Consider the following 327,696-nt stretch of genomic DNA (forward strand, 5'->3'; position numbering starts at 1 on the left):
CGGAAGGTGCCGGCCGCGATCTGCCCGGCGTAGCCGCGGTAGTCGGGGTGCTGGGCGCTCTGCGGGCGGATCACGTACTGCACGGGCAGCCGGGCGTGGCAGTGGGCCAGGTCGTGGCTGACGGGGACGGTCTCCAGGTGTTCCAGGACGGTGGGGCCGCCGTACCAGTCCATGTTCGCGGAGGGTTCCACCACGTTGTCGCCGGCGAGTGCGGAGATCGGGATCGCGGTGATCTCGGGGACGCCCAGTTCCGAGGCGTAGGCGGTGAACTCCTCGGCGATCGCGGCGAACACCGGCTCCTGGTAGTCGACCAGGTCCATCTTGTTGACGGCCAGGACCACGTGCGGGACGCGCAGCAGGGCGGCGACGGCGGCGTGGCGGCGGGTCTGCTCGATGACGCCGTTGCGGGCGTCGACCAGGACGACGGCGAGGTCGGCGGTGGAGGCGCCGGTGACCATGTTGCGGGTGTACTGCACGTGCCCGGGGGTGTCGGCCAGGATGAAACGGCGCCGGGCGGTGGCGAAGTAGCGGTAGGCGACGTCGATGGTGATTCCCTGCTCGCGCTCGGCGCGCAGGCCGTCGGTGAGCAGGGCCAGGTCGGGGGTGTCCTGGCCGCGGTTGCGTGAGGCGTGCTCGACGGCCTCCAGCTGGTCGGTCAGGATCGACTTGGAGTCGTGCAGCAGGCGTCCCACCAGGGTGGACTTGCCGTCGTCGACGGAGCCCGCGGTCGCGAAACGCAGCAGGGTGGTGGCCGTCAGCTGTTCGACCGACAAGGGCTCGGCGGGTTCGGTGGTGCTGGTCATGTCTAGAAGTACCCCTCGCGCTTGCGGTCTTCCATCGCGGCCTCGGACATCTTGTCGTCGGCGCGGGTCGCGCCCCGCTCGGTCAGCCGGGACGCGGCGATCTCGGTGATCACCTGCTCCAGCGTCGTCGCCTCGGAGTCCACGGCACCCGTGCAGGACATGTCCCCCACGGTCCGGTAGCGCACCAGGCGCTTCTCGACGCTCTCGCCGTCCTTCGGGCCGCCCCACTCACCCGCGGTCAGCCACATGTTCGAGCGCTGGAACACCTCACGCTCGTGCGCGAAGTAGATGCCGGGCAGCTCGATGCCCTCCCGGGCGATGTACTGCCACACATCCAGCTCGGTCCAGTTCGACAGCGGGAACACCCGCACATGCTCACCAGGTGCGTGCCGGCCGTTGTAGAGGTTCCACAGCTCGGGGCGCTGACGGCGCGGGTCCCACTGCGAGAACTCGTCGCGCAGCGAGAACACCCGCTCCTTGGCCCGCGCCTTCTCCTCGTCCCGGCGCCCCCCGCCGAACACGGCATCGAACCGCTCGGAGGCGATCTTCTCGGTCAGCGGCAGGGTCTGCAGCGGATTACGGGTGCCGTCGGGGCGCTCGCGCAGCACACCGCGGTCGATGTAGTCCTGCACCGAGGCGACGTGCAGCCGCAGGCCGTGCCGCTGCACGGTCCGGTCGCGGTAGTCGAGGACCTCGGGGAAGTTGTGCCCGGTGTCCACATGCAGCAGCGTGAAGGGAACCGCCGCCGGAGCGAACGCCTTCAACGCCAGATGCAGCATCACGATGGAGTCCTTGCCACCGGAGAACAGGATCACCGGCCGCTCGAACTCCCCCGCCACCTCACGGAAGATATGCACAGCCTCCGACTCCAACGCGTCCAGGTGCGACAGCGCGTACGGGCTGCTCTCGGTCTCCTCGGAGACACTGGCGACGGTCGTCATGCGAGACCCTTCTCGGTGAGCAGCGCGTGCAGCGCGGCGGCGGACTCCCGCACGGTCTGGGTGTGCGACTCGATGCGCAGGTCGGGCGACTCGGGCGCCTCATAGGGGTCGTCGACGCCGGTCAGCCCCGAGATCTCGCCCGCGGCCTGCTTGGCGTAGAGCCCCTTCACATCGCGTACGGAGCAGACCTCGACCGGGGTCGCCACGTGCACCTCCAGATACGTCGTCCCGTTCTCCTTGTGGCGCCCGCGCACCGCCTCGCGGCTGTCCGCGTAGGGCGCGATCACCGGGACGAGCGCCTTGACGCCGTTGCGGGCGAGCAGTTCGGCGAGGAAGCCGACGCGCTGCACGTTGGTGTGCCGGTCGGCGCGGCTGAAGCCGAGGCCCGCGGAGAGGAACTCGCGGATCTCGTCGCCGTCGAGGACCTCGACACGGTGGCCCTCCTCGCGCAGCCGGCCGGCCAGTTCGTACGCGATGGTGGTCTTGCCGGCACTCGGCAGACCCGTGAGCCAGATCGTGGCTCCGGTCGTCACTTGCTGCTCCTGGGAGATCGTGGGGTTCGTGGCCGTCGCGGCTGCCGTCGTCGTCGTCATCCGTGCAGCCCGCACTCGGTCTTCGAGCGGCCCGCCCAGCGGCCCGCTCGCGCGTCCTCGCCGGCCAGCACCCGGCGGGTGCAGGGCGCGCAGCCGACGGAGGCGTAACCGTCCGTCAGCAGGGGGTTGGTGAGGACCCCGTGCTCGGCGACATACGCGTCGACGTCGTCCTGCGTCCAGCGGGCGATGGGGGAGATCTTGACCTTGCGGCGCTTCTCGTCCCAGCCGACGACCGGGGTGTTCGCCCGGGTCTCCGACTCGTCGCGGCGCAGCCCGGTCGCCCACGCGTCGTACGCGGTCAGGCCCTCTTCGAGGGGCTGGACCTTGCGCATCGCGCAGCACCGGTCCGGGTCGCGGTCGTGCAGCTGCGGCCCGAACTCGGCGTCCTGCTCGGCGACCGTGCGGCGCGGGGTGAGCGTGATGACGTTGACGTCCATCACCGCCTCGACCGCGTCACGGGTGCCGATGGTCTCGGGGAAGTGATAGCCGGTGTCGAGGAACACCACGTCCACACCCGGCCGGGCGCGGGAGGCGAGATGGGCGACCACCGCGTCCTCCATGGAGGAGGTCACGCAGAACTTCCCACCGAAGGTGTCCGCGGCCCAGCGCAGGATCTCCAGCGCGGACGCGTCCTCCAGGTCGCGCCCCGCACGCTCGGCCAGGCTCTTCAAGTCCTCGCCCGTGCACTCTTGCTGAATGGCCGTCATATCTCCGCCCCTCCACGCTCTTCCCGCTGGACGCCCCGGGACAGCAGTCCCAGGAACTTCAGCTGGAAGGCTCGGTTGCACGCCGCGCATTCCCACGCGCCGTGACCCTCTTCGCTGGGTCGCAGGTCTTCGTCTCCGCAGTAGGGGCAGTAGAACGGCGCGGCACGCTCGCTCACGACAGCGCCTCCTCGGAGGCACGCGCGGCCCAGGTGGCGAAGCGCTCGTCGTCCTCGCGCTCCGCCTGGAAACGCTTCAGCACACGCTCGATGTAGTCGGGCAGCTCGTCCGAAGTGACCTTCAGGCCGCGGACCTTGCGGCCGAATCCGGCCTCCAGGCCGAGCGCGCCGCCCAGGTGCACCTGGAATCCCTCGACCTGCTCACCGTTCTCGTCGAGGACGAGCTGGCCCTTGAGGCCGATGTCCGCGACCTGGATGCGGGCGCACGCGTTGGGGCAGCCGTTGATGTTGATGGTGATGGGTTCGTCGAACTCGGGGATGCGGCGCTCGAGTTCGTCGATCAGGGAGGCGCCACGCGCCTTGGTCTCGACGATCGCGAGCTTGCAGTACTCGATGCCGGTGCAGGCCATCGTGCCGCGCCGGAAGGTGGAGGGGCGGGCGGTCAGGTCGAGAGCCTCCAGGCCCTCGACGAGCGAGTCGATCCGCGCCTCCTCCACGTCGAGCACGATCATCTTCTGCTCGACGGTGGTGCGCAGCCGGCCCGAGCCGTGCGCCTCGGCCAGCTCGGCGATCTTCGTCAGGGTGGCGCCGTCGATGCGGCCGACGCGCGGGGCGAAGCCGACGTAGTAGCGGCCGTCCTGCTGCCGGTGCACGCCGACGTGGTCGCGCCAGCGGGCGACGGGCTGGTCGGGGGCGGGGCCGTCGACCAGCTTGCGCTGCAGGTACTCGTCCTCCAGGACCTGGCGGAACTTCTCCACGCCCCAGTCGGCGACCAGGAACTTCAGACGGGCGCGGTTGCGCAGCCGCCGGTAGCCGTAGTCACGGAAGATCGACAGGACGCCGATGTGGACGTCCGCCACCTCGTCGAGCGGCACCCAGGCGCCCAGGCGCTGGCCGATCTTCGGGTTGGTGGACAGACCGCCGCCGACCCAGAGGTCGAAGCCGGGGCCGTGTTCCGGGTGGTTCACGCCGACGAAGGCGACGTCGTTGATCTCGTGCGCCACGTCGAGCAGCGGCGAGCCGGAGACCGCGGTCTTGAACTTGCGGGGAAGGTTGGAGAAGTCCTTGTTGCCGATGACCCGGCGGTGGATCTCCTCGATGGCCGGCGTGCCGTCGATGATCTCGTCCTCGGCGATGCCGGCGACGGGCGAGCCGAGGATGACGCGGGGCGTGTCACCGCAGGCCTCGGTCGTGGACAGGCCGACGGCCTCCAGGCGGTCCCAGATCTCCGGGACGTCCTCGATGCGGATCCAGTGGTACTGGACGTTCTGACGGTCGGTGAGATCGGCCGTGCCGCGCGCGAACTCCTGCGAGATCTCGCCGATGACGCGGAGCTGCTCGGTGGTCAGCCGGCCACCGTCGATCCGCACGCGCAGCATGAAGAACTTGTCGTCCAGCTCCTCCGGCTCCAGGATCGCGGTCTTGCCGCCGTCGATCCCGGGCTTGCGCTGGGTGTACAGACCCCACCAGCGCATCCGGCCGCGCAGGTCGTTGGGGTCGATCGAGTCGAATCCCCGCTTCGAGTAGATCGTCTCAATGCGTGTCCGCACATTGAGACCGTCGTCGTCCTTCTTGAACTGCTCGTTGCCGTTGAGCGGGGTGAAGTGACCTACGGCCCACTGGCCCTCGCCGCGGTGACGGCTCACCTTGCGGCGGGGCGCGACGACGGGATCCTGAGGGGTGGCGGCCATGGCTGTTACGTCCTTCGAGACTGCGGGGCAGGTCTGACTGCGGCTCTGACCTGCGCATACGGGTGCATACGGAAGAATGGGCGCAGCACTGCGCAAGGGTCGCAAAAAAGAGGGGGCTCGGCGCTGCTGGGCTGATCAGCTCGCCGGACAGATGGCGCTGGACATGCGGCCGAGGTCGACGTGCCGCCGACTCACCAAGGCAATTCCAGTTCCAGACATGACGGAAGCGTGTCACGGGGATCTCGGGGCAGTCCACCGTCATCCATTATGTGGACATCCGTGTCCCGAATCTTGAGACGTGGGTGTTGTCGATCACATGACCGGCCCTCCCGCGGTGCCGCGAGGAGGGCCGGGAGCCGTGGTCACCACGGTACAAAGCGGGTCAGACGGTATACGCGCCCGGCCAGGGCCCCGGTGTGGCTGCCTCTTCCTCCGGCTCGACCTTGGTGTCGTACAGCCGGAAGCCGCGGCGCTGGTAGTTGTCCATCGCGTGCTCGCCGTCCTTGCTGCACGTGTGCAGCCAGACGCGCTTCGTACCGGCCCGTCCCGGCCAGCGTTCGGCCAGGTCCCAGGCGCGTGCGGTTCCGAACGAGAGCAGGTGACCCCCGATCCGACGGCCGCGGAACGCGGGGAGGAGTCCGAAGTAGGCGATCTCCACGACCCCGTCGTCCTGGGCGTCGAGTTCGACGTAGCCCGCGGGGGTCCCCCGGTCGTAGGCGACCCAGGTCTCCGTGCCCGGCCGGTCGAGGACCTCCCGCCACCGCGCGTACGTCCAGGCGAGCCGGTCCGTCCAGAGGATGTCCCCGCCGACCGAGGCGTACAGGAAGCGGCTGAACTCGGGCGAGGGGACCTCGGCGCGGACGATCCGCAGGTCCCCGTCGGGCGCGCTCGCGGGGAGCAGGTCGGCCGGGGCCGTCTGCTCCAGGGACCAGGTGGTCACATTGATGCTGCTCATGACCGCCAGGGAATCACGCGGGCGGGCGCCTCTCCAAAGCCGTCCACGGACCGGCCGGCCGAGCGTGTGGCGCGGGCGGGCCCGCTGTCCGAGCGGCCCGTTCCCGGGCGCCGGCTCCGCTGTCCGAGCCCGCGCCGCTATCCGAGCGAGCCGTCGACCGACGACAGCGGCACCGCGTAGAGCACCCTGTGGTCCGCCCTGTCGGTGATGCTCCACAGCTCGCCGGTCTGCTGCCAGTAGGAGAGCGAGCCGGTCCCGAGGTCCCAGCAGGCGTGCGACTGGTCGGCGGTGCACGTGGCCGCCTCGGCGCCGTGTCCGCTCTGGCGCCACAGGGACCCGTGCCCGGCCCGGCTGTCGGACGGCCGCTTGATGTACCACCGGGGCTCGCTGTCGCCCGCGGACCGGTGGGAGAGGGCGCCGGAGATCCCGGACCCCTTGGTCGTGTAGGCCTCGACCGCGTTCACATGGCCCTGGGCGTCGGCGAGCAGTCCGGTGCGGTACGCGGCGGTGCTGAACGCGTACCGCCAGACACGGGCGCGCTCCGGACGGTCCTCCGCGGCCTCCGTCGCGACCAGGCTGTCGGGTGCGGTCGTACGGTCCAGGGAGAGCGAGCCGATACAGGGGACCCCGTGGTCACGGGCGCGGCCGCACGAGCCGCCCTCCAGGTCGTAGGAGCCGATGGCGGGGAGTACGTACCGGTAGCCGGCGGCGGAGTAGCCGCGGCCGACCCGGCCCACGGCGCCGCTGTCCACGTCGGCCCGCAGCAGTCGGTGCAGGTCGAAGACGAGCAGGCCCTGGCCGTGGTCCGCCGGGACGATCAGCTTGTCCTGGTACCAGACCATGCCGCCGAGGCCGGTGCGGACCGCGGTGAAGTCCTTGCCGCCGGACCGTGGGGCGACCAGCAGGACCCAGCGGTAGCGGAGGGCGTCCGGATCCGTCGCGTCGACCACGGCGATCCGGGCCAGTCCCTCCTCCCGGTCCGGCGCGGCCGCCCGGCCGTCGCGGTGGGTCCAGCCGGCCAGGATCACCCGGTGGGTGCCCCACGCGCCGTCGTCGTCGGCGTCACCGGACGTCGTCACGGAACGGGGCCGCCACCCCGCTGTCCGCGCGTCGGTGTCGCCCCAGCAGTAGGCGCGGGTGGCGGTGGGCTCGACGGGCAGCGCGGACCGCTCGTCCGCCGTGCAGTCGGCGGTGTTGCGCATCGAGTGGTCGGCGTCGCTCAGGACTCCGTCGACGCCCACGTTGCCGCCCATGTTCCCGCTGAGCGTGTCGAGCGCGTCCCGGGAGGCGAGGTTCTCGTGCAGGCGCAGCTGCGGGGCGGCGCCGGTGCGGAGGGCGGTGAGACCCCCCGGGCTGTTGGCGCCGGTGGCCTGCGAGGTACTGATCAGGGTGGCGGCCGCGGTGAGGGCGAGCGCGGTTCCGGTCAGCGTGGCGCGCAGCGCCTGTCCTCTTCTTCGACGACGGTGCCTGCCGCGCTGTTTCATGCGTCCTCCCGGATAGGCCAACTGCCTCCCCCGCCGAGGGCGTTGACGGAGAGACGGGTGGGGTGGCCTGTGGAGTGGATGCTACGGCAGAGACCCCCCGGCCAGGTCGAAGACCGCGGAAGACGCCCCCGAAATACGCTCGCTTCACCCCTCCCCGGCTTCACGACGCGCCCGGTCCGGCCGTCGCGCGTGCTCCGAGAACCGCGGGCGCGGTCGAGTGCGGCAGCAGGTCCCGGGGGTCGTCCGGCAGCAGGACCTCGACCTCCACCTCCTCGCGGAAGCGGTAGGGCCGGTGGTCGAGGAGCCCGATGAGCCGGCGGCGCACGCGGGAGAGTTCGGCGCGGACCGTGACCGTGCGGGTGGGATCGCCGAAGAGGTCGACCGCGAGCTGCGCGGCGCTGCGCCCCTGCCGGCGCACGGCGAGGACGTAGAGCAGTTCGGCGTGGCGCGGGCTCAGATCCTGGGCCCAGCTGCCCGCCGTGCCCGAGACGGTGATGTGCGGGCGCCGGGGTTCGCCGAGGTCGAGGACCACGCGCCCGGCGCTCCCCAGGTCGCCGGCACCGGTGACGCGCAGCAGCCAGCCGCCGGGCATCGGCTCGGCGACACACGTTCCGAGGGAGGGCAGCCAGACGGGGCCCGCGCCGAAGGGGTCGGGCAGTGGGACCCGGTCCACGGGCGGCATTCCGGTGACGGCGGCGAGCCAGCCGTGGGAGTCCACCACGAGCGCGGGACCGTCCAGCCGGCACAGCAGGGGCGCGGCCACCGCGCGCAGCCGTTCGATGGCCGTCAGATGCGCGGTGCGCAGTTCGCTTTCGGCCAGTCTGGACACCGTGTCGACCAGCGCGAGGGTGGCGGGATGAAAGCTGCTGTCCGGACCGCTCACGTCGATGATCCCGAGCAGCCGTCCGTCGCGCGGGTCGTGGACGGGTGCGGCGGCGCACGTCCAGTCGTGCAGGGTGCGCACGAAGTGCTCGGCGGAGTGCACCTGGACGGGGGCGTCCGCCGACAGGGCGGTTCCGATGGCGTTGGTGCCGGTGGTGTCCTCGCTCCAGGCGGCGCCCTCCTCCAGGCAGATGGTGTCGGCCCGGCGCAGGACGCCCGGGTTCCCCTCGCGCCACAGCACCCGGCCCTCGGGGTCGGTGACCACCATGATCTGGAGGGAGGCGTCGGCGACCGTCCCGAGGCCGCCGTGCAGGGTCGGCATCACATCGGCGAGCGCGGTGGAGGTCCGCCGGTGTTCGAGTTCGTCGGAATGGAGAAGGGGACTGTCCGTTCCTTGTTCGGGATTGATGCCGAAACGTTTCGCTCTTTGCCAGGACCGGCCGATCACCGGACGCGGGGCGAACGCGCCGCGCTCGCCCTTGACCGACGCGGCCCACGTCTCCTGGAGGTGCCCCGCCGTCCCGGACGCGTCGGACGGTGCGAAACGGGCTGGGTTGAACGATGTGGTCTTCACAGAGCACTCCCGAAACCAGGACCTCGTACGGGCCGCGTCACCGCCGTCATCCCACATCGTGCCTGCTCTCGGCCGCGTCCGCCGGGCCTTCGCACAAGGTGCACAAAGGAATGCAACGGTCTGCAACTCTCGCCAACGGTCACAAGGTTCCCTGAAACTGACAGCGATGCCGCCCGTGCGGTGTCCGAGCTCCTGAACGGGGCGAGCGGCGGGGGTGGTGCCGTGTCGGCGCAGCACCACCCCCGCGTCAGCGCTCGCCTCAGGCCACCGGCCGGGCCCGCTCCACCACCGTGGCCAGATCCAGACTGTGCGGCAGCGTGCCGAATCCCGCGCCCCAGTCACCGCCCAGACGCGAGGCGCAGAACGCGTCGGCCACCTCCGGGGGCGCGTACCGGACGAGCAGCGACCCCTGGAGCACCAGTGCGATCCGCTCGACCAGCCGGCGGGCACGGGCCTCGATGCCCTCCAGGTCGGCGAGTTCGGTCAGCAGGTTCTTGATGGCCCCGTCCAGCCGGTGGTCGGCGCCGCGGGCCCGGCCCACCTCCCGCAGATACGCGTCCAGAGCCCCCGGCTCCCGCTGCAGAGCGCGCAGGACGTCCAGCGCCTGCACATTGCCCGCGCCCTCCCAGATGGAGTTGAGCGGCGACTCCCGCAACAGTCGCGGCATGCCGGACTCCTCGACGTAGCCGTTGCCGCCCAGGCACTCCAGCGCCTCCACCGCGACCGGCGTACACCGTTTGGTCACCCAGAACTTGGCGGCGGGCACCGCGAGCCGCAGGAACGCCCGCTCCTGCTCGCTCCCGTCGTCGTACGCCGCCGCGAGCCGCATCGCCAGGGTCGTCGCCGCCTCCGACTCCAGCGCCAGATCGGCGAGGACGTTGCGCATCAGCGGCTTGTCGACGAGCCGGCCGCCGAACGCCTCGCGGTAGGTGCAGTGATGGATCGCCTGCGCGACCGCCTGCCGCATCAGCGAGGCCGAGCCGAGCACACAGTCCAGCCGGGTCGCCGCGACCATCCCGATGATGGTGCGCACCCCGCGCCCCTCCTCGCCCACCCGGCGCGCCCACGTCCCGTCGAACTCGACCTCGCCCGACGCGTTGGACCGGTTGCCGAGCTTGTCCTTGAGCCGCTGGATACGGAAGACGTTCCTGGTGCCGTCCTCCAGGACGCGCGGCACCAGGAAGCAGGTGAGCCCGCCCGGAGCCTGCGCCAGCACCAGGAAGCCGTCCGACATCGGCGCGGAGCAGAACCACTTGTGCCCGGTCAGCGCGTACGTCCCGTCCTCGGCGAGGGGGCGGGCCTCGGTCGTGTTGGCCCGTACGTCGCTGCCGCCCTGCTTCTCCGTCATGCCCATACCGAAGAGCACACCGGCCTTCTGCGCGGCGGGCCTCAGCTCCTGGTCGTAGACCGTGGCCGTCAGCCGCGGCACCCACTCGGCGGCGAGCGCCGGGTCGGCGCGCAGCGCGGGCACCGCCGCGTGGGTCATCGACAGCGGACAGCCGTTGCCCGCCTCGGCCTGCGTCCAGACCACGAAGCCCGCCGCGCGCCTGACGTGTCCGCCCGGGCGGGTCCAGGCCGACGTCAGCCCCGCCGACACGCCCTTGCCGAGGAGGCGGTGCCAGGACGGGTGGAAGTCGACCTCGTCGATCCGGTTGCCGTATCGGTCGTGGCTGCGCAGCTTCGGCGGATTCTCGTTGGCCAGCGCACCCCACTCCTGGACCTGGGCGGAACCCGTCGTCCGGCCGAGCGACGACAGTTCCTCGCGCGCCTCCTGGAGGAGCCCGGGATCGAGGTGCCGGGCGACCGCCTCCCCGAGGGCCCGGTCGGCGGCGAATACGTCATATCCGACCAGGGGCGGAGCCTGGTTGGTCACGGTGTGGGTGCTGGCTGGCATACCGCTACCGTAAGGACGTGCACCAGGCAAAAGAAACCTCCGAACGGCCTCGCCTCGGCCGATTCCACCGCGCTCGCGCGCTCTACAGGAACGTCTCCAAGCGCAGGACCGCCTGGCTGCTGATCAAGGACACCGTCAACTCGTGCATGGAGTACAGGATCCTCGGACTGGCGGCCGAGGCCGCCTTCTTCACGCTCCTGTCCGTGCCGCCGCTGCTGCTGAGCATGATCGGGCTGCTCGGATACGTGGACGCCTGGACCGGCGCCGACACCATCGCCAGCCTTGAGTCCAACATCCTGGACGCGTCCCGCACGGTGCTGACCCAGAAGGGCGTGCACCAGATCGCGGAGCCGATCCTGCACGACGTGATGAAGGGCGGCCGGCCCGACATCATCTCCCTCGGTTTTCTGTTCGCCCTGTGGTCGGGCTCGCGCGCGGTCAACGTCTTCGTCGACACCATCACCGTGATGTACGGGCTCGACGGCACCCGGGGCATCGTGAAGACCCGGGTGATGTCCTTCCTGCTGTTCATCGTGGCCCTGCTCATCGGCTCCGTCCTGCTCCCGCTGATGGTGGCGGGCCCTGACGCCGTGGTGAACGTCGTGCCGTGGTCGACGACCGTCGTGCAGGTCCTGTACTGGCCCGTCGTCATCGTCCTGTCGGTCGCCTTCCTGACGACCCTCTACCACGTGTCCGTCCCCGTCCGGTCCCCGTGGGTCGAGGACGTGCCGGGCGCCCTGGTCGCCCTCGCCATGTGGGTCCTCGGCAGCTTCCTGCTGCGCATCTACCTGACCAACACCATCGAGGGGCCCACCATCTACGGCTCCCTCGCCGCCCCGGTGGCCGTCCTGCTGTGGATCGGCGTCGCCGCCTTCGCCGTCCTGGTCGGCGCGGCCGTCAACGCCGCCATCGACCGGGTCTGGCCGGCCGCCGCCACCGCCGCGGCCCGCGCCGCCAACGAACGGCTGCGCGAGGCCCAGGCCGCCGAGTACGTGGCCCGCGCCGCCGCGCACCGCTCCTACGACGCCGACCCCGACGATCCCGACATGCCCTCCGAGTTCCCGGAACGCTGGTCGCGCTTCCTGCCCCCGGAGGACGTGACGTCCCGCCTGCGCACCCACGCCAAGAACACCCACCACACCCACCGCGCCCCGAAGAACGGCTCGGGGCACCCTCCGGGGGAGTGAGTCCCGGCAGGCAGCTTCAGGCCTTCCACACCCCGGCCGCCGCGGCCTCCCGCGCGAAGTCGGTGAAGTCCCGCGGCGCGCGGCCGAGGATCTTTCCGACGCCGTCCGACAGGTGGGAGTTCCGGCCGTCGAGGAGGCTCTCGAAGAGGTCGACGAGGAACCCGGCCTCCTCGGCCGGCACCCCGAAACCGGCCAGCGTGTCGCCGTACCGCCGCGCCGTCACGGGCGTGTACGCCAGTTCCTCGCCGGTGGCCCGCGAGATCTCCGCGACCGCCTCCCGGAAGGTCAGCAGCCGGGGCCCCGTGATCTCGAGCTCCCGGCCGGTGTACCGGTCGCCCCCGGTCAGCGCGGCCACCACAACGTCCGCGATGTCCCGGACGTCGATGAACGGCTCCCGCACCTCACCCGCCGGGAAGACCAGCTCCCCATGGCGCAGCCCTTCGACCAGCGGGCCCTCGCTGAAGTTCTGCGAGAACCACGACGCTCGTACGATCGTCCAGTCGGCGCCCGACGCCACCAGCGCCTCCTCGGTCGGCCGGGCCCGGTCCTCGCCCCTCGACGACAGGAGCACCAGCCGCCGCACGCCGAGCCCCACCGCCTCCCGGGCCAGCGCCCCGACCGCCTTCGTGGCCGGCGGCGAGCCGACGTCCGTGGGATGCGCCAGGTAGGCCGCGTCGGCGCCGCGCAGCGCCCCGGCCCACGTCGAGGCGTCCTCCCAGTCGAGGCCCGTGGCGCGCGAGGCGGCCCGGACCGTCAGTCCCGCCGCCCGCGCGGCCCGCGCGACCCGGCTCCCGGTCCGCCCCGTGGCGCCTGTCACCAGCACGGTCATGTCCCGCGTGTTCTCTGTCATGCGGCCCAGTCAACTGCCGTCCCCGGCAGGGAACCATCGGCGAACAGCTCATTCCCATTGCTTGTTCTTCGCGGGGAATCCTGGCCTTCAGGTCGGGCGGGAATGCGGTCCTCGGTCCGGAGGCGCGAAGCGCCGGAGATCACTGTGCTTGTGTGGTGACGGTCATGCCGGGCGCTTCTGGTTCTCGGTGTGGTCCTTGACGATGCTCGGTGGTGCGCCGCGGCAGGACCCCGCGAAGTAGGACGGGGGCCAGAACACCGAGCCGGTCCCGATCCGGTTGATCCGGCCGGTGTATTCCGCATGCAGGTAGCGGGAGCTGACGCCTTTGAGCTGTTGACGAGCTTGGACAGGGCGGTCTTCGGCGGGTGGTGCACGAGCAGGTGGACGTGATCGCCTCCACCGTTGAACTCCCGCGGTTCCGCGCCGAGGCTCTCGCACACATCGCGCATGACCTCCTCGCGGCGCGTCAGCATCTCACCGTTGAAGATCTCCCGCCGGTACTTCGTGACGCACACCGAGTGTGCGTGCAGGTGGTGGACAGTGTCGTTTCCTCATTTCATGTGAGGATCTGGTTCCTCATGTGATGACAAACGCCAGGACAGTAGGATCAATCCGATCTGACCGGAGGGGTGGGCTGGATGATCCGTGCGTACAAGTTCCTGCTGCGGCCCACCGTCCGGCAGGCCCAGGCGCTCGTCGAGATGCCGCGCGATCACTGCTCTCTCTACAACGGGGCGTTGCAGGAACGCCGTGACGCCTACCGGCACGTTTCGAAGAGCACCGTCAAGTACGGGATGCAGTCCGCGCAGCTCAAGGAGATCCGGGCGTTCGACCCTGAACGTCAGGGCCGCTGGTCGTTCAGCTCGCAGCAGGCGACCCTGCGCCGTCTGGACAAGGCGATGCAGGCGTCCTTTCGGCGGGTCAAGTCCGGCGAGACCCCGGGGTACCCGCGTTTTCGCGGGGTGAGCTGGTTCGACACGGTGGACTTTCCCAGGGACGGGGACGGCTGCCGGGGGGACTCCACTCCGCATGACCCGGTCACTCGTGTCCGCCTCCAGGGCGTCGGGCATGTGAAGGTCAACCGGCACCGGCCGGTGTCCGGCAGGGTCAAGACGATCTCGGTCAAGCGTGAGGGCCGTAAGTGGTTCGTCGTGCTCGGTGTCGAACAGGACCGGCCCGAACCGTTGCCCGCGACCGGCTCCGTGGTCGGGATCGACCTGGGCATCGCGAACTTCCTCGCCGACTCGGGTGGCGCCTTCGTATCCAACCCGCGCCACGGCCGTCGCGCGGCCGCAAAGCTCCAGGCCGCGCAGCAGGCCCTGTCCCGGTTCCCCCGCTGCAAGGCCAAGGACCGCACCGGCAACCACCGGCGCGCGGTGGACAAGGTCGCCCAGCTCCACGGCAAGGTGCGCCGCCGGCGCCTGGACCACGCACACAAGACCGCGCTCGACCTGGTTCGCGCGCATGACGTCATCGCGCACGAAGACCTCAAGATCCGCAACATGAGCAGGGCCCCCGCATCCAGGCCCGACCCCGACCGGCCGGGCGCCTTCCTGCCCAACGGGGCCGCTGCCAAGGCCGGGCTCAACAAGTCGATCACCGATGCCGGTTGGGGGGTGTTCCTGACGATCCTGCACGCCAAGGCTGAAAGCGCCGGACGGGAAGTGATCGCCGTGGACCCCCGCAACACCTCCCGCACCTGCCCCCACTGCGGGCACACCGCCAAGGAGAACCGGCCCACACAGGAGAAGTTCCACTGCGCCGCCTGCGGACATATCGCGCACGCGGACACGGTGGGAGCACTCAACGTTCTACGGGCCGGGCTGGTCCGTCGCGACGCCAACCCGGCGTAACGAGAAGCCCCCGGCCTCAACCGGGGGAGGAGTCACAAGCGGTCGTCCACGGTCCTCCACGGCTGCCCGGGCCGCCGTCTACGCTGGCGCCATGGACGCACCGCCGCGCTCGGACCTGCTCATGCGGGGGGACCCGCTCGCGAGCCTGCTGGAGGGTCCACGCGCGCGTGGCGCCTTCATGATCCGCGCGTGCTTCGACCCGCCGTGGTGCGTACGCGTCGAGGACCGTGCCCCCCTGACGATCATGCTGGTGGTCCGCGGCGACGCCTGGGTCGTACCGGACCGGAGCGAGGGCCTGCGGCTGCGGGCCGGTGACCTCGCCATCGCGCGCGGCCCCGAACCCTACGTCTGCGCCGACGACCCGGGCACCTTGCCCCAGGCCGTGATCCTGCCGGGCGGCGAGTGCTCCTACCCGGACGGACGCTCGCTGAAGGGCCACTGGGACCTCGGCGTCCGCAGCTGGGGCGACCGGCTCGACGGCTCCACGGTGCTGCTGATCGGGACGTACATGATGCGGGGCGAGGTCAACGGCCGCCTGCTCGACGCCCTGCCGCCGCTGCTCGCGCTCCCCTCCGACGTGTGGGAATGCCCGTTGACCCCGATCCTCGCCGCGGAGATGACGCGCGACGAGCCCGGGCAGGAGGTCGTCCTCGACCGGCTCCTCGACCTGCTGATGATCACCGCCCTGCGGGCCTGGTTCTCCCGCCCCGAGGCCGCGGCGCCCGCCTGGTACCGGGCCCTCGCGGACCCGGTCGTCGGCCGCGCGCTCCGGCTCCTCCAGGACGACCCGGCCCGCCCCTGGACGGTCGGCGGGCTCGCCGCCGAGACCGGCGTCTCCCGTGCCGCGCTGGCCAGACGCTTCGGCGAACTCGTCGGGGAACCCCCGATGACGTACCTGACCGGCTGGCGGCTCGCCGCCGCCGCCGACCGGCTCCGCGAGAGCGACGACACCCTGGAGACGATCGCCCGCCACGTCGGCTACGGCAGCTCCTTCGCGCTCTCCAGCGCCTTCAAGCGGGTCTACGGCGTCAGCCCGCAGGAGCACCGGGCCCGCCCGGCGTAGCCTGGCCGACATGTACGCGGAACGGGCGTCCCGGCTGCCGGGCGCGGTGCTCTGGAGCCGTGTCCTGAACGGTCCCGCGCCTGACGGCGGGGCCGAGGTGACGCCCGCGCGCCTGGCGCCGGGCACGCGGGCGGGGGCCGCCCATCCCGGCGACCCGGCGTTCGCGCGGGGTGCGGAGGCGGGGCGCGCGGGCCCGGCGGAGCGTGCGTCCGCGTCCGGTGCGGAGGCGATGGCCGCGTTCGTCCGCGGGAGCGAGGGCGAGGGCCCGACCCGGGACGATCCCCCGGCCGCCCGGGACGCTTCCGTCACGGCCCGGGACGCCGTGCTCCCCGACGGCTGCATGGATCTGCTGTGGACCCGGGGGCGGTTGCTCGTCGCCGGTCCCGACACCCGGCCCCACATCCCGGACGGCGTGCCCGGCGGCTGGGCGGGCGTCCGCTTCCACCCCGGCACGGCACCCGCCTACTTGGGTGTACCGGCCGACGAACTCCGGGACCAGCGCGTGGAGTTGGCCGAGCTGTGGCCCGCCGCCGAGGTGCGCCGTCTCACCGCGCGGATCGACGCGGCCGCCGACCCCGTGGGCGCGCTCGAAGAGGTCGCGCTGCTCCGGGCGGCCGAGACCGAGCCCCCCGATCCGCTGCTCAGGGACGTCGTGGCCGCCCTGGACGCGGGACGCCCGGTCGCCGAGACGGCCGACCGACTGGGCCTGGGGGCACGGCGGTTGCACCGCCTCTCGCTCGCCGCCTTCGGGTACGGACCCAAGACCCTGGCCCGGGTCCTGCGACTTCAGCGGGCCCTCGCCCTCGCCCGTGACGGCGTGCCCTTCGCGGAGACCGCGCTGCGCGCCGGGTTCGCCGATCAGGCCCATCTGGCCAGAGACGTGAGGGAGTTGGCGGGAGCGCCGCTCGGTGAGCTGGTCGCTCACCGCTGACGCGTACGGGGCTACTGCGCGGCCGCCGGCCCTTCCGGCAGCGGGGCGAACAGGTCGACGCCGTTGCCGTCCGGGTCCTGCACGACGGCGTACCGCATGCCCCAGAAGGCGTCCCACGGCTTGAGTTCGCCGTGATGGCCCGCGCCGACGAGCCCCTCGTACACGGAGTCGACCTCGGCGGGGTCCTCGCAGCGGAAGGCGAGCGACACCCTGCCGCCGCCGCTCGGAGGCCGCCACCCGGCGTGGAACGACCGGATGGTGTCCTCCGTGTCCAGCGCGAGGCGCAGCCCGCCGGGCAGTTCGGCCTCGACGTGCGGCTCGTTCTCCGTACCCTCGGGGAACACGAGCCCGAGACGGCTGTAGAAGGCGAGAGAGGCGGCCATGTCGGAGACGGCCAGCCCGATCACATCGAATCGTGGAGTCATACGGCCACCGTAGGCGGGCCCCGGGCGGCCGGTCTTGAACGAAACGGACAGCGCCCGGCGAACGCGCCCTTAGGCTCCGGGCATGGTCTTCCGCGTTCTCGTTTACACCCGTACGACCGGCTACCGGCACGACTCCATCCCGGCCGCCGTGGGCGCCGTGCGCGCCCTCGGCCACGCGCACGGTTTCGAGGCCGACGCCACCGAGGATCCCGCGGTCTTCGAGGCCCCTCTCGACCCGTACGCGGCCGTCGTCTTCCTGTCGACGAGCGGCGAGGTGCTGACACCCCGGGGCCGTGAGCGGCTGGCGGCCCACGTCGAGGGCGGCGGCGGCTTCGTCGGGGTGCACGCCGCCGCCTGCACCGAGTACGACTGGCCCCACTACGGCGAACTGCTCGGCGCCCGCTTCGACCGGCACCCGGACCTCCAGCCGGGCAGGGTCGTCGTCGAGGACCACGGACATCCCGCGACCCGGCTCCTGCCGCCGGTCTGGGATGTCACGGATGAATGGTACGACTTCCGGACCAACCCGCGCGAAGCAGACGGCGTGCGGGTGCTCGCCTCCGCCGACGAAGCGTCCTACGAGGGCGGGGGAATGGGCGGCGACCACCCCCTGGTGTGGTGCCGGGACCAGGGCGCGGGCCGGGTCTTCTACACCGCGCTCGGCCATGCCGCGCGGGCCTACGAGGACCCAGACTTCCTCGGACACCTGCTCGGCGGCATCCTCTGGGCGGCACGGGAGCCCTCGGCGGCCGCTTCGGGCCAGGGATCCTGACCCGGCGCCGGACCCCGGCGCGGGGCCGGTACGAGGCCGGCGGACCGGCCCGCGCCGTACCGCGGTAGCGGCCGGACAGGTGACCTCCGCAGGAATACCGGGACGCGATGTGGTGCTCTGATCTCTACAGCGCGCGACGGTGAGGAGCTGGTCCCGGATGGCGGTGGACTCGGTGGATCCGGTGGCGGAGACGAAGGACCCGGTGGTCTCCACCCCCTACGGAGCGGTGCGCGGCCGGTACGAGAACGGCATCGCGGTCTTCCGGGGTGTTCCCTACGCGGCCCCGCCCTTCGGCGCCCGGCGCTTTCGCCCGCCCGAGCCGCCCGAGCCCTGGGACGGGGTCCGGGACGCCGGCGCCTTCGGACCGACCCCGCCGAAGCCGCCGTACTCCGAGGCGTTCTCCCGGCTCCTCGCCGACCCCGCCGTCCCCGGCGACGACTGCCTCAATCTCAACGTGTGGACTCCGGCGCCGGACCCAGCCGCCCGCCTCCCCGTCCTGGTGTGGATCCACGGCGGCGCGCTGACCCGCGGTTCCTCGGCCATACCGGTGTACGACGGGCACGCCTTCGCCCGCGACGGCGTGGTCCTCGTGTCCGTCAACTACCGCCTGGGCGTGGAGGGCTTCGGCCTCTTCCCGGACACGCCCGCGAACCCCGGACTGCGTGACCAGCTCGCCGCGCTGGAATGGGTGCGGGAGTCCGTCGCCCGGTTCGGCGGAGACCCCGGCCGGGTGACCGTGTTCGGCGAGTCCGCCGGAGCCATCAGCATCGGCGCGCTGCTCGCGAGCCCGCGCGCCCGGGGCCTGTTCCACCGGGCGGTCCTCCAGAGCGGGCCGCCCGAGGCGAGCGACCGCGACAAGGTGCGCCGCATGGTGCGCAGGATGGCCACCCGGCTGAAGGTCCCCGCGACGGCGGAGGCGTTCGCCGCCGTCGACCGCGACCTGCTCCTGCGCACCCAGGCCGACGTGGGCAGGCTCAGCAGCCCGGTGCTCGGCGGTCCCGCCTTCGGCATCGTCGTGGACGGCGACCTCGTGCCGCGCGACCCGCTCCAGGCCCTCGTCGAGGGCGCCGCGGCGGATGTCGGCCTCCTGCTCGGCTGGACCCGTGACGAGTACCGGCTGTGGCTCGTGCCCGGCGGGCTCCTGGAGCGCGTCGACCGGCTCGGCCCGGTCGCCCTGGCCGGTGCGATGGCCCGCTGCCACTGCGGCCACGAGGTGCCCCGTGGTTACCGCGCCCTGCGCCCCGAAGCGGGCACCGCCGATCTCGTCGGCCAGATGATCACCGACCATCTTCTGCGGGTACCGCTGCACCGCCTCGCCGACGCGCGGAGCGGCACGCCCACCGCGTCCCTCGACGCGGACGTCCCCGGCGGCCGGGCCCCGGCGCACGTCTACGAGTTCGCCTGGCCGTCCAACGTGCCCGGCCTCGGTGCCTGTCACGCCCTGGAACTGGGCTTCGTCTTCGACACCGCCGGAGTACCGGAGGCGGCGAAACTCGCGGGCGAGGGCGCTCCGCAGGAGCTGGCGGACGCGATGCACGCCGCGTGGGTGCGGTTTGCCGTCGACGGCGACCCGGGGTGGGCCGCCTGGGACCCCTCGCACCCGGTCCGGGTCTTCGGCGACGGCGACCCGCACACCGTGCACGGCCCGCGCGACCGCGAACTCGCCCTGTGGGAGGCCGAGTCGGCCAGGGCCGCGGCCGGGCCCGCGACCGGCTCCACCCGCAGGCAGACCGGCAGATCCACGGTCGGGGCCCTCGGCGCGTCCCCACTCGGGACCGCCGGGCAGTCCGGCGTCGGCGCGGGCCCCGGCTCTGCCGCCCGTCCCGCCGCCGGGGCTGCCGACGGGCCCCTAGGCGCTCCCGCCGCCAGGACCGCCGACCAGAGCGCCGACGAAAGTGCGGACAGCCCGCCCGGGGCGGTGGACGGAGCGTCCGCGTCCGCCGGCGTCGACGAGCCCGTGCGCATCACGACACCGCTGTCGGCCGTACGACGCTTCCGCCGCTCGGGCGGCACGGGACGGCGCTGACCCCGGCCCCGGCCGCGCGGGGGGTGGCTCGGGGGCAGCTCCGAGCCGGGTCCGGGCCCGGGCACCCGGCCCCAAGCCTCTCCGAGCCCGAGGCCGGGCCGTGAGCCGGGGCATGCGGCCCCAAGCCCCTGCGAGCCCGAGGCTGGGCCGCGAGCCGGGGCATGCGGCCCCAAGCCCCTCCGAGCCCAAGGCGAGCCGCGAGCCGGGCCGCGATCCGGTGCGCCCGGCCCCAAGCCCCTGCGAGCCCGAGGCCGGGCCGTGAGCCGGGGCATGCGGCCCCAAGCCGCTCCGAGCCCAAGGCGAGCCGTGAGCCGGGGCGTGCGGCCCCAAGCCGCTCCGAGCCCAAGGCGAGCCGTGAGCCGGGCCGTGGGCTGGGCGCCTGAGCGGGGGTGCCCCGGCACGGAAGTGCCGTTCGCGCCCGTCGTGTCAGGGAGGCCGGCGGGCGGGCTCAGGCGGCTCGCAGCGCCGACGTGATCCCCCTGATCGCCTCCGGGCCCACCCGGCAGCAGCCGCCGATCAGCCGGGCGCCGGCCCGCTCCCACCCGCCGACCTGGGCTGCCGTGAACGTGGAGCTCCCGGTCCAGGCGCGGGCCGCCGCGTCCCAGGTCTCGCCGCTGTTCGGGTAGACCACGACCGGTTTCCCGGTCACGCGCGCGGCGATGGCGACGGCCGCGTCGGCATCCGCGGGATCGCAGCAGTTGACCCCGACCGCGACGACCTCGTCCGCCTCGGCGGCCAGGGCGAAGGCCTCCTCCAGCGGCTGTCCGGCCCGGGTACGGTCACCGGCCACGCTGTACGACAGCCACGCCGGTACGCCGAGCCCGCGCACCGCCCGGAGCAGCGCCCGCGCCTCGTCCGTGTCCGGGACCGTCTCCAGGGCCAGCACGTCGGGCGCGGCGGCGGCCAGCACCTCCAGGCGCGGCCGGTGGAAGCGCTCCAGTTCCGCGACGCTCAGCCCGTACCGCCCCCGGTACTCCGAACCGTCCGCGAGCATCGCCCCGTACGGACCCACCGACGCGGCGACCCACAGGGGCCGCGTGACGCCCTTCGCGTGCGCCCGCCGAGCGGCCTCGCGCGCCGACTCGACGCTCAGGCCGAGCAGTTCGGCACCCCGCTCGCGGGCTACGCCACGTCGGGCGAAGCCCTCGAACGTCGCCTGGTAGCTGGAGGTGATCGCCACGTCCGCGCCCGCCTCGTAGTAGGCGAGATGTGCCTCGACGATCGCCTCGGGCCGGTCCGCGAGCAGCCGCGCCGACCACAGCGCGTCGCCGAGGTTGTGTCCGGCCGCTTCGAGCTGGTTGGACATGCCTCCGTCGAGCACGACCGTGCCCGACGAGAGCGCTTCGGCGAAGGCGGGGGTGGAGTCGCTGTTCATGTCACGACGCTAGTCGATGCGCCGAGAAGGCCGGTATCCGCGACCGTGCCCCGCCACGATCACCGGCCGGGACCGAGGACCTGATCACCGGCGGTCCACCGTCGTCCGGCGGTGGGGGCCCGACCGCCGTCCCGTCACCAGGAGCCCGACCGCCGGTGGCCGGGGCCCGACCGCCGTCCCGTCACCAGGAGCCCGACCGCCGGCGGCCGGGGCCCGACCGGCGTCCCGTCACCAGGACCCTGACCGCCGGCGGCCGGGGCCCGACCGTGGCCCGGTCACCGGGGACCCCGACCACCGTCCGGTCACCAGGAGCCCGGCCGTCGCCCGGGCCTCACGCCTCGTAGGCCGTGTCCCGCGCGACCTTCTCCCAGGCGGTGATCTCCGCCCGCTGCGCGTCCAGGTGACCGAGGACGGCGTCCACCCCGTCTCCGCCGAGCGGCAGCCGCAGCGGAGTGCGGTCGTCGGCGAGGGCGGCCAGGACCGCGGCCACCCCCCTCGCCGGGTCGCCGGGCTGGTCCCCGTCGCCGGCGGCCACGGCCTGCCGCGTCGGGCCCACCGTGTCCGCGTAGTCGGCGATCTCCGCGCTGGCGCCGGCCGCGCCCATCAGGTTCGTACGGAACGCGCCGGGCTCCACGATCAGCACCTTGATGCCGAGCGGCGCCACCTCGGCCGCCAGCGCGTCGGAGAAGCCCTCCAGGCCGAACTTCGTGGCGCAGTACGCCGCGAACCCGGGATACGTCATCTGCCCGCCCATGCTGCTCATCTGGACGATCGCCCCCGAGCGCCGTTCCCGCATGTGCGGCAGCACGGCCCGAACCAGCGCGGCGGGTCCGAAGAAATGCAGCTCGAATAGGGACCGCAGCTCGTCGTCCGTGGTCTCCTCCGCGGCGCCCACATGCGTTCGGCCCGCGTTGTTGACCAGCACGTCGATCCGCCCGTGCCGTGCGACGACATCGGCCACGACGGAATCGATGCCCGCCGGGTCCGTCACGTCGAGGGCGAGCGCCTCGACCTGATCGGGGTGAGCCGCCACCAGACCGGCCAGCGCCTCGGGCCTGCGGGCCGTGGCGACCACGACATCGCCCCGGCCGACGGCCGCCTCGGTGAACGCCCGGCCGAAACCGCTGCTCGCGCCCGTGATCAGCCACACCTTGCTCATGTCCGACTCCCTGGTCGTCCTGTCGTCCGCTGTCCCGCTTCTGATGAGTCGAGCCTGGCCCCGCGCCCCCTCGCCCGTCCAAGACCCTTCGTGATAACCCATGGTTATGGCCATGGACGTTCACGGGCGGGACCTGCGCTATTTCGTCGCCGTCGCGGAGGAGCTGCACTTCACGCGCGCCGCCGAGCGCCTCTTCGTCTCCCAGCCGGCTCTCAGCAAGCAGATCCGCGCCCTGGAGAGGCAATTGGGCGCCGAGCTGTTCGAACGGGAGCACCAGGGCGTGCGGTTGACCGCCGTGGGCGCCGCCCTGCTGCCTCAGGCGCGCCGGGTCCTCGCCGCGTGGGCCGGCGCGGCCGACGCCGTGGAACGCGCCAAGGCCGAGCAGCGGGCGACCCTGGTCGTCGGCATGAGCACCAGCCCGGGGCGGGGCGGCCTGCTGCCGGCCATCAGATCCCGGTTCGGCGAGGCGTGTCCGGACGCCAGGATCGAACTGCGGCAGGTGAGCTGGGCGGACTCCAGCGCCGGGCTCGCGGACGGTTCGGTGGACGTGGCGTTCGTGTGGCTGCCGGTGCCGGACGAGGAACGCTACGGGTGGGTGGTGGTGGCCGAGGAGCCCCGCCATGTCGCGCTGCCGGACACGCATCGCCTCGCGGACCGGGAGGCGATCGACTTCGCGGATCTGCTCGACGAACCGTTCATCGCCATCCCCGAGTCCGCCGGAGTGCTGCGCGCGTACTGGCTGGCCCTGGACGACCGCGCGGGGCGCCCGCCGAGGATCGGCGCCGAGGCCGCGAACGCCGACGAGACGTACGAGGCCCTGGTGGACGGACGGGGCGTCTGCCTGCTCGCCGCGGGGAACGCGCCGCTGCTCACCCGGGGCGGTGTCGTGACCCGCCCCGTGCACGGCATCACGCCGAGCAGGCTGGCGCTCGCCTGGCGCGCGGACGACCGGCGCCCCCTGGTCCGGGCGTACGCCGAGGCGAGCCGTCTCGCGTCGGGGCGCCGCTCCGCCCCGCCCAGGAGCCCCAGCTCTGCGGACAGGCCCCGTCCGTCCCGTTGACCTCTTCGTAGTACGCGCTTACTTTCTCCGACGGCAACGTTCGTAATCGCAGATGATGTTCGGCATACCGGACGGACGGTCACCGTATGAGCCGCATGAGCCGCACCATCCCCGCCCCCCACACCATCCCCGCGTCACGTTCCACACCCGACCCGCGCGCCACCCGCGCCGATCGGCGTCCGCCGAGACGCCTGTACGCCCTCCTCCTCGCATTCTGCCTCGCCCTCGCCGGAGGACTCCTCGCCGCCGCCCCCGCCCGGGCGGCCGTCCAGACCATCACCAACGGCACGCAGTTCACGGCCACTTCAGGTGTCCCGGTGCACGCGCACGGCGGCGGTGTCCTCAAAGTGGGCGGCTACTACTACTGGTTCGGCGAGAACCGCAACGCCGACAACACCTTCCGGTACGTCGACGCCTACCGTTCCACCGACCTGAAGAACTGGGAGTTCCGCAACCACGTCCTGACCCAGTCGAGCGCCGCCGAGCTGGGCACGGCCTACATCGAGCGGCCCAAGGTCATGTACAACGCGTCCACCGGCATGTTCGTCATGTGGATGCACAAGGAGAACGGCGTCGACTACGGCGAGGCGCGTGCCGCCGTCGCCGTCTCGGGCACCGTGGACGGCGCCTACACCTACCGGGGCAGCTTCCAGCCGCTCGGCCAGTACATGTCCCGTGACATCACGACCTTCGTCGACACCGACGGAACCGGCTACATGGTTTCCGCCGCCCGCGAGAACTACGACCTCCAGATCTACCGGCTCACCGCCGACTACACCGGCATCGCGGCCCTGGTCGCCGACCCCTGGCACGGCGGACACCGCGAGGCGCCGGCACTGTTCAAGCGGGGCGGTGTCTACTTCATGCTGACCTCGGCCGCCACCGGCTGGAGCCCCAACCAGCAGCAGTACGCCACCGCCACCTCGCTCGCCGGTCCCTGGAGCGCGATGACGAACGTCGGTGACTCCACCGCGTACGGCTCGCAGACCGCGTACGTCCTTCCCGTTCAGGGGACTTCGGGCACCTCCTACCTCTACATGGGCGACCGCTGGGGCAACGCGTTCGGCGGCACGGTCGACGACTCCCGGTACGTCTGGCTGCCGATCAGCTTCCCGAGCGCCACCACGATGTCCCTGTCCTGGTCGCCGGAGATCGGCGTCGACGCGGGCGCCGGGACCATCAGCGCGACGAGTGCCACCTACGAGACGCTGACGGCCCGTCACTCCGGCAAGTGCGCGGACGTTCCGAACCAGTCGCTGTGGCAGGGGGTCGCGCTCGCCCAGTACACCTGCAACGGCGGAGGCAACCAGAAGTTCTGGTTCAAGTCCCTCGGCGGCGGCTCCTACGAGCTGATGGGCCGGGGCAGTTCCCTGTGCCTGACCGAGAACGCCACCGGCGTCAGCCAGGAGGACTGCTCCGGCGTCACCGCCCAGCAGTGGTCGGTGACGGCCTCGGGCGGCTATGTGCTCCTCAAGGCCAGGGCGTCCGGCGAGTGCCTGGACGTGTCCGGCGCCTCCACCGCCAACTCCGCCGCGCTCATCACGTACACCTGCACCGGGGGGACCAACCAGCAGTGGACGCGCGGGACGTGAGCACGTGAGCGCGTAACGGTCACGATCCGGCCCCCGGCTGGTCCCTCACGGGTACTTCGGCCAGCGCCTTTCGGGGGTCGGATTCCTGCGCCTGGGCGTGGGCGGCGCTGCGCCGGTCGAGGAGCACGGACACTTCCTTGCCGGTGCCGAGGTCCTTGGCCATGACGTGTGCCACGTTGTTGACGTCGATCTCGAAGGTCACCTCGATCTGCGGGACGCCGCGGCGGGCCCGTCGCAACGGCAGTTCGAGCACGCCGAGCTTCGTGTTGTACGCGGCGATCTCCCGGTCTCCTTGGTAGACGTTGATCTGCGCGCCGGACTGGCTGTCCTCGACGGTGGTGAAGACGGTGCTGCGCTTCGTCGGGATCGTCGTGTCCGCTTCGATGAGCTTGGCCATGACGCCGTCCTTCGTCTCGACGCCGAGCGACAGCGAGGTCGCGTCCAGGAGCAGTTCGTCGCGCAGCTGACCGGTCAGGACGGCACTCTGCAGTGCGGCGCCGATGACCACCCCCTCGGGGATGATGCCGCGGACCGGTTCCCGCCCGCCGGCCAGTTCCTTGACGAGCGTGGCGATCGCCGGCATCCGGGTGGCTCCGCCCACCAGGATGAAATGGCCGATGTCATCGATCCCGTCGATCCCCCAGGCGGCTTTCAGCGCTTGCTGTACCGGTTGGGCGCAGCGCTCCAGCAGGTCCTTCGTCAGCCCCTCCAGCTGTGCGCGCGTCAGAGTGACCGTCAGGTGTACCGGCCCGGACGGGGAGGTCGCGATGTACGGCAGGGTGATGGTGGTGGCCGTGGCCTGTGACAGCTCGATCTTCGCGGCTTCCGCGGCCTCGGCCACCCGTTGGAGCGCGGCCCGGTCGGTGAGCCGGACGCCCTGGCGGAGGGCGAGGTCACGCACGAGATGATCGACGAGACGACGGTCCCAGTCGCTTCCCCCCAGACTGCTGTCGCCGCTGGTGGCCAGCGTCTCGACGACCCCGTCACCGGTGCTCAGCAGAGACACGTCCAGGGTGCCTCCGCCCAGATCGAACACCATGATGTTTTCGTCGTTCCGGCCGAAACCGTACGAGAGCGCCGCAGCCGTCGGCTCGTTCAGCATCCTGACCGCTTCGATGCCCGCGAGGGCCGCCGCGTCCGCCAGGGCCGCGCGCTGCACATAGGTGAAGTGGGCGGGCACGGTGAGGATCGCCCGGGTCACCGTCTCGCCCAGATGGGCTTCCGCGCTCGCCCGCAGGTCGGCGAGGATCCAGGAGGCGACCTCCTCGGCGGAGAAGCGGCGGACCCCGTGCCGGTAGGTCCATCCCGTGCCCAGTTCCAGTTTGACCCGGTGGATGCCGCCGCCGGGCACGCGGGAGGCCCGCTCCTTGGCGGCCTTCCCCACCAGCAGCGTCCCGTCCTCGGCGAACGCCACGACGCTCGGGGTGGTGACCTCTCCGTGGCGGTTCGGGATGACCCGCGCCTCACCGTCCAGGAACACGGCCACCGCGGAGTTGGTCGTCCCGAAATCGATGCCGAGGATCTTCGACCCGTCCGCGACCGGCCGGGTGACCCGGGAGGCGGAATCCGGTGTCCCCGAAGGCAGCTCGCCCAGACCGCGGCTGTGCCAGAGTCTCTCGGCCTGGGCGCCGACCTGCGGGTCACGGTCGCGCACCAGCGTGGTCAGGGCTTCCAGCGCGGCCTCGCGGACCGGGCCGCGCCAGCTGCCGAGGAGCCGCTCCACCTCGTGCAGGGCGCCCAGCCGCTGCCAGGTGGCCCCGGTGAGGATCGCGGCGCGGAGCGTGTCGGGAAGCGCCGGGCCCTCGGGCGCGGTCAGGTAGAGGATGCCGGGGTTGCGCGTCAGATAGAGGGTGCCCTCGGAGCTGTTGACGCTCCGGGTCGGCGTCTGGCTGGGAATCCGGCTGCGGACGCGGTCGTGCACGAAGGTGTACAGCTCCTCGACCGACACATATCCGTCCCCGTCCAGGTCGGCCGTGCCGTCCCGCAGTCCCTCGACCACGGCGGCCGTGAAGATGGACGGTTCGGCCCGCTCCCTGCTGCTCCTCTCGCTCTCGTGGCTGTACTGCAGGGCGGTCGAGGAGGTGATCACGACCCGGCCCGGGCCGGAGAAGGGCTCGTTCACATCGACCGTCGGCGCTTCTCCGCGGGTTCTCAGCCCTTTGGCGAACGCCCCGCTGAAGCAGCAGTCCAGCAGGACGACGGCCCGTCGGCAGGGACTCTGCTCCAGTTGGTCCGCGACGAACTGGGAGGGGACCGCGGTCGCGTCCAGTAAGTCCCGGTCGGTGTCCGAGGCGACGAAGTGCAGCCGGCCCCGGGAGTCCTTCCGGCCGTGGCAGGAGAGGTGGAGCAGGAGCAGGTCCTGGCTCTGCGCGTGGGCGAAGAAGGCCTGGATCGCCTTGCGGATCTCCAGCGCCGTGCCGTTCTCGACGACGGTGACCTCGAACTCGCCGATGGCCGGATCGCCGAGCACGGCGGCGAGGTGTTCGGCGTCCGCGGCGGCACCCGGCAATTCGGTGAAACGTCCGTCCGCGTAGTGCTGGTTGACGACGAGCAGCGCGGCTTTACGCATCGGGCGTGTCGGTCTCTCGGGGAGCGTGCCGGGCCACGAACAGCTCGACGGCGCGCCGCTGGTCCGCGCGCGACACCGACGTCAGACGCAGTTCCTCGCCGTCGATCGTCAGGTCGATCGAGCCCGAGTTGCGGCGCGCGAGCCAGTCCTGGGCCAGCGCGATGAGCGCCCGCAGCGTCGCCGCGCTCGTCGCGCTGACGAGGAGTGTCGTCCAGACCACCGTGTCCCCGGCCCGGGTGCCGTCGGGAGCCGGACCGTCCGTGGCGTGTCGCACGGAGGCCAGATCCAGCAGGGACAGCTCCTCGGCCAGGAGGGACACGGCGTCGGCCGCGCCCTCGGGGTCCGCCTCGTCGGTGAACTCCAGCGTGGCGGTGCGTCGCGGATCGCTCAAGGTGTCCTCCCCGTCAACCACCCGGGCCCCCACCCGGGAGAAGCCAGTGTGGCACTTCGGAGTCGCCCTTCGGCGGCTCCGGGGGAAATGTGAGTCATCACCCGACCGGGTGTGTAGGGTGCCGTCCCGCGCCTCCGGGAACGTCGGGTTCCCGGCGTCAGGCCAGCAGATCCAGCGCGTCGAACGACGTCCCGGCGCTGAGATACGACGTCGTCCCCGATCCGCTCACCACGTCGATCTTCAGCACGTTGTACTGGCTCGTGTCGGCGAGCCAGGCACTGGCGGGCACGCTGTACGTGAACGTGGTGTTGTTGCCGCGGTACGAACCGACGGTCAGCGAACGGGTGCCCGGCTGGGCGGGCGGCGAAGGGATCGACGACACCCAGCTGTTGACCGTGACCTGTGGCCGGCCGTTCGCGTAGGCGGTGGTCACCCCGATCCGCAGGGTGTGCGCGGCGGCGGCCTGGGCGGCCGTCAGCTTGAAGTAGACGAGCAGACCGCTGTTGACGCCCTTCCAGATGTAGGCGGGGAAGGACGCGGTCTCGCTGCCGCCGCCGATGACCACGTTGCCGGTCCACGCGGCGGCCCGGACGTCGGAGGGATGCGCGTACGTCATCAGCTCCGCGTTCTTGAACCCGGCGGGCGTGCCGTCCCAGGTGCCGATCCGCCAGATCGCGGTCGCGTTGGCCGGGTCGTTCGAGGAGGCGATGGCGATGGTGTTCAGGGTGGTCGTGGCACCGGCCGTGACCGTCACCGAGGTGGTGTGGACGGCGAGTTCGCCCTTGAAGACCGTGAGCGTGTACGTCCCCGGCAGAACGCCTCCGATCGCGAACCAGCCGTCCGAAGACCGCGCCGAACCCCAGTACTGGGCGGCTGGGTTGGCGAGCCCGACGGTGTACGCGTACGCGGTGTCGCGGCCCGAGATGCCGACGCCCGCCACCTTGCCCCGGCCGCTCGCCGCGACGTACCCGGAGATGCCGAGCGAGTCCGCCCACGCGGTGGTCAGCGTGCCCGGGTACAGGGCGGAGGAGGGGGTGCCGCCGTCCGTGAAGGCGATGACGTACGGGCCCTGGAGGCCGAAGCGTTCGGCCTCGGTCTGGTTCTCGCCGTAGTACAGGATCTCGTACAGGCCGCCGCCGTCCGTGCTCTGGTGGCGCAGCAGGGAACGGTAGAACGGGCCGCCCGAGGCCTTCTCGTGGTTGGAGCGGACGACGTACAGGCCGACGCTTCCGGTGGTCCAGCCGATCGCGGAGTAGTCGATGACACGGCGCTTCGCGTAGTGCTTCGAGCGGGTCTGCCCGTCCGCCTTCACGAACACGTCCGCGGACTCGATGACGGTCGGGGCGTAGGTGTAGGAATCGGGCTCGTCGTTGAGGAACAGGCCGGCCTTGACCCGCACGATGTAGCGCGTCGCGCTCACGGAGGAGTCGGCCTTGTCGGTCCACAGATAGATGGTGTTCTCACCGCTGCGGGCCGCGTAGTAGTGCTTGAGCGTGCCGTAGGCCACGGCGATCAGGATCGTCGTACCGGACTGCTTGATGGTCACGGTGGAGCTGCCGAGGCCGGACTCGACGTGCGAGTTCTTGCCGCCGTAGCCCTGGTACTCGGTGCCCCGGTAGACCAGCGAGGTCAGGTCTCCGTTCGTCTTGCTCACCTTGAACACGAGGTTCGCGCCGGTGTCGACGGTGTAGTTCGAGCCGTCGTCGCTCCAGCCGAAGGACGCGGCGGACGCGGCGGTGGCGAGCGGCCCGGAGAGGGCGGCGGTGCCGGTGGCGGCAGCGCCGCCGAGCACGAAGGCGCGGCGTCTGACCGGCCTGTTCGGGGATCCGGACATGGGGGTGCCTCCTTCGGGAGCGGGGAGGTGCGGGTGTTTCGCAGAGTGACAGTTGAAGGGTCATCGCGAAAGGCCTTTCGCCGAGGGGAAGTTGGCAGTTGTATGAAATTCGGCCGCACTCTAGAAAGCGCTTGCCAATGAGCGGTACCGTCCAGCCGCACCGTCCTGTCACCTTCTCGCTTTGTCGCTCCGCGTTCCCCTGTCCGTCGCCCCGTCGCCCGCCGTCCCGCTGTCCCGTCCGTCCTGCCGGAGGAGCCGACCATGAGACGCCTCACCATCGCCGTGCCGCTGTTGGCGGTGGCCGCCGCCGGTGCGCTGTCGGCCGGCCCGGCCCGGGCCCACGCGGGACGTCCCGGCCCGGACGCGGAGCACTGCACGGCGACCGCCTGCCACTTCGACGTCCCGCCCGGCACGTACGACGTCAGGGTGCTGCTCGGCGGCCCCACCGCGGCCCGTACGTCCATCAGCGGCGAGACCCGCCGCTCCCTGCTCCCCGAGACCGCCACCGAGGCCGGCCGGCCGGTGGCGCGCGCCTTCACCGTCGACGTCCGCACCCCCGAGGGCGAGCCGACCGGCCCCACGGGCACCCCGGGCCTGGACCTGGTCATCGGCGGTTCGGCGCCCGCGCTCGCCGGCGTCCGGGTGACCCCCGCCGCCCTCGCCGGACACGGCTCCGCCCGGACCGGGGACGGGCGGAGCCGCACCCGGCAGATCTTCCTGGTCGGCGACTCGACCGTCTGCGACCAGCCCGGCGACCCGTACTCCGGCTGGGGCCAGCAGCTGCCGCAGTTCTTCAGGAAGGGCCTCTCCGTCGCCAACTACGCCGATTCCGGGGAGAGTACGGTCACCTACCTCGCCGACCCGGCGCTCTTCCCGACGGTCCGGACGCTGATCCGCGAACACGACCTGGTGCTCATCCAGCTCGCCCACAACGACAAGACGACCGACGAGGCGACCTACCGCGCGAACCTCGAGACGCTGGTCGCGGGTGTCCGCGCGCGGGGCGGCGACCCCGTTCTCGTCACACCGATCGTCCGCCGCTGGTTCAACGCGGACGGCACCCTGGACAACGGCACCGCGCTGCTGGTGAACGGCCTGGGCGTGGACCACCCGGCCGTCGTGCGCTCGGTCGCCGCCGCCGGGAACGTGCCGCTCATCGACCTCACGGCCAAGACCAAGGCCCTCGTCGAGTCGCTGGGCGTCGAGGGCTCCAAGGCGGTCTACCTCTACAACGAGAAGCGCGACAACACCCACACCTCGGTGCACGGCGCCACGGTGTACGCGGCCCTGGTCCGCGACGAACTCCTCGCCCTGCGTCTGGTGCCGAGGGCCCTGGTGAGGGTGGGATGAGCTCCTGGGGCGTCCCGACCGGAACCGGGGCGCCCCAGGTATCCGCCCCCGGCCAACCGCCGGACACCCGGCGCGCGCGACGCCGGGCCCGGCCCGGACAGGAAGCCCGTGTGATGCCCGTCGAACCCGCCGAGGACCGCTCTCTCAGCCCGTACACCGGCCGCACCCGCGCCCATTGGGAGGCTGCCGCCGATGCCCTGCTCGCCGCGGTCGCCCCGTACGCCACCGACGACCAGGCCCTCTACCACTTCCCCAGGGGCCGTACGAGCAGCGCGGGCAGACTCTCCGACGGCCTGGAGGGCTACGCCCGTACGCTGCTGCTGGCCGGCTTCCGCCGTGACGAGAAGGTCCTGGAGCGGTACGCGCGCGGGCTGGCCGCCGGAACGGCGGGCGTCTGGCCCCGTGTCGAGGACCGTGGTCAGCCACTCGTCGAGGCCGCCTCGATCGCGCTCGCGCTGCGGCTCACCCGGCCCCTGCTGTGGGACCGGCTGGACGACGGCGTGCGGCAACGGGCCGCCGCGTGGCTCGGTGACGCGCTGACGGCCGAACCCTGGCCCTGCAACTGGGAGTTGTTCCCCGTGACGGTCGGCGGATTCCTCCAGGAGATCGGCTACGAGCCCGAGGCGTCCCGCGCCGCGATCGACCGCGGCCTGGAGCGCGTCGAGCAGTGGTACCTCGGGGACGGGTGGTACACCGACGGCCACGGGCGCAAGTTCGACTACTACAACGGCTGGGCGATGCACCTCTATCCGGTGCTGCACGCCTGGCTCGCGGACGACGCCCGGCTGCTCGACCTGTACGCGGGCCGACTGGAGGCCCATCTCGGCCACTACGCCCACCTGTTCGGCGGTGACGGCGCCCCGATGCTCCAAGGCCGCTCGCTCACCTACCGCTTCGCGGCCACCGCCCCCCTGTGGCTCGGCGCGCTCACCGGCCGAACCCCCCTGTCCCCGGGCGAGACCCGACGCCTCGCCTCCGGCGCCCTGCGCTACTTCCTCGACCGGGGCGCGGTGGACGGCGACGGCCTGCTCACCCTCGGCTGGCACGGGCCCGACGAGGCGTTCCTCCAGCACTATTCCGGACCCGCCTCGCCGTACTGGGCGAGCAAGGCCTTCCTCGCCCTGCTGCTGCCCCCGGAGCACGAGGTCTGGACGGCCACGGAGGAACCGGGCCCGGCGGAACGCGTCGACGCCGTCACCCCGGTCGGACCGCCCAACTGGCTGCTCCAGTCAACCCGTTCGGACGGGCTGGTCCGCCTCCACAACCACGGCAGCGAGGACGTCCGCTACGACCCCTTCTACACGCGGCTCGCCTACTCCACGGTGACGGCGCCCTCACCGTCGTACGACAACAGCGTGATCGTCGGTGCCGACGCGAGCCGTACGCGGATCGTGCCGCTCGGCGTCGGGGAGGGCTGGGCGGCGTCCCGGCACACCGTTTCGGAGGGCGTCGAAGCCGGCTGCCTCGTGGTGGCGCGGGGAGCCGTGGAGGTCCGGGCCCACCTGGTGTCGGGCGCGGACCCCGGGACGCCGGTGCGGGTCACGGGCTGGGCCGCGCGCGACGGCGCGGTCTCCGAACTCCGGCCCGTGCACGGCCTGTCGGGAACAGGGGAGGGCGTCACCGGGGACGGCCCGTCCCTCTTCGTCGCGCTCGTCCGCCTCACGGCCGACCGGGACCCGCTCCCGCTCACCGACCTGGTGTCCGTGCGGGTGACGACGCCCGAGGACACGGGGTCCGGAGCGTACGACGTGGCGGTGAGCTGGGCCGCGGGAGGAACGGCGTCCTTCCGGTTCGACGGCACCCGCGGAATCGTCCCCCTGGACGGCGGCGACGGCACCGGCATTCCCTAGAGTGCGGAGTGCGGCGGAAACGGATCCGCCGGGGCAGGGGGGTGTGTCATGGGTGGTCCGGACGAGGGCCGGAGCGGCGGAGCGGACAGCGGCCCGGTGAACGCGGAGCAGATGATCGCGGAGGCGCGGAAGGCGTTCTTCGTGATGTTCGGGTTCCTGGCGATCGTCTGGCTGCTGCAACTGGCCAACTACGCCGACGATTACGCGTTCTCCCGTGACTACGGTCTGGTGTCGGGCGACCTCGGCACGCTGCCCGACGTCCTCACCGCGCCCTTCCTGCACTGGAGCTGGGCGCACATCGAGAGCAACTCCGGCCCGCTGTTCGTCTTCGGATTCCTCGCCGCCTACCGAGGTGTGGTCCGCTTTCTCGGACTGAGCCTGCTGGTGGCGACGACCAGCGGACTCGTGGTGTGGTTCTTCGAACGCGGCCATGTGGAGACGGTCGGCGCGAGCGGCCTGATCTTCGGCTACTTCGGTTACGTCGTGGTCCGCGGGATCTTCGACCGGCACCTGGTCGACACCCTGATCGGTGTCGTCATGGCTGCGTCCTTCGCCTACATGCTCACCGTGGCGGTACCCGGGACACCGGGCGTGAGCTGGCTCGGTCACCTCGGCGGTCTGATCGGCGGCCTGGCCGGTGCCTGGCTCTTCCGCGACCGCCGCCCACGCCCCCTCTCACCCACCCGGTCCGACGGCGGCGGGACTCCCGCCCGCCGCACCCCGCAGCCGGGCACCGCGGGCCCGCGTGCGGACCTGCACAAGGAACTGGGCGATCTGGGGCTGCTCTAGGCCGCTCCAGGGCGGAAGCCCGGCGGCACACCGTGCGCGCGGAGGGGGTCAGCCGGGCTGCCCTTCCTCGGCGCGCGGCCAGTTCTCCAGTGTCACGTGCAGGGCGTCCAGCGCGTGTCTCCAGGACGTCTCCACGGCGCGCGGGGCGCCGAAGCCGCCGATGGACTCAAGGGCGCAGTATCCGTGGAACGTGCTGCGCAACAGGCGCACGGCGTCGGTCAGGTCGGGTTCGGACAGCCCGTAGGCGCGGAGCATTCCATAGGTGACCTCGGCGGTGACCTCGGCCGTGCGGCGGTACTCCGCCCGCTCCGCGACGAGGGCCGGGTCGGGCTGCGTGTGGGTGGCCCGGTAGCGGCCGGGCCGCTCCAGCGCGTAGGCGCGATAGGCGTCGGCGAAGGCGACGAGAGCGTCCTTTCCGGCCCGTCCGGCCACGGCGGTGGCGATCTTGTCGATCATCTCGCCGGACGCGAGCAGCGCGACGCGCTCGCGCAGCTCCCGGACGTTCCTCACATGCGCGTACATGCTCGCGTCCTTCACCCCGAACTGCCGGGCCAGCGCGGCCACCGTGACGTTCTCGAAGCCGATCTCGTCCGCGAGATCGGCCGCCGCCAGCACGACCCGCTCGGTCGTGAGTCCGGCGCGAGCCATGAGGACCGCCTTTCAGCCACAGAACATTTCCTGGGGAACCCAGGCAGAAGCCTAGTCCGGCACGGCCGCCGGCTCCCCGGAATTCATGACGGCAACCGCTCCGCCGTCGGCCTGCGGGCCGTCTCGTCCTCGCGGCGATGCCGGCCGCCGGCGGCACCCTGGTGCCCTTCGAGGTCCCGGACCCGACACCCTGCTGCGCCGACCACTGACGGGTGCGGCCGGACGGCCGGGGAGAGCCGTCCGGCCGCGCCCGGGCCGCGGGCCTCAGTCCTGGATCGCGGAGAACACGAACGAGAACTCCGCCGGAGCGGCCCGCAGTTGGTAGTGCGGAAGGGCGCCGGGACCGCACGACTGCGAACCGATGCCCTGCTGGCCGTGATCGAGGTTGACCCAGACCGTGTCACCGGGGCGCAGATCCGTCAGATGACCGGCCGCGTCCAGCTCCTCGGTCGTCCAGCGGCGCGCGGTGAACCAGAAGGCCGGGTCGCCCTCGATCCGCAGTCCGCCGATCTCGGCCAGGCGGACGTCCGGCCGGGCGCCGTTCTCCTGCGGGCGCACGTACGGCGTCTGCATCGAGTCGACCGTCGACTCCCACCGCCCGTTCATGGAGGCCGCGCTGGTGTCCGGGTATCCCTCCCCGGGGCCGCCGCCGAGCCAGGTCACCCGGTCCGCGGAGCCCGGGAGACCGAGCCGGACGCCGAGCCGGGGCAGGGGCAGCGCCCACCGGCCCTCCGGCGCCACGGACACGGTCAGCCGCAGCCGGGTGCCGTCGGAGGTCCAGCGGTACACCGCGCGCAGGCCCACGTCCCGGGCGGCGGGCGCCACCCGGGTACGTACCGTGAGGCAGTCGTCGCCCGCCTCCACCGCGTCCAGACGGTGCCGCATCCGGTGCAGGCCCAGCGCGCGCCAGAGCGGTCCGTGCCGGGCGTCCGGCTGCCAGTGCGCGCCGTTGTCGTTGTCGGTCGGGGCACGCCACACGTCGAGGCGGGGTCCGGTGACCTCGATGCCGCCGAGGGAGCGCAGCGCACCGGTGCGGCTGTCGAAGGTGCCCGGTCCGAGGACGATCACCCGGTCGCCCGGGACCGGAACCGCGGACGGCGCGACGGCCGGTGACGCGGGCTCCGCCACGGGCAGCTGGGCCCAGGCGACGACATGGCCGCGCGGCCCCCACGCGGTCTCCTCGGCCAGCACGGCCCGCACCGTCCACTGTGCCCCGGCGCCCCGCGGATCCACGGGCGGCGCGGGCAGCTTGATGTCGGCCGACCGGCCCGGTGCCAGCGCGGGCACCACGAGCGGGCCCGACGCGACGCTCTCGCCGCCCACTTGGTACGACCACTCGAAGGCCAGGCCGGAAAGGTCCGCGAAGTCGTACCCGTTGGTGACGCGCACGGTGCCGTCCCAGCCCGCGAGGGATTCCCGGCGCTCACCGGGCGGGGAGAAGGAGTCCCCGCCGTCGATACGGACGGGCTCGATCACCTTCTTGTACTCGACGAGCCCGGGTGACGGCGTCCGGTCCGGGAAGACGAGCCCGTCGCACACGAAGTTCCCGTCGTGCAGCTCCTCGCCGAAGTCCCCTCCGTACGCGAACCCGTGGCGCTCGTCCCGGATACCGTGGTCGATCCACTCCCAGACGAAACCGCCCTGGAGACGGTCGTACGAGGTGAACAGGCGCTGGTAGTCGGCGATACCGCCGGGGCCGTTGCCCATCGCGTGCCCGTACTCGCACAGGATGAAGGGAAGCCGACGCCGCTTCAGCCCCCCGCCGTCCTGGCGCCGGCCGATCCGTTCGACCTCGGCGTGATCGGCGTACATGCGTGAATAGACGTCCGTGTCACGGCAGTCGTGGTCGCCCTCGTAGTGGAGGAGCCGTGAACCGTCGCGGCCGCGGATCCACTCGGCCATCGCGGTGAGGCCGCGCCCGGTACCGGCCTCGTTGCCGAGGGACCAGAGGACGACCGACGGATGGTTCTTGTCGCGTTCGACCATGCGCGCGGCCCGGTCGAGCAGCGCGGGTGTCCAGCGGAGGTCGTCGACGGGGTTGTCGCGCCAGCCCTGTTCGGTGAAGCCGTGGGTCTCCAGGTCGCACTCGTCGATGACCCACAGACCGTAGGTGTCGCACAGGTCGAGGAAGGCGGGGTGCGGCGGGTAGTGCGAGGTGCGCACGGCGTTGATGTTGTGCCGTTTCATCAGCAGCACGTCGGCGAGCATGGTCTCCGGGTCGAGGGCGCGGCCCTTCTCCGGATGCCATTCGTGCCGGTTGACGCCCTTGAACAGGACGGCCGTGCCGTTCACCTTGATCAGCCCGTCGTGGAGTCCGACCGTGCGGAAGCCGACGCGCAGGGGGACGCGCTCGCCCTCGGTGACGAGTTCGCCGTCGTACAACCGGGGTGTCTCGGCCGTCCAGGGCAGCACCGGCACGGTGACCGGTGTCCCCGTGGCGACCTCGATGCCGAGGGCGGGCACGAGGACCCGCCCGTCGACGTCGGAGTCGACGCGCAGGGTCCCCATGCCCTGGTGATGGTCGTAGGAGGCGTGCACGAAGAAGTCGAGGACGCTGCCCGGCGGACGGTGCAGCAGGGTGACGTCACGGAAGATCCCCGGCAGCCACCACTGGTCCTGGTCCTCCAGGTAGGAGCCCGCCGACCACTGGTGCACCCGGACCGCGAGCACGTTCCCGCCCGGCTTCAGCAGGTGGCCCACGGCGAACTCGTGCGGCAGCCGTGAGCCCTTGAACTCGCCGAGGTCCGTGCCGTTCAGCCAGACCCGGGCGCAGGACTCGACCCCGTCGAAGCGCAGGACCGTCCCTCCGTCCGCGGGCCAGTCCGACGGCAGGTCGAAGCGGCGCAGGTGGTCCCCGGTCGGGTTCTCGGTCGGTACCCGCGGCGGGTCGACGGGGAACGGGTAGAGGTGGTTGGTGTAGATCGGCGAGCCGTGACCTTGCAGGACCCAGTGGCCGGGGACCTCCACCCGGGCCCAGCCCGCGGGCTCGTACCCCTCGGCCGCGAACGAGTCGTCCTTTGCGTCGGCGGTGGGCGAGAGCCGGAAGTCCCAGCCGCCGTTCAGGGAGAGGGACCGGGCGTCCGAGGCCGCGTACCAGGCGCGGGGCGGAAGGACGCCGCTGCCGGGGGAGACGTCCTCGACGTGATCGGTGGGTGACGGGGGAGAGGCGGGTGCTCCTTCGGCGGTGCGGAAAGACATGCGTCTCCTAGTTCAGCCCTTGATGCCGGTCTGCGCGATTCCCTGGACCAGCCAGCGCTGGAGGAAGAGGAACACGAACACCAGGGGCAGGATGGAAATGGCCGTGGCCATGAAGATCAGATGGAAGTTGACGGTCTGGTTCGTCATGTACGAGGACAGCGCGACCTGGACGGTCCAGGCGTCGGGGTCCTGGCCGATGACCAGCGGCCACAGGAAGGCGTTCCAGCCGCTGATGAACGTGATGGTCGCGATCGCGGCGAAGAAGTTGAGGGAGTTGGGTACGACGACGCGCCAGTACGCGCCCCAGTAGCCGAGCCCGTCCATGCGCGCGGCCTCCTCCAGCTCCTTCGGGAACCCCAGGAAGTACTGCCGGAAGAGGAAGCACGTGAAACCGCTGAAAAGCCCCGGAATGATGAGGCCGCGAAGACTGTCCACCCAGCCGAGCGACGACACGAGCACGAAGCTCGGCACGAAGGTCACGGCGGAGGGGACCATCAGGGTCACCAGCACCGCGTAGAAGACCTTGTCGGCGTGCCGGTACGGGATCCGCGCGAGGCCGTAGCCGGCGAGTGAGCAGACCAGCAGGGTGCCGAGGGTGTGCAGCACTCCGACGACGGCGGAGTTCCACAGGGAGCGGGCGAAGGGGACGGTGGGGTCGTCGAACAGCTCGCCGATGTTGCCCCACTTGAGGTCGGTGGGGAAGAACTGCCAGTTCTCGCCGGTGATGGCGGCGTCGGTGGACAGGGCGTTGCGCACGAGCAGATAGAAGGGGACCAGGAAGAGCAGACCGGCGACCCCGGTGGCGAGGTACAGGCCGGTGCTGCCGAGGGTCCCGCCCCGGTCGGCCCGCCGGCGCTTCCGCGGATCGGCGGCGTGGGCCCCGCGGCTCGGTGTGACGGCGGTCATTCGGCCCTCTCCCCGCGTCCGAATCCCATGAACGTGCCCTGGAGCAGGGTCACCATGCAGATCAGCAGGGTGAGGATGACCGCCCCCGCGCTGCCCGCTCCGTAGTCCTGTGCCTGGCCCAGCGCCGTGTAGTACAGCTCGACGAGTGGCGGCCGGCCCCAGGTGGTCTTGGAGAGCAGGTTGAAGAACTCGTCGAAGGCCTGGTAGGCGGCCACGAGGAGCAGCAGGATCACGGCCGTCGAGGTGGCCCGCAGCTGCGGCAGGGTGATGTGGCGGAAGGACTGCCAGCCGGGACCGGCGCCGTCGATCGCGGCGGCCTCGTAGAGCTCCGGCGGGATGTTCTGCAGGGCGGCCAGGAAGAGGATCATGTAGAAGCCGGCCTGGAGCCAGAGCCGCGCGCTCACGATGACCAGCCAGTACCAGGGTGGATCGGGGTTGGCCAGCCAGGCGATGTTCTCGACCCCGAACCAGCCGAGCACGGTGTTCATCAGACCGAAGCGGACCCCGCTGAAGATGGACATCTTCCAGATCAGCGAGGCGGCGACGTAGCTGCACGCGGTCGGCAGGAAGAACACCGACCGGAAGAACGCCCGCAGGAACCGCAGCCGGTTCACCATCAGCGCCAGGCCCAGCGAGAGCGCCCAGGTCAGCGGCACGATGAAGGCGGCGAAGACCGTGAACGTCACCAGCGAGCCGGTGAAGTTGCCGTTCTCCAGCATCTGCCGGTAGTTGTCGAAGCCGACGAACGTGTCGGGGGTGACGGTGAAACGTGCCTCGAAGAAGCTCAGCCACAGACTCCAGCCGATCGGCACGTACACGAAGACGATCAGGCCGATGAGGAAGGGGCCGGTGAAGAGCCAGAAGTTGACGGTGCTGCCGTCCCGCCGAAGCCGCCGGGGCCGGGCCGCCGTGGCCTTGGCCCGGGCGGAGCGCGGGACATCGTGCGACGTGGTGCTCGACATGTCGGGGTCCGTCCGCCGGTCTATCCGAAGAGCTTCTTCAGCTCGCGGGTGACGGTCACGTCCGCCTTGTCGAGCGCGGCCTCCGGATCGCCGTTCTTGCGGACACAGTTGGCGAAGACGTCCTCAAGCGCGGTGATCATGGACTGGGTCCACCCGATGTTGTCGAAGTGCCCGTACTGGCCGAAGAGTTCGACCCCTTCGGCGGGCAGGCCGGACTTGAGCTTGGTGGCGGAGGCGGCGAGCGAGGAACGCGGCGGGATGTGGAAGCCGTACGACAGCGACCAGTCCTCCTGGTACTTCTTCTGGTCGATCCAGAGCCACTTCACGTACTCCTTGGCCAGGTCGACGTGTCTGCTCTTGGCGTTGACGAACATCGACCAGCCGCCGTTGTAGACGGACGGCTTGCCCGCGTCGGTGACCTTCGGGAACGGGAATACCCCGATGTCGTCGCCGAGCGTCTTCTGCATCTGCGGCATCGCCCACATCCCGCAGAACTGGATCGCGCACAGGCCCTGGTTGATCGCCGAGGGGTCCCAGTAGTCGGCGGGGGCGTCGAGGAGCAGGTGGCCGCTGGTGAAGAGCTTCCGCATCGCGGTCAGCCCCTCCTTGACCCCCTCGGTGTGGTACGCGATCTGGTTCTTGTCGTCGAGGGTGTCGGCGCCCGCGGACCAGATCATCGGGTTGATGACCGCGTGCAGGTCGTTGCCGATGAACAGGCCCTTGACCTTGTCGGTCGTCAACTTCGCCGCGGCCTCGATGAGTTCGTCGAGCGTGGTCGGCACCTTGACGCCGGCCTTCTCCAGCAGGGAGGGCCGGTAGAAGAAGAACTGCGGATCGTCGATCATGCGGACCCCGTAGACCTTCCCGTCGACCGTGTGCGAGGCGATGTCGGCCGGGTTGAAGTCGTCCTTGACCGGGTTCACGAGGTCGCTCAGGTCCGCCACCTGGCCGCTCTTGACGAGCTGGATCTGCGGGTGGAACTCGAAGACGTCGGGCGCGTTCTTGGTGAGCAGTGAGGCGAACAGCTTGCTCTCGAAGTCGCTGCCGGTGATCCACTGCGTGGTCACGTCCGCCTTGTCGTAGGCCTTCGCGTACCGCTTGACGGCCTGCTCGGTGCCCGCCTCCCCGTAGGCGTGGAAGTACTGGACCAGTTCCTGCGAACCCCCGCCCCCCGAACGCCCGTTGTTGCCGCCACAGGCGGCCAGCGGCCCGAGGGCGGCAAGGCCGGCGGCGGCCCGCAGTACGGATCGACGGTCCCAGTTGCTGCTCAATGCCGACATGGTGACGTCCTTGTCTTGTAGGCGGTTTGAGTGCGCTGTGCATCCCGGCCGCGGGCGACCGCGGCTCGAACGGGCCGTGCGGTGCGGGACGTTAACCTTCCGCTAAGGCTTCGGCAAGGGGTTGGACGAAGTCGGCGTGAAGCGTTGCCGGGGGTTCGGGATACCGGACACCGCGGGTCCGGTGCCGCCCGAGTGGTGACCCGGGACCGGTCGACTCACGTCAATGACGCGGTACTTGGATCAGCCTGCACGGGCGGGGCCGATTCCGGCGCTCAGGCCGGAGGCGCTGTACGGCTCCTGGCGGGGGTGGTCCGCCTGGCCGGCCGCTGACCGACCGACTGGAGCGCGCCTTCGAGGGCGAACGTGGCGGCGCCCAGACAGACCGGGTCCGTCGGAATGGGAGACAGGACGATCTCCGTGGCCGCGAGCGGACGACGCAGCGCGTGCCGGGCGACGGCCTCGCGCACTTCGCGCAGCAGCGGTTCCCCGAGCGTGGCCGCGACCCAGCTGCTCAGCACGACCACTTCCGGGTTGAGCAGATTGACCAGGTCGGAGATCCCGGCGCCGAGATAGCGGGCCGTGTCGCGTACGACCTTGAGGGCGACCGGGTCCTGCGCGGCGACCCCCGACGCGAGGGCGTCGATCGTGGCGGTCTGGTCCTCCGGGTGCAGCAGAGGGCTCCCGGGGCTCAGTTCCCGCAGGTTCAGCATGATTCCGGGAGCCCCGACATACGTCTCCACGCAGCCGTGGTTCCCGCAGTGGCACAGCCGGCCGTCCAGCACGAGGGTGGTGTGGCCCCACTCGCCGGCGCTGTTGCTGACCCCCCGGTGCAGCCCGCCGCCGAGCGCGAGACCGGCGCCCACGCCCGTGCCCAGGTTGACCACGACGGCGTCACCGCGTCCACGGGCCGCGCCGAACCACAACTCGGCGACGGCGCAGGCGCGCAGCGGGTTGTCGAGGTACAGCGGGTAGGCGATGTGCTCCGCGAGCAGGTCGAGCAACGGCACGTCGTGCCAGTCCCAGTTGGGCGCGTACTCCGCGATCCCGGTGTCGCGGTCGACCTGTCCCGGGACGCTGACGCCCACGCCCAGGACCCGCGCTCCCTCCACTCCCGCCTGCGCGACCACCGAGCCGACGGCGGCCGCGACATGCCCGACCACCTGTTCCGGGCGGCTCTCACCGGGGCGCATGTCCTCGTCGGCGCGGGCCAGCACGTTCAGGGCCAGGTCGAACAGCTCGACACGGACGTACGTCTCGGCGATGTCGACACCGATGAGGGCGCCCCCGGCGGCGTTGACCGCCACCAGCCCCCGGGGACGGCCGCCCGCCGAGTCCTCGAACCCGACCTCGGTCAGCATCCTGAGGTCGAGCAGCTCGCCGACGAGCGTGGCGACCGTGGCCAGACTGAGCCCGGTCGCCGCCGCCAGCTCCTGCCGCGAGGTGGGGGATTCGGCGATGATCTGGCGCAGCACCTCGTACCGGTTCGCGGTGCGGATGTCGCGTGATGTACCGCGCTTCATGGGACTCCCCCTCGCTCCCGCGCGCCGGTCGCCCGGCTCCCCGGCGCCGGTGCCGCGCCAGGCTACGGCCCGGCGGGGACTTACGACAAGGGGTTAGGAAATGGGGTGGAGGAAGGGTGGGGGAGGGTCAGGAGGCCGGGTGGAGAAAGTCCCGCACGAAGGCGTTGGTGAACGTGCCCACCGGGTCGAGTTCGCCGGCCAGTGCCCTGAACTCGGCCAGCCGCGGCGACCGTTCGCGCAGCACCGCCGACGGAACGGTGAACACCTTGCCCCAGTGCGGCCGCGGCCCGAACGGCTCCAGGGCCCGCTCGACCAGGCGTACCACCGGCAGGACGGCCTCGGTGTCCTCGACCCAGGTGAAGTGCACCGCCACGGTGTCCCGGCCGTAGGCCGGACTCAGCCACTGGTCGTCGGCGGCCACGGTCCGCACCTCGCAGATCTGGAGCAACGGCGCGATCGTCCCGCGGATCGCGTCCAGCGCGTGCAGCGCCGCCGTCGCGTCCGAGCGCGCCAGCAGATACTCCGACTGGAGCTCGGCCCCGCTGCTCGGGGTGAACTCGGCCCGGAAGTGGGGCAGTCGCTCGTGCCAGGGCCCCGGGACCCCCAGTTGCTCGGTGCAGTTGCGGGCGGGCATGCCCGGCACCGGATGCAGGGCCTCGGTCGCGGGCGCCGCCCACGGGAAGTCCGGCGACGGCCGGTCCGTGCGCCGCTTGAGCCACACCTGCCGGAAACCGGGGCGGCCCCAGTCGGTGAACAGGCTCACGCTGTAGGCGGAGGCCGCGACCGTCTCGAAGTCCAGCCCCTCCAGCGGCAGTTCGGTGAACACGTGCTGGCTCACCTCGAAGTCCGGTTCCAGGTCGAGGGTGAGCGCGGTGACCACGCCGAGCGCGCCCAGCGACGTCACGGCGCCGCCGAACCGCTCCTCGCCCCGGCCGATCACCAGGGAGGAGCCGTCCGCCGTGATCAGCTCGACCTCGCGCACGGCGGAGGCGAGCGACCCGTTCGTGACCCCGGACCCGTGGGTGCCGGTGGCGACGGATCCCGCCACCGAGATGTGCGGGAGCGAGGCCATGTTGTGCAGCGCGAGTCCGTGCTCGTGCACCCGGCGGGCGAGCTCGGCGTACCGGACGCCACCGGAGACCCGTACCGTACGGGCCGTCGTGTCGACGTCCACCGTGGGCGGCAGCGCGGTCAGCGACAGGAGGACACCGTCGGCGCCCGGTTCGGCGATCTCGTTGAACGAGTGCCCGCTGCCCAGTACCCGGACGCGGGAGCTGTCCGCGACCAGTGCGCGCAGCGCGTCGAGCGTGGGGGGCCGGTGCAGCTCCTTGGCCGCGTACGTGATGTTGCCGGCCCAGTTGGTCAGGGTCATCCCTGTCGTCCCTCCCCGGGGAGTCGCTGTACGTGGCCCGTGCGATGACCACCCAGGGAACGTACCCCGCCGGTCCTCCCAGGTGGCAGACCGGTCCGTTGACCCGCTCACGTGGCGCGGTCTACCGTAGAAAGCGGTTGCTGTCCTCGGCGTCACCGAACCGGAAGGCCCCTTCCTTGCCCGAGCGTCCCGTGGAGATGCCGACCGAACGTCCCGTGGCACCGTCCTCCGGCCGGCCTGCGGAGGCTTCCTCCGGGCGGCCTGTGGACCTGTTCTCCGGGCGGCCTGTGGCGATGTTCGCCATGACCCCCGGGAACGTGACACGGATCTTCCCGCCGGACACGCTCGCACGGCTGCGGGAGCTGCTGGACATCGATCTCTCCTCGGTGGCGGGCGACTTCACCGAGCCACGGGCGCGGGCCCGGCTCGCCGAGACCGAGATCCTGATCACCGGCTGGGGGTGCCCCGTGCTCGACGCGGACGCGCTCGGCGCGGCCCCGAAGCTCAGAGCAGTCCTGCACGCGGCCGGTTCCGTGAAGAGCTTCGCGACTCCGGAGGTGTGGGAGCGCGGCATCGTCGTCTCCTCGGCCGCCGCCGCGAACGCGCTGCCCGTCGCGGAGTACACGCTCGCCATGATCCTGCTCGCGGGCAAGGGCGTCTTCGCCCACCGGGAACGCCTGCGCTCCGAACGCGCCTTCCCCTACGGCGAGATCCTCCCCGGCATCGGCAACTTCGGCCGCCGCGTCGGCATCGTGGGCGCCTCCCGCATCGGCAGACGCCTCATCGAACTGCTCCGTCCCTTCGACCTGTCGGTGAGCCTCGCCGACCCCTACGTCGACGAGGCCGGGGCGGCCGCGCTCGGTGTCCGCCCGCTGCCGCTCGACGATTTGCTCGCCGGCAGCGACATCGTCACGGTCCACGCCCCGCAGACCCCGGAGACATGGCATCTGATCGGCCGCCGCGAACTCGCCCTGATGCCCGCCGGATCGGTCCTCATCAACACCGCGCGCGGGTCCCTGGTCGACCACGACGCCCTGATCGAGGCGCTGCGCGCCGAGCGCGTCAGCGCGATCCTCGACGTCTCCGACCCCGAACCGCTGCCCGCCGACTCCCCGCTGCACGACCTTCCGAACGCGTTCGTCACCCCGCACCTCGCCGGTTCGCAGGGCAACGAGGTCGCCCGCCTCGGCCTGACCGTGCTGGCCGAGGCCGAACGCCTGCTGTCCGGGAAGGCGCCGGAATTCCGGATCGACCTGAAGGATCTGGAACGGACCGCCTGACGGCCGCTTCCCTCAGTCCGTCCCGTACGGCCCGTCCCGGGCGGCACATCTCGTACGGCCGGTCCGGTACGGCCGGTCCCATGCCGCCGGTCCGGCCCCCGCCCGGGTCGGACCGTCAGCGGGTGGGGCCGGCCAGGAAGGCCTCCGTCGTCGCCGCGAACCGCGCCGGATCGTCGAGCCACGGGAAATGCCCGGCGCCGTCCTGAACGACCAGCTCGGCCCGCGGGAACAGGGCGGCGACCTGGGTCATCGCGGGCGGCGGGGAGTTCAGGTCGACCTCCCCGGCGAGCACCAGCACCGGGGCGGTCAGGCGGGCGAGTGCCGCCCGGGTGGCGTCCGGCGCGTAGGCGCCGTCGGAGAAGAGGGCCGCGGCCTCGTGGTTCTTGTGCGCCTCCCCGGCGTCCCGGTGCGCCCGCGCGGCCTCGTCCCAACGGCCGTACCAGAAGGGGGCGATGGCCCGGAACGTGTCGGCGTCGCCCTTTCCGGCGACGAGCGCCTCCAGTGCCGCGAACGCCTCGGGGAACCACGGTTCCTCCCGGCGCGGCAGCGCCGTCGCCCGTCGGACCTCGGGAGTGATTTCGACCCCGACGGCGTGGACGCTCGGGCTGATCAGCGCGAGGCGCGCGACGCGCTCCGGGTGACGCTGCGCGTACAGGACGGCCAGATTCGTCCCGGCGGAGTGCGCCAGCAGGTCCATCCGGTCGAGGCCGAGGTGCTCGCGCAGCGCCTCGACGTCGTCGACCAGCCGGTCGCAGCGGTACGAGGAGGGGTCCGCCGGGATCGCCGACCCGCCGGTCCCGCGCGGATCCGTCATGATCAGCCGCCGGTGCGCGGACAGCCCGCCCAGGTCCCCGAGGTACGCGCAGTCCTGCATCGGTCCGCCGGGCAGACACACCACCGGCGGGCCGTCCCCCAGGGTGTCGAACGTCAGCTCGGTCCCGTCGTACGCGGTGAAGGCAGGCATGGCGACGACTCTCGCAGCGGCGCCCGGACGGAGCAAACGGGATCCGGCGCCGCGGCGGTCTCGGACGGCACGGGGGGACCCGGCACGGCCGATGTCCGGGCGGGGGCATACCGTGAGGAGTCGAACACGACAGACGAAGCAGATCGGGAGCGAGGAGATCGGGATGGGCAGCCGCACCGCGCTGGTCGAGGATCTGATGGAGCGGTTCCCGCACGTACCGCGGGAAGCCGTCATCAAGGAGGACCTGCTCCGCGGGGGCGTGGCCTTCGACGCGTCCGCCCTCAGCGACAACGAGGGCGGCGAGGTCAAGCCGAAGTCGTACTTCATCTTCTCCTTCGACCACGGCACCCTGCCCGAGCTCGGCGAGGCCGCGCTCAGGCGCCCGCCCGAGGAGATCATCCTCACCGGCGGCCCGTACGACCTGCGGCGCACCGTGGTCTCCGTACGCGTCAACCCGTCCTCGCCCTACCGCGTCGCCGCCGACGACGAGGGCGTCCTCGGGCTGTACCTGGACGGGAAGCGGATCTCCGACGTCGGCGTGCCGCCGATGCCCGAGTACTACCGGCACAAGCTCTCCAACGGAAAGTCCGTGATGGAGGTGGCGCCGACGATCCAGTGGGGCTACCTGATCTACCTCACGGTCTTCCGGGTCTGCCAGTACTTCGGCGCCAAGGAGGAGTGCCAGTACTGCGACATCAACCACAACTGGCGCCAGCACAAGGCGGCCGGCCGCCCCTACACCGGGGTGAAGGACGTCGAGGAGGTCCTCGAAGCCCTGGAGATCATCGACCGCTACGACACCGCGAAGGCCTCCACCGCCTACACCCTCACCGGGGGCGCGATCACCAAGACGGTGTCCGGCCGTGACGAGGCCGACTTCTACGGCCACTACGCCAAGGCCATCGAGGAGCGGTTCCCCGGACGCTGGATCGGCAAGGTGGTGGCCCAGGCGCTGCCCCGCGACGACGTGCAGCGGTTCAAGGACTACGGCGTGCAGATCTACCACCCCAACTACGAGGTGTGGGACGAGTATCTGTTCAAGATGTACTGCCCCGGCAAGGAGCGTTACGTCGGCCGGGACGAGTGGCACAAGCGCATCCTCGACTCCGCCGAGATCTTCGGCGCGCGCAACGTGATCCCGAACTTCGTCGCGGGCGTGGAGATGGCGGAGCCGTTCGGCTTCAAGACCGTCGACGAGGCCATCGCGTCCACGACCGAGGGCCTGCGCTTCTTCATGTCGCACGGCATCACGCCCCGCTTCACCACCTGGTGCCCGGAGCCGACCACGCCGCTCGGCAAGGCCAACCCGCAGGGCGCCCCGCTGGAGTACCACATCCGTCTGCTGGAGGCCTACCGCGCCACGATGGACGACTTCGGGCTGCAGTCGCCGCCCGGATACGGCGAGCCCGGTCCCGGCCGCGCGGTCTTCTCCGTCAGCTCCTTCATGGACAGCCTGCCCGCGCGGGAGCCGGCCGCCCAGGCGTGATCCCGCGCCCCGAGCGCACCCCGCGCGGCCCGTATCCACTCGGCCCGGACGTCGTCCCGACGTCCGGGCCGCCGCGCGCCGGGGTGGGGGAGCAGCCGGTCAGGGGGCCGGAGCGGGGGCGCGAGCGGCCGCGGTGCGGGGGCGGTGGAGTGGTGGGTCCTGTGAAAGTTGAAGCGTTCGGTCCCGCGAGGTCCCCGTTCCGTACGACACTCGGGGCGGCCCGGGCCCGACGGTCCCTCCGTGATCGCGCGACCGCATGATGTGACTACGTCGCTTGTCAGTTGTGTCGAACCCGTGAAAGGCTCTGGCCCGTTGTCGAGACGGTCACCAACTCCCCCTGAAAACAGGCGAGTTGGGTGTTGTGTGCCGTTGCACGTGGAAGCAGTGGACGCAGGAGCCCCCCATGCCAGACCTGCCTACCCCTCAGGACGCCGCCGAGGCCGCGCTGTTCTCGGAGTGCTGGGACGCGGTCCTGTCGTACGCCGACCTGTGCACGTCCGGCTCCGCCGCGGCCGGCCAGCTGGCCACCGAGGCGTTCACCCATGGCATCCATGAGGCGCGCTCGGTCACGGCCCGTACGAAGACCGCCGGGCGCAGGAACCCCGGGCTGCCCCGGATTCCCCTGCTGCTGAACTCGGTGCGGACCACCGCCGCCGCCTGGGAGGCACACGGCCAGGGACACCGGCTGGACCCGGACCTCAGGCTGTGGCTCAACTCCGAGAAGGCCGCCCGCTACACCGGGCCCCCGCTGCACCGCCCGATCGCGCTGCGCGGCCTGAAGGACCTTCAGGAACCCGACGCGGCGCTGCTGTGGCTGGTCGAGGTGGAGGCGCTCCCGCTGCCCGCGGTGGCCCGGCGGCTCGGTCTCGACCCGGTGGCGGCCGCCGAGGAACTCGGCCAGGTACGGGCGCTGTTCAGGGACCGCTGCCATCGCAACCACCTCGACACACCGATGGACGCCGACTGCCGCAGCTATGCCCGGCTTCTCGACGCGGTCACCCGCTCGCCCGGCGCCGAGACGCCCGAGGACCTCTCGCAGCACCTCTCCCGGTGCGTGGAGTGTGCCGAGGCCGCGGCCTGTCTGCGGCTGCACGGCGGTGGACTGCCCGCGGCGCTCGCGGGCGGGGTGATCGGCTGGGGCGGCCTCGCCTACCTGGAACGCCGGCGTCGCGCCGCCGAGGCTGGGCTGGCCGGAGGACGAACGGACGCGGCCACGGACACCGGAATCGCCGAGGTCCGGGAGGCCGCGCCCCGGATCGGCCGCACCGGACTGCTGGTCGCCGCCGTCATCGTCTCCGGCCTCGCCCTCACCGTCTCCCTGATGCCCTTCGGCGCCGGGGACGGTGGCACCGCCTCCGCGCGCGGCGGCTCGGCCGAAGGCCGGCCGGTGGCCGACCCGGGCGTCTCGTCCCCGTCGGCGACCACCCGCGCCGAGGGCTCGCTCGTCTCGCCCGAACCCGTGGACACCGGCGCCGCCGCGAGTTCGAAGCCCGACCCCGAACCCCAGGGCACGTCCTCGTCCCCGGCCCACGCCACCAAGGGAACCCCGGGCTCCAGGGGCTCCACGACACCCCCGGACTCGAGGAAGGGCCCCGCGTCCTGCCGGGTGAAGTACGACGTCGTCGACCAGTGGACGGACGGCTTTCAGGCCAGTGTCACCGTCACGTCCGTCGAAGCCCTCGACTCCTGGGAGATCGGCTGGACCTTCGACGACGGGCAGCGGGTCACACAGATGTGGGACGGCACGGTCGCCCAGGACGGCTCCCGGGTGACCGCGACCGCCGCCGAGTACAACAAGTCCGTCGCCGCGGGCGGATCCTTCGCCGTCGGCTTCCTCGGCACCTGGCACGACGGGAACACGGCCCCGGACGCGTTCACGCTCAACGGCGGGCGCTGCACCACGGCCCACTGAGCCGCCGGGCAGTCCTGACCCGCCCTCCGGCCGGCCCCCCGCGTCCGCCGGCACCTCCCTCGGCCGAAGACGTGGCCGGCCGAGGCCTTAATTCGATTGACGGGCCCGAGGGGGCCCCGGATACAGTTCGGACGTCGGCGCAGAGGCGTTGGCGCAGAGGCATTGGCTTCGAGCGAGTTCCAGGAGGTGTGACCGATGGCTGTCGTTGCGATGGGCGCTGCCCGCATCCAGAAGTTCATCAAGTCCACCTCCGTGGCCGCCGGCTGACCTTCCTTCTTCTTCGCGCCGCAGTGCGCGTCGCCGGGGCCGCCCTTGTGAAGGGTCTCCCTTGACTTCCAGCTCCGCTTTCCCGACCCCGTCCGCCTCCCTGGCCCTCTCCCCGCTCGTTCCGTACGGCTGGGACGACGCCTGGGCGGACGAGTTCGCTCCCTACGACTCCGAAGGGCTCGTCGCCGGACGGGTGATCCGGGTCGACCGCGGCCAGTGCGACGTCGCCACCGACGACGGCGTCATCCGCGCCGACACCGCCTTCGTGACACCGCACGATCCGCTGCGCGTCGTGTGCACCGGCGACTGGGTGGCCGTCGAGCCCGCCGGCAACCCGCGCTACGTACGGGCGTATCTGCCCCGCCGTACGGCCTTCGTGCGCTCCACCTCCTCCAAGCGGTCCGAGGGGCAGATCCTCGCCGCCAACGTCGACCACGCCGTCGTGGCCGTCTCGCTCGCCGTCGAACTCGACCTGGGACGCGTCGAGCGCTTCCTCGCGCTGGCCTGGGAGTCCGGCGCACAGCCCGTGGTCGTCCTCACCAAGGCGGACCTGGTTCCGGAGGCCGCCACCCTCGCGCACCTCGTCCAGGACGTGGAGACCTCCGCGCCCGGGGTGCCCGTCCTCGCCGTCAGCTCCTCGACGGGGGCCGGGCTCGACGTCCTGGAAGCCGTGCTCGCCGGCGGTACGGCAGTGCTGCTCGGCCAGTCCGGCGCGGGCAAGTCGACCCTGGCCAACGCGTTGCTGGGCGAGGACGTCATGGACGTACGGGCCACCCGTGACATGGACGGAAAGGGGCGGCACACCACGACGACCCGCAACCTGCTCGTGCTGCCGGGCGGCGGTGTCCTCATCGACACTCCTGGGCTGCGCGGCGTCGGGCTCTGGGACGCCGGGAGCGGGGTCGGACAGGTGTTCGCCGAGATCGAGGAGTTCGCCACCGACTGCCGGTTCCAGGACTGCGCCCATGTCGCCGAGCCCGGGTGCGCGGTCCTGGCGGCCGTCGAGTCCGGCGAACTGCCCGAGCGACGGCTGGAGAGCTACCGCAAGCTGCTCCGCGAGAACCAGCGGATCGTCGCCAAGACCGACGCCCGGGTGCGGGCCGAGATCCGCCGTGACTGGAAGCGCAAGGGGGCCGAGGGCCGCGCCGCGATGGAGGTGAAGCGCGGGCGCTGGTAGTGGGGTCGAGGTTGCGGCCGGGCCCGGCTCTCCGCCGGGCCCGGGGCGTCGCCGGCCCGGGATGCCGTGTCCGATTTCCGCCAGCTCCGTCGTTCGGGCCGAGCCACACTGGAAGGGTGGACGACGAGGACACCAGCTACCAGGACACCAGGTACGAGGCCGTACGGAGCCGGGACGCCCGGTTCGACGGGGAGTTCTTCTTCGCCGTGCGGACCACGGGGATCTACTGCCGGCCGAGCTGTCCCGCGGTGACGCCGAAGCGGCGCAACGTGCGGTTCTACGCGACGGCCGCCGCCGCGCAGGGTTCGGGCTTCCGGGCCTGCCGCCGTTGCCGTCCGGACGCGGTGCCGGGCTCCGCGGCCTGGAACGTGCGGGCCGATGTCGTCGGTCGCGCCATGCGCCTGATCGGCGACGGTGTGGTGGACCGCGAGGGCGTGGCCGGTCTCGCCGCACGGCTCGGCTACAGCACCCGCCAGGTCCAGCGGCAGCTCACGGCCGAGGTCGGCGCCGGCCCGGTCGCGCTGGCCAGGGCCCAGCGGGCGCACACCGCACGGATCCTCCTCCAGACCACCGAACTCCCCGTCACCCACATCGCCTTCGCGGCGGGGTTCGCCAGTGTCCGTCAGTTCAACGACACGATCCGCACGGTCTACGCGTCGACGCCGAGCCAGTTGCGCGCGGCGGCGCCGCGTACCGGTCCCGCCGCCCGGAGCGCGGCCGCCCCCGCCGCCGGTGTCCCGCTCCGGCTCGCCCACCGGGGTCCCTACCAGTCCGCCGCCGTCTTCGACCTGCTGGCCGCCGAGGCCGTACCGGGGGTCGAGGCCGTCGACGGCGGCCGGGGCCGTCGTACGTACCGCCGGACGCTGCGGCTGCCGTACGGCACGGGAATCGTGGCCGTCGAGGAGCGGCCGGGCGCCTCCGTGGGCCGCCCCCGCGCGGGCGGGGCCGGCCGGACCGCGGGAACACACGGCCCCGGCGACGCCGCCCACCCCGGCGGCTGGCTCGACGCCCGGCTGCACCTCACCGATCTCCGGGACCTCACCACCGCCGTACAGCGGCTGCGGCGGCTGTTCGACCTCGACGCCGATCCCTACGCCGTCGACGAGAGGCTGGGAGCGGACGCGCGGCTGGGTCCCCTGGTCGCGGCGCGGCCGGGCCTGCGGTCGCCGGGCGCCGCCGATCCGGACGAACTGGCGGTACGCGCGCTGGTCGGGGAGGCGGAGGCCGGGCAACTGGTGCTGCGGTACGGGAAGGCGCTGGACGCTCCGTCCGAAACGCTCACCCATCTCTTCCCCGAGGCCGCCGTCCTCGCGGAGGCGGAGCCCGGCGGCCCGCTCGGCGCGCTGACCGCGGCCCTCGCCGACGGTGCTCTGCGGCTCGACCCGGGCGCGGACCGGGAAGAGGCACGGATGGCGCTGCTCGCGCTGCCCGGCATGGGCGAAGGCGCCGCCGCCGTCATCCGCACCCGGGCCCTCGGCGACCCGGACGTGGCCCCGCCCGGCGTGGAGGCCCCGGACACCTGGCGCCCCTGGCGCTCGTACGCCGTCGGGCATCTGAGGGCGGCGGCCGAGGACCCGGCGGCCTGACGGCCCGGTCCGGGCGGCGAGCCCGACCGCGTGGACGGTCCGCCGACCCGCCGTGTCCGTGCGGACGGTCAGTCGTCGAGGCCCCAGCTGTGGATCCGCCGCGGATGGATCCGGATCAGCTCCTCGCTGAAATGAGCCCCCAAGTCATGGGCGCCGGTCAGGAGTTCCGCCTCTCCGCGGATGTCGATGCCCCGCACCTTCCACGGCTGGAGAGTGACGATGTCGTCGACGACGAGGGCGACCCTCGGGTTCTTCTGGAGGTTGCGCCATTTCTTCGTGGTGCCCATCGAGTAGCCGCCGATCAGGATCGTCCCGTCCTCCTGGGGGAAGAAGCCGACGGGGTTGGCCTGGGGCTGCCCGAGAGGGTCGACGGTGGCCAGCCGTCCCAGCCGCTGCGACCTCAGATACGTGCGCTCGGCCTCACTGAATTCGGTCATGACAGCAGCCAAACACGCCCCCGCCTCCCCTCGCATCGGGTTCCGGTCCTAGGACTCAAGGAGGAGGACCGGTGCGGAGGGCGGGTCCCGGCCGGTCCCGTTCGGACGCGTCCGACGGTGTGATGATGTGATGCGGGGGCGCGCGGGTGGGGAATCGATCGCCGCATGTCCCGCGCGATCATGTTCCGGCGTCTCCTCGTCCCTCTGGCGACCGCCCTGGTCCTCGCCTCGACGGGGGTGATCGCCGAAGCGCGGTCCGCGCCCGGCCGGGCCGCCCCGGAACCGGCTTGGACCTGGACGGGGACCTGGGAGGCGGCGGCCTCCGGCACGGTGCCCGCGCTGCCAGGTGCCTCGATCCGCGATGTCGTCCACACCAGCGTCGGCGGTCGGGCCGCGCGCGTCCGGCTGTCCAACCGGCTCGGCACCAGACCGCTCCAACTCGGCGCTGTGACCCTGGCGTTGCAGCGACCGGGCGAGCCGGGGAGCCCCCGGGCCGTCGCGGGCTCCGTGCGCGCGGTCACCTTCGCCGGAGCCAGGTCGGTCACCGTCCCCGCCGGCCGGGACCTGGTCAGCGATCCCGTCGCCCTGGCCGTCCCCGCCGACGCCAACCTGCTGGTCTCGGTCCACACCCCGGACGATTCCGGCCCGGCGACCTGCCACCGCTCCGCGCTCCAGGCCAACTTCGTCGCGCCCGGGGCCGATCGGACCGCGCAGGAGAGCGGCGCGGCCTACACCACCACCGTCTCCAGCTGGTACTACGTGACCGGCGTCGATGTGCTCGGCGCCTCGGCCGCCGGCAGCGTCGTCGCGCTCGGCGACTCGATCACCGACGGCACCGGCTCCTCGTCCGGCGCCAACCACCGCTGGCCCGACCGGCTCGCCGCCCGGCTGCGCGGGCTTCCCGCGCACCGCCGACCCGGCGTCCTGAACGCGGGGATCTCCGGGAACCGCCTCCTGCTCGACGGCCGGGGCCCGAGCGCCCTGAGCCGCCTGGACGCCGACGTCTTCTCCCGCGCGGGCGTCCGCACGATGATCGTGCTGGAGGGCATCAACGACATCAAGTCGAGCCCGGAGCAGAGGGATCCACGCGTCCTGGAGGACGCCTACCGGCTCATCGTGCGCCGCGCCCACGCCCGCGGCATCAGGGTCGTCGGCGGCACGATCACCCCGTACGCCGGTCATGGCGCGTACACCCCGGCCCGGGAAGCCGTGCGGCAGGCGGTCAACGCCGCCATCCGCACCCACCGGATCTTCGACGGGGTCGCGGACCTCGACGCCGCCGTGCGCGACCCGGCCCGTCCGAGCCGGATCCTCCCCGCCTACGACCCCGGGGACCACCTGCACTTCAACGACGCCGGCATGCGCGCGCTGGCCGGCGCGATCGACCTGCGGACGCTGGCGGTCGCCGCCGCGGGAGTGGAGGACGCCCCGCTAGCCGGGCACAGGGGGCGCCGCCCAGCCGTGCCGGACGGCGTGACCGCCGAGCTGCATCCGGGTACGGACCCCGGCCATGTCCATGAGGTGGCGCAGGCGCCGGTGCAGCGTGCGCTGTGACAGACCCAGCTGTGTCGCGGTCGTCTGGTCGGTCAGGCCGGCCAGCAGGAGCGTGAGGATCCTTCGGTCGAGGTCGGTCGGGCCTTCCGCGCCGAGCTCCACGGTGGTCTCGGTTTCTGTGCCGGTGCCCGCCAGTTCGAGCGGGTGGGCGGTGCGCCAGACCGTCTCGAACAGCGCGTCCAGCGCGTCCAGCAGGCCACTGCGGTGCAGCAGCACGGCGCCGGGCTCTCCGGCTGGTGTGACCGCGAGGGGCACCAGGCCGAGGTCGGCGTCGGCCAGCACGAGTTTCATCGGCAGTTGGTCGGTGACCCGCAGGTGCACGCCGTTGCGCAGGGAATCGATGGCATCGGTGATGATGCCCGGCTCCGCCAGCACGGCCCGGTCCAGTACCGCCCGGAAGTGCACGCCGCGGCCGATGGCCAGGGGTTCGGCCGTGTTCTCGTCGGGCGGGACGGCGAGGAACGGTGCGGTGATGAAGCTGCGGACCTGCGTGCGGGCCGCCTGCTGCACCTGGAGGAAGCGGTGGCGGATGGCGTCGCGGCCCGTGACGACTTCGATCAGATCGTTGATGCTGTTCCCGGTCATCGCCGCCCGGTGTTCCTCGGCGAGGGTCACCAGGGCCTGCTCCGCCATCCGCAGCCCCTCGCGGCGCTGGGCGATGAGAGCGCCGAACGCCATGGCCGGCGGCGCGGCGGTGAACTGCTCGTCCGCCGACCCGATCACCAGCCCCCACTCGACCAGCCGGGACAGGGCCTTGTCGACGTGGGCCCGCGGTGCGACGAGCAGATCCGAGAGCAGAATCGCGCTGGAGCCGGGCCGTCCCAGCAACTCCCGGTAGACGCGTTCGTCATCGGGTTCGAGGCCCAGAACGTCCAGCATCGGCGACCGACCTTCTTCCACTTGCCGCGGCGGGGAGAGTATGCGCCATGGCGGCAGACCTTGAATAGTGCCTGCTGGGAGCGGGTGTGACGGGAAGGGCCCCGGGGAGATGACTCCCCGGGGCCCGACAATGAGGTTCATCGCAGGCCGTACGCCCGGATGATTTCGTTCTTGACGCTGAAGCCGCGGTCCGTCCCGGCGCTCGCGCGGACCGAGATGAAGCCGCCGGGCTTCCTCGCCGTCCGGAACGATCCCTTCCAGTAGTCGTCGGCGCCCTTGGCCAGGGTCACCTTCTGCCAGGTGGAACCGTCGTCGTACGAGACGTCCAGCTTCACCGTGGTGACCTTGCCCGGCACGGTGCCGAGGCCCATCGACACCGGCTTGAGGGCGATCCGCTGGGTCTCATGGGCCCTCACGTCACCGTGCAGGTCCGACTCCAGCCTGTAGTCCAGGTTCAGCACCGGGAACGGCTCGAAGAAGTCCGAGTCGACGGTGCCGGACCTGAACTCCCACTCGGTGTGGGTGCGCGTCGACAGCCGGAAGACGTCGCCGGGCCGCTCGGCGTCGAGGACGGCGCGGTAGGGCAGGTTGCCCGCCGGTACCTCCTCCCACTGCATGTCTCCGCTGACCGGGTTGTCGTGGATGAGCGTGTCGCCCTGGAAGACCTGCAGGTGGGACGGCGTCTCACCCCATGGCAGATAGCCGCCCAGCCGCATGCTCTCGCTGGCGGAGGCCCACGCCTGCACGTTCCAGGTCATGTAGTTCTGCCAGCGGGAGTTGTACACGCCGAAGGACTCGCTCTGGGCGGGCCGGGTCGCCGGAGCGAACCAGTCCAGACGGGTGGTGCTGCCCTTGGCGTACGTGTTGTCGCCCGACACCATCGTCCACGGCAGGGCTCCGTCGACGCCCTGGGTGTGGAACTCCCGCCAGTCCTGGCCCGGGGTCACCCATTCGGTGCGGGTGCCCGGGTGCCACTCGGTCTCGGGGAGGTTGAACGACGGGCTGAGGGTGAAGTCGGACCGGTAGCCCTCCGCCGGCCCGCCGTCCGTGGCCGAGTAGTAGCGGGCGTCGATCCGGGCGAGGTCCCGCTGGGCCGGCCTGTAGACCAGGGCCCGGTCCGGCACCTGGCCGGGGTAGTCCCGCGTCAGGTCGTAGACGAACGGCGTGTACTCGGTCTGCTTCGCGGTCAGCTTCACCTTGCCGGTCCTGGCCATCGCGATGAGGGCCCTGCCCGCGTCGCGGTGCACGCTCGCGACCGGGATGGGCGATTCGCCGACGTACTCCATCAGGGCACCGACACCGTCGTCGACCACGATCAGCACCTTGGCACCGGCCGCGACCGCGGCCTCGGCGCGCTCCTGCGGCGAGACCTCGTCGCTGCGCTCGACGACGACGGCCTTGCCCCGGGCGCTGACCTTCTCGTAGGCGGCCGCCGAGCCGTCGCCCGCGTAGACGGCGCCCAGCGTGTTCGTGGCGGTTCCCACGGTGCTGCCCGCCTGCACCAGCGCGTCGAAGCGGATCCGACCGCCCAACGCGCTCAAGGCGAGCTGCGGCTCGCCCTTGCGCCAGCGGGTGGTCAGGATGAACTCGCCCTGCTTCATCGGCTCCGTCGGCGCGACGTAGACGTCGTCGTACATCGGCGGCAGCACGTACGCGCTGCGGTAGTCCAGGTACGGGTCGAGGCCCTTGTAGTGGACGTTGAAGTCCACCTTGCGCTGGCGGTCCTCGGTGCGCTGCGGCGCCTCGGTCCGCAGCAGGCGTGCCTTGCTCGCGTCCAGCACCACGTCCATGGAGCCGTCCTTGAGGACGGTCTCCGGGTCGACCAGCACGGCCATACCCGAGCGGTCCGCCTTCTCGCCGGCCACGTCGATGTACCCCGCGACGGTGTACAGGCCGGGTGCCATCCGCATGGTGGTCGAGCCGTCGACGTAGACGTTCCACGGCCAGACGTCGCCGGCCAGGTTGATGCCGACCCAGCCGGAAGCGGGCTTGCCGTCCCGGCCGACCAGCTTGATGTTCAGGTCGTAGCGCTCCTCCTCCTTGAGCAGCGCCACGGACGTGCGGGTCACCTGCTTCCCGGTGGCCTCGTCGGTGCCGATCACGTAGCCGACGTGCCGGCCGGCCGAGGCGGCTCGCGGGTCAGCGGTCACCGGGACCGTGGCCGTGCCGCCCGCCGGGACGGTCACCGAGGTGTCTCCCAGCGAGAAGGGGCCACCGCCGTCGGTCAGCGCCAGCTTCAGTGTGACGTCGGTGGAACCGGCGTTGGTGAGGGTCAGGTCCTTCGTGACGGCGACGTCGCTCGGCTCGTGCGGCCAGGTGTAGTTGCCGAAGAAGAGCGATCCGGTGCCGCGGACCGTGGTGCGCACGGCCGCGGCCACGTCGACACGGCCGGTGCCGACCTCGTACGGCGAGTACCCGTCGTCCAGGCCCTTCGTGGTGCTCATCAGCTGTTCCTTGAGCTGCGCGCCGGTCCAGTCGGGGTGCCGCTGGGCCAGGATCGCCGCCGCGCCGACCACGTGCGGGGTGGCCATGGACGTGCCGCTGAGGGTGCGGTACAGGCCCTCCCCACCGTCGGTCATGTCCTGCGAGCGGGCCGCGGTGATGTCCACGCCGGGCGCCGAGATGTCCGGCTTCATGCCGCCGGAGGAGGCCAGCGGGCCGGTGCTGGAGAAGGAGGCGAGCTGGTCCTGCTTGTCCGTGGCCGCCACGGTCAGCGCCGAGGCGGCCGCGCCCGGGGCGGAGATGCTCTCCGGGCCCGCGTTGCCGGCGGCGATGACGAACAGCGTGCCGTACTGCTCGGAGAGCGCGTCGACCGTCTGCGACATCGGGTCGCTGCCGTCCGTCGGGTAGGAGTCGCCGAGACTCATGTTGACGACGTCCGCGCCGGACTCGGCGGCCCATTGCATGCCCGCCATGACCCAGGAGTCCTGGCCCGAGCCCTCCGCGCCGCCGAGCACCTTGCCGACGAACAGGTCGGCACCGGGGGCGACACCCTTGTAGTCGCCTCCGGAGGCGGCGCCGGAACCGACGATCGTGCTCGCCACATGCGTGCCGTGCCCGTTGACGTCGGTGACGCCCTCACCCGGCACGAAGCTGGTCGTGCCGTCGATCACGCCCGCGAAGTCGGGGTGGTTGACGTCGATGCCGGTGTCGAGCACCGCGACCTTGACGCCCTTGCCGGTGTAGCCGTCCTTCCAGGCCTCGGGAGCGCCGATCAGTGGCACGCTCTCCTTCAGACTGGCCTTCACGCGTCCGTCGAGCCACAGCTTCGACACGCCCGCGCCCAGCTTCGCGCTGCCCCGCGGCGCGACGGTGGTCCAGAAGGTGCGGGCCCGCCGCTTCTCGGTGCTCAGCGCGGCACCGTGGATGCCCTTGAGCTTGCGGGTCAGCCTGCTGCCGCGGGGGGCGGTCGGCTCGACGGCGGAGCGGGACTTCGGCTGGGCGTACGCCGCGATCAGCGGCACCGCGGCCGACTTCGCGTCGTCGTAGCCCATCTCGATCAGGTCGGTGACGTTGAACAGCCGCCGGTCCAGTTTCTCGGTGCTCAGCAGCGGAGCCGCCTCGTCCGGGATGACGAACAGGTCGCCCTTGATCTTCTGGATCTTCACGCCCCCGACGGCGCTGTCCGGACGGTGGACGTCGGCGGTCTGCTCGCCGTCGGCCATCGTGGTGACGGTGACGACGTCGCCGGTGACCAGGGTGACCTTGTGGGTCGCCGAGGCCCTGGCGGGAACCGGGGGCTTGCTCGGAGCGGCTTGGGCGGGCGCCGGCAGAAGCGCGAGCCCCGACGCCAGCAGCGGCAACGCGGAGGCGGCGGAGACAAGCCGCCTGCGCCTGCGCCGGAAGGCGGAGGACTGAGAGGGGATGGACATGCCATGGGTCTATCGGCCGGTTCACGCCGGCTGGAAGGCCGGATGACGGCAAGTCCCCGCCATGGCAAGGACTTGCCAGCCGCAAACCACGCACGTCCGGTCGAGGCCGCACTTTTCGGACACGCGGCGCAGGGGAGAACCCATGGGCGTGGACGGTCACCGCCTCTTTGCCGGCACGCGCCCCGCGAGGCGCTCAGCCCCAGACGACCGCTCCCAGCCACGCTCCCAGGATCAGCAGGCAGGCGAGGAACTCCGTCAGCACGCTCCAGCCGCCCGCCCGCATCGCGGTCCGCACCGAGGCCTTCGCCGGGCCGTGCCCGCCCAGGCGCAGCCGCTCGCTGAGGTAGATCCCGCCGATGAAACCGGCCACGGCGCCGACCACCGGGACCAGGAAGAAGCCCAGGAACGACCCGCCCCCCGCGTACACCGCCATCCGGGTGGTGGCGCCGCTCTCGCGCAGCCGTCGCGGCGGCAGCATCCAGCGGATGGCCTGGGCGAGCAGCAGGACGGCGGTCGAGGCCACCAGGACAGCCCAGGACACGGTCTGCGGGTAGCTCAGCGCCCACCACAGCACCGCGGCCCAGACGAGCCACGACCCCGGCAGACCGGGCACCAGTACTCCGGCCAGGCCGAGCAGAATCACCACGCCGACCAGCAGGAGTTCCCACACTCCCATCTGCCCAGCCTGCCCGAGACGACGGGAGAGCGCAGGTCAGCCCCGGGCCACCCAGCCCCGCTCGTACGCGTGCCAGCCCAGCTGGAGCCGGGTCGTCACGCCGGTCAGCTCCATCAGACGCTTGACCCGGCGCTGTACCGTCCGCAGGCCCAGATCGAGCTGTTTGGCCACGCTCGCGTCGGTCAGCCCCGCCAGGAGCAGGGAGAGGATCTCCAGGTCGGTGGTGTCCGGGCCGTCCGGTTCCTGTTCCAGCACCCCCCGGCTGCCCAGCCGCAGCGGCAGCGCCTCCCGCCACACCGACTGGAACAGCCCCGACAGCAGCTCCAGGAGTCCGCTCGCGTGCACGACCAGCGCGGCCGGCTCCGCGGTGTGCGAGGTGAGCGGCACCATCGCGAGCGTCCGGTCGGCGATCACCAGCTTGGTCGGCACCCGGTCCACGACCCGTACCTGCTCGTCGCGGCCGAGCGCGGCGGACAGCTCGGTGATCCCGCCGGGCTGGTCGAGGACGGACCGCTCGACGACCACGCGATAGCCGACACCCCGGCCCGCGGCCTGCTCCTCGGCGTCGTTGTCCGCGCCGGACACCACCATCGGGGTCCCGGTGACCAGCGCGCACACCTCCTCGCAGGCGCCCAGCTGGAGCTGGAGGAAGCGCTGCGAGACCGCCGCGGCGCCGATCACCACCTCGACCAGGTCGTGCACGGCCGGTTCGCCCGCCGCGCCCCGGTACTCCTCGGCCAGCAGCGCGGCCGCCAGTTCCGCCTTCTCCAGCTCATGGCGCTGCTGGGTGAGCAGCGCCCCGAGGGCGACTCCGGGCGGCGCGGCGACCCAGCGTCCCGGCCGTGCCGAGGACTGCGCGGCCAGGCCGCGCAGCTCCAGTCGGCGCAGCGCGCGTTCCGTCTCGTGCTCACCGAGCGTGAGCCGGCGCGCGAGATCGGGCACCTCGGCGGCGCCCACGGACACCAGCGCGCGGTACGCCGATTCGTGGGTCTCGTCCAGACCTATCGCTCCCAGCATGCGGCGATGCCCCTCCCGTGGATGCCTTCCGGTCGGCCGGCAGAGCCGTGGCGGAAATCGGCCACGGCGTAAACCCGCCCCGGCACATCATCGCCGTACCCCCCGCCCCTCTGACAAGCTCACGTCACCAAGGCGCCAACCAGCCTCCGTGATCCTCCGGTTGGGCCCGGCCTGCGGGAAGCCGCCGCGCCGGCTCGCCGGCCGAGGACCGTCCCGGCTCGTGCCCATGCGCGAACCGGCCCTGGAGAAGCGGGGGTTGAGGAGTTCTGTCCCTGTCCAGGGCCGAACCCGGCGCCGAACCGGGCGACGGCGGGGGCCCGGTGGCCCGGACCGCCGCCCGGGCCACGGGTCGCGGCGTGCGTGCGGCCCGGTCACCCAGACGCCGCCGGGCGGCTCTCCCGTGGGGGGTGGGGCCGCCCGGTGGTCAGGTGTTCGTACGTTCCGGTGCGGATTCCTGTTCGACGGTTCACTCGCCAGGCCGTTCGACGGGCTGCACCTTGGCCGGTTTTTCCGGATGCCCCGTTTTCAACCGGCCGTCTCGGTGGACAATCGGGAACATGAGCCAGCAGGGGGAGAAGCCCACCGGTCACGAGGACGACTGGTGGCGGCAGTTGTACGACGACTCCACCGAGGACACGGGGCCCGCCGCCGTGGCCGATTCCCTCGACGACCGGTTCGCGTCGGCGTCGGGGACGCTCGGGGACGGACGGGACACGGGCCCGGAAACGGGGTCGGACGTCCGGCCCACGCCGGAACGCAGGCCCCTCTCCGATGTCCGGCCCGCCTCGACACGAAGGCCCACGTCGGACCTGCCGGCCAGGCCGGAACGCGGGCCCGCCTCGGACCTGCCGCCCGCACCGGAACGGAGGCCCATCTCGGCGGACGCGGGGCCCCCGTCGGATCCGAGGTCCGCTCCGGACGCGGCGTCCGCCCAGGGGTTCGGCTCCGACCGGCGGTCCGGCGCACGCGCGTTCGACGGTCCACCCCGCCCCGAAAGGCCCCCCACCGTGCCGGAGCCCTCGTCCATCGAGCCGGGGACGCCCCCGCCCCCGCCGCCGCGGCAGCCTCCCGCCGGACCGGGGCGACACCACGGCGCCTCGGCCTCCGCCACCCCGCCGGGCGGTGCGAACCCGGCCGACGAGACCCCCTCCGACGAGCCGGCGTCCCGGCCGGGCCGCTGGGAGCGGGGCCCGGTGCCGGGGCCCGGCGCGGACACGGGCCCGCCCGGCCGCCAGGCGCCCCCGCCGGAACCCGCCGCCTGGGAGCCCACTCCCTGGGAGCCCTCCGTCTGGGAACCCCCGTCCTGGGACCTCCCGCCCGCCGGCCGGGCACCGGCCGCTCCCTCGGCCCCGCCACCCTCCGGTCCGGCACCGGCCGCTCCCGCCGCTCTGCCGCCCGGCCCGAAACCGCCGGGATTCACCGCACAGGAACCCGGTCCGCACGCCTCGCGGGACGCCCGGAGCGATACGTCCTCGGCGCCTCCGGCCGAGCGGGTGCCGGCGTCGAGGGCGCCGTCGGACGTGCCGCCGAAACCCGGGTCGGCTCCCTCCGTACCCCCGGGTGCGGCGCCCCCCGGACCCGGGGCGGACGCGCTGCCCAGCACCACCGGGGGCTTCCGCACCCCACCGCCCCAGCCGCCGCCCGGGAACACGGCGGACGAGCCCCGGGAGACGGTCCTCTCCGTCGTCGAACCACCGCCCCCCGCCGGCCACGTCGGCTCCGGCCCGCCCACCTACGACCCCGAACCGACCGCGCTGCCGTCCGCCGAGCCCGACGAACTCGGCGACCTGGTCGCCGACACCGTGCTGGACGGCGCACGGTACGGGACGAGCACGCTGCGGGCCCTGTCCGTACGCGGGGACTCCGCCCGCTTCCGGGGCGAGCCGCGCCGGGACGCGCTGCTCACCGCCCGGTTCGGATCGGGCGAGCAGGCGCTCGTCCTGGTGGCGATGGCGACCGGCGCGCGCGCCACCTCGGGCGCGCACCGGGCCGCGGCGGAGGCGTGCCGGTGGATCGGACAGGCCGTCGGGCGCAGCCACGAACGGCTCGCCGACGACATCAGGGCCGCCCGGCGCGGTGAGCTGAAGTCGGGACTGCACCGGCTCGTCGACCGCAGCCTCGGCCGGCTGCGGGCCAGCGCGGCGGAGCAGGGCGTCGAGCCGGAGGAGTACACCGCGGGCCTGCGCTGTCTGCTGCTGCCGGCCGATCCGGAGTGCCGTACGCGGGTCTTCTTCGGTGTCGGCGCGGGCGGTCTGTTCCGGCTGCGGGACGGCGAGTGGCAGGACATCGAACCGCGGGTCGCCGACACGACCGGGGAGGCCGTCGTCGGCTTCGGATCACCGCCCCACGAGACTCCCGAGGGCGACCGGCTCACCATGGACCTCGGCATCACGACGCCACCGAGCCCGTACGAACCCGCCCCCCGGCCCCCGCACGCCCCCTTCCGGTTCCGGGCCTCCGTCGCCCGCCCGGGTGACACGCTGCTGCTGTGCACGGGCGGTCTCGCGGAGCCGCTGCGCGGCCAACCCGAACTGGCCGAATACCTGACGACACGGTGGGCGGGGGCGGAGCCACCCGGCCTCGCCGCGTTCCTCGCGGACGCGTCGGTGCGGGTCAAGGGGTACGCCGACGACCGGACGGCCGCCGCCGTGTGGGAGGCGTAACCGCGCACGGTGTGAATTCATGGAACCGAGGGATGAGCCGGGGAACGAGGGGGACCCGGGGTACCCGAGGCTTCGAGGATCACGAAGAGGTGTGTGCGGCATGGCCAAGCAGAACGTCGCCGAGCAGTTCGTCGACATCCTCGTCCGCGCGGGCGTCGAGCGGCTGTACGGAGTCGTGGGCGACAGCCTCAACCCGGTCGTGGACGCGATCCGGCGCAACGCGGCCATCGACTGGATCCAGGTCCGCCACGAGGAGACCGCCGCGTTCGCCGCGGGCGCCGAGGCCCAGATCACGGGCAGGCTCGCGGCCTGCGCCGGCTCCTGCGGACCGGGCAACCTCCACCTCATCAACGGCCTGTACGACGCGCACCGCTCCATGGCCCCGGTGCTGGCCCTGGCCTCGCAGATCCCCTCCAGCGAGATCGGCCTCGGCTACTTCCAGGAGACCCATCCGGACCAGCTCTTTCGCGAGTGCAGTCACTACAGCGAACTCATCTCCAGCCCGAAGCAGATGCCGCGGCTCCTCCAGACCGCCATCCAGCACGCGGTGGGCCGTTCCGGTGTCAGCGTGGTCTCGCTGCCGGGTGACATCGCGTCCGAGCCCGCCCCGGACAAACCCGTCGAGACCGCCCTCGTGACCTCCCGGCCCACCGTCCGGCCGGGCGACGCCGAGATCGACGAGCTCGTCGCGATGATCGACGAGGCGGAGAAGGTCACCCTGTTCTGCGGCAGCGGCACGGCGGGCGCGCACGCCGAGGTCATGGAGTTCGCCGAGAAGATCAAGTCGCCGGTCGGACACGCGCTGCGCGGCAAGGAATGGATTCAGTACGACAATCCGTTCGACGTCGGCATGAGCGGGCTCCTCGGCTACGGCGCCGCCTACGAGGCCACCCACGAGTGCGACCTCCTCATCCTGCTGGGCACCGACTTCCCGTACAACGCCTTCCTTCCCGACGACGTCAAGATCGTCCAGGTCGACGTGCGGCCGGAGCACCTGGGGCGCCGGTCGAAGCTGGATCTGGCGGTGTGGGGTGACGTACGGGAGACACTGCGCTGTCTGATCCCGCGGGTGCGGCCCAAGGGCAATAGGCGCTTTCTCGACAAAATGCTGAAGAAACACGCGGACGCCCTTGAGGGGGTCGTCAGGGCGTACACCCGCAAGGTCGAGAAGCACGTTCCGATCCATCCCGAGTACGTCGCCTCGGTCCTCGACGAACTCGCCGACGAGGACGCGGTGTTCACGGTCGACACCGGGATGTGCAATGTCTGGGCGGCCCGCTACATCTCGCCCAACGGCAGCCGCCGCGTGATCGGTTCGTTCTCGCACGGGTCGATGGCGAACGCGCTGCCGATGGCGATCGGGGCCCAGTTCACCGACCGGGGGCGGCAGGTCGTCTCGATGTCCGGCGACGGTGGATTCTCCATGCTGATGGGCGACTTCCTCACCCTCGTGCAGTACGACCTGCCGGTGAAGGTCGTCCTCTTCAACAACTCCTCACTCAGCATGGTCGAGTTGGAGATGCTGGTCGCCGGGCTGCCCTCCTACGGCACCACCAACAAGAACCCCGACTTCGCGGCGGTGGCCCGCGCCTGCGGCGCGTTCGGCATCAGGGTCGAGAAGCCCAAGCACCTCGCCGGCGCCCTCAAGGACGCCTTCCGCCACAAGGGCCCGGCCCTGGTCGACATCGTCACCGACCCGAACGCGCTCTCCATCCCGCCGAAGATCAGCGCGGACATGGTGACCGGCTTCGCCCTGTCGGCGTCGAAGATCGTGCTGGACGGCGGTGTCGGCCGGATGCTGCAGCTGGCCCGCTCCAACCTGCGCAACGTGCCCCGCCCGTAGCGCCCCGTCGGGTGGGCCGCCGCCTCGTTCAGCCGGCGGTGGTCAGGGTCCAGCCGTTCGTCCGGTACCAGTAGTGCGGCAGGCCCTTGATACCGCTGGTGCGGAACGGGACACCCTGGTCGTCGATCCGGACCGTCCCGGTGCGCCCCCGGGAGGACCAGTCGAGCTCCAGATACCAGCGGCAGTCGCAGGACTCGGTCAGGGCGTCGACCATCAGCACCTGGGGATCCTTCACGGACACCCGGAAGGGTGGGCTCAGAATCTTCGAGCCCGTCCCGTCGTCATCGCTCGGGACCGGGCGGGCGACGGGCCGGTCCTTGTCCAGATCGACGGCGAACGAGCCGACGCCCATAGCGCCGCCGCACCCCCCGCCCGTGGCGTAGGCCGTGCCCTTCAGCGGGGCCGAGCGTCCGACGACGCGGACGCGCAGTGCCTCCAGGACCACGGCCGCGTCGGACCGCCCCTGCACGGTGAGGTCCACGATCGTCTCCTCGCCGTGCACCGCGTTCTGCGTCCGCGCCCACGGGGAGGCGTCCTGGGGGGCAGGGGGTGGCGGCACCTGGTCGGGCGACTTGTCGATGACGTAGGTGTGACCGCAACCGACCGCCCAGCGGTGGGAGTTCACGGTCACGGTGAGCGGGGGCCCGGCGGAGACGCCGGTGGGGGAGGGGTTCGTGGACGGGCTCGGCGAGGTGTCGCCGCTGCCGGACGGGCTCGGGGAGGGGGAGCCGGACGGCCGGCTGTGAGTCGTGGAGGGGGATGGGGACGGTGTCGGGGACCCGTGCCGCGCGTCGCCCGCCGCCTTCCCGGTGGGCGCGCCGGACACCCGGTCGCCGGCGTCCGTCGCGGCGTGGCCGGAGGGCAGGGCGGAGAGGCTGCCCAGGGTCACGAACAGTGCCGTCACCACCGCCGCCGTGACCGCCACGCGGCGTCTGTACCAGGGCCTTCGCGGCGCTCCGTTGTGCTCGGGTCCCGTCTCCGCGGCCGTACGGGTGGTCCCGGTGGTCACAGGCGAGGAGCCGGGCGACGCGGTTTCCGGCTCGTGAGGCGACGGGATCGTGGACGGGGACATCGCATCCGACGGGCTCGGCGTCGCCGACTCCGCGGCGGAGGGAGCGGAGGGAGCGGAGGGAGGCGGTGGGGCGGAGTCGGCTCCCGGAGCCGTCCGGGACCGTTGCCGGGCCGCCACCGCGAGAACCCACAGCCGGTGGAGTTCGACCCGCTGGGCCGGAGCGGCCCCGCACAGTGCGGCGAACCGCTCCACGGGGGCGAACCCGAGCGGCACCGCCTCACCCGAGCAGTACCGGTGCAGTGTCGAGGCGTTCATGTTCAGATGACGGGCCAGCGCGGCGTAACTGCGGTCGGAGCGCGCCTTCAACTGCCGTAGCATCGCCGCGAATTCCTCGACATCGTCCCGGGATGACACCGTTTCCTCCGCTTCTCGACCCAGGACGGCGTCCCAGGCGCTCCTCCATAAGGATGAGGTCACAGGGCCTGGGACGGTTCCCATTTCACGGGGCCTGTCCTTCCCGCCCCGTGCCCTGGCTCTGACGGGCGGGCCGCAGTCGCAGGGTGAGGATCTGGAAGGGCCGCAGCTCGATCTCCGGCGGGGCCTCGCGCAGCGGGCGTTCCAGCAGGTCGGTCACCTCGGCCCGGGAGAGCGGGAAACCGGCGGTCACCCTCACACGGGCCCGCCCGCCCCGGGACTCGTACAGCCGCACCACCACGTCGCCGCCGCGGTCCTCCGCGAGCTTGACCGACTCGACGGTGACGGCCGGGTCGTCGACGCTCACCAGCGGTTCGGGCGCCGGTTCCGCGGCCCGGCGCAGCGGCAGATTGAGCGCGAGTCCCTCCGCCACGGCGTCCCCGACGCCCGCCCCCGGCAGCAGCGCGTACGTGAACCGGTGCGTGCCGAGATCGGTCTCCGGGTCCGGGCTGTGCGGGGCACGCAGCAGGGTCAGCCGTACGGTGGTGCCGAGTCCGTCGGTGTGCGGGGTACGGGTCACGTCGTGGCCGTACGTCGAGTCGTTGAGCACCGCGACGCCGTACGACTCCTCCGCGACCCGCAGCCAGCGGTGGGCGCAGATCTCGAAACGGGCCGCGTCCCAGCCGGTGTTGGCGTGGGTGGGACGGTGGACGTGCCCGAACTGGATCTCGGCGGCGGACCGTTCGGCCTGGACGTCGAGCGGGAACGCGGCCTTGAGGACCTTCTCCGACTCCTGCCAGTCGACGTCGGTCACGATGTCCAGCCGGCGGCTCGCGGCGGTCAGCCGGATCTCCTGGGTGATCCGGGAGGAGCCGAAGGCCCGGGTGACGCGCACGGTCGCCCGCAGCGGCCCGCTCTCCACCAGCTCCACCGACTCGGCGGACGTCAGGTCCGTGTGGGTGCGCCGGTAGTGCCGGTCGATGTCCCAGGCGTCCCAGGCGTTGGGATGGTCGGGGTGGAGCTGGAGCAGATTGCCGGGACCGCACAGCGCCTCCCGGCCGTGCGCGAGATCCTGTACGGAGGTCAGCAGCCCGTCGGCGTCGATCCGTACCCGCAGCCGGTCGTTCTCCAGCACGATGACGCCGTCGTCGTGTTCGGCCCGGACCGTGGGTCCCGGCCCGGTGGAGACGGCGGCGCCGCCCAGCCCCGGCACCGTGACCAGCGCGTCCCCGACCACCTCGGTCCGCTCGTACGGCGAGGCGTTCAGGACCACCGGCGAGCCGGACCCCAGTGCCCGTACCGCCTCCGCGGTGATCTCCTCCAGCTCGGCGAGCACCCGCGCGTACGTCTCGCGCGCCTCCCGGTGCACCCAGGCGATCGAGGAGCCGGGCAGGATGTCGTGGAACTGGTGGAGCAGCACGGTCTTCCAGAGCCGGTCCAGGGCGTCGTACGGGTAGCTGTACGACGCATCGCGCACGGCGGCCGTCGCGCACCACAACTCGGCTTCACGCAGGGCGTGTTCGGAGCGGCGGTTGCCCTGCTTGGTCTTGGCCTGCGTGGTGTAGGTGGCCCGGTGCAGTTCCAGGTACAGCTCGCCAGACCACACCGGCGCGTGGGCCCCGTACTCTTCCTCGGCGGCCGCGAAGAACGCCTCCGGCTTCTCGATCCGGACCGTGGGCGAGCCCTCCAGGGACCGCAACCGGCGTGCCTTCTCCAGCATTTCGCGCGTCGGGCCGCCCCCGCCGTCACCCCAGCCGAACGGCACCAGTGAGCGGGTCGCGATGCCCTTCTCCGCGAAGTTGCGCTCCGCGTGGGCGAGTTCACCGCCGTGGAACTGGGAGTTGTAGGTGTCCACGGGCGGGAAGTGGGTGAAGACGCGGGTGCCGTCGATGCCCTCCCACCAGAAGGTGTGATGGGGCATCTTGTTGGTCTGGTTCCAGCTCAGTTTCTGGGTGAGGAACCAGCGGACGCCGGCGAGCTTCGCCAGTTGCGGGAAGGCGGCCGTGTAGCCGAAGGAGTCCGGCAGCCAGATCTCCTCGGTCTCGACCCCCAGTTCCTCCCGGAAGAATCGCTTGCCGTGCACGATCTGCCGGGCCAGCGCCTCGCCGCCGGGCATGTTGGCGTCGGACTCCACCCACATCGACCCCACGGGAGCCCAATTGCCTCGCCGCACGGCCTCCTTGATGCGCTCCCAGATGTGCGGCTGGTGCTCCTTGACCCAGGCGTACTGCTGCGCCTGGGAGCAGGCGAAGACCAGCTCCGGGTAGTCGAGGGCCAGCGCGGTGACGTTGGCGAAGGTCCGGGAAGCCTTGCGGACCGTCTCGCGCAGCGGCCACAGCCACGCCGAGTCGATGTGCGCGTGTCCGGTCGCCGAGACGCGGTGCGCGCTGGCCGACGCGGGCCGCGACAGCACCTCCGTGAGCTCGGCCCGTGCCGCCGCGGCCGTGCCGGACACGTCGTGCAGATCGAGGGCGTCGAGCATGTTCTCCAGGGCGCGCAGGATCTCGTGCCGGCGCGGCCGCTGCGGATCCAGTTCGTACATCAGCTCCGAGAGGACCTCGGTGTCCAGGACCAGATGCCACACGTCCTCGTCCAGTACGGCGAGGTCGGCAGCCGCGAATCGGTAGATCGGCCCATCCCCGGCGGTCAGGACGTCTCCCATGCGGGTGGGCTCGAAGCCGTGCAGGACGGCGGGGTTCGCCGCGGCCTCCAGCAGCAGGCGCACCGCCTCGCCTCCCCTCGCCGGTGCCCCGACCGTCAGGTGGCGGTTGCGCGGGTGGATGCCCTTGAGGGGGATGCCGGCGGGGTCGTACAGCAAGCCCTCCGCCTGGAAGCCGGGTCCGTCCCCGGTGAACCCGGGGTCGATCACCACCTCCACGAGGCGGCCCGCCCATTCCTCGGGCACCCGGCCCTCGATGCGGAACCAACTCGTCGACCAGGGCTTTCCCCAGGCCGTGCCGGTCGTGAAGGGCTCGTAGGAGGCCTGGAGCGCCTGCCCTACGGGCACCGGCTCGCCCGGAGCGTGCCACGCGGAAAGCGCGAGCGGCACCCGGTCCCCGTACTGCGCGGGGCGCAGGAACTGCCGCAGCGCGCGTTCCAGACGGGCCTCCACCAGCGAACGGTCGTCGTGCACGGCGGCTCCTCGGTGCTCGGGCGGCTCTGTCGAACCCTTCACTTCCCCGAGCGTGGCTCGCGCACCCGTGCCCGTACGGGGGCTGGTTGGTGATTCGGCATGACTGTCACGTTCTCGAAGAGGGCATGGATCCCGTGAACGTGTTCGAGCAGAGGGGAACCGACATCGGCACGCAGGCGGGGGTCATGAAGCGGCAGGCACGAGGAGGTGGTCCCATGGCCAAGGGGGCCTGCTCCACCGATCGAGTGGAGGAAGCATCCGACGGGGCGATGGACGAACCGGACGGCGCGCAGCTCCGCCGCCGGCTGGGCAAGGCGGATCTTCGGGCGGTACCCGAGGCGCGCAGGGCGCTGAGGGAGCACTTACGGCAGTGGGGGAAACCGGGCAGGGCCGAGACGGCGGAGCTCCTGACCAGTGAGCTCGTCACCAACGCGCTGATCCACACGGACGACGACGCCGTCCTGACCGCGACGATCGGACCGCGCGGACTGCGCGTGGAGGTCCGGGACTTCGTGGGACGCAGGCCCCGGCTGTGCGTACCGAACGCCGACGGCGGTACGCACGGCAGAGGTCTCGTCCTCGTCCAGTCCCTGGCGGACGCGTGGGGCGTCCGGTCGCACGGGGTGGGCAAGGCGGTGTGGTTCGAACTGAACGGCGACGCGGTGTAGGAACACCGCGTCGCCGTTGTCGTGTCCGGGCGGCTCAGCCGAACTGCTGTTCAAGGTCCTTGAGCTTGCGCTCCAGGGAGTCGAGCCGGGGCAGGGCCATCGTGTCGTCCTCCGTGGTGAGGTCGACGGTGATCGGCTCAGTGCCCTTGCGGACGGGGGTGAGGGAGGGCCGCGATCGTACGGGCAGCTGCTCCGCGGTGGATATGGCAGGCTCCGTGGAGGCTCCGGCGGGTGCCCGCTCCACGGTGGTCTCCAGTTCCCGGGCGGCGCCGCGGCCGGGGAAACCGCGGTGACCACGGCTGAGCGCCTTGAGGTGCGCTCGCTCGACCCGCTCTTCGTTGCGGCGGCGCAGCCGGTTCTGCTCCTTCTGGCGCCGGTCCTCGCGCACCTCGTCCACGGCCTCGTCCAGGGACCGGACGTTCTCCAGGAGCATCAGTGACCACGCGCTGTAGGTCTCCCGGGGGGCGCGCAGCCAGCGGACGATACGGATCTGCGGCAGCGGCCGCGGGACCAGGCCCTGCTCGCGCAGGGCGGCCCGACGGGTCTGCTTCAGGGCCCGGTCGAACAGGACGGCGGCCGACAGGGACATGCCCGCGAAGAACTGCGGAGCGCCGGCGTGGTCCATGCCCCGGGGCGCGTGCACCCAGTTGAACCAGGCCGCGGCACCGGCGAAGGTCCACACGAGTATGCGGGAGCCGAGCGCCGCGTCACCGTGGCTGGCCTCACGCACCGCGAGGACGGAACAGAACATCGCCGCCCCGTCCAGGCCGAACGGGACGAGGTACTCCCAGCCGTCGGAGAGGCCGAGGTTCTGCTGGCCGAAGCCGACCAGGCCGTGGAAGGAGAGTGCCGCCGCGACGGCGGCACAGCAGAACAGCAGGACATAGGAGGCCGTGCCGTAGACGGCCTCCTTGCGCCTGCGGCGTTCCTCGGTGCGCTCCCACGAGTCGTCGCTGCTCGCGCTGTCCCCGGACCGCTTGCCGCGTGCGAGCACCGCCACCGCCGCCAGCAGGCCCAGGAGCAGAACGGCGCCTGGAAGCAGCCAGTTCAGCGATATGTCGGTCAGTCTCATCGGGGGGTCCCTTGCATTGGGATAGGGCGTAACGCCCGCCATAGTGGCCCAACCGCATCGGCCCTCAGGGGGTTTCGGGGCAAGAGGCCGCCAAGGAAGTGCAAGAAGGCGCGCAGGGCGACCTTCTGCTCGAACTGCCGCGCGAGGGGCGGGAGTTGAGTGCGATTAAGACCACCCATACGGATGGTTCCGCGGAAAGGTCCCGTGACACGTGAGGAATGTGTGAAGTACCTGTGATCCGTGGACGGGCCTCGTCCGCCGCTCAGGTGCTCCGGGGGTGCCGCGGCTGGTTCCGCTCCGCGCCCGGGGAGGCGTACGGTCGCGCTCGCGCCCCGGTCGGCCCGCCCCGGGCGTCTCAGCGCGCGTCGGCGGTGGTCAACTGGGTGACCCGGGCCGCGTCGCAGGTGCGCGGACAGGTGGCGCAGGTGTCCTCGGGGCGCACGGTGTAGAAAAGGCAGCAGCTCACCCGGTCCCGGGTGGGCAGGGACTCCCCGTCGGGACCCGTCAGTTCGCGGAAGGCCGCCGAGCCGACGTACGGCCGGGTCGAGTCCGGCAGCAGCAGCTCCAGCTCGCGCATCGCGCGCCGCTCCTCGCCGAACAGACCGGCGACGTACCAGAGGCCCTCGACTGTCTCGTCCGTGGCCATGCCCCACAGTGCCCGGCCGCGCCGTCGCATGCGCGGCCCGAATCCGCCGAGGACGGGCTCCAGGTGCTCGGCCACCGCGGCGCGCACCTCCGCGCGCAGCGCCTCCTCGTCCGGCACGACCCGGGCGCCCGGCAGGTCGGCGGCCGGGTCGTCCGGCAGACAGGCGAACGTGGTGATCCGGACGGCCATCCGGCCTTGCTCCCGCTGGAATGTGACGTCCTCCACAGGCAGGCGGGGCACCCGGCGCAGGAGGAACCACGGCACGGTGATCAGCAGGCAGGCCGGCCAGGCGTACCGGTGCAGTCCGAAGCCGGCCACCACGTCGGGCCGTGCCCGCGTCGCGTAGTCCCGGAGCACCTGGTCCTCGTCCCAGGCGAGAAACGCGTCGAGGTCCGGCCCGCCCTCGGCGAGCCGGGCGGCGGCGGCCCAACCCGGGCCCCGCGGGGCCGCCTCATCCGCTCCCAGCTCGATGACGCCCAGGTCGGGGAAGACCTCGCTCAGCCGTGCGTAGGCGTCGGCGAAGGGCGACACGGCGGCGGCCGGCGCGCCTCGACCGGCAGGAACGACCGGGGCCGCCGGGGCGGTCGTGGCGGTGTCGGCCGACAGCGTGGGAGTGGACATGCGAAACCATCGCTTCACGATCGTTAGCAGGTAAGCCTTACCTTACCCTGTCGGCCGGGTGTTTGAACTGGGGCCGTGTGCGCCTATCGTGCTTGACGGACCAGTAACCATCGACGTCTTGACCCCCGTACCGACGACCCGGAGGAGGAACCGTGGAGCAGACCGGTCCGCGCGGCGCGCACGGCTCCGCCGGGGCGTGGGTCCCGGACGCCGACCCGGGCGCCTTCCGGGTCCCGCAGCAGGCGGGGCCCGCGGACGCGGGACGGGTCAGGGGAGTGCCCGCGGGTGTCGCCGGCGACGGTCCCGGTGCCGAGCCGGCCGGCGTTCGCCCCGTGGCCCTGGCCTCGGCCCGCGGTGAGCACACGCACAGCGAGACGCCGATCCCGCACCCGCGCGCCGAGGACACCCGCGCGTCCGTCCGTACGGACGACGCCCGCCCCGCCGCGAACCCCGAGAACGTCAGGCCGGCACCCGCCGACGCGACGCGCCCCGCCGGACGGCCGGAGAACGACGGTCCCGCCCGCGCGGACCGGGCCCGGCCGGGAGCGGACGCCGGGAGCGCCCGTCCCGCGCACACCGAGGAGACCCGTCCGGCCGTACGCGAGCCGAACGTCCGGCCCGTGTACGCCGAAGAGGCCCGCCCCGCCGCCCGCGCGGAGGCGGCCCGCCCCGTCGTGCAGCGCTCCTCCGTCCGGGGGCAGATCCTCGACGCCCTGCGTACCGCGCTCGTCGCGGGTGAACTCGCTCCCGGCGAGGTGTACTCGGCGCCGGCGCTCGGCGACCGCTTCGGGGTGTCGGCGACGCCCGTCCGGGAGGCGATGCAGCAACTCGCCCTCGAAGGCGCCGTCGAGGTCGTCCCCAACCGGGGCTTCCGCGTCATCGAGCGCGGCATCCGGGAACTGGCCGAACTCGCCGAGATCCGGGGCCTGATCGAGGTCCCGGTGATGCTCCGGCTCGCGCGTACGGTGCCCGCCGCCCGCTGGGCCGAGCTGCGTCCGCTCGCCGAAGCCACCGTGCGGGCCGCCTCCTCGGGCTGCCGTGCGACCTACGCGGAGTCCGACCGGTCCTTCCACCGCGCGGTCCTGGCCCTCGCGGGCAACGCGCAGCTGGTGCGCATCGCCGACGATCTGCACCGGCGCGCGCAGTGGCCGCTCGTCGGCGGTCCCGTCTCCCGGGGCCGCGCCGACCTGGTGGCCGACGCGGCCGAACACACCGCGCTGCTGGACGCGTTGATCGCCGAGGACCTTTCGGTCGTCCAGGCGCTCGTACGGGAGCACTTCACCGGCGCGCCCTGACCCGTCTCGGGCACGGCACCTCGCCGGCCTCGACGGCCCGGCGCCTTCACCGACGCCGCCCGCCGCCTCGCTCGCCCGTCCGTTCCGCTCCGGCGACCCGAACGCACCGGGCCGGAGCCCCGGTTTCCCGCACGGGTGCGGCACCCCGGGCCCTCGGGAGCCTTCCGGTACCCGGGCGGGTGCCGTCATGCCGGAGGGGTGCCCGCCGGAAGCCCGGTGGGCACCCCTCCGGGTGGTGTCACGTGTTCAATGGTCCACAGGGTCAGGCCGTCGCGGCGGGCGGTGCCGGGGTCAACTGGTCCGCCAGCCACAGGGGGACGCCCCCGAGCAGCCGGAACAGCCGTCCCGCCTCCGCCCGCAGCCGCGAGGCCTCCGGCTCGGCCTCGGTGTCGGCGAGCGACGCCAGCGCCGGCGCCGTACCGACCAGGTAACCCAGCTCCTCCCGGATCCGCAGGGATTCGGCGAAGCCGTGCCGGGCCTCCGCCAACTCCCCTTCCCGCAGGGAGATTCCGGCGAGATGCCGCCAGGTGAAGGACAGCAGCAGCGCGTCGTTCTGGGCGGTCGCGCCCGCGTGTGCCCGCCGGTAGGCGGCGCGGGCCGCCTGCGGGGCGTGCGCGAGGTTCTCGGCGAGCAGCCCGCGCCGGAAGTCCAGCAGTGCCCGGCCGGGCGCGCCCGGCGCGAGCAGTGCCGCGGCCCGGCCGAGCGCCGCACGCGCCTCGTCGGCCCGGTCGCGCACGCCCAGCAAGGTGGCGGCGTAGGCGAGTTGGCCCCGCTCGCAGGCGGCCGCGCCCCGCTCGTCGTCGCTCTGGGCCAGCGCCTCGGCCGTGCGCAGCGCGTCCTCCGCCTCGGCCCAGCCCTGCTCGGTGTAGAGACACCGCTCGACCAGGAGCGACGCTCTCTGGAGCGCCGGCCCCGCCGCGTGCGGCTTGATCAGCGCGGCCGCGTCGGCCCAGCAGGCGCGCGAGCGCAGCCGCCATACCGCGGTCTGGAGTGGATCGTCCCCTGCAGTCGTTCCGGTACCAGACATGGCGGTATGCGCCACGTTGCCCTCCCCGAGCACGCCATTGAGCTGTTGAGTGGTGGCATCTCAGCACGGATCACCGGGCCCGGCCAAGAGGGTGGGTGAAGGATTTCACAAAGTCATCGGTCCCGTGCCGGGCCGCCCGGGCTCCTGGGGTCAGCTCATCCGCAGTGCCAGGAAGAAGTCCAACTTGTCTTCGAGGCGCGACAGATCACGACTCGTCAACTGCTCGATACGGCCGACGCGGTAGCGCAGCGTGTTGACGTGGAGGTGCAGACGGGCCGCGCAGCGCGTCCAGGAGCCGTCGCAGTCGAGGAACGCCTCCAGGGTCGGGATCAGCTCCGCGCGGTGCCGGCCGTCGTACTCGCGCAGCGGGTCCAGCAGGCGGGCGGTGAAGGCGCGGCGCACGTCGTCGGGGACGAACGGCAGCAGCAGGACGTGCGAGGCCAGCTCCTGGTGCCCGGCCGCGCAGACCCGGCCGGGGCGGGCCGCGGCGACCCGGCGGGCGTGCCGCGCCTCCTCCAGGGCGCCGCGCAGCCCCTCGGCCGAGTGGACGGCCGCGCTGACGCCGATGGTGAGCCGGCCGTCGTCGTTCAGACCGGCCGACAACGGCTCCCGTACGGCCGTCAGCAGTGTGTCGGCGTGCAGACCGGGCTCGGGGCCGTCCTCGTCGGTGGAGACCGCCGGAAGGGGGACGAGCGCGACCGCCTCCGCACCCGTATGGGCGACGGCGATCCGGTCGGAGAGCTCGGGCCCCGGCGACAGCGGGTCGACGAGGATCTCCTCCAGCAGCGCCTGGGCGACCGGGCCGCCCTCGACCTCGCCGCCGTCCCACTCGACGCGCGCCACCACGACCTGCCAGTGCGGGGCCGCGCCGAGGCCCGGCAGCAGCACCGGCGCCGCGACCCGCAGCCGGGCCGCTATCTCGGCGGGCGCGGCCCCCGCCTGGACGAGTTCCAGGACTTCCTGCGCGAGCCGTCGGCGCACCGTGCGCGCCGCGTCCCGCCGGTCCCGCTCCACCGCGATGAGCTGGGTGACGCCCTGGAGCAGGTCGAGCCGCTCCTCGGGCCAGTCCCCGGCGTCCGCCTCGACGGCGAGCAGCCAGTCGGACAGCACCGTCTCGCGGACGTCCCGGAAGGCGCCCGGGGCGCGCCCCGGGGAGCGGACCGGGAAGAGCGAGTACATCGCCGGGCCGACCGTCACCCGGTGCGGTCCCCGGCGCCCGGAGCGGACCGCCGTGAGATGCGCCGCGGCCAGCTCGGCGCGGGTACCGGCGGGCAGCGCGCCGCCCGCGAGCTTCGAGCCCGCGATGGGCCGTCCGGCGGGCGACAGGACCCAGGCGCGCAGGTCGAGGTCGGTGCCGAGGAGGTCGAGGACCACGTCGGGGCCGCCCCCGGCCGGGCCCGAGGTCATCATCCGCCGGTGCCGCTCGACCACGGCGGCCAGGTCTCCGGCGCGCTCGCCCGAGACCTGGCGCACGACGTGCTCGGTGATCGTGGCGAAGGCGACCGACTCGTTCACGGCGAACAGCGGCAGCCGGTGCCGGGCGCAGGCCACGACCAGGTCGTCGGGGATGTCGCCGAGCTCCGCCTCACCCGCCGCCAGGGCCGCGACCCCGGTGCTCACCAGGATGCGGACGAACGGCTCGGAGTCCTCGGCGTCGTGCCGCCAGGCGAGGCCGGTGAGGACCAGTTCGCCGCCCGACAGGTAGCGGCTCGGGTCCTTGAGGTCGGTGGTCATCACACCGCGTACGGTGCGGTCCAGCTCGTCCTCGCCGCCGAGCAGCCGCAGGCCCAGCGCGTCCGTGTCCAGCAGTGCGCGCAGCCGCATCTCGTCGCCGCCGTTCTTTGTCTCGAAATCTACGATGGATCGGTGAAGGGCCCGTCGGTCTCCCGGGCTCCGCGGAGCTGTCCGTGGGTTCCGGGAAGCCGGCGGTACCGGCCCCTGGGCCTTCGGCCCCCGGAGTGCCGTGTCCCTGTTTGCACAGGGGTGTGTTCCTGTGTCCGGAGGACCGGCCCCCGTTTCCGGGGGACCGGCCGACTGTGTCCAGAGGACCGGGCGACTGTTTCCGGAGGAAAACGAAGAGGTTGCCGATGGCCTCGGTTCATACGAATCTACAAGATGCGCGCGCTGGCCAGCGAACTCCTTCATGGTTTCGGTGACTGACCCCGGTGCCGGACACCACGGTGTACTGACCCCACTCCGCTGTTGAGACCTCATGACCGAGCCGAGGACGCCGCACCCGATCTGGCTTGATCACAACACCCACGACACGAATGAAGAGAGCCACTCATGGACTTCCTTCGCCCCGCCAGTTGGGAGGAGGCGCTCGCCGCCAAGGCCGAGCACCCGACCGCTGTGCCGATTGCGGGTGGCACCGATGTGATGGTCGAGATCAACTTCGATCACCGCAGGCCCGAGTACCTCCTCGACCTGAACCGCATCGGCGAGCTGAGCGAGTGGGAGGCCGGCGAGAGCAGCGTGCGTCTGGGCGCCTCCGTTCCGTACACCCGGATCATGGAGAACCTGCGCCGTGAGCTTCCCGGGCTGGCCCTCGCCTCCCACACGGTGGCCTCCCCGCAGATCCGCAACCGCGGCGGCGTCGGCGGCAACCTCGGTACCGCCTCCCCGGCCGGCGACGCCCATCCCGCCCTCCTCGCGGCGGGTGCCGAGGTCGAGGCCCAGTCGGTGCGCGGTTCGCGGCTGATCCCGATCGACGACTTCTACACCGGCGTGAAGCGCAACGCGCTCGCGCCCGACGAGCTGATCCGCGCCGTCCACATCAAGAAGGCGGACGGACCGCAGCAGTTCTCCAAGGTCGGCACCCGCAACGCCATGGTGATCGCGGTGTGCGCCTTCGGTCTGGCCCTGCACCCCGAGACCCGTACGGTCCGCACCGGCATCGGCTCGGCCGCGCCGACCCCGGTCCGCGCGAAGACCGCCGAGGAGTTCCTGAACGCGGCGCTCGACGAGGGCGGCTTCTGGGACAACGGCAAGATCATCACCCCCTCGGTGGCCAAGCAGTTCGCCGTGCTGTGCTCCGCCGCCTGCAACCCGATCGACGACGTCCGCGGCACGGCGAGCTACCGCCGCCACGCGGTCGGTGTCATGGCCCGGCGCACGCTCACCTGGACCTGGGAGTCCTACCGCGGCACCGCCGCCCGCACGGAGGGAGTCGCGTAATGCGTGTCAACTTCACGGTCAACGGCCGCCGGCAGGAGGCCGACGACGTCTGGGAGGGCGAGAGCCTCCTGTACGTCCTGCGCGAGCGCCTCGGCCTGCCCGGTTCCAAGAACGCTTGCGAGCAGGGCGAGTGCGGCTCCTGCACCGTCCGCCTGGACGGTGTGCCCGTGTGTTCCTGTCTGGTCGCCGCCGGCCAGGTGGAGGGCAGGGAGGTCGTCACCGTCGAGGGGCTGGCCGACTTCGCCAAGCAGCGGGCGGAGCACGCCGGTTGCGCGACGGGTGCCCGCGACACGGCCGACGCGACGGGCATTTCGCTCGACGAGGCCCAGAGCTGGGCCGCCGAGGGGCACGACTCGCACACCGGCGAGGGCACCGAACTCTCGCCCGTCCAGCAGGCGTTCATCGACGCCGGAGCCGTCCAGTGCGGCTTCTGCACCCCGGGTCTGCTGGTCGCGGCGGACGAGATGCTGGAGCGCACCCCGAACCCGACCGACGCGGACATCCGCGAGGCGCTCTCGGGCAACCTGTGCCGCTGCACCGGCTACGAGAAGATCATGGACGCGGTCCGCCTCGCGGCCGCCCGGCAGTCCGAGGCGGTCTGATCATGGGAACCACCGGAACACCCACGAACATCACGCAGGGCTCCCGGACCAAGGGCGGCATCGGCGAGTCCACGCTCCGCCCGGACGGCACCCTCAAGGTCACCGGCGAGTTCGCGTACTCCTCCGACATGTGGCACGAGGACATGCTGTGGGGCCAGATCCTGCGCTCCACGGTCGCCCACGCCGAGATCGTGTCCATCGACACCTCCGAGGCCATCGCACAGCCCGGCGTGTACGCCGTCATGACGTACGACGACCTGCCCACCGACGTGAAGAACTACGGCCTGGAGATCCAGGACACCCCGGTCCTCGCGCACGGCAAGGTACGCCACCACGGCGAGCCGGTCGCCATCGTCGCCGCCGACCACCCGGAGACCGCGCGCCGCGCCGCCGCCAAGATCAAGGTGGAGTACCGCGAGCTGCCGGTGATCACGGACGAGGCGTCCGCGACCGCGCCCGGGGCGGTCCTCGTCCACGAGGGACGCGACGACCACCACATCGGCCACGTGCCGCACCCGAACATCGTGCACCGCCAGCCGATCGTCCGCGGCGACGTCGAAGCGGCCGCGAGGAAGGCCGACTTCGTCGTCCGGGGCGAGTACACCTTCGGCATGCAGGACCAGGCCTTCCTCGGACCCGAGTCCGGTCTCGCCGTGCCCTCGGAGGACGGCGGCGTCGAGCTCTACGTCGCCACCCAGTGGCTGCACTCCGACCTGCGCCAGATCGCCCCGGTGCTCGGCCTGCCCGAGGACAAGGTCCGGATGACCCTCTCCGGGGTCGGCGGCGCGTTCGGCGGCCGTGAGGACCTGTCGATGCAGATCCACGCCTGCCTGCTCGCCCTGCGCACCGGCAAGCCCGTCAAGATCGTCTACAACCGCTTCGAGTCCTTCTTCGGGCACGTGCACCGCCACCCCGCCAAGCTCACCTACGAGCACGGGGCGACCAGGGACGGCAAGCTCACGCACGTCAAGGCGCGGATCGTGCTCGACGGCGGCGCGTACGCGTCGGCCTCCCCGGCGGTCGTCGGCAACGCCTCCTCGCTCGGCGTCGGCCCGTACGTGGTTGACGACGTCGACATCGAGGCCATCGCGCTCTACACCAACAACCCGCCCTGCGGAGCCATGCGCGGCTTCGGCGCGGTCCAGGCGTGCTTCGCCTACGAGGCCCAGATGGACAAGCTCGCCGACCAGGTGGGCATGGACCGGGTCGCGTTCCGTCAGCTCAACGCGATGGAACAGGGCTCGCTCCTGCCGACCGGGCAGCGCGTCGACTCACCGGCCCCGGTCGCCGAACTCCTGCGCCGCGTCAAGGCGATGCCGCTGCCGCCCGAGCGGCAGTGGCTCTCCGCGGGCGAGGAGGCCGACGTACGGCAACTGCCCGGCGGTCTGTCCAACACCACGCACGGCGAGAGCGTCGTCCGCGGGATCGGGTACGCCGTCGGCATCAAGAACGTCGGCTTCTCCGAGGGGTTCGACGACTACTCGACGGCCAAGGTCCGCATGGAGGTCGTCGGCGGTGTACCGGTCGCCACCGTGCACACCGCGATGGCCGAGGTCGGCCAGGGCGGCGTCACGGTCCACGCGCAGATCGCCCGTACGGAACTGGGCGTCGCCCAGGTGACCATCCAGCCGGCCGACACCCGGGTGGGCAGCGCCGGTTCGACGTCCGCCTCGCGTCAGACGTACGTCACCGGTGGCGCCGTCAGGAACTCCTGCGAGCTGGTCCGCGAGAAGGTCCTGGAGATCGGCCGCCGCAAGTTCGGTACGTACCACCCCGCGTGGGCCACGGCCGAACTCCTCCTGGAGGGAGGCAAGGTCGTCACCGACGGCGGCGAGGTCCTCGCCGATCTCGCCGACGTGCTCGAAGGAGAGGCCGTCGAGATCGAGGCCGAGTGGCGGCACCGGCCGACCGAGGCGTTCGACCTGCGCACCGGGCAGGGCAACGGCCATGTCCAGTACTCCTTCGCCGCGCACCGCGCCGTGGTCGAGGTGGACACCGAACTCGGGCTGGTCAAGGTCATCGAACTGGCCTGCGCCCAGGACGTCGGCAAGGCGCTCAACCCGCTGTCCGTCATCGGCCAGATCCAGGGTGGTACCACCCAGGGCCTGGGCGTCGCGGTCATGGAGGAGATCATCGTCGACCCGAAGACCGCGAAGGTGCGCAACCCCTCCTTCACGGACTATCTGATCCCCACCATCCTCGACACACCGACCATCCCCGTCGATGTGCTCGAACTCGCCGACGACCACGCCCCCTACGGGCTCCGTGGCGTCGGCGAGGCCCCGACCCTGTCGTCCACCCCGGCCGTCCTCGCGGCGATCCGGAACGCGACGGGTCTGGAGCTCGACCGGACGCCGGTACGCCCCGAACACCTCACGGGAACCGCGTAGGCGCCGGACGCATCTCTCCGGGCGGCACCGGGAACGCCACACCTCCCCGAGCCGCCCGGAGCACCCGGTCACCGCACCGCTCGCGGGACCGGGAGCCGCCGGAAAACGGCAGGCAACAGACACATACAGCAGCAGAGTTCCTCTCGTTCCTCATCGTTTCCCACGTTCGTCTCGGGCCGTCCCCCGGGTCGTGCGGCCGAAGCACCTTCCCAAATCCCGCAGCCGCCAACGCGGCTGACCAGCCGTCAGGACGGCTGTCCGGGTGCCCCTTTGAACCTTGGGAGCAGGCCCACATGACCCAGCAGTCACTGGAGCCGAAGACCACCGCGCAGGACGCGGGCGCGGGCAGCCGCGTTCCGGCCGGACGGTCTTGGCTCGACCGGTACTTCCACATAACCCAGCGGGACAGTTCGATCGCGCGCGAGGTGCGCGGCGGCGTCACCACCTTCATGGCGATGGCGTACATCCTGCTGCTCAACCCCCTCATCCTGTCCGGCAAGGACGTGGCGGGGGACGTGCTCGGCCAGAAGGCGCTGATCACCGCGACGGCGTTCGCGGCGGCCTTCACCACCCTTCTCATGGGATTCGTCGGCAAGGTGCCGCTGGCCCTCGCCGCCGGACTCTCGGTGTCCGGGGTGCTCTCCTCGCAGGTCGTCCCGCAGATGACCTGGCCGCAGGCCATGGGCATGTGCGTGATGTACGGCGTGGTCATCATGCTCCTGGTCGTCACCGGGCTCCGCGAGATGATCATGAACGCGATCCCGCTGGCGCTCAAGCACGCCATCACCATGGGGATCGGCCTGTTCATCGCGCTGATCGGCCTGGTCAAGGCCGGCTTCGTGCACCCGGGCAAGGCCACCCCCCTCACCCTCGGCCCCGCCGGCGAACTCGCCGGCTGGCCGGTGCTGCTCTTCGCCGCGACCCTGCTGCTGATCTTCGCGCTCCAGGCGCGCGGCGTCCCCGGAGCGATCCTCATCGGCATCGTCTCCGGCACGGTCGTCTCCGTCGTCCTCGACGCCACCGGTGCCGTCGACCCCGGCCAGTGGGCCGGCGGCGCCCCCGAACTGCACGGCAGCGCCGTCTCGATGCCGGACTTCTCGCTCTTCGGCGAGGTCGAGTTCGGCGGCTGGAGCCATGTCGGCGCCATGACGGTCGGCATGATCGTCTTCACTCTGGTGCTCGCCGGGTTCTTCGACGCGATGGCCACGATCATCGGCGTCGGCACCGAAGCCGGACTGGCCGACGACCGGGGCCGGATGCCCGGTCTGTCGAAGGCGCTGTTCATCGACGGCGCGGGCGGAGCGGTCGGCGGAGTGGCCGGAGCGTCCGGCCAGACGGTCTTCGTCGAGTCCGCGACCGGCGTCGGCGAAGGAGCCCGTACCGGACTCTCCTCCGTCGTCACCGGCCTCTTCTTCGCGGCCTGCCTGTTCTTCACCCCGCTCACGGCGATCGTCCCGGGCGAGATCGCGGCGGCGGCCCTGGTGGTCATCGGCGCCATGATGATGACGAACGCGCGCCACGTCGACTGGGCGGACCGCGCCACCGCCGTCCCGGTCTTCCTGACGGTCGTGATCATGCCGTTCACCTATTCGATCACCGCGGGCGTGGCGGCCGGTGTGATCAGCTACGTCGTCGTCAAGATCGCCCAGAGCAGGGCCCGGGAGATCGGGGCCTTCATGTGGGGGCTGACCGCGGTCTTCTTCGTCTACTTCGCGCTCCACCCCATCGAGGGCTGGCTGGGCGTCCGCTGACGCCGAGCCCCTTCCACGCAACCGCTGTCAAGGAGACCGAGACATGCTGGACATCGCCGAAGAACTGCACCGGTGGGTCGAGCAGGGCCGCGACTTCGCCGTCGCCACCGTGGTGGCGGTCGGCGGCAGCGCGCCCCGCCGGCCGGGCGCCGCACTCGCCGTCGACTCCGACGGCACGGCGATCGGCTCGGTCTCGGGCGGTTGCGTGGAAGGAGCGGTCTACGACCTGTGCGCGCAGGCGCTGGACGACGGCGAGACCGTCCTCGAACGCTTCGGCTACAGCGACGACGACGCCTTCGCGGTCGGCCTGACCTGCGGCGGCGTCATCGACATCCTCGTCACCCCGGTCCGCTCGCGCGACACCGCCCGCCGGGCGGTGCTCGCGGCGGCCCTGGCCGGCGCGGCGCGCGGCGAGGCGGCGGCGCTCGCCCGCGTCGTGGGCGGGCCCGCCGAGCTGATGGGCCGGGCCCTCGTCGTACGTCCCGACGGCTCCCACGAGGGCGGCTTCGGCGCCCACCCCGGACTCGACCGTACGGTGGTGGGCGAGGCGGCGGCCCTGCTGGATGCCGGCCGCACCGCCACCGTGGAGATCGGAGAGCAGGGCTCTCGTTGCGGAGCGCCGCTCACGGTCCTGGTGGAGTCCTCGGTCCCGCCCCCGCGCATGATCGTCTTCGGCGCCATCGACTTCGCCTCGGCGCTGGTCCGCATGGGCAAGTTCCTCGGCTACCGGGTGACGGTGTGCGACGCCCGCCCGGTCTTCGCGACGGCGGCCCGCTTTCCCGAGGCGGACGAGATCGTCGTGGAGTGGCCCCACCGCTATCTGGAGCGCGCTGAGGTCGACTCCCGCACCGTCCTGTGCGTCCTCACCCACGACGCCAAGTTCGACGTGCCGCTGCTCCGGCTCGCGCTGCGGCTCCCGGTGGCGTACGTCGGTGCCATGGGTTCGCGCCGCACGCACCTGGACCGCAACGAACGGCTGCGCGAGGTCGGCGTCACCGAGATGGAGCTGGCCCGCCTCAGGTCGCCGATCGGCCTGGACCTGGGAGCGCGGACCCCCGAGGAGACGGCGCTGTCGATCGCCGCGGAGATCGTGGCCGACCGGCGCGGTGGAAGCGGGGTCTCCCTCACCGGGGCGCACACCCCCATCCATCACGACACGCCCCCGGTCACGGCGCGGCGGATCGGGTCGGTGGCCTGAGGGCCCGCCTCCGGGCCGTTCCGCTGTTTTCGCGCGGGTTCTTCCGTGCCCCGTATTGACGTGCGTCCGCCTCTCGGCAACCCTCCTGTGGGAGCGCTCCCGCAAGTCCCTCGTGACCGTTGCGACCCCGGAGTGAACCTGTATGAGACGACGCACCCCCACGTGGCTCGCCGCACTGACCGTAGGGCTGGCCGCCCTCTTCGCCGTACCCCCGGCACAGGCCGCACAGGGCGCGCAGGCCCCCGGCCACGCGCAGGCCCCCGGCCACGGACGGTCCCTCTACGTCCCTGACGCCAACCCGGACGCGTACCGCCAGGCCCTCGGCCTCGCCCGGGCCGGCCGGCTCCACGACGCGGCGGGCATTCTGGCGATGGTGAACACCCCGCAGGCCGTGTGGTTCGGCGACCAGACACCGGCCGAGGTGGAGAAGCAGGTCCGCGCGGTGGTGCGCGACGCGGGCCGTGACGGCGCGATTCCCGCGCTGGCGCTGTACGACATTCCCGGCCGGGACTGCTCCAACTACTCGGCGGGCGGCGCCGCGAACACCGCGGAGTACGAGGCGTGGATCGACGCGGTGGCCCGCGGGATCGGCCGCGGCGACGCGATCGTCACCCTCGAACCCGACGCCCTCGCCCTGCTGCCCTCCGACTGCGGCCAGGACGACGCGCAGGGCACGAGGACGGCCGCGCGCTACGCCGAGGTCAACTACGCGGTCGACGCCCTGGAACCCCTGCGCGGGACGAAGGTCTATCTCGACACCGGGCATCCGGGCTGGCACTCCGTCAACTCCATCGTGCCGCGCCTGATCGAGGGCGGGGTGGCACGGGCCTCCGGCTTCTACACCAACGCCTCGAACTACCAAACCGACGACGCCAACTCCTGGTACGGCAAGCTCATCTCGTCCTGTCTGGCTTACGCCGACAGCGGCGGTGACGTCGCTCAGTGTCCCAACCAGTGGTGGCCGCGTGCGGACGCGCAGGCCTGGATCGACGCGAACGTGTCGGCCCCGCCCTCCCGGATGAAGCACTTCGTCACGGACTCCAGCCGCAACGGACGCGGCCCCTGGACCCCGCCGGCGGGCACGTACACGGATGCCCAGGACTGGTGCAACCCGCCGGACCGCGGCCTCGGCGCCCGGCCCACGCTGCGCACCGGCGACCCACTCCAGGACGCCCGGCTGTGGATCAAGACCCCCGGGGAGTCGGACGGCCTCTGCCTGCGCGGAACGGCGGGGCCCGAGGACCCCGAGCGCGGCACGGTCGACCCGAAGGCGGGCGACTGGTTCCCGCAACAGGCCCTGGAACTGTCCCAGTTGGCCGAACCGCCGCTTCTTCCGGGAGGCTGAACTACTCCCGCCCCAGCAGCCCGTCCATCGCCCGTCCGAACATCCACCGCGCCGACCACCCCAGCGGGCGGTCGGCGCGGGCGGGCAGGCCGCGCACGCTCAGGTCCTCCCGCCAGACCACCCGTGAACCGCCGCCGTCCGCCGGGTGCACCTCGAACTCGGCCCAGCCCGTGACGAACGTGCCGCGCTTGGCCAGCCGGCACGTTCCCGGGCCCGAGCCGCCCGGCGGGCTCCACCCGACGACCTCCATCGGGTCGTCGAACGCGAGCGGCCCGAGCCCCGAGCGTGCCACGAAGACCGTGCCCTCCCGTGTCGGCGCGGGCGTGCGCACGCTGACCCGGGTCAGCGGGACGACGTCCGCGTGCCGGGGCCAGTCCGTCAGCCGCCGCCAGCTCTCGGCGACGGAGTGCCGGGACACGCGTTCCAGGACGAAGAGGACCACGGCACGATCGTAGGCGCCGGAAGGCCGCGGATCATCCGCGAACCCGCCCTCGTCCGGTGCTCACTCGGTGCCGGACCCGTCCTCCGGTCGTCGTTCCCGCCCCGGTCCGTGGCCGGGGCGGTGCACACCGGCGGTGCGGCTCACGAGCAGGGCCATGGCCATCAGCCGGCGCCAGTCCAGGGTGGGGTGGACGGCGGGGACGCCCGGACGCTTCCTCGGGACGCGTACGCGCAGCACGCCCGGTTCGACGCGGCAGCGCACCGGGGTGGGCAGGACCATGGCCTCGCCGTCGATGCCGGCTTCCAGCTCCTCGCTGTCGCCGGTCACCACCACCTCGCGCGCCGTGAGGACGGACAGGCCGTGCGGGGCGGGGGAGAGCAGCAGGGCGGCGGCCTCGACCGCGCTGTCCACCTTGACGCCGAGAACACCGAGCAGCCCCGAGTCCAGCCGCTCACGCCGTCCGAGGCCCGCCGGATCGTTGGTGCGGTACGGGTTGTTGCTCACCAGCACCGCCTGCGGTGCCACGAGGGTCGTGCCGGCGGCGTGGGCGCTCAGCTCGGGTCCGCGCTGGCGGGTGAGCAGGTCCGGAAGGAGTTCCAGGATCGTGCCGATCTTGTCGTCCCGGTAGGCGGGATCCTGGACGACGGCCGCGTACGCGCCGAACGAGGCGTTGTTGACGAACGGGTGCGTCCCGGCGAAGCCGAGGTCCACCCGCAGTTCGACCCCGTTCGTCAGCGCGTCCAGGCAGGTGGACGGGTCGTCGCGGTCCAGGCCGAGGTCCATCGCGAAGTGGTTGCGGGTGCCGGCCGAGACGACGAGGAAGGGCAGCCCGTGTTCGGCGGCCACGGCCGCGACGAGCGCCTGCGTCCCGTCGCCGCCCGCGACGCCCAGCAGGTCCGCTCCGTCGGCGACCGCCTGCCGGGCCAGTTCGGTGACGTCCTGGTGCTGCTCGGGGTCGAGGAGCACCACGCGGGCGCCGAGCCGCTCGGCCTTCTCCACGAGTCCGAAGCGCTCCACCTTGCCGCCGCCGGACCGGGGATTCATCAGGACGAACGGCCTTCGCGGCGGCGGGGTGCGGTGCTCCTTCATGGGCCGGACCCGGCCGCGGGCGCTGCGCAGCGCGTACCGGCCGCACCACACGGCGATGATCCACAGCACCGGGGACAGCAGCAGGGTCCACAGCAGCGTGAGCGCGAGGACCACGACGACGGCGAGCGGGAGGACGACCGCGAGCAGACCCGCGATCCAGCGCACCGCGCCGCGCCGGGTCAGCGCCCACCACAGCGCCGCCGCCGCGACGGCCATGGCGGCGAGGGCGGCGAGCAGGAGCAGGAAGCCGCGTACGCCCCCGAAGGCGAGCGGCAGCGCCACGGCGAGCGCCGCCGCCGCGAGCGCGGCTCTCGCCGCCCACCGTTCTCTGGCCGGCGGCCCCGTCTGCGTGCTCATCGTGCCTCCACCGGTCGGTCCGTCCGGCGCCGCGGTCGCCGTCCGAGAGAAGCACCGCCGCGCCGATCACGCGAACCGGATGCCCGTGCGGCGGACGTCCATGTCCGATCTGCCGGGACAGCCCTCACAGGGTCAACCTGTCACGAGCCGGGCTCCGGGGCCACGAGGCGGCCTGTGTCCCGGTCCGTTTCCTGGCTCGCGTCCCCTCCCGTTCCGCGCCCGGAGGCCGGGAGGGCGGCGGGATCCGCCCGCCGCGCCGAAGGGCCCGGGCGGGTACGTGCCTTTGGCGGGATCAGCGCGCCGTGCCCGGCTCCGCACTCGACCACCGCGCGGACCTGTTCGCCGCAGTCCGCGTGCACCACTTCCAGCGGCGGCCCCTCGGGGTCCGCGGTGTAGCGGTCGCCCCACTGCTTGAGGGCGATCATGGCGGGCCACAGCTCCCAGCCCTTGCGGGTGAGCCGGTACTCGTGCCGGGTGCGGCTGCCGGGCTCGCTGTACGGCACGGAGTCCAGGATCCCGGCCGCGACCAGCTTCCGCAGCCGGTCCGCCAGCACGCTCTCGGAGAGCCCGACATGGCGCCGGAAGTCGTCGAAACGCCGTACGCCGTTCATCGCGTCCCGCAGGACCAGCATCGACCACTTCTCGCCGATCAGGTCGAGGGTCCGCTGGACCGTGCAGTTCTCGGTACTGGTGTCGAGCCACGTCATGCGCCCCATCGTAGGCTGACTGTGAGATTGACAGCCAGGTGGCGCGCTGGCTAGCTTCTGTCGTACCAGCTGACTTCGAAAAGCAGAGCCAGAGGGCCGAGGCGGGAGAGCGGGAGAACCATGGGCAGGTCTCGTACGTACGACTGGGAGGACCCGGCCGTCACCGCGGCGGCCGTCGCCCGCTACAGCGGCCTCGAATTCCTCCGCGAGATGCAGGCCGGACGGCTCCCCGCGCCGCCGATCTCCGCGACCGTGGGCATGACCCTGGACGAGGTCGAGCACGGCCGGGTGGTCTTCTCCCTGGTTCCGGGGGAGGAGCACTACAACCCCATCGGAAGCGTCCACGGAGGCGTCTACGCCACCCTGCTGGACTCCGCCGCGGGCTGTGCGGTGCAGTCCGTGCTGCCCCGGGGCACCGGGTACACCTCGCTCGACCTGAACGTGAAGTTCCTGCGGCCGGTCACCGTGGACACCGGCGGGATCCGCGCGGTCGGCACCGTCCTCAACAGCGGCCGCCGTACGGCCCTCGCCCAGGCGGAGCTCTTCGACGCGGCAGGCCGGCTGCTCGCCCACACCACCAGCAGCTGTCTGCTGTTCCCCGTCTGACCCGCCGCTGCTCTCCGTCCGCCCGCCGCGGTTCCACCGGGCCGACCGGGGCCTCCGGGACTACCGTGGCGGCGTATGAGGACCAGCCTGCCGAGACTGCCCCTGGACGCCGTGCCGCGCCTGATCGTCGCGGTGATCCTCGGTGCCGTGGTCGGTGTGGCCGTCGGGCTCTCGAACGACGTCTTCCTGGGCTCGCTCGTCGGGATCGCGGTGACGGAACTGTCCTTCGTCCTCGCGGGCTGGGCGGTGCTGTGGCCGATGACGCCCACGGCCACCCGCGACAACGCGCGCCGCGAGGACTTCCGCCCCCTGGCCGACGAACTCGTGGTGGTCGCGGTCGCCCTGTGCGGGCTGGGCGCCATCGTGCTGCTGCTCCTGCGCGGCAGCCGCTCCGACCAGGGCCACGCGGGGGCCGTGACCGCCCTGTGCGGAGTGTTCCTGGCCTGGGCCGCCCTGCACCTGATGTACGCCACCCGCTACGCCTACGTGTACTACGAGGCGAACGGCGGCATCGACTTCAACACGGACGAGCCACCGGCGTACCGCGACTTCTTCTACTTCAGCTACAACCTCGGGATGACTTACCAGGTGTCCGACACCGGCGTCTCCAGTCCGGGGATCCGCTCCATCGTGCTGAGGCACTGCCTCCTGTCGTACGTGTTCGGCACCAGCATTCTCGCCACGGCCATCAACGTCGTCGTCGGACTCGTGAGCGGCTGACACCACCACGCGCGGTCCGTTCTGGTGCGGTTTGCCCCGGGACGAAGCAGGATGGGGGAAGCACCGACCGGTCCGTGCGCGACGGGACACCTCCGCGTCCCCTCACGACGGACACCTCCGCGTCCCCCGAGGAGAGCGACCCTTGGCCGAGCCACAGGCTGTGATCTCCCGACCGGCCAGGGCCACCGTCTTCCTCGTGGCCACCATCACGCCGGGGCACGAGGGCACGGTCCGCGGCCTCCTGGAGGACGTCTCCGGACTGCGCCGCTCCGTCTCCTTCCGGGCTCCCGACGGCGAACTCGGCTGCGTCGTCGGTGTCGGATCGGCGGCCTGGGACCGGCTGTTCGACGGACCCCGCCCCCAACAGCTGCACCCGTTCGTGGAGTTGACGGGCAGACGCCACCGGGCCCCGGCCACGCCGGGAGACCTCCTGTTCCATGTGCGGGCCCGCCGCGATGACCTCTGCTTCGAACTGGCCCGGCTGATCATGGAACGGCTGGACGGCGCGGTCACGGTGGTCGACGAGGTCCATGGATTCAAGTACTTCGACGACCGCGACCTGCTCGGCTTCGTCGACGGCAGCGAGAACCCCGAAGGCCCCGCGGCCGCCGACGCCGTGCTCATCGGCGACGAGGACCCCGGCTTCGCCGGCGGCAGCTACGTGATCGTCCAGAAGTACCTGCACGACCTGCGGACATGGAACGCGCTGCCGTCGGACGAGCAGGAGAGGGTCATCGGGCGTACGAAGCTCGCCAACGTCGAACTCCCCGACGACGTCAAACCGGCCGACTCCCATGTCGCGCTCAACACCATCACCGGCGAGGACGGCGACGAACGCAAGATCGTGCGGGAGAACATGCCGTTCGGCACCCTGGGCGAGGGCGAGTTCGGCACCTTCTTCATCGGCTACGCCCGCACCCCCGAGGTGACCGAGCAGATGCTGCGCAACATGTTCCTCGGAGACGGCCGGGCCTCGCACGACCGCATCCTCGACTTCTCGACCGCGATCACCGGATGCCTCTTCCACGTGCCGCCCGCCGGCTTTCTCGACGACCTCCCCGCCGCCCCCGGCGAGCGGGAGGCGGACGAGAGCGCGGCGGACCCGTCCGCAGCCGGCGAGCGCGTGGTGGCGGACGGCTCGCTGGGGATCGGCAGCCTCAAAGGAGTCCGAACATGACGACCGCACCCGACGCCACCGCCGCCGGAACTGCCGGGACCGGCAAGCTGCACCGGGAACTCGCGCCCATCACGCCCGCCGCCTGGAACGAGATCGAGGACGAGGCGCGCCGCACGTTCCGGCGCAATCTCGCCGGCCGCCGCGTCGTCGACGTCACCGGCCCCGACGGCCCCGAACTCGCCGCCGTGGGGACCGGCCACCTGTCCCGCGTCGACGGACCCTCACCCGGTGTCGCGGCCCGGCTGCGCCGGGTTCAGCCCCTGGTCGAGCTGACGGTGCCGTTCCGGGTCAGCCGTGACGCCGTCGACGACGTGGACCGGGGCGCCAAGGACTCGGACTGGCAGCCGGTCAAGGACGCGGCCCGCACCATGGCGTTCGCGGAGGACCAGACCGTGTTCAACGGCTACGCGGCGGCCGGAGTCGACGGTCTTCGCGCCCGTACCTCCAACCCCGTGCTCCGCCTTCCCGCGGAGCCCCGCGACTTCCCCGACGCCGTCAGCCACGCCCTGAGCACCCTGCGGCTGGCCGGAGTGCAGGGCCCGTACACGCTGCTGCTGGGCGCGGAGGCGTACACGGCGGTCAGCGAGACCTCCGACCACGGCTACCCCGTCACCGCCCACCTCGGCCGGCTGCTCGACGGCCGGCTGATCTGGGCCCCCGCCGTCGAGGGGGCCTTCCTGCTCACCACCCGGGGCGGCGACTACGAACTGCGCCTCGGCGAGGATCTCGCCATCGGCTACACCGCCCACGACGCCACCGGCATCGACCTGTACTTCCGGCAGACCCTGACGTTCCTCGTCCACACGGACGAGGCCGTGGTGGCGCTCGACCCGTGGACGGGCGCGAACACGGACATGGATATGGACATGGACACGAACATGGACATGGGCGCGGACAGGGGCGGAGGCTGATCCCGCCGGGGGCGCGGGCGTTCCCGGGGCGGGGCGGCCTTCCGCGCGGGTCAGCGGGCCGGGCCGTATCCGTTTTCCGGCGGTCGCCAACGGCCCCTTCCCCTCGGCGAGTTCCCCCTTCTCCGGGGAAGATTCGCAGGCCAGGCCGTTAAAGGCACGGATGCCCGCTCCGGTTGCGGAGCAATAGGTGCCGCGAAATGGTGGAAGGACTCGATGCCGCACCGGGAGCTGACCATGTCGATGTCGTCCTACGGTTTCGGCTCGTCCGACCCCTTCGGTGAACTGCTGAACCGCTTCTTCGGGATGTCGCCCGCGTCGTCTCCTCCGGCGGTGCAGCGCGTGCCCATCGGACGGCTGCTGACGGAGTCCTCGCAGGAGCTTCTGAACCTGGCCGCACAGCGGGCCCAGCAGGACGGGACGTCGGATCTCGACACGGAGCACCTGCTGTGGGCCGCGACGAAGGTGGAACCCGCCCGCTCCCTGCTGGCCCGCGCGGAGCTGGACCCCGACGCGCTCGCCGCGCAGCTGGCCGAGGTCCTCCCCCGGGAGAGCAGCGAACCTTCCTCGGAGCCGGGCCTGACCCCGGCGGCCAAGCGCACCCTCGCCGCCGCGTACGCCCGCTCGCAGGCGACCGGGGTGTCCTACATCGGCCCCGAGCACATCCTCGCCGCCCTGGGGGAGGACGATCCGGCGCAGATCGTCGGGCATCTCCTCGACCGGAGCGAACGCCGGGTGCGCGCGCAGGGCATGAGGCTGGAGGTGACCGAGGCGGCCAAGAAGCTGCTGACGGCCCACGGTCATCAACCGGAGTTCGGTGCCCACCCGCCGAGGCGCACGATCCGGACGGAGCTCGACAACGGCATCGCGGAGCTGCTGCTCGGCGGCGAGGCCGAACCCGGCGACACGATCGTCGCCGATGACCGCGACGGCTCCGTGCGCTGCACGGTGCGCAAGGGCCGGGGACGACAGCGCCCCGGACGCGGGACCTTCGGGCGGGAGCGCGGAGCCCGCCGGAGACACGGGGAACGAGTGACCGACGCACGACGAAGGACGGGACGGAGGACTCCTGAGACCGAGGGACGTACCCGGGCGCTCGATACGCCGGGTAGTCGTTTGAGGAGGCTGCGCATGACGCACCACAAGTCCAACCGGGCTGTCGAAGGCGATCCGGAGCACGCCCACAACAGGGGAATGCCCCTGCGGAGCGACGACGACGAACTCCACGCACGTACGGTCCGTGAGCGGCGGGAAGCCGGTCTGCTCGGCGGGCCCATGGAGGATCCCGAAGCCGCATACCGGCGCGAGCGCGTGGAGATCGACCTGGAGGTGGGCTCGGGCCGGATCCCCACGGGCCATGTCACCCGGCGGACCAGGTCCCCCTATCCGCCCTCCAGTTACGGGGATTGAACCCACCGGTTCACCGCGGGGAACGCGCCGGGGACTCCGGGGCGAGGTTCGGGCCGGTGGCGCCGCGGCGCTACCGGCCCAGGGAGACCACGACCACGCTCCGGGGTCCTTCGGGCGCCTGGAAGTCCACGGTGTCTCCCGCCCGGTGGCCGAGGAGAGCGTGTCCGAGCGGGCTGTCGGCCGTGACGAGCGTCCGGTCCAGCACCGCGGCGGTCTCGCCGATCTGAACGGTGTCCGTCGTGCCGTCCGCGAAGCGCACGGTGACCGTGCTGCCCACACCGACCTCGTCCGTGGGCGGCGGGCCCGCCGTGTCCGCCTGGGCGAGCCGTGTGGTGATCCGCGCGATCCAGTCGTCCAGGTGTCGCAGATCGTTCGCGCGCTGCAACTCGTCGGCGGCGTCGGCGTGGTCGCCCACCTCCGCGTCCGAGTTCCGCCGGGTCGCCGCGACCGTTCCGCGTTCGGTGCGGAGGTCGGCGAGTTCCCGCTCCAGTGCCTGCCGGGCGGTCTCGCTGATCGGTGCCGGTTCGCTGGGCATGCCTACTCCCTCGGGGTGCGCGATCAGGGTGAATCGGGGCGCTTTCAGCATATCCGTGTATCTCTGTGTGCTGTTGAGTCGGATCGCGACGCTATGTGATGTGTGGAATCGTGGGTCACCGGAGTTCAGGACGCTTCGCGCTGTCCTGTGAGTCAGTGAGTGAGGGAGGTCCCATGTCCTCGAAGCGACGCCGGAAGAAGAAGGGCCGCCGCAAGCACGCCGCGAACCACGGTCGACGACCCCAGTGCTAGCTCGGTGAGACTCTTGGACGCATCCCAGAACGGACAGGACGGCCGGGTACCCCATGTCGGGCCCGACCCGCGGGGCGAACCGGAATTCCATCCGTACCATCACCCGGCCGCCGGCTGGGGTGCGGCCAAGAGCGTGAGCCAGTTCCTCGTGCGCGAGCGCGCGCTCGTGGACGGCCCCCGCGCGATCATGCGCATGAACCACGAGAACACGGGTTTCGACTGTCCAGGATGCGCGTGGCCCGACGACACCAAGGGCCTGCACCTGGACATCTGCGAGAACGGCATCAAGCACGTCACCTGGGAGATGACGGGCAAGCGGGTCGGCCGTGAGTTCTTCGCCGCGCACTCGGTGGCCGAGCTGTCCGGCTGGAGCGACTACGACCTGGAGGACCAGGGCCGGCTGACCGAACCGATGGCCTACGACCCGGAGTCGGACCACTACGTGCCGGTGAGCTGGCGCGACGCCTTCGAACTCGCCGGACGCACCCTGCGTGAACTCGACGATCCCGGCCAGGCCTCCTTCTACACGTCGGGCCGCCTGGGCAACGAGGCCACGTTCCTCTATCAGCTGCTGGCCCGCGAGCTGGGCACGAACAACCTGCCCGACTGCTCGAACATGTGCCACGAGGCCAGCGGCCGGGCCCTGGCGGCGTCGCTCGGCACCGGCAAGGGGACCGCCGACCTCAAGGACTGGGAGACCACCGACGCCCTGTTCATCATGGGCGTCAACGCCGCCTCCAACGCGCCCAGGATGCTCACCGCCCTCGCCGAGGCCTACCACCGCGGCGCCCAGATCGTGCACATCAACCCCCTGGTCGAGGCCGCCGCCACCCGGACCATCGTCCCGCACGACTTCACGGACATGGCCGTCCTCAAGACCACCCGGACCAGCACCCTGAACCTCCAGCCGCGCATCGGCGGGGACATGGCGCTCCTGCGGGGCATGGCCAAGGCGATCCTGGAGCAGTCCGGAACGGATCCCAAGGCCCTGGACCAGGAGTTCATCGACCGTCATACGGCCTACTTCGACAAGTACCGCGCGGTGTGCGAGGCCACGTCCTGGGATGCCATCGAGCGGCAGTCCGGGGTCAGCCGGGACGGCATCCTCAAAGCGGCCCGGGTGTACCGCGACGCCGACCGCTCCATCATCAGCTGGTGTCTGGGCGTCAGCCAGCACGAACACGGCGTCGACACCGTGCGGGAGATCGTCAACCTCCTTCTGCTGCGCGGCAATCTGGGCCGCGAGGGCGCCGGTCCCTCACCCGTGCGCGGGCACAGCAACGTCCAGGGCAACCGGACGTGCGGCATCGACCACCGGCCGGGCGAGGAGTTCCTGGACCGGCTGGCGGAGGTCTGCGGGATCGACCCGCCCCGCGAGCACGGCATGGACACCGTGGCCACCATCCGGGCCATGCACCGCGGCGACGTGAAGGTGTTCGTCGGCATGGGCGGCAACTTCGCCCTCGCCGCGCCCGACACCCCGTACACCTACACAGCCCTGCGCAACTGCGACCTCACCGTCCAGGTGAGCACCAAGCTCAACCGCAGCCACCTCGTGCACGGCCGCCGGGCGCTCATCCTCCCGTGTCTGGGCCGGACCGAGAAGGACCACCAGCGCGGCGGCGTCCAGAGCACCTCGGTCGAGGACTCGATGAGCATGGTCCACCTGTCCGTCGGCATGAAGCGCCCCGCCTCGAAGCACCTGCTCTCCGAGCCCGCCATCATCGCCGGCATCGCGCGCGCCGCCCTCCCGGACAGCGCCACCCCGTGGGAGTGGTACATCGAGGACTACGACCGTATCCGCGACACGATGGCCCGGGTCCTGGACGGGTTCGAGGACTGCAACCGGCGCGTGCGCCTGCCGCTGGGGTTCCGGATCAAACAGCCCGCCCGCGAACTGGTCTTCCTCACCCCGTCGGGCCTGGCCGAGTTCTCCGCGGCCCCCCTGCCCGACGTGATCCCCGAGCCCGGCACCCTGGCGCTCGGCACCATGCGGTCCCACGACCAGTGGAACACCACGATCTACTCGGACAACGACCGCTACCGGGGCGTCAAGAACCTGCGCACGCTGGTCTTCATGAACGAGGACGACATGCGTGAACGCGGCATCTCCGAGTTCACCCCGGTCGAGATCGTCAGCACCGCCAAGGACGGAAGCCACCGCAGCCTCGACGGCTATCTGGCCATCCCGTACGACATCCCCCGCGGCTGCGCGGCCGGCTACATGCCGGAGATGAACGTGCTCTGCGCGATCGGCGACTACAGCGTCCAGAGCGACCAGCCCCTGATGAAACACGTCAAGGTCACCATCGAGCCGTCCGGTCGAGCCGACGGAGACTTCGCCAACAGTTGACTCGCGGAGCCATCGGCGGCCGTGCGCCGCGACCGCGTTGTTGGTTAGGGTGACAAAGGCTCGCGTACGGGCCGAGTCGGACACAACGGGGGTGTCACGGTGGGGAGTTGGCGTCGAGCGGAAGCCGCCGTGCCTCCGGCGCTGCGCACGCCGCTCGGGATCGTCGCGGTCCTCGCCGCGCTGGTGGTCCTCCTGCTCGGGGTCCTGTACCGCGGTGACAGCACGCCCGGTACCTGGGACGCGCGGATCGGGACGGCGGCGTACGACGTAGGGCCGTCGTGGCGGCACGTCGCTCTGGTCCTGGACTTCCTGGGGGAGCCGGCGGGATCGGCGGCGCTGGTCGTGGCCGCCGTGGCGGGCTTCCTGCTCCTTCGGCGCCCTCGCGCGGCCGTGCTGCTCGTCGCCGGCGCCGCGCTCACCGTGGGCACGGCGACGCTGCTCAAGTCCCTGGTGGGACGCACCATCCACGGCGACAACCTGTCCTACCCCAGCGGGCACACCGCCTTCGCCACCGTGGTCGCCCTCGTGGTGGCGCTGACGGCGGCCGGCCGGTCCCGCCTCGGCAGGACGGCCGGCCTGTCACTCGTGCTCGCCGCGGCGCTGGTGGCCGGCGCGGCCATGGGCTGGGCGGAGGTCGCCCTGGGCGCGCACTACCCGACCGACGCCCTCGGCGGCTGGTGCACCGCGCTGGCGGTGGTCCCGGCGACCGCGTGGCTGGTCGACCGGACGGTCGACCGGACCGCGGACCGGCAGACCGGGCGGTCCGGCGACCGGTGGGCGGACGGGCGGGCCGGCCGGCCCGACGACAGGATGGCGGACCGGCGGGCCGGCCGGTCGACGGACCGCCCGGCCGGCGCGGGTCACCGAGGGCGTGGCTGACGCCCTTCCACCAGATGCTCTTTCATCTGACGCCTCACCACCTGACGCCCCGCCACCTGGACATCAGGCCCTCCGACGCCATGTCGTCTCACGCCATGTCACACACGGCTGCGGAACACGGGTTTCACCGGCCGTCCGGCCAGCCAGGGGTTCGGGTCGCCCGCGTCCAGTGCCTTGCGGTACACCGCGCATGCCTGGGCCACCACGTCGACGGTGTGATCGATGTCCGCCTCGTCGAGCGCGCTGCTCACCACGAACGACGGGGCCAGCACCCCGCCCGCGAGAAGCCGGCGCAGGAACAGGGTGCGGTACTCCTGCGACGGCTGACCCTTCTCGTCGAGGGTGGCGAAGACCAGGTTGCTGGCCCGGCCCCGCACGACGACGTGGTCGCCGACACCCATGGTGGCCGCGGCCTCGCGGACACCGGCGGCGAGCCGGTCGCCGAGGGCGTGCAGCCGCGCGGTGATGCCCTCTTCGACATAGGTGGTGAGCACGGCCATGGAGGCCGCCAGGGAGTGCGTCTCCGCGCCGTGCGTGGTGGACAGCAGGAACACCCGCTCGCCGGAGTGACGCAGCCCGCCCATCTCCATCAGCTCGCGGCGCCCGGCCAGCGCGGAGACGGCGAACCCGTTGCCCAGCGCCTTGCCGAACGTGGAGAGGTCGGGGACGACGCCGTACAGGCCCTGGGCGCCCGCCTCGGACCAGCGCAGGCCGGTGATCATCTCGTCGAAGACCAGGACGCAGCCGTGCCGGTCGGCCAGCTCGCGCAGACCGGCGAGGTACCCGGGCGGCGGCTCGGTGTGGGAGGCGGGTTCGAGGATCAGGCAGGCGACGTCGCCCGGGTAGCGGTTCAGCAGCTCCTCCGTGGCGGCCAGATCCCCGTAGGGGAACGTCACGGTGAGCTCGTTGGTCTCCGCCGGAATACCGGCGGACATCGGCGTGGTGCCGATGAACCAGTCGTCGACGGAGAAGAACGGATGGTCGGCGCACAGGGCCACCCGCGTGCGCCCGGTGGCGGCCCGGGCGAGGCGCACCGCGGCGGTGGTGGCGTCGGAGCCGTTCTTCGCGAACTTCACCATCTCGGCGGTCGGCACCGTGGCCAGGAAGCGTTCCGCGGCGTCGACCTCCACGATGGAGGGCCGGACGAAGTTGCAGCCCCGGTCGAGTTCCCGCCGTACCGCCTCGACCACACGGGGGTGGGCGTGGCCCAGGCTGACCGACCGCAGGCCGGAGCCGTACTCGATGTAGCGGTTTCCGTCGACGTCCCACACGTGGGCACCGTTGCCGTGACTGATGACGGGGGCCAGGTTGTCGGGGTACTGGTCGTCGCCCTTGGCGTAGGTGTGCGCGCCCCCGGGGATCATGGCGTGCAGCCGCTCGTTGGCTGTCCGCGACAGGGGCAGGTGAAGCTCTTCGGTGTCCACGGGGACCTCAGCTCTCTTTGTGCTTCAGGACCTCGGCGAGGCTCGGTGCCTCCCGGTCCCGTCGGGACATCGATGTGGCCGGCAGCGGCCAGGGAATGGCGAGCTCCGGGTCGTCGAAGGCGATCGTCACGTCCTCGGCCGGATCGTGCGGCCGGTCGATCCGGTACGAGGTGTCGGCGGTCTCGGTCAGCGACTGGAAGCCGTGCGCGCACCCCGCCGGGATGTACAGCGAGACCTGCGTCTCGCCGGACAGCTCGAAGGTGGCCACGTTGCGGTACGTCGGCGAGTCCGCCCGCAGATCCACGACGACGTCGAAGATCCTTCCGTACGAGCACCGCACGAGCTTGGCCTCGCCCGCGCCGGAGCGCAGGTGCAGACCGCGCAGCACGCCCCGGACCGAACGGGACAGGCTGTCCTGGATGAAGGCGTCCGGGTCGAGGCCCACCGAGCGGACCACGTCGGCGTCGAAGGTGCGGCTGAAGAAGCCGCGTTCGTCGGCGAACGGTGTCGGCTCGAACAGGTACGCGCCGGCGATCGCCGGGACGTGGGTCGCTTTCATTCGGTCTCCCGCGGGGCGTGGGCGTGGTCGGTCGCCGGGAACAGGGCGGCTGTCAGGGCGGTGAACTGATGGTCGAGGCGCCGGACGGCGTCCCGGTTCCGATCGGCGAGGGTCCGCCGCAGCCCGGCAGAGTCCTTCTCCAGGGCCCGGAACTGTTCGAGCAGCCGGTCGGCGTCGACCTCGCGGGCCGGGTGGCAGTAGGCGTCCAGTCCCATCTGGGCCATGAGCGCGTCGCTCTTCGCCGCGTAGCTGAGCGCCAGCGTCGGCGTGCCGGCCTTCAGCGCGCAGATCAGGTTGTGGTACCGGGTCGCCACCACGCTGTCCGCGGCCGCCATCTCCTTCATCAGGTCGGCCAGCGAGGCCGCCTCGGCGACCGTGACCAGCGGCGAGTCCACCGCGCCGAGGATCGCGGCGACCACCGTCGCGTCGACGTCGTCGCCGGTGACCAGCCGGACCGGCCTGCCCTCCTCGACCAGCGTGCGCACGAACCGGGTCGTCCCGTCGAGGTAGCGCCGGTGGATCTCCTCGGCCCGGGCGCGGTCGTCGTCGCCTCCGTGGAAGGCCATGACACCGACGCAGACCGGGCCCGGCGCGCCCGAGGGCGCGCTCGCCGGCGGGGCCGGCAGGGCGAACGCGAGGTCCGGGTGGACCTCGTCGCGCGAGGTGTCCACGCCCATCACCCGCATCGCGTCGCGGGAGGGGGAGTCCCGGTACGACCGGTACGCGGCCAGCCGTGCCGACCAGCGCACCAGGGTCCGGGTCGCCCGGTTGCCGATCGGGGCGGCGCCGACTCCGACCAGCGCGACCCGGGTGCCGGACAGCCGGCCGCTCGCGCAGAGCAGGAACAGCGCGTACGGGAAACCCCACGGCCGCAGCGGCAGTGTGGCCTCCAGGACGCCCATGCCCGGGACGATCACCACGTCGTGCCGGCGCACCCAGCCGGCGGTGCGGAAGGCGTCGACGAGTTTGCCCAGCCCCTTCCCCGCGATCGCGCCCGCACGCGACGCCGTCCGGTACTCCCCGCGGTACCAGTGCAGCCGCGTCGCGGGGATCCCGTACCGGGCCGTGACGGCCTGTGGACCCCCGCACAGCGCGTCCACGGCCGCCTCCGGGTGCCTGTCCCGCAGATACCCGAGCACGGCCTCCAGCGACCCGTCGTTGCCGAGGTTGCCGGAGCCGAGCAGGCCGAACACCCCGACGCGCACCGGGGTTTCCTTCGCGGGCGTCACGGGCGCCTTCCCTCGCGGCCGGCGACCAGGGCGTCGACGGAGACGGTCGGCCGGTCCGGGCCGACGGGGGCGCGGTCCTCGACCCGTTCGCCGGCGCCCGGCCGGGCCCGGCTGGTCATCCACGCGGCCAGGTGGCGGTAGCAGGCGCGCCGCTCGGCCGGGGACAGCGGCGCCCGCCGGATCGCCGAGACGAAGCCCCAGACGTACTCGGCGAGCAGCCGGGGCGTCGGGTGCAGCGGGCCCGCCCGGCGCGGGTCCAGGTTGACGCACCGCGAGCGCTTGGACGGGTTCGCCCGCTCGGCGCGGGTGGGATGGTCGCGGCGGAAGTACAGCAGTTCCGGCACCTGGTGGAAGGGCCCGTGCAGGGCGATCTCGGCGACGTACGTGCGGTCCGCGTGGTGGTAGCTGTCCATCGCCTTCACCCGGCGCAGCCTGTCGGCCCGGAACACCCCGTAGAAGTCGTCGCCGCCGGGCTCGAACAGCAGGCTGCGGAAGCGATCCGGCGCGTGCGGCGAGTGGGTGGCGAGCGTGTACTCGTAGGGCACCTTCACCTTGCCGTCGCCGTCGATGACCGCCTGGCCGGTGTGCGCGAGGATCATCTCCGGCCGCTCGTCCAGCGCCTCCACGCACACCCGCAGCAGGTCCCTGCCGTACAGGTCGTCGTGCGAGGCCCACTTGAACAGCTCGCCGCGGGACTCGGCGAGCACATGGTTGTGGTTCGGCGTCGCGCCGATGTTCCGGGGCAGCCGCAGGTACCGGACGCGCGAGTCCTTCGCCGCGTACCGGCGGCAGATGTCCTCGGTCCCGTCGGCCGAGGCGTTGTCGGAGACGACCAGCTCGAAGTCCTCGTAGGTCTGGCCGAGCAGGGCGTCGAACGACTCGGCCAGGTACTCCTCGCCGTTGTACACGGGCAGCCCGATGCTCAGCCGGGGATGGGCGGTCATGTCGTCCTCACTTCGCGGTTCGGGTCTTGACGGTGCTCACGCAGGGCGGAGCGCAGTTGGAGCCACCACACGGCCGCGCCGGTGAGCGTCGCGGCGGCGACGCCCCAGGCGGAGCCGACCGTGCCGGCCAGGGCCGCCCCGCCGAGCCCGCCGCCGGCGTAGCAGACGGAGGCGAACATCTGGCAGCGCAGGCTGCGCCGGGCCGCGCCGAGCGCGCGCAGCCCGGCCGCCGCGCCGGTGCCGAGGCTGGCGCCCGCGACACCGAGCGTGGCCGGGACGATGAGCTGTGCGGCGGAGTGCCAGACACCGCCGAGCACGAGCTCGCCGAGCCGGTCGGGCACCAGCAGCAGGGCCGCTCCCCACAGCACCGCGGCGGCGGCCTGCCCGCCGCCGAGCAGGAGGCAGAACGTGTGCAGCCGGTGCGGGGCCCGCCGCAGCACCCGCGCCGCCTCGGCGACGGTGACCAGCGACAGTCCCATCAGCACGGCGAGGAACGGGCCGAGCAGCAGCTCGGCGCCCCGGACCGCACCCACCGCGCTGACCCCGACGATCACGCCGAGCCCGTACGCCCGCAGCTGGTACGCGCCGCTGAGGCCGACGTTCTCGACGAGGTACCGGTAGCCGAGGTCACGCTGCTCGGAGATCCATCCGCGCGCTCCGGTCATCCGGGGCCGGATGCCGGACTGGAGGCAGCCGTACACCGCGGCCACACCGGCGGACGCGCCCCAGGCGAGCACGAACGCGGCCACGCTGCCCACGTGGGCGGCCACCACCAGGGCCGGGACGAGCGCGACGCCCCACACGAGGTCGTTGACGAACGCCTTCTTGCCGGTGCCGGCGGCGAAGAACGAGTACCGCCACGCGTCCTGGAGCAGCAGCGCGGGCAGCACGACGCCGAGGACGGTGAACGCGGGCCCGACGCTGCCGCCGAGGACGGGCCCGGCCACCAGACACACCGCGCCGAGGGTGGCGCCGACGCCGAGCGCGGTACCCGACGAGCGGGCCACCGCCCCGCGCCAGGACGCCTCCGGCACGCCGCTGAAGCGCACGACGAGCGGGTCGGTGGCCAGTCCGCGGGAGACGTTGAGCACGACGCCGTAGGTCACCCAGGCCAGACTGAACACGCCGAAGGCGGCCGGCCCCAGCGAGCGCGCCACGTAGATCCCCACCGCGAAGTTGGAGATGCTGGAGGCCGCCTGGTCGGCCAGTCCCCAGGACAGCCGGCCGAACATGGCCCGCTTGGCCGTCCCCGCGGCGCCCTCGGCCGGTGCCGCCGGTGCCGTCGTCTTCTCCCCCTCGGTGGTCATGGGCGTCACGCCTTGATCAGTTCGGCGCCGTGCAGGGCGTCGGCCGCGGCGGCGACGGTGTCGAACGGCAGCCCGGACCGCTCGGCGACGTCCAGCAGGGTGTGTTCGCCGTCGGAGAGGCTGAGCACCCAGAGCATCGCCATCTGGGCCTGCTTGGCGTCGCTGCGGCCGCCGAGCGAGTCGTACAGCCCGCGCCGGCCGAGCTGGGGCTCGCCATAGGGGCTGAGGTTGACGTAGCTCCGGTTGCGGTCCAGGACGGCGAACGCCTCGCGGCACACGGCGAGCGTGTCCGCCATCGCCTCCGGGGAGACGAAGTCCAGGTTGTCCGCCGAGGTGTGGTACTCGGGGTAGCCGGCGTACGGGGTCCGGCTGAGCGAGCCCACGCCGAGATCGAACCCGGGCGAGCAGAACTGCCGCTCGTCGTACCCGTACGGGGTGAACTCGTTGACCTGGTGCGGGCGTTCGGAGGAGGCCAGCACGTGCCGCATCACCCGGTCGATCTCCGCGTCGCCGCGCCTGCTCTGCTTGTACGTCAGCCGGCCCGGGTCGCCCGCGCAGGCCAGCACCAGCCCGTGCTTGACCCGGTCCACCCGTTCCGCGTTGCGGGCCAGCCAGGTGATCGCCCCGACGGTGCCGGGCGCGAAGATGAACCGGTAGGTGTAGTACGGGTTCTGCTCCGCCAGCGCCCGTGCCAGGTACGTCGCCACCGCGATGCCGGCCAGGTTGTCGTTGGCCAGCGACGGGTGGCAGACGTGGCAGGAGACGATCACCTCGTCGGCGATCCGCCCGGGGACCACGTGCTCGGCGTAGGTGAGGTGCCCGTCGGCGAGCGTGGAGTCGACGCGCACCTCGTAGTCGCCCTCCGGCAGCGCGTCCAGGGTCTCCTGGGCCAGGCAGAACCCCCATTCCGGCTTGTAGTAACTGGTGCGGTACGGCACCCAGCCCGGGTGATCGGGCAGGGTGTACAGGTGCTCGCGCAGCTCGGACAGGGGCATGGTCGCCGACACCGGCACGCTGTAGCCGAGCACGTGCAGGCTGGACGCGGCGAAGTCGACGACACGCCTGCCGGAACCGTCGGCGATGTAGGCGTCCTTGATGTTCCACTCCTGCGGCACCGTCCAGTCGAGCACCTGGGTTCCGGTCGGCACCTCGTGCACCTGGAGCGGGATGTGCTCGCCGACGATGTCCAGGGTGGCGCGCACCCCGTCGCCGGTGATGCTCCGGCAGAGCGGGTACATCCGCTCCACCAGGGCGTGCATCTCGTGGCCGAGCTCGGTCATCGGCGCCGCCGCAGGGTGTCGTCGACGGTGCCGGCGTCGGACGCGGCGCGCAGCACGGCGAGCCGGGTGAAGCGCTGCTCGAAGCTCTCCCGGGTCAGTCCGTGTTCCCGGTAGGCGTCGGCGAGTTCGAGCGCGCCCCGCTTCACCGTCCACTCGCAGTCGAAGCCGGGCACCGCGGCGCGGAACCGGCTGAAGTCCACCCGGTAGGACCGCGGGTCGGCACCGTTCTCCCCGGTGATCACCACCTTCGCGCCGGACACCGCCTCGGCGACCTGGTCGGCGATCTCGGCGACCGTGACGTTGTTGAACTCGCTGCCGATGTTGAAGGCCCGGTCGTGCACCGCTTCCCGCGGCGCGCTCAGCGCGGCGGTGAAGGCCCGCGCGATGTCGGCGGCGTGCACCAGCGGCCGCCAGGGCGTGCCGTCGGAGAGGACGAGGACCTCGCCGGACAGCAGGGCGTGTCCCACCAGGTTGTTCAGCACGATGTCGGCGCGCAGCCGGGGCGAGAAGCCGAAGGCGGTGGCGTTGCGCATGTACACCGGGGTGAAGTCGCCGTCCGCCAGCTCGTGCAGGTCGTCCTCCACCCGCACCTTGGACTCCGCGTACGGCGTCACCGGCCGCAGCGGGGCGTCCTCGGCCACCAGGTCGTCGCCGCCGGCGGCGCCGTAGACCGAGCACGTCGACGCGTACAGGAAGCGCCGCACCCCGGCCTCGCGGGCCAGCCGGGCCAGCCGTACGGACGCGTGGTGGTTGATGTCGTAGGTGAGTTCGGGCGCCAGCGACCCCAGCGGGTCGTTGGACAGCGCGGCCAGGTGGATCACGGCGTCCACCCCGGCCACGTGCTCGGCCGTGACGTCGCGCAGATCCACCCGCGGTCCCGGCGGGTCGGCGGGCGCCGGGCCCAGCACGCAGTCGGCGAACAGGCCGGAGTCAAGGCCGACGACCTCGTGCCCGGCGGCCGTGAGGACGGGGGCCATGACGGTGCCCAGGTAGCCCTGGTGCCCGGTCAGCAGTACGCGCAAGGTTCATTCCCCCAGGTCGAGAGTGAGTTTGGTGACGGCGAACGCCTCGGCGTAGCGCGCGTTGCTTTCGATGCCGCGGATCCGGGCCAGCCCGAGGAAGGCCTCCCGGTCGTACCAGGGCCGGTGCCGCTGCGAGGGATAGTGCTCCTGGAGCAGCCGCACCTTCTGTTCGGCGATCTCCGGCGACAGCGGCTGGTACGCCGACGGGCGGCCGAGATCGCCGTCCCATTTGACGATCTCGTAGCCGAGCACCAGGTGGTCGCGGAACGCGGTGGTCATCAGCTTCGCCAGACCGCGGTGGTCCTGGTGCGCGTCGTCGGTGCGCGGGGCGAGCACGAGATCCGGCTCCGTGCCCGCGCGCAGCTCCTCGACCGCTCCCTTGGCCTCGTCCCAGTGCGCGGGCAGCCGGCCGTCCGGCAGCTTGTGCACGGTCAGCCGCAGGTCGGCGCCCGGGCAGAAGGCGGCGAGCGCGGCCCGTTCCTCCTGCTCCCGCTCACCGCCGCCGCCGGTGAGCACCAGCGCGTCGACGCGGATGCCCGGCCGTGCGTGGCACAGCGTCAGCAGGGTGCCGCCGGCACCGATGGCGATGTCGTCGCAGTGCGCTCCCACGGCGACGATCCGGTCCAGGCGCCCGGTCCCGAGCCGGATCACGCGGTGCCCGCCGTGACCCCGGCCCGGCTCGCGGGCACCCGCGCCGACGTCGTGCCGTGCTCCCACACGGCCCACGGGCGGTCGCCCCGGGTGTAGGCGTCGTCGAGCGCGGCCCGCTCCTTCACGGTGTCGGTCGGCTTCCAGAAGCCGCGGTGCTGGTGCGCCAGCAGCCGTCCCCGCTTGGCCAGCTGGGCGCAGCCGTCGGCGACCAGGTCCCCGTTCTCCGGGATGTGGTCGAAGACCTCCTGGCGGAGCACGAAATAACCACCGTTCTCCCACAGCGGCATGTCGCTCACCGCGGTGATGCCCCCCACCAGGCCGTCGTCGCCCAGGTCCACGCAGTGGAACGAGGACTGCGGCGGCACCACCATCATCGACGCGCCGGCGTCACGCCGGGCGAACTTGTCGATCATCTCCGGCAGCGGGGCGTCGGTGAGCACGTCGGCGTAGTTGGCGAGGAACATCTCGTCGCCGTCCAGGTGGTCGCGCACCCGGCGCAGCCGCTCCCCGATCGGTGACTCGATGCCGGTCTGCGCGAAGGTGATCGTCCAGTCGGCGATGTCGGTGGAGAGCAGCTCGGTCCGCCCGCCCCGCAGCACGAAGTCGTTGGACGTGGTCTCCTCGTAGTTGAGGAAGAAGTTCTTGATGTGGTGCGCCCCGTACCCGAGGCACAGGATGAACTCCGTGTGCCCGAAGTGCGCGTAGTAGCGCATGACGTGCCAGATCAGCGGCCGCGGGCCGACCATCGCCATCGGCTTGGGCACGTCGTCGGAGGTCCCGTTGCGCATACGCATCCCGTAACCGCCGCAGAACAGTACGACCTTCATGCCTTGACCTCGACAATGCTCAGTTCCGGAATGGGGAAGACGAGCCGGCCGCCCCAGTCGTGGACGAAGGACAGCTGCTCGACGAGCTCCTCCCGCAGGTTCCACGGGAGGACGAGCACGTAGTCCGGTTTGTCGGCGGCGATGCGCTCGGGCGGCAGGATCGGGATGCGGGTGCCCGGGGTGAACCGGCCGTGCTTGTAGGGGTTGCGGTCGACCGTGTACGCGAGCAGGTCGGGCCGGATGCCGCAGTGGTTGAGCAGGGTGTTGCCCTTGCCCGGGGCGCCGTAGCCGACGACCGTCTCGCCGCGCTCGGCCGCCTCGATGAGGAACCGCAGCAGGTCCCGGCGCACCTTGGCCACCCGGGCGGAGAACTCGGTGTACCCGGACAGGTCCTGGAGCCCGGCGGCCTTCTCCCGGTCAAGGACCTCGGCCACCGTCCCGCTCGGCTCGCCGGCGACCTCGGCCGGCCGGGCCCACAGCCGGATGGAGCCGCCGTGCGTGGGCAGCAACTCGACGTCCACCAGGGCGAGTCCACCGCTGGCCAGCGCGCGGATCGCGGACGCGACCGTGTAGTACTGGAAGTGCTCGTGGTAGATCGTGTCGTACTGGTTCTCCTCGATCAGGGTCAGCAGGTGCTGCACCTCGATGGAGACCCAGCCGTCGTCGGCGACCAGGGCGCGCAGCCCGCGGGTGAACCCCACCACGTCGGGGATGTGCGCGTACACGTTGTTGGCCACGACCAGGTCCGCGGGGCCGTGCTCGGCGCGGACGGCGGCACCGGTGTCCGGGTCCAGGAAGGCCGTGAGGGTGGGCACCCCGGCCTCCCGGGCCGCGGCGCCGACGTTCACCGAGGGCTCGACACCGAGGCAGCGGATCCCGCGGTCGACCACGTGCTTCAGCAGGTACCCGTCGTTGCTCGCGACCTCGACCACGAACGCGTCGGGGCCGAGCCCCACCCGCTGGGCGGCGTCGGTGACGAACGTGCGCGCGTGCTCCACCCAGGACGTCGAGTAGGAGGAGAAGTACGCGTACTCCGTGAACGTCTCCTCCGGCTCGATCAGCGGCGGTATCTGCGCGAGCCAGCAGTCGGTGCACACCCGCAGGTGCAGCGGGTACGCGGGCTCCGGCCGGTCGAGCTGGTCCGCGGCGAGAAAGCTCTCACACGGCGGGGTCGCCCCCAGGTCGACCACGCTCGCCGTCGCGTGCGAGCCGCAGAGTCGGCATCGTGTCATCTACTGTCCCCATCCCCCCTGTTCGCGCGGGTGTCCCCGCCGCGAGCATGTGCTGACCGTCCCGCGATCGCGGTGCGGTACCCCTCCAGCAGGCGCTCCAGCCCGACGGCCGGGCTGAAGTCCTGTTCGTAACGGCGCCGGGCCGCCCGGCCCATCTCCCGGTTGCCGGCCGGCTCCGCCGTGATCCGGCGCAGGCAGGACGCGAGCGAGGCGGCCTCGCCCGGCGTGTGCAGCAGTCCGGTCACCTGGTCCCCGACGAGTTCGACGAACGCGCCGTGCCCGGCGGCGACGGCCGGGACCCCCGCCGCCATCGCCTCCACGACCACCAGGCCGAACGCCTCCAGCCAGGTGGACGGAGCCACCACGGCGACCGACCGCGCGATGGCCTTCCGGCACTCCGCCTGGTCCAGCAGGCCGACGTACCGCACGTCGTCCCGGCCCGCCGCCCAGACGGCCACCTCCCGCTCCAGCGGACCCGTTCCGGCGACCACCAGCGGCACGCCCACCCCGCCGCCGGCGCCGATCTCGTCCCACGCGGCCATGAGCAGCCGTACGCCCTTGGCCTCCGCGAGCCGGCCGAGATAGAGCAGATGCTCGCCCTCGCCCTCCCGGCGGACGCCCGGTTCGGGCACGAAGTTGTGCTTCACCGCCAGCCGCCCGGCCGGCATGCCGGCCCCCACCAGGACGTCGCGCTGGGCCGCCGAGATGCAGAAGAACCGCTCCACGCCGGTCCACCAACGCCGCCGGTTGACCGACAGGCTGACCGCGAGCGGCACCGTCGCCAGCCGGGAGCCCCGGTAGCAGCCGTGCCGGACGGCGGGCAGCGGCGAGGACCCCACGCACTCGGTGCAGGGCAGGCCGTCCCGTTGCAGAGTGCCGGGCGGGCAGACCTGGGTGTAGTTGTGCAGCGTGGCGACGGCGGGCACGCCGGCGTCGGCGCAGGCGGCCAGCACCGCGGGCGACAGGAGCGGGAAGACGTTGTGGACGTGCACCACGTCCGGCCGCTCGGCGCGCAGCTTCGTGGCGAGCTCCGAGCGGACCGCCGGGTTCCACGGCACCAGCAGCGGTATCGCCGCCTTTCCCGGCAGCGACCGGGTAGCGATGTCGTCGCTGCGCCGCTCGAACAGCTCGACCTGGTGGCCGGCCTCGCGCAGCAGCGCCACCTCCTGGTCGACGACCTTGTTCTCCCCGCTCGGCTGCGCCGAGGCGTAGCGGTTGTGCACCACGAGGACGTGCATGCTCAGACCACCTCCGATCTCTGGGCCCATCGAGGAACGCGTCGTCGCGGGACGCGGGGCGTCGGGAGGGGAGTGGCCGGGGCGGGCGTCGCCAGCAGCGAGGCGGCCACGGCCAGGTGCAGCAGATACGGCGAGGCGTCGCCGAGTCCGGCCTCGGTGTACGAGGCGATCGCGCAGTAGCTGATCAGGAAGATCGCGCAGGCCCTCGACAGCGACGGCGGCCGCAGCAGCGCGACACCGCCCAGCACGATGATGATCGCGGCCACCAGGCCGACGCCGACCACTCCCTGCTCGTTGAAGACGGCCAGCCAACTGTTGTCGATGGGCAGCCCGTCGAACGACTTGTCGCCCAGACCGGCGCCGAACAGATACTCCGTGGTCGACCGGGGCTCCGCCAGCAACGCGTGCCAGACCTTGGCCCGGCCGGTGAGGCTGGAGAAGTTCTCCTGGCTCTGTCCCCGCAGGAACCACGTCTGCAGCGCGGAGGCGAACCCGACCGCGGCCACCGTGCCGATCGTCACCGCCCAGGTGAAGAACCGGCGGGCGGCGCCGCTGGTGAGGATGAGCGAGCCGATCGCCAGCGCCAGCCCGACGAGCAGGCCGAGCGTGGCCGTGCGGGTGTGGGTCAGGGCGAGCAGGACGAGGGAGGGCACGATGACCACGGCAGCGCTGGTCCGGTCGGTCCGGCGGCCCAGCAGGAGCAGCACGGTCAGCCCGATGATGACCGCGGCGTACTGTCCGATCTGGGGCGGGGTGAGCGGCCAGAGCGCGCCGACCAGCCGTCCGCCGTAGAGGTCGGGCAGGGCGGCGCCCGGCGACGCGACCAGACCGGCGGCCACCGTCGCGAGCACCGCCAGGTACATCCGGATGTGGTGCCGGACGAATGTCTGGCCGCCGTCCCACCAGCGGCTGACGAGCCACAGGGTGCCGACGAAGAGGGCCAGCCGGAAGCAGCGGAACAGGGCGCCGAACCCGGACTCCAGATGCATGCTGGAGATCACGCTCATCACCAGGAGCAGGGTGAGCAGGAACAGGTAGGCGCTGGTCCGGATGCGCAGCCGGAGATTGACCGCGAGGGCCAGCGCGAACGCGGTGACCAGCGCGCCCATGGTGACCATCTGGATGAGGGAGCGGGGGAGCGGGACGATGGTCTTCGCCCCGGCGGACCCGAGGGTGTTGAGGATCAGCAGTCCCCAGACGGTCCCGATGATCTTCGGAGTACGGTCCGTGCTCATCTCAGCCACCGTCCTGGGCGCGGAAGGTGCTGCCCGCGTCCTGTCGGTAGGGCGCGCCCTGCCACTGGCCGGAGTCGAGCACCCGGCTCGGGTCGTGGGCGACGAACCTCCACGGTCCGACGTAGGTGTTGTCGTGCCAGCGGTTGTGCTGCTTGCCGGTGATCGCCTCCGCCACCCGCTCGCCCTGGTACGGCGACCAGTCGGGGTAGGTGCCGTAGTTGGCCAGCACCGCCATGCGGTCGCACTTGACCGTGCAGCCGACGACGGACGTGTCCAGCACGAAGCGGTTGTTGTGGATGTCCACCCGCTGGGTCTTCCACCGGCAGTCGGCGTAGAGCGGTTCGGTGGCGATCGCCGGCCGGGCGCAGCGGTCGATGTCCTTCACCAGCAGCGTGCAGTCACCGGAGGAGGTGTTGGCCGGGCTGTTGCAGAACCGGTCGGCGTTCTCCCACAGGGTGATCCCGGACCAGTTGTTCTCCAGCGTGTTCCGGTAGATCTCGATCCTGTCCGTGCGGGCGTGGACCCGTGGTTCGCCGCCGGACTCGGAGATGTAGATGGTCGCGAACGGGAAGTTGTCCCCGCGGTCCGCGTACTTGCGGCCCTCGACCCAGTTGTTCCGCCGGATCGTGTTGTTGCGGACGACCGCGTTGTAGCTGGTCTCGTAGATCAGCGCGGCCCCGTCGTTGGCCTCGAGCACATTGTCCTCGATGAGGAAGTCGTTGTTGTTGGTGTCCGCCCACAACCCGGTTCCGCGGTTGTCGTGCACCCAGTTGCCGCGGATGTCGGCGCCGTCGACGGCCCAGAACTTGACGCCTCCCGTGCAGCCGCAGCCCGGCCGCTTCCGTTCCCAGTCGCCCGTGTTGTTGCCCACGATCTCGTTGCCCTGGAGCACCAGGCCCCTGATCCGGCCGTTGCCCTTGTACGCGTTCACGCCGTACTGGCCGTTGTCGCGCAGGCAGTTGGCGCGTATCTGCTGGCGTGCCCCGGCCATCAGCGCGGCGCCCGAGTTGCGCTGGATCGTCGCGTGCTCGATCACCCACCCGTCGGCCGAGTCGTGGTTGACCACGCCCTCGTCACGCGGGGCGACGAACCCCTGCACGGTCAGGTAGCGGATGGTGACGTCGGGGGCGGTGCCGGCGAACGCGTACTGATTGGTCTTCCGGCCGTCGAGCACCGCGCCCGGCGCGCCGAGGTAGACGTCCCCCTTCTTGGGGATGACCTGGGCGTAGCGGTCCCGCTCCAGCCTGTGCTTGCCCGGCTTGAGCCAGAACGTGGTGCCCGGGGGGCTCTTCTTGGTCTTCTCGGCCAGGTCGCCGGACTTCGAGGGGTCGACCGTCACCGCGCCCGCCGGCGCCTTCGCCGGCCCGGACGCGGGTTTGGCGCACATCCGGGCCACGGACGTGGAGGGCCCGGCCGTCGGCTTCAGCCGTGCGTCCTGCGAGCTGTCGCAACCGGTCGCCGCCGGCAGGGCCAGCGCCAACAGCGCAGCCGGCAGCGCCCAGTGCCGCCAGTTGATCCCCAAGCGTCCTTCCTCCCTAACCGTGGAACCTGAGTACGGTGGTGAACCCCTGCGTGCCCTCGGCGACGCCGGTGCCGACCAGCGTCGTGGCGGGTTCCTTGCGCCCGAAGCCGGCGGAGTACCAGCCCAGGGGCGGTTCGCTCTCGCCGCGATGCGCACGCCAGGTCAGCCGCGCGGGCAGGTCGAGCTCCGCGGAGCGCTCCTCGCCGTCAACGGACCAGGTGAGCCGCGCACGGTTCCCCTCCAGCTCCGCGGTGACCGCCGGGCCGAGGTGGAAGGCCAGGCGTACGTCCCGGTGCGGGCCGCGCACCTCGTCGAACACGGTCAGCTCCCGGCTCCCGGACGCCAGTTCCACCAGACGGCGGTGCACCGAGTCCTGGTAGCCGTCGTGCTCGGCGCACCAGCGGGACGTCCCCCCGGCCGGGGCGCCGGAGGCGTCCGCGACCAGGACGCGGCTGCGGGCGTGCCGGGTCCACAGGAACGGGCCGCCCGAGACGGACTGGTCACCGCCGTCGAGTTCCAGGGTGTTGTGGCCGAGGGTGGAGCGGAAGTACCGCCGCCACTCGGGCTGCCCGTGGTAGCAGAACGTGCCCGGGTCGGCGAGCACGTCGACCCCGTCGTGCCGGACCTCCACGGACAGCGCGTCGGCGTGGGCGTGCGCGGCGATGGACAGGAACCCGTGCGGACCCCCGTCGCAGCGGACCCAGATCTCCTCCGGCCCGCGCAGGACGGTCATGCCCGCGTCGGCGAAATGGGCGGGCCGTTCAGCGGGGCGGGACACGGCCGGTGCGGTGTCCTTCCTCGCGTACGGCTGGATGAACGCGGCCAGCAGCGGGGTGCGCACGTCGGTGCCGGTGACCGCCGGCCACCAGTCGAGCCGGCCGAACACGGCCTCCCCGGTGGCGAGCAGCGAGGCCCAGCGGTCGGTGCCCGCGCCGTCCACGATCAGACCGTGCCCGTCGTCCGCGTCGCCCTGGCGCGGCGGTCGCAGCCGGTTGTCCACGACGGCCGCGAGCGCGTCCGTCATGCGCAGCAGCACGAGCCGGACCGTCGTGGGGACCTGGACGCCCGCCGCGTCCGCCTCGGCCACCGCGGCCAGGCCGAGTTCGAGGACCAGGCCGTGGTACTCGGTGGCCAGCTCGCGGTTGAGGCCGGAGGGGAACGTGTTGCCGCGCAGTTCCCGTTCCAGGGACCGCAGGGCGTCGGAGCGCCAGCGCGCCGAGGAGGGGAACCAGCCGAACGCGCAGGCCGCGGCGAACTGCCCGGCGGTCTCGGCGATGACGTGGTTGTTCGCCGAGGACCCCCGGCTGGGGAAGGCGGCCAGCCAGCGCTGGTGGTGCCAGATCTGGTTCAGCGCCACCGGGTTGTCCTCGAAGAGGGCGGCCGCGCCCTGCCAGCCGTCGAGCAGCCGACGGACCCACACCCAGGACAGCAGCCGGATGCCCAGCTCGATGCCGCTGGTCCAGTGCACCCCGCGCAGCGGCGGGTTGGCCTCCCACCACGACCGCAGATGCCCCGCCACCCGCTCGGCGTACCGCTCGTCCCCGGTGACCGCGTAGGCGGCGGCGAGCACGGTGAGGTACTGGTGCCGGGAAGGCTCCCAGATCTGCTTGATGTCCCCGACCGCGTCCTCGTCGCGGTACGGCACGTCGAAGGCGTACACCTGCGGGGCCCGGCGTCCGGTCTTCGGGTCGTACGACCAGTCCGGGTCGGCCAGGTCGTCGCGTTCCACCCCGAAGAACTCGGCGCGCCCGTCCATCAGCCGGTCCGCTTCGGCGACCAGACGCTTCACGGCGTCCGGCGCCACCTCGGCGAGAGTCCCCGCGGGCAGCGTCGCGGTGAACCGGGCGCCGGTCACCTCCGGGCAGTCCGGCGGCGCCGCACGCCACCGCCGCCTGCGCACCGCGTCGCCCGCCCGGCCGCCGACCTCCCGCGGCCCCATCCGGGACAGACGGCGCAGGTACCAGCCCGCGCTCATGGTCATCGAGCCGCCGCCAACGTCACCGGCGCGCCGCCGGCCAGGCCGGTCCGCACGGCGAGGGTGGCCGCGGTGGTGGCGACCAGTGACTCCAGCGGCACCGGCATCGGACCGCCCGTCCGAACGGCCTTGACGAACGCGGCCAGTTCGGCCGACTGGCCCTTGTCCCGGGCCTTGGGCAGCCGTGAACTGACCCACCGCTTGCGGGCGTAGACCGAGGCGCGGACGAAGTCGTCGAGCCGCAGCACCTTGCCGTCCGCGACGAGGTCCAGCGTCTCCTTGGGGAAGCCGGGCGCGCCCGTGGTGACGTAACTGATGGTGGCGGTGGACTCGTCCGGGTAGCGCAGGACGATCTGGAGGTCCTCGTTGCCGGACGAGGCGACCGCGTACACGGAGACCGGATCGGCGTCGAGCAGCCAGCTCGCCGTGTCGATGAAGTGTCCGCCCTCGCCGGCGAACCGCGAGCCCTCGGCGCCCTGCTGGAGGTACCAGCTCCCCTGCGCCAGCCGGCCCGCGTTGACCAGATAGCGCAGGCTCGCCGGACCGGTCCGGGCGCCGAACTGGTTCCTGGCCTCCTGGAGCAGCGGCGAGAACCGGCGGTTGAAGCCCACCTGGAGCCGGTCGTTGCCGGACTCCTCCACCGCCGCGAGCACCCCGGCCAGTTCCTCCTCGGTGAGGGCCAGCGGCTTCTCCACGAACACGGTCTTGCCTGCGAGCAGGGCCTGCCGGGTGAGTTCGGCGTGCGAGCTGTGCCGGGTGACCACGAACACCGCGTCGATGGACTTGTCGCCGAGCACGGCGTCGAGATCGGTGGTCGCCTCGGCGAAGCCGAACTTCCGCTGCGCGTTGGCCGCCGACAGCGCCGTCGTGGTGACGACCGTCGACAGCTCGACGCCGTCGCGCCGCGCCAGATGCGGCAGCAGCATCGACGTGGCGTAGTTGCCCGCTCCGACGAACGCGAGGCGCACCGGCGTCTTCGCGGCCCGGACCGGCGCGGACCCCTCGCCGCCGCCCCGCTTCACCGCGGGCACGGCCAACACCGTTGCCTTCGCCGGGGTTTCCGTGGTGTCCGGCTCCGCCGTCTGCTCCGGGTACCGGAACAGCACGGCCACGGCCTTCAGTTCGCCTTCCTTCAGGCTCCGGTACGTCTCGACGGCGTCGTCGAAGTCGGCGATGTGGGAGATCAGGGGCTCCACGTCGACGCTGCCGCGGGCGGCGAGGTCGAGGAAGCACGCCAGGTTGCGCCGCTCGGTCCAGCGGACATAGCCGATCGGGTAGTCCCGCCCCTCCAGCTCGTACTCCGGGTCGTAGCGACCGGGTCCGTAGCTGCGGGAGAAGCGGACGTCGAGCTCCTTCTCGTAGTACGCGTTCCACGGCAGGTCGAGGCGGCACTTGCCGATGTCGACGACCCGCCCGCGGTCGCGGCAGAGCCGGGCGGCCAGCTCGACGGGCTGGTTGCTGCCGCCGCCGGCCGCCAGGTACACCTGGTCCACGCCGTGGCCGCCGGTGAGTTCGGCGACGGAGTTCTCCACGGCCGCGGAGGAGGGATCGCCGCAGGCCGCGGCGCCCAGGCGCTCGGCGAGCTCGCAGCGCGCCGGGTCCGGGTCGACCCCGACGACACGGACGCCCGAGGCGGTGAGGAGCTGCACCACCAACTGCCCGATCAGCCCGAGACCGATGACCAGCGCCACCTCGCCGAGCCGCGACTCGCCCTGGCGGACACCCTGCATCGCGATCGACCCGACGGTGCCGAAGGCCGCGTGCCGCGGCGCGAGTCCGTCCGGTACCGGGGCGTAGAGGTTCTTCGGTACCCAGTTCAACTCGGCGTGCAGCGCGTGCTCGTTGCCGGCGCAGGCCACCAGGTCGCCGACCTTCACGTCGTCGATCCCGGCGCCGACCTGCTCGACCACCCCGCACAGCGAGTAGCCGAGCGGCGTGTACGAGTCCAGCTTGCCCATCACCTTGCGGTACGTGGCGGGCACCCCGTTGGTGGCGACGCTCTGCATGACCTTGGCGACCTGGTCCGGCCGGGAGCGGGCCTTGCCCAGCATCGACATGCCGGCCTCGGAGACCTTCATGAGCTCGGTACCGGTGGAGATCAGCGAGTAGGCGCTCCGGACGAGCACCCCGTCCGGCTTGCATCCCGGCACCGGCACGTCGAGCAGCGCCAGCTCACCGCTCTTGTAGTTCTGTACGACCTGTTTCACCGAAATCCTCTTGTCTCTACTGTCTCTACGCGTTCACGGGAGAGTGCTGGCCGGCCCCGGAGGTCGCGCCGCGATACCAGTACTCGAGGGTCAGCACATGCCACAGATGCTTGGAGAAGTCCCGCTGCCCGGCGGCGTCCTCGGCGACCATGCGCGCCAGCGCGTCGCGGCGCAGGAGCCCCGACCGGACGAGCTCGCCGTCGTTCACCACCTCGCGCACCAGCGGCGCCAGATCCCGGCTCATCCAGGCCCGCAGCGGGGCGCTGAACAGGCCCTTGGGCCGGTACACGATCTCCCGGGGCAGGACCGAGGCGGCCGCCTCCTTGAGGACGGCCTTGCCCTGCCGTTTGACGATCTTGCGGTCACCGGGCACCGCGAACGCCGCCCTGACCACCTCGACGTCCACGTACGGCACCCGCACCTCGGTCGACGCGGCCATGCTCGACCGGTCCGTGTAGGCGAGGTTCAGACCCGGCAGGAACATCCGGGAGTCGCCCAGGCACATACGGTTGACGAAGTCGTCGAGGTCGTTGTCCTCGTAGACATCCGCGTGCTCGGTCAGCACCTCGTCGACCGTCCCGGCCAGGTCCGGATCGATCAGGGCCAGCAGCTCGGCCCGGTCGTACATGGTGTAGCTGCGCCGGAACGCGGTCTCCTCCGGCAGATCGGCGAAGGACAGGAACCGCTTCGCGAAGCGCACCGAGCGGTACCCCCGGCGGGCCGAGGCGACCGGCAGCCGGTCCACGGCCGCGGACACGCCGCGCCGCAGGAGCCGCGGGACACGCTGGTAGCGCAGCGCGATCACGTTGGCCAGGTGCTTGCGATAGCCGGCGAACAGCTCGTCGGCGCCCATCCCCGAGAGCATCACCTTGACCCCGGCCTCCCGGGCGGCCGAGCAGATGAGGAACGTGTTGATCGCGGCGGGGTCGCCGATCGGCTCGTCCAGATGGTGCGTCATCCGCGGCAGCAGGTCGAGCACGTTCGGGGCGATCTCGATCTCGTGCAGGTCGACGCCGAACCGCTCGGCCACCTGCCGGGCATAGCGCAGGTCGTCCGGCATCGCCTCGAACTTGGCGTCCTCGGCACGGAATCCGATCGTGTAGGCGGAGATCCCGGGCCGGTCTCGGGCCGCCAGCGCGGTCAGATAGCTGGAGTCGAGCCCCCCGGAGAGGAAGGTCGCCACGGGCACGTCGGAGAGCAGATGGCGCCGGGTCGACTCCTCGACGACGGCGGCGATGTCCGGCAGGTCGCCGCTGAGGGCACGCTCCCGGCCCTCGGACGCGACCTCCCGCAGGTTCCAGTACCGGCCGCGCTGCACCCCGCCGTCGGGCCGGAACCGGATCCAGTTCCCCGGCGGCAGCTTCTCCGCCTCGCGGAACGCGCACCGCGAGTCCGGCACCCAGTAGTACAGCAGCGACGCCACCAGCGCCGCGTGGTCCACCTCCAGCGACCCGCCGGTCACGGCGGCCAGCGCCTTGAGCTCGGAGGCGAACACGAGGCCCCCGCCGCGCCGGAGCAGGAACAACGGCTTGATGCCGAGCTGGTCGCGGGCGAGCGTCAGCTCACCGGTCCGCTCGTCGAAGACGCCGAACGCGAACATGCCGCGCAGCCGGGGCAGGCAGTCCGTGCCCCAGCGCCGCCAGGCCTCCAGCAGCACCTCGGTGTCGGAGGTGCCGCGGAAGCGCACCCCCGAGGCCTCCAGCTCGGCACGCAGCTCGGGCGCGTTGTACAGCTCGCCGTTGTACGTCAGGACGAGACCGTCCGAGACCATCGGCTGGGCGCCCGTCTCGGACAGGTCGATGATGGCCAGCCGGCGGTGCCCGAGGTGCACCTCGCCGTCACCTGCGGAGTGGCTGTAGTGGCCCGCCCCGTCCGGACCGCGGTGGGCGAGCGTCTCGGTGAGCCGGTCGGCCACCGCCTTCCCGTCGGGCCATCGGTAAGTCCCCGCGATGCCACACATGTCCTACCGTGCCTCCTGGTCGCTGTCCGGGACGCGGGCCGCCGATATCGGCTGCCGCTCCGCCCGCCGGGCCGGCCCGCTCTGCCGGGCCGCCCGCTCGTCCTGGCCGCGCAGCGCGGTGTCCAGCCCGTCCCACAGGGTGCCGTCGGTCCGGTCACGCGGATCGGGGTCGATCAGCACCACGCCGATCACCGCGATCCGCTGGTCCGCGAGCTGCCGTGCCACGGTGTGCAGCCACGCGGCGCTCCCGTGCCCGGCGCGTACGACCAGCACGGTCCGCGTGCCGAGGTACTGAAGGTCCGTCCACGCCGTGCCGGGCGCCACCGAGCCGACGCCGACCCGGCGGTCCTGGTGCGGCACGGTCGCGGCACCTGCGCCGCTGACCACCGCCGGGTCTCCCGGCTTGGCGCGGCGCTTGGCGAGCTGGGGGCCCGGCAGACCGTCGACGACGACCACCGGCCCGTCCGCCGCCAGCGCCCTGGCGAGGTCCAGGGCGATCTCGGTGGTGCCGCGCGCACAGCCCAGTTCGAGCAGCGACACCGGTTCCGCGGAGCCGCGCGCGGTGCGCGCCAGCGACGTGGTGAGCCGTTCGCGTGCCACCCGGACCCGTCGGCGCCGCCCCAGCCTGCCCTTCCGGCGGGGCAGTTCGGCGATGACCGAGGCGCCGAGGTTCGACGCGACCTCCCGGCGCAGCACGGGGCGGTCCGCCACGACCGAACCGACGGCGGCCACCGCGAGCCCGAGGACGAGGCCGAGGACGAGTCCGATCACGCCGTTGGTGGCGGCGGCCTTGGGCAGGGAGCCGCGCACCGCGCTCGGGGCGTCCACGATCTGCGTGCCGGCGATGAGCTGCGGCGTGCCTATGCGCGCCTCCGCGGCGCGCTGGCCGAAGTCGGTGATGCGCGAGGTGAGTTCGGCCCGGCGGGCGAAGAGGGACTCCAGGTCCGCCGACGCCGTCGGCCCGCTCTGCGCCGACGCGTCCCCGATCGCCTTGTTGACCTTGGTGAGTTCGCCCTGCAGGCGGTCACGCTGGTCGAGCAGGGCCTTGGCCTCGGCGTCCGCAGCCGCCCGGATCCGCTTCACATGGTCCGTGACGAACGCGTCGGCCAGCGCCTTGGCGCGGGCCTCCGCCTGCGCGTCGCTGTCACCGGTCACCGTGATCTGCAGCAGGTTGTTGGTCACCCCGATCCCCGAGTAGTCCCGCATGAAGTCCTCCGGCTTCTCCGAAGAGTGGAGGGACTTCAGGGCCTGGTCGGCGATCCGTGTGGTCTGGAGCAGCGCGACGTCGGTGCGGATCAGCGTCCCCGGGTCGTTCGGCTGGTCCTCCTGGTGCGCGACCAGAACTTTGGTCACCGCGGTCGGCGGCGCCGGCAGCAGGACCGCCACCGCCGCGCCCACGAGCAGCCCCAGCAGACCCGCGGCACACCAGAAGCGGCGCCGTCTGCGCACCGCCACCACCAGTGCCTGCAGGTCCAGCAGCGGAGCGGCGGCCGACGACTCCGTTGTCGTACTCGTCGTCACCCTGAACTTCCCTTCACGTCGTGGCCGACCGCGAGCAACGGCGTGGCCGCGTTCCGGGGACGGCCGGCGGACCGCGCCGGAAGGGCGCGGACCATGCCGGCGAGGACGACACCGACGACCTCGTGCTTGGCGTCCGCGCACGCCTCGGCGATGCCGGCGAGTTCGGCCGCGGTCCAGTTCCCCGGGCTGAGCACGACCAGGGCACCGGACTCGCTGCCGCGGTCCGGCACCAGGGGCTGGGACACCGAGACCCCCACCATCCGCAGTGCCGGATCGCCTTCAGCCTCGGCGACAAGCCGGCCGGCGGCGAGGCGGGCGGTCTCGTCACCCTCCGGGACGAGGACCAGCAGCCGCCGGGGGGCGGGCAGCCGGTCCCGCAGACGGGCGCACACACGCTGGTAGCGGATCTGCCTGCTGACCTCGTCACTTGAGGCCTGCGGGGCCGGGATGTCCCAGCGGACGTCGACGCCGAGCAGCCGGCGGATCCCGGAGCGCGAGCCACCGCTCTCCGACCGGTGCCCGGTCCGCTCGGCGGGAACGTCGACGGTGCCCAGCAGTTCCGCGTTCAGCGCCGCGGCGATCTCCGGCTGGGTGCGCAGCCGACGGCTCATGCGGGCCGCGGTGAGATGGCCGACGACTCCGAGCAGGAAGAACAGCAGCGCCCCGGCGACGACGAGCTGGAGCCGCGTCGGCGGTGCCTCGCCGGTGGGGCGGGGGGCCGAGCCCATGACGACCATGTTGGCCTTGCGGGCGGAGGGGTCGGCCTGGTCCAGCTTGTTGATGGCCTCCTGCAGCGTGGTGCGCAGCTTCTCCAGCTCGGTGCGGGCCTGCACGCCCTCCACGGTCTGCCCGGGATCGGCGGCGTCGGCCAGCTCGGTGATGCGCTTGCTGGTCTGGGTCACCGTCTGTTGCAGTGCCTCGCGCTGCGCCGCGGTGTCGGGGTCGGTGTTGTTGTCCGCGACCCGCGCTGCGAACGTGACGAACTGCCGGGCCACCTGGTCGGCGAGCCGCTGCGCGCGTTCCGGGGTCTCGGCCGTCCCCGAGATCTTGATGATGTTCCCGTCGGCGGTCTTCGCGCCGACCTGGTCCCGCAGTTCGTTCTTGCCGACGTCGGTCCAGTGGAGCTGGTCGGCGGCCGCGTCCACCACCACCGAACTGGTCGCGATCTCCTGCTGGGTCAGCAGTTCGCGTTCCTCCCAGGCGCCGGGCAGCAGGACCGATGCCGACGTCGTGTAGCGGGGCGGGAAGAGCAGGGACGTGCCGTACCCGGCGAGCGCGCCCACCAGGGCGAGGACGGTGAGGAGCCGCCAGCGCCGACGGATGATCCGCCCGATCGTGACCAGGCGTATCGTGTCATCGTTCAACGGTGCGGCCTCCGCCCTGTGCCCGGTCCGGATCGCCCGCCGACGCCGGGGCGTGGTCGCGGCAGGCGGCGGCGTAGGCGGCGAGCAGGGACGCCTGGGAGTTGCGCCAGGAGAGCGGGCCGCTGATCCGCTCCTGGCCGATCTTGCCCATCAGAGCGCGCTTCTCCGGATCGTCCAGCAGCAGCGCGATGAGCCTCGCGAACTCGGCCTCGTCGTTGGCGGGCGCGTAGAGGGCGGCGTCACCGGCGGAGACGCGCGCCTCCCGGAGGTCGAAGGAGACGAGCGGCCGGCCCATCACCATGTACTCCAGCACCTTGTTCATGGTCGAGACGTCGTTGAGCGGATTGTGCGGGTCGGGGGAGAGGCACACGTCCGCGGTGGACAGGTAGCGCACCAGGTCCGCGTCCGGGATGCGTCCGGTGAACTGCACCTGCTCCGAGAGCCCGAGCTGCCGGGACAGGTCCACCATCGCCTCGAAGGTGTCGCCGCCCCCGACGAACACCGCGTGCCAGTCGGTCCGTCCGACCTCGTCGCGCAGTTTCGCGAGGGCCCGCAAGGCGTAGTCGACGCCGTCCTGCGGGCCCATGACCCCGAGGTAGCACAGCAGATGGGGCTTGCCGCGCTTCAGCTCCGGCTCGGGCGGTACGGGGTGGAACCGGTCGATGTCGGGCGCGCTGCGCACCACGAAGACGTCCTCGGGCCGCCGGCCGCCGCGGCTCACCGCGACGTCCCGGTAGCTCTCGTTCGTGGCGAGCACGACGTCCGCGGCCCGGTAGGTCATCCGTTCCAGCGCGCACACACCGCGGTAGAGCAGGTCCTTGCCGCGGCCGAACCGGGAGAGGTACAGCTCCGGTACGAGGTCGTGCTGGTCGAAGACGAACCGCGCTCCGCGCCGCTTCAGCCACCGTGCGGGCAGGAACAGCAGGTCGGGCGGATTGCAGGCGTGGACCACGTCGACCGGGCCGATCTTCCGGGCCAGTCTGATCGTGTGCCACAGCGCCGATCCGTACTCCCGCAGATAGCCGGCCGGTCCGCCGGTGGCGGCGCGCAACGGGTAGCGGTGGATCCGCACCCCGTCGATCTCCGCCTCCGGCTCCGTGTCCCGCTTGCTGCCCTGTGGACAGATGACGTGCACCGTCCATCCGGCGTCGCGCAGCGTCGTGCACTCCTGCCACACCCGTCGGTCGAACGGCACCGACAGGTTTTCCACCAGGATCAGCGCGCGCCGGTCAGTCCGGTCGCCGCTGGTCGAGTCACCAAGCAAGGCCCATGTATCCCGGTTCGGTCCGGCGCGCGTCGGCGTCGGGAAGGTGGATGAGATCGACGATCATCGGTCCGTCGCCGTGGGGCAGCGCCGACAGCACGGCCGGGTCCCTGGTTCCCACCAGGCACACCTCCGCGTGCTCCAGCACCTCGTCGACGGAGTCCGCGAGCAGCTGCGCGAGGTGCGGCAGCCGGGTCTCGATGTATTCGCGGTTCGCGCCGAGCAGCCGGGAGAGGCTCACGTTGGCGTCGTGGATCCGCAGGTCGTACCCCTTGCCGAACAGCCTCTCCGCCAGCTCGACGAGAGGACTCTCCCGGAGGTCGTCGGTGCCGGGTTTGAAGGACAGCCCGAACAGGCCGACCCGGCGCTTGCCGGTGCGCTCGACCATCTCCACTGCGCGCTGCAGATGGTCGGAGTTGGAGGGCAGCACGTGGGAGAGGATCGGCACCGAGACGTCCGCCCGCTGCGCCGCGTGGACCAGGCTGCGCAGGTCCTTGGGCAGACACGAGCCGCCGAAGGCGAAACCGGGCCGCAGGTAGGCGGGGCTGATGTTCAGCTTGCGGTCGGCCAGGAACACGTCGATCACCTGGTGCGAGTCCACCCCGAGCGCCTGGCACACCGCGCCCAGCTCGTTCGCGAAACCGATCTTGAGGCCATGGAACGCGTTGTCCGCGTACTTGATCGCCTCCGCCACCGGGATCGGCACCCGGAACACCTCGCCCGGCAGGCCCTCGTACAGAGCCGCCACCACATCGCCGCTCGCCGCGTCGAGTTCGCCGATGACGGTCTTCGGCGGGTCGAAGAAGTCCCGCACGCTCGTGCCCTCGCGCAGGAACTCCGGGTTGACCGCGACCCCGACGTCCACGCCGGCCGTTCCGCCGACGTACTTCTCCAGGATCGGCAGCAGCAGGTTCAGACAGGTGCCCGGGAGCATGGTGCTGCGGAACACGACGGTGTGCCGGCCGCCCCGCTCGGCCAGCGTGGCGCCGATCTCCTCGGTGACCCGCTCCAAGTACGTGGTGCACAGGCTGCCGTTGGGCTCCGAGGGCGTGCCCACGCAGATCAGCGACACCTCGCTGTTCGCGATCGCCTCACGGACGTCGGTGGTGGCGCGTAAGGCCCCGCTCCCCACGACGTCGGCGACGAGCTCGCCGATCCCCTCCTCGACCACCGGAGCCTTGCCGTCGTTGACCAGGTCGACCTTCACCTGGTTGACGTCCACGCCGATGACCTCGTGGCCCTGGCCTGCCAGGCACGCGGCCGACACACAGCCCACGTAACCGAGCCCGAAAACGCTGACCTTCATGACCCGTTCCTCCCCCAGGGCAGACCCTTGCGGCCTGCCGTACACGTGCCTGCCGGACGACACCCTCCGCGCATCAATAGGCCCCCTGCCCGTAGAGCACCGCACGCAGCGTCTTCCACAAGATCACCGTGTCCAGGGCGAGCGACCAGTCCTCCACGTACCGCAGGTCCAGCCGCACCGCCTCCTCCCACGACAGGTCGCTGCGTCCGCTGATCTGCCACAGGCCGGTGAGTCCCGGCTTGACCAGCAGCCGCCGCCGGATGTCCGGGCCGTACGCGGCGGACTCCTCCGGTAACGGAGGCCGCGGACCGACGAGTGACATCGATCCGGTCAGTACGTTGAAGAGCTGCGGGAGTTCGTCCAGCGAGTACCGGCGCAGCACCGCTCCGACCCGGGTCACCCGCGGGTCCCGGCGGACCTTGAACAACAGGCCGGCACCCTCGTCGAGGCCGGCCAGTTCGGCACGTGCCCCATGGGCCCCGGAGACCATGGTGCGGAACTTGAGAATGGTGAACTCCCGGCCGTTCTTGCCGACCCGGCGCTGGCTGTAGAGCGCCCCGCCCCGGCTGTCGAGCAGCACGAGCAGCCCCACCAGCACCATCAGCGGCGCGAACAGCAGCAGCAGGACGGCCGCGCCCAGCCGGTCGACGACCACCTTGACCGCGCGGCGGCCCCCGGTGAAGGTCGGCATGCTGACCCGCAGCAGCGGTATCCCGAGCACCGCGTCGACGTGCAGCCGCGGACCGGCCACCTCCATCAGCACGGGGGCCACGACCATCTCGGCGTCGCTGCCCTCCAGATTCCAGGCCAGCCGCTGGAGCCGGTCCGGTGACCAGTGCGGGTCCGGGGTGACCGCGACGACCCGGTAGCCGTCGCGGTGCACGTGGCCCGCGACGTCCGTCAGCCGCCCGACGACCGGCACTCCGTCCAGCTCGTCACCGTCGAGCCCGTGACCGTCCGTCGTGCAGACCGCTTCCACCCGCCAGCCGAGGTGCGGGAACTTGCGGGTCCGGGTGACCAGGTCGCGCAGGGTCGCCGGGCTCCCGGCGGCGAGCACCGGTCGCAGGCATCGACCTTCCTTGCGCTGTTTGTGCAGCCACAGGCGCAGCAGATAGCGCACGGTCATGGTGACGAGCGCGATCGCGGGGATCGCGACGAAGATCCAGAGTTTGATGTTGCGCGAGGTGAGCGCGATCCCGCCGAGCGCCAGGACGACGGTCGCCGCGAACAGCGAGCGCCCGAGCCGGCGGAACTCCTCGGCGCCCTGGCCGAGCACGGCCGGCGCCCACGCCCGGCTCACCGCTAACGCCCCCAGCACCAGCAGTTCGGTGCCGAACGCGAGTATGCCCCACTTCTCGTGCCAGTTGGCCGCGTCCCGGGCCCCGAAGAAGTTGCCGATCGCCGCCACCACGAACGCGGTGGCGACCATGTCGCTGGTGATCACGGTACGTCGGTACCGCTGCTCCCAGTCGGTCGCAGGCTGATCGATCGCCTCGTTCGTCAGACGCTCGCGCGCAGACGGAAACGGGCGTACTAGTCCCCCTTGCCGCACAGAACCCCCCAGGTTCCAGTGGTTCGACGTGTTCGCCTAACACTGTTCCTCGCTCCGGGAGGCACCCCCGCCTCCCGCACCGCGCCGCGCTGTTCCTCCCCCCGGGAGGCCCCCGCCTCCCGCGCCGCGCCGTTCCTCCCCCCGGAAGGCACTGCCTCCCGTCCGACGAACTTCCGCTGGTTCAGGACTGTTTGAACAACTCGCCCCGAAGGCAGCGGACTTGCGCTCCTGCCGGACTTTCGAGATGCCCTGGAACCCGTCGATACCCCGGGTGCTCCCCGCACCCGATCCCCTTCAGGGCTCCAAGAACCCGACCACCCCCAGGTCTGGCGGCGAGGAGGCCAATGCTGGCATTCCTGGCGCCGGACCTATAGATCATTATTGGTCGCCTCGTGTCCGAACAGCTGAAGCACGGTCAATCTAGACCATCAGGGCCGTTCTGAAGAGGGGGATGTGTGGAATTTGTGCCCAAGATTTGGGGCCGGATCCGCCGACGGATGTCCGCCTACGGGCGCTTTGGCGTCATCGCGCGCTCTGGGCGGCTCGTCCGGCACCCGGCCGCGGCGCGTTCGGGACGCCTGCCGGCAGGTCTCAACAGGCCTTCTGTGGGGCGTAGTTCAGTGAATCAGGACCCTGCGGGGCCGTCGCTCCCGCCGTGGTTGCTCAGAGCCAGTCGCGCCGCTTGAAGATGACGTACAGGCTCGTGCAGACGACCGCCATCAGGACGATCGCGAAGGGGTAGCCGAACACCCAGTGCAGCTCCGGCATGTGACTGAAATTCATGCCGTAGATCGTCCCGACCAGAGTCGGAGCGAACAGGATGGCCGCCCAGCTGGAGATCTTCTTGATCTCCTCATTCTGCTCGAAGCCCGCCTCCGCCAACGCCCGCATCTCGGCGTTCTGTTGCTGGGTGACGAGGGTCGCGTTGACGGTGAGGATGTCGGTGAGGGCCTGGCGGAATCCGTCGACCCGCTCGCTGGTGTGCGTGACGTGGTCGGCGACGTCGCGGAGGTAGCGCTGGAGCTCCTCGTCCGTGCGGTACTTGGCGAAGCCGGCCATCAGGCTGTGCAGCATGCCCACGAGCGGGCGGGTGGCACGCTGGAACTCGACCATCTCGCGGGAGAGTTCGTAGATGCGGCGGGACACCGCGGGGTCGCCGCGGAAGACCTCGGTCTCGATCTCGTCGATGTCGTTCTGGACGCCGAAGACCACCGGGACGTAACCGTCGACGACGGAGTCGAGGATCGCGTAGAGGACGGCCTCCGGGCCGAGCCTGAGCAGTTCCGGGCTGCTCTCCATGCGCCTGCGCACCGCCGAGAGGTCCGGTGCCGCGCCGTGCCGGACCGTGATCACGAAGTCCGGCCCCACGAACACGTGCAGCTCGCCGAAGTCGACCTCCTCGGCCGCGTCCAGATAGCGGGCGGCGCTCAGGACGACGAAGAGCGTCTCCCCGTACCGTTCCAGCTTGGGACGCTGGTGCGCCTCCATCGCGTCCTCGACGGCGAGCGGATGCAGGTCGAACTCGGCCGCCAGTGAATGGAGTTCGGCCGCCGTGGGACGGGCCAGGCCGATCCACGCCATGCCGTCCGGCTGCTCGCGCAGTTCACGGAAGGTCTCGGCCAGCGACCCGGGCGTCGACACCCGTACCCCGTCGCGGTACAGCGCGGACTGGACGACGCTGGCGACCTCGGCGGGTTCGGGCGAGGGAGGAACGTCGTGCGGTGCCGCGGGCCGCGGGGGCGGTGCGGAGGGCGGCGTCAGGGCACGCCGCCAGAGAGACTTCCGTGCGGCCTTCGCGGCCTTAGGGCCCGCGGGGCCCGTCGCCTCCGCGGAGCCGTCCGTTTCCCCCGCGCCCCGCCGGTTCTCCGAGGCTGAGCGGGCGCGTCGCTCGGACATCGCGGCTGCCTCCAGGCTCGAACGTACGACTGCGCGATCTCCGAGCAGGATATACGGGGCAAACGCTCCGCGTGCCGCCCACCGGACGGGACCGGACGAGCCGGCCCGGGCAGGAGGTGCCGGACGGACCGGGTGGGAGGTGCCGGAGGGGCCAGGGCGAGACCGGACGAGAGGTGCCCGACGGGAGCGGACGAGAAGTGGCGGGCGGACCGGGTGGGTGGTGACGGGCGGGGACGGGAGGAGACGTGCCGGGCGACCGGGTGGGAGCCGCCGGGCGGGACGGGGGAGAGGCGCGGGCGGACCGGGCGGGGGCTGATCGGGAGTTGCGGACAGAAGGTGTCCGCGGGCGGCGTTAGCGTGCCGGTATGACGAAGACGACCGCGACGGCCCCCGTGCTCGGCGCCCGCGCCCTCAACCGCGCGACCCTCGACCGTCAGCTCCTGCTGCGCCGCTCCCCGATGTCCGCGACGGCCGCCGTCGAGCACCTCGTCGGCCTTCAGGCGCAGAACGTGAAGCCCCCGTACTACGCCCTCGCGGCCCGCCTGGACGGCTTCCGGCCCGAGCACCTGTCGGCGGCCATGGACACACGCGAGGTCGTCCGGATCGTCACCATGCGCTCCACCATCCACACGCACACCGCCGATGACGCCCTCACCCTGCGCCCGCTGGTGCAGGCCGCCCGCGACCGGGAGCTGGGCCAGTTCCGCAAGGGGCTCACCGGTGTCGACCTGGACCGGCTCGCCGCGATCAGCCGTGAACTGGTGGAGGCCGAACCGCGCACCATGAAGCAGATCCGGGAGGCGCTGCTCGCACAGTGGCCGGACGCCGACCCGTTCGCCCTCTCCATCGCGGCCCGCTGCACCCTGCCCCTCGTCCAGGTCACCCCGCGCGGTCTGTGGGGCCGCAGCGGCCAGGTCGCCCTCACCACCGCCGAGCACTGGCTGGGCCGTCCCGCCGAACCCGCCCCCGCGCCCGACGCGACCGTGCTGCGCTATCTCGCCGCCTTCGGCCCCGCTTCGGTCAAGGACATGCAGACCTGGGCCGGGCTGACCCGGCTCCGCGAGGTCTTCGAGCGGCTCCGGCCCGGTCTGACGGTGTTCCGGGACGAGAGCGGAGCGGAGCTCTTCGACCTGCCCGACGCGCCCCGGCCCGGCCCGGACACCCCCGCGCCGCCCCGCTTCCTGCCCGAGTTCGACAATCTGCTGCTGTCCCACGCCGACCGCTCCCGCGTCGTCCCCGCGGACCTCAAGGGGCGTACCTGGCAGGGCAATCAGGCGTACCGCACCCTGCTCGTCGACGGTTTCGTGTCCGGCCTGTGGAAGCTGGAGGAGGGCGCGCTGGTCGTCGAACCCTTCGGCCGGCTCACCAGGGCTCAGCGGGACGAGGTCACCGCGGAGGGGGAGCGGATGCTCACCGTGATGCACGGCGCCGAGGAGTACGACCTCCGGTTCGGCACGGTCGCGCGGCCTTGAGATGCCGGCGGACGGGGCGCGTCGCGGGGAAGCCGTCCGCCGGCAGGTACGAGGGAAGTGCTTTTGGATGAGGGGCGTTGCGGGCCGCTCGTGGAGGCTCGCAACGCCCCTCGGCTTTTACCTGAGGGGTACTCAGGAGATCATCGTTTCCTACGGGTCGACCTGCTCGGCCACCAGGCTGGAGAACGTCGTCAGGCGGGTGTAGACCCCCGGGTAGCCGGGCTCCGCGCAGCCCTCGCCCCAGGACGTGATGCCGGCCAGCACCCCGCCGATGAGCAGCGGGCCGCCACTGTCGCCCTGGCAGGTGTCGACGCCGCCGGCGGCGTAGCCGGCGCAGACCATGTCCGAGGCCACGTAGGTCGAGCCGTACGAGGCCGCGCAGCTGGAGTCCGACACGGTCGGAACGGTCGCCGTGCGGAGCTGGTTGGAGGAGGTGCCGTTCTCCGAGGTGGTGCCCCAGCCGACGATGCGGGCGGTGGTGCCGGCCGCGTACAGGCCGGTGTCCGAACCGGAGACGTACGGTGCCGGGGTGTACGGCATCGACGTGGACAGGGTCAGTACGGCCACGTCGTCGCCCTCGGTGGCGTCCGTGTAGTCGGGGTTGATCCAGATGTCGCTGACCTGGCTGACGGTGCCGTCCGTGCCGTTGAGGAACGTCCTCCCACCCACCACGCGGATGCTGTTGGTGGTCTCGCCCGCCATGCAGTGGGCGGCGGTCACGACCTTGTCGGCGGCGACGAGGGTGCCGCCGCAGAACTGGTTCTGCCTGGCGTCGGTGATCTGCATCATGAACGGGTACGCGGTCGTCGTGGTCGTCGTGCCGCCGACGATGGGCTGGGGAACGGCTGCGGCGGACGGGGCGCCGAGCAGCGTGGTCGCGGCGGCTGCGGCGGTCGCCGCACAGAGGGCTGCGCTGTTCTTGAGGCGGATGAGCCCGAACATCGGTCTCCTTGAAAGTTGCCGGTGGGGGGACGCGCGGGTGTGTGTGGGGGAGTCACGACGCCTCTGGGTGGGGTGTCGTAGGGCCCGAGCGAGCGGCACGCCCACACGCTAGGGGGTGTGACCGCTCTCTCCCAATGGGGGAACCCCCTAGTCGAGACGGGGGAGGGAAAACCCTTGCACGGCGCGGGCCGTGTTTGACGCGCGCGCCGTCCGGTTGGTCCCGGCCCGGGGGCCTCGCCGGTCCGGCGCACGTTCACCCGAAGGAGTCACCCAGCAGCCATACCGCCCCGGCCCGGAGCTCTACCGGTGTCGGCCGCAGCGTCACCGTTCCGGCCCGCAGTCTCACCGGTCCGGCCGCTCCCCGCACGGTCCGCGTCACCGCTTCGGCCCGCACCGCCCGAGGGCCGTGGGCCGAAGGGAGCGTCAGTCGGGCCTGCGTTCCGCCGCCAGCCGCACGATGTCGACCCGCGACCGTATCCCCAGCTTCCGGTACACCCGGGTGAGCGTGGCCTCCACGGTCTTGACGCTGATGAACAGGCGCCCGGCGATCTCGCGGTTGGTGGCGCCCTCCATGACCAGGGCGGCGACCTGACGCTCGGTGGCCGCGAGGGTGTCGAGGGCGGCGGGGGCGAGGGGCGGCGCGGCCGGGGGATGCGCGGCCGCCGTCTCGACCTGCCGGAGCCAGGGCAGCGCACGGCACCGGCGGAACAGTCGGGCCGCCTCGTCGAAGGAGGTGGGTCCCGGCCCGGGCGTTCCCCCTGACCGAGTGGATCCGGGGGCGTGGGGGAAGGTCCGCAGACCGGCGAGGGCGTAGGCGGCGCGAGCCTCCTCCAGGCCGTAGCCCAGCTTGCCGAGACGGTCCTGCGCGGAGGCCAACTGGCGCTCAGCGGGCCCCTGTTCGCCGCGTGCGGCCCGTACCAGCGCCTCGGCGCGGTCGAGCACGGCGAGCACGCTCTCGCGTTCCAGCCGCAGCGCGCGAGCGCGGGTCACGTCGATGACGTCCTGCGCCTCCGCCGTCTCGCCGATCCTGACCAGGGCCTCGGCGAGGTCCCCGTGCCAGCGGCCCCGGGCGGGGTCGATGACGCCGAGACTCTCCTCCAGTTCACGGACCCGGCGCAGGGAGTGGACCGCGGCCGACGCGTCCCCGGCGACGAGCTGGGCGTGCCCGAGCGCGCCCAGCGCGCGCGAGAGGTAGACCAGGTCGCCGTCCTCCTCGGCGCGGTCCACGGCCTCGTGGGCGAGCGCGAGCGCCCGGTCCACGTCACCGCCGGCCGCCTCGGCGAGCGAGGTGAACATGGCCGTGGCGGCCTCGCCGATGCCGGTGTCGCGGGCCAGCCTGAGGCTCTCCCTGGCCAGGTCGAGAGCGCGGCCGCAGTGACCGGAGCGCAGTTCGGTCTCGGCGAGGCCGCGCAGGAAGTGCAGTTCGCTCTCGACCATGCCGCGCCGCTGCACCTCGCGCAGCAGCGCGGTGATGGCCGTACGGGCCTCGGCGAGCCGGTCGCCCATGATGAGCCAGCGGAAGCGGGCGGCTCCGGCCCCGTTGTGGTCGCAGGCGACCCGCGGGTCCTGCGGCTCGCGCATCGCCCGCTGGATGGTCGAGGGCGCCTCCGGGTGCCCCATCAGGGTCTCCATCTGCGCCTGGAAGCCGAGCGCGAGGAGTTCGGTGCGCCGGTCCCCGGCGCGCGCCGCGAGCCGGGCGGCCCGGGCGGCCTCCTCGCGGGCCTTGGCCATCTCGCCGTCCATCAGCAGGGCCCGCCAGGCGAGCTGGTAGCGGACGAGGGCGACGAGGCCGGGGTCGTCGCCCGCGTCGGCCAGCGCCTGGGGGAAGACGGCGTCGATCTCGGCCATGGCCTGTCCGGCGGAGTCGACGACGACCATCCAGGCCCGGACCCGTTCGGCGGGGGCGGTGGCTCGTGACAGCACCTGGCGGGCGATGTCCCGGGCGAGGTCCGTCTCCCCGGCGGTCAGCGCGTCCTCGGCCGCCTGGAGGCGCCGTTCGTCCGCGCTCGGCCGGGCGCCGGCCGGGGTGTGCCGGGCGGCGAGCAGTCCGAGCCCGACGGAGACGGAGGGGGCGCCGCGGTCACGGGCGACGGCCGCGGCCTCGCCGAGCCGGGCGGCGACCGCGGGGTCCGTGCCGGTGGTGGCCAGCGCGAGGTGCCGGGCCCGCTCGATGGGATCGGAGGCCGCGCGGGACAGGGCGGAGTGCGCGGCGCGCCGCTCCTGCGCGTCGGCCTCCGCGTACAGGGCGGCGGAGACCAGGGGGTGTGCGAACCGGATGCCCGGTGTCTCCCGCTCGGTGGCGAGAAGCCCGAGGGCGGCGGCCGAGGCCGTCTCCGCCTCCGCGTTCTCCCGGCCCGCGGCATGCAGCAGGGCCAGCGTCGGACGGGCTCCCGCGCTCGCCACCAGCAGGGTGCGGCGGGCCTCGGCGGACAGCATGTCCAGGCGGCTGAGGACGAGCGCGCGCAGGGACGTCGGTACGGGGAGCGGCTCGCCGGGACTGGGCCGGGTCGGGGACTCGGCGAGGGCGCGGCCCAGCTCCAGCGCGAAGAGCGGATTGCCGCCGCTGGTGCGGTGGATGTCGCGCACGGTGGAGCGGGGCAGACCGGTGTAGCCGCGCTGTCCGAGGAGTTCGGCCACCTGGGCGCGGGCCAGCGGGGCGACCCGCAGTGCCAGGGTCTCCGGGACAGACGCGCGTAGATAGCGGTCGTGGTCCTGTGCCTGCGGCTCGGTCTCCGTACGGACGGCGAAGAGCATGCGGACCGGTGTGCCGCCGAGCCTGCGGGCGGCGAAGCCGAGGAGTTCGGCGCTGGCCGGGTCGAGCCACTGAAGGTCGTCGGCGACGATCAGCACCGGCCCCCGCGCGGCCAGGGCGCGGAACGCCGACAGCACCGCGAGCCGCAGGGCCAGACCGTCCCGCTGGAGGGTGGACTCACCGCGGCCGGTGAGCGCCGACTCCAGGGCGGTGCGCTGCGGGGCGGGCAGCCGGTCGGCTATCTCGTCGACGACCAGACCGAGGAGGTCGGCCAGCGCGAGGAAGGGGAGATGGGATTCGGACTCGGTGGCCGAGCAACGCAAGACGGTCCGCGCCGATTCGGCGCATTCGGCGGCCAGCGCCCGCAGGACGGTCGACTTTCCAATTCCCGCCGGCCCGTGGACCAGCACACTGCCACCGCCGGAGAGCTGCTCGCGCGCCGCCGCGAAGAGTTCGTCCCGGCCGATGACCAGGTCGGGGCGCGGTCTCGCAGGTTCCCTGAAGTCCCCTCGCACGGTCACCGCTCCCCTCGTGTGTCGTGTCCTGGCCAATATTAGGCAAGGTCTCTTTGAATTTCGGACAGTCCGGGTGGTGAGGGAAATAACAGATGGTTCGCCTACGTCATTTCACGGTCCGGACGATTGAATGAGGGGTCCCGAAGCGGGCGGCGCGCTAAGGCAGCACCCCGGCCCTGCGCGCCGCGACGACCGCCTCCAGACGGGTGTGCGCGCCGAGCCTGCGCATCGCCGAACGCAGGTACCCCTTCACCGTCTCCGGACGCAGCCCCAGCCGCTCGGCGGCGGCCGCGTTGGTCGCCCCCGCCGCGACACAGGCGAGGACGTCCACCTCGCGCGGAGTCAGCCCGGCATCGCACGGCACCCCCGCGGGGGCCGCCGCGTCGGCCAGCCGGCCGCACACGGAGAGCAGTTCGGCCCGCAGCCGCGGGTCGGCGATCCGCGGCGCCAGCGCCCGCAGTGTCCCGTGCGCCTCGCGCACCTCCTCCCAGGCCGCGTCTCCCGTCGCTCCCGTCTCCGGGCCGGGCTCGCGGACGACATGCAGCAGATCGCGTGCCGCGTCCCGGACGACCAGTGCCTGCTCCACGTCCCGGGCCGCGGCGACAGCCGCCTCCAGCGTCCGGTCACCCAGCGGCTGGGCCGTCCGCAGGGCGCCGTACAGCACACCGCGCACCCGGCGCCGTACGACCACGGGAACCGCGAGGACGGAACACAGCCCCTCCGTCGCCACCGCCCTGTCGTACTCGTGGCTGATCTGCCGGGAGGCCGGATAGTCGCTCACCGCGCAGGGCCGGGCGAGGGCCACCGCCTTGCCGCCCAGGCCGTTGCCCGAGGTGACCGCGAGCGCGCTCAGCGCGGGCGTCGCCGTGCCGCTCAGCTCGCTGATGCGCACCAGCCGGCCGCCGGAGTCGACCAGGCCGCCGAAGGCGACCGGCAGCCCCGTGGCCCGGCGCAGCCGCACCAGCGCGGCACGCACTTCCACCGACTCGGCCGTGTCTGCTGCCACCTGCTCTCCCCTTCGTCGCGGCGCACCCCCGTTCGGGGGTGGTGAGACCTGCATCACGGAATACACGATGGTAGGCGGCGGTCCGGCAACGAGGAGGACACATGACGGCGACAACGGGCAGGGCGGACGAGTTCCGCGCCGCGCGGGACTTCCTGCTGGAGCACCGCGCGGACTACGCCACGGCCTACCGGGGCTTCCGCTGGCCCCGCCCGGAGCACTTCAACTGGGCCCTCGACTGGTTCGACGTCTTCGCGCGGGACAACGACCGCACCGCCCTGCACATCGTGGAGGAGGACGGCGAGCGTGTCGAGGTCTCCTTCGCCTCGATGTCCGAGCGCTCCGACCGGGTCGCCAACTGGCTGCGCGCCCAGGGCGTGCGGGCCGAGGACCGCATCCTCGTCATGCTCGGCAACCAGGTGGAGCTCTGGGAGACGGCCCTCGCCGCGATGAAACTGCGCGCCGTCGTCATCCCGGCCACCCCGCTGCTCGGCGCCCTGGACCTGGTGGACCGGGTCGAACGCGGCCGGGTGCGCCATGTCGTCGCGCGGGCCGAGGACACCGCGAAGTTCGACGCGGTCCCGGGCGACTACACCCGTATCGCGGTCGGCGGCACCCGCCCCGGCTGGCAGGCGTACGAGGACGCGGCCGGGGCCGACGCCGCCTTCGAGCCCGACGGCCCCACCCACGCGGACGACCCCCTGATGCTCTACTTCACCTCGGGCACCACCGCCCGGCCCAAGCTGGTGGAGCACACCCACGTCTCGTACCCGGTCGGCCACCTGGCCACCATGTACTGGATCGGGCTCAAGCCCGGGGACGTCCATCTGAACATCTCCTCACCCGGCTGGGCAAAGCACGCCTGGTCGAATCTCTTCGCGCCGTGGAACGCGGAGGCGACCGTCTTCCTCTACAACTACACACGCTTCGACGCGGGCCGGCTGATGGCCGAGATGGACCGGGCCGGCGTCACCACGTTCTGCGCCCCGCCCACCGTGTGGCGCATGCTCATCCAGGCCGATCTGAGCCTGCTACGGACCCCGCCGCGCGAGGTCGTCGCCGCCGGCGAGCCGCTGAACCCCGAGGTCATCGAGCAGGTCAGGCGCGCCTGGGGCGTCACCATCCGGGACGGCTTCGGGCAGACGGAGACAGCCGTCCAGGTCTCCAACAGCCCCGGCCAGCAACTCAAGACCGGCTCCATGGGCCGCCCCAGCCCCGGCTTCCGCGTCGAGCTGCTCGATCCGGTCTCCGGCGCGCCCGGCGCCTCGGAGGGCGAGATCTCCCTCGACCTGTCCGAGCACCCCGTGGGCCTGATGACCGGCTACCACGGCGACCCCGACCGTACGGCGGAGGCGATGGCGGGCGGCTACTACCGCACCGGGGACATCGGCTCGCGCGACGCCGACGGCTACATCACCTACGTCGGCCGAAGCGACGACGTCTTCAAATCCTCCGACTACAAGATCTCGCCCTTCGAGCTGGAGAGCGCGCTCCTGGAGCACGAGGCCGTCGCCGAGGCCGCCGTGGTCCCGGCCCCCGACGAACTGCGCCTGGCCGTCCCGAAGGCGTACGTCGTCCTCGCCGCCGGGTACGAGCCGGGCCCCGACACCGCCAAGGTGCTCTTCGAGCACGCGCGCACGGTCCTCGCCCCCTACAAGCGCATCCGCCGGCTGGAGTTCGGCGAACTTCCCAAGACCGTCTCCGGCAAGATCCGCCGGATCGAGCTGCGCGAGGCCACGTCCGCCGGCTCGGAGGCCGAGTACCGCGAGGAGGACTTCCGGTGAGTGAACTGTCGTACGCGCACGGGACGAGCGGCACGACGCTGCTCGGCGACACCATCGGGGCCAACCTCGACCGGGCCGTCGCGGCCTGGCCGGACCGTGAGGCGCTGGTCGACGTGCCCTCGGGCCGGCGCTGGACGTACGCCCGATTCGGAGCGGACGTCGACCGGTTGGCGTACGCGCTGCTCGCCAGTGGCATCGCCAAGGGCGACCGGGTGGGCATCTGGGCCGTCAACTGCCCGGAGTGGGTGCTCGTCCAGTACGCCACCGCCCGTATCGGCGCGATCATGGTGAACATCAATCCGGCGTACCGCACCCACGAGGTGGAGTACGTCCTCAACCAGGCCGGGATCTCGCTGCTCTTCGCCTCGCTCAGCCACAAGGGCAGCGACTACCGGGCGATGGTCGAGGAAGTGCGCGGCAGGTGCCCGCAGTTGAGGGAGTCCGTCTACTTCGGGGACCCGGGCTGGGACGCCCTGCTCAGACGCGGAACCCCTGACCTGTACGAGGAGTTCCACGTCCGCGGGAGCGAGCTGTCCTGCGACGACCCCATCAACATCCAGTACACCTCGGGCACGACGGGCTTCCCCAAGGGAGCCACGCTCTCCCACCACAACATCCTCAACAACGGTTATTTCGTTGGTGAGTTGATCGCCTACTCCGAGCAGGACCGGGTCTGTGTCCCCGTGCCCTTCTATCACTGCTTCGGCATGGTGATGGGAAACCTGGCCGCCACGTCGCACGGCGCCTGCATGGTCATCCCCGCGCCGTCGTTCGACCCCGCGGCGACCCTGAACGCCGTGCAGCAGGAGCGGTGCACCTCGCTCTACGGCGTACCCACCATGTTCATCGCGGAGTTGAACCTCCCCGACTTCGCGACGTACGACCTGTCCACCCTGCGCACCGGCATCATGGCGGGCTCGCCCTGCCCGGTCGAGGTGATGAAACGGGTGGTCGCCGAGATGCACATGGAGGAGGTCTCCATCTGCTACGGCATGACGGAGACCTCGCCCGTCTCGCTCCAGACCCGCCGGGACGACGACCTGGAACACCGCACGGGCACGGTCGGCCGGGTCCTGCCGCACCTGGAGGTGAAGGTCGTCGACCCCGTGGACGGGGTGACGCGGCCGCGCGGCAAGGCCGGGGAGCTGTGCACCCGCGGCTACAGCGTGATGCTCGGCTACTGGAACGAGCCCGAGAAGACCGCCGAGGCCGTCGACGCGGGGCGCTGGATGCACACGGGCGACCTCGCCGTGATGCGCGAGGACGGGTACGTCGAGATCGTCGGCCGCATCAAGGACATGATCATCCGGGGCGGCGAGAACATCTACCCGCGCGAGATCGAGGAGTTCCTGTACGCCCATCCGAAGATCGCCGACGTCCAGGTGGTCGGCGTTCCCCATGAGCGCTACGGCGAGGAGGTGCTCGCCTGCGTCATCCCGCGCGATCCGGCCGAGCCCCTCACCCTGGACGAGCTGCGCGCCTTCTGCGAGGGCCGGCTGGCGCACTACAAGATCCCCAGCCGGCTGCGCGTCCTGGAGGCCTTCCCGATGACGGTCTCGGGGAAGGTGCGGAAGATCGAACTGCGGGAGACGTACGCCGAGTAGGCGCCCGGGACGCTCGCGCCTCCCCGGCCCGTGCCGGGGCCCGGCGGTCAGTCCGTGACGGCGATGAGCGCGTCGGCCGGACTGTTCACCGGCTGGGGTGTGCCCGTGAGGTCCAGGACGAACAGGGGGACGCCGAGGGTGTCGGCGCGGGCGCGGGCGTCCTCGGCGTACCCCGCCAGGGAGAAGAAGACGCAGTCCGCCGACTCCGTCATGGCGGTCAGCCACAGACACTCCACGTCACGCAGCGAGGCCGGCCGCACGGTGGGGTCCACCTGGGCGAGGATGCCGCGCGCCGCGAGCCCGATTCCGGACGGCGGCCGCTGGTCGGCGCGCCGGATGTCGCGGTAGCCGAGCCAGCCCAGATACAGCGCGGCGGCGGTGACGGCGTCGCGCGCGGTACGAATGGTGACGGGCCGGAACGCCGGCCGACCCGCCCGCGCCCCCTCGTCGGCCCCCCGCCCGCCGTCCGTTCCTGCGCCCTGGTCCCCGCCCCGGGCAGTGTCCCGTGACGCGTCGGCCTCGGCGTGGTCCCCGTTCCGGCCGCCGCCCCGGGGCGGGCCGGCCCCGGCGTCCCGGCCGGGCTTCCGGGGCCGGAGGGTGGCCCGGGGCGCACCGGTCCCCGCTTTCCCCTCCCGCTCCCCGGAGGCGACGGGATCCTCGCCCTCGCCCCGGGGTTCCGGCCGGGACGGGGTGAGGTCCGCGCCGTGGGGTTCCGGCCGGGACGGGGTGCGGTCCGTGGGGTTCGGCGGGCGGGCGGGCCGCGCCGCGCCGGCCGCCCGCAGCGGGATCCGCAGCGTCGTTCCGCAGGTGCAGCCCAGTTCGGGGTGCGGCCACTGGCTCTCGCGGCCGCAGGCGTCGCACCGGACCGTGGTCCATTCGTCGTCCCACGCGCGGTGGGTGATGGGAGCCGGCTCCGCGCGGCGGTCGAGCGGCGCCGTCACAGGCGATCCGCACACGCAGGGGTAGGACGGGGCCGCGTACAGGTGCTCGCGGCGGCAGGCCGGACACCGCACCGGCACGCTCTCGGCCATGGACCGCTCCAGAAGCTCACATCGGGTTTCGGCGCGTCCATCGTCCTCCTGCCGGACGACGTCCGGCAGCGAAACGCCGTGACGCGTGTCGGCCCGGCCGGAGGCGGCGCCCACCGTTGACACTCCCTGCCCCGCCGCCTACATTGCTTCCAGATAGTAGAAGTTAGTTTCCGTAATGCGGAATATGGAATGGCGAATACGGATCAACGGGCTCTCCGCGGGCGCGACGGGAGCACGCATCCGACAGGCGAAGCAGGAGTTCTCCATGGCTCGTATGACCGCTGCCCGCGCGGCAGTCGAGATCCTCAAGCGCGAAGGCGTGACCGACGCGTTCGGAGTTCCGGGCGCGGCGATCAACCCCTTCTACGCGGCGCTCAAGGCGTCCGGCGGGATCAGTCACACCCTTGCCCGTCATGTCGAGGGCGCCTCGCACATGGCCGAGGGCTACACCCGGACGCATCCGGGCAACATCGGTGTCTGCGTCGGCACTTCGGGCCCCGCCGGAACCGACATGGTCACCGGTCTCTACTCCGCGAGCGGGGACTCGGTCCCGATCCTGTGCATCACCGGCCAGGCGCCGACCGCGGTGATCCACAAGGAGGACTTCCAGGCCGTCGACATCGCCTCGATCGCGGGGCCCGTCACGAAGATGGCGGTCACCGTGCTGGAGGCCGCGCAGGTTCCCGGCGTCTTCCAGCAGGCCTTCCACCTGATGCGCTCCGGGCGCCCCGGGCCCGTCCTGATCGACCTGCCCATCGACGTCCAGCTCGCCGAGATCGAGTTCGACCCCGAGACGTACGAGCCGCTCCGGGCGTACAAGCCCGCCGCGACCCGCGCCCAGATCGAGAAGGCGATCGGGCTGCTGAACGCCTCCGAGCGCCCCCTGATCGTGGCCGGCGGCGGGGTCATCAACGCAGACGCCGCCGAACTGCTCGTCGAATTCGCCGAGTTGACGGGAATCCCGGTCGTCCCGACGCTCATGGGCTGGGGCGTGCTGCCCGACGACCACGAACTCAACGCGGGCATGGTGGGCCTCCAGACCTCGCACCGCTACGGCAACGCGACGTTCCTGGAGTCCGACTTCGTCCTCGGCGTCGGCAACCGCTGGGCCAACCGCCACACCGGCGACCTGAAGGTCTACACGGCCGGGCGGAAGTTCGTGCACGTCGACATCGAGCCCACCCAGCTCGGACGGATCTTCGCCCCGGACTTCGGCATCGCCTCCGACGCCAGGGCCGCCCTGGAACTCTTCGTCGAGGTGGCGCGGGAGTCGAAGGAGGCGGGCACGCTGCCCGACCGCTCCGCGTGGGCCGCCGCCGCGCAGGAGAAGCGGGCCACGCTCCAGCGCCGGACGCACTTCGACGACATCCCGATCAAGCCGCAGCGCGTCTACGAGGAGATGAACAAGGCCTTCGGCCCGGAGACGCGGTATGTCTCCACCATCGGTCTCTCACAGATCGCCGGTGCCCAGATGCTGCACGTCTACCGGCCGCGCCACTGGATCAACTGCGGTCAGGCGGGCCCGCTCGGCTGGACGATCCCGGCGGCGCTCGGCGTCGCCAAGGCCGACCCCGGCGCGCAGGTCGTCGCCCTCTCCGGCGACTACGACTTCCAGTTCATGATCGAGGAACTGGCCGTCGGAGCCCAGCACCGGATCCCGTACGTCCATGTCCTGGTGAACAACGCCTACTTGGGCCTGATCCGGCAGGCGCAGCTCGGTCTGGACATCGACTTCCAGGTCAATCTGGAGTTTGAGAACATCAACTCGCCCGAGCTCGGCGTCTACGGCGTCGACCACGTCAAGGTCGTCGAGGGCCTCGGCTGCAAGGCGATCCGGGTCACCGACCCGGGCGAACTCGGCGCCGCCTTCGAGCGGGCCAAGAAGCTCGCCGCCGAGTTCCAGGTCCCCGTCGTCGTCGAGGCGATCCTGGAGCGCGTCACCAACATCGCCATGAGCAGGACGAACGACATCGGGAACGTGGTCGAGTTCGAGGAGATCGCGACCGAGCCCGGCCACGCGCCCACGGCGATCAGAACACTGAAGGCCTGACGCGGAGTTCGCTCCCGGTCCGTGCGGCCCGTCCCAAGTGGCTGGCCGCACGGGCGCGTTGTTCCCAGGAGCGGGCGGGTCCGGCATGCTCGCCCCATGCGGATGACCGTCCCCACCCACCTCGGCGACATCGCCGTACGCTGCCTCGACCCCCTCCCCGGCGCCCGGCCGGCGGGAGCCCCGGCCCCGTCCGGCGCCCCCGCGCTGCTGCTCCTGCACGCCAACCCCGGGGACGGCCGCGACTTCGACGCCGTGCTGCCCGCCCTCGCCGACCGGTACCGCACGTTCGTCGTGGACTGGCCCGGCTACGGCGGCTCGACCGCCCCGGAACCCGGGCGGGTCACACCCGAAGGCCTGGTGGAGGTCGCGGAGCGGGTCATCGACGCGCTCCGCGAGGAGCGGGGTGTGCGGGAGGTCGCCGTGCTCGGCAACAGCGTCGGCGGCTACGTCGCCTGCCGTCTGGCCGAGGGCCCCCGTGCCGCGTCGGTCACCGCGCTGATCCTGGTCGACCCGGCGGGCTTCACCCGGCACAGCGCGCTCACCCGCTGGTTCTGCCGCGAGGTGATGGGCCGTCCCGCCCGTGCCCGCCGGCTCGTCGTCCCGCTGGCCCGCGCCTATCTGGGCCGGATGGGCACCCCGAGCGCGCGGGAGACGTACGCCCGTGTGCGCCGGCTGCCGCACGACGAGCGGCGACTGGCGGTGCACTGCGCGCTCTGGCGCGGCCTCGCCGGCCCGGACTTCGGCCTCGCGGACCCCGCCGCCCTCGACCTGCCGATCCTGCTCCTGTGGGGGAGCCGCGACCCCGTCGTCCCCGCGTTCCTCGACGGCCGCCGCGCCCAACGCGCGCTTCCCGCGCGGACGTTGAGTGTCGTGCTGCCCACGGGCCACGAGCCGTACAACGAGCGCCCGGGTCTCTTCCTGCGGCATGTCCTGCCGTTCCTGGAGAATCCGCGGGCGGTCACCGCGCGCCGCCTCAAGCCCGCCGGCCGCACCCGCGGCCGCTGAGCCGGAACAGACGCGGGGCGAGCACGGTGATCGTGGCGCCCGCACGGGGCCGGTCACGCAGCAGCGCGACGGTCCGAGGCCTTGGCCCGACCGCCGCGCTTCCGCTCATGGTGCTACCCCCGTGCCCCCGTTCGGGACCCGCCGCCCCCGTGCCGGCGGGCCCCGTGTGCCGAGGATGTGCCTTATCCGGCCGCAGGTGAAGCCCCTGGGGCAGTGTTCAGAGGTTGATTTGAGGGTTCCGTAGGCGTCCTACGCCCGCTTGCGTACGGACGGAGTCCGTTCGGCGCCCGTTTCGGCTCGTGGATCAAGGGTCGCGACGCGCGGTCCGGGGCGTACGGGGTACGGCGTACGGTCCTCAGACCTCCGTGTGCTCGGAGAGTCCTGGCCAGTCGTCGGGGCCGCCGCCCTGCCACTCGATGATGTCGCTCTCCTCGACCTCGACCGCGTCGAGGTCGACGTCCGCCTGGCGCAGGATCTCGACCACGTCGTCGAGGTGATACGCGATGCCGAGCACCCGGTCGCCCTCGGTGACCCGCCGCGACCCGTCCAGTGCCGGTGTGTGCACCACGATCCTGGGGAATTCCATGCCGTCAGCCTCCATGGTCCAAGGCTGCTGGCCGCGGCCGCGATCCGCACCCGGAGGCGGCGCCCCGAGCCGGGTCGCCGACGGGCCGCGGGGCTGGTGCCGTCCGACGGCGCGAGGCTGGGCGCGACAGTACGTTCGCGCCGCCGGACGGGGTCTGTGGGGCCGGGCCGAAGCCATGCCGTGGCCGGAGAGGAGAGGGGCGGCCGAATCGGGGTGCGTGGGCCCGAATCGGGGTGCGTGGGCCCCAAGCCGAGGCTCATGGGCCCGAGACCGAGGTGCGTGGGCCCGAGGCCGAGGTGTGGCTGGGACCGCGGCGGCGGCGATGGACCGGGGTCACCCTTCCCTCAGGTCGAGAAGGGGAACCGGATCCTTCACCACCGCACTGGCTCGCGCGCCGCCGCGGTCCTCACCCCGCCCGCACCGTGTCCCAAGCGGCCACCCCTCATCCGGGCCGTTCGTGACGCGGTCCGGGAGCTCATCTCTCCGAACGCGGATCCGGGTCGCGGCGGCGCCTGGGCGCGACAGGACAGATGTCGGCGCCGCCGCGGCCCGGACGTTCGAGGTGTCCGCTCAGACGCGGGTGCCGGAGAGGCGTTCGACCGCGCGCAGCAGCGCGGAGTGGTCCAGGCCCCCGTCGCCCTGTGCGCGCAGGGCGGCGACGAGCTGGGCGACCACGGCTCCCACGGGCAGCGCGGCGCCCACGGCGCGGGCGGCGTCCGTGACGATGCCCATGTCCTTGTGGTGCAGGTCGACGCGGAAGCCGGGCTTGAAGTCGCGGTTCAGGAAGTTGTCCTTCTTGCGGGCCAGCACGGTGGAACCGGCGAGGCCGCCGCCGAGGACGTCGAGCGCCGCCCTCAGGTCCACGCCGGAACGCTCCAGGAAGACCACGGCCTCGGCGCACGCCTGGATGTTCACGGCGACGATCAGCTGGTTGGCCGCCTTCACGGTCTGGCCCGAGCCGTGCGGACCGCACAGCACGATGGTCCTGCCCAGCGCCTCGAAGAGGGGCTCCGCCTCGTCGAAGGCGGCCTGCTCACCGCCCACCATGATCGACAGCACGGCCTCGACCGCCCCGGCCTCGCCGCCGGACACCGGGGCGTCCAGGACTCGGATCCCCTTCTCGGCACCGGCCCTCGCGAGGTCCACCGAGGTCTGCGGGGTGATCGAGGACATGTCGATCAGCAGCGTGCCGGGCCGCACGTTCTCCAGGATGCCGTCGGGGCCGTACGCGATGGCCTCGACCTGCGGGGAGGCGGGCACCATCGTGATCACCACGTCGGCGTCCCGCACGGCCTCCGCGATCGAGCCGGCGGCGGTGCCGCCCGCGGCGGCCAGGCGCTCCAGCTTGTCCCGCTCCAGCGTGTAGCCGGTGACGCCGTACCCGGCCTTGATCAGGTTCTCCGCCATGGGCGAGCCCATGATGCCGAGCCCGATCCATGCCACCTTGGGGAGGTTGTCGCTCATGAGGGTGCCTCTCTGGAAGATCCGCTGCGTCATCGGGGTGCCGCTCAGCGGGCGGCCCGGGCCGCGGGGGGCAGCCAGTCGAAGGCCCGCGCGCTCGGCCGGTCGCCCGGCTTGTACTCCAGGCCGACCCAGCCGGCGTATCCGGCCCCGGTGAGCTGGTCGAGGAGCTCTTCGAGGGGGAGCGCGCCGGTGCCCGGTGCGCCCCGGCCGGGGCTGTCGGCGATCTGCACATGGCCGGTCCGGTCGGCGTAGGCGGCGATCACCCGCGGCAGGTCCTCGCCGTTCATGGCGAGGTGGTAGAGGTCCATGAGGAACCTGGTGTTGCCGAGGCCGGTCGCCGCGTTGACCTTGTCCACGACGGCGATGCCCGCCGCGGCGCTCACCAGCGGATAGTCCGGCGACTCCCGTTCGTTGAGGGTCTCGACGAGGAGAATCGCGCCGATCCGGTCGGCGGCCCGGGCCGCGAGGACCAGGTTCTCCAGCGCGAGCGCGTCCTGCTCGTCGGGGTCCACGCCGTCGACGCGGTTGCCGTACAGGGCGTTGAGCGCCGTGCAGCCCAGCGACCCGGCGAAGTCGGCGGCCACGTCGATGTTGGCCCGGAACCTCGCGGACTCCTCCCCGGGGAGGGAGAGGGCGCCCCGGTCCGGGCCGGGCAGCCGTCCGGCGTAGAAGTTCAGCCCTGTCAGCCGGACACCGGCGGCCTCGATCGCCGTCCTCAGGGCGTCGAGCTCGGACCGCTCGGGGGTGGGGGAGCCGACCCAGGGCCACCACAGCTCGACCGCGGTGAAGCCCGCCGCAGCGGCGGCGGCGGGGCGCTCCAGGAGCGGGAGTTCCGTGAAGAGGATCGACAGATTGACGTTGAAGCGCTGGTCCGCGAAACCCATGGGGTCGGCGCTCCCTTCCGTGTCGGCGGCCGTGCTGTCGGACCGGCCGGAGGTCGAGGGTTCTTCCGCGGCGATTCCCCATCGCGAGAAATTCCGTATCGCGGAAACTTGTTTCTGCTCAATGGAAGATTGCCGCCGGGTCGCGGGGGTTGTCAAGGGGGTCCGGCGGAAAGCCGTGGCCGTGACCCGCTCCCGCCGCAGGGGGCTTGCCGGGGTGTCCGCGGCGCGCAGTAGGTTGAGCCCGTGCGATTGAGAGTGGAGTTCACGACCGAGCCCTTCGACCTCGACGAGGCGCCCCGGCACGCCCTGGTCGCCCGTGAGGTCATCGAGGCGGCCGACCTGGACGCCGTGGACGTCGGCCCGTTCGGCAACACCGCGGAGGGCGGGGCGGACGCCGTGCTCACCGCCGTCGAGGCGCTGCTGCGCCAGGTCCTGGACGCGGGCGCCACCCGGGTCTCGCTCCAGGTCAACGTCGTCGCGGCGACGGGGGAGGGCGATAAGTGACCGGAATCGCGGACGATCCCTTCGTCGCGGCGGTCAAACCGCTGGTCGACGCCATGGGCGGCGAGATGCTGGCGCCCGAGCTGGCCGGCGTCGACGACGTCGTGCTGTCCTGGGAGGGCGCGGACGTCGTCGCCGTGCGCCTGCCCCAGCTCGCCGACTCGCTCGACCACATCCTGGCCGCCCTGGAGCGCAAGCGGGGCAAGCCGCTCGCCGAGCTCGACCGCAAGGCCAAGCAGGAGATCGTGCGCATACTGGAAGCCCGTGGGGCCTTCTCCGTGCGGCACGGCGTGGAGACCGTGGCGAGCGCTCTCGGCGTGAGCCGGTTCACCGTTTACAACTACCTGAATCGCGAAAAGGGCGCCTGACCGGCGCGAACACGCCTCGGGGCGGCCAGGTGTCACCGGCCGCCACCTCGCCGCCGTCCGGACGACCGGACGGCGGCTTTCGTCACCTCCCGTAACGCGAAGTTTTCAACAAAGTGTTGACGTCGGTTCGCCGGGGGCGTTAGCTGTCCGCAGCCCGTCCAGCACACGGCCACGGAGGCTTCCCATGGAGTCGAGTACGGCATCCGGCGGCCTCGCCCGCTTCAACACCCTTGAGGAGTCCGCGGCCTTCGCCGTCCTCCACGAGGTGTGCGCCTCGCGGGCGTGGGCCGAACGGCTGCTCTCCGCCCGTCCCTACAGCAGCGCCGAGGACCTGTACGCCGAGAGTGACGCGGCCACCGCGGGCCTCGCCGTCGCCGACCTGACGGCGGCGATGGCGGGGCACCCGCCCATCGGGCGGCCGAAGCCCGGCGACCCGGCCTCCTCCCGTGAGCAGCGCGGGATGGCCGGCGCCTCCGCGGAGCTCAAGGAGGAGATGCTCGAACTGAACCTGGCCTACCAGGAGAAGTTCGGCCACGTCTTCCTCATCTGCGCCACCGGCCGGAGCGGGGAGCAGATGCGCGACGCGCTCAAGGGGCGGATCGGCAACCCGGCCGAGCGGGAGAGCGAGATCGTCCGCGTCGAACTGGGAAAGATCAACCGCATCCGGCTCGGCCGTCTCGTCAGGGACCCCGTACAGGAGGAAGAGGCATGAGCACCGACACCACGGCCTCCGTGTCCACCCACATCCTGGACACCAGCGTGGGCCGCCCCGCGCGCGGCGTCGCGGTCCGGCTCGCCGCCCGCGCGGGGCGCGAAGGGGACTGGCGGGCGCTCGGCGGTTCCGCGACCGACGCGGACGGCCGGTGCAAGGACCTTCCGGCACTGCCGGAGGGTACGACCCATGTACGGCTCGACTTCGAGGTCGAGCGGTACTTCGAGCAGGATCCGGCGACAACGACACAGCGAGCCGATGCGCAGCAGGACGCCCCCGCGAATCGGGACAGCGAGACGTTCTTCCCCGAGGTGACGATCACCTTCGCCGTCAGGCCGGGCGAGCACTACCACGTACCGCTGCTGCTCAACCCGTTCGGCTACTCCGTTTACCGAGGGAGCTAGCAGACATGACCGAACCTTCCCGCCAGGGCCGCCCGGTGCTCCTGGGGCAGAACCAGTACGGCAAGGCCGAGAACCGCGTCGTGAGGATCACCCGCGACGGCGCCACGCACCACATCAAGGACCTGAACGTGTCCGTCGCGCTGAGCGGCGACATGGACGAGGTCCACCTCTCCGGCTCCAACGCGAACGTCCTGCCGACGGACACCACCAAGAACACGGTGTACGCCTTCGCCAAGGAGCACGGCATCGAGTCCGCCGAGCGGTTCGGGATCCATCTCGCCCGGCACTTCGTGACCAGCCAGGAACCGATCCAGCGGGCGCGCGTCCGTATCGAGGAGTACGCCTGGGAGCGCATCGGGGCCCCGGACGCCGCGTCCCGGGCCGCCGGCGCGGACGAGGCCCGGCACTCCTTCGTCCGCAAGGGCCAGGAGACTCGCGTCACCCAGATCACCTACGACGGTGAGGCGTGGGAGGTCGTCTCGGGCCTGAAGGACCTCGTCGTGATGAACTCGACGAACTCCGAGTTCTGGGGCTACGTCAAGGACAGGTACACGACGCTCCAGGAGGCGCGCGACCGCATCCTGGCCACCCAGGTCTCCAGCCGCTGGCGCTTCGGCTGGAGCGGCGACGAGCAGCGGATGCCCGACTGGGACAAGTCCTACGACGAGGTCAGGAAGCACATGCTCCAGGCCTTCGCGGACACCTACTCCCTCTCGCTCCAGCAGACCCTCTATGAGATGGGCGCGCGGATCATCGACCACCGCGACGAGATCGACGAGGTCCGCTTCTCGCTGCCGAACAAGCACCACTTCCTGGTCGACCTGACGCCGTTCGGCCTCGAGAACGACAACGAGGTCTACCTCGCGGCCGACCGTCCGTACGGGCTCATCGAGGCCACCGTCCTGCGCGACGGCCGCGACCCGCGCATCCCGGTGGACCTCACCAACCTGTAGGACCGCACCCGGCGGTCCACCCGGACCGCCCCCGCGGTACTGCCGCTGTACCCCCGACGCGGGCGCCGGCGTCACATCCCAGGGGAGAGCGGGGGCATCTGCGCAACCACAGCACCACGGACCCGGTCGTCACCCCGCTCGGCCCCCGGGTCCGTCCGCCGACGGGAAGAACGAGGAACCGCAGTGGCAGTCCAGCGCATCGTCATCGAGAACTGCGCCATCGCGACCGTGGACGCGGCCGACACCGAGTACGCCTCGGGGCACATCGTCGTCGCCGACAACATGATCGAGTCGGTGGGCTCCGGAAAGGCCCCCGGCGATCTGGAGAACGTCGTCCGCCGCATCGACGCGACGGGCCATCTGGCCACGCCCGGTCTGGTGAACACCCATCACCACTTCTACCAGTGGATCACCCGCGGCCTCGCCACGGACCACAACCTCTTCGACTGGCTCGTCGCGCTCTACCCGACCTGGGCCCGCATCGACGAACCCATGGTCCACGCGGCCGCCCAGGGCTCCCTCGCCATGATGGCCCGCGGCGGCGTCACCACCGCCATGGACCACCACTACGTCTTCCCCAAGGGCTCCGGCGACCTGTCCGGCGCCGTCATCCGGGCCGCCCGCGAGACCGGCGTCCGCTTCACCCTCGCCCGTGGCTCCATGGACCGCAGCGAGAAGGACGGCGGACTGCCGCCGGACTTCGCCGTCGAGACCCTCGAAGGGGCGCTCGCCGCCACCGAGGCGACCGTCGACGAGCACCACGACGCCTCCTTCGCCAGCATGACCCAGATCGCCGTCGCGCCCTGTTCGCCCTTCTCCGTCTCCACCGAACTCATGCGGCAGGGAGCCGAGTTGGCCCGCCGTAAGGGGGTACGGCTGCACACGCACGGTTCGGAGACCGTGGAGGAGGAGCAGTTCTGCAAGGAGCTGTTCGGCATGGGCCCGACGGACTACTTCGAGTCGACCGGCTGGCTCGGCGAGGACGTGTGGATGGCGCACTGCGTCCACATGAACGACGCCGACATCGCCGCCTTCGCCCGTACGAAGACCGGTGTCGCGCACTGTCCCTCCTCCAACGCCCGGCTGGCCGCGGGTATCGCCCGGGTCCCCGACATGCTGGCGGCCGGCGTCCCCGTCGGTCTCGGCGTCGACGGCACCGCGTCCAACGAGTCGGGCGAACTCCACACCGAGCTGCGCAACGCCCTGCTCATCAACCGGCTCGGCGCCCACCGCGAGGCCGCCCTGAACGCCCGTCAGGCACTGCGCCTGGGCACTTACGGCGGGGCTCAAGTCCTCGGCCGCGCGGGCCAGATCGGCTCCCTGGAGGCGGGCAAGCTCGCCGACCTGGTGCTGTGGAAGCTGGACACGCTGGCACACGCCTCGATCGCCGATCCGGTGACAGCGCTGGTCCTGGGCGCCGCCGCCCCGGTCACCCTCTCGCTCGTGAACGGCAGACCGGTCGTCGAGGACGGCCACCTGCTGCACGTCGACGAGGACGCCATCGCCCGCTCCACGCGGGACGAGGCACAGCGTCTGGCGCGGATCGCCGGGCGGGCCTGACCGCCGCGGAACTCCGGCCGAGGGGGACGGCCCTCGGCCGGTAGCCGTGGACCCGAGCGGGGTCCACGGCGGCCGCCGCCGGGGCGCGCACGGACGTGCGCGCCCCGGAACGGTCTCCACCGCGCGGACTCGGGTTCCGTCAGCCGATGTGGTAACTGTCGCCGTAGACCTTCCAGTCCAGTGGTGTGTTCAGGTTCAGGTTCCGGTTGCGCAGGAACACACGTTGCGCGGTGTCGACCCGACTGGTGTCGGAGTGCGCCTCCTCCTGCTTCATGGCCCACACCCGCGCGTCGAGGAAGGCGTTCAGATACGTCACCTCGTCGCCGCCCTGGGCCGGCGGTTTGGCCTTCGCGAGCGCGCGCCGCCGGATGCTGCCGAAGCTGGTGCTGTCGTCGCCGTCGCCGTGCATGACGATGGCGTCGTAGTACGTGAACTGGCCGAGGGCGCCTATCCCGTCGGCCTTGCCCTGCCCGACGGCCGGGTTGAAGTAGACGCGGTCGCGCTCGTCGTTCTGGGCCTGCTGGAACGCCGAGTCCTGGGCGGCCCGGCGCCAGGCCGCCGGGAACCCGGGGTCGAGACCCTCGTGGGAGTCGCTGCCGTCGACCTCGCGGAGCGCGGGCAGGTACGTGGCCAGCACGTTGCCGGGCTTGCGCCGGTTGTACAGCTCGACGAGGTCGAGCATGTCGTGGGTGCCGGAGCAGAAGCCGATGATCCCGGCGGTGTAGCCGCGCCCGTCGCCGATGTCCTCGATGTACTTGTACTGCGCCTTCCAGTCCAGCGAGGAGTTCTCCGCGCTGGAGACCAGCTTCATGGCGATCTCCTTCTTCGCCGGGTCGTCCAGACCGGCGGCGGCGGCCGTCGCGGACTGGCCGGTGAGGAGCGGGGCCGCCACCAATGAGGCTCCGATCAGGGTGAGCAGGGTGCGACGCGAAGTGCCTGAGTGGGGGGTGCGCACGGTACCTCCGTTGGGGGAGTGATGTTGCCGCGTACTGTTAGGAAAGTTTCCTACCAGATTTCGGAGGCAACGTATACCCGTCGGGAGAAAGGGAGTTGACGCTTCGCTGGTTCGACAGCGGCGATCGGGGCGGGAGTTCGGACTCCGCCCGCGGGGGAGCCGAGGGTGCTCGCCGGGGCCGCAGCAGAGCGGCGGCGAGGGCCAGGGCCACGGCGGTGACAGCCGTGGCCACGGTGAACGCCAGCCGGTAGCCGTCCGCCGTCGCCGCCACGGCATCCTCGCCCGCACCGGTCAGGCGCTCGGTACGGCCCGCCGCCAGGGTCGTCAGTACCGCGAGACCCAGTGAACCTCCCACCACCTGTGTGGTGTTGAAGAGTCCGGAGGCCAGGCCCGCGTCCTCGGCGCGGGCACCCGACATCGCGAGCCCCGTCACCGCGGGCATCGCGGCCGCGAACCCCGCCGAGAGCAGGAGGAGCGCGGGCAGCACGTCGGTGAGGTACACCCCCTCGGTCGGGGCGCGGCCGAGCAGGGCCAGACCGGCCGTGATGAGGGCGAGTCCGGAGAGCAGGACGCGGTACGGGCCGAAGCGGGCGACCGTGCGCGCCGACAGACTCAGCATCAGCGCGCCGATGACCACCGGCGCGGGCAGGAACGCCGTCCCGGTGAGCAACTCGCTGTAACCGAGCACCCGCTGGAGGTAGAGGGCGCCGATGTACTGGAAGCCGTACATCCCGGCGATCATCAGGATCTGCACGCCGTTCGCGCTCGCCAGGGTCCGGGAGCGCAGCAGCCGCAGCCGCAGCAGGGGGCGGGCCGCCCGCGCCTGGCGGAGGGTGAACCCGGCGAAGAGGGCGAGGGCGAGCGCGCCGAGGGCGAGGGTGCCGCCGAGGCCCCGCTCGGCGGAGCCGACGATCGTGTACACGGTCAGCATCAGAGCGCCGGTGACCAGGGCGGCGCCGGGGAAGTCGGCGCCCCGGCCGAGGCCGGACCCTTTGTCGGGGGCGAGGATCCGGAGCGCGGCGACCCAGGCCGCCACCCCGATCGGCAGGTTGATCAGAAAGATCCAGTGCCAGCCGAGGGTCTGCGTCAGCGCACCGCCGAGGAAGGTGCCGAGCGCCCCGCCCGCGGCGCCGACCGCGCTGAACACCGCGATGGCGCGGCCCTGTTCGCGGCGCTCGGGGAAGAGCGCCACCAGCATGCCGAGGACGACGGCCGAGGTCATCGCCCCGCCGACGCCCTGGAGAGCGCGGGCGGCGATCAGGGTGCCCTGCCCGTCGGCGACCCCGCACAGCACGGAGGCCGCCGTGAACACCGCGAGGCCGGCCGTGAACATCCGCCGGCGGCCCACCAGGTCGCCGAGCCTCCCCGCGAGCAGCAGCAGTCCGCCGAACGGGATCAGATAGCCGTTCACGACCCAGGCGAGCCCGGCGGCCGAGAAGCCGAGGTCCCCCTGGATCGCGGGCATGGCGACGGTGACGATGTTCCCGTCCAGGATCGTCATCAGCGTGCCCGCGCACAGGACGGCGAGCGCGGCCCACCGGGAGCGCGGTCGGGGTGCCGACGGATTCGCCGGTCCGGTCCGGGGCAGCATGACGGTGACCTCCGTGTTCTCCATGGACGGTGTCGGATCCATGGACGTTCTCCCTTGGTGCACGACTTGTAACGGGGTACATCGTCAGTGACCATGGAGACCGGCATAAGGAGGCACTTCGATGTCCCAGGGGAACACCGGTGTTACCTCGCAGGCAGTGCTCGCGCAGGCGTGCCCGGTCCGCGAGGTTCTTGACAGGGTCGCGGGAAAATGGAGCGTGCTGATCATCGTGGCCGCCGCGCACGGACCGATCCGCTTCACGGAACTGGAGCGCAGCATCGAGGGGATCAGCCGCCGGATGCTGACGCTGACCCTGCGCAATCTCGAACGCGACGGCCTCGTCACCCGCACCGTGCATCCCACGGTGCCGCCGAAGGTGGAGTACGAACTGACTCCGGTGGCACGGGAGTTGCACGCCACCCTGCTATCCCTGACCGACTGGGCCGAGCGCAACCGCGTCACCATCGCCGAGTCCCGCGCGGCCTACGACGCCGAGCACCGGCCGGAGTTGCTGGACGCCTAGGTCCGGCCGGCCGGGTCGGGCCGTCGGAGAGCCGCCGTGTTCGCGGCCCGTAAGGCGGGTGCGGGGCTCAGTTCTCGTAGAACGCGGGGTCGGTGGCCATCGACGCGAAGTGCTTCCGGGCGTCGGGCAGCAGTCGGCGCTCCGTCAGGTCCATCAGACCGCCGACCGCCGTGATCTCGGCGACCACCGTGCCGTCCGCCTTGACGATGGTCTGCTCCACGCGGAAGCTCTTGCCCGTGCCCCACAGGAAGGCGCACGTGACCTCGACGTCGTCGCCCGCGAGCAGCTCGCGCCGGTAGCGGATGGTCGTCTCCAGCACGACGGGGCCCACCCCGCGGGCCGCCAGCGTGGCCTGACTGATCCCGGACGCGTGCAGCAGCGACCAGCGGGCGTGTTCGGCGTACTGGAGATACACGCTCTGGTTGAGATGCCCCTGCACATCGGTCTCGTACCCGCGAACGGTCACGGGGACGGAAAACGGTTCTGCCACGACTTTCCTCTCGGCGACTGCGACGACTGCGACGGCTGTGCTGCTGCGACGACCACGACGACCGCTGGGACACTGACGGCGTCATCGGCTTGAACGGCGTTCCCGGCGGGTCTCACGCCCGCCGGGGTGAGGCCAGGACGAACCGGGCGCCCGTGCGCGGCTCCGTGTGCTCTCCGGCGTGCCAGCCCGCCTTCTCCAGGGAGGCCGCGCAGGCCCGCAGCGCCCCGGGGTCCGGCTCGTGCACGGCGACGGCCTCCGGCTGCGGTGTCGGCCGTATCCGGTAACCCCCGCCGTCCGCTCCGGCGGGCCGGTGCCCGGCCGCCTCCAGCGCGAGCGCCGCGGCCTGGACCAGATGCGTACGCTCCCAGGCGCACGGAAGGTCGGTCGCGCCGTCCGGACGGGTCATCCGGCGCAGTTCCAGGAGCCCCTGCCAGGCGCCGCGCACCTCCCTCAGCCGCGCGGGGCCCGCCTCGGGCCCCTCCTCGCCACCGGTCCGCGCCGCGAACACCCCCGTAGCCGGAGCGGACGCCGCCGGAGCGGACGGCTCCGGTGCACCGGCATCGTCCGAAGCCCCGGGCGACTCGCGCAGCCGGTGCCCGGCCGGCGTCAGGAAGTGGTCGCGCGGGGGACGAGGATGGCGGAAGGCCAGCCCGCGCCGCACCAGGGCGGTGAGCTGGGCCTCCGTGCCCTTCAGCCGCCCGGTCACGGGGTCGGCGGCCTCGATGACGCGCCGCTGCGCGGCGGTCGGCGGTCGTGTCACGGCGCGCTCCCTCCACCACCCGGTGGTGCCACGGCGCTCCGGCCCGGCCGCGGCTCAGTGTTCCTCCGCTCCCTCTCCCACCGAGGAGAGGAAGTCATGGGAACAGTACGCGTCGGGTCTGACATTCCAGCCGGCCACCACATGCCGGCGGTGCTCCGTGCTGAGCCGGCTCATCGTCCCGGTGGCGAGCTGGAAGAGGGCGCCGGACCCGGCGCTCAGACCGAGCCGCCGCGCGGTCAGCACCCGCAGGAAGTGGCCGTGCGAGACGACGACCACGCTGCCCTCCGACTCCGAGAGCGCCGCGTCGATCCGGGCCAGCACCCGCTCGGCGCGCGCCCCGACCTCGTCCGGACTCTCTCCCGGGTGTTCGGGCGGCCCGGGGGAGACACCGTCGGTGAACAGGAACCAGTCGGGCCGCTCCCGGTGGATCTCGACGGTCGTGACCCCCTCGTACCCGCCGTAGTCCCATTCGCGCAGGTCCGCGTCGACGTGCGCGCGGCCGATCCCGGCCAGCTCGGCCGTCTCCCGCGCCCGGCGCATCGGACTGACGAAAGCGGCCGCGATGTGGTGCCGGGCGATCAGCGGGCCGAGCCGCCGCGCCTGCTCGCGGCCGTTGTCGGTCAGCGGAACATCGGTCGACCCCGTGTGCCGCCCGGACATCGACCATTCGGTCTCACCGTGCCGTACGAGGAGCAGGTCACCCATCGCCGTGCCCTTCCGTCCCTGCGTCAGCTGCTGTCCCTCGTACGGTGACACCGGGCGGGCCGGACCGCAGCACCGGATCCTCCGGTCGGCCCACCCGGGGCCTCAGCCCTTCTCCTGCCGGTACCCGCTCAGGAACCGGCCGATCCGGCCGATCGCCGCGTCCAGGTCGTCGGCGTGCGGGAGCGTGAGGATGCGGAAGTGGTCAGGGCGCGGCCAGTTGAAGCCGGTCCCCTGGACGACCTGGATCTTCTCGCGCAGCAGCAGGTCAAGGACGAACTTCTCGTCGTCGTGGATCGGATGCACGGCCGGGTCGATGCGCGGGAACGCGTACAGCGCGCCCTTGGGTTTCACGCACGAGACCCCGGGGATCTCGTTGAGCTTCTCCCAGGCGCGGTCGCGCTGCTCGCGGAGCCGGCCGCCGGGCCCGGTCAGCTCGTGGATCGACTGGCGGCCGCCGAGCGCGGCCTGGATGGCGTACTGCGCCGGGGCGTTGGCGCACAGCCGCATGGAGGCCAGCATCGTCAGCCCCTCCAGGTAGCTGCGCGCGTGCTGCTTGGGGCCTGTGACGACCAGCCAGCCGGAACGGAAGCCCGCGACGCGGTAGGTCTTCGACAGGCCGCAGAAGGTGAGGACGACCAGGTCGGGGGCGAGGGCGGCGGCCGAGTGGTGCACCTCGTCGTCGTACAGGATCTGGTCGTAGATCTCGTCGGCGAACACCATCAGACCGTGGCGTCGCGCGAGGTCGAGGATGCCCTCGACGATCTCCTTCGGATAGACCGCGCCCGTCGGGTTGTTGGGGTTGATGATGACGACCGCGCGGGTCCGGTCGGTGATCTTCGCCGCCATGTCGTCCAGGTCCGGGTACCAGTCGGACTGTTCGTCGCAGAGATAGTGAACGGCCTTGCCGCCGGCGAGCGTCGTGACGGCCGTCCAGAGCGGGAAGTCCGGTGCGGGGATGAGGACTTCGTCACCGTCCTCGATCAGGGCCTGGACGGCCATGGAGATCAGCTCCGAGACGCCGTTGCCGAGGAACACGTCGTCCACGCCGACCTCCAGGCCCCGGTCCTGGTAGCGCTGGGCGACGGCCCGGCGGGCGGACAGGATGCCGCGCGAGTCGGTGTAGCCGTGCGCCCGGGGCAGCATCCGGATCATGTCCTGGAGGATCTCCTCCGGTGCCTCGAAACCGAAGAGGGCGGGATTGCCGGTGTTCAGGCGCAGCACGCTGTGGCCCGCCGCCTCCAGTGCGTCGGCGTGCTCGATCACCGGGCCGCGGATCTCGTAACAGACCTCGCTGAGCTTGCTCGACTGCCGGAACTCCATGCGCTGCGCCCTCCGGTTGTGGTGTTGCTTGGTTTTACCAAGTATGAGCTTGGAAAGTCCAACAAGATAGCTAGACTGCCTCGCATGCCAGTGCGCCGAAGCTACGACCAGTTCTGTTCCGCGGCCCGTGCCCTCGACGCGGTCGGGGACCGGTGGACCCTCCTGATCGTCCGCGAACTGCTCGGCGGACCGCGCCGGTACACCGATCTGCACGCCGATCTGCCGGGCGTCAGCACCGACGTCCTCGCCTCCCGGCTCAAGGACATGGAGCGCGACGGGCTGGCCGGCCGCCGGCGGCTGCCGCCTCCGGGGGCTGCCTACGTCTACGAACTCACCGCCCGGGGAAGGGATCTGCTGCCCGTCCTCCAGGCGCTCGGGGAGTGGGGCGCGCCCTCGCTGGGCGAGCGGCGTCCCACCGACGCCGTACGGGCCCACTGGTTCGCGCTGCCGCTGCTGCGCCAGCTGGGCGCCGTCGGGGTGAGGGAAGGGCTGGTCGAAGTCCGCCTGGACGAAGGCCTGTTCCATGTGTGGCTCGATGCCGGGGAGGGGCCGCTCTACGGCGACGGGCCGGCCCCGCGGGAGCCGGACGCCCGTCTGGCGCCGGACGCGCGCGCGTGCGAGGCCATGAACCGGGGAGCCCTGACGCTGCTCGACGCGCTGCGTGAGCGGAGCGTGGACGTGAAGGGCGACGGACCACTCGCCGAAGCGCTCCGCCAGGCGTGACGCGGTCCGGGGCGGGCGCCCGCCCCGACCCCGTCCCCGCCCGCCGTGGCGCGGATGTCGTCGTGCCCCGCGCCCCCGCGGAGGAAGCCCCGCACCACAGCGGAGAGGCCCGTGCCGCTCCCCGTCAGGGAGCGGCACGGGCCTCGGCCGAGGGCCTGCGGGTCAGGCGCCCGGCGGAATCCGGTTGGGGCGGCCGCGGCCCCGCGTCAGCGAGTACCCCCAGATACCGGCGAGGGCCGCGAGGACGCCGCCGATCGCGGTCCACACCCAGCGGTCGGACCACCAGCCCGAGCCGTCGGGCCGGAGCGAGGACAGCACCGCCGTCTTGGAGCCGGAGCTGTCGTCGGAACCGTCCTCCTCGGGATCCTCGGCCGCCGTGGCGGCGATACCCGGGACCAACGGCTTGGCGAGCGAACCGTCGACCGCCGCCGAACCGCCGATGTCCTTGGAGTCCACCTGGAGTTGCGCGCTCATCGGCAGACCGAGGTCGCCCGCGCCGAGACCGGTGGCGGTGAGCCGGACGTAATACGTCCCCGGCAGCGGGTCGTTGGCCCAGGTCTCCGCCCACGCGCGCACCGTGCGCAGCGTGCAGGACAGTTCCACGGAGGACGCGTCCGACCCCGCCGTGCGGGTCTGCGCCCCGTACTGGCAGGCCTGACGGCGCCGCAGCCCGTCGTACACGTCGATCTGCCAGGTCTCGGCGCCGGCGCGCCTGGACGCCTCGGGCAGCTTCACCGTCGCCTTCACGGTGGGGCGCTGCCCGGTGTCCGCGGCGAACTGCCAGTACAGGTAGTCACCCGTGGAGGCGCCGGCGGTGGCCTGCACGCCCTGCTCGATCTCGGTCGCCGTACGGAAGGACGTCCCGGCCTCGGTGGGCGCTGAGTCGTCACCCGAAGGGCTCGCGGACGGCGAGGAGTCGGCGAGGGCCGGGGAGGCGGCCACGCCGAGCAGCGCGGGCGCCGCGGCGACCCCCGCGAGGACGGCGGCCGTGCTCAGTACACGTCGGATACGCATCAGTTGGTCCTCCAGACCGAGAACCGCCAGCGAGAGATCCAGCCCCACAGCAGACCCGCGAGGAAGCCGGTCAGCACCAGGGCGCCGAGCAGCCACCAGCCGCGTCCGAGGCCGAAGGAGGCCACGTCACCCGCCTGGTCGGGGCCGTCGACGACGTCGACCGTCAGTTCCAGCGGCAGACCGGGTGTGGTCTTCACGCCGGACGCGGCCGAGAAGGAGTTGGACACCTGAAGGCACACGACCTCGGCGGACGCGTCGTCGTCGTCACTCTCGGCCTTCGGATAGCGCAGGCCGGTCGAGACGACGTCCGTGCGGCCGTTCCCGGCCGACTCGCCGCGCACGATCTCCCGGCCGTGCACCGTGACGGCACGCAGCAGCACCCCGTAGTCGGGATTGACCTGACGGTCGGCCGCGATGCTCACCGAGGCGCGCAGCTCCTTGCCGGGAGCGACCTCCACCCGGTACCAGCGGTGCTGGGAGAACTCCTCGCGGTCGGTGAAGATGCCCGACTTGACGGCGGGCGCCCCGGTGCACGAATCGGCACCCTGCACGGCCACCGGCTTCACCACCGGATCGGCCGCGCGGTCCACCAACTGGTTGACGCGGTCGCTGAGCTGCTCCTTGTGCTCCACCGAGGTGTACGTGCCCCCGGTCGCCTCGGCGATGCAGCTGAGCTGCCTGCTCACCTTGACGTTGGGGACCAGCCCCAGGGTGTCGATCGTCAGACCGATGCCCTTGGCCGCGATCTCGCGGGCCACCTGGCACGGGTCGAGCGGCTGGCAGGTGTCCTCGCCGTCGCTGATCAGCACGATGCGACGGGTGCCCTCACCGCCGTCGAGGTCGTCGGCCGCCTTGAGCAGGGCGGGGCCTATCGGGGTCCAGCCGGTCGGGCTGAGGGTCGCGACGGCGGTCTTGGCCTCGGTGCGGTCCAGCGTCCCCACCGGGTAGAGCTGGGCGGTGTCCTTGCAGCCGGTCTTGCGGTCGTCCCCGGGGTAGTTGGCGCCGAGGGTGCGGATGCCGAGCTGTACCTCCTGCGGTGTGGCGTCGAGCACTTCGTTGAACGCCTGCTTCGCCGCGGACATCCGCGACTCGCCGTCGATGTCCCGGGCCCGCATCGAACCGCTGACGTCCAGCAGGAGTTCGACCTTGGGCGCGGTCGCCGTGGTTTCGTCGGCGACCGCTCCGGCCGGGTGGGCGATCCCGGCGGCCAGGGCGGCGAGCAGGGCGCAGACGCCCGCCGCCAGCCGTTGTCTTGTGATCATCGGCGGATCCTATTGATCAAAGGTGCCGCTCGTAAAAACGAGAGGTGTCCCGCGGCATCACGTTCCGGTCCCGGCGAGCGGCCGAGGGAGCAGTGTCCACAGGTCACCGGGGGTCTCGGGGGAGAGCCGCATCAATGTCAGCGCTTTGGCGGGGAGCGGCTCACCGAGGAGCGCGCGAAGGTCCGCGGTGCGCGGGAGATCCGCCGCGACGCTGTCAAGTGCCTCGCGCAGCGCGGCCGTCGAACCCGCCGTCGCGCCCAGGGCGCCGCCGACGAGGGAACCGAAGAGCTTGCGCCGCAGGGCGGTCTCGTCGTCCGTGACGATACGTCCGGACAGCCGTGGGACCGGGACGCCGTGGCGCGCCAGCCGGGCCGGGCTCACCCGGATGTCGGCCAGGTCGCGGTAGACGAGCCGGACGGGGGAGCCCGCACGGTCGAGGATCACGAGCAGGTTCTGGCCGTGCGCCTCCAGAGCCACCCCCAACTCCAGCAGCCGCAGCCCCGCGGTGAGGACGAGACGGGTGAACTCGGTCAGCCAGGACGCCTTTTCGGGCAACGAGGTCAGGGGAAGGGCGGCCACCGGCACGCACCTCTCGCCCGCACCCGCGTAGTCGTCCGGGGACTCCCGCACCACCGCGGCGAGATCGGGGAAGCCGGCGGAGGCCGCGCCGAGGGTGCGGGTGATGTGCAGCGGAACGTCCAGGTCCGCCGTCATCGCCTCCATGAACGCCGAGACGGTTTCCGCCGTTTCCACCGAGTACACCGAGATGTCCCGCACCGACGAGGTCAGCCGGGCGCTCAGCGCGGTCTTCACATGCGGTCCGTCCGGCACCGCGAGGGTCCTCAGCGACATCAACGGGTGGGCGGCGAAGCCCTCCTGGACGGGGGTGTCCAGAACGTGAGCGGTCTGCCAGGGATGCGCCGGGATCAGCACCCGATCGCCGTCCCGCAGCCACTTCGGCCACTCGCCCGTGACGAGAGCGCCGTCCACCGCCACCAGGCCCAGCTCCACCGACGGCCGGTGCTCGGGCCCGTACGCGAGCTGCTCGGCCACCGAGAAGCCGCTCCGCGCACGGCAGTTGGGGTGGTACGGGTGCCCGTCGACGATCCGCTGCTCCCACACCCAGCTCGCCTCGGGTTCTTCGAGAACACCGGAGGACGCCGCCCGGTCGGCCCGCGACAGGGCCATGGAGGCGACGCTGTGCGCGAGTTCGGCCGCGAAGGGGGGACCGTGCGGTACGCCGAGGGCGTCGACGAGCAGCTCCGGACGCCCGTACGCCCGCCCGTCGAGCCGCACTTCGGTCACGTACGCGGAGGTGGCGTACGGGTCGGCGTGCGGTCCGCGCATCCGCCGGCCGTCCGTCAGACGCAGCGTGAGACCCTCACGGTCCGTGTCACGGCGGGCGATCCACGGCAGCGGCTCGTAGGCCAGCGCGCGCCACAGCCGGGTCAGCACGGCGGCCCGGGCACCGGGCAGAGCCTCCGCGTAAGGCGCCGACAGCCCGGGACGGACGGCGCTCAGCTCCTCGGCGAACGCGGCCTCGGTGTCGGGCAGGGAGGGACGGGCCACAGGCGGGCTCCTCGGGTAGGGGGACCAGGTCGTGATCGTCCGCCGCGGCGGACATACTGATCACCGGTGCACCGCATGAATCGAATGGACCGGATGGATCGCGTGGACTTCAAGCCGACCGTGTTCCCCCAGCTCACCGCGGGAGACATGGACGAGGCCGCCGACGCGTACGCCGCCGCGCCGTTGCTCAATTGTCTCCTTCGCGAACTGGCGGAACCCACACCGGAACCGGGCGTCCACCGGCTCCGTGCCGGTGGCCGGATGCTGCGGGTCTGCGGGACGCGGCGCCCCGTCGAGCCCGAGGTGTACGCCGGGGGAGCCTGGTACCGGCTCACCCACCGGGAACTGGTCGCCTTCGCGGCCGAGGAACTGCGCCGTTCCACCGGAGCGGCCAACTCCGGGCTGAGCGTGGAGATGACCGACAGCCGGGACGTGGTCGCCGCCCTCCTGCGCGCCCGCGCCGGGGCGACGCCTCCCGAGGACCCGTATCTGCGTTCCGAACAGTCCCTGATCATGGGGCACCCGTACCATCCGGCACCCAAGACCCGCGGGGGCGGCCCGGTCGCCGGCTGGCTGCCCTACGCGCCCGAGGCGTACGCCCGCTTCCCGCTGGAACTGCTCGCCGTACGGGAGGACACGGTCGTCGAGGAGGGTGACACGAGGGCCCTCGACACCCTGGGCCGGGCCCCCGCCGGATACCGGCTGCTGCCCGCCCACCCCTGGCAGCTGACCCTGACCGGCGCCGGCCGGGCGATCCGGGACGCCTTCGCGGACGGCCGGCTCCTGCGCCTCGGACCCACCGCCCGCCCGTTCCTGCCGACGGCCGCGATCCGCACCCTCTACGCCCCCGAGGACGACCTGTTCGTCAAGTTCAGCCTCGACGTCCGCATCACCAACGACATCCGCCGGTTGTGGCGGCACGACCTGCTGAAGGTACGGTCCACCGACGCGGCCACCGCGGCGGCGTTCGCCGCGCAGGACGGTCCCGCCGCCTGGCTGAGCGACCGCGGCTACCGCACCGCCGACTTCGCCTTCGAGGAACTCGCCGTCCTGGTCCGCGACGGACTGCGCGGCCACCTCGTCCCCGGCGCGACCCCGCTGCTCGCCGCCGCCCTGGTGGAGGGGTTCGACGGCAACCCCCTCGACCGGCTGACCGAGCCCTCGGCCTGGTGGGCCGCCTACCTCTGCCAGGTGGTGCCCCCGGTCCTTGAGGCGTTCGCCCGCCACGGAGTCGTCGTCGAGGCCCACCTGCAGAACACCCTGGTCGCCGTGGACGCCTCCGGCACGCCCGTCCAGGCACTGTTCCGGGACGCGGAGGGAGTGAAACTGCTGCCGGGGGTGACCCGCGCGGCCGGCTGGGAACGGCTCGTGTACTGCCTGGTCGTCAACCACCTCGCCGAGCTGGCCGCCCTCCTCGCCGAGCGGTTCCCCGGCACGGACCCCTGGCCCGCCGTACGACGCGAACTCCAGCGCTGCGGCGCGGACCACGACCTCCCCGAGATCGCGGCCCTGCTCTCCTCACCCACCGTCCCGGGCAAGACCAACCTGCTGCTCCGCTGGACGGACGCGGACGGCGCCGACGCCCGCTATGTGCCCCTGCCGAACCCGCTGGCCGGATTCTGAGGCCGGGCCCCGGCCGGCCCGCGCTCACACCGCGGAGGAGCCGGCTGTCCGGCTCGGCGCTTCACCGGGAGGAACGAATCCGCCGGCGACCGCCGAGGAGGCCGTCGGGCCTCTCACCGATGCGGACATCGGCGTCGCACGGGTCGGGGAATCGCAGGGGCGGGCGTTCGCGGCCGAATACGGCGAAGCCCCCGGCACCAGGCACGACGTCCTCGCGGGCATTCACCGCTGTCGCTGCCGGCGACCAGGAGATGGAAACCGTCACCGTCGGCGGTGGAGGTGACGGCCCGGTCCGCCGGGGCCTTCCAGCCCTTGCCGAGAATCGTGTCCCGGTCGGCCTCGCGGATCGCCGACCGGATTTCGGCCGCGGATGGTGACGCGCGGTTACTATGGTCACTTCAGACTGGGAGGCTGAAGACTCGGATGGCCTGGGAAAATGCTGCATGACGTCACCGTGACCCGCTACGTCACGCCCCTGCGCGAGGGCGGCTCACTGCCGGGTCTCGTCGAGGCCGACGACCTCGGGACCTACGTCGTGAAGTTCACGGGGGCCGCCCAGGGCCACAAGGCACTGGTCGCCGAGATCATCGTCGGTGAGCTGGCCCGGGCTCTCGGACTGCGCTTCCCCGAACTGGTCCTCGTCCACTTCGACCCGGCCTCCGGCGCGCACGAACCCCATCAGGAGGTCCAGGACCTGCTCCGGGCCAGTGCCGGGCTCAACCTCGGCATGGACTACCTGCCGGGCGCGAAGGACTTCACCCCGGAGGTCGCGCGGACGTTCCCGGTCGACCCGCTGGAGGCGGGCAAGGTGATCTGGCTGGACGCTCTCACGGTCAACGTGGACCGCACGGTGCACAGTTCGAACCTGATGATCTGGCCCACCTTCGGCATCGCGCCGCCGCGCCTCTGGCTGATCGACCACGGCGCCGCCCTCGTCTTCCACCACCGCTGGGACGCCTCGGCGCCGGAGAAGGCGTACGACTTCAGGAATCACGCGCTCGGCGGCCACGGCCCGGACACCCGGGCGGCCGACGCCGAACTCGCCCCGCTGGTCACCGAGGAACTGCTGCGCGCGATCCTGGCGCGGGTACCCGACGCCTGGCTCGTGGACGAGCCGGGCTTCGCGAGCCCCGACGCGGTCCGCGAGGCGTACGTCGGCTACCTCCTCGCCCGTGTCCGCGCCTCGGCGGCCTGGCTCCCCACGGACTTCCCGAGCCGTGAACAGCTCGCGGCCGAGGACGCCGACCGCGCGGAGCGGACCCAGCGGGGCCGCCCGGACTGGCTCAAGCGCGTCCCGGACCTGCACGGCAAACCGGCGGCGGAACAGGATTGGTCGGTGCATCTGGGATGACGGACGTCCAGCGGGTCCAGATCGAGTACTGCACCCAGTGCCGCTGGCTGCCCCGCGCGGCCTGGCTGGCCCAGGAACTGCTCACCACCTTCGAGGCGGAGCTCGACGAGCTGTCCCTGAAGCCCGGCACCGGCGGTGTGTTCGTCGTCCGGGTCAACGACGAGGTGATCTGGGACCGCCGCGAGCAGGGGTTCCCCGAGCCGACCGCGGTCAAGCGCCTGGTACGTGACCGAGTGGCCCCGGAAAGGTCCCTGGGCCACTCGGACCGTACGGCGGACGGAGCGGGTGCGGCCGACTGAGCCGGGTCAGCCGGTCAGCTGCTCGTAGGCGGGCAGGGTCAGGAAGTCCGCGTAGTCCTCGTCCAGCGCGACCTTCAGGAGCAGGTCGTGCGCCTGCTGCCAGCGGCCGGCCGCGAAGGCCTCCTCGCCGATCCCGGCGCGGATGTCCGCGAGTTCGCGCGCGGCGATCTCACGGGCCAGTTCCGGGGTGGCCGCCACGGTCCGGCCGTCGTGCTCGAAGACGACACCGGCGTTGATCCACTGCCAGATCTGCGAGCGGGAGATCTCCGCGGTGGCGGCGTCCTCCATGAGGTTGAAGATGGCGACCGCGCCCAGACCGCGCAGCCAGGCCTCGATGTACCGGATGCCGACCTGAACGGCGTTGACCAGACCGTCGTACGTCGGCCGGGCGTCGAGCGAGTCGACGGCGATGAGGTCACCGGCCGCGACCGACACGTCCTCGCGCAGCCGGTCCTTCTGGTTCGGCCGGTCGCCGAGGACGGCGTCGAAGGAGGCCATCGCGATCGGGACGAGGTCGGGGTGCGCCACCCACGAACCGTCGAAGCCGTCGCCCGCCTCGCGGTCCTTGTCGGCCTTGACCTTCTCGAAGGCCACCTTGTTGACCTCCTCGTCGCGCCGCGAGGGGATGAACGCGGCCATGCCGCCGATCGCGTGTGCGCCGCGCTTGTGGCAGGTGCGGACGAGGAGTTCGGTGTACGCCCGCATGAACGGGGCCGTCATCGTCACCGCGTTGCGGTCCGGCAGGACGAACTTGGTCCCGCCGTCACGGAAGTTCTTGACGATGGAGAAGAGGTAGTCCCAGCGGCCCGCGTTCAACCCGGAGGCGTGGTCGCGGAGTTCGTAGAGGATCTCGTCCATCTCGTAGGCGGCGGTGATCGTCTCGATCAGGACGGTCGCGCGGACCGTTCCCTGCGGGACGCCGACGTAGTCCTGCGCGAAGACGAACACGTCGTTCCACAGGCGGGCTTCGAGGTGGGACTCGGTCTTGGGCAGATAGAAGTACGGGCCCTTGCCGAGGTCGAGCAGACGCTGGGCGTTGTGGAAGAAGTACAGGCCGAAGTCGACGAGCGCGCCGGGCACGGGCGTGCCGTCGGCGGTGACGAGGTGACGCTCGTTCAGATGCCAGCCGCGCGGCCGCATCACGACGGTCGCGAGCTCGGCGTCCGGCTTGAGGGCGTACGACTTGCCCGACGCCGGGTCGGTGAAGTCGATGCGGCGGGCGTACGCGTCGGTCAGGTTCAGCTGACCGGTGACCACGTTCTCCCAGGTGGGCGCCGAGGCGTCCTCGAAGTCCGCGAGCCAGACCCGGGCGCCGGAGTTGAGGGCGTTGATGGTCATCTTGCGGTCGGTGGGGCCGGTGATCTCGACCCGGCGGTCGTTCAGCGCGGCCGGAGCGGGGGCCACCCTCCAGGACTCGTCCGCGCGGATCGCGGCGGTCTCCGGGAGGAAGTCGAGCGTGGAGGTACGGGCGATCTCGGCGCGCCGCTCCGTGCGGCGGGCGAGGAGCTCTTCACGCCGGGGCGTGAACCGCCGGTGCAGCTCGGCCACGAAGCCGAGGGCCGCTTCGGTGAGGACCTCCTCCTGCCGGGGCAGGGGCTCGGCGTCGACGATGGCCAGCGGGGACGGCGCTGGTGCGGACATGAGCTGTCACTCCTTCAGCGAGCTACGTGCGGGCGAGCTGGTTTCGGCGATCCGCGTACGGGGCCTGCGGGCGAGCCGCATGCCGGTCGAACGAGCGAACCACGGACCGCGTCACCGCGCCTGGCACCCGGTGCCGTGGCGCGTGCGGACGAGACCGGGCGTCCTCGGCACGGCGAGGCGCTTCTGAGCAGTGGATACTAATTTCCTCATGGTGGAACTTCAATGGTTTGTTGATGTCGAGATTCTCCAGGTCGACGGAAGGTGGCGCTCGGTGCCACCCCGTTCACTCAAGGTGGACCAGGTCGGCCTCCGTGTCGATGTCGTACGCCCGCGCCACGTCCCCGCACTCGACGAGGGTGACCGCGTCGTCGTGGGCCCTCAGATAGGCGCGCGCCCCCCGGTCGCCGGTGGCGGCCGCCGCGATCCCGGCCCAGTGACCGGCCCCGAACAGCACCGGATGGCCGCGTTCACCGTCGTACGCCGCCGCGGCGAGCGTCAGCGGGCCGGTGTACGACGCCAGCACCCGGGCCACCGCCTCCCGGCCGATCCCCGGCTGGTCGACCAGCGACACCAGCGCGGCCCGCGCCCCCGAGTCCGTCAGCGAGTTCAGCCCGGCCCGCAGGGAGGAGCCCATGCCCTCCTCCCACCGAGGGTTGTCCACGAGGACGCACCCGGGCAGCGAGGCCCGATCCCGTACGGCATCGGCCCGGGCGCCGAGGACGACATGCACGCGCGCGCAGCCGCCGGCGCGCAGCTCCCCCACCGCGTGTTCGACGAGGGGCCGCCCCCGGTGGGACAGCAGTGCCTTGGGGCGGCCCCCGAGACGCCGTCCGCCTCCGGCCGCCAGCAGCAGCCCCACCACCTCGCCCATGTTCTCCGTCATGTCCCCTGCATACCCGACCGGGCCGGAGCGTGCCCCGGAACCCGGGTGGTCCCGGCGGTGTCCCCGGGCTGAATTTCGGTCCGGGCGGTGGCGCCCGGCGTACCGGGTGGCGTTTACTGGCCCGCGTCCCCCGGCGCCCGACCACCGCCAAGGGGAGCTGGAGCCGACATGGAGCGGGACCGACGCATGACGGCGCGCGAGGGGGAGAGCTGTGTTGCGGAGCTTGGGGCAGAGGCCGGTGACGGGCAGCGACGAGGATCCGAGGGTGGCGGAGTTGCGTACCGCCGTCGCCCGGCTGCGCCGTGAACTCGCCGTGCATCCGGTGGAGTTCCCCGACCGGGGCATCGCCGAGGACGAGCTCGCGTCCCTCGCCGCGATGGCCGCCGGAGGCGTCCCGGAGATTCCCCGGCTGCGCCGCTCGCTCCTGCTGGTCGCGGGCGCGATCGGCTCGGTGAGCGCCCTCGCGAACCGCCTCGCGGACGTCCGCAGCGCGGTCGAACTCTTCGGGGAACCCCCGCACCGAACCCGGCGGTGACGACGGGCGAGGACCGCACCCGCGAAGGGCAGGCCCTCCCGTCCGGCCCGGACCGGTCCGCCCGGGACGGGTCCTGGCGCCCTCTGCGGACGGCACGCCGTGTCCCCACCGGAGCCCTCACCGGGTGTCCGGCGGTCGGCGGCCCAAGGTGAACATCGCCTCCCGCCCTGTTCTCCCGCCCCGTCCTCGCGGACACGGCCGGAGCCCGGGTCGGCCGGAGCCAGGGCTCAGCCGGCGCCCGGGCCCGAGCTGGCCAGAGCCTCCGACAGTTCGGCCGCGACCTGCTGGAGCACCGGCACGATCTTCTCGATGGCGGCCTCGGTGACCCGGCCGGCCGGACCCGAGATCGAGATCGCGGCGGCGGTCGGGGAGTCGGGCACGGAGACGGCCAGGCAGCGGACGCCGATCTCCTGCTCGTTGTCGTCGACCGCGTAGCCGCTCCGGCGCACCTCGTCGAGCGCGGCGAGGAAGCCGTCCGGCGTGATGATGGTCTTCTCGGTGGCGGCGGGCATTCCCGTACGGGCGAGCAGCGCCCGCACCTCGTCGTCCGGCGTGTGGGCCAGCAGCGCCTTGCCGACGCCCGTGGAGTGCGGCAGCACCCGGCGGCCCACCTCGGTGAACATGCGCATCGAGTGCTTGGACGGCACCTGGGCGACGTACACGATCTCGTCCCCGTCCAGCAGCGCCATGTTCGCGGTCTCGCCGGTCTCCTCCACCAGGCGCGCCAGATAGGGGCGGGCCCAGGTGCCGAGCAGCCGGGAGGCGGACTCGCCGAGGCGGATCAGCCGGGGACCGAGCGCGTACCGGCGGTTGGCCTGCTGTCGTACGTATCCGCAGGCCACGAGGGTGCGCATCAGCCGGTGGATGGTGGGCAGCGGCAACCCGCTGCTCGCGGAGAGCTCGCTCAGACCGACCTCGCCCCCGGCGTCCGCCATGCGCTCCAGCAGATCGAAGGCGCGCTCGAGGGACTGGACGCCGCCACTGGGAGCGGACGATCTGGCGTCGGTGGTGCTGGCGCTGGACGGCGGCACGGCGGCGGTCCTTTCGGGGCGCGGTATCGAGCGGGGTGACCCGAAGAGTCTCGAAGGGGGCGGCGGCGGGCGGGCAGAGACGCAGCCTACCCGGCAGTGCATCCACCGCCGGGTAGGGTGGGACCACATTCTGCCTATCGGAAGTGTGACTCCGCAATGCGGAAGAGTGGGCGGTCGGGGGTATCGGAGGCGGAGGCCGGCCGGGTCGGGGGAGGCTGGAGAAATGGGCCCTTGACGGAGCGGGGGCCGGAGTGAAGACTTCTTCAACAGAAAGTTGAATTCCGTTACGCGGAAGCAACCCGGCGGCAACGGGAATCGACGGCGGCGGAGAGAGGGGTCCGGGTGTCCGATGCCGAACTGGTGCTGCGCTCGACGCGTGTCATCACTCCCGAGGGGACGCGCGCCGCTTCGGTCGCGGTCGCCGCGGGAAAGATCACGGCCGTGCTGCCGTACGACGCCGAGGTGCCGCCCGGCGCCCGGTCGCACGACGTCGGCGACGACGTCCTGCTGCCCGGCCTCGTCGACACCCACGTCCATGTGAACGACCCCGGCCGCACCGAGTGGGAGGGCTTCTGGACCGCGACCCGCGCCGCGGCCGCCGGCGGCATCACCACCCTGATCGACATGCCGCTCAACTCCCTCCCGCCGACGACGACGGTCGATAATCTCCGTACGAAGCGGGACGTCGCCCGCTCCAAGGCGCACGTCGACGTCGGCTTCTGGGGCGGCGCGCTGCCCGGCAACGTCGAGGACCTGCGCCCCCTGCACGACGCCGGTGTCTTCGGGTTCAAGGCGTTCCTGTCGCCGTCCGGGGTCGAGGAGTTCCCCGAACTGGACCAGGACCAACTCGCCCGCTCCCTCACCGAGATCGCCGGCTTCGACGGCCTGCTGATCGTGCACGCCGAGGACCCGCTCCGGCTGGCCGCCGCCCCGCAGAAGGGCGGCCGCAAGTACGCCGACTTCCTCGCCTCACGCCCCCGGGACGCCGAGGACGCCGCCGTCAGGAACCTCGTCGCACAGGCCGCGCGCCTCGACGCGCGCGTGCACGTGCTGCACCTGTCGTCGAGCGACGCGCTCCCGCTGATCGCCGCCGCCAAGGCGGACGGTGTCCGGATCACCGTCGAGACCTGCCCGCACTACCTCACCCTGACCGCCGAGGAAGTCCCGGACGGCGCAGGTGAGTTCAAGTGCTGCCCGCCCATCCGCGAGGGCGCCAACCAGGACCTGCTGTGGCAGGCGCTGGCCGACGGCACCATCGACTGCGTGGTCACCGACCACTCACCGTCGACCGCCGATCTCAAGACGGACGACTTCGCGACCGCGTGGGGCGGCATCTCCGGCCTCCAGCTGAGCCTGTCCGCCGTCTGGACCGAGGCCCGCGGGCGCGGCCACGACCTGGAGGACGTGGTCCGCTGGATGTCCTCCCGCACGGCACGACTGGCCGGACTCGGCGACCGCAAGGGCGCCATCGCGGCGGGCCACGACGCCGACTTCGCGGTGTTCGCCCCCGACGAGACCTTCACCGTCGACCCCGCCGCACTCCAGCACCGCAACCGGGTGACGGCCTACGCGGGCAAGACCCTCAGCGGTGTCGTGAAGTCGACGTGGCTGCGCGGCGAACGCGTCTTCTCCGAGGGCGGGTTCACCGAACCCGCCGGACAACTCCTCGTCCGCCACCCGTAATCGCAACGGCCGACCCCCGAAAGGCAGATCGATCATCGTGACGGCGCAGCGCCCGACCGTTTTGGCCACCTTCACCGGAGACGCGAACCCTTACCGGGGCGGCGACCCGTACGCGGACTACCGCACCGCCGACTTCCCCTTCACCCGCTACGCCAACCTGGCGGACCGGCAGCTCGGCGCGGGCGTCGTCGCCGCGAACGACGAGTTCTTCGCCCAGCGCGAGAACCTCCTCGCGGCGGGGGCCGCCGAGTTCGACCCCGAACACTTCGGCCACAAGGGCAAGATCATGGACGGCTGGGAGACCCGGCGGCGCCGCGGTGTCTCGGCCGAGCACCCGTGGCCGACCGCCGAGGACCACGACTGGGCCCTGGTGCGCCTCGGCGCCCCCGGCGTGATCCGCGGGATCGTCGTCGACACGGCCCACTTCCGCGGCAACTACCCGCAGGCGGTGTCGGTCGAGGGCGCCTCGGTGCCCGGTTCACCCTCGCCCGGGGAACTTCTCGCGGACGAGGTGAAGTGGACCACCCTGGTACCGCGCACCGCGGTCGGCGGCCACGCGGCCAACGGATTCGCCGTCTCCGTGGAACAGCGCTTCACCCACCTGCGCGTCAATCAGCACCCCGACGGGGGCATCGCGCGGCTGCGGGTGTACGGCGAGGTCGTGCCCGACCCGCGCTGGCTGTCCGTCCTCGGCACGTTCGACGTGCTCGCCCTGGAGAACGGCGGACAGGTCGAGGACGCCTCCGACCTCTTCTACTCACCGGCCACCAACACCATCCAGCCCGGCCGCTCGCGCAAGATGGACGACGGCTGGGAGACCCGCCGGCGACGCGACGACGGCAACGACTGGATCCGCTACCGGCTCACCGCCCGGTCCGAGATCCGCGCCGTGGAGATCGACACGGCGTACCTGAAGGGCAACAGTGCCGGATGGGCCTCGGTGTCGGTGCGGAACGGCGACGCGGGGGAGTGGACGGAGATCCTGCCCCGCACCCGCCTCCAGCCCGACACCAACCACCGCTTCACCCTCGCGGTACCCGCCGTCGGCACGCACGCGCGCGTGGACATCTTCCCGGACGGCGGCATCTCCCGGCTGCGCCTCTTCGGCTCGCTGACGGAGGACGGGGCGTCGGGGCTGACGGCACGACACCAGGAACTGGGCGGCTGAGCCGCCGGCCGGGCCCCCGGGTTCCCGCCCGCGTCTCGGCCGGACCTTCCTCCGCTCAGCGCGCCGACGCCGCCTCCACGTCCCGGCAGTACGCGTCGTAGTACCGGCGCAGCCGGGGCGCGCGTACGGCGGGCAGCGTGATCAGGGTGCCCGCGAAGGCGCGGTCGTGGGCCGTCAGCGGGCACCGGGGGAGCGGCGGCAGGGGGTAGTCGTCGCGCAGGACGCCCTCCGGGAGGACTCCGGTCGCGGGCATCGGCGAGGTCTCGCCCGGATGGGCGAGGTACGCCCAGACCCCGCTGTCCAGCGGCACCACGGCCCCCTCGTCGTCCGGCGGACGCCAGGGCGCCCCTGTGAGGGGGTGGCGGGGGACGAGGAGGACGTCGGGGCGGGGCCGTGGCAGGCGGATCCCCGGGCCGGCCAGCTCCACGGACCGGGCCCCGGGCCCGGCGGGGAGACACCGGCCGACGGCGTGGCCGAGCAGGTCGGCGACGGGCCCGGCGGGAAGGGTCACCGGGCGGTCCTCGGTGACCGCCACCATATGGGCCAGCGCGACTCCGACCGCCGCCTCCCAGCGAGGGCTCCACCACCCGTCGGGTTCGACGGGCGGGACACGATGCCCGGGGCGTTCCAGATCGTCCCAGCCGGGAGGCGGAGCGGCCGGGACTCCCGAGGGGCGCCGTACGACCTCGTCGGGCCCGAACCACACGGTCTGCCAGCTGCCGCAGTCATCGATGCGGGTCGCCACCGCCCGCCCGCACCCCTCGCACGCCAGGTTGGGACCGGCCCGGCCGTCCACACCCCGGCAGTAGCCCTCGCACCTGTCGAGGATCAGGGTCATGGACCGGGAGTCGCCGGGGGCGATGACGACGCCGTTCCGCGCGCCGAAGGAGACGGAGTACACCGGCGCGAACACGCCCTGCCGGGCAGCCGCGTCCGCTCCGACCTCGGCCCACCGCCGCCAGGGCGGTCCGATGGGCCGGGGCTCCACGGCGTACGTCGCGGGCCGCATCAGCGGTGGGTGGAGCTGCTCCCACGCCCCGTAGTGGGTGTGGACGGGAAGGGCGACCCGGGACACCGGCGCCGTCAGCTCCGTACCGCACCCGGCACACGTGAACACGTCCAAACAAGCTCCCCCTGGCTCCGGTTCCCCGGGGATTGTGTCCCGCCCGCGCCGGAGAATCCACCGAGTTCTCCGACGCGGCCGACGGCACCGGTGATGAGTATCGTGGCCGGTGATCAGCGGGTCGTGCGGCCGGAGGGGCGGGGCATGGGCAAGGACACGGTGCGGGTTTCCTACGCCGAGGGGTGGGACGGCGGCGCCCGCCGGGCGTTCGGGCCGCTGACGCGGGCGGAGGCGGAGGAACGGGACCGAGCCGGCGACCCCTATGTCGTCCTGCACCGGATTCCGGGGCGCGCGGTCCCCGTGGAGGTGCACCTGGTCTCCTGGCGTGACCGTTTCGTCGGGCACTGGGAATACGACGAGTCGGGGCGGCGCGTCCGCGAGGTGGACCTCCGGCTGCTGGAGGAGGACCGGCTGTTCCTGCGGCGGTACGTGGAACGGCGCTATGCCTCACCGGAGCAGCCGGACCTGGCGCCCGACGCCTGGCGGCTCACGGTGGAACTCCTCCCGGGTCGCGCGGCCAGGAAGACGCTGGAGGAACGCGGCGGGAACGGCGGGTCGTCCCACACCCTGGCCGATGTGCCGGAGGAGGGGCGGTGGCACGACCGGCGCGGCTTCGGAGTCCGGGCCGCCGACGGGTCACGGCCGCCGGACGGGCCCGAGCCCGGTGACGGCACGCGGTATGAGACGCCTTCCGGGGGCGGTGAAGAGCCCGCGGCATTGTGGTGCCCGCCGCGGCCCCGGCGCCTGGAGGTGTCGGTCGACAGCCTCTTCCGGCCGGGGAACTCCTTCCCCGTGGAGCCCTGGACGAAGACCGTGACAGCCGAACCGCGGCACATCGCCATGGTGCGGATCCCGACCGGGCGCCTGGCCGTCTCGGATCCGCACGACAAGGAGCCCCGCGAACTCGCCGAGCGCGTACCCCCCGGCGCGTACCGGATGGAGGCGGCCGTGATCACCGGCGAGGGCGAGTTCTGCGGGGACCGGTTCCCGGTCACCGAGGAGCCCGCCGTACGCCTGGTGATCCAGGACGAGCCCGCCGTCGCCTGGGAGTTGGCGCTGAGCGGGGGCGAGGATCCCCGGCTGCTCCTCGACGGCCACGCCTACGGCTTCGGCACCGACGGGGCGACCGGCGCCTTCGCGGACGCCGGGGCCTGGGAGACCTTGTCCGGACGGGTCAGGCGCTACCACGAGGAGCGCGACGACGCCGCGTGCGAGTCCGTCGGCGACGGCCACCTGCGTGCCGTCGACGAGGCGACCGGGAGCGATCTGGTGTCCTTCTGTACGGGAGGCGACGGAACGTGGCCCGTATGGCTCGGCCGCTCCGCCGCCGGCGAACTCGTCGCGGTCGTGGTGGTCACGTCGTACCTCTGAGGGGTGTTCCGCCCTCGGTCCGGCGCCGCCGTTTTCCCGGACGTGGCCGCCCGTCCCCGCCCGCCCCCGACCGCCTTGTCGGAAGGAGCCCGGGTGGCGGACCGCACGTCACCCGGCTGACCGGAACTCTTTGCTCCGCTTCCCGCGTTCTCACGGCGTGACTCTTCAGCAAGAAATCGTCGGCAGCGCCATGCAGATGGCGGTCGTCAACCTGCGACTCGGCCAGACCGTGTACTGCGAAGCGGGAAAGTTCCTGTTCAAGACCACCAACGTGACCATGGAGACGCGGCTCTCCGGACCGTCGGGCGGTGGCGGCGGGCAGCAGGGCGGCGGAGGCGGCATGGGCGGCATGCTGCGCCAGGCCGTGGGCACGGCCATGCAGGCAGGTCAGCGCGCCCTCGCGGGCGAGTCGCTGGCGTTCCAGTACTTCACGTCGACGGGCGGCGAGGGCACCGTGGGCTTCGCGGGCGTGCTGCCCGGGGAGATGCGCGCCCTGGAGCTCGACGGCACGCGCGCGTGGTTCGCCGAGAAGGACGCCTTCGTGGCGGCGGAGTCGACCGTGCAGTTCGGCATCGCCTTCCAGGGCGGGCGGACCGGGCGCAGCGGCGGCGAGGGATTCGTCCTGGAGAAGTTCACCGGCCACGGCACGGTGATCATCGCGGGCGCGGGCAACTTCATCGACCTGAACCCGGCCGATTTCGGCGGCCGCATCGAGGTCGACACGGGCTGCGTGGTCGCCTTCGAGGAGGGCATCCAGTACGGCGTCCAGCGCATCGGCGGGCTCAACCGGCAGGGTCTGATGAACGCGGTCTTCGGCGGCGAGGGCCTGTCGCTGGCCACGCTGGAGGGCAACGGACGGGTGATCCTTCAGTCCCTCACGATCGAGAGCCTCGCCAACGCCCTGAGAAAGGCCCAGGGCGGCGACAAGCAGGGTCCGACGGGCGGACTGTTCTCGACCAACGAGGGATGAGCCCCGGCCCGCACGGGGGCGCGCCGCCGGCCTGCGGGTCCCGGCCGGGCCGCGGAACCGGTGCGAGCCCCGAGCGGGCGGGTGACCGGTGGAAGAACGCGGGGTCATTTTCGGCGCGGACCGATGAGTTGCGGGCGCCGGTGGGGTCTGTCCTGATGGCAGCAGACCCCACCGCAAGGAAGCAGGCACCGTCATGGGCAAGCTCACCCTCACCGCGTTCGTCAGCATCGACGGCGTCCACCAGGCGCCGGGCGGTCCCGAGGAGGACCGCAGCGGCGGCTTCGACCAGGGAGGCTGGAGCGTTCCCTTCGGCGACGACGACTTCGGGAGCTTCGTCGTCGGCAACTTCGCCCACGTCGACGCGTTCCTGCTGGGCAGGCGTACGTACGAGATCTTCGCGGGCTACTGGCCGAAGATGACCGACCCGGCCGACCCGATCGCCTCCAAGCTGAACGGGCTGCCCAAGTACGTCGTCTCCTCGACGCTCACCGAGCCCGCCTGGGAGGGCACGACCGTGATCAGCGGTGACCTCGGCAAAGAGGTCACCGCACTCAAGGAGCGCACCGAGGGCGAGCTCCAGATCCACGGCAGCGCCGTCCTCGCCCAGTCCCTGCTCGCGCTCGGTCTGATCGACACCCTGCACCTGATGACCTTCCCCGTCGTGCTCGGCGAGGGCCGCCGCCTCTTCGCCGAGGGCGCCGCCCCCACCGCGTTCCGTCGCACCGGAGGGACGATCACCGGTGCCGGCGTCGCGATCAACACGTACGAGCGCGAGGGCCGGCCGACGTACGGCAGCTACTAGAGGCAACGGCGGGCGTACGGCAGCCGGCCGCTGGAGGTGGCGGCCGGCACCCGGCGGCCACCAGCGGCACCAGCGGCAAGGGCGGTCGGCCGCCGGCCTTCGCGGCCGCCGGCCTTCGCGGCCGCCGGCCGGCCGCTGTGCGACACGTCAACTCCCCGGAAATTCCGCGGAGTCCACCGAAGAAATCAACACGCTTGACATTGACATGTCATCTACGCGCGTCATTCTGGATTCATGAGATTCCCCCCACGAACCACCCGCATCGGCGCCCTCGTGGCCCTCATGTCCGCCCTGTTCGTCGGTGGTACCGCCGTGGCTCCGGCCGACGCCGCGGCGGCCTCCGTCGGCAGCATCTGTTACGGCGCGCTGCCGTCCCAGGCGTACGACACGCTTGACCTGATCGACTCGGGAGGCCCCTTCCCGTACTCGCAGGACGGGGCGGTCTTCCAGAACAGGGAGGGCGTCCTGCCCGCCCAGTCCGCCAGCTACTACCACGAGTACACGGTCAAGACGCCCGGCTCCTCGACCCGGGGTGCCCGTCGCATCGTGACCGGCAGGAAGACCCTGGAGGACTACTACACCGCGGACCACTACGTCACGTTCAAGCTGATCAACTTCGCTTGCTGAGCCCCGCTGCCGGACGCCTGATCCCCGTTCACCCGGGCGCCCGGCCCCGCGCGGCCGCGAACAGCGCGAGAGCCAGGACGACCAGCGCGGCGCTCGCGTAGAGCTCGTGACCGTCGAGGAAACCCAGCCGCCGCACGAGTCCCCACCCGTGCAGCCGGCCGGTGAATTCCTGGAGCAGACCGAGGACGCCCTGAACGAGGGCGACGACACCGAGCACCTCCAGCACCTGTTTCATGGGACGACCCTCACCCCGCGGACCCCCCAAGCGCATCGGCCGCGGGGTGAGGCATGTCCGACCGAAGACGCGGGGTGCCGTTCCCCCGCCGGACGAAAGTCTGAAGCGTGCCGACTTTGGTCGCCGGCAGGGCTGATGGAGAGGTGGCCGCGGGTTGGGCTGCGTAGATTTGTCGACCGTGAGTGGTGACAATCCCGCGCCCGAGCCGCGTGACGTTCCAGCGCCGGTCCTGGCCGCCCGGCGCTGGCTGCTGCCGTCGGCGGTGGCCGCGGACCTGGACCCCGACGCCGAGCGCGCCGGACCCTCCGGACGGCCCCGGCGCACCGTGCGCGACTGGGTCGTCGACTTCGGCTGCTTCGTGCTGGCCGTCGCCATCGGCCTCGCGGCCGCGAACACCCTGACCGACGACCCGCACGTCCCGCACGGGCTCGCCGTCGCCGACCAGCTCCTCGGCGTGCTCGCCTGCGCGGCGGTCTGGCTGCGCAGGCGCTGGCCGCTGGGCCTGGCCGTCGCCATGATCCCCGTCGGCCTGCTCTCGACCACGGCGGGCGGCGCGGGACTGGTCACCCTCTTCACCCTCGCCGTGCACCGGCCCTTCCGGTACGTGGCCTGGGTCGCCGGTGTCCAGCTCGCGCTGCTCCCGGCGTTCTTCTGGCTGCGGCCCGACCCCGAGCTGCCGTATCTCGCCGCTCTCGCCGTCAGCGCCCTGCTCACCACCGCGGTCGTCGGCTGGGGCATGTTCGTCCGGTCCAAGCGCCAGCTCATGCTGAGTCTGCGGGACCGCGCGCGGCGGGCCGAGACCGAGGCGGCGCTGCGGGCCGAGCAGGCGCAGCGGCTCGCGCGCGAGGCGATCGCGCGCGAGATGCACGACGTGCTCGCGCACCGGCTCACGCTGCTGAGCGTGCATGCGGGAGCACTGGAATTCCGGCCCGACGCGCCACGGGAGGAGGTCGCCCGGGCCGCGGGGGTGATCCGGGAGAGCGCGCACGAGGCCCTTCAGGATCTGCGCGAGATCATCGGGGTGCTGCGGGCCGGGGACTCCGACGAGGCGGGGCGGCCGCAGCCGACGCTGGCGGCGCTCGACGCGCTGGTCGCCGAGTCGCGCTCCGCCGGCGCGAAGGTCGTCCTCGACAACCGGGTCGTCGACCCCGGCGCCGTGCCCGCGTCCGTGGGCCGCACCGCGTACCGCATCGTCCAGGAGGGACTGACGAACGCGCGCAAGCACGCGCCGGGTGCGGAGGTCACGGTGACGGTACGGGGCACCGCCGGCTCCGGGCTGACCGTGACTGTCGCCAACCCCGAGCCGCCGAGTCCGGTGCCGAAGGTCCCGGGGTCCGGGCAGGGACTGATCGGGCTGACGGAGCGGGCGACGCTGGCGGGAGGGCGGCTTGAGCACGGGGCGGTGGGGGGTGGGGGGTTCCGGGTCCGGGCGTGGTTGCCGTGGGGGGCGTAGCCCGCGGTGTCGCTGCGCCGGCGTTTGAGGAGCGGGGTCCGGGGCGGAGCCCCCAGGGTGGGTCGGGATGGGTCGGGTTGGGGTGAAGAGGGCTTGGGCCTGGTTGGGTGGGGGGGATGACGGCGATTCGGCTGGTGCTTGTGGATGACGATCCGTTGGTGAGGGCGGGGCTGGCCCTCATGATGGGCGGCGCCGAGGATGTCGAGATCGTCGGTGAGGCCGCCGACGGCGGTGAGGTGGAGGGCCTCGTCGACCGCACCCGGCCCGACGTCGTGCTGATGGACATCAGGATGCCCGGTGTCGACGGACTGACCGCCACCGAGCGGCTGCGCGGGCGGGAGAAGGCGCCCCAGGTCGTGGTCCTGACGACCTTCCACGCCGACGAGCAGGTGCTGCGCGCACTGCGCGCGGGCGCCGCCGGGTTCGTCCTCAAGGACACACCGCCCGCGCAGATCCTGGAGGCGGTACGCCGGGTCGCGGCCGGAGACCCGGTGCTGTCGCCCACCGTCACCCGCCAGTTGATGGAACACGCCGCGGCCTCCGCCCTCGACACCCGCAGGTCCGGGGCTCGTTCCCGGATCGCCGTCCTGAACGGGCGTGAGCGCGAGGTCGCCGTCGAGGTCGGCCGGGGCAGGTCGAACGCGGAGATCGCCGCGGGACTGTTCATGAGCGTCGCCACGGTCAAGACCCACGTCTCCCGCATCCTCGCCAAACTCGGCCTCAACAACCGTGTGCAGATCGCGTTGCTGGCGTACGACGCCGGGCTGCTGGAGGAGGACGGGCACTGACGAGGGACCTCGCACGTTGAGCGGGGTGACGGGAGGGAGAGTCGTGATCGATCTGGGGGAGTACGGAACGCGGTTCACCGAGGATCCGCATCCGGTCTACGCCGAGTTACGCGCGCTCGGTCCGGTGCACCGGGTGCGGCTGCCACCGCCGGACGAGACCCATGAGACCTGGCTCGTCGTCGGATACGAGGAGGCGCGCGTCGCGCTCGCCGACCCGCGGCTGGCGAAGAACGCGGACTCGGCGGGGTTCGTCTTCTACGGTCAGGAACTGATCGGCGAGCACATGCTGTTCGCCGACCCGCCGCAGCACACCCGGCTCCGGACGCTGATCGCGGGCGAGTTCACCGCCCGGCGGGTCGCGGCACTGCGTCCGCGGATCCAGGAGATCACCGACGAGCTGCTCGACGCGATGCTTCCGCGCGGGCGGGCCGACCTCGTCGAGTCCTTCGCCTATCCGCTGCCGCTGACCGTCATCTGCGAGCTGCTCGGGGTGCCCGAACCGGACCGGGCCGCCTTCCGCGCGCTGTCCACGGAGACGGTGGCTCCCACCAGTGCCGAGACCGAGCACAAGGCCTTCGTCCAACTGGCCGCCTATCTGGGCGACCTGATCGAGGACAAGCGGTGCGCGGGTCCCACGGACGACCTGCTCAGCGGACTCATCCGCACCACCGCCGAGGACGGTGACCGGCTCTCCGCGCGGGAGTTGCGCGGTATGGCGTTCCTGCTCCTCGTGGCCGGGCACGAGACGACGGTCAACCTGATCTCCGGCACCGTCCGGGCGCTGCTCGGTCATCCCGGTCAACTCGCCGCCCTGCGGGCCGACATGACGCTCCTCGACGGCACCGTCGAAGAGACTCTGCGCCATGACGGCCCGGTGGAGAACGCGACCTTCCGCTATGCCGCCGAGCCGCTCGACATCGGCGGCACGGCCATCGCGGCGGGGGAGGAGGTGATGATCGGTCTCACCGCGGCCGACCGTGACGCGGCGCGCTATCCGGAGCCCGACCGCTTCGACCTCCGGCGCGAGCCCCGCGGCCATCTCGCCTTCGGCCACGGCATCCACTACTGTCTGGGCGCGCCGCTGGCCCGGCTCGAAGCCCACGTGGCTCTTCGCTCCCTGCTGGAGCGGTGTCCGGACCTGGCGCTCGACGGCCCGCCGAGCGGCTGGCTGCCCGGCATGCTGATGCGAGGTGTGCGCCGTATGCCGGTGCGCTGGTGAGCGGCCCGGTGCCGCGGGAGGAGCGTTGCCCGTGCTGCGTACGGCGGAGATCACCGCGGAGCTGACCGGCCTGGAGAACACCCGCCACCAGCTCTACTGGCGCTCACGGCTGGAGTTCAGCCTCGACTGCTTCATCTGTGAGCGGACCGGGCGGACCACGGTGTTCGAGCGCGGCGCCGAGCAGGCCCGGTGCTCCGGCAGCCGCAGTGGATTCCCGGGCCACCACACCGCGGGCAGGATCGCCGGGTTCGACACGACGAGCGGCCGGGAGCGGCTCGCGGTCCGCGCCCTGGTCGACTTCTGGTGGGCGCCGTTCACCGACACCCGGGACGACCGGAAGGCCTCCGCGCCCACCAGCCACCCCTGGGTCCGGCTGCACCTCGCCTATCACTGCCCGGAGGCGAACGAGTCGGGGACCGGCAGCGTCCAGACCAACCTGGTGCGGCCGTACCGTCTGACGTGCAAGCACTGCGACGCACTGCTCGGGGTCGACCGGGAGACCCCGGCGGTCCGGCTCCTCAGCGGCCGATCCTGACGCACCCACTGCCCGTGGCGAAACTCGGATGAGCCGGCCACCCCGCTGCTCCCCGGCCGGCAGCGGCCCGTGACGAGCGGGTCCGCGGCCGAGCGGGGAGGGCCAGGCGGGGACGGTCGCGCGGGGTGAGCGGTTCGGTGGGGGCGTGGTGCGGGCCCTGTCTCAGAGCCTGCCGCCCGGGATCTCCGCCGGTGAGACCGGGCGGCGCTCGCGCCGGGACAGCTCGCAGGCCTCGGCGATGCGCAGCGCCTCCAGTGCCTCGCGGCCGTCGCAGGGGTTGGCGCGCTCGCCGCGGACCACCTCCACGAACGCGGCGAGCTCCGCCTCGTAGGCGGGGCCGAAGCGTTCCAGGAAGCCCGTCCACGGTTTGTCCGCGGGCGGCGGTCCGGCCGGTTCGGTCGAGGCGATCGGCGTACGGTCGTCCAGGCCGACGGCGATCTGGTCCAGCTCGCCGGAGAGCTCCATGCGGACGTCGTAGCCCGCGCCGTTCATGCGGGTGGCCGTCGCCGTCGCGAGCATGCCGTCGTCGAAGGTGAGGACGGCCGCCCCGGTGTCGATGTCGTTCGCCTCGCGGAACATCGAGGGCCCGGCGTCGGAGCCGGTCGCGTACACCTGGACGACCTCACGGCCGCTGACCCAGCGCAGCATGTCGAAGTCGTGGATCAGGCAGTCGCGGTAGAGCCCGCCGGAGAGCGGGAGGTATTCGGCCGGGGGCGGCGACTGGTCCGACGTCATCGACCGTACGGTGTGCAGCCGGCCGAGCCGGCCCGAGCGCACCGCTTCGCGGGCGGCCGTGTAGCCCACGTCGAAGCGGCGCTGGAACCCCATCTGCAGAACCGTTCCGGCGGCATCCACCTCGGCGAGCGCGGCGAGCGTCCCCGCCAGATCGAGCGCTATGGGCTTCTCGCAGAAGACCGGGAGCCCGGAGCGGGCCGCCCGGCCGATCAGTTCGGCGTGGGCCGAGGTGGCGGCCGTGATGACCACCGCGTCCACGCCCCAGGTGAAGATCTCGTTCACGGTGGGCGCCGCCGTGGCGCCCAGCCGGTCCGCCAGGCGCTGGGCCCGTGCGGGGTCCGCGTCCGTGACGATGAGAGAGCCGCCGACCTCACGGTGGCGGCTGAGAGTGGCCGCATGAAATGTACCGATACGGCCCGCTCCGATGAGTCCGATGCGCATGGGAACAAACTGAGGGGCGACCCGTCACGCTGTCAATGCTTTGTCCGGACAATCGAACTTCACAACTTCCCGTCAACATCTCCCGGAGCTACGCTCGATCCGTGGCCAAACCAGTTGTGGATCCGACCGTGTCGCTCCAGCTCAGCGTCGACCGCACCAGTCCGGTCCCGCTGTACTTCCAGCTGTCGCAGCAGCTCGAGGCCGCCATCGAACACGGGGCGCTGACCCCGGGAAGCCTGCTCGGCAACGAGATCGAGCTCGCCGCGCGGCTCGGTCTGTCCCGTCCCACGGTGCGCCAGGCCATCCAGTCCCTCGTCGACAAGGGACTGCTCGTCCGGCGCCGAGGCGTCGGCACCCAGGTGGTGCACAGCCAGGTCAAACGCCCTCTGGAACTCAGCAGCCTCTACGACGACCTGGAGTCGGCCGGCCAGCGCCCCGCGACCCAGGTGGTCCTCAACACCGTCGAACCGGCGTCCACAGAGGTCGCGGCCGCCCTCGGGGTGAGCGAGGGCAGCGAGGTCCACCGTGTCGAACGACTGCGTCTCGCGCACGGCGAGCCGATGGCGTACCTCTGCAACTTCCTGCCCCCCGCGCTGCTGGAGCTCGACAGCGACCGCATGGAGGCCACCGGTTTGTACCGGCTGATGCGCGGGGCCGGCATCACCCTCCACAGCGCCCGCCAGTCCGTCGGCGCCCGCGCGGCCAGCGCGGACGAGGGCGAGCGGCTCGGCGAGCCCGCCGGGGCCCCCGTGCTCACCATGCAGCGCACCACCTTCGACGACACCGGCCGCGCCGTCGAGTTCGGCTCCCACATCTACCGCGCCTCGCGCTACTCCTTCGAGTTCCAGCTCCTCGTACGCCCCTGAGCCGACGGTTCTCCGTACGGCCGTCGAGCCTCGTCGAGGCCCGTCCCACCCCGCGCGGGAACCGTGATTTGGGCGGATGATCCCAATGATCGATACTTGGCCGTTTGGGCCGGTACGAAACCGGTCCTCCAGGGCCCGCGGGAGGGCCCCCGGGCCGGTCCTCACGGCCCGGCACACCAAGAGCACGGCAAGAAGGGCACGGCCTCGTGGCACGGACACGGACCTGGGTGGGCATCGCGCTGGCGGGGGCGCTGACAGTGTCCCTCGCGGGATGCAGCAGCACCGGGGGGAAGCGGGCCGAGGATGCCCGCAAGGCGGCGGCGGCCCAGGGCAGGGCCGCGGTGAACACGCCCCGGTGGACCTTCGCGATGATCACCCACTCGGGTGACGGCGACACCTTCTGGGACATCGTCCAGAACGGCGCCGAGCAGGCGGCGGTCAAGGACAACATCAACTTCCTGTACTCGCACGACGACGAGGCCCAACAGCAGGCGCAGCTCGTGGACGCCGCCGTCGACAAGAAGGTCGACGGCATCATCGTCACGCTGGCCAAGCCGGACGCCATGAAGGCCGCCGTCGCGCGTGCCCACAAGGCCGGCATCCCGGTGATCACGGTGAACTCCGGCTCCGCGGAGTCCAAGGCCTTCGGCGCGCTCACCCACATCGGCCAGGACGAGACGATCGCCGGCGAGGCCGTCGGTGACGAGCTGAACAAGCGGGGCCGCAAGAAGGCCCTGTGCGTCCTGCACGAGCAGGGCAACGTCGGGCACGAGCAGCGCTGCGCGGGCATGAAGAAGACGTTCGACGGGACCGTGGAGAACCTCTACGTCACCGGCACCAACATGCCCGACGTGCAGTCCTCCATCGGCGCCAAGCTCCAGGCCGACACGTCGATCGACTCGGTCGTCACGCTCGGCGCGCCCTTCGCGGACACCGCGGTCAAGGCCAGGCAGGACGCGGGCAGCAAGGCCGAGATCGACACCTTCGACCTGAACGCCAAGGTCGCCGCCGAGCTCAAGAACGGCACCCTCGGTTTCGCCGTCGACCAGCAGCCCTGGCTCCAGGGCTACGAGGCCGTGGACCTGCTCTGGCTCTACAGGTACAACGCCGACGTCCTCGGCGGCGGCAAGCCCGTCCTGACCGGGCCGCAGATCATCACCAAGGGCCAGGCCGCCGAGCTGGAGCGCTACGCGGACCGGGGGACCCGATGACCGCCACGGCACCCGCGCCGGCGCCCGGCCCGAAGACCGACGAGCGGCTCCTGAAGACCTCGCCGCTGCGCAAGCTGCTGAGCCGCCCCGAGCTGGGCTCCGTGGTCGGCGCCGTCGCGGTCTTCCTCTTCTTCGCGGTCTTCGCGGACAGTTTCGTACGGGCCGCGAGCCTCAGCACCGTCCTGTACGCGGCGTCGACCATCGGCATCATGGCCGTCCCGGTCGCGCTGCTGATGATCGGCGGCGAGTTCGACCTCTCCGCGGGCGTCATGGTGACCAGCTCCGCGCTCATCTCGTCGATGTTCAGCTACCAGATGACGGCGAACGTCTGGGTCGGCGTGGTCGTCTCGCTCTTCGCCACCCTCGCGATCGGCGTCTTCAACGGCGTCATGCTGACCCGTACCGACCCGCCGAGCTTCATCATCACGCTCGGCACCTTCCTGATGCTGACCGGTATGAACCTCGGCTTCACCAAGCTGATCAGCGGCACGGTCTCCACCAAGTCGATCTCCGACATGGAGGGCTTCTCCTCCGCGAAGGACGTCTTCGCCTCGACGGTCACCATCGGCGGCGTCGACTTCAAGATCACCATCCTGTGGTGGCTGGCCCTGGTCGCCGTGGCCACCTGGATCCTGCTGCGCACCCGCGTCGGCAACTGGATCTACGCCGTCGGCGGCGGTGAGGAGGCGGCCCGCGCGGTCGGCGTCCCCGTCGACAAGACCAAGATCGGCCTCTATATGGGCGTCGCCCTCGGCGCCTGGATCTCCGGCCAGCACCTGCTGTTCTCGTTCGACGTCGTTCAGTCCGGCGAGGGCGTCGGCAACGAACTGATCTACATCATCGCGGCCGTCATCGGCGGATGTCTGATCACCGGCGGCTACGGCTCCGCGATCGGCGCCGCCGTGGGCGCGCTGATCTTCGGAATGGTCAGCAAGGGCATCGTCTTCGCCGAATGGAACCCGGACTGGTTCAAGTTCTTCCTGGGCGTGATGCTGCTCCTCGCGACCCTGCTCAACCACTGGGTCCGCAAGCGCGCGGAGGCGACGAAGTGACGACGGAGAGCGACATGACCGGGGAAGCCGCCGCCGTGGAGCGCCCGGCGCTCGTCGAGCTCGACAGCGTCAGCAAGTACTACGGCAACATCCGCGCCCTCGAAGGTGTCTCGCTGGAGGTCCACGCGGGCGAGATCACCTGTGTGCTCGGCGACAACGGCGCGGGCAAGTCCACCCTCATCAAGATCATCGCGGGTCGGCACCAGCACGACGGGGGCACCCTGCGCGTCGAGGGCGAGGAGACCCGGCTGTCGTCCCCGCGTCAGGCCCTGGACCGCGGTATCGCCACCGTCTACCAGGACCTCGCCGTCGTCCCGCTGATGCCGGTCTGGCGGAACTTCTTCCTGGGCTCCGAGCCCCGCAAGGGCTTCGGCCCGTTCAAGCACCTCGACGTCGAGCACATGCGGCGCACGACCCACGCGGAACTCCTGCGGATGGGCATCGACCTGCGCGACGTCGACCAGCCGATCGGCACCCTCTCCGGAGGTGAGCGCCAGTGCGTGGCGATCGCCCGCGCCGTCCATTTCGGCGCCAAGGTCCTCGTGCTCGACGAGCCCACCGCCGCCCTCGGCGTGAAGCAGTCCGGTGTGGTCCTCAAATATGTGGCCGCCGCAAGGGACGCCGGACTGGGTGTCGTGTTCATCACCCATAATCCGCATCACGCCTATCTCGTGGGTGATCGTTTCGTCCTGCTGAAGCGCGGCACCATGTCGGGCAACTACGCCCGGGACGGGATCACGCTGGACGAGCTGACGCGCCAGATGGCGGGCGGAAGCGAGCTGGACGACCTGCGGCACGAGCTGGAGAACCGTGCCCTGTGAGGGCGCGGGACCGTGACCCGGACGGCCTCGTGGACCGGCCGGAACAGGCCACATACGGCCCAGGCGTCACATGTGTCACGGAGCTTCCACGGTGCGGCCCCGGTACGGCGTAGGGCAGAATCGGCGCGATGAGCACCTACCGCGACCTCGCGCTGCCCCGAGCTCTCGGCTCCGCTCGCGCGGGGGGCACCCCCATCGGCTCCGCGCGGGCCACCGTCCTGCGGACCGTGGGCACACGCGAGCGCCGTTCCCATCTGACGGCACCCCGTGTCCCCACCGTCGGCATCGACATCGGTGGCACGAAGGTGATGGCGGGTGTGGTGGACGCCGACGGCACCATCCTGGAGAAGGTCCGCGCCGAGACGCCGGACAAGTCCAAGAGCCCCAAGGTCGTCGAGGACACCATCGTCGAGCTGGTGCTGGACCTCTCCGACCGGCACGACGTGCACGCCGTCGGCATCGGGGCGGCCGGCTGGGTGGACGCCGAACGCAACCGCGTCCTGTTCGCCCCCCATCTGTCCTGGCGCAACGAGCCGCTGCGCGACCGCCTCGCCGGGCGGCTCGCGGTGCCCGTGCTGGTCGACAACGACGCCAACGCCGCCGCCTGGGCCGAGTGGCGCTTCGGCGCCGGGCGCGGCGAGGACCACCTCGTGATGATCACGCTCGGCACCGGCATCGGCGGCGCGATCCTGGAGGACGGCCAGGTCAAGCGCGGCAAGTTCGGAGTCGCCGGAGAGTTCGGCCACATGCAGGTCGTGCCCGGCGGCCACCGCTGCCCGTGCGGCAACCGCGGCTGCTGGGAGCAGTACAGCTCCGGCAACGCACTCGTCCGCGAGGCCCGCGAACTCGCCGCCGCCGACTCCCCGGTGGCCTTCGGGATCATCGAGCACGTCAAGGGCAACATCGGGGACATCACCGGCCCGATGATCACCGAGCTGGCCCGCGACGGCGACGCCATGTGCGTCGAACTCCTCCAGGACATCGGTCAGTGGCTCGGCGTCGGCATCGCCAACCTGGCCGCCGCCCTGGACCCCTCCTGCTTCGTCATCGGCGGCGGTGTGAGCGCGGCCGACGACCTGCTGATCGGACCCGCCCGCGACGCCTTCCGCCGGCACCTCACGGGCCGCGGCTACCGCCCCGAGGCGCGGATCGCGCGCGCCCAGCTCGGCCCCGAGGCCGGCATGGTCGGGGCCGCCGACCTCGCGCGGCTCGTCGCCCGCCGGTTCCGGCGCGCCAAGCGGCGCCGTGTGGAGCGCTACGAGCGGTACGAGCGGTACACCGAGACCCGCCGCACGACGCAGCAGGAGTCGCGGTGACCGCCTCCCTGCCTCGTCAGGCGACGTCCCCGGACGAGCCGCGGCGACCGCCCGAGGACCCGCGCCACAGGTTCCGGCGCCGCGCGCTGACCCTGCTGATCATCGTGCTGCTCATCGGCGTACCGGCCGGCTACCTGGTGATCTCCGCCGACCAGAGCCGCAACAGCGGCAAGGACAAGGAGGCGAAGTACTCGGCGACCGGCCTCACCTCGGGCTGGCCCTCGCGCGTCCAGCGCCGCCTCTACCAGGTGCCGATCCCCGGCAAATCGACCGACGTCGCGTACTACGAGACGAACAACTGGAAGACCAGCCGGCTGTACGTCCAGTTCGGCACCACCCAGGCCGGTCTCGACGGGTTCCTCAAGGGCATCGGCACGAGCCGTTCCGCCCTGGTGAAGGACCACATCACCATCAGCGACCGCAATCAGAAGGTCGTCGGATGGGAGTTCACGGGCCCCGGCCCCTGGTGGGGACTCGTGCACAAGCAGAAGGACCCCGCACCCACCCAGGACATCGTCGTGAACGGCTCCCGGACGGACCACCCCATGGTGTACATCGTCTCGCGCACGATCCCGTAGCCCATCCGCACGATCCCCTCGGTTCGGCGCGGTTCGGACCGGGACCCGACGGGTCCACCGCCGCCCGCCGCGGCCGTGGGAGCCGATTGTCAGACCCCGCCCGTAGAGTCGAAGACAACTGATTCGACGGGCGGGAGGTGACCGGGCGTATGCGGGACACGGCGGACGTGGTGACCGCGCGGGTGACTTCCGCGGGCGCGCCTTCGGCATGGGCACGCTCCGCCTCCACGGCGGATCCCCGGACGCGGGACCTCACGCGGCCGCCGGACGACCAGCCGCCCTCCCCACGGCTCGCCGCCGTCTTCCTGCCCGCGCCGCTGCCCCGCGAAGGCCGCGTCGCGTTCTGGGACCCGCGGGGCGAAGCCCTGCCCGCCGAGGACGACGGGGACGGCCCCCGGCCGGGGGAGCACCCCGACGGAGCGACGTCGCCCGGCACACCGGCGCCCGCACGCGAGCACACCGGACTGACGGTCGTACGGCCGCACGGCCAGGGCGTCCGCAGGAGCACCGTCCCCGCGCTGATCCTCCCCCTGGGCGAAGCCCTGCCCGTGCTCGCCGGGGCGCGGCGTGACCCCGGGGCCCATCCCGCCACCGTGTGCTGGGGCGCCGCCGCGCTGCACGCGCTGCGCCTCGTCGCCCGCGGACGCCTGCTGCCGGGGCTCACCCCCGACGGCTTCGACGCCTGGCGCGCGGGTCCCCTGGACCCGGACGACATCGCCCACCTGCGGTCGGTCGCCGGGGCCCTTCCGTACGAGGGACACGCCGTCCCGCTGCCCGGCAGGGGACCGGTCCGGCTGCCCGAACCGGAAGCCCTGGTGCGGTCCTTCCTGGACGCGGTCGCCGACACCCTGCCCCGCACCCCCGCCGCGCCCTACACCTGCGGCAAACCCTTCGCGGCCCGCGAGCCGCAGCGGCTCACCGGCGCCCACGACTGGGCCGCCGAGGTCGCCGCCGGCATGGACGCGGGCGTGCGGATCTCGCTGCGCCTGGACCTCTCCGCCCACCAGCTCTTCGACGACGGCGAGGGAGCGCGGCGCGCGGGCGCCGCCGTCGTCCAGGTGCACAGCCTCGCCGACCCCACCCTCGTCGTCGACGCGGCCGGCCTGTGGGCGGGGGACGCCGACACGGTGTTCGGCCCCCGCGCCCGCGTCGACGCCGCCCTCGCCGTCCGTCGCGCCGCCCGGGTCTGGCCACCCCTCGACCGGCTGTCCGAACAGGACGTGCCCGATGTGCTCGCCCTCTCCGAGGAAGAGCTGTCGGACCTGCTCGGGGTCGTGGCGACCCGGCTCGGCGCCGCCGGTGTCGCCGTGCACTGGCCCCGGGACCTGGCGCACGACCTGAGCGCCGCCGCGGTGGTGCGTCCCGCGCCGGGTTCGGCGACCGACGGGACCGGTTTCTTCGAGAGCGAGGAACTCCTTCAGTTCCGCTGGCAGTTGGCCCTCGGCGGAGATCCGCTCAGTGAGGCGGAGATGGACGCGCTGGCCGAGTCCCACCGGCCGGTCGTCCGGCTGCGCGATCAGTGGGTCCTGGTCGACCCCGCCCTCGTCCGCAAGGCCCGCAAGCGCGAACTGGGCCTGCTCGACCCGGTGGACGCCCTGTCCGCCGCGCTCACCGGAACCGCGGAGGTCGACGGGGAGACCGTCGAGGCGGTGCCGGTCGGGGCCCTCGCCACCCTGCGCGACCGCCTCACGGCGGGCGTGACCCCCGTCGAGCCCCCGCCCGGCCTGGACGCCCGCCTGCGGGACTACCAACTCCGCGGGCTCGCCTGGCTGGACCTCATGACCTCCCTCGGCCTCGGCGGCTGCCTCGCCGACGACATGGGACTCGGCAAGACCGTCACCCTCATCGCGCTCCACCTGAAGCGGGCCCGCAGCGAACCGACGCTGGTCATCTGCCCCGCCTCGCTCCTCGGCAACTGGCAGCGGGAGATCACCCGTTTCGCGCCCGGCGTCCCCGTGCGCCGGTTCCACGGCCCCGACCGCACCCTGGACGGTCTCGACGGCGGCTTCGTCCTGACCACGTACGGCACGATGCGTTCGGCCGCCGCCCACCTCGCCGAGCAGCGCTGGGGCATGGTCGTCGCGGACGAGGCACAGCACGTCAAGAACCCGTACTCGGCGACGGCGAAGGCCCTGCGGACCATCCCGGCCCCCGCGCGCGTCGCGCTCACCGGCACACCCGTGGAGAACAACCTCTCCGAACTGTGGGCTCTGCTGGACTGGACGACCCCGGGTCTGCTCGGCCCCCTCAAGTCCTTCCGCGCCCGGCACGCGCGCGCCGTGGAGAACGGCGAGGACGAGGAGGCCGTGGCCCGGCTGGCCCGGCTGATCCGTCCGTTCCTGCTCCGCCGCAAGAAGTCCGACCCCGGAATCGTCCCCGAACTCCCGCCGAAGACGGAGACGGACCACCCCGTCCCGCTCACCCGCGAACAGGCCTCCCTCTACGAGGCGGTGGTCCGCGAATCCATGCTGGCGATCGAGACGACCGACGGCATCGCCCGCCGGGGACTGGTCCTCAAGCTGCTGACCTCCCTCAAACAGATCTGCGACCACCCGGCCCTGTTCCTGAAGGAGGACGCAGGGGCGGCCGCCCAGGGGACCACCTCCCGTTCGGGCAAACTGGCCCTGCTCGACGAGCTGTTGGACACCCTGCTCGCCGAGGACGGTTCGGCGATCGTCTTCACCCAGTACGTCGGCATGGCCCGCCTCATCACGGCCCATCTGACCGCCCGCGCCGTCCCGGTCGAGCTCCTGCACGGCGGTACGCCGGTCGCGGAGCGCGAACACATGGTGGACCGCTTCCAGAGCGGGGCGACCCCCGTCCTGGTGCTGTCGCTCAAGGCCGCCGGCACCGGTCTGAACCTCACCCGCGCCGGCCACGTCGTCCACTTCGACCGCTGGTGGAACCCCGCCGTCGAGGAGCAGGCCACCGACCGCGCCTACCGCATCGGCCAGACCCAGCCCGTCCAGGTGCACCGGCTCATCACCGAGGGCACGGTCGAGGACCGGATCGCCGAGATGCTCGAAGCGAAGCGGGCCCTCGCCGACGCGATCCTCGGCTCCGGCGAGGCGTCCCTGACGGAGCTCACCGACCGCGAGCTGTCGGACCTCGTCTCGCTCCGGAGGGCGTCATGAGCGGGACCGAGGCAGAGGAGCCCCGCGTGCCCGAGACCGAGACCGAGGCCGAGACCGGCGAACCGGCCGAGGGCGCCGGCCCGGGTCTGCCCCGTCCCGTCACCGGAGACCGCCCCGCCGACGAGGCCCGTCGGGCATTGCGCGCCGCACGGCTGGCCGCGGAGGCCCACGATCACGCGGGTGCGGGTGCGGGTGCGGGTGCGGGTGCCGGTGCCGGTGGTGGTGGTGGGCGTGAGGCGGCGGCGGGCACGGCGTCCGTGTCGTCCACGCCCTCCGATCTGCCGGTGCCGTCTGCGCCGTCTGCGCCACCCACGCCGGCCGCCGCGGCCGAGGCGCCCGGGGTTCCCCCGAGGGCGTCCGCTCCGGGGGCGAGGCCGGGCGACGCGGCCCGTGAGGCGCTGCGCAGGGCGACGGCGAGCGACGCGGCGCTTCCGGTGTCCGAGGACGCCGCGGAGGCCGGCTCGGGGCAGGACCTCGACGGGACACCGACAGAGCCCCCGGCGTCCGGGGAGCCCGTCACGACCGGTCGTTCCGGCGCGCGGCCCCAGGGAGACGCCCGCCCCGGTGACATCGCGCGCGAGGCGCTGCGTGCCGCGCGGGACGAGGCGAGGCGGCTTCGGTCCGAGGGGACGGACGGCGGCGGAGAGCGGACGACGGAGTCCGGTGGCAAGGGAGTCGGCCCGAGGCGTCGGCCGGACGGGACCTCCCGCGCCGGTGCGCGGGGGCGGCGGCATCCCGCGCACTCCGACTCCGGGGAACGGGCGTCCCAGGAGCGGGACCTTCGCGATCTGCTCGCGAACGCCTTCCGGCTGCCCCCGGACGTCACCGCCGACACCGGCGAGCAGCCGTCGGACCCCGCCGGGCCCGGGCAGCCGTCCCACCCCGCCGACGGCACGGGCGAGACGACGCGCGACCGGGACTCCGGGCGGATCGCGCACCCTGTACACCCCGGCGACGCCGCGCGTCCCGAGCGGCCCGCGGACGCCGCGCGTCCCGCGTACCCCGTGTCCGGGAGCGCGGCGCGGGCGGCCACCGGGCCCGTCACCGGCGACTCTCCCGATCTCGATCCCTTCACGGCCGAGGTCGCGGCCCCCGAGCCCTTCACCCCGGAGACCTCCACCGAGTTCTTCGCCTCGTCGAGCACCGGGGGGCGGCACCCGGAGCCGGTCGTCCCCGCCGAGCGGAGCCCTCGCTCCATGGCATCCCCGGGCCGTGACGGTGAGTTGCGCCGGACCTTCCCCGCCTTTCCCGCGCGGGGCCGGGAAGAGGGCGGCGGCTTCGCGGAGACATGGTGGGGCAACGCGTGGGTCACGGCGCTGGAGGAAGGGGCGCTCGACGCGGCACGGCTGGCGCGCGGGCGGACGTACGCCGGGCACGGCCACGTCGACGCCGTCACCGTCACCCCGGGTCTGGTGCTCGCCTATGTGCACGGGAGCCGGCCGCGGCCGTACCGCGTCCAGGTCAGGGTGCGGACGCTGACCGACGGCGACTGGGACCGCTTCCTCGACGCCGCCGCCGAGCGGCCCGGACACATCGCGGCGCTGCTCGACAAGGAGATGCCCAAGTCGCTCGCGGACTGCGGTGTCGAACTGCTCCCCGGGCCCGGCGAGCTCGAACCGCACTGCAGCTGCCCCGACTTCGGCCACCCCTGCAAGCACGCGGCCGCGCTCTGCTACCAGACGGCGCGGCTGCTGGACCAGGACCCGTTCGTCCTGTTCCTGTTGCGCGGCCGCGGCGAGCGCGAACTGCTCGACGCGCTGTCCCGGCGCAACGCCACCCGCGCCGCCCGCGCGGCCCAGGAGCGGGAACCGGAGCAACCGGCCGGCGTCCGCGCCCGTGACGTCCTCGCGCGGCGCGTGCTGCCGCCCCTGCCCGCTCCGCTGCCACCGCCCGCGCATCCGGAGCAGCCGCCGGCCTACCCGGGCGTACCGGGCGGCCCGGACGCCTTCGCGCTGGACCAGCTCGCCACGGACGCGGCCGCTCGCGCGTACGCGCTGCTCACCTCGGGCCGCGATCCGGTCGCGGACCTGACCCTCTGGCAGGACGCGGTGCGCATCGCGGCGGCCCGCCCCGGGTCGGGGCTCACCGCCGCCACCCGCGCCCTCTACTCCTCACTCGCCTCGGCGACCGGCCGCACGCCGCTCGATCTGGCACGGGCGGTCGCGGCCTGGCGGCAGGGCGGATTCGACGCGCTCGCCGTCCTCGAAGAACCCTGGGACCCCCCGGCGGGCCGGTTCGACCGGGCCCGGCCGCTGCTCATGGCCGCCGACTTCCCGGCCTTCCGCCCCTGGCGCAACCACCTCACCCACCCGCGTGGCCACGCCCAGCTCCGCCTCGGCCGCAACGGCCTGTGGTACGCCTACGAGTCCGATCCGGGCCAGGACGACTGGTGGCCCCGCGGCACCCCGGACCTCGACCCGGTCGGCGCCCTGACGGGCCTCGGCGCACCGGGCGAGCTCTGACCCACACGACATTCCCCGGCCCGGAAGAACTCCGGAACCGGCCCCAGTCCCGCTCCGGTACGGGCCGGCTCGGCCGCCCCGCCCCGCCTCGGCTCGGCCACCGGCCCCGGCTCGGCCACCGGCCCCGGCTCGGCCACCGGCCCCGGCTCGGCCACCGGCCCCGGCTCGGATGTCGGCCCCGGTCCCGCACAGGTCCGTTCCGCGTCGTTTCTGTGCGTGCCGAGCCGTTTCCCGGGGTTCGTTCCCCGCCGTCGTCAGCCGTTTGCCGGTCGTTCCCGGCCGTCCCGGGCCGTTCCTTTCCGGGGTCGATCCGTTCCTTTGTGATCCAGTTCGGTCCGGTCCGGCCTCTTTCCGGCTTCTTTCCGGTCCGGCGGGCCCGTCGGCGGTGGTCCTGCCATGGTGTGTACACATGTGGCGGCCCGGTGGGGGCACCGTGGACGAACGGCCCCCATTTCCGTCCGAACGGGCCCGGAAGCTAGCGTGGGGCGGTGAGTGAGACGAAGACCCCTGCCCTTCAGTACCGCCTCGATGGCCCGGAAGACGCTCCGGTCCTCATACTTGGACCCTCGCTCGGCACCACCTGGCACATGTGGGACAGGCAGGTCCCGGAGCTCGCGAAGAGTTGGCGGATCTTCCGGTTCGACCTGCCGGGACACGGCGGAGCGCCCGCGTATCCGGCCGGATCGGTGGCCGAACTCGCCGGACGGCTGCTGGCCACGCTCGACCGGCTCGGCATCCAGCATTTCGGGTACGCGGGCTGCGCGTTCGGCGGGGCCATCGGGCTCGAACTGGCGCTGCGCCGCCCCGAGCGGGTGGCCTCCCTCGCGCTGATCGCCGCCTCGCCCCGTTTCGGTACGGCCGACGAGTTCCGTCAGCGTGGGGTGGTCGTGAGGTCGAACGGCCTGGACCCGATCGCCCGCACCTCGCCCGAACGCTGGTTCACGAGCGGTTTCGCGGCGGCCCAGCCCGCGATCACCGAGTGGGCCGTGCAGATGGTGCGCACCACCGACCCCGGCTGCTACATCGCGGCCTGCGAGGCGCTCGCCGCCTTCGACGTGCGGGGCGAACTGGGCATGGTGGGCGTTCCCACCCTCGTCCTGGCCGGCTCCGACGACCAGGTCACCGGGCCCGCGGAGGCGCGCACACTGGTCGCCGGAATACCGGACGCCCGCCTCGCGGTCGTGCCCGGTGCCTCGCACCTGGTTCCCGTGGAGCAGCCCGCCGCCGTCACGGATCTGCTCGTACGGCACTTCTCCAGCGCCTGGCTGCCCGCCTTCGACTCGTCCACCGGGCAGATGGCGGTCCCGGCCGCGCCGGCCTACCCCGTGCAGGTGGCCCCGCCACCGGTCGCGCCCTTCGCCGAGATCGCCCCGGCCCCCGTCGTGCCCGAGACCATGGGGCGGCAGGATCCCTACGACATCGGGATCAAGGTGCGCCGCGAGGTGCTGGGGGACGCGCACGTGGACGGGGTGCTGGCCTCGGCGGACGAGTTCTCCGGGGACTTCCAGGAGTTCGTCACCCGGTACGCGTGGGGCGAGATCTGGGACCGGCCCGGACTCGACCGGCGTTCGCGCAGCTGCGTGACGCTGACCGCTCTGGTCGCGGGCGGCCATCTCGACGACCTGGCCGTCCACACCCGTGCCGCCCTGCGCAACGGTCTCACCCCGGTGGAGATCAAGGAGGTGCTGCTCCAGGCGGCCGTCTACTGCGGCGTGCCGGCGGCGAACAGAGCCTTCCGGGTGGCCCAGAAGGTCATCCATGAGGAGACGACCCCCCAGGAGTGAGCCGACGGAGCTGTCCACAGGGCCGGGCCTCCGGGCTCGCGCGGGGGCAGGATGGACCCATGAAGCTCACGAAGAAGTCGCACGCCTGCGTCCGTCTCGAGAAGGACGGGCGGACGCTCGTCATCGATCCCGGGGGTTTCAGCGAGGAGGACGCGGCCCTGGGCGCGGACGTCCTCCTCGTCACGCACGAGCACCCCGACCACTTCGACGAGGAGCGGCTCCGCGCGGCCATGGAGGCCAACCCGGCGGCCGAGATCTGGACGCTGCGGTCGGTGGCGGAGAAGGTCTCCGCCGCCTTCCCCGGCCGGGTGCACACCGTCGGCCACGGCGACAGCTTCACCGCCGCCGGTTTCGACGTCCAGGTGCACGGCGAACTGCACGCGGTGATCCATCCGGACATCCCGCGCATCACCAACGTCGGCTATCTCGTCGACGGCGGCCGCGTCTTCCACCCCGGGGACGCCCTGACCGTCCCCGACCGGCCGGTCGAGACGCTGATGCTCCCCGTGATGGCCCCGTGGAACAAGATCTCCGAGGTCATCGAGTACGTCCGCGAGGTCAAGCCGCAGCGTGCGTACGACATCCACGACGCCCTGCTCACGGACCTGGCCCGGCCGATCTACGACCGCCAGATCGGCGCCCTCGGCGGCTCCGAGCATCTGCGGCTCACGCCGGGAGCGTCGGTGGAGGTCTGAGCCGACGGCGCCCCACCCCGTCCCGAACCCGTGTCGAGCCGTCCGGTCCCGTGCCTCCCCGTGCCGTCCCGATCGTGAACGGACGGCACGGAGTGTCCTCGTCGGACCCGTTGTCGTACCCGCCCGGTAGGTTGTGAGGCATGCGCATCGCCACCTGGAACGTGAACTCGATCACCGCCCGTCTCCCGAGGCTGCTGGCCTGGCTGGAGAGCAGTGGCACGGACGTGCTGTGCCTCCAGGAGGCCAAGGTCGCCGCCGAGCAGTTCCCGGCCGAACAGCTGCGCGAGCTGGGGTACGAGGCGGCCGTGCACGCCACGGGACGGTGGAACGGCGTGGCGGTGATCTCCCGAGTCGGCCTGGAGGACGTGGTCAGGGGCCTGCCCGCCGGTCCCGTGTACGAGGGCGCGGAGGAACCCCGGGCCGTCTCGGCGACCTGCGGGCCGGTCCGCGTCTGGTCGGTGTACGTGCCGAACGGCCGCGAGGTGGACCACGCTCACTACGCGTACAAGCTCCAGTGGTTCGAGGCCCTGAGAGCGGCCGTGGCGGGCGACGCGGCGGGCGGCCGCCCGTTCGCGGTGCTGGGCGACTACAACGTGGCGCCCACGGACGACGACGTCTACGACGTGGCCGCGTTCGAGGGGCTGACCCATGTCACCCCGGCCGAGCGGGCCGCGCTCGCGGCGCTGCGCGAGGAGGGCCTGACGGACGTGGTCCCGCGCCCCCTCAAGTACGACCACCCGTACACGTACTGGGACTACCGCCAGCTCTGCTTCCCGAAGAACCGCGGTATGCGCATCGACCTCGTCTACGGCAACGAGGCGTTCTCGACGGCGGTCAAGGACGCCTACGTCGACCGCGAGGAGCGCAAGGGCAAGGGCGCCTCGGACCACGCGCCGGTCGTGGTGGACCTGGACGTCTAGGACACCCGCCCGGCTGGAGTTCTGGGCGGCCCCCTGTGCCGTGGCGGGTGGGAGCCGTCCGTCGCGGCACCGGCAGCCGTCCGCCCGGCACAGGCGTTCGGCCCCGCGATAGCGGGCATCCTTCTCCATGGACGACTCGGGAAACCGGTGGGTACCCGAGGCGTGTTCCTCCGGTTGTCACGATTCGCCCTATTCCGTGATGAAATGCCGCGAGCTACATTTTGTTCACATACCGGGAACACGGAGCTTCGACGATCGCACCCCACGGAGAGGCCGGTCATGAACATCCCCTTCTTGGACAAGCTGCTCAAACGGCAGCCGGTGCGGCGGGACCGGCCCCTCGCCAAGGCCTTCGAGGACGACCCGGTGGGTGTGGCCGAGCTGTTCTCGGAGTGCGAACTGCTCCGTTCCCAGGCCGCGGCCGTCGGTCTCGAACTGGACGACACCCCGGACTCGTTGGTGGCCCTCGACCAGCTTCTGCCGTTGTGGCGCGACGACCCCGAGGCGCTGCCCTGGCTGGGGAACGACGCCGGCCTCTATCTGGGCACCGTCGTGGTCCGCACGGTGCCGGGCGCCTCCTGGCACGTCTGGCCCGGCGGCAGTCCGGCCGTCCTGCTCCCCTCGGGCCGTGAGATCCCGGTCGTCGAGGCCGGCCTGGACTGGGCCGTGCAGGGTGTCCCCGAGCTGTCCCAGATGTACGCCGAGGCCACGGAAGCCTGACCCGAGGGTTCCGTGGGTGTCCCGGCGATCGCCCGCGGTGTCGTGATCCGTTCTTCATCCAGCCTCAAATACGGCTAATGGCCCGACACGCGTGTCGTCCGTTAAGTGGCGATTTGCGTCGATAGTTTGCGGTGACCGGCACGGCCGACCGCGGGCTGCTCCGGAAGGGCCGTCGATCCCTTGATCGACCTGTTCGACGTCACCACGCACTTCGGGGAGCCGCATGTTCCGCAGGACGACGACCTCGCCTTCGGCAAGGGAGGGGTGGTCGTGATCACCGGCCCGTCGGAAAGATCCTCGACTGCCGGGTGAGGCAAGGGAATCCGTACCCGAACCCGCCAACCCCTCGGGGGCGCGCGAGCCCGAGCGCCTCGCCGCCGGGCACAGGGCGGCGCCGCCGTACGCTGATCGCGTGCCGTCCGAGAGGGATGCGCCGGGCGCCACCGTGCGGGAGTTGCCGCCGATGTGCGCCGGCGCCGATCCCGTCGGCGACGGGCACGCGGCAGAGGACCGCGCTGCGCACCCGCGAGGACTTCCTCGGGCCCGGGAAGCTGATCGCGGCGATCCTCGACTACGATTTGCCGTTCATCCCCGTGGTGACGGTGAGCCAGCCGATCCGCATCGGGATGTGTGTGCCGCTGTGCCGGTCCGCCCCACGGGCGTACGGGCGGAAGCGGCACAGTCCCGAGACCGAGGCCGTGGACGTGGCTCCGGCCGAACCAGGGACGCTGCTGCCGGGTGGGGTTCCCCCCACCGCCCCGACACGGTAGGGGGAGCAGCAGCTCACAGGGCCAGGCCCGACCGGCGCCAGCCGGGGATCACTGCTCGCGCAGGGGTACCGACACGTAGGACGGGTCGTGCTCCGGCGAGGAGAAGGTCAGCTGCGCGCCGGACGGGTTGTGCTCGATGTACAGCGGGTCGACCGTGTCGACGACCACCGCCAGACGATGCCCGGCCGGGACGTCGTAGGCCGTGGAGAACAGGTCCAGGTCCACGCCGAACGGCTCACCGGGCGTCCGCCCGTGGAAGGTGTACGGCGCGTTGCTGACCAGCTTGCCGACGCCGAGCGGGCCCACGTCGTAGAGATAGGCGATGAACGTGCCGCTCTCCTTGGTGCCGGTGACCGTGGTGTGGAGTTTGACGGTGCCTCGGACGCGCTGGACGCTCGTGGACTTCTCCGACTGCCACACCGCGGTCCAGTAGCGGGGCAGCAGCGGGATCGAGGCCATCGGCGGGATCCGGGTGAGCTGGTCGAGGATGCTGGACAGGAAGATGACCCCGCCGTCCGCGCCCGAGTCGACGTTCGTGTGGATCCTGGTGGTGCCCTTGAGGGCGATCTTCCGCGAGGCCGCGCCGACCGACTTCCAGTCCGGGTAGCCCTCGTAGCCGCCCGTGGAGCGGGACTTGAGCTGCACCGGCTGTTCGCGGTCGATGCCGTTGTCCTTGCCGGCCAGATAGTGGTCGAACCAGCGGCCGGTGTCGGTCCACACGTCGTTGGGGAGTCCGAGCAGGCCGGTGATCTCGGCGGTGGCGTGGTCGCCGGGGCGGAACTCCAGCCGCTTGGGCCCGGTCAGCTCCTCGTAGAACTTGGCGTACTGGTTGGCCGAGAAGATCGTGTCGCCCCAGGTGTTGGCCAGGAAGACGGCGGCGCCGTTCTTGTCCAGTTGGTCGACGTGCGTCTCGGGAGAACGTTTCTTCCCCCAGGCGATCAGATCCTGCTCCTTCGACAGATTCGAGCCGAAGAAGTCCTTGAACACCTGCTGGGTCTCGGCGCTGGGCCGGCCCACGATGTGCCCGACGCCGTCCAGCAGCGCGGCGGCCTGGACGTGTTCGGTACGGCCGGAGTAGATCGACGTGGTCAGATCCGCCCAGCCGCTCAGGGCGGCGACCGCCTTGATGCGCTTGTCGTGCGCCGCGGCCAGCAGGCTGATCCCGGCGCCGTACGAGACGCCCGCCACGCCCACCTTCCGCGCGTCGGCGGGGGTGTTGGCGAGCGCCCAGTCGATCACCCTGGACACGTCGGCGGTGTCGCGGGGTCCTGCGACGTCGATCTCGCCCCCCGACTGCCAGAAGCCGCGGACGTTGTAACTGACGACCACATAGCCGGAGTTCGCCAGCTTCTGGGCCTGTGCGAGGTACTCGACCTGCGGCAGGCCCCAGCTCGTGGGCAGGACGATGAGCGGATACGCGCGGGTGCCGTCCGCTCCCGCGGGGGTGACGACATTGGCCTTGAGGGTGGTACCGCCGTCGCCGGAGATGTCGACGAAGCGGACACCGCCCGAGCTGTCGGCGGCCTGGGCGGCGGGTGCGAGGCCGAGGCCGGCGGCCGCGATCAGCGTCGCGGAGAGGGCGCCGACGGCGGACGTGCGCAGGGGGTTGCGACCGTTTCCCAACGGGTCACTCCTCACTTGGTCAGTGCAAGGTGACCCGACGGTAACCGCGACGGTTTACTCGAAGTAACCCGTCGGTAAGTTACGTGCGAGTAACGATTGTTGAAGTGTTCATTTCCAACCGTTCAAACGTCGGCGGAGTGTGCCGCCGGGAACGGCCGGAAAGCGCCCGTGCCTGCGGACCGGGCGTCACGTACGCCGGCGCGCCCGAGGTGTGGCGGGCCTCGGCGAGGCCTCCCCGTCCTGGTCGGGGTCGGACGCCGGGTCCGGCGCCGGGTCCAGTGCCGGCGGAGTCGGCAGCGGAGCCTGGGCGGTGCGGGTGACGTCCGCGACGACCTCGACGACATCGGGGCCGTAGGCCTGGGAGTTCACGACCTTCAGGAGCAGGACGAAGCTGCTGCCGCCGTGCTTGCGGGCGAGGCGGGCGTGGTTGCGGGCGAGATAGCGGCTCGCGGCCTGGTTGGTGATCGCGCGCTGGCCGCAGAAGAGGAAGACCGGTCTCACCTCACGGCTCTGGCCCGCGGTGAGCCGGGCGAGGATCACGTACTCGGCCTGGCCCGACTCCAGGCGGTAGCGCTCGCTGCCGATCTGGAAGGCGCCCCGGTCGGGTCCCCGGCCGGAGTCGACGTTGACCTGCACGCCGGGCAGCAGGGACTGCAGATGCGCGGCCATGCGCCGGTTGGACGCCGGTCCGCCCACGCAGAACTCCGTGCGTTCGCCGAAGCCCTGCTGGGTCGCGTCGTGCGCGATCACCTGGGCGTGCGCGCCACAGTCCTTGATCAGGGCGGACAGTTCGAGAAGCGCGAACACGTCGTGACGCATCACCGTGAGCTCGGTACCGCCCGCCTCGCGGTTCACCACGAGCAGCGACTCGGAGTTGTCGGGCAGCCCGAAGAAGGCCTGCTTGCGGCGGAGCTTGCGCTTCCACAGGTAGGTGCGGGCGAGCCAGCCGAGCGAGGCACTGAGGCCTGCGGCCAGGACGCCGAGGACGATGTTGCGCACGTCGTCATTCATGTGCGCGCATGCTAGCGGGCCCACGGAACCGTGTTCGAGGGGGCCTGACGTGGTCACCGTGGTGAAGTTACGCTGCGCAGACGGCTGTTGACTGGAGGTATTGATGCGACGTCCTCTTGCACGGAATCTGACGGTCCTGGCGGTTTCGGCCGCGACGGCATTGGTGGGCGCGGCGGCGCCGCCCGGGGCTCCGGCGGCGGACACGGCCGCGAGGGCGCCCGTGGCGAAGGTGCCCGTCGCGGTCGGGTACGGAGGCGCCGTGGCGAGTGTCGACGCCGACGCCTCCGCCGCGGGCATCGAGGTGCTGAAGAAGGGCGGCAACGCCGTCGACGCGGCCGTCGCCACGGCGGCGGCCCTCGGCGTCACCGAGCCCTACTCGTCCGGCATCGGCGGGGGCGGCTACTTCGTCTACTACGACGCCAAGTCCCGTACGGTGCACACGATCGACGGACGCGAGACGGCACCCCTGACCGCCGACTCCGGGCTGTTCCTGGAGAACGGCAAGCCCCTCGCCTTCGCGGACGCCGTCACCAGCGGGCTGAGCGTGGGCACACCGGGCACGCCCGCCACCTGGCAGACGGCCCTGGACTCATGGGGCAGCAGACGCCTGGGCAGCGTCCTGGAGCCGGCCGAGCGCATCGCCCGTTCCGGGTTCACGGTCGACTCGACCTTCCGCGCGCAGACCGAGGCGAACCAGGCCCGCTTCGCGAACTTCCCCGACACCGCCGAGCTCTTCCTGCCCGGCGGCGCGCCGCCGGCCGTCGGGTCGACCTTCAAGAACCCCGATCTGGCCCGCACGTACGAGGAACTGGGCAGGAAGGGCACGCGCGCGCTCTACACCGGCGGTCTCGGCCGGGAGATCGTGGCCACCGTGAACGAGCCGCCCGTCGACCCGGCGTCCGGCTACGACGCCCGGCCCGGCAAGCTGTCCCTGGAGGACCTCGCGGCCTACGGGGCGAAGCGCCAGGCGCCCACCAGGACTTCGTACCGCGGTCTGAACGTCTACTCGATCGCCCCCTCCTCCTCCGGCGGCACCACCGTCGGCGAGGCGCTCAACATCCTGGAGGGGGCGGACCTCTCGAAGGCGAGCGAGACGCGGTACCTGCACCGCTTCATCGAGGCGAGCAGGATCGCCTTCGCCGACCGCGGCCGCTGGGTGGGCGACCCGGCCTTCGAGGACGTACCCACCAAGGGCCTTCTCTCGCAGAAGTACGCGGACGGCCGGGCCTGCCTCGTCAAGGACGACGCGGTGCTGGCGAGCCCGCTCGCGCCGGGCGACCCGAGCGCTCCCGCCGCCTGCGGCACCGCGGGGACGGCCGCCCCGACGACGTACGAGGGCGAGAACACGACCCATCTGACGGTGGCCGACAAGTGGGGCGACGTCGTCGCCTACACCCTGACCATCGAGCAGACCGGCGGCAGCGGTATCACCGTCCCGGGACGCGGCTTCCTCCTCAACAACGAACTGACGGACTTCTCCTTCGCACCGGCCAACGCGGCCGTGCACGACCCCAATCTGCCCGGTCCCGGCAAGCGGCCGCGCTCGTCGATCTCACCGACCATCGTCCTCGACCGGCACAACAGGCCTGTCGTGGCGCTCGGTTCACCCGGGGGCGCGAGCATCATCACGACCGTGCTCCAGACCCTGACCGAGTTCGTCGACCGCGGTCTCCCACTGGTCGACGCGATCGCCGCGCCACGAGCCAGCCAGCGCAACGCGGCCCAGACCGAGCTCGAACCCGGCCTCTACGACAGCCCGTCGAGGGCGGAGCTCGAAGCCATCGGTCACTCCTTCAAGGTGAACCCGGAGATCGGCGCGGCAACCGGCGTCCAGCGCCTCGCGAACGGCACATGGCTGGCCGCGGCGGAGAAGGTCCGGCGGGGCGGAGGATCGGCCATGGTCGTGCGGCCCGCGTCCTAGATCCGCGTGGCCCGCGTCCCAGGGTCCGCCGTCACGCCTCGGCGGTCCCGAACCCTGGGACCGGTGCCGCCGGTTGGCACTCGTGCCGTGGGGCAGGCGCCGTCCACCGCCCCGCGGCCATCGGCGTCCGAGCGGTCAGCGCGCCGTCAGGATGCGCGGACCCGAGTCCGTGATGGCGACCGTGTGCTCCGCGTGCGCCGCCCGGGAGCCGTCGTTCGTACGCAGCGTCCAGCCGTCGGGGGCCGCGTGGTAACCGTCCGTGCCGCCGCCGACGAGCATCGGCTCGATGGCGAGGACCATGCCGTGCCGCAACGGCAGTCCGCGGCCCGGGCGGCCCTCGTTCGGCACGGGCGGGTCCTCGTGCATCCGGCGCCCCACGCCGTGGCCGCCGAACCCGTCCGGGATGCCGTACCCGGCCGCCCGGCACACCGTGCCGACGGCGTGCGCGATGTCCCCGATGCGGTTGCCGACGACGGCCGCCTCGATGCCCGCGGCCAGGGCCCGCTCCGCGGTCTCCACCAGTCGCGCGTCGGCGGCGCGCGGCTCACCCACGATGAAGCTGATCGCCGAGTCGCCCACCCAGCCGCCGAGTTCGGCACCGAAGTCGACGGAGACGAGGTCGCCGTCGCGCAGCCGGTAGCCCGTCGGGATGCCGTGCACGATCGCCTCGTTCACGGAGGCGCAGATGACCGCGGGGAAGGGCGTGGGCGCGAAGGAGGGGTGATAGCCGAGGAAGGGTGACGTCGCGCCGGCTTCGCGCAGGACCTGATGCGCCACCTCGTCCAGCTCCAGCAGCGAGACGCCCACGTCGGCGGCACCGCGCACCGCCGTGAGTGCCCTGCCCACGACCTGGCCGGCCGCGTACATCTCGTCGATCGATGTGTCGGTCTTCAATTCCACCATGCCAATTACTATACCGGTATTAGAATGGTGTCATGGTGCGAACCCCCCTGACCCCTGAAGAGCGCGAACGCGGCGAGCGGCTCGGCCGACTGCTGCGCGAGGCCCGCGGTGGCCGCAGCATGGCGGACATCGCCGGGGTGGCGGGGATCTCCGCGGAGACCCTGCGCAAGATCGAGACCGGGCGCGCGCCCACCCCGGCCTTCTTCACGGTCGCGGCGCTGGCGCGGGTCCTCGGCCTCTCGATGGACGAGATCGTCGTGGGGTGCGCGCTGGTACCGGCGGCCTGAGGCGCGAGGTCTGAGGTCTGGAGTCCGAGGCCTGAGGCGCGAGGTCTGAGGTCTGGAGTCCGAGGCCTGAGGCGCGAGGTCTGAGGTCTGGAGTCCGAGGCCCGAGGCCCGAGGCCCGAGGTTTGAGTCCGAGGCCTGAGGTCCGAGCTCCGAGGCCCGAGCCCTGAGGCTTCGGGTCCGCCCTTCGCTGCTCTGACGGCCGGCGCTTCACGACCGGCCCCTCGCGACGGGGGACCTCGCGCGCCGCGGGCCTCGCGGGCCTCGCGCATCGAGGAACGCGCGCGTCGTGGGTCGCACGGTACGGTTCGGCCCGCCGGTGCTGAGAAATTGTTGAATTCACTGCTTATTCCCTTGTCGTCTACGCGCGTAGTCACTACCCTCCGGCCATGTCGAACACCAACTCCCTCTCTGACGTGGCGACTTCGCAGGATCCGACGCTCGGCCAAGCGCGGCTTTCCGCCCCCGTGGAACGCGCGACGAGGCGTGGACGCCGCGCGCGGACGGTCGTGCGGCTCGTGTGCACCGATCTCGACGGCACCCTGCTCGATTCGGCCGGCGCCATCCGTCAACGCACCCTGAGCACGCTCGCCGAGGCGGAGCGGGCCGGGATCGCCGTGGTGGGGGTGACCGGACGGCCCGTCCGCGACACCCTGGACCTGGCACGGCGCTACGGGCTCAGCGGACCCGTGGTGTGCAGCAACGGAGCGGTGACCGTGGACGCCGGGTCGGGGAGGCTGCTGGACTGCCGGGGATTCGGCCCCGGCGACGCGGAGCGGATCCTGCGCGCGGTCCGTGACACGGTGCCCGGGATCGCGCTGGGGGTCGACTCCGTGTCCGGTCTCCGTCTGGAGACGGCCTTCGTGCGGCTGGTGCCGAACACCTGGCGCCACGCGGCGCTGGACGGCGTGTCCGCGCCGGCGAACGAGGACCCGGTCGTCAAGATCCTCGCCGCCCATCCGATGCTGCTCGTCGACGAACTGGCCGCCTTGATCGCCTCGGTCGTGGGCGACCGCGCGGTGATCACGAGGTCCACCGGCGACTTCCTCGAACTGTCCGCCCCCGGCGTCGACAAGGGGGAAGCGCTCCGGACGCTGGCCGAGCGCAGCGGGCTTCCGCTGGAGCACACCGCCGCCGTCGGTGACATGCCCAACGACATCCCGATGCTGCGGGCGGCCGGGCTCGCCGCCGCCGTCGCGAACGCCCACGAGGACACCCTGCGCGCCGCCGACATCGTGTTGCCCAGCAACGACGACGAAGGCGTCGCCGCCCTCATCCGGCTCGTGCTGCCCCGCGTGGCGGCGATGGAGGCGTGCCGCGTCTGAGGGCGCGGCGGGGTCCGCCGCTCCTGCCCGCGGCCGGGCGGGGCGGGCCCGGAACGTAGGTGGACCGTCGTCCGGGCGCTCCGGAGCGTGGTGGAGTCTCCGCCGGCTCGCTCCGGGCCGCTCCGGCGCGTACGGGTCCGGCGGGACGGGGGAGAGGCGCGAGCCGTCCCGGACTTGGTTCACCCGGGAGCACGTCCGGTTGCCCTTCCGCCGGCCCCGCCGTCAGGTCGTCCACCGGCTCGTTCATCGGCGCGTGCGGCGCACGCCCGTGTGTACGCCGCGCGCTCCCGTGCGCCCCTCGTGAAGGGCTCTGCGTTCCCGCCGAAAACTCCCCGTAGTCGATACGTAACACGACTGGTGTTCGCTGTCGGGTCGAAGTGCTCACGTCGGGCGGGGAGTTGAGTGATGACTGTAGGACAACTCCCGGAACAGGTACTGGAGTTCGCGCGGTACCTGAACGGGCTTGTGGGGCGGCTCGACGGCAGCGGCGGTTGGTGCGGAGTCTTCTGGCAACGCGACCCCGACGGTATGCGAGCGTGTCTCGAAGGCCAGGAGGTGCCGCCCTGGGATGTCGTCGAGGCGCTCCTCCAGGACGTCCTCGCGCAGTACGGCGAGCGCGCCGCCGCCCAGGAGGCGGCACGGGCGCACACGTTGTACGAGGCCGCGCTGGCCGCGTACGACGTCCGTCCGGGCGCCCGGGACGCCCTCGGCGACCGCCTGGACGTCATGCTCCGCGAACAGCGCTACGCCGCCGAACGCCAGGCCGAGCTGAGCGGACGGCTCCCCTCGGCCGTTTCCCGGGGAGAGGCCGAGGCGATCCGCCTGGACCTCGCCTGGGCTCAGGACGATCACGAACGGGCCACCGCCCGCTGCGCCGAACTGCGCCACCGCATGGACAACGTCGACCGCCACGCACTGCGTGTCCGCGCGCCGGGCTTCCCGGCTCCGGCCGCCGGGGGCGGCGTGCGGACGCGGCAGCCGGAGAACTGGGCGGACCCGTCGGAGGGGCACCTGCCCGGACGGCCCCCGGCGGGGGGCAACCGGTTCGACGGGGACCCGGCCGCAGGGGACCCGTACGGAGCGGGAGGTGTCCGGCCCGGCCGGGGGACGGAGGCGCCGGGCGGTGCGGCGGAACCCGGGCCCCCGCCGCCGAACCACGCGCCGGGCCACGACGGGCACCGCCTGTCCCCGTCGGCGGCCCCTGCGCCGGACCGCGACGCCCGGCCCCTGCCCCCGTCGGACCGCACGCCGGGCTATGACGCGCAGCCCGGGTCCCGGCCCGCGGACCATGTGCCGGGCACTCACGCGCAGCCCCTGTCCCCGGCCGACCGCACGCCGGGCTACGGCGCGCGGCCCGGGTCCCGGCCCGCGGAGCACTCGCCGGGCACTCACGCGCAGCCCCAGTCCCCGGCCGACCGCACGCCGGGCTACGACGCGCAGCCCGGGTCCCGGCCCGCGGACCATGTGCCGGGTCAGCACGCGCCGGGCTACGGCGCGCGGCCCGGGTCCCGGCCCGCGGACCATGTGCCGGGCACTCACGCGCAGCCCCAGTCCCCGGCCGACCGCACGCCGGGCTATGACGCGCAGCCCAGGTCCCGGCCCGCGGACCATGTGCCGGGGCACCACGCGCCGGGCTATGACGCGCGGCCCCCTTCCGCACCGGTGGAGCCCCCGTCAAGCGGTCTGCGGGCCCACGACCGGGTCGCCGGGCCCGCTCCGGCCCATGACAGGACCCCGCCCGGCGCCGAAGCGCCTTCGGCGAAGCGCTCCAAGCGTCGCCGCAGAGGGGGCGCGCGCTTCGCCGGGATGGTGGAGGCGGACGCGCCTGCGGTGGTGCCGGAGACGGGACCGTCGCTGCCCGCCCCGCCCGCGCAGGACAGGCGTACGCCCCGCGGCGCGCGCTTCGCGGGAGCCGCCGAGGAGCCCGCGCCCCCGCCCTCGGGGGCCGGTGCCGAGCCGCTGGACGAGGACGCGCGGCGGCTCACCGCCGAGGCCGTCGCGACGCTCACGCGGCTGCGGAGCGAGGGCCGCAGCGGCGAGGCGCACGCCGTGCTCGTCGAAGCGGCGTACTGGCCGCCCGCACGCTTCCCCCTGCTCGCCGCCGAACTGCACCGCGCCGGCCTCGGCGCGGACTGGGCCACCCTGCTCTGGGAGGCGGCCTCGCTGCCCGCAGACCGCCTGGTCGCCGCGGCCGACGCGCTCACCGCCGCCGACCGCACCGCCGACGGCCGGCAGATGCTGCGCCAGGGCGTCTCCCGGCCCGCGCCGGAGATCGGGGCCGCCGTCCTCGGCCTCGCCGACGAGGGCCGCGGTCGCGAGATCAGCGCCCTCCTCGACGCGTACGTCCGCGTACGCACCCCCGAGGAGGCCGCGCGCAGCGCCGAGACGGACCCGCAGCGTCTCGTGCCGCTGCTCCTGCGGGCGGCGCGGGGCGTGTCCGACGAATGCCAATGGGACCTGGTCCACGCCCTGCGGGTGGCCGGCCTCACGGCGTGACCGCCCGCTCCGGAGCGGGGCCGTCCCACCAGCCCGGGGCGGAGGCCCGTCCCGGGCGTCCCGCGGGCGCCCCGCTCGGCCGGGCGTGTCGGCCACGACCGGGCCCTCCGCCCGGGTCCCCCGATCGGTCGCACCTCCGGCCGCAGCGGCCACGTCACTCACCCGTGAGGGTCAGAAACGTGATCGACTCAGCGGGTTAACGACGATGGTCTTGGCAAGGCTGTCCGGGGGGCTTACTTTCGAGCCTCTACAGCCTTTGTCTACGGGCGTAGAGGCTCTCTGACGTCCCGTCGAAGGAGCAGCTCATGGGCAACGTCGTACGTGCCGCCCTGGTCCAGGCCACCTGGACCGGCGACACCGAATCCATGGTCGCCAAGCATGTGGAGCACGCCCGCGAGGCGGCCCGGCAGGGCGCCAAGGTCATCGGGTTCCAGGAAGTCTTCAACGCCCCCTACTTCTGCCAGGTCCAGGAGCCGGAGCACTACGCCTGGGCGGAACCGGTTCCCGACGGGCCCACGGTCACCCGTATGCGGGAGCTCGCGCGCGAGACCGGCATGGTGATCGTCGTGCCCGTGTTCGAGATCGAGCAGTCCGGGTTCTACTACAACACCGCGGCCGTGATCGACGCCGACGGCACCTACCTCGGCAAGTACCGCAAGCATCACATCCCGCAGGTGAAGGGCTTCTGGGAGAAGTACTACTTCAAGCCCGGCAACGTCGGCTGGCCCGTCTTCGACACGGCCGTCGGCCGGATCGGCGTCTACATCTGCTACGACCGGCACTTCCCCGAAGGCTGGCGGCAACTCGGCCTGAACGGTGCCCAGCTCGTGTACAACCCCTCCGCCACCTCCCGGGGCCTCTCCGCCCATCTCTGGCAGCTGGAGCAGCCCGCGGCGGCCGTCGCCAACGAGTACTTCATCGCCGCGATCAACCGGGTCGGGCAGGAGGAGTACGGCGACAACGACTTCTACGGAACCTCGTACTTCGTCGACCCGCGCGGACAGTTCGTCGGCGAGAGGGCGAGCGACAAGGCCGAGGAACTCGTCGTCCGCGACCTGGACTTCGGCCTCATCGAGGAAGTACGCCGGCAGTGGGCGTTCTACCGCGACCGGCGCCCCGACGCCTACGAAGGGCTGGTGCAGCCATGACCGACCTGTACACCCGCCACCAGGCCGTCCTGCCCGACTGGCTCGCCCTGTACTACGAGGACCCGATCGAGATCACCCACGGCGAGGGCCGCCACGTCTGGGACGCCGACGGCAACAAGTACCTCGACTTCTTCGGCGGCATCCTCACCACGATGACCGCGCACGCCCTCCCCGAGGTGACGAAGGCCGTCAGCGAGCAGGCCGGCCGGATCATCCATTCCTCGACGCTCTACCTCAACCGGCCGATGGTCGAACTCGCCGAGCGCGTCGCCCAGTTGTCCGGCATCCCCGACGCCCGTGTCTTCTTCACCACCTCCGGCACCGAGGCGAACGACACGGCCCTGCTGCTCGCGACCGCCCACCGGCGCAGCAACCAGATCCTCGCCATGCGCAACAGCTACCATGGCCGGTCGTTCAGCGCGGTCGGGATCACCGGCAACAAGGGCTGGTCACCCACCTCCCTGTCGCCGCTCCAGACGCTGTACGTGCACGGCGGTGTCCGCACCCGCGGCCCCTACGCCGACCTCGACGACGCCGCGTTCACCGACGCCTGTGTCGAGGACCTGAAGGACCTGCTCGGCCATGTCCGCCCGCCCGCCGCCCTGATCGCCGAACCGATCCAGGGCGTCGGCGGCTTCACCGCTCCGCCCGACGGCCTGTACGCGGCCTTCCGCGACGTGCTCCAGGAGTACGGCATCCTCTGGATCGCGGACGAGGTGCAGACGGGCTGGGGCCGCACCGGCGAGCACTTCTGGGGCTGGCAGGCCCACGCGGCCTCCGGCCCGCCCGACATGCTCACCTTCGCCAAGGGCATCGGCAACGGCATGTCCATCGGCGGGGTCGTCGCCCGTGGCGAGATCATGAACTGCCTCGACTCCAACTCCATCTCCACCTTCGGCGGTTCACCGGTCACGATGGCGGCGGGGCTCGCGAACCTCACGTACCTCCTCGAACACGACCTCCAGGGCAACGCCCGGCGCGTCGGCGGCCTGCTCATCGAACGGCTCCGCGCGGTCGCCGCGCAGTTCGGCGGTGTCCGCGAGGTGCGCGGGCGCGGGCTGATGATCGGCATCGAACTGGTGCGGCCCGGTACCGACCGCGCGAACCCCGAAGGGGCCGCGGCGGTCCTCGAAGCGGCCCGCGAGGAAGGCCTGTTGATCGGCAAGGGCGGCGGTCACGACACCAGCGTCCTGCGCATCGCGCCGCCGCTCTCCCTCACCGTCGCGGAGGCGGAGGAGGGTGCGTCGATCCTGGAACGCGCTCTGAGGCGGGCCCAGTAACGGATGAACAAGGGCGGGTGCGCCGAAGGGGCGATGGTCTCGAAGGCCGGGCGCGCGAAGACCCGGGGGTCCGGGCACGCGTCGGGTCCCCGGGGCCGCCCGCAGCGCTCCCGAGGCGAACCCGGCCACGGACAAAGGGGAACCCCGCCATGACCACCGCCCTGGAACCCGCTCTCTCGGTACGCCAGGTCCTCGCCCTGGACCGGGTGCTCGCCGGGGAGCCCGAGGTGGTGGCCGGCGCCGGTCACCTCGACCGGTCCGTCCGCTGGGTGCACGTCGCCGAGGCCGCCGACGTGGGCGTCATGCTCAGCGGTGGCGAGATGGTGCTCACGACCGGGGTGCTGCTCGCGGGCGACCCCGACGCCCAGGCCGAGTACATCCGTTCGCTGCACCGGGCCGAGGCCTCGGCCGTCGTCCTCGGTCTCGGCCGGGCCTTCCCGGCGCCCCCGGACGTGATGCGCCGGGCCGCCGAACGCTGCGGGCTGCCGATGGTGGTGCTCCACCGCCCGTTCCCCTTCGCCGAGTTGACGGAGGAGGTCCAGTCCCGGCTGGTACGGCACAAGTTCGCGGCCGTGAGCCTCTCCGAATCCGTACGCACGGCGCTGACCGGGCTGATCACCACCGGTGCCCCGCTCCAGCGCGTGCTCGACGAGATCGCCGTGCACGCCGCCTGCCCCGTCGTCGTCACCAACCTCGCCCACCGGGTCCTCGCCACCGCCGGTGAACGCTCCGCCGTCGACGACGTCCTGCGCGACTGGGACCGCATCGCCCGGCAGGCGGGCGGCAGCGAGGGCGACGGATGGATCCGCGCCGAACTGGGCGGACGGGGGGAGCGGTGGGGCCGCCTCGTGCTGTGCGGCCACTGGGGCGACGCGGGGACCGGGCGGCTGCTCGCCGACCGGGCCGCCGAGGCCCTGGTCCTGCACCGCATGCTCGGCGGCGCCGCCCACTCCTGGGAGGAGAAGTCCGCGCAGGGGCTGCTGACCGACCTGGTGAGCGGTGTCGTACCGGCCCGCCAGCTCCTGCCGCGAGCGCGGGCCGCCGGACTGCCGGTGAACCGCCGTACCTTCGTGCCGCTGGTCGTACGCGACGGCGAACCGGCCCAACTCGACCGGGTTCTCCGGCTGCTGGGACTGCCGGGGCTCGTCGCCGAACTGTCCGACGGAGCCACCGCCGTGCTGCTCAGCCTCCCGCGCGACCAGGACGCGGAGGCGCTGGCCGAGCACTTCGCCGCCCGGCTGCGGGACGAGACCGGGGTCCCCGCCGTCGTGTCCGCCGCCGGACCCCGTACCGCCTGGGACGACGTGCCCTTCGGGCTGCGTGAGGCGCTGCACGTCGCCGAGGCCGCCGCCGGCACACCCGCCGACCAGGACCGGCCCGCGCTGGTCCGGCTGCGTGACGTGCATCTGCGCGGCCTCGTCCGGCTGCTGAGGGACGATCCGCACGTCCAGTCCTTCGCGGAACGCGAACTCGACGGGCTGCTGTGCGGACCGCGGGCGGATCCCCGGCTGCTGCCCGTCCTGCGGACCTACCTCGCCACCGGGCGCAACAAGTCGCGCACGGCGCAGCTCCACCATGTCAGCCGGCCCGCGCTCTACCGCCGTCTCGAAGCCATACAGGCCCGCCTCGGCGTCGACCTCGACGACTTCGAACAGGCCGCGTCCGTCCACATCGCGCTGCTCGCGCACGACGCGCAGCAGCGGTGAGGACCCGGCGGGCAACAGCGGTGAAACACAGGACCAGTCGGCTGAAACACGGGAGAACACGGAGGTGACACCGTGGAACGGCACAGCACGTGGGACGTGACACGGTGCAACTCAAAGAAGGGGCCGGGGCTTTCTAGTCTCCTCGCACACCGAGCGACCGGAGGTCCCGATGAGCAGAGTGATCCGCGCCGCCGTCTTCCAGACCGCATGGACCGGCGACAAGGAATCGATGATCCAGGTCCACGAGCAGGCGGCCCGCGACGCGGCCGCGCAGGGCGCCCAGGTCCTGTGCTTCCAGGAGCTGTTCTACGGACCGTACTTCTGCCAGGTCCAGGACAAGGAGTTCTACGCGTACGCCGAGCAGATCCCGGAGGGCCCGATCGTCCGGCGCTTCCAGGCGCTGGCGAAGGAACTGGGCCTCGTCCTCGTGCTGCCGATGTACGAGGAGGAGCAGCCCGGAGTCCTGTACAACACGGCGGCCGTGATCGACGCCGACGGCTCCTACCTGGGCAAGTACCGCAAGACCCATATTCCCCAAGTACCCGGATTCTGGGAGAAGTTCTACTTCCGGCCCGGGAACTCGGGCTGGCCCGTCTTCGACACGGCCGTGGGCCGGATCGGCGTCTACATCTGCTACGACCGGCACTTCCCGGAAGGCTGGCGGGCTCTCGGTCTCGCGGGTGCCGAGATCGTCTTCAACCCCTCGGCCACCTCACGCGGTCTGTCCGGCTACCTCTGGCAGCTGGAGCAGCCGGCCGCGGCGGTCGCCAACGAGTACTTCGTGGGCGCGATCAACCGGGTGGGCGTCGAGGAGTACGGCGACAACGACTTTTACGGGACCTCGTACTTCGTGGACCCCGAGGCCCAGTTCGTCGGGGAGGTGGCGAGCGACAAGGAGAGCGAACTCGTCGTCCGCGACCTGGACATGGCCAAGCTCCGCGAGGTCCGCGACCGGTGGCAGTTCTACCGCGACCGCGCCCCGGGGGCCTACGGGCCGCTGACCGCGCCGTAGCGGCGGCCCGGGCCGCGGGCCAGGACCGGTTCCGGGCGCCGGACGGCGGCGCCCGGAACCGGCCGGACCCGCGGCCCGGCGGACCCGGTCCCGCCCGCGCACCGCCCCGCGAGTCTCCTCACCAGGAGACAGCGTCGACCCCACGTCCCCGCCAGCCTCACAACCCCTCAGCGCACGCACGACCGGAAGGAGAGGGAGCATGAGCCGTACCGTCATCCGGGGTGGTCTCGTCATCACCGCGTCCGACGAGATCCACGCCGACGTCCTGATCGAGGACGGCCGGATCGCCGCCCTCGCCGCGACGGGCACGCCTGCGGCCGAGTCGTGGACGGCCGAGCGCGCCATAGACGCCACCGGCAAGTACGTGATCCCGGGCGGCGTCGACGCCCACACCCACATGGAGCTGCCCTTCGGCGGCACCTTCGCCTCCGACACCTTCGAGACCGGCACCCGGGCCGCCGCCTGGGGCGGTACGACCACCATCATCGACTTCGCCGTCCAGAGCGTCGGGCGCTCCCTGCGCGAGGGCCTCGACGCGTGGAACGCCAAGGCGGACGGCAACTGCGCCATCGACTACGGCTTCCACATGATCGTCTCCGACGTGAACCAGGAGACGCTCAAGGAGATGGATCTGCTGGTCGAGGAGGGGGTGACCTCCTTCAAGCAGTTCATGGCCTATCCGGGCGTCTTCTACAGCGACGACGGCCAGATCCTGCGCGCCATGCAGCGCTCCGCCGAGAACGGCGGCCTGATCATGATGCACGCCGAGAACGGCATCGCGATCGACGTGCTCGTCGAACAGGCGCTGGCCCGCGGCGAGACCGACCCGCGCTTCCACGGGGAGGTGCGCAAGGCGCTGCTGGAGGCCGAGGCCACCCACCGCGCCATCAAGCTCGCCCAGGTCGCGGGCGCCCCGCTCTACGTCGTGCACGTCTCGGCGACCGAGGCCGTCGCCGAACTGGCCCGCGCGCGCGACGAGGGCCTGAACGTCTTCGGCGAGACCTGCCCCCAGTACCTGTTCCTGTCGACCGACAACCTCGCGGAACCGGACTTCGAGGGATCGAAGTACGTGTGCAGCACGCCGCTTCGGCCCAAGGAGCACCAGGCGGCCCTGTGGCGCGGTCTGCGCACCAACGACCTCCAGGTCGTGTCGACGGACCACTGCCCGTTCTGCTTCGTGGGGCAGAAGGAACTGGGCCGCGGCGACTTCTCGAAGATCCCCAACGGCCTCCCCGGCGTCGAGAACCGCATGGACCTGCTCCACCAGGCCGTCGTCGACGGGCACATCTCCCGCCGCCGCTGGATCGAGATCGCCTGCGCCACGCCGGCCCGGATGTTCGGCCTGTACCCGAAGAAGGGCACCATCGCGCCGGGCGCCGACGCCGACGTCGTCATCTACGACCCGCACGCCGAGCAGATCATGTCGGTCGAGACCCACCACATGAACGTCGACTACTCGGCGTACGAGGGCAAGCGCGTCACCGGACGGGTCGAGACCGTGCTCTCCCGCGGCGAACCGGTCATCACCGACCGGGAGTTCACCGGGCGCGCGGGCCACGGCGTCTACACCCCCCGTTCCACCTGTCAGTACCTTCTCTGAGCGACCAGGAGTGGCGCCATGGACTTCGGACTCGTCCTGCAGACAGACCCTCCGGCCTCCCGTGTCATCGACCTGATGAAGCGGGCCGAGGCCAACGGCTTCACCTACGGCTGGACCTTCGACTCGGCCGTGCTGTGGCAGGAACCCTTCGTGATCTACAGCCAGATTCTCGCCAACACCGAGAAGCTGACCGTCGGCCCGATGGTCACCAACCCGGGCACCCGCACCTGGGAGGTCACCGCCTCCACCTTCGCGACGCTCAACGACATGTACGGCAACCGCACGGTGTGCGGGATCGGGCGCGGCGACTCGGCGATGCGTGTCGCCGGACGCAAGCCCAACACCCTCGCCCGTATAAGCGGTGCGATGAAGGTCATCCGCGCCCTCGGCCGGGGCGACGAGGCCGACCTCGGCGGCACCGTCATCAAGTTCCCGTGGGTCAGGCCGGGCGCCGAACTGCCGGTCTGGATGGCCGCGTACGGCCCGAAGGCGCTGAAGATGACCGGCGAGGAGGCCGACGGCTTCATCCTCCAGCTCGCCGACCTCTACCTCACCGAGTACATGGTCAAGGCCGTGAAGGACGCGGCGGCCGGGGCCGGGCGCGACCCCGCCGAGGTGAAGATCTGCGTGGCGGCGCCCGCGTACATCACCGAGGACGACTCGCCCGAGGCGCTCGCCCACGCCCGCGAGCAGTGCCGCTGGTTCGGCGGCATGGTGGGCAACCACGTGGCCGACCTGGTCTCCAAGTACGGCGAGCACTCGGCCGCGGTTCCCGAGGAACTCACCGAGTACATCAAGGCCCGCGAGGGCTACGACTACTCGCACCACGGACGGGCCGACAACCCCGACACCGCGTTCGTGCCCGATGAGATCGTCGACCGGTTCTGCCTGATCGGGACGGCCGAGCGGCACATCGAGAAGCTGAACGCGCTGCGCGAGCTGGGCGTCGACCAGTTCGCGGTCTACGACATGCACGACGCCCAGGAGTCCACCATCGACGCGTACGGAGCGCGGGTCATCCCCGGCGTCAACGGGCAGTAACCGAAGGTCACCCCTCGTTCTCCCCTTCCCGCCGTCCCGGGAAGGGGATCAGGGCGCCCAGTGCGCACCCCCCGAGTCGTCCCCGCACGGCCTTTCCCGTCACTCCTCATTGATTGGCCTGCTCATGACAGAACTAGTCTCCCCAGGCGGCCCGCCCGCCGGACAAGTCACGCTCCCCGACGGCCGGGTGGAGATCGCGCCCGACGCTCCCGTGCCCACCGGCCCCTACGCCAACGACGACCTATTGCCGGTTCCGGTCGAGAAGCGCACCTGGACCACGTACAACTTCTCGGCCCTGTGGGTCGGCATGGCCCACAACACCGCTTCCTGGACGCTGGCTTCGGGTCTCATAGCCGTCGGCATGGACTGGAAGCAGGCCGTCCTCACCATCGCCCTCGCCAACCTGATCGTGCTGGTCCCGATGCTGCTCACCGGGCACGCGGGACCGAAGTACGGCATCCCCTTCCCCGTCTTCGCCCGTGCCTCCTTCGGGGTGCGCGGAGCCAACCTCCCCGCTGTCGTACGGGCGTTGGTGGCCTGCGGCTGGTTCGGCATCCAGACCTGGATCGGCGGCGAGGCGATCTACTTCCTCGCCGGGAAGCTCTTCGGCGACAGTTGGGCGAACGCCTCGCACATCGGGGGCTACGCGTGGACGATGTGGCTGTCCTTCGCGATCTTCTGGGTGCTCCAGGTCGCCATCATCTACCGGGGAATGGAGACGATCCGCCGGTTCGAGAACTGGGCCGCGCCGTTCGTGCTCGTCGGTGCCGGCGTGATGCTGTGGTGGATGAGCGACAAGGCGGGCGGCTTCGGCCCCCTGCTCGACCAGCCGTCGAAGCTCGGCTGGGGCGGAGACTTCTGGAAGCTGTTCTGGCCCTCGCTGATGGGCATGATCGGGTTCTGGTCGACCCTGTCGCTGAACATCCCGGACTTCACCCGGTACGGCAGGAGCCAGAAGGCGCAGACGATCGGACAGGCCCTGGGGCTTCCCACCACCATGACGCTCTTCGCGTTCCTGTCCGTCATGGTCACCTCGGGTTCGCAGGCCGTGTACGGCAAGGCGATCTGGGACCCGGTCCAGCTGGCCGCCAAGACGGACAACGTCGTCGGCATCCTCTTCGCGCTGGTCACCGTGCTGGTCGCGACGCTGTCCGTGAACATCGCGGCGAACCTGGTCTCCCCGGCCTTCGACTTCTCCAACATCGCCCCTCGGAAGATCAACTTCCGTGCCGGCGCGCTCGCCACCTGTGTCCTGGGCGTGCTGATCTTCCCGTGGAAGCTGTACTCCGACCCCCAGGGCTACATCTTCACCTGGCTCGGGCTGGTCGGCGGTCTGCTGGGGACGGTCGCCGGCATCCTCATCGCCGACTACTGGGTCCTGCGCCGCACCAGGCTCCACCTCGCCGACCTGTACCGCTCGGGTGGCCGCTACTGGTACGACGGCGGCTGGAACTGGCGGGCCGTGGCCGCCTTCGTCACCGGCGGCGTCCTGGCCGTCGGCGGCGCGGACTTCCACCCCCTGATCGACGGACGGCCCGTCCCGGCACTTGAACCGCTCGCCGACTACGGGTGGGCGGTCGGCCTCGGTACGTCGATGGCGCTGTACCTGCTCCTGATGCTGACGCGCGGAAGGGAAGCGACCGCGGAGTGACCGCGGGCCGACCGCGGGCCGACCGCGGACCGGCCCGCGGTGACCGAAGGACGGTCAGCTCTTCTGGCCGTCCTTCAGCGTCGCCACCGCGTCCTTGGCCGCCTTGATGGCACCCTTGTTGATCACGTCGGTGGCGGGCGCCTTCTTGGTCTCGAAGTCGCTGCCGTTGTAGGTGACGACCACCAGGGCGTTGGACGCCCGGACGACGACCACGCCCTCACGGGTCTGCTGCTTGTCCTCCGTGCTGAGATTGACCACGGAGTAGGCGGAGTCGCCGAGACCCGGCACCGGCCCGCCTCCGCTCTTGTCCGCGACCCGGTCCTTGTAGGCCTTCTCCGCCGCGGCGTTCGACTCCTTGATCTCGTACGAGACGTCGAGCCAGCGGTAGTCGAAGCCCTTCAGGGCGTTCCACGAGCAGGTGCGGCGCACCGCCTTGTCGGTCGACGCGATCTCCTGGCCCGCCGTCTTGGCGTCGGGGACCAGGGACTTGATCGTGGCGACCTGGACGCCGGCACAGGGGGCGGGCGAGGCGGCGAACGTCTTGACGGCAGCCGACGCCGAAGGAGCCGACGATGCGTCGGATGTCTGTTTTTGCGTTGATGTGTCCTCGGCGTTGGGGGTCGCTGCGGACGGGCCCGCGGCCAGGGCCCAGCCCGCGGAGGCGAGCAGAGCGACCGGCAACAGGCGCGCGGCGAGCGCGAGCGGCAGAGGAAGAGAACCCAAAGCGCACTTCTCGTGGGGGATGGTGCGGAGGAGTCCGCACTGCGGACGGGACGCCAGTGTCACATGAGACGCCGTGGTGCGGAAGGGCCGACCGGCGTCATGCCCGTGTGATGACAGTGACTCACCTTGGCGTCGATTGACTGACGCTGCGGCAAGATGTCTGTTTTGTTCGACCCGATGATCGCCCATTTCTCCGTATCGCATCGCATCGCGCTCGGTCCGTACCCTGCCCCGGGGGTGCCGGGCGGCGTGCCCCGGCCGCGCGACGACGTGGCCGCCCCGCCGCGGCCTTCCCCCAACTCGCCCTGTACGTCAGTGAGTCGGGCTCAGCGGCCGGCGCGAGGTGATGTCCTTCACGGGGCTTTCGTGCCATGATCGGCCCATGATCGCGACGAACCGGCGACGTGCCGGCGCGGTGGCCCCCGTCGGCCCCCCGGCCCGGTCCGAAGTCCCCACCGTCTCCTTACCCGTGCGCGGCACTCCTTCCCGCACCGCCGTTCCGCGGGAGAGGTGGGTACGCGCGGCCCTGTTCGTCTGCCTGATCGCGACGGCCACCGCCGGGTGCGGCCTGTCCGCCGAGATCGACCGCGAGCGCGACCCCGGACGGACCTCCGTCCCCAAGCCCGGGCCGAGCGTCGTCGGGACCGACGCCGCTCACCTCCCGGACCCGTCCGCGCCCCCCGGCGGCTCTCTCGTCATCGAGGTGCCCGAGCCGTCCAGGGCCGTGCCCACCCAACAGGGCCACGGCTGCCCGGCGTCCGGCCTGCGCCTCGACGCCGGCCCGGGGGACGCGGCCATGGGCCTGCGCGGCATGACGCTGACCCTCACCGACTGCGGCAAGCGCCCGTACAAGGTGAACGGCCACCCGGCCGTCGTCCACGTGCTCGACCGGGACGGCGCCCCGATCACCGGCGTACGGGGCGTGACGGGGACGGATCAGGTGTTCATGGCCCCCGCCGATCCGGGCCCCGAGCCCTTCACGCTCCACCCGGGCGAGAGCGCGCGGGCGTCCCTGTACTGGCGGATGGCGGCCCAGGACGGCGTGTATCTGCGGATCGCGCCGCAGCGGGGGCAGCGGGCCGTCACCCTCCGGCTGCCCGCACCCCTCGACATCGGTCCCGAGAACATCCTGGGGACCACGGCCTGGGTGCCCGCGCCCTGATCCCGCGCCCACCCTGCCGTCCGCGCCCGGACGGATGCCATAGTCGGGGCCGAGGCCGATCGCTCCGTACCGTGAGGTGGCAGGCATGTTCACGACCCGACCCACCCTCCAGGGCACCTTCGGCATGGTGTCCTCCACACACTGGCTCGCCTCGCAGTCCGCGATGGCCGTCCTGGAGGACGGGGGCAACGCCTACGACGCCGCCGTCGCGGCCGGTTTCGTCCTGCACGTCGTGGAACCCCATCTCAACGGACCCGCCGGCGAGGTCCCGATCATCCTGGCCCCCGCCGACGGCCCCGTGCGGGTGCTGTGCGGGCAGGGCGTCGCGCCCGCCGGAGCGACCGTCGCCCACTACAGGAGCCTCGGTCTGGAGCTCGTACCCGGTACGGGCCCGCTCGCGGCCGCCGTGCCCGGCGCGTTCGACGCGTGGATGCTGCTGCTGCGTGACCACGGCACCAAACCGCTCGCCGACGTCCTGAAGTACGCCATCGGATACGCCGAGGACGGCCACGCGCCCGTGGAACGCGTCGGCGAGACGGTGGACTCCGTACGCGCGCTCTTCGAGACGGAGTGGACCTCGTCGGCCCAGGTGTATCTGCCGGACGGCCGGTCACCGCGTCCCGGCGAGCTGTTCCGCAACCCGGCTCTCGCCGCGACCTGGCGGCGGCTGCTCGACGAGGTCTCCGGCGTGGGGGACAGAGTGGCCGAGATCGACGCGGCACGGGAGGTGTGGCGCTCCGGCTTCATCGCCGAGGCCCTGGTCCGGCAGGCCGGGCGGCCCACCATGGACACCAGCGGCAAGCGCCACACCGGAACCCTGACGGCCGCCGACCTGGCCGGCTGGTCCGCGGCCTACGAGGCACCGGCGACGTACGACTGGCGGGGCTGGACCCTGTGCAAGGCGGGCCCCTGGAGCCAGGGCCCCGTCCTCCTCCAGCAACTGGCGCTGCTCCCGCCCGAACTGCCCCGCTACGGCTCCGCCGACTACGTCCACCTGCTCGTCGAGGGCTGCAAGCTCGCCATGGCCGACCGGGAGGCCTGGTACGGCGACGCGGCCGAGGTACCGCTCGGCGACCTGCTGTCGGAGCCCTACAACGCCGCCCGGCGGACGCTCGTGGGCGACAAGGCGTCGTACGAACTGCGCCCCGGCAGTCCGGGCGGCCGCGATCCGCGGCTGAGCGGGCACGCGCGCGTGGCGGCCGCCGAGGAGTCCGGCTTCGACGCGCTCGCGGTGCCCGGCGCCGGTGAACCCACCCTGGGCCGCGCGGCCGCCGAACCCGAGGTGGCGCCCGACGGAGGCACCCGGGGCGACACCTGCCACCTGGATGTCGTCGACCGCTGGGGCAACATGGTCGCCGCCACCCCCAGCGGCGGCTGGCTCCAGTCGAACCCGGTCGTCCCGGAACTGGGATTCCCCCTCGGCACACGGCTCCAGATGGCCTGGCTTGAGGAGGGGCTGCCCAACTCCCTGACCCCGGGCCGCCGCCCCCGCACCACGCTGACGCCGTCCGTCGCGCTGCGCGACGGCGTGCCCGTCATGGCGTTCGGCACCCCCGGCGGCGACCAGCAGGACCAGTGGCAGACGCACTTCTTCCTGTCCGTGGCGCTGCGCCCGCAGGTGCGCGGCGGACTCGACCTCCAGGGCGCGATCGACGCCCCGAACTGGCACAACGACAGCTTCCCCAGCTCCTTCTACCCGCGCGGTATGCGTCCGGGCGGCCTCACCGTCGAGTCCCGCACGGACGAGGGGGTCGTCGAGGAACTGCGCCGCCGGGGGCACGACGTCACAGTCGCCGAGGGCTGGTCCGAGGGGCGCCTGTGCGCGGTGGCCCGCGATCCCGGGACCGGCATCCTGTCGGCGGGGGCCAACGCGCGCGGGATGCAGGGGTACGCGGTCGGCCGCTGAGGCCGGTGACGTTCTCCGTGTCGGGAGCCCGGGCCGGTCCCGGTGATCGCGCGGCCCCGGGAATTCATGGTGATTCCACCCGGAGTACCCCGGAGGGGTGAGGATTGTCAGTGGCGCGTGTTGTCATGGAGCCATGATCGAAGACATCGAAACCATCGACGAGTTTCTCGCGCACCACGCGTCCGACGTGGAACACGCCGTCCGCAGGGCCGCCGCCGCCGAGATCATGCCCCGGTTCCGGCAGCTCTCCGCGGACGAGATCGACCAGAAGTCCGGCCCGCACGATCTGGTGACGGACGCCGACCGCCTGGCCGAGAAGTACCTCACCGAGGCCCTGACCGCGCTGCTGCCCGGCTCGGTCGTCGTCGGCGAGGAGGCGGTGCACGCCGACCCGGCGACCTACGAGGCGATCCAGGGCACCGCCCCCGTCTGGATCGTCGACCCCGTCGACGGCACCAGGCAGTTCGTGCACGGCGACACCGGGTTCTGCACGCTGGTCGCGCTCGTGCTGGACGGCGTGGTGCGGGCCTCGTGGACGTACGCGCCCGCGCGCGACGAGTTCGCCACCGCGATACGGGGGCGCGGGGCCGTGCTCGACGGCGTGCCGCTGCGCTCCGGTTCGCCGGAGCCCGGCCGTGACCTCGACATCGCGACCTCCCACCCGGACTACACCACGGACGAGCAGAAGCGAGCGCTCCTCGGACTGCGCGTCGAGGGCGTCGTCCCGCGCCCGTGCGGTTCGGCCGGCCTGGAGTATCTGGCCATAGCCCGCGGCGAGTTGGACGCCACCGCGTTCAGCTGGGAGGCGGCCTGGGATCACGCCGCGGGACTCCTGCTGGTCGAGGAGGCGGGCGGCGCCCACCTGACGCTCGGCGGCGAGCCGTTCCGCGTCACCGGGGGCAACGCGCTGCCGTTCACGGCGGCCCGGGACGAGGCCACGGCCCGCCGGGTGACCGCCCTGCTGGCGGCACCGTCCGAGCGGGTGGCGGCCGGAGCCTGAGCGGGAGATCCACGCTCCGCGCGGGACGGGGATCCGGTGCGGCGGCCGTCGCACGGTACGGGGGGTTTCCCTCCAACGCCCCGTACCGTCAAGGCTGTCAGTCCTCCGGCATATCCTGATGTTCAGTGGCCGTCGGCTGACGAAGGAGTCCGAAGGTGCCGTCGATGCTCGATGCGGTCGTGGTGGGTGCGGGGCCGAACGGACTGACGGCTGCCGTGGAGCTGGCCCGCCGGGGCTTCTCCGTGGCCGTGTTCGAGGCCCGCGAAACGGTGGGCGGGGGATCGCGCACCGAAGAGCTGACCCTGCCCGGGTTCCGGCACGATCCGTGCGCGGCGGCGCATCCCCTCGGGATCAACTCGCCGGCCTTCCGGGCGATGCCCCTGGAGCGGTACGGCCTGGAGTGGCTGCACGCCGAGCTCCCCATGGCGCACCCGTTCCCGGACGGCTCGGCGGCGGTGCTCGCGCGGTCCGTGGCCGAGACGGCGGCCTCCTTCGGGCCGCGTGACGCGGGCGCGTACCGCAGGCTCGTCGCTCCGTTCCTGAGCAAGTGGGACACCCTGGCGCACGACTTCATGTCACTGCCGCTGACCGCGCTGCCCCGGGACCCCGTCACCCTCGCGCGCTTCGGGCTGGCCGGGCTGCCGCCGTCGACCTGGCTGATGCGCCGCTTCCGCGACGAGCGGGCCAGAGCCCTGTTCGCCGGTCTGGTGGCGCACGTCATGGCACCGCTGGAGGGAATCGGCACGGGTGCCGTCGGCCTGGTCTTCGCGCTGGCCGCGCACGCCCGGGGCTGGCCCGTGGCCCGTGGCGGCTCGCAGTCCATCTCGGACGCGCTGACCGCGTATCTCCAGGACCTCGGCGGCACCGTCCACACCGACTACGAGGTCAAGCGCCTGGACGATCTGCCCCCCGCGCGGGCCTACGTCTTCGACACCTCGCCCAAGGCACTCGCCCGTATCGCGGGTTTCGGGCGGTACTACGAGGGATACCGTTACGGCGCGGGCGCCTTCAAGATCGACTACGCCCTGGACGGGCCCGTGCCCTGGACCGCCGAGCGGGCCCGTGTCGCCGGGACCGTCCAGGTCGGGGCGAGCCGGGCGGAGATCGGCACCGCGCTGCGGGCGGCCTCGCGCGAGGGCCGGGCGCCCGACGCGCCGTTCCTGATCACGGTGCAGCCGAGCGTCGTGGACCCGTCGCGCGCTCCCGAGGGCAAGCAGGTCTTCTGGGCCTACGGCCATGTCCCGAACGGCTGGACCGGAGACCTCACGGACGCGATCGAACGCCAGCTGGAGCGGTTCGCGCCGGGCTTCCGCGACCGGGTCCTGGCCCGCGCGACCGCCGGACCGCCCGTGCTCGCGGCCCGCAACGCCAACTACGTGGGCGGCGACATCGCCTGCGGCGCAGCGTCCGGACTCCAGCTCATGCTGCGCCCCAGAGTGTCCCTGTCCCCGTACAGCACCCCGCATCCCGCCGTCTTCCTGTGCTCCTCGGCCACCCCGCCCGGCCCCGGAGTGCACGGGATGTCGGGGCACAACGCGGCGAAGGCCGTCTGGAGAAGGCTGAGAGAGTCATGACCACGATCACCCTGGTGCAGGGCGACATCACCCGGCAGAGCGTCGACGCCGTCGTCAACGCGGCGAACTCCTCGCTGCTCGGCGGCGGGGGCGTCGACGGAGCCATTCACCGCCGGGGCGGCCCGGCGATCCTCGCCGACTGCCGCAAGCTGCGTGCCGGCCACTACGGCAAGGGACTGCCGACCGGCCGGGCGATCGCCACGACCGCGGGCGACCTCGACGCGCGCTGGGTGATCCACACCGTGGGTCCCCGCTACGCCCGGGAGGACGACCGGTCGGAGCTGCTGGCCTCCTGCTACCGCGAGTCGCTGCGGGTCGCCGACGAGCTCGGAGCCCGTACGGTCGCCTTCCCCGCCGTCTCCGCGGGCATCTACGGCTGGCCGATGGACGACGCGGCGCGCATCGCGGTGGAGACCGTCCGGGCCGCCGAGACCGACGTCGAGGAGGTCCGCTTCGTGCTCTTCGACGAGCGCGCGTACGACGCCTTCGCCGGGCAGCTGTGACGACCGGCCGGACGCGGGGCGCCGCGGGCTGAGCGAACCGGGGCGACAGGCTGAGCGAACCGGGGCCGGGCCGCCGACGCCGGCTCAGGACGGTGCCGGGTTCGCCGGGGTCGTGTGGCGGCAGGGGACCGGTGCTGTGTGTCGGGGTGGGCGGATCGTCGAGGCGCGTCGCCCGGTCACAGGGGCAGGTCGACCACCAGAGGACGGTGGTCCGAGACCGGGGTGCTCGGCGCGTGCGCGCCGACGGCGGCACCCGCCTCGATGCCGGTGGCCAGCACATGGTCGAGCTGGACGAGAGGGCGGTGCGAGGGGTAGGTGGGCGTACGGGCCAGATCCCGCCAGCCGCGCGGCAGCGCCGGGATGCCGGCGGACCGGGTCCCCGCTCCGCGGCCCGTTCCGGCCGGACCGAGGACCGTTCTCGGAACCGCGCCGGGCAGGTTGAAGTCGCCGAGCAGCACGCGGGGTCCGGGCAGGTCGGCGATCCACGCGCGGACGGCGAGCAGCTGACGGACGTTCCAGCCGGGCACGAACGACAGATGCAGTGCCACCACGGTGAACGGCCCGCGGTTTCCCTCCAGGACGGCGGCCAGCGCGGCCCGCGGCTGGTCCCTGGACAGCGTGAGTCCACGGCGTCCGGGTGTCCGCAGCGGCATGGGGACCGGAGCCGGGGCCAGCCGACGGGCTCTCCAAAGCCGTACGGGCAGCCGGGACAGCAGGGCGATGCCGTGCGAGGGGACACCGTCACCCGCCTCGGCCTCGCGCGGCCCGTAGACCCGCAGACCCGGTTCGGACGGTTCCGGGACCCAGCCGCCGCCCGCCTTCGCCATGCCATGGAACGCGGACGCGTAACGCCAGTGCGGCGCGCCGGACCCCACGGCCACGGCGGACGCCTGGTCCACTCCGCCGGAGCGTTCCTGGAGCCGGTCCACTTCCTGGAGTGCCACCACATCGGCGTCCAGCGACGCGACGGCCCGCACGAGCGGCGTCTCGGGGCCGCCCGCCATCTGGACCGAGACGGGTCTGCCGTCCACCAGCGTCCGGCCGTGCAGCACGTTGAACGTCGCGAACCGCACCCGCCCGGAGCGCGAGGAGCCGGGACGATCCGTCTCGGAAGGTGTCATGCCCGCGACCGTACCCGCGCAAGGTCAAGCGGCGGCCGGTCTTCCGGCAGTCAGGGCGGTACCGGAGCACGGCGGTGATGTCAGGACCGGCGCCGGCGTGTGAACGGGCTCGCCCCTCTCCCGCAGTTCTGCAGTGGTCCTGGGAACGTCGCAGGTGCTGTTCGAGTCCTGGCTGACCGTCGACCACTCGCTCACCGAGCCTGATCGGGCAGCGTACGGTTTCAAACAGTGGTGCCATGGACGCCAGTTGTCCAAATGATGTGCCGATCAGGTACCAGCCGGCGAACGGGGAACGGGTGGACAACGAAGGGCGCCGTCCTGATGCAGCGGACATCGGGATGGCCGGATGCGGATGGCTCCTGATCGTGGCCGTCATCGCCATGCCGGGACTCATCCTGAATGACGGACCTCTGACCGTGTACCTGGTCATTGTCGGAGGGGTGATCGGGTTTCTCTGGGCACGTAAGAGGCTCCTCCGCTGACGGGATTCTCCATCGGCGAACCCCTTTTCCACCCTCTGGGTGTACGGGGACTTCAGTCAGCTCTTTGACCGGCGAAGCCATGGCCGTAGGAACAAGACTTGGCCGAGGTCACCGGCGGACGGTTTCTTCGACCGGGCAGGTTCGCCGGTGCGGAGACAGTCGGGCGCGGGTATCGGTTCTCATGGGCCGTTGCCTCCCAGGAGGTCGCGCAGGGCTTGCTCCTCCTGGTGGCTGAGCCCGGTCACGAACTGCCGGAGGGCCGCGATCGGGTCGGGCCCGCGGTCGAGGGCCTCGTGCATGGCCTCGGCCGTCAGCTGGGCCGCGTTCTTGGCGGGGCGGTACGCGCCGCGCCGGCCGTCAACGTCCCGGAGCACCAGACCCTTGTCGTACAGACGTCTGAGGATGGTGTGCACCGTGTTGTAGGCGAGCCCGCCGCCGATCTCGGCCTGGATCTCGGCGGGCGTCAGGGCGTCGTCCGTGGCCCACAGGGTGGCGAGGACCTCGCTCTCCAGTTCGCCCGCGTTGCGCCGTTCCGCCCTTCCGTGGGGACCTGTGCCAGCCATGCCCGTCACCTTACAGCGCGTAGCCAAGCCGGTAACGGGGCCGGTCGGGGGTGTGCGCCCGGGGGATCTGCGCTCGGCGCATACCACCCCCGGGTACCTCCTCGTACGGCTGTCCCGTTCGGCGCCTTCTTCCGGTGAGCGGTAGTTTGTCCATGATTTCCTGGCTCCCGGCCTCACCCTACGTCTTGTAGGGTGAGGAAACCCTACAGCGTGTAGGGCTGAAGGGTGGACGATGGCCAAGACCCTGAACCTCCCGCTCGTCGGCGCCCGGCGGCCCGGACCGCCGGACAGGGCGGCCCGGGTGTCCCGGCGCCCCGGCGACGCGGGCGTGCTCGGGCTGGTCGCGGCCGCCTTCGTCCTGGCCCAGTTGATCCTCGTGCACCCAGGGACGGGTCTCGGCTGGGACGAGACCGTGTACGTCAGTCAGGTCTCCCCGCACGCCCCGGCGGCGTTCTTCAGCGCGCCACGGGCCCGCGGGGTCTCCCTGCTCGTCGCGCCGGTTGCCTCCTGGTCGTCCTCCACCACCCTGCTGCGGATCTACCTCGCCCTGCTCTCCGGACTCGGCCTGTTCGTGGCCCTGCGCGTGTGGCGCGGACTGTTTCCGGTGCGCGTCCTCGCCCTCGCGGGAGCCCTGTTCGCGACGCTGTGGGTGACCCTCTTCTACGGCCCGCAGGTCATGCCCAACTACTGGGTCGCGATCGGCGCCCTCGTCTGCGTCGGCTGCTTTCTGCGGGCCCGGGCGGGCGGCCGCGACCGGGCGGTGCTGTGGGGGACGGGGCTGAGCGCCGCGCTGATGGCCTGGATGCGGCCCCCCGACGCGGTCTGGGTGACGCTGCCCCTCCTGGTCCTCGCCGTCGTGGCCCCCCGGTGGCGGCGGGTCCGGCCGCTGCTCGCGCTCGTCGCGGGCCTGGCGGCCGGAGCGGCCGAGTGGATCATCGAGGCGTACGTGAGCTACGGCGGCCCGGGGCAACGGCTCGCCGACGGTTCGCGCATCCAGGGCGGCCTCGGCTGGAACATCGCGGTCGGCGACCAGATGCGCAGCCTCGGCGGACGCGTGCTGTGCCGGCCCTGCACCGGCGGGATGCCGGACCCCACGGTGATGGCGTGGTGGTTCGTCCTGCCGCTGATCGCCGCCCTCGGCCTGGTGACCGCCGTCAGGGCCCGTCGCCCGGCACCCACCCTGCTGCTCCTGGCCTGTGCCACGACAGCGGGGATCCCGTACCTCTTCATGATCGGATACGCGGCCCCGCGCTTCCTGCTGCCGCTCTACGCCCTTGCCGCGATCCCCGTCGCCGACGCCCTGGTGCACCTGGTCACCGCCGAGGGCCGGTGGCGGCCGGTGGCCGTGACAGTGGTGGCCCTCGGCCTCGCGGGGCATCTGGCCGTGCAGTTCGCGGTGCTTCAGGCCACGGTGCGGCGCACCGCCGACAGCCACCACGGCTGGGCGGTTACGGCGGCCGAACTGCGCAGGCGCGGGGTGCGGCCGCCCTGCGCGCTGACCGGCCATCGGGCCGTGCCCATCGCCTTCTACGCCGGCTGTTCCTCCGTGGCGACCGGCAGGCCCGACGCCCACGCCACCGCGGCGGACATCGCGCGTTCCCTCCGGCACATGCCGGTCGCGGTCCTCACGACACCGGGAGGCGAGCCGCCCGGATACGCCCGCGCCTGGTCACCCCACCGCGCGGGTGACGTCGACGTCTACGTCTCTCCGGGAGCGAGGAGGCGTACGCCGTGACCCCTCCGCCGAAGACGCCTTCACCGGCGGGCAGGACGCGGGCGGCCCACGGCGGCGACGCGGCCGACGCGGACCGGCCTGTCCGCGGCGAACCGGTGGGCGACCCGCCGCCGGGGCCGGCCGGGAGCGGTGCGCCCGGCGGCGCGCCCGTGTCCCTCGCCGGGTCCCGGCCGACGGCCGACGGTCCGGGAGGGTCTTCGCCCGCGCCGGTGCGGGGCCCGGGCGCACCGTCCTCCCCCTCGCAGGCCGACGGCGGCTGGGCGGCCGCCGGCCGGCGACTGTCCGTACGGGACGGGCGGGTGGGCCGGCACGCCGGGCTCTCGCTGCTCGTGCTGGTGGCCGCCGGGTTCCTCGCCCACCGCCACTGGCCGGTGATCGAGGCGGGAGCGGGCATGCTCGCGCACGCCGACCGGGGCTGGCTGCTGGTGGCGGCCGTCGCCACCCTGGCGACCTGGGTGTGCTCCGCCCTCGCCCAGCAGGGCGCGGTGGCGGAGCCGCTGCCCGCCGGACGGCTGGTGGCGGTGCAGTTCGCGGCCGCCTCCGCCAACCACGTACTGCCCTCGGGCCTCGGCGCGGGAGCCGTCAATCTGCGCTTCCTGACCCGGTGCGGACTGCCCCTCGCCCGTTCCGCGACCGCCCTCGCGGTGAAGGCCTGTGCCGGGACCGTCGTACGCGGCTGTCTCATCGGCGGACTGGCCCTGGCCTGTCCCGGCGCGCTTCGCCTCCCCCGGCTGGCGGCGAGCGCCTGGACCGTGGCCGCCTGGACGGCCGGCGTCGTCGTGGCCGCCGTCGCCGCGGCCCTCTTCGCCGGACCGCTGCGACGGGCGTTGCGTCGGGTGCTCCTGGACGTCCGCGCGGTGCACGAACTCCCCGCGCGGGCCGCCGCGCTGTGGGGCGGCTCGCTCGTCTTCGCCGCGCTGCACGCCACCGTGGTCATCGCCGTCGCCCAGGCCATCGGACTGCCGCTGTCCCCGGCCCGGGTGGCCCTCGTCTACCTCGCCGCGAGCAGCGCCGCCGTCCTGCTGCCCACTCCGGGTGGCCTCGGCTCCCTGGACGCCGCCCTCGCACTGGCCCTCACGCTCGCGGGGGCGCCCGGCGGGGCGGCGGCGTCCACGGTGCTCGGCTACCGGCTGCTCACCGTGTGGCTTCCCCTGCTCCCGGGGCTGGTGACGCTGGGCGTGCTGATCCGCCGCCGGGTGCTGTGAACGAGGGGCGGGCCCGGGTCCGTACGGCGGTCAGGATCTGTTCAGGCTTCCGCTGACACCCTCCGGCCTCATGACCTACGAGACGACAGATACCTCCAGGACTCCTGAGGCGTACGGCCGCACCGGGGCCCCGGACCCCGCCGGGCACCGCCCGCGCCGGAACAAGGTGCCCGAAGTCACCGCGTACTTCTGGATCATCAAGGTGCTGTGCACGACCGTCGGCGAGACCGCCGCCGACCTCCTGAACGAGAAGCTCGGCCTCGGCCTGACCGGTGTCTCGCTGCTGATGAGCGGGCTGCTGGCGGTCGTCCTGGTGGTCCAGTTCCGTACGAGGAGCTATCTGGCGGGCATGTACTGGCTCGCCGTGGCGCTGATCAGTGTCGTCGGGACGCTGATCAGCGACAACCTCACCGACAACCTGGGCGTGCCGCTGGAGACCAGTACCGCCGTGTTCGCGGTCGCCCTCGCCGTGACGTTCCTCGTCTGGTACCGCCGCGAGGGGACGCTGTCCATCCACAGCGTTGACACGCTCTCCCGCGAGGCCTACTACTGGCTGGCGGTGCTGTTCACCTTCGCGCTCGGCACCGCGGCCGGTGACCTGGTCGCCGAGCGCATGGCCCTCGGGTACTGGGTCTCCGCGGTGCTGTTCGCCCTCGCGATCGCCGCAGTCGCCGTCGCGCACTTCGCGCTCGGCCTGAACGCCGTGCTCAGCTTCTGGATCGCGTACATCCTGACCCGCCCGCTGGGCGCGTCGGTCGGCGACTACCTCTCGCAGCCGACCGGCGACGGCGGCCTGGGATGGGGCACGGTCGTCACCAGCGTGCTGTTCCTGACGGTCATCCTCGGTCTGGTGGTCCATCTCTCGATCACCCGACGCGATGTGACCGGCGCCGACCGGCGCCCCCTTCGGGCGACCTGACCGCGGACGGGCCGCCGCCGGAACGCTCCGCCGGCGGCCCCCGGGCCCTTCACCCCGCCCTTTCACCCCGGCGGCAGGCCGACCACGAAGGTGGCGCCCGAGGAGCCCGTCTCCTCGTGGTGGACCTCGCCGCCGGCGGAGCGGGCCAGGCGTCGCGCGAGAGGCAGACCGAGGCCCGCCCCGTCGTGTCCGTCCCCGGGATCGGCCCGCTGGCCCGGCTGGAAGAGCCGCGCCGCGAACGACGCGGGGACGCCGGACCCGTCGTCCCCGACCTCCACGCGGACGCCGCCGGGCCGTGCGCAGGCCCGGAGTTCGACGCGGGCGCGGGCATGCCGCAGAGCGTTGTCGAGCAGGGGACTGACGATGCGCTCCAGCAGGGCGTCGGGCACCCCGGCCACCGGGCCCGTCCGGGGGCCGGCGACGGTGATCCGCACCTCCGGACGGGTCGTGGCGGCACCGGCCGCGAGCCGGCGCAGTACGGATACGACCTCGCTCGTGCCCGGTACGGCACACGCGCTGTCACGGGCGTCGTCGAGCAGCGTGTCGCAGATCGTGCGCATGGACCGGGCGGCGTCCGACAGGGCCTCCTGCGTGGCCCGTGTCTCCTCGGCGGACCGGGGCCGGGACTGCCACCAGTCGAGCTCGGCGATGATCCGGGCCAGTGGGTTGCGCAGTTCGTGCGACAGCTCCCGGGTGAGCTGCCGCTCATGGCGCAGCAGGGCGCGGATGCGGTCCAGGAGCGCGTCCAGCGACCCGCCCAGCCGGGCGAGTTCGTCGGGTCGGCCGCTCCCGCCGAATCGTTCCTCGGAGGCCACGGCGCTCCAGTGCGTGGCCTGGTCGGTCATGGCGCGCACGGGACGCAGGGCACGCCCCACCGCGAGGCGTGTCAGCACGTAGGTGCAGGCGAGCATGGCGGCGTCGAGGGCGAGCGACGCGAACAGCAGGGTGTCGGCCGAATCGCGGTAGGGGTTCAGGTCGAGGGCGGTGACGACGGTGGCGCCGGTACCGCCCCCCGGCACCGGTCGCGCGCACAGCCGGACCGGGTCGTGGGTCGGGGCGGTGACGCAGCGCGTCCCGCCCCGGGCGGCGAGTGCGCCCGCCGCGCGGGTGAGCGGGCCCGCGGCGGAGGCCGCGGGCGGCTTCTCCAGGAGCCGGCCGTCGGCGTAGATCCACACGTTCGCGTCGAGCAGCTCCTCACCCGGCGTCTCCAGAACACGCACCCGGGCGCCGCCGGTGTCGACCGTCGCGGCGACCGCCGTGCCCCGGGTACGCAGTTCGTCGTCCGCCTGATGCCAAAGGTGCTGTCGTACGACGGTGTTGAACGCCACCGTGAGGATCACCATCAGCAGCGTGGCGGTGGTCAGCGCGACCAGCGACAGCCGGCCCCGCAGGGTTCCGGGGCGCCGCCGTCGGGTGGCGAACGGACTCATGGGCATGTCTCCTGCACGGAATCCGTCGCGGCGGCCGTGCGCGGGGCGGTCGGCGAAGCCTTCCATGCCGACGCCTTCCGGCGCCGTGGGCGGGGGACCCGGCCTCATGACAGGCGGTGTCCGACGCCCCGCGCGGTCGTGACCGTCAGCTCACTGCCGCCGTCCCGGAGCTTGCGGCGCAGCCGGGTCAGGTACTGGTCGAGCGTGTTGTCGCTGACCTGGGCTCCCTCCGGCCAGCCGGCCCTGGTCAGCTCCCGCCGGCCGACGATCGCCCCGGACGCCGCCATCAGGGCCGCCAGCAGCCGGAACTCCGTGGGAGTCAGCGCAACGCGAAGGCCCCGCACGGTCAGGCTGTGCGCGACCGGGTCGAGCACCAGGTCGCCCGCGGTCTCCGCCGGACCCGGTCCGGCGCGCCTGAGGGCCGCCCGCAGCCGGGCCGCCAGCTCCGTCAGATGGAACGGCTTGGGCAGGTAGTCGTCGCCTCCGGCCGCGAAGCCGGCCAGCCGGTCGGTGAGATGGTGGTGGGCCGTCAGGAAGATCACGGGGGCGAGGAAGCCGTTGGCCCGGATCGCCTGGCACACGTCCCGTCCGTCGGCGTCGGGCAGGCCGACGTCCAGGACGGCCGCGTCGATGCCGTCGCCGGCCAGCCGCAGCGCGGTCGCGCCGTCCCGCGCCGGCACGGCGTCGAAGCCCTCGTCCCGCAGCCCGCGCCGCAGGACGTCACGCAGGGCGTGGTCGTCCTCGACGACCAGGATCCGCCGGGGCATACGGGCCGCTCACCCGCTCTTCACGAGCCGGGGCGCGACGAGCAGGGCCCCGAGCCGCGACGCGACGAGCGGGTGCCCCGACAGACCGGGCAGCCTGCGCAGAGCCGTCGCCATCGCCATGGCGACCAGTGTGCCGACGAGCACACCGGCGGCGACGTCGTGCGGATAGTGCACGCCCACCCAGACCCGGGAGGCGGCCATCGCCCCGGCGGCCACGATCGCGACGGTGCCGAGGCGGCGCGAGACGAAGAACAGGGCGGCGGCCGCCGCGGCCGCGATCGCCGCGTGATTGCTGGGGAACGACCAGTCACCGGGAGCCGGGCACGCCTCCAGGGTCGCCACCCGCAGGCTCTGACAGGGCCGGTCCTCGCGCACCAGCAGCTTCAGGCCGAGATCCACCCCGTACGCCACGACCACGACGACCGGCGCGGCGAGGGCCGTCAGAGCCGCCCCGGGGCTCTCGCGCCGCGCCCGCCACCAGCCCAGCAGCATCAGCACGGCGAACAGTCCGAGCCCGTACGTCGACCAGAACGACACCAGACTGTCGAGCCACGAGGGGGAGTCCTCGGCGAGACCGGTCACGTACCGGTAGGCGGAGCCGTCGATCGAGGAGCCGTCGAGTGCCGGGATCATCCCTGGGCCTCCTCGCCCGCCGCGCCCTGTCGGCGCGAGCGGTACAGCTCGGCGGCGAGCGGGGCCAGGGACACCAGGACGATGAACGCGATGATCGGGAGCAGATAGCGGTCGACGTTCGGGATGGAGGAGCCCAGCGCGTACCCGCCGAGGGTGAGGCCGACGCTCCAGACGAGGCCGCCCGCCACCTGCCACACGGTGAAGGTCCGCACCGGCACGCCCAGGGCGCCCGCCATCGGGTTCAGCACCGTACGCACGACGGGCACGAAGCGGGCCAGCACGATCGCCTTGGCGTGGCCGTACCGCTCCAGGAGCTCCTCCGCGCGGTGCGCGCCCGATTTCAGACGGGGGGAGGAACTCCGGGCGAGCAGGGCACCGCCCGCCTTCCGTCCGATCAGATAGCCGGTCTGGGCACCGGCGAGCGCGCCCGCGGCCGCGGCGATCAGCAGCGGGGCGAGGGACAGCTTCAGGCCGTCGTGCCCCGATCCCGTGCAGAGCAGTCCCGCTGTGAACAGCAGTGAGTCACCGGGCAGGAAGAAGCCGATCAGCAGACCGGTCTCCGCGAACATCACCACGCCCACCCCCAGCACCCCGAAGGCGGCGAGCAGGGACTGCGCGCTGAGAATATTCACGGCGAGGTCGGACGCTGTGAACATCGGTGCGGACGTCATCGCGGACCCTCTCATACTGGAAGGGGCGGGCGCGGTCGAAACCCACGCCCGGCTGACTACAATTCTGTAGACGGTCTACTGAACTGTAGACGATGGTGGGGTGAGGATCGTTCCCATGAGCAGTGACAAGGACGAACGCCGACCGGCGGGCGAGCTGGAGGCCAGCGTGATGGCGGCTCTCTGGGCCGCGGGGGTGCCGCTCACGCCTGGACGCGTGCAGACCGAGCTGGACTCCGGGCTGGCCCGGACGACGGTGACGACGATCCTGTCCCGGCTGCACGAGAAGGGCATCGTCGGCCGCGAGCGGCTGGGCCGGGGCTACGCGTACTTCCCCGTCCAGGACCCGCACGGCCTCACCGCGCGCCGCATGCACACCGAGCTCGACCGCGACGACGACAGGGAGACCGCGCTGGCCCGCTTCGTCGCCCAGCTCAGCCCCGACGACGAGCGGCTCCTGCGGGATCTCCTGGAGCCGGATCCCGGCACGCGCCCGGAACCGGGCGCCGGATGATCCTTCTCCTGATGGTCCCCCTGCTCGTCCCCTTCGCGCTGGGGCCGCTGGCCCGCCGCTGCCTGGACCGGCTCACCCCGGTCGCCGCGCTGTGGTCGGTGACCCTCGCGCTCGTCGTGCTGGCCGGGGCCTCCGTGGCCTCGCTCGGCGCGCTCGTCCTGACCGGCCTGCTCAAGATGCCCCTGTTCGCGGGTCTCGGCGACCTCGTCCACCCGCTGCGCACGGCCTCGGACCTCGTCGTCCTGCCCGCGGCGGCCGCCGCGACGGGGGTGCTCACCGTCGGCGCCTGGACCGTCGTCCGCTCGGCCCTGCGCCAGCTGCGCGCCTTCCGCACCGCGCGCAGCCAGGCCGACCGCCGTCCCGCCGCCGGCGACCTGTGCGTCATCGAGTCGCCGCACCCCGACGCCTACGCGCTCCCCGGCCGGCCGCACCGCATCGTCGTCACCACCGCGATGCTCCGCAGTCTCGGCCCCGACGAGCGCGAGGCCCTCTTCGCCCACGAGCGGGCCCACAACGCGGGCGGCCACCACCGCTTCCTCGTCGTGGCCGAACTCGCGGCCCACTGCCACCCCGGCCTGCGTACGGTCCGCGCGACCGTCGCCCTCGCGGCGGAGCGCGCCGCGGACGAGGCCGCGGCCGTCACCGTGGGGGACCGGAGGCTGATCGCCCGCGCCATCGCCCGCGCCGCCCTGGCCGTCGGCGAGGCCCGCACCGGGCGCCCCGACTTCGCCCCCGCGGCCACCACGGGTCCCGTCCCCCAGCGGGTCGCCGCCCTGCTCTCCGCCCCGCGGCACCGCCCCCGCGCCGCCGCCTGGATCGCCGTCCTCCTCGCCGCCTGCGCCGCCGTCTCGGCCGGCGCGTCGGGGGCGGGTGTCCTCGCCTTCCACCACGAGGTGGAGGTCGCCCAGGGCGAGGAGGCCCGCTGACGGGATCCCGGCCGGGAGTCGTCGGGGCCCCGGGCGCAGGTCAGCGGCCGGGCAAGGTCGATGTCGGATTCTCGCCAGCCCCGCCCTCCGGGGTGCCCGATGCTGGAGGCATGCAGAACGGGATGCACACGGACACGGAGCGCTGCGTGCGTGCCGTCCGGTCGAAGGACGCGCGTTTCGACGGATGGTTCTTCACCGCGGTGACGACGACGAGGATCTACTGCCGGCCCAGTTGCCCGGTCGTGCCGCCGAAGCCCCGGAACATGACCTTCTTCCCGAGCGCCGCCGCCTGCCAGCAGGCCGGATTCCGGGCCTGCAAGCGCTGCCGCCCGGACACCAGTCCCGGCTCTCCCGAATGGAACCACCGTGCCGACCTGGTGGCCCGCGCGATGCGGCTCATCGGCGACGGGGTCGTCGACCGCGACGGGGTACCGGGCCTGGCCGCCCGGCTCGGCTACAGCACCCGCCAGATCGAGCGGCAGCTCCTGGCCGAGCTGGGCGCGGGACCCCTGGCGCTCGCCCGCGCCCAGCGCGCCCAGACGGCCCGGCTGCTCATCGAGACGACACCGCTGCCGATGGCCGAGATCGCCTTCGCCGCCGGCTTCTCCTCCATCCGCACCTTCAACGACACGGTCCGTGAGGTCTTCGCGCTGTCCCCGAGCGAGCTGCGCGCCCGCCTGCCCAGGAACCGGGCCGGAGCCACGGCCGGGGCTCAGGGCATGCCGGGCGTCCTGAATCTCCGGCTCCCCTTCCGGGCCCCGCTCAACCCCGACAACCTCTTCGGACACCTCGCGGCGACCGCCGTACCCGGGGTGGAGGAGTGGCGCGACGGCGCGTACCGGCGGACGCTGCGACTGCCGTACGGGCACGGCGTCGCCGCTCTGACACCGATGCCGGACCACATCGCGTGCCGGCTGACCCTCAGCGACCTGCGCGACCTGGCCGTCGCCATCAGCCGCTGCCGCCGCCTGCTGGACCTGGACGCCGATCCGGTGGCGGTCGACGACCAGCTGCGCACGGATCCGCTGCTGGCGCCGCTGGTCGACAAGGCCCCCGGCCGCCGGGTCCCGCGCACCGTGGACGAGGCCGAGTTCGCCGTACGGGCGGTGCTGGGGCAGCAGGTCTCCACGGCCGCCGCGCGGACCCACGCCGCCCGCCTGGTCATCGCGTACGGCGATCCGGTCGACGACCCCGGGGGCGGGCTCACCCACCTCTTCCCCTCGCCGCAGGCGCTCGTCGCCCTGGACCCCGAGTCGCTCGCCATGCCCCGCACCCGGCGCACCACCTTCTCCACGCTGGTGGGTCAACTCGCCGAGGGAAAGCTGCGCTTGGGGGTGGAGAGCGACTGGGAGCAGGCACGGGCCAGGCTTCTGGAGCTTCCCGGCTTCGGCCCCTGGACCGCCGACGTGATCGCGATGCGCGCCCTCGGCGACCCGGACGCCTTCCTCCCCACCGACCTCGGAATCCGGCGCGCCGCACAGGAGTTGGGGCTCCCTTCCACCCCTGCCGCCCTGACGGCCCGTGCCGCGGCCTGGCGCCCCTGGAGGGCCTACGCGGTCCAGTACCTGTGGGCGACGGACAGCCACCCGATCAACTTCCTGCCGGAGCGGACGAGCGCCCCGCACCCGTCGGAGGCCAGGGGGTCCGCCTCCCGTACGGCGACGCCCCGCACCCGCACTCCGCGGCCTCCGCGTACTCCGAGCACCTCACGCACCGCACGCACCTCACGCACCTCACGCACCAAGGACGCCCAGTGAAACGGCACACGGTCATCGACAGTCCCTACGACCCCCTCACGCTCGTCGCCGACGACGACGGCGTCCTGTGCGGTCTCCACATGGTCGGTCAGCGCCACCGGCCCCCGGAGGAGAGCTTCGGCGAGCGCGACGACACCCTTTTCGACGAGGTGACGGAGCAACTGAACGCCTACTTCGAGGGCGGGCTGAAGGAGTTCACCGTCGAACTGCGCATGAACGGGACGCCCTTCCAGCGCGGTGTGTGGGACCAGCTCCGGCGGATCCCCTACGGCGAGACCCGGTCGTACGGCGAACTCGCCGAAGCCCTGGGCAACATGGGCGCCTCCCGCGCGGTCGGCCTCGCCAACGGCAAGAACCCGATCGGGATCATCGTGCCCTGCCATCGCGTGATCGGCGCGAGCGGCGGCCTCACCGGATACGGCGGCGGCCTGGACCGCAAGCGGCAACTCCTGGACTTCGAGAGCGGGTCGGCCCTCTTCTGACCGCTCCCGCATCCCCGCCGGGCCGCCGAGAACGTCGGTCGCCCGGCCGGAGGCGCGGTTGGGCCGGACGCGCGGTTGGGTCGGCGGTGCGGTTGGGTCGGCGGTGCGTGGCGGCCAATGATCAATACGGCTTGATAACAGACGGCAACCGTTTCGGAGTTGGCGTTGTCTGAACCCCTATGAAGATCTCCTTTCTGCTCCACAACGCCTACGGGATCGGGGGCACGATCACCACCACCTTCAATCTGGCCCGTGCGCTGGCCGCACGGAACGAAGTGGAGATCGTCTCCGTGCTGCGGCACCGCGAGCGGCCGACCCTGTCCCTGGATCCCGGAGTCTCGTTGAGGTCGCTGGTGGATCTGCGGCAGGAGAAGGAGCACCCCTCGCATCTGAGACCGTCTCGGGTGTTTCCTCGCGCCGAGTACCGGTACCGGCAGTACAGCGAGCTGACCGACCGGCGGATCGGCGAGTGCCTCGCGGCGACCGACGCCGATGTGGTGATAGGGACCAGGCCCGGGCTCAACGTGCATCTGGCGCTCCAGGCTCCGCGGCACGTCGCGCGGATCGGTCAGGAGCACCTCACCCTGGACAAGCATCCGCCCCGGCTGCGTTCCGCCCTGCGCAGGGCCTACCGCCGGCTCGACACGCTCACCACGGTGACCGAGGCGGACGCCACCGCCTATCGGCGCAAGATGCGGATGCCCGGAGTGCGGGTGACGGCCCTGCCGAACAGCGTGCCGGAAACCGTGCTGCCGCCCGCCGACGGCGCCGCCAAGGTGATCATCGCGGCCGGCCGTCTGGTCCCCGTCAAGCGGTACGACCTGCTCATCGAGGCCTTCGCGCTGGTCGCCGCCGAACACCCCGACTGGCGACTGCGCATCTACGGCAAGGGCGAGGAGCACGAGAGGCTGCGGCGGCTCATCGCGGATCTCGGCCTGTACGACAGCGTCCTCCTGATGGGGGTGGCGACCCCCATGGAGGCGGAGTGGGTCAAGGGCTCGATCGCGGTGGCGGCCTCCGACTACGAGGCCTTCGGCATGACCATCATCGAGGCGATGAGCTGCGGACTGCCGGTGGTGAGCACCGACTGCCCGCACGGACCGGGGGAGATCATCGAGGACGGCGTCGACGGCCGGCTCGTGCCGGTCGGGGACCGTGACGCGCTGGGCGAGGCGCTGCGGGGACTGGTCCGCGACGACGAGTGGCGCCTGCGCGCGGGCCGTGCGGCCCGGAAGAACGCGCGGCGATTCGCTCCGGGCCCCGTCGTCACCCAGGCGGAACGCCTGTTCGCCGAGGCCGTGTCGGCGAGAAGAGAGGGCCGGCCGGTCCTGAGGGAACGCTCCGGCGTGAACCGCGTCCTGATCAGCCAGGGCTTCGCCCTGCGCGACGCCGCCCACAGCGCGGCCGACGGGGTGGCGCGCACGCTGAGGAGGCAGGGATGAGCACGGACGAGGAGACGCGCCCCCACGTGGGCTGCGTGATCGGTGCGGACGGCCGCATCACCTTCGACCTGCCGCCCGGGGCGCCCGAAGGGCAGCAGCTGCTGCTGCGCCTGCGCCCGAAGAAGGGGCAGCCCGAAAAGACGGTCCACGTCCTGGACTTCGAGCCCGCCGGTGAACGCCAGTGCGCCGCCCTGAACGCGCGACCCGTTCTCACGGAGGGCCGCTGGGACGTCTACCTGCTCCAGGAACCCGGATCCCAGCGGCAGCGTCCGCGCGCAGGTCTGCGCGACCTCCGGGCACTCGTCGACGGACACCGCCGCCCCGGGCCGTCCCCGCTCGCCGTCCGGATCCCCTACGTCACCAAGGACGGTCACCTCGCGGTGCGCGCCTGGCTGCGCGACGCCCACGCGGAGGCCGACAGCGTCGACGTCGGCGCTCGCTCGATGACCGTCAGGGCGTGCCTGCACGGCGCCTCGCTCCAGGAGGGAGCCGTCGTGAGCCTGCGTCTGCGGGGTGCCGGCGCGACCGCTGTCACCGTCGAGCCGCGTGCCGGGGACGACGGACGGAGCCTGTCCTTCACGGTCGACTACGCGGAGCTGGCCGCCGGGGTACCGCCGGAGGGAGGCGTCTGGGACGTCTTCGTCCGTCCCGGCGCTGAAGCACCCCTGACGCGCGTCGGCCGTCTCCTCGACGACCTCGCGGACCGCAAGAAGATCGTCGTCTACCCGGTGGCCGACATCGGTGGTACCGCCCTGCGCCCCTACTACACCGTCGACAACGACCTCTCCGTGGAGGTGACGGGAAAGCCGTGACCGGCCGTGACCGGCCATGACCTGTATGGCGGACCGTGGTCTTCCTCCCGGGTGACCCCGGTGGCGTGAGCGGCACGATCACCGGTGTCTGGAGGAAGGGAGGGCAGCCAGAGAGCGGGAGACCATGGAGCGGAAGTACAAGAGCCTCGCGACGGCCCGGGCCGCCGGGGTGGCCGGGGTGGCGTTCGCGATCCTGATGGCCGCGGCGATCGTGCTGGTGCGCGTCGCGCTGCCCGACGGCGGGGACGAGGTGACCCTCGACGCCGGACAGCGCGGTGGTGTTCGGACGGCGCTGGAGCTGGTGCCGTTCGCCGGGATCGCGTTCCTGTGGTTCATGGGCGCTCTGCGCGAGCAGGCGGGCCGGGCCGAGGACCGGTTCGTCGCCACCGTGTTCCTGGGCAGTGGCGTGGTCTTCGTCGCCACCCTGTTCGCCGCCGCCGCGGCGGCCGGTACCGTGCTCGGCGAAAGCCCGCAGGGCCCTTCCTTCGGCAGCCACTTCGCCTACGCCCTGCTGACCACGTACGCCATGCGGATGGCCGCGGTGTTCATCATCACGACCTCGACCATCGGCCGCCGGCTCGGCGCCCTCCCGCGCCCCCTCGTCGTCGTCGGCTATCTGGCGGGCCTGACACTGCTCGTCGCGGGAACCGGCGTGCCCTGGTCCGAGCTGGTCTTCCCCGCCTGGGCACTGCTCCTCAGCCTGAACATCCTGCGGGGCCGCCCTCCCGCCGCGGCACGGCCCGCCGCCCCGGACTGACCTGGCCGCACCGCTCACTCGAACGGTCTTCTCCTCGTCGCAGCTTCCCGTCCGGCCACCGAGAGTGGGGCGCATGAGGGTTGAACGGGCCGTTGGAGAGGACCGATCCCGTGGTCAGGATTGCCGTCGATCTGAACCGCTGTCAGGGGTACGCGCAGTGCGCGTTCCTCGCGCCCGAGATCTTCGCCATGCACGGCGAGGAGGCACTGCTGTACGCCCCGGAGGCCGACGCGGCACAGCGCGACAAGCTGGCCCAGGCCGCCGCGGCCTGCCCGGTCCAGGCGATCCTCGTCGACGCCGTGGAACCCGATGCCGTGGAGCCCGGCGCCGTGGACACCGGCGGCGGGGAATCCGGTGCCGCGGACGCGCCGGCCGGGGCGGTGTCCGGTGGCCGGTGACGGATCCCTGGAACGGCTCAAGCGTGACGGCCGCATCGTCGTCGTCGGTGCGTCGCTGGCCGGTCTGCGGGCAGCCGAGACCCTGCGGGACAAGGGGTTCGCCGGGTCGCTGACCCTGATCGGTGACGAGTCCTGCGAGCCGTACGACCGTCCCCCGCTGTCCAAGCAGGTGCTGCTGGGCAGGGCGAGCGCGGAGCGTACGGCCCTGCCCAGGCTCAGGGCCGTCGACGCGACCTGGCGGCTGGGCACCGCGGCCACCGGCCTGGACATGGCCGCCCGGCGGGTGCGGCTGGCCGACGGCGACGAGGTGCCGTACGACCGGCTGCTGATCGCCACCGGCGTCCGGGCGCGACCGTGGCCGAACCAGGCCGAGGCGGACCTCGACGGCGTCTTCGTGCTGCGGACCCGGGACGACAGCGCCGCGCTCGCGCGGCGGCTCGACGCGGGCCCCGAGCGGGTCCTGGTCATCGGCGCCGGATTCACCGGCTCGGAGATCGCCTCCGCCTGCCGTGAACGCGGCCTGTCCGTCACCGTCGCCGAACGCGGCGCCGCGCCCCTGGTCGGCGCGCTCGGCGGGGTCGTCGGCGCGGTCGCCGCCGAGATGCATCGCGAGCACGGTGTCGACCTGCGGTGCGGGGTCATGGTGACCGCGCTGGAGGGCGACGCCTCGGGAAGGGTGCGTGCCGCGCACCTGTCCGACGGCACCACCGTGGAGACCGACGTCGTGATCGTCTCGCTCGGCGCCCTCCGCAACACCGAATGGCTCGCCGGGTCCGGACTCGGCGCGGGTCCCCGGGGCATCGCCTGTGACGCAGGATGCCGCGCCTTCGACATCCGCGGCATCGTCACCGACGACATCTACGCCGCCGGTGACGTCGCCCGCAGCCCGCACGCCCTGTTCGGCTACCAGTTCCTGTCCCTGGAGCACTGGGGCAACGCCGTGTCGCAAGCCCGGATCGCGGCACACAACATGCTCAGCGAGAGCACCGACCGCCTGCCCCACATGGAGGTTCCGGCGTTCTGGTCCTCGCAGTTCGGGGTCAACATCAAGTCCGTCGGGATCCCCTCGATGGGGACGGAGATCCTCGTCTCCCAGGGCTCACTGGCGGATCACCGGTTCCTCGGCGTGTACGGGTACCAGGGGCGCGTCATCGGCGCCGTCGCCTTCGACCACGGCCGGTGGCTGCCGTTCTACCAGGAGCTGATCGAGACCACCGCGCCGTTCCCGCCGCCGTTCGCCACGGTGGACCGGCGCCCGGAGGGACAGCGGCCGCTCGACGCGGACTTCCCCGACCCCTCGGTCCCCACCCACGGCCCCACCGTGACCCTCAGCGGATACTCGCCGGCCGACCGCCGGATGACGTTCACCCCGGCGCACTGACCGCACGGCCCGCACTGACCGCACGGTCACGAGGACTCTAGGACGACTCACCATGACGCAATCCCTGCTGCACCGGATCCTGGACCACGCCAACCGGGCCGACCCGTACCCGATCTACGAGGAGCTGCGGAGGACGCCGGTCCACCACGAGGCCGACGGGCCGTACGTGATCAGCACGTACTACGAGATCCGCAGCCTTCTGCACGATCCCCGGATCAGTTCCGACGCCCGCAATCTGGCCTCGAACGCGGCCGGACCGCCGGCCGGGGCGCCCCCGGAGGAGAGCACCCTGCCGCCGGGCTTCCTGAAGCTCGACCCGCCGGAGCACGACCGGCTGCGCCGCATGACGAACCGCCCTTTCGGGCCGCCGCACTCCCCGCACCGGGTCGATGGGATGCGCGGAGAGCTCCGCGACATCGTCACCGGCCTCATCGACGGCATCGGCGACCCGGACCGGATCGACCTGGTGGAACAGTTCTCGTATCCCTTCCCGGTGACGGTGATCTGCCGGCTGCTCGGGGTGCCGCGCGAGGACGAGCCACGCTTCCACACCTGGGCGGACACCCTCGCCGCGAGCCTGGATCCCGACCCGGACGCCGATCCCGGCGAACGGGGCAAGGGCGCGCAGGACGCCCGGATGCAGCTGGGCACGTATCTGGCCGGCCTGATCGAGGAGCGCCGCAAGAACCCCGGCGAGGACATGATCTCCCAGCTGGCGACCGCCAAGGGTGACGACGGTCCGATGACCACGATGGAACTGCTCAGCACGGCGGCGCTGCTGCTGATCGCCGGGCACGAGACCACCGTCAACCTGATCACCAACGGCATGCTGACCCTGCTGCGCAATCCCGACGCCCTCCGGAGGCTGCGCGCCGATCCGCGGCTGGCCGTCCCCATCGTCGAGGAACTGCTGCGGTTCGAGCCGCCGGTGCAACTGGTGCCGCAGCGCACCACTCTCGCCGACATCGAGGTCCGCGGGGTCACCATCCCCAAGGGCGCCTCCGTGTGGCTGGTGCTGGCGGCGGGCAACCGCGACCCCCGGCGCTTCGCGGACCCGGACCGCTTCGACCCGGACCGCCCCGACATCCAGCACCTCGGCCTGGGCAGCGGCATCCACAGCTGCTTCGGCGCACCGCTCGCCCGGCTGGAGACGCAGTTCGCCCTGGCGGAGCTGGCCCGGAGGCTGGAGAACCCACGGCTGCTGGAGGACCCGCCCCCGTACCGGCAGAACGCCGTGCTGCGCGGCCCCCGGCGCCTGCACCTCACCTGCGACGGAATCCGCCCCTAGGGCCTGTCCGGCCGGTCACGGGTCGTACCGGGGAGGCCTGGCCCGATGCCGGCCAACTGCGGTCGACCCGGCCCAGGGTGTCCTCCAGCCAGTCGAAGACCACCTCGCAGTGCTGTTGCGGTGCCATCGGCGAGCAGTGGAGCTGGGCACCGGTGGCCGCCCGCATCAGACGGAACTCCTTGCGGGTGCGCAGCAGTTCGAAGAACTCGCGGGGCTGACCCGGGTAGAACGTCTCGTCGTCGTAGTCGAGGACCAGGGTGGGGCATTTGATGCGGCCCACGATCCGGGTGATGTCGAGTGCCATGATCCGCTGGGCCGGTGTCCAGAAGTCGGTGAAGAGCCGGCCCTGCCGGGCGGCGAGCATCGCCGGGATCGAGAAGGGCTCGATCCGCTTCTTGAGGACGAACTGCTCGGACGGCGTCAGCCCGGGGGCGACCTCCTCGTTCCAGACACGGTTGGTCTCCTCCTTGTCCGGCGTCACGATGTCCCGAAGCTCCGCCGGGAAGCCCAGCCACGGGGAGAGGCAGCCCGGCAGCGCGGCCAGAGCGGCGATCCGGTGCTCGAAGGCCGCGGCGCGTGGTGCGAGGTCACCGCCCATGGAGAGGCCGGTCAGCGCGATCCGACGGGCGTCGACGTCCCCGCGGCGCTCCAGCCAGTCCACGAGCGGCGAGACCACCTGCTCCCAGCGTGGGCTGAAGACGAGTCGGTCGACGAAGAGCAACTGGCCCTGGCCCGGGCCGTCGTAGACGAGCGCGTTCCAGCCGCGGGCGAGCGCGGCGGAGACCCCGTAGGTCCACATGTCGACGTTCGGGCCGTCGCTCCCGTTCGTGAGGATGACGGTCGGCCGGGGCCTTCCCGAGTCGTCGGGGCGGAAGAACCAGACAGGAATCGAGACCCCGCCCTGGTAGGGGACCTGGCCGGTGATCGCCGCCGGTGTGCACAGCCGCGCGAAGGTGTCCCAGGACCGGCGCCCCGCCAGATAGAGCTTCTTCTCGTCACCCGGGGTCTGCGAGCCGAGCACGAAGAACAGCGCCTGCCCGTAGTACTGGGCGGCGCGCAGCGAGTGGGCGCGGTGTGTCCGCTCGTGAGGCGAGACGGTGGCCGTCAGCCGGTCGCCCCAGCGGCGGAACTCCGCGGTATAGGTCTGCTCGCTCGCCCCGGCGGCGTTGATGGCGTTGACGGCGGTCAGCACCTCCCCGACCTCGGCCGCGCCGAATCCGGCGCCCCCGAGCGCGAGCAGCGCGCTGAAATTGAGCCCCGGGTCCGTGAACAACTGCATGGCACCGGGCGTCGGCGACGCGTCGGGTGCGGGAGCCGGGGCCGAACCGTGGGCGTCACGCTCCGTCGCGGACGCCGGTGCCGAGCTCGCCGGGGCGGCTGACGCCGCGGACAGCACGACTGTCCCCGCCCCTGCCGCGAGCCCGGCGAGCGCGCCCCGTCGGGTGAGCGTCTGCGCATGGTCTGTGTACGCGTTCGTCATGGGATGGAACGTAGGAGCAGGCCTTGCCACCGACCGGCCCGCCGCTCCCGGCGGTACTTCGAACGGACCCCTGGGAGCGCCGGAACGGCTTCCCGTGCGGCGACGGAGCAGAACCGGCGATCTCGGCATTTCCAGATGCTCGACCGGCCGGCCTCGCCGCATCGCGGCCGGGCAGCGCGTTCGTGGCTATCGGTTCGCCGCGTGCAGCCGGCGCAGCAGCTCCGGCAGGGCGGTGCCGATGGGCTCGCGTACGACGTCGTCGGCGATCTCGTCGTACGGGGTCGGCTCCGCGTTGACGATGACGAGCCGGGCCCCGTGGTCGGCGGCCACAGCCGCGAGGCCCGCCGCCGGCTGGACCTGGAGGCTGCTGCCGACGGCGATGAACACCTGGCAGGCCTTGGCGATGGCGGCGGCCTGGCCGAGGACGACGGGGTCGAGGCGTTCACCGAACATGACGGTCGCCGGTTTGAGGATGCCGCCGCAGGTGAGACAGGCCGGATCGTCCTCACCTGCGTCGACCCGGGCGAGGGCGTCCTCCATGGGCCCGCGCGCATGGCATCCGGTGCACACGAAACTCCGTGCGGTGCCGTGCAGTTCGAGCACCTTGCGGGCGGGCATCCCGGCGAGCTGGTGCAGTCCGTCGACGTTCTGCGTGAGGACCCGCACGGGCACCCCGGAGCGCTCCAGCTCGGCCACCGCCCGGTGCGCGCCATTGGGCTCGGCCCCCAGCGCACCGCTCTCCCGCCGCATCAGCCACGCCCGGCGCCTGATCTCGGGATCGCCCATGTAGTAGTCGTACGTGACGAGCTTCTCGGCCTCGGGATCCTTCCGCCAGAGCCCGCTGGGACCTCGATAGTCGGGAATCCCGGAATCGGTGGAGATGCCTGCCCCGCTGAGGATGGCGACGAGTGGCCTGTTCACGGACATGAAGGTACGGGGCTCGCCCGCTCGGAGCGAGGGGATATTCGGCGCGGCCGGTTCCGCCCGCGCCGGGAGGCACAGGAGAGTCGCGGACGGAGACCGGGTGGAGGAACATCGGAGTCACGGAGACAGGGTGGTGGTCATGGGGACGCCCTCGATGCATTTCAGTGAGAGTCCGGAGGATCCGTTCGCCCTGGGGCATGCCGCTTCGGCCGTGCTCGACGATCACGGCACGGTGGTCGGCTGGAGCGCACGGGCGCGGGACCTGCTGGGCTACCGCGCCAAGGAAGTGCTCGGACGGGCGTGGCGGGACCTCCTGGTCGACACCCGTGACCTGCCCGTCGCGCGGTCCGTCGTCGTGGACGCCATGAGGGCAGGGGGCTGGTTCGGAGTCCTGCCCGTCCGGCACCACGACGGACGGCGCGTGGAGATGGGTTTCCGGGCCCGCGCGATCACCCGCGACGGAGATCGTCAGGAGTGGTTCCTGGTCGGTGCCCCCGCCGCGGAAGTCGTCGCCTGGCAGCGGGACCGCGCGCTGCTGGACGGCCTGTACCACCGGTCCCCGATCGGCCTGGCCATCCACGGCCCGGACAGGAAGGTGATCCGGGTCAACCGCGCGATCGAGAAGGCGAGCGGCATCACAGCCGACGTGCCGGTGGGCCGTCGTTCCGGTGAGTTCCTGGTCGACGAGGACGCGGGTCCGGCCGAGGAGCGGGTGCGCCACGTCCTGGAGACCGGCGAGCCGTTGATCTTCACGGAGCAGTCGGCGCGCACACGCCATGCTCCGGGGCAGGAACGGATGGTGTCCGTCTCCGCGTTCCGGATGGAGGATTCCTCGGGCCGGGTTCTCGGCGTGGCGGAGACGATCGAGGACGTGACCCAGCGCCACCGGGCGCGCCGCAGGCTCACTCTGCTGAACGAGGCGAGCGCCCGCATCGGAACCTCACTGGACGTGACGCAGACGGCCCGGGAACTGGCCGAGGTGGCCGTCTCCGGCTTGGCCGACTACTGCTCGGTGGACCTCCTGAAACCCGTGGCACTGGGTGACGAACTGCCTGTGGACATGGCAGGTGCGCTCCTGAGAGTGGCCCTTTCGCCCCCGGAACCACGGGTCCCGCTCCAGGAGGGCGACGTGGTCCCGCTCCTTCCGGAGTCCCCGCAGGCGCGGTGCCTGGCCGAGCGTCGCCCGATTCTCGAACGGCCGCTGTCCATCCGTCCCGAGTGGTACGGCATGGACCGGCGGCGGATCGAGGGCGCCCTGGCTCTCGGCGCTCATTCCCTGATCGCGGTGCCCCTGATGGCACGCGGCCTGGTACTGGGTGTGGTGAGCCTGTGGCGCGTGCGCCATTCGGAGCCTTTCGAGGACGACGATGCCGCGGTGGCCCACGAGTTCTCCTCGCGTGCGGCCGTCTGTATCGACAACGCGCGCCGCTTCACCCAGCAGCAGAGCGCCGCTCTGACTCTGCAGCGCAGTCTGCTGCCGGGCACGGTGTCCGACCTCCCGGCCGTCGAGGTGGCCTGCCGGTACCTGCCGGCGAGCGGTGAGGCGGGCATCGGTGGTGACTGGTTCGACGTGATCCCGTTGTCGGGGGCCCGAGTCGCCCTCGTCGTGGGAGACGTCGTCGGCCACGGGATCCACGCCGCGGCCTCGATGGGGCGCCTGCGCGCCGCCGTGCGCACCCTGGCCAGCCTCGACCTGGAACCGGACGAGGTGGTGGCCCGGCTGGACGATCTGGTCAGCCTGCTGGCCGCCGAGGGGGAGACGAACGCCGAGGGCAACCAGTCGGCGATCGAGCAGGTGCTCGGGGCCACGTGCGTCTACGCGGTCTACGATCCGGTCTCCCGGCAGTGCTCCCTGGCACGCGCCGGCCACCCGGCACCCTTGGTGTCCACACCGGACGGCCGGGTGACCGTGCTCGACCTGCCCGCGGGTCCACCGCTCGGCCTGGGCGGACTGCCGTTCGAGATGTACCACCTGGACCTCCCTGAGGGCAGCCTGCTCACGCTCTACACCGACGGCCTCCTGGTGGCGCGCGACGGCGACATCGATGCCGCGCTGGAGAACCTGGAGGAATGTCTCGCCCACAGTGCCGACGGCCTGGAGCGCACGTGCGACGGCGTGGTCGAAGCGCTGCTGCCCACGGACCGCCGCCCCACCGACGACGTCGCGCTGCTCATGGCTCGTACGCGGGTACTGCCGCCGGAGAACTTCGCCACCTGGCACCTGCCCCTGGAGGCGACCGCTGCCGGCCGCGCCAGGGAGCTGGCCACGGCGAAGCTGGCCGAATGGGGGCTGTCGGACATGGCCTTCACCACCGAGCTGGTCGCCAGCGAGCTCGTCACCAACGCCTACCGGTACGCCGACGGCCCCGTCACCCTGCGCCTCATCCGCACCCACTGCCTGATCTGCGAGGTGTCCGATGCCAGCCACACCTCCCCTCACCTGCGAAGGGCCCTCAGCACGGACGAGGGCGGACGCGGGCTCTTCCTGGTCGCGCAGCTCACGGAGCGGTGGGGCACCCGCTACACCCACGACGGCAAGACCGTCTGGACGGAGCAGCCTCTGCCGCCCTCCTGACCGGCCACGACGTCGACCGCCCACCTGAGCCGGCCGTTTCGACGCCCGGTCGGAGCCGGTGCGGCGCTGATCCCGCGGTACGTTCGGCACATGACCAGTCGCGGCCGCGACCGCGTCGCGGACGTCCGCAGCGTCGTGGTCACATACATGCTCGACTACCCGATCGAGTCCGTCGTGCCGCTCGGCGGGGGCCTGGACAACCTGGCGTACGAGGTCAACGGTGAGCTGATCGTGCGCTTCAGCAAGGAGCCCGACCCGGCACGGCGGTCCGCCCTGGTGTGCCGCGAGGCCCGCGTGCTCGCCGCCGTCGCCGACATCTCGCCGCTGCCCGTCCCCGAACCGACGTTCACCGATGCGGAGCAGGGATGTCTGGCGTACCACAAGCTCCCCGGCGTGCCACTGCTGGACATGCCGCGGCACCGGCGATCGGCCCACGGCACGTCGATCGCCGCCACGCTCGGCGAGTTGCTCACCGCGCTGCACGCTGTCCCGATCGGCCGGTCGGCCGGTCTGGTGGAGGCGGATGACCAGCCGCCGGCCGAGTGGCGGCATGAGGCCGCGGAGAACTACGCGACGTCAGCCGGGCGGGTACCGGCGGCGCACCGCCGGTCCGTCGAGACGTTCTTGAACGCCGCACCACCGACCGGTGGATGGACCCCGGCGTTCTCCCACAACGATCTGGGGATCGAACACGTTCTCGTCGACCCGGTCACCTGGTCGGTGACCGGCGTCATCGACTGGAGCGATGCGGCCGTCGTCGACCCGGCCCACGACTTCGGGCTGATCTACCGCGACCTCGGTCCCGCCGCGTACCGGGCCGCCATCCGCGGCTGTCGAACCGACGCCCACGACCTCGCGGCCCTCGGCGAGCGCCCCGTGTTCTATGCCAGGTGCAGTGTCTTCGAGGACCTCGCCTACGGAATCGAGACGGAACAGGGCACGTACGTCGACAAGAGCCTTGCCGCGATGGAATGGCTGTTTCCGCCGTAGCCGCCTCAGCGCGACCGAGCGGGCAAGGACGGCAACACCTTACGAGTGCCGCGTTCGCGGACTCGTTCGGGTCACCCGAGGCGGCCCTTCAGGTGATTGCGGACGCCTCGTGAGCCGGGCAAGCCGGCGCGGGGGTAAGACGTCTCAGCAGAGGACGAACCCGGAACGCCGTGAGGAGCTTGGCGATGTACGCAGCAGTCCGGCGGTACGAAGGGGTGACCGATACGGCCGAGGCGGCACGTCTCGTGGACGAGGGTTTCGTGGCGCTCATGCGTCAGGTCTCCGGCTTCGTCGCCTACTACTGGATCGATGCCGGGGACGGAGTGATGGTCTCGACCAGCGTCTTCCAGGACCAGGCCGGTGCCGAGGAATCGATCTCCAGGGCCGCGGACTTCGTACGGGACCACCTCGCGGCACTGCTCCCCAACCCTCCCCAGGTCATGGCCGGCGAGGTGGTGGCTTCCGCCTGAGACGGCCTCCAGGGCCGTACGGGCCCTGCCGGGAGCGCCGGTCGGTGCGCACGTCATCCGGCGGGCTGCTCGGCCTCGTTCCGGCCGGGCAGGAAGATGAGCGCCACCAGCGCGAGCCCCACCGCCACGCCGATGATCTGCATGGCGACGAACGCGGGGACCGAGCCGGGTGCGATGCCCGCGAAGGTGTCGGTGAAGGCGCGGCCGATCGTCACCGCCGGGTTGGCGAAGGACGTCGACGACGTGAACCAGTAGGCGGCGCCGATGTACGAGGCGACCGCGACGGGCGCGAAGCGCAGCCGGTCGGTGCGGGCCAGCCCGAAGATCAGCAGGATCAGTCCGGCCGTCGCGACGACCTCGCCCAGCAGCAGGTGCCCCGCCGACCGCTCGTGCGTGGACCACTTGACCAGCGGCTCACCGAACATGGCGTCGGCCAGGACGGCGCCCGCGATCGCGCCGACGATCTGGGCGGGGACGTAGACGGCCGCATCACGCGGGGGGAGTCCGGCGCCGCCGCGGCGGCCGGTCCACCACGCGGCCAGGGTGACGGCCGGGTTGAAGTGCGCGCCGGACACCGGGCCCAGCAGCAGGATCAGGACCCCGAGGCCGAGGACGGTCGCGGTGGAGTTGGCGAGCAGTTGCAGGCCGACGTCTCCGGTCAGTCCGGTGGCCTGGATACCGGAGCCGACCACGATCGCGACCAGGGCCGCGGTGCCGACCAGTTCGGCGGCCGCCTTGGCGGCCAGAGGGGGCCCCTGGGGTGGAGCGGCGCCGGGGGCGGGCTGAGACGCCGGCCCGTCGGGGGCTGCGGCGGATCCCGTGGCGTCGTCGCGCTCGGTGGCCTCGGTGGCGGTCAACAGGACTCCTCGTTGCGGGTCGCCGTGTGGGCGGGGATCAGGGACAGGACCGCTTGACGTTGTTCTCGGCGGTGGCGCGCGCGGTCTCCGCCAGGTCGGCGAACTGGCCCGCGAGGGAGGCGATGACCTCGGGCCTGAGCCGGTAGTAGGTGAACCGGCCGCACGGCTCCGTGTCCACGACACCGGCCTCGCGCAGCACCTTCAGATGGTTGGAGAGGTTGGTCTGACCGGCTCCCGTCTCCTCGATCAGGTGCGTGCTGCACAGCGTTTCCCCGGCGAGCAGGGTGACGATCCGGAGCCGGAGCGGGTCCGCCAGAACCCGCATCAGATCAGTGTCGACCGACGTCATCATGGGCTGATACTGTCACATCACTCCAGACTGATACCAGCGTGGAGTGATTCCTGGCCCCGCATCCCCACAGGGCTCCGGCCCCGCACCCCCACACGGCTGGGCCTCACATCACCCCCCCCCACAGGTGGGCCCACGCATTCTCGCGAAGGAAGAACCGATGTCCTCCAGCCCGCTCGCCTCCGTGCTCTTCGTCTGTGTCCACAACGCCGGGCGCTCGCAGATGGCCGCCGGATTCCTGAACCACCTCGCGGGCGACCGGATCGAGGTCCGCTCCGCCGGCTCGATCCCGGGCGACCGGGTCAACCCCGCCGCGGTCGAGGCCATGAGGGAGGCCGGCGTCGACATCGCCGGCGCCGAGCCGAGGATTCTCACCACCGAGGCCGTCCAGGCCTCCGACTACGTCATCACCATGGGCTGCGGCGACGCCTGCCCCGTCTTCCCCGGCAAGAAGTACCTCGACTGGGCCCTCGAAGACCCGGCCGGCAAGGGCGTCGAGTCCGTCCGCCCCATCCGCGACGCGATCAAGACCCGCGTCGAGGCACTGATCGCCGAGATCGACGCGAAGCCGTAGGCCCGGTGTCCGTGGCCCGCGTCCGGGGCCACGAGGGTGCCGATCGCGCGTCCACCCGGAGGGTTTTCGGGGCCGGGCGCGCGGGCCGCGAGGGAACGGCGGATCCCGTGACCACGCTCGCGCTCCGACGGCAGCGTCATGCGGCCGTCCCACGGCGGAGTCACGTCCTCCGGGCGGACGGAGGAGAAGAGCCATCACCGAGCCGAAGTCCGAGGAGACCGGGCCCGCTCCGGGCAAGCAGCCCACGGAGGCCGAGCGGCTGAGAATCATGCCGGCCCAGCCCGCCTACCGGCGGGCGCTGGTGTTCTGCGCCCTGATCGGTGTCCCGGTCTCGCTGGCCGCGTTCTGGTTCCTGGTGCTCCTCCACGGGACCGGACATCCCGCCGTTCAGGGCCGCAGCCGGTCCAGCGCCTCGTCCAGCGTCGTCGCGGCCATGATCAGGGACAGATGGGTGAAGGCCTGCGGGAAGTTGCCCAGTTGCTCCCCGCTGGGGCCGATCTCCTCGGCGAACAGGCCGACATGGTTGGCGTACGTCTGCATCTTCTCGAAGGTGTAGCGGGCCTGGGGGAGCCGTCCCGCCCGGGCGAGCGCGTCGACGTACAGGAACGTGCAGAGGCTGAACGTCCCTTCGGAGCCGCGCAGTCCGTCCGGCGAGGCCTGCGGGTCGTAGCGGTAGACGAGACTGTCGGAGACGAGTACGCGCTCCATGGCGTCCAGCGTGCTCAGCCAGCCGGGGCTGCGCGGGGAGACGAAGCCGACGCGGGGGGCCAGCAGCAGGGAGGCGTCCAGGACGTCGCCGTCGTAGTGCTGGACGATCGCCTGCTGCTTCTCGCTCCAGCCGCGCGCCATGACCTGTTCGAGAATCTCGTCCCGCGCCTTCGTCCAGCGGACGGTGTCGGCCGGTCTGCTGAACTCCGCGGCCATCTTCAGTCCCCGGTCGAAGGCGGCCCAGCACATGACGCGGCTGTAGGTGAAGTCCTTGCGCCCGCCCCGGGTCTCCCAGATGCCCTCGTCCGGGCGGTCCCAGGAGTCCGCGAGCCAGTCGAGGATGCCGCTCAGCGCCTTCCAGCCGCGGTAGCCGCCCTGTTCACCCACCGCGCGGCCCTCGGTCAGCGCGTAGAGGGCCTCGCCGTAGATGTCGAGCTGCAACTGGCCGGCGGCTCCGTTGCCGGCGCGTACCGGGTACGAGCCCCGGTAGCCCTCGAAGTGCTCCAGGATCTCCTCCGTCAGATGCGGGTCGCCGTCGACCCGGTACATGATCTGGAGGGGCTCGTCGTCCGGCCCCTCGCGTTCCTGCAGCCGTTCGCCCAGCCAGCGGGTGAAGTGGGTCGCCTCCTCCACGAAGCCGAGGTCGAGCAGCGCCCGCACCGACAGCGAGCCGTCCCGCACCCACGTGTACCGGTAGTCCCAGTTGCGCTCCCCGCCGATCTGCTCGGGCAGCCCCATGGTGGCGGCGGCGACCGGCGCCCCGGTCGGGGCGTAGGTCAGGAGCTTGAGCGTGATCGCGGAGCGGTGCACCATCTCCGTCCAGCGGCCCCGGTAGTTCGAGGTGCGGACCCACTTCTGCCAGAAGTCGACGTTGCTCCACAGGTCCTCGGTGAGCCCGTCGACCGTGGGCGGCGGCGGGGCCTCGCCGCCTGGACCGCACACCGTGAACACGACCGCGGCCGACTCGCCGTTCTTCAGGGTGATGCCGCCCCGGACGTCCTGGCCGTCGCGTTCGAGCGGGATGCTGCCCTGGAGATGCGCGGTCGCCCCCGGGGACCTGAACGTCGCCGTACGGGGCGTGAGTTCGAGTTCGTGACTCGCCCGCGCGTAGTCGAACCGCGGCCGGCACTCCAGGGCGAAGTGCACGGTGCCGCGCACCGAACGGACGATGCGCACCAGACTGTGCCGGTCGGTCGGCGTCGGACCGGTGAGGACCGGCATGTGATCGATGACCTCGCCCACGCCGTCCGGGGACATGAACCTGGTCACGACGACGGCCGTGTCCGGGTAGTAGAGCTGGCGCCAGGTTCCCTCGGGGTGATCGGGCGCGAGACGGAGGTAGCCGCCGCCGTCGTGGTCCAGCAGCGCGGCGAAGACACTGGGGGAGTCGAAGCGCGGTGCCGCGAACCAGTCGACGACGCCTCGGGACGACACCAGGGCCGCGGTCTGGAGGTCCCCGACGAGGCCGTGGTCGGCGATGGGCGGATAGCGATCCATGCTGGCCTCCTTGTCAGGCCGTTTCGGCCTTGACGCGTCCGGAGCGGACGGCGTCGACGAGCGCCCGGTGGTCCTTCTCGTTCTGGTCCGCGTACGCCTCGGCGAACGGGACGAGCGCCCGGTCGAAGACGTCGCCTCCGCCCAGATACGAGGCGATGGCGATCCGGTCGCCCGACCTCGCGTGCGCGCGGGCCAGCGTGGCACCGCACAGTTCGCCGAAGGCGCGCATACCGGACGGCACCATGAGTTCGGGTTCGGCGATCCCCTTCCAGTCCCTCAACTGCCGTACGTAGAAGTCCCGTCGGCCGTCGATGCCGTCGGCACGCTCCCAGCCCAGGAAGATGTCACTGGTGGCCTGCATGAGCCGCTGGCCGGCGACCACCCGCTCGCCCTGGGTCCGGTACTCGCTCGCGCCGGCGTAGGGCGCCAGCACCGACTCGTCCGCTTCCTTGGCCTGGAGCAGCAGCGGATCCGAGTCGTCCCGGCCGAGCAGGAGGATGATCCAGCACCGGGTGCCCACGCTGCCGACCCCGACCACCTTGCGGGCCACGTCGGCGAACCGGTACTGCTCCAGCAGGAACCGCCGGTCCGAGTTCAGGCTCCGGCCGTAGCGCCCGATCAGTCCGCGGAGCTGCTTCTCCAGGGCGCCGCGTTCCATGTCGGGCAGCAGGTCCTCCAGCGGTACGACGAGCGGCGGATCCGCGGCGATCAGAGTCTTGCCGTCGACCACGTGCGTGAGCTTGTTGAACGCCTGGAGGCTGTCCCGGGTGCGCGCCTTGTCGGTCGTCCTCTTCCAGCGGTCGCGGCTCCGCGCGCTCAGCTCCCCGGCGATATGGGTGCGGACCCAGGCCTCGTCGAAGTGCGTGTACCACACGGGGAGATTGCCGAGCCCGGCGAAGCGTCTCATCCACTCGCGGTACGACCGCACCGTCGTCCGGACGATGTCGGCACGCTCCTTGCCGCTGAAGCCGTTCGCCCGGCCCGCGATGACGAAGCTGGCGGACAGCCGCTTGACGTCCCACTCCCAGGGGCCGGGCAGGGTCTCGTCGAAATCGTTGATGTCGAACATCATGCGGCGCTCCGGGGAGGCCAGCAGCCGGAAGTTCAGCAGGTGCGCGTCACCGCACAGTTGCGCCCTGATCCCGGACCGGGGCGTGCCGGCGAGGTCCGCGGCCATGATGGCGGCGGCCCCGCGGTAGAAGCGGAACGGCGACTCGGTCATCCTGCCGTAGCGGATCGGTACGAGCTCGGGCACCCGGGTCGCGGACTGCGCCTCCACGATGTCCACCGGGTCGGGACGCTTCGGCGCGGGCGTGAAGGCCGAGTGGCTGGAGCGCGGCACGGCGGACCGGGCGGCCTTGCCGAGGGCGGCGCGCTCCGCCGGGGTGTGGTGCGGGGGATGGCTGCCGGCCGGGTGCTTGGGGGTCATCGCAGACGCTCCGCGAGGTGGTACACCGACGCGCGCGGCGCCGGTGCGGGCGGTGGCGGTTCGGCGAGGGATGCACCGCGCCGATGCCCGGGAGGAAGGCTCTGGTCGAGGAACCGCGGAGGGCCGGCGACGCGCGGCTCGTCCACCCCGGCTTCGGCGACGTACGGGCGGTCGCCGGCACGCAGATCGTGGTGGCGGGGGCCCGGTCCGACCACCAAGGTAGCTCCGGGTCATATGTCCGGCGAGTCGGGCCTGCCGGGCGAGCACGGGCCCCGCGGCGAGGACGCCGTTGCGCCGTACGGGGAGGGTGTCCCGGGCTGTGCGGACAGGGTGCCGTCGGGCCGTACGGGGAGGGTGCCGGACTTCGTCGTGGCGGGCGGGGCACCGGATTGGTGGACGTGCGCGGGGGAGGTGACCATGAGGGCATGCGCGCTACCGCGGCTCCGGGCCGCGCGGGACCACGCGAGGCCGGCCATGGTGCTTGATCTGCTGCTCATCGGTCTGGCGATCGCACTGGACCCGCTGCCGGTCACCGGATTCGTGCTGGTGCTGTCGTCGCGCAACGGGATCTGGAAGGGCCTCGCCTTCATCCTGACCTGGCTGGCCTCCTTCGTCGCCATCATCGCCGCCGTACTGGTCATGACCGGCGGCGAGCCGCCGCCCCCGAGATCCGCTCCGTCCACGGCGGCGCTGGCCGCCAAACTGGCCATCGGTGTCGGACTCGTCCTCTACGCGGAACGCACCCGGCGCAACATCGGCAAGCGGCCGAAGTCCTCCGGATTCATGTCCCGCGTCGAACACATCTCCTCCTGGACGGCGGCCGGTCTCGCGCTGCTGCTCCAGCCGTGGGGGATGATCGCGGCCGGCGCCGCCACCGTCGTGGACGCCCAGCTCGGTCACGCGGCGTCGTACGCGGCCCTGATGGGCTACGTCCTGCTGGCCACGTCCAGCCTTCTGACGATGGAGCTCTACGCGACGTTCGCCCCGCGGACGGCCCATGTCCGGCTCGGGAAGCTGCGCGCCTGGATGGAGCGGCACCAGGACAAGGCGCTGGTGTCGCTGTTCCTCTTCCTCGGGCTGTGGCTGGTCGGCAAGAGCATCTACCAGCTGACCGCGTGAACCACCCGAACGCTCCGGACGGCACCGTTCCCGGCCGCCGGAGAAGGCGCCGCACCGAAATGCGGCGGGTTCCGTCCGGTGCTGCAATGGCATGGATCAGGGGCAGGGCAAAACCATGACCGTGCAGGGGTGAAGCCGTGAGCGAAGATGAATTCGTCGAGATGGGACCGATCGACTATATCGTCGTGGAGTTTCCCGGTAACCGAATGACGGGTGAGGGACTTCCGATCCTGGTCGATCTGGTGGACCGCGGCCTCATTCGGATCCTCGACCTTTTGTTCGTGAGAAAGGACGCCGACGGATCCGTGGTCGGCATGGAGGTCGCCGACTTCGACGGCGACGGAGCCCTCGACCTCGCCGTGTTCGAGGGCGTGTCCTCCGGTCTGCTGGGCGAGGACGACATCGAGGAGGCCGGGAAGGCGCTGGAGCCCGGCAACTCCGCCGGAATCCTGGTCTACGAGAACGTGTGGGCGGCCCCCTTCGCCACCGCGCTGCGACGCGGCGGCGCCCAGATGGTCGCCTCCGGGCGCATCCCAGTGCCGGCCGTGCTGGCCGCGCTCGACGAGACGGACGCCGGATAACCGGCCTCCGGACAGACCGGCGGGGGGGGGGGGGGGGGGGGGGGGGGGGGGGGGGGGGGGGGGGGGGCGGCCGCCCCCCCCGCGGGGGGGGGGGGGGGGGGGGGGGCCCCCCCCCGCCCCCCCCGCCCCCCCCCCCCCCCCCCCGCCCCCCCCGGGGGGGGGGCCCCCCCCGGGGGGGGGGGGGGGGGGCCCCCCCCCCCCGGCCGGAGACTCCGGGGAGATCGCGGGAGGCTAAGCGGTACGGGCGTCCCGGTCCGATCCGACGCACAGCGCCCAGATGACGAAGGCGTCGATGGCGATCAGGACGCTGGCCCACACCGGGGTGTGCGGCAGCCACATGAAGTTGGCCACCATGGACAGCCCCGCCAGGGTGATGCCGACGATCCGGGCCCACAGCATGCCGCGGAACACGGCGACGCCGGCGAGGACGACCAGGACGCCGAGGGTGAGGTGGATCCATCCCCAGCTCGTGAGGTTGAAGGTGTAGACGTAGTTGCGGGTGGTGACGAACACGTCGTCCTGGGCGATGGCGGCGATGCCCTGGAATATCGCCATCGCCCCTCCGAAGATCATCATGACCCCGGCGAAGGCGGTCCAGCCGGACACCCACGCTCCCGAACCGCCGGCGGTTCCCTGCCGGTGCATACCCGTCGTAGCCATTGCGAGCTCCTCCCGCGTAGATCTCGCCACTGACCGGGCGACGGCCGGTGGCCCACATTTCAGCTTGCCACGGGAATGACGGACCGGCAGATCGCCGGAAATCGCGCCGGATGAGGAAGAGATCGAGGTGCGGGGGAATCCGTTCGGTGCTCCAATGGTTCTGCCCGATGCGCCGGGACGAATTCGGCGCACTCAGCGGATCGAATCCCTTTCGGGCTCGTTCCGTATGTCTCGTGCCGGAAAGGAAACCACCGTGCCAGGTCTCCTCCGCGGGGTCGCCCGCACCGCCGTGGTGGCCGGTACGGCCACCGCCGTCTCGAACCGTGTGTCCCGTCGTCAGCAGGGGCGATGGGCGCAGCAGGAAGCCCAGCAGCAGTATCAGGAGCAGCCGCCCCCGCCCCCGCCTCCGCCCGCCGCGCCGGCCGACGAGATGACCAGCAAGATCGATCAGCTCAAGCAGCTCGGGGACCTCAAGGCCCAGGGCGTGCTCACCGAAGCCGAGTTCGATGCGCAGAAGGCCCGGATCCTCGGCTGACCCGCCTCCTTCCGCACCCGGCGGCCGAGGGCTCGGCCGCCGGGTGCGGGGCCGACTCCCGCTCAGCCCACCCGGTGGCCGTTCTCCAGTTCCGCCGTGCCCGAGCCCTCCGCCAGGACGTCGAGTGCGGCGAGGACGCGACGGCCCGAGGCACCCGACATGTGGGCGGTCACCTCCTCGCGCGGCACCAGCCGCCAGGACAGCAGTTCCTCCTCCTGGAGCCGGATCGCCTTGAGCTCCCGCTCGCCGAGCACCCCGCCGTCGTACAGATAGGCCACCACCGGCGGGCGCTCCGGCCCGAGGACCCAGTCGACCGCCAGCAGCCGTCCGATCTCCACGTCGAGGCCGATCTCCTCGGCCGTCTCGCGGCGCGCGCCCTGCCGCGGGCTCTCGCCGTCGTCCGACTCCACCGTTCCGCCCGGAAGCGTCCAGCCCTCGCGGTAGTTCGGTTCGACGATCAGTACGCGCCCGTCGGCGTCGCGGAGGAGGGTGGCGGCCCCGACGAGTACACGGGGCAGGCCGGCGATATATGCGGCGAAGTCCGAAGTGGTCACCCCATGGAGGGTAGCGAGAAGACCCGCGTGGCCCCGGGCAGCGGCCCGGCGCTCAGGCCTCGACCAGCGCGACCGTGCGCGACGCGAGCTCGCTGATCCGTACCCCGTCGAAGCCGAACACCGCGCTGCGGACGGTGTCCTCCAGCGGGTCCTTCCACTGCGGGGGAATCGCCCGCGCACCGCACAGGACGCCCGCGACGGAGCCCGCGGTCGCGCCGTTCGAGTCGGTGTCCAGGCCGCCGCGGACCGTCAGCGTGATGGTGCGGGTGAAGTCCCCGTCGCCGTACAGCAGCCCGGCGGTGAGCACCGCCGCGTTCGGGACCGTGTGGATCCAGCCCATCCCGGCGGTCTCCTCGGACACCGCGGTGAGCGTGTCCTCCCAGGTCATCCCGGTCTCGTGCAGCGCGAGCACCCGGCGCACGACGCGCGACAGCCGGCTGCTCGCGGGGATCACGGTGAGCGCCGTGTCCAGCGCGTCCCGGACGGAGGGGGCGGTGAACGCCGCGGAGATCAGCGCCGCCGCCCACATCGCGCCGTACACGCCGTTGCCGGTGTGGGACAGCACGGCGTCGCGGCGGGCCAGGGAGGCCGCGCGCTGCGGCTGCCCCGGGGACGTCCAGCCGTAGACGTCGGCGCGGATCAGCGCCCCGATCCATTCCTGGTACGGGTTCTCGTACGTCGCCGTCACCGGCGGTTTCAGCCCCCTGGCCAGATTGCGGTAGGCGGCGCGCTCCGCCGTGAACGTCTGGAGATAGGGAAGCCGCGTCAACCACAGGTCACCGACCTGCTCGGTGCTGAACGAGAAGCCGTGTGTCTCCAGCAGGTCGAGTCCGAGGATCGCGTAGTCCACGTCGTCGTCACGGCAGCTGCCGTGGATACGGCCGCGCACACAGTCGCGCCACTCGGGCCGCAGCTCGAACTCGCCCCCGTCGTCGTCGGCGGGCCCGGGGAGGTAGTCGGTCAGGGGCAGGGCGGCGGCCTGCCGCAGATAGCGGTCGATGCGGTCCCGCGTCCAGTGGTCGCCCTGCTCGACCGGCTTTCCGAGCATGTTGCCCGCGATCCGGCCGACCCAGCCCCCGAGGACGCGGTCGGCGAAGTCGGTGCCCACAGGGGTCATGGCTCCGGTCTACCCAATTCCGGGCGGGCGTGCTCGCCGGGGAGAGAATCGGGTGCCCCGGGCGCGGCCGGCCCGCCGACGCCCGCGCCGGACGGATCGGCGGCCGCCGGTTCGCACCGGTCCCGGGGGCTGGGCAGGGGCATGACGGCGGGGGCCCGCTCCGGTTATGGTCGCAGCGGCGCGACTGCCTTGACGTGTGCAAGGCCCGGAAGCAAGGGGAATGCAAGGTGGCGGACGCTGCTGTGGATCGGACCCCGCGTGTGCTCATCGCGGCGGACAAGTTCAAGGGATCGCTGACGGCCGTACAGGTCGCGGAGCGGGTGACCGCCGGGCTGCGCAGGGTCGCGCCGCACGCCGAGATCGAGTCGCTGCCCGTGGCCGACGGCGGCGACGGCACCGTCGACGCGGCGGTCGCGGCCGGATTCGAGCGCCGCGAGGTGCGGGTCGCCGGACCGCTGGGCCACGAGGTGACGGCCGCGTTCGCGCTGCGCGGGCGGACGGCGGTCGTCGAGATGGCCGAGGCGAGCGGGCTCCAGCGGCTGCCCGCGGGCGTCCTCGCGCCGCTCTCGTCCTCGACGTACGGCACCGGGGAACTGCTGCGCGCCGCGCTGGACGCCGGTGCCGACACCGTCGTCTTCGGCGTGGGCGGCAGCGCGACCACCGACGGAGGGGCGGGCATGCTCTCCGCGCTCGGCGCGCGGTTCCTCGACGCCGAGGGCGAGCCGGTGGCTCCCGGAGGCGCCGCGCTGGGCGCTGTCCAGAGCGCCGATCTGTCGGGTCTCGACGACCGGCTCGCCTCGGTCGACCTCGTGCTCGCCAGCGACGTGGACAACCCGCTGACCGGCCCGGCGGGCGCGCCCGCCGTCTACGGACCCCAGAAGGGCGCCGGTCCCGACGACGTGGCGGTGCTGGACAGCGCCCTCGCCCATTTCGCCGGCGTCCTGGAGAAGGAGATCGGACCGAAGGCCGCCGGGTACGCCACCGCGCCCGGCGCCGGTGCCGCGGGCGGTGTCGGCTACGGGGCCCTGGTCCTGGGCGCACGCTTCCGGCCCGGCATCGAGGTGATGCTCGACGTGCTCGGCTTCGCGCCCGCGCTGGAGCGCGCCACGCTGGTGATCACCGGTGAGGGGTCGCTGGACGAGCAGACCCTGCACGGCAAGGCGCCCGCCGGGGTCGCGGCGGCCGCCCGAGCGGGGGGCAAGGAGGTCGTCGCGGTCTGCGGCCGCCTCGCGCTCCCGCCCGAGGCGCTCGGCAGGGCCGGCATCCGCAGGGCGTATCCCCTCACCGAGGCCGAACCCGACATCGCCCGGTGCATCTCCGACGCCGGACCGATCCTGGAACGGGTGGCGGAGAACATCGCCAGGGACTTCCTGGTCTGAGGTCCGAGGGGTTCGTCCCTCCCGCGGCCCGGGGGTGGTTCATCGCTCCCCCGGCCCGGGGCGGCCCGCCGCACGCGCCGTCGTGGGCCGGTGTCCTCTCACCGTCCCGGCCCCGTGACCGCCGTGGCGCCCGCCAGCCGGTAGGCGTCCAGGGCCAGAGTCATCTCGATCAGGTCGCGGGGGCGGGCCAGTGAGCGGGAGGTGAGCTGCTCCAGCCGGCGCAGGCGGTTGAACACGGTGTTCCGGTGGCAGTACAGACGTCCGGCCGCGCGTCCGGCGGAACCCTCGCAGGCCAGCCACATGTCCAGCGTCTCGATCAGCACGGCCCGGTCCCCGGGTTCGAGTTCGAGCAGAGCGCCGAACACGTCGGACACCAGCCGGGCCGCCAGCTCCGGCTGGCTCACGACGAGCGCCGTCGGCATCCGCTGATCCAGGCGTACGACACCGGTCGCGTCCGGCGGACAGGTGCGCAGCGCCAGTTCGGCCCACCGCCGGGCGCGCCCCAGCTCGCCCAGTCCCGAGACCACGGGACTGATGCCGCCGGGACCCGAACGCCGTCCGTCCAGCAGCCGGGCCACCCCGTCCAGCCCCTGTCCGGCGTCCAGCGCCACCACCGCGATCTCGCAGTCGGCCCGCATCCGCCAGATGAACCGCAGCCCGGCGCCCAGCACCGGCCGGACGCAGACGTCCCGTCCGTCGTGACGCTCCGTCCGCAGCACGACGACGGCGTACGGTCCGTGCTCGGGCAGGTCGAGTCCGGCCGCCGCCCGGGCCGCGAGCCCCGGCGCCTCCTGACCCTCAAGCAGCGCGTCGAGCAGGGCCTGCAACTGCTCGTCCGTGCGCCGCCGTAACTCCCGTTCCGTGGCGAGGTAGGACTCCGACGCGGTCGTGGCCTGCGCGTCCACGGCCGACCACACCATCGTGGCGCACCTGCTGAGCACCGCGAGCCGCTCGGGCTCACGGCTCGCCGCGCTCTCCATCAGCGCGTCCCACACCAGATAGCCCGCGGCGCGGTAGGCGTGCACGAGGAGTTCGAGCGGCAGCCCCTGGTGGGCCCGCCGCCGCCCCGCCTCCTCGGCGTGCTCCAGATCGCGGCGTGGTGAGTCCCGCGGCGCGGAGATCGCCTTGATGCCGATGCGCATCGCGGTCTCCGCCTCCCGCCACTGCTGGTCGTGCGGCAGCACCCGTCCGTAGACGGGGGAGTACTCGGTGAGCTGCCTGATGTGCTCGTCGACGAGCTCGGGCAGCCGTTCCAGCAGAGCCGTACACGACTCCGCGAGCAGCTTCCAGTCATGACCGGTCCGCGGTCTGCGCCCTCCCATGGCCGGAGGATGCCACCGGAACACGGGGTCGCACAGGCCCCTGACACGCGGTGTTGTGCGCGTGCACAACGGGCGGGCGCCACCGGTGGGCTCCCGCCGCGTTTCGGCCGCAGCCCGTGGACGGGGGTGTCCGCCGGTGCTGAGGTGAGCGCCACACAGCGAGGACAAGGGAGATGCCATGGGCGGTTCCGCTCTGCTCGTGCGGGAACTGTCGGTCGGATACGGCCCCGTACGCGCACTGCGTCACGTGTCGCTGGAGGTGCCCGAGGCAGCCGTGGTGACGGTCCTCGGCGGCAACGGCGCGGGCAAGTCGACGCTGCTGCGGGCGGTGTGCCGGACCCTCTCCTTCCACGGGGGAGCGGTCACCGGCGGCACGGTCACGCTCGGCGGACGACCGCTGGACCGGCTGCCGCCGGACCGGGTGGTGGCCGCCGGGGTGTCCCAGGTCCCGGAAGGGCGGCGGGTGTTCAGCCGGATGACGGTCGCGGACAATCTGCGCGCCGGAGCCCTCGGCGGCACCGGCGGCCGTGTGGACCGGGCACGCGCCCTGCGGCGGGTGCACGAACTGTTCCCCGTCCTCGCCGACCGCGCCGGGCAGCGGGCGGGGCTGCTGTCCGGCGGGGAGCAGCAGATGCTCGCGGTCGGCCGGGCGCTCATGGGCGCTCCCCGCGTGCTGCTGCTCGACGAGCCCTCCCTCGGGCTCGCTCCTCTGATGGCCGCGCGGATCGCCGACACCGTGCGGGAGATCAACGAACAGGGCACCTCCGTCCTGCTCGTCGAACAGAACGCCGCCCTGGCCCTGCGCCTGGCGTCCCATGCCTACGTCCTGGAGGTCGGCGAGGTCACCCTGTCCGGTCCCGCGGACGAACTCGCCGCCTCCGACGAGGTGCGCCGCCGCTATCTCGGGGTGGTCGACGAGGACGCCGCCTCCGACGGCGCGGCCACGCCCGACGGCCTTCCGTCCCTGACCCGCTGGAAGGGGTGAACCCACCATGGAAGAACGCGACAACGCTCCGGCCCGCACGGCCGCTCCGGCGACCGCGCCGGCCCGCACGGCCGCTCCGGCGACCGCGCCGGCCCGCACGGCCGCTCCGGCGACCGCGCCGGCCCGCACGGCCGCTCCGGAGACGGTGCCCTCCGGCATCCCGTCGCTGGACGTCCGGGACGTGACCGTCCGCTTCGCCGGGCTGACCGCGCTCGACGCGGTGAGCTTCACCGTGCGGCCGGGCACCGTGCACGCCCTCATCGGTCCGAACGGGGCCGGGAAGTCCACCTGCTTCAACGTGCTGTCCGGGGTGTACCGGCCGGCCGCCGGAAGCGTCCGCCTCGGGGAGCACGAGCTCACCGGCCTGGCGCCCCACCGGATCGCCGGGCTCGGGGTGGCCCGGATCTTCCAGAACCTCGCCCTGCCCCCGCACGCCACGGTCGAGGACTGCCTGCTGCTCGGCCGGCACCGGCTGACCCGCGCCGGATTCCTCGCCGCCGGACTGCGGCTGCCCTCGGCGGCCCGCGAGGACCGGCGCCACCGCGAACGCGTCCGCGAGATCGCCGCGTTCGTGGGCCTCGGGCGGCAGCTCGGCCGGCCCGCCGGTTCGCTCCCGTACGGACAGCAGAAGCTCGCCGAGCTCGCCCGCGCCCTGTGCATGGAGCCCCGGGTGCTGCTCCTGGACGAACCCGTCGCCGGCATGACCGCCGACGAACGGCGCCGTACCGCCGCGGTCGTCGCGGGGATCCGCGACAGCCTCGGCATCTCGATCGTGCTCGTGGAACACGACATGGGGGTGGTGATGCGGCTCGCGGACGCGGTGACCGTACTCGACTTCGGGCGCCGGATCGCCGACGGCGCCCCCGCGGACGTACAGAACGATCCGGCGGTGGTACGCGCCTATCTGGGCGAGCGCGCCGACCCAGAGGAGACCGCGTCATGAGCACCTTCGTCGAACTCCTGCTCAACGGCCTGTCCATGGGCTCCGTCTACGCCCTCATCGCCCTGGGTTTCGTCGTCATCTTCCGGGCCACCGAGGTCGTGAACTTCGCGCACGCCTCCCTGCTGCTGGCGGGCGGCTACGTCACCGCCACCCTCCACGACGACATCGGCTTCTGGCCCGCGCTGCTCGCCGGGGTCGCCGGCGCCGCGCTGGTGGGCGCCGCCGTGGAGTTCCTGGTGATGCGCCGCTACCGGGGCTCCGACCAGAGCGTCCTCGCCATCGTCACCATCGGCGTCGACATCCTGCTCACCACCGAGCTGACCCGCCGTATCGGCACCGACGTCCTGGCGCTGGGCGACCCCTGGGGCAACGCCGTCCTCACCGTCGGGCCGGTCTCCATCGCCCACACCCGGATCGCGGCGTTCGTCGCGGCGGCGCTGCTCATCACGGTCTTCCTGCTGGCCTTCCGGTACACCTCCTGGGGCGTGGCGATGCGCGCCACCGCCGAGAGCCCGGAGACCGCCGCCCTGATGGGCGTCCGGCTCGGCCGGGTGTCGCTGGGGGCCTGGGCGGTGGCCGGCGGCCTCGCGGCCGTCGCCGCGCTCTTCCTGACCGTCTTCCCCACACCCGGGCTGGAACGCGCCACCTCGCTCGCCGCGCTCAAGGCCTTCCCCGCGGCGATCCTCGGCGGCCTCGACTCGACGACCGGCGCGCTGGTCGGCGGACTCCTCGTCGGTGTCACCGAGTCCCTGGCCACCGGCTACCAGAGCGACCTCACCTTCCTCGGGCGCGGCCTCGGCGACCTCGCGCCCTACGTGGTCATGGTCGCGATCCTGCTCATCCGGCCCGCCGGGCTGTTCGGCACGAAGGAGCTCGCCCGTGTCTGAGGTCCTCACCCACGACGAGACGGGCAGCGCGCCCCGCACCGCCCGCCGGCGCGCTATCCGGTTCCCGGCGGCCCGGACCGCCGCCGGGACGGCCGGCGCCGTCCTGCTGCTCGCGCTGCCCTTCTACGTCGACCGCTTCTGGCTCCAGGCCGGACTGTTCGCCATGGCCGCCGCGATCGGCGCCATCGGCCTGAACCTCCTGACCGGCGCGACCGGACAGCTCTCCATGGGGCACGCCTTCTTCCTCGCGGTCGGCGCCTACGGGTACTGCGTGTTCGCCGCCGACGGGGGTGACGGGCTGACCGGGCTCGGACTGCCCGCCTGGCTCGCGGCCGTGCTCGCCGTGGCCGTCCCCGGGATCGCCGGGGGCCTGTTCAGCCCGATCGCGGGACGGCTGCGCGGCGCCTACCTCGGCATCGCCACGCTCGCCCTGATCTTCATCGGACAGCACGTCCTGTTCAACGCCCGGGATCTGACGGGCGGCTTCAACGGCCGCGACGTACCGCCGCTCAGCCTCTTCGGGCTCACCTTCGACGACCGCGAGCTGGTCGTCGCGAACGTGCCCTTCGGCTCGGCCGAGAAGCTCTGGTACGTGGGTCTGCTGATGCTCCTCGGCTGCGGGCTGTTCGCCCGCGGGGTGCTGCGCGGCCGGCCCGGCCGGGCGATGAACGCGATCCGCGACCACCGGATCGCGGCCGGGGTGATCGGCGTGCCGGTCGCCCGGTACCGCGCCGGCGTCTTCGTCCTGTCCTCGATGTACGCGGGCCTGGCCGGGGTGCTGCTCGCCCTGGTCTTCCAGCGCACGGTGCCCGACTACTTCGGGATCACTCTCTCGCTCGACTACCTCGCCATGATCGTCATCGGCGGGCTCGGCTCGGTCTCCGGGGCGGTGGCCGGGGCCGTGTTCGTCTCGCTGCTGCCCCAGCTGCTGACCCGCTACAGCGACACCCTTCCCCTGGTCTCCGACCCGGGCACGGGCGGGATCGCGCCGGGTGAGGCGGCCCGGTACCTGTACGGCGCCGCTGTCGTGGCGGTCGTGCTCTTTCTTCCGGGCGGTCTGGTCAGGGTGGCCGCCCGGCTTCGCGTCACGCCCCGTCCCGGGGCCACTCCAGGGGAGGAACAATGAGAACGACACACACCGCGAGGCTGGCCGCGGGGGCGCTGGCCGCCCTGCTCGTGCTGGCCGGATGCAGCTCCAAGGCCAAGGACGACGACGGCGACAAGGGCGCCGCCGGCGGGGTGAAGACCGGCGAGGGGATCTCCGGGAAGACGATCAGTCTCGGAGTGCTCACCGACATGAGCGGTGTCTACGCGACGCTCGGCAAGAGCGTCACCCAGGCGCAGCAGCTCTATGTGAAGCAGACCAACGCCGCCGGCGGCGTCTGCGGCTACAAGCTGGCGCTGACGGTCCGCGACCACGGCTACGACCCGCAGAAGGCCGTCTCCGGCTACACGGAGCTGGCACCGAAGGTGCTGGGCTTCACCCAGTTCATCGGCTCGCCGTTCGTCGCGGCCGTCAAACAGCGCATCGACGGCCAGGACAAGGCCCTGGTCCTGCCGCAGGCCTGGTCGGCCACGCTGCTGGGCAGCCCGTACATCCGGCCCATCGGCGCCACGTACGACATCGAGACGATCAACGCCATCGACTTCCTGATGAAGGAGAAGGGCCTGAAGAAGGGCGACAGCATCGGCCATGTGTACTTCGAGGGCGACTACGGAGAGAACGCCCTGACGGGCTCCCGCTACATGGCCGAGCAGGCGGGACTCAAGGTCGTCGAGCAGAAGATCAAACCCACGGACAACGACATGACCGGCCAGGTCGTCGCGCTGAAGAAGGCCGGGGTGAAGGCCGTCGTGATCAGCGCGGGCCCGCGGCAGGCGGCCTCGCTCGTCGGGGTCGCGGCGGCCGTCAAGTTCGACGTGCCGGTGATCGGCAACAACTCGGCGTTCGCCCCGCAGCTCCTGGCCACCGCGGCGGCCCCGGCGCTGGAGGCGAACTACTACGTCGCGAACCCCTCGCTGCCGATCGGGGCGGACACCCCGAAGGCGAAGAAGCTGGTCGCCGACTACAAGGCCGCCTATCCGAAGGACTCCCTGGACAACGGGGTGGTGGCCGGCTGGACGGCCGCCACGGCGTTCGGCGAGGCACTGAAGAAGGCCTGCGCGGCCAAGGACCTCACCCGTGAGGGCGTCGACAAGGCCCTGCTGACCATCAAGGCCCTCGACACGGGGTTCGGCGTCCCGCAGGACTTCACCGACCCGAAGTCGGCGTCGTCGAAGGAGAGCGTCATCCTCCAGCCGGACAAGAACGCCGTGGGCGGGATGAAGGTCGTCCGTGAGGCGGAGGCCTCGTCCGTCGCCCAGGGGTACACGCCCAGCGCCTGACCCCGGCGCGCGCCCGGCGCGTGACCCACCGCGCCCCCGCCCGGGGGCGCACGGGAGCGCGGTGGACGAGCACAGCAGAAGGGCCCCGAACCGTGTGGTTCGGGGCCCTTCCGTGTCGTACGGGGTGTTACGGGAGCTGTGCGGCTCGTGCCTCACGTCGGTTGCCCCGGAAGTTGTTCACCCGGCGGGCCGTGGCGAACAGCGGGATCACCGCGCCCATGACCAGCTGGAGCGCGCAGCCGGTCTGGAGGAGCAGCTGGCCGCCGGGGGCGTCGAACGCCCAGGCCGCCAGGAGCGCCATCGAGAGCACGATCCAGGAGAGCATCGCCACCGCGAGGCGGCCACGCGGCTTGGGGTACTCGACCCGGCTCACCATCAGCCACGCGGTGCCCATGATCGCCATGAGCGTGGCGACGAAGGGCAGCTCCAGCAGGATGATCGAGACCACCGTGAGCGCGCCGAACGGGCTCGGCATGCCCTGGAACGTGCCGTCCTTCACCGTGACGCAGGAGAATCTCGCGAGCCTCAGCACCACGGCCAGGAGCACCACGATCGCTCCGACCGCCGCCACCTTCTGGTAGGCGTCGTCCGCGACCATGCCGTAGACCAGCACGAAGTACGCCGGTGCGAGACCGAAGCTGATCAGGTCGGACAGGTTGTCCAGCTCGGCGCCCATGGGGGAGGAGCGCAGCTTGCGGGCCACCAGGCCGTCGAACAGGTCGAAGACCGCGGCGCAGAGCATGAGGATCACGGCCGTCGCGGCGGAGTGACGGGCCATGCCCGACTCGTCGCTGCCCGTGAGGTGCGGGATCAGGATGCCGGTGGTGGTGTAGTACACCGCCATGAAGCCGCAGGTCGCGTTGCCCAGCGTGAGCGTGTCCGCTATCGAGAGGCGGAGGGAGAGAGGCATCTCCTCCTCGTCGTCCACCTCATCGGCCTCCGGCACCCAGCCGGCCTGTGTCTCGGGATCAATCACGGTCAATTCGAGTCACCCCAGCCACGGTCTTCTGACCGACCTCCACGTCGACCTCGACACCCTCGGGGAGGTAGATGTCCACGCGTGAGCCGAAGCGGATCAGACCGATCCGCTCACCCTGCTCGACCTTCGTCCCCTGCGGGATGTAGGGCACGATGCGACGGGCGACGGCTCCGGCGATCTGGATCATCTCGATGTCACCGAGCTCGGTGTCGAAGTGCCAGACGACGCGCTCGTTGTTCTCGCTCTCCTTGTTGAACGCCGGAACGAACCCACCGGGGATGTGCTCGACCGAGGTCACCGTGCCGGAGAGAGGCGCGCGGTTGACGTGGACGTTGAGCGGGCTCATGAAGATCGCGACGCGGGTACGCCCGTCCTTCCACGGCATGATGCTCTGCACCACTCCGTCGGCGGGCGAGATGACCCGGCCCTGCGTGATCTCACGCTCGGGGTCGCGGAAGAACCACAGCATCCCGGCCGCGAGCGCGGTGGCGGGTACGGCCACGGCCTTGGCCGCGCCGGAACGGCGCGAACGGGCCAGGCTGAGTGCTGCGGTGGCAACGGTCGGGAGAAGCCACGGCGATGCTCCGCGCGCGAGGCGGACCCGGCCGCGAGGTGCAGAGGTTTGGCTGTGGGGCATGGATGACCTTCGTAGCGGATGATGCCGCGCTCGAACGGGGGACGGCGGCTTTCACGCGATCGTACCGGTCGCAGACCGCAACTGGGCAAGCCAAGTTGCGGAGTCGACGGCTGAAGAGAGCTGACGGGGTGTGACCTTCTTCGCGAAGAAAACACCCCGAACCCGGACATCTAGCCCTGGAGTCGATACTCTTCGAGCAGTCGGCGCCCGATGATCATTTTCTGGATCTCGGCGGTACCTTCGCCGATCAGCAGCATCGGCGCCTCACGGTAGAGGCGCTCGATCTCGTACTCCTTGGAGAAGCCGTAGCCGCCGTGGATCCGGAACGCGTCTTCCACGACCTCTTTGCAGTACTCGGAGGCGAGGTACTTCGCCATCCCTGCTTCGAGGTCGTTTCGTTCCCCGGAGTCCTTTTTGCGAGCCGCGTTCACCATCATTGCATGGGCGGCCTCGACCTTGGTAGCCATCTCGGCCAACTTGAACTGGATCGCCTGGTGCTGCGCGATGGCCTTGCCGAAAGTGTGACGTTGCTGGGCATATGAGACACCGAGCTCAAATGCACGGTGTGCCACGCCGCAGCCACGGGCCGCGACATTGACGCGGCCGACCTCGACTCCGTCCATCATTTGGTAAAACCCTCGGCCGGTGGTGCCGCCGAGGACCCGATTGGCCGGAATGCGCAGTCCGTCCATGATGAGTTCGGTGGTGTCGACCCCCTTGTAACCCATCTTGTCGATCTTCCCGGGGATGGTGAGACCGGGACGGACCTCTCCGAAGCCGGGCTCCTTCTCCACGAGGAAGGTCGTCATCGACTTGTGGGGCGCCGTGCCCTCGGGGTGTCCTTCGTCACTTCGGACGAGAACGGCCACCAGAGTCGACGTTCCGCCGTTCGTCAGCCACATCTTCTGGCCGTTCAGGACGTACTCGTCGCCGTCCTTGACCGCCTTGGATGTGATCGCCGACACATCGGAGCCGAGCGCCGGCTCCGACATCGAGAAGGCGCCGCGCACCTCGCCGAGCGCCATGCGGGGCAGGAAGTAGTCCTTCTGTTCCTGCGTGCCGTGCTGCTTGAGCATGTACGCCACGATGAAGTGGGTGTTGATGATGCCGGAGACCGACATCCAGCCGCGGGCGATCTCCTCGACGCACAGCGCGTACGTGAGGAGGGACTCGCCGAGGCCGCCGTACTCCTCGGGGATCATCAGCCCGAAGAGGCCCAGCTCCTTGAGGCCGTCGACGATCGCCTGCGGGTACTCGTCGCGGTGCTCCAGCTCGGTGGCGACCGGGATGATCTCCTTGTCCACGAAATCGCGGACCGTGGAGAGGATCTCCCGCTGGACATCGGTCAGACCGGCGGTCTGGGCGAGTCGCGCCATGACTACTTCTCCGTCTTCTTCTCCGCCGGGGCGGTGAGTTCGGGCCGGCCGGGCTGCTCGCCGCCGCGCTCCTTGATGTACGTCTCGGTGGGGACCATCACCTTGCGGCGGAACACGCAGACCAGCGTGCCGTCCTGCTTGTAGCCCTTGGTCTCCACGTAGACGATCCCGCGGTCCGACTTGGACCGGGAGGGCGTCTTGTCGAGGACCGTGGTCTCGCCGTAGATCGTGTCGCCGTGGAAGGTCGGCGCCACGTGCTTGAGCGACTCGACCTCCAGGTTGGCGATCGCCTTGCCCGAGACGTCCGGCACGGACATGCCCAGCAGCAGCGAGTAGATGTAGTTCCCGACGACGACGTTCTTGCCGAAATCGGTCGTCTTCTCCGCGTAGTTGCTGTCCATGTGGAGCGGGTGGTGGTTCATGGTCAGCAGACAGAAGAGGTGGTCGTCGTATTCCGTGACCGTTTTTCCGGGCCAGTGCTTGTAGACCGCCCCGACCTCGAACTCTTCGTAGGTGCGTCCGAACTGCATGGTGCTCAGGCCTCCGGGGCTTCGAACGAGGTGGTGCGCTGCATGCCGGCGGCCCGGCCCTTGCCCGAGATGACGAGCGCCATCTTGCGGCTGGCCTCGTCGATCATCTCGTCGCCGAGCATCGCGGAGCCCTTCTTGCCGCCCGCCTCGGACGTGTAGTAGTCGTACGCGTCCAGGATCAGCTCGGCGTGGTCGAAGTCCTCCTGCGAGGGGGAGAAGATCTCGTTCGAGGCCTCCACCTGACCCGGGTGCAGCACCCACTTGCCGTCGAAGCCGAGGGCGGCGGCGCGCTGGGCGACCGCGCGGTAGCCGTCGATGTTGCGGATCTGGAGGTAGGGGCCGTCGATCGCCTGGAGGTTGTTGGCGCGCGCGGCCATCAGGATCTTCATCAGGATGTAGTGGTAGGCGTCCGCCGGGTAGCCGGGCGGCTGCTCACCCACGACCAGCGACTTCATGTTGATCGACGCCATGAAGTCGGCCGGGCCGAAGATGATCGTCTCCACGCGCTGCGAGGCCGTGGCGATCTCGTTGACGTTGTTCAGGCCCTGGGCGTTCTCGATCTGCGCCTCGATGCCGATCTTGCCGACCTCGAAGCCCATCGTCTTCTCGATCTGCGTCAGCAGCAGGTCGAGCGCTACGACCTGCTCGGCCGTCTGCACCTTCGGCAGCATGATGCAGTCGAGGTTCTGGCCCGCGCCCTCGACGACCGTGACGACATCGCGGTACGTCCACTCGGTGGTCCAGTCGTTGACGCGCACGACCCGCGTCTTGCCGGTCCAGTCACCCTCGTTGAGGAACTTGACGATGGTGTGCCGGGCGTCGGGCTTGGCCAGCGGCGCGCACGCGTCCTCCAGGTCGAGGAAGACCTGGTCCGCGGGGAGCCCCTGGGCCTTCTCCAGGAAGCGGGGGTTGCTGCCCGGCACCGCCAGGCAGGAACGTCGCGGACGCAGACGGTTGACGGGCGTGGTCATGCGGGGACCTCCAGGGGGTCGAGCTTGTTCGCTTTCCGGATCTCGTCGACGATACGGCCGATGATTCCGGTGATGTCGAAGTCCTTCGGTGTGAAGACCGCGGCCACTCCCGCGGCCCGCAGCTGTTCGGCGTCCGCGTTCGGGATGATCCCGCCCGCGATCACCGGAATGTCGCCCGCGCCGGCCGTGCGCATCTTCTCCAGGACGTCCGGCACCAGCTGGGCGTGCGAGCCGGACAGGATGGACAGGCCGACGGCGTGCACGTCCTCGGCCACGGCCGCGTCCACGATCTGCTCCGGGGTGAGCCTGATGCCCTGATAGACCACCTCGAAGCCGGCGTCGCGGGCCCGCACGGCGATCTGCTCGGCGCCGTTGGAGTGTCCGTCCAGGCCCGGCTTGCCCACCAGGAACCGGAGGTTGCCGGCGCCGAGGTCCTTGGCGGTCAGCTCCACCTTGCGGCGCACCAGGGCGAGGGCGGTGCCCTCCTCGGCGGTGACCGCGACGGGCGCCGACGAGACACCGGTCGGGGCACGGAACTCGCCGAACACCTCGCGCAGGGCCCCGGCCCACTCGCCGGTGGTGACACCGGCGCGGGCGCACTCCAGGGTGGCCTCCATGAGGTTGTCGGTGCCCTTCGCGGCCTCCTTCAGCCGCTCCAGCGCCTTGCACGGGCGCGGGTGGTTGAAGGGCGGCTGGTAGCGCGTGTCGCGCCAGGTCCCCAGCGCGGAGATCACCCGGGCCTCGACCGCGGGATCGACCGTCATGATCGCCGCGTCCAGGTCGGCCGTGAGGGGGTTCGGCTCGGTCGACTGGAAGACGTTGACGCCGACGATCTTGTCGGTGCCGCCCTCGATACGGCCCCGGCGCTCGGCGTGCGAGGAGACGAGCTGCGACTTGAGGTAGCCGGACTCGACGGCGGCCATCGCGCCGCCCATCTCCTCGATCCGCGCGATCTCGGCCAGCGACTCCTCGACGAGTTCGGTCACCTTGGCCTCGATGACGTGCGAGCCCTCGAAGATGTCCTCGTACTCCAGCAGGTCGCTCTCGTGCGCCAGCACCTGCTGGATGCGCAGCGACCACTGCTGGTCCCACGGGCGGGGCAGGCCCAGCGCCTCGTTCCAGGCGGGCAGCTGGACGGCACGCGCGCGGGCGTCCTTGGACAGGGTGACGGCCAGCATCTCCAGCACGATCCGCTGGACGTTGTTCTCCGGCTGCGCCTCGGTCAGACCGAGGGAGTTGACCTGGACGCCGTACCGGAAGCGCCGCTGCTTGGCGTCCTCGATGCCGTACCGCTCGCGCGTGATCTTGTCCCAGATCCGCCCGAACGCCCGCATCTTGCACATCTCCTCGATGAAGCGGACACCCGCGTTCACGAAGAAGGAGATACGGGCCACGACCTCGCCCTTGCGGTCCTCGGCGATCTGCCCGGACGCGAACACCGCGTCCAGGACGGCGATCGCGGTGGACATCGCGTACGCGATCTCCTGGACCGGCGTGGCGCCCGCCTCCTGCAGGTGGTAGCTGCAGATGTTGATCGGGTTCCACTTGGGGATGTGGTTGACGGTGTACGTGATCATGTCCGTCGTGAGACGGAGGGAGGGCACCGGCGGGAAGACGTGCGTCCCCCGCGAGAGGTACTCCTTCACGATGTCGTTCTGGGTCGTCCCCTGGAGCTTGGTGATGTCGACACCCTGCTCCTCGGCGACGACCTGATAGAGCGCCAGCAGCCACATGGCGGTGGCGTTGATCGTCATCGAGGTGTTCATCTGTTCCAGGGGGATGTCCTGGAACAGCCGGCGCATGTCACCGAGGTGCGAGACCGGCACGCCGACCCGGCCGACCTCGCCGCGGGCGAGGATGTGGTCGGGGTCGTAGCCCGTCTGCGTCGGCAGGTCGAAGGCCACGGAGAGCCCTGTCTGCCCCTTGGCGAGGTTACGCCGGTACAACTCGTTGGACGCCTCGGCCGTGGAGTGGCCGGCGTACGTCCGCATGAGCCACGGCCGGTCCTTCACCCTCTGCCCGTCGGCTGTCTGACGCTCTGTCATGGCTGGACCTCAGACGTTCCGGAAGCGGTTGATGGCGTCGATGTGCTGGGCGCGCTTCTCCTGGTCGCGCACGCCCAGGCCCTCCTCGGGCGCCAGCGCGAGCACGCCGACCTTGCCCTGGTGGAGGTTGCGGTGCACGTCGTAGGCGGCCTGCCCGGTGTCCTCCAGGGAGTAGACCTTGGAGAGCGTCGGGTGGATCTTGCCCTTGGCGACGAGCCGGTTGGCCTCCCAGGCCTCCCGGTAGTTCGCGAAGTGCGAGCCGATGATCCGCTTCAGGGACATCCACAGGTAGCGGTTGTCGTACTCGTGCATGTAGCCCGAGGTCGAGGCGCAGGTGGTGATGGTGCCGCCCTTGCGGGTGACGTAGACACTCGCGCCGAAGGTCTCGCGGCCCGGGTGCTCGAAGACGATGTCGATGTCCTCGCCCCCGGTGAACTCGCGGATGCGCTTGCCGAAGCGCTTCCACTCCTTGGGGTCCTGGGTGTGCTCGTCCTTCCAGAACTTGTAGCCCTCGGCGTTGCGGTCGATGATCGCCTCGGCGCCCATCGACCGGCAGATGTCCGCCTTCTGCTCGCTGGAGACGACGCAGATCGGGTTGGCGCCGCCGGCGAGCGCGAACTGCGTGGCGTACGAGCCGAGTCCACCGCTCGCGCCCCAGATCAGCACGTTGTCGCCCTGCTTCATGCCGGCGCCGTTGCGGGAGACCAGCTGCCGGTAGGCGGTGGAGTTCACCAGCCCGGGAGCGGCGGCCTCCTCCCAGCTCAGGTGGTCCGGCTTGGGCATCAGCTGGTTGGACTTGACGAGCGCGATCTCGGCGAGGCCGCCGAAGTTGGTCTCGAAGCCCCAGATGCGCTGCTCGGGGTCGAGCATCGTGTCGTTGTGGCCGTCGGAGGACTCCAGCTCGACGGACAGACAGTGCGCGACGACCTCGTCGCCGGGCTTCCAGGAGTTGACTCCCGGGCCGGTGCGCAGCACGACGCCCGCGAGGTCCGAACCGATGATGTGGTACGGCAGGTCGTGGCGCTTGCTGAGATCGCTGAGCCGCCCGTAGCGCTCCAGGAAGTTGAAGGTCGACACCGGCTCGAAGATCGACGTCCACACGGAGTTGTAGTTCACGGAGGACGCCATCACGGCGACCAGGGCCTCGCCCGGTCCGAGCTCCGGCACCGGCACGTCGTCCAGGTGGATCGACTTGCGGGGGTCCTTGTCGCGGCTGCTGAGCCCGGCGAACATCTCCGCCTCGTCCTTGTGCACGGTGATCGCGCGGTAGGAGTCGGGGAGCGGAAGAGCGGCGAAGTCGGCGGACGTGGCCGTCTGCGACTGAATCGCGTCCAGGATTTCCTTCACGGTGTTGCCTCCGGCGATACGCGTTCCGAGGGAGAACGCTGAGGGGTACGTCGGTGCTGCTGCTGAGGGGTGTGCCGTCGGTTCGGCGGAGGTGGTGCTGGCAGCGCTGTGGTTGGCGCGGGAGGTTGCCTGTGACGCAGGCGTCCGGGCGCGCAGGCCATGTGGCTTGCGGGGACAGCCGGCGTACGCATGGTCTCTGCACGCCGGCCGCCCGGACTCCTTCAACGTATGGCACGCCGTGTCACCTGACAAGGCACGGAGTGCCAAAAGTTGCGCTCAGGTGAAATCTTTACGCAACAAGTGAGCGATGATCGATCAGATCGGGGGGCAAAACGCCCGGACCGGGACGCAAAAACGCCGGACGCGCTCGAAGTGAGCGTGTCCGGCGAGGTTCTTTGCCGCTTCGGTGGTGGGGCGCTACGAGCGTTCCTTGAGGGCCTGCTCGATGGTGCGCATCACCTGGTCCAGCGGTGCGTCGACACGGGCGACGGTCACCAGGACGTCCCCCTCGGTGAAGGACGACGCCGGCGCCTGTCGCGGCGCGGTCTCCCGTCCCGCGCCGATCCCGGTGCCGAAGGTCTTGCGGACGATCGCGAAGGCGTGGTCCAGCTGGGACTCCACGTCGCCCTGGCCGCCGGCCCGCAGCCACCGCCGCAGGACGTGGTTGTGGGCCGTGACCACGGCCGACGCGGCGACCTCGGCGAGCAGCGGATCGTCGTTGGCGTCGTCGTCGTGCGCGTGCTCGTCGAAATGGCCCAGCAGATAGCGCGTGAAGAGCCGCTCGTAGCGGGCCACCGAGGCGATCTCGGCCTCGCGCAGCGTCGGCACCTCGCGCGTCAGCTTGTAGCGGGAGACGGAGATCTCCGGCTGGGCCGCGTACATCTTCATGACTTCCTTGATGCCACGGCACACGGTGTCGAGCGGATGCTCGTGCGGGGGCGCCGCGTTCAGCACCGCCTCGGCCCGGATCAGGGTGTCGTCGTGATCGGGGAAGATCGCCTCTTCCTTGGAGCGGAAGTGGCGGAAGAACGTACGCCGGGCCACCCCGGCCTGGGCCGCGATCTCGTCGACGGTGGTCGCCTCGTACCCCTTGGCGGCGAACAGCTCCATGGCCGCGGCCGCCAGTTCCCGGCGCATCTTGAGGCGTTGGGCCGCCGCGCGACTGCCCGCGGCGCTCTCCGGCGCGTCGGACGTGGCTGGTGTACGTGAGGACTTGGCGGGCTGGGACATGCCCCGAACGTACTGCATGTGCGCAGGAGAGCGCGCATGTCCGGGGATCCCCCCGCCCGGGAAGGGCGGGGGGTGTCCGGCGGGGCCCAGCAGTCCGCCCCAGTCCGCGTCGGCCTCGAACCAGTCGCCCGGACGCTCAGCGGCGGGCATATTCGCGGAAGCCGCGGCCCGTCTTGCGGCCGAGGCAGCCCGCGGCCACCAGGTGCTCCAGGAGCGGCGCGGGGGCGAGTCCCGGGTCCCGGAACTCGCGGTGCAGGACCTTCTCGATGGCCAGCGAGACATCGAGCCCGACCACGTCGAGCAGCTCGAACGGGCCCATCGGGTAGCCGCCGCCCAGCTTCATCGCGGCGTCGATGTCGTCCAGCGAGGCGTAGTGCTCCTGCACCATCTTGATCGCGTTGTTCAGGTACGGGAAGAGCAGCGCGTTCACGATGAAGCCGGCCCGGTCACCGCAGTCCACCGGGTGCTTGCGGATCTTCGCGCAGACCTCGCGCACGGTGGCGTGCACGTCGTCCGCGGTCAGCACGGTCCGCACGACCTCGACGAGCTTCATCGCCGGGGCCGGGTTGAAGAAGTGCATGCCGATGACGTCCTGCGGGCGCGAGGTGGCGCGGGCGCAGGCGACGACGGGCAGCGAGGAGGTGGTGGTGGCGAGGATCGCGCCCGGCTTGCAGACCTTGTCGAACACGCCGAACAGCTGCTGCTTGATCTCCAGGTCCTCGGCGACCGCCTCCAGCGCCAGGTCCACGTCGGCGAAGTCGTCGTAGCTGCCGGTCGGCGTGATCAGCTCCAGGGTCCGCGCCGCCGCCTCGGCCGTCATCCGGCCCTTGTCGACAGAGCGGTTGAGCGACTTGCCGATACGGGCCTTCGCGGTCTGCGCCTTCTCCTCCGTGCGGGCGGCGAGGACGACCTCGTACCCGGCCTTGGCGAAGACCTCGGCGATCCCGGAGGCCATCGTGCCGGAGCCGGCCACACCCACCGAGCGGACCGTCCGTCCCTCCGTCAGGACGGCGCCCTCCAGCGGCGTCAGCGCGTCCCGCACGACGGCGTCGCTGCCCGGGGCCTCGTAGGAGTAGAAGCCGCGGCCGGACTTGCGGCCGGTCAGGCCCGCCTCGCTGAGCTGCTTGAGGATGGGCGCGGGGGCGTGCAGCCGGTCGTGCGACTCGGAGTACATCGCCTCCAGGACCGTCCGCGCGGTGTCCACGCCGATCAGGTCGAGCAGCGCGAGCGGGCCCATGGGCAGTCCGCAGCCGAGCTTCATGGCCGCGTCGATGTCCTCGCGGGAGGCGTACTTCGCCTCGTACATCGCGGCGGCCTGGTTGAGGTAGCCGAAGAGCAGCCCGTCGGCGACGAAACCGGGGCGGTCGCCCACCGCGACGGGCTCCTTGCCGAGTTCCAGCGCCAGGTCGGTGACCGCGGCCACGGCCGCCGGCGCGGTCAGCACCGAGGAGACGACCTCGACGAGCTTCATCGCGGGCGCCGGGTTGAAGAAGTGCAGGCCGAGCACCCGCTCGGGGTGGGCCGAGTCGGCGGCCAGACGCGTCACGGACAGGGCGTTGGTGCCCGTCGCGAGGATCGTCTCGGGGCGCACGATGCCGTCGAGCGCCCGGAAGACCTGCTGCTTGATGTCGTACGACTCCGGGGTCACCTCGATGACGAGGTCGGCGTCGGCGGCGGCCGCGAGGTCGGTGAAGGTACGGAAGCGGGCGAGGGCGTCCGTGCGCTCCGCGTCGCTCATGTGCTCGCGTCGCACGGCGCGGGCGGTGGAGGCTTCGAGGGTGGCGACGGCCTGGGCGGCCGCGGCCTCGCTGATGTCGATGCCGATCACGTCACGGCCGGCCCGGGCCAGGACTTCGGCGATGCCGGTGCCCATGGTGCCGAGGCCGATGACGGCGACGGTCTTCAGCGGGGACAGAGGGGTGTCGGACAGGGGAGTGGCCATCGCGGGACTCCAGAAGGTGGTGACGACTGAGGAGCGCACGCGGGTACGCCGACAGGCGCACACCGTGCGGAGGTTGCGGGTGTTTCCGGGCTGACGAGCGCACACGCCCGGTGCCGTCCCCGGGCGCCGGGAAACGGGCGCCCATGGGCGGTGAAAGCCGACCGGCCCTGTCCCGGAGCCATGTCGTACTGAGGTACCTGAGGTACCGAACCGACTGCTCTCACGGTGGCTGCGTCACCAGGCCACCGAGAGGTGAGACACGAGTGGGTAACTCGCTCGTCTGAGCTTAACCCGCCGGTAACGAGCGCGCCAGTCCCCGACTTTGTGATGTACGTCCCCGCACCTCACGGGCTTGCCTAAGCTCGCCCCATGGACGAAGCGTTGCGATCGCTCACGGAGCGACTGCGGACCGAGGCCGGGTCCGGCTCCTCGGCGGCCTACGAACGTCTGGCGGGGACGGAGGACCCCGAGGTGCTGGCCGCGGCGCTGACCGAGCGCGGACAGCCGCTCTGGGCACGGGAGTTGGTCGCCTTCCGGCTCGGCACGGCAGGGGACCGGCGGGCCTTCGAAGCACTCGTCCTGCTGCTCAACCACCGTGATCCGCAACGCTGCGCGTCCGCCGCCCACGCCCTGGCCCGGCTCGGCGACCCGCGCACCGCCCGCGCCGCCGCGGCGCTCGCCACCAACGAGCTGCGGGTCGCGTACGCGCTCCAGCCCGTACGGCTCCTGGTCGACCTGCGCGCGCCCGAGGCCGTACCCGCGCTGATCACCACCCTGGAGCGCAGACTGCGTCCGCACGACCCCTACCGCAAGGTCGCCCTCGCGTGCGCGGAGGGTCTGGGCGTCCTGGGCGACGCACGCGCCAGAAGGGTCCTGAACGAGGCGCTGGCTCATCCGGCGCTCGCGGAGACGGCTGTGCGCGCGCTGACCCGGCTGCCCGCGGAACAGACCTAGGGTTCATGCCTGTGCCTGTGCCTGTGCCTGTGCCTGTGCCTGTGGCGTGGGGCTGGGCGTCGGTGTGGGCCCGGGCCGGGGCGTGCGTGTGGGTTTCGGCTGGTGCTCGGGCGGGCCGGTTCCGGTGCACGTGTTCCGGGGCGGGTCCGGCGCGCCTCCGTCAGTCCCGGCCGGGGCCGGTCAGCAGGCGGGCGTAGCGCACCTCGGGCACCGCGACCCCGGCCGCCTCGAAGGGCTCTTCGGCGCCGTCGGGGCCGAAGCCGGCCCTCTCGTAGAAACGGCGGGCCGCGGTGTTCTCCTTGAGGACCCACAGCAGCATGCGTTCGTGCCCGGCCACCGCGCAGCGGTCGGCCGACTCCCGCAGCAGGGCTTGTCCCACTCCCTGGCCCAGCACATCGGGGTGTACGTAGATGGCGTACAACTCGACTTCCCCGGGCCCCGCTTCGCTGTCCCGGTGCGGTCCGTGGCAGGCCCAGCCGAGCACGGAACCGTCGCGCTCCGCGACCAGGTTCACGACGCTGCCGTCCCCCTGTTCGAGGTTGCGGCGCCGACGGGCCGTGTCCTCGGCCACGCTGAGTCCGTCCAGGTACGACCGCGGCATCAGGCCCTTGTACGCGGCCTGCCAGCCGCGCACCCGGATCTCGGCGACGCGCGGGCAGTCGTCGGGGGTCATCTCGCGGACCCGCAGCCCGCCGGGGGTGGAGATGGGTGTCTGACCGTCCATGGGTCCATGGTGGACCATGGGTCCGACACCGCCCACGGCCCCCGACGGGCGTCCGCGCGGGCGGGGTTCAGCCTCGGTGGCCGAGCAGTCCGTGCAGCGTCGAACCCTGGGACGAGGAGGACGCGGCCTTCGCGGTCAGCGGCTTCGGGTCGGGCAGCTTCTCGCACACCGCGTCGGCCTCGCCGCTGCCGTGCGGCACCTTGCCGCTGCTCAGATAGGCCGACAGGTACGCGTCCAGGCAGGCGTTGCCGCTCAGCGTGATGCCGTGGTTGCCGCCGCCCTGTTCGACCACCAGGCTGGAACCGCGCAGCTGGTGATGGACGGTCACCCCTCCCTCGTAGGGAGTGGCCGCGTCGTCGGTCGCCTGGAAGAGCAGCGTCGGCGGCAGACGGCGGTTGGAGATGTCCACCGGCCGCAGCGAGTCCGTGGGCCAGAACGCGCACGGCGCGTTGTACCAGGCGTTGTTCCAGGCCATGAACGGCGCCTTGTCGTACACCGCCCAGTTGTCCCGGCGCCACTGGCTCCAGTCGCGCGGCCAGGACGCGTCACGGCACTGGACCGCCGTGTAGACGCTGTAGCCGTTGTCGCCCGCGGCGTCCACGGCCCCGAAGTTCTCGTACGCCTCCACGAGCGCGTCCGAGTTCTTGCTGTTCACATAGGACGCGAAGGCCTCGGCGAGGTAGGGCCAGTAGCCGTTGTAGTAGCCGCCCGGGATGAAGGTGTCCTCCAGTTCGGAGGCGCCCACCGTCTTCTGCGCGGGGTTCTTGGCGAGTGCCGCGCGCATCGCGTACCACTTGGCCTCGACCTCGGCCGGGTCGGTGCCGAGCTTGTAGGTCGCGTCGTACTTGGCGACCCACGCCAGGAAGGCCAGGTGACGGTCGTTGAAGGCGTAGTCCTGGCCGAGGTTGTCGTCGTACCACACCCCGGTGGGGTCGACGATGGAGTCGAGGACCAGCCGGCGGACCCGCTGCGGGTACAGCTTGGCGTACACGGCTCCCAGGTAGGTGCCGTACGAGTAGCCGAAGTAGTTGATCTTCTTGGCGCCCAGGGCCGCGCGGATCGCGTCCATGTCGCGAACCGCGCTCACCGTGTCGAGGTAGGGCAGCAGCTTCGCGTACTTCGTGCCGCACGCCTCGGCGAAGTCCTTGGCGCGGGCGAGGTTGGCCCTCTCGACGGCCCTGGTGCTCGGCACGGTGTCGGGACGGACGGGCTTGAAGTGCCCCGGTTCGCAGTCGATCGCGGGCTTGCTCCTGCCGACACCGCGCGGGTCGAAGCCGATGACGTCGTACTGCGCCGCCACGGCCTTGGGCAGCGCGGAGGCGACGAAGCCGGCCAGCGTCAGTCCGCTTCCGCCGGGACCGCCCGGGTTCACCAGCAGCGGTCCCTGGTACGTCTTCGCGGTGTGCGGGACGCGGGACAGGGCGAGGGTGATCCGCTCGCTGTAGGGGTTCGCATGGTCCAGAGGCACCTTCACGGACGCGCACTGGAGCGTCGGGTAGTCGCTGGTGCCGCACTTCTTCCAGACGGGTTTCGCGGTCCGGGCGGTGCGCGGTGCGGCGGCGGAGCCGGTGCTCGCCTCGGCGGGGATCGATGTGATCATCCCGGCCAGCACGACGGCCGCCCCGCACAGAGCGGCTGCGCGTTTTTTCACAAGGCCTCCCAGGACGGAGGATTCTGAGCCGTGCACGCCACGGCCTTCGCCGTATCGTGCCGGACGGGGGTCCTGGAGGAACGTGTTCCGGTGAGACTCGACCCGATTGGGTCGCGGGATGCGCTCGGATGCCGTCATGAACCGCGTCCCGGGCCTCAGGGGCGGCGGCTGCGCGGGAGCACGGGGCGAGGCCGCCGTGACGGATCGTCACCGGCCCTCAGAGCAGCGTCAGCTGCGTCGGTCCCGGCGCGGCGGGCGCCGGGGCGGCCGCCGGCTCGGGAAGGGCGATCCGGCGCGGCATGCCCGCGCGCGTGGGGCCGATGCCGTATTCCTGTGCCAGCTCGTGGACCTGACGGGTGATCCGGCGCTGGTACCACTTCGGGGCGTAGGCGCCCTCCGCGTACAGCCGCTCGTAGCGCCGTACGAGGTGCGGGTGGTGGTGTTCCAGCCAGGCCATGAACCACTCGCGGGCGCCGGGCCGCAGGTGCAGCACCAGCGGGGTCACCGAGGTGGCTCCCGACGCCGCGACGGCCCGCACGGTGGCGCGCAGCTGGGCGGGGTGGTCGCCGAGGAAGGGGATCACGGGGGCCATGAGGACGCCGCAGCCGATGCCGTGGTCCGTCAGGGTGCGTACGACGTCCAGGCGGCGCTCGGGTGCCGGTGTGCCCGGCTCCACGGTGCGCCACAGCTCGGTGTCGGTGAAACCGACGGAGACCGAGATCCCGACGTCGGCGACCTCCGACGCCTGCTTCAGCAGGTCGAGGTCGCGCAGGATGAGCGTGCCCTTCGTCAGGATCGAGAAGGGGTTCGCGTGGTCGCGCAGGGCCGCGATGATGCCCGGCATGAGCCGGTAGCGGCCCTCCGCGCGCTGATAGCAGTCGACGTTGGTGCCCATGGCGATGTGCTCGCCGTGCCAGCGGCGCGAGGCGAGCTGGCGGCGCAGCAGCTCCGGCGCGTTGACCTTCACCACGATCTGCGAGTCGAAGCCGAGCCCGGTGTCGAGGTCCAGATAGCTGTGCGTCTTGCGGGCGAAACAGTAGACGCAGGCGTGTGAGCAGCCGCGATAGGGGTTGACCGTCCACTCGAACGGCATGCGGGAGGCCCCCGGCACCCGGTTCACGATCGAGCGCGCCCGGACCTCGTGGAACGTGATCCCTCTGAACTCCGGCGTGTCGAACGTCCTCGTCGTGACGGCGTCCGCGCCGAACAGAGCGGCGTTCCGGGCGGGGTCCCCGGTGGGGTCCGCTGTCAGGTTCTCCCAGCGCATGGCGCCTCCTAGGTAGCACTGGACAGAGAATAGAACACATGTTCCCTTGATCGTGCGACCTGATTCCCGTGTCGCCCCGCCCGGTGCCGTTCGCGTCCAGGGGCACCCCGATTTGGGCGGCCGGGGCGCCGGGTGGTTGGCTGGCCGTCCATCCCGGGGAACCAAGTGCTGGAGGAAGTGCCATGGCGCAGGTCGAGGCCACGACGGAGCGGGTCATCGCGGCGGACGCGGAGGCGGTGTTCGACGCCCTGGCCGACTACAGCGGCGCGCGGCCCGAGCTGCTGCCCGAGCACTTCAGCGAGTACGAGGTGCGCGAGGGCGGCGACGGCGCGGGCACCCTCGTCCACTGGAAGCTCCAGGCCACCAGCAAGCGCGTCCGTGACTGCCTGCTCGAGGTGAGCGAGCCCACCGACGGCGAGCTCGTCGAGAAGGACCGCAACTCCTCCATGGTCACCACCTGGCGGGTCACCCCGGCCGGTGAGGGCAAGTCCCGCGTGGTGGTCACCAGCGTCTGGAACGGCGCGAGCGGCATCGGCGGCTTCTTCGAGCGGACCTTCGCGCCCAAGGGCCTCGGCCGCATCTACGACGCCGTGCTCGCCAACCTGGCTGCGCACACCGAGAAGTGACCCCGTTCTCCGGGACGCCAACGGCTCCCGGAGGCTCAGGGACGGTCATCGGTCGGTGACTTGACGGCCGCGGCCGTCAAGAGGCCGCCCCCGAAAGCCTGTTGTGCCCTCACCGTTTCGGGTGGAACTCCCTCCCGCGCGGCGATATGCCGTAACTCGTCATGCTTGCCGGAAGTTGTCGCGATTGGTGTCAATTGTGCGGCGGGTGTGACGAGGGGAGCGGATACGTGGGCGGGATCACTCAGGTGCGGGACGAACCGGCCGTCGCACCCGCGCGAAACCCCGCTCCGAGGGCCGCCGAGCAGGTCGGGCCGACCCCGCGACAGGTGCGGCTGATCTTCTGCGGACTGATCCCCGCCCTGCTCCTCGCCGCTCTGGAGCAGATGATCGTGGCCACCGCGCTCCCGAGGATCGTCGGGGAACTGCACGGCCTCGACAGGATGTCCTGGGCGATCACCGCCTACCTGCTCACCTCCACCGTCGGACTCCCCGTCTACGGCAAGCTCGGCGACCTCTACGGCCGCAAGGGCGTCTTCCAGTTCGCCATCGCCGTCTTCGTCATCGGCTCCGCGCTCGCCGGACGGGCGGCGACCATGGACCAGCTGATCGCCTTCCGCGCGGTCCAGGGCGCCGGCGCCGGCGGCCTCATGATCGGCGTGCAGGCGATCATCGCGGACATCGTGCCGCCCCGTCGGCGCGGCCGGTTCATGGGGCTGATCGGCGCCGCGTTCGGCCTCGCCTCGGTCGCGGGCCCCCTGCTGGGCGGCTACTTCACCGACCACCTGTCCTGGCGGTGGTGCTTCTACGTCAACGTGCCCTTCGGCCTGCTCACCCTGGCCGTCGTCACCGTCGTCCTGAAACTGCCGAAGCCCGCTGCTCGGGGACGCGTCGACGTCCTTGGCGTGCTGTTCCTCGCCGCCGCCTCGACCTGCCTGGTCCTGCTGACCAGCTGGGGCGGCACCGAGTACGCCTGGAGCTCACGGGTCGTCCTCGCCCTCGCGGCGGGCGCGGTCGCCACGACGGCACTCTTCCTCGTCGTCGAGCGCTTCGCCGTCGACCCCCTCATCCCGCTGCGGCTGTTCCGGGACCCCGTCTTCAACGTCACCGCGCTCGTCGGTCTGGTCGTCGGGGCCGCGCTCTTCGGGGCCGCCGGCTACCTTCCCACCTTCCTCCAGATGGCCGACGGCGCCGGTGCCACGGAGTCCGGGCTCCTGATGCTCCCCATGATGGGCGGCATCGTCGTCGCCTCCGTCGTCTCCGGGCAGCTCGTCAGCCGTACCGGCCGCTACAAGGTCTTCCCGGTCCTCGGCTGCGCCCTGTCCGCCGCCGGCATGGGCCTGCTCTCCCGCCTCGACGCCGGAACCCCCCGGCTGCACTACAGCGTCTGGATGGCGGTTCTCGGCGTCGGTATCGGCATGGTGATGCCCGTACTGGTGGTCGCGGTGCAGAACTCCGTCCGCCCCGCCGACCTCGGCACCGCGACCAGTGCCAACAACTACTTCCGGCAGATCGGCGGCAGCGTCGGAGCCGCCGTCTTCGGCACCCTCTTCGCCGGCCGGCTCGCCGACGCGCTCGCCGACCGCCTCCCGGCGCGCGCGGGCGGGGAGCTCCCGGACCCCGAGTCCATCACCCCGCAGCTCGTCCACGCGATGCCCGCGGCCCTGCGCGACCGCTACATCGGCGCCTACGCGGACGCCATGCCGCGGATCTTCCTCTACCTCGTGCCGGTACTCGTACTCGGCCTGCTCATCGCCTTCTTCCTCAAGGAGAAACCGCTGGTGTCCCACAACGCATCCACCGCCGACCCGGAATCCGCGCGGACGAACGACCGTATTCCGCAGGCCCGTTCGGGGTACGCCGCCGGGATCCCCGTCTGCGGCGCGGTGCAGCACCCCGACGGCACCGCCGTGGCGCGCGCCGCGCTCACCCTCATCGACATCGGCGGACAGCAGATCGGGCGGGGCGCCAGCGGAGACGACGGCCGCTACGCCCTGTCCACACCCGGGCCGGGCTCGTACGTGCTGATCGCCGCGGCCGGCGGCCACCAGCCGCAGGCCGTTCCGGTGACGGTCGGCGAACGCCCGGTGGAACTCGACATCGTGCTGGGCGGCGCCGGACGGCTCACCGGCAGCGTGCTGACCGCGGACGGCACCCCGGTACGTGAGGCCGCCGTCACCCTCACCAACGCGCACGGCGAGGTGGTCGCCACCACCCGCAGCGGACGCGAGGGCGGCTACGTCATCTCGGAACTGGTGGCCGGCGAGTACACCCTCGCCGCCGGCGCGCCCGCGTTCCGCCCGGCCGCGCTCCCGGTGACCGTCCAGGCGGCCCGGGAGACCCGCCAGGACGTCGAACTCGCCGGTGGCGCCGTGCTGCGCGGCACCGTCAGGGCGGGCGGCGGACGGCCCGTGGAGGACGCGCGCGTGACGCTGCTGGACGCGGCGGGCAACGTGGTCGACACCCTCACCACCGGCCCCGACGGGACGTTCCGGTTCATCGATCTGTCGTCCGGCGAGTACACCGTCATCGCGGCCGGCTATCCGCCCGTGGCCACCGTGTTCCAGGTCGCCGGAGGCGGCCGCACGGAACACGACCTGCACGTGGGCCACGAGGACTGACGCGCCCGCACGCGCCGACCGGGCCAGGCGCGAAGGGTGCCCGGGAGGCGCGCCGCGCGCCGGAGCCGCCCCCGCCGAGTTCAATTCCCGCGTTGCCGCACATCGCGACGGACCGCCGCCGTACGGTAGTGGAGGCGGCACAGATCTTGCGGAGCCGTGGGGAGAGAGGGTCTGGGCCATGGACCATGGCACCGAAGCGGGCGCAGCCTCCGGCCCTGGAACCGGGAGGGGCGCGGCGGACCACGCCGGATCCGGTCGCATCCCGCTGGCCGTGGTGGTCGTGGACCGCGACGGGCTCGTCTCGCACTGGAGCAGCGGTGCGCGCCGAATGTTCGGCGTCCCCAAGGAAGAAGCGCTGGGCCGCCAGGCGGTGGACCTGCTCCCGGTCTCCGGCGCGCTCCCCGAGGAGGCGGGCGCGACCCCCTTCGGCAGCCGCGCCACGTACGACGGACTCGGCCCCGGCCTGGAGTCCTCCCTGGACGGGCATCTGTCCTATCCCGCCGCCGGACGCGCCCGGCTCACCGCGGCCGGTCCCGAGCGGATCGACGTCCTGTGGTGGGCCTACCCGCTGGTGGGTCCCGGTCCGGAGCGGCTGCTCGTGCTCGCCGCCGACGCGGCCGCGATGCGTCACGAGGACGACGACGTCTCCTTCGAGCGCATCGCGCCCGGCTTCGCGCTGCACACCGACTTCCCCGGCGCCGAGGAACTGGCCCGTCGGCTCCCCGACATCCTGCCCAGCATGAGCGTCGGCGACAGCGCCCGCATCGTCTCGCAGGTTCTGGAACTGGGCTATCCCGTCCTGGAGTTCAGCCAGAACGACCGGGTGCCCGTCACCCCCGACTGGGGCGTGCCCAGGCGCGCGGAACGCAAGGCGCGCCGCGAGCGGGCGGCCCGGGCGGCGACCTCCGGAGTGCCTCTGCCGCGGGACCCCACGGACGAGGAGAGAGAGGATCTCGAGTACGTCGCCGTCCGGGAGCGCCTGGAGTTCCTGAACGAGGTCAGCGGGCGCATCGGAACCTCCCTCGATCTGTCGCGCACCATCGTGGAGGTCAGCCGGGCCGTCGTGCCGCGCTTCACGGACGTGGCGGGCACCTACCTGCGTGAGCAGGTCGTCGCCGGCGAGGGCTTCCCCGACGGCGTGCCCGACACGACCACCATGTGGCACCGGGTCGCCCTGGAGCACACCGACGAGCCGGGCCGCTGGGACGACGTCGTCCCGGTCGGCGAGGCCATGCCCTTCCCGGCGCACACCCCGTTCTTCCAGTGCATGACCACCGGCGAGCCCGTCCTCGTGCCGCGCATCAGCGAGCGGATGGGGCACATGATCGCCGCGCAGTTCGACAAGCGCGACATCCGGCCGCTCATCACCGACCGCTCCATGCTGGTCGTGCCGCTGAAGGCCCGCAACGTGGTGCTCGGATTCATGATCCTGCTGCGGCATCCCGAGCGCGTCGAGTTCAACGACATGGACCGGGTCACCGGCGCCGAACTGGCCGCCCGCGCGGCCCTGGTGCTGGACAACGCGCGCATGTACACCTACCAGGAGAGCGTCGCCGAGACCCTCCAGGACAGCATGCTGCCGACCATCGAACCCCGCATGGCCGGCTGCGACATCGCCACCCGCTATCTGCCGGGAACGCTGCTCGGACGCGTCGGCGGCGACTGGTTCGACTCGGTGAAACTGCCCGGCTCGCGCACCGCCCTGGTCGTCGGGGACGTCATGGGCCACGGCCTCAACTCCGCCGCGATGATGGGCCAGTTGCGCACCGCCGTACAGACCATGGCCGCCCTGGACCTGCCGCCCGCCCAGCTCCTGCGCAACCTGGACGACCTCGCCCAGCGCCTCGGCGACACCTACCTCGCGACCTGCCTGTACGCCGTCTACGACCCGATCGCCGGCATGCTGCACCTCGCCAACGCGGGCCATATCCCGCCGGTCCTGGTCCGCGCCGCCGACGGCCGCAGCGAGCTGCTCGACCTGCCCACCGGAGCGCCCATCGGGGTCGGCGGAGTGCCCTTCGAGGCGGTCCGTGTGCGGGTGCGGCCCGGCGACCGGCTCGTGATGTGCACCGACGGGCTGGTCGAGGTCCGCGGCGAGGACATCGGCGTCGGCCTGGCCACGCTCTGCGAGTCCGCCGCCCACCCGGCCGCCTCCATGGACCACGCCTGCGACACCATCATCCGCGCCCTCAACACCCGCGGCGGGCGCAAGGACGACGTCGCTCTGCTGATGGCCCGGCTCAACGGGATCGCGCCCGAGGACGTCGCCGAATGGCACCTGGCGCTCGATGCGGTGGAGGCCGGCAGAGCGCGCGCCGTAGTCCGCGAACAGCTCCACGAGTGGGGCCTTGCGGGCCTCGCCGACAACGCCGCGCTGATGGTCGGCGAGCTCGTCACCAACGCCGTACGGCACGCGCGGAGCCGCCGGATCGAGCTGCGGCTCGTTCGCGGCGACACCCTGCTCTGCGAGGTGGACGACGACGACCACACGCTCCCGACACTGCTCAGCGCGGGTCCCGGGGACGAGTTCGGACGCGGCCTCAGACTCGTCAGCGCGCTGTCCCGCGCATGGGGCGCCAGCCGCACCGGCGCGGGCAAGACCGCGTGGTTCGAACTGACGCTCCCGCGCGGCTGATCCGTCCGTGCGGCGCCCCGCACGCCCGGACGGCTCCGGCGGGCGAGGAGGACGGGGTTTCGAATGCGCGGTGAAGGAACGCGTCGGCGGCTTGTCGCCGCAGTCCGGGCGCGATAGACCGATCAGGCCCGCCGGATCCCGGCGGGCGCGGTCGCGACCCCGGGAGCGGGCATGAGCGTGAGCAGTCGGTACAGAGGAGCCTGGGAGGGCTTCTGGAGCGAGGCCCCCGGCGGACAGGGCGGGGTCCTGTGGGACGCCGACCCCGCGCTCACGGCCGCGGTCCACCTCGCCCACTTCGAGCCGCACCTGACGGCACCCGACCTTCCCCTGGTGGACCTCGGTTGCGGCAACGGCACCCAGACCCGCTTCCTGTCCGACCGGTTCCCGCAGGTCGTCGGCACCGACCTCGTGTCCGCGGCGCTCGACCACGCCCGCGCCGCCGATCCGGCGGGCGGGGCCCGGTACCGCCTGCTCGACGCGGCGGACAAGACCGAGACCGAGGCACTGCACGCGGAACTCGGCGACGCCAACGTCTACATGCGCGGTGTGCTCCACCAGTCCGAGCCGGACGACCGGCAGCCCCTCGCGGACGGTCTGGCCACCCTCGCGGGTGACCGGGGCCGGGTCTTCCTGGTCGAGCTCGCCGAGGCCGCCGGTCCGATCCTGCGCGCTCTGGCGCAGAGCCCGGACGGTCCTCCGGCCAAGCTGGCCCCGGTGTTCCGGCACGGCATCGCCCCGGGCGAGGTCGCGGACGCCGCGGTCCCCGAATATCTGCGCCAGGCCGGCCTCACCGTCCTCGCGAGCGGTGAACTCCCCCTCTTCACGACGGAGCGCACGTCCGACGGCGCCCTCATCGACCTTCCGTCGAGGTGGATGGTGGCCGGGCGCCCCGGGTGATCCCGGTGGCCCGGACCGGGGGAGAGTTGTCCACAGGCTCTGCCGGGTCCGGGCCGAAGCGCGTACGGTTTCGGCATGAAGATCCTCATCAGCGCCGACATGGAAGGCGCCACGGGTGTGACCTGGCCGGCCGACGTGTTGCCGGGGACGCCCCAGTGGGAGCGGTGCCGCGCGATGTTCACCTCGGACGTGAACGCCGCGGTGCTGGGCTTCTTCGACGGCGGTGCCGACGAGGTGCTTGTCAACGAAGCCCACTGGACCATGCGGAACCTGCTGCTGGAGCGGCTCGACGAGAGAGCGGAGATGCTCACCGGACGGCACAAGGCGCTGTCCATGGTCGAGGGCGTGCAGCACGGGGACGTGGACGGCATCGCGTTCGTCGGTTACCACGCGGGAGCGGGCATGGAGGGCGTCCTCGCGCACACCTATCTGGCCAACTCGATCACCGGCGTCTGGGTCGACGGCGTACGGGCCAGCGAGGGGCTGCTCAACGCCCATGTCGTCGCCGAGTACGGCGTGCCGGTCGTGCTGGTCACCGGTGACGACGTGGCCTGCGAGGACGCCCTCGGGTACGCGCCCGGGGCGCTGAAGGTCGCCGTGAAGGACCATGTCTCGCGGTACGCGGCCGTGTGCCGCACACCGGCCAGGACCGCCGCGGACATCCGGGCCGCGGCCAAGGAGGCGGCCGCGCTGGCGGTGCGGCACGAGCCGGCCGCCGGAGGGCCGTTCACCATCGCCGTGGAGTTCGACGCCGAGCACCTGGCCATGGCCGCCACCGTCGTTCCGGGGGTCGGCCGTACCGGCGAGCGGAAGATCGCGTACACCAGCGGCACGATGTACGAGGCGATCCGGACCTTCAAGGCGGTCACCACGATCGCCTCGGCCGCGGTGGAGGAGCAGTATGGCTGACGCACTGGCACTCGACGAGGTCGTCCGGTTCACCTCCGACCTCATCCGGATCGACACGACCAACCGGGGCGGCGGGGACTGCCAGGAACGCCCGGCCGCCGAGTACGCCGCCGCCCGGCTGGCCGAAGCGGGCCTGGAACCCACACTGCTGGAGCGGACCAGGGGCCGGACGAACGTCGTGGCCCGGCTGGAGGGCACCGACCCGTCCGCGGACGCGCTGCTCGTCCACGGTCATCTGGACGTGGTGCCCGCCCAGGCCGAGGAGTGGAGCGTCCATCCGTTCTCCGGCGAGGTCCGTGACGGTGTCGTCTGGGGACGCGGCGCGGTCGACATGAAGAACATGGACGCGATGATCCTCTCGGTCGTCCGGTCCTGGGCACGCGAAGGGGTACGACCCCGCCGTGACCTGGTCATCGCCTTCACCGCGGACGAGGAGGCGAGCGCCGAGGACGGCGCGGGCTTCCTGACCGACGAGCACCCCGGACTCTTCGAGGGCTGCACCGAGGGCGTCAGCGAGTCGGGGGCGTTCACCTTCCACGACGGAAGCGGCCGGCAGCTCTATCCGATCGCCGCGGGGGAGCGCGGCACCGCCTGGATCAAACTCACCGCGCGAGGACGGGCGGGACACGGCTCCAAGGTGAACCGGAGCAACGCGGTGACCCGCCTCGCCGCCGCGGTCACCCGCATCGGCGCCCACGAGTGGCCGCTGCGCGTCACCCCGACCGTGCGGGCCGCCCTGACCGAACTCGCGGCCCTGTACGGCCTGGACGACGGCCTGGACGACGTGGACGCCCTCCTCGGCAAGCTCGGTCCGGCCGCCGCGCTCGTCGAGGCGACCGTCCGGGTCAGCGCCAACCCGACGATGCTGAGCGCCGGTTACAAGGTCAACGTGATTCCGGGGGAGGCCGTCGCCTACGTGGACGGCCGCTATCCGCCCGGCGGCGAGGACGAGTTCCGCACGACCATGGACCGGCTCACAGGGCCGGACGTCGCGTGGGAGTTCTACCACCACGGCGTCGCCCTCCAGGCGCCGCTGGACTCGCCGACGTACGCCAGGATGCGCGCGGTCGTCGAGGAGTTCGCGCCGGAGGGCCATGTCGTCCCCTACTGCATGTCGGGCGGCACGGACGCCAAGCAGTTCTCCCGTCTCGGCATCACCGGCTACGGCTTCGCGCCGCTCAAGCTTCCGGAGGGCTTCGACTACCAGGCGCTGTTCCACGGAGTCGACGAGCGCGTCCCGGTCGAGGCGCTCCACTTCGGTGTCCGCGTTCTCGACCGCTTTCTGCGTACGGCCTAGGGGGACGCGATGCGGACGACGTCATACGGTTCATGGCCCTCGCCGATCGACGCGAGGCTCGCCGCCGCGCACGACGGCCATCCCGAGTTCGTCGGTTTCGTCGGCGACGAGGCCTGGTGGACCGAGCCCCGGCCGGCCGAGGGCGGGCGGCGCACGCTGGTGCGACGGAAGGCGGACGGCACCGAGGAGACGGTCCTTCCGGCCCCCTGGAACGTACGCAGCCGCGTCATCGAGTACGGCGGCAATCCCTGGGCCGGGACCGCGCGCCCCGAGGGTCCGCTGATCGTCTTCGTCGACTTCGCCGACCAGCGCCTCTACCGCTGCGAACCCGGAGGTGAACCGAGCCCGCTGACCCCCCTCTCGCCGGTGGGAGGCGGCTTGCGCTGGGTGGATCCGCAGGTACGGCCGGAGCGCGGCGAAGTCTGGTGCGTCATGGAGGAGTTCACCGGCGACGGGCCCACCGACGTGCGCCGGGCCGTCGTCGCGGTGCCGCTGGACGGATCGGCGGCGCAGGACCGCGCCGCCGTGCGCGAACTGTCCGACGGGCGGCACCGGTTCGTCACCGGGCCCCGGCTCTCGCCGGACGGCCGGCAGGCGGTCTGGCTGGCCTGGGACCACCCGCGGATGCCCTGGGACGGTACCGAGGTGATCCTCGCGGACGTCACCGCGGACGGCACGCTGTCCGCCCCGCGGTCCGTCGCGGGGGGCCCGGAGGAGTCCGTCGTCCAGGCCGACTGGGCGGCCGACGGCACCCTCCTCTACGCCAGTGACCGCAGCGGCTGGTGGAACCTCCAGCGCCTCGGCGCGGACGGTGAGCCGGTCGCCCTCTGCCCGCGCGAGGAGGAGTTCGGCGGCCCACTCTGGAAGGTCGGACTCCGGTGGTTCGCGCCGCTGGACAGCGGCCTGGTCGCCGTCGTCCACGGACGGGGTGCCACCGCGCTCGGGATCCTGGACCCCGAGACCGGAGAGCTCGTCGACACGGCCGGTCCCTGGACCGAGTTCGCGTCGACGCTCGCCGTGCACGGCAGCCGCGTCGTTGCCGTCGCCGCCAGCCCCCGCAGTGCCCACGAGGTCGTCGAACTGGACGCACGCACCGGGCGGGCCCGGGTGATCGGCGCCGCGCACGACGACCCGGTCGACCCCGCGTACTACCCGGAACCCCAGATCCGCACCTTCGTCGGTCCCGCCGGACGTGAGGTCCACGCGCACATCTACCCGCCGCACCACCCCGGCCACGTCGGCCGCGCCGACGAACTCCCGCCGTACGTCGTCTGGGTCCACGGCGGCCCCACCAGCAGGTCGGCCCTCGTACTCGACCTGGAGATCGCCTACTTCACCTCCCGCGGGATCGGCGTGGCCGAGGTCAACTACGGCGGATCGACCGGCCACGGCCGGGAGTACCGCAACCTGCTGCGGGAGCAGTGGGGTGTCGTCGACGTCGAGGACTGCGCGGCCGTCGCGCTCGCGCTCGCCGACGAGGGCACCGCCGACCGGCGGCGGCTCGCGATCCGCGGCGGCAGCGCGGGCGGCTGGACCACGGCCGCCTCGCTGGCCACCACCGACGTCTACGCCTGCGGCACGATCCTCTATCCCGTGATCGACCTCACCGAATGGGCCTCGGGCGAGACCCACGACTTCGAGTCGCAGTACGTGGAATCGCTGGTCGGTCCGATCGCCGAGGTACCGGCCCGGTACACCGAGCGGTCGCCGTCCACGCACGCCGACGGGATCACCGCGCCCTTCCTGCTGCTCCAGGGGCTCGACGACGCCGTCTGCCCGCCCGTGCAGTGCGAACGCTTCCTGGCCCGCGTCGAGGAGCAGGGCCGCCGGGTCCCGCACGCCTACATCGCCTTCGAGGGAGAGGGACACGGTTTCCGGCGCGCCGAGACGATGGTGCGCGCCCTGGAGTCCGAACTCTCCCTGTACGCGCAGGTCCTCGGACTGGACCCGCCCGGCATCCCCACCCTGGAACTGTCCAAGTGAGGCGGCCGCCCGCCGGAGGCACCTGAACCGACAGCACCTGAACCGACGCACCTGAACACCGACACCTGAACCGACAGCACCTGAACAGCCGGCACACAAGCACCAGCACCTGAACCATCACCAACGGGAGTACGACGAGTGACCCGAACGACCGCACCGATCACCGCGCTGACCAGGCCCGCGCGGCTCGCCGCCGGGGCCAGGATCGCGGTCGTCGCGCCCAGCGGGCCCGTCCCCGAGGAACGGCTCGAAGCAGGCCTCGACATCCTGCGCGGCTGGGGCCTGGACCCTGTGGTGGCACCCCATGTCCTCGACCGGCACGCCGAGTTCGCCTATCTGGCGGGGACGGACGCGGACCGGGCCGCCGACTTCCAGGCGGCCTGGTGCGACCCGGACGTGGCCGCGGTCCTGTGCGCCCGCGGTGGCTACGGCGCTCAGCGCATGATCGGCCTGCTCGACTGGGACGCCATCCGGGCCGCGGGTCCCAAGGTCTTCGTCGGCTTCAGCGACATCACCGCGCTGCACGAGGCGTTCGCCAGGCGGGTGGGGCTCGCGACCCTGCACGGGCCGATGGTGTCGGCCCTCGGCTTCCTGAAGAGCCCGGGGGCGCAGGAGCATCTGCGGGCGACGCTGTTCGAACCCGAGTCGGTGCGGACCATCGCCTCCGGCGAAGCCGTCCCCCTCGTGCCCGGGAGGGCCCGCGGGGTCACGCTCGGCGGCTGCGCCAGTCTGCTGGCCGCCGAACTCGGCACACCGCACGCCCGTGCCGGTGCCCGGGGAGGGCTGCTCCTGATCGAGGACGTCGGCGAGGAGGCCTACCGGCTGGACCGGATCCTGACGCAACTGCTGCGCAGCGGCTGGCTCGACGGAGTGGCCGGGGTCGCGCTCGGCTCCTGGGTGGACTGCGGACCCTACGAACGACTCCGCGCGGTGTTCGCCGACCGGCTCGGCACACTCGGCGTCCCGGTCGTCGAGCACTTCGGGTTCGGGCACGCGGAGGGGACGCTGACGATGCCGTTCGGCGTCCGCGCCGAGCTCGACGCGGACGCCGGGACCCTGACCCTGGAGGAGCCCGCGCTGCGCTGACCTGTGTGCGGAGCTGCCGCCCGACCGGCGCTCGCGTAGGGTGACCGGATGCCTGAGAACGCCGGCTTTCTCGCCGAGGGCCCCCGGGTGGGCATCCGTCACTTCACCCCGGAGGACGGAGCGGAGTTCATCGCACGGGCCAGGGAGAGCAGGAGCCTGCACCGCCCCTGGCTCTTCCCGCCCGTCGACATCGACGCCTACGCCGCCTACGCCGGGCGGCTCATCGAGGATCCGGCCAAGGCCGGGTTCCTCGTCTGCGAGCGGGACGGCGGGGGGATCGCCGGGTTCATCAACATCAACAACATCGTCCTGGGCGGCTTCCTGTGCGGCGCCCTCGGCTACGGCGCCTTCGCGCACGCGGCGGGGCGCGGGCTGATGACCGAGGCACTCGGCCTCGTCGTGCGGTACGCGTTCGGGGAGATGGGCCTGCACCGGCTGGAGATCAACGCGCAGCCCGGCAACGCGGGGTCGATCGCGCTCGCCCGGACCTGCGGCTTCCGGCTCGAAGGCTTCTCGCCGGCCTTCATCCACATCGACGGGGCCTGGCGGGACCACGAACGGTGGGCGATCACCGCGGAGACGGTCAAGCCCGGCTGACGCCTTTGCGCAATCCTGACCAGATTCTGATGAGCGGACACCCTGGTCAGCAGGCCGATGACCATGTTCCATGGTCATCGTGACGACGATCCGACGTGACGTACTGGCCCTCCCGGCGGCGGAACTGGGCCCGAGCAACCCGCTGCCACCGCTGCGGACCCTCGACGAGATGCACCGTATCGACGACCGCGACCGTGCCGGCCTGCCGGGCGACATGGCCCGGCAGATCGGCTACGAGCCGCTGCGCAGCGTGCTGCCGGAGCGCATACGGGACGGGTACGAGCGAGAACGGGCGCCGCGGGAACTCGACACGATAGTGATCGAGAACGACCGGCTGCGGGCCACGGTGCTGCCCGGCTACGGGGGCCGCATCGTCTCGCTCTTCCACAAGCCCACCGCGAGGGAACTGCTCTACACCAACCCGGTGCTCCAGCCGGCCTGCTTCGCCCTCAACGGCGCCTGGTTCTCCGGTGGCATCGAGTGGAACATCGGAGCCACCGGGCACACCACCCTGTCGTGCTCACCCGTCCACGCGGCCCGCGTCCCCGCCCCGGGCGGCGGCGAGATGCTGCGCTTGTGGGAGTGGGAACGCCTGCGCGACCTCCCCTTCCAGGTCGATCTGTGGCTGCCGGACGGTTCGGACTTCCTGTATGTCGGCGTCCGGGTCCGCAACCCGCACGAGAAGCCCGCCCCCCTGTACTGGTGGTCCAACATCGCGGTCCCCGAGGAGCGCAGGGTGATCGCCCCGGCCGAGGAGGCCTGGCACTTCGGCTACGAGCGACGGCTGCGCCGGGTGCCCGTGCCGGCGTACGACGGGATCGACCGGACGTACCCGCTCAACAGCACCTTCCCCGCCGACTACTTCTACGAGGTGCCCGACGGACGGCGCCGCTGGATCGCCGCGGTCGACGACGCGGGCGAGGGGCTGGTCCAGACGTCCACCGACGTGCTGCGCGGGCGCAAGCTGTTCGTCTGGGGCTCGGGGCCCGGCGGGCGGCGCTGGCAGGAGTGGCTCACCGAGCCGGGGACCGGCGGGTACTGCGAGATCCAGGCCGGACTCGCCCGCACCCAGCTCGAACACGTCAGGCTGGAGGCCGAGAGCGACGTCTCCTGGCTGGAGGCGTACGGGCCGCTGTCCGTGAGCCCCGAGCCGGCCCACGGGGCCGACTGGGAGGCCGCGCGGGCGGAGACCGAGAGCCGTCTGGAGAGCGCCCTGTCCCGGGAGGCGGTCGAGGCCGCGTACGCAGCCTGGCTGCCGCACGCCGACCTCGCGCCCGGCGAGGTCCTCGCCGCCGGTTCCGGCTGGGGCGCGCTCGAAGTCCTGCGTGCCGCGCACAAGTTGCCCGGTACGCCCTTCGAGGAGAGCACGCTCGGCGAGGAACAGGAACCGTGGCGGGAACTGCTGGTCTCCGGCGCGTTCCCCGAGCTCCGGCGGGTCGGACCGCCCGGCGAGACACTGGTGGCCTCGCACTGGCGCGACCTGCTGGAGACGGCACCCGCCACTCCGGCCGCCGAGTACCACCTCGGAGTCGCCCAGTGGCATGCCGGAGATGTGGCGCAAGCCGTGCGGAGCTGGGAGCGGGCGCTCGAACTCGCCCCGTCGCAGTGGCCGTTGCTGCGCTGCCTCGCCGTCGCCGACCAGGAGGCGGGCAACGACGAGCGTGCCGCGGACCGTTATGCCGAGGCCTTCGACGACCTGTGCCGGGAGCGGCGCGACGACGGGCGGCGGTGGACCGCGGCGACCGCCGCGCTCGGCCGCGAGGCCGTCGAGGCGCTGCTGAAGGCCCGCCGTCCCGCGCAGGCGCGTGCCGTGTGGGCACGGCTGCACCCCGGAACGCGGGACCGTGGCCGGTTCCGCCTCGTCGAGGCCGAACTGCTGCTCGCCGAGGGCCGCCGCGAGGACGCCCTGGCGATCTTCGACGAGGGCTTCGAGGTCGCCGACCTGCGCGAGGGGGCGGAGACCATCGACCGGCTGTGGTCCCGGCTCAGCGACGAGCCCCTGCCGGCCCGCTACGACTTCCGCATGCGGCCGCCGTCCACGCTCTGATCCCGTGAGGCCCGTCGCTTCCGGGACGAGAGCCCGTGATCACGCCTCGGGTGCGCCACCGCCGGGTGGTGCACCCGAGGCGTGCCGCGTCGCGGGGCGGGCGCCCGTCAGCCGTGGCGGTCCGCGTACTCGTACACCGACCCGTCGGGATGTACGGCGATGAGGTTGCGGCCACCGGGTGTCTCCACCGGGCCCGCGACGACACGGGCGCCGAGACCGGTGAGGACCCGGCCGGTCTCCTCGACGTCCTTGACGGCGATCGTCGCCGCGACCTTGCGCAACACGTCGAGTTCGGACTCGGGCCCGCTCATCAGCAGGAAGCAGCCGACCGCGGCGACCGACACACCGCCGCGCTCGAAGCGGAGCGCTCTGCCGCCCGCGAGCCGCTCGTAGAAGGGGACCGCAGTCTCCAGGTCGTCGACGCAGACGCGCAGCGTGGCTCCCAGAATCTCCATGAGGGCGAGCCTAGTTGGGCGGGAAGGGGAGGGGAGATCGATTCGGACGATCGCCCTCGGAGCCCGGGCGCTCACGTTACGCGTCCGGTCGCCCGGGTACCCGCACACGATGAAGCGCATCGAGCATCTGGAGCATCTGGACAGGGAACTCGTCGACGAACTCACCCTGGTGGCCCGCGAGACCGTCCGGGACGAACTGCGCGAGCAGGCGGTCGACAAGCGCCGGACGGCGGCACTGTACGCCGCCTCGGGTGCCGCCGCGCTGTACGCGGGCGCCGCCCTGGTCCTCGCCCTCGGTCTGGCCCTCGCGTCGGCGATGCCCGGCTGGGCCGCCGCCCTCGTCGCCGCGGCGGTGCTCGCGGCCGCCGCGTACGCGCTGCGGGGCATGGCCCGGCCGTCCCGGCCGAGGCCGGCCACCGGGGACCTGGACGCGCTCACCCCGCCCGGCCGGGTCATCGGCGGCCACGCGCCCGCCTCCCCGCCCGGCGGCATGGGCCTGATGTACCCGCCGATCCCGTCCGGAGCGCCCGACGTCCCCGGTACGGCCACGGACCCGGGTCCCTCCGACGACCCCGAGGTGTGGCTGAACCGGGCCCGCTAGGCGGCGCCCGGGACACCGGGAGCGTGAAACACCGGGCGTGCCCGTGTTTGGGCCCCCGGCTCAGGGGGACGCGGAAAGCCCGTACGGCGGGCGGGAGACCGGCCCCGCACCGCGCCGGTGAGGCGGCCGGAGCACCGCGCTGTCCAGAAACCGCCCGATCCGGGGGAGACGTAGGGAGGAGCATCATGAACACACGCCGGCTCATCGACCTGGCCCAGCAACTGCGCGTCGACAGCATCCGGGCCGCCGACGCCGCGGGCTCGGGACATCCGACGTCGTCCATGTCCGCCGCCGACCTGATGGCGGTCCTGCTGGCCGAGCACACGCGCTACGACTTCGAACGCCCCCGGCATCCCGGCAACGACCGCTTCGTCCTCTCCAAGGGCCACGCCTCACCGCTCCTGTACTCCGCGTACAAGGCCGCCGGCGCGCTGAACGAGGCCGAACTGCTCACGTTCCGCAAGGCGGGCAGCCGGCTCGAAGGCCATCCCACGCCACGGCGGCTCCCGTGGGTCGAGACCGCCACCGGATCGCTCGGACAGGGTCTGCCCGTGGGGGTCGGCATCGCGCTCGCCGGAAAGCGGCTCGACCGCACCGGTTACCGCGTCCGGGTGCTGTGCGGTGACAGCGAACTCGCCGAGGGCTCCGTGTGGGAGGCGGCCGAGCACGCGGGGTACGAGCACCTCGACAACCTCACCGTGATCGTCGACGTCAACCGCCTGGGCCAGCGCGGGCCGACCCGGCACGGACACGACCTCGACGCGTACGCGCGCCGTTTCGGGGCCTTCGGCTGGCACACCGTCGAGATCGACGGACACGACGTGGAGGCGATCGACCGGGCCTTCACGGAGGCGGACTCCACGAGCGGACAGCCGACCGTCATCCTCGCCCGCACCCTCAAGGGCAAGGGTGTGACAGCGGTCCAGGACCGCGAGGGACTGCACGGCAAACCGCTGCCGGACGCCGCCGGGGCGATCGCCGAACTCGGCGGAGTGCACGACCGCCGGGTGGTCGTCCAGCAGCCGCCCGCCGCCCGGACGCTGCACGCCGTACGGTCCGGACACCTCGACCTGCCGCGGTACGAGACCGGTGACGAGGTCGCCACCCGCGACGCCTTCGGAAAGGCGCTCGCCGCCCTCGGCGACGCCCGCGGAGACGTCGTCGCCCTGGACGGCGAGGTCGGCGATTCGACCCGTGCCGAGCTCTTCGCCAAGAACCACCCCGAGCGCTACTTCGAGTGCTACATCGCCGAGCAGCAACTGGTCGCCACGGCCGTGGGCATGGCCACGCGCGGCTGGGTGCCGTACGCGACGACGTTCGCGGCCTTCCTCACCCGGGCCCACGACTTCGTCCGCATGGCCTCCATCAGCGGTGCCGGCGTCAACCTCGTCGGCTCCCACGCGGGTGTCTCCATCGGGCAGGACGGGCCCTCGCAGATGGGCCTTGAGGACCTGGCGATGTTCCGGTCCGTGTACGGCTCGACCGTGCTGTACCCGTGCGACGCCAACCAGACGGGGAAGCTCGTCGCCACGATGGCCGGCCTGGAGGGCATCCGCTATCTGCGCACCTCACGCGGTGACAGCCCCGTCATCTACAGCGCCACCGAGGAGTTCCCGGTCGGCGGCAGCAAGGTGCTCCGCGCCTCGGCCGACGACCGGCTCACGCTCGTCGCCGCGGGCGTCACCGTCCACGAGGCGCTGGCCGCCGCGGAGGCACTCGACCGCGAGGGCATCCAGGCCCGCGTGATCGACCTCTACTCGGTCAAGCCCGTGGACCGCGCGACCCTGCGCGAGGCCGCCGAGGAGACCGGCTGCCTGGTCACGGTGGAGGACCACCGGGAGGAGGGCGGACTCGGGGACGCGGTGCTCGACGCCTTCACCGACGGCCGGCCCGTGCCACGCCTGGTGCGTCTCGCCGTCCGCACGATGCCGGGCTCCGCGAGTCCCGAGGAGCAGCTCCACGCCGCGGGCATCGACGCCGAGTCGATCGCGGCGGCGGGCCGTCTGCTGGTCGAGACGGCCATGGTGCGCTGACCGTCCCGGGGCGGGAGTGAGCCGTGGCGTGCGGATCGTCCCGGGGCGGGGGCACGCGGTGGTGTGCCGAACGTCCCGGGGCCGGGGCACGCCGTGGTGTGCCGGCCGTCCCGGAGGGTCGTCGTGGTGCGCCGACCGGACTCCGGAGGGCACCATGGTCAGTACGCCGCGGGGGTGCGAGGGAAGCGCGGGAGGAGACTCATGAGCGCTCTGCGCTACGTCTACGCGATCTGCCGCCCCTTCCCGGCGGCGCTGTCGGCCGAGCTGGCCGGCGTCGGGGGCGTCCCGCCCAGACTGCTGCGCCACGACGACCTGATCGCCGTGGTCGGCTCGGTCCCGGAACGGGACTTCGCCGCGGAGCCGCTGCGCCGCCGGCTGGAGGACGTCCACTGGCTGGAGGCGACGGCCCGCGCCCATCAGGGCGTCATCGACGCGCTCACCGTCGTCACCAGCCCGCTGCCGCTCCGGCTCGCCACCGTTCTGCGGGACGACAGCGGCGTACGCGTGATGATGGACGAACGCCGGGAGGATTTCGAGCGGACGCTCGACCGGCTCGACGGACGCGTGGAATGGGACGTGAAGGTGTACGCCGAAACGGCCGATTCTTCCGGGGAGACGGGGAAAACCCGGGAACGCGCGGATGAATTCACGCGCCGGCTGCACGGCACCCTTTCCGAGTGCGCCGAGGAGAACAGGCTGCTGCCCCCGCGCAATCCGGTACGGAACGCGGCGCGGAATCCGGCGTCCGCTCGCGAGGTGTCCCGGGGAGAAGAGGGTTCCGAAATTCTTGACGCCGCCTATCTGGTGCCGCGCGCGGACTCGGGGGAATTCGTGGAACGGGTGAACGGGAGCGCGGGCGACGAGCCGGGGATGCGGGTGGAGCTGACGGGACCGTGGGCGGCGTACTCCTTCACGGGATCCACGGGCCTCACGGGGTTCACCGGCCTCACGGGCTGATCGGGCGGAACGGTCTGAGGGGCACGGAGCCACGGCCCCGGATCCAGGACCGTCCCGGATCCGGGGCCGCGCAGAGCGGTGCCGCGGAATCAGGCTTCCTTTCGGCAGAGAATTTCTCCGTGGAGGACCGAGAACCAGCCGTCCTCCTCCTGTCCCCACTGCCGCCAGGCGTCCGACACCGCCCGCAGTTCGCCCGTGTCCGCCTGGCCGCCCTCCGTCGCCCGCTCCGCGTACGCCGAGGCCAGCGTGCGGTCGGCCCACAGCCGGCTCCACCACTCCCGCTCGTCCTCGGTGGCGAAGGTCCAGGTGCTCGACGTGGCCGTGATGTCCCGGATCCCGGCCGCCAGCGCCCAGGACTTGAGACGGCGGCCTGCGTCGGGCTCGCCCCCGTTGGCGCGGGCGACGCGCAGGTACAGGTCGAGCCAGTCGTCCATGCCCGGAGTGGACGGGTACCAGGTCATGGACGAGTAGTCCGCGTCGCGGACCGCGATCAGCCCGCCGGGCTTGGTGACCCGGCGCATCTCGCGCAGCGCCTGCACCGGATCACCCACGTGCTGGAGCACCTGGTGGGCGTGGACCACGCAGAACGTGTCGTCCGGGTACTCCAGCGCGTGGACGTCCGCGACGCCGAACTCGACGTTGCGCAGGCCGCGTTCGGCCGCCGTCCGACGTGCCTGGCCGAGGATTCCGGGCGCGTGGTCGACGCCGGTGACGTGGCCGTCCGGTACCCGTTCGGCCAGGTCAGCGGTGATGGTGCCCGGTCCGCAGCCGATGTCGAGGATCTTCATGTGCGGCTTCAGCGAGTCGAGCAGGTAGGCCGCCGAGTTGGCGGCCGTGCGCCAGGTGTGCGAGCGCAGCACCGACTCGTGGTGGCCGTGGGTGTAGACGGCGGTCTCCTGTGGATTCGCCCGCGACTGCGACATGACCGATCCCCTTCTCGTCGTACGGGCCTCGCGGAGGCGTCCGCACTCCCTGAGGCGATGTCATCACCGTACGCGGGCATGTCGAATAATGAGACCCGGATCTTGCTATATGGACATGCTGTGGGCGGCGGACAGTCCGCGCGGGCGCGCGGCGGGCGGGAAGCGGGAACGGGTCAGTGCGCGGGAAGCGGGCGGTAGACGGTCAGCGCCTCACGGCTCTTGCGCAGGGTCACCTCGCCGCTCACCTCGGTGACCTCCCCGTCGTAGGCCAGCAGCGTGCCGGGCGCCACGCCCTCGATGCGCAGACGGCCAACCCGTACGGCCGCGTGCGCGGGCGAGCGGGTGAGGGGACCCGCGAAGGCCGCGGCCAGCAGCCGCACCGCGGGATGGCGGCCGCCGTGCACGACCCGCACGTCGAGGCGGCCGTCCGCGAGGTCGAAGCGCCGGGCGGGCGCCAGTCCCATCCGGTGGTAGGTGCCGTTGCCGGCGAACAGCAGCCACAACGGGTGCGTACGGCCGCCGAGTTCGACCCGCAGCGGGTGATGGTCGGCACGCAGCACCCGCAGGGCGCCCAGCACGCCGGCCGGCCAGCTGCCGATCGTCTTGGACCAGTTCTCCCGCTCGCGCACCAGCTCCGGGTAGATGCCCAGGCTGCACGTGTTGAGGAAGATGCCCTCCTTGCCGCCGGACGCGAACCGTCCCACGTCCACCTGGACCGCCTCCCCCTCCTGGAGCGCGCGGACCAGATCGCGTTCGCCCTCCACACCGAGGTCGTGGGCGAAGTGGTTGAGCGTGCCGCCCGGCAGCACGGCGAGGGGGATCCCGTGACGCAGGGCGACCTCGGCCGCGGTGTTCACCGTGCCGTCGCCGCCGCACACGCCCAGCACCCGGGCGCGGATCGCCGCCTTCTCCAACTCCTCCCGCAGGTCACAGGGTTCGCACTGCACGATCTCGGCCCGCGGCAACGCGCCGGCCAGCGCGCCGACCCGCTCCGAGGTGCCCGAGCCCGTGTTGGCCACCATGACCAGGCCCTCCCCCTCGCCCTCGGCCAGCGCGGGCGCGTCGGTGCGCGGACGGCCGGGCGGGGTCAGCTGATCCCGGGTGGGCACCAGCGCGCGCACGGCGTACGCGGCGCCGACGCCCAGGGCCGCACCGGCCAGGACGTCGCTCGGGAAGTGGACGCCGGTGTAGACGCGGGACAGTGCCACGGACGCGGCCAGCGGCGCGACGACCGCGCCCCAGCCGCGGGACTCCAGCGCCATCCCCGTGGCGAAGGCGGCGGCGGAGGCGGCGTGCCCCGACGGGAACGACGTGGTGATCGGCTGCCGCTTGAGCTGCCGCACGGCGGGGACCGGGCCGAGACCGGGGCGGGCGCGGCGCACCGAGCGCTTGCCGAGGGTGTTGATCGTGGCGGAGGCCAGGGCGAGCGAGGCGACACCCCGTGCGGCGGCCCGGCGGGCCCGCGGGGTGCGGCTCGCCGCCACGGCGGCGGCCGTCGCGAACCACAGGGCACCGTGGTTCGCGCCCCGGCTCAGCCGCGGCAGCACGGGGTCACCGCCCGGCCAGTGCCGCGCCGCGACCGCCTCGAAGAGCCGGAGGTCCAGGGAGAGCAGGCGGTCCCGAAGGGCGTGGCGGCCCGGTACGAGAGCGGTGAGGTCGACATCCGGGGTCGTGGTCATGCGGGTCCGTCTACCCCGGATCAGGCGGTTCCCGCCCCCGGCCCCGGCCCGTCGTCGCATACCCGTTTGCCCCGCACCCCCGCTCCCCGGAGAATGCCTGCCCATGGGACATCTCGAAGCCGCACATCTTGAGTACTACCTTCCCGACGGGAGGGCGCTGCTCGGCGATGTGTCGTTTCGGGTGGGGGAAGGCGCCGTCGTGGCCCTGGTGGGGCCCAACGGCGCCGGGAAGACGACGCTGCTGCGGCTGATCTCGGGGGAGCTCAAGCCCCACGGCGGGACCGTGAACGTGGGCGGCGGACTCGGGGTGATGCGGCAGTTCGTGGGGTCCGTGCGCGACGAGACGACCGTGCGCGAGCTGCTCGTCTCCGTGGCCCCGCCCCGGATCCGCCAGGCCGCCGAAGCCGTGGACGCCGCCGAGCACGCCATGATGACCGTGGACGACGAGGCGTCACAGCTCCGCTACGCGCAGGCGCTGTCCGACTGGGCCGAGGTCCGCGGATACGAGGCCGAGACCCTCTGGGACATGTGCACGACGGCCGCCCTCGGCGTCCCCTACGAGAAGGCCCAGTGGCGCCTGGTCAGGACCCTGTCCGGAGGTGAGCAGAAGCGCCTGGTGCTGGAGGCGCTGCTGCGCGGCACCGACGAGGTGCTGCTCCTCGACGAGCCGGACAACTATCTCGACGTGCCCGGCAAGCGCTGGCTGGAGGAACGCCTCAAGGAGACCCGCAAGACCGTTCTGTTCGTCTCCCACGACCGCGAACTCCTCGCCCGCGCCGCCCAGAAGATCGTCAGCGTCGAGCCCGGCCCGGCCGGAGCGGACGCCTGGGTGCACGGGGCCGGATTCGCGACGTATCACGAGGCCAGGAGGGAGCGGTTCGCGCGCTTCGAGGAGCTGCGCAGGCGCTGGGACGAGAAGCACGCGCAGCTCAAGAAGCTGGTGCTGAACCTCCGTCAGGCGGCCGCCGTGAGCCATGAGATGGCGTCCCGCTACGCGGCGGCGCAGACCCGGCTGCGCAAGTTCGAGGAGGCCGGACCGCCTCCGGAGCCGCCGCGCGAGCAGGACATCAAGATGCGGCTGCACGGCGGGCGGACCGGGGTGAGGGCCGTGACCTGCAAGGGACTTGAGCTCACCGGTCTGATGAAGCCCTTCGACCTGGAGATCTTCTACGGCGAGCGGGTCGCCGTCCTCGGCTCCAACGGCTCGGGGAAGTCGCACTTCCTGCGGCTGCTCGCGGGCGGCGAGGTCGCGCACACCGGCGAGTGGAAGCTCGGCGCCCGCGTGGTCGCCGGCCACTTCGCGCAGACGCACGCCCATCCGGAACTGGAGGGCCGCACGCTCCTGGACATCCTGTGGACCGAGCACTCACAGGACCGCGGAGCGGCGATGTCCCGGCTGCGCCGCTACGAGCTGACCGCCCAGGCCGAGCAGCGCTTCGAGAAGCTGTCGGGCGGCCAGCAGGCGCGTTTCCAGATCCTGCTCCTGGAACTGGAGGGCTCGACGGCCCTGCTCCTCGACGAGCCGACCGACAACCTCGACCTGGAGTCCGCGGAGGCGCTTCAGGAGGGCCTGGAGGCGTACGAGGGGACGGTGCTGTCGGTCACCCACGACCGCTGGTTCGCCCGCTCCTTCGACCGCTACCTGGTCTTCGGCTCGGACGGCCGGGTACGGGAGACGCGGGAGCCCGTGTGGGACGAGCGCCGCGTGGAGCGCGAGCGGTAGGAGCTGTCCCGGCCAGGCCGGTGCGGTGACCTCGCTCGGGCGGGCCCCGGGTGGGGAGGCCGGGCGCCGGGCCCGTTCCGGGGAGGCCCGGCACCCCGGAAGTTCGTAGAGTGGAGGGTGTGGGTCTCGATCCACGGCTCCCTCCCGGACGCCGCTCGGGGCAGTGTCTGCCCGGGGTGGACGCCCGGACCGCACCGACGGCCACGACGAGCGGGGTAGCACCATGACCGGAGTCGACCCGGGCCGGCTGGACGACCAGCAGCTCATGAAAGAGCTGGAAGCCATCCACCGCACCCGCCACGACACGCTGTTGCACGGCTCGAACGACGCGCTGCACACCCACAACGTGCGGATGGCCCAGCTGGAGGGCGAGTACCTGCGCCGCCACCCGCGGCGGCCCGTCGCGGCGGGCCGCACCCGCGACGGCGCCCGGGAACGCGGGCCCGCGGGGGTGCCGCCGGCATGAGCGACCCGCATCCGGTCCTCGCCCGGCAGACGGAGGCCCTGGAGCTCTTCGGCCGCCGGGTGCACGCGATCCACGACGACCAGTGGGAGGCCGCCACGCCCTGCACCGCCTGGAGCGTGCGCGATCTCGTGCGTCACCTCGTCTCCGAGCAGGCCTGGGTGCCCGCGCTGGTCCGGGACGGCGCCACCGTCGACGCGGTCGGCGACAGCCTGGACGGCGATCTGCTCGGCCCCGACCCGGTCGCCGCCTGGGAGGCCGTGGCCGACGCCTCCCGCGCGGCGTTCGCCGAGCCGGGCGCGCTCGACCGCACGGTCCACCTCTCCTTCGGGGACCTGCGGGCGGACGACTACTGCGCGCAGCTCGTCACCGATCTCACGGTCCACACCTGGGACCTGTCCCGCGCCATCGGCGCCGACGAACAGCTTCCCGAGGACCTCTTGTCCTTCGCGGTCCGGGAGGTCACCCCGCACGCGGCGGAGCTGGAGAGGAGCGGACTCTTCGCGCCCCCGGAGGAACCCCCGCCCGGCGCCGACGTCCAGACGAAACTGCTCTGCCTGGTCGGCCGCAGGCCCTGACCCCGGGTGCCGGACGGTGCCGTAAGCAGGGCCCCGGGAGGACGGGTGGTCCGGCGTCGGGAAGAATGGAGGGGTGTTTGCCCCGCATGGCGCGGGGCAGACGCAGTTGCAGTGCTTCGGACAGGAGGCACGTCCGTGGGAGCGGCTATCCGCGCCATGGGTGTACTCGTCCGGAGCACGGGTGCGTTCCCACGATGACTGTCCATCACATGGCACCATCAAGGGAGTTGCGACGCACCATGCGAACTCAAGCGAGCGCGACGCACCATCCGCACGACGACGCCCCCGACACCGGGGAGGCCTTCCGCAGGCTGGCGGCCCTCCCCCCGGGACAGCAGCGCGACGCACTCCGTGCCGAGATCGTCGAGTCCTGGCTGCCGATGGCCGAACGGCTCGCGGGCCGCTTCCGCAGCCGCGGCGAGAGCCACGAGGACCTGCGCCAGGTCGCGGCGCTCGGACTGGTCAAGGCCGTCGACCGCTACGACCCCGAACTCGGCAACGCCTTCGAGAGTTACGCGGTGCCGACGATCACCGGCGAGATCAAGCGCCACTTCCGTGACCACATGTGGACCCTGCACGTGCCGCGCCGGGTCCAGGACCTGCGGAATCGTGTCCGGTTCGCCGCCCAGGACCTGTCGCAGACCATTCCGGGCCGCCGGCCCACGGTCGCCGAGATAGCCGAGCACGCCCGCATGAGCGAGGAGGACGTCCTCACGGGCCTGGAGGCTCTGGAGAGCTTCACCGCGCTCTCCCTGGACGCCGAACTGCCGGGCAGCGAGGACGGCTACTCCCTCAGCGACGCCCTCGGCTCGCCCGATCCGGCCCTCGACACCGTCATCGACCGCGAGGCCGTCAAACCCCGGCTCCAGGCCCTGCCCGAGAGGGAACGGGCCATCCTCTACATGCGGTTCTTCAGCGACATGACCCAGAGCCGTATCGCCGACGAGCTGGGCATCTCCCAGATGCATGTCTCCCGCCTCATCAGCCGCTGCTGCACAAGGCTGCGCGACCAGATCATGCGCGACGCGGCCTAGACCCGGCCCCGGCAGTGGGTTCTCAGGGGCTTCGGGCGGGGAGACGTACGGCCCCGGGTGCGGGTGGTTCCTGGCCGGGATGACGTACGGATTCCGGGTCCGGGTGTGGGTGGGTTCCGGGCGCGGGCGCCGTCGCACGGTGGGGACCGGGGACCGGTCGCGCCCCGCCCGCGATGTCACCCGCTCGGGCCCCCGCTTTCCCGCGAATGGTGCCCGGCCGTTCGCGCCCGGCGGTACGGCGGGCTCTGATGGGCCCGAGGGACACGACGGCCGTGGCCCTCGGCCCGCAGCCCGCCGAAGGAGCCCCGCTCATGCGCCGTACCGCCCGTGTCCTGTACGCCACCGCCCTGGCCGGCGCCGCTCTCGGCGCCGCCGCGTCGGGCGCGGCCGCGGATCCGGCCGCGGAGGTCAGTCCCGGCTCCGTCGAACCCGGGGGCACCGTCACCGTCACGGTCAGCTGCGACGCGATCGGGGGGACCCTGCCCGACGTCATCGACGCCAGCTCCCAGGGTTTCCAGGAGGGCAAGGTCCAGCTGCACCGCGTCGAGGGCGCCGACCCGGGCGCCGCGGGCTCCGCCTCCTACAGCGGCACCGCCCACATCGCCTCCGGCGAACCCGATCGGGCCGCCGGCTCCGCCACGGACGGCTCCGGCACGGGGCGCGGCTTCGACGAGGTGAGCCCCGGTGCGGACGGCTCCGGCGCGTCGGCGTCCTCCGACGCGAAGAACTCCGCCGACGCCCCCGCGGGCGGCCCGGCGGGAGGGGTGAGCCCCGCTCCCGGGGGCTGGGCGGCCGTGGTGCCCGATGCCCAGGCCCCCGCTCCCGGCACCGGTGACCCCGTGGTCCCCGACGCGCTGATCCCCGATGCCGAGAGCCCGGACACGGCGGGTCCGGATTCCGTGGGCCCCGACGACCTGGGCCCGGACACGGTGGGGCCCGACACGGTTCCCGAGCCGCTGGGCCCGGACACGGTGGGGCCCGGCACGGTTCCGGAACCGGTGAGCCCGGACACCGCGGGACCTGGCACCGTGGCTCCCGGCACGGTGGAACCGGACCGTGCGGGCCCCGATACCGGAGGCGCCGACGGACGGTGGAACGTCGGCGGGGTCTGTCCCGCGCCGCCGGGCGGTCACGGGAAGCAGTGGACCGCCTCGTACTCCGTGGCCCGCGGCACCACGGAGACCCATGGTCCCGACGCAGCGACCGGCTCCGGCACCGGCCTGGGTGAACGCCCGCCCACGGTCCAGGGGGGTGTGCACGCCGGCGAGGGCGGGGTGTTCACCGACTCCGTGCCGGCCCTGGTCGCCGGTGGACTGCTGATCGCCGGAGCCCTGGGCGCGGCCGCGCACCGGGTGCACAGACTGCGCCGGCGGCGGATGTGACGGGCGGCCGCCACGGTGGCGGTGGACGGCACGACGGCTGACGATGTGACAGACACCCACCTACGGGCAGGCATGGGACGGCATGCCTTCGGGCACCGAGCGGCTCACCCCGCGGGCCGGCGAGCGACGCCCGGTGAGCCGTACGAGGGGACGAGGACACCGGAACCGTACGGCAGGCAGGCTCCGGAACAGGGAACGGCGGCATCCACGGTGCGGAGGCAGGTATGCGGCGGACGGACCCGGAAGGACATGGACCGCTCCGGTACGGTCCGCCCCTGCCCGACCAGGGCCTGCCCGTCCTCCCGGAACTCCGCTCCGTGCTGGCCGCCGCCGCGAACCGCTCCAACGGCGAACCCTGCGGCGGCGGCCCCGTGCTCCTCGACGCCGCCAGCGGCTACTGGACCCGGCGCGGACTGCGTGCCGCACCCGACCGGGTCGCGGCCGCCCCCGGAGCCCCCGCGCTGCTGCTGGCCCTGACCGGCGCGCTCGGCGGCGACATCCTCGTGCCCCGGCCGTGTGCCGCCTGGTGGGCGCCGCAGGCACGCCTGCTGGGCAGATCCGTGTTCCACGTGGCGACGCCCGCCGAGTGCGGCGGCGTCCCCGATCCCTACGCCCTCCTGGAGACCGTCCGCAGGGTCCGCGCGGAGGGCGGCGACCCGCGGCTCCTCCTGCTCTCCGTCGCCGACGACCCGACCGCCACCGTCGCACCGCCCGAGGTGGTGCACGAGGCCGTGGAGGCCGCGGCGGGCGCGGGGCTGCACATCGTCAGCGACGAGACCTGGCGCGACACCCTGCACGAGCCTCGGGACACCGTGCTGCTCAGCCCCGCCGAGATGCTCCCCGACGACGTCTCCGTGATCACCGACCTCGCGGGCGCCTTCCTGCCGCAGGGCTGGCCGGCCGCCGTCGCCCGCTTCCCCGACAACGCGGCGGGCGCGTCCCTGCGTTCCCGCGTCCTGGACGTACTCACCGTGCTCGGCGCGCGCGTCGCCGAACCGGTCGCCGCCGCGGCCGCGTACGCGCTCGGCGAGCCCGCCGCGATCACCGAACGGCTCACCGCCGCCGTGACGCTGCACGCGCGCGTGGCCGACGCCGTCCACCGCGCGGTGGGTGCCGCGGGGGCCGTCGCGCGCCCCCCGCGGGCCGGCCGGCACCTGTACGTCGACCTCGGCGCGTTCCGGTCCGCCCTCGGCGCGCGGGGCGTCGGTGACGCGCAGGACCTGGAGGACCACCTCAGCGCCCGGCTCGGCATGCCGGCGCCGGGCGGACACCGCTTCGGCGACGACCTCGCCGCCCTCCGGGTGCGCCTCGGCACCGGGCCGCTGCTCGGCTCCACGGACGAGGAGCGGGAGGAATCCCTCAGCTCCCCCTCGCCACTGGAACTGCCGCATGTGCACCGCGCGTTGACCCTCCTGGGGTCGGCCTTCGGCGATCTCCGCGACGACGCCGAGCGACGGGAGTCTCCTCGATGACGCAGCAGTCCGAGTCGGCCACGAGCACGACGCCCCAGACCACCGGAGATCCCGCGCCCCCGGTCGCCCCGGCGCCCGGTCACCCCGCCGTCCTCCCTCCTCCGCCCCTCGCCGAGCCCCGCCCGCTCGGTGAGCGGCGCCTGTGGCCCCGGTCCTTCACGAACCGCCTGACCGCCCCCCTGCCCGGGCTGCGGGCCTTCACGCGGCTCGCCCGCGAAGGCGCGCTGCGGCCGCGCGCCGAAGGGCTCGCCGACATCCCACTGCTGCCCTTCGAGCCGGAACCGCTGCCCGCCGTGGACGCCCGGACGGTCGCCGTCTCCTGGGCGGGGCACGCGAGCTGGGTGATCCGGATCGGCGGGCTCACCGTCCTCACCGACCCTGTCTGGTCCCGCCGCATCGTGGGAACCCCGGCCCGGATCACCCCGGTCGGCGTGGCCTGGAACGCGCTGCCGCGCGTCGACGCGGTCGTCGTCAGCCACAACCACTACGACCATCTGGACGCACCGACCCTGCGCCGACTCCCGCGCGACACACCGATGTTCGTACCGGCCGGCCTCGGACGCTGGTTCAGACGGCGCCGGTTCACCCGGATCACCGAGCTCGACTGGTGGGAGGCGGCCCAACTCGACGGCGTCCGCTTCGATTTCGTCCCCGCCCACCACTGGTCCAAGCGCACCCTCACCGACACCTGCCGCTCCCTGTGGGGCGGCTGGGTGCTCACGGCGCCCGAGGGCCGGCGCGTCTACTTCGCGGGCGACACCGGATACGGCCACTGGTTCACCCGCATCGGGCAGCGCCACCCGGGGATCGACCTCGCCCTCCTGCCCATCGGCGCGTACGACCCCCGCTGGTGGCTGCGCGACGTGCACTGCGACCCGGAAGAGGCCGTGCGGGCGGCCGTCGACCTGCGCGCGCGGAGGATGGCCCCGATGCACTGGGGCACCTTCGTGCTCTCGGCCGAACCGGTGCTGGAACCACTGCGGCGGGTGCGGGCGGCATGGGAGCGGGCGGGCCTGGCCCGGGAGAACCTGTGGGATCTGGCGGTGGGAGGTTCCCGGGTGCTGGAGTGAGGGCGCGGCCCGTGCTCCCTCGGCGGCGCCGACCATGACCGCGCGGGCCGCGAAGAGGGCGCCCAGGACCGTCACCGGCTCGTCGCTCTCATCGGCTTCAGCGGCCTCATCGCCCTCGACGCCGAGCAGGTGCCGGTGAGCCCGTCCCTACGAGGCCTTCGTGCCGCGGAACCGGCGCCACACACCCGGCGCCAGGCTGATCGCCACGGTCAGTGCCACCGCCGCCACCACGCCCTGCCACGGCTCGGGGAAGAGCGAGCCGCCGAGGATGCCGATGATCTGGTACGTGGCCGCCCAGGCGAGGCAGGCCGGGAGGTCCCCGCGGGCGAACACGCGCAGCGGCATCTCCGCGATCAGACAGGCCAGCATCACCGGAACGCGGCCCGCCGGCACGAGGCGGGACAGGACGAGGACGGCGATGCCGTGGTCGGCGAGCTTTCGCTGCGCCCCGGCGAGCCGGTCCTCGGGGGCGCGTTCCCGGATCGCCTCCAGCCAGCGCGATCCGTTCCGCGAGCCCATGCCGCGCCGGCCGAGCCAGTAGAGCGAGATGTCGCCGAGGAACGCGGCGACGGAGGAGACCAGGAACACCATGAGCAGCGCGAAGGGTGACGTCTGGTGGAACGCCACGACCGCCGCCGAACTCACCAGCGCCCCCGTCGGCACCACCGGCACCAGAGCGCCGATGAGCACCAGCAGGAACAGCGACGGATAGCCGATCGCCTGTTGGGTGGACTCCGGCGGCACTGCCGGTGCCGTGGCGGACAGGAACATCAGCGGCGCGGTGCTCTTGAGGGACACAAGGGTCGTGCCCGTCGTGCCCTTGAGTGACAGCAGAGCGCCGCTCTTGAGCGAATGGAGGGCTGGGGGAGCCACCGCCCCCGCGACGGACCAGGAGATCACCGAGCGGCCTCCGGACGCACGCTCTCGCCCTGCCTCAGCAGATGCACCGCCACCTGGGGCGCGCGCTCGGCGGCCAGGCGCACGAACTCCTCACCCGGCGCGTGGAATTCATGGGGGCGCACGGCATCCATCCCGATGGGCCAGAACGTGCCGTAGTGCACCGGCACAGCGCTGCGCGGACGCAACGCGGCGAGCGCCTCGGCGGCACGCCCCGCGTCCAGATGCCCCTCCCCGAGGTACGGGCCCCAGCCGCCCACCGGCAGCAGGGCCACGTCGACCGGTCCGACCTCCTCGGCCATCGACGCGAACAGTCCCGTGTCCCCGGCGAAGTACGTCCGCGCCTCGCCCTCGATCACGTACCCCACGGCGGGGGAGCGGTGCGGTCCGATCGGCAGCCGGCGTCCGTCGTGCCGTGCCGGAACCGTGCGGACGGCCAGGTCACCGACGCGGGTGCGGTCGCCGGGCGCGACCTCCGTGAGCCGCAGATGGTCCAGCTTGCGCAGTCCGGGCACCGAACGCGGGGCACCGCGCGGCACGAGCAGCCGGGTACCCGGGGCCAGTCGCGCCAGCGAGGGAAGATGCAGATGATCGGCGTGCAGATGGGAGACCAGCGCGACGTCGGCGACCGCCGCCGGGGCGGGGGGCGGCGCCCCGCGCCTGCGCCGCAGGTGTGCGAGCCGGCGCGCGAAGAGGGGATCGGTGAGCACGCGTGTCCCGGAGTCCTCCAGCGTGCAGGTGGCGTGCCCCCACCAGGTGATCTCCACCGGCACCTCTTTGCCTCCTTCGCACGACTCCCCCCGAGCCTACGGGCAGGAGTAGGGTCTGCGGCGAAACCAGGAGGTGAGGGGGACACCATGGGAGACGCACGCGGTGCCTCCGGGACGCACGCCCTCAAACGCTCGCACGAGCGCAGCGGCCCCGTGCCGCGCTCCCCGTCGCTTCGCGTCACCGCGATCGCGAGCCTGACACCTCTGGAAGAGCTCGACGAGGACCCCTTTCTCGTCGACTCCCGCAGCCAGCACGCGATGTGCGCCCGCTGGGCCGCCGAGCACGGCTACGTCGTCACCCGGGAACTCCTCGTCCGCGGGCTGCGCCCGGACCACCGGAGCCTGTGGGCGGATGTCGAGGCCGGTCTCGTGGACCTGTTCGTCGCGCCCAGCCGCCGGGTGCTGGAGCGCGCGCTCGCCTCGGTGGAGGAGTTCACCGCCGAGTGCGCCCGCCGCGGCGTCCGCGTCGAGACCGTGGGCACCGCCGAACCGTCGTACGACGCCCAGATGAAGGCCAGGGTCCACCGCCGTCTGTCGATGCCGACGGCCGGCTACGACGGCCGTTGATCGCCCACCCCGTGTGAGTCCCGGCAAGGAGGCACCCGGGGAGGCCTCCTGAGGGAGTCCGCGCGGCTTTTGGGGACTTCTGGGGATCTCCGGCCGTTGTGACAGGGTGGGAGCAGGCCGCGCGGACCGGGCGGGCCGGGACGTGAGGTGGACTGGGCGTGGACAAGGGACGTTGGCGGCGCCTCGCCAGCGCGACGGGACGCAGCATCACGGTGTGGGCCGTGTCCACGCTCACGATGCTCGTCCTCGCCGGTGCGCTGCCCGACTTCCGGCTCCAGTCGGAGAGCGGGGACAGCGCTACACGGATCGCCGTCACCGCGGCGGCCGGCGCGGGCGTCTTCGGCCTCCTGTCGGCGCTGGTGTGGCCCCTGCTCGTGCGGGCCCTGCTGCTCGTCCCCGCCCTGGTACTCGGCCTGCTCGTCTTCTTCCTGAACGGCTCGCTGCTGCTGATCGCCCTGCGGCTCAACCCCTCCGGGCACGGCGAGGCGGCCCCCGAGACCGCCGTGGTCGTGGCCGCCGTCATGTCGGCCGTCGCCTCGGCCACCGGTGCCGCCCTCGCCGTACGGGACGACGACGCGTACCGGCGCCGTCTCTACCGGCTCGCCGACCGGCGCCGCAGACGTGCCACCGGGCGGCCCGGCCCCTCGACTCCCGGCGTGGTCTTCCTCCAGCTCGACGGCGTCGGGCACGACGTGCTGCGGGAGGCGGTCGGCAAGGGCCTGATGCCGACCGCCGCGCGATGGATCGGGGGGAAGCGCCCCACCCACCGGCTCACCCCGTGGAGAACCGACTGGTCCAGCCAGACCGGCGCCAGCCAGCTCGGCATCCTGCACGGCAGCAACCACGACGTCCCCGCCTTCCGCTGGTACGAGAAGGACACCCAGGAGGTCATGGTCTGCAACCGGCCGACCAGCGCCGCCGAGCTCCAGCGGCGGGCCGTCGCGCGCACCGGCGACGGCGGCCTGCTCACCGCCGACGGCGCGAGCCGGGGCAACCTCTTCAGCGGCGGTGCCGGCGAACTCGCCCTCGTGCTGTCCGTCGCCGCGCGCAGGGGACGGGACAACCGCTCGCGGGCCGGCTACTTCGCGTACTTCTCCGACCCGGCCAACGCCGTCCGTACGGCGATGTCGTTCGTGGCCGAGGTCTTCAGGGAGACGGGTCAGTCCACCCGGGCCCGCCTCCAGCGGCGACGGCCCCGGGTCAAACGCGGCGGGCTGTACCCGTTGGTCCGCGCGTTCGCGACCGTCGTCGAGCGGGACGTCGTGGTCGCCGCGGTGATCGGCGACCTGCTCGCCGGGCGCGACGCGGTCTACGCGGACCTGGTGGCCTACGACGAGGTGGCGCACCACTCCGGGCCGCGCGGCCGGGACGCCGAGAGGATCCTGGAGCGGCTCGACCGGTCGCTCGCGCTGATCGAGAAGGTCGCCGAGCACGCCCCGCGGCCGTACCGGATCGTCGTGCTCTCCGACCACGGCCAGAGCCCCGGCGAGACCTTCCTGACCAGGTACGGCCTCAGCCTCGGCAATCTGGTCCGGGCCGGCTGCGGGCTGCCCGTGCCCCGCAAGGCCCGCGGGACCCACAGCGGTGCCGAGGCCCGGACCGCCGTGCGGGCCGCGCTGCGCAGGCCGGTCGAGGAACGCGAGGAGCGGCGCGCACCCGTGGGGCGCCGGTCCGAGCCCCTGGTCCTGGCCTCCGGCAACCTCGGTCTCGTCTCCTTCCCCGACGTCGCGCACCGGATGAGCCGGGAGGAGATCGACCGCCGTCACCCCGCGCTGCTGTCCACGCTGGCCAACCACCCGGGCATCGGCTTCCTCCTGGTACGCAGCGAGGAGCACGGCGGCCTCGTGCTCGGGGCGCACGGCGCCGAGGTGCCGGTGGGCCGGCTCGACGACGAACACCCCGGCCCACTGGCGGACTTCGGCCCCGGCGCCGCCGACGCGGTGCGGCGCACGCACACGTTCCCGCACACCGCCGACATCATGGTCAACTCCTGGTACGACCCCGTCGAGGGCGAAGTCCTCGCCTTCGAGGAGCAGATCGGCTCGCACGGCGGGCTCGGCGGTGCCCAGGGGCACCCGTTCCTGCTCTCGCCGCTCACCCTGTCCGCACCGGCCGGCACGGACACGGAACCCGACGGCCCGGAACTCGTCGGCGCGGAGCGGGTGCACGACGTGCTGCGGCGCTGGCTGCGCGAGTGCGACGGCTCTCCACTACCGCTGCCGTCCCACCCGGACGAGCGGGCCGCCTGAGCGGCGGCCCCGCCGCGGGGCGGAGCGGCAGGCCCGCTCACCGGCCGACCTGCTCGGGGGACCGGAAAAATGGGAGGCGGCGGGCATACCGGAGCGCCGACACTGTGGGCATCGCACGCCGCGCTCTCGCGCGCGTCCCTCACGCATCGCTCATCCCTCGCCCCTCTCTCACACGTTCAAGGAGCTCGCCTGTGCAGGCAGCCGTCACCGTCACTCCCTCCCGTGTCCCGGAGCTGCTTCTCGGTCTCGCCACCGTGCGGCCGGTCTTCCTCTGGGGCGCCCCCGGCATCGGAAAGTCCTCCCTGGTCAGGGAGTTCGCCGAGTCGCTCGGGCTGGAGTGCGTGAGCCTGCTGGGGACGCAGCTCGCGCCCGAGGACCTGATCGGCGTGCCGCAGATCCGTGACGGGCGTTCCGTCTTCTGCCCGCCGCAGGCCATCGCCCGCGACGAGCCGTACTGCCTGTTCCTGGACGAGCTGAACGCGGCGACCCCCGATGTGCAGAAGGCCTTCTACTCGCTGATCCTGGACCGCCGCATCGGTGACTACGAGCTGCCGAAGGGCTCCATCGTGATCGGCGCGGGCAACCGCTCGACGGACAACGCGCTGGCCCGCCCGATCGCCTCGGCGCTGGTCAACCGTCTCACCCACGTCCATCTGGAGGCCTCTCCGAAGGACTGGCTCGTCTGGGCCGCCGCGAACGGCATCCACCCCTGGGTGCTCGACCACCTCACCGACCGCCCCGACCACCTGTGGTCCAAGCCGCCGAAGACCGAGGAGCCCTTCTCCACCCCGCGCTCCTGGCACATGCTCTCCGACGCGCTCGGCTCCTTCGGCGACGCGCTCGACGAGGAGACCCTGAAGGTGATCGCCCACGGCACGCTGACGCCCGCGCACGCCGTCGCGTTCTGCGGCTACGTCAAGATCGTGCGCAGTCGCTTCGGTATCGAGGCCATCCTCAAGGGTGACGCCCGCTGGCCCTCCCGTACGGAGGACCGTGATCTCCTCTACTACCTCGCGGAGTCGTTCCGCGGCCGCCTCGTCAAGGAGCTTCCGGCCGGCCGGGACCACATCTCGGCGAACGCCCGGCAGACCGCGTACCGGGCCAAGTCCCTGCTCATCCAGCTGGCCGAGATATCCGTCGAGGTCGCCCAGAACGTCATCGCCTCGGACGCCGACGGCAATCCGGTCCTGCCCGCGTGGTTCCTGGTGGAGGCGGCCCGGGACATGCCGCGCCTGGTGGAGGCGCGCCGGTGAGCCGTTCCCGCAAGGCCGGGGCCAAGGCCAAGCCCGATCCCGCCGCCGAGGCGTTCGCCGAGGGGCTGCGGCTGGTCCGGGCCAATCCGGCGCTGGGCGCGGTCGGCTTCCGCGTCTGCCGGGAGGACACGTGCGCCCGGGCTCCCCGGAACGGGCTGGTGGTCGTCGACTCCAACGGGACCGTGCACGTCAACCCGACCCGTCGCGCCGAACCCGTCGCCTGGGCCTGGGCCTTGGCGCACACCGTCATCCATCTGGGCTTCGGCCATGTCCCGGCCGCGGCCGGGACGCGCGAGCAGCCGGACCGTTTCGACCTCGCCGCCCGCTGCGTCGTGGTGAACCGCTTCCTGCGCGGCTTCTCGGTGGGGCTGACGCCCGAGGACCTCCCGGACTCCTACCCCGACGGTGACGAGGAACGGCTCGCCGCGGCCTGGCGCCGCGACGGCATCCCGCCCCGGTACGAGAACTGCGGCACGGCAGGCGGCGACCCGGACCAGGCTCTCGTGTCCTGGAACGCCTGGCTCGGCAGCACGCCGACCGACTGGCAGGTGGCCTTCGCGCACGCGCTGGTCAGGACCATGTCCGCCGCGATGGACGTGGCGGGCGGCAGACGCGCATCCATGAGCGAAGGGCCCACCCCGCTCCGGCCCTGGGAGCGCGCGCTGAGCTGGTTCGTCTCCTCCTATCCGCTGCTCGGCGGCCTCGCGGCGGGCATCACCCTCGTCGCCGACGCCGAACTCGCCCGCGCCCACGGCATCTCCGTCGCCGCCGTGGACACCGACGCGGCCGAGATCTACGTCAACCCGCTGTGCGCGTTCACCGACGAGGAATGGCGGTTCGTCCTCGCCCACGAGATGCTGCACGCCGCCCTGCGCCACGGCGACCGCTGCGGCACCCGGGACCCGTATCTCTTCAACGTCGCCGCCGACTACGTGATCAACGGCTGGCTGTGCGAGATGCAGGTCGGCACGATGCCCGAGGGGCTGCTGCACGACCCGGAGCTGAAGGACCTGTCGGCCGAGGAGGTGTACGACCGGATCGCCGGCGATCTGCGCCGCATGCGCCGCCTCGCCATGCTGCGCGGCAGGGGAACGGGCGACATCCTGGGCGGACCGCTCGGCTCGGCGCGCGACTACGTCGACCTCGACGAGTTCTACCGCCGCGGCCTGGCCCGGGGCCTCGATCTGCACCAGCAGCAGGAGCGCGGCTTCCTGCCCGGCGACCTGGTCGAGGAGATCCGCGCGCTCAGCCACCCGCCGCTGCCCTGGGACGCCCGACTCGCCCGCTGGTTCGACGAGTTCGTGCCCCGGCCCGAGCCGCTGCGGTCGTACGCGCGTCCCTCCCGCCGGCAGGCGGCCACCCCCGGCATTCCCCGCGCGGGCCGCTGGTTCCCGCCCGAGGAGATCGCCCGCTGCACCTTCGGCGTCGTGCTCGACACCTCCGCCTCCATGGACCGCACCCTGCTCGGCAAGGCGCTGGGCGCCATCGCCTCGTACGCCGCGTCCCGCGACGTACCGGCCGCCCGCGTCGTGTTCTGCGACGCCGCCCCGCACGACGCGGGCTATCTGCCCGTCACGGAGATCGCCGGACGTGTTCGGGTGCGCGGGCGCGGCGGCACCGTGCTCCAGCCGGGCGTCGATCTGCTGCACCGCGCCGACGACTTCCCGCCGGGCGCTCCCGTCCTGGTGATCACGGACGGATACTGCGACGTGCTGCGGGTACGGCGCGAGCACGCCTATCTGGTGCCGCACGCCGCACGGCTCCCGTTCACCCCGCGCGGGCCCGTCTTCCGGGTGACCTGAGCCCCCGACGCGGTGCGCCGGCCGCCCCGGCCGACGAAATCCCGGACACGCACCGGCAGGTCGCCGCCCGAACCGCGGGGTGTGCCGGGCCCAGGTGTGATCGGATGGGAGACACGGACCCCGGTAACGGGACCACACCCGAAAGGAATCATCGTGGCAACCACGCGCACCGCACACACCGTGTGGGAAGGCAACCTGCTCGAGGGCAACGGCGTCGTCACCTTCGACTCCTCCGGCATCGGCCAGCAGCCGGTGACGTGGGCGTCGCGGGCCCAGGACGCGAACGGCAAGACCAGCCCCGAAGAACTGATCGCGGCCGCCCACTCCAGCTGCTTCTCCATGGCGCTGTCGCACGCCCTCGCGGGTGCCGGGACGCCGCCCACCAAGCTCCTCACCAACGCGGACGTCACCTTCCAGCCCGGCGAGGGCATCACCGGCATCCACCTCACGGTCGAGGGCACGGTGCCGGGCCTGGACAACGACGGCTTCGTCGCGGCGGCCGAGGACGCCAAGAAGAACTGCCCGGTCAGCCAGGCCCTGACCGGTACGACGATCACGCTGTCGGCGAAGCTCGCCTGACGCCCGTACCACGGTGCCGCGTCCTCCCCGTGGGGGCGCGGCACCGGCATGTCCGCCCGCGTACGCCGTCCGCGCCATTGACAAGCGAGAACACAGGTTTTGTGCTTGGGGGCGGGCAGAGCCGTGGCGGAAGGGGACGGACATGGCACGTGCGGTCGGGATCGATCTGGGGACGACGAACTCGGTGGTGGCCGTCCTGGAGGGCGGTGAGGCGACGGTCGTCGCCAATGCCGAGGGAGCACGCACCACACCCTCGGTGGTGGCCTTCGCCAAGAACGGAGAGGTGCTGGTCGGCGAGGTCGCCAAACGGCAGGCAGTGACGAACGTGGAGCGCACCGCGCGGTCCGTGAAGCGGTACATGGGCGATGTGAACTGGCGGTTTCCCGGGAAGGGCGACATCGACGGGACCCGCTACCGCGCCCAGGAGCTGTCCGCGCGGGTGCTGCAGAAACTGAAGCGGGACGCCGAGGCCTATCTGGGCCAGGACGTCACGGACGCCGTGATCACCGTGCCCGCCTACTTCGACGACGCGCAGCGCCAGGCCACCAAGGAGGCGGGCGAGATCGCGGGTCTGAAGGTCTTACGGATCATCAACGAGCCGACCGCCGCCGCCCTGGCGTACGGTCTCGACCGCGGGGAGGAGCAGACCGTTCTCGTCTTCGACCTGGGCGGCGGCACCTTCGACGTCTCGCTCCTGGAGATCGGTGACGGGGTCATCGAGGTCAAGGCGACCAACGGGGACACCCGGCTCGGCGGTGACGACTGGGACCAGCGGGTCGTCGAGCATCTCGCCCAGCGCTTCAAGGCCGCGCACGGCATCGATCTCGGACACGACAAGATGGCTCTGCAACGGCTGCGCGAGGGTGCCGAGAAGGCCAAGATCGAGTTGTCCTCGTCCACCGAGACCACGGTCAACCTGCCCTACATCACCGCCACCGCCCAAGGCCCGCTGCACCTCGACGAGAAACTGACGCGTGCTCAGTTCCAGGAACTGACGGCCGACTTGCTCGACCGCTGCAAGACCCCCTTCCACCAGGCCGTCAAGGACGCCGGTGTGAAGCTGTCCGCCGTCGACCACGTGATCCTGGTCGGCGGGTCCACCCGGATGCCCGCCGTCACCGACCTGGTGAAGGAACTCACCGGCAAGGACCCGCACAAGGGCGTCAACCCGGACGAGGTCGTGGCTCTCGGCGCGGGACTCCAGGCCGGTGTGATCCGCGGCGACGTGAAGGACGTCCTGCTCCTCGACGTCACCCCGCTGTCCCTCGGCATCGAGACCAAGGGCGGCATCATGACCACGCTCATCGAGCGCAACACCACGATCCCCACCCGGCGTTCGGAGATCTTCACGACGGCCGCCGACAACCAGCCCTCCGTCGGCATCCAGGTCTACCAGGGCGAGCGCGAGATCGCGGCCTACAACAAGAAGCTCGGCGTCTTCGACCTCACCGGGCTGCCGCCCGCGCCGCGCGGAGTCCCGCAGATCGAGGTCGCCTTCGACATCGACGCCAACGGGATCACCCATGTCTCCGCGAAGGACCTGGCCACCGGGCGCGAGCAGAAGATGACCGTGACCGGCGGCTCCGCGCTGCCCAAGGGGGACATCGACCGCCTGGTGCGCGAGGCCGAGCAGTACGCCGAGGAGGACCGGCGGAACCGGGAGGCGGCCGAGACCCGCAACCACGGCGAGCAACTCGTCTACCAGACAGAGAAGTTCGTCCGCGACAACGACGAACGCGTCCCCGCCGACACGAAGGACGCCGTCGCCTCGGCGGCCGGCGAACTGAAACAGCTTCTGGAGGACTCCTCCACCGACACCGCCGCTCTGCGCGGCGCCATCGAGAAACTGGCCACGGTCAGCCAGCAGATGGGCCAGGCCATGTACGCCCAGGCCCAGCAGAGGTCGGCTCCTCAGGACCAGCCGCCCACCGAGCAGGCGACCACAGGGCAGGCGCGGGACGACGAGGAGGACGTGGTGGACGCGGAGATCGTGGACGAGGACCGCGCAAGGGACGGAGGGGACAGCGGGAGCGGAGGGGGCGGCCGGGACGGGTTCCCGGGGCCGGGGGCCGCTCAGTAGCGTTCGCGGAACTCCCGGAGGATCTCCTTGGTCCGTTCGACGGAGGCGGAGTGGGCCGACATGTGGTCCAGCACCTCCAGATGCAGGGCCACCTCCTCGCGCGCGTCGAGATAGAGGGCGCCGGTCACGTACTCGCTGTAGACGATGTCCGGCAGCTCTCGCTCGGCGAAGCGGAACAGCGCGAAGGACGTGTACGTCCCCGGGTGCGGGCCGGCCGAGAACTCCGCGACCTGAAGGGTGACGTGATCGAGCTCGATCCATTCGAGGAGCCGGTCCATCTGATCGCGCATGACCTCACCCCGGATGCTCACCGGACGCAGCAACGCCGTCTCGTCCATGATCACCCAGAGGTGGGGAGGGTTCTCGCGGGTGAGCAGCGCCTGCCGTTTCATGCGCAGCGCCACATGCCGGTCGATGGCCTCGGTACCCGTCTGCCCGACGGTCCCGGCCTCCAGCACGGCCCGCGCGTACTCCTCGGTCTGCAACAGCCCCGGCACGAAATGCGGTTCGTAGCTGCGGATCAGCCGGGCCGCGCCCTCCAGACTGACGTGCATGCTGAACCAGTCCGGCAGCACGTCGTGGTACCGCTGCCACCAGCCCGGCTCGTTGGCCTCCTCGGCCAGCGCCACGAAGGTGTCCGCCTCGTCGTCGGAGACGCCGTACGTCGTCAGCAGAACCTGCACGTAGGGGATTTTGAGGGAGACCTCGGCCGTCTCCATCCGCCGTACGGTGGCCGGCGCGACCCGCAGAACACGCGCCGCTTCCTCCCGTTTCAGGCCCGCGGCCTCGCGCAGCTCCTGGAGCCGTCGCCCAAGGACCACCTGTCCCACCGTGGGTGCCGGCCGCCGCTCACTCACGCCACGCCTCCCCACGCGCCGAAGTATGCGTGCAGTGTGCCATGTCCGCGCGGAACCATCATCGATTGCCCTCAACATGCGGACAGGCAGGCCGATCTGACGCTACGTGGACAACTCGTCGCCCGCACGGCACCGCCGTAGCCGGCGCCTCTCCCGTCCCAGGCGACGGTGCGTCACTCCTGCGACGCGTGAAGGTACTTGCCCGTCGCGGGGTCCGCCGGCAGGAGCGTCTCGATGGCCAGCTCGGCGACCGTCACGTCCATCGGGGTGTTGAACGTCGAGATGGACGAGAGGAACGACAGCACCCGCCCCTCGTGTTCGATCCGCAGCGGGAGCGCGAAGTGAGGTCCGGGGCCGAGCGGCTCGTCGTCGTCCACCTCCGCGTCCCGGTCCGGGACCGGATACGCCGCCACCTCCTCGTACAGCGCGCGCAGCGGATCGGAACGGCGCAGCGCGATCTGCCGGTCCATCTGGGCGAGCAGATGATCCCGCCACGTGCGCAGATTGCGGATGCGCGGCGCCAGGCCCTCTGGATGCAGGGTCAGCCGCATCGTGTTCAGCGGCGGCAGGAGGAGCCGGTCCGGGACACCGTCCAGCAGCAGGGCGATCCCGCGGTTCGCGGCCAGAACGTCGTACCTCGCGTCGACGATCAGCGCCGGATACGGCTCGTAGCCCTGGATCAGCCGCTCCATGCCCTCGCGCAGCGCGTCCATCGACGGGTCGTCGATCGGCGTCTCCGCGTAGCGCGGCGCGTAACCCGCCGCGAGCAGCAGCGCGTTGCGCTCGCGGACCGGCACGTCGAGGTGTTCGGCCAGCCGCAGCACCATGTCCTCGCTGGGGCGGGAGCGGCCCGTCTCGACGAAGCTGATGTGCCGGGCCGAGGAGCCCGCCCGCAGGGCCAGCTCCAGCTGGCTCACCCGGCGCTGCTCCCGCCAGCCGCGCAGCAGCGGTCCGACCCCGCCGTCGGTGGAGGGACGGGGCACGGCGGCGGGACCGGACGGGACAGGGCTCATGGGACGACCTTGACATGCTCCTCGCCCCGAAGGTCGAGGATTCCGGCCTTCTCGATCGTTGCCGTACCGCTCCGCGACGGCACGGGTCCGGCCGCCTCGGGGAGCCGTCGCGCCCCGTGTGCCCCTGCCGAGGGGTGACGGCTGTGGCACGCTGGGCGAAGGGCCCGCTCCGGCGCCGGTCCGACCCCCCGCGCGCCCACCCCGGGCCCACCGCCCCGCACGCCTCACCCGCCGTACGAAGGGATCACGTCCATGGCCGTCGAACCGCTGGAGCCCAAGGAGATCGAGGAGCGGCTGGCGGAGCTGCCCGGCTGGTCGCTGGACGGCGACCGGCTCGCCCGTACCTACCGGCTCGGCACCCACTTCGCGGCGACCGCGATGGTCGTGCACATCGCCCAGGTGCAGGAGGAGCTCGACCATCACTCCGACCTCACCCTCGGCTACAACACGATCGCCCTCACCGTGAACACGCACAGCGTCGGCGGCGCCGTCACCGCGCTCGACTTCGGTCTCGCCCGCAGGGTGGAGGAACTCGCGCCGGGACACGGGGCGAGCTGACCGCTGTGCTGGACTACGACAAGGAAGCGGACGGCTACGACGCGACGCGCGGCGGCGAACCACGGGCCGCCGCTGCCGCGGCCGCCGTGCTCGCCCTGGTCCCCGACGACGCCCGCAGCCTGCTCGACGTGGCCTGCGGCACCGGCATCGTGACGAGCAGGCTCGCCGCCGGGCGTCCGGGGCTCCGGGTGACGGGGGCGGACGCGGCCCACGGCATGGCCCGCCGGGCGGCGGAGCGCCTCCCCGGATCCGTCGTCCGCGCCGACGGCCGTCGACTCCCCTTCCCGGAAGGCTCGTTCGACGCCGTGTGCGCGGTGTGGCTGCTGCATCTGCTGGACGACGCGGGCCCCGTCATCGCGGAGGCCGCGCGCGTCCTGCGCCCCGGTGGTGTGTTCGTCACCACCGTCGACAAGGCGGCGGCCCACCATGTCGGCAGCGACATCGACGCGCTGACCGCGCTCTGTCCCACCGGGTACGCCGAGGACGGGACCGCACGCGTCACGGCGTACGCCGCCGAGCACGGCCTGGTCCCGAGCGGCACGGCCCTCTTCCGCGGCCACGGCCAGGGCCGGACCCCGCGGGGTGTGGCCCGGTACATCCGCGGCGGGCGGCTCTACGCGGCCGGCGGACCTCGACTGGCCGAGCGCGTCGAGACCCTGCCGGGGCCCGATGTCCCGCGCCGCGAACCGGACTTCACCCTGTGGGCCTTCCGCAGGAACTGAACGCGTGCGGACCGGACCGGCCCGGGGTCAGAGAAGGGTTTCCCTCCGGGTGAAGTCCATGGTCCAGTTCGTCAGCCAGGTGTGCTCCCCGTTCACCGAGAAGGCCTGTTCCCAGCGAGCCGTCGTCTCCGAGATCCCCGACCACACGTACCGCACCCGCACGTCCTTCCCCTCATGGGTGTCGTCGCCGTGGAACTCGCCGCGTCCGTCGGGTCCGAACCGCCCGAGCACCGGTGGGAACAGCCGGCCGCTGCGGCTGGACGACCAGTTCAGCGACCACCGCCCGGTCTCCACGTCGAAGAGCCGCAGCGTCAGGCCCGTCCATCCCTGGCTCGGCACGTCGATCTCGTCGATGTTCGCGGCGCCGCGGAACAGGTTCCAGCAGCGGCTCACCGCGGGGAACTCCTCCCAGTCGCTCTCCGGGTCGAGGAAGTCCGTACGACGGCGGTTGACGACGTCCCAGTCGCCGTGGAGGAAATCGAAGTCATGGAGGGCCGACACGTCGTCCAGGACGTTGTTCATCCGCGGTCCCCCGTGGTTCCCTCAGGCAGCGAGTCGGTCAAGTAGGCGCCCAGGTCCGGCACTTCGGAGGCGAGCAGATGCCGTACCCAGGCGTCCCGCTCGTGCAGGATCGGCGGCAGCTCCCAGACACAGCCGATCCACGGGAGGTCCGTGGTGACGAAGTGCGCCGGGTCACGGTCGGGGCAGCCCAGCACCTGCTGGCCCGCGGCGGCGCCCCGGAAATGCAGGACGTTGTCCCACACCCAGCTGTACGCGTTGAGATAGGCGCCGTCGTCGCCGCCCCGGTGCAGGACGACGAAGGTGGCGGGCGGGGTGCCGTCCGGCTCGGGAAGCAGCCGCGGCAGGATCGCGTAGGCCGCCCTTTCGACCTCCGGTTCGATACCGGCGGGGTCCGCGGTGACGTGGTACCGCTTGATCCGCCGTCCCGCCATCTCGATGGGCGGCGGCACGGTCAGGAACTTCTCCTTGAAGGCCGCCCGGACGGCGGATCCGTCCGAGGCCCCGGAACCGCCGGAAAGGCCGGAAGCCCCGGAGGGCCCGGCAGCGCTGGAGGGCGCGGGCGCATCGGATGTCCCGGAAGGCGCTGAGCCGGGCACCCCCGCCGGAGCGGTGGACGGTGTGGTGGTGGCTGGAGTCATGGCAGGACGCTAGGCCCGCTTCACTGACATCCTGTGTCAGTGAAGTCCAGCCGTCTCATCTCGATCCTGCTGCTGCTCCAGACCCGGGGCAGACTCACCGCCGCCCAGCTCGCCGCGGAGCTGGAGGTGTCGGTCCGGACGGTGTACCGGGACGTCGAGGCACTGAGCGCGGCGGGCGTCCCGCTCTACGGCGACGCGGGGCACGCGGGCGGCTACCGGCTCCTCGACGGCTACCGCACCCGCCTCACCGGGCTCACCACCGAGGAGGCCGAGGCCCTGTTCCTCGCCGGGATACCCGGGCCCGCCGCCGAACTCGGACTCGGCGCGGTGCTCGCCGCGGCCCAGCTCAAGGTGCGTGCCGCCCTCCCGCGCGAACTGCGCGAGCACGCGGACCGGGTGAGCGGCCGCTTCCACCTGGACGCGCCGGGCTGGTACGCGGACGCCGACGAGACCCCGTACCTCACCGCGGTCGCCGACGCCGTCTGGAACGGCCGGGTCCTCGACATCCGCTACCGCCGCTGGCGCGAACCCACCGACGTGGACCGCCGCCTGGAGCCCTACGGCCTCGTCCTGAAGGCGGGTCGCTGGTATGTCGTCGCGGGCCCGGGACCGCGCACCTACCGGGTGGACCAGATTCTCGAACTGCACACCGTGGAAGGGGAGTTCACCCGGCCCGAAGGATTCGATCTGGCGGAGTACTGGACCGCGTACCAACGGGACTTCCACGAGCGGCTGCACCAGGCGGAGGCGGTCGTGCGGATCGCGCCCGGAACCGGCCTCGGTGGTCTCGCCGGCCGTGCGATGGCGGTCGACGGGCGCACGGACGAGCAGGGTTGGACGTGTGCCACCGTCCCCGTCGAGTCCCTGGAGCAGGCCCACGACGACTTCCTTCGGCTCGGCACGGCCGTCGAGGTCCTGGAGCCGCCCGAACTGCGCGCCCGCGTCGCCGGGACGGTCGCGGAACTGGCCCGCAGGTACGCGTAGAGAGCGCTTGCTGCGAGGCGGCAACTCCCCTGCGGGCAGCGGCGACTGAGAGGCAGAAGCAGTCTGTCCTCCCAGGAGGTAATCACCGTGCAGCACCCGCAACGGCAGCACCGCAGACGTGCGATCGGCTCGGCCCTGGCGGCCGCGGCTCTCATCACCGCCGGACTGACCGGCCTCGGCGCCGGTCCGGCCCGGGCGGCCACGGCGCGACAGGCCGAAGCCCTCGACCGGGGCGTCGTCAGCGTCCACACCGACAGCGGCAACCAGGTCACCTGGCGCTGGCTCGGCACCGACCCGAACGACGTGTCGTTCAACGTCTACCGTGCCGGGACCCTGGTCAACTCCGCCCCGGTCAGCGGCTCCACGAACTATTTCCACGCGGGCGCGCCCGCGCAGGCCGACTACACGGTCCGCGCGATCGTGAACGGCGTGGAGCAGGCGGACTCCGTCCACGCCGTCCAGTTCCGGGCGGGCTACAAGGACGTTCCCATCACCCCGCCCGCGGGCGGCACCACCCCCGACGGTGTCGCGTACACCTACGAGGCCAACGACGCCTCCGTCGGGGACCTCGACGGCGACGGGCAGCTCGACTTCGTCCTCAAGTGGCAGCCGACGAACGCCAAGGACAACTCCCAGTCCGGCTACACCGGCAACACGATCGTCGACGGCGTCAAGCTCGACGGCACCCGCCTGTGGCGCGTCGACCTCGGCCGCAACATCCGCTCCGGCGCCCACTACACGCAGTTCCAGGTGTACGACTACGACGGTGACGGCAAGGCCGAGGTCGCCATGAAGACCGCGGACGGGACGACGGACGGGCGGGGCACGGTGATCGGCGGTTCCTCCGCCGACTACCGCAACTCCAGCGGATACGTCCTCTCCGGGCCCGAGTACCTGACCATGTTCAACGGCCGGACCGGGGCGGCCATGGGCACCGTCGACTACGTCCCGGCCCGCGGCACGGTCTCCTCCTGGGGCGACTCCTACGGCAACCGAGTCGACCGATTCCTCGCGGGCACGGCCTACTTGGACGGTGCCCGGCCCTCCCTGATCATGGCGCGCGGCTACTACACCCGTACCGTCATCGCCGCCTGGGACTGGCGGGGCGGTGCCTTCACCCGGCGCTGGACCTTCGACACCAACTCCTCGACCAACAGCGGCAAGGGGTACGACGGGCAGGGCAACCACCAGTTGTCCGTGGCCGACGTGGACGGTGACGGCAAGGACGAGATCGTGTACGGCTCGATGGCCGTGGACGACAACGGCTCCGCGCTGTGGACCACCAGGAACGGCCACGGTGACGCGATGCATGTCGGCGATCTCGACCCGTCCCGCGCGGGCCTGGAGGAGTTCAAGGTCGACGAGGACTCCACCAAGCCGTCCTCGTGGATGGCGGACGCGAGGACCGGCGCGATCCTGTGGTCGACGGCCGCCAACGGCGACAACGGCCGGGGCGTGGCCGGCGACGTCTGGGCGGGCAGCGCGGGGGCCGAGTCCTGGTCCTCCCGCGCCGACGGCGTCCGCGGTCCGGGGGGCACGGTGGTGGCCACCCGCAAGCCGGGCAGCGTCAACTTCCTGTCCTGGTGGGACGGGGACACCGTCCGCGAACTCCTCGACGACACCCATATCGACAAGTACGGCACGTCCGCCGACACGCGCCTGCTGACCGGCTCGGGCGTCCATTCCGACAACGGCACCAAGGCGACGCCGGCCCTGTCGGGCGACATCCTCGGCGACTGGCGCGAGGAGGTCGTCTGGGCGACGACCGACAACACGGCCCTGAGGATCTACTCCACCCCGTACGAGACGACCACGAAGATCACCACCCTGCTCCACGACACCCAGTACCGCACAGCCCTGGCCTGGCAGAACACCGCGTACAACCAGCCCCCGCACCCGAGCTTCTTCCTCGGCAACGGCATGGCGACGGCCCCGCGACCGTCGGTGTACACGCCGTGACCCGCTGAATCCCCGCCGCCGGGCACAGGCCGCGGGGGGGGGGGGGGGGCCCCCCCCCGGCCCCCCCCCCCCCCCCGGGGCGGGGGGGGGGGGGGGGCCCCCCCCCCCGCGGGGGGGGGGGGCCCGCCCCCCCCGCGGGC

At 72.2% G+C, this 327,696-nt stretch carries 266 protein-coding genes and 9 pseudogenes; 148 read left to right on the forward strand and 127 right to left on the reverse strand.

The window, feature by feature from the left end; genetic code table 11:
• The 11 genes from ACF07B_RS11355 to ACF07B_RS11405 all read right to left on the reverse strand — a co-directional run.
• Positions 1 to 803: sulfate adenylyltransferase subunit 1 (locus ACF07B_RS11355; RefSeq protein WP_392178770.1), on the reverse strand; the 803-nt coding region annotated here is incomplete at its 3' end.
• A gap of 2 nt (positions 804 to 805) precedes the next feature.
• Entirely contained in the window at positions 806 to 1,744 is a 939-nt protein-coding gene (cysD, locus tag ACF07B_RS11360; RefSeq protein ID WP_392178771.1) for a sulfate adenylyltransferase subunit CysD, read from the reverse strand.
• Complete coding sequence (gene cysC / locus ACF07B_RS11365) at positions 1,741 to 2,337, reverse strand: adenylyl-sulfate kinase (RefSeq protein ID WP_392178772.1); 597 nt, start codon at positions 2,335 to 2,337, stop codon at positions 1,741 to 1,743. The genes cysD and cysC overlap by 4 nt, the downstream gene beginning before the upstream one ends.
• On the reverse strand, positions 2,334 to 3,044 hold the full coding sequence (locus ACF07B_RS11370) for a phosphoadenylyl-sulfate reductase (RefSeq protein ID WP_392178773.1): 711 nt from the start codon (positions 3,042 to 3,044) through the stop codon (positions 2,334 to 2,336). Before ACF07B_RS11370 ends, cysC begins: the two co-directional genes overlap by 4 nt.
• Positions 3,041 to 3,220 carry a hypothetical protein gene (locus tag ACF07B_RS11375; RefSeq protein ID WP_261704338.1) on the reverse strand — a complete coding sequence of 60 codons (180 nt, stop codon included), beginning with the start codon at positions 3,218 to 3,220 and terminating at the stop codon, positions 3,041 to 3,043. Before ACF07B_RS11375 ends, ACF07B_RS11370 begins: the two co-directional genes overlap by 4 nt.
• Complete coding sequence (locus ACF07B_RS11380) at positions 3,217 to 4,911, reverse strand: nitrite/sulfite reductase (RefSeq protein ID WP_369482085.1); 1,695 nt, start codon at positions 4,909 to 4,911, stop codon at positions 3,217 to 3,219. The genes ACF07B_RS11375 and ACF07B_RS11380 overlap by 4 nt, the downstream gene beginning before the upstream one ends.
• A 135-nt stretch (positions 4,912 to 5,046) precedes the next feature.
• Positions 5,047 to 5,130 (reverse strand): putative leader peptide, encoded by an 84-nt coding sequence (locus tag ACF07B_RS11385; RefSeq protein WP_309486338.1) that lies wholly within the window; start codon positions 5,128 to 5,130, stop codon positions 5,047 to 5,049.
• 163 nt (positions 5,131 to 5,293) lie between these two features.
• On the reverse strand, positions 5,294 to 5,866 hold the full coding sequence (locus ACF07B_RS11390; protein ID WP_369482084.1) for a GNAT family N-acetyltransferase: 573 nt from the start codon (positions 5,864 to 5,866) through the stop codon (positions 5,294 to 5,296).
• A gap of 137 nt (positions 5,867 to 6,003) precedes the next feature.
• Positions 6,004 to 7,350 (reverse strand): hypothetical protein, encoded by a 1,347-nt coding sequence (locus ACF07B_RS11395; protein WP_392178774.1) that lies wholly within the window; start codon positions 7,348 to 7,350, stop codon positions 6,004 to 6,006.
• A gap of 160 nt (positions 7,351 to 7,510) precedes the next feature.
• Positions 7,511 to 8,806 carry a GAF domain-containing protein gene (locus ACF07B_RS11400; RefSeq protein WP_392178775.1) on the reverse strand — a complete coding sequence of 432 codons (1,296 nt, stop codon included), beginning with the start codon at positions 8,804 to 8,806 and terminating at the stop codon, positions 7,511 to 7,513.
• Positions 8,807 to 9,065: 259 nt separating this feature from the next.
• Positions 9,066 to 10,700, reverse strand: a complete 1,635-nt coding sequence (locus ACF07B_RS11405) for an acyl-CoA dehydrogenase family protein (protein ID WP_369482081.1) — start codon at positions 10,698 to 10,700, stop codon at positions 9,066 to 9,068.
• A gap of 17 nt (positions 10,701 to 10,717) precedes the next feature.
• On the opposite strand from ACF07B_RS11405, the gene ACF07B_RS11410 reads away from it, so the two are divergent.
• Complete coding sequence (locus ACF07B_RS11410; protein WP_369482080.1) at positions 10,718 to 11,887, forward strand: YihY/virulence factor BrkB family protein; 1,170 nt, start codon at positions 10,718 to 10,720, stop codon at positions 11,885 to 11,887.
• A 16-nt stretch (positions 11,888 to 11,903) separates the two neighbouring features.
• Here ACF07B_RS11410 and ACF07B_RS11415 read toward each other — a convergent pair whose 3' ends face one another.
• Together ACF07B_RS11415 and tnpA are read right to left on the reverse strand one after the other, a co-directional pair.
• Entirely contained in the window at positions 11,904 to 12,737 is an 834-nt protein-coding gene (locus ACF07B_RS11415; protein ID WP_392178776.1) for an NAD(P)H-binding protein, read from the reverse strand.
• A 162-nt stretch (positions 12,738 to 12,899) separates the two neighbouring features.
• Positions 12,900 to 13,267, reverse strand: a pseudogene (tnpA, locus tag ACF07B_RS11420) (IS200/IS605 family transposase).
• Positions 13,268 to 13,375: 108 nt separating this feature from the next.
• Here tnpA and ACF07B_RS11425 point away from each other — a divergent pair.
• The 3 genes and pseudogenes from ACF07B_RS11425 to ACF07B_RS11435 all read left to right on the forward strand — a co-directional run.
• The gene (locus ACF07B_RS11425) at positions 13,376 to 14,590 is read left to right on the forward strand and encodes an RNA-guided endonuclease InsQ/TnpB family protein (RefSeq protein ID WP_392178777.1); all 1,215 of its coding nucleotides are present in this window, start codon (positions 13,376 to 13,378) and stop codon (positions 14,588 to 14,590) included.
• A 91-nt stretch (positions 14,591 to 14,681) separates the two neighbouring features.
• Positions 14,682 to 15,653, forward strand: coding sequence for an AraC family transcriptional regulator (locus ACF07B_RS11430; RefSeq protein ID WP_392178778.1), 972 nt, complete (start codon positions 14,682 to 14,684; stop codon positions 15,651 to 15,653).
• A gap of 322 nt (positions 15,654 to 15,975) precedes the next feature.
• Positions 15,976 to 16,584: pseudogene (locus tag ACF07B_RS11435) on the forward strand (helix-turn-helix domain-containing protein); the annotation flags it as partial.
• Between the two features lie 11 nt (positions 16,585 to 16,595).
• Here ACF07B_RS11435 and ACF07B_RS11440 read toward each other — a convergent pair.
• On the reverse strand, positions 16,596 to 17,009 hold the full coding sequence (locus ACF07B_RS11440) for a VOC family protein (protein ID WP_392178779.1): 414 nt from the start codon (positions 17,007 to 17,009) through the stop codon (positions 16,596 to 16,598).
• Between the two features lie 82 nt (positions 17,010 to 17,091).
• Between ACF07B_RS11440 and ACF07B_RS11445 the strand changes: the two genes are divergently transcribed.
• Positions 17,092 to 17,781: a ThuA domain-containing protein gene (locus ACF07B_RS11445; RefSeq protein ID WP_384242375.1), complete on the forward strand. Its 690-nt coding sequence runs from the start codon at positions 17,092 to 17,094 to the stop codon at positions 17,779 to 17,781.
• A 157-nt stretch (positions 17,782 to 17,938) separates the two neighbouring features.
• The gene (locus ACF07B_RS11450; RefSeq protein WP_392178780.1) at positions 17,939 to 19,807 is read left to right on the forward strand and encodes a carboxylesterase/lipase family protein; all 1,869 of its coding nucleotides are present in this window, start codon (positions 17,939 to 17,941) and stop codon (positions 19,805 to 19,807) included.
• 448 nt (positions 19,808 to 20,255) lie between these two features.
• Here the strand turns inward: ACF07B_RS11450 and mmuM are convergent, their stop codons facing one another.
• Entirely contained in the window at positions 20,256 to 21,182 is a 927-nt protein-coding gene (gene mmuM, locus ACF07B_RS11455; protein ID WP_392178781.1) for a homocysteine S-methyltransferase, read from the reverse strand.
• Between the two features lie 331 nt (positions 21,183 to 21,513).
• Positions 21,514 to 22,341, reverse strand: coding sequence for an oxidoreductase (locus ACF07B_RS11460; RefSeq protein WP_392178782.1), 828 nt, complete (start codon positions 22,339 to 22,341; stop codon positions 21,514 to 21,516).
• A 106-nt stretch (positions 22,342 to 22,447) separates the two neighbouring features.
• Between ACF07B_RS11460 and ACF07B_RS11465 the strand changes: the two genes are divergently transcribed.
• Positions 22,448 to 23,401, forward strand: coding sequence for a LysR family transcriptional regulator (locus ACF07B_RS11465; protein WP_392178783.1), 954 nt, complete (start codon positions 22,448 to 22,450; stop codon positions 23,399 to 23,401).
• A gap of 86 nt (positions 23,402 to 23,487) precedes the next feature.
• On the forward strand, positions 23,488 to 24,993 hold the full coding sequence (locus tag ACF07B_RS11470) for an RICIN domain-containing protein (protein ID WP_392178784.1): 1,506 nt from the start codon (positions 23,488 to 23,490) through the stop codon (positions 24,991 to 24,993).
• A 55-nt stretch (positions 24,994 to 25,048) separates the two neighbouring features.
• Here the strand turns inward: ACF07B_RS11470 and ACF07B_RS11475 are convergent.
• From ACF07B_RS11475 to ACF07B_RS11490, 4 genes and pseudogenes are all read right to left on the reverse strand, one after another.
• Positions 25,049 to 26,941, reverse strand: a pseudogene (locus ACF07B_RS11475) (Hsp70 family protein); the annotation flags it as partial.
• Positions 26,915 to 27,562 (reverse strand): annotated as a pseudogene (locus tag ACF07B_RS11480) (caspase domain-containing protein); the annotation flags it as partial. The pseudogenes ACF07B_RS11475 and ACF07B_RS11480, both read right to left, overlap by 27 nt.
• Complete coding sequence (locus tag ACF07B_RS11485) at positions 27,555 to 27,953, reverse strand: hypothetical protein (RefSeq protein WP_392178785.1); 399 nt, start codon at positions 27,951 to 27,953, stop codon at positions 27,555 to 27,557. The pseudogene ACF07B_RS11480 and the gene ACF07B_RS11485, both read right to left, overlap by 8 nt.
• Before the next feature lie 157 nt (positions 27,954 to 28,110).
• Positions 28,111 to 29,787, reverse strand: a complete 1,677-nt coding sequence (locus ACF07B_RS11490) for a rhamnogalacturonan lyase B N-terminal domain-containing protein (RefSeq protein WP_392178786.1) — start codon at positions 29,785 to 29,787, stop codon at positions 28,111 to 28,113.
• Positions 29,788 to 30,048: 261 nt separating this feature from the next.
• On the opposite strand from ACF07B_RS11490, the gene ACF07B_RS11495 reads away from it, so the two are divergent.
• The 3 genes from ACF07B_RS11495 to ACF07B_RS11505 all read left to right on the forward strand — a co-directional run bounded on the left by ACF07B_RS11495 (position 30,049) and on the right by ACF07B_RS11505 (position 33,776).
• Complete coding sequence (locus ACF07B_RS11495; protein ID WP_392178787.1) at positions 30,049 to 31,137, forward strand: rhamnogalacturonan acetylesterase; 1,089 nt, start codon at positions 30,049 to 30,051, stop codon at positions 31,135 to 31,137.
• A gap of 113 nt (positions 31,138 to 31,250) precedes the next feature.
• A complete protein-coding gene (locus tag ACF07B_RS11500) occupies positions 31,251 to 32,987 on the forward strand; it encodes a DUF2264 domain-containing protein (RefSeq protein WP_392178788.1) in 1,737 nt (578 codons plus the stop codon).
• Between the two features lie 48 nt (positions 32,988 to 33,035).
• On the forward strand, positions 33,036 to 33,776 hold the full coding sequence (locus tag ACF07B_RS11505) for a rhomboid family intramembrane serine protease (protein ID WP_384238027.1): 741 nt from the start codon (positions 33,036 to 33,038) through the stop codon (positions 33,774 to 33,776).
• Positions 33,777 to 33,824: 48 nt separating this feature from the next.
• Here ACF07B_RS11505 and ACF07B_RS11510 read toward each other — a convergent pair whose 3' ends face one another.
• The 7 genes from ACF07B_RS11510 to ACF07B_RS11540 form a co-directional block, all read right to left on the reverse strand.
• On the reverse strand, positions 33,825 to 34,424 hold the full coding sequence (locus ACF07B_RS11510; RefSeq protein ID WP_384238030.1) for a TetR/AcrR family transcriptional regulator: 600 nt from the start codon (positions 34,422 to 34,424) through the stop codon (positions 33,825 to 33,827).
• Positions 34,425 to 34,688: 264 nt separating this feature from the next.
• The gene (locus ACF07B_RS11515; protein ID WP_392178789.1) at positions 34,689 to 37,622 is read right to left on the reverse strand and encodes a glycoside hydrolase family 2 TIM barrel-domain containing protein; all 2,934 of its coding nucleotides are present in this window, start codon (positions 37,620 to 37,622) and stop codon (positions 34,689 to 34,691) included.
• Between the two features lie 12 nt (positions 37,623 to 37,634).
• Positions 37,635 to 38,528, reverse strand: coding sequence for a carbohydrate ABC transporter permease (locus ACF07B_RS11520; protein ID WP_369482059.1), 894 nt, complete (start codon positions 38,526 to 38,528; stop codon positions 37,635 to 37,637).
• Positions 38,525 to 39,490: a carbohydrate ABC transporter permease gene (locus ACF07B_RS11525; protein ID WP_392178790.1), complete on the reverse strand. Its 966-nt coding sequence runs from the start codon at positions 39,488 to 39,490 to the stop codon at positions 38,525 to 38,527. Before ACF07B_RS11525 ends, ACF07B_RS11520 begins: the two co-directional genes overlap by 4 nt.
• Before the next feature lie 20 nt (positions 39,491 to 39,510).
• Positions 39,511 to 40,770 carry an ABC transporter substrate-binding protein gene (locus ACF07B_RS11530; protein WP_392178791.1) on the reverse strand — a complete coding sequence of 420 codons (1,260 nt, stop codon included), beginning with the start codon at positions 40,768 to 40,770 and terminating at the stop codon, positions 39,511 to 39,513.
• Positions 40,771 to 41,042: 272 nt separating this feature from the next.
• Positions 41,043 to 42,290, reverse strand: coding sequence for an ROK family transcriptional regulator (locus tag ACF07B_RS11535; RefSeq protein ID WP_392178792.1), 1,248 nt, complete (start codon positions 42,288 to 42,290; stop codon positions 41,043 to 41,045).
• A gap of 127 nt (positions 42,291 to 42,417) precedes the next feature.
• Positions 42,418 to 43,662, reverse strand: coding sequence for an FAD-binding protein (locus tag ACF07B_RS11540; RefSeq protein WP_392178793.1), 1,245 nt, complete (start codon positions 43,660 to 43,662; stop codon positions 42,418 to 42,420).
• Between the two features lie 302 nt (positions 43,663 to 43,964).
• Between ACF07B_RS11540 and ACF07B_RS11545 the strand changes: the two genes are divergently transcribed.
• The gene (locus tag ACF07B_RS11545; protein ID WP_392178794.1) at positions 43,965 to 44,942 is read left to right on the forward strand and encodes a hydroxyacid dehydrogenase; all 978 of its coding nucleotides are present in this window, start codon (positions 43,965 to 43,967) and stop codon (positions 44,940 to 44,942) included.
• A gap of 115 nt (positions 44,943 to 45,057) precedes the next feature.
• Here the strand turns inward: ACF07B_RS11545 and ACF07B_RS11550 are convergent, their stop codons facing one another.
• Positions 45,058 to 45,906: an alpha/beta fold hydrolase gene (locus tag ACF07B_RS11550; RefSeq protein ID WP_392178795.1), complete on the reverse strand. Its 849-nt coding sequence runs from the start codon at positions 45,904 to 45,906 to the stop codon at positions 45,058 to 45,060.
• Between the two features lie 163 nt (positions 45,907 to 46,069).
• On the opposite strand from ACF07B_RS11550, the gene ACF07B_RS11555 reads away from it, so the two are divergent.
• The 4 genes from ACF07B_RS11555 (at position 46,070) to ACF07B_RS11570 (ending at position 52,334) form a co-directional block, all read left to right on the forward strand.
• A complete protein-coding gene (locus ACF07B_RS11555; protein ID WP_369482052.1) occupies positions 46,070 to 47,392 on the forward strand; it encodes a radical SAM protein in 1,323 nt (440 codons plus the stop codon).
• Between the two features lie 403 nt (positions 47,393 to 47,795).
• Positions 47,796 to 49,304 carry a cellulose binding domain-containing protein gene (locus tag ACF07B_RS11560; protein WP_392178796.1) on the forward strand — a complete coding sequence of 503 codons (1,509 nt, stop codon included), beginning with the start codon at positions 47,796 to 47,798 and terminating at the stop codon, positions 49,302 to 49,304.
• A gap of 328 nt (positions 49,305 to 49,632) precedes the next feature.
• Positions 49,633 to 50,748, forward strand: coding sequence for a ribosome small subunit-dependent GTPase A (gene rsgA / locus ACF07B_RS11565; protein WP_392178797.1), 1,116 nt, complete (start codon positions 49,633 to 49,635; stop codon positions 50,746 to 50,748).
• A 116-nt stretch (positions 50,749 to 50,864) separates the two neighbouring features.
• A complete protein-coding gene (locus ACF07B_RS11570; protein WP_392178798.1) occupies positions 50,865 to 52,334 on the forward strand; it encodes an AlkA N-terminal domain-containing protein in 1,470 nt (489 codons plus the stop codon).
• 68 nt (positions 52,335 to 52,402) lie between these two features.
• Here ACF07B_RS11570 and ACF07B_RS11575 read toward each other — a convergent pair whose 3' ends face one another.
• On the reverse strand, positions 52,403 to 52,771 hold the full coding sequence (locus ACF07B_RS11575; RefSeq protein ID WP_392178799.1) for a PPOX class F420-dependent oxidoreductase: 369 nt from the start codon (positions 52,769 to 52,771) through the stop codon (positions 52,403 to 52,405).
• Positions 52,772 to 52,936: 165 nt separating this feature from the next.
• On the opposite strand from ACF07B_RS11575, the gene ACF07B_RS11580 reads away from it, so the two are divergent.
• Positions 52,937 to 54,325, forward strand: a complete 1,389-nt coding sequence (locus ACF07B_RS11580; RefSeq protein WP_392178800.1) for an SGNH/GDSL hydrolase family protein — start codon at positions 52,937 to 52,939, stop codon at positions 54,323 to 54,325.
• Positions 54,326 to 55,341: 1,016 nt separating this feature from the next.
• Here ACF07B_RS11580 and ACF07B_RS11585 read toward each other — a convergent pair.
• The 3 genes from ACF07B_RS11585 to ACF07B_RS11595 form a co-directional block, all read right to left on the reverse strand.
• A complete protein-coding gene (locus tag ACF07B_RS11585) occupies positions 55,342 to 59,076 on the reverse strand; it encodes a S8 family serine peptidase (RefSeq protein WP_392178801.1) in 3,735 nt (1,244 codons plus the stop codon).
• 193 nt (positions 59,077 to 59,269) lie between these two features.
• Complete coding sequence (locus ACF07B_RS11590; RefSeq protein WP_392178802.1) at positions 59,270 to 59,752, reverse strand: DUF456 domain-containing protein; 483 nt, start codon at positions 59,750 to 59,752, stop codon at positions 59,270 to 59,272.
• 36 nt (positions 59,753 to 59,788) lie between these two features.
• Positions 59,789 to 60,769 carry a helix-turn-helix domain-containing protein gene (locus ACF07B_RS11595; RefSeq protein WP_392178803.1) on the reverse strand — a complete coding sequence of 327 codons (981 nt, stop codon included), beginning with the start codon at positions 60,767 to 60,769 and terminating at the stop codon, positions 59,789 to 59,791.
• A 557-nt stretch (positions 60,770 to 61,326) separates the two neighbouring features.
• Between ACF07B_RS11595 and ACF07B_RS11600 the strand changes: the two genes are divergently transcribed.
• Positions 61,327 to 63,432, forward strand: a complete 2,106-nt coding sequence (locus tag ACF07B_RS11600; RefSeq protein WP_392178804.1) for a protein phosphatase 2C domain-containing protein — start codon at positions 61,327 to 61,329, stop codon at positions 63,430 to 63,432.
• 100 nt (positions 63,433 to 63,532) lie between these two features.
• Positions 63,533 to 65,275 (forward strand): pyruvate dehydrogenase, encoded by a 1,743-nt coding sequence (locus tag ACF07B_RS11605; RefSeq protein ID WP_392178805.1) that lies wholly within the window; start codon positions 63,533 to 63,535, stop codon positions 65,273 to 65,275.
• A gap of 28 nt (positions 65,276 to 65,303) precedes the next feature.
• Here the strand turns inward: ACF07B_RS11605 and ACF07B_RS11610 are convergent, their stop codons facing one another.
• Complete coding sequence (locus ACF07B_RS11610; protein ID WP_392178806.1) at positions 65,304 to 66,701, reverse strand: helix-turn-helix domain-containing protein; 1,398 nt, start codon at positions 66,699 to 66,701, stop codon at positions 65,304 to 65,306.
• Positions 66,702 to 66,786: 85 nt separating this feature from the next.
• Positions 66,787 to 69,834 (reverse strand): alpha-mannosidase, encoded by a 3,048-nt coding sequence (locus ACF07B_RS11615; RefSeq protein WP_392178807.1) that lies wholly within the window; start codon positions 69,832 to 69,834, stop codon positions 66,787 to 66,789.
• Positions 69,835 to 70,103: 269 nt separating this feature from the next.
• Between ACF07B_RS11615 and ACF07B_RS11620 the strand changes: the two genes are divergently transcribed.
• Positions 70,104 to 70,502, forward strand: a complete 399-nt coding sequence (locus ACF07B_RS11620; protein WP_392179189.1) for an ATP-binding protein — start codon at positions 70,104 to 70,106, stop codon at positions 70,500 to 70,502.
• Positions 70,503 to 70,536: 34 nt separating this feature from the next.
• On the opposite strand, the gene ACF07B_RS11625 is transcribed toward ACF07B_RS11620, so the two are convergent.
• The gene (locus ACF07B_RS11625) at positions 70,537 to 71,574 is read right to left on the reverse strand and encodes a DUF2637 domain-containing protein (RefSeq protein ID WP_369482040.1); all 1,038 of its coding nucleotides are present in this window, start codon (positions 71,572 to 71,574) and stop codon (positions 70,537 to 70,539) included.
• A 355-nt stretch (positions 71,575 to 71,929) separates the two neighbouring features.
• Entirely contained in the window at positions 71,930 to 72,841 is a 912-nt protein-coding gene (locus tag ACF07B_RS11630) for a (2Fe-2S)-binding protein (RefSeq protein ID WP_392178808.1), read from the reverse strand.
• Between the two features lie 380 nt (positions 72,842 to 73,221).
• On the opposite strand from ACF07B_RS11630, the gene ACF07B_RS11635 reads away from it, so the two are divergent.
• Positions 73,222 to 74,136, forward strand: a complete 915-nt coding sequence (locus ACF07B_RS11635) for a GntR family transcriptional regulator (RefSeq protein ID WP_392179190.1) — start codon at positions 73,222 to 73,224, stop codon at positions 74,134 to 74,136.
• A gap of 262 nt (positions 74,137 to 74,398) precedes the next feature.
• On the opposite strand, the gene ACF07B_RS11640 is transcribed toward ACF07B_RS11635, so the two are convergent.
• Together ACF07B_RS11640 and ACF07B_RS11645 are read right to left on the reverse strand one after the other, a co-directional pair.
• Positions 74,399 to 75,163, reverse strand: coding sequence for a hypothetical protein (locus ACF07B_RS11640; protein ID WP_384238393.1), 765 nt, complete (start codon positions 75,161 to 75,163; stop codon positions 74,399 to 74,401).
• 150 nt (positions 75,164 to 75,313) lie between these two features.
• Positions 75,314 to 76,987, reverse strand: a complete 1,674-nt coding sequence (locus ACF07B_RS11645) for a PucR family transcriptional regulator (protein WP_369482037.1) — start codon at positions 76,985 to 76,987, stop codon at positions 75,314 to 75,316.
• Positions 76,988 to 77,449: 462 nt separating this feature from the next.
• Here ACF07B_RS11645 and ACF07B_RS11650 point away from each other — a divergent pair, with 462 nt between their 5' ends.
• The 6 genes from ACF07B_RS11650 to ACF07B_RS11675 all read left to right on the forward strand — a co-directional run bounded on the left by ACF07B_RS11650 (position 77,450) and on the right by ACF07B_RS11675 (position 85,626).
• Positions 77,450 to 78,340, forward strand: coding sequence for a xanthine dehydrogenase family protein subunit M (locus ACF07B_RS11650; RefSeq protein ID WP_328446793.1), 891 nt, complete (start codon positions 77,450 to 77,452; stop codon positions 78,338 to 78,340).
• Positions 78,340 to 78,942 carry a (2Fe-2S)-binding protein gene (locus ACF07B_RS11655; protein ID WP_392178809.1) on the forward strand — a complete coding sequence of 201 codons (603 nt, stop codon included), beginning with the start codon at positions 78,340 to 78,342 and terminating at the stop codon, positions 78,940 to 78,942. The genes ACF07B_RS11650 and ACF07B_RS11655 overlap by 1 nt, the downstream gene beginning before the upstream one ends.
• 2 nt (positions 78,943 to 78,944) lie before the next feature.
• Positions 78,945 to 81,332: a xanthine dehydrogenase family protein molybdopterin-binding subunit gene (locus ACF07B_RS11660; protein ID WP_384238388.1), complete on the forward strand. Its 2,388-nt coding sequence runs from the start codon at positions 78,945 to 78,947 to the stop codon at positions 81,330 to 81,332.
• A gap of 293 nt (positions 81,333 to 81,625) precedes the next feature.
• Entirely contained in the window at positions 81,626 to 83,083 is a 1,458-nt protein-coding gene (locus tag ACF07B_RS11665; RefSeq protein WP_392178810.1) for an NCS2 family permease, read from the forward strand.
• Between the two features lie 43 nt (positions 83,084 to 83,126).
• Entirely contained in the window at positions 83,127 to 84,281 is a 1,155-nt protein-coding gene (locus ACF07B_RS11670; protein WP_392178811.1) for an XdhC family protein, read from the forward strand.
• A gap of 142 nt (positions 84,282 to 84,423) precedes the next feature.
• Entirely contained in the window at positions 84,424 to 85,626 is a 1,203-nt protein-coding gene (locus ACF07B_RS11675) for a glycoside hydrolase family 6 protein (protein WP_392178812.1), read from the forward strand.
• Between the two features lies 1 nt (position 85,627).
• Here the strand turns inward: ACF07B_RS11675 and ACF07B_RS11680 are convergent, their stop codons facing one another.
• The 3 genes and pseudogenes from ACF07B_RS11680 to ACF07B_RS11690 all read right to left on the reverse strand — a co-directional run.
• Positions 85,628 to 86,068 carry an SRPBCC family protein gene (locus ACF07B_RS11680; protein WP_392178813.1) on the reverse strand — a complete coding sequence of 147 codons (441 nt, stop codon included), beginning with the start codon at positions 86,066 to 86,068 and terminating at the stop codon, positions 85,628 to 85,630.
• Positions 86,069 to 86,128: 60 nt separating this feature from the next.
• Positions 86,129 to 87,514, reverse strand: a complete 1,386-nt coding sequence (locus ACF07B_RS11685) for a diacylglycerol/lipid kinase family protein (RefSeq protein WP_392178814.1) — start codon at positions 87,512 to 87,514, stop codon at positions 86,129 to 86,131.
• A 251-nt stretch (positions 87,515 to 87,765) separates the two neighbouring features.
• A pseudogene (locus ACF07B_RS11690) lies at positions 87,766 to 88,221 on the reverse strand (winged helix-turn-helix transcriptional regulator); the annotation flags it as partial.
• Positions 88,222 to 88,341: 120 nt separating this feature from the next.
• Here ACF07B_RS11690 and ACF07B_RS11695 point away from each other — a divergent pair.
• The 5 genes and pseudogenes from ACF07B_RS11695 to ACF07B_RS11715 all read left to right on the forward strand — a co-directional run.
• On the forward strand, positions 88,342 to 88,827 hold the full coding sequence (locus ACF07B_RS11695) for a PaaI family thioesterase (RefSeq protein ID WP_392178815.1): 486 nt from the start codon (positions 88,342 to 88,344) through the stop codon (positions 88,825 to 88,827).
• Between the two features lie 75 nt (positions 88,828 to 88,902).
• Positions 88,903 to 89,547 (forward strand): DUF1345 domain-containing protein, encoded by a 645-nt coding sequence (locus tag ACF07B_RS11700; protein WP_392178816.1) that lies wholly within the window; start codon positions 88,903 to 88,905, stop codon positions 89,545 to 89,547.
• A gap of 142 nt (positions 89,548 to 89,689) precedes the next feature.
• Positions 89,690 to 90,724, forward strand: coding sequence for a Dyp-type peroxidase (locus ACF07B_RS11705; protein WP_392178817.1), 1,035 nt, complete (start codon positions 89,690 to 89,692; stop codon positions 90,722 to 90,724).
• Positions 90,721 to 91,635, forward strand: coding sequence for a family 1 encapsulin nanocompartment shell protein (locus ACF07B_RS11710; RefSeq protein WP_392178818.1), 915 nt, complete (start codon positions 90,721 to 90,723; stop codon positions 91,633 to 91,635). The genes ACF07B_RS11705 and ACF07B_RS11710 overlap by 4 nt, the downstream gene beginning before the upstream one ends.
• Positions 91,636 to 91,869: 234 nt before the next feature.
• A pseudogene (locus ACF07B_RS11715) lies at positions 91,870 to 92,532 on the forward strand (Clp protease N-terminal domain-containing protein); the annotation flags it as partial.
• A gap of 580 nt (positions 92,533 to 93,112) precedes the next feature.
• Here the strand turns inward: ACF07B_RS11715 and ACF07B_RS11720 are convergent.
• Entirely contained in the window at positions 93,113 to 93,577 is a 465-nt protein-coding gene (locus ACF07B_RS11720) for a GreA/GreB family elongation factor (RefSeq protein ID WP_392178819.1), read from the reverse strand.
• 264 nt (positions 93,578 to 93,841) lie between these two features.
• On the opposite strand from ACF07B_RS11720, the gene ACF07B_RS11725 reads away from it, so the two are divergent.
• Together ACF07B_RS11725 and ACF07B_RS11730 are read left to right on the forward strand one after the other, a co-directional pair.
• Complete coding sequence (locus tag ACF07B_RS11725; RefSeq protein WP_392178820.1) at positions 93,842 to 96,181, forward strand: FdhF/YdeP family oxidoreductase; 2,340 nt, start codon at positions 93,842 to 93,844, stop codon at positions 96,179 to 96,181.
• 129 nt (positions 96,182 to 96,310) lie between these two features.
• Positions 96,311 to 97,060, forward strand: coding sequence for a phosphatase PAP2 family protein (locus ACF07B_RS11730; protein ID WP_392178821.1), 750 nt, complete (start codon positions 96,311 to 96,313; stop codon positions 97,058 to 97,060).
• Between the two features lie 98 nt (positions 97,061 to 97,158).
• On the opposite strand, the gene ACF07B_RS11735 is transcribed toward ACF07B_RS11730, so the two are convergent.
• The 22 genes and pseudogenes from ACF07B_RS11735 to ACF07B_RS11840 all read right to left on the reverse strand — a co-directional run bounded on the left by ACF07B_RS11735 (position 97,159) and on the right by ACF07B_RS11840 (position 126,575).
• Positions 97,159 to 98,484: a glutamate-1-semialdehyde 2,1-aminomutase gene (locus ACF07B_RS11735; protein WP_369486678.1), complete on the reverse strand. Its 1,326-nt coding sequence runs from the start codon at positions 98,482 to 98,484 to the stop codon at positions 97,159 to 97,161.
• Between the two features lie 7 nt (positions 98,485 to 98,491).
• Positions 98,492 to 99,043, reverse strand: a complete 552-nt coding sequence (gene rfbC / locus ACF07B_RS11740) for a dTDP-4-dehydrorhamnose 3,5-epimerase (protein ID WP_362392285.1) — start codon at positions 99,041 to 99,043, stop codon at positions 98,492 to 98,494.
• Positions 99,040 to 100,272, reverse strand: coding sequence for a polysaccharide pyruvyl transferase family protein (locus ACF07B_RS11745; RefSeq protein WP_392178822.1), 1,233 nt, complete (start codon positions 100,270 to 100,272; stop codon positions 99,040 to 99,042). Before ACF07B_RS11745 ends, rfbC begins: the two co-directional genes overlap by 4 nt.
• A complete protein-coding gene (locus tag ACF07B_RS11750) occupies positions 100,269 to 101,216 on the reverse strand; it encodes a glycosyltransferase family 2 protein (protein WP_392178823.1) in 948 nt (315 codons plus the stop codon). Before ACF07B_RS11750 ends, ACF07B_RS11745 begins: the two co-directional genes overlap by 4 nt.
• Positions 101,213 to 102,523, reverse strand: coding sequence for a hypothetical protein (locus ACF07B_RS11755; RefSeq protein WP_392178824.1), 1,311 nt, complete (start codon positions 102,521 to 102,523; stop codon positions 101,213 to 101,215). The genes ACF07B_RS11750 and ACF07B_RS11755 overlap by 4 nt, the downstream gene beginning before the upstream one ends.
• A gap of 5 nt (positions 102,524 to 102,528) precedes the next feature.
• Positions 102,529 to 103,803, reverse strand: coding sequence for a DUF4910 domain-containing protein (locus tag ACF07B_RS11760; protein ID WP_392178825.1), 1,275 nt, complete (start codon positions 103,801 to 103,803; stop codon positions 102,529 to 102,531).
• Positions 103,800 to 104,825 (reverse strand): NAD-dependent epimerase/dehydratase family protein, encoded by a 1,026-nt coding sequence (locus tag ACF07B_RS11765; RefSeq protein ID WP_392178826.1) that lies wholly within the window; start codon positions 104,823 to 104,825, stop codon positions 103,800 to 103,802. The genes ACF07B_RS11760 and ACF07B_RS11765 overlap by 4 nt, the downstream gene beginning before the upstream one ends.
• A 3-nt stretch (positions 104,826 to 104,828) precedes the next feature.
• Complete coding sequence (locus tag ACF07B_RS11770) at positions 104,829 to 105,476, reverse strand: PIG-L deacetylase family protein (RefSeq protein ID WP_369483924.1); 648 nt, start codon at positions 105,474 to 105,476, stop codon at positions 104,829 to 104,831.
• Positions 105,473 to 106,303 (reverse strand): glucose-1-phosphate cytidylyltransferase, encoded by an 831-nt coding sequence (locus ACF07B_RS11775; protein ID WP_392178827.1) that lies wholly within the window; start codon positions 106,301 to 106,303, stop codon positions 105,473 to 105,475. Before ACF07B_RS11775 ends, ACF07B_RS11770 begins: the two co-directional genes overlap by 4 nt.
• Positions 106,300 to 107,535, reverse strand: coding sequence for a methyltransferase domain-containing protein (locus tag ACF07B_RS11780; RefSeq protein ID WP_384240026.1), 1,236 nt, complete (start codon positions 107,533 to 107,535; stop codon positions 106,300 to 106,302). The genes ACF07B_RS11775 and ACF07B_RS11780 overlap by 4 nt, the downstream gene beginning before the upstream one ends.
• A complete protein-coding gene (locus ACF07B_RS11785) occupies positions 107,532 to 108,773 on the reverse strand; it encodes a glycosyltransferase (protein WP_392178828.1) in 1,242 nt (413 codons plus the stop codon). Before ACF07B_RS11785 ends, ACF07B_RS11780 begins: the two co-directional genes overlap by 4 nt.
• A gap of 2 nt (positions 108,774 to 108,775) precedes the next feature.
• Positions 108,776 to 110,008, reverse strand: coding sequence for an O-antigen ligase domain-containing protein (locus ACF07B_RS11790; protein WP_392178829.1), 1,233 nt, complete (start codon positions 110,006 to 110,008; stop codon positions 108,776 to 108,778).
• 1 nt (position 110,009) lies between these two features.
• The gene (locus tag ACF07B_RS11795) at positions 110,010 to 111,530 is read right to left on the reverse strand and encodes a right-handed parallel beta-helix repeat-containing protein (protein WP_392178830.1); all 1,521 of its coding nucleotides are present in this window, start codon (positions 111,528 to 111,530) and stop codon (positions 110,010 to 110,012) included.
• Positions 111,531 to 111,543: 13 nt separating this feature from the next.
• Positions 111,544 to 113,511, reverse strand: coding sequence for an alginate lyase family protein (locus tag ACF07B_RS11800; protein ID WP_392178831.1), 1,968 nt, complete (start codon positions 113,509 to 113,511; stop codon positions 111,544 to 111,546).
• Positions 113,508 to 115,712 carry a bi-domain-containing oxidoreductase gene (locus tag ACF07B_RS11805; RefSeq protein WP_392178832.1) on the reverse strand — a complete coding sequence of 735 codons (2,205 nt, stop codon included), beginning with the start codon at positions 115,710 to 115,712 and terminating at the stop codon, positions 113,508 to 113,510. Before ACF07B_RS11805 ends, ACF07B_RS11800 begins: the two co-directional genes overlap by 4 nt.
• A 25-nt stretch (positions 115,713 to 115,737) precedes the next feature.
• The gene (gene asnB / locus ACF07B_RS11810) at positions 115,738 to 117,672 is read right to left on the reverse strand and encodes an asparagine synthase (glutamine-hydrolyzing) (protein ID WP_392178833.1); all 1,935 of its coding nucleotides are present in this window, start codon (positions 117,670 to 117,672) and stop codon (positions 115,738 to 115,740) included.
• Positions 117,673 to 117,675: 3 nt separating this feature from the next.
• Entirely contained in the window at positions 117,676 to 119,193 is a 1,518-nt protein-coding gene (locus ACF07B_RS11815) for a Wzz/FepE/Etk N-terminal domain-containing protein (protein ID WP_392178834.1), read from the reverse strand.
• Complete coding sequence (locus ACF07B_RS11820; RefSeq protein WP_392178835.1) at positions 119,190 to 120,557, reverse strand: Wzz/FepE/Etk N-terminal domain-containing protein; 1,368 nt, start codon at positions 120,555 to 120,557, stop codon at positions 119,190 to 119,192. Before ACF07B_RS11820 ends, ACF07B_RS11815 begins: the two co-directional genes overlap by 4 nt.
• Positions 120,554 to 121,821 (reverse strand): annotated as a pseudogene (locus ACF07B_RS11825) (glycosyltransferase family 4 protein). The gene ACF07B_RS11820 and the pseudogene ACF07B_RS11825 overlap by 4 nt, the downstream one beginning before the upstream one ends.
• On the reverse strand, positions 121,811 to 123,127 hold the full coding sequence (locus ACF07B_RS11830) for a nucleotide sugar dehydrogenase (protein WP_384234607.1): 1,317 nt from the start codon (positions 123,125 to 123,127) through the stop codon (positions 121,811 to 121,813). Before ACF07B_RS11830 ends, ACF07B_RS11825 begins: the two are co-directional and overlap by 11 nt.
• Positions 123,128 to 123,200: 73 nt before the next feature.
• A complete protein-coding gene (locus ACF07B_RS11835; protein ID WP_369483937.1) occupies positions 123,201 to 124,679 on the reverse strand; it encodes a sugar transferase in 1,479 nt (492 codons plus the stop codon).
• Positions 124,680 to 125,342: 663 nt separating this feature from the next.
• On the reverse strand, positions 125,343 to 126,575 hold the full coding sequence (locus ACF07B_RS11840; RefSeq protein WP_392178836.1) for a magnesium and cobalt transport protein CorA: 1,233 nt from the start codon (positions 126,573 to 126,575) through the stop codon (positions 125,343 to 125,345).
• 365 nt (positions 126,576 to 126,940) lie between these two features.
• Between ACF07B_RS11840 and ACF07B_RS11845 the strand changes: the two genes are divergently transcribed.
• Positions 126,941 to 128,047 (forward strand): winged helix DNA-binding domain-containing protein, encoded by a 1,107-nt coding sequence (locus ACF07B_RS11845; RefSeq protein WP_392178837.1) that lies wholly within the window; start codon positions 126,941 to 126,943, stop codon positions 128,045 to 128,047.
• A 150-nt stretch (positions 128,048 to 128,197) separates the two neighbouring features.
• On the opposite strand, the gene ACF07B_RS11850 is transcribed toward ACF07B_RS11845, so the two are convergent.
• From ACF07B_RS11850 to ACF07B_RS11860, 3 genes are all read right to left on the reverse strand, one after another.
• On the reverse strand, positions 128,198 to 128,989 hold the full coding sequence (locus ACF07B_RS11850; protein WP_392178838.1) for a S1 family peptidase: 792 nt from the start codon (positions 128,987 to 128,989) through the stop codon (positions 128,198 to 128,200).
• A 423-nt stretch (positions 128,990 to 129,412) separates the two neighbouring features.
• The gene (locus tag ACF07B_RS11855; RefSeq protein WP_392178839.1) at positions 129,413 to 132,262 is read right to left on the reverse strand and encodes an ATP-binding protein; all 2,850 of its coding nucleotides are present in this window, start codon (positions 132,260 to 132,262) and stop codon (positions 129,413 to 129,415) included.
• Positions 132,263 to 132,413: 151 nt separating this feature from the next.
• On the reverse strand, positions 132,414 to 133,262 hold the full coding sequence (locus tag ACF07B_RS11860; protein WP_369483942.1) for a response regulator transcription factor: 849 nt from the start codon (positions 133,260 to 133,262) through the stop codon (positions 132,414 to 132,416).
• 101 nt (positions 133,263 to 133,363) lie between these two features.
• Between ACF07B_RS11860 and ACF07B_RS11865 the strand changes: the two genes are divergently transcribed.
• Together ACF07B_RS11865 and ACF07B_RS11870 are read left to right on the forward strand one after the other, a co-directional pair.
• Positions 133,364 to 135,043 carry an AMP-binding protein gene (locus tag ACF07B_RS11865; protein WP_392178840.1) on the forward strand — a complete coding sequence of 560 codons (1,680 nt, stop codon included), beginning with the start codon at positions 133,364 to 133,366 and terminating at the stop codon, positions 135,041 to 135,043.
• Positions 135,040 to 136,647, forward strand: a complete 1,608-nt coding sequence (locus ACF07B_RS11870) for an AMP-binding protein (protein ID WP_392178841.1) — start codon at positions 135,040 to 135,042, stop codon at positions 136,645 to 136,647. The genes ACF07B_RS11865 and ACF07B_RS11870 overlap by 4 nt, the downstream gene beginning before the upstream one ends.
• Before the next feature lie 47 nt (positions 136,648 to 136,694).
• Here ACF07B_RS11870 and ACF07B_RS11875 read toward each other — a convergent pair whose 3' ends face one another.
• Positions 136,695 to 137,678, reverse strand: a complete 984-nt coding sequence (locus ACF07B_RS11875) for a hypothetical protein (protein WP_392178842.1) — start codon at positions 137,676 to 137,678, stop codon at positions 136,695 to 136,697.
• A 265-nt stretch (positions 137,679 to 137,943) separates the two neighbouring features.
• Between ACF07B_RS11875 and gcl the strand changes: the two genes are divergently transcribed.
• Entirely contained in the window at positions 137,944 to 139,728 is a 1,785-nt protein-coding gene (gene gcl / locus ACF07B_RS11880) for a glyoxylate carboligase (RefSeq protein ID WP_392178843.1), read from the forward strand.
• Positions 139,729 to 139,824: 96 nt separating this feature from the next.
• On the forward strand, positions 139,825 to 140,733 hold the full coding sequence (locus ACF07B_RS11885) for an alpha/beta fold hydrolase (RefSeq protein WP_392178844.1): 909 nt from the start codon (positions 139,825 to 139,827) through the stop codon (positions 140,731 to 140,733).
• A 355-nt stretch (positions 140,734 to 141,088) separates the two neighbouring features.
• Here the strand turns inward: ACF07B_RS11885 and ACF07B_RS11890 are convergent, their stop codons facing one another.
• The 3 genes from ACF07B_RS11890 to ACF07B_RS11900 form a co-directional block, all read right to left on the reverse strand.
• Positions 141,089 to 141,319 (reverse strand): hypothetical protein, encoded by a 231-nt coding sequence (locus ACF07B_RS11890; RefSeq protein WP_362392186.1) that lies wholly within the window; start codon positions 141,317 to 141,319, stop codon positions 141,089 to 141,091.
• 570 nt (positions 141,320 to 141,889) lie between these two features.
• Positions 141,890 to 142,783 carry a 2-hydroxy-3-oxopropionate reductase gene (locus ACF07B_RS11895; protein ID WP_369483948.1) on the reverse strand — a complete coding sequence of 298 codons (894 nt, stop codon included), beginning with the start codon at positions 142,781 to 142,783 and terminating at the stop codon, positions 141,890 to 141,892.
• Positions 142,784 to 142,827: 44 nt separating this feature from the next.
• On the reverse strand, positions 142,828 to 143,667 hold the full coding sequence (locus ACF07B_RS11900; RefSeq protein WP_392178845.1) for a TIM barrel protein: 840 nt from the start codon (positions 143,665 to 143,667) through the stop codon (positions 142,828 to 142,830).
• A 243-nt stretch (positions 143,668 to 143,910) separates the two neighbouring features.
• On the opposite strand from ACF07B_RS11900, the gene ACF07B_RS11905 reads away from it, so the two are divergent.
• The 6 genes from ACF07B_RS11905 (at position 143,911) to ACF07B_RS11930 (ending at position 148,165) form a co-directional block, all read left to right on the forward strand.
• Positions 143,911 to 144,171 (forward strand): thiamine-binding protein, encoded by a 261-nt coding sequence (locus ACF07B_RS11905; RefSeq protein WP_392178846.1) that lies wholly within the window; start codon positions 143,911 to 143,913, stop codon positions 144,169 to 144,171.
• Entirely contained in the window at positions 144,168 to 144,536 is a 369-nt protein-coding gene (locus tag ACF07B_RS11910; RefSeq protein WP_326784752.1) for a helix-turn-helix domain-containing protein, read from the forward strand. Before ACF07B_RS11905 ends, ACF07B_RS11910 begins: the two co-directional genes overlap by 4 nt.
• A gap of 184 nt (positions 144,537 to 144,720) precedes the next feature.
• Positions 144,721 to 145,248 (forward strand): 2-oxo-4-hydroxy-4-carboxy-5-ureidoimidazoline decarboxylase, encoded by a 528-nt coding sequence (uraD, locus tag ACF07B_RS11915; RefSeq protein WP_392178847.1) that lies wholly within the window; start codon positions 144,721 to 144,723, stop codon positions 145,246 to 145,248.
• Positions 145,245 to 145,652, forward strand: coding sequence for a hydroxyisourate hydrolase (gene uraH / locus ACF07B_RS11920; protein WP_328672249.1), 408 nt, complete (start codon positions 145,245 to 145,247; stop codon positions 145,650 to 145,652). Before uraD ends, uraH begins: the two co-directional genes overlap by 4 nt.
• 5 nt (positions 145,653 to 145,657) lie before the next feature.
• Positions 145,658 to 146,605: a factor-independent urate hydroxylase gene (gene pucL, locus ACF07B_RS11925; protein ID WP_369483953.1), complete on the forward strand. Its 948-nt coding sequence runs from the start codon at positions 145,658 to 145,660 to the stop codon at positions 146,603 to 146,605.
• 183 nt (positions 146,606 to 146,788) lie between these two features.
• Entirely contained in the window at positions 146,789 to 148,165 is a 1,377-nt protein-coding gene (locus ACF07B_RS11930; protein WP_392178848.1) for an 8-oxoguanine deaminase, read from the forward strand.
• 139 nt (positions 148,166 to 148,304) lie between these two features.
• On the opposite strand, the gene ACF07B_RS11935 is transcribed toward ACF07B_RS11930, so the two are convergent.
• Both ACF07B_RS11935 and ACF07B_RS11940 read right to left on the reverse strand, forming a co-directional pair.
• A complete protein-coding gene (locus ACF07B_RS11935) occupies positions 148,305 to 149,120 on the reverse strand; it encodes a chitosanase (protein ID WP_392178849.1) in 816 nt (271 codons plus the stop codon).
• 37 nt (positions 149,121 to 149,157) lie between these two features.
• A complete protein-coding gene (locus ACF07B_RS11940) occupies positions 149,158 to 150,711 on the reverse strand; it encodes an MFS transporter (RefSeq protein ID WP_392179191.1) in 1,554 nt (517 codons plus the stop codon).
• A 121-nt stretch (positions 150,712 to 150,832) separates the two neighbouring features.
• Between ACF07B_RS11940 and ACF07B_RS11945 the strand changes: the two genes are divergently transcribed.
• Complete coding sequence (locus ACF07B_RS11945; RefSeq protein ID WP_326784745.1) at positions 150,833 to 151,234, forward strand: helix-turn-helix domain-containing protein; 402 nt, start codon at positions 150,833 to 150,835, stop codon at positions 151,232 to 151,234.
• Positions 151,235 to 151,301: 67 nt separating this feature from the next.
• Here the strand turns inward: ACF07B_RS11945 and ACF07B_RS11950 are convergent, their stop codons facing one another.
• The 4 genes from ACF07B_RS11950 to ACF07B_RS11965 all read right to left on the reverse strand — a co-directional run bounded on the left by ACF07B_RS11950 (position 151,302) and on the right by ACF07B_RS11965 (position 154,509).
• Positions 151,302 to 151,724, reverse strand: a complete 423-nt coding sequence (locus ACF07B_RS11950) for an acyl-CoA thioesterase (RefSeq protein ID WP_392178850.1) — start codon at positions 151,722 to 151,724, stop codon at positions 151,302 to 151,304.
• A 112-nt stretch (positions 151,725 to 151,836) separates the two neighbouring features.
• The gene (locus ACF07B_RS11955) at positions 151,837 to 152,484 is read right to left on the reverse strand and encodes a hypothetical protein (protein ID WP_392178851.1); all 648 of its coding nucleotides are present in this window, start codon (positions 152,482 to 152,484) and stop codon (positions 151,837 to 151,839) included.
• Positions 152,485 to 152,538: 54 nt separating this feature from the next.
• A complete protein-coding gene (locus ACF07B_RS11960; protein ID WP_392178852.1) occupies positions 152,539 to 153,189 on the reverse strand; it encodes a histidine phosphatase family protein in 651 nt (216 codons plus the stop codon).
• A gap of 102 nt (positions 153,190 to 153,291) precedes the next feature.
• On the reverse strand, positions 153,292 to 154,509 hold the full coding sequence (locus ACF07B_RS11965; protein WP_362392160.1) for a pyridoxal phosphate-dependent aminotransferase: 1,218 nt from the start codon (positions 154,507 to 154,509) through the stop codon (positions 153,292 to 153,294).
• 84 nt (positions 154,510 to 154,593) lie between these two features.
• Between ACF07B_RS11965 and ACF07B_RS11970 the strand changes: the two genes are divergently transcribed.
• Positions 154,594 to 155,232 carry a winged helix-turn-helix transcriptional regulator gene (locus ACF07B_RS11970; protein WP_369482230.1) on the forward strand — a complete coding sequence of 213 codons (639 nt, stop codon included), beginning with the start codon at positions 154,594 to 154,596 and terminating at the stop codon, positions 155,230 to 155,232.
• Between the two features lie 162 nt (positions 155,233 to 155,394).
• Here ACF07B_RS11970 and ACF07B_RS11975 read toward each other — a convergent pair whose 3' ends face one another.
• The 3 genes from ACF07B_RS11975 to ACF07B_RS11985 are packed head-to-tail and all read right to left on the reverse strand — an operon-like array spanning position 155,395 to position 159,077.
• A complete protein-coding gene (locus ACF07B_RS11975; RefSeq protein ID WP_392178853.1) occupies positions 155,395 to 156,246 on the reverse strand; it encodes a hypothetical protein in 852 nt (283 codons plus the stop codon).
• A complete protein-coding gene (locus ACF07B_RS11980; RefSeq protein WP_369482226.1) occupies positions 156,246 to 157,508 on the reverse strand; it encodes a VWA domain-containing protein in 1,263 nt (420 codons plus the stop codon). Before ACF07B_RS11980 ends, ACF07B_RS11975 begins: the two co-directional genes overlap by 1 nt.
• Before the next feature lie 57 nt (positions 157,509 to 157,565).
• On the reverse strand, positions 157,566 to 159,077 hold the full coding sequence (locus ACF07B_RS11985) for an IucA/IucC family protein (protein ID WP_392178854.1): 1,512 nt from the start codon (positions 159,075 to 159,077) through the stop codon (positions 157,566 to 157,568).
• Positions 159,078 to 159,170: 93 nt separating this feature from the next.
• Between ACF07B_RS11985 and ACF07B_RS11990 the strand changes: the two genes are divergently transcribed.
• The 3 genes from ACF07B_RS11990 to ACF07B_RS12000 all read left to right on the forward strand — a co-directional run bounded on the left by ACF07B_RS11990 (position 159,171) and on the right by ACF07B_RS12000 (position 162,350).
• Complete coding sequence (locus tag ACF07B_RS11990; RefSeq protein WP_392178855.1) at positions 159,171 to 160,700, forward strand: IucA/IucC family protein; 1,530 nt, start codon at positions 159,171 to 159,173, stop codon at positions 160,698 to 160,700.
• A gap of 436 nt (positions 160,701 to 161,136) precedes the next feature.
• Positions 161,137 to 162,051, forward strand: coding sequence for a HipA family kinase (locus ACF07B_RS11995; protein WP_392178856.1), 915 nt, complete (start codon positions 161,137 to 161,139; stop codon positions 162,049 to 162,051).
• Positions 162,048 to 162,350, forward strand: a complete 303-nt coding sequence (locus ACF07B_RS12000) for a SelT/SelW/SelH family protein (protein ID WP_326784733.1) — start codon at positions 162,048 to 162,050, stop codon at positions 162,348 to 162,350. Before ACF07B_RS11995 ends, ACF07B_RS12000 begins: the two co-directional genes overlap by 4 nt.
• 6 nt (positions 162,351 to 162,356) lie before the next feature.
• On the opposite strand, the gene aceB is transcribed toward ACF07B_RS12000, so the two are convergent.
• On the reverse strand, positions 162,357 to 163,991 hold the full coding sequence (aceB, locus tag ACF07B_RS12005) for a malate synthase A (RefSeq protein ID WP_392178857.1): 1,635 nt from the start codon (positions 163,989 to 163,991) through the stop codon (positions 162,357 to 162,359).
• A gap of 283 nt (positions 163,992 to 164,274) precedes the next feature.
• A complete protein-coding gene (locus tag ACF07B_RS12010; RefSeq protein ID WP_392178858.1) occupies positions 164,275 to 164,874 on the reverse strand; it encodes an NTP transferase domain-containing protein in 600 nt (199 codons plus the stop codon).
• A gap of 211 nt (positions 164,875 to 165,085) precedes the next feature.
• Here ACF07B_RS12010 and ACF07B_RS12015 point away from each other — a divergent pair, with 211 nt between their 5' ends.
• Positions 165,086 to 165,409 (forward strand): DUF5955 family protein, encoded by a 324-nt coding sequence (locus ACF07B_RS12015; RefSeq protein ID WP_392178859.1) that lies wholly within the window; start codon positions 165,086 to 165,088, stop codon positions 165,407 to 165,409.
• Between the two features lie 227 nt (positions 165,410 to 165,636).
• Here ACF07B_RS12015 and ACF07B_RS12020 read toward each other — a convergent pair whose 3' ends face one another.
• A complete protein-coding gene (locus ACF07B_RS12020) occupies positions 165,637 to 166,440 on the reverse strand; it encodes an IclR family transcriptional regulator (protein WP_362392143.1) in 804 nt (267 codons plus the stop codon).
• A gap of 342 nt (positions 166,441 to 166,782) precedes the next feature.
• Here ACF07B_RS12020 and allB point away from each other — a divergent pair, with 342 nt between their 5' ends.
• Positions 166,783 to 168,123, forward strand: coding sequence for an allantoinase AllB (gene allB / locus ACF07B_RS12025; protein WP_392178860.1), 1,341 nt, complete (start codon positions 166,783 to 166,785; stop codon positions 168,121 to 168,123).
• A gap of 37 nt (positions 168,124 to 168,160) precedes the next feature.
• Complete coding sequence (gene alc, locus ACF07B_RS12030) at positions 168,161 to 169,291, forward strand: allantoicase (RefSeq protein ID WP_392178861.1); 1,131 nt, start codon at positions 168,161 to 168,163, stop codon at positions 169,289 to 169,291.
• A gap of 55 nt (positions 169,292 to 169,346) precedes the next feature.
• On the opposite strand, the gene ACF07B_RS12035 is transcribed toward alc, so the two are convergent.
• On the reverse strand, positions 169,347 to 170,414 hold the full coding sequence (locus tag ACF07B_RS12035; protein WP_392178862.1) for a hypothetical protein: 1,068 nt from the start codon (positions 170,412 to 170,414) through the stop codon (positions 169,347 to 169,349).
• Positions 170,415 to 170,507: 93 nt separating this feature from the next.
• Between ACF07B_RS12035 and ACF07B_RS12040 the strand changes: the two genes are divergently transcribed.
• The 4 genes from ACF07B_RS12040 to ACF07B_RS12055 all read left to right on the forward strand — a co-directional run bounded on the left by ACF07B_RS12040 (position 170,508) and on the right by ACF07B_RS12055 (position 174,184).
• Positions 170,508 to 171,785 carry a DUF4241 domain-containing protein gene (locus ACF07B_RS12040; protein ID WP_392178863.1) on the forward strand — a complete coding sequence of 426 codons (1,278 nt, stop codon included), beginning with the start codon at positions 170,508 to 170,510 and terminating at the stop codon, positions 171,783 to 171,785.
• Between the two features lie 157 nt (positions 171,786 to 171,942).
• Positions 171,943 to 172,755: an AIM24 family protein gene (locus tag ACF07B_RS12045; RefSeq protein WP_392178864.1), complete on the forward strand. Its 813-nt coding sequence runs from the start codon at positions 171,943 to 171,945 to the stop codon at positions 172,753 to 172,755.
• Positions 172,756 to 172,948: 193 nt separating this feature from the next.
• Complete coding sequence (locus ACF07B_RS12050; RefSeq protein ID WP_392178865.1) at positions 172,949 to 173,557, forward strand: dihydrofolate reductase family protein; 609 nt, start codon at positions 172,949 to 172,951, stop codon at positions 173,555 to 173,557.
• 234 nt (positions 173,558 to 173,791) lie between these two features.
• Positions 173,792 to 174,184, forward strand: coding sequence for a ribonuclease domain-containing protein (locus ACF07B_RS12055; RefSeq protein ID WP_392178866.1), 393 nt, complete (start codon positions 173,792 to 173,794; stop codon positions 174,182 to 174,184).
• 28 nt (positions 174,185 to 174,212) lie between these two features.
• Here the strand turns inward: ACF07B_RS12055 and ACF07B_RS12060 are convergent, their stop codons facing one another.
• Positions 174,213 to 174,419, reverse strand: coding sequence for a hypothetical protein (locus ACF07B_RS12060; RefSeq protein WP_392178867.1), 207 nt, complete (start codon positions 174,417 to 174,419; stop codon positions 174,213 to 174,215).
• Positions 174,420 to 174,597: 178 nt separating this feature from the next.
• Between ACF07B_RS12060 and ACF07B_RS12065 the strand changes: the two genes are divergently transcribed.
• From ACF07B_RS12065 to ACF07B_RS12080, 4 genes are all read left to right on the forward strand, one after another.
• Positions 174,598 to 175,872 (forward strand): histidine kinase, encoded by a 1,275-nt coding sequence (locus ACF07B_RS12065; RefSeq protein WP_392178868.1) that lies wholly within the window; start codon positions 174,598 to 174,600, stop codon positions 175,870 to 175,872.
• 116 nt (positions 175,873 to 175,988) lie between these two features.
• Positions 175,989 to 176,660 carry a response regulator gene (locus ACF07B_RS12070; protein ID WP_392178869.1) on the forward strand — a complete coding sequence of 224 codons (672 nt, stop codon included), beginning with the start codon at positions 175,989 to 175,991 and terminating at the stop codon, positions 176,658 to 176,660.
• A gap of 43 nt (positions 176,661 to 176,703) precedes the next feature.
• Entirely contained in the window at positions 176,704 to 177,879 is a 1,176-nt protein-coding gene (locus tag ACF07B_RS12075) for a cytochrome P450 (RefSeq protein WP_392178870.1), read from the forward strand.
• Positions 177,880 to 177,910: 31 nt separating this feature from the next.
• On the forward strand, positions 177,911 to 178,414 hold the full coding sequence (locus ACF07B_RS12080; protein ID WP_369482201.1) for a hypothetical protein: 504 nt from the start codon (positions 177,911 to 177,913) through the stop codon (positions 178,412 to 178,414).
• A gap of 162 nt (positions 178,415 to 178,576) precedes the next feature.
• Here ACF07B_RS12080 and ACF07B_RS12085 read toward each other — a convergent pair whose 3' ends face one another.
• Positions 178,577 to 179,590, reverse strand: coding sequence for a Gfo/Idh/MocA family oxidoreductase (locus tag ACF07B_RS12085; RefSeq protein WP_369482199.1), 1,014 nt, complete (start codon positions 179,588 to 179,590; stop codon positions 178,577 to 178,579).
• A 128-nt stretch (positions 179,591 to 179,718) separates the two neighbouring features.
• Between ACF07B_RS12085 and ACF07B_RS12090 the strand changes: the two genes are divergently transcribed.
• The 14 genes and pseudogenes from ACF07B_RS12090 to ACF07B_RS12155 form a co-directional block, all read left to right on the forward strand.
• Positions 179,719 to 180,456, forward strand: a complete 738-nt coding sequence (locus ACF07B_RS12090) for a GntR family transcriptional regulator (RefSeq protein ID WP_369482240.1) — start codon at positions 179,719 to 179,721, stop codon at positions 180,454 to 180,456.
• Positions 180,457 to 180,662: 206 nt separating this feature from the next.
• On the forward strand, positions 180,663 to 181,667 hold the full coding sequence (locus ACF07B_RS12095; protein ID WP_392178871.1) for a sugar ABC transporter substrate-binding protein: 1,005 nt from the start codon (positions 180,663 to 180,665) through the stop codon (positions 181,665 to 181,667).
• Complete coding sequence (locus ACF07B_RS12100) at positions 181,664 to 182,719, forward strand: ABC transporter permease (protein ID WP_392178872.1); 1,056 nt, start codon at positions 181,664 to 181,666, stop codon at positions 182,717 to 182,719. Before ACF07B_RS12095 ends, ACF07B_RS12100 begins: the two co-directional genes overlap by 4 nt.
• A gap of 14 nt (positions 182,720 to 182,733) precedes the next feature.
• Positions 182,734 to 183,540 (forward strand): ATP-binding cassette domain-containing protein, encoded by an 807-nt coding sequence (locus tag ACF07B_RS12105; protein ID WP_392178873.1) that lies wholly within the window; start codon positions 182,734 to 182,736, stop codon positions 183,538 to 183,540.
• Between the two features lie 128 nt (positions 183,541 to 183,668).
• On the forward strand, positions 183,669 to 184,856 hold the full coding sequence (locus tag ACF07B_RS12110; RefSeq protein WP_392178874.1) for an ROK family glucokinase: 1,188 nt from the start codon (positions 183,669 to 183,671) through the stop codon (positions 184,854 to 184,856).
• A complete protein-coding gene (locus tag ACF07B_RS12115) occupies positions 184,853 to 185,434 on the forward strand; it encodes a sugar kinase (RefSeq protein ID WP_369482189.1) in 582 nt (193 codons plus the stop codon). The genes ACF07B_RS12110 and ACF07B_RS12115 overlap by 4 nt, the downstream gene beginning before the upstream one ends.
• Before the next feature lie 149 nt (positions 185,435 to 185,583).
• Positions 185,584 to 188,568 carry an SNF2-related protein gene (locus ACF07B_RS12120; protein WP_392178875.1) on the forward strand — a complete coding sequence of 995 codons (2,985 nt, stop codon included), beginning with the start codon at positions 185,584 to 185,586 and terminating at the stop codon, positions 188,566 to 188,568.
• A 26-nt stretch (positions 188,569 to 188,594) separates the two neighbouring features.
• Positions 188,595 to 191,030, forward strand: coding sequence for an SWIM zinc finger family protein (locus tag ACF07B_RS12125; RefSeq protein WP_392178876.1), 2,436 nt, complete (start codon positions 188,595 to 188,597; stop codon positions 191,028 to 191,030).
• Between the two features lie 488 nt (positions 191,031 to 191,518).
• A complete protein-coding gene (locus tag ACF07B_RS12130) occupies positions 191,519 to 192,814 on the forward strand; it encodes an alpha/beta fold hydrolase (RefSeq protein WP_392178877.1) in 1,296 nt (431 codons plus the stop codon).
• A 59-nt stretch (positions 192,815 to 192,873) separates the two neighbouring features.
• A complete protein-coding gene (locus ACF07B_RS12135; protein WP_392178878.1) occupies positions 192,874 to 193,509 on the forward strand; it encodes an MBL fold metallo-hydrolase in 636 nt (211 codons plus the stop codon).
• A gap of 140 nt (positions 193,510 to 193,649) precedes the next feature.
• Entirely contained in the window at positions 193,650 to 194,429 is a 780-nt protein-coding gene (locus ACF07B_RS12140; protein ID WP_369482181.1) for an exodeoxyribonuclease III, read from the forward strand.
• 279 nt (positions 194,430 to 194,708) lie between these two features.
• The gene (locus ACF07B_RS12145) at positions 194,709 to 195,149 is read left to right on the forward strand and encodes a DUF6278 family protein (RefSeq protein ID WP_369482179.1); all 441 of its coding nucleotides are present in this window, start codon (positions 194,709 to 194,711) and stop codon (positions 195,147 to 195,149) included.
• Positions 195,150 to 195,329: 180 nt separating this feature from the next.
• A complete protein-coding gene (locus ACF07B_RS12150) occupies positions 195,330 to 195,461 on the forward strand; it encodes a hypothetical protein (protein ID WP_392178879.1) in 132 nt (43 codons plus the stop codon).
• A 203-nt stretch (positions 195,462 to 195,664) separates the two neighbouring features.
• Positions 195,665 to 195,919 (forward strand): annotated as a pseudogene (locus ACF07B_RS12155) (amino acid ABC transporter permease); the annotation flags it as partial.
• Between the two features lie 48 nt (positions 195,920 to 195,967).
• Here ACF07B_RS12155 and ACF07B_RS12160 read toward each other — a convergent pair.
• Together ACF07B_RS12160 and ACF07B_RS12165 are read right to left on the reverse strand one after the other, a co-directional pair.
• Entirely contained in the window at positions 195,968 to 197,542 is a 1,575-nt protein-coding gene (locus ACF07B_RS12160; RefSeq protein WP_392178880.1) for an alpha/beta fold hydrolase, read from the reverse strand.
• Positions 197,543 to 197,728: 186 nt separating this feature from the next.
• Positions 197,729 to 198,553, reverse strand: a complete 825-nt coding sequence (locus ACF07B_RS12165) for a hypothetical protein (protein ID WP_392178881.1) — start codon at positions 198,551 to 198,553, stop codon at positions 197,729 to 197,731.
• 103 nt (positions 198,554 to 198,656) lie between these two features.
• Between ACF07B_RS12165 and ggt the strand changes: the two genes are divergently transcribed.
• On the forward strand, positions 198,657 to 200,474 hold the full coding sequence (gene ggt, locus ACF07B_RS12170; protein ID WP_392178882.1) for a gamma-glutamyltransferase: 1,818 nt from the start codon (positions 198,657 to 198,659) through the stop codon (positions 200,472 to 200,474).
• A 135-nt stretch (positions 200,475 to 200,609) separates the two neighbouring features.
• On the opposite strand, the gene map is transcribed toward ggt, so the two are convergent.
• Complete coding sequence (gene map / locus ACF07B_RS12175) at positions 200,610 to 201,377, reverse strand: type I methionyl aminopeptidase (RefSeq protein WP_369482171.1); 768 nt, start codon at positions 201,375 to 201,377, stop codon at positions 200,610 to 200,612.
• 32 nt (positions 201,378 to 201,409) lie between these two features.
• Here map and ACF07B_RS12180 point away from each other — a divergent pair, with 32 nt between their 5' ends.
• The 10 genes from ACF07B_RS12180 (at position 201,410) to ACF07B_RS12225 (ending at position 214,920) form a co-directional block, all read left to right on the forward strand.
• Complete coding sequence (locus tag ACF07B_RS12180) at positions 201,410 to 201,664, forward strand: helix-turn-helix transcriptional regulator (protein ID WP_362392084.1); 255 nt, start codon at positions 201,410 to 201,412, stop codon at positions 201,662 to 201,664.
• 386 nt (positions 201,665 to 202,050) lie between these two features.
• A complete protein-coding gene (locus tag ACF07B_RS12185; RefSeq protein ID WP_392178883.1) occupies positions 202,051 to 202,986 on the forward strand; it encodes an HAD hydrolase family protein in 936 nt (311 codons plus the stop codon).
• 405 nt (positions 202,987 to 203,391) lie between these two features.
• On the forward strand, positions 203,392 to 205,482 hold the full coding sequence (locus ACF07B_RS12190) for a hypothetical protein (RefSeq protein ID WP_392178884.1): 2,091 nt from the start codon (positions 203,392 to 203,394) through the stop codon (positions 205,480 to 205,482).
• A gap of 305 nt (positions 205,483 to 205,787) precedes the next feature.
• Positions 205,788 to 206,630, forward strand: coding sequence for a nitrilase-related carbon-nitrogen hydrolase (locus ACF07B_RS12195; protein ID WP_392178885.1), 843 nt, complete (start codon positions 205,788 to 205,790; stop codon positions 206,628 to 206,630).
• Positions 206,627 to 207,910, forward strand: coding sequence for an aspartate aminotransferase family protein (locus ACF07B_RS12200; protein ID WP_392178886.1), 1,284 nt, complete (start codon positions 206,627 to 206,629; stop codon positions 207,908 to 207,910). Before ACF07B_RS12195 ends, ACF07B_RS12200 begins: the two co-directional genes overlap by 4 nt.
• 149 nt (positions 207,911 to 208,059) lie before the next feature.
• Positions 208,060 to 209,616, forward strand: coding sequence for a PucR family transcriptional regulator (locus tag ACF07B_RS12205; protein ID WP_392178887.1), 1,557 nt, complete (start codon positions 208,060 to 208,062; stop codon positions 209,614 to 209,616).
• Between the two features lie 169 nt (positions 209,617 to 209,785).
• On the forward strand, positions 209,786 to 210,628 hold the full coding sequence (locus ACF07B_RS12210) for a nitrilase-related carbon-nitrogen hydrolase (RefSeq protein WP_266763778.1): 843 nt from the start codon (positions 209,786 to 209,788) through the stop codon (positions 210,626 to 210,628).
• A gap of 199 nt (positions 210,629 to 210,827) precedes the next feature.
• On the forward strand, positions 210,828 to 212,228 hold the full coding sequence (hydA, locus tag ACF07B_RS12215) for a dihydropyrimidinase (RefSeq protein ID WP_392178888.1): 1,401 nt from the start codon (positions 210,828 to 210,830) through the stop codon (positions 212,226 to 212,228).
• An 18-nt stretch (positions 212,229 to 212,246) separates the two neighbouring features.
• Entirely contained in the window at positions 212,247 to 213,269 is a 1,023-nt protein-coding gene (locus tag ACF07B_RS12220; protein WP_392178889.1) for a TIGR03842 family LLM class F420-dependent oxidoreductase, read from the forward strand.
• Between the two features lie 124 nt (positions 213,270 to 213,393).
• A complete protein-coding gene (locus ACF07B_RS12225) occupies positions 213,394 to 214,920 on the forward strand; it encodes an NCS1 family nucleobase:cation symporter-1 (RefSeq protein ID WP_392178890.1) in 1,527 nt (508 codons plus the stop codon).
• A gap of 54 nt (positions 214,921 to 214,974) precedes the next feature.
• Here ACF07B_RS12225 and ACF07B_RS12230 read toward each other — a convergent pair whose 3' ends face one another.
• On the reverse strand, positions 214,975 to 215,643 hold the full coding sequence (locus ACF07B_RS12230; protein WP_369482155.1) for a hypothetical protein: 669 nt from the start codon (positions 215,641 to 215,643) through the stop codon (positions 214,975 to 214,977).
• Between the two features lie 382 nt (positions 215,644 to 216,025).
• On the opposite strand from ACF07B_RS12230, the gene ACF07B_RS12235 reads away from it, so the two are divergent.
• The 5 genes from ACF07B_RS12235 to ACF07B_RS12255 all read left to right on the forward strand — a co-directional run bounded on the left by ACF07B_RS12235 (position 216,026) and on the right by ACF07B_RS12255 (position 221,788).
• Positions 216,026 to 216,805, forward strand: a complete 780-nt coding sequence (locus ACF07B_RS12235) for a DUF4232 domain-containing protein (protein WP_392178891.1) — start codon at positions 216,026 to 216,028, stop codon at positions 216,803 to 216,805.
• Positions 216,806 to 216,890: 85 nt separating this feature from the next.
• Positions 216,891 to 218,711 (forward strand): gamma-glutamyltransferase family protein, encoded by a 1,821-nt coding sequence (locus ACF07B_RS12240; RefSeq protein WP_392178892.1) that lies wholly within the window; start codon positions 216,891 to 216,893, stop codon positions 218,709 to 218,711.
• A 133-nt stretch (positions 218,712 to 218,844) separates the two neighbouring features.
• Positions 218,845 to 219,711, forward strand: coding sequence for an inositol monophosphatase family protein (locus ACF07B_RS12245; RefSeq protein WP_392178893.1), 867 nt, complete (start codon positions 218,845 to 218,847; stop codon positions 219,709 to 219,711).
• A gap of 164 nt (positions 219,712 to 219,875) precedes the next feature.
• Complete coding sequence (locus ACF07B_RS12250) at positions 219,876 to 221,285, forward strand: phytoene desaturase family protein (protein WP_392178894.1); 1,410 nt, start codon at positions 219,876 to 219,878, stop codon at positions 221,283 to 221,285.
• Positions 221,282 to 221,788, forward strand: coding sequence for an O-acetyl-ADP-ribose deacetylase (locus tag ACF07B_RS12255; protein ID WP_362392056.1), 507 nt, complete (start codon positions 221,282 to 221,284; stop codon positions 221,786 to 221,788). Before ACF07B_RS12250 ends, ACF07B_RS12255 begins: the two co-directional genes overlap by 4 nt.
• 176 nt (positions 221,789 to 221,964) lie before the next feature.
• Here ACF07B_RS12255 and ACF07B_RS12260 read toward each other — a convergent pair whose 3' ends face one another.
• Entirely contained in the window at positions 221,965 to 222,909 is a 945-nt protein-coding gene (locus ACF07B_RS12260) for an endonuclease/exonuclease/phosphatase family protein (RefSeq protein ID WP_392178895.1), read from the reverse strand.
• A gap of 661 nt (positions 222,910 to 223,570) precedes the next feature.
• Positions 223,571 to 223,954: a BlaI/MecI/CopY family transcriptional regulator gene (locus ACF07B_RS12265; protein ID WP_392178896.1), complete on the reverse strand. Its 384-nt coding sequence runs from the start codon at positions 223,952 to 223,954 to the stop codon at positions 223,571 to 223,573.
• Positions 223,955 to 224,186: 232 nt separating this feature from the next.
• Between ACF07B_RS12265 and ACF07B_RS12270 the strand changes: the two genes are divergently transcribed.
• The 3 genes from ACF07B_RS12270 (at position 224,187) to ACF07B_RS12280 (ending at position 227,813) form a co-directional block, all read left to right on the forward strand.
• Positions 224,187 to 225,689 (forward strand): hypothetical protein, encoded by a 1,503-nt coding sequence (locus tag ACF07B_RS12270; RefSeq protein ID WP_392178897.1) that lies wholly within the window; start codon positions 224,187 to 224,189, stop codon positions 225,687 to 225,689.
• A gap of 278 nt (positions 225,690 to 225,967) precedes the next feature.
• Complete coding sequence (locus tag ACF07B_RS12275) at positions 225,968 to 226,894, forward strand: YbhN family protein (RefSeq protein WP_392179192.1); 927 nt, start codon at positions 225,968 to 225,970, stop codon at positions 226,892 to 226,894.
• A 70-nt stretch (positions 226,895 to 226,964) separates the two neighbouring features.
• Positions 226,965 to 227,813: a hypothetical protein gene (locus ACF07B_RS12280; protein WP_392178898.1), complete on the forward strand. Its 849-nt coding sequence runs from the start codon at positions 226,965 to 226,967 to the stop codon at positions 227,811 to 227,813.
• A gap of 62 nt (positions 227,814 to 227,875) precedes the next feature.
• Here the strand turns inward: ACF07B_RS12280 and ACF07B_RS12285 are convergent, their stop codons facing one another.
• From ACF07B_RS12285 to ACF07B_RS12300, 4 genes are all read right to left on the reverse strand, one after another.
• Positions 227,876 to 229,243, reverse strand: a complete 1,368-nt coding sequence (locus ACF07B_RS12285) for a sensor histidine kinase (protein ID WP_392178899.1) — start codon at positions 229,241 to 229,243, stop codon at positions 227,876 to 227,878.
• A gap of 104 nt (positions 229,244 to 229,347) precedes the next feature.
• Positions 229,348 to 230,010 carry a response regulator transcription factor gene (locus ACF07B_RS12290; RefSeq protein ID WP_384236896.1) on the reverse strand — a complete coding sequence of 221 codons (663 nt, stop codon included), beginning with the start codon at positions 230,008 to 230,010 and terminating at the stop codon, positions 229,348 to 229,350.
• A gap of 9 nt (positions 230,011 to 230,019) precedes the next feature.
• Positions 230,020 to 230,643 (reverse strand): phosphatase PAP2 family protein, encoded by a 624-nt coding sequence (locus tag ACF07B_RS12295; protein WP_392178900.1) that lies wholly within the window; start codon positions 230,641 to 230,643, stop codon positions 230,020 to 230,022.
• Positions 230,640 to 231,314 carry a DedA family protein gene (locus tag ACF07B_RS12300; protein ID WP_392178901.1) on the reverse strand — a complete coding sequence of 225 codons (675 nt, stop codon included), beginning with the start codon at positions 231,312 to 231,314 and terminating at the stop codon, positions 230,640 to 230,642. The genes ACF07B_RS12295 and ACF07B_RS12300 overlap by 4 nt, the downstream gene beginning before the upstream one ends.
• 115 nt (positions 231,315 to 231,429) lie before the next feature.
• Here ACF07B_RS12300 and ACF07B_RS12305 point away from each other — a divergent pair, with 115 nt between their 5' ends.
• From ACF07B_RS12305 to ACF07B_RS12350, 10 genes and pseudogenes are all read left to right on the forward strand, one after another.
• Entirely contained in the window at positions 231,430 to 231,825 is a 396-nt protein-coding gene (locus ACF07B_RS12305; protein WP_369485408.1) for a BlaI/MecI/CopY family transcriptional regulator, read from the forward strand.
• A complete protein-coding gene (locus ACF07B_RS12310; protein WP_384236901.1) occupies positions 231,822 to 232,751 on the forward strand; it encodes a M48 family metalloprotease in 930 nt (309 codons plus the stop codon). Before ACF07B_RS12305 ends, ACF07B_RS12310 begins: the two co-directional genes overlap by 4 nt.
• A gap of 110 nt (positions 232,752 to 232,861) precedes the next feature.
• Positions 232,862 to 234,355 (forward strand): annotated as a pseudogene (locus tag ACF07B_RS12315) (DNA-3-methyladenine glycosylase 2 family protein); the annotation flags it as partial.
• A 149-nt stretch (positions 234,356 to 234,504) separates the two neighbouring features.
• Complete coding sequence (locus tag ACF07B_RS12320; protein ID WP_392178902.1) at positions 234,505 to 234,990, forward strand: methylated-DNA--[protein]-cysteine S-methyltransferase; 486 nt, start codon at positions 234,505 to 234,507, stop codon at positions 234,988 to 234,990.
• Positions 234,991 to 235,169: 179 nt separating this feature from the next.
• Positions 235,170 to 236,432 carry a glycosyltransferase family 4 protein gene (locus tag ACF07B_RS12325; RefSeq protein ID WP_392178903.1) on the forward strand — a complete coding sequence of 421 codons (1,263 nt, stop codon included), beginning with the start codon at positions 235,170 to 235,172 and terminating at the stop codon, positions 236,430 to 236,432.
• Positions 236,429 to 237,244: a hypothetical protein gene (locus ACF07B_RS12330; RefSeq protein WP_384236909.1), complete on the forward strand. Its 816-nt coding sequence runs from the start codon at positions 236,429 to 236,431 to the stop codon at positions 237,242 to 237,244. Before ACF07B_RS12325 ends, ACF07B_RS12330 begins: the two co-directional genes overlap by 4 nt.
• Before the next feature lie 124 nt (positions 237,245 to 237,368).
• On the forward strand, positions 237,369 to 238,001 hold the full coding sequence (locus ACF07B_RS12335; RefSeq protein WP_392178904.1) for a hypothetical protein: 633 nt from the start codon (positions 237,369 to 237,371) through the stop codon (positions 237,999 to 238,001).
• Between the two features lie 110 nt (positions 238,002 to 238,111).
• The gene (locus ACF07B_RS12340; RefSeq protein ID WP_392178905.1) at positions 238,112 to 238,399 is read left to right on the forward strand and encodes a ferredoxin; all 288 of its coding nucleotides are present in this window, start codon (positions 238,112 to 238,114) and stop codon (positions 238,397 to 238,399) included.
• Complete coding sequence (locus tag ACF07B_RS12345; protein ID WP_392178906.1) at positions 238,389 to 239,780, forward strand: NAD(P)/FAD-dependent oxidoreductase; 1,392 nt, start codon at positions 238,389 to 238,391, stop codon at positions 239,778 to 239,780. Before ACF07B_RS12340 ends, ACF07B_RS12345 begins: the two co-directional genes overlap by 11 nt.
• Before the next feature lie 52 nt (positions 239,781 to 239,832).
• On the forward strand, positions 239,833 to 241,068 hold the full coding sequence (locus tag ACF07B_RS12350) for a cytochrome P450 (protein WP_392178907.1): 1,236 nt from the start codon (positions 239,833 to 239,835) through the stop codon (positions 241,066 to 241,068).
• On the opposite strand, the gene ACF07B_RS12355 is transcribed toward ACF07B_RS12350, so the two are convergent.
• Positions 241,043 to 242,548: an alpha/beta hydrolase family protein gene (locus ACF07B_RS12355; protein ID WP_392178908.1), complete on the reverse strand. Its 1,506-nt coding sequence runs from the start codon at positions 242,546 to 242,548 to the stop codon at positions 241,043 to 241,045. The two genes, ACF07B_RS12350 and ACF07B_RS12355, sit on opposite strands and share 26 nt — an antisense overlap.
• Positions 242,549 to 242,734: 186 nt before the next feature.
• Positions 242,735 to 243,469 (reverse strand): NAD-dependent deacetylase, encoded by a 735-nt coding sequence (locus tag ACF07B_RS12360; protein ID WP_392178909.1) that lies wholly within the window; start codon positions 243,467 to 243,469, stop codon positions 242,735 to 242,737.
• Between the two features lie 157 nt (positions 243,470 to 243,626).
• On the opposite strand from ACF07B_RS12360, the gene ACF07B_RS12365 reads away from it, so the two are divergent.
• The 3 genes from ACF07B_RS12365 (at position 243,627) to ACF07B_RS12375 (ending at position 247,507) form a co-directional block, all read left to right on the forward strand.
• Entirely contained in the window at positions 243,627 to 246,047 is a 2,421-nt protein-coding gene (locus tag ACF07B_RS12365) for a SpoIIE family protein phosphatase (protein WP_392178910.1), read from the forward strand.
• Between the two features lie 90 nt (positions 246,048 to 246,137).
• Positions 246,138 to 247,037 carry a phosphotransferase family protein gene (locus tag ACF07B_RS12370; RefSeq protein WP_392178911.1) on the forward strand — a complete coding sequence of 300 codons (900 nt, stop codon included), beginning with the start codon at positions 246,138 to 246,140 and terminating at the stop codon, positions 247,035 to 247,037.
• Between the two features lie 185 nt (positions 247,038 to 247,222).
• Entirely contained in the window at positions 247,223 to 247,507 is a 285-nt protein-coding gene (locus ACF07B_RS12375; RefSeq protein WP_369485394.1) for a hypothetical protein, read from the forward strand.
• Positions 247,508 to 247,560: 53 nt separating this feature from the next.
• Here the strand turns inward: ACF07B_RS12375 and ACF07B_RS12380 are convergent, their stop codons facing one another.
• On the reverse strand, positions 247,561 to 248,364 hold the full coding sequence (locus tag ACF07B_RS12380; RefSeq protein WP_392178912.1) for an aquaporin: 804 nt from the start codon (positions 248,362 to 248,364) through the stop codon (positions 247,561 to 247,563).
• 37 nt (positions 248,365 to 248,401) lie between these two features.
• Complete coding sequence (locus ACF07B_RS12385; RefSeq protein WP_369485392.1) at positions 248,402 to 248,716, reverse strand: ArsR/SmtB family transcription factor; 315 nt, start codon at positions 248,714 to 248,716, stop codon at positions 248,402 to 248,404.
• Between the two features lie 157 nt (positions 248,717 to 248,873).
• Here ACF07B_RS12385 and ACF07B_RS12390 point away from each other — a divergent pair, with 157 nt between their 5' ends.
• Positions 248,874 to 249,287 (forward strand): arsenate reductase ArsC, encoded by a 414-nt coding sequence (locus ACF07B_RS12390; RefSeq protein WP_369485391.1) that lies wholly within the window; start codon positions 248,874 to 248,876, stop codon positions 249,285 to 249,287.
• Between the two features lie 387 nt (positions 249,288 to 249,674).
• Here ACF07B_RS12390 and ACF07B_RS12395 read toward each other — a convergent pair whose 3' ends face one another.
• Together ACF07B_RS12395 and ACF07B_RS12400 are read right to left on the reverse strand one after the other, a co-directional pair.
• Positions 249,675 to 251,492 (reverse strand): glycoside hydrolase family 15 protein, encoded by a 1,818-nt coding sequence (locus tag ACF07B_RS12395; protein ID WP_369485390.1) that lies wholly within the window; start codon positions 251,490 to 251,492, stop codon positions 249,675 to 249,677.
• 13 nt (positions 251,493 to 251,505) lie between these two features.
• The gene (locus ACF07B_RS12400) at positions 251,506 to 252,921 is read right to left on the reverse strand and encodes a DUF2252 domain-containing protein (RefSeq protein WP_384241689.1); all 1,416 of its coding nucleotides are present in this window, start codon (positions 252,919 to 252,921) and stop codon (positions 251,506 to 251,508) included.
• Positions 252,922 to 253,395: 474 nt separating this feature from the next.
• Between ACF07B_RS12400 and ACF07B_RS12405 the strand changes: the two genes are divergently transcribed.
• The gene (locus ACF07B_RS12405; protein WP_392178913.1) at positions 253,396 to 254,040 is read left to right on the forward strand and encodes a GAP family protein; all 645 of its coding nucleotides are present in this window, start codon (positions 253,396 to 253,398) and stop codon (positions 254,038 to 254,040) included.
• 161 nt (positions 254,041 to 254,201) lie between these two features.
• A complete protein-coding gene (locus ACF07B_RS12410; RefSeq protein WP_392179193.1) occupies positions 254,202 to 254,621 on the forward strand; it encodes a DUF6325 family protein in 420 nt (139 codons plus the stop codon).
• 231 nt (positions 254,622 to 254,852) lie between these two features.
• On the opposite strand, the gene ACF07B_RS12415 is transcribed toward ACF07B_RS12410, so the two are convergent.
• Positions 254,853 to 255,281, reverse strand: a complete 429-nt coding sequence (locus ACF07B_RS12415; protein WP_392178914.1) for a hypothetical protein — start codon at positions 255,279 to 255,281, stop codon at positions 254,853 to 254,855.
• Between the two features lie 253 nt (positions 255,282 to 255,534).
• On the opposite strand from ACF07B_RS12415, the gene ACF07B_RS12420 reads away from it, so the two are divergent.
• Positions 255,535 to 255,816, forward strand: a complete 282-nt coding sequence (locus ACF07B_RS12420) for an SHOCT domain-containing protein (RefSeq protein ID WP_392178915.1) — start codon at positions 255,535 to 255,537, stop codon at positions 255,814 to 255,816.
• 62 nt (positions 255,817 to 255,878) lie between these two features.
• Here ACF07B_RS12420 and ACF07B_RS12425 read toward each other — a convergent pair whose 3' ends face one another.
• Together ACF07B_RS12425 and ACF07B_RS12430 are read right to left on the reverse strand one after the other, a co-directional pair.
• The gene (locus tag ACF07B_RS12425; protein WP_392178916.1) at positions 255,879 to 256,370 is read right to left on the reverse strand and encodes an NUDIX domain-containing protein; all 492 of its coding nucleotides are present in this window, start codon (positions 256,368 to 256,370) and stop codon (positions 255,879 to 255,881) included.
• Between the two features lie 52 nt (positions 256,371 to 256,422).
• Positions 256,423 to 257,487, reverse strand: coding sequence for an ADP-ribosylglycohydrolase family protein (locus tag ACF07B_RS12430; RefSeq protein ID WP_392178917.1), 1,065 nt, complete (start codon positions 257,485 to 257,487; stop codon positions 256,423 to 256,425).
• 260 nt (positions 257,488 to 257,747) lie between these two features.
• Between ACF07B_RS12430 and ACF07B_RS12435 the strand changes: the two genes are divergently transcribed.
• Positions 257,748 to 258,866, forward strand: a complete 1,119-nt coding sequence (locus ACF07B_RS12435; protein WP_392179194.1) for a glycerate kinase — start codon at positions 257,748 to 257,750, stop codon at positions 258,864 to 258,866.
• A gap of 98 nt (positions 258,867 to 258,964) precedes the next feature.
• On the opposite strand, the gene ACF07B_RS12440 is transcribed toward ACF07B_RS12435, so the two are convergent.
• A complete protein-coding gene (locus tag ACF07B_RS12440; protein ID WP_392178918.1) occupies positions 258,965 to 260,188 on the reverse strand; it encodes a PucR family transcriptional regulator in 1,224 nt (407 codons plus the stop codon).
• A 178-nt stretch (positions 260,189 to 260,366) separates the two neighbouring features.
• Between ACF07B_RS12440 and ACF07B_RS12445 the strand changes: the two genes are divergently transcribed.
• From ACF07B_RS12445 to ACF07B_RS12465, 5 genes are all read left to right on the forward strand, one after another.
• Complete coding sequence (locus ACF07B_RS12445) at positions 260,367 to 261,173, forward strand: ABC transporter ATP-binding protein (protein ID WP_369483717.1); 807 nt, start codon at positions 260,367 to 260,369, stop codon at positions 261,171 to 261,173.
• A gap of 157 nt (positions 261,174 to 261,330) precedes the next feature.
• Positions 261,331 to 262,116 (forward strand): ABC transporter ATP-binding protein, encoded by a 786-nt coding sequence (locus ACF07B_RS12450; RefSeq protein ID WP_392179195.1) that lies wholly within the window; start codon positions 261,331 to 261,333, stop codon positions 262,114 to 262,116.
• On the forward strand, positions 262,113 to 263,003 hold the full coding sequence (locus ACF07B_RS12455; protein ID WP_362391981.1) for a branched-chain amino acid ABC transporter permease: 891 nt from the start codon (positions 262,113 to 262,115) through the stop codon (positions 263,001 to 263,003). The genes ACF07B_RS12450 and ACF07B_RS12455 overlap by 4 nt, the downstream gene beginning before the upstream one ends.
• A 55-nt stretch (positions 263,004 to 263,058) precedes the next feature.
• Positions 263,059 to 264,129 carry a branched-chain amino acid ABC transporter permease gene (locus ACF07B_RS12460; RefSeq protein WP_392179196.1) on the forward strand — a complete coding sequence of 357 codons (1,071 nt, stop codon included), beginning with the start codon at positions 263,059 to 263,061 and terminating at the stop codon, positions 264,127 to 264,129.
• On the forward strand, positions 264,126 to 265,388 hold the full coding sequence (locus ACF07B_RS12465) for an ABC transporter substrate-binding protein (protein WP_392178919.1): 1,263 nt from the start codon (positions 264,126 to 264,128) through the stop codon (positions 265,386 to 265,388). The genes ACF07B_RS12460 and ACF07B_RS12465 overlap by 4 nt, the downstream gene beginning before the upstream one ends.
• 127 nt (positions 265,389 to 265,515) lie before the next feature.
• Here the strand turns inward: ACF07B_RS12465 and pssA are convergent, their stop codons facing one another.
• From pssA to ACF07B_RS12510, 9 genes are all read right to left on the reverse strand, one after another.
• Positions 265,516 to 266,334: a CDP-diacylglycerol--serine O-phosphatidyltransferase gene (gene pssA, locus ACF07B_RS12470; RefSeq protein WP_326790737.1), complete on the reverse strand. Its 819-nt coding sequence runs from the start codon at positions 266,332 to 266,334 to the stop codon at positions 265,516 to 265,518.
• A gap of 22 nt (positions 266,335 to 266,356) precedes the next feature.
• Positions 266,357 to 267,004 (reverse strand): phosphatidylserine decarboxylase, encoded by a 648-nt coding sequence (locus tag ACF07B_RS12475; RefSeq protein ID WP_329302471.1) that lies wholly within the window; start codon positions 267,002 to 267,004, stop codon positions 266,357 to 266,359.
• Between the two features lie 170 nt (positions 267,005 to 267,174).
• Positions 267,175 to 268,380: an acyl-CoA dehydrogenase family protein gene (locus ACF07B_RS12480; RefSeq protein WP_369483719.1), complete on the reverse strand. Its 1,206-nt coding sequence runs from the start codon at positions 268,378 to 268,380 to the stop codon at positions 267,175 to 267,177.
• A gap of 2 nt (positions 268,381 to 268,382) precedes the next feature.
• A complete protein-coding gene (locus ACF07B_RS12485) occupies positions 268,383 to 268,910 on the reverse strand; it encodes a MaoC family dehydratase (RefSeq protein ID WP_261705053.1) in 528 nt (175 codons plus the stop codon).
• A gap of 5 nt (positions 268,911 to 268,915) precedes the next feature.
• Positions 268,916 to 269,881 (reverse strand): CoA ester lyase, encoded by a 966-nt coding sequence (locus tag ACF07B_RS12490; RefSeq protein ID WP_261705052.1) that lies wholly within the window; start codon positions 269,879 to 269,881, stop codon positions 268,916 to 268,918.
• A complete protein-coding gene (locus tag ACF07B_RS12495) occupies positions 269,878 to 271,926 on the reverse strand; it encodes a protein meaA (protein ID WP_392178920.1) in 2,049 nt (682 codons plus the stop codon). The genes ACF07B_RS12490 and ACF07B_RS12495 overlap by 4 nt, the downstream gene beginning before the upstream one ends.
• Before the next feature lie 9 nt (positions 271,927 to 271,935).
• Positions 271,936 to 273,273, reverse strand: coding sequence for a crotonyl-CoA carboxylase/reductase (ccrA, locus tag ACF07B_RS12500; protein WP_369483721.1), 1,338 nt, complete (start codon positions 273,271 to 273,273; stop codon positions 271,936 to 271,938).
• Between the two features lie 417 nt (positions 273,274 to 273,690).
• Positions 273,691 to 274,503 carry a TetR family transcriptional regulator gene (locus ACF07B_RS12505; protein WP_392178921.1) on the reverse strand — a complete coding sequence of 271 codons (813 nt, stop codon included), beginning with the start codon at positions 274,501 to 274,503 and terminating at the stop codon, positions 273,691 to 273,693.
• A 136-nt stretch (positions 274,504 to 274,639) separates the two neighbouring features.
• On the reverse strand, positions 274,640 to 276,445 hold the full coding sequence (locus ACF07B_RS12510) for a 3-hydroxyacyl-CoA dehydrogenase family protein (RefSeq protein ID WP_392178922.1): 1,806 nt from the start codon (positions 276,443 to 276,445) through the stop codon (positions 274,640 to 274,642).
• 369 nt (positions 276,446 to 276,814) lie between these two features.
• On the opposite strand from ACF07B_RS12510, the gene ACF07B_RS12515 reads away from it, so the two are divergent.
• Positions 276,815 to 277,399 carry an adenylosuccinate lyase gene (locus tag ACF07B_RS12515; protein ID WP_392178923.1) on the forward strand — a complete coding sequence of 195 codons (585 nt, stop codon included), beginning with the start codon at positions 276,815 to 276,817 and terminating at the stop codon, positions 277,397 to 277,399.
• A gap of 160 nt (positions 277,400 to 277,559) precedes the next feature.
• Here ACF07B_RS12515 and ACF07B_RS12520 read toward each other — a convergent pair whose 3' ends face one another.
• The 3 genes from ACF07B_RS12520 to ACF07B_RS12530 all read right to left on the reverse strand — a co-directional run bounded on the left by ACF07B_RS12520 (position 277,560) and on the right by ACF07B_RS12530 (position 281,041).
• Positions 277,560 to 278,123 (reverse strand): GNAT family N-acetyltransferase, encoded by a 564-nt coding sequence (locus tag ACF07B_RS12520; protein WP_392178924.1) that lies wholly within the window; start codon positions 278,121 to 278,123, stop codon positions 277,560 to 277,562.
• Between the two features lie 67 nt (positions 278,124 to 278,190).
• Entirely contained in the window at positions 278,191 to 279,774 is a 1,584-nt protein-coding gene (locus ACF07B_RS12525; RefSeq protein ID WP_392178925.1) for an alpha/beta hydrolase, read from the reverse strand.
• 217 nt (positions 279,775 to 279,991) lie between these two features.
• A complete protein-coding gene (locus tag ACF07B_RS12530; protein ID WP_392178926.1) occupies positions 279,992 to 281,041 on the reverse strand; it encodes an Rv2578c family radical SAM protein in 1,050 nt (349 codons plus the stop codon).
• A gap of 182 nt (positions 281,042 to 281,223) precedes the next feature.
• On the opposite strand from ACF07B_RS12530, the gene ACF07B_RS12535 reads away from it, so the two are divergent.
• The 10 genes from ACF07B_RS12535 (at position 281,224) to ACF07B_RS12580 (ending at position 295,736) form a co-directional block, all read left to right on the forward strand.
• Positions 281,224 to 281,667, forward strand: coding sequence for an SRPBCC family protein (locus ACF07B_RS12535; protein ID WP_369483728.1), 444 nt, complete (start codon positions 281,224 to 281,226; stop codon positions 281,665 to 281,667).
• Between the two features lie 227 nt (positions 281,668 to 281,894).
• Positions 281,895 to 284,285 carry an MFS transporter gene (locus ACF07B_RS12540; protein WP_392178927.1) on the forward strand — a complete coding sequence of 797 codons (2,391 nt, stop codon included), beginning with the start codon at positions 281,895 to 281,897 and terminating at the stop codon, positions 284,283 to 284,285.
• A gap of 178 nt (positions 284,286 to 284,463) precedes the next feature.
• Positions 284,464 to 286,920: a SpoIIE family protein phosphatase gene (locus ACF07B_RS12545; RefSeq protein ID WP_392178928.1), complete on the forward strand. Its 2,457-nt coding sequence runs from the start codon at positions 284,464 to 284,466 to the stop codon at positions 286,918 to 286,920.
• 171 nt (positions 286,921 to 287,091) lie between these two features.
• Positions 287,092 to 287,817 (forward strand): class I SAM-dependent methyltransferase, encoded by a 726-nt coding sequence (locus ACF07B_RS12550; protein WP_392178929.1) that lies wholly within the window; start codon positions 287,092 to 287,094, stop codon positions 287,815 to 287,817.
• Between the two features lie 75 nt (positions 287,818 to 287,892).
• Entirely contained in the window at positions 287,893 to 288,726 is an 834-nt protein-coding gene (locus ACF07B_RS12555; RefSeq protein ID WP_392178930.1) for a M55 family metallopeptidase, read from the forward strand.
• Entirely contained in the window at positions 288,719 to 290,023 is a 1,305-nt protein-coding gene (locus tag ACF07B_RS12560) for a M20/M25/M40 family metallo-hydrolase (protein WP_392178931.1), read from the forward strand. Before ACF07B_RS12555 ends, ACF07B_RS12560 begins: the two co-directional genes overlap by 8 nt.
• Positions 290,024 to 290,032: 9 nt before the next feature.
• Positions 290,033 to 292,006 (forward strand): LpqB family beta-propeller domain-containing protein, encoded by a 1,974-nt coding sequence (locus tag ACF07B_RS12565; RefSeq protein WP_392178932.1) that lies wholly within the window; start codon positions 290,033 to 290,035, stop codon positions 292,004 to 292,006.
• Between the two features lie 159 nt (positions 292,007 to 292,165).
• Positions 292,166 to 293,092, forward strand: a complete 927-nt coding sequence (locus ACF07B_RS12570) for an LD-carboxypeptidase (RefSeq protein WP_392179197.1) — start codon at positions 292,166 to 292,168, stop codon at positions 293,090 to 293,092.
• Between the two features lie 48 nt (positions 293,093 to 293,140).
• The gene (locus ACF07B_RS12575) at positions 293,141 to 293,689 is read left to right on the forward strand and encodes a GNAT family N-acetyltransferase (RefSeq protein ID WP_369483735.1); all 549 of its coding nucleotides are present in this window, start codon (positions 293,141 to 293,143) and stop codon (positions 293,687 to 293,689) included.
• A gap of 70 nt (positions 293,690 to 293,759) precedes the next feature.
• Positions 293,760 to 295,736 carry a DUF5107 domain-containing protein gene (locus tag ACF07B_RS12580; protein ID WP_392178933.1) on the forward strand — a complete coding sequence of 659 codons (1,977 nt, stop codon included), beginning with the start codon at positions 293,760 to 293,762 and terminating at the stop codon, positions 295,734 to 295,736.
• 107 nt (positions 295,737 to 295,843) lie between these two features.
• On the opposite strand, the gene ACF07B_RS12585 is transcribed toward ACF07B_RS12580, so the two are convergent.
• On the reverse strand, positions 295,844 to 296,191 hold the full coding sequence (locus tag ACF07B_RS12585) for a VOC family protein (protein WP_392178934.1): 348 nt from the start codon (positions 296,189 to 296,191) through the stop codon (positions 295,844 to 295,846).
• A gap of 109 nt (positions 296,192 to 296,300) precedes the next feature.
• On the opposite strand from ACF07B_RS12585, the gene ACF07B_RS12590 reads away from it, so the two are divergent.
• The 3 genes from ACF07B_RS12590 (at position 296,301) to ACF07B_RS12600 (ending at position 299,782) form a co-directional block, all read left to right on the forward strand.
• Complete coding sequence (locus ACF07B_RS12590) at positions 296,301 to 296,792, forward strand: phage holin family protein (protein WP_392178935.1); 492 nt, start codon at positions 296,301 to 296,303, stop codon at positions 296,790 to 296,792.
• A gap of 185 nt (positions 296,793 to 296,977) precedes the next feature.
• On the forward strand, positions 296,978 to 298,825 hold the full coding sequence (locus tag ACF07B_RS12595; protein WP_392178936.1) for a transketolase: 1,848 nt from the start codon (positions 296,978 to 296,980) through the stop codon (positions 298,823 to 298,825).
• Positions 298,826 to 299,026: 201 nt separating this feature from the next.
• Positions 299,027 to 299,782, forward strand: coding sequence for a GvpL/GvpF family gas vesicle protein (locus ACF07B_RS12600; RefSeq protein ID WP_392178937.1), 756 nt, complete (start codon positions 299,027 to 299,029; stop codon positions 299,780 to 299,782).
• 89 nt (positions 299,783 to 299,871) lie between these two features.
• Here ACF07B_RS12600 and ACF07B_RS12605 read toward each other — a convergent pair whose 3' ends face one another.
• Positions 299,872 to 300,705, reverse strand: a complete 834-nt coding sequence (locus ACF07B_RS12605) for a class I SAM-dependent methyltransferase (RefSeq protein ID WP_392178938.1) — start codon at positions 300,703 to 300,705, stop codon at positions 299,872 to 299,874.
• 173 nt (positions 300,706 to 300,878) lie between these two features.
• Entirely contained in the window at positions 300,879 to 302,384 is a 1,506-nt protein-coding gene (locus ACF07B_RS12610) for a bifunctional phosphatase PAP2/diacylglycerol kinase family protein (protein ID WP_392178939.1), read from the reverse strand.
• Positions 302,385 to 302,487: 103 nt separating this feature from the next.
• Between ACF07B_RS12610 and ACF07B_RS12615 the strand changes: the two genes are divergently transcribed.
• The 7 genes from ACF07B_RS12615 to ACF07B_RS12645 all read left to right on the forward strand — a co-directional run bounded on the left by ACF07B_RS12615 (position 302,488) and on the right by ACF07B_RS12645 (position 310,106).
• The gene (locus tag ACF07B_RS12615; protein WP_369483742.1) at positions 302,488 to 304,107 is read left to right on the forward strand and encodes an ABC-F family ATP-binding cassette domain-containing protein; all 1,620 of its coding nucleotides are present in this window, start codon (positions 302,488 to 302,490) and stop codon (positions 304,105 to 304,107) included.
• A 223-nt stretch (positions 304,108 to 304,330) separates the two neighbouring features.
• Entirely contained in the window at positions 304,331 to 304,573 is a 243-nt protein-coding gene (locus tag ACF07B_RS12620; protein ID WP_037621429.1) for a DUF6158 family protein, read from the forward strand.
• Positions 304,570 to 305,148 carry a TIGR03086 family metal-binding protein gene (locus ACF07B_RS12625; RefSeq protein WP_392178940.1) on the forward strand — a complete coding sequence of 193 codons (579 nt, stop codon included), beginning with the start codon at positions 304,570 to 304,572 and terminating at the stop codon, positions 305,146 to 305,148. The genes ACF07B_RS12620 and ACF07B_RS12625 overlap by 4 nt, the downstream gene beginning before the upstream one ends.
• Positions 305,149 to 305,387: 239 nt before the next feature.
• A complete protein-coding gene (locus tag ACF07B_RS12630; protein WP_362391925.1) occupies positions 305,388 to 306,182 on the forward strand; it encodes an RNA polymerase sigma factor SigF in 795 nt (264 codons plus the stop codon).
• A gap of 311 nt (positions 306,183 to 306,493) precedes the next feature.
• Positions 306,494 to 307,564, forward strand: a complete 1,071-nt coding sequence (locus tag ACF07B_RS12635) for a hypothetical protein (protein ID WP_392178941.1) — start codon at positions 306,494 to 306,496, stop codon at positions 307,562 to 307,564.
• A gap of 224 nt (positions 307,565 to 307,788) precedes the next feature.
• On the forward strand, positions 307,789 to 309,036 hold the full coding sequence (locus tag ACF07B_RS12640) for an aminotransferase class I/II-fold pyridoxal phosphate-dependent enzyme (RefSeq protein ID WP_392178942.1): 1,248 nt from the start codon (positions 307,789 to 307,791) through the stop codon (positions 309,034 to 309,036).
• Positions 309,033 to 310,106, forward strand: coding sequence for an MBL fold metallo-hydrolase (locus ACF07B_RS12645; protein ID WP_392178943.1), 1,074 nt, complete (start codon positions 309,033 to 309,035; stop codon positions 310,104 to 310,106). Before ACF07B_RS12640 ends, ACF07B_RS12645 begins: the two co-directional genes overlap by 4 nt.
• A 147-nt stretch (positions 310,107 to 310,253) precedes the next feature.
• Here the strand turns inward: ACF07B_RS12645 and ACF07B_RS12650 are convergent, their stop codons facing one another.
• Both ACF07B_RS12650 and ACF07B_RS12655 read right to left on the reverse strand, forming a co-directional pair.
• On the reverse strand, positions 310,254 to 310,877 hold the full coding sequence (locus ACF07B_RS12650; RefSeq protein WP_384236567.1) for a DedA family protein: 624 nt from the start codon (positions 310,875 to 310,877) through the stop codon (positions 310,254 to 310,256).
• A gap of 125 nt (positions 310,878 to 311,002) precedes the next feature.
• Positions 311,003 to 311,776: an MBL fold metallo-hydrolase gene (locus ACF07B_RS12655; RefSeq protein WP_362391917.1), complete on the reverse strand. Its 774-nt coding sequence runs from the start codon at positions 311,774 to 311,776 to the stop codon at positions 311,003 to 311,005.
• Between the two features lie 84 nt (positions 311,777 to 311,860).
• Here ACF07B_RS12655 and ACF07B_RS12660 point away from each other — a divergent pair, with 84 nt between their 5' ends.
• From ACF07B_RS12660 to dnaK, 6 genes are all read left to right on the forward strand, one after another.
• Positions 311,861 to 312,340: a hypothetical protein gene (locus tag ACF07B_RS12660; protein WP_362391915.1), complete on the forward strand. Its 480-nt coding sequence runs from the start codon at positions 311,861 to 311,863 to the stop codon at positions 312,338 to 312,340.
• 236 nt (positions 312,341 to 312,576) lie between these two features.
• Positions 312,577 to 314,589 (forward strand): alkaline phosphatase family protein, encoded by a 2,013-nt coding sequence (locus ACF07B_RS12665; RefSeq protein ID WP_392179198.1) that lies wholly within the window; start codon positions 312,577 to 312,579, stop codon positions 314,587 to 314,589.
• Positions 314,590 to 314,780: 191 nt separating this feature from the next.
• On the forward strand, positions 314,781 to 315,842 hold the full coding sequence (locus tag ACF07B_RS12670; RefSeq protein ID WP_392178944.1) for an ATP-binding protein: 1,062 nt from the start codon (positions 314,781 to 314,783) through the stop codon (positions 315,840 to 315,842).
• The gene (locus tag ACF07B_RS12675; RefSeq protein ID WP_392178945.1) at positions 315,839 to 317,644 is read left to right on the forward strand and encodes a hypothetical protein; all 1,806 of its coding nucleotides are present in this window, start codon (positions 315,839 to 315,841) and stop codon (positions 317,642 to 317,644) included. Before ACF07B_RS12670 ends, ACF07B_RS12675 begins: the two co-directional genes overlap by 4 nt.
• Positions 317,645 to 317,797: 153 nt before the next feature.
• The gene (locus ACF07B_RS12680) at positions 317,798 to 318,223 is read left to right on the forward strand and encodes an OsmC family protein (protein ID WP_261705012.1); all 426 of its coding nucleotides are present in this window, start codon (positions 317,798 to 317,800) and stop codon (positions 318,221 to 318,223) included.
• 142 nt (positions 318,224 to 318,365) lie between these two features.
• Positions 318,366 to 320,303 (forward strand): molecular chaperone DnaK, encoded by a 1,938-nt coding sequence (dnaK, locus tag ACF07B_RS12685; protein ID WP_392178946.1) that lies wholly within the window; start codon positions 318,366 to 318,368, stop codon positions 320,301 to 320,303.
• On the opposite strand, the gene ACF07B_RS12690 is transcribed toward dnaK, so the two are convergent.
• A complete protein-coding gene (locus ACF07B_RS12690) occupies positions 320,297 to 321,160 on the reverse strand; it encodes a helix-turn-helix domain-containing protein (protein WP_369484380.1) in 864 nt (287 codons plus the stop codon). The genes dnaK and ACF07B_RS12690 overlap by 7 nt on opposite strands.
• Positions 321,161 to 321,333: 173 nt before the next feature.
• Entirely contained in the window at positions 321,334 to 322,173 is an 840-nt protein-coding gene (locus ACF07B_RS12695) for a helix-turn-helix domain-containing protein (protein WP_392178947.1), read from the reverse strand.
• 252 nt (positions 322,174 to 322,425) lie between these two features.
• On the opposite strand from ACF07B_RS12695, the gene ACF07B_RS12700 reads away from it, so the two are divergent.
• Together ACF07B_RS12700 and ACF07B_RS12705 are read left to right on the forward strand one after the other, a co-directional pair.
• Positions 322,426 to 322,731: a 4a-hydroxytetrahydrobiopterin dehydratase gene (locus ACF07B_RS12700; protein ID WP_384236274.1), complete on the forward strand. Its 306-nt coding sequence runs from the start codon at positions 322,426 to 322,428 to the stop codon at positions 322,729 to 322,731.
• Positions 322,732 to 322,736: 5 nt separating this feature from the next.
• Positions 322,737 to 323,453: a class I SAM-dependent methyltransferase gene (locus ACF07B_RS12705; RefSeq protein WP_392178948.1), complete on the forward strand. Its 717-nt coding sequence runs from the start codon at positions 322,737 to 322,739 to the stop codon at positions 323,451 to 323,453.
• 27 nt (positions 323,454 to 323,480) lie between these two features.
• On the opposite strand, the gene ACF07B_RS12710 is transcribed toward ACF07B_RS12705, so the two are convergent.
• Both ACF07B_RS12710 and ACF07B_RS12715 read right to left on the reverse strand, forming a co-directional pair.
• Positions 323,481 to 323,954 carry a hypothetical protein gene (locus ACF07B_RS12710; RefSeq protein ID WP_392179199.1) on the reverse strand — a complete coding sequence of 158 codons (474 nt, stop codon included), beginning with the start codon at positions 323,952 to 323,954 and terminating at the stop codon, positions 323,481 to 323,483.
• A gap of 17 nt (positions 323,955 to 323,971) precedes the next feature.
• Entirely contained in the window at positions 323,972 to 324,406 is a 435-nt protein-coding gene (locus tag ACF07B_RS12715; RefSeq protein ID WP_369484388.1) for a hypothetical protein, read from the reverse strand.
• Positions 324,407 to 324,652: 246 nt separating this feature from the next.
• Between ACF07B_RS12715 and ACF07B_RS12720 the strand changes: the two genes are divergently transcribed.
• Positions 324,653 to 325,597 carry a helix-turn-helix transcriptional regulator gene (locus tag ACF07B_RS12720; RefSeq protein WP_392178949.1) on the forward strand — a complete coding sequence of 315 codons (945 nt, stop codon included), beginning with the start codon at positions 324,653 to 324,655 and terminating at the stop codon, positions 325,595 to 325,597.
• A gap of 81 nt (positions 325,598 to 325,678) precedes the next feature.
• The gene (locus ACF07B_RS12725) at positions 325,679 to 327,556 is read left to right on the forward strand and encodes a rhamnogalacturonan lyase (RefSeq protein ID WP_392179200.1); all 1,878 of its coding nucleotides are present in this window, start codon (positions 325,679 to 325,681) and stop codon (positions 327,554 to 327,556) included.
• The last annotated feature ends 140 nt before the right edge of the window (positions 327,557 to 327,696 follow it).

Source organism: Streptomyces sp. NPDC015532, assembly GCF_043078065.1.
In the GTDB taxonomy this organism is placed as follows: Bacteria; Actinomycetota; Actinomycetes; order Streptomycetales; family Streptomycetaceae; genus Streptomyces.

Excerpts from the sequence above, each read along its gene's own strand:
- cysD (WP_392178771.1), bottom strand. The coding sequence starts at position 1,744 with ATGACGACCGTCGCCAGTGTCTCCGAGGAGACCGAGAGCAGCCCGTAC.
- cysC (WP_392178772.1), bottom strand. The coding sequence starts at position 2,337 with ATGACGACGACGACGGCAGCCGCGACGGCCACGAACCCCACGATCTCC.
- ACF07B_RS11370 (WP_392178773.1), bottom strand. The coding sequence starts at position 3,044 with ATGACGGCCATTCAGCAAGAGTGCACGGGCGAGGACTTGAAGAGCCTG.
- ACF07B_RS11380 (WP_369482085.1), bottom strand. The coding sequence starts at position 4,911 with ATGGCCGCCACCCCTCAGGATCCCGTCGTCGCGCCCCGCCGCAAGGTG.
- ACF07B_RS11385 (WP_309486338.1), bottom strand. The coding sequence starts at position 5,130 with ATGTCTGGAACTGGAATTGCCTTGGTGAGTCGGCGGCACGTCGACCTC.
- ACF07B_RS11390 (WP_369482084.1), bottom strand. The coding sequence starts at position 5,866 with ATGAGCAGCATCAATGTGACCACCTGGTCCCTGGAGCAGACGGCCCCG.
- ACF07B_RS11395 (WP_392178774.1), bottom strand. The coding sequence starts at position 7,350 with ATGAAACAGCGCGGCAGGCACCGTCGTCGAAGAAGAGGACAGGCGCTG.
- ACF07B_RS11405 (WP_369482081.1), bottom strand. The coding sequence starts at position 10,700 with ATGCCAGCCAGCACCCACACCGTGACCAACCAGGCTCCGCCCCTGGTC.
- ACF07B_RS11415 (WP_392178776.1), bottom strand. The coding sequence starts at position 12,737 with ATGACAGAGAACACGCGGGACATGACCGTGCTGGTGACAGGCGCCACG.
- ACF07B_RS11425 (WP_392178777.1), top strand. The coding sequence starts at position 13,376 with ATGATCCGTGCGTACAAGTTCCTGCTGCGGCCCACCGTCCGGCAGGCC.
- ACF07B_RS11430 (WP_392178778.1), top strand. The coding sequence starts at position 14,682 with ATGGACGCACCGCCGCGCTCGGACCTGCTCATGCGGGGGGACCCGCTC.
- ACF07B_RS11440 (WP_392178779.1), bottom strand. The coding sequence starts at position 17,009 with ATGACTCCACGATTCGATGTGATCGGGCTGGCCGTCTCCGACATGGCC.
- ACF07B_RS11445 (WP_384242375.1), top strand. The coding sequence starts at position 17,092 with ATGGTCTTCCGCGTTCTCGTTTACACCCGTACGACCGGCTACCGGCAC.
- ACF07B_RS11450 (WP_392178780.1), top strand. The coding sequence starts at position 17,939 with ATGGCGGTGGACTCGGTGGATCCGGTGGCGGAGACGAAGGACCCGGTG.
- mmuM (WP_392178781.1), bottom strand. The coding sequence starts at position 21,182 with ATGAACAGCGACTCCACCCCCGCCTTCGCCGAAGCGCTCTCGTCGGGC.
- ACF07B_RS11460 (WP_392178782.1), bottom strand. The coding sequence starts at position 22,341 with ATGAGCAAGGTGTGGCTGATCACGGGCGCGAGCAGCGGTTTCGGCCGG.
- ACF07B_RS11465 (WP_392178783.1), top strand. The coding sequence starts at position 22,448 with ATGGCCATGGACGTTCACGGGCGGGACCTGCGCTATTTCGTCGCCGTC.
- ACF07B_RS11470 (WP_392178784.1), top strand. The coding sequence starts at position 23,488 with ATGAGCCGCATGAGCCGCACCATCCCCGCCCCCCACACCATCCCCGCG.
- ACF07B_RS11490 (WP_392178786.1), bottom strand. The coding sequence starts at position 29,787 with ATGTCCGGATCCCCGAACAGGCCGGTCAGACGCCGCGCCTTCGTGCTC.
- ACF07B_RS11495 (WP_392178787.1), top strand. The coding sequence starts at position 30,049 with ATGAGACGCCTCACCATCGCCGTGCCGCTGTTGGCGGTGGCCGCCGCC.
- ACF07B_RS11500 (WP_392178788.1), top strand. The coding sequence starts at position 31,251 with ATGCCCGTCGAACCCGCCGAGGACCGCTCTCTCAGCCCGTACACCGGC.
- ACF07B_RS11505 (WP_384238027.1), top strand. The coding sequence starts at position 33,036 with ATGGGTGGTCCGGACGAGGGCCGGAGCGGCGGAGCGGACAGCGGCCCG.
- ACF07B_RS11510 (WP_384238030.1), bottom strand. The coding sequence starts at position 34,424 with ATGGCTCGCGCCGGACTCACGACCGAGCGGGTCGTGCTGGCGGCGGCC.
- ACF07B_RS11515 (WP_392178789.1), bottom strand. The coding sequence starts at position 37,622 with ATGTCTTTCCGCACCGCCGAAGGAGCACCCGCCTCTCCCCCGTCACCC.
- ACF07B_RS11520 (WP_369482059.1), bottom strand. The coding sequence starts at position 38,528 with ATGACCGCCGTCACACCGAGCCGCGGGGCCCACGCCGCCGATCCGCGG.
- ACF07B_RS11525 (WP_392178790.1), bottom strand. The coding sequence starts at position 39,490 with ATGTCGAGCACCACGTCGCACGATGTCCCGCGCTCCGCCCGGGCCAAG.
- ACF07B_RS11530 (WP_392178791.1), bottom strand. The coding sequence starts at position 40,770 with ATGTCGGCATTGAGCAGCAACTGGGACCGTCGATCCGTACTGCGGGCC.
- ACF07B_RS11535 (WP_392178792.1), bottom strand. The coding sequence starts at position 42,290 with ATGAAGCGCGGTACATCACGCGACATCCGCACCGCGAACCGGTACGAG.
- ACF07B_RS11540 (WP_392178793.1), bottom strand. The coding sequence starts at position 43,662 with ATGACCCTGACCAACTGGGCCGGCAACATCACGTACGCGGCCAAGGAG.
- ACF07B_RS11545 (WP_392178794.1), top strand. The coding sequence starts at position 43,965 with ATGACCCCCGGGAACGTGACACGGATCTTCCCGCCGGACACGCTCGCA.
- ACF07B_RS11550 (WP_392178795.1), bottom strand. The coding sequence starts at position 45,906 with ATGCCTGCCTTCACCGCGTACGACGGGACCGAGCTGACGTTCGACACC.
- ACF07B_RS11555 (WP_369482052.1), top strand. The coding sequence starts at position 46,070 with ATGGGCAGCCGCACCGCGCTGGTCGAGGATCTGATGGAGCGGTTCCCG.
- ACF07B_RS11560 (WP_392178796.1), top strand. The coding sequence starts at position 47,796 with ATGCCAGACCTGCCTACCCCTCAGGACGCCGCCGAGGCCGCGCTGTTC.
- ACF07B_RS11575 (WP_392178799.1), bottom strand. The coding sequence starts at position 52,771 with ATGACCGAATTCAGTGAGGCCGAGCGCACGTATCTGAGGTCGCAGCGG.
- ACF07B_RS11580 (WP_392178800.1), top strand. The coding sequence starts at position 52,937 with ATGTCCCGCGCGATCATGTTCCGGCGTCTCCTCGTCCCTCTGGCGACC.
- ACF07B_RS11585 (WP_392178801.1), bottom strand. The coding sequence starts at position 59,076 with ATGTCCATCCCCTCTCAGTCCTCCGCCTTCCGGCGCAGGCGCAGGCGG.
- ACF07B_RS11590 (WP_392178802.1), bottom strand. The coding sequence starts at position 59,752 with ATGGGAGTGTGGGAACTCCTGCTGGTCGGCGTGGTGATTCTGCTCGGC.
- ACF07B_RS11595 (WP_392178803.1), bottom strand. The coding sequence starts at position 60,769 with ATGCTGGGAGCGATAGGTCTGGACGAGACCCACGAATCGGCGTACCGC.
- ACF07B_RS11600 (WP_392178804.1), top strand. The coding sequence starts at position 61,327 with ATGAGCCAGCAGGGGGAGAAGCCCACCGGTCACGAGGACGACTGGTGG.
- ACF07B_RS11605 (WP_392178805.1), top strand. The coding sequence starts at position 63,533 with ATGGCCAAGCAGAACGTCGCCGAGCAGTTCGTCGACATCCTCGTCCGC.
- ACF07B_RS11620 (WP_392179189.1), top strand. The coding sequence starts at position 70,104 with ATGGACGAACCGGACGGCGCGCAGCTCCGCCGCCGGCTGGGCAAGGCG.
- ACF07B_RS11625 (WP_369482040.1), bottom strand. The coding sequence starts at position 71,574 with ATGAGACTGACCGACATATCGCTGAACTGGCTGCTTCCAGGCGCCGTT.
- ACF07B_RS11630 (WP_392178808.1), bottom strand. The coding sequence starts at position 72,841 with ATGTCCACTCCCACGCTGTCGGCCGACACCGCCACGACCGCCCCGGCG.
- ACF07B_RS11640 (WP_384238393.1), bottom strand. The coding sequence starts at position 75,163 with ATGTCTGGTACCGGAACGACTGCAGGGGACGATCCACTCCAGACCGCG.
- ACF07B_RS11645 (WP_369482037.1), bottom strand. The coding sequence starts at position 76,987 with ATGCGGCTGCGCGCACTGCTGGACACGGACGCGCTGGGCCTGCGGCTG.
- ACF07B_RS11650 (WP_328446793.1), top strand. The coding sequence starts at position 77,450 with ATGGACTTCCTTCGCCCCGCCAGTTGGGAGGAGGCGCTCGCCGCCAAG.
- ACF07B_RS11655 (WP_392178809.1), top strand. The coding sequence starts at position 78,340 with ATGCGTGTCAACTTCACGGTCAACGGCCGCCGGCAGGAGGCCGACGAC.
- ACF07B_RS11660 (WP_384238388.1), top strand. The coding sequence starts at position 78,945 with ATGGGAACCACCGGAACACCCACGAACATCACGCAGGGCTCCCGGACC.
- ACF07B_RS11665 (WP_392178810.1), top strand. The coding sequence starts at position 81,626 with ATGACCCAGCAGTCACTGGAGCCGAAGACCACCGCGCAGGACGCGGGC.
- ACF07B_RS11670 (WP_392178811.1), top strand. The coding sequence starts at position 83,127 with ATGCTGGACATCGCCGAAGAACTGCACCGGTGGGTCGAGCAGGGCCGC.
- ACF07B_RS11675 (WP_392178812.1), top strand. The coding sequence starts at position 84,424 with ATGAGACGACGCACCCCCACGTGGCTCGCCGCACTGACCGTAGGGCTG.
- ACF07B_RS11685 (WP_392178814.1), bottom strand. The coding sequence starts at position 87,514 with ATGAGCACGCAGACGGGGCCGCCGGCCAGAGAACGGTGGGCGGCGAGA.
- ACF07B_RS11695 (WP_392178815.1), top strand. The coding sequence starts at position 88,342 with ATGGGCAGGTCTCGTACGTACGACTGGGAGGACCCGGCCGTCACCGCG.
- ACF07B_RS11700 (WP_392178816.1), top strand. The coding sequence starts at position 88,903 with ATGAGGACCAGCCTGCCGAGACTGCCCCTGGACGCCGTGCCGCGCCTG.
- ACF07B_RS11710 (WP_392178818.1), top strand. The coding sequence starts at position 90,721 with ATGACGACCGCACCCGACGCCACCGCCGCCGGAACTGCCGGGACCGGC.
- ACF07B_RS11720 (WP_392178819.1), bottom strand. The coding sequence starts at position 93,577 with ATGCCCAGCGAACCGGCACCGATCAGCGAGACCGCCCGGCAGGCACTG.
- rfbC (WP_362392285.1), bottom strand. The coding sequence starts at position 99,043 with ATGAAAGCGACCCACGTCCCGGCGATCGCCGGCGCGTACCTGTTCGAG.
- ACF07B_RS11750 (WP_392178823.1), bottom strand. The coding sequence starts at position 101,216 with ATGACCGCCCATCCCCGGCTGAGCATCGGGCTGCCCGTGTACAACGGC.
- ACF07B_RS11755 (WP_392178824.1), bottom strand. The coding sequence starts at position 102,523 with ATGACCACCGAGGGGGAGAAGACGACGGCACCGGCGGCACCGGCCGAG.
- ACF07B_RS11760 (WP_392178825.1), bottom strand. The coding sequence starts at position 103,803 with ATGACCGAGCTCGGCCACGAGATGCACGCCCTGGTGGAGCGGATGTAC.
- ACF07B_RS11775 (WP_392178827.1), bottom strand. The coding sequence starts at position 106,303 with ATGAAGGTCGTACTGTTCTGCGGCGGTTACGGGATGCGTATGCGCAAC.
- ACF07B_RS11780 (WP_384240026.1), bottom strand. The coding sequence starts at position 107,535 with ATGACACGATGCCGACTCTGCGGCTCGCACGCGACGGCGAGCGTGGTC.
- ACF07B_RS11785 (WP_392178828.1), bottom strand. The coding sequence starts at position 108,773 with ATGCACGTCCTCGTGGTGCACAACCGCTACGCCTCGGCGCAGCCGAGC.
- ACF07B_RS11790 (WP_392178829.1), bottom strand. The coding sequence starts at position 110,008 with ATGAGCACGGACCGTACTCCGAAGATCATCGGGACCGTCTGGGGACTG.
- ACF07B_RS11800 (WP_392178831.1), bottom strand. The coding sequence starts at position 113,511 with ATGACCATGAGCGCGGGCTGGTACCTGCGCCGTCTGTCCCGGATGGGG.
- asnB (WP_392178833.1), bottom strand. The coding sequence starts at position 117,672 with ATGTGTGGCATCGCGGGGACTTACCGATGGCCCGACGGGAAGGCGGTG.
- ACF07B_RS11830 (WP_384234607.1), bottom strand. The coding sequence starts at position 123,127 with ATGAAGGTCAGCGTTTTCGGGCTCGGTTACGTGGGCTGTGTGTCGGCC.
- ACF07B_RS11840 (WP_392178836.1), bottom strand. The coding sequence starts at position 126,575 with ATGTCCGAGCGACGCGCCCGCTCAGCCTCGGAGAACCGGCGGGGCGCG.
- ACF07B_RS11845 (WP_392178837.1), top strand. The coding sequence starts at position 126,941 with ATGACGAAGACGACCGCGACGGCCCCCGTGCTCGGCGCCCGCGCCCTC.
- ACF07B_RS11850 (WP_392178838.1), bottom strand. The coding sequence starts at position 128,989 with ATGTTCGGGCTCATCCGCCTCAAGAACAGCGCAGCCCTCTGTGCGGCG.
- ACF07B_RS11865 (WP_392178840.1), top strand. The coding sequence starts at position 133,364 with ATGACGGCGACAACGGGCAGGGCGGACGAGTTCCGCGCCGCGCGGGAC.
- ACF07B_RS11875 (WP_392178842.1), bottom strand. The coding sequence starts at position 137,678 with ATGGCCGAGAGCGTGCCGGTGCGGTGTCCGGCCTGCCGCCGCGAGCAC.
- gcl (WP_392178843.1), top strand. The coding sequence starts at position 137,944 with ATGGCTCGTATGACCGCTGCCCGCGCGGCAGTCGAGATCCTCAAGCGC.
- ACF07B_RS11885 (WP_392178844.1), top strand. The coding sequence starts at position 139,825 with ATGCGGATGACCGTCCCCACCCACCTCGGCGACATCGCCGTACGCTGC.
- ACF07B_RS11890 (WP_362392186.1), bottom strand. The coding sequence starts at position 141,319 with ATGGAATTCCCCAGGATCGTGGTGCACACACCGGCACTGGACGGGTCG.
- ACF07B_RS11895 (WP_369483948.1), bottom strand. The coding sequence starts at position 142,783 with ATGAGCGACAACCTCCCCAAGGTGGCATGGATCGGGCTCGGCATCATG.
- ACF07B_RS11900 (WP_392178845.1), bottom strand. The coding sequence starts at position 143,667 with ATGGGTTTCGCGGACCAGCGCTTCAACGTCAATCTGTCGATCCTCTTC.
- uraD (WP_392178847.1), top strand. The coding sequence starts at position 144,721 with ATGGAGTCGAGTACGGCATCCGGCGGCCTCGCCCGCTTCAACACCCTT.
- uraH (WP_328672249.1), top strand. The coding sequence starts at position 145,245 with ATGAGCACCGACACCACGGCCTCCGTGTCCACCCACATCCTGGACACC.
- pucL (WP_369483953.1), top strand. The coding sequence starts at position 145,658 with ATGACCGAACCTTCCCGCCAGGGCCGCCCGGTGCTCCTGGGGCAGAAC.
- ACF07B_RS11940 (WP_392179191.1), bottom strand. The coding sequence starts at position 150,711 with ATGCTGCCCCGGACCGGACCGGCGAATCCGTCGGCACCCCGACCGCGC.
- ACF07B_RS11945 (WP_326784745.1), top strand. The coding sequence starts at position 150,833 with ATGTCCCAGGGGAACACCGGTGTTACCTCGCAGGCAGTGCTCGCGCAG.
- ACF07B_RS11960 (WP_392178852.1), bottom strand. The coding sequence starts at position 153,189 with ATGGGTGACCTGCTCCTCGTACGGCACGGTGAGACCGAATGGTCGATG.
- ACF07B_RS11965 (WP_362392160.1), bottom strand. The coding sequence starts at position 154,509 with ATGGAGTTCCGGCAGTCGAGCAAGCTCAGCGAGGTCTGTTACGAGATC.
- ACF07B_RS11970 (WP_369482230.1), top strand. The coding sequence starts at position 154,594 with ATGCCAGTGCGCCGAAGCTACGACCAGTTCTGTTCCGCGGCCCGTGCC.
- ACF07B_RS11975 (WP_392178853.1), bottom strand. The coding sequence starts at position 156,246 with ATGCGTATCCGACGTGTACTGAGCACGGCCGCCGTCCTCGCGGGGGTC.
- ACF07B_RS11980 (WP_369482226.1), bottom strand. The coding sequence starts at position 157,508 with ATGATCACAAGACAACGGCTGGCGGCGGGCGTCTGCGCCCTGCTCGCC.
- ACF07B_RS11990 (WP_392178855.1), top strand. The coding sequence starts at position 159,171 with ATGGATCGCGTGGACTTCAAGCCGACCGTGTTCCCCCAGCTCACCGCG.
- ACF07B_RS11995 (WP_392178856.1), top strand. The coding sequence starts at position 161,137 with ATGCTGCATGACGTCACCGTGACCCGCTACGTCACGCCCCTGCGCGAG.
- ACF07B_RS12000 (WP_326784733.1), top strand. The coding sequence starts at position 162,048 with ATGACGGACGTCCAGCGGGTCCAGATCGAGTACTGCACCCAGTGCCGC.
- aceB (WP_392178857.1), bottom strand. The coding sequence starts at position 163,991 with ATGTCCGCACCAGCGCCGTCCCCGCTGGCCATCGTCGACGCCGAGCCC.
- ACF07B_RS12010 (WP_392178858.1), bottom strand. The coding sequence starts at position 164,874 with ATGACGGAGAACATGGGCGAGGTGGTGGGGCTGCTGCTGGCGGCCGGA.
- ACF07B_RS12040 (WP_392178863.1), top strand. The coding sequence starts at position 170,508 with ATGAGTATCGTGGCCGGTGATCAGCGGGTCGTGCGGCCGGAGGGGCGG.
- ACF07B_RS12050 (WP_392178865.1), top strand. The coding sequence starts at position 172,949 with ATGGGCAAGCTCACCCTCACCGCGTTCGTCAGCATCGACGGCGTCCAC.
- ACF07B_RS12055 (WP_392178866.1), top strand. The coding sequence starts at position 173,792 with ATGAGATTCCCCCCACGAACCACCCGCATCGGCGCCCTCGTGGCCCTC.
- ACF07B_RS12060 (WP_392178867.1), bottom strand. The coding sequence starts at position 174,419 with ATGAAACAGGTGCTGGAGGTGCTCGGTGTCGTCGCCCTCGTTCAGGGC.
- ACF07B_RS12070 (WP_392178869.1), top strand. The coding sequence starts at position 175,989 with ATGACGGCGATTCGGCTGGTGCTTGTGGATGACGATCCGTTGGTGAGG.
- ACF07B_RS12085 (WP_369482199.1), bottom strand. The coding sequence starts at position 179,590 with ATGCGCATCGGACTCATCGGAGCGGGCCGTATCGGTACATTTCATGCG.
- ACF07B_RS12100 (WP_392178872.1), top strand. The coding sequence starts at position 181,664 with ATGACCGCCACGGCACCCGCGCCGGCGCCCGGCCCGAAGACCGACGAG.
- ACF07B_RS12105 (WP_392178873.1), top strand. The coding sequence starts at position 182,734 with ATGACCGGGGAAGCCGCCGCCGTGGAGCGCCCGGCGCTCGTCGAGCTC.
- ACF07B_RS12110 (WP_392178874.1), top strand. The coding sequence starts at position 183,669 with ATGAGCACCTACCGCGACCTCGCGCTGCCCCGAGCTCTCGGCTCCGCT.
- ACF07B_RS12120 (WP_392178875.1), top strand. The coding sequence starts at position 185,584 with ATGCGGGACACGGCGGACGTGGTGACCGCGCGGGTGACTTCCGCGGGC.
- ACF07B_RS12135 (WP_392178878.1), top strand. The coding sequence starts at position 192,874 with ATGAAGCTCACGAAGAAGTCGCACGCCTGCGTCCGTCTCGAGAAGGAC.
- ACF07B_RS12140 (WP_369482181.1), top strand. The coding sequence starts at position 193,650 with ATGCGCATCGCCACCTGGAACGTGAACTCGATCACCGCCCGTCTCCCG.
- ACF07B_RS12145 (WP_369482179.1), top strand. The coding sequence starts at position 194,709 with ATGAACATCCCCTTCTTGGACAAGCTGCTCAAACGGCAGCCGGTGCGG.
- ACF07B_RS12165 (WP_392178881.1), bottom strand. The coding sequence starts at position 198,553 with ATGAATGACGACGTGCGCAACATCGTCCTCGGCGTCCTGGCCGCAGGC.
- ggt (WP_392178882.1), top strand. The coding sequence starts at position 198,657 with ATGCGACGTCCTCTTGCACGGAATCTGACGGTCCTGGCGGTTTCGGCC.
- map (WP_369482171.1), bottom strand. The coding sequence starts at position 201,377 with ATGGTGGAATTGAAGACCGACACATCGATCGACGAGATGTACGCGGCC.
- ACF07B_RS12180 (WP_362392084.1), top strand. The coding sequence starts at position 201,410 with ATGGTGCGAACCCCCCTGACCCCTGAAGAGCGCGAACGCGGCGAGCGG.
- ACF07B_RS12185 (WP_392178883.1), top strand. The coding sequence starts at position 202,051 with ATGTCGAACACCAACTCCCTCTCTGACGTGGCGACTTCGCAGGATCCG.
- ACF07B_RS12190 (WP_392178884.1), top strand. The coding sequence starts at position 203,392 with ATGACTGTAGGACAACTCCCGGAACAGGTACTGGAGTTCGCGCGGTAC.
- ACF07B_RS12195 (WP_392178885.1), top strand. The coding sequence starts at position 205,788 with ATGGGCAACGTCGTACGTGCCGCCCTGGTCCAGGCCACCTGGACCGGC.
- ACF07B_RS12200 (WP_392178886.1), top strand. The coding sequence starts at position 206,627 with ATGACCGACCTGTACACCCGCCACCAGGCCGTCCTGCCCGACTGGCTC.
- ACF07B_RS12205 (WP_392178887.1), top strand. The coding sequence starts at position 208,060 with ATGACCACCGCCCTGGAACCCGCTCTCTCGGTACGCCAGGTCCTCGCC.
- ACF07B_RS12210 (WP_266763778.1), top strand. The coding sequence starts at position 209,786 with ATGAGCAGAGTGATCCGCGCCGCCGTCTTCCAGACCGCATGGACCGGC.
- hydA (WP_392178888.1), top strand. The coding sequence starts at position 210,828 with ATGAGCCGTACCGTCATCCGGGGTGGTCTCGTCATCACCGCGTCCGAC.
- ACF07B_RS12220 (WP_392178889.1), top strand. The coding sequence starts at position 212,247 with ATGGACTTCGGACTCGTCCTGCAGACAGACCCTCCGGCCTCCCGTGTC.
- ACF07B_RS12225 (WP_392178890.1), top strand. The coding sequence starts at position 213,394 with ATGACAGAACTAGTCTCCCCAGGCGGCCCGCCCGCCGGACAAGTCACG.
- ACF07B_RS12235 (WP_392178891.1), top strand. The coding sequence starts at position 216,026 with ATGATCGCGACGAACCGGCGACGTGCCGGCGCGGTGGCCCCCGTCGGC.
- ACF07B_RS12240 (WP_392178892.1), top strand. The coding sequence starts at position 216,891 with ATGTTCACGACCCGACCCACCCTCCAGGGCACCTTCGGCATGGTGTCC.
- ACF07B_RS12245 (WP_392178893.1), top strand. The coding sequence starts at position 218,845 with ATGATCGAAGACATCGAAACCATCGACGAGTTTCTCGCGCACCACGCG.
- ACF07B_RS12250 (WP_392178894.1), top strand. The coding sequence starts at position 219,876 with ATGCTCGATGCGGTCGTGGTGGGTGCGGGGCCGAACGGACTGACGGCT.
- ACF07B_RS12255 (WP_362392056.1), top strand. The coding sequence starts at position 221,282 with ATGACCACGATCACCCTGGTGCAGGGCGACATCACCCGGCAGAGCGTC.
- ACF07B_RS12260 (WP_392178895.1), bottom strand. The coding sequence starts at position 222,909 with ATGACACCTTCCGAGACGGATCGTCCCGGCTCCTCGCGCTCCGGGCGG.
- ACF07B_RS12265 (WP_392178896.1), bottom strand. The coding sequence starts at position 223,954 with ATGGCTGGCACAGGTCCCCACGGAAGGGCGGAACGGCGCAACGCGGGC.
- ACF07B_RS12270 (WP_392178897.1), top strand. The coding sequence starts at position 224,187 with ATGGCCAAGACCCTGAACCTCCCGCTCGTCGGCGCCCGGCGGCCCGGA.
- ACF07B_RS12280 (WP_392178898.1), top strand. The coding sequence starts at position 226,965 with ATGACCTACGAGACGACAGATACCTCCAGGACTCCTGAGGCGTACGGC.
- ACF07B_RS12285 (WP_392178899.1), bottom strand. The coding sequence starts at position 229,243 with ATGAGTCCGTTCGCCACCCGACGGCGGCGCCCCGGAACCCTGCGGGGC.
- ACF07B_RS12290 (WP_384236896.1), bottom strand. The coding sequence starts at position 230,010 with ATGCCCCGGCGGATCCTGGTCGTCGAGGACGACCACGCCCTGCGTGAC.
- ACF07B_RS12295 (WP_392178900.1), bottom strand. The coding sequence starts at position 230,643 with ATGATCCCGGCACTCGACGGCTCCTCGATCGACGGCTCCGCCTACCGG.
- ACF07B_RS12300 (WP_392178901.1), bottom strand. The coding sequence starts at position 231,314 with ATGACGTCCGCACCGATGTTCACAGCGTCCGACCTCGCCGTGAATATT.
- ACF07B_RS12305 (WP_369485408.1), top strand. The coding sequence starts at position 231,430 with ATGAGCAGTGACAAGGACGAACGCCGACCGGCGGGCGAGCTGGAGGCC.
- ACF07B_RS12310 (WP_384236901.1), top strand. The coding sequence starts at position 231,822 with ATGATCCTTCTCCTGATGGTCCCCCTGCTCGTCCCCTTCGCGCTGGGG.
- ACF07B_RS12325 (WP_392178903.1), top strand. The coding sequence starts at position 235,170 with ATGAAGATCTCCTTTCTGCTCCACAACGCCTACGGGATCGGGGGCACG.
- ACF07B_RS12330 (WP_384236909.1), top strand. The coding sequence starts at position 236,429 with ATGAGCACGGACGAGGAGACGCGCCCCCACGTGGGCTGCGTGATCGGT.
- ACF07B_RS12335 (WP_392178904.1), top strand. The coding sequence starts at position 237,369 with ATGGAGCGGAAGTACAAGAGCCTCGCGACGGCCCGGGCCGCCGGGGTG.
- ACF07B_RS12350 (WP_392178907.1), top strand. The coding sequence starts at position 239,833 with ATGACGCAATCCCTGCTGCACCGGATCCTGGACCACGCCAACCGGGCC.
- ACF07B_RS12355 (WP_392178908.1), bottom strand. The coding sequence starts at position 242,548 with ATGACGAACGCGTACACAGACCATGCGCAGACGCTCACCCGACGGGGC.
- ACF07B_RS12365 (WP_392178910.1), top strand. The coding sequence starts at position 243,627 with ATGCATTTCAGTGAGAGTCCGGAGGATCCGTTCGCCCTGGGGCATGCC.
- ACF07B_RS12370 (WP_392178911.1), top strand. The coding sequence starts at position 246,138 with ATGACCAGTCGCGGCCGCGACCGCGTCGCGGACGTCCGCAGCGTCGTG.
- ACF07B_RS12375 (WP_369485394.1), top strand. The coding sequence starts at position 247,223 with ATGTACGCAGCAGTCCGGCGGTACGAAGGGGTGACCGATACGGCCGAG.
- ACF07B_RS12385 (WP_369485392.1), bottom strand. The coding sequence starts at position 248,716 with ATGATGACGTCGGTCGACACTGATCTGATGCGGGTTCTGGCGGACCCG.
- ACF07B_RS12390 (WP_369485391.1), top strand. The coding sequence starts at position 248,874 with ATGTCCTCCAGCCCGCTCGCCTCCGTGCTCTTCGTCTGTGTCCACAAC.
- ACF07B_RS12395 (WP_369485390.1), bottom strand. The coding sequence starts at position 251,492 with ATGGATCGCTATCCGCCCATCGCCGACCACGGCCTCGTCGGGGACCTC.
- ACF07B_RS12400 (WP_384241689.1), bottom strand. The coding sequence starts at position 252,921 with ATGACCCCCAAGCACCCGGCCGGCAGCCATCCCCCGCACCACACCCCG.
- ACF07B_RS12405 (WP_392178913.1), top strand. The coding sequence starts at position 253,396 with ATGGTGCTTGATCTGCTGCTCATCGGTCTGGCGATCGCACTGGACCCG.
- ACF07B_RS12410 (WP_392179193.1), top strand. The coding sequence starts at position 254,202 with ATGGGACCGATCGACTATATCGTCGTGGAGTTTCCCGGTAACCGAATG.
- ACF07B_RS12415 (WP_392178914.1), bottom strand. The coding sequence starts at position 255,281 with ATGGCTACGACGGGTATGCACCGGCAGGGAACCGCCGGCGGTTCGGGA.
- ACF07B_RS12430 (WP_392178917.1), bottom strand. The coding sequence starts at position 257,487 with ATGACCCCTGTGGGCACCGACTTCGCCGACCGCGTCCTCGGGGGCTGG.
- ACF07B_RS12440 (WP_392178918.1), bottom strand. The coding sequence starts at position 260,188 with ATGGGAGGGCGCAGACCGCGGACCGGTCATGACTGGAAGCTGCTCGCG.
- ACF07B_RS12445 (WP_369483717.1), top strand. The coding sequence starts at position 260,367 with ATGGGCGGTTCCGCTCTGCTCGTGCGGGAACTGTCGGTCGGATACGGC.
- ACF07B_RS12455 (WP_362391981.1), top strand. The coding sequence starts at position 262,113 with ATGAGCACCTTCGTCGAACTCCTGCTCAACGGCCTGTCCATGGGCTCC.
- ACF07B_RS12465 (WP_392178919.1), top strand. The coding sequence starts at position 264,126 with ATGAGAACGACACACACCGCGAGGCTGGCCGCGGGGGCGCTGGCCGCC.
- ACF07B_RS12475 (WP_329302471.1), bottom strand. The coding sequence starts at position 267,004 with ATGCCCCACAGCCAAACCTCTGCACCTCGCGGCCGGGTCCGCCTCGCG.
- ACF07B_RS12480 (WP_369483719.1), bottom strand. The coding sequence starts at position 268,380 with ATGGCGCGACTCGCCCAGACCGCCGGTCTGACCGATGTCCAGCGGGAG.
- ACF07B_RS12485 (WP_261705053.1), bottom strand. The coding sequence starts at position 268,910 with ATGCAGTTCGGACGCACCTACGAAGAGTTCGAGGTCGGGGCGGTCTAC.
- ACF07B_RS12490 (WP_261705052.1), bottom strand. The coding sequence starts at position 269,881 with ATGACCACGCCCGTCAACCGTCTGCGTCCGCGACGTTCCTGCCTGGCG.
- ACF07B_RS12495 (WP_392178920.1), bottom strand. The coding sequence starts at position 271,926 with ATGACAGAGCGTCAGACAGCCGACGGGCAGAGGGTGAAGGACCGGCCG.
- ACF07B_RS12505 (WP_392178921.1), bottom strand. The coding sequence starts at position 274,503 with ATGTCCCAGCCCGCCAAGTCCTCACGTACACCAGCCACGTCCGACGCG.
- ACF07B_RS12510 (WP_392178922.1), bottom strand. The coding sequence starts at position 276,445 with ATGGCCACTCCCCTGTCCGACACCCCTCTGTCCCCGCTGAAGACCGTC.
- ACF07B_RS12515 (WP_392178923.1), top strand. The coding sequence starts at position 276,815 with ATGGACGAAGCGTTGCGATCGCTCACGGAGCGACTGCGGACCGAGGCC.
- ACF07B_RS12520 (WP_392178924.1), bottom strand. The coding sequence starts at position 278,123 with ATGGACGGTCAGACACCCATCTCCACCCCCGGCGGGCTGCGGGTCCGC.
- ACF07B_RS12530 (WP_392178926.1), bottom strand. The coding sequence starts at position 281,041 with ATGCGCTGGGAGAACCTGACAGCGGACCCCACCGGGGACCCCGCCCGG.
- ACF07B_RS12535 (WP_369483728.1), top strand. The coding sequence starts at position 281,224 with ATGGCGCAGGTCGAGGCCACGACGGAGCGGGTCATCGCGGCGGACGCG.
- ACF07B_RS12545 (WP_392178928.1), top strand. The coding sequence starts at position 284,464 with ATGGACCATGGCACCGAAGCGGGCGCAGCCTCCGGCCCTGGAACCGGG.
- ACF07B_RS12550 (WP_392178929.1), top strand. The coding sequence starts at position 287,092 with ATGAGCGTGAGCAGTCGGTACAGAGGAGCCTGGGAGGGCTTCTGGAGC.
- ACF07B_RS12555 (WP_392178930.1), top strand. The coding sequence starts at position 287,893 with ATGAAGATCCTCATCAGCGCCGACATGGAAGGCGCCACGGGTGTGACC.
- ACF07B_RS12560 (WP_392178931.1), top strand. The coding sequence starts at position 288,719 with ATGGCTGACGCACTGGCACTCGACGAGGTCGTCCGGTTCACCTCCGAC.
- ACF07B_RS12565 (WP_392178932.1), top strand. The coding sequence starts at position 290,033 with ATGCGGACGACGTCATACGGTTCATGGCCCTCGCCGATCGACGCGAGG.
- ACF07B_RS12575 (WP_369483735.1), top strand. The coding sequence starts at position 293,141 with ATGCCTGAGAACGCCGGCTTTCTCGCCGAGGGCCCCCGGGTGGGCATC.
- ACF07B_RS12580 (WP_392178933.1), top strand. The coding sequence starts at position 293,760 with ATGGTCATCGTGACGACGATCCGACGTGACGTACTGGCCCTCCCGGCG.
- ACF07B_RS12585 (WP_392178934.1), bottom strand. The coding sequence starts at position 296,191 with ATGGAGATTCTGGGAGCCACGCTGCGCGTCTGCGTCGACGACCTGGAG.
- ACF07B_RS12590 (WP_392178935.1), top strand. The coding sequence starts at position 296,301 with ATGAAGCGCATCGAGCATCTGGAGCATCTGGACAGGGAACTCGTCGAC.
- ACF07B_RS12595 (WP_392178936.1), top strand. The coding sequence starts at position 296,978 with ATGAACACACGCCGGCTCATCGACCTGGCCCAGCAACTGCGCGTCGAC.
- ACF07B_RS12600 (WP_392178937.1), top strand. The coding sequence starts at position 299,027 with ATGAGCGCTCTGCGCTACGTCTACGCGATCTGCCGCCCCTTCCCGGCG.
- ACF07B_RS12605 (WP_392178938.1), bottom strand. The coding sequence starts at position 300,705 with ATGTCGCAGTCGCGGGCGAATCCACAGGAGACCGCCGTCTACACCCAC.
- ACF07B_RS12610 (WP_392178939.1), bottom strand. The coding sequence starts at position 302,384 with ATGACCACGACCCCGGATGTCGACCTCACCGCTCTCGTACCGGGCCGC.
- ACF07B_RS12615 (WP_369483742.1), top strand. The coding sequence starts at position 302,488 with ATGGGACATCTCGAAGCCGCACATCTTGAGTACTACCTTCCCGACGGG.
- ACF07B_RS12620 (WP_037621429.1), top strand. The coding sequence starts at position 304,331 with ATGACCGGAGTCGACCCGGGCCGGCTGGACGACCAGCAGCTCATGAAA.
- ACF07B_RS12625 (WP_392178940.1), top strand. The coding sequence starts at position 304,570 with ATGAGCGACCCGCATCCGGTCCTCGCCCGGCAGACGGAGGCCCTGGAG.
- ACF07B_RS12630 (WP_362391925.1), top strand. The coding sequence starts at position 305,388 with ATGCGAACTCAAGCGAGCGCGACGCACCATCCGCACGACGACGCCCCC.
- ACF07B_RS12635 (WP_392178941.1), top strand. The coding sequence starts at position 306,494 with ATGCGCCGTACCGCCCGTGTCCTGTACGCCACCGCCCTGGCCGGCGCC.
- ACF07B_RS12640 (WP_392178942.1), top strand. The coding sequence starts at position 307,789 with ATGCGGCGGACGGACCCGGAAGGACATGGACCGCTCCGGTACGGTCCG.
- ACF07B_RS12645 (WP_392178943.1), top strand. The coding sequence starts at position 309,033 with ATGACGCAGCAGTCCGAGTCGGCCACGAGCACGACGCCCCAGACCACC.
- ACF07B_RS12650 (WP_384236567.1), bottom strand. The coding sequence starts at position 310,877 with ATGTTCCTGTCCGCCACGGCACCGGCAGTGCCGCCGGAGTCCACCCAA.
- ACF07B_RS12660 (WP_362391915.1), top strand. The coding sequence starts at position 311,861 with ATGGGAGACGCACGCGGTGCCTCCGGGACGCACGCCCTCAAACGCTCG.
- ACF07B_RS12665 (WP_392179198.1), top strand. The coding sequence starts at position 312,577 with ATGCTCGTCCTCGCCGGTGCGCTGCCCGACTTCCGGCTCCAGTCGGAG.
- dnaK (WP_392178946.1), top strand. The coding sequence starts at position 318,366 with ATGGCACGTGCGGTCGGGATCGATCTGGGGACGACGAACTCGGTGGTG.
- ACF07B_RS12695 (WP_392178947.1), bottom strand. The coding sequence starts at position 322,173 with ATGAGCCCTGTCCCGTCCGGTCCCGCCGCCGTGCCCCGTCCCTCCACC.
- ACF07B_RS12700 (WP_384236274.1), top strand. The coding sequence starts at position 322,426 with ATGGCCGTCGAACCGCTGGAGCCCAAGGAGATCGAGGAGCGGCTGGCG.
- ACF07B_RS12715 (WP_369484388.1), bottom strand. The coding sequence starts at position 324,406 with ATGGCGGGACGGCGGATCAAGCGGTACCACGTCACCGCGGACCCCGCC.